Source organism: Streptomyces albofaciens JCM 4342, from assembly GCF_008634025.1.
Lineage (GTDB): Bacteria > Actinomycetota > Actinomycetes > Streptomycetales > Streptomycetaceae > Streptomyces > Streptomyces albofaciens.
In genome coordinates this window covers 3793802-4255174 of sequence record NZ_PDCM01000001.1, presented here as the reverse complement: position 1 = coordinate 4255174, position 461373 = coordinate 3793802, and the positions used below count along the sequence as shown (strand labels likewise).

Below are 461373 nucleotides of genomic sequence, written 5' to 3'. Positions count from 1 at the left end.
AGAGGCGGCCGAGGCGTGCCAGGACCTCGGCGCGGGAGCCGTCCCCGGCGAGGTCCACGACGGGCAGGTCCGGGACGAGGGCGCCGGTCTCGCGTGCGAGGACGCCCCCGCCGGCGAGCGCCACGAGCAGCGCTCCGTCGCGGGCCAGCCCCGCCGCCACCGGCTCCAGCCGCGCCCGGTCGGGTGCCGGGTCCGGCCGCCGCGCGGCGGCCTCGGCGACCGCTTCGGCGAGCGTGAGCCTGCCCCGTGCGACGCGGACGGTCAGGTTGCCGGTCCCGGAGCCGATCAGGGCGGCGTCCGTGAGCCCCAGCGACTCGGCCACGCGGTGGAGGGCGTACTGCCGCACGACGGTGCGGCCCGCCGGGTCGGGGGTCGTGGCGTCGAGTTCCGCGCAGCCGACCGGTACGGGGAAGTCCGCGCACAGCCGCGCCCAGGCCGCGTCGTCCAGGAGCGCGTCCCCGGAGAACAGCAGGACCGGCCGCGGCGCGTCGGGGGCGGGTGCCTCGGGGACGGCGGCCGCGCGCAGCCGTGCGGCCAGTTCGCCGGTCGTCGTGGCGGTCACCGCCAGCCGGTACGGGTGGTCGTCGCGGCCCCGGTTGAGTGCGTGCGCGACGGCCCGCAGGGGCTGGCCGGTGCGCTCGGCGAAGGCGGCCAGCCGGGTGCGGTAGCGGTCCAGGGCGGCGGCCGAGCGGGCCGAGACGGTGACCAGTTCGGTGTCCGGCGCGGTGGTCTCGTGCGGGGCGGGGGCGGGTGCCTGTTCCAGTACGGCGTGCACGTTGGTGCCGGTCATGCCCCAGCTGCTCAGCCCGGCGCGGCGGCCGGACGGCGCGTCCGGCCAGGGGCGCGGCGCGTCGTTCACGTACACCGGGCCGGTGAAGTCGATCAGCGGGTTGGGGGCGGTGAAGTTGACGGCCGGGTAGTGGACGCCGTACCGCAGCGCGGCCATGACCTTGAACAGTCCGGCGATGGCCGCCGCGTTGCCGAGGTGCCCGATGTTGGCCTTGACCGAGCCGATCGCGCACTGCGGGGCGGTCACGCCCGCGGCGGTGAACGCCCGGCGCAGCGCGTCCACCTCGACCACGTCGCCGAGCGGGGTGCCCGAGCCGTGGCATTCGACGTAGCCGATGGTCTCCGCACCGACTTCGCCGTCCCGCCAGGCCTCGGCCAGCACGGCGGCCTGCGCCGCCTGGCTCGGCGCGGCCATGGTGGCGGCGCGGTAGCCGTTGTGGTTGACGGCGACGCCCTTGAGGACGGCCAGCACGTTGTCGCCGTCGGCGAGCGCCCGGGACAGCGGCTTCAGGACGACGATGCCGCCGCCCTCCCCCGCGGTCATGCCGTTGGCGTCGGCGTCGAACGGGCGGCACCGCTCGTCGCTCGACTCCAGCCCCGGCAGCGGCGTCCAGTCGGCCTTCCTGACCGGCGGGGGCAGCAGGTTGATGCCGCCGACGATGGCCAGCGGCGCTTCACCGTCGCGCAGTTGCCGGACCGCGAGGTGCACCGCGGTCAGCGCGCTGCTGCACGCGGTGTCCACCACCAGGGCGGGCCCCTGGAGGTCGAAGAGGTAGCTGAGGCGGGCGGCGAGCGCGGCCGTGGAGGTGCCGAGCAGCTGGACCACGTCCCGGTCGGTCTCCGCCGCCACCCAGTCGGGGCCGGTTTCCACGGCGGCGAGCAGCACCGAGGCGGCCGAGCCGCGCAGCGTGGCCGGGGCGTACCCGGCGGACTCGATGGCCTGGTGGGTCAGTTGGAGCAGTAATCGCTGGTGGGGGTCCATCAGTTCGGCCTCGCGCCGCGGGATGCCGAACAGCTCGTGGTCGAAGAGGTCGATACGGTCCAAATACCCCATGGCGAGATAGCGTTCCCCGGGGTCGTCGCCGGCGTGCAGCCGGGCGCGTCCCGGCCCGCCGACGCTGTCGCGGCCCGCGCGCAGATTGTCGTGGAACGTCTCCAGGTCCGCCGCGTCGGGAAAGATCCCGGCAGCCCCGATGATCGCGACGTCACCCGTCCTCATGTGCTTCTCCGATTCTCGAAGCGGTCCGGTTCCCTGGCGGCCGGTCCGCGCTACAGCTCGTGACTGTGGTCGTCGTCCACGGGGACCGGGCGGCGGCGGTCGACGGTCTCGGCCATCGCCTCGATGGTCGAGTGCTCGAAGAACAGCGCGACCGGCAGGTCCTGGCCGCTGAACCGGGCGAGTTCGCTGCGCACGGCCATCAGCTTCAGCGAGGTGCCGCCCGCGTCGAAGAACTTCTCCCGCACGCCGAACTCCGGGCGGCCCAGCACCTGGGACCAGATCCGGTGGACGGCGTGTTCGGTGGCGGTGCGGGGACCGCGGTCGGCCGGCGGGCGTACGCGGTCCGGGGCGGGCAGCGCGGCGCGGTCGGTCTTGCCGTTCGGGGTCAGCGGGAGCGCTTCGAGGGGCACGATCGCCGCCGGGACGAGGTGTCCCGGCAGGAACCGGGCCACGTGCTCGCGCAGCACCCGCGGGTCCGTGTCCGGCGGCGGTCCGCCGTCGGTGCGCTCCTCCGGGACGACGTAGCCGATCAGCTGCCGGTCGCCGGTGCCGTCCGCGCGGGCGGTCACCACGGCCCGGGCGACCGCCGGGTGCGCGGTGAGCACCGCCTCGATCTCCCCCGGCTCGACCCGGAACCCGCGGATCTTGACCTGGTCGTCGGCGCGGCCCAGGAACTCCAGCCCGCCGTCGGCGCCCCACCGCACCAGATCGCCGGTGCGGTACATGCGGCCGCCGTACGGGCAGGCCACGAAGCGTTCCGCGGTCGCGGCGGGCCGGTTGACGTAGCCGCGGGCCAGGCCGGGCCCGGCGGTGTACAGCTCGCCGGTCACCCCGGCCGGGACCGGGCGCAGGGCGCCGTCGAGCACGTACGCGCGGACGTTGTCGACCGGGCGGCCGATGGGCGGCGGCCGGTCCCGGGGGCCGGTGCCCGGGTCCACCCGGACGGCGGTGCTGATCACGGTGGTCTCGGTGGGGCCGTAGGTGTTCCACACCCGGGTGCGCGCCGCCCACCGGCTCGCCAGGTCCGCGGTCAGCCGCTCGGCGCCCAGGACCAGGTTCCGTATCCCGGGCAGGGCCGCCGGGTCGAGCATGCCGAGCAGGGACGGCACCATGCACGCCGTACTGACGCCGTGGGCGCCGACCAGGCGGGCCAGCGCCTCGGGGTCGGTGCGCTCCGGGCCGGTGGCGATCACCAGGGTGCCGCCGGCGGCCAGCGTGACCGCCACGTCCATCACCGCCGCGTCGAAGCTGAACGACGCGAACTGCAGCCCCGCCACGCCCTCGCCCGCGCCGAGCACCGGCCGCAGCGCCATCGCGAGGTTGACCACGCCGCGGTGCGGGACGGCCACGCCCTTGGGGCGGCCCGTCGAACCGGATGTGTAGATCACGTACGCCAACCGGTCGAGTTCCAGGGGCCGTTGGAGCGGCTCCGAGGTCTCCCCGCCGATGGCGCCCGCCGCCGCGTCCAGCTCCGCCACCGCCGCTCCGGGCGGGATGCCGGCCGCGGTGCCGGCCGTGGCCAGGACGAGGGCCGCGCCACTGTCGGCCACCATGTACGCGAGCCGGTCCGCGGGATAGTCCGGGTCCAGGGGCACGTACGCGCCGCCCGCCTTCCACACGGCCAGCATCGCCGCGACCATGTCCACCCCGCGCGGCAGGCACAGCCCGACCCGGGTCTCCGGGCCGACTCCCCGACCGGTCAGGCGGCGCGCCAACCGGTCGGTCCGCGCGTCCAGTTCGGCGTACGACACGGCGTCGGAGCCGCAGCGCAGCGCCACCGCGTCCGGGGTGCGGGCCGCCTGCGCCCGGAAGAGGTCGACGAGCGTGCCGTCCGGGAGCGGGCGCCCGGTGTCGTTCCAGCCGGCCAGCAGCCGGTGGCGTTCGGCCCCGTCCAGTATGTCGAGGTCACCGATCCGTCCGTACGGATCGTCCGCGGCCTGCTCCAGCACGCGGACCAGCCGGTCCGCCACCGCCCGTACGGTGTCCTCGTCGAACAGGTCCGTGGCGTACTCCAGGTGGCAGACCAGGCCCGCCGGGGCGCCGTCCGCGTCGTGCCCCTCGCGCAGCAGGAGCGAGAGGTCGAACCGCGTCGAGGTGATCGCGCACGGCTCGGGGGCCGCGGTCAGCCCGGCGAAGGAGAGTCCGGCGTCCGGGGTGTTCTGGAAGGCGAAGCCGAGCTGGAACAGCGACTGCCGGGACAGCGACCGGTCGGGGTTCAGCACTTCCACCAGGCGGTCGAACGGCAGGTCCTGGTGGCTGTAGGCGGCCAGGTCGGCTTCGCGCACCCGGCCGGTCAGCTCGGCGAACGTGGGGTTGCCGCGCACGTCCGTACGCAGCACCAGCGTGTTCAGGAAGCAGCCCACCAGGTCGTCCAGGGCCTCGTCGACCCGGCCCGCGACCGGCGCGCCGAACGGGATGTCGTCGCCCGCGCCCAGCCGGGAGAAGAGCACCGCGGCCGCGGCCCGCGTCACCATCGGCAGGGTGGCGCCGCACTCCCGGGTGGCCTCCAGCAGGCGCCGGTGGGTGCGGGCCGTTGTGCGGACGGCCAGGGTGCGGCCGCGGTGGCTCGCGGTGGCCGGGCGCGGCCGGTCGGCGGGCAGGTCCAGCTCGTGCGGCAGGTCCGCGAGGGCCCCGGTCCAGTACGCGAGCTGGCCGCCGAACAGGCTCGCCGGGTCCTCCTCGCCCGCCAGCAGCTCGCGCTGCCACAGCGTGAAGTCCGCGTACTGCACGGGCAGCGGCGGCCAGTCCGGCGCGTGTCCCCCGACGCGCGCCGTGTAGGCGGCCGACAGGTCCCGGGCGAGGATGCCGAGCGACCAGCCGTCGGCGCAGATGTGATGCAGCACCACGAGCAGTACGTGTTCGCCGGGGCCCGTCGCGAACAGGGTGACGCGCCACGGCGGGGCGGCCGTGAGGTCGAAGCCCCGGCCCGCTTCGGCGGCGAGCGCGTCCTGCAACCGCTCCTCGGACACGTCCACGGTCGCTGCGCACACCTCGGGTTCCGCCAGGACCTCCTGGTACGGAGCGCCGTCCGCCTCCCCGTAGACCGTGCGCAGCGTCTCGTGCCGTACGGCCGTGTCCCGCCAGGCGGCTTCCAGCGCCGCCCGGTCCAGCGCGCCGCGCAACCGCAGGCACAGCGTGATGTTGTTGACGCTGTCCGGGCCCTCCAGCCGGTCGAGGAACCACATCCGCTGCTGGGCGGAGGACATGGGCAGCGGTGTGGGCCGCGCGGCGCGGGCCGCCACCGCCGGGCGCGCGGCGCCGAGCCGGTCCAGGCGCCGGGCGAGCCGTGCCGGGGTCGGCTGCTCGAACAGCATGCGGTTGGAGACTTCGACGCCCAGAACGGTGCGGATGCGGCTCGCGAGCCGGGTGGCCAGCAGCGAGTCGCCGCCGAGCGTCACGAAGCTGTCGTCCGGGCGGACCCGGGGCACCTTCAGCACCTGGGCGAACAGGGAGCACAGGAGGTCCTCGCGCGGCGTGCCCGCCCGGCCGTCGGCGGCCTCGGGAGCCGGGTCCGGGGCGGGCAGGGCGGCCCGGTCGACCTTGCCGTTCGGGGTGAGCGGGAGCCGTTCCAGGACGACGGTCGCGGCGGGCCGCAGATACTCCGGCAGGTGCGCGGCCGCGAACCGCCGGACGGCGTCGGCGACCGGGGCGCCGGGGCGCGCGGGGACGACGTACGCGACCAGCCGCTTGTGCCCCGGGGTGTCCTCCCGTACGGCGACCGCCGCCTGGGCGGCCTCCGGGCAGCGTGCCAGGACGGCGGCCGTCTCGCCCGGCTCGACGCGGTAGCCGCGGATCTTGACCTGGTCGTCGGTGCGGCCGAGGAATTCCAGGTGCCCGTCGGCGTTCCAGCGGACGAGGTCGCCGGTGCGGTACATGCGCCCGCCGTAGGGGCAGGCGACGAACCGTTCGGCGGTGCGGGCGGGCCGGTGCAGATAGCCGCGTGTGACGCCGGACCCGGCCACGTACAGCTCGCCCGGGACGCCGGCCGGTGCGGGCCGCAGGCCGCCGTCCAGGACGTACAGGCGGACGCCGGAGCGCGGGCCGCCCAGGGGCAGGGGCTCCGGCACCGGGGCGCCCGGCCGGAGCCGGTGGACGGTCGCGCACAGGGTGGTCTCGGTGGGCCCGTACAAGTGGCGGATCTCCACGTCCGGGCAGGCGCGGACGACGCGCGCCACGGCGTCGGCGGGCACCACGTCGCCGCCGGTCAGGACGTGCCGCAGACCGGCCAGGCACTCCGGCGTCTCCTGGGCCAGCACCCGGAACAGACCGGCCGTCAGGTGGACCGTCGTCAGGCCCGCGTCGGCGACCAGGCCCGTCAGCAGGTCGGAGTCGGCGACGCCCGCGGGGGCCACCACGACGCAGCCGCCGTTCAGCAGCGGCACCCAGATCTCCAGGAGGGAGGCGTCGAAGGTGTGCGGGGCGTGGAAGAGCGTCCGGCCGGTGGCGCTGCCGCCCCAGCAGGGGTCCGCCGCCAGCGCGGCGACGCCGCCGTGCGTCACCGTCACGCCCTTGGGCTCCCCGGTCGAGCCGGAGGTGTGGAGCACGGAGAACGCCGAGCCGGCCGTCACCCGCGCCGGTACGGGCCCCGTGCCGCCCGTGCCCGCGAGGGCGTCCGCCACGACGGCCCCGGTCACGTCGAAGGCCGCCGCCGCGTTGCCGGTCAGCAGGCCGGTGCGCCCCGGCGGGCCGTCCGGGTCGACCGGCACATACGCCGCACCGGCCTTGACGACGCCGAGCAGCACGGCCACCAGGTCCGGGGACCGGGGCAGCCGCACCGTCACCCGGTCCTCCTCCCCCACCCCCCTGGCCCGCAGATACCCGGCGACGGCAGCCGCCCGCCGGTCCAGCTCGCCGTACGTCGACCGCGCGCCCCCGCCGACGACGGCCACCCGGTCCCGGCACCGCTCCACCACCCGCGCGAAGGCCTCGGTCACCGTCTCCCCCGTCACGCCGGGCGGACCGACGTTGACCCCCGTCGTCAGCCGCTCGCGCTCGCCGTCCAGCAGGGCGTCGAGCCGCGCGGGCCGTACCGAGGGGTCGCCCGCGACCTGTTCCAGCACCCGCACCAGGCGGGCCGCCACCGCCTCGGCCGCGTCCCGGCCGAAGAGGTCCGGCCGGTAGGTGAGCCGGAAGTCGCCGGGCAGCGCGTTCAGGACGAGGGGGTAGTGGGCCGCGGACCGTCCGGTGACCTCGTCGAGCCGGACCCCGTGGGCGAGGTCACCGGACGGCATCTCCTGCGGGAGGTTCTGGTAGACGACCAGCGTGTCGAACAGTTCCCGGGTGCCGGTGAGGTGGTGCAGCTCCGGCAGGCCGGTGTGCTCGTGCGGCAGCAGCGCGGCCTGCTCGGCGGAGAGCCGCCGCAGGAAGCCCGCCAGCGGCTCGCGCTCGCCCCAACGCACCCGTACCGGGAGCGTGTTGATGAACATCCCGACCATGTTCTCGATGCCCGGCACCTCCGGCGGCCGGCCGGCCGAGGTCGTGCCGAACACCACGTCGTCCCGGCCGGTCAGCCTGCCCAGCAGGATGCCCCACGCGCCGCGGACCAGGGTGCTCGCCGTCACGCCGAGGCGGCGCGCGCGCCGTTCCAGCCGGGCGGCCAGCGGCGCGGTGAGACCGACCGGGATCTCGGCCGGGTCCTTCGGCGCGCCGGTTCCCTTGCCCGCCGCGACCAGGGTGGGCCGGGCGCCCGCGAGCGCCTGCCGCCAGGCCGCGCGGGCGGCGTCCCGGTCCCGGCCGGCCAGCCAGGACATGTACGTGGCGTAGGGCGTCACCGGCGGCAGGCAGGCGGGGTCCCCCGCGTGCCGGTACAGCGTCATCCATTCGCCGAGGAGGATCGCGAGGGACCAGCCGTCGCAGAGAATGTGGTGCAGGGCCAGCAGAACACGGTGGCGGCCGCCGGCCAGCCGCAGCGCCGTGACCCGCAGCAGCGGGGGTTCGGCGAGGTCGAACCGGCGCCGCCATTCCCGCTCCGCCACCTGCCGCGGTACGGATGCGTCCGCCGTGCCCAGGTCGATTTCCGTCCAGGGGACCTCGGCCTCGCGCAGCACGAACTGTACGGTTTCCCCGGACTCCAGCGTACGGAATCCCGCGCGCAACGGCGCGTGCCGGTGCAGCAGCCGCTGCAATGCGGAACGCAGCAGCCCCAGGTCGAGCGGCCCCTCGAATTCCAGGACCGTCTGGCTGCGATAGATGTCGGTGGCCCGCGGATCATAACCGGCGTGGAAGAACATGCCCGTTTGCATGGCTGTCAGCGGCCAGATGTCAGCCAATTCGCGCTTTCCCATGCGCGGCCCCCGCTCCGCTCAGCACAACATCCCGGCCATGCTATCCAGCCCGGTGCCGCGAAAGGGGACGTCCAACTGGGCAATTTCTCGCGGGTAATTGAGGTGAACGGGTCAGCCGGCCGGCGTCCGGGGGCGCGGGGCGCCGGCGCCGCCGCAGGACGGCGGGACCCGAGCCGGCCCGCAGCGCGCGGCGGGCCGGCTCCGCGGCGTACGGTCCGTCAGTCCCGGCCGGAGCGCAGCTCGCTCCAGTCCAGCAGTTCGTCGGCCTCGCGCTCGGTTTCCTTGGCCACCTGGCGGACCTGGGCCAGGACGTCGCCGTGCTCCTCGATGAGGCTGTCGTAGATCGGCGGTCCTGCGGGCAGGCGGGCAGCGGTCATGTGGGGTCAGTCCTCGAACGGTTCAGCCACACCGGCCCTCGCGCGCGGCGAGGGAGGATGCGGGATCTACAACGACGCCGGAACGAGGCGCGGACGGTCCTTCAGGCCGACAGGAGGGAGTCCTCCCGCACGCCCGTGCCGGGCAGCCGGTGCCTGGCCGCGACCAGTGCCGCATCAACGTCCTTCGTTCCGGTGGAAATGCACAGCGAGTAGGCGAGATCGTCCATCCGCCGCCGCAGCTCAGGACTGCCGTCCTGGGCACGCAGCACCCGCAGTGTCTCGTACTGGTCGACGAGGTTACCCAACACCACCGGGTGCGCCAACAACATCTTCTTCTCCTTCCGTCATATCTGCGGCTTGGCTCACGGCGGCTGTTACCCGTCTCACGTGCCCCCATGCCCACGAGGAAGGAGATTCATCACACGCCCCACAGCTCACACCGTGCCCCGCGCGCCCCGCACACCGGACGGGCCGTACCCGCGATGCTGGGCAGCACACGTACGCCATGACACAGCGCACGTACCGCCAGAGCGAAGGGAGCACGGACATGCACATCGACCTCTCCGGCCGGACGGCCGTGGTGACCGGTTCGTCCCAGGGCATCGGCCACGCCATCGCCACCGGCCTCGCCCGGGCGGGCGCGAGCGTGGTGCTCACGGGGCGCGACCCGGGGCGCCTCGACACCGCCGCCGGGCAGCTGCGGGAGGCGGTGCCCGGGGCGGAGGTCTCCGGCGTCACCGCCGACCTCGCCACCGAGAGCGGCGCGCAGGACCTGCTGTCGGCCGTGCCGCACACCGACATCCTGGTGAACAACCTCGGCATCTTCGGCTCGCGTCCGGCCCTGGAGATCACCGACGCGGAGTGGCGCACCTACTTCGAGACCAATGTGCTCAGCGCCGTCCGGCTGATCCGGTCGTACCTGCCGGGGATGAAGGGGCGCGGCTGGGGACGCGTCCAGAACATCGCCAGTGACTCCGCGGTCGTGGTGCCCGCCGAGATGATCCATTACGGCATGTCCAAGACCTCGCTGCTGGCCGTCTCGCGGGGCTTCGCCAAGGAGGCCGCCGGGACGGGTGTCACCGTCAACTCGGTGATCGCCGGGCCGACGCACACCGGCGGCGTCGAGGACTTCGTATATCAGTTGGTCGACCGCGATCTTCCGTGGGACGCTGCCCAGCGCGAATTCATGCGCCTGCACCGTCCGCAGTCGCTGCTGCAACGCCTCATCGAGCCCGAGGAGATCGCCAACATGGTCGTGTACCTCAGCTCGCCGCAGGCGTCGGCGACCACGGGCGGCGCGCTGCGCGTCGACGGCGGGTACGTGGACGCGATCCTGCCCTGAGCCCGTCGCCGCCGCGCCGCGCTCCGCTTCCCCGTCGCCGCGTCCGTACGTCAGCCGTCCGTCCCCCACCGGTTTTCCCGCCCGCGAGAAAGTGAGCACCCGGCATGCCCGAAAGAAGTCACGACCGAAACCGGGCCGAGGACCGGGAGCGGAATCCCGGCGGCGCGAGCGGTGAGCGCGGCGGGAGTCCGTTCACCGCCCGGCTGGGGGAACGGGCCGCCGTGCTCGACACCCTCGATCCCGACGCCCCGCTCGACGACCTGGAACCGCTGCGGGCGCTGATCGGTGACGCCCGGGTCGTCGCGCTCGGCGAGAATTCCCATTTCATCCGGGAATTCGGGCTGGCCCGCGAACGCGTGCTGCGTTTCCTGGTCCAGCGGTGCGGTTTCACCGCCCTGGCCTTCGAATTCGGTTTCAGCGAGGGCGTCGCGCTGGACGCGTGGGTCCAAGGGGCCGGTACGGAGGAGGACTTCGACCGGCAGACCGGGGCCGCCATCCCGATCGGGCTCTCCGGTCCGCTGCACTGGCTGCGCCGCCACAACCGGACGGCCACGCTTCCCGTACGGTTCGCCGGCGTCGATGTGCCCGAGGCCGGGGGCTCGCTGCTCCCGGCCCTGGCGCCGGTCGCCGAGTACCTCCGCGAGGTCGACCCGGACGGCCTGCCGCTGGTCCAGGACGCCATGAAGATCGCCGAACGGTTCGCGGGTGCCTCCATGGCGCTCGCCGCGCCGGCCTGGTCCCGGCTGGCGCCCGCCGAACAGGACTCCCTCAGCTCGCTGCTGACCCGGCTGCGCACCCGGCTGCGGGCCATGAAGCCGCTGTACGTCGAGCGCGGCGGCCGGTGGGAGTACGACGTCGCGCTGCACCGGGCCGAGGCGGCGTGCCACACCGACCACCAGTTCCGTGCCATGGCGGAGCTGTACGCCGGGCGCGGTGCGGTGGCCGACGCCTCCGCCCGCGAGGTGTTCATGGCCGACTCGGTGCGCTGGCTCCTGGACCACACCCCGCCGGGCACGCGCGTCGTGCTGCCCGCGCACAACGCCCACATCCAGCGGACACCGGTCTTCTTCGACGGCCGTCTCACGTCGCTTCCCATGGGCCACCACCTGCACCACGCGCTGGGCGACGACTACTTCGCGCTCGCCATGACGAGCGTCGGCGGCCGCACCGCCGAGATGCGCCTCGACGAGCACACCACGTTCGGCTTCCGGGTCGAGGACACCCCGCTCGGCCCGCCCGAGCCCGGCAGTCTCGAAGCCGCCGTCGCGGACGCGGGGCTGGGCTCCGGCATCGCCCTCGCCGGGCTGCGCGGGCACCATGGTCCGGGCGACGGGACGGCGGCGAGCGGCCCCGACCGCATCCGTATGCACAGCGGCTATCTGCACACGCCCGTGCTCGACGCCTTCGACGGCGTCCTGAGCGTCCCGGCCTCCACCGTCGCCGACGACCTCGGGTTCTGACGCGGGCCGCCCGGGCCCGGTCCGCCCGATGCGGGGACAGCGGCCGGCCGGAACGGCAGAGTGGAGGCCTGGACTCTCGCACGGGTCGTCGGGGAGTGAGGCCGCCATGGCGTACGGGCTGGTAGTGACACGTGAGGCACGGAGCCGGCTGAACCGCCTGCGCCGTGACGATCCCCCGGCCGCCCGGCTCGTCGGGGAGGCGGTCACCGGGCTGCTGGCCGAGGGCCTGCGGCTGGGACCGCCCCTGGTCGTCCCGGTGGGGGCCGCGCTGCGGGCGGGCGAGCCGCGGGAGGCGCTGGACTACTGGTACCGGCGCCAGCTCGCGCTGCTGATGAAGGTCCGGCGGGCGGTGGCCGATGTGAAGGCGTCGCGGCAGCAACTGGACCGGCAGATCGGCGAACTGGGGCGGCAGGCCAGGCGGCTGGCCGAGCTGGGGGCGCGGGCCGCCGGCTCGGGCCGCGCCGACCTCGCCGAGGAGGCGGAGGAGCGGCGTACGGCCGTACGGCGGGGGCAGGCGCTGCTCGGCGAGTCGTCCGCCGGGGTCCGCGAGCGGGAGGCCGATCTCGTCGGGATCAGCCGGCGGGTGCAGAACCAGGTCGACCTCTTTCTGGCCCGCAGGCGGGGCGTGGAGGCGGTCCAGCAGGCCGGGCGCGTCCAGCAGGACGTCCACGACGCGCTGGCAGAGCTGGACGGGGCGCCCGGCGCGGAATCGGCGGCGGCCCGTGCCGCCGCGGACAGCACGGTCGCCGCGGCCCGTGGTGAAGCCCGCGACATGGCCGACGGGGCGGAGCGGCTGGAGCACGAGGTGCGTGTGCCGCTGGGCGTACGGCCGCCGGCCATGGAACTGTACGAGCTGCGGCTGGCCGCGCTGACCGGCCGGGACCTGCGGGTGCTGTGCACGGTCGAGGCCGCGCCGTCCGGCGGGCGGGCCGAAGCCGTCGTCCTGCTCGCGGTGGGCGCGGACCGCGCGCAGTGGTGGGACTGGTACGAGTACGCCCTTCCGCTCGCCCGGGAGCGCCTCGCCAGGAGGGAGCGCCGCGGCCGGCAGCCGGGCGCGGAGGACGCGGAATTCGTGGGCGGCCGGGACTGCTTCCGTGACTGGTATCCCGGGACCGAGGAGGAGCGGCACAGCGGAGCGGCCCGGCTGACGGCCCGCAACCGGGGACAGCGGCTGGCCTCGGTTCGCCGCCGCCGGGGCCTGACGCAGCGTCAGCTCGCCGGACTGATGGGGGTACCCGTCGCCCGGGTGGCGGCGCTGGAACGGGCCGAGCCGGGCGCCGTCGAGATCCGTGTGCTCGCCGCCTATGTGACGGCCCTCGGCGGCCGGCTGGAGGTCATCGCCGACTTCGACACCGAGCGGCTGGTCCTGGGCTGAGGCACCGGCTCCCGGCCCGCGGGCCGCCGCCGGTCCGGTCCGTCCGTCATGCGTCGGGTTCCGGCCATACGCCGGCCATCGGGCCCGGCGTCCGGCACCGGTGAACGGGCCCGCCGGAAAGGCGAACGGGCGGGGCCGCCGCGCCCCGGCCCGGGATCACGGCCTCGCGAGCGGGCGGAAACGGGCGGGTTTTCTGCCGTTACGGGCATCGGAACGCGCCCGGTCGCTTGCTATAAACCTGGTGCCGGGCAGAAACGGGCAGGACGATGACCGAACGGAACGCCGTGGAACCGAGGGAACCGAGCAGGAGTGCGCCGTGAGAGCCGAGGAACGCCAGCACCGCATCCTCGTGCTGGCCCGCCAGGCCGGACGGGTGGACGTCACGGACGTGGCCGGTGAGTTCGGGGTGGCGCGCGAGACCGTACGGCGGGATTTGAGCGAACTGGAACGGCGCGGCCTGGTCCGGCGCACGCACGGGGCCGCGTACCCGGTGGAGAGCGCCGGGTTCGAGACGACGCTGGCCCGGCGCGAGACCCAGCACGTGGCGGAGAAGCGGCGGATCGCGGCGGCCGCCGTCCAGCTCGTCGGCGAGGCCGAGACGGTCTTCGTCGACGAGGGGTACACCCCCGAGCTGGTGGCGATGCTGCTGCCCGCGGACCGGCAGCTGACCGTGGTGACCTCCTCGCTGCGCACCGCGTCGCTGGTCTCCGCCTCCGACGCGATCACCGTGCTGCTGCTCGGCGGGCGGGTGCGGTCCGGCACCCAGGCCGCGGTGGGGTCCTGGGCCCGGGACATGCTCGCCGGGTTCGTCATCGACCTGGCGTTCCTCGGGGCCAACGGGATCTCGCGCGAGCACGGCCTGACCACGCCCGACCCGACCGTCGCCGAGGTGAAGGCGCAGGCGGTGCGCTCGTCGCGGCGGCGGGTGCTGATCGGGGTGCACAGCAAGTTCGGCGCGAGCAGTTTCTGCCGGTTCGCCGCCGTACGCGACATGGACACGATCGTCACGGACACCGGCCTCTCCGCGTCGGAGGCCCATCGGTACACGCTGCTGGGACCGCAGGTGCTCCGGGCCTGAAGAGGACGCGTCCCCGAGGAGAATCCGCGCCCGGACGGGCGTGCGCACGACACGGCACGACCGCCGCAGGACGGGCCGCACGGGAGCCGGCGTGCGGGCCCGCGGTCCGCCGTGCCCGCGACCGCGCCCGGCGGGTCGCCCCGGCCGGTGAGTTTTCCCAGCAGAGAGGTGTTGAGCCGTGCGAGCACGATCCCCCGGACGGACCGTTCGCGGCGAGCGGTCCGCCGTACGTCCCAGGCGCCGCGGCCCGGTGGGCCTGGTGGCCGCCACCGTCGCCGTCGCGCTTTCCCTCGGCGGCTGCTACCGCGGCGCCGGCGATCTCGGCAACGAGGGCCGGGACACCATCAACGTCCTGATGGTGAACAACCCGCAGATGGTGGACCTGCAACGGCTGACCGCCGAGCACTTCACGCGGCGGACCGGCATCAAGGTCAACTACACCGTGCTGCCCGAGGACGACCTGCGCGACAAGATGAGCCAGGACTTCTCCAGCCAGGCCGGCCAGTACGACGTGGCCAGCCTCAGCAACTACGAGACCCCGATCTACGCCCGCAACGGCTGGCTGAGCCCGCTCGGCGAGCGGGCCGCGCGGGACACCTCCTTCGACCAGGCGGACCTGCTCGCCCCCGTACGCAAGTCGCTGACCGCGGCCGACGGGAAGGTCTACGCCCAGCCGTTCTACGGGGAGTCGTCGTTCCTGATGTACCGCAAGGACGTGCTGCGGGAGGCGGGGCTGACGATGCCGCCCAAGCCCACCTGGAAGCAGGTCGCGGCGCTCGCGGCGAAGCTCGACGGCGCCCGGCCCGGCATGAAGGGCATCTGCCTGCGCGGCCAGCCCGGCTGGGGGCAGCTCGCGGCGCCGCTGACCTCGGTGGTGAACACCTTCGGCGGCACCTGGTTCACCAAGGACTGGCAGGCCCGCGTCAACAGCCCGGAGTTCACCGCCGCCACCCGCTTCTACGTCGGCCTGCTGCGCGAACACGGGGAGGCGGGCGCCCCGCAGGCCGGGTACACCGAGTGCCTTAACGACATGCAGCAGGGCAAGGTCGCCATGTGGTACGACGCGACCGCCGGCGCGGGATCGCTGGAGAGCGGTGACTCCAAGGTCGCCGGGAAGGTCGGCTACGCGCCCGCGCCGGTCGAGCGGACGGCCAGCTCGGGCTGGCTCTACACCTGGGCGTGGGGCGTCCAGAAGGCGAGCACCCACCAGGACGCCGCCTGGAAGTTCATCTCCTGGGCGTCCGGCAAGGGCTACGAGCGGCTGGTGGGCGAACGGCTGGGCTGGTCGAAGGTGCCGGCCGGGAAGCGCGCCTCGACCTACCGCGACCCCGACTACCTGCGCCGGTCCGGGGCGTTCGCCGCGGCGACGAAGAACGCGATCACCTCGGCGCGCCCCGACGACCCCGGGGTGCAGCCGCGGCCCGCGCCCGGCATCCAGTTCGTCGGCATCCCCGAGTTCTCCGATCTGGGCACCAAGGTCTCGCACGAGGTCAGTTCGGCGATCGCCGGGCGGCAGAGCGTGCCGGAGGCCCTCGACAAGAGCCAGCGGCTGGCGGAGGAGGTGGCCCGTGCCTACGCGAAGCGTTGAGGACCGGGAGGAGCGGGACGGTCTGAGCGGGACGCGGAGCCCCGGCGCCGCCGCGGCCCGGCCGCGCGGCGGCGCCCGTACGGCCGGCCGCGCCGCCGCCTGGGCGCGCCGCGCGCCGCTGCTGCCCGCCCTGGTGTTCCTGATCGTGGTGACCCAGCTGCCCTTCGTGGCGACCGTGGTCATCTCCTTCGTGCGGTGGAACGCGCTGGCCCCCGAGAACCGGGGCTTCGCCGCCTTCGACAACTACAAGGCCGTCTTCACCGACCCCGCGCTGCGCTCCGCGATCTGGACGACGGTCCTGCTGACCGTGACCGTCGTGCTGGTCAGCCTCGTGCTGGGGCTGGGACTCGCGCTGCTGCTGGACCGGAAGTTCAAGGGCCGCGGCATCGTCCGTACGATGCTGATCACCCCGTTCCTGGTCGTGCCGGTCGCCGCCGCGCTGCTGTGGAAGCACGCGCTCTACAACGCCTCGTACGGGCTGATCAACGGATCGCTGACCTGGATATGGAAGCTGTTCGGCAGCGCCGACCCGCCGCAGCCGGACTGGATGACCGCCTCGCCGCTGGCGGCGGTCGAGGTGGCGCTGATCTGGCAGTGGACGCCGTTCATGATGCTGATCCTGCTGGCCGGGCTGCAGAGCCGGCCCGCCGACGCGGTCGAGGCGGCGCGCGTGGACGGCGCCTCCACCTGGGACGTCTTCCGCTACCTCACCCTCCCCCACCTGCGCCGCTACCTGGAACTGGCCGCACTGCTCGGCACGGTCTACGTCGTGCAGAACTTCGACGCGGTGTTCACCATCACCTCGGGCGGCCTGGGCACCGGCAACCTCCCGTACACCATCTACCAGACCTTCTACCAGGCGCACGACTACGGACGGGCCTCCGCGCAGGGCGTCGTGGTCGTGGTCTGCTCCCTGCTGGTGGCGACCTTCGCGCTGCGTACCGTCTCGTCCCTGCTCCGTGAGGAGGTCACCCGATGACTGCGACCGCGGTACGGGCCGCCGCCCCCGCCGGACGGCGCCGCCGGCGCACCGGGAGCCTGCTGGGCCTGGCCGCCTGGCTCTGCGGCATCGCCTTCTTCCTGCCGGTGGCGTGGATGGTGCTCACCTCCTTCCACAGCGAGGCGGACGCGGCCGCCAACCCGCCGAGCGTCGGCGCCGGGCTGACGCTGCACGGCTACCGGGAGTTCTTCGGCGCGGGCACCGGCGTCAGCCCCTGGCCGCCGCTGCTCAACTCGCTGACGGCGTCGGTGGCGTCCACGCTGCTGGTGCTGGCGCTCGCCGTCCCGGCGGCGTACGCGCTGTCCGTCAAGCCGGTGCGCAAGTGGAGCGACGTGCTCTTCTTCTTCCTGTCCACCAAGATGCTGCCGCTGGTGGCGGGACTGCTGCCGGTCTACCTGATCGCCCAGAACACCCGGATGCTCGACAACATCTGGCTGCTCGTCATCCTCTACACCTCGATGAACCTGCCGATCGCGGTGTGGATGATGCGCTCCTTCCTGGCCGAGGTGCCGGCGGAGATCCTGGAGGCGGCGTCCATCGACGGCGCCGGGCTGCCGACGACGCTGGTGCGCATCGTCGCGCCGGTCGCGCTGCCCGGCATCGCGGCCACCGCGCTGATCTCCTTCATCTTCAGCTGGAACGAGCTGCTGTTCGCCCGGGTGCTCACCGGCATCGTCGCCGGGACCTCCCCGGTCTTCCTGACCGGGTTCGTGACCAGCCAGGGCCTGTTCCTGGCCAAGGTGTGCGCCGCCGCCACCGTCATCTCCCTCCCGGTGCTCGCCGCCGGGTTCACCGCCCAGGACAAGCTCGTCCAGGGCCTCTCCCTAGGAGCCGTGAAATGAAGGCCGCAGTGATCAGCGCCCCGGGCCGTGTCGAGGTCACCACCGTCGACGATCCGGCGCCCGGGCCCGGTGAGGTCGTCGTGGACGTGGCGGGCTGCGGGCTGTGCGGCACCGATCTGCACATCCTCCAGGGCGAGTTCGCGCCGACGCTGCCCGTCGTGCCCGGTCACGAGTTCGCCGGTACGGTCGTCGCCCTGGGCGCCGGGGTCACCGGTCTGGCCGAGGGCGACCGGGTCGCCGTCGATCCGTCCCTGTACTGCCACGCGTGCCACTACTGCCGCATCGGACGCAACAACCTGTGTGAACGGTGGGCCGCCATCGGCGTGACGACGGCGGGCGGCGCCGCCGAGTTCGCCGTCGCGCCCGCCGCGAACTGCGTGCAGCTGCCCGAGCACGTGCGGACCGAGGACGCGGCCCTCATCGAGCCGCTGTCCTGCGCCGTGCGGGGCTACGACATCCTGCGCTCCCAGCAGCTCGGCACCCATGTGCTGATCTACGGGTCCGGGACGATGGGGCTGATGATGCTGGAGCTGGCCAAGCGCACCGGCGCGGCGAGCGTCGACATGCTCGACGTCAACCCGCAACGCCTGGCCACCGCACGGCAGTTGGGGTGCAGCAACGCGGCCGCCTCCGCCGACGAGCTGGACCGGCCGCGCGGCTGGGAGGTGGTCATCGACGCGACCGGCAACGCGCACGCCATCCAGGACGGGCTGGGCCGCGTCGGCAAGGGCGGCACGTTCCTCCAGTTCGGCGTCTCCGACTACGCGACACGCGCCACGATCGAGCCGTACCGGATCTACAACCAGGAGATCACCATCACCGGCTCGATGGCCGTGCTGCACAGCTACGAGCGGGCCGCGGAGCTGTTCGCCGCGGGCGTCCTGGACCCGGAGGTCTTCATCAGCGACCGGCTGCCCCTGGACCGCTACGCCGAGGCGATGGACCGCTTCAAGGCGGGACAGGGCCGGAAGATCCAGGTGACGCCTTGATACGGGTCATGCCTTGATCCGGGGACGCGTTGCTCCAGGACACGCCTTGCTCCAGGACACGCCTCCATGCAGGTCACGCCTTGATCCAATGCCGTTGTCAGACCCCTGCGGCATGATGCGGTGGCGGGTCCGGAGAGCTGCCGGAGCGGTCCGGGCCGCCGCGTCGGAGGGGGGCGAGGGGCATGGCGGGCAAGAAGAGTTACGTGATCGTCCCGGGGGCCGGGGGCGTCCCCTGGGACTGGCAGCTGGTCGGGGACGAGCTGCGGCGCCACGGCCATGACGCGGTCGCGGTGGACCTGCCGAACGACGACCCGTCGGCGGGCCTGGCCGAGTACGCCGACGCGGTGGTCCGGGCGGCCGCGGGCCGTACGGACATCGTCCTCGTCGCCCACTCACTGGGCGGGTTCACCGCGCCGCTGGTGTGCGAACGGATACCGGTGGCGCGGATGGTGCTGGTGGCGGCCATGCTGCCGGCGCCCGGCGAACCACCGGGCGACTGGTGGGAGAACACCGGCCACAGTGCGGTGATGGCCGAGCGGGAGCGGCTGGACGGCGGCCCGCCGGACGCGAGCGTGCTCTTCTTCCACGATGTGCCACCGGAGCTGGCGGCCGAGTCGGCGGCCCGGGGACGGGCGCAGTCCGGCGGCCCCTTCGGGCGTCCGTGGCCGCTCGACCGCTGGCCGGAGGTGCCGACCTCGTTCCTGCTCTGCCGCGACGACCAGCTCTTCCCCGCCGGGTGGCTCCGCGGCCTGGTGCGGGAGCGGCTGAGCATCGAGCCGGAGGAGATGGACGGCGGCCACTGCGCGTTCCTGAGCCGCCCCCGTGAGCTGGCGGAGCGGGTGATGCGCCTGAGTGGAGCATGAGCGGACCCGATCGGGGGATTGACGGCGGCCGATCGCCGTCGGCGTGCACGTCCTTCGGCCCGTGACGCGGGAGGTGTTGGAGCCTGGGCGGAAGGCGGGGACCATGGCCCTGCCGGCTCGTACGGGTCTGGACGAGAGGACGCCGATGGACAACGCGACGCTGTACCTGGAAGGCGCCCGGCCGGTGCTCCGCTTCGAGCGGGTGCTCCCGCGGCCTCCCGAGGCGGTGTGGCGGTCGCTGACGGACCGCGAGGAACTGGCCGGGTGGTTCCCGAGCGCGATCGCCGCCGGCGGCACGGAGCCGTGGTCCGCCGGTGCCCCGCTGACGTTCACCTTCCCCGGGGCCGAGGGCCCCGCGCTGACGGGTGAGGTCCTGGAAGCCGACCGGCCCCGTCTGCTGGCGTACACCTGGGGAGCCGAGACGCTGCGGTTCGAACTGTCACCGCGGCCGGACGGCGACACCCTCCTCGTGTTCACCTACCGCTGCGCTCCCGGCACGGCGGCCCGCAACGCGGCCGGCTGGCAGGTCTGCCTCGCGAGGCTGACCGACGGCCCCGCCCAGGCCCCGGACTGGCAGCCCCTGTTCGACGGCTATACGGAGGCGTTCGAGCCGGTCCTCGGCCCACAGGAAGGACCGCCCGCGGGCGTCGGGCAGGAGCGGTGACCGGGCCGGTGCCCCCCGGCGTCGCGGGCGGGCGGGACGGTTGGGAGGGAGCGGGTGGACGGGACGGGCGGTCCCGGCTGGATGGTGGATCGCCCACCGGCCAAGTCCGAGTCCGGACCTTCGCCCCCGGCGACGGTGCCCCGCTCGTCTCGGCGTGGGCGCGCAGCGTCCCGTACGACCCCGTCACTCGGGAGCGGTTCCGCCGCCACGTCCTGCTGGACCCGAACTTCGACCCGGCGGGCCTGCGCGTCGCCGTGCGGGACGGCGAGGTGGTCGGCGCCGCGTACGGGGTTCGCCGGAGGGTGCCGGTGGGCGGGAGCGATCTGGAGCCGGAGCAGGGCTGGATCCCGTTCTTCTTCGTCGATCCGGCCGTCCGCCGCGCCGGGCTGGGGCGCCGGCTGCTCACCGGCGTGCTCGGCTGGCTCGCCGGACACGGCCGTACCCGCGTCGACTTCGCCTCGTACACCCCGCACTATTTCCTCCCCGGCCTGGACCGGGACGCCTATCCGGAGGCCGCCCGGCTGCTGACGGACCTGGGCTTCACGCCCCGGCTCGAAGCCGTCGCGATGGACCGCGGCCTGGTCGGCCACCGGATGCCCGAAGCGGTACGGCAGCGGGCCGACGCACTGGCCGCCGGGGGCTACCGCTTCGGCACTCCACGGGACGACGACCTGGTGGGGCTGCTGCGGCTGGCCGAGGACGAGTTCGGCCCGGACTGGCCACGGACGATCCGGCACGCGCTCGACACCGGCGCGCCCCCGGACCGCATCGTGACGGCCCACGACCCGGCCGGCCGGGTCGTGGGGTGGGCGATGCACGGTGCGTACGAAGGGCTGACCGAGCGGTTCGGGCCGTTCGGCGTACGGGCCGACCAGCGCGGCACCGGCCTGGGCAAGGTGCTGCTGCACCTGGCGCTGGAGCGGATGCGGGCGGCGGGCGCGCACACGGCATGGTTCCTGTGGACCGGCGAGCACAGCCCGGCCGGGCAGCTGTACCGGGCGGCGGGGTTCGCCACGACCCGCAGGTTCCAGGTCTTACGGCGGGAGGTACGGCCATGAAGCGGCGCCGGGTCCTGGCGGGGCTGGCGGGAGCGGCGGCGAGCGCGGCGGGCTGCGGCGCCCCCGGCCGGGGCGGCGGCGGCCGCCCGGGCGACCCGGTCGTGCTCACGCTGTTGTCGCACTACGCGACCGACCCGCTGAAGTCGGCGTTGCAGCGCGTGGTGGACGAGTGGAACGCGGCGCACGACCGGGTGCACGTACGGACGACTGCGGTCCGTTTCCAGGATCTGCTGACCACCCTGATGGTGCGTCAGGCCGCCGGCCAGGGCGCGGACATCATCCACCCGTACAGCCTGTGGGCGGGGCAGCTGGCGCAGGCGGGGGTGGTGCGGCCGGCGCCGTCCGGGGACGCCGCCCGTATCGAGCGCGGTTTCGCCCGTCCCGCGGTCCGGGCGGCGTCGGTACGGGGCCGGCCCCTCGGCTATCCCACCGAGGTGCAGTCGTACGCGCTCTACTACAACAAGCGGCTGCTGCGCGCGGCCGGGCTGGCCGGGCCGCCGCGCACCTGGCGGGAGCTGGAGGAGACCGCGTACCGGACCGCGCGGCGCGACCGGCACGGCAATACGCTCGTGCAGGGTTTCGGGCTGTCGCGGACGGACGACTCCACGGTGGTGAACCAGACCCTGGCACTGCTGGCATCCCGTGGCGGATCGTTCCTCCACCCGGACGGTACGCACAGCGCCCTCGACTCCCCCGCCGGACGCGCCGTCTTCGCGCTGGAGCGGCGCCTGATCGACCGGGGCGCGAGCGACCCCGGCATCGACCTGATGAAGGCGTTCCCCGCGGGCCGGGTGGCGATGGCGGTCAGCGGCGCGTGGTGGACCGGCAGCCTGAAGCAGACGATGGGCCGGGACTACCGCGATGTCGGGGTGGCGCCGGTGCCGGGTCCCGCGCCCGGCAACCGGGGCACGGTCACCACCGGTTTCCTGCTGGGCGTCAACGCGAAGAGCGGGCACCAGCGGGAGGCCTGGGAGTTCCTGCGCTGGCTGAACGACGAGGTGGTGCCGGCCGGCCCCGGGGCGGGCCGGGCCGCGGCCGTACGGGCCACGCGGATGAGCGTCCTCCAGATGTCCGTCGGCACGATGACCGGCCGTACCGGTGACATGCGGGCGCTGCTGGCCGCCGGGGGCGACCAGAACCTCGGCCCGTTCGTCGACGCGCTGGACTACGCCACGCCGGAGCCGAACGGGCCGCGCGCGCAGAAGGCCAAGGCGCTGCTGCGCAAGAACATCGAGGAGATGTGGACCGGCCGCCATCCGCCGGACGCGGCCGTGCGCAACGCCGTGCGCCAGATCGACCAGGAACTCTCCCGCTGACCGCGCGGCCTGCCCCGGGCCTGCTCCCGTCGGCCGGTCCGCCCGTCCCCGAAAGGCTGGTGCTGCATGGCGACAACGGTCGGAAGCGCGGACGGCGACGGCGGCGAGGCCCGGCGCCCGAGCGGAGCCGAAGGGCGCGGCCGTACGGACGGCGGGCCGGGTGTGCGTAAGGCCGGGAGGCGCGGGCGGGGTGAGCGCAATGCCGGGAATCGCGGGCCGGGTGTGGGTAGGGCCGGGGGGCGCGGGCGCGGTGTGCGGGCGGCCGGGGAGCGCGCCCGCCCCGCCGCGCGCCGGGCCCGCCACCGCTGCCGCCAGACCGCCGTCGCCTACCTCTTCCTCGCGCCCAGCCTCGCCTTCTTCGCGGTCTTCCTCCTCCTGCCGCTGCTGTTCGCGGTGCTGCTGTCGCTGTCCCGCTGGGCCGGCTTCGACCTGGCCGACATACGGCCGGCGGGGGTGGACAACTTCGCCGCCCTCTTCGCCCGCGGCTCGTCCTTCCTGACGCCGGTCCTGACCAACACGCTGCTGTACGCGCTGGGCACCGTGGCCCTGGCGCTGACCGGCGCCGTACTGGTCGCGCACTGCATCACCCGCCTGCGCTTCCAGGGGTTCTGGCGCACGCTGTACTTCCTGCCGATCGTGACGACCGTGGTCGCGGTCGGCAACGTGTGGAAGTACATGTACGAGCCGGGCGGCCTGGTCAACGGCGTGCTCAACGCGCTCGGCCTGCGCTCCGTGGCCTTCCTCCAGGACCCGGCGACGGCGCTCCCGTCGGTCGTGGTGGTCCAGGCGTGGGCCTCCCTCGGGTCGGCGATCCTCATCCTCACGGCGGGCCTGAAGGCCGTTCCGCACTCCTACTACGAGGCGGCGGAGCTGGACGGCGCCGGGCCGTTCACCGTCTTCACCCGCATCACGCTGCCGCTGCTGCGGCCGTCCCTGCTGTTCGTGTGCGTGACCCAGTTCATCACCGGCCTCCAGTCGTTCGCGCTGATCATCGTCATGACCGGCGAGGGCGGTCCGGGCGACGCGACGAACGTGGCCGCGCTGGAGATGTACCAGCGGGCGTTCAAGTACGGGGACTGGGGCTCGGCGAGCGCGGCGGCCCTCGTGCTGTTCGTCCTCGTCCTGGTGATCACTTTGGCGCAGTTGTGGCTGTTCCGGCGGAAGGGAGCGGACGGATGAGGCGGCGCGGGCGGGTTCCCTGGCTGTCGTACCTGCTGGTGGGGGCGGGCGCGGTGGTGACGGTGGTGCCGTTCCTGGACATGCTGCTGACCTCGTTCAAAGGGCCGGGCGAGTACGGCAGGCTGCCCTACCGCTTCCTCCCGGAGGCCTTCGACCTGTCCAACTACCGGGAGGCGTTCGTCCGGCTGAACCTGCCGCTGCTGTTCCGCAACAGCGTCGTCGCCACCGCGGTGATCACCGGATCGGTGCTGCTGACGTCCTCGCTGGCGGGCTACGCCCTGGCCAAGCTGCGCTTCCCCGGCCGCGACCTGATCTTCCGGCTGGTGCTGGCGACGATGATGTTCCCGCCGTTCGTGTTCTTCATCCCGCACTTCCTGATCCTGGTGCACTGGCCGCTGGCGGGCGGCAACGGCCCGCTCGGCGACGGCGGCGCCGGGCTGACGGTCAGCATCGCCGCCCTGGTCATGCCGTTCCTGGTGTCCGGCTTCGGGATCTTCCTGATGCGGCAGTTCATCGTGTCCGTACCGGACGAGATGCTGGAGGCGGCGCGGATCGACGGCGCCGGGGAGTTCACCGTATGGTGGCGCATCGTCGTACCGCAGACCCGGCCGGTGGCGGTGACGCTCGCGCTGCTCACGTTCGTGGGCGCCTGGAACGAGTACATCTGGGCCCTGCTCGTGTCCACCGCGAACCCCCGCCTGATGACGCTCCCCGTGGGCATCCAGACGTTGCAGAGCTACCTCGACCCCCACCGCATGGTGCCCGTCATGATGGCCGGGCTCATGCTGAGCGTGCTGCCGGTGCTGCTGATGTTCCTGCTGCTCCAGAAGCACTACATCCGGGGCGTCATGCTCAGCGGCCTCAAGTAGGCCGGGCCGGGCGCCGGCCGCTCAGGCGGCCGTGCCGTCGCGCTGTTCCGGGAAGGTGATCCGCGGCCCGACGTCGGGCGCGGCGATGCCCGGCAGCAGGTACCGCCACAGGGTGATCACGCGCTGGTGCAGGTCGGCCCGGCCGGTGGAGATCTGCGACAGGAGCTGCGTGCCGGAGTACGAGCTGACCAGCATCCAGGCCAGGTCGTCCACGTCCACCTCCGGCAGCAGTTCCCCCTGGTCCCGGGCGGCCCGCAGCTGCCCGGCGAACTCCCGCACCCAGTACTGGTACGGGGCGTCGTCCTGCACGCCGAATTCGCCCTGCTCGATCGCCAGCCGTACACCGGCCCGCAGCGCGGGGTTGGTCTGCAGCTCTCCGGCGAGGTACAGCGTGATGTCGACCAGCCGCTGGAGGCCGTCCTCGCCGGGCGGCAGCTCCAGCCCGTTGCCCTGCTCGATCATGACGGCGTGCGCCAGGGCCTCCTTGGACGGGAAGTGGAAGTACATCCCGCCCTGGGTGACCCCGGCCCGCTTCATGATCTTGCTGACGCTCGCGCCACTGAACCCGAACTCGTCGAACACTTCGGAAGCCGCCCGGAGAATTGCCTCCCGCGTCTTGACCGCCCGCTCCTGCACTGACCGCACCATTTCCCTCGGCAAACACGTGAATGGTACGAAGAAAACGCGTCCCCTGCCGATTCGGTACCGGCGCCGACCGTGATGTGGACCACTTCGAAGGATCTTCCGGGGGGCCGCCTGCCTCCGGCGGACGGTCCGGCGCCCGGAGCGGGGCCGCGCGGGTCGGCGGCGGGGAAGGCGTACGAGTGGTCCACAACCGAGGCCGGGTGTTGCCTGCCGTGCGGGCCACCGACGAAGCCCCGGCCGTGCGGCGGGCAGCCGCCGTCAGTCGCCGAGGCGCCCGCACAGGTGTTCCAGTGCGAAGGCGCCTGCCCGGAGCTGTGTCAGGCGTTCCGCCTCCAGCTGCCGCAGCAGGCCGTCGAGGAGGCGCGGTGACTGGAGGAATTCCAGTACGGCGCGCTGGAAGGCGCCGCGCAAGGTGGGCGGCATGGCGTCGGAGGCGTCGAAGCAGACCTTGTCCGCCGCGCTGAAGAGTTTCTGCACCGCCGCGGTGCTCGCCGACAGCTGCCCCTCGCCGGTGCTGCCGTCGGAGAAGAAGGGGCGCTCCCCCGGGCTCGCCAGCCTGGCCCATTCCGCGCGGGCCGGGTGCGAGGTCAGTGCCTTCAGCAGTTCCCAGGCGGCTTCGCCGGGCCGGAAGACGGCCGCCATGTCGCCGGAGACCTCGTAGGCTCGGCGGTCGGCCGGAAGACCGGGAACGAACCGATGGGTGGGTGCGGGCAGCACGTCGTCGGCGTAGTGCCGGCGGATGAAGGAGCCCTGGTGCTCCAGGGTGCACCTGCCGGTGTTCAGCAGGCCGTACCGGCCGCCGCCCAGATCGTCGAACGGGGTGGATATCGCGTTTTCGGCGGCCTTGGGGCCGTCCTCGGCGAGCAGGTCCCGCCACGCCTGCCACGCCCGCCTCACCGGAGCGCTGGTCCACGGCAGGGCGCCGGTGGCCCACTCGTCGTACACGGCGGGGCCGGACTTCTGGAGCAGCAGGTCCTCGATCCAGTCCGTGCCCGGCCAGCCGGACGTCGCTTCGGACGCCATCCCCAGGCACCAGCGGGGGTTCCGGGCCGTCCGGGGATCGTGGGGGCGGCTCCAGACGATGCTCTTGAGGTCCACCCGCACCGGCACCCAGTACGAGCGCTGCCGCAACTCGCCCTCCTGGTTCCTGAGCCTGATCCGCTGCGCCCACGGGCCGACCGCCGATCCCGCCACGTCCTCGTCCAGCGGCTTGGCGGCGCCTTCGCGTGCGTATTCGGACAGTTCCCCCAGGCTGTTGAGGATCGCCACGTCGGGCGGTGACTCCGTGCGCAGCTGGGTCGCCAGGGTCTCCCGTGGCGAGCGGGTGCCCTCGTACACGTACGTACGGCCGGTCCGCTTGCCGATCTCCTTCAGCGTCTCGACGAACGGGCGCTGCTCCTCGCCGGTCCACGGGCCCAGGACCACCACCGTCCGGTCGTCGTCGGACGAGCAGCCCCCCGACAGCAGTGCGGCGGTGACCAGGAGGCAGCAGGCCAGGGCGGGCCGGAGTCTGCGGCGCGGGCTTCTCATGCGGACCTCCAGTCGATCTTCCAGTACTCGCGGCCGTACTGGCGCAGCGCGAAGCCCCAGCCCACGGCACCCGCCGCCCCCACGGCCAGGGCCAGCACCGAGGCCAGCATCCACATGCCCGGGTGGGTGCCGCGCAGCCGCCCGGCGAGGTCGGAGTCCACCTTCTCGATCGCGGCGTCGGGCCCGGCCGGCCCGTCGCTCCGCTCCGGTCCGGCCTCGCGCGGCACGGATATCCGCCCGAGCCGGGCGGCGGAGCGCTCCACGTCCTGCTGGGCCCGGTGCTGGACGGTCGCGCCGGCCCACAGGACCGCGAACACCAGCAGGACGGGCAGTGCGTGCAGGGCCAGCAGGGGACTGCGGACCCGCAGGCGGGCGCGTACGTAGTCGAGCAGGCCGGCGAAGAGGACGGCCAGGACCAGCGCGGCCAGCAGCGCCGCCGAGGCGGTGACGAGGAACACGGTGCGCCGGCCCGACAGCTCGGCCACGGAGGCGCGCAGACGCGTCTCCAGGGTGCCGATGCGGTCCAGCACGGCGGTGGGGCTGCCGCGCAGCAGGGTCGTCGCGTACTCCATGCCGGCCCGGCACAGGGGCCGGCTGTCGTGGTGGCTGTCGGCCCAGTCGATCCAGTAGTCGTAGGCGACCACCAGGCCGGAGATCACCCGGGTCTCCTGTTCCTGCGCCTTGTCCAGCGCTCCGGTCTGGACGGCGTTGTTCAGGCTCTGGGAAGCCGCGGTCACCAGGGACGGATAGCGTTCGCCGAGCCCTACGAGATCGGACTGCACCGGCGGCCTGCCGCCGCGCGTGCCGAGGCGGCGCTCGGCCTCGGCCTGCGCGAGGGTCAACGCCACGCGGGCGTGGGCCAGTTCGACGAGGGCGGGGGCGTAGCGGCCGCGCAGCTCCTCCGTACGGCTGTGGACGTCGAAGTACGCCGTGCCGGCGAGGGCGAGGACGGTGAAGGTGACGGCGGGCAGCATCAGCATCCGGCTGAACAGGAACCTGCCCGTGTGCTTGCGCCCGCGCACCGGATCGCGGCCCGAGGACCAGTACCACAGCACGCGCAGCGGCCGTCTTCGCGCCATGACCTTCCCGGGGGATGCACCGGGTGGGCGTGGTCCGGGGCGGGCGCTGTCGTGGCCGCTCATGGTGCCCCCTCACTCGGGGAGTCCTCGTACGGGGGAAGGGCCTCGCCGGTCCGTCCGTCCCGGTCCCAGTGGCGGAACCAGTGGAGGCGCTGGTCGCCGCGGCGGTGCCGGAAGCCGATGGGGCGGGTGCGGTAGGCGTTGTCGAGCAGGGCTTCGGCCAGCTCCCGGTCCCGGGCACGGGCGGCGGGCGACATCTGTTCGAACAGCCGCAGGTAACAGGCCGCGAGCTCCTCGCGCAGCGCGTGCTCGGTGTGCGGGACGGTGATCTTCTCGGCCTGGTTGTCGGTTTCCGCGCAGAGGGCGCCCAGCGGGCCGGGGCCCGCCGCGGGTGCGGTGGTGACGAGCAGGAGCAGCAGTTCCAGGAGGTCGGTGCGCAGCCGGTCCTGGGCATGCCGGTCGGTCAGGCCCTCTTTCCTCGTGAGCCGGTGCAGCGCCGGCCAGGCCAGCCGGGCGGCGGACACGGTGGGCGGACGGCCGTCGGCGGGCGGGGCGGCGAGGATGCGGACCATGGCCGTCCGGGCGGCGGTGCGGTGCCGGGAGTCGGCGGGGACGGCTTCGAGGCAGTCCAGGGCGAGCTGCGGTTTGGCGTCGGCGAGGTGGATGCGGGCCAGGCCGAAGGCGGCGCTGCCGAGGGCGTGGTTGCGGTGCCAGACCGCCCCGTACAGGGCCACGGCCTCCTTCGGGGCCCGCAGGGCCTCGTGACAGTAGCCGAGGGCCAGTTTCGGCGCGTACTCCCCCGGAATCGCCGCGTAGACCCGGTCGAAGCACTCCAGCGCCGCCGGGACCCGGTCGTCGGCGAGATGGAGCAGCCCCTCGTGCCAGTGCAGCCGCCAGTCGTACGCCGCCAGTTCGCCGACGGCGGCGCGGGCGCGGGCCAGCTCGGCCTCGGCGGCGGCCCGTTCCCCGGCGGCCTCCTCCGGGTGGTCGCGGGCGATCTCCAGGTGGAGCCGGAAGTGCAGCAGCGCCTTCTCCGGTGACTCCTTCCACGCGTCGCTGAGCTGGAGCAGGCCGACCGGATCGTCGTAGGAGGTGCGGTGCAGTTCCGTCCAGTTGCCGTCGGCGACGTCCGGTTTGGGCACCGGCAGGCCGAGGGCGACCTCCGCGGGGGTGGGCGGCCGGGCCGTCAGTCCGCGCTTGACGTTGCTGCCGTCGCGCCACTGCCCGAGCGGCGGCGCCTTGCCCAGCTCGCCGTCGAGGGCGGCGGGCGCCGGGGCGAAGAGCGAGGAGGGCTCGAAGGCAGCCTCCTCGCCGAGGCGCAGCGACCGCAACTCCTTCAGTACCCCGCGCAGTTGGACGGCCATCTCCCGGGCGTCGGCGAAGCGCTCCTCGGGGAGCGGCGCGGTGGCGCGGTCCAGTACGCGTTCCAGCGAGCGCGTGCCGAGCCCCGGGGGCGCCTCGGGGACCCGGGCGACCAGTTCCCCGAGCACGGCGCCCACCGCGTACAGGTCGGCGGCGACGGTCATGGCGGGGTGGCTGTGCAGCTCGGGCGCCGGGTACGTGAGGGGGCCCGAGGTGCCGATCGGGCGGACACCGGCGACATCGATGAGCTTGATGCCGGCACCGCAGTGGATCACGTTCGTGAGGGAGAGGTCGCCGTAGACGAGCCCGCGCTCCTCGTGGAGGTAGGTGAGCGCGTCCAGGATGAGCAGCCCGTAGACCGCGATGAACTCGTGCACCCGGTGGTCGTGGAAGGGCTCGGCGCGCTGCGCGATCCGGTCGGCGATCCAGCGCAGCGGCGCGCCGTCGGCGAACTCCATCACGATGAAGCTGAGGTTGCTGTCCGAGGCGCCCGGCTGCCGGGCGTAGTTGAACACCTTGATGATCGACGGGTGGTTGAGGCCGACCAGCCGCAGGCGCTCCTGCACCGCTTCCTGCACGGCCCGCGCGTCGTCGGGGTCGCGCACCCCCTTCAGGGCCACCGGCCGGCCGGCGAGCATCCGGTCGCGGGCGAGGTACACCTGCCCGTAGCTGCCCTGGCCGAGGCGGCCGACGACCCGGTACTGCTGGTGCAGTTCCTGGCCGCGGACGAGACCGGGCCACCGTACGGCCAGGGGCACCGGTCCGGGGGCCGGTGCCGGGCCCTCGGCGGCGGGCGGGAACGCGGCCGGTGGCGGCTCCGGTTCGGCGAGGGAGTCCGGGTCGCCGACGGTGACGTGCGGCAGGTCCGTCAGGCCGTCACCCGGCGGGAGGACGACGTAACCGCGTGGCGTGCGCGGCGGATCGAGGCGCTGCAGGGCGTCCTCGACGGCGACGCCGATGCGGAACAGGTGGTACGCGGCGCTCGGGCTGTTGCGCAGGATGCCGCCCTGGCGCAGCGCCGCCAGCCGCGCGGCGAGCCGGCGGGAGACCGGTACGCACCCGTCGGCGTCCTCCGGGCCGTCCCGCCCGCCGCGCAGCCGGCGGTGCTGCTCCTCCAGGCCGGCCAGGACGGTCAGCCGTGCGGCGACGGCCGATTCGCGGCGGCTGGCCCAGCGGTCGTCGAGGAGTTCGTCGACGACGCGGGCGAGCAGTGGCGCGGCCGGGTCCTGGAAGACGAGCAGGAGCCGGCTGTGGCCCGGGGCGAGCAGCGCGTGCAGCAGCGACAGGAACGGCCCGTGGGCCGACCGGGCCGGTCCGTCGGCGGGCAGGAGCCGGTCGACGGAGAGGAAGGCGGCGGACAGCGGCGGGGCCTGCTCGGCGATCTGCCGCGTCACCGTGGCGAGGTCACCGGCCGGTGCCCGGTGGGTGGTGAGGCCGGCCCGGACCGCGACGCGCCGGACCAGTTGGTCGGCCGTCCAGCCCGTCGCGTCCAGGGCGAGGTCGATCGAGCCCGCCCGCGGTTCCGTGGCCTCGCCGCGCCGCAGCGGCCGCGGGTTGCGCTCCCGGTCGGCCAGGATGAGCGCGGAGTGCAGCGCGGAACGGGCGTCGTGCTCGTCGTCGGCCACGAAGGCCAGCTCCACGGGCTCGGCGGGGCCGTCCGGGCGGTGCTGGGCCTGGCCGGTGACGCCGCGGCCGCCGTCGGGTCGTCCCGGCGCTCCCCGCCATGCCGCCGCGCCGCTGCCTCCCGCGCCCGCGGCCCGTTCCGCGCTGCGCCCTTTGACCGTGCCCCGGCCGGTGGGCGTGGCCCGGACGGTGGCCGGTCCACTGTCGTCGAGCCAGCGGGCGAGCCAGCGGCGCAGCCCGGGTGCCCGGTCCGAACCGGCCGCGCCCGGGACGAGCCGGATGGAGCCCGCGACGGCACGCGCGCCGGTGACCCGCAGCCGTAACTTCTCGTCGCCCAGGTGCGCCAGGATCGTCTCGGTCGGAATCATGTAGGCGTGGCTGGAGGGGACCGGGAACCGCTCGGTGCCGTGCTGGTGGACGAGGATGCCGATGACGCCGCCCGTACGGTTGTGCACCACGCCGCTGCCGCTGAAGCCGTGCCGGACCACGTAGGGCGCCGACTCCGGGTCGAGCTGGACCCACTCGGGGGCGTGGCCGGGGCCGCCGCGGCCCATGAGGCGCGCGGTGATGTGCTCGCCGCCGGGCAGGTCCTGCGGATAGCCGACGGTGTGCACCCGCTCGTCGCGCGCCGGGATCTGCCGGTGCAGCACGGCGGGCGCCACCGGCGGTACCTCGGCCAGCCGCAGCAGGGCGATGTCGGCGCTGAACCGGGAGGTCGGCGGCCGCAGATGCCGGGTGAGCACCTCGGCCGCCAGGGGGCGGGGCACCGCGTCCGGGGCGCCGGGGAACTCGGCGTACACCTCTCGCAGGGGCAGCGGCGGGTCGGCGGGCCGGCCGTCGGCCACGGCGGGCCGGGGTCTGGCCAGGACGACGTGCGCGCAGGTGAGCACCAGTGCGTCGGGCAGCAGCACACCGGCGCCGAGCGGTGCGGCGCCCCGGCGCTCCGCGTGGAACAGCCGGACCCGCCAGCATCCGTCGCCTGAGTGGTACTGGGAAGTTCCCCCGAGCTCCCTCATACTCCAGCACGATAGCCGCGGGGAGTGACAGCCGTCCCCACCGCGTGACGGGAGGGCCGTGATGGGCGCGAGCAGTGGGCAGGGCGGGCACGACGGCGCGGAGACCGCGGGCCTGGCGGACGTCATCGGCCGGATCCGTGAGGAACTGGAGACGGCGCAGCGCGACGGCGAGCGGAGCCGGCTCCGGTTCCTGGTGGAACGCGTCGACGTGGAGTTCGCCGTCCAGGTGCGCCGGGAGGGCTCGGGCCGCGGCGGCCTGCGGATCGGCGTGGTCACCGCGGAGGCCGGCGGCGCGCTCTCCCGGGAGAGCACCCACCGCATCGCGATCGAACTCAAGCCGCACGACCGGGACGCGCCTCCGGAGGGGCCGGGCATCAGCGTGGGCGGGCCCTCGTAACGGGTTCCGCGGAGGCGGCGGTCACCCGTACGGAGGAGGGCCGGGAAGTGTCCGGGCCGGGCGGCGGAGCGGGCCGTCGGCGCGGGTTCTCCGTGGTCGCGGCCCCTCCCGTCCGCCAGGTCCCGAAGTGCGGGCGAAGCGGTGGCGGGTGAGAGTCGTGTCACCAATCCCGCTCCATTAAGGAGAGATCATGCGTCGCATCGCGATAGCCGCCGTCGGCGTCCTCGCCGCCGGATTCGTCGCCGCCGCTCCCGCGGCCGCCGCCCCCTCGGGCGGCGGGGGCAAGCACCTCCACCACCACACCGCCAGCCACTGGCAGGCCGCCCACAAGGAGGGCGTGAACGCCGGCGGAGTGGACGGCGCTACCGTCGGTGAGGCCAGCGCCGCCTCGCACACGAAGGTCAGCGACCTCCACAAGCACAAGTACCACTTCCGCCACTGGGTGCGCTGACCACTCGCCACCCGGTTCCACCACGCTCGTCCCGGCCGCATCGGCCGGCAGCCCTTCGCCCGTTTCCCGGTGCGAAGGGCTGCGCCGTGCGGCCGGGCGTCGCCCGCGCTCACCAGGCAACGGGCAGTGACTCCACTCCGTACGCGGCGTTCAGCGGTGTGAAGCGCAGATCCCCGACGGGAACGCGCAGGCGGAGTCCCGGCAGGCGCCGCAGGACGCGGGGCACACACACCCGCAGTTCCATCCGGGCCAGTTCGGCGCCCAGGCAGTGGTGCGCGCCGTGGCCGAGGGCGAGGTGGGGCGTCGGTTCGCGGGTGACGTCGAGGCGGTCGAGGCCGTCGGCCAGCGCCGGGTCGCGGTTGGCGGAGGGCAGATGGCACAGGACGTACTCGCCCACCGCGATGTCCTGGCCCGCGATCGTGACGTCCTGCTTCGCCTGGAAGACCTTGCCGAAGGTGACCACCGACAGATGGCGGATCAGCTCCTCGGCCATCCGGTCGGGCCGGGCACGCCCGTCGCGCACCAGCCGCGCCTGTACGGGGTCGAGGATCAGGGCGAGCAGGGACAGGCCCAGGGTGCCCGCGATCGTCGCGTAGCCGGCCAGCAGCAACTGGCAGGCGATTCCGGCGAGTTCGTCGTCGCTCAGCTCGCTGCCGTACGCGGTGACCAGATGGCCGAGGACATGGTCGCCGGGTGCGGCGCGTGCCGACCTCACCAGCTCCCGCAGGTACACGTCGAGCCGGCGGAACGCTCCTGCCTGTGCCTCGTGGATGGGGTGGAAGTCGTGCAGGAGCGCCAGGTCGTGGTGGAGCCGCCCGGCGTCCTGGAGGGGTACGCCCAGCAGTTCCAGGAACAGCAGCCGGGGCACCGGCAGCGCGAAGTCGGTGATCAGGTCGGCGGGCGGTCCGGCCCGCTCGATGGCGTCGAGGTGCCGGTCGGCCAGGGTTTCCGCGCGCGGCTCCAGGACCCGGGCGCGCTGGGCGCTGAATTCCGGGGTGAGCATCCGGCGGATGCGGGCGTGGTCCTCGGGCTCGTACGTGTAGAAGACGCCGGGCCGCGGCGGCGGAAAGCCTCCGGGCGGTTCCGGGGGCGGCACCGGGCCGTTCACGGCGGCCCGGGAGCTGAAGCGCCGCTGGTCGGCGATGACGCGTCGGGCGTCGGCGTACCGGGTGACCATCCAGGCGCGGGCGCCGGTCGGCAGGGTGGTGCGGACCACCGGCCGTTCCGCGCGCAGCCGGGCGAAGTCCTCCGCCGGGTCGAAGGGGCAGGCCCCGGAACGGCGCACGAACAGCGGGACGGCGGAGCCGGTGGCCGCGGTGTCCGGGCCGGCCGCGGTGCCGCCGGCGTCGCCGTTCGCGCCGCCGCGGCACGCGTCCAGGACATCGGCCACCAGCCCGGCCTCCTCGGTGGCCAGGTAGAAGTGGTCGCCGGGCAGGGTCCGCAGCCGGAAGGCGGCGCCGGTCATCGCACGCCAGGACCACATGTCGTCCTCGCTCGCCCGGGGGTCGTCGGCGCCCCGGTAGGCGACGATCGGCGCGGTGATCCGCGGGGTGCGTGCGGGCCGGTAGGCGCGGAGCAGCGCGTGGTCGGCGCGGAGCACCGGCATGACCAGGTCCAGCAGCTGGGGCGAGCGGCGCAGCGCCGGGTCGGCGGCCATCGCCGGTTCGGCGATCTCCCGGTCGTCCGCCGCGGTGTCCGGCGGCGGTCCGGCCGCGCACAGGTACGGGGCGCCGTGCCCGGACACCAGCAGAGCCACCGGCGCGGCGCCGTCGCGTTCGGCGAGCCGCACGGCCACCTCGTACGCGACGACCGCGCCCATGCTGTGCCCGAAGAGCGCCAGCGGCCGGTCGAGCAGTCCGCGCAGTGCCGCGTGCACCTGGTCGGCGAGGTCGTCCATGGAGGTGAGCGGCGGCTCGGCGATCCGGTTCTGCCGTCCCGGGTAGCAGACCGCGCCGACCTCGGTACCGGGCGGTACCCGGCCCTGCCACCCGTGGAAGAAGGTCGCGGCGCCCCCGGCGTGCGGGAAGCAGACCAGACGCAGCGCGGGGTCCGGCAGCACCCGGCGGCGCAGCAGCCACCGGGAGACGTCGGTGCGGCCCGTGGCGGGTCCGCGGGCGGATACGCCGGTCATACGGGGTCCTTCCGCTCGGAGGCGGGGGCTTCGCGCCCGGGTGCGGACTCTTCGGGCCCGGGTGCGGGCTCTTCGGGCCCGGGTACGGCCGCGCCGCGCGCCGCGCTCAGTTCCGCGGCCAGGCGCGCGACGGTCGGCGCGAGGAAGACCGACTTGACGGAGAGGTCCACGCCGAAGCTGTCCTGGCAGCGCTGGACGATCTGGAGGGCGGCCAGGGAGTGCCCGCCGAGGCCGAAGAAGTCGTCGTGCAGGCCGATGCCTTCCGCGTTGCCGAGCACGTCCTGCCAGATGCGCAGGACTTCGCGTTCGAGGGGGCTCCATGTGGTGGTGTCCGTGCCGGAGGGCGAGGTCTCCGGCGCCTCGTCGGGCCGGTCACCGGCATCGCTCTGCGGCTCGGCGCCGTCATCCTTTCCGGGTGGCCCGGCGACCGTGTCCGGCGGCAGCACGGAAACGACCACCTGCCCGAGTGACAGCGCACCAAGGCACCGCTCGAACGCGGCCAGCGCGTCGGCCGGTTCCAGCCCGCCCAGCGGTGCCCCGCCCCCGAGCGCGCGCTGCCGCCGCTCGCCTTCCCGTCCCATGCCGACGCCGTTCCAGCGGTCCCAGTTCACGGCGAGGACCGCGGGGCCCTCGGTACGGGCCGCGGCGTGCGCGTACGTGTCCAGGAAGGCGTTGGCGGCGCCGTAACAGGACAGGCCGGGGGCCTGCGAGAACGCGGCCAGGGAGGAGAAGAGCAGCACGAAGTCCGGCCGGGCGCCGGTCTCCCGGAGGGCGTCGGCGAGGGTGACGGTGCCGGTGGTCTTCGCCGCGAGCGCCTCCGCCACCGAGTCCGGGGTCAGCAGCTGGGCCAGGCCGCCCGCCGGTACCCCGGCCGCGTGGACGACGCCGTCCAGGCCGCCGAAGCGCCGCAGCGTCTCGCGCAGCACCTCCCGGGTCCGCGCGGGGTCGGTGATGTCGCCGCTGACGGCGAGGAGTTCACCGGGGAGCCCCGACAGTTCGCCGGCCGTGGCGCGCACCGCGTCCGGGTCACGTCCGAGGAGGGTGACGCGGGCGTGGTGGTCGCGGAGCAGGTGCCCGGCGAGCAGCCGTCCGATGCCGCCCGTGCCGCCGGTGATCAGATAGCGTCCGCCCTCCCGCAGGGCCGTCCCATCGGCCACCGGTGGCGTACGAAGCGGCTCGAACCGGCGCAGCCAGCGGCGTCCGGCCCGCAGCCCGACCGGCCCGGACGCTCCCGGCCGGGTGAACTCGCGCAGGAGGTCGCGGGCCAGTTCGCGGACCTGCCCGCCGTCGGCCGCCGCGCCCGGCCCGTCGATGTCCACCACCCGTACGGTCGCGGCGTCGCCCAGTTCCGCGCCCAGCGCGCCCGCCGCGCCGACCGTGAGCGCCGCCCAGGGGTCGAGGCTCTCGCTGCCGGTGATCTCCAGCGCCCCTCGGGTGACCAGGCACAGTTCGGTGCCGCCGGCCGGTGTCGCGAGCGCGCGGGCCAGTCCGGCGAGATCGCTCAGCGGCGGACAGGCCGCGTGCGACGGTGCCCCGTTCCAGGTGCTGACGATCCGCAGCGGCAGGTCGGGGTCTCCCCCGGCCGTCTCGATGACCTTGGCGTACTGGTCGGGGGCGCACGGGTCGAGGGTGACCGCCCGTTCGCCGTCCCGGCCGTGACCGCGCCGGGCGGCTCCGGTGTCCGGGAGGACCGTGGTCGATGCCGCACCCCGCTCGGCGAGTTCGTGGCGCAGAGCGTCGGCGACCGGACTCCCGTCGTGGAGCAACAGCCAGCGGTAGCCGGTGACTTCCGTACCCGTGCGGGCCGGCTCCGGTTCGAGGTCGCGCTGCCAGGCGACCCCGTACCACGGACCGGCGGCCTGCTCCGGTGCCGGAGCGCCGGCCGGTGCCGGGCGGTGCCGTGTGGGCGCGAAGGGGTACGGCGCCGCGGGCACCCGCGGACCGGACGCGGGCCACAGCGCGGCCAGGTCGACGTCGATGCCCGCTTCCCAGGTGCGGGCGAGCGCGGTCAGCAGCACCTCGCGGTCGTCGCGTTCCTCCAGCGGGTGCCGCATGGCGGGCACGCCGCGGTCGAGGCCCTGTGTACGGGCGAGTGTGGTCAGGGTGGTGCCGGGGCCCGCTTCGAGCAGCACGCGCGGGTCGTGGCCGCGCAGGCAGGCGAGCCCGAGGTCGAAGCGGACGGTCTCCCTGAGGTGACGGACCCAGTACTCGGGGTCGGCGTAGTCGGCGTCGGCGGTGCCGGTGAGGTTGGAGATCAGGGGCACGGCGGGCCGGCCGAGGGCGATGCCGCGCACCACGTCGCGGAAGGCACCGAGCACGGGATCGACGAGCGCGGAGTGCGCGGCGGTGGCCAGTTGCAGGACGTTGCAGGCGATGCCCTCCGCGGCCAGGCGGCGGCGCGCCGTCCCGATGCGGGGCGCGGGCCCGGACAGGACGCAGGCGTCGGGGCCGTTGACCACCGCGAGGCAGACGCCGTCCCCGAGGAAGGGTCCGAGGCCGCGGGCGTCGGCGCGGACCACCAGCATGGCGCCGTTGTCGACGGCGGACAGCAGGCGGCCCCTGCTGCTGACGAGGGTGAGCGCGTCCGGCAGGGACAGTACGCCCGCGAGGTGGGCGGCCGCGTACTCGCCGAGGCTGTGGCCCGTCAGGACGGAGGGCGTCACGCCGAAGGAGCCGAGCAGCCGGGCGACGGCGATCTCGGTGATGAAGACGGCGGGCATCGCCACGCGTGGATCGGGGTCGGCGTCGGCGTCCGGCGGGGTGTCCGCCGCGGGCTCCGTGCCGGTCCCGGTGGGCCACCACGCGCGCAGGCGCCGGGCCGCCTCCCGGTCGGGCAGCAGCCGCAGGCAGGTGTCCACCGTCTCCCGGAACACCGGTTCGTCGCGGTACAGCCCGCGCCCCATTCCCGGGTACTGCGAGCCGCCGCCCGGGAAGACGAACGCCACCTCGCCCGCGCGCCCTTCGCGTGGCGGCGCCGCATCCGTACGGAACGCGGATTCCGTCAGCGCGTGGGCGCGGTCGCGCAGGACCACGGCGCGGCGCAGCGGCATCCGGCGCCGCCCGACCGCCAGGGTGCGGGCGTAGTCGGCGAACTCCTCGTCGCGCAGGCCGCGCAGCGTGCGGGGGTGGGCCGCGGCCATCGCGTCGAGCGCCCGCTCGTCGCGCGCGGACCAGGCCAGCAGCTGCCAGGGCCGGGCGGGCGCGGGCGGCCGGGCCGGTGGCGGCTCCTGGAGGATGACATGGGCGTTCGTGCCGCCGACGCCGAAGGCGCTGACGGCGGCGCGGCGTGGCGCCGACGTACGCGGCCAGTCCTCCGCCGCCACGGCGGGCACGAACGGGCCGGCGGCGAAGTCGATGTCGGGATGCGGGTGGAACGGGGTGTTCGGGGTGGGCGGGATGCGGCCGTGGCGGACCATGAGGGCGGCCTTGATGAATCCGGCCACCCCGGCGGCGGCGTCGGCGTGGCCGATGTTCGCCTTCACCGAGCCCAGCCGGCAGGTGCCGCGGCCGGTGGCGCCGGCCGCGCGGTAGGCGCGGTTCAGGGCGGTGACCTCGATGGCGTCGCCCAGCGCGGTGGCCGTGCCGTGCGCCTCGACGTAGCCGACGGTGTCCGGGTCGACGGCGGCGTCCCGCAGTGCCGCCTCGATGACGGCCTGCTGGCCCGGGATGCCGGGAGCCGCGTAACTCAGCTTGTCGTTCCCGTCGTTGTTGACGGCGCTGCCCTTGATCACGGCGTAGAGGCGGTCCCCGTCGGCGCGGGCGTCGGCGAGGCGGCGCAGGGCCACGATGCCCAGCCCGTCGCCGGACACGAAGCCGGTGGCGTCCCGGTCGAAGCAGCGGACGCACCCGTCGGCCGACCAGACGCCGCCCGCGCGGCGCAGATAGCCCTGGCGGCGCCACGGCGACCAGGACACGCCCCCGGCCAGCGCCAGGTCGCAGTCGCCCGCGGCCAGCGCCCGGCAGGCGACGTGGACGGCGACCAGCGAGGTGGAGCAGGCCGCCTGCACGGCGAACGCGGGCCCGGTCAGGCCGAGTTTGTAGGCGGCGCGGGTCGGTAGGAAGTCCTTGTCGTCCGCGGCCATCAGCAGGTCCGCCGACGTGCCGAGGAAGACGGAGCTGTCCGGGGTCCGGTGGGTGCCGACGGTCTGGCCCGCGTAGACGCCGACGCGCCCGGGGAACCGTTCGGGGTCGTGTCCGGTGTCGTCGAGGGCGTGCCAGGCGGCTTCCAGGAACATCCGCTGCTGGGGGTCCATGACGGCGGTCTCGCGCGCGGAGTAGCCGAAGAACGCGGAGTCGAACCGGTCGGCGTCCCAGAGGATCCCCGCGGCGGGCACCAGCGCGGGGTCGGCCAGGCGGGCGGGCCCGGCGCCCGCCTCGGCCAGCTGTTCGGGGGTCAGTTCCCCGATGCCACGCCGCCCTTCGGCGATCATGTTCCAGAACTCGTCCGGGCCGGTGGCACCGGGGAAGCGGCAGGCGATGCCGACGACCGCGACATCGGACTCCCGCCAGTCGGGGTCGGGACCGGGCGCGGGGCCGGGTCCGGGCGCGGGGTCCGGTACGGCCTGCGGCTCACGGCCGGACGAGGCTGCGGCCCCGCCGCCGGGTGGGGTTACGGGCCCGCCGCCCCCGTCCGCCACCTCGCTGCGCGCTGCGGTCACTTGAATCCGCCTTTCACGGTGCGTACGGCCGGTAGAGGATGCCCGGGAGCGCGCGCGGCGCCGGGTGGTGCGGTGCCCGCGCCCCGGGCGCCGTTGCGCGTACGGTCGAGAAGCGCGGCCAGTCGCCGCACCGTGCGGGCGTCCATGAGGTCGGCCGCGCCGAGCCGGGTGTTCCAGCGCGCGGTGACGGCCGCCTGGATGCGGATCAGGTCGAGCGAGGTGGCGCCGAGGTCGGCGAAGTCGTCGTCGGGGGCCACCTCGTCCAGGCCCAGCACCGTGGCCACCAGCTCCGCCATGTCCCGTTCCCGCCCGGAGGCGGTGGTGTTCCGCCCGGCCGGCGGGGCGCACCGCCGTACCGCGGGCGGCACCAGGGCCGTACGGTCGATCTTGCCGTGCGCGGTGAGGGGCAGCCGGTCCACGAGGACGAAGGAGGACGGCACCAGGTGGGCGGGCAGCAGCGCGGCCAGATGCCGGCGCAGCGCGGCGCCGGTGAGCGTGGCGCCGGGGGCCGCCTGCACATGAGCGGTGAGCCGGTCGGTGCCGCCGGCGGACGGCGGGCCGTCCCGGTCCGGCGGCGGTACGGAGCCGTCGGGCGCGCCGCGCGTCGCGGTCACGGCGGCCGCGGTGACGTCCGGGTGGCGCAGCAGGGCCGCCTCCACCTCGCCGGGCTCGATGCGGTAGCCGCGGACGTTGAGCTGTGCGTCGATCCGCCCGAGGAACAGGTAGGAGCCGTCCGGGAGGCGGCGGGCCAGGTCGCCGGTGCGGTAGAGCAGGCGGCCGGGGCGGTCTGCCGTGAAGCGGTCGGGGACGAAATGGCGCCGGGTGTCGGCCGGGCGGTCGAGGTAGCCGAGTCCGACGCCGGGGCCGCCGATGTACACCTCGCCGGGTTCCCCGTCCGGTACGGCGGTGCCCCGCTCGTCCAGGAGGTGCACCGAGACGCCGGGCAGCGGGTGCCCGATGCCCGGGGTGCCCTGTCCGGGGCGGCAGCGGCCCATGGTGGCGCAGACGCCCGCCTCGGTCGGCCCGTACGCGTTGAACAGGCGCAACCGGCCGCCCCAGCGCCGTACCAGGTACTCGGGCAGCGGCTCGCCGCCGGAGGTCAGGGTGGTGACGGGGATGGGCTCCTCCTCCGGCAGCGTCGCCACCAGCGAGGCGGCGCCGGAGAGGTGACTGATGTCCGACTCGCGCAGTATCCGGCCGAGTTCGGGGCCGTGCAGCGGCACGTCGGCGCGCGGGACGACGAGGGTGCCGCCGCTCAGCAGGCTCATGGCCAGCTCCCAGATCCACACGTCGAAGGTGAACGGCGCGAACTGCAGCACGCGCGCGCCGGCCAGGTCGCCGTAGACATGCTGGAGCCCGTGCGCGAGGTTGACGACCGCGCGGTGCGGTATCCGTACGCCCTTGGGCGCGCCGGACGAGCCCGAGGTGTGCAGGACGTAGGCGAGGTCTTCGGGACCGGCGGCGTGGTCGGGCCGGGCCGCCGGCACGGGCGGGACGGCCTGCGCGGGCGGGCGTGCGGACGCCCGGAGGATGCGGTCCGTCAGACGTACGCAGGTCACCGGGTCCCCGGTGGGTCCGGACAGCACGGCGGGGTCCGGCTCCCGGTCGGTGAGCACCGTCCGTACCCCGGCCTCGTGGAGCACCGCCCTGTTGCGTGCGGCCGGGTAGGAGGCCGGCAGCGGCACATAGGCGCCGCCCGCCGCCCAGAGGGCCAGCACGGCCACGGGCAGCAGGGGCGAGCGTTCCATCGTGACGCCGACGATGTCGCCCGGCCGCACTGCGGCCAGGGCCGGCTCGGCGGCCAGGGCACGGGCCCGGCCGTCCAGTTCGGCGTAGGTCAGCCGGCCGCCGGGGTGCACCAGCGCGGCGCGCCCGGGCACCGCGCGCGCCCACTGCCGGAAGAGCGCGACCGCGCCGGTGCCCGGCTCCTCCCCCGCCCGGCCGCCGCCCGTCACGCGCCCTCCACGGGGCGTGGGGCGGCGCCCCGGCGGGCACGGAACTGCTCGGTGAGGACGGCGATGTGCTCGCGCCGGTGGCCCTGGTCCAGCGCGGTGCGCACCCGGTCGCGCAGGGCCTTGAGGTACGAGGCGTCGATCCCGGCACCCTCGGCCGCGCCGGTGAGGTTCTCCAGGACGTCGATGTGGGTGGTCAGCGGGGCCTGCTCGAAGTGGTAGTCGCCGCGTTCGATCAGGTCGAGGCCGACCCGTACGGTGTTCTCGAAGCCCGGGTCGTACAGCGGCACCGAGTCGGCGAACGCGCCGAGCGGCACCCCGATGTGCTCGGCGATCGCCGCGCACTCCAGGAAGCCGCTGACGAACGCGTAGTAGAAGGCGCTGGCCACGACGTGGTACGCCTTCGCGTAGCGGGGTTCGGCGTGCAGGTGCACCTGGTGGCCGGACATCGCCTTGGTCACCGGGCCCAGTTCGGCGAAGTCCTCCGGTGCCCCGCCGTAGACGGTGAAGCAGGCGTCGGTGCCGATGGCGTCCGGGTAGTTGAGGATGGCCGCCTCCATGTAGCGGCCCCCGGCGCCGGTGACCCGGTCCCGGAGCGGCCCGACGCTCTCCGGCACGCCGCTGGAGTGCTGGACGACCAGCCGTCCGTTCAGGTCGGCGCCGGACTCCTCCAGCACCTGGTGGGTGACCGGGTAGTTGAGCAGACACAGCAGGGTGGTCCGGGAGGCGCCGACCGCCCCGGCCGCGGTGGGGTGGGCCCGGATGTGCGGGCTCTCCGCCGCCACTTCCCGGGCGCGCCGCTCGGTGCGGTTCCACACCGCCACCTCCAGGCCGGCCGCGGCGCAGGCCCGGACCACGCCCGAGCCGATCACACCGGTGCCGATCACGGTCACGTCCGCCATGTCAGTGCTCCGTCCTGGTGAAGGTCATGAGGATGGCGCCGACCTCGGGCGCCTCGGCCCAGCCGGCGAAGGCCGCGAGGAGGCGGCCGGCCTGTTCGTCCCCCAGCGTGTCCGCCAGGCGGGGGCGGACCTTTTCGAGCCGGGCCAGCAGCCGGCCGAAGGAGCCCCGTACGTTCTCGGTGAGGTCCAGGAGTTCGGTGATGTGCAGCCCGGCCTCGCGGGCCGCCGCCAGGTGGGTGTGCGGCGGGTCCAGCGACACCGCGTTCAGCAGGCTGAGGTACGGGCCGATGCGGTCCAGCAGGTCCCGGGTGATCCGGCCGCGGACGTACGGCGTCTCGACGACGAGCCGGCCGCCCGGCCGCAGGACGCGGGAGAGGGCCCCGTACAGCTCCGCGACGTCGAAGTGCGGGGTGCTCTCGAAGGCCAGCGCCGCGTCGAAGGAGCCGTCCTCGAACGGCGGCCGCAGCGCGTCGGCGTGCTGGAAGCGCACCGCGTGGCCGAGTCCGCGCTGCCGGGCGTACGCGGACGCGGCGGCCAGGGCCCGTTCGTCGATGTCGATGCCGACGACGCTCGCGCCCGAGGTCTCGGCGAGGCGGACCGCGGGGCGGCCGTTGCCGCAGCCCACGTCCAGGACGCGGCTGCCCCGGGCGGCGCGGAGTTCGGACAGCACCAGCGCGGTCAGCCGCCCGGTGGCCTCCTCGACGGTCGCCGGGTCGTCGGCGCCGGTCCACATGCCGAAATGCCGGTCGGGCCCGGCGGCGTCCTCTTCGAGGACGGTGAGCATGGCGTAGGTGCGCTCGATCTCCTGGTGGGAAAAGGCGCCGGTCCAACTCGGTTCGGCGGACATGCGGAAATACCCTCCGTCGTGATCTGTACCGAATGACGGACCGGCCGGGACCGCCTGCCGCTGCCCTCCTCCCTCTTCCCGCCGCCGGTACGTGGAAATGCGAGTACGGGCCACCGCACGGGCATTGCGGTGCCACCCCACGGCGCCGGAAGTACGGCGGTACGAAAACACCGCGATGCCGGGAGCGCTCCTGGAGGTCCGGCATCCGGCTGCAAGAGTTGCCGAGGGCCGGGCGGCCGTCAAGCAACGGTTTTGGCCACCCGCCGGGACCGGCCGGAATGCTCCGGGCACGCGGTCGGGCACGTGCCCGGCGGAACAATTCCTCCGGGCCCCATCGTCCCCTTGGGCACCTCGCGCATTCCCTTCGGCACCTCGTGATCCGGCGGAATCGGCCATCTTCCGCGTACGGCCCGGGAAATGACCAATAGGGGTCGCCCCTCGGCGGCACGGCGGCACTAACGTCTTTCCGGTGAGTTGCCGCGCCGGGTGGCACCCGGACGCGTCGCAGGCACGGAAAGCACCGCACACCCGGGGCGCCGGCACCGGGGAAAGACGATCGCGGGCAGGGCTCCTACTTCCGTACTGGAGATTCCGTGGAAACACACCCCGAACCCATTGATTACCCCTTTTCCGAGCCGTCCGGGCTCACCGTCGATCCGGAATACGAGGACTGCCGCAGCCGCCCCGGGCTGACGTGGATACGGCCGCCGTACGGTGACAACGCCTGGCTGGTCACGCGCTACGCGGACATCCGCTTCGTCCTGCGGGACCGGCGGTTCGTCCGCACGCCCCCGCCGGGCAGCGACGAGGCGCGGCTGACCCCGCTGCCGTTGCAGGACAGCATCCTGAACACCGATCCGCCCCAGCAGCCCCGGCTGCGCAAGGCCCTCGCCCAGGGGCTCGGGCTGAACGCCGAGCACGTCCGGGAGCTGGAGGAGCTGGCCACCGGGGAGGCGCGGCGGCTGCTGGCCCGCTGTACGGCGCAGCCGCCCCCGGCCGACCTGGCCGCCGCGTACACCAAGCCGCTCACCGTGGCCATCCTCTGCCCGCTGATCGGCATCCCCGAGGAGGACCTGGCGGTCTTCCTCGACTGGTTCGAGGGGTTCGCGGGCACCGGTCTGCCCGCCGACGTGGTGGAGTCCCGTATCGAGGAGATCTCCCGCTACACGGCCCGGCTCATCGCCGACCGCCGGCAGCGGCCGCGGGAGGACCTGGTCAGCCGCCTGGCCGCCCGGCTGGGCCAGGACGACGGGCTGTCGATGGCGGAGCTGGGCGAGCTGGTCAACGACATCCTGCTCGCCGTCGACAACGTCACCACCCAGCTCACCAACGCCTGTTACGTGCTGCTCTCCCGCCCCGACCGCTTCCGGGAGCTGGCGGCCGATCCGGGCCTGCTGCCGCGGGCGGCCGACGAGCTGCTGCGGTATGCGCCGTTCCCCTCGCACGTCACCTTCGCCCGGTACGCCACCGAGGACGTGGAGGTCGGCGGCACGCTCGTGCGCGCCGGTGAGCAGGTGCTGCCCGCGCTGCCGGCCGGCAACCACGATCCGCGGATGTTCGCCGAGCCGGAGCGGCTGGACTTCCACCGCGGTGGCAACCCGCACCTGTCCTTCGGCCACGGCACCCACCACTGCATGGGGCCGCCGCTGGTGCGGATGCTGGTGAAGGTGGCCGTGGCCGCCCTGCTCGGCCACCCCGGCCTGCGGCCGGCCGCGGCGGACGAGGAGCTGCCGTGGCGCGCGGACCTGATCATCCGGCGGATCGAGGCGCTGCCGGTCACCTGGTGAGCAGACGAAAGGCGGAGGCCGGGCCCAGCCCGGCCTCCGCCCGGATTCCGCGTGCCGGCCGCGAATTCCGTCGTCCGTGTCCGCCAGGATTTCAGGTGCGGGTGAGCGGCCCGAACACCTGGCTGCTGCGGTCGTCCGCGGCTTCCTTGGAGTAGAGGTCACGACAGGCCACGAAATATTCTTCGCGGCTGATACGGCCGTCGTTGTCGGTGTCGATGCTACGGGCGCCGGTCCGGGCGTCACGGGTCGACAGGCCGAACGCGCGCAGCAGTTCGGCGTACTCGTCCGGGGACAGGTATCCGTCGCCGTCCGTGTCGGCCACGTCGAACTCCGCGTCCGTGATCGGACGGAGCAGGCCGTCGGCCGTGGACGGCTTCGCGTTACGGTCCATGTAGCCCTGGAACTCGGCCCGCGAAATCCGGTTGTCCTTGTCCGTGTCCGTCAATTCGTACATGATCTGCCAGGCTTTGGCATACGCCTCGTGCAGGCGCGCCCACTTGGGGCTCTCCTTGCTGTACCCGAAGTGCGTCAGCGTCCGTTCGGCCAGTCGCTGGAGGTCGACTTCCTCGATATAGCCATTACCGTCGACGTCCGCCAGGTTGAACCACTGATCCGATTTCTGCGCTATGACACCGGCGACCATTCCGCTCTCCGTTCCTGTAGACGGCAAGCTGTGATTCGCGCATGGAGCACTCTACCGACGCGGGTGTAAGGGTCCACCTCGAAAACGCGACATTCGCCCGTCCGCACGGGAGTTTCCGCCGGGAATTCCGTTGCCGGTGAGGGGTGCTGCCCGTCGTGGTGGGCGGGGTGAGCGCTGTCCGCGTCAGGCTCCTGCGCCGGCCGGTGCGCAGCGGTGCAGGGATTCGGCGGTGAGCGGGGAGACGACACCGGGGAGAGCGCCGGTGGCCGGACCGACGGCGACCCGGGGGCACGCCGACCGCACCCAGGAGGCGATCCGCGCGCTCTCCGTCGGTTTCCCGTCCCGCCCGGGGCGCGCCACCGCGGTGTCGTCGAGCAGCGCGAAGCGCAGCTGCCCGGAGGCGACGAGCCGCTTGAACGCGGCCAGCGGGACGGACGCGGACTCGTGGGTGAAGCCGCCGAGCGGCAGGACCGGCAGGCCCGTCTCGGTGATGGCCTTCGAGCGGGCCCAGCCCCGGTCCGCGGACAGCAGGTACCGGGCACCGCCGTTGTGCCGGCGTACGTGGTCCAGGAGGTGCCGCTGGCCAGGGGTCAGGCGGGTCGTGGGGTAGATGTCCACGTCGCCGTTCGGCCCCGCGAGGTAGGTGCCGGGCAGCGTGGCGCTGTACGGGGGTACCGGGCCGGGGCCGCGCGGTCCGGCGGCGGCGTCGAACGCCGAGCCCGCGTAGCGCGGGTCCAGGACGGAGAGCGACCAGGTGACCGGCGCGGCGAACATCGCCACGCCGCCGACGAGCAGCGCGACCGGCGCCCGCCACCTGCCGCTCCCCGCGCCTGCCACCGAGCCCGGGCGCACGAGCAGGAGCGCCACCACCCCCACGGCCGCCGCCCCGCCGACCACCGGCACCAGCCACCGCGCGAACCCGGCGTACCCGTGGGCCACATACACCGCCCACACCGCCTGGCAGACGACGACGGCGGGGAGCAGGAACCGGGACCGCCCCCGGCCCGCCCGGTGGAGGCGCCACAGCGTCACGAGGCCCGCGGCGGACAGCGCCACGAGGGCGGGCACGAGGGTGGCCGTGTAGGCACGGTGCGGGACCGCGATCACACTCAGTACCGCAGCCGTGCCCAGCGCCCAGCAACCCCACAGCACATATCCGCCGCGCTCGATGTGCCCGCCACGCTCCCCGCCGGTACGCGAGCACCGGACCGCACCGCGGACCAGCCCGGACACCGCCGACGGATACAGCCAGCCGCACTGCGCCGCGAGGCCCGGGAGGAACAGCTTCGCGCCGCTCTCCCGGGCCCCGGAGCCGAGCCGGCCGAAGCCGTTGTAGCCGAAGACCATCGACCAGGCGCTGTTGTCGGCCGTGCCGTCCGCGTACGGGCGTACGTCCACCGGCACCCACGTCATCAGCAGTACCCAGGACAAGGACACCGCGACCATGACCGCCCCCGCCGCCAGCAGGTGACCGGCCCGCGTGCGCAGCCCGGCGGGTGCGGCGGCCCCGTACCCCACGGCGAGCGCCGGCACGATCAGCCACGCCTGCATCATCTTCGCCTGGAAGCCCAGGCCGACCCACACACCGGCCCATACGAGCGGGCGCAGCCGGGCGTCGCGGACGGCGGCCTGGTAGCGGTCGGCGGCCAGCAGCAGGCACATGACGAGGGCCGCGTCCGGACCCGGGTGACCGAACATGGAGGCGGTCACGGGGGTGAGGGTGAGCAGCCCGGCAGCCAGGAGGCCGGTCGCGGGGCCCTGCCAGCGGCGTACGACGCGGTACATGACCAGGACGGACACGACGCCCTCGACGCACTGCGGCAGTGTCAGCGCCCAGTCGTGGAAGCCGAAGAGGCGGGCGGAGAGGGCCTGCGGCCAGAGGAAGCCGCCGATCTTGTCGAGGGTGATCGTCGCCGCCGGGTCGTACGCCGTGAACAGGAAGGCCTTCCAGCTCTCGGTCATGCTGCGGGCGGCGACCGAGTAGTACGGGGCCAGCCCGCTGCCGGTGATGTTCCACGCGTACAGCAGCGCTGCCAGCGCGGCCACACCGAGCAACGCGGGCCGCGCCCACGGGGGCTGGCCGGGCGGCGAAGACCAGAAGGGGCGGGGGCGGGCACCCGCACGGCCGCACGGCGACCCGGCACCCGAGGAGGCGGACACGATCACGGACACTCCCGGGCGACGGAACCGTGGCGGAGCCGGCCGGGGGGGGCGGCCGGACTGTCCGAGTTATCCCACGGATTCCGGTTCCGCGATACGGTGTCCGCTCCTCGGGGGCGCCGTCACGCGGCGGCCCGGTGCTCCTCGTCCGCCGCCCGGGTGACCTCGGAGCGCACCCGGGCCAGGGCCCGGCTGATCAGGCGCGAGACGTGCATCTGGGACAGGCCCAGCTCGGCGGCGATGGCGCTCTGCGTCATGTCCTTGAAGAACCGCAGGTACAGGATGTGGCGTTCCCGTTCGGGGAGCCGGGCCAGGGCGGGCTTGACCGCTTCGCGGTCCTCTATGAGCCCGAAGCGGGCGTCGGCCGAGCCGAGGGTGTCCATCAGGGTGTAGTCGTCGTTGTCGCCGCTGCGGTCCAGGGCCACGTCCAGTGACAGCGACCGGTAGGTCTCCAGGGCCTCCAGCCCGAGGACGACGTCCTCCTCGGTCAGCCGGGCGTGCCCGGCGATCTGCGCCACGGTGGGCGAGCGCCCGTCCAGGGTGGTGCTCAGTTCGCGTACGGCCTTGCGGACCTTGTTGCGCAGTTCCTGCGTGCGCCGGGGCACATGCACGTCCCAGGTGTGGTCGCGGAAGTGCCGCTTGAGTTCGCCGGTGATGGTCGGGATGGCGAACTGCTCGAAGGCGTCGGCCCGCTCGGGATCGAACCGGTCGACCGCCTTGACCAGGCCGAGTGCGGCGACCTGCTTGAGGTCGTCGAGCTGTTCCCCGCGCTCCCGCAGCCGGACCGCCTGCCGGTGCGCCAGCGGCAGCCAGGCGGTGATCACCCGCTGCCGGAGCCGCTCCTTCTTGGGCCCGTCCGGCAGCGTGATCAGCAGCCGCATCTCCTCGGTCGTGTCGGGGTCGTCGGCACGGCGCCCGTGGTGGCGCGCGATCGTGGTGGTGGCCATCGCCGGCTCTCCTTAGACGCTGGTGGGTGGTTCGCAGGCTTACGAGTGGCCACTCGCCGGAAGACGGCAGACTGGCCCCTCTGTGACGGGGTGCCTGCGGTTCCGAAGCACTGACGCTCTTGTGTCCAGGCATGCGCGGCTCACACTCCGGGAGTACGGATTTTTCTTCCGGCCGTGCCTCTCGGGTAAAGGCCCTGGTGAGACGGTTGGCACGGACAACCGCCCACCGGGAGGCGGGCCGGGCGGCGGGCCGCCTCCGGGCTTTTGCGCCCCTCACTCCTCCAGCACCACCTTCCCGAACACCGTCGTCGTCAGCCCGAAGAAGTCCGCGTGGACGAGCCGCCGGGACACCGGGCGGGTGACGCCGCCCGCGGTGACGGTGGCGGTGGCCGTGGTGCGGTCGGTGAAGTGGGTTTCGGACTCCTCGACCAGGAGGCGGTGGCGGGTGGGGGACGGGAAGCTGCCGGGCGGCGGGGTCAGGTCGCCGGTCCAGGCGTAACCGGTGCCACGGGGTGTGCAGATGAGTTCGACGGTGCCGCCGGCCGCCGTCCATTCGAGGTCGCCGGCGGTGCGGGACCGCTGCTGCACGGTCGCGACGACGCGGCGGCTCGCGGCGACGCCGTCGCGTCCCGGCCCGGTGAACTCGCCGACCTCGTTGGCCGCCGCCGGGCCGCTCAGCTCGATGTGGATCCGGCCGTCCGCGGTCATCGCGGCGGTGACCGTACGGTCGGGCATCAGCTGGACGAATTCCCCGGTGACGACCTTCGACAGGTGGAGCGGCTCGACGGCGTACGGCTGGTAGCGGGCGAGGGCGGGCCGCAGGAAGGGGAAGTACGCGGGGCTGTCGGCCAGGTCGCCGAGGTCCACGTCGATGTCGCAGGACCACAGGCCCAGCTGCTCGTCGTAGACGGGGGCGAACGTCGCGACCGAGACCGTGGCGGGCGCCCCGCCGACGGTTTCGGCCAGGGTCCGGCCGGTGGCGGTCCCGGCCGCGTTCGGGAAGTTGGCGGGGCGCAGCCGCGGCAGGACGGAGTCGTCGGCCCATACGGGGTCGATGCCGCAGCGGGTGACGAGTTCGGCCGGGAGGCGGCTGCCCGGGTCGAGGACGACGGCGAGGAGTTCGTCGTCGCCGGAGCTGAACCACGGGCGGCGGAGGTAGACGCGGACGCCCGCGGCGCGGCGGGTGCGGGTCACCCGGTGGGCGTCGGTGTCCGCGGTGTGCTCCCAGGTGAAGGTGGGCACGATATGGCTCACTTCGGGCGGCTCCGGGCGCCGGGTGGCCGGGACCGGCCAGCCCCGCCCGCCGGGCCCGGAGGCGGCGGGACCCCGGCTGGTGATCAGTTCGGGCCGGTCGGTGATCGCCGGGTGGAAGTACTCGCGGAAGCGGGTGGTCGCGGTCGGTGTGTAGGTGACGTTGCGGTGGCGGGTGTCGCGGAACTCGTGCCGCAGGCCGCTGAAGCCGAAGGTGTCGCGGCGGGGGCCGGGCGTCAGGTCGCCCACGTGGTCGTGGCCGGTCACCCGCCGGGGCGCGGGCTCCTTGACGTCGTCGAGCCACTCCTCCCAGGTCGCGTCGAGGTCGATCCGGCCGGTGCTCCTGGCGTGCAGGGAGAGCTCGCCCGCGACGAGCGCGGAGGTCTCCCCCGCCGTACGGCTGAACCGCAGGTCCGCCAGGGACGGCGGCGCCAGCGGCTTCTCGACGGCGTGGACGAGGGTGAGTTCCGTCCACGGCGTGATCATCCAGTTCTCGCCGGCCGCCGACGCCACCGTCAGTTCGCGCCGCTGCTCCGGGGTCAGGCGCAGCGGGTCGTTCCACTGGGGCGAGGCGGTGAGCAGCTGCCAGACGCGGAACAGCCGGAGGTCCTGCTCCGCGATCCGGCAGCTCATGCGGACGGTCACCACCTCCGCCTTGGGCACGTACACGGTCAGGACGCCGCCCGTCGGCGGGTCCGGCGGGCGGTCCCCTTCCACGATCCGCAGCCGCAGCGGCCTCGCCTGGGGCCAGGTCCCGGTGAAGTCGTACGTACGGTGGGGTCCCGCGTCCGACCCCGTGCCCGTGCCCGGCAGTCCCCGCAGGGCGATGCCGCGCGCGGGCACGTCGGGCAGGTACGGCAGCAGCAGTTGCGCGGCGTCGTGGACGACGTACTCGCCGGTGTGCAGGCCGCTGCCGCGCGCCACGGGCAGCTCGGTCAGCGGGGACGTGTCGTGCGGGCTGTGCTTGGCGACGTGGATCTCCCCGGCGGCCTTGAGGTCGCGGGTGACGCGCGGGTCCTCCGGGAGGCTGACGACCGTGTCGAGGTAGCTGCCCGCCTCGCGGGACGCCGCGGCGAAGTACTGGCGGCGCAGCGCGTCCGGTTTGCCGGGGCCGAAGACCGCGTCGTACACCCCGTGTTGTTCGGCCGTCTGGAGCGAGCTCTTGGGCGGGCTCAGGTGGCGTTCGTCGAAGGCGCGGTAGCGGCGGTCGAGCCCGTCGGCGGGCGACACCCTCTGGTGGTCGGGGACCTCGCCGTTGCGCAGGTCGGCCCACTCGCCGGGCGACAGCGGCCGTCCGGACGCGTCGACGGTGCTGCGGATGACCAGATGCGGTTCCGACTCGCCTTCCAGGAACGGCCACCTCGGCACGATCACGGGCGGTGGTACGGGTTCCCAGCGGCCGTAGGTGACGGGGTCGGTGGCGGTGCCCTCCACGGCGGGGGCTTCGGGGCCGAGGCTGTTGCCGGCGAGGTCGACCAGGCGGGCGCGCAGCCGGTAGGTGCGGCCGTAGCGCAGGGCGGGCAGGGTGCCGGGGGTGGGCCGGAACGCGGCGGCGAGCGGGAAGCGGCCGGAGATCTGCGGGTTGGGCACCTGCGGCCGGTCGCCGGGGCCCAGGGTCCGGCCGGGCGGTGGCGCGGCGAGACTCCAGCCGTGCCAGCCGAAGAGCGCCTGGTGGACGTAGAGCTGCCGGCCGTCGGCGCGGTCGCGGGTGACGGCGGACGCCTTGACGTGGCCCTCGTCGGGCGCGGCGCCGATCGGCACGGCGGGCGCTCCGGGCCGCCTGATGGCGTACTCCCCCGTACGGGCACACAGCGGGTACCAGGCGGCGACGCGCCCGGTGCGCTCGTCCGCCGGGCCGACGTCGACGCGCAGGCCGCGCACGAGGTGGGCGGCGTCCAGGACCGCGGCGGCCACGGGCCTGCCGTCGGGGCCGACGCCCGCCGTGTGCCGCGCGTCGGCCTCCATCTGGTCGGCCAGGGCCCGGTCGCGGTCGTCGTGGACGACGGTCAGGCCCGCCCCGTGCAGGGCGGGGAGGGCGGTGGGGTCCGCGGCCACGGCCGTGCCCGGCGCGCCGGTGCCGCTCAGGTACTGGTCGAGGACGCGGGCGAACTCCACGAACTTCATGGCCGCGCCGTCCAGGTCCAGGTCCGTGACGTGCACGGCGTCGGCGCCCAGCCGGAGCATCCGGTGGCCGTGGAAGCCGTCGTCGGCGGCGTACGGTTCGAAGCGCCGGCCGGGGACGTGCCGCAGCGCCGTCCAGGGGCGCAGCGACTCGTCGGTGTTCAGCTGTCCTTGGGCGTCGGTGAAGGCCACCCGGGCCCGCCACCGGTCGGCGAGCCCGGCCGGCGGTGTGACCAGGAGGTCCAGGGCGAGGCCGAAGCGGCGCAGCAGTTCCGGGTAGTCGGCGAGCAGGGCGCACGCGGTGTGGAAGTCGAAGTCCGGCTCGGTGGGCGGGGGTTCGGCTTCCGCTGCCGCCCGGCCACGGCCGGTGGCGGAAGCCGGCCGCGGCGCGCGGTCGTAAAACCGGTACATCTCGGCGAGTCCGAGCAGCGCGCCGTCCTCGGTGTACTCGCGCGCGGCGCGGTCCATGTGGCGGGGGCGGTACGGGTTCGGGTCCGCGGCGGCTCCGGGCCGGCCGCCCGCCTGCCGGGTGAGGAGTTCGTCGAGGCGCGGATAGCCGGCGTCGACCCGGCCCGCGAAGGTCCGGATGGCGGAGGTCAGCACGTCACGGAGATCGCGGCTCTCGGGGTGGTCCCAACCGGCGGCCGGGCCCGCGGCCCGCCCGGCCGTCGGTGCCGCGCCGTTCTCCTCTCCCCCGCCCGTCGGGGGCGTCACCCGGCGGATCGCGGTGGCGCCGACCGCCGCCTCGTACAGCGCCGTGATCTGGTCACGGACCGCTGCGGCGGGGTACGAGCGCAGCGTCGGGGGCCGTTCGGCCGCGGCGGCGAAGGCTCCGGCGGGGGCGCGGACGACCGTGTCGCCCTTGAACAGTTCGCCCCACAGCGCACTGTCGGCCGGCGGGAAGCGCCCGGTGCGGGCCGTGGTGGGGACGAGGACGCCGGGCCCGGTGGCGCCGGGTGCCAGGAACTCGATCCGGAGCGCGGGCGCGTACCGGCGCAGGGTGGCGGGCCAGTCCCGGAAGCCGTCGAAGGCGTCCAGCCGGGTGCCGCCGGTGAGGCGGGGGCTGACCAGCACGGTCAGCCGGAGTGTGCCGTCGGCGGGCTGGCCGTCGGGCAGTACGGTCCAGCGGATCGTCTCGGGCATGGTTCAGCTCACTTCCGCGAAGGCGGTGCAGTATTCGGTGACGGGGTCGCGCCGGGCGCCGGTGACCGGATCGGTGTAGGGCGCCATCATCTCGGCGAAGGTCGGCGGCCTCGGCGGCTCCTCGTCCCCCGTGCCGAGCGGGGCGGGAGCGGGTCCGCTGCCCACGAACCGCTTCTCGCATTCGATGGTCACCGACTGCGACCAGAAGCCGATGTGCACGCTGACGGAAATCCTGGCGCGTCCGTAGACGGTGCCGGTGGCGGTGTCGAAGGTGAGGTCGAGGTAGATCTCGATGGAGGCGGAGACGATGCCGAGGACGTCGACCTCACCGCGGGCCCGGAAGTAGCCGGTCAGCCGGGACTCACCGGTGGCCGGTTCGAGGCGGAAGTAGATGCCCGCCATGACGGACAGGCTGCCGCTGGCCACCCCGAAGTCGAGCGAGACGGCCGCACCGAATTCGAGGGCCGCTTCCAGTACGGCCACCCGCTCGGGCGTCAGCACGATGCCGAAGAAGCCCCCGCCGCCGAGCAGCGAGACGGTGAGCCGGAACGGGGCCTGGCGGCTGCAGAAGGCGAACCCGATCTCCAGTGACCGGCCGAGGAAGGGCAGGTCGAGATAGGCGTCCAGCCGAAGGTTCTCCAGGCTGAACACGCCGATGGCCAGGTTCGGCAGCGGCAGTCCGTAACGGGCGACGATGCCGGACGGCGTGACCTGGATGCCGGGCGGGTCGCTGAAGCCGTCCACCGGGATCAGCTTGCGCAGCGTCTGGACGAAGGCGAGCGGGCCGGTGAAGTCGACGCTCTTGAGGACGACGTCGATGTCGGGCTTCCGCCCGGCGCGCGCGACGAAGCGGACGTGTTTGAAGCTCAGCCGCAGCGCGTTGAACTTCGGCACCAGGTTGAGGGTGAAGTTCTCCAGGCTGCAACTGATGTCCGCGCCGACGCTCAGGTCCCCGCGCAGGGAGCCGCGCAGGTCCACGACGAGGGACAGCCGCCCGCCGGTGTCCGGCAGGAAGACCGGCGAGCCGTCCAGGAGGACGGGCTGGATGTCCGGGTTCCACTCCAGCCGCGCGTTGACGGTCTCCGGCAGCTTGAAGCCGTTGGCGGCGGCCTGGACGGCGTCGCGCAGCGCGACGACCTCTCCGGCGGCCCGGGTCCAGGTCGCGAGCTGCTGCTGTACGCGGGTCAGCAGGGTGCGTACGCCCGGGTCCGCACCGGCGGGCAGGGTGGCGATCAGATGGCCCAGCGCGGTGGCGAAGGCGTTGAAGGCGTCGTCCACCTGCCGCATCGTGATCGGGCCGGTGCGCCCGGCGAGCCCCTGGGCGACGAAGTCGGCGACGACGGTGGCGAACTTCTCCGCCGTGTCGGCGACCTGGCGGGCGGCCGGCGGGTAGCGGTCCAGCTCGTGGGTGAGCAGCTGCCGGGCGCGGCCGAGGTCGGAGAGGAGGCCGGTGACCGCGCTGACGGTCTCGGTGAAGAAGTTGGGCACCTTCAGGGCCTTGCCCAGCCCGTCCACGCCCTTGATCACCTCGGCCAGCGGGACCACGCCCAGCAGGCTGGGCCCGATCTCGTCCAGCACGTCCAGCGGCCGGAAGAACTCCTCGGGCCGGAAGGTGCCGTTCGCGATGCGGTCGAGCGCGTCCAGCCCGCCCGCCACCGGAACGCCGGAGACCGGCCCGGTCAGCCGGGACAGCCCGGAGACGATCATGCTGGGCGCGGTGAGGCCGCCGGACCGGTCCCGCTGCCCGCCGAAGTCCATCCGCAGCGGCTGGTCGGCGGGGGTGAGCAGGCTGAGGAAGACCTGTCCCGCGTTGGCCTTGCGGACCGGCCCGCCGACGGTGTCGAAGCCGGACAGGGCGTACCGCTTCGCGTAGGCGACGGGCACGGTGGCGTCCGCGCCGCTGAGCCGGCCGACGGCGGGCACGACGGCCTGCGCCCAGCGCAGCTGCGGCAGGAACGGGGCGTTCCTCGACACGGCCGGATCACCCGGCGCGGGGTCGGCGAGCGCGGGCGGCGCCGCCATGCCCCACACCATCCGGGCCACGTCGAGCCGGGTGTCGTCGGGCCGCAGGACGGGCGCGAGGGCCACCGACTGGCCGAGGAGGTCGGCGCTGGCCTCGGGCGGGTGCGCCACCGCGACGGCACCGGCCGCGGCCGCCGGGTCCGGCGGGGTGCGGTCCAGCGCGTTGTACTCGGCGACGGCCGCGGCCAGCCCCTCCCCCGTGGCCAGGGCCTCGTCGAGGAACAGCAGCGGTGTACGGAATTCCACCGCGGTGCCGCCGTGGTCCACCGCCGTGACCTTGAAGTGGAAGAGCCGCTCGGCGGGCGTGGCGGGGAAGAACTTCCGCCGGTCGGCGGGCGGGACGAGGTTCGGCGTCTGCGGGGTGTCGAGCCGCACGCTGGTGAAGGGGAACAGCACGTTCGCCAGGTCGCTGGCGGGGTCGGGCCCGGCGGGCAGCGGGGTGTTCGGGTCGTACGTCTTCAGCGGCTGCCGGACGACGACGAATTCGCGCTGGACGAGATAGGCGCCGCGGGCGTCGTCGAACTTCCGCTCCGTGACGCGGACGTACACCGCCTTGTGCCCGAACGGGCACAGGAAGCCCTCGCGCATCACCCGTACGTACTGGTCGCGGCCCATGGAGGCGCGGTGGCGCCACTCGGAGAGCGAGACGCCGCGGGGCCGCCGCGGCCAGCTGCCGAGTCCGTCCAGCCAGCCGCCGGCCGCCGAGAGCATCAGCAGCCGTACGGCGACGGGCTCCGGGACGTACGGCGTGCCGTCCGGCTTGAGGAGGCCCGCGCCGGTGGTGAGGTCCACGATGTCCCGGCGGTCCTCGGGCTCCAGCGCCTGGCGGAACGCGTACGGGGCACCGGGGTCGCCGCCGCGTTCCCGGTTCCAGACCGCGCGGACCGTCCCGGCGTCGAGCCGGGTGTGCCACAGCTCGGCGCGGGTGCCGGGACCGGGCGCGGGGGTCCGGTCCCGGTGGATCCAGCGCGCCTTCTGGGAGGGGGACAGATACAGCCGGTAGGGCAGTTCGATGCCGGTGCGGGGGCGGGCCGGGTCGGCCAGCGGGTCCTGCGGGCCGGCCGCGGCGAGCGGTGCGCCGGCGCCGGCCGGGGCGATCGGCACACCCGCGGCACGGGCAAGGGCGAGCGCGGTTTCCGGCCCGTGGCGCGCGGCGAGTTCGCCCGTCGTACGGACCAGCCGTACCAGAGTCATGGCCCGGGCCGCGGCGTCCGTACCGACTGCGGGCGGTGGCGGCCCGAGCGCCGGGGCCGGCGGCGGCGTCTCCGGCACGCGGGCCGCGTCCACGACGCGCAGCGGCAGCCGTCGCATGGCGCCGAGCAGGCCATCCTCGGAGAAGGGCACCGCGTCCTGTGGGCCCACGTCGAAGACGAGGACGCTCCGGCCGCTGATGAGGGAGCCCACCGGCAGCTCTCGGGACTCCCCCGGCACCTCGTCGCTGAAGGCCTGCTCCACCATGTGCTGCGGCCCGAAGGTGACGGCGATCCAGCCGTCCGCCCGCGGGTCCGCGCGCACCAGCCGTCTGGTCCCGCCGCTCTCCTCGACCTTCAGCCCGGCGAAGCCGAACGCCAGGTCCAGCAGATCGGTACCGCGCAGCAACCGCAACGCCGCCGGAGTGGTCATGGTGCCCCCTCCCCGCACACCGGCCGGGCTCTCCCGGCCGCGCGTGCAGTCCCCTTGTCAGCTAGCTCTACCACCTACCTCCGACAACGCATCCGCACCAGACGGTACGGGCGATCGCAACAACCCTAAATTTGTTCGAAGTTGATCCAGGCCCGTCGTTCCGGACCGCGGGGGTCGTCGGCCTGGGACCACTCGGCGTCGATCCGCATCGTGGCTCGGCGCTCGTTGTCGTACGGGTCCCAGCCGGGGTCGCCGGTGGCGGCGAAGCGGACCCACGCCCCGTGCATGCGGGCGGCGAGTTCCGCGGGCGGCTCGTCGGGGCCGAGCAGGGCGTTCGGCCCGTGCAGTCGGGGAAGCTGCGCGAGGTCGAAGACGAAGGGCAGCTCGACGGCGTGCGCGGCGCCGAGCTGTCCGTCCAGCGCGCGCGAGCGCCAGGCGAATTCGTACGCGTAAGTGGCGGACCCGGTGTGGTCGGCATGGGCGGCGGCCAGGGCCCAGCTGCCCGCGCCGAACAGCGCGTCGCCCATGACGGCGGACCGCAGCGCGCCGTAGGACGCCCCCGGGCGGGTCTTCCGGTAGGCGGCGACGAGCCGGGCCGGGTCCGGGTGCGAGCGGGCCGCCGTGTCGTCGACGTCCTCGGCGGTCGAGGTGGCGTACGTGTCCACGGGGACGAGGTAGAGGTTCGCCTCCTCGGCGTTGGTCCCGATGAGCAGGTCGACGCCGGGGCCGGGGCCGGCGGCGAGGGCTTCGGCGGGCTGGGCGTCGAGGACGAGGCCGAAGGGGGAGAGTCCGAGCAGCGGGTCGCGGTGCGTCGTGGTCCGGAGGTCGATGCCCGTGAGCCGGGCGGCGGTCGCGACCAGGCGCTCGTCGGACACCTCCGCGAAGGCGTCGGCGTGCGGACCGATGCCCAGGTCCTCGGCCGCCGCCCTGGTGACGCGGGCGGCCTGCTCGCCGGTGAACGCCCCGCGGCCGTTGCCGCTCTGGACGATCGCCCGGCGGAAGAGCCCCACGGCCCCGGGGTCGGCGAGGAGGCCGCCGACGAGGGTGGCCCCGGCCGACTGGCCGAAGAGGGTGACGTTGCCCGGGTCACCGCCGAAGGCCGCGATGTTCTCTTGCACCCAGCGCAGCGCCGCGGCGGCGTCGAGCAGGCCGCGGTTGGCGGGCGCGCCCGGGATGTCGAGGAACCCGGCGATGCCGAGCCGGTAGTTGAGGGTGACGAGGACGACGCCGTCGCGGGCGAAGGCGGACCCGTCGTACAGCGCGGACCGCGTCGATCCGGCGACGAAGCCGCCGCCGTGGACGAACACCATGACGGGCAGGCCGCCGCCGGACGCGGCGGGGGCCCAGACGTTGACGGTGAGGTAGTCCTCGCCGCGGCTCCAGCCTGTGCCGAAGTACGGGGACATGTCCACATTTCCGAGCCTGCGTTCGGACTGCGGCGCGTTGGGTCCCGGCGCGGTGGCGTCCCGCACGCCGTCCCACGGCTCGTGCGGCCGGGGCGGCGCGAACCGGCCGGCGCCGCGGGGAGGGGCGGCGTAGGGGATGTTCAGGAAGGCCGCGGTGTCGCCTCGCCGCAGGCCGCGGACGGCTCCCTGGGCCGTGGGGACGACGGGGGCCGGTGACCGGCCGGTGGTGACGACGGGTGCGGGGTGGTGGTTCATGGTGCTGTCTCTCCGCGGGCTTCAGTTCTGCTCGGCGTACGGGGTGAAGGGCGCCCAGCCCTTGATGGAGAACTTCTCTCCCGCGCGGGCCACTTCCACGGCGCCGTGGCCGCCCAGGTGCGCGGGGATGACGAGGGCGTTGGTGTCGGCCGCCCGGCTCAGCACCTTGCGGCGGGTGGCGCGGGCGCCGGCCGGGTCCTCGCAGAAGCAGCTGTTGGCGTCCGGTTCGAGGATCTGCACAGGGCTGTGCAGCAGGTCGCCGACGAACACCGCGCGGTCCGTGCCGGAGGTGAGGGTCAGTACGGAGGAGCCGGGGGTGTGTCCGGGGGCCGCTTCCAGGCGCAGGTTCGCGTCGATCCGGTGGCCGCCCTCCCACAGCAGCGCCTGCCCCGCCCGGTGCACCGGGGCCACGCTGTCCTCGAAGACGTTCTGGTTGCCGCGGCCGAGCACCGGCTCGTGACCGTTCGCGGGGTTCCAGAAGTCGAAATCGGCCTTCGGCATCAGGTAGGTGGCACGGGGAAAGGTGGGCACCCAGTCCCGGCCGTCCAGATACGTGTTCCAGCCGACGTGATCGACGTGCAGATGGGTGTTGATCACGATGTCCACGTCCTCGGGCGCGACACCGGCCCGGGCGAGGTTGTCCAGGAAATCCGTTTCCAGACGGCTCCAGACCGGCGCGTACGGGCGCTCCTTGTGGTTGCCCACGCCGGTGTCCACCAGGATGGTCCGGCCCTCGCTGCGCAGCAGCCAGGTCTGGACGGCGGAGTTCACGATACGGGTCCCGGAATCGACGAAATGCGGATCCAGCCAGGAAGCGTGGTCGTCCCACGCCTCCTTCGGGCTTTCCGGGAAAAAGGTCTCGGGCGTCATGTCGACGGGGCCGAAATATTCCCGGACCCGGGTGATGGTGACGTCGCCGAGCGTTATCTGGTCCATGGTGCGTCCCTGCAATTCGGAGGAATTGCCGGAACCGTACGAGCGGCCCCGGCGCTCGCGGTATCCGTCATCCGACTGCACCTGTACGCGGCCCGGGCGGCGGACCCGACCGCTTGTAGCCTGGACGGGCAAGGGCACCACGGCTCCGGTGCGAGGAGCCACACATTCTGGAGACTCCGTGGACGGGCACGAAGGCGACCTCGGTACGGCCGCGGAACCGCGATCCGATACGGAGCGGATCGTCGGCCGGAGCGCGGAGCTGGCCCGCCTCTTCCGTGCGGTGGACCCGGCGTCGGCCGAGCGGGTCCTGCTGCTCGCCGGTGACATGGGCACGGGAAAGAGCGCGCTGCTGGACCGCGTGGCGCGCCGCGCCGGGGCCGACGGCACACGCGTACTGCGCGCCGAAGGGAGCGAGTCGGAGTCGGGCCTCGCGTTCTCCGCGCTGCATCAGCTGCTGCGGCCGGTGGCCGCCGAGGTGGACGCGCTGCCGGAGCGGCAGCGCGCGGCGCTCCAGGACGCCCTCGGCGCGGGCCCGGCTGCGCCTGAGCACACGAACGCGTCCGATCCCATGCTGACCGGCATCGCCGTCCTGACCCTCCTCTCCGCCCTGGGCGACCGGCAGCCCGTACTCGTGGTGCTGGACGACGCGCAGTGGTGCGACCGCGCCTCCCTGGACGCCCTGTCCTTCGCCGCCAGACGGCTGGGCGGCGACGAGCCGGTCACGGTGCTGATCGCCACCCGTGGCGTCGCCGACCTCCCCGGCTTCGGCCGGCACATACCGTCACTCACCCTGGAACCACTGGACAACGCCGCGGCCAACCAACTGCTGGACCTTCAGCCGGACGCCCCCACCGGCCACACGAGGACCCAGATCCTCGACCAGGCCGCCGGCAACCCCTTGGCGCTGGCCGAGCTGACGAGGGCGGCAAGCCTCCACGACACGGCCGCGTCACCGCCGCCCCCAGGTCCGCTCCCCCTCACCGACCGCCTGGAACGCCTCTTCGCCGCCCGCCTGGACGGTCTCCCCGCCCCCACCGCCCGGGCCCTGCTGCTCCTGGCCGCGATGGACAGTGCCGACTCCGTGCTCGCCGTACCGGCCGGGCTGCCGGAGGCCGGGGACGCGGTGTGGCTGCCCGCCGAGGAGGCCGCGCTGATCCGGCGGAACGGCCGGGACGTCCGGTTCCGCCACCCGCTGGCCCGGTCGGCCGTGTACCACTCCGCGCCCGCGGACGCGCGGCGCACGGCGCACCTCGCCCTGGCCGAGCTGCTGCGGAACGAACCGGACCGGCGCGCCTGGCAGTTGGCCGCCGCCTGCCCGGGCCCGGACGCGGCCGTCGCGGCGGAGCTGGAGCGGACGGCCGGCCGGGCCCGCCGGCGCGGCGGTCACGCGGCGGCGGCCCAGGCGCTCCAGCGCGCCGCGGAGCTGGCACCGGAGAGTGCGGACAGCGCCCGGCTGCTGGTCGAAGCCGCGCGGGCGGCCGTGTTCACCGGGGATCTCGCCTGGGTCGAGGAACTGGCCGCCGGGGTACGGGCACGCACGGACGACACCTCGCTGCTGACCGCTGCGACCGTGCAGGCCGGGCGGCTGGCCGCCCTGACCGTACGGCACACGGCCGTGTTCTCCCGACTCGCCGACGCGGCCGACCAGTTGGCTCTCTCCTGCCCCACCCGCCCCGCCCCCGCTCTGGACCTCCTGGCCGACGCTGCCGTCGTCCGCTTCTACTCCGGCGAGGACGCCCAGCGGCAGCGCATCCAGGACATCCTGCGACGCCTCCCCGAAGACGCCGCGCACCCGGGCCCGCGCGCCTGGGTACAGACCGTCTCCGACCCCTTCGGCCACCGTCCCCGCCTCACCTCCCTCCTCCCCCGGCTGGCCGCCGAGGCGGAAACCTGCCCGGAGGGGCTCACCGCCGTCGGGATCATGGCGTGGGTCCTGGACGAGACCCCGCGGGCCGTCCGCGCCTTCGACGCGGCCTTCGGACGCTGGGAGTTGCGGGGGCCGCTGCCGGAGGGGCTGGGCGGCGCGGTCGCCTGGGCCTACGTGGAACGGGGGCGCTGGGGGCGGGCCCGCGAGGCCTGCGCCCGGATCACCGCGATCGGCCGGACCGCCGGCCTCGACCACGCGGTGGCCTGTGCGGCCGCGGTGGACGCCACCGTACTGGCCCACCAGGGGGACGCGGCGGCAGCCCGCGCCCGGGCCGAGGACGCGCTCGCACTGATCGACCCGCTGGAAAGCCGCTCGGTAGCCGTCTACGCCCGCCGCGCGCTCGGTGCCGCGTCGGCCGCGGAAGGCGCGTACGAGAGCGCCTACGGCCATCTCCGCACGGTTTTCACCGCGGACGGCGCGCCGGTGCACTACCACGCGTCCTACCCGGCCCTCGCGGACCTGGCCGCCGCCGCTGTACGGACCGGCCGCCACGAGGAGGCCGCACGGATCGTCGAACGGTCCGCCCGCGACCTCGCGGACAACGCCTCACCCCGGCTGCGCGCGCTGATCAGCCGCGCCCGCGGCCTGCTGGCGGCCCCCGAGGACGCCGAACCGCACTTCCGGGCGGCCCTCGCGGACCCCGGACTGGAGCACTGGCCCTTCGAACGCGCACAGACCCTGCTGGAGTTCGCCGAGTGGCTGCGGCGCCGCCGGCGCATCGCGGAGGCACGGACTCCGCTCACCGAAGCCCTGGAGACCTTCCGGCGCCTGGGCGCCCGCCCGTGGACCGAACGCGCCCGCGCCGAAGCACGCGCCGCCGGCCTCGACGTCACGGACACGGCCCCCGACGCGCTCGCCGGACTCACCCCGCAGCAACAGCAGATCATCAAGCTCGCCGCCCGCGGACTCACCAACCGCGAGATCGGCGAGAGACTCTTCCTCTCCCCCCGCACGGTCGGCTCCCACCTCTACCGCAGCTTCCCCAAACTGGGCATCACGGCCCGCTCTCAGCTGCGCGATCTCGTCGAAAGCCCCGCCACGGCCATTGATTAGCCGCACGGAAACGGGCTGCGAAACAACGCGCGGTGCGGTGGAGTGGGGGTATCCGTGTCCGGTCCACGGCGCCCGCGTCACCGCGGACGGCGCACGGCCGCACGGGAGTGCGGCCGGGCACCCTCACGGGGGTGGGGTGCCCGGCGCCCGCGCCGCCTCATGTCAGCCGCATCCCGTTGGCCGTGACGATCACGTCGTAAGCGCCCTTGAGGCCGCCCTCGCCCACGTAGCACCGGTAACCGGAGGGCTTGTCGAGCGGGACCAGGCGGACCTTGGGGACCTGGTCGCAGCGCAGTGACCTGGCCGCCTTGCCGCCGTAGCTCCCGTACTGCTTCCACGCCCGCGCGCGGACGCCCTCGTCGGTGACCACTCCGCCCTTGGTCGGGGTGGCGGTGTACTGCATCAGGATGAAGCCGCCCTTGGTCTCGACGGCGAAGGGCACGTCGACGCCCAGGTACTTGACGGTGCACGTGAACTTCTGCGGCTTGTCGCCGACTTCGGCGGTGTCGCAGGCGGTGCTGGTCTGCTGGGGCACGCCGCCGCCCATGGCCAGGACGCGGCTTTCGAGGTCGTACTTGATCTGGTCCAGCACCGGCGCCTTCTTGCCGGGCGCGGGGTGCTGGGGCGCGGCCTTCCCGGACGGCGTCGCCGTCGGGCTCGGTACGGGGGTGCCGTTGGTGAGCAGCGGGTCCGGTGACGACCCGCAGGCACTGGCCGTCGCGACCACCAGGGCCACCGTTGCCGCCGTACGTATCCACTTGTCGCGCTGCACTGCTGCCCCGTTTCCCCGTTGGGTGTTGATCGTCGAGCGTCGTCCGGCGGGGTTGCCCGCCGGACGACGCTCGATCATAGGGTTCGGGTACGGAAGCGGAACGGGCGGGTTCGGTTTCCCGGACCGCGACGCGCGCGGCGCGGCCGGTCCCAGGCCGGCCGCGTACCGGTGGAAGCTCAGCCCGACCGGGCCAGCCGGAAGCCGAGGTCGTCGATGCGCAGCGTCGGATGGCTCTTGCGGCGGCACGCGGCGCGGCAGCTCCGGGGCCGGTCCAGCCAGCCGCCGCCGCGGAAGGTGCGGTACGGGCCGTAGACGCCGGGGTCGTAGATGTCCCAGCACCACTCCCACACGTTGCCGATCATGTCGTACAGGCCCCAGGCGTTGGGGGCCTTGGACGCCACCTCGTGCACCTCGTCGCCGGAGTTGCCCCGGTGCCAGGCGATGTCGTCCAGCTCGCCGTAGCGGACGCCGGTGGTCCCGGCCCGGCACGCGTACTCCCATTCCGCCTCGGTCGGGAGGCGGTAGCCGTCGGCCCGCCAGTCGCAGACCACGTCCTGGGCGTCGGGGTCGGTACCCGTCGTGTAGCAGGGCTGCCGGCCCGTCGCGCGGGAGAGCAGGTTGCAGAACCGTACGGCGTCCGGCCAGGAGACCTCGGTCACCGGCGTCCGGGGGCCCGCCGTGCCGGCGGGCGCCGTGCCCAGTACGGCCCGGTACAGCTCACGGGTGACGGGGTACGGCGCCAGCCGGAAGGCCGCGACCTCGGCCCGCCGCTCCGTCTTCGCGGCCTCGTCCCGGAGGACGACTTCGCCCGCCGGTATCGCGGTCAGGGGCTCGGCCGTCACCCGGTGCGGGGTCGTTGTCGTATCGGGGCTTGTCACGTGGCTGTTCTACCGGACCGGGAGCGGGTGGTGAGTCCGCTCCGGGGCAGCGGCCCTACGGGGGTACGGGGCGCGCCGTACGGCCGTCATGTGATCTTCACGCGCGGACACGGTGCGGCCGTACCACCGCCACGGTGCGGCGGCCACACCGCTGACGCGGCGCGCCGTGCCGCACCCGGACGGCGCAATCGGCGTCCCGGTGTGCGATCCGGGGCGTGTAGGCCGACGCCGGAGGGTTACCCATTGCGGTACGCCGGCGCGGTCCGCCGGACGTCCTCCGAGCGAGGGGCCTTCGATGTCGCTGTTGTCCGGCGTACCCGGTCTGTCGGGTCTTCGTGTGCCCGGCCTGCCGAAGCCGTCGCTGCCGCTGCCCGGCCCGGTGGTGCGGGGTGTGCGGGCGGGTGCCCGTGGGGCCCTGGAGGTGGCCTGGCAGCTGGCCGGGGTGCCCGGCCGGGCGGTGTGGTCGCGGCCGGGGCGCTGTTACATCGCGGTGCACGGGGTGCGCACGGCCGCCGGGGAGCGGGTCGCGCGGCGGGTCGAGCGGGTGCTGGAGCGGCAGCCGGGGGTGGAGTGGGCGCGGGTGAACGGCCCGTCCGGGCGGGTGGTCGTCGCGCTGGGACCGGGCGCGCCACGGCAGCGGGAGCTGGTCGCGCTGGTGGCGGAGGCCGAGGCGGGCGGCGCGGACGGGGAAGCGCGGACGGCCGCGGAGTGCGACGAGCACGGGGCGTGGTGCCAGGAGCCGCACCACCCCTGCGAGGGCCCGCGGACCCGCCAGTCGATGACGGGGCTGGCCGCCGACACGGTCGGGCTGGGCATCGCGACGCTGGTCCGCCTGACCCCGTGGGCCCCGCTGCCCGCCGAGGTGGGATCGCTGGCGGGCGTGTTCGAGCACCACCCCCGGCTGCGGGCCTGGGTGGCGCGGGGCCTGGCCGGTCCGGCGCAGGCCGAGTCGCTGCTGCCGGCGGTCAGCGCGCTGGCGCAGGGCGTTGCCACCCGGGGCGGCGGGCTGATGCTGGACGTGGTGCAGCGGGTCGCCCAGTGGCGGGAGGCCGGTGCGTACAAGAACGCCTGGGAGGCGATGGAGCCGCGGCTGGTGCGCGGACCGGAGGACGCCGCCGCGGAGCCGATCGTGGTGGAGCGCCCGGTGCCGGTGCCGAAGGGCTCGCTGGACCGCTACACCGAGCGGTCGCTGGTCGCCGGGATGGCGGCCGGGGCGGCGGCCGTGCCGTTCGCCGGGCCGCGCCGCGGGCTGGCCGTGGCGCTGGCGGGCATGCCGAAGGCGCCGGAGGCCGGGCGGGAGGGGTTCGCCACGTACCTGGGCCGGTTCCTGGCGCTGCGGGGCGTGGTGGCCATGGACCGGGGCGTGCTGCGCCGGCTCGGTCAGGTGGACTGCGTGGTGCTGGACGAGACGGCGCTGCGCGGCGACCGGTACGACCTGGCCGACCTGGAGCTGATCGGGGACGCGGACCCGGACGAGACCACGGCCCGGCTCTTCGGGCTGTTCGACGCCGACGAGCCCCTGGAGACCCGCCGGTCGGCGGACGGCTGGGTGCTCGGCCCGGTGGCGGACCTGCCCGGCCGGACGGACGGCGGCCATGACGGCGCGGCCGGTGACGCCGCGCACCGGTTGCGGAAGAAGGGCCACGACCACCTGCTGGGCCTGGCGCGGAACGGGCACGCGCAGGCCATCGCGGCGCTGGCGGCACAGACCGCGCCGGGCGCGCAGGCCGTGGCGGCCGCCGCGCGCCGCGCCGGGGCGCGGGTCGTGCTGGCCTCCGGCCGCCCGGAAGCGAAGTGCGGGTACGCCGACGCCATCCTGCCGGGCGGCAAGCGGCTGGTGGCGTCCGTACGGGAACTCCAGGGCAACGGCGCGGTCGTGCTGCTCGTCTCGGGCAACCGCCGCGCCCTGGGCGCCGCCGACTGCGGCATCGGCGTGCACCGCAAGGGAAAGGCGCCGCCCTGGGGCGCGCACCTGCTGGTCGGCGGCGATCTGAGTACGGCCGGGCTGATCGTGGACGCGGTGGCGGTGGCGGCGCAGGTGGACCGGGAGAGCGCGATGCTGGCCGCGGGCGGCAGCGGGGTGGGGGCGGTGGCCGCCGTGCAGGCCCGCGCGTTCCGTGCCACCCGCCGCGCTTCGGCCGCCGGGCACGCCGCCGGGTCGGCGGCCTTCTGCCTCGGCGCCTGGCGTGCCCGGCAGTTGCTGGCCCGGCCGCCGCTGCCGGCGGCGCAGAGCACGCCGTGGCACCTGATGCCGGTGTCCCAGGTGCTGCGGCGTCTGAAGGCGACGCCGGACGGCCTGTCGTCGCGCGAGGCCGCGGGACGCGCGTCGCCCGCGCGGCGCACCGGCGGCCCCCGGCGCACCGGCCTGGGCACCGCGTTCGTCGAGGAGCTGGCCAACCCGCTCACCCCGGTGCTCGCGGCGGGCGCCGCGCTGTCCGCCGCCGTCGGCTCGCGCACCGACGCGGTGCTCGTGGCCGCCATCACCGGCACGTCGGCGCTGGTCGGCGGCGTCCAGCGGGTGCGTACGGAACGGGCCCTGGCCGAGCTGTTCGAGGCCTCCGCGATCGGCGCGCGGGTCCGGCGGGACGGCGACGAGCGGCAGGTCACCGCCGGTGAGCTGGTCCCCGGGGACGTCGTCGTACTGGGCACCGAGGACGTGGTCCCGGCCGACTGCCGCCTGCTGACGGCCGAGGGTCTGGAGCTGGACGAATCGTCGCTGACCGGCGAGTCCCTGCCGGTCGCCAAGGACCCCGCGCCGGTCGTGGCGGCGCAGCTCGCGGACCGGCGCTCGATGCTGTACGAGGGGACGACGGTGGCCGCGGGCCGGGCCACGGCCGTGGTCGTCGCCACCGGCGCGGCCACGGAAGTCGGACGCAACCTGGCCACCGCGCGGCAGGCCGCCCCCACGGCCGGGGTGGAGAAACGGCTCGCGTCACTGACCAAGGCGAGCCTGCCGATCGCGCTCGGCTCGGCCGCCGCCGTGGCCGGTGCCGGGCTGCTGCACGGCAGGCGCCTGCACCACACCCTGGCCTCGGCGGTGAACCTGGCGGTCGCCTCCGTCCCCGAAGGGCTGCCGTTCCTGGTCAGCGCGGCCCAACTCGCCGCCGCCCGGCGCCTCGCCGAGCACGGGGCGCTGGTGCGCAATCCCCGTACGATCGAGGCGCTCGGCCGCGCCGACGTGCTGTGCTTCGACAAGACCGGCACCCTCACCGAAGGCACCCTGGAACTCGCGGAGGTCAGCGACGGTGAACGGGCGCTGCCCGCCCGCCGGTTGGACGACACGCGCAGGGACATCCTGGCCGCGGCCCTGCGCGCCACCCCCTCCGAGCACTCCGCGGGACCGCTGGCGCACCAGACCGACCGGGCGGTGGTGTCCGGGGCCCGCCGGCGGCACGTCACCGTCCAGGACGGGGCGCCCGGCTGGCACCGTACCGACGACCTGCCGTTCGAGCCGTCCCGCGCCTACCACGCCACCACCGGACGGTCCTCGCGCGGCGCGCTGCTCAGCGTGAAGGGCGCGCCCGAGAACGTCCTGGAACGCTGCGCCCGGCGCCGTACCGGCAGCGGTGCCGACCGCCCGCTCGACGACGGGGAACGCGCCCGGCTCACCGCGACCGCCGAGGAACTGGCCGGCGCGGGCCGCCGGGTCCTGGCGGTGGCCGAACGCCCGATGGAGCCCGGCGAACCGCTCGCCGAGGAGGCCGTGGGCGGGCTCGTGCTGCTCGGCTTCCTCACCCTGTCCGATCCCGTACGGGCCGGAGCGCCGCCCGCCGCCGAACGGCTGCGCGCGGCCGGGGTGCAGATCGTCATGCTCACCGGGGACCACCCGGCCACCGCCGACGCGATCGCCTCCACCATCAGCAACGGCGCTTCCCAGCGTGTGTGCAGCGCCGCCGACCTGGACGACCTGGACGATGAAGCGCTCGACGCGCTGCTGCCCCGGGTCGATGTGATCGCCCGGTGCAGCCCGCACCACAAGGTCCGCATCGTGCAGGCGTACCAGCGCATCGGCCGGGTGGTGGCGATGACCGGCGACGGCGCCAACGACGCGCCCGCCATCCGGCTCGCGGACATCGGCATCGCGCTGGGCCACCGGGGCACCCCGGCCGCCACCGCCGCCGCCGACCTCGTGGTCGGCGACGACCGGCTGGAGACGATCATCGCCGCGCTGATGGAGGGCCGGGCGATGTGGACCTCGGTCCGCGCCGCGCTGGCCGTCCTGATCGGCGGCAACCTCGGCGAGATCGGCTTCAGCGTGCTCGCCGCGGCGCTCACCGGCCGCGCCCCGCTGACCGCCCGGCAGATCATGCTGGTCAACCTGCTCACCGACCTGGCACCGGCGCTGGCCATCGCGGTCCGCGAACCGTCCGGCGACGGCGGCGAGCGCCTGCTGCGCGAGGGCCCCGACCGCTCCCTGGGCACCGCGCTCACCCGGGAACTGCTGCTGCGCGGCTTCACCACGACCCTCGGCGCGACGCTGGCCTGGGGCGCGGCCCGGCTCACCGGCCGGCGCCGCCGCGCGGGCACCGTCGCGCTGGCCGCGGTGGTCGGCACCCAGCTCGCCCAGACGGTGCTCATCGGCGGACCGGACCGCAGGGTGCTGGTCGCGGGCCTGGGGTCGGCCGCGGTGCTGGCGGCGGTCATCCAGACGCCGGGCGTCAGCCGGTTCTTCGGCTGCACCCCGATGGGCCCGGTGGCCTGGGGCATCACGCTCGGCGCCATCGCCTCGGCCACCCTCGTGGGCGCCGCGCTCGCCCCCGTCGTACGACGGATGCCGGCCGCTCAGCCGAAGTCGTAGTCGAAGGTGTACGGGACGGCCGTCTGCCCGGGCTCGTGCGTGAACGCGCCGGTGCCGCGCAGCCCGGCCAGGTCCCCGGTGCCCGAGCCCGGCACGACCTCGAAGGCGCAGCGCACGCTCCCCCGCTCGTCGAACGAGCCGCGCTCCTCCACGACGAACGTGCCCCGGCGCCCGTCCACGCTGCCGTCCAGCAGTTCCATGCCGGTGAACGTGCCGGTCTTCCCGGTGACATAGACGATGGTGTACTCGCAGGTCGTTCCCGCCGCCTCGATGCCGCCGGAGAAGGCGTTGACGACGGCGGCGTGCGCGAGGCGCGGGCAGGTGCCGTCCGGGCGGTTCCCGAGGGCGCGTTCCTGCCAGTCGGCATAGGTGAAGTGGCCGGTGAGCCGCGTACGGGCGGCGCTGTTCTGCGGGGACATGGTGATCCTTCCGGTCGGTGGCACGGCGCGACGTGGTCGGTCCGCGCGGCGGTCGGTCACAGTCTGACGCCCGTACCTGACACCTTCTGTCAGGTACGGCGCGACAATGACCGCATGCGTGCCGACCGTCTGCTCTCCCTCCTGCTGCTGCTCCAGAACCGCGGCCGGATGACCGCCACCGAACTGGCCGCCGAACTGGAGGTGTCGCCGCGCACGGTCTACCGGGACGTCGAAGCCCTCGGCGCCGCGGGCGTGCCGGTCCGCTCCGAACGCGGCCCGGACGGCGGCTACTCGCTCATGGACGGCTACCGCACCCGCCTGACCGGACTGTCCGACGCCGAGGCGGAGTCCCTGTTCCTCGCGGGCGTGCCGGACGCCGCCCGCGAACTGGGCCTGGGCGCGGTCCTGGCGACCGCCCAGCTCAAACTCCAGGCCGCGCTCCCGCCCGGCCCGGCGGACCGGGCCCGCCGCCTCCAGGACCGCTTCCACCTGGACGCCCCCGCCTGGTTCCGGGACACCGACCCGGTCCCCCACCTGGCGTCCGTGGCACGCGCCGTGGGGGAACAGCGCACCCTGCGCGTCCGCTACCGGGCCTGGGGCGACACCGTGGCGGAACGGGATCTGCACCCGCTCGGCCTCGTCCTCAAAAGCGGCATCTGGTACGCGGTCGCCGCCCCGGCCGTCCCGCCCGACAACGGCCCGCCCGGCCCCCGCACCTACCGCGTCTCCCGCCTCCTGTCCGCCGAGGCGACGGACATCTCCTTCGACCGGCCACCCGCCTTCGACCTGGCCGCCTACTGGACGGACTCCTCCCGCCGCCTGGAATCCAAGCTCCATCAGGGCACGGCCCGCCTGCGCATCTCCCCCCGCGCCCGGCGCCTGCTCCCCATGCAGTTCGGCGCGGCAGGCACCCAGGCCCTCGAAACCGCCGGACCACCGGACCACGAGGGCTGGACGGAGGTCGATCTCCCGGTCGAGACCGCGGCGGTGGCCGTCGGCGACCTCCTCAGACTCGGCACCGAGGCCGAGGTGCTGGGACCGCCGGAGCTTCGCGCGGGGGTGGCGGAGGCGGTGGCCGGGTTGGCGGAACGGTACGGGGTGTCGTTCCCCGGAGCCTGATGACCGGCTCAGCCCGTAGTACAGCTGGTACGGATGTCGTTCGCCCAGGTGCCGCTCGCCACATCAACGCAGGAACGAAAGGCGTTGGCCCCGGCCGGAGTTCCGCCTCACCCTGGTGCGGCAACAGCGACGGGGTCCACCACATCGGCGAGGCACCGGGGCCGGCATGCCCCTGCCCCGGCGCCTTTCGTCGTCGGCGGAATTCCGGGCTTTCCGTACCGCGCACGGACCGGGGAGAAGTATGAGACGTACGAATGGTGTCGCTCGCGTCCTGCTTTCGGCGGCGCTGGTCGCGACGATGGCCGGCACCGTGGCGCCCTCCACCGCCGCCGCTGCGCCACAAGCCTGCGTGTGGACACCGGCCACCCTCCCGCTGCCCGCCGGCGCGCTCACCGGCGAGGTGATCGCGGCCGACGGAAGCGGCGGATACGCGGGCACGGTCTCTTACGGCGCGGATCCCGTACAAGGCGAGCGCGCCGCCCTGTGGAAGAACGGGAAGTTCACCGCATTCGGCAACCTGACCGGCCCCGGATACCGGAACTGGGTCACCGTCGCAGGCGTGGACGGCGCCGGCACGGTCGCCGGCCGGAGCTGGAAGTTCCCCGGCGGCAAGGACATGCCGACCGTCTGGTCCTGCCGCTGAGCGATCCCGCGGGCCGCGCCCGCGTCCTCCCGGGTGCGGCTCCGCCGGGTCACCGACGCGTCCCCACCCCCGCCTCCAAGCGCGCCCCCACCACCCGGCCGACCCGCGCCAACGGCCCCGGCTGGGTCATCGCGTGATGCGTGCAGCCGATGTCGTGGTTCTCGATGTGCCCGGTGACCAGATGCCGCCAGGAGTCGGCGGTGGGGGCGTGGGCGGGCTTGTCCTCGGTGGCGTGGAAGTAGAGGAGGTCACCGTCGAAGACGCCCTCGGAGAAGGTCGGCAGCAGCTTGACCGAGTTGGTGAACACCTCGGTGACGGCGGTGAGGCGGTCCTCGCCGAGTGCGGGGTGCTCCTTGAGCGCGTCGAGCAGTGCGCCGCCGCCGTTCTGCCCCCGTAGCACCGCTGCCACGCCGGGGACCGTCAGCGGGCGCGGGAACCGGTCCGGATCGTGGCCCGCCGCCTCCAGGAGGAGCGCGAGGATGTCGTGTTCCGTCACGGCGGTGCCGGCCGCTCCGTGCGGGTCGATGGGGCGCGAGTCGAGCATGGCCAGCAGCGCCACCCGCTCGTCCCCGGCCTGGAGCCGGACGGCGATGGCGTGGGCCAGCGCACCGCCGAGGGACCAGCCCAGCAGGTGGTAGGGGCCGGTGGGCTGGACGGCGCGGATCTGGGCGACGTAGTCGGCGACCATGTCCTCGAACGTGGCGGGCAGCGCCGTCCGCTGTGCCAGACCGCGCGCCTGGAGTCCGTACACCGGCACGTCCGGGCTCAGGTGGCGCAGCAGCCCCGCGTAGCACCAGCTGAGGCCGCCGGAGGGGTGGACGCAGAACAGCGGGGGCCGGGTGCCCTGGGAGCGCAGCGGCAGCAACACCTCGAAGCCGTCCGTCGCGCCGCCGGTCTCCAGCGCCTCGACGAGCTCGGCGACGGTCGGCGCTTCGAAGAGCGCGCGGATGGAGAGTTCGGCGCCCAGGGCGGAACGGATACGGCTGATGAGCTTGGCCGCCAGCAGGGAATGCCCGCCGAGGGCGAAGAAGTCGTCGTCGATGCCGACCTGCCGTACCCCGAGCACTTCGGCGAACAGCGAGCACAGCACCTTCTCTCGGGCGCCGCGCGGGGCCCGGCCGTTGCGGGCGGCGGGGGCCTCGGGGGCGGGCAGCGCGGCGCGGTCGAGCTTGCCGTTCGAGGTCAGCGGCAGCTGGTCCAGGAGGACGAAGGCGCTGGGGACCATGTATTCGGGCAGGCGGGCGGCGGCCCAGGCGCGCAGGGTCTCGGCGTCGACCGGCGCGGGCACGGGGGGCGTACGGCCGTCGGCGCGCCGTGAGGCGGGGATGCGGGCGGGCGCGGTGCGGCCGGGGGCCCCGCCGGGGACCACGTAGGCGGCCAGGCGGCGGTCGCCGGGGGTGTCCTCCCGTACGGTGACCACCGCGTGGGCGACGCCGGGGTGCCGGGCCAGGGCCGTCTCGATCTCGCCGGGCTCGATGCGGAAGCCGCGCACCTTGACCTGCCCGTCGGCGCGGCCGAGGTATTCGAGGATGCCGTCGGGTGTCCAGCGCGCCCGGTCGCCGGTGCGGTACATGCGTGAGCCCGGCGCGCCGCAGGTGCAGGGCACGCCGGGGTCACCGCAGGTGCCGCCGGCCGATCCGCTGCCCGCGTGGGCGAACGGGTTGGCGACGAACCGCTCCGCGGTGAGCGCCGGCCGGCCGAGGTAGCCGCGCGCGATCTGGTCGCCGGCCAGGTAGAGCTCGCCGGGCACGCCGGGCGGCACCGGGTTGAGGGCGGCGTCGAGGACGTACGCCTGGACGTTGCGCCCGGGGCGCCCGATGACGGGCGGTCCGTCCTGGTCGGCGATGCGGCAGTAGACCGCGTCGACGGTGCACTCGGTCGGCCCGTAGTAGTTGTACGCCGTGGTGCCGGGCAGCGTGCGCAGCTTCTCCCACAGGGCGGTGTCGACGGCCTCGCCGCCCACCATGAGGATGCGCGGCCGGTGCCGCTCGCCGGTGAACAGCCCGGCGGCGAGGAGCTGGTGGAGGTAGGTGGGGGTGAGGTCGAGGAAGTCGATGCGCCGGTCGGCGATGTAGGCGACGAGGGCGGCCGGGTCGAGGCGTACGGCGTCCTCGACCAGGTGGAGTTCGTGGCCGGCGGCCAGGAACAGCGGGCCCTCCCAGGCGGTGTCGAAGGAGAACGCGGCGGTCAGGGCGACCCGCAGGCGGCGCCGGGCCGCGGCCGTCTCCGGGTCGATCAGTTCGGCCTTGTGGTCGAAGAAGAGGTTCGTCAGCTGCCGGTGTTCGACGACGACGCCCTTGGGCTGCCCGGTGGACCCGGAGGTGTAGCTCACATAGGCCGGGTGGCCGGGCGTCAGCGGGCTCCGCCGGTCGGCGTCGGTGGGGTCGGTGACCGGCCGGTTCGCCAGGTCCCGCCCGATGGCGGGGTCGTCGAGGCACAGCGCGGCGGCGGTGTCCGGCAGGCGCCCGCCGGCCGCCGTCGTGGTGAGGACGCACCGGGGGCGGGTGTCGGCGAGCAGGAAGCGGATCCGCTCGGCGGGCAGCTCCGGGTCGACCGGCACATACGCGGCGCCGGTCTTGAGCACCGCCAGCAGGCCCGCGATGTGCTCGGCCGTCCGCGGCAGCGCCAGCGCCACGAACGTCTCGGGCCCGGCGCCGCGTGCGATCAGCGCGTGCGCCAGCCGGTTGGCGCGGGCGTTCAGTTCGGCGTAGGTCCAGGTGGTGGCGCCGCAGACGAGCGCGGTGGCGTCGGGTGTGCGGCGGGCCTGTTCCTGGAACAGGTCGGGCAGGGTGGTGACCGGGACGGTACGGGCGGTGTCGTTCCAGCCGGTGGTCACCCGGCGGCGCTCGGCGGCCGGCAGCAGGTCGATGCCGCCGACGGGCTGCCCGGGGTCGACCGCGGCGAGCGTGTCGAGCAGGGCCAGGAAGCGGCGCTGGTGGGCGGCGGTGATCTCGGCGTCGTAGAGGCCCGGGTCGGCCTGGAAGTCGATGCGCAGGCGGCCGTCGTCGGTGCGCTCGTAGACGTTGACGCCGAGGCCGGTGACCGGCCCGTTGGAGAGGTTGTGCAAGGTGGCCGGGTGCCGCCCGAAGCTCAGCTCCGGGTCGTAGCTCATGATGTTGATGCCCCAGTCGCCGAGGGGGCCGCCGGTGTGCGCGGCGCCCAGCTCCTGGACGAGGTACGGCGACGGGTAGCGCTGGTGGCGCAGCAGTCCGCGGGCCCGCTCGGAGGTGTGGCGCACCAGTTCCCGTACGGTCGTGTACGGGCCCAGCTCGACGTGCAGCGGCAGCACGTTGGCGAGCATGGACGGCGCGTTGCGGGCCACGGCGCCGACCCGGCCGGTGACGGTCAGGTCCAGCGTCACATCGGGGTTGCCGCTCATCCGGTGCACGTACAGCGCGAGGGCCGCCATCGCGACGACGGGCAGCCCGGACCGGGTCTGCCGGGCCAGCGAGCGCAGCCCGTCGGCGGCGGGCGCGGGCAGGTGGGCGGTCTCGCGGACGAAGCGGTGCGGGACGGTGGCCAGGCGGCTCGCGAGATCGGTGTCGGTGGCCCGGCCGGCGAACCGCTCGGCCCAGAACGCGCGGTCGCGGGTGAACCGTTCGGAGGCGTGGTACGCGGCCTCGTCGGCCAGCAGTTCCGCCAGCGTGTTCAGCCGGCAGGGGGGAATGTCCCGGCCCTCCTCCAGCGCGGTGTAGACCTCGGCGATGCGCTGGATGAAGAGGGAGAAGCCGTAGCCGTCCAGGACGATGTGGTGCAGGGCCATGTACAGCACGCAGTGGTCGTCCGGCAGCCGCAGCACCGCGAAGCTGAACAGCGGGGAGCGGCGCAGGTCGACGGGCTCGCGCAGGTCGGCCCACATCCATTCCTCGGCCCGGGCCCACGGGTCGCCCGGGCCCCGCAGGTCCACGACGGGCAGCGCCCAGTCGTCCGCCAGATCGGGCACCTGCCACACACCGCCGTCCGCGTCGGTCTCGAAGCGGACCCGTACGGTGTCGACGCCGGCCACGGTGTGGCGCACCGCGGCGTCGAGCAGGGCCAGGTCGACCGGGCCGTGGATGTCCACGTACTCGGCGGCACGGTAGATCGGGTTCTCCGTGTCCAGCTCCTGGGAGAACCACATCCCCGTCTGCGCGACGGTCAGCGGCATCCGGCGGCCGCGGTTGCCTGGCTTCCTGTTCATGCTTGCCGTCTCCTGACGAAGGTGCTGGTCTTCACGGCGGCCGGGCCGGTGGCGGGGCCACCCGACCGGTCGCACCTCACGCGCCATACAGGGCCAACGAGCGCACATGACGGGTGTATCGGTTCGTCGGCAAATCTCTTTGCACGGGTGTGCGCTGACGGGGACGGAGCACGGTGCGCGGACCGCCCGCACGGCCGCTCACGCGCGGCTCACCGGCGGAATTCCGGGGGGAGCGCGGAGCGGCGCCGGGGGCCGGGCGGCGGGCCGGCCCCCGGTCCGGCGGTCACGCGTGCGTCGAACGCGTGCGCCAAAGCGTGCTGCCGGGGTCACTCTCCGGGGCGTACGAGGTCCGACGGGTCGGTGTTCGCGCCGCACACGACGACACACACCCGCTCCCCCGGCGCGGGCCGGTACGCGCCCGAGCGGAGCGCGGCGTAGGCGGCCGCCGTGCCGTGCTCGACCGCCAGTTTGCGGTCGTCCCACAGCGCGCGGCGCGCGTCGAGGATCGCCTCGTCCGGTACGAGCACCGAGACCACGTCGGCGCGCCGGGCCCAGTCCAGGGCCATTCCGGTGGCGCGGCGGGCGCCCAGCGAGTCTGCGGCGACGGAGCGCACCGGTACGTCGACCACCCGGCCCGCCTCGATCGCCGCGTTCAGCGCCCGGCAGTTCTCCGGTTCGACGGCCACGACCCGTACGCCGTGGTGGTGCGCGGCCGCCGCGACCCCGCTGAACAGACCACCGCCGCCGACCGCGACCACCACCGTGTCCAGGCCGGGCAGCGCGGCGCGGATCTCCTCCAGCAGGGTGCCGGCGCCGGCCGCGATCAGCGGGTGGTCGTACGCGTGCGACTCCAGCGCCCCGGTCCGCGCCACATGCTCGCGGGACGCCTCCAGGGCGGCGGCGTACTCGGTGCCCACCCGGCGCACGTCGGCGCCGAGCAGCCGCAGTCTGGCGACCTTGACCGGCGGCGCGGTCTCCGGCACGAACACGGTCGCCCGGATGCCGTGCCGGGCCGCGGCCCAGGCGCAGGCCAGCCCGGCGTTGCCGCCGGAGGCGATGACCACGCCGGCCTCGGGCACGGCGCCGGCCGCGCGGTGCGCCGCGATGAAGTTCGCCGCGCCGCGGGCCTTGAACGATCCGGTGTGCTGGGTGAACTCGTAGGCGAGCCAGCCCTCGGCGGGCCCGAAGGTGCCCGGGTCGACCGCCGCGACGGTCACCGGGCGCACGTCCCCGGCGATCCGGCCGGCCGCCGCCCGCACGTCCTCGTAGCTGATGCTGCTGCTCATCACGGATCACTCTCCCGGTGGGAACGTCGTCGGCCATGCCGCCGGCCGGGAGGCCCGCCTCCCGCCCGGACCGGTCCAGTTGATCACGCGCCCCCGTGGGCCCCACCGCGACCAGGGGGCGAAAGTCCCGCCCCGTCAGGACTTTCCGCCCTTGGTGCGCGGACCGTACGGCGAAATGATCTTGGTACGCCGGGCCGGCGGCGCGTCCTGGCCGCCGGCCGACCGAAGGGAAATCTCCGCACGTCATGACATTACGCAAGCCCGCCATGCTCGCCCCGGCCGTCGCGACGGCCCTGTTCGTGGGGCTGCTCCAGGCGCCCGCCGCCCAGGCCGCGGGCGGTCCGCCGCCGTCCGGTGCCCGCGCGACGGACAACGTGCTGTGCATCTACAGCACCGAGATCACCGACCGCACCACCGGCGGGTACGTCTGGGACGTCGCCAAGCGGGCCCACGCGCTGTGGAAGAGCGAGGACTTCCAGCGCAAGTACGGGAAGCTGTCCTACGCCGAGCAGATGAACAAGCTGCTGTACGAACTGAACGTGAGCCAGCACGTCTTCGGCCACAGCTGGCTCGTGCACTTCAATTCCGGCGGCGCGCTGCACCGGAAACTCGACGGGGGCGAAGAGGCCCGCTACGACACCTATTCGTTCCAGCCGAACGACCCGGACGGCACCAACGGCGACGGCTCGCCGGTCGACGGCATGTCCGTCAATTACACCGGCTACGACATCAACGTCCCGGGCAAGCCGCTCGTCGAATGGGACCGGCCGAGCCGCAAGCAGGACCAGGGCCAGGCCTATTCCCCGCGCGCCGCACGCTGCAAGAAGCTGACCGGCGCACAGCAGAAGGCTTTCCGCCAGGAAATCGGCCGGCGGGCGGAACTCAACGAGAAATACACGCTCCTGCCGAGCTGGAATTTCGTCCTCACCGGTGGCTGGGCGGGCACGTCCGCCCGCAACTGCACCACCTTCGCCCTCCAGGTCTGGGACGCGACGATGAAGGACGCCCCGGGCGAACGCCTCGACGCGCCCGGCGGCCTGCCCGCCGCCGACATCAACAAGCTGGGCGGCGAGGTCCCGGGCGACCTGACGCAGAGCGAGTTCTCGGCGTGGATCCCCGCCCTGGCCGGCAAGTGGATCCGCGAGAAGAACGGCGGGCAGAACGAGAACGCGGAGGTTCCGCGGTTCGCGGACGACGTACTGGCCCCGGCCGACGCGCGGTAGGCGCAGGGGCGCCGAGGGGCGCGGCAGGCGCGGGGCCGGACGGCCGGTTGCCACGCCCCTCCCCCACCCGCGCCCCTCCCGTGCCATGGTCGTGGCACACCGCCCCACCCCAGGGAGCCACCGTGTCCGACCGCACCGCGCACACCCCCGCCCGCCCCGACGCCGCCGACCTGGTGATCGAGGGCGGCACCGTACTCGTCCACGACGACCACGACGGCATCGGCTTCGCCGAGGACGCCGCGGTCGTCGTACGGGACGGCCGCATCGACGCGGTCACCACGGCCGCGGCGGTGGCGGACCTGCCCGCCGCCGAACGCCTCGACGCCCGCGGCCAGGCCGTCGTGCCCGGCCTGGTCAACTGCCATACCCACGCGCCGATGGTGCTCTTCCGGGGCAGCGCCGAGGACCTGCCCACCGAGGAGTGGTTCAACGAGCGGATCTGGCCGGCCGAGACCAACCTCACCGACCACGACGTGCGGCTCGGCGCGCTGCTCGCCTGCGCCGAGCTGATCCGCTGCGGCGTCACCACGTTCGCCGACCACTACTTCGCGATGGACGAGGTGGCACACGCCGTGGAGGTGAGCGGGCTGCGGGCGAACCTCGGCTGGGCGTACTTCTCCTCGATGGGCCCGGCGGGCCGCGAACGCTCCCTGGACTTCGCGCTGCGCCACCGCGGCGGCGCCGGCGGCCGGATCACCACCTCGCTCGCGCCGCACGCGCCGTACACCGTCTCCGACGCGGACCTGCGCGCGACCGCCGGACTCGCCGACGAGCACGGCCTGCCGGTCCACCTCCACGCGGCCGAGAACCGCGAACAGACCGAACACAGCCTCGCCCGCCGCGGCCGCACGCCCGTCGAGACGCTGCACCGCGCCGGTCTGCTGGACGTGGACGTGCTGATCGCCCACGGCACCGGCATCCTGGAGCGGGACCTCCCGGTCCTCGGCCGCGCCACCGCGCGCGTCGGCGTCGCCACCGCCCCCAGGGGCTATCTGAAGTTCGCGTGGGACACGACGCCCGTACGGCTGCTGCGTTCGATCGGCGTCCCGGTCGGCCTGGCGACGGACGGTGCCGCGTCGAACAACACCCTGGACGTCTGGGAGAGCATGACCCTCACCGCCCTCGTCCAGAAGGCGGCGGAACGGGACCCGCGGTGGCTGACCGCCCGCCAGGCGCTCGACCACGCGACGACGCAGAGCGCCCGCGCACTCGGCCTGGACGGGCGGGTGGGGCGGATCGCGCCGGGGCACCGGGCGGACATCGTGCTGGTGGACCTCACCGGGCCGCACGTCCAGCCGGTGCACGACCTGGCCACCGCGCTGGTGCACAGCGTCCGCTCCGGCGATGTGCGCACCACCGTGGTCGACGGCCGCGTCCTCATGCGCGACCGCCGCCTGCTGACCCTAGACGTCCCCGCGATCACCGCGGAGATCCGCACCCGGCTGCCCGCCCTGCTGGACCGCGGCCACGGCGACCGCGTACAGCATTACGACGCCTGAGCACCCGCACGCCGCACACGTCACGCACTGCGGCGGCCGGGCGCGCCGGCGTTCAGGAGCCGGCCGTCGCGTCCAGATAGGCGCCCAGCGGCTGGAGCGGGGTCCACAGCTGTTCGAAGTAGGCGGCGAAGTAGGACATGTAGGTGCGGTCCTGGACGCTGAAGCCGTTCAGCTTCTGGCGGGCGCCGCCGGAGAAGGCCAGGAAGACGACGCTGTCGTCGATCAGGGCCATGTTCAGGCCGTCCGCGGCGGCCGTCCACCGCAGCACACTGGCCTCGTAGTTGAGGATGTCGTCGGTCTCCGCGCGGTGCCGCCGGGCCCAGGCGAGGACGTCCTTGTCGGGCACGCCGTCCGTCTCCGGGATGCCGATGATGCGGCGGACGCTGCGCTGGTCCTCGGTGTCCTCGCGGGCCCAGGCCAGGATGTCCGCGAAGTAGTCGGCGGACGCCTTGGTCGTGTACTGGTCGGGCGGGTAGCGGCGGGTGTAGGTGACCCGGATCTCCGACCGCGCCGACCGGACGCTGCGCGCCGCGGCGGAGTAGAACTCGGGATTGCTGCGGTACCAGGTCGCGGCGAGCAGCGCGTCGCCCCCGACGTCCGGCAGCGCGGCCGGGCGCACCGCCCCGGCGCGGCCGTCCGGCTCCCTGCGCAGCGCGTCCAGGCGGCGCTTCGCGTTCCGCCACCGGTCCAGCCAGTCCGCCGGCTCCTCCCCGCACGCGGTCACGAAGGCGCAGGTCAGCTCCCAGCTGGGAAAGCGGCGGCCGTTGAGCATCGCGGACACCGAGCTGCGTCCGCACTTCATCTGGAGGGCGAGGCGGGCCTCCGTGGGCTCGAAGCAGCGCAGGCGCAGTTCACGCAGTTGCTCGGCGAACGCCGCCACGGGTTCCGGTACGGGTTGCGGTGCGGGCGAGGACGGGGGCCGGCCGGTCAATGGTTCATCCCCCCGGGAGCGCGGTGACGGCGGTGGCACGGACGCGGTGACACAGATGTTCCGTGGCCGTCCGTCATTGTCCGCCCGTGTCACGGGTGTTCGCCAGTGTCCGTGCACGCCGTCGTGCTGCTCATGAATTCCGCCGCCCGTCGCCCAGGCATGGGCGCAGGTGAGCGCGGGGCCGAGACTGCGGTTACGGGCCGCGCCACCACGCACGGCCCCGACGGGACGGAAGGAGCACGCCATGTGAACTGACCGGTGACCGCGGCCGGACGGGGGCGGGAGCCCGGGAGCAACCCGCACCCCGCAGGAAAACGCGGAGGCCGCTCCCTGGTGCTTCTGGCGGGAAGCAGGGAACGGCCTTCTGCCGACCTCACGAGACCCCATGCACGTCACGCACAAGGAGACCTCATGTTCGTCCATTGCAGGATAGCCCTTCGCTGTACGGGCGCCGCCTTCCTGGCGGTGCTCATCGTGGGCGTCACGCTGGTGACGCCCGCCCCTTCCGGTTTCCCCCTCCCGCCGGAGGCCCTCTGGGTCCTGCTCGCGGCGTCGGCCCTGACGCCGGCCGCCGCGGCGGGCGGAGCGAGGTGGGGACGGTGAGCGGATCGCCGGAGGCGGCGGTGTGCCGCCGGTGCGGTGCGCCGGAGCCGCGCACCTTCACCACCCCGGTCGTCGACTGCTCCGGCCGGCTGCGGATCGCCACGTCCGTGATCTGCGCGTGCGGTGAAGCCACGCTGGTCGGCGTGCGGCCGGTACGCACGGGTGGCGGCCGGGACGCGCGGGCGGACGAAACCCGGCGGCTGTTCCCGTTCACCGTGTACTGACGGAGCGGGCGGGATACGGGTACGGAAGGGCGGGGCCGCCCAGAGCCCCGCCCTTCACACAGCACGGGCGGCACGGGCGTGGCGCAGGGCGCGCAACACGGGGCGGTGCGGAAAGCGGCACACCATCGGCGTGCGACGGTACGCCGTCCGTCTGGGTATCGTCGGCCGTCGGGCCGGTGATCGACCGGCGACCGGATGACGCGATGCGAAAGGTGCAGGCGCTGTGCGACGCCCTCAAGGCCGTGACCACCATGACCGAGGCCACGGATACGGCCGAGGCCGCGAATACGGCCGGGACCGTGGCCACGGCCGTACCTCCGACCGGCGGCCGGCCGGACGCCCGCAGGGGATCCGGGACGGCCTGGCCGGGGAGCTGCGCCGGATGGACGGCGCCTCGTACGGCAGGTACAAGTCCCTCCTCGGCACCTGGGCCATGCCCGGCTTCACCCTGGAGGTGATCCGCGGGCAGTCCGACCCGTACGCGCCGCCCGCGCGGGTCGCCCTGCGCGTACCGGCCGAGGAGGCCGGATTCCCGGCGGATCTGTGGGAGTCGCCGGTACGGCGGCGGGCGCTGGCGAGCTATCTGGCCCGGCGGGCCGCCGAGGCGGCGGACCACCGGTCGCTGCGTGTGGACGCGGGCGGCCAGGAGGTGCTGGAACGCAGCTCCTGCCTGGTGGACGCGCGGGACGGCGCGGTGACGCTGCGGCTGGGCGTGGACCTGCCGGGGCACGGCCGCCGGATCGACGGGCACGCGGCGGAGCACGTCCTGTGCGAACTGCTGCCGGAGGTGGCCGAGCGCGCACTGCGCTACCCGTCCCTGGACGCCGACGACGTACGGGCCTTCGCGGACACCGTCGAGGACTCGGACGCGCTGCGGGCCGCGCTGCCCGGCCTCGGCCTGGTGGCGTTCGTCGCGGACGGCGCGGTGCTGCCCCGGCGCAGCGGCGTGGACGACCGCCCGGCGACCGGCGGCGGGGTCGTCCCCTTCGCCTCGCCCGAGGAGCTACGGGTCTCCGTGGACCTGCCGCACGCCGGGACGGTCACCGGCATGGGGGTGCGCGAGGGCGTCACCCTGATCGTCGGCGGCGGCTTCCACGGCAAGTCGACACTGCTGCGCGCCCTGGAGACCGGCATCTGGGACCATGTGCCCGGCGACGGCCGCGAACTGGTGGTGGCCCGGCCCGACACCGTCAAGATCCGCTCGGAGGACGGCCGGCGGGTCGAGCGGGTGGACGTCCACGCCTTCGTGGACCATCTGCCGAGCGGCGCGGACACCACCGACTTCCGTACGGACAACGCCTCCGGCTCCACCTCGCAGGCCGCCGCCCTCTGCGAGGCCGTCGAGGCGGGCGCCCGGGTACTGCTCATCGACGAGGACACCGCGGCCACCAACCTCATGATCCGCGACGCGCGGATGCAGGCGCTGGTGGCCAAGGAGCGGGAGCCGCTGACGCCGTTCGTGGACCTGGTGCGCTCGCTGCACCGGGACCACGGCGTCTCCACCGTGCTGGTGATGGGCGGCTCCGGCGACTACATGGAGGTCGCGGACCAGGTGCTCATGATGGACGCGTACCTGCCGTCCGATGTCACCGCGCGGGCGCGGCAGCTCGCGGCGGTGCCGACCGGCCGGACCGCGGAGGCGGAGTCCTTCCCCGGCGTCGCGCACCGCCGCCCGGACCCCGGCTCGCTCGACACGTCGGTACGCGGCCGCTCCCGTGTCCGGGCGCGCGGCGACGACGCGCTGACCTTCGGCGAGCACGACGTCGACCTGCGGGCCGTCGAGCAGATCGCGGACGCGCGCCAGGTGGTGGGCATCGGCCTGGCCCTCGAACTGATGGTGCGGCGCGGGTACGTGGACGGCAGGCGCACGCTGGCCGAAGCGCTCGACCTGCTCGACGCCGACCTGGAGGACGGCGCCCACCGCCTCCTGGCCGTCCGCGACGAGGACTTCGCGCTGCCGCGCCGCCACGAGGTGGCCGCGGCCCTGAACCGGCTGCGGGGGCTGCGGGTTCTGGGGCGGCCCGCGGGGGTGGAAGCGGGCGGCTGAGGTACGGCCGGAGGCCGGAGGCCAGGGACCGGAGGCCAGGGGAGCGGGAGCCGGGGGCCGGAGACCAGGAGCCGGGGCAGGGGGCCGGGGACCGGAAGCCGGGACCGAGGGCCGGGGGTCGGGGGCAGGGCAGCGGGCCATACGCCGCCCGTACCCGGCCTTTGGCAAGATCCCCGCATGCCCCGACCCATGACCCCGCCCGTCGCTTCCCCCATCCCTCCCGTCGTGCCCGCCGGCCGGCTGCGCGACAGCGAGCAGCCCACCCTCCCGCTGTCCGCGGACGCCGAGTTGCGCCCGTGGCGGCCCGCCGACGCACAGGTACTGGTCGCCGCCCATGAGGACCCGGACATCCGCCACTGGAACCGGCCCGCGCGGATGTCGCCGGACGGTGCCCGGGACAAGATCGCCCACTGGCATCAGCGGTGGCACGACGAACAGTCCGCCATCTGGGCCGTGGCGGGCGCGGCGGGCGGTGCGGCGGTGGGACTGGCCGGGATCGCGGACATCGACCTCCGCGGCGGCAGCGCCGAGTTCCTCTGACGAGCACTTGCACGCCCGTATCGCGGGCGACGACTGGCCGGACCGCTGAAGGAGCCCCGGGACTTCGGCCCACGCGGGGCGCGGAAGCGGCAGGGCGGGGGCGGCGGGCCCCGCCCGCCCGGATCAGCTCATCGGCACGACGGCGGTCGGCGCGTGGCCCGGCTCGGTGGCCAGGTCCTCGAATTCGTTGACGCTGCCGATGTCGGTGCCGCTCATCGCGATGTTGGTGACCCGTTCCAGAATGGCCTCGACGACCACCGGGACCCGGTGCTCGGCGGCCAGCTTCTTGGCCTCCTCGAAGGCGGGCAGCAGCCGGTCCGGCTCGGTGACGCGGATCGCCTTGCAGCCCAGCCCCTCGGCGACCTTGACGTGGTCCACGCCGTAGACGCCGAGTTCGGGGGTGTTGATGTTCTCGAACTCCAGGGTGACCTGGTAGTCCATGTCGAAGTTGCGCTGCGCCTGACGGATCAGGCCCAGGTAGGAGTTGTTGACCAGTACGTGCACGTACGGGATGCGGTGCTGCGCGCCGACCGCCAGTTCCTCCAGCATGAACTGGAAGTCGTAGTCCCCGGAGAGCGCGACGACGCTGCCGTCGGGGTCGGCGGTGGCCACGCCCAGCGCGGCCGGGATGGTCCAGCCCAGCGGCCCGGCCTGGCCGCAGTTGATCCAGTGGCGCGGCTTGTAGACGTGCAGCATCTGGGCGCCGGCGATCTGCGAGAGGCCGATGGTGGTGACGTACCGGGTCTCGGGGCCGAACGCGCGGTTCATCTCCTCGTACACCCGCTGAGGCTTGAGCGGCACGTTGTCGAAGTGCGTACGGCGCTGGAGCGTGGCCCGGCGGTGCTGTGCCTCGGCGGCCCACTCGCCGCGGTCGGGCAGTTGGCCCGCGGCCCGCTGTTCCTCTGCGACCTCGATGAACAGTTCCAGCGCGGCCTTGGCGTCGGAGGCGATGCCGTAGTCGGGGGCGAAGATCTTGCCGATCTGGGTGGGCTCGATGTCGACGTGCACGAAGGTGCGGCCCTGGGTGTAGACGTCCAGTTTGCCGGTGTGGCGGTTGGCCCAGCGGTTGCCGATGCCGAGGACGAAGTCCGACTCCAGGAAGGTGGCGTTGCCGTAGCGGTGCGAGGTCTGCAGGCCCACCATGCCGGCGTTCAGGCGGTGGTCGTCGGGGATGCTGCCCCAGCCCATCAGGGTCGGGACGACCGGGACGCCGGTCAGCTCGGCGAACTCGACCAGCAGGTCGGAGGCGTCGGCGTTGATGATGCCGCCGCCCGCGACGATCAGGGGCCGCTCGGCCGCCCTGAGCATGGCGAGGGCCTTCTCGGCCTGCTTGCGCGTCGCCTTCGGCCGGTGCACCGGCAGCGGCTCGTACGTCTCCGGGTCGAACTCGATCTCCGTCATCTGGACGTCGATCGGCAGGTCGATCAGGACCGGCCCGGGACGGCCCGAGCGCATCAGGTGGAACGCCTGCTGGAAGACGCCGGGGACCTGAGCGGCCTCCAGGACGGTGGTGGCGGCCTTGGTGACCGGGGCGGCGATCGAGGCGATGTCGACGGCCTGGAAGTCCTCCTTGTGGATCACCGCGGTCGGTGCCTGGCCGGTGATGCACAGGATCGGGATCGAGTCGCCGGTCGCGGAGTAGAGGCCGGTGATCATGTCGGTGCCGGCCGGCCCGGACGTACCGATGCAGACGCCGATGTTGCCGGGCCGGGCCCTGGTGTAGCCCTCGGCCATGTGGGAGGCGCCCTCGACGTGGCGGGCGAGCGTGTGGTGGATGCCGCCGCCGGCCCGGAGCGCCGCGTAGAACGGGTTGATCGCCGCGCCCGGCACACCGAACGCGTTGGTCACGCCCTCGCGCTTGAGGATCTCCACAGCCGCACGAGCGGCGGTCATTCGAGGCATCGAGTACTCCTGCGTCGGCCTGTCGGGGTCGCTTCCGGCCCGGAGGGGGCGGAAGCGCGAGCTATTCAATTTCCGCATTACGGAATCTTTGTTTTGCTTGACGGAAGTAGAAAGAAAGTAGAGCGCACCCCTCCAGCCGTCAAGGGAGCTCTCGGAGAGTGAGCGGGGTGCGCGGAGCCGGAGTCCGGCTTCGGTACGAGCCGTGCCGTGCCGGGGCCGGCAGATCGCGGACGGCGGCGGCCAGGCCGCTCGGGCCGCCCGCCGCACAGGGCCCCGCCCGCACGCGAGAACCCCGCCCGCACACAGGAACACCGCCCTGACCTGCGCGTTAAGATGCGCGTCACGCCATTGCCGCCCCGGTCGGCCCACAGCCCCGCCCCGAGGAGACCGCCCCATGTCCGCCCGTACCGTCCTGATCCTCCAGCACATCGAGGTCGAGAAGCCCGGACTGATCCTCGACGCGCTGGACGGCAGCGGTCTCCACGTCGACATCCGCAACCTGATCGACACGCCGGGCGCCGCGGCGGACGCCCTGCCGCCGGTGTCCGGCCTGGCGGGGCTGGTCGTCATGGGCGGCCCCATGAACGCGGACGACCTGACGGGCCACCCCGCGCTGAAGCTGGAGCGGGACCTTCTGGCCGACGCGCTGCGCGCCGGGATACCGACGCTGGGCGTGTGCCTCGGCGCTCAGCTCCTCGCCCGCGCCCAGGGCCTGGCCGTACGCACGAGCGCCGAGCTGGGCCGCCCCGGCGAGATCGGCTGGGCACCGCTGCGGGGCGTGGACCGCGACGACCCGGTCGTCGGCCCGCTGGCGGACGCCCCCGCCGTGCTCCACTGGCACGGCGACCGCATCGTCCCGGGCGCGGACACCCGCGTCCTGGCGCGTACCGAGACGACCGAATGCCAGGCGTTCCGTGCCGGACCGGCCGCCTGGGGCCTCCAGTTCCACCTGGAGGTCACCCCCGCCCTCCAGGACGACTGGCTCGCCGAACCGTCCTTCACCACCGAGGCCGAGGACGCCCTCGGCCGCGACGCCACGGCCCGGCTGCGCGCCGACGCCCTCGCCGCCGCCCCGGCCCTGCGCCCCCTGGCCGAGAAGAGCCTGGCCCACCTGCGGACCCTCTTCATGGAGCGCGCCGGCCTCTGACGGGTACGGCCCCGCGGATCCGCCCTACCCCCTGTCACTACCCCTCTCCCTCTCCCCCGCCCAGCCACACCCGCACCACCTCGGCCGCGACGGCGGCCACCGTCCGGCCGGTGGTGTCGATCACCGTCGTGCCCGGCGGCTCCGGGCGCCGGAGCGCGGCGTGCTGGCGGAGGGTGCGGGCGAGTTGGCCGGCCGTCTCGGAGCCGATCTCCCGGCGGCGGACCCGGTGTTCCAGGGTGGGTACGTCGGCGGTCAGCCGTACGGAGGTGATGTCGGCGCCCGGTACGGCGTCGGCGATCCACGCCAACTCCCGTTCCAGCGTGACGAACACGCCCGTCAGGAGCAGCCGGGTGTGGCCCACCTCGGCCAGGTTCGCCCAGACCGCGGCCAGGTTGCGGCGGGACAGTTCGCTCGGCGCCAGGCCGGGCGGCGGCCAGGGGTGCACCTGGTCCAGCTGGTCGGTGTCGATGACGGCGTGCGGGACGTCCGCGCGGCCGAGCTGGTGGGAGATCTCGTACGCCGTCGTGGACTTGCCGACCCCGGCGGCGCCGCACAGGACGAGGACCTTCGTCGTGGGCTGCATCACCGCCATGATCGGTGGACCGTGACCCGACCCGCCAGCGAATTCACGGGCCTGGCAAGCTGTCCTGCGCCCGCACGCGCCGCGCCGCGCGCAGCCGGGCCCGCGTCCGCAGCCGTTCCGGGCCACCGCCCGGGTCCGAGGAGCAGGAGAGACGACCGTGCGCAACGCCGTGGTGACGCCCGAGGGCGACCGTATCCGCTGGGTGGAACTGCCGGGCGAGGAGCCGGTCCGCGTCTACCTGCACGGCCTTGGCGCCACTTCACCCGCCTACTTCGCCGAGACGGCCGTGCACCCGCGTCTGGCGGGCCACCGCTCGCTGCTCCTGGACCTGCTCGGGTTCGGCATCAGCGACCGGCCCACCGGCTTCTCCTACACCCTGGAGGCACACGCCGACGCCGTCGCCGAGGCGCTGCGGGCCGCCGGGGTGAGCGCGGCGGACGTGATCGCCCACAGCATGGGCGGCTCGGTGGCGATCGTGCTCGCCGCCCGGCACCCGGACCTGGTGGCGCGGCTCGTCCTGATCGACGCCAACCTCGACCCGGTCACCCCACGGCGGGACCGGCCGGGCAGCGGGGGCATCGCCGCGCTCTCCGAGGAGGAGTTCCTCGCGGGCGGCTGGGAGCGGGTACGGGACGCCGCGGGCGCGCACTGGTGGTCCACGATGCGGCTGGCCGGTCTGGAGGCGCTGCACCGCAGCGCCGTGCACCTCACCCGGGGCAGCGAACCGGTGATGCGCGAGCTGCTGCTGAAGCTGGCGATTCCGCGTACGTACCTGCTGCCCGGGGCCGATGCCCCGCTGCCGGGCGCCGAGGAATTGACGGCGGCCGGTGTACGGGTGGTGCCGGTGCCCGACTGCGGGCACAACATCATGCTGGACAACCCGGAGGGGTACGTCCGCGCGGTCGCGGCGGCGCTGGCGCCGCAAGCCGCCGGCTGAACCGGCCGAAACCGCCCCGGCCTGCACGGATTGACGCCGTCCCGCAGTCGTTGAGCTTCCGTTCATCGCCCTGCCGGATGCTGGCCATGCCGTCGGCACGGTGGTGCCGGCGGACGGGGGAAGTTCCGTGCCGAGATGGGGACATCTGTGATGAACGTCGTTGAAGAACCGCTCCGCGTGCCCACCGTGTCGTTACCGCGCCAGCTGCCCGCGGGCAGTGCCCGGTCGCTGCCGATGCTGGACGCGGTGGTGGAGGTGTTGCGCGCCGCCGGGGAGGATGTGCACGTGGTGTACTCCGCACACGGCGACGTGTTCAAGGTGGTGCCGCGGCAGGACATGGCCGCCTGAACGGGCCGGGGCCGCCCCGGTCAGCTGTCGCCCTGCCGCAACAGGACGTTGCGGCAGGCGGCGGAGAAGGTGCTCAGGCAGGCGGGTACGTCCGCCCTGCGGCCTGCGACCCGCTCCCGTACGTCGTCGAGCCGTACCGGTTCCTCGGCCTGCGGCAGCACGGTCGGTTCACGGTACGCCGCCACGAAGGCATCGGCCGCGCTGATCAGCGCGCGTGCGGCGTCGTGGACCTCCACCGGCCCGAGCATGGCCCTCCGCGCTGTGCTTAGCCGCGCAATAGCCGGCCGGCCCGCCGACCGCGGCCCCGATCACCGCCCCGGCGAGCCCGATCGCTCCGGCCAGGAGGGCGGCGAGTTCCTCGTCCACGGCGCCTCCTCCGGTACAGGGCGCCAAGGTACTGCCGGCGGGCGGCGCCCGGTACGGGCCGTGCCTCCCGGTGCGGGCCGCCTACCGGATCGGCACCCCGGCCACCGTCCTGGCGATGACGAGCCGCTGTATCTCGCTCGTGCCCTCGAAGATGGTGTAGATGGCGGCGTCCCGATCGGTGACCTTTGGAACCTACTCGTTCCCCAGCTCACCCACCTCATTTGACGGGGGTTACGCCGGTTTGCTTACTGGTTCCTCCGGGTTCCGTCCGCATGATCGTCTCCCAAATTTCTCCCACACAGGGAGATCACTTAGCCACGGCGAGATTGGCCGCACGCGGCGCAGTCCCAGCTCCTCCATGAGCCGGTAGGCGTGCTCCCGCAAGTGCCGCGTGTTCAGCGCCAGCCCCAGTTCGTCCACGAGGACGTACCCGGTGTCGGTGTACCCCGCACCCGCGGCCAGCTTCTCCCGCGCCTGCTGGGCACGGAACCTGTTCAGTGCCTCCCACGGCCACTTCGGCAGCGGCAGCGCCCGCTCAACGGACACCGTCTTGGTGTCCTTCTCCAGCACCCTCGTGTTGCCGACCATCGTCCGCGTGTTGGCGACCTCCAGCGTGCCGAGGTTCAAGTCGATGGCCGTCCAGCGCTGGCCGCATACCTCCGCCGGCCGCAGCCACCACCCTGGACCAGATCGGATACAGCTCCTACGTCATGGGCGCCACCGGCGCGGGCCTGATGCGCAGCGCCCGCGCCTACATGGCCACCGGGAACCAGATCAGCGCCGACCTGCTCGGCAAGCAGGAAGACGCGACCAACGGCATGGGAGACCCATCCACGAACTGCACCTCCCGCTTTTTGGGCCTGGGAAGTGAGCTGCCCGAGGTCGTCGGCGACACCGCCTGGTACGACCAGTTCGCGCCCGGAGGTGGTGACCGCTACCGGGGTTCCGCCGAGAAGGCCCAGGACGCTGCCGCCTCCTGGCGGCACGCTGCGAAACTGATGGAACGGTTCCTCGGCGAGGCCCAGGCGTGTGCGACCACGGTACGGGCCAGCCACGCCGGTGAAGCCGCAGACAGCTTCCAGCGCTACTTCAAGCGCTGCATCGGGACAGGCGCCCCGCCTTCCCAGGCTCAGGCGGATGAGCCGCTGATCGCGGACCTGGTCGGCGCGTGCACCCAGTTGGCCAACGCGTGCGAAGCCTACGCCGGGCATATCAAGACCGCGCTTGCGGACATCGCCGCCCACAATGCGGACTTCTTCCGTATCGACCTTCCCTGGGAGCAGCCGATCCTGGGCGGCGGGCGGCTGGGCCGATGCCACACTCCAGCGGGTCATCATCACCCAGGTCACCCGGCCCCTGTTCACCGACACCAAGCCCGTCTGGCCCGACGACGACTACCCCGAACGCATCGGCATCGACGTATTCGACGAAGAACAGCAGGTCCACGGAGCTGCCCTGGGCGACGAGGCCATGGAAGCCCTGCGGCTGTCGGCGAACAAGCAGGGCGCCGCCCTCCTTCTTTCGGGCACTGCCTCGGTAGCCCAGCTCGCCACCGAACTGCCGCCGGTAGCCCCGCCTCCCGGCGAAGGCAGCGTCCAGCACGACGGTGAATCCAACGCGGTCGCACAGGTCCTCGTCCGACGCGAACAGCAGAAGCTCCGGCGCCGACTCCTCGGCAGTCACCCGCACGCGACCTGCGCGCTGTGCGGCCGGACCCTGCCCACCCGCATGATCAGGGCCGCGCACATCAAACGCCGCAGCGAAGCCACCCACGAAGAGCGGCTCCTGATGGCCAACATCATGCCCGCCTGCCTCATGGGCTGCGACGAACTCTTCGAGCACGGCTTCGTCTACGTCGACACCGACGGGGTCATCGCGGCCAGCCCGCGCAGCAACGACACCACGGACCTGGCAGCCGCGGCGGCCCATCTCGCCGGACGGACCGTGGCCGACTACGACGAACACCGGGCCCCGTTCTTCGCCTGGCACCGCGAGCACACCGCCAACTGACCCCGATCGGGGGCGGGGTTTCTTCAGACCGAAGCCCCTCCCAGGCCACTCCCCGTTCACAGCCACCGGCTGCCACCGCACGGTCCGCTCGTCCTCAACCAGCGCCCAAAGGGCGGCGGCACTTCGAGCGGTATGGACCATGAGCCGCGAGGACGCTGCGAGAATACGGAAGGCCCATGTAACGCCGACTTCCACTCGGGGCGTCTTCCGTCCGGGCTGTGCTATCTGCGGCGTGCCCGTGGTCGCACTCCTTCAGCAGGCGATGTGCTTCCTTTTCGCGGCAGGCACCGGGGTGGGAACGGTGCGACAGGCAGGCACTGCCCGTCAAGCGGCAGTGTCCAGCTGGTCACGGTGTTCGTGCACGCCAAAGACAGCATCGAACGGCACAGCGACCGCAGTACTGATCAGGTAGTAGGCCGCGCGCGACCCCCGTGACGCCCATGGTCCGTTCCGGCCGTGTGTCAGCACGTCGTGAGCGCTGAGCACGCCCAGATCGTCGAACACATAGAAGACAGGAAGGTAAGTCCACGCGGTGAGCTGGAGGTGAGCGCGCACCGCCGCGCGTTCCACCGCATGCCGGTGAGTTGTGCCGCTGGTCATGCGGCTCTTGCAGTCGACCAAAGCAAGGTCTTCGCCCCGCACGGCAATCAGGTCAGGCATCCACCGGATCGAGCTGTCTGTTGTCCGTAGGACCCGGCGAACGTTCGCGGTCAGAGTGCCCTGCCCCCAGGGACTGACGTCCCAACCACGCAGGGTGAGTTCGTGCGCGACGTGTTCTTCGTGTGCGCCGCCGATGGCTTTCCGCTGCTGGTAGCTCGCCATGCCTGGAGTGTGCCGCACTCGTCTGAGCAGTGCGCAGGCCGCGGATGCGCCTCGGCCAGGCGCGACGCACCTGCCGCTCGTCCAGGGGCGTCCGTCATTGTTCATTGGCGTCCACTGACGGTCACTGACGGTCGTTGTTGGTTGTCATTGAACGGCTGAATCTCGTACCTGTGATGCGAACTATAAGGTGGCCAGCAGGCAACTAACGTGCTCAGGAGGGCTCTTCGCCCTGAACCGGGGCGGGTAGGCTGTCTCCTGCCATGCCCCCACCACGTGCTACGGCCATGGTGCCCAGGCTGCTACAGGCCGAGCCGACGCACGATGCCATCATCTACGACCTCACGATCAACGTGACCGTCGTCGAAGCCCGGGCACGCTTCGAAGCTGACGAAGAAAGCCCCGCCTGGTGGTCGGGCGGGGGTTCGCTGCGTTGCTCTACTGGGCCGGCTGGCCGGAGCCGGGACACGTCTGCCGCTTCCCGGCCGCGATGCTCCACGGGCCAAACGGCGCCACCGCGAACCCCTGGCATATCGATGTGCGTTAGTCCGTTGGGCGGCATGTTGCTTATCGCGGAAGATCGCTGGGGGCATGCCTTTTGATGTGTTAGCTTCCCGTTAACGCGGCACTGATCCCGGCTGCTGCGACCTGAGGAAGAAGAATGGGGAAGAAGGCTCGGGGTAACCGGTCTATGCTTGCAGGCTATTCACCGGTCACTCCGCTATGCCCTCTTCCCCGGCATCGCACAAGGAGTGCAACAAGTGAAGTCTAATACGATACGGATCGCTGCGACAACGGCGCTGGCGGCGGTGACACTCGGGCTCGCCAGCCCGGCAGCCAACGCCGTCACCCACCGCGCGGCTCCGGCCGCCGTGTCGGCTGCACCGAACGTCAGCGACGCGGCAGCGACCAAGGCCCTGGAACGTTTCGCGCACGCCATCGAAAACGCCCCGGACCACCTGCAGAGGAAGAACCTCAACGACCGTGAGGTCATCGAGTACCTGAACCGGGCCATGAAGGGCAGCGGGTCGGTCGCAGCCACCAACGACGGTACGGTCCTGCGTATCAACTGGCTGGGCTGCAGTGTCGCCGTCGCGAAGTTCGCCGCGGAGAACGGCATACCGGTCGCGAAGGTCGCCCGCATCGTCGGCAAGCTCGGCGGATACGCAAAGTTCGTCAAGTACGCCTGGAGATACCTCAAGGAAGGGTACGCCCCGCCGGAGGCCGGCCAGGAGTTCGCCGACTTCGTCATGGCCGTGAGCGGCCTCGGCGCAGTCGCCAGCGCCTGCTCCTGACGGCAAGAGAGTACCGGCCACACGATAGCCAGGAGCAGCCATGCTAGGGAAAGCATCAGAAGACAGCGAGCAGGTAAGCGTGAAGCAAGCCTTTGGCTACAGCACCGTCGGTGTGACTCTGGGCTTCGCTCTGGCTTATCCGGGGGCGTCCTTCATCCGCGAGCTGATCGGCCAAAAGGGGCTCGCCCTTTCCCCGGTCATTGCCCTGGCCGTCGTGTGGCCGGTTTCAGCCGGACTTCTGTACATCGAACCGTGGGTGCAATCTCGGAGCTGGTGGAACAGTTTTGCAACGGTCTGGTCGTGGGGAGTGGCAATTCTCCTGTGCGGTGTTCCACTGATCACCGCATTGGCCATCCCCGCGCCTGTCGGTGAGGGGTGGCCGGCGGGCCTCCCCACGGTCGTTGCGTCCTGCCCCATCGTCGGCCTGTTCGTGTTCCTGGTCGTCCGCAGGCGCTGGCGCGAGCGTAGACAGAACCCGTAGCGCCCATGCCGCGCGACATCTCGACCCGGAAGGGGGGAGACCGGAGCGCCAGCGCGCCGCCCGACGTCACGCAGCCATCCCCAAGACGGTGAAGCGGCCATTGCTCGGCCGGGCATCCCGGGCCCCCACCTGCCGCTCCCACAGCCGGCACGCGCCCGCCACGAACGCTCCCACGGCGCGCGGGTCGGCCGCAGCCCAGGCGGGGAACTGCGCCGCCCACTCCAGCGCCTCGCCCGGCGGGCAGTCGGCTTCCATGAGCCGCACGGTCGTGTACGCCACGTCCACCCACGCCGGGCCGGCCGCAGGCATCGCCCAGTCCACCAGCCACGCCCGGCCGTCGCCGACGAGCAGATTGTGCGGATTCGTATCGGTGTGCAGCAGGCTGTCGCCGCGCAGCAGCTCCAGCTGGCCGGGAGGCAGCACCTCGGCGAACCGGTCGGCGAACGACGGCACACCCTCCGGCGCCCGCACGGCCTGAGCCGCGCGCAGCACGCCGGCCACCAGAGCCAGGTCCGCCGAGCCAGTCGACAAGTCCGCGTGCCGACCCTCGACGTACTCGAAGCCGAGCAGGTCCCAGCCCCCAGCCACGACCCGCCACAGCAGGCGCGGGCCCACGCCGAGCACCGCCGCGTTCACCGCGGCCTCCATCGCTTGCGCTGCCCGGCCCCTCGCGTCGCCGGCCGGGACACCCTTCATGAACACCGGGCCCGAGGCGGTCGTGAGCACGGCCGCCGTACTGCACGTCAGACCGTCCGCGACATCCCGTGCACCGGCCACCGGGCCCGTGCGCTCTTCGACGGCCGCCCACACCCCGGCCGGCAGCTCCCACCACCCAGTACGCGACACCCCGACCCCCTCACGACGAGACGAGGGGCCGCAGGCGCGACCCCTCACCAGCTCAACGAGCAACCTAGCGCTTCGTCGCACCGCACTTCCGGCACCGCTGCTCGCCGCTCCACGGCACCCACTCGTGATCGCAGTCCGCCATGGGGAACCCCTTCCGTCTGCAGTCCACCGTGAGCGCGTGCAGACCGAATGGCGACGGCGCACACGGCGCGCACAGGAGCGTCAGGCAGCGCCGTCAAGCCCCGGCTGCTCGTACTGCAGCGGCGCGACGCCGCCGAGCTTGCCGTGCAGGTACTGCAGGCCGCGGACCGTGATGCGGATCTGGGGCTTGGCCAGCATCACCTCGCGGGTCTGCGGGTGCAGGTACGTCTGGGGCCGCTCCGTCAGGTGGGCGTTGTGCTTCGCGTAGGGCACGCCCTTGCGGTCCACCATCTCCAGCTCACGGATGAACTTCATCAGCCGGTGCTGGCCGGTCGAGATGCCCGGATCCCTGTTGAGGATGTGGGCGGCGTCGCGCAGCGAGTAGTCGCCCGACGCGTCGGCGAGGACGTTCCACGCCGCTGCCGGGGCCTCCAGCTCCTTGACGCGGGCCTCGGCGGCGAGCCGTCCCTCCTCCGACTCCAGTGCTGCCCGAAGCGCCTCCAGCTTCGTCATCTCGGGGCGAGGAACTGGAGCCGACGGGCGACCAGAGACGAAGTTGTACAGCGCGTCGGCCAGCTCGACCTGAGCGCGCTCTACCTTGTCTCGCTTCGCCTCGTCGGTAATACGGCTGGTCGTGATGTTGGCCAGCCACATCGGCACGATGCGCTCGTGGATGAGGAAGTGCTGACGGGCCCGGTCATCCTCCGGGAGACGGACCTGTGTAATGCAGGTCCGTCCCTGTGACCAGGACTTTCGACTCAGAGCCTGTCGCTGCGCTTCGGGGTCCAGGGTGAGATTGCGGCACAGCTGGCCGAGGACGGCCCAACTGCCGCGGTCGTTGGTGACCACGGTGACGGTGTCGCCGTGGAATTCGAAGGATCCGATCTGCGGGGCGGCGTTCGAGGATGCGACCATGGACATGGTCTCTCCGATCTGTTTGGACACAGCGGATTGATCGACTGGGCCCGCTCAGTACTTGGCGGTTCAGGGCGGGCCCGCCACTCCACTGTAGCCCTCCTGTGCGCTATCTCGCTAGAACTTCGACTAACTTCCGCGAGCATGCTGGTTTAAAGTGCCCCGCAGTTGGCATAATGTCTGCCATGACGGGTGCCTCTTACGACTATGACCACCTTGCTCGCTTCGTGCGCGAGGTTCGGCTGGAGCTTGGCTTGGCGATTACCGCCGTGGCCGAAGCGGCCGGCATGTCCAAGGACACCTATAAACGCGTGGAGATGGGGAAGCCCATTCGCGAGGCGAGCTACGGCAAGATCGACAAGGCGTTGCAGCTAGCCCCTGGATCCTGCCTGGCCGTCCTGGAAGGAGCGGAGGCTGCCGCGACGGCGGCGCCGCCTGACCGTGGACGCACCGCCGCCTTGGCGGTATCGCTGGAGACTGCGGTGCGCGACGCGGTGGCCAGTGCCGTCATCTCATCCTCCGACACACTTACAGCCGCTCAGATCCGCGACCTCTCGCAGCGCATCCTCGAAGAACTGAAGGATCGCGGCATCCTGGAGTAGCAGCGGCGCATCGCGCCCCTCAGGAGCACAAGAACGCCCCCGCTCGAAAGCGGAACCGTCGATGTTCACGACCACGTAGACGCCCTTGCCGTCCGCGGGCCACAGCGCGAGGTGCGCCACCAGCACGGTCTCCGTGCCGCCACCGAACACCGGCACCGTCACGCCCACTGCGGGCCCGTAGTGGTGCACGTCCTCCAGGAACGCCAGATCCTCGGCCGCGTGATCCGTCACGCACCACGACGGGCACTCCACGTGCACCGGGACACCGCGCACCGACGTCGCGGAAAGGCGGGGGAGGGGGACGGCCTCAGAGCCCGCGTGGGCGGAGGGGAGGCTTGACGGTACGCTCGAAGACATAGCGATTCCTTCCTTGGACAGACGGGATTGCTTGCTGCAGGCGAGTTGGCGCTCGCCTGTTCCTGCAGCGGCCGGGGCTTCGCGAACACGCGGGGCACCCGGCCGTTGTGCTGTGGTGCTGATGGCCTTGCTTGGGCAGGACGGTAGTCGATAGGCGGGATCCGGCCGAACGTCAGCAACGAGATCAGCCGAACATCAACTGATGATCACGTGATTCAATCTTGCCCCCTTGTTAACCTGCGTGTTTAATTAGTTTTTCTGCCCTCTGGCCAGCGGTGTTACGGTGCGCAAGTGCGTCGCAATTGCGCGGGAGGGGTGCAGTCGGAGGCGAGTAACCACTTGACGAATTAGAAGAAAAGTGGGCATGTAGGGCGTTCTGCTAGTGCGCGAGATGGCTGATTCTCGTTCCTGCGGAATCGTTCTCGCGCACCTTCCCCTGAAGGGGCGGTTGAAGGGTGGCGCTGACATGCCGCCCCCTGCGCTACCGTCGTGCCGGGACCAGCGCCAGGAGGACCCCATGGCCCGCATCGTGTTCGACCCCGACGAAGCCGACTCCATGCGGCGCGCCGCACGCGACGCCTTCCCCCAGGACCCAGCCCTCGCCTACGCGCTCCTCCAACTCGCCGACGAAGGCGTCGACCTGGAGAACTGCAGCACCTGGGACGACATCCGCGCCGAACGCGGCCTCCCGCCCCGTGACGCGGCCCACCACGTTGCTTAAGCGCCGCGCCCTCGTCACCTTCCACGAGACCGCCGAACGCCAGCTCGCCACCCTCACCGACGACGACCTCGCCCGGCTCGACCCCGTCCTCGACGCCATCGCCGCCGACCCCGAGGTCGGCCGGCCCCTCGCCGACAGCCCCTGCGCGAATACCAGCAGGACAGCGTGCGCGTCATCTACTACGCCACCACACTCGGCACGATCACCGTCGTGGCATACGTCGAGGTATAACACCGGGAACCTCCGGTCGGGGAAATTCGCTGCGGGGAAGCATTGCATTCTTACGAGGGTGCTCGCAACATTCTCCTGGCGGAATGTTGTATTCCGTTTCTGCCTCTGAGCTGCGCTCCTGAACATCAGTTGATGGTCAAGAGGTCATCAATAGATGTTCAGTCACCTCTTTCCGTCTTCGGTAATTCGGCGAAGCGGCACCTCATAAGGCAAGTTTAGGGAAAGCTCGCGGAATAGCTCATCCCGCAGCTTCGGCGGGGAAAGTCTTTTGCGGACCAGAGTCGCCCACCGGCCAGCCCGACCGAGACCGGGCCGGAACGTCCCTGTGTGGCCCCCGGCAGCGCTGCACGTGAAGCAGCACTGCCCAGTTGACCACCTCCCAACGTTGGGAGGTGGTGACCAGCCCTCAACGTTGGGAGGTGGTCTGTGACTCACGTCAGTCACGGGCCTGAGCCCCGGCACCTACCATTAATGGGAGGTGGTTAGGTACTGCCGCTGGCACCCGGACCACCCTGCACCTGCCGCCGGTTCACCGGCATGGAAACCGCCGACCTCCCACGGAGCCCAGCTGCTAGCCGGTACCTTCGAAACATCGCTGACCTCCCGATTGTTGCCGCTCTACTACCTGAAGAAGCCACGACCGGTAACATCCACCCGAGCGGTCACCCCCGAGGTCCAGGAGCAACTCAGGAGCACCGACTGACGTCGGGCAGAGCCGGGCCACCTCCCAACGTTGGGACGTGGTCTGCCGGCCGCCCCAGAGCCACCACCCCCGAAATTTCGGGGGTAGTGATCGACGGCGAAACCACCCTGCACCTGCCGCCAGCCCTCGGGCCCGGGAAGCGCCGAACCCCCGCGCAGGCCGGTGTCCGACCGGTACCTTCGGAACATCACAAACCTCCAGGTAGTCCGATGTGTTAACCCGGGATAAGGCGACAGTTGGGACTAGCGGCCCGTCCGCCGTACTGGACGGATGGTGCAAGCGCCTCGGACCCCCGTGACTCACGTGAGTCGCGGGTCGACCTCTCCGGTCAACCGGCCGAACACAAGATCAGTTGACATAGAAGTGACACAGGGCCCTGCGGGCGGGCCGGTGGTCGCTGGTGAATGAGGACCGTAGCCGATCGACAAGATCGGGCCACGCGTGTGCAGCTAGATCAAGAAATCAATAGGTGCACATAAGAAGCACAACAAGAGCTGTGCTCTTTTCTCTGACCTGCCATTATCCCTGGTGTTGCCGCTTGGGCAGCCGTTCTGCGCACGCTCTCCCCCTTTCTCGGCACGGTCTGGCGCCCTCAGGAAGTGGCTGGAAAACGTGGGTGGGGTGGACGCCGAAACCCTGGCTACTCTGCTTCGCAGTCGGCCACCGGGCTCCATGCCGGGAGATGCTGCGAAGCCGGTCGGCACTAGCCTTCCGCAGCGACGTCGCCGATACCAGGAAGTTGCACCGAGTTGCGAATAAAGCCGGCAGATTGCGCAGATTGCAGCCCTGCGCCGCCATAGGCACAGCTAAGACGATGTCTCAGTTGGCGGTGACTCGTTGTTCTGGGCATGGGGATAGTCGAGCGGTTGGTGCCGGACAGGCTGTGGGAGCTGTTTCAGGACGTGGTGCCGTCGGCGCCGCAGCGCCCGCAGGGAGGGGGACGTCGGCGCTGTGATCCGTGCAGTGCTGGCCGCGATCGTCTTTGTGGCGACCACGGGCTGTACCTGGCGGCAGTTGCCGCCGGTCTTCAGTGCCTCCTGGCAGACGGTGCACCGGCGTTTCACGGAATGGTCCGCGGCCCGGGTGTGGGCCAAGTTGCACCGGGTGCTGCTGGACCAGCTCGGTGCCATCGGCGGCGTGGACTGGTCGCGCTGCGCAATCGACTCGATCAGTGTCCGCGCTGTCAAAGGGGGCCTCTGACGGGACCGAATCCGACCGATCGCGGCAAGAACGGGGCGAAGGTCCACGTCATCTGTGACCGCAACGGCCTGCCGATCTCGGTGGGCATCTCCGCCGCCAACGTGCACGACAGTCAGGCCCTTATCCCGCTGATGCGCGGCATCCCTCCCATCCGCTCGCGCCGTGGTCCCCGGCGTCGCCGCCCGGACCAGCTCCACGCAGACAAGGGTTACGACTTCGACTGCCTGCGCAGCTGGCTGCGACGCAGGCGGATCGTGCCACGCATCGCGCGCCGCGGGGTGGAGTCCTCCAGCAGGCTGGGGCGGCACCGTTGGGTGATCGAGCGTACGCTGTCCTGGCTGAGCGGCTGCCGTCGCCTGCACCGCCGTTATGAGCGCAAGGCCGAGCACTTCCTGGCCTTCGTCGGCCTGGCCAGCGTCCTCATCTGCTACCGCGTACCGACCGCTGAGGACGACGTCCGACAGCGGGTACAGTCCCGGCGAGCCGATCGGATGCGGGGAGGACTCCCTCCAGCCGGTCATCGACCGCCGCGAGTACGGGCCGTTCCCCCCGTTCACGCCTCCCCGCCGCAAGCGATCTCCCAAATACCTCCCAAACTCGGCTTCCGAGTGATCGATAGCGCCAATGGGCCTCGCTCGGCAATCCGAGCGAGACTTTCATTGGCCAGCGCATCTACACGTGTCCTGCTGGACGAACGCCCTACCGGATCGGCACCCCGGCCACCGTCCTGGCGATGACGAGCCGCTGTATCTCGCTCGTGCCCTCGAAGATGGTGTAGATGGCGGCGTCCCTGTGCATGCGCTCGACCGGGTACTCGCGGGTGTAGCCGTTGCCGCCGAGGATCTGCATCGCCTGGGCGGTGACCTTCTTGGCGGTCTCGCCGGCGAAGAGCTTGGACATGGAGCCCTCGGCGGAGGTGAACGGCTTGCCCGTGGTGGCCATCCAGGAGGCGCGCCAGACCAGGAGGCGGGCGGCGTCGATCTGGGTGCGCATGTCGGCCAGTTGGAAGGCGACACCCTGGTTGTCGATGATCGGGCGGCCGAACTGGACGCGGGTCCTGGCGTAGTCGAGCGCCACCTCGTACGCGGCGCGGGCGATGCCGACGGCCTGGGCGCCGACCGCCGGGCGGGACGCCTCGAAGGTGGCCATCGCGGCGTTCTTCACGCGTTCCCCGCCGGGGTTCTTCGCCCGCTCCCGCGCCCGCGCCAGCCGCTCGTCCAGCTTCTCCTTGCCGCCGAGCAGGCAGTGGCCGGGCACGCGCACGTCCTCCAGGACGACCTCGGCGGTGTGCGAGGCGCGGATGCCGTGCTTCTTGAACTTCTGGCCCTGGGAGAGGCCGGGGGTGTCCGGCGGGACGATGAAGGAGGCGTGGCCCTTGGGCCCGAGGTCGGGGTCGACGACCGCGACGACGACGTGGACGCTCGCGATACCGCCGTTGGTCGCCCAGGTCTTGGTGCCGTTGAGCACCCACTCGTCCTTGGCCTCGTCGTAGACGGCGCGGGTGCGCATCGCGGACACGTCGGAGCCCGCGTCCGGTTCGGAGGAGCAGAAGGCGGCCACCTTCACATCGTCGGCGTCGCCGTACATCTGCGGTATCCAGGTGCCGATCTGCTCCTCGGTGCCGTTGGCCAGCACGCCGACGGCGGCCAGGCCGGTGCCGACGATCGACAGGCCGATGCCGGCGTCGCCCCAGAACAGCTCCTCCATGGCCATGGGGATGCCGAGGCCGGTCGGGTCGAAGAACTGCTGGGCGTAGAAGTCCAGCGAGTACAGGCCGATCTTGGCGGCTTCCTGGATCACCGGCCAGGGGGTCTCCTCGCGCTCGTCCCACTCGGCGGCCGCGGGGCGCATCACGTCGGCGGCGAAGCCGTGGATCCAGTCCCGGACCTCCTTCTGCTCGTCGCTCAGCTCCATGGTGAACTCGGCCATGACCCCTCCAGCGCTGCGTTCCCGGGCGCCCGCCCAGGAATGTTACTTGCGGTAACACGAGTCTGTTACCCGTCAGTAAGGGATGTCAACTCCCCCGGCCGCGCATTCACCCCGCGGTGGGGGTGTTACGTTGCGCGAGCGTCACGGATTCACAAGGGCGGGGAGTGGGACATGGAGAACACCCAGTACAACGGGCGGCAGCGGGCCACCGCGGTGGAGCAGTCCGCCGCGGGGCACGGCGCCGCGGCGGCCCCGCCGGACCCGGCCCGGCGGCAGCAGACGGCGACCGAGCGCCGGCGCCGTGAACTGCTGGAGGCCGCCGACCGCGTCGTGCTGCGCGACGGCCCGGACGCCTCGATGAACGCCATCGCGGCGGAGGCCGGGATCACCAAGCCGATCCTCTACCGGCACTTCGGCGACAAGGGCGGGCTCTACCGGGCACTGGCGGTACGGCACACCGACGCGCTGCTCGACGGGCTGCGGGCGGCGCTGGACTCCCCCGTACCGCGCCGGGACCGCGTCGAGGCGACGCTCGACACGTACCTGACGGCGATCGAGACCCGCCCGCAGGTCTACCGGTTCCTGATGCACCCGGCCGACGAGAAGCCGGACGAGAAGCCGGGGGCTGACAAGGACACCGGCTTCGACGTCGGCCGGCACTCCGCGCCGCTGCTGCGCCGGCTCGGCGAGGAGCTGGCGAAGGTCATAGGCGAGCGGCTGGACCTGGGGCCGGGCGGCGAGGAGCTGGCCCGCGTCTGGGGCCACGGCATCGTCGGCATGATGCACGCGGCCGGCGACTGGTGGCTGCGCGAACGCCCGTGCTCACGGGCGCAGTTGGTACAGCACCTGGCCGACCTGCTGTGGGGACGGCTGGCGGCGGCCGGGGACCGGCTGGGCGGGCCGGGGTTCTGAGGGCCGACGAGGTACGCGCGAGCCGGCGGCCGTACGCGTGAGCCCATCGCCGTACGGCCCGATCGCCGCCCCGCTACGCCCCAGCCGCCCGCTCCCCCGCCCACGGCGCCCGCGACGCCGCCCGCAGGGCCCGGCGGCGGCGCAGGCCGGTGAGGCGGTCCAGGTAGAGGCCGCCCGCCAGGTGGTCGCACTCGTGCTGGAGGCAGCGGGCGAAGAAGCCGGTGCCGGAGACCGTGCGCGGCTCGCCCGTCATGTCGAACCCCTCCACCACCGCGTGGTCGTGGCGCGGCGTACCGGCTTCGATGCCGGGCACCGACAGACAGCCCTCGGGACCGCGCACGACGACGCCGTCGGCCTCCACCAGCCGCGGGTTGACGAGGTGTCCGAGGTGCCGCCGGTCCTCGTCGTCCGGGCAGTCGTAGACGAACACCCGCAGCGGGACGCCGATCTGGTTGGCCGCCAGGCCCACGCCCCGGGCCGCGTACATCGTCGCGAACATGTCCTCGACGAGTTCGGCGAGGCCGGCGTCGAAGGCGGTGACCTCCTCGCAGGCGCCGGTCAGGGCCGGGTCGCCGAGGAGGCGCAGGGGGCGCGGGCGGCCGGAGCTGCCGGGGATCGAGCGGGAACGCATGCGGGTAAGCGTACGTTCTGGAACGTGCGACGTCGCAGGTCGTCGCACGGTGCCGGGGTCGCGGCACGGGTAGCGGGATTCGGGGCCGCCGCCGGATCTCGATAGGCTGATCCCCGACCGAAGCCTCCGGCCGGTCATCGGCTCCGGAGGAGGCGTTCCACCGGCAGCCCCAAGGGCGGGAGGGCGCCGGATGCAAGGAGGATCAAGGACGATGGCAGGCAACACGGAGCCGCTGTCGCCGCGGGCCAAGCTGGCCGTGACGGCGGGCAAGGCCGCGGCGGCGGTGTCGCGCGCGGCGGGGCGCGGCAGCGGATCGGTGATCGGCGGTAAGGTGGCGCTCCGGCTCGACCCCGACCTGCTGGCCCGGCTCGCCCGGCACCTGGACGTGGTGCTGGTGTCGGCGACCAACGGAAAGACGACGACGACGCGGCTGATCGCGGAGGCGCTGCGGGCCAGCGGCCCGGTGGTCTCCAACGCGCTCGGCGCCAACATGCCGGCGGGCATCACCTCCGCCCTGGCCGGCGGCTCCGACGCCCGCTTCGGCGTCATCGAGGTGGACGAGAAGTACCTGGCGGGCGTGGCGCGGGACGTGACGCCCAAGGCCATAGCGCTGCTGAACCTCTCGCGCGACCAGCTCGACCGGGCCGCGGAGACCCGCATGCTGGCCGAGCGCTGGCGCGAGGGCCTGGTCGGCTCCAAGGCGCTGATCATCGCCAACTGCGACGACCCGCTGATCGTGTGGGCGGCCTCGTCGTCGACGAACGTGGTGTGGGTCGCGGCGGGCCAGGAGTGGAAGGACGACGCCTGGTCCTGCCCGTCGTGCGGTGGCGTGATGCAGCGCCCCGGCGACGACTGGTTCTGCGCCGAGTGCGGCTTCCGCCGCCCCACGCCGAGCTGGGCCCTGTCCGGCGACCACGTGCTCGACCCGCACGGCAGCGCCTGGCCGATCCGGCTCCAGCTGCCGGGCCGGGCGAACAAGGCCAACGCCGCGACGTCGGCGGCGGTCGCCGCGGCGTTCGGCGTGCCCCCGCAGGTCGCCCTGGAGCGGATGTACTCGGTGCAGGCCGTCGCCGGCCGCTACGACGTCGTCTCGTTCCAGCAGCGCGATCTGCGCCTGCTGCTGGCGAAGAACCCGGCGGGCTGGCTGGAGACGTTCTCGCTGATCGACCCGCCGCCCACCCCGGTGATCCTCTCGGTGAACGCGCGCGGCGCGGACGGCACCGACACCTCCTGGCTGTGGGACGTCGACTACACCCGGCTGGCCGGGCACCCGATCTTCGTGCTCGGTGACCGCAAGCTCGACCTGGCGGTCCGCCTGGAGGTCGCGAACCTGGACTTCCGGGTCTGTGACACGCTGGACGAGGCGGTGCAGATGGCCCCTCCGGGCCGCATCGAGGTCATCGCCAACTACACGGCCTTCCAGGACCTCCGCAGGCGCGTGGGCAACTGACGTGAACCAGCGACCTTCACGACAAGGACGAGCGAGCATGAGTGACAACAGCCTGCGGCTGGTGTGGATCTACCCGGACCTGCTGAGCACGTACGGGGACCAGGGCAACGCCCTGGTGGTGGAGCGCCGGGCCCGCCAGCGCGGCCTGGACGTCCAGCGCCTCGACGTCCGCTCCGACCAGCAGATCCCCACCTCCGGCGACATCTACCTGATCGGCGGCGGCGAGGACCGGCCGCAGCGGCTGGCGGCCGAGCGGCTGCGCCGCGACGGCGGCCTGAACCGCGCGGTCGCCAACGGCGCGATCGTCTTCTCGGTGTGCGCCGGCTACCAGATCCTGGGCCACGAGTTCATCAACGACCTCGGGGAGCGGGAGCAGGGCCTGGGCCTGCTCGACGTGGTCAGCACCCGCGGCGAGGGCGAGCGGTGCGTCGGCGACGTACTGGCCGACATCGACCCGCAGCTGAACCTGCCGCCGCTGACCGGTTTCGAGAACCACCAGGGCGTGACCCACCTGGGGCAGACGGCCCGCCCGTTCGCCCGGGTCCGCTTCGGCAAGGGCAACGGCGTCGGCGACGGCTACGAGGGCGCGTACAACGACACCGTTTTCGGTACGTACATGCACGGCCCGGTCATGGCGCGCAACCCGCACATCGCCGACCTGCTGATCAAGCTGGCACTGGACGTCAACGCGCTGCCGCCGGCCGACGACCGCTGGTACGAGGCACTGCGGCAGGAACGCATCGCCGCCGCCACGCAGCCCGCGTAACCGTTCCGCCGCACTCCGTACGCCCGCAGTGTCCGCACTGCGGGCGTACGTGTGCCGCGGGGGCCCCGCGCTTGTAGGGTGAGCGCAATCCAACCGGACGACGGGGTCCGGGCGTCCGGTTGAGAGCCCCTGCCCGCGCCCGGCCACGGCCCGGCGGGCGGGCTCTGTAGTGCAGAGGGTCTGCGAAACAATGCGTATTGGTGTGCTCACCTCCGGTGGCGACTGCCCCGGGCTGAACGCCGTCATCCGCTCCGTCGTCCACCGCGCCACCGCCGACCACGGCGACGAGGTGATCGGCTTCCGGGACGGCTGGAAGGGCCTGCTGGAGTGTGACTACCGCAAGCTGGACCTGGACGCGGTCAACGGCATCCTGGCGCGCGGCGGCACCATCCTGGGCTCGTCCCGGGTGCAGCCCGCCCATCTGCGGGACGGTGTGGAGCGGGCCCGCGGCCATGTGGCCGACCTGGGCCTGGACGCGATCATCCCGATCGGCGGCGAGGGGACGCTCAAGGCGGCCCGGCTGCTGTCCGACGCCGGCCTGCCGATCGTGGGCGTGCCCAAGACGATCGACAACGACATCGCCGCGACCGACGTCACCTTCGGCTTCGACACGGCGGTGGGCGTGGCCACCGACGCGCTGGACCGTCTGAAGACCACCGCGGAGTCGCACCAGCGGGTACTGATCGTCGAGGTCATGGGCCGCCACACGGGCTGGATCGCGCTGCACTCCGGGATGGCGGCGGGCGCGCACGCCATCGTGGTGCCGGAGCGCCCGTTCGACGTGGCCGAGCTGACCCGCAAGGTCGGTGAGCGCTTCGAGGCGGGCAAGAAGTTCGCGATCGTGGTGGTCGCCGAGGGCGCCAAGCCGCGCGAGGGCTCGATGGCCTTCGACGAGGGCGGCACCGACGTCTACGGGCACGAGCGGTTCGCCGGGGTGGCCCGGCAGCTGTCCCTGGAGCTGGAACGGCGGCTCGGCAAGGAGGCCCGCGCGGTGATCCTGGGCCACGTCCAGCGGGGCGGCACGCCGACCGCTTACGACCGGGTGCTGGCGACCCGCTTCGGGTGGCACGCGGTGGAGGCGGCGCACCGCGGCGCGTTCGGCATGATGACGGCGCTGCGCGGCACGGACATCACGCTGGTGCCGCTGGCCGAGGCGGTGGAATCGCTCAAGACGGTGCCCGGGGAGCGGTACGCCGAGGTGGATTGCGTTCTGTAGCACGCCCGACTTCCGCGTGACCGCTCCATGACCGCCCCTTGACCCCGCCGTGCGGGCCGCCGCGCGGCCCGTTCGACCGCCCCCGGCCGTGGCCTCGGCCGGGGGCGGTTCTAGTCTGGTCCCGGAGTATCGGTACGAATCAGGAGCGAGCGGATGGATCACGGCGGGCACGGCATGAACATGGATCTGCCGCCGTTCACGCTGGGGCGCGGCATGGAGTTCGGCGGGGACCCGTTCTTCCTGATCGGCTGCCTGGTGGGGCTGGGACTGTACGGCTGGGCCGTGCTGCGGCTGCGGCGGCGCGGCGACCACTGGCCGGTGGCCCGTACGGTCGCGTGGGTCATCGGGGTGCTCACCGTGGCGCTGGTGATGTGCACCAAGCTGAACGACTACGGCATGGTCATGTTCAGCGTGCACATGGTGCAGCACATGGTGATCAGCATGCTGTCGCCGATCCTGCTGCTGCTCGGCGGGCCGGTGACGCTGGCGCTGCGCGCGCTGCCGGCCGCCGGACGGGGCCGCAAGGGGCCCCGTGAGCTGCTGGTGGCGCTGCTGCACAGCCGGTACATGCGGGTGATCACGCATGCGGCGTTCACCATCCCGATGTTCATCGCGAGCCTGTACGCGCTGTACTTCACGCCGCTCTTCGACTTCCTGATGCAGTACCGGGTCGGGCACATCGCGATGATGGTGCACTTCCTGGTGGTGGGCCTGGTCTTCTTCTGGCCGATCATGGGCGTGGACCCGGGCCCGCACCGGCCGGGCCACGTGATGCGGATGCTGGAGCTGTTCGCGGGCATGCCGTTCCACGCGTTCTTCGGCATCGCCCTGATGATGGGCACCGAGACGATGATCAAGACGTTCGAGAACCCGCCGGCCTCCCTGGGCGTCGACGCCCTCGGCGACCAGAGCGCGGCCGGCGGCATCGCCTGGGCCTTCAGCGAGATCCCGTCCGTGCTGGTGCTCGTCGCCCTCCTCTACCAGTGGTACAAGTCCGAGGAGCGCCAGAACCAGCGCAAGGACCGCGCGGCGGCCCGCGACGGCGACCAGGAGCTGGCGGCGTACAACGCCTACCTCGCCTCCCTCCAGGCCCGCGGCCAGCAGGGCCGCGCGGGGTGACGGAGGGCTGACCGGAGCCGACACAGGCTCTCTCGCACGACAGCTGGCGGTACGGGCCGCGGCCGGGGACCATGTCCTCAAGGCCGCGGCCCGCGGCGTTGGGCCACCGGGCCGCCGTGAGGAGGTTGCGGGGATGCCCGGATCCGCTAAGGCGATGGCGGCGTGCACGGTGGGCGGACTGGTCGTGGCGACGGCCTACACCGTGGCGCTCGGCAGCAGTGGCTGGCTCTGGTTCGCCTGGGTCGTGCTGGCCCTGGTGACGGTCGGGGTGGTGGCGGCACGGCCGTCGTAAGGCCCAGGTTCCCTTCGTACGGGTCCGGGGCGGCCTTGGCCCGGAGCTCGGGGCTGTACGGGAGCACGGCTGTACGGGAGTACGGCAACGGCCGACGCGGAAGCCCGCATCGGCCGGTCGACGGTGAGCGCGGTCGCTCGCCCACGGCCCTACGGGCCCGGCCTAGTGCGCCGCGATCCGCTCCACCAGGCCGATCCCCCGCGCCAGCAACTCCCGCTCCTCCTCCGTCAGTTCCGCCTCGATCGCCCGCGCGAGCCAGTCCGCCCGGCGGCTCCGTTCCTCCTCCAGCAGCACCCGCCCCGCGGGGGAGAGTTCCACCAGGCTCTTGCGGCCGTCGGTCGGATGCGCCCGGCGGGTGATCAGTCCCTGCTCCATGAGCAGTCCGACGGCCCGGGCCATGGACTGCGGGCGCACCCGCTGGTCGGCCGCCAGTTCGCTGGTGGTCATCGCACCGTTGCGGTCCAGCGAGCCGAGGACGGCCACCTGGCCGAGCGGCATCTGGTCCTCAAGCTTCACGCGCCGCGTGAGCTTTCCCATCGCGGTGCGCAGTTCGGCCGCGACGGCGGCGGATTCCGGAAGGGGCATACCGGATTTTAACGCAGCACGACTGTCCAGGTGAACTGTACAGCAATTCTGCGCAGCCAAACTGAACAGCACAACTGCACAGCATTGCTGTAGAGTATTCCGCGCCGGGTCCAGCGCCACCGTCGCCGCAGCCGGGCCCCGGCTCGCTTGCGACAACGGGAAGGACTCCCATGACCGCCATCACCTCCGTCACCGGCCGCCGCGTCCTCGACAGCAGGGGCAACCCCACCGTCGAGGTGGACGTGGAACTGGCGGACGGGTCCATCGGCCGGGCCGCGGTCCCCTCCGGCGCGTCGACCGGCGCCCGGGAGGCCGTCGAACTCCGCGACGGCGACCCGGCCCGCTGGCACGGCAAGGGCGTCGACCGCGCGGTACACCACGTCAACACCGAGCTCGCGGCCGCCGTCACCGGTCGCGAGGCCGAGGACCAGGCCGGTCTGGACGCCGCCCTCGTCGCCACGGACGGCACCCCCGCCAAGTCCAGGCTCGGCGCCAACGCGATCCTCGGGGTCTCCCTGGCCACCGCCAAGGCCGCGGCCGCCGCCCACCGCCTGCCGCTCTACCGCTACCTCGGCGGCTCCGACGCCCGGCTGCTGCCCGTACCGATGATGAACATCGTCAACGGGGGCGCCCATGCCGACAATCCCCTGGACTTCCAGGAGTTCATGATCGCCCCGATCGGCGCGGAGACCTTCGCCGAGGCCGTGCGGATGGGGTCCGAGATCTTCCACACCCTGCGCCGCGACCTCCTCGCCGCCGGGCACTCCACCGGCGTGGGCGACGAGGGCGGCTTCGCCCCCGCCCTGCGCACCGCCGAGGAGGCCCTCGACTTCGTCATGGCCGCCGTCGAGCGCACGGGCTACCGGCCGGGCACGGACATCGGCCTGGTCATGGACCCGGCGTCGTCCGAGTTCTTCCGCGACGGCGTCTACGACTACACCGGGGAAGGGGTGCGGCGCACGCCCGCCGAGAACGCCGACTACCTGGTCAAGCTGATCGACGCGTACCCCATCGTGTCGATCGAGGACCCGATGGCCGAGGACGACCTGGCGGGGTGGCGGGACCTGACCGCCCGGGTCGGCGCGCGCTGCCAGCTCACCGGCGACGACGTGTTCTGCACGAACGAGGCCATCCTGCGCGAGGGGATCGGCTCCGGCGTGGCCAACTCGATCCTGGTGAAGGTCAACCAGATCGGCACCCTGACGGAGGCCCTGGCCACCGTCGGCGCCGCCCACCGGGCCGGCTACACCGTCGTCATGTCGCACCGCTCGGGAGAGACGGAGGACACGACGATCGCGGACCTGGCGGTGGCCACGGGCTGCGGCCAGATAAAGACCGGATCCCTGTCCCGCTCCGACCGCACCGCCAAGTACAACCAACTGATCCGTATCGAGGAGCAGTTGGGCGACAGCGCCCGGTACGCGGGGGCGGCGGCGCTGCGTCGCTAGATGCCGCCCGGCACGGTGTGCGCCGGGCCGCGAGGTCCGGCGCACCCGCGCCCGTACGCGGCGCGGCCCGCCGTCCCGCCCGGGGCTTTCGGACCCTCCCCGTACCGGGCCAGGCGGCTCAGCGCTTGCGGACGTACTTCCGGACCAGGACGCCGTTGTCGAATGTGCGGACCCAGTCCAGCGTGAAGTCCGCGACCGTGAAGTCCGTGCCGAACATCGGCATGCCGGAACCGTAGACCTGCGGGTAGGTCTTGATGACCAGCTCGTCGACCTCGTCGAGCAGTTCGCCCGCCACCCGCGAGCCGCCGCAGAGCCAGATGCCCAGGCCGCCCTCCTCGGCCTTGAGGGCGCGGACGGCGCCGACCAGGTCCTCGGTGATCAGGTGCACGTTGGGGTCGGGCGACTCCCCGAGGCCGCGGGAGGCCACGTACTCGCGGAGGTGGCCGTACGGGCTGGTGACGCCGGCGTCCAGTCCCACCTGGTAGCTGCCGCGCCCCTGGATCACCGTGTCGAACTTCTGGTTCGCCACGTCGTGGAAGTCCAGTACGCGACGGCCCTCGGCCGATACGGTCTCCGGGTATTCCGTCTTCAGGAACTCCAGGAACTCCTCGTTGACGAACTGCATCATCGACGACGCGTCACCGTTCGGGTCGCCGATGAAGCCGTCGATCGAGCAGGCCACGAAGTAGGTGAGCTTGCGCAAAGGGTCCTCTTTCCGCCGGTGACGCGCGGTCGCGTCGCAGTCAGGATCGGTGCGGTGGCGGACGGGCACACCTCTTCGCCGCAACCACTTCGCCCATAGTGCTTCAGGCGTAGTGGTTGCGCAAGCCTTTTGGCGCGCGTGCCTGCCGGGGGCGGCGGAACGCCCCCGGCAGGCACCCCATCAGCGGCTCACCGTGCGGGTTGTCGCTCAGGAGTGGGCGACATCCACGACGAGCTGGTTCTTCTGCTGGGTGACCCGGAAGGGGAGCCGCTTGGCGACTCCCAGACCTATCTGCGTGTCCCCCTCGAAGCTGGCCGCGAACCGGGTGTCCTTGAAGGTGCGGTAGCCCGAGATGTTCACGCCCGGCAGCGGCTTGCCGGCCTTGCCCGGGTACGTCGGCCTGCCCGTGCCCGGGTCGTAGCTCGGCGCCGCCACCCGGATCTCCAGGATCGCCCCGCCGCCGACCTTGATGAGGTCGCCGGAGCCGTCCTGGTGCAGCTCCTTCACATAACCGATCCGGTAGCCGACCGGCTTGCCGCCGGCGGTCGGCACCTCGAAGACCATCCGGTCGAAGCAGTCGTGCCGACCGGTCCGGATGTTCGTCAGCGGCTTGTGGGCGTCCGCGTCGGCGGACTTCAGGGCGCTCCCCCAGCCGGCGGTGTCACACGCGGCCGCGGCGGCCGGCGCGGCCCCCGCCGCGGGCGCCGCCGTCGCCGAGGCCGCCGTCGCCGTCACCGCCGCGCCCGCCAGCACGACCGCGGTCAGCGCAGTGCCCAATCGTCGCATCACATACCCCGTATCTCGTCGCGTCCCATCGGATCCGATGGTCCGTCCATGGTGTGGCCCGCCGGTCGGATCCGGCCGGCCCGTACTGGCGATCATCGCGTACGGGTCTGACAACGCGGCCGGGGGAGCAACGGGTTTCGGCCGCTGCCCGACGGCCCGCGGCCACAGCGCACTTGGCGGCCGAACCCCCTTGTGCGACGCTCGCTGCCACAGCAGGGGCCGCCCGCACACGCCACCCCCGCCGGCCCCGGTGCGCAAGAATGCCGATACGGCCGCCTGTTACGGACAGCCCGGCGCGGCGTCCCACGGCGCCGGTCACCGGGCCGGAAGGCCGGCCGTGCAGCCAAGGAGAGCCAGAAGATGACCACTTCTGATCACGCCGGTCAGCCCCAGCCCTCTGTCACCAACCACGCCGACCACACCGATCACTCCACCCACGCCGACCGAACCGACCACGCCGGACATTCCGGCCACACCGATCCGACCCTCTACCGGACACCCGCCGACGCCATCGCCGCTCCCCCGGAAAAGCTCGCCTACCTCGTCGGCTTCGACCGCTCCGCACAGCGCCCGGACGCGCTGATCACCGTGGACACCGACCCGGGATCGAGTACGTACGGACGGGTACTGCACCTGGCCGACGTGCCCGGACTGGGCGACGAACTGCACCACTTCGGCTGGAACGCCTGCTCCAGCGCTCTCGCCCACGAGGGCCACCACCGGCCCGAACGGCGCTACTTACTGACGCCGGGACTCCGCTCCTCCCGGCTGCACGTCTTCGACACCCACCCGGACCCGGCCCGCCCCCGTCTGGTGAAGGTGATCGAACCCGCCGAACTGGCCGGCAGGGCGGGCTACTCACGGCCGCACACCCTCCACTGCGGCCCCGGCGGCATCCTGCTGTCCTGCCTCGGCGGCGCGCAGGGCGACGACGGGCCGGGCGGTGTGGCGCTCCTCGACCACGAGACCTTCGACGTACTGCGCGCCTGGGAGACGGACCGGGGGCCGCAGCGCCTGGCCTACGACGTCTGGTGGCACCTCCAGCACAACATCGCCGTGACCAGCGAGTGGGGCACGCCGTCGATGGTCGAGAACGGCGTCGACCCGGAGCTGCTGCTCGGCCGCTCCTACGGGCACGCGCTGCACTTCTGGGAGCTGGACTCCGGCCGCCACCTGCAACGCGTCGACCTGGGTGACGAGCACCAGATGGTCCTCGAACTGCGGCCGGCCCACGACCCGTCCGCGACCTGGGGCTTCGCGGGTGTCGTGGTGAGCGTGGCGGACCTGTCGGCCTCGGTGTGGCGGTGGCGGCGCGAGGACGACGGGCGGTTCACGGCCCACAAGGTGATCACGATTCCGGCGGAGCCCGCCAAGGAGGACGAACTGCCTCCGGCGCTCAAGCCGTTCGGCGCGGTGCCGCCGCTGGTCACCGACATCAATCTGTCGGTGGACGACCGCTGGCTCTACGTGTCGGCGTGGGGCACCGGCGAACTGCACCAGTACGACGTGCGCGATCCCGCCCGCCCCCGCAGGACCGCGTCCGTGCGGCTCGGCGGCATCACCGCCCGGCGCCCGCACCCGGCGGCGCCCGGCCTGCCGCTCACCGGCGGCCCGCAGATGGTCGAACTCAGCCGCGACGGGCGCCGGGTGTACCTCACCAACAGCCTGTACGGCGCGTGGGACGACCAGTTCTACCCCGACGGCATCCACCCCTGGCTCGCCAAACTCGACGCCGACACCGAGAACGGCGGCCTCACTCCCGACCTCCGCTTCTTCCCGCACGGCGCGGACTTCCGCGGGCTGCGCGTCCACCAGACCCGTTTGCAGGGCGGCGACGCGTCGTCCGACTCGTACTGCTACCCCTGACCGCTTCCGCCGCAACCGATTCCCGGCCGGGCGCGTGGCAGGACGAGACGGATATCCGCGAGTCGGCCATATCCAGCCACGGACAAAGGAATTCCACGCCGTGCACAAGGAATCGGAATGCACACCGGAACCCACGCCGGAACGCGCGGTGCACCCATCGGCGGAAGCCGTCGTGCGCGACTTCCTCTCCCATGCGGACCGGCTCTGCCCCGGCCTGGTCGAAGGGCTGTATCTGACGGGGTCGGTCGCGCTGGGGGATTTCCGGCCGGGGCACAGCGACATCGATTACGTGGCGGTCACCGGGCGCCGCCCTTCGGACGCGGACGTCGCGGCCCTGGAACAGGCCCATGCCGCGACGCGCGCCCGGCACCGCCGCCCGTACTTCGACGGAGTCCACGTCACATGGAGCGATCTCGCGGGACATTTCGCCGATTGCCCCGGCGCCGCGCGCACTCATATGGGGCGGTTCCGCACGGGCGGCGGCTTCGAGGTCAATCCGGTGACGTGGGCCGTGCTCGCGAAGCACGCCGTGCCGGTACGCGGCCCCGTCCCGGGGAAGTTCGACGTTGCCGTGGACGGGGCCGCGCTGCGCGACTGGACGCGGGAAAACCTCGACGGCTACTGGCGCGGCTGGCGGATCGCGCACGGCAAACCGCTGTCGGCCAGAGGCGTGTGGGCACTCGGCGGTCGGGCCGTCGCCTGGGGCATGCTGGGCGTCACCCGGCTCCATTACACCCTGGCCACCGGGGAGATCACTTCCAAAGGGGGTGCGGGCCGCTACGCCTTGCGGGCCTTCGGCGCCGATTGGCATCCCGTGATCTAAGAGGCGCTGCGCCTCCATGGTCCGGTCGCGGATTCCGCGGCTCCCCGAGTCACCGCCGCCCGGCTGCGGAGCCCCTTCGCCCGCCGCCGGGCCGCCTTGGACTACATGGCCATGGTGATCGACGACGCCCTGGCGGACCATTGACGCCCGCCGCCGGAGCGGGCCGCCAATTCACTGGTCCGTGGAACTCCCGTGGTGTTCCATGATCTTCGGCACGGTCGCGCGGTACACCTCCTGTTCCGGCCCGGCCGCATCCCTCCAAGCCACCAGGAGTACCCGCATGCCCACCGCAGCCCCGCCCTCCTTCCTCCTCGTCCACGGCGCCTGGCACCGGCCCGCGTGCTGGGGGCCTCTCCAGGACGCCCTCGCCGCCGACGGCCTGCGGTCCCACACGGTCGCGTTGCCCAGTTCCGGCCCGCAGGGCACGCCCGCCGCCGGTGTGTACGACGACGCCGAGGCGATCTCCGCGCGGCTGCGCGAGATCGACGGGCCGGTGGTGGCCGTCGGCCATTCGTACGGCGGCATTCCCGTCACCGAGGCGGCCGCCGCGCATCCGCACGTCGTCCACCTCGTCTATCTCGCGGCCTACATGCCCGCCGAGGGCGAATCGCTCGGCAGTCTGCACGGCCGCGAGTCGTCCGGGCCGGTGGACCCCGACGGTGTGCGGCCGCCCATCTTCGAGGACCCGCGTACGTCGCTGTACTCGGACGTACCCGACGAGGTGGCCGAGTGGGCCACCGGCGAACTCGTCGTGCAGAGCCGGCGGTCGTTCCAGGAGCCGGTGACACGGGCGGCGTGGCGGACCGTGCCCGCCACCTACGTCGTCTGCGAGGGCGACCGGGCGCTGCGGCCCGCGATGCAGACGAAGATGTCCGCGAACGCCGCCCACGTCGAGCGGCTGGGCACCGGCCACTCCCCCTTCCTCGCCGCGCCCGCCGAACTGGCCGCCCTGCTCGGGCGGATCGCCTCCGGGGCCACGGAAAGCTGACGCGGCGGGCGGCTCGATGCCCGTCCGAGGGCGGTACGCAACGGCCCGGCCCCTCCTCCGACGAGAAGGGGCCGGGCCGTACGGTGCGCGCTCGGCGCCGCTCACTCGTGCGCTTCGGCTTCCACCGGCTTCGGGATCAGGAACGAGGTGCCGACGGCCACCGCCATGATGATCACGCCCGCGATCATTCCGGCGGTGTAGCCGGACGCGGACGTGGGGTCGTCGGCCGGTGCGGCGGTCTTGACCGCGTACAGGGCGGCGAAGCTGAGGCCGGAGCCGAGGTTGAAGGCGCCGGCGTTCAGGCCGGGCAGGAAGCCCGGGTTCTCCTTCGGCGACAGGACGATGCCGAGTCCGTTGAGGACGATGTTCGCCACGCCCGCGTAGGTGATGCCCACGAGGATGGAGGCGGCCAGCAGCAGCCCCCGGGAGTGGGCGGAGAGCGTGACGATCATCAGCACGACGGTCGCCGCCGCGCCGACCAGGCCCAGGCGCAGCACCCGGCCGTACCCGAAGGTGGCCGCCAGCCGGCCGGCGAGCGGGCCCATGGCGAGCCCGGCGATGGCGTACGGGGTCAGCGTCCACCACGCGGACTGCTCGGCCGACATGCCGAGCCCGGCCTGGGCATCCTGGGCGAACGCCGGGATGAGCCCGTTCATGACGGCGAAGACGCCGGTCATCGTGAGCATCGTGGTCAGCAGCGTCGCCCAGGTGGAGCGCTGCCGCAGGTGCCGCGTGGCGACCAGGGGGTGCCCGGAGCGGTCCTCGGTGCGCCAGAACAGCCAGAACGCGGCCGCGGCCACGACCACCAGGACCGCGATCAGCGGCCAGTCGGCGGCGGCCAGCTTGCCCGCCTCGTTGAGCGCGACGAGCAGCGAGCCGACGGAGACGACCAGCAGCACGACGCCCGGCCAGTCCATGCGGTGGCTCTCGGGCACCTTGGACTCGGGGGCCATGGTGGCGACGAGGGCGGTGGCGATCGCGGCGACGACGGCCATCGCCCAGAAGACCGCCGCGAAGCCGTGCCGGTCGGCGAGGTAGCCGCCGGCGAGCGAGTCGACGCCGGCGATGCCGCCGTTGACCGCGGTGATCACGCCGAGCAGGGTGCCGTAGCGCTTGGGCTCGGTGACCTCGACCCGCAGCATGATCAGACACAGCGGTACGGTCGGGCCGGAGACGCCCTGGATGGCGCGGCCGACGAACAGCATCGGCACGCTCTGCGCCAGCGCCGCGACCACACAGCCGACGACCATCAGCGCCATCATCCCGGCGAGCACCTTGCGGCGGCCGACGATGTCCCCGAGCCGCGGCAGGAACAGCGAGAACAGCGCCGCCGAGGTGAAGAACGCGGTCTGGGTCAGCCCGATCTCGGCGGAGGTGGCGCCGAGGCTGTCCTCGATGTTCTTCAGCGCGGGGCTGAGCATGCTGGCGTTGAGCTGGAAGGCGATGCAGGCCGTCAGCAGCGCGGTGACCAGCACGCCGACCCGTACGGTGCGCCCCGGACCCGCCGTTTCGGCGGGCCGTGCGATGTGCGGTGCGCTCATGCCTGAACGTCACCGATGCGTTCGAGGGCGTCCACCACCAGGTTCCAGAACCGTTCGTGGTCGAGCTGGACGGCGACCTGGGTGCGGCAGTCCTCGGGGATCGGCCAGCGGAAGTCGGTGACGGTCATGCCCATGGTCAGGCCGCCGGTCAGCTCGATGTCCACCGGGGCCTTGCGGACGGTCATCACGTCCGGGTCGATGACGTACGCGACGGCGCACGGGTCGTGCACGGGCGGGTACTCGAAGCCCTGGTTCTCCCGGTAGGCGTCGCGGAAGAAGTCCAGCAGTTCCAGGACGAACGTGGCGGGCTTGGTGCCGACGTCGGCGATCTTCTTGGTGACCTCGGGGGTGGCCAGCGCCTGGTGGGTGAGGTCCAGGCCGACCATGGTGACGGGCCAGCGCTCGTTGAAGACGATGTGCGCGGCGTGCGGGTCGATGACGATGTTGAACTCGGCGACCGCGCTCCAGTTGCCCTCGTGGTAGCCGCCGCCCATCAGCACGACCTCGCGGACGCGCTCGGCGATCCGGGGCTCCTTGCGCACGGCCATCGCGATGTTCGTCAGGCCCGCGGTGGGGACGATGGTGATCTCGCCCGGCTCGTGCGACATCACCGTGTCGATGATGAGGTCGACGGCGTGCCGGCGGTCGAGTTCGATGTCCGGCTCGGGCAGGTCCGGGCCGTCCAGGCCGGTGTCGCCGTGGATCTCCGGCGCGTTCTCGATGGTCCGTACGAGGGGCCGGGGGCAGCCGGCCGCGAACGGCACGCCGGTGATGCCGGCGATCCGGGCGACGGACAGCGCGTTACGGGTGACCTTCTCCAGGGTCTGGTTCCCGACCACGGTCGTCACGGCGACCAGGTCGATGTCGGGATTGCCGTGCGCCAGGAGCATGGCGATGGCGTCGTCGTGCCCGGGGTCGCAGTCGAGAATGATCTTTCTGGCCAACGGAAGAGCCCCTTTGCTCAGCTGAAGGTGTTGAAGTGGATCTCTTGGTGCACAGCTGAAGGGCTGTTACCGAAAGAGCGCGGACGGACGGCGGCGCACCGGCCCGGCGGACGGAGCGCCCACGGCTGGTGCGACCCGGACACCTCTCCTTCGCCATGGGTCGGGTAATCGATTTCACGCAGGCGGTGCCTCCGTCCAGGGCCCTGACCAGCGATCGGGGCCCTGTCCCGTCATAGTGCCAGAGCAAACGGGCGGGGCGGACATCCGGGGCCGCGGCGGGACGCAAGCGTCCGGCGGTCTCCGGTCAGCCGTCGGGGCCCGGCTCCCCGGCGGCGCCCGGCGGGCCGGTGCCGGCCGGGCCGCCCGGCACCGGCCGGTCGTGCGCGGCGAGGACGGTTTCGATCGTGTCCGCCTCGGCGGCCGTCTTGTCCTCGCGATAGCGCACCACGCGAGCGAATCTCAGCGTCACCCCCGCCGGGTAGCGGGTCGAGGTCTGCAGGCCGTCGTACGCGATCTCGACGACCAGCTCGGGGCGTACGGTCACGACGTAGCCGGTCTCGTCCACGGACAGCTCGCGCAAACGTTCCGTCTGCCAGGCCAGCATGACGTCGGTGAGGCCCTTGAAGGTCTTGCCGAGCATCACGAACGTGCCGTCCGGGCCGCGGGCGCCGAGATGGAGGTTGGAGAGCTTGCCGGTGCGGCGGCCGTGTCCCCACTCGGCGGCCAGCACCACCAGGTCGAGCGTGTGCACCGGCTTCACCTTCAGCCAGGCGGCGCCGCGGCGGCCCGCGCTGTACGGCGCGTCCAGCGCCTTGACCATGACGCCCTCGTGGCCCCGACGCAGCGTCTCGGCCCAGAAGTCCTCGGCGGCCTCGCGCGCGGCGGTGTCGGCCGGGTCCTCGACCACCACGCGCCGTACCCGCCGCTCCTCCGGGACCAGCCGGACCAGCTCCGCGTGCCGCCGGTCGCCGGGCAGGTCCAGGAGGTCCCGGTCGCCCACGGCGAGTACGTCGAAGAAGACCGGGGAGAGCGGCAGCGCGGCCCGGGCGGCGGCCACGTCCACGCGGGAGCCGAACCGGCCCGCGATCTGCTGGAACGGCAGCGGGCGCCCGTCGTCGCCGAGGGCGATGGCCTCGCCGTCCAGGATGAAGCACGGCGCGTCGAGCGCCAGCGCGGCCTCGGTGATCTCGGGGAGCCGGTCGGTGACGTCATCGAGGGTGCGGGTGTAGATCCGTACGTACGAGCCGTCCCGGTGCACCTGCACCCGGATGCCGTCCAGCTTCTCCTCCACGGCGCACCGGCCGGCCTTGTCGACCGCCTCCGCCAGGGACTTCGCGCCGTGCGCCAGCATGGGCCCGACGGGCCGCCCCACCGTCAGCCGGAACTCCGCCAGCGCCGGGGCCCCCTCGGCGAGCAGACCGCGGGCCACCTCCTCCAGGGACCCGGCCAGCATCACGGCCCGCCGTACGTCCGCGACCGGCACCTCGGCCGCCGCGGCGATCGCCTCGGCGGCGACGGCGTCGAGCGCGCCCTGCCGCACCTCGCCGGTCAGCAGGCCGACGAGGAACCGCTGCTCCTCCTCGGTCGCGGCGCCCAGCAGCTCCTGGACGAGGCGGCGCCGCTCGGCCTGGGAGCCCGGCCCGGCGACGGCGGCCAGGGCGGTCAGGGCCGCGTCCGTACCGAGGACGGTCAGCGTGGCGGTGTCCGCGGGCGGTACGGGGTGGCGCAGCACGCTCCAGCCGACGCCGATCCGCCCCTGCGGCAGCCGCCCGGCCAGATACGCGATGGCCACCGGCGCGTCGTCCGGTTCGGCCTGGCGGAACAGCTCGGCCAGCAGCTTGATCTTCTGGGACCGCGCCGAGGTGGCGGCGACCTCCCCGGACACCTGTGCGAGTCGGGCCAGCAGCATGGCAACATCCTGCAACGCTCGCGCCGCCCCCGCACGATCACCGGAGCCGGTGCGCCGCACCGCCGTCACCAGGGCACCGCCGCACCGGGCCGCCCGCGCTCACTTGCCGAACCCCTCGGACAGGCCGCGGACGAAGTGCCGCTGGGCGACCAGGAAGATCACGATCATGGGCAGCGCGGCGATGGTCAGGCCGGCGAAGAGCATCGGCCAGTCGGAGTTCAGGCGCCCGGCCATGTCTGCGAGCCCCACGGGCAGCGTCTTGAGGCGGTCGTCGGTGATGAAGACGAGCGCGAAGGCGTACTCGTTCCAGGAGAACAGCGCCTGGAGGAGCGCGGCGGAGACCAGGATCGGGCGGGCCATCGGGACGACCACGCGCCAGAAGGTCTGCCAGCGGCTCGCCCCGTCGATCAGCGCCGCCTCCTCCACCTCCACCGGCTGCCCCAGCAGGTAGGCGCGGACGAGGAAGGTGGTGAAGGGCACCTTGAAGGCGGTGTAGAGGACGATCAGCGCCCAGTACGTGTCGTAGATGTGCAGCGCCTGGAGGAGCTGCGTCAGCGGGACCAGCGCCACGGTCGGCGAGAGCATCATGGCGCCGAGGACGAGCAGCAGCGCGGGCTGGGAGAAGGGGATGGCCAGCCGGGTCAGTCCGTACGCGGCCCAGGCGCTGATCAGGACGACGGCGAGGACGCTGGCGGCGGTGACGAGCGCGCTGTTGAGCAGGTAGCCGAGCACGCCTTGGTGCCACGCGTCGGCGTACGTTCCCCAGTCGGGGTGCGCGGGCAGCCCCCACGGGTCGGAGAAGATCTCCCCGTTCGTCTTCAGGCCGGACAGGGCCATCCAGCACAGCGGGTAGACGACGGCGACGGCGAGCGCGGCGAGGCCGCAGTAGGTCAGGATGCGCAGGACCACCGAGCCGGAGCGGGCGGGTCCGCGGCGGGCGGCGGGAGCGGCCGGTGGAGTGTCCGCCGGGGCGGGCTTGTGCAGGGTCAGGGTCATGCCGCTACCGCCTTCCGGCGCGAGTGGAGGAGCTGGACGGCACCGGCCACGAAGGTGATGGCGAACATGACGGTGCCGATGGCCGCGGCGTACCCCATGTCGTCCCCGGTGAAGGCGCTCGCGTACAGCCACGTGCCGAGCGTCTGGCTGGAGTTGGAGGGCCCGCCGCCGGTCATCACCATCACCTCGTTGAAGACGAGGAAGGCGCCGGAGACGGTGAGGATGACGAGGAGGGTGGTCATCTCGCGGACCATCGGGACGGTGACGGCGAAGAAGGTGCGGATGCGGCCCGCGCCGTCCACCGTCGCCGCCTCGTACAGCTCGCGCGGGATGCGCTGGACGGCGACCGTCAGCAGCATCGTGGTGTAGCCGAAGGACTGCCACTGGCTCATGTTGATGACGCCCCAGACGGAGGTGTCCGGGTCGCCCAGCCAGTCGTGCGCGAACCGGCCGAGGCCGAGCGTGTCCAGCGCGCTGTTGATGAGCCCGGCGTCGGGCTGGTAGAGGAACTGGAAGAGCAGGCCGGCCACCGTCATGGAGACGGCCGCGGGGATGAAGTAGACCGTACGCAGCAGCCCGCGCAGCCGCTGGCCGATGACCGCCTCCAGGATGGCGGCCAGCACGAGTGCCGCGCCGACCTGGAAGACCACCGACGTGACGGCGTAGCACAGGTTGTTGGCGAGGGCCTTCCAGAAGACGGGGTCCTGGAGGGCTTGCCGGTAGTTCTCCAGGCCGACGTAGCGCATGCCGGGCTGGAAGACGCTGAACTTGAACAGGCTGAGCCGGATGTTCTCCACGATCGGGTAGTAGACGAACAGGGCGATCAGGGCGAGGGCGGGAGCGGCGTACAGGGCGTGGCGGAAACGGCGTCGCTGCATGACGGCGGCACCTCCTTCGGGGCGTCGGGGCGTACGGGGACCGGTCACGGAAACCGGTCATGGGGATCAGCCGCGGGAATCAGTCGCGGACGCGGAAGCGGTGGGCCTGCCGGGCGCCCTCGCGTACCTGGCGCACCGCCTGCGCGGCGGTGGTCCGGCCGCCGAGGACCGCTTCGGCCGCCGAGAGGTACGGATTGACGATCTTGTCGTCGGCGCGGGTGTCGAGCCACAGCGCCATGTCCTTGCTCGCGAGGGTGCGCTGCGCCTCGGGCAGCCCCTTCAGGCGCGCGGCGTCCGCCGCACCCTTGACCGCGCTCAGCCAGCCCAGGTCGCGCACCACCTTGCGGGCCTGTTCGGGGCCGGTCAGGAACTTGAGGAAGTCGACGGCGAGCGCCTTGTTGGGCGAGGAGTTGGCGACCAGCAGTCCGTCCGCTCCCCCGGCGACGGCGCGCGCGGAGCCCGCGGCGCCCGGGATGGCGGGCATGGTGAAGAAGTCCCAGTTCTTCGCGAACTTCTCGGGGGCGCCGCCCTTGGTGCTGAGGTAGGAGAATTCCAGCGTCTCCAGGTACTGCATCGCGGCCTTGCCGTACAGCAGGCGGTTCTGCGCGGACTCGTGGCTCATGCTCGTACCGGACGGGCCCATGCAGTGCTTCTTGAGCTGCGCGAGGTCCTCGAAGGCCCGTTGGTAGCCGGGGTGGGTGAAGGCGCCCTCGCCTCCGTCACCGTCGTAGTCCCTGGCCAGGACGGCGGGCGGCACCTCCATGGCGTTGAACTGGGTGAGCAGGTGCCCGGCGGGCCAGCCGTACTGGTTGCCGAAGGCGAGCGGAGTGTGGCCCGCCGCGGCGATGCGGTCGCAGGCGGCGAGCAGTTCGGGAAAGGTCCGCGGCTTCCGCTCGACCCCTGCCGCGGCGAAGATCTCCTTGTTGTACGCGAAGACCTTGGCGTCCATGTCGAGCGGCACCCCGTACGGGCGCCCGTCGAAGGTGAAGGCGTTCAGCGCGCCCGGCTCGAACGTGCGGCCCCACGCGGTGTCCTTGAGCGGCTCCGACAGGTCGGCGGCCAGCTTGCCGTCGGCGAACTTGCGCGCGTACCGGCCGGGCCAGGCGAAGTAGATGTCCGGCATCTCACGGGAGGCGGCGAGCACCGCGATGCGGTCCTTGTACGGCTGGTCGCCGACGGCCTGGAGGTCGATGGTGACCCCCGGGTTCCGGCGCTCGTACGCACGGACCGCGCTCCGGAAATACGGGGCGTATTCGGGGTCGGCCCACTTCTCCAGGATGGTGAGATGCCCGCGCGGGGGCCCGTCGAGGGCGAAGTCGTTCGGGGTGACGCGGACGGGGGCCTGCCCGCAGCCGCTGACCAGCAGGGTCAGCAGGGCGACGAGCAGGGTCCCGGCGACGGCGGCGGGAGTGCGGCGCATCGGCTCTCCTGGCGGGGAACTCCGGGCGGGGAGGAGGCTGGTCAGGGACGGCGGGACGGGGCGCGGGGGTGCGCGCCGTCCAGGGCGAGGGGGCGCCCGAAGGCGCCGGGCAGGGTGCAGACGGCCGCCGCGTACGTGGCGGCGTACCCGGCCGCGTCGGCGAGCGGGCGGCCCCGGTGCAGGGCGACGTGCAGGGCGGCGATGAAGGAGTCGCCGGCGCCGAGGGTGTCGGTGGCCTGTACGGGCACGACGCCCTGGAGGTGGGTGGTGCCCTCGTACGACAGCAGCGCGCCCCGGGCACCGCGCGTCACGACGGCCAGCTTCGCGCCGCGGCGGTGCGCGCGGGCCAGCAGGTCGGCGGCCTCGTCCGCGTCCGCGTCGGGCCGGGAGAGGACCGCGCTGCGGACGAAGGGCAGCAGCGGTTCGGCGTAACTCCAGGGCCGGTCCGAGAAGTCGAAGCTCACCGGGCAGGCGGCGGCCAGCCGCGGCAGGTGCTCCTCCATGCCGCTGCAGTCGCCGGTGTGCACCAGGTCGAAGCCGCGCAGCCAGCGCAGGTCGGCGTCGTCCGGGGTGAAGAGGGAGATCGTCTCGTCGCAGTCGCCGAAGGTCCGGTTGCCGTCGTCGTCGAGGTGGACGGTGGCGTACGCGTTGGGTCCTGCGGCGATACGGGCCCGTTCCGTCGATACGCCCTCGGCCGCCAGGGCCGCCCGTACGTGCCGGCCCGCCGCGTCGCTGCCGGTGACGCCGAGGTAGGCGGCCTCGGCGCCGCAACGCGCCGCGTGCACGGCGACGTTGAGGGCGTTGCCGCCCGGGTACATCAGTCCGCGCCGGGGATAGCGATCGACGACGTTGTCGCCGAGTCCGCAGATGCGCATACCGCTCTTTCCTCCAGTTGGCTCCGGTGGGGGCCGGCCCGGCGTGCCGGAGCGCGCCGGGCCGGGCGGGTACGGAGCGGACTCAGTACTCGACCTGGAACATGTAGCGGCGCTTGTCCAGGTCGTGGCCGCGCACGGACTCGTAGTGGCGGGCCAGCCGGGTGCCGAAGACGTCCAGCGCGATGGGCGTGATGTCCCCACGCACCTCCTCGGGCACCCCGGGCAGCGAGAAGATCCGGGAGTCGACGTAGTGGGCCTTGCGGGTGTACTTGTCGAGGAACCGCTTGGTGCGCTCGGCCATCGGCCGGGTGGCGTCCTCGCCGAGGAAGAGGATCACGGGCTGGTCCTCGGTGACGACCTCGAAGGCGCCGTGGAAGAACTCGCCGGCGTGGTAGCTGCCGCCGTGCTTCCACTGCATCTCCATCAGGTAGCACATGGTGAAGCCGTAGCCCGCGCCGTAGTTGGGGCCCGCGGACAGGACGTACGTCACCGGCTCGTCGGCCAGTGCGGTGGCGATGGAGTGGGCGAGCGCCTCACCCTCCTCCTGGGCGGTGTGGAGGGCGTCGGGCAGCGCTTCGTAGGCCTTGCGGATGGCCGCGTAGTCGCCTTCCACCCCCGTCTTCTCCAGCAGCGCGTACGCGAGCTGCCCGAAGAGCACGCCCTTGGGGGCGACGACGGTGTCCTCGCTGCGGTAGGTGAACGCGATGTCGGCGGCCTGCGCCAGCGGGCTGTCGTCGTCGCGGGTCAGCGCGGCGACCTTGGCGCCGGTGGACTTGGCGTAGTGGGCGGCGGCGACGGTCTCCTTGGTGGTGCCGGTGTGCGAGGAGACGAGGACGAGGGAGCCCTCGCCGAGCAGCGCGGGCTTGCGCAGGTTGAACTCGTCGCTGTTCATGTGGAAGACCGGGAAGCCGGCGCGGGTCTCCAGCAGGAAGTGCACCGGGTAGGAGGCGGTGAGCGAGCCTCCGCAGCCGACCAGGAAGACATTGCGCAGGCCGCCTTCGACGGCCTCGGCCACGAAGGCGCGGGCCGTCTCGTGCTGGCTCAGGGCGAAGGCCACGGCCTCCTTGAAGTCCTCGGTGATGGGCTTGAGGGGCAGGGTTGCGGTGGTCACGCGGATCCTCTCCGAGCAGGTTGGGAACGTTCCCAATACAGGCCGGGAACGCCCCTCGACGTAGAATTGGGAACGTTCCCACCGGGAATGCTGGGAACCTTCCCACCGCAGTCGGCGGAGCGTCAATACCCCTGCGCAGCCGATAGCCTGGCGACGCCATGACGACGAACCGACGCAGCGGCCCGCACCGGCCCGCCACCATCCCCGACGTCGCCCGTGAGGCGGGCGTCTCCCGCTCCACCGCCTCGCGGGCCCTCGCCGACTACGGCTCCGTCAGCCCCGAGGCCCGCGAACGCGTACGGGCCGCCGCCGAGAAACTGGGCTACCGCCCCAACCAGCTCGCCCGGTCCATGATCACCGGCCGTACGCACACGCTGGGCGCGGTGATCGCCGACATCCAGAACCCGTTCTTCGCGGGGGTCACCCGCGGCATCACCGACGCCGCCCGCGCCGCCGGCTACCAGATCCTGCTGGCCAACACCGACGAGGACCCGGCCGCCGAGCGGGCCGCCGTCAAGACGCTGCGCGACAAGCACGTGGACGGCCTGATCGTCGCCCCCGCCTCCACCACGGACACCGCCCACCTCACCGCCGCGCACGACGGCGGCTGCCCGGTCGTCCTCCTCGACCGCCGCGTGCCCCGCCTCGACCTGGACTCCGTCACCGTCGACAACCACGGCGCGGCCCAGGACGCGGTACGGCGCCTGCTCGCCATGGGGCACCGGCGCATCGCCCTGGTCAGCCTGGTCGGCAACGCCGCCACCGACGACCCGGTGGACCCCGGGTCCACCGGCCTGGCCCGCATCGAGGGCTACCGCGCCGCGCTGCGCGAGGCGGGCGTCGAGGACACGGGTGCGTACCTGCGCACCGGCGCCTTCCACGGCCAGGACCCGGCCGTGCTCGCCCGCGACCTGCTGGACTCCCCCGAGCCGCCGACCGCCGTGTTCGCCACCGACAGCCTGATCGCGCTGGGCGTCCTGTCCGCGGCACGCGAGCTGGGGCTGCGCGTCCCGGAGGACCTGTCCGTGGTCACCTTCGACGACACCGACTGGGCGCGCGCCGTACGCCCCCGGGTCACCGTCGTCGCCCAGCCGGTCCAGGAACTGGGCGCCACGGCCGTACGGTCCCTGATCGCCCGTGTCCAGGGCGGCACCCACCCGCCGGAACACATCACGCTGCCCACGGAGTTCATCGAGCGGGAGTCGGTAGCGCGGGCGACGAGGCGGCGGAAATAGCCGTACAGAGGCAGGGCGGTTGGCGTGCCGGCCCGTGTGGCCGCGGGCGAGACCGCCGGGCGGGCATGCGGCAGCCGCACGCGGACCCGACGCCGTACACCGGCCGGGGCCGCACGCGGAACCGTCAGGCTCCCGCCTCGACCTCCCGCGACGAGGGCGACCGCTTCCCTCTGCCCACGCCCGAGGCCTCGGCCGCCGCGTGCAGCGAGCGCAGGGCCAGCAGAAGCACCCCGATGTCGTCGAGGAGGACCGGGTCGGGCAGCAGATCGACCGGGGAGAGCACATAGAGCAGCGCTCCCCAGTACGCGATCTTGTTCTCCAGTGGTACGCCCGCCTCGCGCAGGACGGCACGGGCGCGGACCACCTTGACCAGGAGCACGATCGCCGCGCCCACCATCACCGCCAGCAGCACCGCGACGATCACCACGATCGCCCACATCTCACCGCTCATTCCTGACGTCTTCCCTCCGTCGCCCGTGGAATACCGGCCGCGTCCGGCATTCTTCTTCCGGTGCGGACGGCACCCACGTCAACGAGCGATCAGGGGCGGCGAAACGGCGCATGGGGCGGACGGGGCCAGAGTTTCCCACGGACCCCGTCGGCCGTCGCGGTCCTCAGTGCAGCAATTCCGGATCCGGTTTCCGCTCCTCCCGGACGATTTCCCGTTGTTTCGCCGGCAGCGTGCCGGACATTTTCCCCCGCGAGTGGAAGCGCATTTCCTCCACGCTCTTCTGCATGGCAACCCGGATTTTCCTGCCCAACGGCCGTTCCACGTATCGGTGCACCACCCAGGAAAGGGCCAGCATGAATACGACGATCCCCGGCAGCAGCACGGCCGCGGGCACCCGGCTGCGCAGCAGGTCGATGAGGGTGAAACCGACGTACATGTGGAGCAGATAGAGCGGATACGTGAGCGATCCGGCGGTGGACAGCCAGCGCCACTGGAGTTTGTCGAACCACCCCAGCGCGATGGCGGCCATCAGCGCGAAGGCCAGCAGCACGGCCAGGCGCACCGGCCATCCCTGGGCCAGGTCCGCCTTCGCGCCGAGATTCATCACCAGCCGCCCGCGCAGATAGTGCTGGGCCAGCAGGAAGGAAATCGCGACGATCGCCCACAGCAGGACGGTGGGCCGGAAGCGGTGCATGAGATAGAAGGCGATGCCCGCGATGAAGTACGGGGAGTACGGCGCTATGGCCCACACCGACAGCAGGTCGCTGTTGGACTTCAGCGCGACCACGCCGGCCACCGTCCACAGGCCGCAGAACAGCACACACCTGCGGTAGGTGACCCCGCGGAACACCACGATCGCGAACAGCAGGTAGAACTTCAGCTCGATGAACAGCGTCCAGTAGGCGTCGTCCACGTCGGGGACGCCGAGCCCCTGCTGGAGCATGGTGAGATTCGTCAGCACCGTTTCCCAGTTGTCCGCGCTGCGGACGTTCGGCCACACGGTCAGGACCGCCGCGGTCAGCAGTACGGCGACCCAATAGGCCGGGTAGAGACGGGAGACGCGGGAGGTCACGAAATCGCCCAGGGAACGCCCCCAGGCGCTCATGCAGATGACGAACCCGCTGATCAGGAAGAAGACTTCGACGCCCAGCCAGCCGTACTCCGACAGGTGGTAGACGACCGGGGAGAATGCCGTCGGGTCCCCGCCCCAGCCGTCGCGCAGGGTGATGTAGTGATAAGCCAGGACCATCAGGGCGGCCAGCAGCCGCAGTCCGTCGAGGACGCGCAGTCTGGGCCGCCGCGTCTCCCCCCGCGAGCCGGGAGGGTGTTCTGGCGCGGCGTAAAGCATCCGGGTCCTTAAGCGACGGTGCGGCGGCAGCCTGTCCGAGTTTCACGGTAAACGACGGGAAATGCGCGAACGGATCGCGGAGTTTAGCGTACGACACCACACCTGCCCCATGTCCACAACAGCGGCGAACTTCCCGAGGTCGCCTTCCGGTGCAGGTCAACGGGGTATCGACGGACAGCGCCGTCGGCATTCGTGAGAAAAGGATGAGAAACCGGGGCGTCGGCGAACCGTACGGACGAAAAAGGTGTCGGGCCGGAAACCGGCACGCTCCGGCGCCGCGCGCCCCTCCGTACCGATCCGCGCCGCCGCGCGCCCCTCCGTACCGATCCGCGCCGCCGCGTGCGCCGCCCGGGCTCCGCTCGCGCCGCACCGGGCGCCCCGCCCCGGCGCGCCATCGCCGCCGGACCCGCCCCCGCATCCGGACCCGCCTCCGGCCCGCCGCCCGAACACGGACCATCCCCCTCCAGTTACGGCGAAGTTGTTGCCAGCAGCCTCAGTTGCCCCAACAATGCGCACGTCAAAGCCGAAGGAACTTCGGCCACAGATCCTGAGAGGACCCCCACATGAAAAGCCCTCTCGTCGGTGCCCTGGCCACGGCCGTCCTGGGCACCGCCGCCCTCGTGGGCACCGCCGGAACCGCCGGCGCCGCCACGGTCACGGACGCCGCCGGGCACACGGCGGCGCCCTCGCTCCACCGGACGACGGACGCCACGGCCACCACGGCCAAGGCGGTGCCCAGAGCCGTGAGCTATGCCGGCACGGTGGCGCTCAGCAACTGCTCCGGATCGATCGTGCGCATGCCCAATTCGACCGACAACGATCCGGCCCTGGTCCTGTCCAACGGCCACTGCCTGGAGAGCGGCATGCCGGACGCCGGCGAGGTCATCGTGGACCAGCCGTCCAGCCGCAGCTTCACCGTGCTCAGCGCCTCGGCCGGCAACCTCGGCACGGTCCGCGCCACCAAGGTCGTCTACGGCACGATGACCGACACCGACGTCTCCCTCTACGAACTCTCCTCCACCTACGCCCAGATCAAGCAGCGCTACGGCATCAAGGCGCTGGACATGGCCACCACCCACCCGGTCAAGGGCGCCGCCATCGCCGTCGTGTCCGGGTACTGGAAGAAGACCTACAACTGCAATGTGGACGGCTTCGCCTACCGGCTGAAGGAGGGCAACTGGACCTGGAAGGACTCGGTCCGCTACACCTCCCCGTGCAACGTCATCGGCGGGACCTCGGGCTCCCCGGTGATCGACGTCGCCTCCGGCAAGGTGGCGGCCGTCAACAACACGATCAATGAGAGCGGCCAGCGCTGCACGCTCAACAACCCGTGCGAGGTCGACGCCAACGGCCGCGTGAGCGTGCGCCGCGGCATCGGTTACGCCCAGGAGACGTACGAGATACCCAAGTGCTTCGGCACCGGCAACAAGCTGGACCTGAGCCGCCCGGGCTGTGTCCTGCCCAAGCCGTAGTCCCCGTACCGGCGGGCACCCCGCGTGCTCGCCGGTACGCTCCCCTCGCGCACGCGGGTCCCCGCCGTACGCCGGACTACCGCCGTACGCCGGACGGCCCCCGTACGCCGATCGGCCCCGCCACCGGACGGCCGCGCTACACCGAACGGCCTCCGTACGCCGGACGGCCGCCGCCTTCACCCGGCGGGGTGAGGCACCCCGGGGTCCGTTCGGCGCGTCCGCCCGCACGGGCGGCGGTGTGGCACGGTCGGACCATGAACGCGGCATCCGACATCCGGTCCCAGGCCACCACCCTCGCCCGCGACCTCGGCGGGCCGTGGCAGCCGGACGACGCCGACCGCAACCTCGCCCTCACCCTGGTCCTCGCCCGCGACGACAACGGCGGCCGGCTCACCGCCCGGATCATCACCCACATCCTGCTGAACGCGTCGTGGGGCCTGAAGCCCATCGGCGCCATGTACCAGCTGATGGCCTGCACCGCCGACTTCCTCGACGACCCGAAACAGCGCGAGACGGACACCGGCCGTGAGGCCCTGGACGAGGTCAACCGCCTCCTCGACACGGTCGCCGCACTGCCCCCGGACGGCATCTGACCGCGGCGCTACGGTTCCGGCCGGACGACCTGTACGGCGGCCCCGGTGGCCCGCAGGGCGGCGACTTCCCCGGCGGGGGTGGCGGTGTCCGTGACGACCGTCCCGTAGCGGGCGGCGGTGCCGTACGCGTACGTGGCGCGTTTGCCGAACTTGGCGTGGTCCACGAGGAGTACGGCCTCCTCGGCGGCGGCCAGCATCGCCTCCTTGACCTCGACGTACTCCCGCAGCGGATGGAACAGGCGCCCGTCGAGGACGGCGGTGGCGGACATCAGCACCAGGTCGGCGTGGAGCCGGGCGAGGGCGCCGCCGACCTCCGGGCCGGTGCAGGAGTTGAACTCGCCGTGGTACCGGCCGCCGAGCAGGGTGATGTCCACGCCGGGCACCGCGCCCAGGCGCTGGGCGAGGCCGACCGAGTTGGTGACGACCGTGATCCGGTCGGCCGGGTCCCCCCGGGCCAGCAGGCCGGCCAGCGGGTAGAGGGTGGTGGAGTCGTCCATCAGCACGGTGCTGCCCGGCGTGATCCGGCCGGCCACCGCGGCACACAGCGCCGTCTTGGCCGCCAGCCCCGCGCTCTCGCGGAAGCGGGTGGCGGTCTCCATCGTCAGGGCGGGGAAGGCGACGGCCCGGCCGCGCTCCTTGCGCAGCAGGTGGCGGGCGGCGAGGTCGTCGAGGTCCCGGTGCATCGTCATCAGGCTGACGTCGAAGCGGTCGGCGAGCGCGTCGATGCGCAGGGCGCCGTGGTCGGCGACGTACCGCAGGACGGCCTGCCGCCGCTGTTCGACCCCGGCCTGCGACAGCCGTGCCCTGGCGGCCATGCGGCGCTCCTTCCCCTCCGTGCCCGTGGCGCCCGGTGGTCAGCCGGCCTGCGGGCACACCACGGGCTTGATCGTCGTACGGTCCCGGGCGGCCGCGGTGAGCGCCTGCTCGGCGTCCGCCAGGCCGTACCGGTGGGAGACCAGCCGGTCGAGCCGTACGTCGCCGGAGGCGGCCAGCGCGATGGCGGCCGGCCAGGTGTTGGCGTACCGGAAGGTCCCGGTGACCTCGATCTCGAAGTTTTGCACATGGGCCAGCGGCAGCGGCACGGTGTCGCCGCCCATGCCGACCAGCACCGCCCGGCCCGCGCGTCCGAGGGAGCGGATCGCCTCGTCGGCGACGGCCGGGACGCCGGAGCACTCCAGGAGGACGTCGGGTGCGTACCCGGTGTCGGCGAGCCGGGCGCTCCGGACGTCCACCGTGGCGGTGGCGCCCAGCTCCCGTGCCAGGTCGAGCCGTTCCGGCGCGATGTCGGTGACGACGACCTCGCCGGCGCCGAAGGCGCGGGCCGTCTGGACGGCGACCAGCCCGATCGGCCCGGCCCCGGTGACCAGCACCCGCGCGCCGGGCCCGATCCGCCCCTTGCGCGCCGCCCATACGCCGACGGACAGCGGCTCCAGCAGGGCGGCGGTCTCGGCGGTCAGGGTGTCGGGGACGGCGTGGGCGAAGTGCTCGTCGATGGCGACGTACTCGCACAGCGCGCCGTCGACCGGCGGGGTGGCGTAGAAGGACACGTCGGGGCACAGGTTGTAGCGCCCGTGGCGGCACTGCTCACAGGTTCCGCACGGTACGCCGGGTTCGAGGGAGACCAGCTGTCCCGGCTGGTGGCGGGTGGCGCCGGAGCCGAGGGCGACGACCGTGCCGCCGGGCTCGTGGCCGAGGACCATCGGGGCGCGGACGACGAAGTCGCCGATCCGCCCGTGCTCGTAGTAGTGCACGTCCGAGCCGCAGATGCCGACGGCCTCGACGCGGACCAGCACCTGTCCCGGCCCGGGGAGCGGCACCGGCCGTTCCTCGATCCGCAGGTCCTCGGGCGCGTGGAGGACGGCGGCGCGCATGGTCGCGGGGACGTGGTCGGGCAGCGGAGCGGGCATGGCGGCGTCCTCGGGAGTCGGCGGGCGGGGTGGTACGGATGACGGTGGACAGCATTGTTAGCAGATCTCACCAGCATTGTTAACACATATTGCGTGATATTGCTGCGGCGCGGTACGGATCTCCCCCGATGCCGTCATGCCCTTCGCCCTCTCCAAACGATCGGCAACGGACAACCGGCGCTCGCTTTCTTGCTCTCGGGCGCAGTGCGGCAAAGGCATCGGGCAGTACCGGCCAGATCCGACGGTGATCGTCTGAGCACTGATAAACAACAGCGGTCATGAGGCAGGGGCAGGCTCCTCCAACCGGCCGGGGGCGGACGCGCCGTCCGGACGCCGTCCGCAGAACCCGCAGGGCGGCCACGGGTGCCGTCGACAAAGCGATGAGGCGCCATGGTCCGGTGTGACAGCGGTGCGACCGGCTCCCGGCCGGAGGAGAAGGGCTCCCGGCCGGAAGAGGGCGGCGTCCCGCCGGCGGGCGGGCACGCGCCGGGAACCGCGTTGAGCGCCGTACGCGTCGAAGAACTCCTGATCAAGCACCTGGGATGCGACGAGTCCCAGGCCCGCGCCTGTGCGAGCGGCCTCCTGGGCGCCCCGGCGACGGCTGTTCCCGGCCCGGCTCCCTCCGCCAGGACGGTGTACGGCGCCGGTCGCCTGTCCGGCGCCGCCGAGGAGCGCGCCGGCCGGGCCACCGTGGTGCGGGCTCGTGCGGGAACGGTCCCGCACGACTTCGGCCCGTACGACGGAACGGCGGCCCTGACCACCGCCCGTGACCCGGTGGAGCTGGCACAGCGGCTGCTTGAGCGGGCCGAGGACACCGGCGCCACGGCGGTGCTGCTGGCCGTCGTGGACGGCGACGGCGCGCTCCGGACGAGCGGGGCCGCCGGAGCGGCGGCACATACGGGCGGCGACTGGTCGCAGATACCGTTGTCCTGCGTCCTCCCGCTGGCCCGGATGTCCGCGGCGGACCAGCGGGTGTGGCTCGCCGACGAGGCCGGTGACCGGAGCCTGACGTGGGTGTCGGCCGTCGGGGACGGGCCGGGCGGGCCCTGCGCCGCCGAGAGCGGCGGCGGGCCGGGTGCCGTGGTGTGCGTGGTCGGCGTCATCTGGTCCGGCCGCGCGCGACCGGCGCCCACGGCCCGCGACCGGCTGGAGGCGCTGGCCGACCGCGCCGGGCAGCGGCTGCGCGGGCTGGCCGCCCTGGCACCGCCGGACGACGGCGTACGGGCGGCCTGGCTGGACGCGGTCATCGACGCGATTCCCCTGCCGACCGCGCTGCTCCGCCCGCTGCGCGACGGGCTCGGCCGGGTCGTGGAGTTCACCGTGGACCGCTGCAACGCGCGCGCCACCGACCTCCTGGGCCGTACGCCGGACCAGATGACCGGGAGCCGGCTGCTCGAATCCTTCCCCGGCATGCTGCTCTCCGGGCTCTTCGACGCGTATGTGGCGGTCCTGGAGACCGGCATCCCGCTCGACCGGGGGCCGTTCACGTACGAGGAGCCCTTCCAGGGCGTCACGCGTCCGGTCGTACTGAGCGTGCGGGCCCAGCGCGTGGCCGGGGGCCTGCTGGTGACGTGGCAGTTCCACGACGAGCAGACGCCCGCGAGCACCCGGATCGACGACGACGAGCGGCTGGTGAACCTCGGCTGGGCGGAGTGGAACCTGGTCACCGGCAGCGTGACGTGGTCCCGGCGGATGTACGACATCCTCGAACGCGACCCGAAGCGCGGCCCGTTGCCGCTGGACGCCCTCTCCGGGTACGTCGTCGAGGAGGACCTGCCGACCGTCGTGGAAGCCGTGCAGTCGCTGGCCCGCGCCCCCGGCCCGGTGCGGTTCGAGGTCCGTACGCGGGCCTCCGACGGTCCGCGCCATGTGAGCGTCAGCGCCGAACTGCTCCGCGACAGTCCCGGCAACCTCGTGGCGCTGCGCGGTGTGGTCCAGGACGTGACCGGCGTACGGCGGACGGAGGCGGCGCTGGAGGCGACCCGGCGGGAGGCCGAGAGCCGGCAGCTGCGGATGGCGGAGGAGCTGCAACTGGCCCTGCTGCCCCGGGCGTACACCACCCTGCCGGGGCTGCGGGTGGCGATCCGGTACCAGCCCGCCGAGAACTGCGCCCGCGTGGGCGGCGACTGGTTCGAGGCCACGCCGCTGCCCGACGGCCGGGTGCTGATCGCCATCGGTGACGTGCTCGGGCACGGCCTCCAGGCCGCCGCGGGCATGGCGCAGCTGCGCAACGCGCTGCTGGGGATCGCGTACACCGGCGCCGACCCGGCCCGCATCCTGGACTGTCTGAACCTCGTCGCCTTCCACGGCCACGACGAGTCCCTCAACGCGACCGCCGTCGTCGGCCACTTCGATCCGCGGCGGCGCACCCTGACCTGGGCCCGCGCCGGCCACCCGCCGCCCGTCCTGGTACGCGGCGGCCGGGCCACCGAGCTGGTCAACGACGACGGGACCTCGCTGGGCGCCGGGCTGGCGCCCGGTTACGCGTGCAGGACGCTGAGGCTGCGGCCCGGCGACCGCGTGATCCTCTACACCGACGGCCTGGTGGAGCGCCGCGCCGACCGGGCCGGCAACCGCGAGGACCTGCTGCTGTCCGCCGCCCGCCAAGGCGCGCACGGCGGGCCCGAGGCGCATTTGGAGACACTGCTGTCCGTTCTGCACACCAATCCGGAGGACGACACCTGCGTCATCGTGCTGCATGTGGGGAGTTGAGCGGGGTGCCCGCACGGGTGCCGCGTACCTGCCGGGGCACGGGGTTCGGCCAACCTTCGCCGACTTCGGCAAGTTCCCGTTTTCGATCGGCTGTTCGCGGCTAGGTTGTGCGGTGGGTCCGATGCCGCATTCCCCCGTGTGCGGCATCGGACCCGCCACGCCTCCGGTGGCCACCGGCCGTGAGCCGCCGTGGCCGCTCGCAGGCCGGGCGTCAACCGCACGCGACCTCTTGCGGGCCGGACATCAACGGCAGGCGACCTCTTGCAGACCGGACATGACCGGATCGGTCGGCGTACCACTGACCAGCAGGACGCCGCCGTCGTCGCCCCAGTGCAGCTCGTACGACCCACGCGCGATGGGGCGCAGGCCGTCGTCCGCGGTCCAGGAACCCGTGCGCCGGCCGATGCCGGCGGCCCCCACCGCATAGACCTCGCCCCGGCCCGCCACGAGGAACGACGTCTCCCTCGTCACAGCCCGGCAGCCGCCCGGTCCCGGCGGCTCCAGCAGACGGTAGTCCGCGCCCCCGGTCAGGTCGCCCACTCCGCCGACCGCACTGCCCAGCCCGGCCGCGGCGCCCAGGAGCGCGAGGACGAGACGGGCTGGCACGCCGCGGTTCCCGGCGGGCGTACGACCGGTGACGCGGCGCCGTACGGCCAGCGTTCCCATGACCACCAGCAGAACCAGGAGCAGCGCGGAGCCCACCAGCCAGCCGGGAATCACCCGACCCGCCACGACCAGCAGGAACCCGCTCCAGCTCGCGACGGCGGCAAGCAGCAGACAGCCGACGGCCATGACGAGATATGGCGACGGCTTGGCCGCTTTCGCCCGTTCATGCTGTTCGCCTTTCATTCCGGCATGCTATTTGTCCCGCTGGAAACGCCCGGACCGGGCGATGGGCCACCCGCACGTGAAGGGACCTCCACGTGAACCGCATACGCACCGCACTCGTCGCCCTCGGCCTCGCCGCCGGCCTGGCGACCGCGCCCGCCGCCGGCGCCGCGCCCCGGCCCGACGAGCGGACCGCCGCGGCGTCGGCCGCGGCCGCGCGGCACGAGCCGTGCACCGGGGAATTCCACGGTGACGCGCGGCTCGGCCCGAAGTGGCTGCCGGACCGGCGGCAGGCGCCGGTGGGCCCGCTGCTGAAGGGCTACCAGAGGACGGGGAAGCTGTCGCCGTCCGCCTTCCTGAAGAAGTACTGGGAGGGCCCGGCGGACTCGGGTGACTGGAAGTACCCGCCCAACGACGGCTTCGGCGAGGTCAACGGCACGGTGGACAAGGAACCCGCCAAGCTGCGCCCCGGGCAGCGGCTGGACCGCTTCGGTTCCGAGTACGGCGGATTCCTGGCGCCCGCCGGGGACGCGTACGCCGAGCGCTCCCTGCCCCCGCAGAACCTCAACACGCGCGAGACGACCGCGCCGTGCGACTACCACGTGTACAAGGTCGCCAAGCCGTTCTGGGTGTGGCAGGGCAGCGTCGCGCCCTGGTTCGAGCAGCCCGGCGGCGGGCAGCAGATCAAGCTGGACGCGGTGTTCCTGGACCCCGGAGAGGGCCGGCGGCTGAACGTGAAGTGGCTGCGGGAGCACGGATACCTCACGCCTGTGGCCACCTGAGCGGACCTCGGCCCCGAGGACATGCCGGGAGGCTGTCGGGGGCAGTACCACCCGGCAGTGCTACCAGCGGACAGTAACGTCCCCTCCATGGACACCCCCGCAAACCGTCGCGCCCTACAGGCCGCGCTGCGCACCGCAGGTGTGGCCGAAGGCCACTACCGCATCGAAGGGGTACATGAACCGGCCCCCACGCCCCCGGACTTCCTGTTCCTGCGGCAGGCGCCGGACGGGGCATGGGAGACCGGCGTGTACGAACGCGGCGTCCACCACGTCATCACCCGGCACCGGAGCGAAGAGGCGGCGTGTGAGCATCTGTTGCGGATGCTGACCTGATGAACAGACGCCCCGGCGGCCCGGCGACCCGGTTGGTGAATCCACCGATTGCCGCCCCCTGGACGGCTTTCCTGCCCAACGGCTCGCCTGCCGGGTCGCTGAACCGCGGGGCACTGGACCGAGCGGGCACAGGGGCATCCGGCACTCTCACGAAAGCTCCACACGACGGTCGGCAACGGGCTGCAAGAACAGCAGCGGCCGACCGTACCCACCTTCCCCGGGCGCGCTTCTTATGCACCGGAATCCACGGAAACTCTGGTCAATCGTCTAGCAATCAATCACCTGTCCGTACATCACCTTGACTGCTTCATACCAACCGGGTTGAGTACCCGCACCTGTCGATTGCGTCCGCCAAGCGGAGCGTGATTCTCGATGCTCGTCGGGCGCCGGACCGTCCGTCGCCGATCTCACGCGGCCCTGCCGCACTGAGGAGTGATCAGGTGTTGCTGAAACAGCGTGTCGCCGCCGTGCTCTCGGCCGCCTCCTGCGCCGCCGCTCTGACCGTCGCCGCCCCGCCCGCCACCGCGGCGCCCGCCCCCGGTGCCGCGGCATCCGCCGCGAGCTGCAACTTCACCGTCTGGACGGCCGGCAAGCCGTATGTCACCGGCGACATCGTCAAGTACACGAACGGCCAGTACTACCGGGCGAAGCACGACAACCCGGGGTACGACCCGGTCATCAGCACCTGGTACTGGGAGCCGTACAACTGCGGCGGCGGAACCAACCCGTCCGGCGACTTCGTGGTGAGCGAGGCGCAGTTCAACCAGATGTTCCCGAACAGGAACCCGTTCTACACGTACAACGGCCTCAAGGCGGCCCTGAGCGCGTACCCGGGCTTCGCCAAGACCGGGAACGACACCATCAAGAAGCGCGAGGCCGCCGCCTTCCTGGCCAATGTCGGCCATGAGACGGGCGGTCTGGTCCATGTCGTGGAACAGAACACGAACAACTACCCGCACTACTGCGACTGGAACCGGCCGTACGGCTGTCCCGCCGGACAGGCGGCCTACTACGGGCGCGGGCCGATCCAGCTGAGCTGGAACTACAACTACAAGGCGGCGGGCGACGCGCTCGGCATCGACCTGCTGCACAACCCGAACCTGGTGCAGAACGACTCGGCCGTGGCCTGGAAGACGGGCATCTGGTACTGGATGACCCAGCGCGGCCCGGGCACGATGACGCCGCACGACGCGATCGTCAACGACCGCGGCTTCGGCGAGACCATCCGCAGCATCAACGGCTCCATGGAGTGCAACGGGAACAACCCCGGCCAGGTGCAGAGCCGGATCAACTCGTACCAGAAGTTCACCCAGATCCTGGGCACGAGCACCGGCGGCAACCTGAGCTGCTGATCCGGTACCGGCGCGGCTGATTTCCCGCCCGCCTAACCGTCCCACCCGCCTCGTCCGTCCCGCCCGTCCCGGCCGGAAGGACGAGGCGGGCGGGCGTGTGCGGTGTGCCGTGACGTCCGGGTCCGGGTCCTGGTCCGGATCCTGGTCCTGGTCCGGGTCCGGGTCCGGGTCCGGGTCCGGGTCCGCAAGAGCCTCAGCGCTCCTCCAGCACCGCCCGGATCACATGCCGGGCGTTCCCCGCCATCGCCGGGTTCGTCTCCCGGTAGTACGGCAGCGCGATCAGCGCCTGTGAGAGCGTACGGCCCCGGCCGCGCGCCCAGGTCGCGTCGTCCACGCCCAGCGCCTCGCGGAAGACCTCGCGCGCCCCGGCCGGCAGCAGGTTCCACGCCGGGAACAGATCGCAGGCCGGGTCGCCCGCCCCCGTACACCCGAAGTCGATCACCGCGGTCAGCCTGCCGTCGGCCACCAGCACATTGCCCGGCATCAGGTCGGCGTGCAGCCACACCGGCGGGCCGTCCCAGGCCGGGGCCCGCAGCGCGTCCTCCCACACGGCGGTCACGGCGTCGCAGTCGACGCCCTCCTCCGGGATGCCGCGCAGTGCCTCGATCGCCGCCCGTGTCGGCGCGTCGAGCGCGGCGACCGGCCCACCGCGGTAGGCCGCCGGGGCTCCGGGCAGAGCGACGCTCCGCATCGCCGCCACGAACCCGGCCAGGTCCCCGGCCAGGGGTTCGGGTTCGCTCAGCGCCCCTTCGACCGGGTTTTCCCCCGCCAGCCAGCGGTACACCGACCACGGCCACGGATACCCCTCGGCGGGCTCTCCGGCGGCGAGCACTTCGGGGACGGCTACCGGCAGCCGGGGCGCGAGGCGGGGCAGCCACTCCTGTTCCAGCGCCACATCCGCGGCGCCGCCCCGTGTCAGGGGCAGCCGTACGGCCATGTCGTCCCCCAGCCGGAACATCGCGTTGACCGTGCCTGCGGACGCGAACCGCCGCACCGGCAGCTCCGCCCACCGCGGGAACTGCCCGGCGACCAGCCGCCGTACGAGGTCGTCGTCGACGGGGTGCGGACCGGGAGGCGTCTGCCCTGTGCTCATGGGGCGCCACCCGACCACCGGGCGTCCTCGCGCGTCAACCGTTTTTCGGCCCGTACGCGCAGATCAGGAGCCGTGAGGCCGGTCGTCGGCCCGGCATGGTGTCTGCCGGCGGGCGTCCCGCGCGGCCTTCACTCACACGGGTAGGAAAGCGCGCTGCCCCCATCCGCGGCTCCGGCACCTCGGGACACTGAGACGGTCGCTCGGTGTGACGGCAGTGGAAAGTGGTGGCGACTGTGACGACGGAACATGATGCGAGCAACCGGGACCGGAGCCCGCTGGCGGCCGACGTGCGCAACGTGGTGTCCGCGCCGGTCGAGGGCCACGTGGTGCAGGCCGGTGTCGTCCACGGTGACGTCCATCTGCACCCCGCGCGGGAGCGCGGTCCCGTACCGCACCAGCTGCCCGCCGCGCCGAGCCGCTTCACCGGCCGGGCCGGTGAACTGGCCGCGCTGACCGCCGCGCTGGACGAGGCGGTGGAGTCCGGCACCACGGTGACGATCTCCGCGATCGGCGGCGCCGGAGGCATCGGCAAGACCTGGCTCGCCCTGTACTGGGCGCATCGGCACGCCGACCGGTTCCCCGACGGCCGGCTGTTCGTGGACATGCGGGGCTTCACCCCGCTCGGTGAACCGATGCCGACCGCCGAGGCGGTACGCGGCTTCCTCAACGCCCTCGGCGTGGACCCGTCCGGCGTGCCGCCCGACCTGGACGCCCAGGTGGGGCTCTACCGCAGCCTGGTCGCCGAGCGGCGCATGCTCATCGTGCTGGACAACGTCCGCGACACCGCCCACGTGGCCCCACTGCTGCCGGGCAGCGCGACCTGCACGGTGCTGGTGACCAGCCGCCGCCACCTGGCCGGGCTGGTCACCACCCACGGCGCCCGCTCCCTGGATCTGGACGTGCTGTCCGAGGCCGAGGCCCGCCAGTTGCTGGTCGACCACCTGGGGGCCGAGCGGGTCGCCGCCGAGCCCGAGGCGGTACGGGAATTCCTGGCGTGCTGTGCCGGGCTGCCGCTGGCACTGAGCATCGTGGCCGCCCGCGCCACCGCCCACCCCGGCTTCCCGCTGAGCGTGCTCGCCGAGGAGCTGCGCGACCACACGACCCGGCTCGACGAGCTGGACGCGGGCGAGATTCCGCTGAATCTGCGCGCCGCGTTCTCGTCCTCGTATCACGCGCTGTCCCCCGAGGCGGCCGTGCTGCTCGGGCTGCTCGGCCTGGCGCCGGGACCGGACATCAGCCTGCCCGCCGCCGCCTCGCTGGCGGGGCTGCCGAAGGCTCGGGTCCGCGCGCTGCTGCGGGAGCTGGAGACCGCCCACCTGGTGTCCCAGCCGGCACCCGGGCGCTACCGGCTCCACGACCTGATCCGTCTCTACGCCTGCGACCAGGCCCACCGTCACCAGGCCGAGGGCCGGCGGGACGGCGCGCTGCGGCGGTTGGTGGAGTTCTACCTGCACACGGCTTACGCCGCTGACCAGTTGCTCGATCCGCACCGCGAGTCGGTCGTGCTGGACCCGCCCGCCGAGGGCTGTCTGTCCCACCCGCTGCCCGACGAGGCCGGGGCCCTGGCCTGGCTGGACGCCGAGCACCCCTGCGTGATGGCCGCCCAGCGCCTGGCCGTCGAGCGGCAGTGGCACACGCTGGTGTGGCAGCTGGCGCCGACCCTGCACACGTACCACTGGCGCCGCGGCAGGCTGCCCGACCAAGTGGCCGTCGCGCGGGCGGGGCTGACCGCTGCGCTGTGCCTGGGCGACCCGGCCATCGAGGCACCGGCACACCGCCTCCTCGCCGAATCGTGCGCCCTGGCGGGCCGGCACACCGAGGCGCTCGAACACCTCAACGAGGCCCTGACCTTGGCCGAGAGCTCCCATGACCTGCCGAGCCAGGCCCATACGCACCGCGTTCTCGGCTGGGCCTGGGGACAGCAGGGCCGCATCGGGCCCGCGCTGGACCACGCCACCCGCTCCCTGGGCCTGTTCCAGACGATCGGCGACGAGGAGTGGGAGGCGCGCGGACTCAACCAGTCCGCCTGGTATTCCGCGCAGTTGGGCCACTACGAGCAGGCCGCGGCCTACGGCGACAAGGCACTGCTGCTGCACCGCCGCCACGGCAACGGCAACGGCGAGGCGCTGTCGCTGAGCGTCCACGCCTACCTGGGCCTGCGCACGGGCCGGTACACCGACGTACTGGAGAACGGCCGGCGCGCCCTGACGCTCTTCCGCGAGATCGGCAACACCTTCCACGAAGCCTTGCTCCTCGAAGGCATCGGCCAGGCGCACGCGGCGCTGGGCCAGGCCGCGGAGGCCGGTGAGGCCTGGCGGCAGGCGTTGGAGCTGTACCGGACCCAGCACCGTACGGAGGAGGCCGAGCGTTTGCAGCGCCGGCTGGCCGAGGCCGCCGAGCGGGTGCCCGAAGGCGCGGACGGGAGCGCTCTCTCGGACGGGGCACCGCCCCGGAGCACGTGAGCCTGCCCCCAAACCGTCAACAATGAGCAAAATCCGGGCGGGACCGGAGGGCGCCCCACCGGGCCCACAAAGCTCCCGTCCCGCCGGGCGCGAGGACGGCGGAAACCCGCGGTTTCCTGGGCAGAACGCTTTCTGCCGCGAAGCTCGCCACCAGGAAGCGGAGCCTCCCCTCCCCCGCCGAACGGCCAATTCCGCCACCGGACTTCACCGGAGTTGACTTTTCAAACACCGCAATCGCTGGAAAGGATCTTGGCGCAACAGGTATCTTTCCGTTAAGGCGTCGCCATCGCGGTTCTACGGGGGACAGCGGGGCGGCCTACGGGGGAACGGAACGGGGGAACTTCCAACTCTTCTGCATGCCTTGATCACCACGCGTGACCACGACATCCGCATGCGTTTTTCACCGGACGGATCCGGCAGCTGCGCATGCCCGCATTCCAGCACCTTGGATTCCTGTGATAGCAGAAGAAGTGTATGACCTGATCCTGGATGATCTCTTCATCCGGGCCGACGAACTGGTACCAGGAAGCTCGGTCTTCCTGAAAATCGAGGGCCTCAATCCGGCCGGCTCGGTGAAACTCAAGACGGCCGTGGCGCTGGTCGCCGAGGCCGAGAGCACCGGCCGTCCCTTTCCCGCCACCCGGCTCATCGAGTCCACCTCCGGAAATCTCGGGGTGGCGCTCGCCATGGTGTGCGCGGCGAAGGGGTACGCCCTGACGTGCGTGACCGATCCCAACGCCAACGCCCAGTCCGTGCGCCTCATGGAGGCACTCGGCGCCGAGGTCGTGGTGATCGACGTACGCGACGGCAACGGCGGCTATCTGCAGTCCCGCATCAACTACATCCGCGAACGCCTGCGCCGGGAACGGAACACGTACTGGCTGAACCAGTACGCCAATCCGGCCGGCCCGCGCGCCCACCGGGAGCGGACCGGGCGCGCGCTCGTCGAGGCGCTCGGCCCGGTCGACCACGTGTTCATCGGCGCCGGGACGACCGGCACGCTCATGGGCTGCGCCGCCTACCTGCGCGAACACAGCCCGGCGACCCGCGTCGTCGCGGTGGACTCCCTGGGGTCGGTCACCTTCGGCGGCCCCGCGGCCCGGCGGCACATCCCGGGGCTGGGCACCAGCCGGCGCCCGGAGATCCTCGACGAGAAACACGTGCACGACGTGGTGCTCGTACCGGAGGCCGAAGCCGTGGAAATGTGCCGCCGCTTCGCCGAGGAGCGGGGGCTGCTGCTCGGCGGTTCCACCGGTACCGTACTGGCCGCGGTACGCAACGCGGCCCCGGACATCCCGGCGGGCAGCGTCGTCGCGGCGCTCTCCCCCGACTTCGGGGAACGGTATCTCGAAACCCTCTACGACGACGCATGGGTGGCCGAACGCTGGCCGCACCTTCTCGACCCGAAAACGGTCATGGACCAGGCGCGCGCCTGAGAACAGGACATGCAGCATGTTCACTTTCGACGTGGTGCCCGGCGACTCCGTACTGAAGATCCTGCGGGACCGGCGCGGCGAGGTCCTGGACATCGTCGCCCGGACCTACCGCGATCACGAGGCCGGTGCGACGGTCAACCCGGACAGCTATTTCCTGCGGTTCCCCGAGAAGCCGGATTCGCGCATCATCGCGCTGCCCGCCTTCCTGGGCGCGGACGTCCAACTGGCCGGCATCAAATGGATATCCAGCTTTCCGCGCAACACCGAGAACGGCGTGCCCCGCGCCTCGGCCGTGCTCATTCTGAACGACTACGGGACGGGCTATCCGATCGCGGTCCTGGAGGCCGCGAACATCAGCGCCGCCCGGACCGCGGCCTCGGCCGCCGTGGCGGCGACGGCACTGCGCCCGGACGGCTACGAGGGCAGCCGTATCGGCGTCGTCGGCGGGGGCGTCATCGCCCGGAACATCTGCGACTACCTGCACGCCGCCGGCTGCGCCCCGGACGCCTATGTGGTGCACGACCTGCACGAGCCGTCCGCCCAGGCGCTCGCCGGGCACATCCGTGACACCCAGGGGCGGTCCGTGACCGTCACCGGTGACCTGGAGGCGGCGCTGGACGCGGAGACCGTGGTGTTCGCGACGACCGCGCTGGAGCCGTATGTGCACCGGCGGTTCGAGGCCGGGCAGCTGGTGCTGAACATCTCGCTGCGCGACCTGGCCCCCGAGGTGATCCTGGGCGCGCAGAACGTCCTCGACGACGTCGAGCACTGCATGAAGGCCAACACCTCGCCCCACCTGGCCGAACAGCGCACCGGCAACCGCGACTTCGTGACCGGGACGCTGGCCGGGGTGCTCGACGGACAGGTGAAGACCACCGCGGACCGGCCCGTGATCTTCTCGCCGTTCGGGCTCGGCGTCCTCGACCTGGCCGTGGGCGCGTTCGTCCTCCAGCAGGCACGCGCCGACGGCACGGCCGTCAGCGTGCCCAACTTCTTCGGGGAGACGCGCCGGTGGTGACTTCCACGCACACGCGACGCCCGCCCGTCCTCGCCGTCATCGGCGTGGGCCCGCGCGGCCTGGGCGTCCTGGAACGCCTCGTCGGCCACTGTACGGAGCGGCCCTTCCCGGTCACCGTCCACCTCGTCGACCCCCGGCCGCCCGGCCCGGGTTTCCACCTCGCCGACCAGCCCGACCACCTGCTGCTGAACACGGTGTGCTCGCAGGTCACCGCGTTCGCCGATCCGCGCATGGTGGACGGCCCGACCGCGACGGCCGGCCCGTGCCTGTACGAGTGGTGCCGGTCGCGCGACCTGCGCCTGGCGGCCGACGGCTACACCGTACGGGAGGGCGTGGGCCGGGAGATCGAGCCCAACGACTACCTGCCCCGACGGCTGCTGCACACCTATCTCACCTGGGCCACCGACCGGATCCGGGCCGCGGCGCCCGCGTGCGTGCGGCTGGTGTGGCACCGGTCCACCGCGCTCGACATCCGGCCGGGCGCGGCGGAGCGCGAGAGCGTCCTGCTCGCGGACGGCACGGCCATCGACGCCGACGCGGTCTTCGTCACCGTGGGGCACCATTCCCTGTACCACCCGGAGCGGACCATCGCGGAGCCGCGCCTGGTGTCCCGGCCCTATCCGCTGCCCGATGTGCTCGACGGCATCGCGCCGGGTGAGCGGGTGGCCGTCCTCGGCACGGGCCTGACCGCGATGGACGTCATCGCGTCGCTGACACTGGGCCGGGGCGGCCGGCACGAGCGGATACCCGCCGGAAGCGGCGGCCTGCGCTACATACCCGGCGGCCGGGAACCGCTGATCGTCCTGACGAACCGTACGGGCCTGCCGTCCCGCAGCCGCCCGCACCTGAACCCCGGCCGCCTGCGCTTCGTGCCGCTCGCGCTGACCGTGGCGGAACTCGACACGCGGCGCGCGGCCCGGCCCGGCGGCCGGCTGGACTTCGCCGAGGACGTTCTGCCGCTGGTCGAGGCCGAGATGGAGCTCGCCTACCACCGCACGGTGCTCGGCGGGCAGCTGGACGACTTCGCCGCGGCGGGCGCCGAGTTCGCCCGCCGCGCCGAGCGCTCCGGCTGGCGGGCGCTGCTGGAGGAGTGCCGCGAGCGGTACGGGCCGTACCCGCTGCGGGGCGTGCTCGGCGTGCGGGCGGCGGAGGGCCCGTGGGCCGACGCGCGGGAGTACGCGCGGTGGTTCACCGGCCAGGTGACGGACGACCTCGGCGAAGCCCGTACGGGGCTGGGCCGCAGCCCCCTCAAGGAATCCCTGGAGGTGCTGCGCGACCACCGGGACGTGCTGCGCGCGGCCGTCGATCCGCCGGGGCTCGACGACGCCTCGCTGGACCTGTTCTTCGGCGCGTTCACCGCCACCGTCAACCGGCTGGTGATCGGACCCCAGCTGGACCGTTCGGCCGAGCTGCTCTCGCTGCTCGACGCGGGCGTCCTGCGGCTCGGCCCCGGCCCGCGCCCCAAGGTCCTCGCGCCGTCCGGCAACGCCGCGTCCTGGCGGCTGGAGTCCACCTGCCTGGAGCGGCCCGAGACCGTGGAGGTCGATCACGTGGTGGCGGCGCACGTCACCGAACCGCCCGCCGACCAGCTGCCCGGCTCACTGCTCGGCACGCTCGTCGCGGCCGGCCGGGTCGCCACCCTCGCCGGCCGCGGGGGCAGCGCCACCGGCCTGCACGTCACCCGGGAGGGCCGTGGCATCGACCCCGCCGGAGGCGTGCAGCCGCGGCTGTACTTCCTCGGCCCGCACACCGAGGGCTCCAGCTACTACAACCACTACGTCCCGTCTCCCGGCGCCCCTTCGCGCGCGCTGCGGGACGCCGAACTCGCCCTGCGTACCGCACTCGACCAGCTGACTGCGAGGCCCTGATGAACGTCCGTGACACCTTCACCCCCTGGCGGCAGGACTACCGCCCGGCGACCCGCGCCGCCCAGGGCGACGGCTGGCGCTCGCCGGCCACCGGCTCCATTCCGCCGCCCATCGAGCTGGGCGCGACGTTCGCGCGCGACGAGCGGTACCGTTCGCCCGCCGGGCTGGCGTACCTCCGCGACCAGGGGACGCCCGGCTACGAGCAGGTCGAGCAGGTCGTGGCGGGCCTCGAAGGCGGCCGGGACGCGCTGGTGTTCTCCTCCGGCATGGCCGCCGCGACCGCAGTGTTCCAGGTGCTGCCCGCCGGCGCGCGGGTCGTGGTGCCGAAGACCATGTACTTCGGGCTCACCAAGTGGCTCGCCGAGTTCGGCGGCCCGCGCGGGCTCGACGTCGTGCACGTGCCGATGGACGACCTGGACGCGGTGGCCGCCGCGGTGGCGGCGGCGCCGACCGCGCTGCTGTGGGCGGAGTCCCCGGCGAACCCGACCTGGCTGGTGACCGACCTCGCGGCCTGCGCCGACATCGCGCACCGCGCCGGGGCGCTGTTTGCCGTGGACAACACCGTGCCGACGCCGGTGCACACCCGGCCCTTCGAGCTGGGCGCCGATCTGATCATGCACTCGGGCACCAAGTACCTCAACGGCCACACGGACGTGGTGGCCGGCTTCCTCGTCGCCGCGCCCCGGCCGGACGGCGCGGCGGACGAGGCTCGGGAGGCGCTGTGGGAACGGCTGCGCCTGCACCGCAGGCTCACCGGTCCGATCCTCGGCCCGCTGGAGACGTACCTGCTGATGCGCGGCATCCGTACGCTCTTCCCGCGCATGCGGCAGATATCGGCCACCGCGCAGGCGCTGGCCGAGCACTTCGCCGACCATCCGCACGTCAGCCGGGTCGCGTACCCGGGGCTGCCCACCGATCCCGGCCACGTGATCGCGTCCGGGCAGATGCGCGGCGGCTTCAGTGGCATGCTGTCCCTGCACGTCAACGGCGACTGGCAGCGTTCCCTGCGTACCGCGGAGAACTGCGAACTCTTCATCCGGGCAACGTCCTTGGGCGGGGTGGAGAGCCTGGTGGAACACCGTTACACCTTCGAGGGGCCGGGCAGCACCTCCCCGAAGGACATGATCCGCCTGTCCATCGGCCTCGAAGACGCGGCCGATCTCGTGGCCGACCTGGAACAGGCACTGGAACGCGCCGCAAAGGAAGAGCGTTGAGTTCGGATACCACAAGCTCGGGCACCACCGGCCCGGACACCACACGTCCGGGCACCGCGCCCCACGTCCAGCCGTCCGGCGACGGGTCCGCCACCGGCGGCCCGCCGCCGGACGGCGCGCCGGCGGCACGGCCGAGGCTGTTCCGCGACGCCTCGCTGTCCGCCGTGCTCGCCGGATTCGTGGCCGTGGTGGTGTCCTACTCGGGGCCGCTGGTCATCGTGCTGGCGGCCGCCAACGCGGGCCACCTGGACCGCGCCCAGACCAGTTCCTGGGTGTGGGCCATCTCCATCGGCAGCGGCGTCACCTGCATCGCGCTCAGCCTGCGCACCCGTATGCCGGTCATCACCGCCTTCTCGACCCCCGGCGCGGCGCTCCTGGTCACCAGCCTGGGCGCGTATTCGTACGCGGAGGCCATCGGCGCCTTCCTCGTCACCGGGGCCGTCATCACGCTGGTCGGGCTGACGGGCGTGTTCGGGCGGCTGATGCGGCAGGTGCCGACGGCGGTGGTGTCGGCGATGCTCGCGGGCATCCTGTTCTCGTTCGGCACCGGGGTGTTCACGTCGCTGAAGACCGCGCCGTGGATCGCCGGCGCCGTCCTGGTGGTGTACCTGCTGGCCAAGCGCTGGATCGCGCGGTACGCGGTGCTGCTGGCACTGGCCGCCGGGGTGGTGTGCAGCGCGGTCACCTCCCGGCTGGACATCCACGTGGACCACGTCGAGCTGGCCAAGCCGGTGTTCACCGCCCCGGCGTTCTCGGCGGGCTCGCTCATCGGCATCGCCGTACCGATGATCCTCGCCACCCTGGCGTCGCAGAACGCGCCCGGCATGGCGGTGCTCAGCGCGTCCGGATACGAGCCCAAGGACCGGCTGCTGATCGGTTCGACGGGCCTGGCGTCTACGGCGCTGGCGCCCTTCGGCTCGCACGCGATCAACCTCGCGGCGATCACCGCGGCGATCTGCACCGGCCCCGAAGCGCACCGCGACCCGCGCCGCCGGTACGTGGCCGGTGTCTCCTGCGGCTTCTTCTACCTCCTGATCGGCGCGTTCGGCTCGACGCTCGTGGTGCTCTTCGCGGGCCTGCCCAAGGAACTGGTCGCCGCGGTGGCCGGTGTCGCGCTCTTCGGCGCGCTGGCCGGGGGCCTGACCGGGGCGGTCAAGGAGGAGAAGGACCGCGAGGCCGCACTGATCACGTTCCTCGCCACCGCCTCCGGCGTCACCATCGCGGGCATCGGCTCGGCGTTCTGGGGGCTGGTCTTCGGCGTGGCGGCGCACCTGGTGCTGACGCGGGTGCGCACGGGGCGGAAGGCGACGGCGTAGCGCACCGGGGTGCGCGGGGCATGCGAGTGCGTGGGCATGCGGGTGCGTACGGGCGTACGTACGGCCCGCGCGCACCCGTCGTGCACCCGCACCCCCGGCCGCAGCCCTGGCCCGCGGGGCCCTCTGGCCGTAAGGGCGCCGCGATCTCATCATGGGTCCCATGGGAGACGACCGCGACAGCACGCTCCTCGAAGACGCCCGGCGGCTCCTGCCGCGGATCACCGCCGTGCGCCGCGAGATCCACCACGCGCCGGAACTGGGCACCACCCTGCCCCGCACCCAGCAGACCGTGCTGCGCGAACTGTCCGGCCTGCCGCTGTCCGTCGTCCCGGGCGACCGGCTCTCCTCGGTCACCGCCACGCTGACCGGCGCGCGGCCCGGTCCGACGATCCTGCTGCGCGCCGACATGGACGCGCTGCCGCAGACCGAGGAGACCGGACTCGACTTCGCCTCCGCCACGCCGGGTGTCATGCACGCCTGCGGGCACGACACGCACACCGCCATGCTGCTCGGCGCGGCCCGGCTGCTCGCCGCGCGCAGGGAGCGGCTGACGGGCCGGGTGGTGTTCATGTTCCAACCCGCCGAAGAGATCTGCGAGGGCGCCCTGCCCATGATCGAGGACGGGGTGCTGGAGACGCCGGAGGGCCGCCGGGTGGACGCGGCGTTCGCCCTGCACATCACCACCCGGCACCCGTCCGGCACCGTCCACCTGCGGCCCGGCCCGCAGTCGGCCGCCGCGGACATGCTGCGGATCACCGTCCGCGGCCGGGGCGCGCACGCCGCCGCGCCGTACCGGGGGCTCGATCCGGTCCCGGTGGCCTGCGAGATCGTCCAGGCGCTGCAGACGATGGTGACGCGTACGGTCAATGTCTTCGAGCCGGCGGTGCTCAGCGTCACCCGTGTCACCGCCGGCACGGCGTCCAACATCATCCCCGACACGGCGGAGATCGCCGGCACCTTCCGCACCCTGTCCGACGCCACCCGCAAGACCGTCCGCGACGGCATCCTGCGGGTGGCCGACGGAGTGGCGGCGGCGCACGGCCTGACCGCCGACGTGGAACTGCCGGACGTCACACCGGTGGTGAACAACGATCCGGACTTCACCGGCCTGGTCACCCGCGCGGCGACCGCCCTGCTCGGCCCGGAACGGGTCCGCCCGCTGCCGCACCCGATCATGGGCGCGGAGGACTTCGCCTTCGTGCTGCAACGCGTTCCGGGAGCCATGGCGTTCCTCGGCGCCTGCCCGCCCGGTCAGACGGCCGGCCAGGTGCCCGACAACCACTCCAGCCGGGTCGTGTACGACGAAGCGGCGCTGGCGGTGGGGGCCGCGGTGCACACGGCGGTGGCCGTGGAGTGCCTGCGGGGGTAGCTGGGCGTACGGCTCCGGTACGGCTTGCGCGCGGCCTGCGTACGGCTGCGTGCGGCTTGTGCGACTCGTGCGACTCGTGCGACTCGTGCGACTGCGTATGGTCTGGCAGTCGCTACCCGCCCAGCACCTTGGCCACGTGCGCCGCCAGGTCCGCCCGCATGCGTTCGCCCGTCATCCCTTCCGTACCGACAAGGTGTTCGACGAGGTCGGCGCGGGTGGCGGCCAGCAGGGCATGTGCGGTGAAGCCGCTGTCGGCGTGGCCGGGGACCCGGTCCAGGGTCTGCCGCAAGGTGGCGTGCCACCATCCGTAATGCTCCGCCTGGTACGGGCTGCCGCTGCCGGCTTCCTCCAACGCCAGGGAGAGGTGCCGGTTGGCCAGCTTGAATTCGAGGATCGCGTCGAGCAGGGCGGGGACGCGTTCGCGCGGCGGTGTGCCGGGCCCGAGCGGCGCCGGGCCTTCCTCGACGGCCTGGCGCAGGGGCTCGATCCGCGCCTCGACCACCGCCCTGATCAGACCGGTGCGGTCGCCGAAGCGGCGGAAGAGCGTGCCCTTCCCCACCCCGGCCGCCACCGCCACGTCGTCCATGGACACACCACGGGGGCTGTCGCTGCGGGCGAAGAGGTCGTCGGCGGCGGCCAGTACGGCCTCCCGGTTGCGTACGGCATCCACGCGTTCCTTGCGTGCGCGCATGGCCTTCTCGCTGGTCACCACGTCACCCCTTGCTAAGCGGACCATCAGTCCGTATCTTTAAACGGACCCACGGTCCGCATTCTAGAGGAAGGGCCTCCCGTATGCCCGATTCCACGCCCGCGCCCGCGCCGGCACCCGTCCCGGTACCTGTACCGGTCTCGTCGGGGCAGCGCCCCGCCACGCAGCGCCCCGCGTCGCACCGCACCGCACCGGACCGCCAATCCGGCCCGCTCTCCCCGGCCGACCTGTTCCACCACGCCACACGTCTGCTGCTGGCCAAGGACATGGACGGCTGGATCGCCCTGTGCGCCGACGACGTGCTGGTCGAGTTCCCGTTCGCGCCACCCGGCTATCCGACGCAGTTGGTGGGCCGGGCGGCGCTGGCCGACTACCTGGGCGACTACACGGAGCACCTCGACCTCCGCGACATCCCCCACCTGAAGATCCACCTGACCGATGCCCCGGACACCGTCATCGCCGAAATGCGGGCCACCGGCCGCGTCGTGGCCACCGGCGACCCGTACGAACTCTCGTACATCGTCGTCATGACGGCCGAGAACGGCCGCATCACCCACTACCGCGACTACTGGAACCCACTCGCCGTACCGGACTCCATGAACGCGGCGAAATCGTCACTCACCGCACCCTAAGGACGCTCATGACCACACTCCAGGCCACGACCCAACGCCCCACCACCCTGGTCATCGGCTCCTCCGGCACCACCGGCAGCCGGGTGGTGGACCGACTGGCCGCGCTCGGCTGCGAGGTCCGGGCCGCGAGCCGCCGGGCGGCTCCGCGGAACGGCGCCCGCCCGGTCCGCTTCGACTGGTACGACCCGGCCACCCACGCCGAGGCCCTGCGCGGCGTGGATGCCCTCTACCTCGTACCGCCCGTCGGGGACCGGGATCCGGCGGCCGTCATGCTGCCCTTCCTCGACCAGGCCCGCACGGCCGGAGTGCGGCGCGCGGTGCTGCTCAGTTCCTCGGCGATCCCTCGGGGAGGCCCGGCGGTGGGCCGGGTGCACGACGCGCTTCCCGGACTGTTCGCCGAGTGGGCCGTGCTGCGGCCGTCGTGGTTCATGCAGAACTTCACCGGTGAACACCTCCACGCCCGCAGCATCCGTTCGGACGGCGTCATCGCCACCGCGACAGGTGACGGCCGCGTCGGCTTCGTGGACGCCGACGACATCGCGGCCGTCGCCGCACGCGCCCTGACCGGCCGGACCGCGCCCGACACCGACCTCGTGCTCACCGGCCCGGAGGCTCTGAGCTACGACACGGTGGCCGCCATCATCACCCAGGCCACCGGCAGGCCCGTCACCCACCGAAAACTCACCCGGCAGCAGTTGTGCGACCACCTGGCCGACGACGTTCCCGCGGACTTCGCCGCGCTGCTGGCCGACTTGGACCGTTCCATCGCCGAGGGGGCGGAGGACCGCGTCACCGACACGGTCGAGCGCATGACCGGCCGACCGCCCAGGAGCTTCGCCAGGTTCGCGGAGGAGGAGTTGGCGGGGGTGGCGGCGGTGGCGGAGCTGGGGATGCGATAGGGAGGCAGGGGCCGGCCGGGCACCGACTCCACGGCCGGCCGCTCAGGTGCTTCATCGGTTTGCCGCCGGCTGTCCCGGTCGGCGGGCCGAGGGCGGGCGGGCCGTGGCGGCCGATCACGCCCGGCTCCAATATCTGCCGCCAGTGCACATTGCCGCCGTTAGGGTTCGGCTGTACATATGACTGGCCCGAGGAGATCAACGAGTGTCCGATCTGGATTTCTACGCACACGTCGCCACGCACTGCGACGTCTTGGGTACCGGCATCGGATCCGGTCCAGGGGCATGGGACACTACATTGGGGCCGGACTACCTCGATGATCCGGGCGAGGGCCTGCTACGCCGGGATTACGGGCTGGTGGAGCTCTCTTTCTCGGATGCCGAAGGGCCTCTGTCCTGTTTCGGCATCAGTGTGCAGGTCCACCGATTGATCCATGGCCTCTCCGTGCCCGCCGCCCTTACAAAGCGGTATGGGGAGTTCGCGCCACGCGTGCTGTTCACCCAATTGCAGGCAGCCCTCCTGTCGTTGGGGTATACAGTCGAGCCCGAGGACCTCTCGGGGGACATCCACCGCTATCGCGTGGCCGGGTCCGGTGCTCGCGTCTTCGTCATCGACGACCCCTGCCCCTATGGGGACGACGACGATGACGATGACGACGGTGATCAGGTTGCTCACCGAGCGGGTGACGTATGGGCACTGAACGTGTCCCCGGCCTGGTGGGGTGGCGGCGCCAGAGGCTGAGGCGCGGGGCCGGCGCGCTCGTACGGCCGGACGTCCTTGCAGCGCGCCTTCCGAAGAACGCAGGGCTAATTGCCGCTGCCGGACGATCCGATCTCGGCGCCTGTCGCCTCCAGGGCCTCGGTGACCGGCTGGAAGAACGTCTCCCCGCCCTGTGTGCAGTCGCCGCTGCCGCCGGAGGTCAGCCCTACGGCGGCGTCCTCGGCGAACATCGCCCCGCCGCTGTCACCGGGCTCCGCGCACACGTCCGTCTGTATCAGCCCGTTGACGATGTCGCCGTTGCCGTAGTTCACCGTGGCGTTCAAGCCGGTCACGGTCCCGTCCGACAACCCGGTCGTACTGCCGGTCCGCTGCACCCGCATCCCCACGGCGGCCTCCGCGGCCCGCGATATTCGCTGTGTGCTGCCGTTCTGCAGATCGACCGCGCTCTCCGGCCGGGCAGCCGGATCGTCGTACTTCACCAGGGCGAAGTCCTTCTCGGGGAACTGGGCGTCGGCCACCGTGCCCAGCCGCCGCGCCCCCGCCTGATCGGCCGACCAGGTCGCGGAACCCTTGCCGCAGTGCCCGGCCGTCAGAAACGCCGGAGCGCCCTGAACGGTGACGTTGAACCCCAGCGAACACCGGGCGTTCCCCCCGAAGATGGCACTGCCCCCTACGGGCAACGCACCACCCTCGCCCCCGCCGGCCCCGCCATCGCCGCCTCCGTCTCCTCCGCCGCCGCTTCCCACACCCCCGGCGGCGCCGCCGTCATACCGCCGGAACTCGCCCGACGACCGCTTCACGCCCGCCACACCACCGCCCAGTTTCTCGACCGCCTTGGTGAGGGCGGCCAGCTCGTCACCGGTGACCGTGCGGTCGGCGGTGACCGAGACGCGGTTCGTACGGGGGTCGATGGACCACGCGGTACCGGGTATGGCCGCGCTGTCGCTCAACGTACGGCTCGCGGCCTGGAGTTCGCTCATGCTGTTCCGTACGACCTTTGCCACCGCCCCCTCCGCCTCGACCCGCCGCGCGTCCTCCGCCGACAGGACGTTCATGACGAGCTGTCCCTTCCCGGCGTCCAGGTACCAGCCCGCCGTCCGGTCGGCGCCGAGGTCCGCCTTCAGTGAGGCTGCGACCCGAGCGGCCGACTCGGAGGAGAAGGTACGCGGCAACCGCGGCCGCTCAGGGCTCGCGTTGGCCTGCGGCAGCACGATCGCCGCCGCCAGGAGGGCGGTCGCCGCGCCACCGACGAGGACGCCGGTCCGCTTGTTGACATGTCGATGGCTCGTGCTCGCGTATCGGTGGCTCACTTCGCTGACCTCCAGCTGGGCCGCAGGGGGAGCACAGGAGGGAGCGCGGAGAGCGCCGAGAGAGCGCGTGGTACCGCGGTCGGCCCCTGTGCACGGTGGGCACCCAGTTCTACGGAGGCCGTGGCGGCCCGGCTCAACCCTCCTCGTAAGGCGATGAAATCCCCACCTCCGGCCCATCGCCCCCTTACACTGCCCCACGCTCCGAAGCACCCCACCACTTCGCCCCGCGCGCTCCGAACCATCCCACCACTCCGCCCCCGCGCGCTCCGAGCCATCCCACCACTCCCCCGCCGCTCCTCCCGCTCTACGCCCGCACCCTTTCCCTCACCGCCTACCGCTCAGCGGCGTCCAGGAGTATTCGTGCCAGCTCGCGCGGCGCGGAGAATATCGGCCAGTGCCCCGTCTCCATTTCGACCAGTCGCCACTTCTCGCTGGTCAGCATCTTCGCGACGGCCGGAATCGGCTCGGGGCCGGCGGCGCCCGGAAGCCCCCGTTCTCGGCCATCGGCGCTTCCACCGCGCCCCGGAAGTCCGGCCAGCCGGAGACGAACGTCTCGCCGTCGGCAGCTACGCCCCGCTTGTCAGCGAGGCCCGACAGCGTCAGCGGATACGCGTCGTGGCCCGCCGCCCGCAGGAGCGGGAACACCTTGTCCCACGCCCACGCCCCGAGCCACGCTCCTGCGACGAGCACGAAGTTCACCATGACCGAACCGTAGCCGAGGGGTCTGACAATCCGTCTCGGCCCGTGCCGACGCCCTGGCTCCCGGACTTACAGGTTGTCGCCCCAGCCACTCTGGATCATGGTCTGGAACGCCCATTCACCGTCCCGACGGATCAGGACGTCGGCATACCGCAGCTGCTGGGTCCGTCCCGCCTGGGTCATGGTCGAATCCGAGAAGACCACAACCATCGAGGCCGAGAGGAACACGGGCGTCCGGGTGGACTCGAAGGTGATGTCGTCGTTTCCCTCACCCATCACCTGCGTCATCGTCGCGACGTACTGTTCGCGGTCCCACTGCGCCGAGCGGCCGTTGCCGGCCGCGTCGTCGCTCACGAGATTCAGCGGAAACACCGCCATCTCCGCCATGCGCTCGACGTTCCGCTTGGCGCTCTGCGCGTCGTACTCCGCGAACCAGGCATCCAGGCTCGCACGGTCCTCATCGGTCGGCACGTACCCGGCGTCAGGCAGAAAGGTCACGCGAACTTCTCCTCAAGTCCTCGGCTGCGCACCCATCAGACATGGCTGCGCGAAGAAGAAAGTACGCGACAGGACAAGCACTAGTCAAGCTTGATTAGCGGTGCCTGGGGACGGATCGTCAGCCTTACGGGGCTCGGCTCCTCCCTCGTACCCCGGCACGAGGGAGGAGCCATGCCAACGATCGGCCGGAGAGCCCGATCACCCGATGACGAACGGAAGCCTCGCGGCCAGCTCTCCCAGTTCGGCCTTCTCCGCTGCGGTCGGTGCGCGCCGCCCGGTGCCGATCAGCAGCGCGTCCTTGTCGGTGAACGACGCGGGGAAGGCGGTGCCGGCGATCTTCTCCAGCATCTCCCGGGTACGGGCGAGGCCCTGGGCGGGTGGTTCCGCCGCGTTCGGGAGGTGCGCGATCAGGTCGAGGTGGTGCAGGGTCCATTCCAGGACGTACGCGGAGAGGTAGTCGCCTGCGGTGAGGACCACGTCGCGGGTGCCGACCCGGACCGCGGGGTCAGCGAGTTCGGCGGCGCGGCCGGCGGCGGAACCGAGGTCGTCCAGGTGGAATTTGAGCAGTCCCGGATCCTCGTACGCGGCGGCCAGGCGGACGATCAGCGCGTCGAGCGGGTCGTCACCGGTCGGCGGTGCCTCGGCGACCTCCCAGTAGGTCACGGCGTCGCGGGTCGGCTCCGTATCGGCGGGGGTGACGAGGGTGATCAGGACGTCCTGGGCGTCGATGATCAGGTGGCACACCAGGTCCCGTACGAGCCAGCCGGCGCAGCCCGAAGGCCGCGCGAAGTCCTCGTCCGAAAGCTCGGCGACCGCGGTGCGCAGCGCTGTCCAAGAGCGTGAGAAGAGATCCACGGCCGCAAGCTAGCAGCGCCCGGCATCCGCCGCGAACGGATTTCACCCGCCCGCGCAGGGGGCTGTGGCCGTGGTGGCGGGCGGGCGTGTGCAGGTGGTCGCTGTTGCGCCCGGCCCGTCGAGAGCCGAGCGCGACAGCGGCGGTTCACCGAGCACAACAGCGACGATCAACCGGGCACCGGCACCCAGCACCGGACTCCGAACACCGGGCAGCGGGCAGCGGGCAGCGAACTCCGGGCACCGGGCATCGGACTCCGGGCGCCGGGCACCACAGCGACTCACCGCCCTTCAGTTGCGCTTCTTGTTCATCCTGCGCTCCTTGGCCGCCGCGCGGCGCGCCTCCTCCTGTTCCCACAATTCCTTGAACTCCATCGCCCGTGCGTCGAGTTCAAGCGGCTCGTCCTCTTCCTTCCACAGGCCCTGGTCCTTCAACTGCCGGGTGTGGACCTCCACGGGAGGCTGCGGGTCGAAATCGCTGGGCCGCGGCCCCTCCGGTCCGCTGGGACCGATCCGGACGAGCCGCTCCACCCGCGTAATACGGAACCGGCGCCCATCGACGCTCAGACCATTGCTCCGTTTCTCGTCCAGCGCGTCCGCCGCTCGCGCGTACTCGGCCCGCTTCTCCTCCGACAGTCTCAGGTTGAACGGCGCCATCACCCGCAGCCATGCGGCCAGTCCGTCCCTGGCCCCTTGCGGGGTGGAATCCGATGCCCCCGGGTTCTGTGCCCGCCATTGACCGTCCACCCGTTCCGAGGTCATGAACACCGCCGGCAGCAACACACCGCCCGGGTATTTCTCGGCGGCGCGCAGAGCGTCGAGGCGTACCTCCGCGGGTGCGTTCGGGGAACCTCCGACGAAGTGGACGAGATCGAGTTTCAGAAGGCCGTCGGACAGGCCGGTGCTGACGTACGGATCGACGACGAATCCCTTGGTACGGGACGGCACCCGCAGCGCCTCGCCGACCTCCGCCGGATCAGGGTCGGAGGGGCGGGGCGGTTCGGGCCCGCTACGGCCCATGCGGATGAATTTCGACGCGCGCACGATGCGGAAACGCTCGCCACGGACGCGGATCTCGTCGACGACCTCCCGGTCCATGCGCAACGCCGCCGCCATCCACTCCTTCTGTGCCGCCGCGTCACCGGTTTCGTCGGCCCGTTTGGCCCGCAGGCGAAAGTGCGATCCCAGGGAGTCCCTGGCCCCCTGCGGTTCGCCGACGCCGTGCTCGGACAGTTCCCAACCGCCGGTTTCGCACTCTTTCGCATGGAAGAACTCCGCCAGCCCCACCCCCAGGAGTTCCGGGTAGCGCTCGCGCGCCTGCCACGCCTCCAGGTCCGCCAGCGCGGCGATGGGCCCGTCCTGCGGCGCCACCCTGAAGGTGAGATAGCCGGGAACCCTGTCCTCGTAACCGTTCATGCACCGAATGTGCCGGAGGCGGCGACGACTTCGCCGGAAAACCGGAGAAACAACCCGGTCACGCGTCGGCAGCGCGCAGGTGTGTGATATGAGCACAAGGAAGTTCGGGTGTGATGTCCCCGAGCGCTCGGCACGGAGCGACGCGGAGTGCGGGGCCGGGGGCGTCGGGATGCGTTACGGTGCGTTCGGGGTGCGTTCGGGGTGCGTTCGGGGCGCGTTCCGGGTGCATCAGGGCGCCTTGGAAGTGGGCTCTCGCGGCGGCGTACCGTACGAGGATGGCCCACGCCATAACGACGACGGCAATTCCGTTGAGCCGTCAACCGTTCAGCGGGACGGGCCGGCCAGTGCCGAATGCCCGTGGGCCGAAATAGTTCACCGCGAAATCATCATTGGTCCGTATCAATGGCCCAACGTGCAGGCCGAATTCGCCCCGGCCCGCGGGTCATGGCATGATCACCCAGCTCCCTTTCCGTACCTCTTCACTCCTTCGCAACCGTCCCATTGCTGTGAGGCGCCGTTTCCGAAGGCGACTTCGTCGCGGCGTACCCCACCCCACATTCTCCAGGGCTCACCTTGCGTACGATTACCAAGCAGGCGCTCATACCTGCCTTGACCGTCATCTCCCTGCTGGCTTCCGGGTGTTCGTCCCCCAGTGGCACCGGCACCGATACCGGCACCGACAAGGCCGCCGAACCCGGCGCCGGAGCGACCGCCGCCCAGGCCGCCGAGGGCCAGGACCCCGCCGACACCGCGGCCGGCAAGGGCGGTGGCGGCGGGCAGCGGCTGGCCGTCGGCGCGGCTCCCACGTCGTCCGGACCCGCCGGTGCGGCCGCCGTGGCCCGCCCGTCCGGCGACGGACGCCCGCGGTACACGTCCTCGCTACGGGTCGCCTCGTACGACCGCCGCAGCGGCCGCGCGGTCGTCGTCAGCCCGGCGAAGCATCTCCCGAATCCCTCGCCCACCCCCTCGGCCTCCACCTCCCCCTCCCCCGGCCCCGCTGCTTCCGCGCCCGCGAAGAACTCGGCCGTAGCCGTCGGTGACGTCATCGCGAGCGCGCCCGCTCCCGGCGCGCCCAGCGGCGTCCTGGCCAAGGTCACCGCCGTACGGGGTACGACGGCGAAGGGCACCGAGGTCAACACCGCCCCGGCCACCCTCGACGCGCTGCTCGGCAAGGGCAAGGCCGACGGGAAGGTGCCCGTCGATCCGGCGGCCGTCTCGGTCGAGCCGCTGGTCAAGGGGGTGAAGGTCTCCTGGGCGAAGCAGGGTGAGCGCCGCTTCGGTCCGCACGGCGCCACGCTGCCCCTCGGCAGTCTGCGTCTGGACGTCGGCGCGTCGGTGGCCACCGCGGAGGACGCCCCGGCGAGCGCCGCGGCCTCGGTCGCCGGCTTCGTACAGCTGTCGCCCAAGGTCGAGTTCGCTTACGACGGCAGCCGCCCGCACGCCACGCCCAGCCCCGCCCCCGCCGGCCGCACCGCGCCCGGCGGCGCGTTCATCGGGCTGTCCGGTGACTGGTCCTCGCAGTGGCGCTTCAAGGGGCAGGCCGCCGCCTCCACCGCGAGCGGCAAGCCGCTGCGGATGCCGTTCGCCAAGCTCCACGCCGATCCGGTCATCCAGGTGGGCCCGGTCCCGGTCGTCGTCAACCTCGACCTCACGTGCTACCTCGCGGTCGAGGCGGACGGCCGGGTCAGCGTCGACATCAAGCAGGACCTCAAGGGCGACTTCCGGGTCGGCGGCAGCTACTCCTGGGCCGGGGGCTGGAAGCCCGTCAGCGAATCCGGCATGCACTCCACCCCCATGCAGGCCGCCGTGACGGCGGCGGGCCGGGCGAAAGCCACGCTAGGTACCGAGGCGAGCGTCGGCCTGTACGGTGCGGTCGGTGTGAGCGCCGATGTCGCTCCGTATCTGCGGGGCGAGGCCAGCGCCGCGGCCGCCGGTTCCTCCGACGGGAAGGGGTCCGTCACGGCCGACTGGAAGGCCTTCGGCGGACTGGATCTGAGCGGCTCGCTCCAGGCCCAGCTGACGATCTTCGGCACTCCGCTCTTCCAGAAGCGCATCCCGCTGGGCACCCTCCACCGGGAATGGAAACTCGCGTCCGGCCGCTACTCCTCCGCCGCGTCGCAGCCGCCTGCCGGCTGAGCCCTCCGGCACGTAGCCACCACCAACCGAGGCTGAAGCCGAAACCGAAGCCGAAGCTGTACGGGTCCCGGTCCCGGCCGTATCCCGTACGGCTTCGGCGTCTGTCACCCGCTCCGTACAGCTCCGGCGCTCCGTACGGGTCCGTGCGGGCCGAACCACTCCCGCCCTCCCCGCCCTCCCCGTCTCATGCGCCATCCCGCCATATGAACAGGGGTGTCCGCCCACGCCCTGACCGATCTACTGTGTCCGGTGCAGCTGGTTCGCCCTGCCCGCCAGGCAGGCGCGTCGTAAGAGGGAACCCGGTGGGAATCCGGGACTGCCCCGCAGCGGTGAGCGGGAACGACCGCCGTCATACGCACTGGATCCGGGCCGCGGATCCGGGAAGCGACGGCCAGTAGGTGTCCGCCGGGAGAGCCCGGCAGGCGTGCCCGCGAGTCCGAAGACCTGCCCGTTGCCCGCGCGCGTCCATGCGTGCGCGGTCATCCCGGAGACCTCGAGGGCGGGTTGGGAGCGTTTCGGACGTAGTCCGGAACCGTACACGTCAGGCGGGCAGGAGCGTCGGCGCACGCTTCGCGGCTCGTCCGGCGCGTCGTTCCTTCGCGTTCTCGTCCCGTCCCCGGGACGTACTCAAGAACACGTCCGTGAAGGAGAGTTCCGTGACAGCGAAGCCCGCAGCCGCGGCAGCACGGGCCACCGTGTACGGCTACCCCCGCCAGGGTCGGAACCGGGAACTGAAGAAGGCCATCGAGGGCTACTGGAAGGGCCGCGTCACCGCGGACGCCCTGGTGGAAACCGCGCGGGACCTGCGTCGTGCGAACTGGCAGCAGCTGGTGGACGCCGGCGTCCACGAAGTGCCGACCGGTGACTTCTCGTACTACGACCACGTCCTGGACACCAGCGTCATGGTCGGTGCCGTCCCGGACCGGCACCGCGCCGCAGTCGAGGCCGGCGCCCTGGACGGCTACTTCGCGATGGCGCGCGGCACCCAGGACGTGGCGCCGCTGGAGATGACGAAGTGGTTCGACACCAACTACCACTACCTCGTGCCCGAGTTGGGGCCCGAAACGGTCTTCGCCGCGGACTCCGCCAAGCAGGTCGGTGAGCTGACGGAGGCGCTGGCCCTCGGGCACACGCCGCGCCCGGTGCTCGTCGGCCCGGTCACCTACCTCCTGCTGGCCAAGCCCGCCCCCGGTGTCGCCGCCGACTTCGACCCGCTGACCCTGCTCGACCGGCTGCTGCCGGTGTACGCCGAGGTCCTGGGCGATCTGCGCGCGGCCGGCGCCGAGTGGGTGCAGCTGGACGAGCCCGCCCTGGTCCAGGACCGCAGCCCGGCCGAGCTGAACGCCGCCGAACGCGCCTACCGCGACCTCGGCGCCCTCACCGACCGCCCGAAGCTGCTGGTCGCCTCGTACTTCGACCAGCTCGGCGAGGCCCTGCCGGTCCTGGCCAAGGCCCCTGTCGACGGTCTGGCGCTGGACTTCACCGAGGCCGCCGCCGGCAACCTGGACGCGCTCGCCGCGGCGGGCGGCCTGCCCGGCAAGCGCCTGGTCGCCGGTGTCGTCAACGGCCGTAACATCTGGATCAACGACTACGAGAAGTCGCTGGCCACGCTCGGGACCCTGTTGGGGCTGGCCGACCGGGTCGACGTGGCCGCCTCCTGCTCCCTCCTGCACGTGCCGCTCGACGCCGCGGTCGAACGCGACATCGACCCGCAGATCCTGCGCTGGCTCGCGTTCGCCGAGCAGAAGACGGCCGAGATCGCCACGCTCGCCCGCGGTCTCGCGCAGGGCACCCACACGATCGCCGCCGAACTGGCCGCCAACCGGGCCGACCTGGCGTCCCGTGCCGGTTCCGCGATCACGCACGACCCCGCCGTACGTGCCCGCGCCGCCGCCGTCACCGACGCGGACGGCCGCCGCCCGGCACCGTACGCGGAGCGCGCCGCCGCCCAGCGGGCCCATCTGGGCCTGCCCCTGCTGCCGACCACCACCATCGGCTCCTTCCCGCAGACCGGCGAACTGCGCACCGCACGCGCCGACCTGCGGGCCGGACGGATCGGCACCGCCGGTTACGAGGAACGCATCGGGAACGAGATCCGCGAGATCCTCGCCTTCCAGGAGAAGGCGGGCATCGACGTCCTGGTGCACGGCGAGCCCGAGCGCAACGACATGGTCCAGTACTTCGCGGAACAGCTGACCGGCTACCTCGCCACGCAGCACGGCTGGGTCCAGTCGTACGGCACCCGGTACGTGCGCCCACCGGTCCTGGCCGGTGACGTCTCGCGGCCCGAGCCGATGACGGTGCGCTGGACGACGTATGCCCAGTCCCACACCGACCGGCCCGTCAAGGGCATGCTGACCGGCCCGGTCACCATGCTGGCCTGGTCCTTCGTCCGCGACGACCAGCCGCTCGCCGACACCGCCCGCCAGGTGGCCCTGGCCCTGCGCGACGAGGTCGCCGACCTCGAAGCGGCGGGCACCTCGGTCATCCAGGTGGACGAGCCCGCCCTGCGCGAGACGCTGCCGCTGCGCGCCGCCGGTCACGCCGCCTACCTCGCCTGGGCCACCGAGGCGTTCCGCCTCACCACGAGCGGCGTGCGCGACCGTACCCAGATCCACACGCACATGTGCTACGCCGAGTTCGGTGACATCGTCCGGGCCATCGACGATCTCGACGCCGACGTCATCAGCCTGGAGGCCGCCCGCTCCCATATGCAGGTCGCCCGCGAACTGGCCGCGCACGGCTACCCGCGCGAGGCCGGGCCGGGGGTGTACGACATCCATTCGCCCCGCGTGCCGAGCGCCGAGGAGATGGCGAGCCTGCTGCGCAAGGGCCTCGACGCCATTCCCGCCGAGCGCCTGTGGGTCAACCCGGACTGCGGCCTGAAGACCCGCGCCTGGCCCGAGACCCGTGCCTCGCTGGAGAATCTGGTCGCCGCCGCGCGGACCGTCCGGGCGGAGATCGCCTCGTCCTGACCGGGGCCGGTGGCCGACGGAAGCGGTGACGGCCGGATACCGGTGACGGCCGGGTGCCGCCGACGGCCGGGAGGGCGCACGCCCGAGCCTCCTCCCGGCCGCTCACCACCGCCTTCCGGCGCAAGCCTCACCGGTACCCCCACGGGTGGTTACGGACGCTCGTCCCGGCATCTACACTACGTCCTCCTGCACCTCGTCTGACCTGCGTAAACAGTGCCGTTGAGCCGGTTCCGGAGAGTGAGGAGAGGCCCTGTGTTCTATCAGGTGCTCAAGTACGTGATTCTGGGGCCGTTGCTACGGCTGGTCTTCCGGCCGCGGGTGGAGGGGCTGGAGCATGTGCCCTTGCACGGGCCCGCGATCATTGCGGGCAACCATCTGTCGTTCTCGGATCATTTTGTGATGCCGGTGATCGTACCGAGGCGGGTCACGTTTCTGGCGAAGTCCGAATACTTCACGGGGCCCGGTGTGCGCGGGCGGCTGACCGCGGCGTTCTTCCGGGGCATCGGGCAGATTCCGGTGGACCGGACCGGCGGCAAGGCGGCGCAGGCCGCGCTGCGGTCCGGGCTGGCGGTGCTGCGCAAGGGGCGGGTGCTGGGGATCTACCCGGAGGGGACGCGGTCGCACGACGGACGGCTCTACAAGGGCCGTACGGGCGTGGCCGCGATGGCGATCAAGGCGCAGGTGCCGGTGGTCCCGTGCGCGATGATCGGCACGTTCGAGGCCCAGCCCACCGGCCGCCGCCTGCCACGCGCCATGCGCATCACCATCCGCTTCGGCAAGCCGCTGGAATTCGGCCGCTTCGCCGGCCTGGACGGCGAGCACGCCGCGCTGCGCGCCGTCACCGACGAGATCATGTACGAGATCCTGCAACTCTCCGGGCAGGAGTACGTGGACGAGTACGCGAACGAGGCCAAGGCGCGGCAGCAGTCGCAGTGGGGGCTGGTACGGCGGTTCCGGTGAGCGCGGGGCGGCGAGCCGGCGAAGCCCTTCACCCGTCCGCGTCGTGCGCCGGTGGTGCCGTTCCGTCCGCGGGCAGCAGCCTCCGTACGGCGGGGGCCTCCGGGGAGCCCAGCTCCTCGTACGTCTCCAGGGCTTCCTGCCAGCAGACGCGGGCGCGGTCCGCGTGCCCGGTCCGCCGGAGGGCGTGGCCGAGGACGGTGAGGGCGTTGGCGCGGGCCCAACGGCCGCTGGGGCCGTGCAGGATGGCGAGGGCCTCTTCGGCTCGCCCGGCGGCCTGCGCCGGGCGGCCCGCGGCGAGGTGGGCTTCGGCCATCCGCCAGTACGTCATGGCCTCCCACAGGCACTGCCTGCTGTCCTGGTAGATGGCCACGGCTCGGCCGAGATGCCGCAAAGCGTCCTCCGGGCGCCCGGCCTGCTTCAGGGCCACGCCGAGTTCGTAGTGGCCGGTGGCCAGCCGTACCGTCGCACCGATCTCCCGGTACAGGGCCAGGCACTGCTCGGCCAGGTCCACTCCTTCGGTGATACGGCCGGTGTCCTGGTAGGTGCGCGCGAGGTTGCCCAGCACACTGGCCGCACTGTTGTGGTTTCCGTAGCTGCGATAGGCGGCGAGCGCCTGTGTCAGGAGTGCCTCCGCGTCGTCGTGGCGGCCTTGCAGGCCCGCGATGATGCCGCTTTCGTTGAGGGCGTGGGAGGACAGGACGGGATCCGCGCAGTGGCGCCGGAGGGCCATGGCCGCCCGTGCCTCCCGGTCCGCCTCCGCGAGACGGCCGGCCATGACGTGCAAGTGGATCATGAGCAGGCGCAGCCGCCCCTCGGCACGGGCGTCCCGCGCTGCCAGCGCGGCCGTCAGCAGGCGGACGACCGTCTGCTCGTACTGCCGGGCGCCGGTCCCCGAATCGGCCAGGTCCTTGGTCACCAGCAGGAGATCCGCCGCGCGGCGCAGCATGGACCCGCCGGCCGAGGCGCGGGCGCACGCCAGCAGGTTCCCGGCCTCCGTGTACAGCCACTCCAGCGCGCTTTCCCGGTCGTCGAAGGCGAGGCCCGGGTACCGGGTGGGCTCAAGGTGGTCCAGCAGGGGTTCTCCGGGCCGGTTCATCGTGTAGACACGGGCGGCCGTGGCCAGGTAGTGGTCCAGCAACCGTGAGCGCGCCGCCGCGCACCGCTCCGGTGGTTCGTCACGTTCGGCGCAGGCACGGGCATAGAGGCGTACGAGATCGTGGTAGCGGTAGCGGTCCGGCGCGGGGGATTCCAGCAGCGAGGTGTCGACCAGGAACTCCAGCGTCCTCCTTGCCTCTTCGGTGCCCAGGCCGAGGACGGCCGCGGCGGCGCCCAGCGAGATGTCCAGACCGCACGGCAGGGCCACCAGCCGGAAGGCGCGGGCCTGCGGAGCAGGGAGCTGTCCGTATCCCAGCTCGAAGGTGGCCTTGATGCCGAGGTCTCCGGCCTGGAGCTCCTGGAGGCGACGGTGTTCGTCGGCCAGTTTGCGGACCAGGTCGGCGGCGGTCCAGGCGCGGCGCGCCACCAGGCGGGCGGCGGCGATCCGGATGGCCAGCGGCAGACAGCCGCACGCCGCCACCACCGCCCGGGCGTCCTCGCCCCCTTCACCGGTGATGCGGGTGAACAGGGCGAGGGCCTCCCGGGTCCGCATCACGTCCAGGGCCATGACGTGGGTCCCCGGCAGGTGGGCCAGCCGGTTGCGGCTGGTGATCAGGGCGGCACAGCCGTCCGTGCCCGGCAGCAGGGGACGGACCTGGGCAGCATCACGGGCATTGTCCAGCAGCACCAGGACGCGACAGCCGTCGAGTACGGAGCGGTAGAGCGCGGCGCGCTCGCCGACGCCCTCGGGGATGGCGCAGTCCGACACCCCCAGGGCCCGCAGGAAGGCCCCCAGTACGGTCTCCGGGTCGGCCGGACGCGGTCCGCAGCCCTGGAGGTCGACGTACAACTGCCCGTCCGGGAAGAACGGGCGGACCGCGTGCGCGACATGCACTGCCAAGGCGGTCTTGCCGACGCCCCCGGTCCCGCCGACCGCGCACAGGGCCACCCCACGCCCCTGGGCCGGACCGAGGTGCACGACCAGTTCCTCGACCAGCGCGGCCCGTCCCGTGAAATCCGGGGTGTCGAGGGGAAGCTGAGCCGGCCGGCCCCGTGCCGCGCCCCCGCCCGCAGGGCCCGGGCGCCCCCCTTCGGGGACGGGCAGGCGGGGGTCGGTCCGCAGGATACGCCGATGCAGTTCGGAGAGTCGGGCTGAGGGGGCGACGCCTTCCCTCTTGCCGAGCAGGCGCCGGATGTCGGCGTAAGCGGCCAGTGCCTCGGCGCGCCGGTTGCCGCGGTAGAGCGCGAGCATCAGAAGTTCCCGCAGCCGCTCGCGCAGCGGATGTTCGGCTGTCAGCGCCGTCAGTTCCGCCACCGCTTCCGCGTGCCGTCCGGCCTCCAGGTCGAGGGCGATGCGGGTCTCCACCAGGCTGAGGCGGCGCTCTTCCAGACGGTTGCGCCAGGTCGCAGCATACGGACCGGGCACCCCGGCCAGCGGCTCACCGGTCCACAGTTCCAAGGCCCGCACCAGCAGTTCGCGGGCGCGGGCCGGGTCGCCTGTACGACGTGCCTGCTCGGCCTCGGACGCGAGCCGTTCGGCACGTCGCAGGTCGAGCCCGCCCTCATCGACGCGCAGCGCATAGCCGTCCGACTCGCTCACCAGCATGTCTGCGTCCGGAGCCAAGACCTCACGCAACCGGCACACGTACTCGCGCAGGGCGTCCATCGCGGCGGGCGGCGGGTTCTCCCCCCACAGGGCACGGATCAACTCCACCGCCGAGATGCCACGCCCGCCCTGTAGCAGCAATACGGCGAGCAGCGCCCGCTGCCGCGGCGAACCGGCATCAAGCTCCTGCTCCCCGCGCCGGACCGCGACCGCTCCCAGCACCGTGAACCACAATTGCCGCTCGTCCCCCGCAGCGTCAGCCATGGACGCCTCACATCCCGCATTCGGTGCTTCGGCTTGCCAGTCTTCCACGTGTGCGCCCGGAAAGGCCTGCGGAGCGGGAGAAGAAAGCGGGTGGGTGCTGTCTGTACGCCATGGGCTGTACTCGCACAACGAGCGGGTGTTTGGCTTGAGGAGTTGGTTTTGGGAAGTTGATTTCTGATCGGACAACGGTACAGAGCCGTTTCAGTGTCCTTCAGGTGTTCGCCGACAGTTTTTGGGCGCCGGTGGCGTGTGCTGTGGTCGTGGACGCAATCCGGTGGGCAGGGTGAAGCACTTCTGCGCATTCCAGGTCATACTGGACCGGTCTTCGCACCATCAGGCACGCTGGGAACATGGAAATCCTGCATCTGGTGTTCGGCGAGTCCGCGGCCGAATTCCTGCGAGTCGCCCTGGGAACCGGCACCGCCGACAATCCCGCCGACCCGGTCCAGGCGTACCCCCGATGACCTCAGCCTGGGGCCGTTGCGGCCGGACGGCCCAGCAGCCCGGGCCCAGTGGCGGCAGACCGTACATGCGCACTGTCGGACGGACGATTTTCCGTCGGGCGGACCGACTCCGGCGCATTTCCTCGCCGACGGCCCCCTCATCACCAGCGGCGATCACATAACGCGCACCAGGATCAGACGGGCCTGAGCCGGGAGCGGACAGAGGGGGCCGACGGGGAAAGGAGCGCCAGATGCACACCGCTCCCGCCCGGCCACAACCCAGCCAAGCGGGAGCGGTTCGTCCTGCGGCGTCGGCATCGGTACCGGCATTGGCGTCGGTACCGGCATTGGCGTCGGCTTCGACCCGACCGCCAACCGCGCCTACGTCTTCGGATTGAGCTTCAGGCCGAAGTGGTTGAAGATGTCCGTCGCCTCGGTCCAGTACATGTAGCTGCCGCCGTTGGTTTCGTACGGGCCGGCCAGCGCCGAGACGATGCCGCGCGCCTGGCGTGCGGAGCCGTTCGCCGTGTAGACCATCGAGCCGCTGTCTCCGTGCGCCACCGTCCAGCGGTTGCCGGGCAGCCGGGTTCCCTCGACGCCCCGGACCTTCCAGCCGGTGTCCAGGGTGTAGGTGATGTCGTCGTTGACGACCTTGATGCCGCAGATGGTTTCCTGCTTCATGAAGAAGGACGCGGCACCGTTCTGGCAGACGAAGTCGCCGTTGTGCGAATAGGCGACGCCGGTGACGGGCTTGTAGCCGGTCGTCTCGCTCACATCGGCGTTGTTGTCGGTGCCGACGAGCTGTTCGGCGTCCCAGTTGGTCGATACGCCGTTGACCGTACCGACGTAATTGCCGAGCCGGCCGTTCAGCCCGTCGTAGAACTTGCCGAAGGCGGGGGTGGCCCCCGCCCCGGTGTATATCTTCGAGCCGTTGGAGAAGCAGTGGGCGGCGGTCACCATGACCGGCTTGTTGTCGCTCTTGCGCACGGCCGGGAGTCCGGCCGAGCAGTACTGCGAACCGTCGGTGAGGACGTCACCGGCTATGAACGGCGTGCCGTCCTTCCACCGCACATCGGCCCAGGTCCGGGCGGCGGGGGAAATGCGCTGCCCCTGCTTGAAGGCCACCGGGACGTCGTTCGCCGGTGCGAGGCCGCGCGCGTCGGGGTTCCGTCGCGCGGCGGCCGACGTCTTGGCCGCCACATCGGGCTTGTCCACCGCCACTTCCAGCGACGACGCGTCGGCCGCGACCGCCACCGTGTGGATTTTGTAGGGCAGTTCGCCGGCCTTTTCCTGGGCGAGCAGCCGGTCACGGACTTCGTGCATCGCCTGCCGGGTGTGGCCGGCTTTCGCGATGGTGATGCGGCCGGTGTCCACCCGGCGGTCGACGGCCGACATGGCCTTGATGAACTTCGCGGCCCGGGACGGGTCGGTCAGATAGACGTGGACGGTGTCCCGGGGAGCGTCGATGCGTACGCCCGCGTAGATGTCCGCCTGGCTGCCCGAGCCGACGCGGTCGGCCGCGTCGGCTATCGCGCGCAGGGGCGCGAGCAGCTTCTCCTGCTTCTCCGGCGCCATCGCGGCTATGTGGGCCTCGGTGTAGCGCGGATGCGATGAAGCGGGGGCGGCGTGGGCCGTGGGCGCCATGGTGGCGAACAGCGCGATTCCCGCCGTGCCCAGCGTCAAAGCGGTCTTCATGGGTCTCTTCACTGGCCCCCCAGCTCGATGACGTGACCGACTCACCTCACGTCCCGGCACCGTGCTGCGTCAGGGCGGGGACAGAAGTGGTCGCGTGGTGACAGCGGGAGCATATAGCAATAAAAGAACTCACGTTCGAGCATTTCCGGGAGGTGAGAGGGGCGGCCGAACCCCCGGCCCCGGAAAAGGCCGGTGTTCATGAAGAGGCGGGCCGAGGTTGTCCTGCCGTTTCGAGAGCCGAGACGGAAGAAGCCGTAATGCCGCGAAGCCGTATGAGCCGTATCGGGTTGTTCTGCTCTGGTGTGACCTGTGTTGCGACCAGTGTTGTCGGTGGACGTGGACGGAGCGCTCAGCCCGTATGCGGCGAAGCCGTTCCGGTGCCCCCGGACGGCACCGGGCCCCGCGCCCTCTCCGGCCGCAGCCGGTAGCAGGGGCGCGGGGCCCGGTATGCCGTGAGTGCCGGTCATGCCGCGGTGCGGCTTCCGGTTACGCCTTGCTCGGCTGCGGAGTGGCGTGCGGGGCGCACGTCACGTCCTTGGCGTCGGTCTTCCCGGTCAGGAAGTAGGTGTCGACCCGGTTGTTGATGCAGGGGTTGACCAGGCTGGTGACACCGTGCGAACCGGCGTCCTTCTCGACGATCAGGCGCGAGCCCTTGAGGCGCTTGTGCAGCTCGACGGCGCCCTCGAACGGGGTGGCCGCGTCGCGGGTGCTCTGCACGATGAGCACGCTGGGCAGGCCCTTGCCGGTCTTGACCTCGACCGGGGTCAGCTGCTTCTCCGGCCAGGTGGCACAGGGCAGGTTCATCCAGGCGTTGGCCCAGGTCATGAACGGGGCCTTCTGGTGGACACGGGTGTTGTCCCGGTCCCACTTGCGCCAGCTGGTGGGCCACTTGGCGTCGTTGCACTCGACGGCCGTGTAGACCGCGTTGCTGTTCTCGGAGGCGATGTTGCCCGCGATGTCGCTCATGTCCGGGCCGGCGCCCTGGATCAGCGGCTTCTCGTCACCCGACAGGTACGCGCTCCACGCCTGGGCGGTCGGGGCCCAGGAGGAGTCGTAGTAGGGCGCCTTCTGGAAGAAGTTGGTCAGCTCGGCCGGGCCGACCACACCACCGATCGGGTTCTTCTTGGCGGTGGCGCGCAGCTGCTCCCACTTCGCCTGGACCTTGGCCTCGGTGTTGCCGATGTGGTAGACGGCGTCGTTCTTGGCGACCCACTTCTTCCAGTCGCCCCAGCGCGTCTCGAAGGCGACGTCCTGGTCCAGGTTGGCCTGGTACCAGATGCTGTCCCGCGAGGGGTTGACGACGGAGTCGACCAGCATCCGGCGGACGTGGTCCGGGAAGAGCGTCGCGTACACGGCGCCGAGGTAGGTGCCGTAGGAGACGCCGAGGTAGTTGAGCTTCTTCTCGCCCAGGGCGGCGCGGATCACGTCCAGGTCGCGGGCGGTGTTCGGCGTCGTCATGTGGCGCAGGAGGGCGCCGCTGCGCTCCTTGCAGCCGAGCGCGTACTCCTTGGCCAGCTTGCGCTGGGCGCGCTTGTCGGCCTCGCTGTCCGGCACCGGGTCGGCCTTGGGCGCCTTGGCGAACTCCTGCGGGTCGGCGCAGGAGATCGGGGCGGAGTGGCCGACGCCGCGCGGGTCGAACCCGACGAAGTCGTAGGCCTTGGCCAACTTGGCGTACAGCGGGTTCTTGCCGGTGACGCGGGTCGGGAACTTCATGCCCGAACCGCCGGGGCCACCGGGGTTGTAGAGGAGGGAGCCCTGGCGCTCCTTCTTGCTGCCGGTGTTGCCGACGCGGTCCACGGCGATCTTGATGGTGGGGCCGTTGGGCTTGGCGTAGTCGATCGGGACGGTGACGTAACCGCACTGGATGGGAGCCTTCAGGCCCCAGTCGGCCGGACAGGCCTGCCAGTCGATGCCCTTCTCGGCCGCGCGGTCGGCGGCGATCTGCACGCCGCGGTCCTCGGCCGACCCGCGGTGGTGCTGCTGGCCCGCGCTGGCGGGCGTGGCGGCGATGGCTCCGGCTATGAGCGTGCCGGTCACCAGGGTGCCGGCAGCGCCGAGCGCTGCTGTTCTTCTCATGTGGGGGTCCCCCTGCATAAAGCGCCGCGCGACGGCGGCGGTGATCACAGAGCTGCACGGGGATCCTGTCTGCTCGCACCCCCCTCTGAACAGGCCTCACAGCCTTTTCTTTACCAAACCGCAGGATTCGTTCGGCGATCTGCGGTAGCGGCGGGCGCACCATGGCGTACGACTCGGCTTTTGCCCTGAGGTGCGGCATGGCGCACGGATCGTCCGGGTCACGCGTCTTGGTCGGTTGATGCGGGTCGGGAAGGTTGCGCGGCTTGTCCCGGGCCCATGGGTGAGGGGAGGAGACGGTGCACGTCTGGTACGTGTCCTACGGCTCCAACATGCATGCCGCCCGGCTGCGGCACTATCTGACGGGCGGGCGTCCGCCGGGCGGTCTGCGGGCCTGCCCGGGGTGCCGCGACCCCCGGCCGCCGGCCCGGTCCGTACCGGTCGTGCTGCCGGGCACCATGTACTTCGCGCTGGAGTCGCCGAACTGGTCGGGCGGCATCGCGTTCTACGACCCGGACGGGCCCGGCGAGGTGTGGGCCCGCGCCCATCTGGTGACGCGCGGCCAGTTCTCCGACATCGCGGCACAGGAGATGTACCGGGCCCCGGCGGGCGACCTGGACCTGTCCGAGGTGCTGGAGCGGGGCCGGGCACGGCTCGGGCCCGGCCGCTACGAGACGCTGGTGCACCCGGGCACCTTGGAGGGGCTGCCGTTGCTCACCTTCACCGCACCGTGGCGCGTGGACGAGGTCCGGCGCACCCGGCCGGCCGACGCCTATCTGGCGCACTTGCGGTCGGGGCTGCGGGAGGCGGGCGGGTGGGACGACGAGGAGATCACGGACTACCTGGACCGGTGCCGGAGGGGAATGGCGGTACGTCCTGGTACGGGCCGTCGGGGACGCGGCCTCCAGGGCACGGCAGCGGGTCCCCGTGCCCTGGAGCCGGACCGCCGGGACCGTGACCCCGCACCCCGGAACTCCGCGCGACCCCGGCTTCACGGCCCGTAACACATTCCGCGTCGCACGTCAGCCGTCCTTACGGATCCCGAACGCACCCGGCCACGCTAATCAGACATTCACTCGACGGCCGAAAATATGGTCGCGCGGTGAACATTCGGTGAGGGCGTAGCAGGTCACCTCATGAGTGGGTGGACCGGAGAGAACGGACGGTTTACGACAAAACTTGCTCACGGCGTCCGGAATGCGGAGGAAGCTGTCCGGAAAACCTACGGTCGTTTTGACCCGCCCCCTCTTCATCACCAAATGTCAGCCATGTGACCACCTCACGAGCCTCCGGCCGCGGCGCCGGCGACGGGCTCCTCCGCCATCGCGACTTCCGGCTGCTGCTCGCCGGGGCCGCGGCCAGCCAGGCAGGTACCCAGGTCGCCCTGGTGGCCCTGCCCCTGGTGGCCGTCGTCGGACTGCGCGCCTCAGCCTTCGAAGTGGGCCTGCTCACCGCGGCCGAGACCGCCGCGTTCCTGCTCATCGGCCTGCCGGCGGGCGCCTGGGTGGACCGGGTCCGGCGGCTGCCGCTGCTGATCCGTACGGATGTGGTGCGCGCGGTGGCGATGGGCAGTGTGCCGCTCGCGGCGCTGTGCCAGGTCCTGACGATGGCGCAGCTGTACGTGGTGGCCTTCGTCACCGGCGTCGCCACCGTGTTCTTCGACGTCGCCCACCAGAGCTATCTGCCGCGGGTGCTGCCCGGCCCGCGGCTGGTGGCGGGCAACGGGGCGCTGGAGACGGCGCGCTCGGCCGCGCAGGTGGCCGGGCCCGGGCTCGGCGGCGGCATCGTCCAGCTGCTCGGTCCGCCGGTCGCCGTGCTGGCCAACGCGGCCGGATATCTCGCCTCCGCCCTGTTCCTGCGCGGCATCCGCGTCCGGGAACCGGAGCCGGAGGCGGCCGCGGGCGGGTCGCTGGGCGCCCAGGTGAAGGAGGGCCTGGCCTTCGTGCTGCGGCACCCCGTGCTGCGCATGATCGCGCTGACGACCGGAGTGGCGAACTTCTTCTCGGCGATGCTCGTCGCGGTACAGACCGTGTTCCTGACGCGGGAGCTGGGGCTGCCGCCCGGCGTGCTCGGCCTGATGCTGTCCGCGTCGGCCGTCGGCGGGCTGGCCGGGGCGCTGTGCGCCGGGCCGGTCGCGCGGCGGCTGGGGCAGGCCCGCATCATCTGGCTCGCCCCCGTGGCCACCGGGCCGTTCGCCCTGCTGTGGCCGCTGTCCGGCCACGGCGCGGCCGCCGGATGGTTCGCGCTGGGCTCCGGCGCCGTGTTCTTCGGCGCCGTCGTCTACAACGTCGCCCAGGTGAGCTTCCGGCAACTGCTGTGCCCCGATGCCCTGTTGGGCCGGATGAACGCCACCCTGCGGTTCATGGTCTGGGGGACCATGCCGCTCGGCGCGCTGGCCGGCGGCGCCGTCGCGGAAGCGGCCGGTTCGCGGGCCGCCGTGTGGGTGTGCGCGGCCGGGTTCCTGCTCGTGCCCCTGCCGCTGCTGCTGTCTCCGCTACGGAAACTGCGGGATCTTCCCGAGGCGGTGCCCGCGGCGGCGGACGAAGCGGCCTCCGGGCCGGCTCCCGAGGCAGCTGATGCGCCCGGAGCCGCCGTCTGATCCCGGTTCAGGGGCCGGGAAGCTGAGCTTCCGCTCGGTCCGGCCCACCCCGCCCCTCCGGAAAATCTCCGATCACCGGTAGCGCCCGTGATCGCGGTCCGTGGCGCGCGCACGCTCCACCAGGACCGCGATGCGTGAGCGCGCGCCCGTAAGTGATCCACCGTACGCAGCACTGCTCGAACGTCTTCATCGCGACGCCCCGTCCCCGGCGGCGCAAGGGAGGTCAACGTGGACCCCAGCACGACACCCGGCATCGGTACCGGCACCAGCATCACGGAGCAGTACCTCGCCCGTTACGAGAAGGCCGCCGCCGGCGTGGGCGACCCGGCCGGGCTGCTGCCCGTCACCGGCGCCCAGCGGCGGTTCCTGCTCGCCCGCCGACTGGCGCCCGGCGGACGGCCCGACGTCGTCCCGCTGTTCTTCGCGTTCCCGCGCGGCACGGTCAACGTGGAGCGGCTGCGCGCCGCCGCCGGTCACCTGGCCGCCGTGCACCCGGCGCTCCGTATGCGGCCCGACGTGCTCCGCGGGGCGCCCGTACAGCGGCTCGGCGCCCCCACGGCCCAGGTGGAGCGTGTCGTTCCGCGCCCCGGCGAGAGCGCGACGGCCGCCCTGCGCCGCACACTTCTGGAGTGGGGCGCCGAGGGCCCGCCCTTCCGGCTGTTCCTGGCCGACGCGCACGGCGCACTCGACCCGCAGGGCGGCGGCGTTCCCCTGCCCAGCGCCGCCGGAGCCGTCGAGATCCTCGCCCTCGCCCTGGACCACGCCGTGTGCGACGAGCAGTCGCTCGGCCGGATCTCCGCGGACCTCGCCGAGGCGTACGAGCGCCGGCTCGGCCCCGGTGACGTACCGCCGCACCGTGCCGCCGAGGAAGCGGCCGGCTATCGCGAGGCCGTCCACCTGCAACTGGACGCCGAGAAGCGCGCGTCGCGGCCGGAATCGCTCGCGTACTGGGCGCGGCGGATCGCCCCCGCCTCGGCGTCGACGGGCGCCACGTCGGCTCCCGGCACCGGCACCGGCACCAGCACCAGCACCAGCACCAGCACCAGCACCAGCACCAGCACCACGCAACAGCCCCGCCCCACCGGTGCCCTCCGGACGCGCCTGCCGATCCGTGCCGACGACGGGCGGGCAACGGCCTTCCCCGTCCTGCTCGGGGCGTGCGGCAGCGCCGCGCGGGCTCTGGCGGGTACGGAAGCGCCGGACCGTACGCCCTTGCTCGGCTACCCCTGGGGCGGCCGGCCCGCGGCGGCGCCCGATGTCCTCGGCTGCTTCCTGAACACCGTGGTCCACCCGGCCGCCCCCGGCGCCCCGGACGACCTGACCACCACCTGGTGGGACGATCTCGACCACGCCGACACCCCGTTCGACGAGGTGGTCCGCGCGGCCCGGTCGGCCGCCGTACCCTGGTCGGGACGGCTGGACGGCCTGCTGACCTTCGAGGACCTGCACCGTCGGCCACCGCTGCGGCTGGGCGGCGTGGCGGGACGGGAGGTCCACATCGACGGGCGGCCGCTCCAGGCGCCGTTCGCGGTCTCCGTCTCGTACGGCACGGACCTGCTCGTACGGATGGCCTGGGACCGCGACGCCGTCCCGGACGGGCGCGCGCACGACGCGTTCGCCCGGCTGACCGCCGAGCTGGCCGGGGAACCGGCCGGTCACGCGCCCGTGGGCTGAACCCCGCCGCTCCTGCCGCCCGGCCGACCCCGGGCCCCCTACCACGATTCCCCCGGTTCCCGCGTCCGACCGACAGCGGGCACCGGACCGAGCTCACCCGCATCCACCACCCGAAGGATGGACCATGTTCGGATTGTCACCGTCACAGGACGTCGTCTGGCTGCACGAGCAGATGCTGCCGGGCAGCCGTGCGTACAACTTCACGGCCTCGATCGACCTCTGGGGCCGGCTCGACGAGGCCGCGCTGCGCTCCGCGCTCGGCGCCGCCCTCGACCAGCACGCCGGTCTGCGCCTGGAACTCGTCGAACAGCCGGGCGAAGTGCCCAAGCAACGGGTGCGCGAACGATGTGCGCCACGCATGCGCACGGTGGACCTCTCGCAGGAGCCCGATCCGGAGGCCGCGTTCCAGGACCTGCTGCGGTCCGAGGCCGAGACCCCGCTCGACACCACCGAGGCACCGCTGCTGCGCTGGTGCCTGGCCCGGCTGGGCGAGGGGCACCACCGCGTCGTGCATGTCGAGCACCACCTGATCCACGACGGGCACTCGTTCGCGATCCTGCTGCGCGACGTGTTCTCCGCGTACCGCGCGCAGGTGCTCGGCGAGCCGGTGGAGCTGTCCCCGGCCCGCTCGTACGAGGAGCATGCGCGGGCCGCGGCGGGCGCGGACCGGCGGGCGAGCCTGGCGCACTGGACGGCGGAGCTGGCCGACGCGACCTTCGACCTGCCGCTGCCGGGCCTGGCCCGGCCCGGTGCCCAACGGCGGCACGCGGGCGGACAGTTCCGGCAGGCCATCGGCGCCGACCTGGCCGAGCGGCTGCGGGAGTGCAGCCGTACGCAGGGGCACACGCCGTTCTCCACGCTGCTGAGCCTGTTCGCGGAGCTGCTGCGCCGCCACAGCGGACGTACCGACATCGTTGTCGGCACCGCGGTGGGCAACCGGCCCGCCGGGTTCGAGGGCACCGTGGGCATGTTCGTCAACACCATTCCGCTGCGCCTGCGGCTGAACCCGGCGGCCGGCGCGGTGGAGGCGGTGGACGAGGTCACCGACACGCTGATCCGGGCGCTGCCGCACCAGGAGGTGCCGGTGCAGGAGCTGACCCGGGCGCTCGGCCGGCACACCACCGGCGCGGACAACCCGCTGTTCAGCGTGATGTTCAGCGCGCACGACGCGGCGCTGCCGGAGATCGAGGTGCCGGAGCTGGAGGTGGCGCTGTACGAGGGGTTCAACACCGGCACCACGCGCTTCGACCTGGACCTGGTGCTGATGCCGGACGACCGGCGCGTGGTCGGCCCGCGGCAGGGCGCCGCCGGGATGACGCTGGTGTGGGACTACGACCGGGACCTGTTCGACGAGGACGTGGTCCGGCTGCTGGCGGAGCGTTTCCTCGATGTGCTGCGCGCGTACCTGGAGACGCCGGACGCGCCGCTCGCCTCGCTGGGCGCCGCCCGGCCGGAGACCGGTGCCGCGGAAGCCGGCGCGTCCCGGCCCACCGACGAGGTGCTCGATCCGACGGCACGTCAGGACCCCGCGCGCCCGGTCCTCGTGGGCGGCACGAAGAGTCTCTCCTACGGTCAGCTCGACACCCTCGTGGACGACCTGGCGCGCCGTCTGCGCGCTGCCGGGGTGACGCGGGGCCGCCCCGTCGCCGCCGTGCTCCCGCGCGGCACCGACTCCCTGGTCGCGCTGCTCGCCTGCCTGCGCACCGGTGCCGTCTACTGCCCGCTCTCCCCCAACGACCCGGCCGCGCGCCTCAAGACGCTGCTGGAGCGGCTGGACCCGGCGCTGGTGCTGGCCACCCGCGAGAGCGCGCTGTCCCTCCCGGCCGAGGGCCTGCCGGTGGGGCTGCTGGACGGACCCGCGTTCCCCGAGGCGGTCCCCGCCGGGCGGGGGACCGGCCCGGAGGCCTTCGAGGACGCCGCGTATGTGATCCACACCTCCGGCTCCACCGGGCTGCCCAAGCCGGTCGCGGTCGGCCGCGCGGCACTGGCGCAGCACGCCCGCGCGACGGCGGAGCGGTACGGCCTGACCGAGGCGGACCGGGTGCTGCTCTTCGCCCAGCCGTCCTTCGACGTGGCGCTGGAGGAGGTGCTGCCGTCGCTGCTGGCCGGTGCCTGCCTGGTGCTGCCGCAGCGCGAGGTGCCCACCCCGGACGAGCTGACCGCGGTCCTCGCGGCCCGCCGCGTCACCGTCGCCAACCTGCCGACCAGCTACTTCCTGGCCGTACGCACGGAGTTGGGCGAGGCGCTGCGGGACGGCCGCTGGGCACCGCGGCTGCTGGTACTGGGCGGCGAGCGGCTGCCGGCCGGCGCGCTGCGTGAGCTGTTCGACGCGGTGGACGCGGCCCCCGGCTCCCCGTCGGTGACGGTGCTCAACGCGTACGGCGTGACCGAGGCGGCGATCACCAGCACCGTCCACGAGGTGACCCGCGCCGACCTGCTGGACGGCGCCGAGGTGCCGCTGGGCACGGAGCTGCCGGGCACCCGGATGCATGTGCTCGACGCCGGGCTGCGGCCGCTGCCCGCGGGCGCGGTCGGTGAACTGGCCGTGGCGGGCGCGGGCCTGGCCGACGGCTATCCCGGCAACCCGCAGATCACCGCCGAGCGCTTCGTGACGCCGGAGGCGCTGGGCGGCGAGCGGGTGTACCGCACGGGTGACCTCGGCTACCGCGACCGGGCCGGGCGGCTGTGCTTCCTGGGCCGCCGCGACAACCAGGTCAAGCTGCGCGGCTACCGCATCGAGCTGGAGGAGGTGGAGGCCGCGGCCTCGGCCGAGCTGGGCGGGCGGTCCTGTGCCGTGGTGCTCGACGCGGACGGTCCGGCCGGCCCGCGCCTGCTGGGCTTCCTGGAGAACCGCGACGACGCGGGCCCCGACGAACAGGCGCTGCACCAGGCGCTGTCCCGGCGGCTGCCCACCGCACTCGTACCGGCCCGCTGGATACGGCTGGACGCCATGCCGACGCTGCCGGGCGGCAAGCCCGACCGCGGCGCCCTGGCCCGCCGGGTGGCCGAGCTGCCGCCCGAGGAGACGGCCGGAGACGGCGCGTCCGAAGGGGCGGCCGAGCCGGCGGACCCGCGGGTGGCGCTGCTCGCCGAGGGCTGGCGCGAGGTGCTGGGCCACGACGACTTCACCCCCGCGTCGCACTTCTTCCAGATCGGCGGGCACTCGCTGCTGGCCGCGCAGCTCGCCGCCTGGCTGGAGCCCCGGCTCGGCGGCCGGCCGCCGCTGCGGCTGTTCTTCCAGAACCCGGTGCTGGCCGACCAGGCCCGTGCAGTGGCGGAGGTCGCGGCGTGAGCACCCGCCCTTCGTCGGTCCTGGAGGCCGACCACCGCGAACTGGTCGTCTCCTTCGAGTCGTTCATCCGCAAGGAGCTGGTGCCGCTGGCGGCGGACCTGCCGGAGGACGCCGACCTGCCCCCGGCCGAGCTGCGCGACTACGTACGCCGTCGCTCCGCGGCCCTCGGCTTCTACGCGGGCGACTATCCCGAGGAGCTGGGCGGCTCCGGCATGCCGTTCACGGCCGTGGTGCTGCTGCACCACGCGGCCGGCCGCAGCGGCTGCCCCCTCGCGCCGTACGCCCTCGCCGGTTCGGACGGCCCGAGCCCGCTGCTGCGGCACGGTACCGAGGAGCAGATCGAGCGCTATCTGAAGCCGCTGGTGCGCGGTGAGGCGGTGCGCTGTCTGGCGCTGACCGAGCCGCACGCCGGATCGGACGCGTTCCAGCTGACCACCACCGCCGTGCGGGACGCGGCGACCGGTGAGTGGGTCCTCAAGGGCCGCAAGACCTTTGTGAGCAACGCCGACCGGGCGGACTTCACCCTGGTCGTCGCGTCGGCCGGGGGCGAGCCGACCGCCTTCGTGGTGGAGGCGGGCAACCCGGGGCTGCGGATCGGGCAGCGCTACGAGGGCATGTCGGGCGAGCCGCTGTACGAACTCCTGCTGGACGACGCGCGGGTGCCGGGCGACGCGGTGATCGGCGGTGCGGACGGTGTCGGTTCGGCGCTCGGCAACGGCATGGACAGCCTGTCCCGGGGACGGCTGGTGGTGGCCGCGATGTGCGACGGCATCGCCGAGTACGCGCTGGAGCAGGGCATCGCGTACGCCCGTGAGCGGCGCGCCTTCGGCGAGCGCATCGGCGCGTACCAGCACGTGCAGGAGCACCTGGTGACCAGCCGCGCGGAGATCGAGGCGGCCAAGCTGCTGACGCTGGCCTGCGCGCGGCTGGTGGACGGCGGCACGGAGGCGCCGGAGAACGCCGCGCTGGCCAAGCTGACCTCGTCGGAGACGGCGGTGCGGGTGGTGGACCGGGCGCTTCAGGTGCACGGCGCCACGGGGTGGGTGCGGGGGCATCCGCTGGAGTTCCTGTACCGCTACGTCCGGTCGATGACGATCATCGAGGGCACCTCGGAGATCCAGAAGGTGATCGTCGCCCGGTCCATGGGCCTCGGCTGAGCCGGCCGCCCTCCGGGGCCCGGGGGCACACCGCCGCCCCGGCCCCGCCCCATACGAATGCGTGAACTTGCGAACCGCAGAGGAATCATGAGTACTTCAGCGCACGAGCGTCCCGGCAGCAGCCCGCAGGACGCGCGGCCCAGCATCGCCTACGGCACGGCGCCGGGCACCGCCGCGCAGGGGCCGGACCGCTCGGACATCCTGGCCCGGTACGAACACTGGGTGCGCCGCACCCCCGAGGCGCCCGCCGTCGAGGACGGCGAACTGTCGTGGAGCTATGCCGAGATCGACGCGCTGGCGAGCGTCGTGGCCGACTCGCTGCGCGGCCGGGTCTCCCCCGGTGACCTGGTCGGCGTGTGCCTGGACCGGTCCGCCGCGCTGGTCGCGGTGGCGGTCGGGCTGGCCCGGCTGGGCGCCGTCTACCTGCCGCTGGGGCCGCGCCCCGGCGAGCGCAGGCTGGCCGCGGTGACCGAACGGCTGGGCGTGCCCTGCCTGGTCGGCGACCCGACGCTGCTGCCCGCGGCGTACCGCACGGGTGACACGCTCGCCCTGCCGCTGCCCGCCGAGGGCGCCAACGCGGCCGGCAGCGTGGTGGCGGCGTTCCGCGCCGCGCCCGCCGACGGTGCCGGGCAGGCCGCGCCGCCCGGCACCTTCTACACCGTGCTGACCTCGGGTTCGACCGGCACCCCCAAGGCCGTCGCGGTGGGCGGCGCGTCGCTCGGCGCGCTGCTCGACTGGTACCACGCGTACACCGGCGCCGTGCCCGGGGACCGGCACAGCCTGCTGATCGGCGTCTCCTTCGACCCGCACCTCAAGGAGCTGTGGGGAGCGCTCACCTCCGGCGGCACGCTGAGCGTGCCGCCCGAGGAGGTGCGCTGGGACCCGGACGCGCTCACCGGCTGGTGGCGGCGCGCGAAGGTGACCGTCGCCGTGCTGCCCACGCCGCTGGCCGAGACCGTCCTCGAACGCCCCTGGCCCGAACTCCCCGACCTGCGCCACTTGGTGGTGGGCGGCGACCGGCTGCGCCGCAGGCCCGCGCCGCAGGTCACGGCCCGGGTGCACAACGCGTACGGCCCCGCCGAGGCCACCGTCGTCACCACCGTGCACCACGTCGAGGCGGACGGCTCCGACACCGCTCCCCCGCCGATCGGCACGCCCGTCGACGGCGCCGTGGTCTGTGTCACCGACGAAGCGGGCCGCGTGGTCCCGCGCGGTGAGACCGGTGAGCTGCGCATCGGCGGCAGCGTGCTGTCGCTGGGCTATCTGGACGCCGAGCTGACGGCGGCCCGCTTCGTGCCCGCGCCGGACGGCGTGGACGGGACCGGGCGCGTCTACCGCACCGGCGACCGGGTACGGATGCGCCCCGACGGGGTGCTGGACTTCCTCGGGCGGCTGGACGACCAGGTCAAGGTGAGCGGCGTCCGGATCGAACCCGCCGAGGTGGAGGCCGCGTTCGAGCACCACCCGGGCGTACGGCGCGCCGCGGTCGCGGTCCGGTCCGCCGCGGGCGGCGCCAACCAGCTCGTCGCCTTCGTCCTGCCCGTGCCCGGTGCGCCGGTGCCGACCGCGGACGCGCTGATACGCGAGGCGCGCGGCTGGCTGCCCGAGCAGGCGGTCCCGGCCGTCGTACGGTTCCTCGACAGCTTCCCGCTGGACGCCAACGGGAAGGTCGACCGGGCCGCCCTCCTGGCCGCCGAAGCTGCGGAGACCGTCGAGACCGCGGCCCCGGAGGGTGCCGCGCCGCGGACACCCACGGAGGAACTGGTGCTGCGCCTGTGCCGTGACCTGCTCGGCGCTCCGGCGCTCGGCGCGGACGACAACTTCGCGGCGGCGGGCGGCAATTCGCTGTCCACCGCCCGGCTGCTCACCGCCATCGAGAAGCACTGCGGCGTACGCCTGCGGGCCCCCGAGGTGCTGCGGCAGCCCGACCTGCGGGCGCTGGCGGCCCTGGTGGACACCCGGCGTGGCGCCGCCGACCTGGCGGGGGTGTGAGATGACCGGTCCGACCACCGACGCCGGTCTGCCCGGCCTCGTCTCCCACTACGCCCGCACCACCCCCGACGCCCTCGCCGTGACCGACGGCGGGACCGCGCTGACCTACGCCGGGCTCGCGGCGGCGGCCCACGGCTTCGCGCGGGTGCTGCGCGAGCGGGGCGTGCGCCCCGGCGACGCCGTCGGCGTCCTGCTGCCGCACTCGGTGCCCACCGTGGTCACCCAGCTCGCCGTCTGGTGGGCGGGCGGGCACTACGTACCGCTCGATCCCGACCATCCCGCGCCGCGCATCGCGACCATGCTGGAAACGGCCGGTGCGGTCCTGACCGTCGGGAACAAGGACCTGACGGAGGCGGCGGGCATCCCCGGGGACCGGGCGCTGCCGCCGCCCGCCGGGCCGGGGCAGGCCGGGGACGCCGCGCCGTTCGGGGCGTACGACCCGGACGCCGTCGCGTACGTCATGTTCACCTCCGGCTCGACCGGACAGCCCAAGGGCGTGGCCGTCACCCACCGGGGCATCGCGCGCCTGGCCCACCGGCCCGAGTACGTGATGATCACGCCGCGCGACCGGGTGCTGTTCCACTCCCCCGTCACCTTCGACGCCTCGGCCTTCGAGGTGTGGGGCGCGCTGGCGAACGGCGCGGCGGTGGCGGTCTCCACCGCCGACCGGCTCTCGCCGGCCGGCCTGGCCCGGGACGCGGAGCGCCTGGGCGCGACCGTGACCGTGCTGACCACCGCGCTCTTCCACCACCTGGCGGCCCGGCGCTCGCCGCTCTTCGGGGTGCTGCGCGGTGTACTGGTGGGCGGCGAGGCGCTGTCCGCGCAGCACGCGCGCTCCGTGCTGCGGGCGCACCCGTGGCTGGAGCTGGTCAACGGCTACGGGCCCACCGAGGCGACCACCTTCGCCACCGCGCACCGCGTCGCGGACGCCGACTGCGACGCCCCGCCGCCCATCGGACGGCCGGTCGCCGGGGCCACCGCGTACGTGCTGGACGAGGCCGGGGAGCCGGTGGCGCCGGGGGTCCGCGGCGAGTTGTGGATCGGCGGGCCGCGGCTGGCGCTCGGTTACGTCGGGCAGCCGGACCGTACGGCGGAACGCTTCGTCGACCACCCGACGGCCGGGCGGCTCTACCGCACCGGCGACGTGGTCTCGGCGCGCCCCGACGGCACGCTGGACTTCCACGGCCGGACCGACGACCAGATCAAGGTCCGCGGCTTCCGGATCGAGCCGGGTGAGATCGAGCACGCGCTGCGCGAGCACGCCGGGGTCGCCGACGCGGCCGTGGTCGTGCAGCGGCCGGCGCCGGACGACGCGCGGCTGGTGGCCTTCGTCGCGCCGGAGGACGGCGCGGCGCCCGGTGCCGCCGCGCTCCGCGCGCACCTGGAGGAGCGGCTGCCCGCCCACCTGATACCCAACGCGTGGGCGTTCGTGGACGCGCTGCCGATGACGGGGGTCGGGAAGGTGGACCGGCGGGCGCTGGCCGAGCGGCCGGTGGACGGGGCCGCTCCCGACGGCCCCGAGGCCGGCGGCTCCCCCGCCCCTTCCGGCCCGCTCTCCCCGCTCCAGCAGGTCGTCGCCGACCTGTGGAGCCAGGCCCTCGGCCTCCCCGTCGACGATCCCGCCGCCGACTTCATCGCGCTCGGCGGGCACTCGCTGCTGGCGCTGTGTGTCGTGGAAGACCTGCGCGAGGACCTGGGGGTGGAGATGTCGCTCGCCGACTTCTTCGCCGCGCCCACGGTCGCCGCGCAGGCGGCCCACGTCGAGCAGGCCCTGCTGCGCCTGCACGAGGACCCCGGCACACCCGACGACGCCCCGTCCGCAACGGCCCCGCCCGAACCGGCCCCGTCCGCTCTGGAGGACCCCCGATGACCACCGCTTCGGACACCGCCCGCGAGGCGGCGCTGCTGCGGATCGCCCGGCAGCGGCAGGCCGCGAAGCGCGACGGCGCGGCGCGCGAGGCCGCCGCCGGTCCGGCAGGACCCGCGCCGCTGTCCGCCGCGCAGCGCCGGATGTGGCTGCTGGACCGGCTCGGCGGCAGCGGCGCCGCGTACCACGTGCCGTTCGCCACCCGGGTGCGCGGGCCGTTCGACCCGCGGGCCCTGGGCCGGGCGCTGACCGCTCTGGTCCGGCGGCACGAGGTGCTGCGCACCCGGTACGGGCAGCGCGACGGCGAGCCGTACCAGGAGGTGACGGACGCGGCGCCGGTGCCGGTCGAGGTGGTCGCGGCGGACGGTGACGTGGCGGGGCTGCTGCGGGAGGCCGCGGCGCGCCCCTTCGACCTGGCGGGCGGCCCGGTGCTGCGCGCCCTCGCCGTACGGCATGCCGCCGAGGACCACACCGTAATGCTGACGCTGCATCACATCGCGATCGACGGCGGGTCGCTGGCGGTCGTGGCGCGCGAGCTGAGCGCGCTGTACGGGGCGGCCGTCGACGGCGACGAGACGCTGTCCCGCACGCTGCCCGGCCCGGCGCCCCAGTACGCGGACTACGCCCGCCGCGAGCACGCCGCCACGGATGTGCTGGAAAGCGGGCTGGAGTACTGGCTGAGGCGCCTCGCGGGCGCCCGGCCGGTGCCGCTGCCCGCCCCGGCGGCCGGCTCGGGGGCCGCGGCCCGGCGCGGGGAGGCGGCGCTGCTCGCCGAGCCGCTGCCGCCCGCCGTCCTCGAAGGGCTGCGGGCGACGGGCCGGGAGCACCGGAGCACCCTGTTCACCGTCGTCCTGGCCGCCGCGTACGCCACCGTGCTGACGGCGACGGGCTCCACCGACCTGGTGCTCGGGTGCGCCGGCAGCCACCGCGACCGCGCGGACGTGCGCGACCTGGTCGGCCTGTGCGTCAACACCCTGCCGGTGCGGGTGGACGCGCGGGGCGCCGACGCCTTCGGCGAGCTGCTGGACCGGGTGCGGGACGCGCTGCTGGAGGCGCAGCAACACCGTGACGTGCCGTTCGACCTGATCGTCGAGCGGCTCGGGGCGGCGGCCCGCGGGGCGGACGGCCATCCGCTGGTGGATGTCACGGCGGACGTGCTGCGGGCACCCGTCACCCTGGACCTGCCCGGATTGGTGAGCGAACCGGTCGAGGTCGATCTGGGGAGGGCCAAGTTCGGCCTCGGATTCTATGTGGAGGAGGACCGCGGCGACGGCGGGCCGCCGCGCTGCCTGGTGCAGTACGACCGGGCGCGGCTCGACGAGCCGACGGCCCGGCAGCTGCTGCGCGGCTTCGCGGACCTGCTGGCGGCGGTGGCCGCGGACCCCGGCCACCCGCTGGCCCCGCCGCTGCCCGGGACCGGTGCCGCGGCGGTCCACCCGGCCGAGCTGTTCCTCAAGGAGCGTCCGGAGGTGGCGGAGGCCGTCCTGCTGGAGGTCGGGGGTGGGCGGCCGCTCGCGTACGTGGTGCCGAGCGGCGTGGGCACCCTCGAACCGATGGGTCTGCGGGCCGCGTTGCGTTCGCGGCTGGCGCCGGAGCTGGTCCCGGCCGCGGTGACGGTTCTGGACGCGGTGCCGCGTACGGCTGACGGCGCGGTGGACCACGGCCGGCTGCCGGGCGCACCGGCGGCCGCACCCGCGGACGCCGGCGGGGCTCGCGAGCAGGCCGTGCTGGAGGCATTCGCCGGGCTGCTGGGCCGACGGCCCGCTCCGGACGCGGACTTCTTCCTGCTCGGCGGGCATTCCCTGCTGGCGGTGCAGCTGGCCGACCGGCTGCGGGAACGGCTGGGCCTGCCGCTGACCGGCCTCGACGTGATGGAGCACCGCAGCCCGCGGGCGATCGCCGCCCTGCTGGACGCGCGGGACCGGGAGCGCGCGCGGGCGATCGCCGCCGTCCGTACCGGGGCCCGGCCGGCGGTTCCGGCACCCGCCGTCCCCCGGACCGCTGCGGCCCGCACCGGAACGGTCCTGGTCACCGGCGCCACCGGCGGCGTGGGTTCCTTCGTGCTGCGGGAGCTGGCGGCGCGCGGCATTCCCGTACGGGCCCTGGCGCGGCCCGAGTCGGCGCACCTGCTGGCGGCGGACGGCGTCGAGGTGGCCGAAGGCGACCTGGGCGACCCCGACAGCCTGCGGGCGGCAGCGGCCGGCGCGGACGCGGTGATCCACGCCGCCTGCACCTTCACCTCTCCCGAGGTGGACCTCGCGGCGATGCGGGCGGTGCTGGACGGCTGGCGGCGGGGCGCCTTCGTCTTCGTCAGCAGCGTGGACGCGTACGGACAGCCGCCGGTCACCGACGTGACCGAGGAGACCCCGCCGGCGGGCCCGTTCACCGCGTACGGGCGGGCCAAGCTCGACTGCGAGCGCATGCTGCTGGAGGCCGCCGGGAGCGGCGGGCGGGGCGGGGCCACCGTCGCGCGGGTGCCGATCGTGTGGGGGCCGCACGCCCGCCTGCGCGATCAGCTGCGCTGGGGCGCGACCGGGCAGTTCTTCCAGGCGGCGCGCGGCGGCGAGCCGATCGAGCTGCCCGCGCGGGACCGCGGCTGGTACGGCGCGCCCTGGGTGCACGGTGCCGCGCTGGCCCGCGCGCTGGTCAGCTGCGTGGAACGGCCGTCCGGCGGCGTCGTGAACACGGTCGGCGGCCATGTCGACTGGCGGGACTTCGCCACCGAGCTGATCGGTCTGCTCGGCAGCTCCAGCGAGATCCACGCCAAGCACGCGGGCCCTGCGGACGATCTGCACCCCTCCTCGGGACCGGACTTCCTTCTGCACCACCGCCGCCGCTATCGCCCCGCCGCCGCGCTCGCCGAAGAACTGGCGGAGCGTCCGGGCGAGGACTGGAGGTCGGTCCTGGCCGCGATGCTGAAGCACTGACGGGCTTCCGGCTTTCCGGAAATCACCCGCCATTCGACGGCACCGATTCCGTCCGATTGCCGTCTTCCAGTACGCGGCGCCGCTCTTTCCCCCAGGAGCGGCGCCGCGTCGCGTTCGGGGACGCGGCCCCGAGGGACTCAGTGGCCCGAGTGATCCCCCGCCCACACCCCGGGCGTCCGGCCCGACCACGGGCTCGCCTGTTCGAGTTGACCGGCGAGGCGGAAGAGGCGGCCTTCGAGGCCGTAACCGGCGGCGAACTGCATACCCACCGGGAGCCCCGTCCCGGCGTCGGCCGTCAGCGGCACGGACATGGCGGGCGTGCCCGCCACGTTGAACGCCGCGGTGAACGGCGAGATGTCGAAGAGGCGGCGGAGCCAGCCCGGACCGTCCAGTGCCTCGGCGCCTTCGGCGTGGGTGCCCAGGGGCACGGGGAGGTCCGGGAGGGTCGGGGTGAGCAGCACGTCGTAGGTGTCGAAGGTGCGTGCCAGGCTGCGGGCGACCCGGTTGCGGACCGCGAGGGCACCGACGAACTGCGCGCCCGTGACCTGCTGCCCGTAGTGGTAGCCGGCGAGGATGGGCGGTTCGAGGGTCGAGGAGTCGATGGGCCGGCCGAAGGCGGCGGCCAGTTCGTCGATGGAGGCCGCGAGGTTCGCCGTCCACTGGCGGGCACTGGCCAAGAGGAACTCCTCCCAGTCGACGCCGAGACCGGCCTCGGCCTCTTCCACTCGGTGGCCGAGGGATTCCAGCAGCCGCACGGTGCGGGAGAGCGCGCCGGCCACCGGCGTGGTGGTGCGGTGTCCGCCCCATGCCTGGGGGAGGACACCGATCCGCAGGACGCCGGGGTGCCGGGTGACTTCCTCCGCATACGGCCGGGACGGCTCCGGGGCGGAGTACGGGTCGCCCGGTTCCGGGCCGCGTATCTGGTCGAGCAGCACCGCACTGTCGCGTACGGAGCGGCTGACGCCGCCCTGTACGGCGAGGCCGTTGAAGACCTCGTCGAAGTCGGGCCCCATGGAGATCCGCCCGCGGGAGGGCTTCAGCCCGAAGAGGCCGTTGCATGCGGCGGGTATGCGGATCGATCCGGCGGCGTCGGTGGCGTGGGCGAGCGGGACCACTCCGGCGGCGACCGCGGCGCCCGCGCCCCCGCTCGATCCGCCCGCGCTCCGCCCCGGGTCCCACGGGTTGCGGGTCGCTCCGTACAGCACCGGTTCCGTCGTGTTGCTGTAGGCCATCTCCGGTGTCGCGGTCCGCCCGAACGTCACCAGACCGGCGCGCCGGAAGCGCCGCATCAGGGCGGAGTCGGCGCGGGCGACGTTGCCTTCCGCGAGGCGGCTGCCCAGCTCCGTGCGCCGCCCGGCCATGGTGACCCCGATGTCCTTGATCAGGAAGGGCACCCCGGCCAGCGGGGCGCTGCCGGGGGCGGGCCGGTCGTCGGCCGGCCAGGTCTCCACGACGGCGTTGATCCGCGGGCCGACCGCCCGTGCGGCCTCGCGTGCGGCAGCTTCCACTTCGGCGGGGGTCACCTCGCCCCCGGCCACCAGCTCCGCCAGCCCGACCGCGTCGAAGCTCACGTACTCGGCAACTTTCACTGTCACTCCCAGCGGGAAAGAAAACGATACCGATGAGTCCCTCACGATACCGATCGGTATCGCATGGGACGGACTGGTACCGTAACAGCGAACGAGCGGTCCTCCTGCGGAGCGCATCGGACCGGACCGGACGTCACGGAGCAGCAGTCATGACATCGACCGCCAGAAGGCCGAGCAGAGTGGCGAAACTGCCGCCGCGCGAGCGCATCCTCGACGCGGCGGAAGAGCTCTTCCAGAGCGAGGGCATCCTGCGGGTGGGCGTCCAGGCGATCGCCGAGCGGGCCGGGACCACCAAAATGGCGATCTACCGGCACTTCGACACCAAGGACGCGCTGGTCGCGGAGTGGCTGCGGATCGTCGCCGCCGACTACCAGGCGGCCTTCGACCGGGCCGAGGCCGCCCACCCCGGCCGGCCCCGGGAGCAGATCCTCGCTCTGGCCCGCTTCATCGCCGAGGGGCTGCCGGAGCTCTCCTACCGGGGCTGCCCGTTCATCAACTCCCTCGCCGAACTGCCCGACCGCTCCCATCCCGCGCGGCAGGTCATCGAGGAGCACAAGGCCCGCCAGACCCGCAGACTGGTCGGCATGTGCGCCGCGGCGGGCCTGCCCGACCCCGAGCAGACCGCGGCCGAGATCACTTTCGTACTCGAAGGCGCGCAGGTCAGCACGCAGAACGGCAGCATCGACCAGGCCGGGGAGCGGCTGCTGCGCATCGTCGAGGGGATCGTGGACCGGGCCCGCCCGGCCCAGGAGGCGGCCGGCGGCTGACCGGCCCTCACTCCGCGACGGCACCCGCCTCCAGGAGGCGCCGCACCCGCAGCGCGTCCGGGGCGACGGCGGTCGTCAGCGTGGCGGGCCCGGCGAGCGGCGTCCGCACGCCCTGCCCCTCGTCCGGCGCCGAACCCAGCACCCGGACGCGGGCGGGTTCCGCCTCCAACTCCGGCCCTGCAAAGAGCAGTTGGCCGACAGCGCGGTGACCGCCGAGCACCGCGCCGGTGTCCCAGCCCGGGGCGCCCGGGCCGTACGCCGTCTCCTGGTCGAGCAGCGTGCGCCCGGCGTGGTGGACCGTGAGACGGCTGCGCAGCCGTCCGGTCCGCTCGCCGCTGCGCCCCAGCACCTGTTCCTCGCGCAGCACCAGGCGCGCGGTGGCCGCGAGGTGGACGGTCGTCGTCATCCGCAGGTCGCTGCCCTCGGCGGAGATCAGCGGTTCGGGCAGCCATGCCAGCCGGGCGCCCTCGCCCACGGTCAGCTCCACGTCGTACGTGGCGTGCCCGGGGACCCGCCCCGGCAGCGCGACGGTGGCCGCGGCCGCCGTGACGCACAGGTCGGCGCCGTCCTCGGCGGTCACCTCGACGCGCAGCCGGTCCCCGCCGAGCGGCGCGCTCATGGCGCCGACGACGCACACCCTGGCCTGCGTGCCGTACGAGCGGACGCGGCGCAGCGCGATCGGGCCCTCGCCGTCCAGGACGGGCAGGCCGGTGACCCCGTCCGCGCCGGCCCGCGCGGTGATACGGGCCGTGGCGCGCAGGCCGTGCGGCACCGGGCCGCCACCGGGCGCCGGCAGCGGTTCGGGGGACGGGGGCCGGACCCGTTCGGGGGGCGCGAGGGTCATGCGGGGCCCGCGGTCCAGTCGGCGAGGCGCTCGCGCACCCACTCCGAGACCGGCCGTACGCCGTTCTCGGCCTTGAGGGAGGTGAAGACGACGGGCAGGTCGCCGCGCTGCGCCTTGGCGTCGCGGGCCATGCCCTCCAGGTCGACGCCGACGTACGGGGCGAGGTCGGTCTTGTTGATCACGAGGAGGTCGGCGGTGGTCACTCCCGGGCCGCCCTTGCGCGGGATGTCGTCGCCGCCCGCCACGTCGATGACGAAGATCTGGGCGTCGACCAGGCCCTTGGAGAAGGTCGCGGTGAGGTTGTCGCCGCCGGACTCCACCAGGATCAGATCGAGCGGGCCGACCGCGTCCTCCAGGTCCTCCACGGCTTCGAGGTTGGCGGAGATGTCGTCACGGATGGCGGTGTGCGGGCAGGCCCCGGTCTCCACGGCCGAGATGCGCTCGGGCGGCAGCACCGCCTCGCGCAGCAGGAACTCGGCGTCCTCACGGGTGTAGATGTCGTTGGTCACGACGGCCAGGGACAGTTCGTCGCGCAGCGCGCGGCACAGGGCGGCGACGGTGGCGGTCTTGCCGGTACCGACCGGCCCGCCCAGCCCGATGCGCAGCGCCCGCCGGGTGCCGTCGGCGCGCTTCGGGTCGGCGGCGCTGTAGGTGTGCCGGTGGGGGAAGCGTTCGTCGAGGTCGTGATCGAGATGCATGACTGCTCCGTGATCGTGTCGGGGGCGGGGGGGGAGGCGGGGCCGTACGGAATGCGGGGCGCGGGTGGCGGGCGCGCCGGGCGGCCGGGCGGGGACCGTAAGGCGGGGCGGGGGCCGGTGCTCACGACGCGAACAGCCGTACCGGCCAGGCCGCGTGCTGCTCGGCGGTGATGTCCAGCAGCGGCGCGGACGCCGCGGGCAGCGCGCCGGTCCCCTCCAGCGGGACGCGCCGCGCCGCTTCCACGGCCTGCTCGGCGACCTGGTCGAGGGGCGCGGCCAAGCGGGCCAGCACGGCGGTCGCGTCGAACGGGTCCAGGCTGAGCAGGCGTACGGCGGCGGTGGCCGGGCCGCTGATGTTCTCGTACGCGGCGGCGTGGGCGGCGTCCAGCGGCGCAAGCCCCGCCGACCTGGCCGCCAGGCCCAGCACGACGGGCTGGTGGGCGCCGCGCGGCCGGGCCGCCGCCAGCGCGTCCAGCTCGGCCGAGGGCCAGGTGGCGCGGGCCGCGCGCATCATCTGCCGTCCGAGCCGGCGCGCCGTGAGCCGCAGCGCGGGCACCGGCGTACGGGCGTCGGCGGCCTCGTCCAGCGCCAGCGGGTCGCACCCGGCCGCCGCGGCCGCGGCCAGGGCGGCCGCGACCAGGCCCGCGGTGTGCAGCCGCCCCCGGCAGAACTCCTCCAGACCCGCCGCGTCCCGGATGCGCCCCGCCTTCACGGCCGCCTCGGCGCCACCGGAGTGGGCGTGCCCGCCCGCCGGGAACCGGCCGTCCGCCAGGACGAGCAGTGCCGCCCGGCTCATCGCCGCACCTCCTTCTTCGGCCTCTCGTACATGTCCGGGCCGTTCAGAAGAGGAAGTAGCGCTGGGCCATGGGCAGTTCGGCGGCCGGGGCGGGCTCGACCACATCGCCGTCGATGGTCACCGTGAAGGTGTCCGGATCTACGTGGACCCGCGGCAGCGCGTCGTTGTTGCGCATGTCCGCCTTGGTCACGCCGCGGGTGCTGCGGATGGACCGGAAGTCCTTGGCCAGTCCGAGGCGTTCCGGCAGCCCGTCCGCGACGGCCTGCTCGGAGACGAAGTTGACCGAGTTGCCGCCGGGCGCCTGCCCGATGGCGCCGAACATCGGGCGGGGCAGCACCGGCTGCGGCGTGGGGATGGAGGCGTTGGCGTCGCCCATCTGCGCGTACGCGATCTGCCCGCCCTTGATGACGAGCTGCGGCTTGACGCCGAAGAACGCCGGGTCCCACAGGACCAGGTCGGCCAGCTTGCCGTCCTCCACCGAGCCGACCTCGTGGTCGATGCCCTGTGCGATGGCGGGGTTGATGGTGTATTTGGCGACGTAGCGGCGGGCTCGGACGTTGTCCGCGAGCAGGTCGCCGGGCAGCGCGCCGCGCCGCTTCTTCATCACGTGCGCGGTCTGCCACGTACGCAGCACGACCTCGCCGATGCGCCCCATGGCCTGCGCGTCGGACGACATGATCGAGATGGCGCCGAGGTCGTGCAGGATGTCCTCGGCCGCGATGGTGGAGGGCCGGATGCGGGACTCGGCGAAGGCGAGGTCCTCCGGCACGGCGGGGTTGAGGTGGTGGCAGACCATCAGCATGTCGAGGTGTTCCTCGACGGTGTTGACGGTGTGCGGGCGGGTCGGGTTGGTGGAGGCGGGCAGCACGTTCGGCTCGGAGACCATGGCGATCATGTCGGGTGCGTGGCCGCCGCCGGCGCCCTCGACGTGGTACGCGTGGATGCCGCGGCCCGCGATGGCGGCCAGCGTGTCCTGGAGGAAGCCCGCCTCGTTCAGCGTGTCCGTATGGATGGCCAGCTGCGCGCCGCTCTCCTCGCAGACGCGCAGACAGGCGTCCAGCACGGCGGGGGTGGCGCCCCAGTCCTCGTGGATCTTGAAGCCGAGGACGCCCGCGCGCAGCTGGTCGCGCATCGAGTCGGCGGACATGGTGTTGCCCTTGCCCAGCAGGCCCACGTTGACGGGCAGCCCGTCCATCGAGGCGAACATCCGGGACACGTGCCAGGCGCCGGGCGTGATGGTGGTGGCCTTGCTGCCCTCGGCCGGGCCCGTGCCGCCGCCGACCAGGGTGGTCACGCCGGAGGCCAGCGCCTCGTCCACCTGCTGGGGGCAGATGAAGTGCACATGGGTGTCGATGGCTCCGGCGGTGAGGATCTTGCCGTTGCCCGCGATGATCTCGGTCTCCGGACCGATCACCAGGTCGGGGTGGACGCCGTCCATGGTGTCGGGGTTGCCGGCCTTGCCGAGCGCGGCGATCCGCCCGTCCCGGATGCCGACGTCCGCCTTCACGACACCCCAGTGGTCCAGGACGATCGCGCCGGTGATGACGGTGTCGGGCGCGCCCTCGGCGCGGGTCGCCCGGGACTGGCCCATCGATTCCCGGATCACCTTGCCGCCGCCGAAGACCGTCTCGTCACCGGCGTGCCCCGGGCCGCCCGCCCGGTCCTCGGTGATCTCGACGAGGAGGTCGGTGTCGGCCAGCCGTACGCGGTCGCCCACGGTCGGGCCGTACAGGTCGCTGTAGGCGGCGCGGGTCAGATCAGCCATCGAGGGAGCCTCCGGTCTCGCCGCGCAGGCCCGCGACGATCCGCTTGCCCGCGACGGGGACGAGTTCGACCTCGGTGGGGATGCCGGGCTCGAAGCGCACGGCGGAGCCGGCGGGGACGTTCAGGCGCTTGCCGTGCGCGGCCGCACGGTCGAAGTCGAGGCCGGGGTTGGCCTCGGCGAAGTGGTAGTGGGAGCCGACCTGGACGGGGCGGTCGGCGACGTTCAGGACGGTCAGGCGGGTGACGGGGAGCCCGGGGTTCAGGCGGACCGGTTCGTCGGCGTGCAGGATCTGGCCGGGGATCATGTCGGGTCTCCCGCGGTCAGTTGATGGGTTCGTGGACGGTGACCAGCTTGGTGCCGTCCGGGAAGGTGGCCTCCACCTGCACGTCGTGGATCATCTCGGGCACGCCCTCCATGACCTCGTCGCGGGTGAGGACCTTGCGCCCGGTCGACATCAGCTCGGCGACCGTACGGCCGTCCCGGGCCCCTTCGAGGATGTGCGAGGTCAGCAGCGCGACGGCCTCCGGGTGGTTGAGCCGTACCCCGCGTGCGCGGCGCTTTTCGGCCACGTCCGCCGCCACATGAATCATCAGGCGTTCCTGTTCATGCGGGGTCAGTTGCATACCTTCACCTCACAGTCTCCGCTCTGGGCACATAAGCCCAGGTCACGGGCGTCAATACACCCGCAAAGCAGATGTATCACACACTAATTAAAGGTGGAGCAAACTACTCGCCAGCTCCGTTTCATCAATCACCCGGTGTGCGCAGGTTAGTTCGGCGCGATTTCGACGGCGTTAACTCGGCGGTGCGGGCGCGGAACTTCACCGGTTGGGCCGCGGCACCGCCCTCCGGGGCCGGGCGGCCGCGGCACCGCTTCCGCCCGAAGTGTCTGCTCCGCGGACACCGGAGTCCGGTATCCGCTCTTGACGCGGTACGGATCGCCCGTAATCCTCATGCGCACGTCAAGCGCGCAGTCGCTTCACGCCCCCCACAGCGCCTCCCCACGGCGCACCCCCCCCCCACATCAGTATCGGAGCTCCACCGTGAACCGCGCACCCCGCACGGCCCGCACCCCCCACACGCCCCACCGGTCCCCCGCCACCCGAATACGCCGCACCGGCCTGACCGTCGGCGCGTGCACCGCCCTGGCCGCCGCCCTGCTGGGGCCGGTCGCCGGAGCACAGGCCACCGCCTCCGCCGCCCCCGACGTCCCCGTCGCCGCCGTCAAGGCCCATCTCGACCGGCTGCAGGCCGTCGCGGACGCCCACGGCGGCAACCGCGCCCACGGCACGGCCGGGTACCAGGCCTCCGTCGACTACATCAAGGAGAAGCTGGACGCGGCCGGGTTCACCACGACCGTCCAGGAGTTCACCCGTAACGGCAGGACGGGCCGGAACCTCATCGCCGACTGGCCCGGCGGCGGCGCGGACCGGACCGTGATGACCGGCGCCCACCTCGACTCGGTCACCGAGGGCCCCGGCATCAACGACAACGGCTCCGCCGCCGCGGGCATCCTGGAGGTCGCGCTCGCCGTCTCCCGCGCGCACCTCGAACCCGCCAAGCACCTGCGGTTCGCCTGGTGGGGCGCCGAGGAGTACGGCATGGTCGGCTCCCGGCACTACGTGGACGAGCTGTCCGCGGACGACCGCGGGAAGATCGACGCGTACCTGAACTTCGACATGATCGGCTCGCCCAACCCGGGCTACTTCGTGTACGACGACGACGCGCGCCTGGAAAAGGTCTTCAAGGACCACTTCGCCGCGAAGAACATCGCGACCGAGGTCGAGACGGAGGGCGACGGCCGCTCCGACCACGCGCCGTTCAAGGACGCCGGGGTACCGGTGGGCGGCCTGTTCTCCGGCGCGGACCACATCAAGACCGCGGAACAGGCGAAGAAGTGGGGCGGCACGGCGGGCAAGGCGTTCGACGCCTGCTACCACGCGTCCTGCGACACCGTGAAGAACATCGACGACACGGCACTGGGCAACCACACCGCCGCGATCGCCGACGCGGTGTGGAAGCTCGCTTCCTGACACCGCCGCACCCGGACGCGCACCGCCGGGCGGGGCGTGTCCGGGCAGGACCGCTCAGTGCTCCCCCGCCCCCGGGCCGCCGTGCTCCGCGAACCCCCCGGGCGTCCCGCGGTCGCCGGCCGTGCCGTGGTGCTCCGCCGCGATGCCGAAGCGGCGCCACTCGCCGGGCGCGGCCGGGAGCGGCCGCACCGCGGAGACCGTGCTGATCACCTGCTCCTCCGCGGCGGCCTCCGCCGCCTCCCGGCACGCGTCCAGACGCTCCAGGTCGGCGGCGGACACCAGGCCCACCAGCGGCTTGCCGTGGCGCGTGACGACCACCCGCTCGCCGCCGTAGACGACGCGGTTGATCAGGTCCGCCAGCTCCGCCCGAGCCTGTGTCACCGGAATCTCGTAAGCCATGCTCCTAGCTTAGGTCGCGTGCACGACATTCCGGCCGGGGCGGCGGCGCGCACGGTCCGGCAGCGCTGCCGGACCGTGCGCGCCGGCCGCGCTCAGGTGGTGGTCCGGTCGGTGGGGTCGGCGGGCTCGTGGCTGCCGCACTTGGCCAGGCCGCGGCTGATCATGTAGCCGATGGTCAGCAGGGTGATGTACAACCATGCCCGGTCGGCGGGGAAACGGTCCGCCCGGACGGCGTCGCCGCCCACCACGGCGGAGGCGATCAGTACCGCCACGACGGCGGCGACATAGACGAAGAGCTCGGTGCTCTTGAACGCGGGCTTGGTCTCCGCGCTCGTACGCCGCTCGGTACGAGCGGCCTGGGACCGGCCGGATTCCGGGTACCCGGCGGATGAAGCGGTAGCCATCGCGTCCTCCTGGACTCGACTCGGCCCGACGGACTTCGGGTCCGCCCGGCGGGTACCCGGACGGCCGGGGCGGCAACGGGCCCATGCGTAGGGCCGGATTCCGCAAGGGCCCCCTCGGCCAGGGGACGCTCGGGGCGGGTGTGGCCTCCGCGGACCGGAGGGGTAGTCCGAGGGGTCGGCGGTGCGACGGAGGCAGTCCGGTACGCCGCACGCTGGGTCACGGCCCGACCGTGTGGGGGACTTCGGCCGAAAAGTACCGGAACGAGGAGCCCTGCCCGGCAACGGCGCCTTCGGCCGCCTGGCAGTCGCCGGATCAAGCGCCCGTCACGCCGCCCGCGCGCCCAGTGGTCGTCGAGGCACCACAGCGCGCGCTGCCGGTCGCCTGCCGCACGCGCAGCCAGCAGGCTGTCCCAGGTGTCCCCGGGCCCGGCAGGAAGCGGAATCCCGAGATGCTGCGCCCGCTGCCATACGGGGGTCCAGCCAAGGTGAGCCCAAAAGCCGCCACGGGATGATCTTGATGCTCTGACTTCCCCCGCTGCCCCTTTATCACCGGGAGACATTTTCTGTCCCGGATTCCGTGGTTTTGATCTTGCCGGGCCTGTCGGCCAGTGATGATCACGCGCGGGCGCGGGGGCGCCTCCCAGCAAGGGCTGGGCGTCGAGTGGGGTGGGGATGACTTCGATCGAGCGGACCGCGTACCCGCGGTTCAAGCGGTTGATCACCGCGCGTGAGCTGCATGTGTTCTTCACGCCGGGTGAGGAGGAACGGGCGTGGGCGGAGGGGGTGACGGACTCCGACGAGCATCAGCTCGCGCTGCTGGTGGCATTGAAGTCGTACCAGCGGATGGGCTGTTTCCCGAAGGCTCACGACGTGCCGGAGCAGGTGGTGGAGTTCGTGCGGCGGGCGGTGGGGCTGCCGGAGAACACGCTGCCGGTGTACGCGTCGGGCCGTACGGCTGAGCGGTACCGGTCGTGGGTGCGTGAGCGGTGCGGGGTGCGTTACGACGGCCCAGCGGCGCGCAAGCTCGCCGAGGAGGCGATGCGCTGTGCGGCGGCGGCGAAGAACAACCCGGCGGACCTGATCAACATCGCGCTGGAGAAGCTGGTGGAGGCGGGGCTGGAGATACCCCGGTTCTCCACCCTGGATGCGATGGCGTCCACCGTGCGGGGCGAGGTCAACGAGGAGATCCTGGCGGGCGTGAGGGGCCGGATGACGGCCGAAGAGCGGCGTCGGCTGCTGACAAGCGCGTCCTCGGCCGCCAGGGCCTGACCACCTCCGCCCTGGGGCTGGGCACGATGGGGATGACGATGTTCTACGGCCCCAGCAACCGCGAGGAGAACATCACCACCATCCGCCGCGCGTTCGACCTGGGGGTGACCCTGCTCGACACCGCCGAGGTCTACGGTGGCGGCACCGGATCGAACGAGCGGCTGCTCGGTGAGGCCGTCAAGGGTTTCCGCGACGAGGTGGTGCTGGCCACCAAGTTCGGCTACGACCTCGCCAACCCCGGCGGTCTCAACAGCCGGCCCGACAACATCCGCAAGGTCGCCGACAACAGCCTGCGCTACCTCGGCACCGATCACATCGACGTCCTCTACCAGCACCGCGTCGACCCGGACGTGCCGATCGAGGAGGTCGCCGGGACGGTGAAGGAGCTGATCGAGGCGGGCAAGGTCCGCTACTTGGGTCTGCCCGAGGCCGGCCCCGAGACCATCCGCCGCGCCCACGCCGTGCAGCCGGTCTCGGTCCTGCAGACCGAGTACTCCGTCTTCGAGCGGCACGTCGAGGACACCGTCCTGCCGGTCGTGCGCGAGCTCGGGATCGGGTTCGTGCCCTAAGCCCCGCTGGGACGCGGGTTCCTCACCGGAGCGATGAAGCCGGCCGACCAGTACACCGCGGAGGACTGGCGCCGCCGCGACCCGCGCTGGCAGGGCGAGAACTTCGATGCCAACGCCCAAGCCGTCGCCGCCCTCACCGAGCTGGCCTCGTCCAAGGGCATCACCACCGCCCAGCTCGCCCTTGCCTGGCCGCTCGCGCAGGGCGACGACATCGTCCCCATCCCCGGCACCCGCAGCCCCGAGCGCCTGGCGGAGAACATCGGCGCCACCGGCGTCACGCTCACCGGCCACGACCTCGCCCGGATCAAGGAGATCCTGCCGAACGGCGCCTTCGGCGACCGCTACGCGGCCCCCTTCCTGCCCAAGGGCTGACCGACCCCGACCCGCCTCAGCCGACGAGGGGCTCTTCCGCTTCGAGTTGGCGGGCGGTGTCGTGAACGAGGGTGCGGAACCAGCGGTGGCCGGTGTCGTGGGTGTGGACGGGGTGCCACCACAGGGCCTCGTTGATCGGCCCGGCGTCGAAGGGACAGGGGAGCACGCGCAGGGACGGCGGGAGGGGGACGGCCCTGGTCAGGCGTCGCTGGATGACGGCGACGCGGTCGGTGCCGGCCACGTACAGGGGCAAGGCCAGGAAGCTGTCGGTGACCGCTTCGGGCTTCAGCTGGAGGCCGCTTTCGGCGAGGCGGTGCAGCATGAAGCGGGAGTCGCGCGGCTCGAACTGCCCCAGCACCCACCGCAGTCCGCCGATGCCGTCCGCACCGGGTGCGGCGCGGGTGAGGGGGTGGTGCCGGTCGGCGATGACAACCCATTCGTCGGCGAAGAGCGCCAGGCTCGGCAGTCCGCTCACGCCGCTGTCCCGGGGCGCGATCAGCCCGTCCGCCGCGGAGGCGCCGGCTTCGTCGTGCATGGCTTCGGGAGTGGCGAACTGGCGGAACCGCAGCCGGGCGTGCGGTGCCCGCTCCTGGAAGGCGGTCAGGAGCCGGGGGCCGAGGACGGCCATGGCGTAGTCGGAGACGTGGAGGGTGAACTCCCGCTCGGTGGTGGCGGGGTCGAAGTGGGATTTCGTGGCGAAGAGCCGGTCGGAGAGCTGCAGGACGCTGCCGGTCTGTTCCTGCAGTTGCTGTCCGAGGGGGGTGAGGCGGTAGCGGTTGCCCTCGCGTACGAGCAGGTCATCGCCGAAGTGCCGACGCAGGCGCGCGAGCATCGCGCTGGCCGCCGGCTGGCTGACCCCGATCCGCTCGGCCGCGCGGCTGACGTGCCGCTCCTCGAGCAGGGCCTGCAGGGCGATGAGCAGGTTGAGATCAGGACGGGCCACACCCCAAGACTATCAACCAGACTGATACATCCATATGGATCATTGATTTCCTTTATGCCTGGTGCGGCGGAAGACTCGGTGGCATGAACCATCCCGAACCGAGCCTCGCGCTCACCAACGCTCTGCTGATCGACGGCACCGGCGGACCCGTGATCGACGGCGCGACCGTCGTCGTCTCCGGCGGCCGGATCGCCGCCGCCGGGACCGGCGCACCGGTCCCTCCCCACGCGACGATGGTCGACCTGGGGGGCAAGGCGGTCCTTCCGGGGCTGATCGACGCCCATGTGCACCTGGGAGGACTGGGTTTTCGGAGCGCGCCGCCGTTCGGTGGCCGGGCCGCCACCGACGACTACGTCGCCGCTCGGGAAGGGGCCTTGCGGTACGGGGTCACCACCCAGCGCAGCCTGGGCGACTTCCTCCACGACAGCATCGCCGTGCGGGACGGCATCGAGAACGGCACCCTGGCCGGGGCCCGGGTGGTGACCAGCGGGCCGAGCTTCCAGGTCGAGGGCGGGCACCCCAACGCCACCGTCTGGGGCAGCGAGCCGGCAGCCGTACGGGAAGGCGCCCGCATGCCGAAGACGGCCGAAGAAGCGGAGCGCATGGTCGACGAGCTCGCCGCCGCGGGCGTCGACCTCGTCAAGATCATCATTTCGAACAACGCGATCTTCGGCCCGGCCCGCCCCGAACTGAAGATGCCCTGGCACCTCACCGAGGCCATCGCCGATGCCGCCCACGCCCGCGGGCTGCGGGTCGCCGCCCACACCGAGACCGTCGAGGACGCCAGGACGGCGGTCGAGCGCAGTGTCGACGACATCGAGCACCTGGTGCTGCGCGCGGAGGAGCCGCAGGACGAGGCCGCCGCCGAGGCACTGTTCGCCCTCATGGCCGACCGCGGCACCTACCTCGTACCCACCATGGTGGCCCACCAGTTCGAGGCGGCCGCCGACGGGGACGCCCGCACCCTGCGCTACGGCAACCACCTGGTCCGCCGCGCCTACGAGGCGGGCGTACGGCTCGGGGTCGGCTCGGACGCGCACTCCCCGGGGCTGCACGGCTGGAAGCTGCGCGACGAGCTGGTGATGATGGTCCACGACCAGGGCATCCCGGCCCCCGCAGCCCTGTCCATGGCGACGAAGGCCAATGCCGAGCTGCTCGGCATCGCCGACCGCCTGGGCACCGTCGAGCCGGGCAAGATCGCCGACCTGCTGATCGTCTCCGGCAACCCGGCCCAGGACATCACCGCCATCGGCCGTGTCCACCAGGTGATCCGAAACGGCCGAGTCGTCTTCGACGGCGAGGGAGCGTGACCACGTGACAAAGATCGACGTCCATCACCACTTCCTGCCCGACTTCTACCGCCAGGCGCTGATCGACAATGGGCACTCCCGCCCCGACGGCATCTGGGGCATCCCCGGCTGGGACGAGACCTCCGCCCTCCGGATGCTCGACGAGGCCGGGATCGCCAAGGCGTATCTGTCGATCTCCTCCCCCGGAGTCCACTTCGGCGACGCGGCCGCGGCCCGTGTTCTGGCCCGGCGGGTCAACGAGGAGGCCGCGCGGCTCGCGCGCGCCCACCCGGGCCGGTTCGGGTTCTTCGCCTCGACACCGCTGCCCGACATCGACGGAACCCTGGCGGAGATCGCGTACGCCTTCGACGAGCTCGGCGCCGACGGCGTGGTCTTCGAGACCAACGTCGACGGCCTCTACCTGGGCAACGAGCGGTTGGAGCCGGTCCATGCCGAACTCGGCCGCCGTAACGCCGTGTTGTTCCTGCACCCCACCAGCCCCGCCGCCCCCTGTACCGGGCATGCCCCTGCCCTGCCGTATCCGCGGCCCATGCTGGAGTTTCTCTTCGACACCACCCGGACGGTGACCGACATGGTGCTCTCCGGTGTACTGGAGCGTCACCCCGGCCTCCGCGTGATCGTCCCGCACGCCGGTGCCGTCCTGCCCGCCGTCGCCTCGCGCGTCGACGTCATCGGCGCGCGCACGGCCGGCAAGGAACATCAGCAGCCGATGCGCAACGCCCTGCGCACGCTCCACTTCGACCTGGCGGGCATGCCCCTGCCCGAGATGCTGCCGGCGCTGCTGAACGTCGCCGACCCGGCCCGTCTCCACTACGGCAGCGACTGGCCCTTCACCCCGCTGCCGGAAGTCCTCGCCTGGGCCGGACGCCTCGAAGCGGCCACCGCCGCCCTCGGTGAGGACGGCATGGCCAAGGCCCTGCGCGCCAACACCGAGGCGCTCTTCAGCTGAACATCCGAACCTCGCTGCCCGCCGGCTGCCCGTACAACTGGCGGGCAGCCCCGCACCGCCCGGTGAGCGCACGGGCGGCCCTTCAGCGCCGGCGGTCGCCGGCCGTCTTCTCGACGTGGTCGCCCATCACCTCGGCGAGACGCTCCAGTGCCTCGAGCACCTCGGCGCGGGCGCCGCCCAGCGCATGGAACATCTCGGCCTCCACCGTCAGGCGCCGGGGGAAGAGCGAGTCCATCAGGCGCTTGCCCTCCTCGGTGATGGTCACCAGCGACGCACGCCGGTCGGCCGGATTGGGCGCACGCTCGATCAGCCCCCGCCGCTCCAGCTTCGCCAGCGCCTTGCTCACCGCCGCCTGGGTCAGCCCCAGGTCCTCAGCGAGCCGACGCGCGATCACCGGCTCCTCCTCGTAACGCAGCGGCACCAGGAAATCCAGCTCCTGCAACGTCAGCGGGGCGCCCTCGACGAGCGGCTCCACCGCGCGGTCCAGCAACGACGCGCACCGCTTGATGAGCGTGACGATCTCCATCGAGGACGTGTCCAGCCCAGGGTTGTTCGCCGCCCACTGGCCGCGGACCCTGCCCGAGTGCGCGTGCACCGGACCTCCAATTGCTTAACTGGTTATGTATTGGTTACGGTTTTTCTCATGGTATCCCCGACCCGAACCGCGAACAGCACCCCCCGCACGGCCGCCCCCGCAGGCCGCAGCGCCGCCCTGATCGCCGTCCTCGGCGCCCTCAGCGCCGTGGCACCGCTGGCCACCGACATGTACGTGCCCGGCTTCCCCGCCATGGGAGCCGCCCTGCACGCGAACAGCTCGGCGATCCAGCTGACCATGACCACCTTCCTCGCCGGCCTGGTCGCCGGCCAGCTGGTCATCGGCCCCCTCAGCGACGCAATGGGCCGGCGCGGACTCCTCATCGGCGGCACCGCCGCCTTCGCCGCCCTGTCCCTGGCCTGCGCCCTCGCACCGAACGTCCAGACGCTCCTGATCCTGCGCCTGCTCCAGGGCGTCGCGGCCGCCACCGGCATGGTCCTCGCCCGCGCCGTCCTCACCGACCGCTTCGACGGCCCCGAGGTCCCCCGCTACTTCGCCCTGCTCGCCCAGGTCCTGGGCATCGCCCCGGTGGCCGCCCCCGTCCTCGGCGGCGCCATCCTCAGCGTGACCGCCTGGCGCGGCATCTTCGTCGCCCTCGCCCTGGCCGGCGCCCTGCTCACCGTGGCGGTGCTGGCCAAGGTCCCCGAGACCCTGCCCCCGCGGAACCGGCAGTCACAGGGGCTGGCGAACACATTCCGCGCCATGGGCGGCCTGTGCCGTCGGCGCGCGTTCATGGGGTACGTCCTCGTCCTCGGCCTCACCTCGGCCGCGCTGTTCGCCTACATCAGCGGGTCCAGCTTCGTCTTCGAGCACCTGCACGGTGTCTCGTCCACGGCCTACTCCCTGATCTTCGCCACCAACGCCGTCGGCATGCTGATCGCGGGCTTCGCCTTCAGCAGGCTCTCCCGGAAGATCAGCCTCAACGCCATGCTGACCACGGGCGTCGCCATATGCGGCCTCGGCGTGACCGGCCAGCTGGCCATCCTCGGAACAGCCGGCGAAACCCTCGCCGGCACCTGGGCCAGCCTCTTCGTCACCCTCCTCGGCGTCGGACTGATCTTCCCCGCCGCCACCACCCTCGGCCAGGCCCTCGGCCGCACCGCCCCCGGAGCCGCCTCCGCCCTCCTCGGCGGACTCCAATTCCTCTTCGGCGCCCTCGCCTCCCCCCTCGTCGGCCTCTTCGGCGAAACCAGCTCCACCCCCATGGCCCTCATCATGCTCATCGCCGTCGCCCTCGCCGCTCTCGCCCTGATCACCCTCGCCCGCCCCTGGCTCCGCCACGGCGAAACGCTCACCGACAACTGACCCCCCACCAGCGCCGGGAGCGCCCACGAACCATGCCCTACCTCCGGTTCCGGGGTCCCGGTATTGCTCCAGGATTGAACGCTAAGGACGTCCGGCCTTGGAGGGGGGATCCAAGCGCGGGAATTGACGCATTTGTACTACGAGCTGATGGGCGAGGAGTGCGAGCGGGGCCGACCGGCAGGGTTCGGCCGAGCGCCAGGCCCGCTGCCGATCTTCAAAGAACCAACGTTTAATGAAGATCACCGGGCGGACCGCCGGAAGGCCCCCAGGGCCTTCAAAAACTCCTTCAACAACCCGGGTGGTTCAAGAACCTCGGAGCACCGTTTTCTGACAGGATTCCGGGCGCGAACACGCCCCTTGCACCGTACGGTCTCGAACTGCTGGCCGCCGAGCCTGCCGTCCGGACCGAGATCCGCATCGGATACGCACGCGTGTCCACCGGCGGACAGAAACTCGACCGGCAGATCGATGCCCTCAAAGCGGCCGGCTGCCGGAAGATCTTCGCGGACAAGAAATCCGGCAAGAACGACCTCCGCCCCGAGCTCAAGGCATGCCACGCCTTCCTCGACGCCGGCGACACCCTGGTCGTCCCCGCCCTCGACCGCTACGGCCGGTCCCTCCAGGACCTGATCAACATGGTCGCCGAGCTCCGCCGCCGCGAGATCGGCTTCACCTCCCTGCACGAAAACCTCGACACCACCACCCCCGGCGGCCGGCTCGTCTTCCACGTCTTCGCCGCCCTGGCCGAGTTCATCCGCGAACTCATCGTCTCCGGCACCCGCGAGGGCCTTGCCGCCGCCCGCGCCCGCGGCAAGGTCGGCGGCCGACCCACCGTGGTCGACGAAAAGATCCTCAACATGGCCCGGGACCTATTGCCCAACCCCGAGCACTCCATCACCGCCATCGCCAAGATGCTCGGCGTCTCCCCGGGCACGCTCTACAACCACATCCCCGACCTGCGCGAACTGCGGGGCAGCCGCATCCCCGCCCAGCTCGGAGCAGGCACGCGATGATCCCCGGCTCGGCGGCTGACGCACGGGCCTGCGGGTGGCCGAGCGCCCTTCAAGATCATCCCGTGGCGGCTTTTGACCTCACCTTGGCCGGACCCCATACGGGGGCGAGCCGGGTGACGGCGTCGTACAGAGACCGGTTGCCGCAAGCGTGAACGAAGACGCTCCACAGGGCGCGCTCGGCAGCGGCGGCTTCCACCGCGTTCCGGTGCGCGACAGCGCGGGCGTGCGCGGCAGCGGAGTTACGGAGGGCATCGAGGCCGTCGTCGGTCAGCGGCCAGGGCGCGGTGAGCAGCGTGGTGCGGTACAGGCCGTGCAGGGCGGCCGCGGTGTCCCGGGCGGTGGTGGCGTCGGTCGTCGTCACCCGTACCGTCTCCGGCCCCACGTACTCGACGAGCCGCTGCGCGGCGAGCAGGAGCAGCGCCTCCCGGAGCGGGTCGCGGGGAGCACCGAGGTGCGCGGCGAGCGTCGCCTCCTCGCTCCTGGCCGGGCGCCAACGTGCCGTTGACGAGCGCTTCGGCCAGCGCGCTGCGGATGCGCTCCCGTAGCGCGTGGCGGTCGTCGTCGGCGGCCCTCGGCGGCAGCGGCGCCAGGTGGGACACGTCGGGCATCGGGCGTCCTCTGCGGTGCGGCGCGGCGTACGGCGGCCATTCCGTGCAACGTCGTGCGGGAGGGCTCCGGCCGGGCGCGTCGGCCGGAGCCCTCCCGCACGTGGCTCAGCGGGCGGACGTACCGCGCTTGCGGAGGTCGTGGACCTTGCCGTCGATGTCGTCCACGGAGTACCTGTCGCAGCCGCCCCGCAGGTTGGAGAAGATCCAACGCTGCTTGAACTCCGGGTGCAGCGGGTTGCCGAGCGAGACGAACTGGAAGGCGTGGCCACGGTGCCCGGCCTTCTTCAGCTGGTGATACGCGCCGGCCGGTGTCAGCCGCGGCCCCTTGATCGGAGCGTTGTCCAGCCAGGCGCCCCGGCCCGGGCGGGGCTTCCCGACGGGGCCGCCGAGTACAGCGTCGACGTAAGCGCCCATGACCGGCTTGGCGTTCCTGTGGCGGGGCGGGACCTCATAGATGAACCGCCAGTGGTCCACCTTCGCCATGTTCGTGGTGGGGCCGCCCGGCGCGTGCCCGAGGGCGGACACCAGCCGCGCGCCGGGGTAGACGGCGCGCACCTTGTGCGTCGCCCGGCTGTAGGTGAGGCGCCACGAGGCATGGGCCCGGTCGTCGTCGGCCTGGTGCCGCGCCTGCTGCCCGTGGGTGGCGGAGGGGCCGTTCGCCGGCGGAACGGGGGCGGCGGAGGCGGTCGCGCCACCGAGGACGGTGGTCGCGGTGAGGGCCGCGGCCCCCAGAAATACGCGTATGCGCATGGTGCGGTTCTCCCTGTCGAGGGGTCGGAATACTCCCAGGGCAGCCGATGCGCGGCCGGGCCGCACGGCCGGTCCGGCATTCGCGTGACGCGGGGAAAGCGGACGGTGACAGTGGGCGTACGGTGCTGACGCGGCCGTATGGGGCGGCCTTACGGGGCGGCCGGAGGCGCCGAGCGGCCGGGCCGCCGCGCCCTCGGCGATCGCCCCGCCACCTCACGGGCAGTCAGTTGGCGTGCTCTTCGCAGCCGCTGACGTGCCATGGGGCGTTTCGCTCTCAGCGAGCACGCGGCACTCCACCCTCGGCGGCCATTGCGCTCTGCACCGGGAACGTGCTCCCATCAAGCTCTACGTACGTTCTGTACGTTCTTTACAGATCAGCAGTGAAGGGGAATCCCCATGAACCGGCCCGAGGCCCGTTACGTCCTCCCGGAGTTCACCGAGCGCACCTCGTACGGGGCCCGGACCATGGACCCGTACTCCAAGCTGCTCAGCGAGCGGATCATCTTCCTCGGCACGCCGATCGACGACACCGCGGCCAACGACGTGATCGCACAGCTGATGCACCTCGACTACGACGCGCCCGACCGGGACATCTCGCTCTACATCAACTCCCCCGGCGGTTCGTTCACCGCGATGACCGCGATCTACGACTCGATGCAGTTCGTGGGCTGCGACATCGAAACCGTCTGCCTGGGGCAGGCGGCCTCCGCCGCCGCGGTCCTGCTGGCGGCCGGCACACCCGGCAAGCGCCTCGCCCTGCCGGGCGCCCGGATCCTCATCCACCAGCCCTCGTTCGGCGAACCGGTGCAGGGGCAGGCCGACGACCTGCGGATCCAGGCCGAGGAACTGCTGCGCACCCGCGCGCTGCTGGAGGAACTACTGGCGAAACACACCGGCCGGCCCGCCGAGCAGATCACCGAAGACCTCGAACGCGACAAGATCCTGGACGCCGCGGCCGCCGTCGAGTACGGGCTGATCGACGGACTCACCCGCAGCCGCAAGCCGCACTCCGCGGCGTCCGCCGCGAGGTGAGGCGGGATGCTGCCCCCCGAACTGCCGCCGCTGCCCGCGCTGACGCGCGCCGAGGGCGAGTTCATCGACAGCTACTTGGCGGTCCTGGACCTGCTGGGCCGGATCAACCCGGCGCGCGGCACGGACACCTACGGCGGACTGCGGGCCGCGCAGGCCCTGGTCGGCAAGTCCATCGCCCTGCGGGACGCGTTGACGCTGATGCACAACCGGGGCGAGAACGAGGTGCACTCCGGCACGCTGGCGCAGGCCCTGCGCGTGCTGGACGGCGAGCGCCGCGCGCGGCTCGTTTCCGTACCCCCTGCGCGAAGCTGAGCCGCACAGCCAGCCCACGGAATTGACGTCGCGCCACGCGCCGGGGAGGGCGCCCGAGCAGGGGACGGGCGCCCTCCATCCGCCTCCCTGACGCCTTTTGCGGCCCGTCCGCCCCAACAGGCACGCGCCGGACGGGAGTGACGAGCCGGACAGGAGGTGCCGGAGCACCCCAAGGAACCGGCACCTGCCGACACGGAGCCCGATCGGGCTCGCCCGAACGGTGTATTCGCGGGGCCGCCCGCCGTGCCACACGGCTTGCGCGACGTGCGTACGTATCACCCGGAACACTCGGTTCTCGGCCTGGTACACGGGTCCTCACCTCTCCCGGCGCCCCCGTGGAACACCCGCTGTCCACCCGAACGGCGCAGAGGTGACCAACCTCACATGTCGCCATTTCTGCTCGGAATCCGGGCGCCGGTTGCGCAACGATCGCTCCGACGACAAGCCCCCGCCACAGCGGCGGGGCGGTCCGGGCGGACGCCCAATCCTGCCGCCGTACCGGATGTCCGGTCGATGCGCCTGGATCGGCAGGAGCGGAGGACCCGAGCACGACGGGACCGGCGGCCACCACGGCCGCACGGGCCCTTGGGGTGAAGTCGCCACCGCGACCGGGCATCTTCGCCTGCCCGAACCCGACAGGTACTCCTTCGTCGGCGGCTGACGAAGGGTTGCGCATGAGCGCGCGTACCACCATGTCCCCCCTGCTGGTGCGAGCCGGGCTGGTCTCGGCCGTCGCACTCGCCACGGTCGGCGGAACACTGGTCGTACCAGGAGCCTCCGCGGACGCCGAGGCCGCGTCCACCTCGATGGCGGCACTGCGGACAGCCGCCTCCAAGAAGGGCTCGCCGTACAAGTACGGGGCCAGTGGGCCCTACCGTTTCGACTGCTCAGGGCTGACGCTGTACTCGTTCAAACGGGCCGGCAAGCGGCTGCCGCGTACCGCGGCGGCCCAGTACAACCGCACCCGGCACCTGTCCGCGTCCGCACGCCGCCCCGGCGACCTGGTCTTCTTCCACTCGCGCCGGGGGATTTACCACGTGGGCATCTACGCGGGCAACGGCAGGATCTGGCACGCGCCCAAGCCGGGCACCGTGGTGCGCCTGGAGCGCATCTGGTCGCGCAGCGTCTCGTACGGCCGCATCCGCTGACACGGCCGTCCGCAGCTGTCCTGTAGCCGACGCGCGACTGTCCTGAAAGAGCGTGCGTACGGGCCGGATGCGCCCCGGGCCCTGTACCGGGGTACGCGCCCCGGCACCCGTACGCACGCGAGGGCGCTCGTATGCACGCGGGGGCGCCCGTTCGCACATGCGCGCCAGGAATGTTCAACGTACCGGTGGATACCCGGCCACAATGGCCGCCTTCACCGACAACGTCCGGAACGCATCGCCCGAACCCCACCAGCCGTCCGGGTCCGAGACCGGGTCCGGGTCCACGTCCGCCCGGTGCGCCGTGTCCACGGACCGCAACGAGACGCCGCTGGAACGCTACGACCGCAACTTCGGCGAACTGCTCCAGGAACTGCGCGTTCTGCAGACCGGCGTGCAGATCCTGTTCGCCTTCCTGCTGACACTGGCCTTCACCCCGCGGTTCGTGTCCCTGGACACCACACAACGCGCCTTTTATGTCGGTACGTTGCTGTTGGCCGTGCTGGCGACGCTGCTGCTGACGGCGCCGGCCGCGGTGCACCGGGTGCTGTTCCGGCGGCGCGCGAAGCCGCTGATCGTGGAGGTCTCGGCGCGTCTGACGGCGGCCGGCATGGCGGTGCTCGCGCTGGCGCTGGCCGGTGCCGTACTGCTCGTCGTCGATGTCGTCCTGGGGCGCGGCGCGGGCGTGGCGGCGGGGTCCGTGACGCTGGTGACGTGCGGTGGTCTGTGGGCGCTGCTGCCCCGCGTCCTGGGGCACCGGAACGGGCACCTCTAGAAACGGGCGCGTCAAGGCGATCGTGCGCGACGCGTCCTCCTGAGCCCCCGGTCCGGAGAACCCCCGTGGACCTCCGGGAGGCCGCCGGACACCGCGCGGTGGAAATCTTTTGTGACCTGGTCGTCCTTGCTTTGGCGACGGCGAACCGATGGAGTCTCCTTAGCACGTGAGGAGACCCATGCACACGCACCTGCCCCAGCCCCCGCACACCGGGACCGACTCGTGAACCTGCGAGGACTGCTGCGCCGCCGCTCCCCCGCCGCCGCCTGCCCGGCCTGCGGCAGTACGGACGTGCTGTGGGAGGACGAGGGGGTCTACGGGGCCGGCGAACTCCTGTGGTGGTGCGCCTCCTGCCTGCATCAATGGCATCCGGGCGACCTCACGGAGACGGAACCGGCGAACGGCGGTCCGGTGCCGGGTGGCCCTGTTCCAAGCGCTCCCGTGCCGGATAGCCCCGTTCCAAGTGCTCCCGCGCCGGGCCGCTCCGTTCCAGGAACTCCCGTGCCGGGCGGTCTCACGCCGCCTCCGGCGCCCGCGTCCCCGCCGGCGTTCGCGCCTCCCCCGGCGCCCGCGGCTCCACCGGTGCCTGCCGCTCCTCCCGTCACCATGGCTTCGGCCGTCCCTCAGGTCACCGCGGCCCCCGCCGCGTCCGGACCGGCCACCGTCGCCGAGCGCGTCATGCACGCCGCCGGGCTCATCCCCCTCGTCCCCTGTCCCGGTGCCTACGAGCCGTGGCCGTGCCGCTGTTCCCGTTGCGGCCGGGAGAGCAGCCCGACATACCGGCAGGTCCGGGACGAGGGCGTGGGCTGCGCGTGCGGCGGGGGCCGGCGCCGCAAGCCGCGCTTCCTCGCCAGGCCGTGACGCGCTGCGGGGCAGTCCGAGCCGCTACGGAAGGAACAGCTTCCACGGCAACGTGATCCACACCGTCTTGCCCCCGGCTTCCGTCGGCTCGACCGTGAGCTGCCCGCCGGACTCCGCCGTGAGGAAGCGGACGATCACCATGCCCCGCCCGTTGTCCTGCTGGACGGCCGCCGGCAGCCGCTTCGGCCAGCGCGGATGGTCGTCGGTGACACCGATCCGCAGCCGCTCGTCGCGATCGAGCCGGACGTCGACGGTGAAGGCCGGTGACCGGCCGAAGGTGTGCTGTACGGCGTTGGTGGCCAGCTCCGAGACGATCAGGCGCACGGTGTCCGCCGTCTCCGTCCCGTCCGGCAGGCCCCATTCGACGAGCACGCCCGTGACGTACCTGCGAGCCTCGGCGACCGAAGCCGGTGTGCTGGGCAGAGTGAGTGAGGATTCCTGGTGGTCTGCCATCGCGACCCGTCCCTTTCCCACCGAGGCTCGACTCCGGCCCGCCGCCGGAGGAAGCCGCCGTCGCTTTCCGGTCTTTTCGGCACCCTCGTTTCCGGCCTCGGACCGCTGCTGTGCGCCAGACTGCCACTCATGCTGCGTCTGTGACGCGTCATCCACCAAGATGTGCATATATCTGTCGCCCGAAGCAGTGAACTCTGCTACGCGAGACCGTATTTGCGCGGCACACTGTCGGATCGGAATCGGCCACCGGGGCCGGGTGCGCACCCACGGGGGTGGCCTCGCGGACAGGGACGGAGGAATCGGCATGGGGCACGGGCCCGTGGTGCGCCGCCGCAAACTGGGCGCCGAATTACGGCGTCAGCGGATGCTCGCCGGTCTCACCAGCGACGAGGCGGCCCGCCGCGTCGGGTGGCACCAGTCCAAGGTCAGCCGCATCGAGACCGGGCGCAGCGGGGCGAAGCCGGGCGATGTCGAGCTGCTGCTGGACGCGTACGGCGTCCGGGACGCGGAGCTGCGCGCCCTGCTGGCGGCGCTGTGCGGGGGCGGCGCACAGGACGGTACGAGCCGGCGGGGCTGGTGGCACACCCACCGGGACCTGCTGCCGCCGGAGTACCGGGACTTCATCAGCCTGGAGTTCGGGGCGACGCGGGCGCGCACGCTGGAGACGACGGTGGTGCCGGGGCTGCTCCAGACGGCGGACTACGCGCGGACGGTGACCCGCGCGACGCTGCCCGGCATACCCGCGTGGCAGGTCGACGAGCTGGTGGAGGTGCGCATGGCCCGCCAGGAGGTGCTGCGCGGCCCGCGGCCGCTGGAGCTGTGGGCGGTGCTGGACGAGGCGGTGCTGCGGCGGGAGATCGCCTCGCCCCGGGTGATGGCGGCACAGCTCCACCGCATTCTGGACATGGGGCAGTTGCCGCATGTGCGACTACAGGTGCTGCCCTTCGCGGCCGGTGTGCACATCGGTATCACCGGTCCTTTCGTTATCTTCTCTTTTCCGCTCACTTCTGACTTGGATGTGGTTGTTCTCGACCATTTGACGAGTAGCCTCTACTTGGAACGTAAAGAGGACCTCAGGGCGTACAGCGATGCGTTCGACACGCTGCGGGGGCGCGCCCTCTCCTGCGAGAAGTCAGCGGAATTCATCGCCCGGGTCGCCGATACCTCATGGACCGGCGCCGGCGTCTGAGGAGGCACCATGTCAGTCCCGTCCGGGCACGCCCGACCCGGTACCGGCCGGACCGGCGTCCAGTGGCGGCGCAGCAGTCGCAGCACCGGGATGAACAACTGCGTCGAGACGGCCCGCATCGGCCCCGGCCTGCTCGCGGTGCGCGACTCCAAGAACACCGCGGGTCCGGCCCTGCTGTTCACCTCCGCCGCCTGGACGGCCTTCGTCGGCGGCCTGGCCGACCGCCGCTTCACCAAGGTGGGGTGAACCGGAAGGCGGGGTGAACCGGTCCGCCGTACGGACCCCGCGCCCCCCTTCCAGGCGCCCGGCGCGGCCCGCGGGCTCAGGCGCCCGGCGCGGTCCGCAGGATCGTACGGACCGCTTCCCGCGTCTGCCGCGCGGTCAGATCCGCGCGGGCGGTCAGCCGGAGCCGGGAGATGCCGTCGGGTACGGACGGCGGGCGGAAGCAGCCGACCAGGAGGCCCGCGTCGCGGCAGTCCGCCGCCCACCGGACGGCCTGTTCCGGCGAGGGCGCCCGTACGGACACCACGGCGGCGTCCGGGCGGGCGACCGTCAGCCCGCCGGCGGTCAGCCGCTCGTACAGTTCGTCCGCCACCTCGCGGGCCCGGCTCGCCCGCTCCGGCTCGCGGCGCAGCAGCCGCAGCGCCGTGCGGGCCCCGCCGGCCGCCGCGGGGGCGAGCCCGGTGTCGAAGATGAACGTCCGCGCGGTGTTGACCAGGTGCTCGATGACCCGGGCGGGACCGAGGACCACGCCGCCCTGGCTGCCGAGGGACTTCGACAGCGTCGCGGTGGCGACCACGTCCGCGTCCCCGGCCAGCCCGGCCGCGTGCGGCGTGCCGCGCCCTCCGTCGCCGAGCACGCCCAGCCCGTGCGCGTCGTCGACGAGCAGGGCCGCGCCGTGCGCCCGGCAGGCGTCGGCGAGGGACCGCAGCGGGGCGGCGTCGCCGTCCACCGAGAACACGGCGTCGGTGACGGCGAGGGCCGGGCCGTCGTGCCCGTCCAGTGACTTGCGTACCGCGTCCGGATCGGCGTGCGGGGCCACGACGGTCCGGGCCTTGGCGAGCCGGCAGCCGTCGATGAGCGAGGCGTGGTTGCCCGCGTCCGAGACGATCAGGCCGCCGTGGCCGCCGAGGGCGGTGACGGCGGCGAGGTTGGCCGCGTAGCCGGAGGACAGGACGAGGGCGGCCTCGAAGCCGCAGAAATCGGCGAGTTCGGCCTCCAGACGGGCGTGCAGCTCGGTGCTGCCGGACACCAGGCGGGAGCCGGTGGCGCCGGCGCCCCAGCGGTGCGCGGCCTGCGCGGCGCCCCGGGTGACCTCCGGGTGCCGCGCCAGGCCGAGGTAGTCGTTGCTCGCCAGGTCCAGCAGGGGCGACTCGACGGGCCGCGGCCGGAGGGTACGGACGAGGCCCGCCCGGCGGCGCTGTTCGCGGGCCGTATCGATCCAGCCGAAGGCGGCGGTCCGCGCGCCGGTGTCCCGGCCCGTGGCGACCGGCCCGGCCGGCGCGTCGTAGGGCGGTGGCGGCCCGCCGCGGGGCGCCGGCGGAACGGGGTCGTCCTGGTGCATCGGTTTCCTTCGCGTTTGTGGGCTGTCGATAGACGTTAGCGGTCGTTACGCGGACCTACGGTGTGGCCATGCACACACCCCGAAACAGCGCCCTTGTTGGGTTCCTCCATGGTCGCGAGCGGTGGCCGTACGCCAGGATCAGCGCCATGGATCTGCTGACAACGCTGGTGGACAAGGGGCTGCGGCGCGAATCGCCGACCCGCGAAGAGGCGCTCGCCGTGCTGGCGACGTCCGACGACGACCTGCTCGACGTGGTGGCCGCGGCCGGAAAGGTGCGCCGCCGGTGGTTCGGGCGGCGGGTGAAGCTGAACTACCTGGTCAACCTGAAGTCCGGGCTGTGCCCGGAGGACTGCTCGTACTGTTCCCAGCGGCTCGGGTCCAAGGCGGAGATCCTCAAGTACACCTGGCTCAAGCCGGAGGAGGCGTCCAGGGCCGCGGCGGCCGGGGTGGCCGGCGGCGCCAAGCGGGTGTGCATCGTGGCCAGCGGCCGGGGGCCGACGGACCGGGACGTGGACCGGGTGTCGCAGACCATCGCCGCCATCAAGGAGCAGAACGAGGGCGTCGAGGTGTGCGCGTGCCTGGGCCTGCTCTCGGAAGGGCAGGCGGACCGGCTGCGGGCGGCGGGCGCGGACGCCTACAACCACAACCTCAACACCTCCGAGGCCACGTACGGGGACATCACCACCACCCACACCTACGCCGACCGGGTCGACACGGTGCAGCGGGCGCAGGCGGCGGGCCTGTCCGCCTGTTCCGGTCTGATCGCGGGCATGGGCGAGAGCGACGCGGACCTGGTGGACGTGGTCTTCGCGCTGCGCGAGCTGGACCCCGACTCGGTCCCGGTCAACTTCCTGATCCCGTTCGAGGGAACCCCGCTGGCCAAGGAGTGGAACCTCACCCCCCAGCGCGCGCTGCGCATCCTGGCGATGGTCCGCTTCGTCTGCCCGGACGTGGAGGTCCGGCTGGCCGGCGGGCGCGAGGTGCACCTGCGCTCGCTCCAGCCGCTCGCCCTGCACCTGGCCAACTCCATCTTCCTCGGCGACTACCTGACCAGCGAGGGCCAGGCCGGCAAGGACGACCTGGCGATGATCGCGGACGCGGGCTTCGAGGTCGAGGGCACGGACACCACCACCTTGCCGGAGCACCGCGCGGACGCGCTCGCGGGCGGCGGCTGCGGTGAGCCGGTGGGCGGCGGCCGTGGCGAGCACGCGGGCGGCGGCTGCGGGCCGTGCGGGGACGGTGACGGCGCGGCGGAACCGTTCGCGGGGAACGGCGGCGGTGCGGCGAACCCGGCCGCGGGGGACGTCGCCGACGCGTCGGCCGCCGGCGAGGCCCGTACGGACCTGGTCGCCGTACGCCGCCGGGGCGCGGGTACGGAGCTGCCGCCGAATGCCTGAGCCCGCCCAGCTGTCCGTTGCCGAACTGCGGGCGCTCGACCGGCAGCACGTCTGGCATCCGTACGGCCCGATGCCCGGCCGGACCGACCCGCTGGTCGTGGCGTCGGCCTCCGGCGTACGACTGCGACTGGCCGAACCCGTCGAGGGCCGGACCGAATTGGTGGACGGAATGTCCTCCTGGTGGTCGGCGGTGCACGGATACAACCACCCCGTGCTCAACGACGCCGCCCGCGGCCAGCTGGACCGGATGAGCCATGTGATGTTCGGCGGGCTCACCCACGAGCCCGCCGTGCGGCTCGCCGCCCGGCTGGTGGAGATCGCCCCGGACGGCCTGGAGCACGTCTTCCTCGCCGACTCCGGATCGGTGTCGGTCGAGGTCGCCGTGAAGATGTGCCTCCAGTACTGGCGCTCGGCCGGCCGGCCCCGCAAGCAGCGGCTGATGACCTGGCGCGGCGGCTACCACGGTGACACCTGGCAGCCGATGTCGGTGTGCGACCCGGAGGGCGGCATGCACGGGCTGTGGCAGGGCGCCCTGCCCCGGCAGCTGTTCGCGGACGCGCCACCGCCGGGCTTCGACGCCGCGCCGGACCCGGCCTACGAGGCACACCTGCGCGACCTGATCGCCCGGCACGCCGACGAACTGGCGGCGGTCATCGTGGAACCGGTGGTCCAGGGCGCGGGCGGGATGTCCTTCCACTCCCCCGCCTATCTGCGGGTGCTGCGCGAGGCGTGCGACGAACACGGCGTGCTGCTCGTTCTTGACGAGATCGCCACCGGTTTCGGCCGTACGGGATCGCTGTTCGCCGCCGGGCACGCCGGTGTCACGCCCGATGTGATGTGCGTCGGCAAGGCGCTGACCGGCGGATACCTCACCATGGCGGCGACGTTGTGCACGGCCGCGGTGGCGGACGGCATCTCCCGGGGCGAGGTGCCGGTGCTGGCGCACGGCCCGACCTTCATGGGGAACCCGCTGGCCGCCGCGGTCGCCAACGCCTCCGTGGACCTGCTGCTGTCCCAGGACTGGTCCCGCGAGGTCAAGCGGATCGAGACCGGTCTGCGGGACGGGCTCGCCGGTGCCGCGGCCCTCGAAGGCGTACGGGACGTACGGGTCCTGGGCGCGATCGGCGTCGTCCAGCTCGGCCATGAGGTGGACATGGCGTCCGCGACCCGGGCCGCGGCGCGGGAGGGCGTGTGGCTGCGCCCGTTCCGCGACCTGGTGTACACCATGCCGCCGTACATCACCGGGGACGAGGACATCGCGCGGATCTGCGCGGCGGTGTGCGCGGTGGCCCGGGAGAGCTGAGCGGCGCCCGCCACGGCGGCGGCCAATCTTTACGACAGGAGAAGAACCACTCATGCCGGTGCTGTTCGTTACCGGAACCTGCACGGAGATCGGGAAGACCGTGACCACGGCGGCGATCGCCGCCACGGCCCTCGGTCAGGGCCGTTCCGTGGCGGTGCTCAAACCCGCCCAGACCGGTGTCGCCGCGCACGAGCCGGGTGACACCGCGGAGGTCGTACGGCTGGCGGGTCCGGGCGTCACCACGGCCGAACTGGGCCGCTATCCGGAGCCGTTGGCCCCGGCGACCGCCGCGCGCCGCGCCGGTCTGCCGCCGGTGCGTCCCGAGGAGGTCGCCGAGGCCGCGGCCAAACTGGCGGCCTCGCACGATCTCGTCCTGGTGGAGGGCGCGGGCGGCCTGCTCGTACGGTTCGACGACAAGGGCTCGACCCTCGCCGACGCGGCGCGCCTGGCCGGAGCCCCCGTACTGGTGGTGGCACAGGCCGGGCTGGGGGCGCTCAACGCGGTGGCGCTGACCGCGCTCGCCCTGCGCTCGTACGGCGTCGACTCGCCTGGAGTCGTCGTCGGCAGCTGGCCCGCGCGGCCCGGCCTCGCCGCCCGCTGCAACCTCGACGACTTCCCCGAGGCGGCCGGCGCACCGCTCCTGGGCCGCGTCCCGGAGGGAGCGGGGAACCTGCCGCCCGAGGAGTTCCGTAGGCGGGCGCCGGGCTGGCTGGCGGCGGAACTCGGCGGCACCGCGTAACCCGCCGCCCGGCGTTCCGTGATCGGCGCCTCGCATCGCGCTCCCACGGTGGTACCGCGGCACGGCATTGACGGACACTCGAACCGGCGAACGTCGTCCGGTGAAGGGACCCAGCCATGCCAGACCGCAGGAGAGTCGATCGGGCCATCGTGCACCACCCGGTCTTCGCCCACTGGTACGCGTGCTTCGCGGACCACCGCGCCGGGCTCGCGGGCCTGCGGCGCGAGATGCTGGCCGGGCTCTCGGGCCGGGTGATCGAGATCGGCGCCGGTACGGGAGCGAACTTCGCCCACTACCCCCGTACCGTGGCGGAAGTGGTGGCGGTCGAGCCGGAGCGCACGTTGCGGCGCCGGGCCCTGACCGAGGCGGCCCGCGCCGGCATACCGGTGGACGTCGTACCGGCCACCGCGGAGGCGCTGCCGGTCAAGAGCGAGGCGTTCGACGCCGCGGTGGTGTCGCTGGTGCTGTGCTCGGTACGCGACGTACAGCGCTCGCTGTCGGAACTGCGGCGGGTGCTGCGGCCGGGCGGCGAACTCCGCTTCCTCGAACACGGACGGTCCCGGCGGCGCGGCCCCGCCGCGGTGCAGCAGGCCCTGGACCGTACGGTGTGGCCGCTGCTCATGGGCAACTGCCACCTGGCACGCGACCCGCTCGGCGAGATGCGGGCGGCGGGCTTCGAGATCGGTCCGTACCGGCGGGGCCGTCTGCTGCGGCACGGCCCCGGTCCCGCTCTGCCGTGGACGGTGGTGGGGGTGGCGCGGCGGGCGGAGGAGTAGCGGTCGGGGCGGGATGCCGGGCCCCTGCGGGTGCGTGGCCCCGGTCCTACGGGTGCGTGGCCCGGGTCCTGCGAATCCAGAGCACGGCGTCGGCGCCACCACGACAAGCCCCGGCTCAACTCCCGTACCGCTGCGGGCTTTGGTGAGCGTTTCGGCCGCCGGAGATCAACCCACGGGCTGACGCGCCGGGCCGGTGCGGGGCCTACCGTCATTCGCATGATCGGACTTTCCCGGACGGCCAGGGTCCTGGCCCTGACCGTCACACTCAGCCTCCCACTGCCGCTCGCCGCCACGGCCGGTACGGCCTGGGCCGCACCGTCGGCCACCGTGTCTCCCACTGGGCCTGCCGCGGGCACCAAGGCCGCCGCGCGGCTGCGGCTGCCCGCGCCCACCGGGCCGTACGCGGTCGGCCGCCGCACACTGCCGCTCACCGACCACAGCCGCCCCGACCCCTGGGTGCCCACGGCGAAGGCCCGTGAGTTGATGGTCGGCATGTACTACCCGGCCCGCCGCGGCACGGGCACCCCCGCGCAGTACGCCACCACCGAGGAAATCCTCTCGCTGCTCAAGCAGGCGGGCCTTGAGGGCAAGGTCGAGCCCGAGAGGCTGAGCGGCACGGCCGTCCACAGCCGCACGGGCGCCCGCCCGGCGGCCGGAAAGTATCCGCTGCTCGTCCTCTCCCCCGGCTTCGGCGCCTCCCGCTACTCCCTCACCAGCCTCGCGGAGGACCTCGCCAGCCGCGGTTACGTCGTCGCCACCGTCGACCACGCCTACGAGAGCATCGGCACGACGTTCCCCGGCGGCCGGACACTGACCTGCGTGGCCTGCGAGAAGGTGCACGGCACGGAGGACGGCACCCGGTACGCGACGCAAGGCCGCGCCAAGGACGTCGCGTTCGTCCTGGACCGGCTCACCGGCCGGCACCCCGCCTGGCGGTACGCGCATCTGATCGACGCCCAGCGCATCGGCATGGCCGGCCACTCGCTCGGCGGCGCGAGCGCCGCTTCCGCGATGGCGGGCGATGACCGCATTCGGGCGGGCCTGAACATGGACGGCGCGTTCGGGGACCCCGTACCGGCCGACGGTCTCGGCTCCCGCCCCTTCCTCATGCTGGGCACCGACGACGCGGTCCACCGCCCCGGCGGCCGGGACAAGACGTGGGACCTGGCGTGGAGCCGCCTGGACGGGTGGAAGCGCTGGCTGACGGTCGCGGGCGCCGACCACTACAGCTTCAGCGACGCGCTCGTCCTCGGCGACCAACTCGGCTTCCCGGTCACCGGAGCGGACCCCTCGGCCCCGCGGCCCGCCCTGTCCGGCGAGCGCTCGGCCGCCCTCACCCGGTCCTATGTGGCCGCCTTCTTCGACCTGCACCTGCGCCACATGCCCCGGCCCCTGCTCGACGGGCCGAGCCGGGCGTACCCGGAGGTGCGATTCAACGACCCGGCACGCGCCCGTACCACTTGAGCCGACCGCACCGCCTCAGCCGGCCACACCTCCCGACCCGGCCCTACGGCTCTCAGCGCCGGACGAACCGGGTGATCGTGACGTCGTTGGGGAAGGAGGTGCGCTCGGCCACCGAGAAGAGGGTGGGACCGAACTCGCCGTCGAACACCGGGATTCCGGCCCCCGCGACCACGGGATAGCTCTTGATGATCAGCTCGTCGATCTCCGGCAGCAGCACACCGGCCAGCCGGCCGCCCCCGCACAGCCAGATGTCCCGCCCCTCCTCCCGCTTGAGGCCGCGGACCAGCGCGACCGGGTCCTCCCGGACCACGGTCACGGCCGGATCGATGTCGTGCGCCAGGGTGCTCGACACGACGTACTGGCGCAGGTGCGCGTACGGGCTGGTGAGGCCCGCGTCCAGCGCGGGCCGGTAGGTGCCGAGCCCCATCACCACCGTGTCGAAGCGGACGTTGGGCGTGTCGGCCAGGCCGTGGGCGGCGCGCATGGCGGTGGGGACGGTTTCGGGATGGTGGATGTTGGCCCACGCGGCGTAGGCGGCGGCCTGTTCCTCGTCACCCGTGGGGTAGAAGTCGAATTCGCCGCCGGGGCCCGCGATGCGGCCGTCGAGGGTGACGGCGACGTAATAGACGAGCTTGCGCATAAAAATAACTCCACCCGTAGTACTCTGCTTGCAGTGGTTTGAACGTAGTACTACGACTGGAGTGGTGTCAATGGCGCGCAGGAACGAGGAGCGGAGGGCCGCCCTGGTCGACGCCGCGATCGAAGTACTGGCCAAGGAGGGTGCGCGGGGGCTGACCTTCCGGGCGGTGGACACCGAGGCCGCCGTCCCCGCCGGTACGGCCTCGAACTACTTCGCCAACCGCGACGACCTGCTCACCCAGGCGGGCGCCCGGGTCTACGAACGGCTGCGGCCCGACGAGGCCACCATCGCCCGGCAACGGGCGAGCACACCGGACCGGGAGACGTACGCGCAGCTGATGCGCGAGCTGATCGGCCGGATCAGCGCCTTCCGCACCGGCTACCTGGCGCTGCTGGAACTGCGCCTCGAAGCCACCCGGCGCCCCGGCCTGCGCGCCCTGCTGACCGAGCGCGTCCGCGCCGACGTGGACGCGAACGTGGCCTACCACGAGGAATCCGGCCTGCCCGGCGACGCGACGGCCGTCCGGCTGCTGTACCTGGCGTTCAACTGGCTCATCGTCGAGCAGCTCACGCTGCCGGGGGTCTTCTCGGAAGCCGAACGCGACCGGCTGGTCGAAGCCGCGGTGGAACGCATCGTGACGCCGTGAGACGAAGGCCGGGGGCCGGGGTGGCAGGTGGTTCGGAGGGCGGGTGGTCCGGGAGGTGGGTGGCCGGGGAGGCGGGTGCTCCCGGAGGACGGGTGGCCCCGGGCCCGGCAGCGTCCCCGTAACCCCGCCCCGTCCACCCCTCCGCCCCATTCCCACCCCCACGTCCCGGCGCACTCGCGACCCCTCCGGGGCGCGCTCCTCCGCCGGGACGAGAACCGGGGCCGGGGAGGTGGCCCGTAGGGGGATTCCGGGGGCGGTGGATGCTGCCCTACTGTCGGGGACCACGCGGGAGTTGCCGCCCCGTGCCGGCACGGGGCCGACGTCGGGAGGCTGACGTGTCCACATCGGTCGCGGATACGGCGAAGGGCGCTGCGGGCGGTCACGGGACGGCCGCGCGGGCGGTGTCGCTGGTCAAGACGTACGGGATGGGCGAGACCCGGGTCGTGGCGCTGGACGGCGTCGACGTGTCGATCGGGCGGGGGCGGTTCACGGCGGTGATGGGGCCCTCCGGCTCGGGGAAGTCCACGCTGATGCACTGCCTCGCGGGCCTGGACACGGTGTCCGCCGGCCGGGTGTGGCTGGGCGAGCGGGAGATCACGGGCCTGAACGACCGGCAGCTGACCCGGCTGCGCCGGGATCACGTCGGCTTCATGTTCCAGTCGTTCAACCTGCTGCCGACCCTGACCGCCGAGGAGAACATCACGCTGCCCATGGACATCGCCGGCCGCAAACCGGACCGGGAGTGGCTGCGCGAGGTCATCAGCACGCTACGGCTGGGCGACCGGTTGCGTCACCGGCCCTCCCAGCTCTCCGGCGGTCAGCAGCAACGGGTGGCGTGCGCACGGGCGTTGGCGGCCCGCCCCGATCTGGTGTTCGCGGACGAGCCGACCGGCAATCTGGACTCGCGCTCGGGGCTGGAGGTGCTCCAGTTCCTGCGGGAGGCGGTGGACGGGCTCGGGCAGACGGTCGTGATGGTCACCCATGACCCGAACGCCGCGGCCCACGCCGACCGGGCGCTCTATCTGGCGGACGGCCGGATCGTGGACGAAATGGCGCAGCCCACGGCGGAATCCGTACTGGAACGGATGCAGATCTTCGCCGGGGGCCCGCCGCAGTCCGCGCAGCCCCTTCCCGACGCCGGTGATGACCTCGACGCCGACTCCAGTTCCGACCTCGGCCATGGCGACAGCTCCGGCTCCCGTTCCACAGCCGAGCCGCCTAACGCTTCCGGCTCCAGTTCCACAACCGAACCACCCACCGCTTCCGGCTCGACAACCGAACGAACCACCGCTTCCGGCTCCCCAACCGAACGAACCACCGCTCCCGACCCGGCAACCGAACGCCCCGCCTCTCGCGGCCCCGCGCCCCATCCGCCCACCCCTCCCGGCCCCACCCCCACGTCCTCCCCCGACACCCCGCGGAACGACTGACCCGCCGTGTTACGGGCCACGCTCCGGAGTTTCCTCGCGCACAAAGGACGGCTGCTGCTCTCCGCCCTGGCCGTGGTGCTCTCGGTGGCGTTCGTGGTGGGCAGCCTGATCTTCTCCGACACGACGGGCGCCACCTTCGACCGGCTCTTCGCCTCGACGGCCTCGGACGTGCGCGTCGCGCCGCGGCAGGACTTCGACGCGCCGGGCGGAATCGGTTCGGCGGAGACCCCGACCGTGCCGGCGGCCCTGCGGGACCGGGTGGCCGGCGTCGAGGGGGTGGCGGGCGCGCACCTCGACGTATCGGTGGAGCGGAGCACCGTCACCGACGCCCGCAACCGGCCGGTGGGGCCGACGCAGAACGCCACGTCCATCGTCACCAACTGGTATCCCGGCGAACACAAACCGGTGCGGGTGACCAGCGGCCGGCCGCCGCGCGGCCCCGGCGAGGCGATGCTCGACCGCGACTCCGCGGACCGGAAGGGCGTCCGGATCGGCGACACCCTGCACATCATCGCGCCGCCGGGCAGGTTCTCCGTACGTGTCGTCGGCATCGCCACCTTCACCACCACCAACCCGGGCGCCTCGCTGGTCTTCCTGGAGACCCGGGCCGCCCAGCGCGGCCTGCTGGGCAGTACGGCCAAGGCGACCTCGGTCTCCGTGGACGCCGCGCCCGGCGTCCCGGACCGGGTGCTCAAGAGCCGGATCGGCGCCGCGCTGGGCCCCGGCGCCGCCGCGTACGACATCCGGACGCGCGACGAGCAGCAGAGGAGCCAGGCCGAGGAGCTGGGCGACTTCCTCAGCATTCTGAAGTACATGATGGTGGGCTTCGCGGGCGTCGCCGTCCTCGTCGGCGTCTTCCTGATCGTCAACACCTTCTCGATGCTGATCGCGCAGCGCACCCGGGAACTGGGCCTGTTGCGGGCGCTCGGCGCGGACCGCCGCCAGGTGCGCCGCTCGGTCCTGCTGGAGGCGCTGCTGCTGGGCGTCTTCGGCGCCACGGTGGGGCTGGCGGCGGGCGTCGGGCTCGCGGTGCTGCTGGTCGTGGCGCTGGGCTGGTTCGGGCTGCGGCTGAACACGGCCGACCTGGTGCTGGACTGGCCGGCCGTGGTCGCCGCGTACGCCGTCGGGGTGGGCGTGACCTTCGTCGCCGCCCTGCTGCCCGCGCTGCGGGCGGGCCGGGTCTCGCCGATGGCCGCCCTCGCCGACGTGGAAGTCCCGGGCGCCGGGCGGCCGTTGCGGGTCCGCGCGATCGCGGGGGCCGTGGTGGGTGCCGGTGGCGCGGCCGCACTCGCGGGCTGCGCGCTGAGCGGCCGGACGCCGGTCGCCGGGACGCTGCTGGCGCTCGGCGTGCTGCTGACGCTGCTGTCCGTGGTGATCGTGGGGCCGCTGCTGGTGCGCCCGGTGATCCGGCTGCTCGGACGCGGGCTGGAGCCCGCGTTCGGCGCGGTCGGCCGGATGAGCCGCCGCAACGCGCTGCGCAATCCGCGCCGTACGGGTGCGACGGCGGCGGCCCTGATGGTCGGGCTGGCGCTGGTGGCCGGTCTGTCGGTGGCCGGGGCGTCGGCCGCCGCGTCGGTGAACCAGCAGATCGACCGGACGCTGGGCGCGGACTTCGTCGTGCAGGACGCGTCGTTCGCGCCGTTCTCCGGGGAGATCACCGATCGCGTGCGCGCGACGCCGGGCGTGGGCACGGTCGTACGCCAGCGGATCGTCCCCCTGCGGCTGAACCTGCCCGACCGCCGGTCGGTCACGACCGTGGCCGGCGCCTTCGACCGGGACTTCGACGCGGTGGGCAAGGTGACGTACGCGGCGGGCGGTACGGCGGCGGCGCTGGCGCCCGGACGGGTCGCCGTACAGGAGAAGTTCGCGCGGGAGCACGGTCTGCGGGTGGGCAGCAGGCTGGACGCGGTGCTGCCGTCGGGGCGGGCCGCCCGGTTCACCGTCGGCGCGCTCACCGCGGACTCCGGTTCCGGGCCCGCGGCCCAGGGCGGCATCTACATGGGGATGGCCACGCTGGAGAAGTACGTGCCGCGCGGCCAGGACTCCGTGGTGTACGTGAACGCCGCGAAGGGCGTCGATCCACAGCGGCTGCGGGCGGACCTGGAACGGACGCTCAAACCGTTCCCGCAGGTTCGGGTCAGCGACCGGGCCGACTACAAGAAGCTGGTCAGCGGCCAGATCCAAGGGCTGCTGAACCTGCTGTACGGGCTGCTGGGGCTGGCCATCGTGATCGCGGTGCTGGGTGTGGTCAACACGCTGGCCCTGTCCGTCGTGGAGCGCACCCGCGAGATCGGGCTGCTGCGCGCCGTCGGCCTGTCCAGGAAACAGCTGCGCCGGATGATCCGGCTGGAGTCGGTGGTGATCGCCCTGTTCGGCGCGCTCCTGGGTCTCGGCCTCGGCCTGGCCTGGGGCGCCGCCACGCAACGGGTGCTGGCGCTGGAGGGGCTGACGGCGTTCGCGGTCCCGTGGTCCACGGTGGCCGCGGTGGTGATCGGTTCCGTACTGGTCGGGCTGCTCGCGGCACTGCTGCCGGCGCTGCGCGCGTCCCGGCTCGACATCCTGGCCGCCATCGCCCATGAGTGACCGTACGTAGACTGACGGACTGTCCGCACCACGCGTCGACCGCGCACCGGCCCAGCACCGCGTGCGCACACTTCGAGGGGGCTCCATGTCACGCCCGTTCCGCTTCGGTGTCAACATGCTCACCATCGAGTCGGGGGCCGAGTGGCGGCGGAAGTGCCGCCGGGCCGAGGATCTGGGGTACGACGTGGTGCTCGTACCGGACCACCTCGGCATGCCCGCGCCGTTCCCCGCGCTGATCGCCGCCGCCGAAGTGACCGAGCGCCCGCGCCTGGGCACCTTCGTCCTCAACGCGGGCTTCTGGAACCCGGCGCTGCTCGCCCGCGAGGTGGCCACCACCGACCTCCTCACCGACGGCCGGCTCGAACTGGGCCTGGGCACCGGTTACGTACGCGCCGAACACGACAGGGCAGGCCTGCCCTGGGGCCCGCCCCGCGAGCGGGTGGACCACCTCGTGCGTACGATCGAGGAGTTGGACCACTTCCTGGCCGACCCGGAACACGCGCCGCAGCCGGCCCAGCGGCCCCGTCCGCCGCTGCTGATCGGCGGCAACGGCCCGCGCATGCTGCGGCTCGCCGCCCGGCACGCGGACATCGTGGCCTTCACCGGCGGCCGGGCGGCCCCCGGCAAGCCGGAGGGCACCCTCGAACTCCTGACGCCGGAGGCGCTCGACGACACCCTCGCCGGCTACCGGAAGGCCGCCGCGGACCGTACCCGGCCGGCCGAGCTGAACATCCTGATCCAGCAGGTCAGGGTCACCGACGACCGGCGCGGGACGGCGCGCGCGATCGCCGGGCACAACATCGGCGTGGACGAGGAGCAGGCCCTGCACGTCCCGACGTTCCTGTTCGGCACGACCGCGCAGATGGCCGAGCAGCTCCGCGAACACCGCGAGCGCTACGGCTTCTCGTACATCACCGTGCTGGACGCCTCCATGGAGGCGTTCGCGCCGGTGATCGAGGAGCTGAAGGGGAGCTAGCGCCCGGCCTCGCGACGGGACCGGCTGCTATCCGTTACGGCCCCTGCCGCGCTCCCCCGGCGCGGCCGGGGCCGGGGCCAGGGTCCGCGGGGTCGCTTCCGGCCGGGCCCTGTCACCGACGTGTCCCGGCCGGTGGGCCGCCGCGCCGCGTCTCGGAGTCCGGAAGCCCGTGGCGGCCCGGGGCCGCTCCGTGTTTGGCTCACGGCATGATCGATATACAGATACGGACGGCCGTACCGGACGACGCCGAGAACGTGCTCGCCTTCTGGCGCGAGGCGGCGGAGGGCACCTCCATCACGGACGACGTGGACGGTGTGACCCGTCTCGTACGGCGCGACCCGCAGGCGCTCCTGCTCGCGGAGTCCGACGGCCTCCTGGTGGGTTCGGTGATCGCCGGTTACGACGGCTGGCGGTGCTCGCTGTACCGGCTCGCGGTGCTCCCCTCGTACCGCCGCCAGGGGGTCGCGACGGCGCTGCTCGAAGCGGCCGAGCGGCGCTTCCTGGCCGTGGACGGCCGGCGTGGGGACGCCATGGTGCTGGAGTCGAACGAACGGGCCCACCGGGCGTGGTCGGCCGCCGGCTACCGGCGCGAGGACCACTGGCGGCGATGGGTGAAACCGCTGACACGGGCCTGAACCGTCCCTTTCTCACTCCCTCCGCCTGCCCGCCACCCGCTTTGCCCATCCTTTACTATGGATGGTTCCACGTCTCCCAGCGAAAGGAGTGAGCGTCCAGCCATGGGCGAGCCTCCCAGTTGTCGTCCCGTCTCCACCCGGAGCGCGAACCTCCCGGTCCTGTTCGAACATGGGACGGAGGTGACCCGATGACCGAGCTGCTCCTCCTGGCCGTGGCCCTGCTCCTGACCCTGGCCTGCGGCGTCTTCGTCGCGGCCGAGTTCTCGCTGACCACCGTCGAACGCAGCGACCTGGAACGCGCCGTGGAGCGCGGCGAGCGCGGCGCGGACAGCGCCCTCGAAGCCGTCCGGAGCCTGACCTTCCAGCTCTCCGGCGCCCAGCTCGGGATCACCGTGACCGGCCTGGTCATCGGCATGCTCGCCAAGCCGTCGATCGCCGCGCTGCTGGCCGGCCCGCTGGACGCCCTCGGCCTGCCGGGCTCCGCGGCGGACTCGGCGGCCCTGGTCCTCGGTACGGCGGTCTCCACCGTCCTCCTGATGGTCATCGGCGAGCTGGTCCCCAAGAACTGGGCCATCTCCAGCCCGCTGCCCATCGCCCGCCGGGTCGCCACCCCGCAGCGCGGCTTCAGCGCCGCCTTCAAGCCGCTCATCGGGCATCTGAACAACACCGCGAACCGGATGATCCGCCGGATGGGCATGGAGCCCGCCGAGGAGCTGGCCTCCGCCCGCGGCCCGCAGGAGCTGGTCGCGCTGGCCCGGCACTCCGCCAGGGAAGGCGCCCTGGAGCCGGACACCGCCGAGCTGTTCGTACGGACCCTCGCGCTCGCCGACCTGACCGCGGAGAACGTGATGACGCCCCGGGTGCAGGTCACCGCCCTGGACGTGCAGGCCACGGCCGAGGACGTGGCCACCGCGACCCGCGCCACCGGCCTGTCCCGCTTCCCCGTCTACCGCGGCAGCCTGGACACCGTGGTGGGCGTCGCGCACATCAAGGACGTACTGACCGTGCCCGCCGGCCGGCGCCCCCGCCACCCGGTCTCCGAGCTGCTGCGCGAGCCGCTGCTCGTACCGGAGACACTGACCGTGGACAAGCTGCTGGACCGGCTGTCCGGCAAGCAGACGATGGCCGTGGTCATCGACGAGTACGGCGGTACGGCCGGGGTCGTCACCCTGGAGGACATCGTCGAGGAGGTCGTCGGCGAGGTACGCGACGAGCACGACCCGATGGAGACGCCGGACCTGGCCTCGGCCGGTGAGGACGCGGACGGCCGGCCCCGGTACGAGGCCGACGGCGCCGTACGCACCGACCAGCTGGAGCAGATCGGCCTGAAGCTGCCGGAAGGCCCGTACGAGACCCTGGCCGGCCTGATCGCCACCGAACTGGGCCGCATCCCGGCCGCCGGGGACGGCGTCGAGGTCGCGGGGTGGCGGATGGACGTCCTGGACGCCTCCGGGCACCGCGCGGCGCGGGTGCTGCTGCACGCGCCGCCGCCGGCCGACGCCGACGAGGCCGGGGAGGACGCCCGATGACCGCGCTCCAGCTGTTCATCGGCCTGCTCACGCTGGTCGTCAACGCGTTCTTCGTGGGCGCCGAGTTCGCGATGATCTCGGTGCGCCGCAGCCAGATCGAACCGTACGCCGAGGACGGCGACCGCCGTGCGGACCGGGTCCTGTGGGGTCTCCAGCACGTCTCCGGCGTGCTGGCGGCGGCGCAGCTGGGCATCACCCTGTGCACCCTGGTGCTCGGCGCGGTCGCCGAGCCCGCCATCGCCCACCTCCTGGAGCCGGTCTTCGACACGGCCGGCGTGCCGGAGGTCCTGGTGCACCCGGTCTCCTTCGTCCTCGCGCTGGCCGTGGCGACGTACCTGCACATGCTCTTCGGCGAGATGGTGCCGAAGAACGTGGCGCTGGCCGAGCCGGTGCGTACGGCCCTGCTGCTGGGGCCGCCGCTGGTCGCGCTGACCCGCGCGCTGCGCCCGGTGATCTTCGCGATCAACGCGTTCGCGAACGCGCTGCTGCGGCTGCTGCGGGTGGAGGCCAAGGACGAGGTGGCCGCGACCTTCTCCGACGACCAGCTCGCCAAGATGGTCGAGGACTCACAGGCGGCCGGGCTGCTGGACGACCGGGCGAAGGAGCGCCTGCGGGACGCCCTGGAGCTGGGGCGCCGCCCGGTCGCCGATGTGGTGGTACCGGTGACGAAGGTGGTCACCGCCCGGCTCGGCATCACCCCCGAAGGCGTCGAGGAACTGGCCGCGACCTCCGGCTTCTCGCGCTTCCCGGTCGTCGACAGCACCCAGCGCATCCTCGGGTACCTGCACGTCAAGGACGCGCTCGACACCTCGCCGAGCGATCTGCCGTTCCCCCTGTCCGCGCTGCGGCCGATCGCCCGCGTACGGGCCGAGACGCCGCTGGACGACGTCCTGACGGCGATGCGGGCCTCCCGTACGCATCTGGCGGCGGTGATCGGCAAGGACGGCCGGCTGGCGGGTCTGGTCACGATGGAGGACGTGCTGCGGGAGCTGGTGCTCCAGCAGCAGCCCCGGAAGGCGGGGCCAGTCGGGGGCGCTTCCAGGCGGTAGGCGGGGGCCGGGGGCGATGGACGGGAGCCGGGGGCGGGGAGCGGGGGCGAGGCGCCGAATCGTCCCCGGAACCAGGGCCCAAGCCCGGGGCCCGAGCCCAAGCCCAGGGCCCGAGCCCAAGCCCGGGATCCGAGCCCGAGGCTCGGCCCCTCGTTCGCGCCCCGGCCCGCGCCGGGCAGCGCCCCGGCGCCCGGTATCCGCCCCTGTAGGATGCCTCCCGCCATGGAGATCAATGCCACCTACACCAGTTTCGTCGCGGTGGGCGACAGCTTCACCGAGGGCATGTCCGACGCCCTGCCGGACGGCTCGTACCGGGGCTGGGCCGATCTGCTGGCCGCGCGGCTCGCGGCCCGCACCCCCGGCTTCCGCTACGCCAACCTCGCGGTGCGCGGCAAGCTGATCGGCCAGATCGTCGACGAGCAGACGGGGCCCGCGGCCGCGATGGGCGCGGACCTGGTCACACTGGTGGGCGGGCTCAACGACGTGCTGCGGCCCAAGTGCGACGTGGACCGGGTCTGTGCTCTCCTGGAGGAGGCCGCGGCGCGGCTGGCCAAGGACTGCGCGCAGCTGGTGCTGATGCGCAGCCCGGGACGGCAGGGCCCGGTCCTGGAACGCTTCCGCCCGCGCATGGAACAGCTCTTCGCGCACATCGACGAACTGGCCGAGCGGCACGGCGCCATCGTGGTGGATCTCTTCTCCTCCCGCGCGCTGGCCGACCCGCGGATGTGGGCGGACGACCGCCTCCACCTGAACGGCGCCGGTCACGAGCGCGTGGCCGAGGCCGTCTGGCAGGCCCTCGGCTTCCCGGCCGAGGCCGACTGGGACGCTCCGCTCCCCGCGTTCGTACCGCCGCGGTGGACAGCACGGCGCACCGCGGACGTACGCTTCGCGCGCCGGCACCTGATGCCGTGGATCGGCAGGCGCCTGACCGGCCGCTCCAGCGGCGACGGCCGCCCACCGAAGCGCCCCGACCTGCTGCCTTACGAGGATTGAGCCGGCCGCGTCGGGCTATCGCTCACAGCAGGCCCAGTTCCCGGGCGCGCAGGGCGGCCTGAGTGCGGTCGCGCAGGGCCAGGCGGCCGAGGATGCGGGAGACGTTGTTCTTCACGGTGCCCTCGCTGAGGTAGAGCTGCGCGGCGATCTCCCGGTTGGTCCTGCCCTGCGCCACGAGCCGCAGAATGTCGATCTCGCGCGGGCTCAGGGGGACGGGCGGCCCTGCTCCGGGGCACGGCGCGGGCAGGCAGGCGGCCAGGTGGCGGGTCACGGAGGCGTCGAGCTGGGTGACGCCCGCGTGCGCGAGCCGGACCGCGTGGGCGAGATCATCGGCCGGCAGGTCCTTGAGCAGATAGCCGAAGGCGCCCGCGCGCAGCGCCTGGACGACGTACTCCTCGTCGTCGAACGTCGTCAGCATCACCACCCGGCACTCCGGCGCCTCCCCGCGCAGCACGGCGACCGCCTCGACACCGTCCATCCCCGGCATCCGGACATCCATCAGCACGACATCGGGGCACAGTTCGAGCACCTTCGCGACGGCTTCGCGACCGTCCTCGGCCGTGCCGACGACCGTGATGCCCGGCCGGATGGACAGCAGCGACGCGATGCCGTCCCGGATGAGCCGCTGGTCGTCCACGACCAGTACGCGGACCGGTGCCGCCCCCTCGCTCATCTCGCGCCTTTCCCGCGGTGGCCGCGCGGCACCGTCACCGTCAGCCGGGTCCCCGCGCCCGGACCGCTGTCGATGTGCACACTCCCGCCCACCAGGTGCACCCGCTCCCGCATCCCGAGCAGCCCGAACCCGGTGGCGGTCCCGCCCGGGGTGAAGCCGCGGCCGTCGTCGGCGACCACCAGGCATGCCACGTGTTCCGTCAGGTCGACCGCCACCGTCACCCGCGAGGCCCGCGCGTGGCGGCGCGCATTGGTCACACCTTCCTGCGCGGCCCGGTAGAGCGCGGTCAGCTGCGCCGGTCCGTAGCCGTCCTCGGAGCCGTCCACCTGCACGGTGACCCGGGGCCCGGCCTCGTCGTCACGGGCCAGGCCCTCGATCGCCGTGAGCGACCCGCGTGTCTCCTCGCCACGCAACGCCCGTACGGACTGTCGTACGTCGCCCAGCGCGCGCTTGACCGACAGCCGTGCCTCATCGACCGCGCGCTGGGCGGAGCCGGGTTCCAGGGCCCGGAACTCGGAGGCGATCTCCAACTGTACGGACACGGCGGTCAGGTGGTGCCCGAGGCTGTCGTGGATGTCCCGCGCGAGGCGGTTGCGTTCGGCCGCGGCGGACAGTTCCGCGACCTGCGCGGCGTACTGCTCCAGGGCGCGCCGTGACCGCTGTTCACCGATGGCGACGGCCGCCATGGAGAGCGCGAGGATCAGGCCCACGCAGAGCATCAGCAGGTCCGACACACGCTCCACATCGCGGTGCCAGCCGGGCGCGGTCACCACATATCCGGCGAGCAGTCCGACCACGCACAGCGCCGCCAGTGCGAGCGCGGCACAGCGTCCGTAAGCGAAGTAGGCGGTGAACGGCAGGAGTACGAACAGGACCTGGGCCAGCCCCGAGGCGTCGAGGGCGGCCACGACCGCGATCAGGCCGCCCCGCGCCAGCAGCGGCAGGCACGCCCGGACGGAGATCCCACGGCGCTCCACGGCCTCCAGCGCCATCAGCGCAACCAGCCCCGCGGCGAACCCCGCCGTGCGCGGCAGCGACGGGCCGGGGCCGGGAGCGAGACCGGCCAACGCGTAGTAGAGGCCGCCGACCAGCACCGCGGCGTACAGCAGAGGCGACACCCACGGCACGGGAATGTACGCCGCCATGCGCCCACCCCCTCTTGCGTGCCGTCCAGGCTAGGCGGGCAGCCGCCGAAGGGCGAGGGCGCGGGGCGGGCGCGGGCAGGTGTGACCGAGCGGCACATGCCGTCCAGCCATCCGGCGGCGGGACGATGACTTCCGGCGGAGGACAGATGCCTTCCGGCGGCGGGGCGGATGACTTCCGGCAGCGGCGAACAGATGCCTTCCGGCAGCGAGTCTCGCCGTTCCGCACCTGCCGCAAGCGGCCGGCGGCTCCTTAACGTTCCCAGCCCCGGCCGCGAAGTCCCAGGCCGGGATCGCCCTTCGACCCATAGGAGCGACCATGCCGACAACCTTGTCCGACCGGGCCGCCCGCATCGGCGCGCTGGCCGGTACGCTGGCCGGCCTGCTCATCGCCCTGCCCGCACTGGTCGAGATCTTCACCGGGGAGACCACGGCCACCAGCTTCTTCCTCGCCCTGTCCCCCGCGTTCTCGCTGCCGCTGCTGACCGCGCTGCACCGGCGCCAGAGCGCGGTCACGGGCCACTTCGGGGAGACGGCCCACGTCGTCAACCTCATCGGCCTCGGTCTGTTCGGCGGCGCCGCGTTCGCCTCGAACCTGGTACTGATCCACTTCGACGACGCGGTCGTCGAGAAGGCCCTGACGGGCCCCACGGTCCCCGCGCTCATCGGCTCCGCGGCCGTCTTCGCCGTCGGCTGCGCCCTGTTCGGGGCGGCAATGCTCCGCGCCCGGGTGTATCCGCGGCTCCCGTCCTGGGCGTACGCGACCGTGCTCCCGCTCTTCGCATTCCTCACCGCCCTGCCCGACTCCGCGCTCACCAGCGCCCTGCACATCGTGGTCGGGGCCACCTTGGCCTGTCTCGCACGCGCCCTATGGCGGTCCGCCGGGACGGTGGTCCCCCGGGCGGGCACCCTCGCAGGTTGCGCAGGCCCCAAGTGATCCCGGCGATATGCCTGCCTGCGGGCCTGGTTGCGTCGGGTGAGGCGGCAACGCCCCCGTACGGTACGGGGCCACCGGGCGGGAACCGGTCATGCGCGGTCGACTTCGACGGTCGCGGTCCCGCCCGGTGGCACCCGTACGTTCACACAGGTGTGGACGTGTCCGTGAAGGGTCTTCCGCTCGCACTCGTACGGCCTGCCGTCGGTCCGGACGGCACGGTGGTCGCCGGGGAACCGGGCCTGCCACACGTAAGCCTTCGAGGTGCCGTTGGTGAGCCGGGACCGGTGGGTGCCGTCGTGCCGCAGGTCGAAGAAGCCGTCGCCGACGGGGATGTGGTCCGCCCGCACCCAGTCGATTCCGCGGGGCAGGTGGGAACGGGTCGTCACCCGGGCACGCGGTGCGTCCGGGCGGAATCCCATCAGCCCTTCGACGGTCTGTGAGACGAGGGTGAACGCCACCTCCGGATAATCGCCGTTGATGCCCTGGGCGGCGACGGGGTGGCGGTCGTCGCGGTGGTCGTGGACATAGCGCATCCACTTCCACGCCTGCTGGTCACGGTCGTTGGCGAAGAAGGTGTCCGGCAGGTACGTGATCGCCTCGATGTTCACCGGTTTCCCCGCTCCCCCGGCCATTTCATCGATGTAGTCGAGGTATGCGTCATTGCGCGGCCCGGGCAGCAGGAGACGTTTCATCGGCATGAACCAGCTGTTCTCCCTGCCCCAGCCGGACAGCGGGGCACCGGAGAGGTCATAGGCGCGGGTCATCGCGGCACCCTGGTTCGCGACCCAGCCGTGATGGAAATATCTGCGCAGTTCCGCGGCCCGGCCGGCGTACCGGGCCGCTTGGCCGTCCTCGCCCCGGGCCGCCGCGAGGGCGGAGGCGGCCAGATAGGCCCGGTACTGGGAGGCGAACGCGTCGCCGGCCTCGACCAGTTGCTCGCCACTGCCCTCGTTGTAGCTGGCCACCCCTTGGAAGATTCCCCGCCCCGTGCCCTCGGCGACGCCATTGGGTTTGAGCCGGTCGTGCTTTTCGACGAATTCCGTGACGGTGTGACGGCAGAAATCCCACATGGTGCCGTCGATGTAGAAGGCGTCGCCGCTCCACCGGTAGGCCTGTTCCGTCTTCTCCACCAGTTCGAAGGGCGCGGGCACCTCGCGCACGAACGAGTCGGCACTGTGGTAATCGATGCTCAGATAGGTTCGGGCGTCGAAGTTGTACGCCCACACGGGGTAGTACGCATGGGCGGCGACCGCCGAAACAGCGAACGAGCCCAGCATGGTCTTGTTCTCTTCGTTGAGCCCCAGAATCTGGGCTCCGACGACCTGATGGGCGGTATCGCGCGCGTAATAGCCGCTCCGGTGGGCGTATCCGGCCCAGTACGAGGGAGCGTAGGCGGCGGTGCCGGAGCCGCTGGGCTGCCTTTCGTCCACGTTCAGAGGCCCGACCGTACCGGCCAGGTGAACCCAGCTGTTGGCCTTGCGCTTGGCCCACGCGAACAGTTCCACCAGCACCGGGTCCGAGGACGAGACCCGCGGATCGGCCGGCGACGCGGGGGACGGCATGACGTCGTCGACATGGACCCAGGCACCGCCGGACGCGAACACGATCTCCATCCGGTCCCCCTTCCTCAGGGCGACTCGCGAGACGGTGTGCCGGGAGTAGAAGGCACGGTCCGCGACGGCGGCCTCGCCGGCCGGCGTGCCGTTGACCCGTACCTGGAACACGCCGCGCGGTCCGCCCGCGGCGATCCACGCGGACACGTCGTACGTGCCCTGCCCGGCCGCGGTCACCACCTGCCGCACCTGCCGCTCCCGCCCGGCATCGAGGTACGCGTTGCACCGCCCGGTGTGCGGATGGCCGGTGTCGACGCCGGTGCCGTCGTCCCACACCCACCCCTGCTCGCCCTGCTCGAACCCGGGATTGGCCACCGCGAGGAACGACGGGCCGGCGTAGCAACCGTTCGGTGACGACACGAGCGAACCGTCCTCTCCTTCGATGAGCACGGCCCAGCGCCGCGCTCCGGACCGTGCCCGGAAAGGCGAGCCACCGCACCAGAGTCGTGGCAGCACCGGGTACGCACAAGGCCCTGGGGCCGCGAACGCCCCGGCGGCCCCGGACTATTGGGCGGAGCCGCTGGGTGGGTCGGTGGATCGGTGGATCGCTGGGTTGATGGATTGGGGGTGGTGGGGTGGCGGACCGGTGGGTTGGTGGGCCGGTGGGCCGGTGGATAGTGGAGGACACGGTCAAGCGAAACCGGTACGCACGGTTCCTGCTCAGCCGCCCGGCCGCGTGAAGCGGCTGCTCGGCTCTCCTCGTAGCCGATCGCCTGGAATTCTGCGGCCGTATGCCAGCAGCAGAAGGTCCTGGGCGGAGCCGTACAGCGGCGAGCCCGAGCCGTACGACCAGTCGAGGTCCTCGGCGCACAGCCGCACCCCGTCGAGGTCGGCACCGAAGAACTTCAGGCTGCTGGGCCGGATCTCGTCGAGCAAGATGCGCAGCCGGTCCTCGGGGACACGCCGGTCGAGACCGAGCGCGACGGTGATGTCCAGCCCGTGCACCACGTCGTGACCGAGCGCCGCCGCGAGCCCGCCGACCGGTGGAGTCCAGGGGTGGTCGGCGTTGTCGCGCAGGAAGGCGGCGAGTGCGGTGGTGGAGTGGGCGGCCGCGTCCTTGCGCGCGACCCGGTCGGTCATCCGGTGGAGGTTCCCGCGCGCCTTGGCCAACTCGCCGAGCACCGAGGGCAAGGAGAGCCGGAACCCCATCGACATGTGTGCCGCCACTTCACGAACCCGCCACCCCGCACAGAGGCTCGGCCCGTCCCACTGGTCGACCCGCAGAGTGTCCAGCAGGTCGGCGAGTTCTCGGCGTTCCGCCGAAATCGCGGCTCTGACCTCGGCCTTCTTCACCTTGTGCGTTGTCGCTTTCGCCATGTGATCAAGCCTGCCGCCGACTGAGTCATATCTCCAATAGATGGTTCTGCTGGCACCTAGAACCATTGGTTATGGAACTGCGTCAGCTGCGCTACTTCGTCTCCGTGGTCGAGGAGGGCGGCTTCACCCGCGCCGCGGCCAGGCTGCACCTGGCGCAGCCCGGCTTGAGCGCCCAGATCCGCCAGTTGGAGAACGAGCTGGGACAGCCGCTGCTCGACCGCTCCGGCCGGTCGGTGACGCCGACCGAGGTGGGCCGGGCGGTCCTGCCGCACGCCCGCGCCGCACTGGCCGCGGCGGAGGCGGTGCGGGAGACGGTGGACGCGTACACGGGCCTGCTGCGTGGCCGGGTCACGCTCGGGCTGGTCTCCGGCGCCACCGGCCACGTCTTCGACATCCCCGCTGTGCTCGCGGACTTCCACGACGCCCACCCCTCGGTCGAGTTGACGCTCACCGAGGACACGACGGAGCGGATGCAGGCCGCAGTCCTGGCCGGTGAGCTGGACATCGCCGTCCTCGGGACGGCGGAGGAAGCGCCACCGCCCGGAATGGCCTTCCAGATGGTGATCGACGTCCCGCTGGTCGCTGTCGCCGCGCCCGGAGTTCCGCTTGCCGACCGTACGCACGGCACGTGCATCCCGCTTGCCGGTCTGCGCGACAGGCCGCTGATCTGCCTGCCGCACGGCACCGGAGTGCGCGCGGCACTCGAACGCGGCTGCTCGCAGGCGGGATTCCGGCCCCGCGTCACCTTCGAGGCGGCCGCCCCGCACGTGCTCGTGCAACTCGCCGCGCGGGGCCTGGGCATTGCCGTACTGCCGGCCGGCGAGGACGAATCGCCCCTCGACGGGCGCCTCCGGACCATGCGCATCGTCCGTCCCGAAATGCGTGGCCGCATCGCGCTCGCCTGGCAGGCCACCGGCCCCTCCAGTCCCGCGGCCCGGGCACTCCTCGACCGCCTGCGCGCAGCCCTTCCGAAGCCGCCCGTGCGTCGGTCCTCGCGGGGCGGGGCAGGGGTCAGCAGGTGATGGTGCCCTTGCGCAGCGCGTGGCCGTCGTCGTTGGCGTCGTCGGACCAGTAGACGGGCTTGCGTCCGGCGACGCACTCGTCGGCGCCTGCCAGGGCGAAGCCCTCGTTGTTGTAGTTGGGCATGCCGGTGGGGCGGTTGTAGACGGCGGTGGTGGTGAAGACGCCGGCCTTGTTGACCTGCAAGGTGCGGTGCCGGCCGTCACAGGTGTCGTCACAAACGGCCCACAGTCGGGCGGCCCGGGACTCCCACTGGAGTTCCATGACGCCACGCATACCGGTGTTGATGGACGCGACGCGGGTGAAGGCGCCGGAGTCCTGCAAGACGTAACCGTAGATCATGCCGGTGCCTTCGACTCCGGCGAAGAACACGCCTCCGCTGTGGGCGCCGTAGCGGGCCGGGTGGTAAGCGGCGCCGGTGGAGGCGTCCTTGAAGGCGGCCTGGGTCAGGTAGGTGTCGGGCACCCAGGTGATACCCTCGAAGCCGAGGTTGGAGCCGACGGACGGCAGGTCGGAGGTGAGGTTCCACTCCTTGACGGCGGTCAGCGCGGAGCCGGTACCGGCGCCGCCGGAGACGTCGTACTTCAGGACGGACAGGCGGCTGGTGCCGGAGGCGTCACCGTTGCGTTCGCTGGCGACGAAGACGCCGCCCGCGGCACCGTCGCCGGTCGCGGTGACGCCCTCGCTGTCGGGGTGGCCGGAGCCGCCGGGGAAGCGCAGGGTCTTGCCGGTTCTCCAGCCGCCGCCGGTGTCGGGGGTCCAGCCGCCGGAGCCGTTACGGACCAGGCGCCACAGCTTGCCGCTGTTCTGGGCGCCCCACATGATGTCGCCGTCCTGGTGGAGGCCGCTGAGGTCCTGCCCGAACACGTGGGAGGCGTCGGCGTTCGTCACGGAGCTGCCGCCGGGCCATGCCACGGGCGTGGTGCCGCCGCCACCGCAGTCGTTCGCGGCGCCCAAGGTCACCTCGGCCGCCTTGAAGGCACCGGTGCCGTCGGGGCAGCGTGACCAGGACGGGCCGGAATGCCGGCCCCAGGAGTAGCTGTCGACCAGGGTCTTGCCGTCCGGCAGGTACAGCCGGGCTCTGTCGTCCGACCCCAGCCCGAACGCGTCATGGACATCGAAGGCCCGGAAAGCACCCGCGGCCAGCACGGTCCCGGAAGGGATCTTGTACTTCGAGCCGTCCTTGTCGCCCTTGCCGTTCTTGCCGTCCTTGAGGATCCAGCCCGAGATGTCGACCGTCGCGGTGCCCTTGTTGTACAGCTCGACCGAGTCCTCGACGTCCCCGGTGGTCACCACCTCGTTGATACGGATGTCGCCGGCCGGGGCCGCGTCGGCAGGTGAGGCGGCCGGCGCACCGGCCAGTGCCGTCCCGGCGGCGAGGAGGAGAGCGAGAGCACGAGGCAGGCGGCGCGTACGTAATGCGGTCACGGTATACGTCCAGAGGTCGCGGCGGATGGGGCGCCACGACGCTCCCGACGCGATCCGAACGAAACGCCTCCCGACACACAGACAGCACGTGAACGACAACCGAACGGTGAACTCCCCCGTGCGCCCTGCCGGATGGTCCGGTCAGTGGCCGCCACACGCGCGCCCTGCGTGGCACCGCGAGGTCACGCTGGAGTATCAGGAGTCGCTGGTGTCGTCGTGAAGGAGGTGGTGGGTGAGCGGACCTTCGAGGTCGGCCAGTGGTGTCGTCCGGGGCCAAGGGGGCTGTTCCTGGCGGCCGCTCCAGGTCAGATGGACCACTGCCCAGCGGAATGATCGGTCGGTGACGCGGAACAGGTCGTCGTCGCAGGTTTCGCAGCGTGCCGCCGCGCGGACCCGGGCACCGTACAGCGCGTGGTCCGGCGGCAGTTCCCGGTGGAGTTCCCGTTCCAGGCCGTGCAGGGCGCCGCCGTCGGGCACCCACCATGGGGCGGGGAGCCGGCCGGGATCGTCTGGTGTGGGCAGTGTGGGCGGCACTGCTTCAGTGTGGCGCACGCTCTTTCCGTTCCGGGCGAGGCCCCACAGGGAGGAAGGGCGATGACATGGCGGAGAGGCGTGCGCGACGGGCCGCCGCGGCCTCTCACGAGACGGCCGCTGGAGTCGCCTGGTCTTGGTGCGACGATGCGCGCGTGGCGACAGGCTCCGAACAGGTCCGACGGGAGCCGGCCGACCATGATCGTGGCGCCCGGTCGCCGCAAGACGGGCCGGTGCCGGGCTCCCGACGCCGCCTCCGGGTGCAGGCTCCATCGGATGGGCCCAGGCCGTAGGGCGAGGATGCCCGCGACCGGCCGGAAGGGACGCTCCGCGCCAGCGATGATCGCTTGTGAGCCCCCGCCCCGTCAGCGAAGAGCGCAGGCACGCCATGCCGCCCGCCCCCTCCGGGACAGGAGCCCGCGACGGCCCCGGACGCCCCTGTTTCCCGCCCCCTGCCCGTTGATCAAGAGAGAAGGAAGTTTCCCCAGGTCAGAGGGCTGGCAGTCGCGGCGGTCACGTGACAAGTACACTCTCGTCCGTGACTGCCAAGCCCCGCATTCCGAATGTCCTGGCCGGCCGCTACGCCTCTGCGGAGCTCGCCGTCCTGTGGTCCCCCGAGTACAAGGTCAAGCTGGAGCGCAAGCTGTGGCTCGCGGTGCTCCGTGCGCAGAAGGACCTCGGGGTGGAGGTGCCGGAGCAGGCGCTCGCCGACTACGAGCGGGTGCTGGAGGACGTCGATCTGGCGTCGATCGCCGAGCGGGAGAAGGTCACCCGGCACGACGTGAAGGCGCGGATCGAGGAGTTCAACGCGCTCGCCGGGCACGAGCAGGTCCACAAGGGGATGACCTCGCGCGACCTGACCGAGAACGTGGAGCAGCTGCAGGTCCGGCTGTCGCTGGAGCTGATGCGGGACCGTACCGTGGCCGTCCTGGCGCGGCTGGGCCGGCTCGCCGGTGAGCACGCCGAGCTGGTCATGGCGGGGCGTTCGCACAACGTCGCCGCGCAGGCGACCACGCTGGGCAAGCGCTTCGCGACCGCCGCCGACGAGCTGCTGGCCGCATACGGGCGGCTGACCGACCTGCTGTCCCGCTATCCGCTGCGCGGCATCAAGGGCCCGGTCGGCACCGCGCAGGACATGCTGGACCTGCTGGGCGGCGACGCCGCGAAGCTGGCCGAGCTGGAGCAGCGGATCGCGGGGCACCTCGGCTTCGGCCGGGCGTTCACCTCGGTCGGCCAGGTCTATCCGCGCTCGCTGGACTACGACGTGGTCACCACGCTGGTGCAGCTGGCCGCCGCGCCGTCCTCGCTGGCCAAGACCATCCGGCTGATGGCCGGGCACGAGCTGGTCACCGAGGGCTTCAAGCCCGGCCAGGTGGGCTCGTCCGCGATGCCGCACAAGATGAACACCCGCTCCTGCGAGCGCGTCAACGGTCTGATGGTCATCCTGCGCGGCTACGCCTCGATGGCCGGCGAGCTGTCCGGCGACCAGTGGAACGAGGGCGACGTGTCCTGCTCCGTGGTGCGCCGGGTCGCGCTGCCGGACGCCTTCTTCGCGCTGGACGGTCTGCTGGAGACGTTCCTGACCGTGCTGGACGAGTTCGGCGCGTTCCCCGCCGTCGTCGCGCGGGAGCTGGACCGCTATCTGCCCTTCCTCGCCACGACCAAGGTGCTCATGGGCGCCGTACGGGCCGGGGTGGGCCGCGAGGTGGCGCACGAGGCGATCAAGGAGAACGCGGTCGCCGCGGCGCTCGCCATGCGCGAGCAGGGCGTGGAGCGCAACGAGCTGCTGGACAAGCTGGCCGCGGACGAGCGCATTCCGCTGGACCGTGCGCAGTTGGACGCGCTGATGGCCGACAAGCTGTCCTTCACCGGCGCGGCCGCCGACCAGGTGGCCACCGCCGTGTCCCGTATCGAGGAGATCACCAAGCAGCACCCCGAAGCCGCGGCCTATGCGCCGGGCTCCATTCTGTGAGGCCTCGCTGAGATGGGATTCACTCCCGAGGAACTGCAGGCCGCGCGCGGCCGCCTCGTCCCCGACGTGGCGGCGCCCGGCCTGCGGGTGCTTTTCTGCGGTATCAATCCCGGGCTGATGTCGGCCGCCGCCGGCCACCACTTCGCCCGGCCCGGCAACCGCTTCTGGCCCACCCTGCACGCGGCCGGGTTCACCCCGCGCGTGCTGCGGCCCGCCGAGCAGGAGGAACTGCTGGCGTACGGCCTGGGCATCACGAACGTCGTGGAGCGGGCCAGTGCCCGGGCCGACGAGCTGACCGCGGAGGAGTTCCGCGAGGGCGGGCGGCGCCTGGTCGAGAAGGTGACGCGGCTGCGGCCGGACTGGCTCGCCGTGGCCGGGGTGACGGCCTATCGGGTGGCTTTCGACGACAAGCGGGCGCAGGTCGGCCCGCAGGAGCGGACGATCGGCGACACCCGGATCTGGGTGCTGCCCAACCCGAGCGGCCTCAACGCGCACTACCCGCCGGCCGCGCTGGCGGAGGCATACGCGCGGCTGCGAGCTGCGGCTTTCGACGAGGACATCGCGGAAGGTGACGTCCGGGACGTGTGAGTCCCGCGTTACGGGTAAGGCGTGCGTTGTGTGTAGGACGCACGAGGTGGTGGGGCCGCGCGGAGCGTTTGAGCCATCCGGTGGTGTTGCGCCGTACGGGTACGGCCAGTGAGCCGATAAGTCGCCAAACGTTGCGTTCGCCCCATTCGTGTCGTTCCTATGCTGGTTGTGCCGATTTCGACCTTTGCGTTGATACTCGGAGTTACCGATGTGCCGCTCAGCCCCTAGCGACAGGACGAGATGACTACCGGTCAGCCTCAGCCGCCGCGTGTCCGGCGGAACAAGCGGTCGGACGGAGGAAGGAACTCCGAAACCGACCGGCTGCTGCGCACCCTGCTGCGCCGCCGCAAACGCCAGCTCAGTGTCGAGGAAGTCACCGTCACCGACAGACCGCAGGTGCGCCGCGCGGTCACGGCGGCCGCGCTCGGCAACATGATGGAGTGGTTCGACTTCGGGGTCTACGCCTATCTGGCGGCCACGATGGGCAAGGTCTTCTTCCCGTCCAGCTCGCCCGGCGCCCAGCTCGTCTCCACCTTCGCCACCTTCGCCGCGGCCTTCCTCGTGCGGCCGCTCGGCGGTCTGGTCTTCGGGCCGCTGGGCGACCGCATCGGACGGCAGCGGGTGCTCGCCGCCACGATGATCATGATGGCGATCAGCACCTTCGCGGTCGGTTTCCTGCCCGGCTACGACTCCATCGGCTTCGCCGCCCCGCTGCTGCTGCTCGTCTGCCGGCTGGTGCAGGGCTTCTCGACCGGTGGCGAGTACGCCGGCGCGACGACCTACATCGCCGAATACGCGCCGGACAAGCGCCGCGGCTTCCTCGGCAGCTGGCTCGACTTCGGCACCTTCGTCGGCTACTCCCTCGGCTCGGGCCTGGTCACCGTGCTCACCGCCGTACTGGGCACGGACGGCCTGGAGGACTGGGGCTGGCGCATCCCGTTCATGGTGGCCGGGCCGCTCGGTCTGATCGGCCTCTACATGCGCATGAAGCTGGAGGAGACCCCGGCCTTCAAGCAGGAGGCGGAGGCGGCGCGGCAGCAGGCCGAGGCCGCCGGACCGGACGACACGCCCGTCGAGGAGGCGCGGCAGTCCGGCAAGGGCCGTCTGAAGGAGATCTTCACGCGGCACTGGGAAGCCGTGCTGATCTGCATGGGGCTGGTGCTGCTGTACAACGTCACCAACTACATGGTGACCTCCTATCTGCCCACCTTCATGACCGAGACGCTGGGCGAGGACCCCACGACCGCGCAGCTGCTGGTGCTGGGCACCATGGTCGTCGTCGCGCTGACGATCACGACCGTGGGCCGTACGTCCGACCGGTGGGGCCGGCGGCCGGTGTTCATCGCGTCCAGCGTCGCGCTGGTGGCGCTCTCCTATCCGGCGTTCCTGTTGATCCGGCAGGGCGGGATCCTCTTCCCGGCCTTCGGGTGCCTCATCCTGGGCCTGCTGCTGGTGTGCTTCGCGGGCACCTCCGCCTCCACGCTGCCGGCGCTCTTCCCGACCCATCTGCGCTACGGGGCGCTGTCGATCGCGTTCAACATCTCCGTGTCGCTCTTCGGCGGCACCACGCCGCTGGCCGCCTCCGCGCTGGTGGAGGCCACCGGCAGCCACATGATTCCGGCGTACTACCTGATGGTGGCGGGCGTCATCGGCTTCATCGCGGCCTTCTTCCTGCACGAGACGGCGGGCAAGCCGCTGCGCGGTTCCGGGCCGATGGTCGAGACCCCGGAGCAGGCCCGCGAGCTGGTGGCCCGCAGCCGTACCGAGGCGGGGCGCCAGGCCCGGGACATCTGGATCCGGCTGCGCCACCCGTGGGCACACCACCGCGACAAGCAGAACGACGGGGACAAGTAGGCGGGGCGGGAACGCCAACGACGGGGCGGCCGGGCCCGTACGGCAGGCGCGCGGCCCCCGCCCCCGACGGCCCCCGCACGGGTGGCGGCGGTGCGGCCGGCCCGCGGCGAGCGGGCGGCACCGCCGCCACCCGTCGCGCGTACCCGGCGCGGCGCGCCCGCCCGCACCCGGCGCGGCACACCCGCCCGCACTCAGCGCACCGCGTCCGCCCGGCCCACCGCCGCCAGCAGTCGGAAGGCCGGCATCTCCGGCTCGCCCTCCCCCAGCCCGACCGCGATCCACCGGCCGTCGGCACGCCAGGCGTACACCCGCGGCACCTGGCCGCACAGCACGTCGAGCGGCGGCCGGACGGGCATGCCCATCGCCACCCGCTCCAGATGGTCCGCCAGGTCCAGCACCTCGGGCTCGCCCCAGCGTAAGGAGAGAGCCGATATGAGTCCCTCCAGCTCGGCGCGGTACTCCTGCGCCGTCTCCTCGACGTCCGCGGGGTCGGCGTCCCAGAGCTGCTCGTCGGCGCGCAGCTGGGCCACGTGGAAGCCGGGGCCGCTCTCGACCATGGCGGAGCCGACCGGCTCGGCGGGGAACGCCCGGCCGCGGAGGAGGTCGATCGCGGTGAGGTGCTGTGCTGTGGTCGCTTTCGTCATGCCGTCAGTAAACCGCCCGGGTCTGACAATTGGCTCCGCGTCAGGCCCCGCCGGGCGCTCCCGGGGTGGACGATCAACGGGCCCGGGGTCCGGCCCACGGCCCCACGCCGTCTCCCCTCCCTCCCCCGCCCGGCGCCCGGGACTCGCCGCACACCGGCTGACCGGCTACGATCCGCCACACACGCAATGCGAGGGAGAGGGACGTTGGGGCGGCTAACCGGCGGGGACCCCTCCCTGCTGCGACGGATCAACTCCGCGGTGGTGCTGCACGCGCTGCGCGCCGCCGACTCCCCGACGCTCACTCACCTCGTGGAGGTGACCGGTCTGTCCCGGCCCACCGTCGAGGGGGTCGTCGAGGGCCTGATCGAGAGCGGACTGGTCGTCGAGGCGCCCGCCGACGAGGGCGCCGCCCGCCGCCAGGGCCGCCCGGCCCGCCGCTTCCGCTTCCGTACGGAGGCCGGGCACCTCCTGGGCATCGAGATCGGGCCGCACCGGGTGGCCGCGCTGCTGTCCGACCTCGGCGGGCGGGTCCTCGGCTCCGCGCAGCGCGCGGTCGAGGAGACCGCGTCCGCGGACGAACGGCTGGAGAAGGTACGCGCCGCGGTGGCCGAGCTGCTGCGGCGGGCGGGCGTGGCCCGCAGTTCGCTGCGCGCGGTCGGGGTGGGCAGCCCCGGCATCGTGGAGGCGGACGGCACCGTACGGCTGGGTACCGCCCTGCCCGGCTGGACCGGGCTGCCGCTCGGCGACCGGCTGCGCCGCTCGTTCCGGTGCCCCGTCCTGGTGGAGAACGACGCGAACACCGCCGCCGTGGCCGAGCACTGGAAGGGCGCGGCCACCGGCTGCGACGACACCGTGTTCGTCCTTGCGGGCCTCAGCCCCGGTGCCGGGGCCCTGATCGGAGGGCGGCTGCACCGCGGCTTCGGCGGGGCCGCCGGCGAGATCGGCGCGCTGCACCTGCTGGGGCGCGAGGCCACCCCGGAAAAGCTGCTGTCCACGACCGGGCAGCCGCTGCATCCCCTGGACGAGGCGCAGGTGGCGCGGGTCTTCGCCCTCGCGCGCGATGGTGACGCGCGGGCCCGGGACGCGATGGACCGCTTCATCCGGCGGCTGGTGCACGATGTCGCGGCGCTGGTGCTCGCCCTCGATCCGGAGCTGGTCGTGGTCGGCGGCTGGGCGGCCGGTCTGGACGACGTACTGGAGCCCCTGCGCGCCGAACTGGCCCGCTACTGCCTGCGCCCGCCTCAGGTGGCGCTGTCCGTACTCGGTGAGGCGGCGGTGGCCACGGGAGCCCTGCGGCTGGCGCTGGATCACGTCGAGGGCGAGCTGTTCGCGGTGGAGGGGACGGTCACGGCCCGGCGTTGAGGCGGGCCCCAGTGATCTCCGCCGGCCTCCCCCACCTGCGCGCGGCGCGACGCGAGGGCGTTGTCACACCCCCCGGCTAATGTGCTGAGCAGTCGCTTCGGGGCCGATCCCGGCAGGGCACACGGGTCGGCGGCCAGGCGCGCCGCGAGCCATGGAGGCAGAGTTGAGCGACGGACAGGAATCCGCGACGTACCCGTCCTCCGCGGGGTACGCACAGGTCAACGGCCTGGATCTGTACTACGAGGTCCACGGCACGGGACAGCCGCTGGTCCTGCTGCACGGCGGCCTGCTCACCATCGACCTGACCTTCGGCGGCATACTGCCCGCGCTCGCCGCCACACGGCGGGTCGTCGCCGTCGAGTTGCAAGGGCATGGGCACACCGGCGACATCGACCGCGAGCCGGCGCTCTCCCACCTGGCCGACGATGTGGTGGGACTGCTGGACCACCTCGGGATCGACCGGGCGGACGTCTTCGGCTTCAGCCTCGGCGGCCTGACCGCCCTTCAGCTGGCGGTCACCCGCCCCGCGCGGGTGAACCGCCTGGTGCTCGCCTCCACGCACTACCGGCGCGACGGCTACCACCCGGAGATCCTCGACCCGTACGCCGGGCCCGGCTCCCCGCGGATGCCCACCGAAAGCGACTTCCAGGAGATGTACGAGGCGTACGTCCAGGTCGCGCCCGACCCGGGCCGCTTCCAGGCGTTCGCCGAGAAGCTGCGACCGACGGTGCACGGCTTCGAGGGCTGGCCCGCCGAGACCCTGGCCGCGATCGAAGCACCGGTCCTCCTGCTGGTCGGGGACACCGACTTCGTCCGGCTGGAACACGCCGTCGAGATGCACGGCCTGATTCCCGGCTCGCAGCTCGGCGTCCTCCCCGGCACCACCCACCGCGACCTGCCACGGCGCGCCGACCTCGTCGTACCGATGGTGAAGGCGTTCCTCACGGCGGCGAGACCGATGACGTCAACGACGCCGCCGACACCGGCCACGCCGGACCCGCCCCCGTCGTCGGCCGGCTGAGCCACGCAGCCGACGGAGGGAACAGGCCCGTCCCCGGTCTCAGCCGCGGGACGTGTCGATGACGCAGAACCGGTTGCCCTCGGTGTCGGCGAGCACGACGAAGTCGGGGTCGTCCGGATAGAGGTCCCAGTCGACGCGCCGGGCACCCAGGGAAACCAGCCGCTCGACCTCGGCGGCCTGGCCGGCCGCGTCTTCGGCGTACAGGTCCAGGTGGACGCGCGGGTGCTCCTGGACGGGCGTCCCGCTCAGTCCGACGGCGAGCTGTACGCCGGGCCCCTCAGCGGGCACCAGCACCACCCAGTCGTCCTCGATGTCCTCGCGCGGGACGTACCCGAGCGCGTCCGCCCAGAACGCGGCCGCCCGCCGCACATCCGAAGCGCCCAGCACCACCGACCCGATCTTCAGCATGCGCCGATTCTCGCGCATCGCCGGGGCGGTGTCCGCCATGCGGCGACAGCATCCGAGCGGCGGCCTCCGCCCGGCACCTAACCGGCCAGCGCCGGCACCCCCGCCTCGGTCTCGTTGTCGCCGAAGGTGAGGCGGCAGGTGTCGGCGCGGTACGTGGACAGGGCCACGGCGGCGGTGCGGCCGTCGGAGAAGTAGCGGGTGGTGACGACGAGGACGGGGGCGCCGGGCAGACGGTCCAGTTCCCTGGCGTCGTCGGCGCGGGCCGAGCCCAGCTCCACGGCCCGGTCCTGGCCCTCCAGTTCGCGCTGCTGGAGGGCGCGGAGCACGGCGCGGGCGCGGGCCGGCGCGTCCGTGTCCGCGACGGTGGCGTCCGGCACGGTACGGACGGGTACGTACAGCTGCTCGGCGGCGACCGGCTGGCCGTGCGTGACGCGGCTGCGGTGCACGATGTGCACCCGCTCGCCGGGCGTCAGCTCCAGCAGGCGGGCGACGGCCGCCGGCACCTCGGCCGTCTCGACGGCGTCGACGGGCTGCCAGTCGTCACCGGGGGCGCCCGGCCAGGTGTGGCGCGCCGGGTCGACGGCCACGCCCACACGCGGGGGCGCGACGGTGGTGCCCACGCCGCGGCGGCGCTGCAGGCGGCCTTCCAGTTCCAGCTGTTCCAGCGCCTGTCGCAGCGTGGCCCGGGCGACGCCGAACCGCGCCGCCAGCTCCCGCTCGTTGGGCAGGATCTCGCCGACCGCGAACTCCGAGTCGAGCGCCTCGCTGAGCACGGTCTTGAGGTGCCAGTACTTCGGCTCCGGAGCCGTTTCGAGCTGCGTGGTCCCCACCCTGTCCTCCGCCGTGGCCGTCGTCCCGACGGGGCTGGTCCCCGTCGGCCGGGGGCCTGTCCCTGGCCCCGCACGCGCTCCTCGGATATGAGCGCTTCTTTATTAAAGGTTGTTGCAGTATCCCTGTGACGATATGGCCGCCCCCACCCTTGGTCAAGACCAATGCGCCGATCCGCCGTCGGCCGGTGGCCGGGGCCGGGGCGGAAGTGCGGGACGCGCGGCGTGCGGTGGCCGCGGGCAGCGGCGCGGCGGGTACGGCAAGAGCCGCGGACGGCGCCGGACGACGCCTGACCGCGGCTCTTGCCGTACCTCCTCAGCCCCTCACCCCGCGGCGCCCAGCGCCCCCAGCTTGTCCGGATTGCGAATGATGTAAACGGTCTGGATCCGGCCGTCCACGACGTCGATCTGGAAGACCGAGTCGGGCTTGCCCGCGGAGAGCACGAGCAGCGCGACGCCGCCGTTGAGCTCCGCGAAGACGAACTCGGCCGCCGGAATCCCGCCCCTGGCCACGCCGAGCAGGAAGCGGCCGACCTTGTCGGCGGTCTCGATGACCCGCAGCGGCGCCTTGGCCTTGCCGCCGCTGTCGCCGACCAGCCGTACGTCCTCGGCCAGCAGCCGCAGCAGCCCGGCCAGGTCGTCGCCCGCCGCCGCCGCGAGGAAGCGCTCGGTCAGATCGCGCTGCTGGGCCGGGTCGACCTCGAAGCGCGGCCGGCGCTCCTCGACGTGGCGCCGGGCGCGGCCCGCGAGCTGGCGCACGGCCGCCTCGCCGCGCTCCAGTACCGTGGCGATCTCCGCGTACGGATAGCCGAACGCCTCGCGCAGTACGAACACCGCGCGCTCCAGGGGCGAGAGCGATTCCAGGACCACCAGGACGGCGAGGGTGACGGACTCGGCGAGGACGGCGCGGTCGGCGGAGTCGGGAGCGGCCGTCACGAAGTCGGTGGCCAGCGGCTCGGGGAGCCAGGGGCCCACGTACGCCTCGCGGCGCGCCTGGACCTGCCGCAGGCGGTCGATGGCCAGCCGGGTCGTCACGCGCACCAGGTAGGCGCGCGGTTCGCGGACCTGCTCCCGGTCGGCGGACGACCAGCGCAGCCACGCCTCCTGGACCACGTCCTCGGCGTCGGCCACCCGGCCGAGCATGCGGTACGCCACGCCCATCAGGACCGGGCGGTGTTCCTGGAAGACGTCGGTTGCGGAGTCGGTCTGCACGCGTTCATCCCAGCGGGCCGTCCGGTCGTTGTCCAGCGGGAACGATCGGAAAGAGACGCTTGCGGACGTGGTGTGCGGCACAGAGCGCGCGGCGTACGATCCGGTACGGCCCCGTACGGTCACCGGATCGCCGCCTCCCGGGAGGTGGCCGCCCCGGACCTGCCCGGCTTCGGCGCGCGGCGGGGCGTGCGGGCCCCGCCCGTCCCGCCCCCCTGAAGTTCACCCCCCGTTCGGCCGCCCGGCACCGGCCCCCGATACGAACGGGAGGTCACCAAGATCGGTCGCATCACGGGAGGTTTCACATGGCGCAGGGACCCGGCAGAGCCGTCGGCCGGCGGTCGTTGCTGCACGGGGCGGCGGCCGGTACCGCGGCGCTCGCCCTCCCCGCCGTCGCCGGCGCCACGGAAGCCGCGGCCACGTCCCGGGCGGCGGGCGCGCCCGCGCTGGCGCGGGCCGGGCGGCCGGGTGCCCCGTGGGGTGTGCAGGCCGGGGACGTGACGTCCTCGTCCGGGCTGGTGTGGGTGCGGTCCGACCGGCCGGCGCGGATGATCGTGCAGACCGCGGCGACCGAGTCGTTCCGTAACGCCCGTACCTGGCACGGCCCGCTGCTCGGTCCCGGTACGGACTTCACCGGCACCACCGCGCTGCACGGGCTGCCGTCCGGTGAGCAGATCCACTACCGGGTGCTGCTCGCCGACCCGCACGACCACCGGCGTACGGGCGAGCCGGTCACCGGCACGTTCCGCACCGCCTCGGACCGGCGCCGGGACGGGGTGCGCTTCACCTGGTCGGGCGATCTCGCCGGGCAGGGCTGGGGCATCAACCCGGAGCTCGGCGGCTACCGGATCTACGAGGAGATGCGCCGCCGGGACCCGGACTTCTTCCTGTGCAGCGGCGACAACATCTACGCGGACAGTCCGATCGAGGCCAGTGTGCGACTGCCCGACGGCCGGATCTGGCGCAATGTGACCACCGAGGAGAAGTCCAAGGTCGCAGAGACGCTGGCGGAGTACCGCGGCGCCTTTCGCTACAACTTGCTGGACGCCAATCTCCGCCGGTTCAACGCGCAGGTGCCCACCGTCATCCAGTGGGACGACCACGATGTGCGCAACAACTGGTACCCCGGCCAGATCCTCGACGACGCCCGGTACACGGAGAAGGACGTGGACGTGCTCGCGGCCCGCTCGCTTCGGGCGTTCCGCGAGTACTTCCCCATCCGTACGCTCCGACCGGACCACGGCGGCCGGGTCTACCGGGTGCTCCACCACGGTCCGCTGCTGGACGTGTTCGTGCTGGACATGCGGACGTACCGGAACGCCAACTCCCCCAACCGGCAGCCCGACGACCGGCAGGGCATCCTCGGCACCGAGCAGCTGGCGTGGCTGAAGCGGTCGCTGGCCCGGTCGCGCGCGGTGTGGAAGGTGATCGCCGCCGACCTGCCGCTGGGGCTGGTGGTCGCGGACGGCAAGACGGACTTCGAGGCGGTGGCGCAGGGCGATCCGGGCGCGCCGCTGGGCCGGGAGCTCCAGATCGCGGAGCTGCTGCGGTTCGTCAAGCACCGGCGCGTCACCGGCACGGTGTGGCTGACCACGGACGTGCACTACACCTCGGCGCAGCACTACGATCCGTCGCGCGCGGCGTTCGGGGACTTCGCGCCGTTCTGGGAGTTCGTGTCGGGGCCGCTCAACGCGGGCGGCTTCCCGGCCGTGCCGCTGGACGGTACGTTCGGGCCCGCGCAGCCCTTCGTCAAAGCGCCGCAGCGGGCGAACGTCTCCCCCGCCGAGAACCCGCAGTTCTTCGGCGAGGTGGACATCGACGGCGACAGCGGCGAGCTGACCGTACGGCTGCGGCAGGACGACGGGCGGGTGCTGTTCCGCAAGGTGCTGCAACCCGGACGGGTGGGGCAGCCCGGCAGCTGACAGCGCTTCGCCGGTTCCACCAGGGCAGCCGGAAGGTGCCGCCCCGGTGGGTGAGATACCACCGTCGCTTTGTGCCTCGATTGTCTCCTTTACCCATCGGTCACAGAGCGTTCGCGATCAGGCAACACCGGTCCGTGACGCTGGCCGTATGACTGACGCGACATCTGCCAAGAGCTCCCGCCGCCACCACTGGCGGCGGGAGCTGGTCGAGCTGGCGGCCCTGTTCACCGCCGTGGCGGTGGCGGACGCCGTCGCCAACACCATCGCGCACGGCCCGTCCGGGCCGGTGCTGCTGTGCTGCTCGGCGGTCGCGCTGATCGCCACGGCCGCGTTCCACACGTGGTGGGCACGGCGCCACGAGAACGCGCCGCCGCCGACCGATACCGGCGCCGCAGCGCCGGAGTCCCCCGCCGCCTCCCCCGAGGAGCGGCAGGAGACGGCGCTGTGGCGGATGCGCACGACCGTACGGGACGAGCCGGGCACCCTGGCCGCGCTGTGCACGGGGCTGGCCGGACACCGGGTGGACATCCTGAGCCTCCAGACCCACCCGCTGTCGGACGGGACGGTGGACGAGTTCCTGCTGCGCGCCCCCGCCGCCCTGCTCCCCGCCGACCTGACCCGGACGGTCGCCGCGGCGGGCGGCGCGCACACCTGGCTGGAGCGGGCGGACGCGCACGACCTGGTGGACGCCCCCACCCGGGTGCTGGGGATGGCCACCCGTACGGCCCTGGACTCCGCCGAACTACCGCTCGCGCTACGCCAGTTGCTGGGCCGCTGCACCATCCGTTCGGTGCCCGCGCGGTCCCGTAACGGGCAGCGGGACTCCGCGCGGGTCCCGGAGGAGGGCATCCTCGAAGAGCACACCATGACGTTCCGCGATCCGTCCGGGGGCTCCGTCACCATCGAACGCCCGCACCTCCCCTTCACGCCCACCGAGTTCGCACGGGTACGGGCGCTCGTCGAGCTGGACGCCCGGCTCGGCCAGCGGGTGCCGCCGCGCCGTGACGTGCTGACGCTGCCGGAGGGCAACCCCATCACGGTGCGCCGCGCGGACGCCTCCGACCTGGCGGCGGCCCGCGACCTGCACGGCCGCTGCTCGGCCCGGACGCTGGCCATGCGCTACCAGGGCCCGGTCGCCGACGCCGAGCGGTACCTGGACCACCTGCTCAGTCCCCGCTTCGGCCGGACGCTCGCGGTCGAGACGGCGTCCGGGCGGCTGGTGGCGCTCGGCCATCTGCTGTGGGACGGCGAGGAGACCGAGGTGGCGCTGCTGGTGGAGGACTCCTGGCAGCGGCGCGGCATCGGCGCGGAACTGCTGCGCCGGCTGGTGGGGATGGCCGCGGACGCGGGCTGCACGAGCGTGTACGCGATCACCCAGGCGTCCAACACCGGGATGGTGGCCACCATGCGCGGGCTGGGCCTGCCGCTGGACTACCAGATCGAGGAGGGCACCCTGGTGATCACCGCCCGGCCGGCCGGGGTGCCCGCGCGGCCGGCGGCGGCCCGGACCGCGCCGGACGCGGGCCCGCGGACGACCTGACCGGGTGACCGTACGCGGACACGGAGAGGGGGCCGGCCGGTACGCGAGCGCTCGTACCAGCCGGCCCCGGGCGGTACGGAGACCGGTGCGGATCGGTGCCGTACCTCAGTGGCCTGCGGTGGCGTCAGCCGCCCGCTGTCGCCGCGGGTCTCAGACCTGCTCCCAGAGGGACGGCGTGTTCGCCGGCTCCCAGCCGGGCTGGGCCTGGTGGCCCTGGAGGCAGCGGTAGGTGATCCCGTCGTACGTCACCTGGGCGCCCGCCTCGTAGACGGTGCCGGCGGCCCAGGTGGTCTCGCCCGGCTCGCTGGGGCCGGGCTCCTCGGAGCCGCTGGTGCTCGTCTTGAGGGTCAGGCCGTACCCCTGGAGCAGCGGGTTGATGGGCTGGTAGAAGGTCGTGCCGCCGGAGCGGCAGTTGCCGGAGCCGCCGGAGGTGACGCCCTGGGCCTGGCTGCCGGAGATGAAGGAACCGCCGGAGTCGCCCGGCTCGGCGCACACCGAGGTCCGGGTCACACCGCTGACGGTGCCCTGCGGGTAGGTGACGCTGGTGTTGTGCTGCTGGATGGTCCCGCAGTGCCAGCCGGTGGTGGAGCCGGAGCGGCAGATCGAGGCGCCGACCGCCGCCTGGGTGGAGCCGGCGACCCGGACGTTCTGGCCGCCCTGGCCCTTCACGTACGGCGTCGAGGTCCAGTTGCTGTTGGTGGCGACCCAGGCGGTGTCGCGGCCCGGGAAGGTGGAGGCCTGGAAGCTGCCCTGGGCCACCTGGTTGTACCCGGTGGTGGAGGTGCCGGCGCGCCCGCAGTGGCCCGCGGTGGCGAAGCCCTGCTGGGAGCCACGGGTGATCGGGAAGCCCACGGAGCAGCGGCCGCCGCCCATGTAGTACGCGTCACCGCCGCGGAGGTCGTACAGCGGACGCGGTCGTTCGGCGGTGGCGCCCACGCTGACCAGGGAGCGGTCGGCGCCGCTGGCGGCGACGAACGCCCGGGCCGCCGCGGGATCGGCGGCCCGCAGCCGCACGGTGTTCGTCCGGACGTCCACGGCCCAGGAGGACGCCTCGGGGGCCTTGCGGTGCTGCGCCGCTCGGTCCAGCTCGGCCTTGGCCGCGTCGAGTCGGGCGAGTGAGTGGGACGCGTGGACGGCGCGGGCACCGGCCGCCCGGACGGCCGCGAGGCGCGCGGTGTCGGTGGTGGCCACGGTCAGGGTGCCGGATTCGGCGCCGCTGACCCAGGCGCCGGCGAAGGACGCGCCCAGCGCGTTCCTCAGGCGCCCGGCGACGGCACCGGCTTCCGCCTCGTTGGCGAGCCGCCGTTCGGCCTGCGCCCGGTTCAGGCCGAGGTCGCGCTGCATCGCCTGGTAGACGGCGTCGGAGGTGGCACCGACGGACAGGGTCTCGGCGGCCGACCGGTGGGGGGCCTGCGGCGTCGTCGAGTCCGCCCGTATCTGGGCCGCCGCGGAACCGGGCAGCGCGGTCATGACGAGGGCACCGACGGCGATGACGGCACACGCGGCCGCTCGGGCGTGTCTGTGGCGCATGGGGGAGGTCTCCTCGGTCTCGGGGGGGGTGGAGGTGCGGAAACCGTAGGAGCGGTGCCGCGGCCCGCAGAAGATGTCAGTTCTCCTTCTGCGGAACGTTATGGATGGCACTCGGAGGACCTGGGTAGTCGGTGTTCTCCGGTGGCCCCGGGTCGGCCTCCTCGTGACCGGACGCTCGCGGAAGGGCGCCGTCCGGCACCGGTCCGGCTCCTGCCGCCGTCCGGTGGTCGGCCAGCCATCGCGTATAGCTGTCGCTGCGCGCGGCGGCGTCGGCGTGGGCGGCGCGGGCCTGGGCGACGACCTCGGCGGCGGAGTTCGCGGCGGGGGTCGCCGGGTGCCAGCCCACCAGGTGGCGCCAGGTCAGCGGCGTACCGGCCAGCGGTCTGGTCACCACCCCCGGGGTGGGCGGCAGGGTCGCCCGGCACAGTCCCACGGCGCGGCCGACCTGCACGAGGTGGATGCAGGACGCGGTGTCCGTCTCGTACACCCGGGCCGGGGTGAAGCCCGCGCGGGCACAGGCCAGGGTGAAGCAGTCCGCGAAACAGCCGTCGCCCGGCACGTCCGCCCAGGCCTCGGTGGCCAGTTCCGCCAGGCCGATCTCGCGCCGCCCGGCCAGCGGATGGCGGTCGGCGAGCATGACGAAGACCGGGTCCACCGCGATCTCCCGCCAGCTGAGCCGTTCCGGCTCGGGCGCCGGCGCCTCCCCGCAGGCGCCGATCAGCGCGAAGTCCAGGCGCCCGGCGGCGACCGACGCGGCGATCTCCCGCTCGGACCAGGTGGTGAAGGTGGTCACCGGCACGCCCGGGTGCGCGGTCGCGAGCCGGTCCACCAGACCGCCGAGCAGCGGGCCGTGGGTGCCGCCGAGCCGGAAGCCGGTCATCCTGCTGCCCGCGCTGCCGAACCGTACGGCCTCCTGCTGGAGCTCGCTGATCGCGGGCAGCACCACCCGCGCCCGCTCCAGCACGAACTCGCCGAGCGCCGTGGGCCGAACCCCGAAGCGCCCGCGCTCGAAGAGCTTGCCGCCGAGGGTGCGCTCGATCCGTTTCAGCTGGGCGCTCAAGGCGGGCTGGGCCAGGCCCAGCTGTGCGGCGGCCTTGGTGAGGCTGCCCGCGTCGGCTATCGTCCGGATCGTCTTCAAATGCCGCAATTCCAGGTCCATTCTGTGAGCTTGGAGTGTCCGCTCCGGCCGGAGCAATAGTCCGGTCCGGACCAATGAAGGCGGCCTTCCGCTCGCGGCGGGACCGGCCCGTACGGCACGTGCGGCGCGTGCGGCCCGTTCCCCGTTCGCCCTGCGCGGACGGGGTGCCCCGGAAGCGCGTGTACGGCGCGCTGCTGATGACGTACCGGGGGCTTCCGTACGAGGATGGGGCGCATGTCCCACACCACTGCTTCCGACAGCGCCCCTCTCCCCCGCCAGGTCGCCGACGCCTATGTCGACGCCCTGGTGGAGCTGGACCCCATCACCGGCACCTTCCTCGGCATCCCGGAGAGTTCGAGCCGGCTGCCCGACTTCTCGCCCACCGGCCAGGAAGCCGTCGCGCAGCTCGCCCGTACGACGCTGAACCGGCTCGCCGAGGCCGAGCGGCGGCCGGGCGCGGACAGCGCGGGCGAGCGCCGCTGCGCCCGCCTGCTGCGCGAGCGGCTGACCGCCGAGCTGGCGGTGCACGAGGCGGGCGAGGGGCTGCGCACGGTCAGCAACATCCACTCGCCGCTGCACTCGGTGCGCGAGGTCCTGACGATCACGCCGGTCGAGACGGACGACGACTGGGCGGCGCTCGCCCAGCGGCTGCGCGCCGTGCCCGCGGCACTGGAGGGCTACCGCGCCTCGCTGGAGGCGGGCCTGAAGCGGGACCTGCCCGCCGGGCCGCGCCAGGTCGCCACGGTCATCGGCCAGTTGGAGACCTGGATCGGTACGGACCGCAGCTGGTTCGCCGAGCTGACCGAGCCCGGCCCCGACGCGCTGCGCGCCGAGCTGAACGCCGCCGCCGCGCTGGCGACCGGCGCGCTCGTCGAGCTGCGCGACTGGTTCCGCGGCCGGTACGCGCCCGCGATCGAGGGCGCGCCCGACGTGGTGGGCCGCGAGCGCTACGCCCGCCTGGCCCGCTACTTCAACGGCACCGACCTGGACCTGGACGAGGCGTACGCCTACGGCTGGTCGGAGTTCCACCGGCTGCACGCCGAGATGGTCCAGGAGGCGGAGAAGGTGCTGCCCGGGGCGAGGACCCCGTGGGAGGCGCTGTCCTGGCTGGACGAGAACGGCGAGGCCGTGGAGGGCGTCGAGGAGACCCGCCAGTGGCTCCAGGCGCTGATGGACCAGGCCATCGAGGCGCTGGACGGCACCCACTTCGACCTGGCGGAGCGGGTCAAGCACGTGGAGTCGCGGATCGCCCCGCCCGGCGGCGCCGCCGCGCCGTACTACACCAGCCCCTCGCTGGACTTCTCCCGCCCCGGCCGCACCTGGCTGCCGACCATGGGCCAGACCCGCTTCCCGGCGTACGACCTGGTCTCGACCTGGTACCACGAGGGCGTGCCGGGCCACCACCTCCAGCTGGCGCAGTGGGCGCACGTGGCCGAGGACCTCTCGCGCTACCAGACGGCGGTGGGCATGGTCAGCGCCAACGCCGAGGGCTGGGCGCTGTACGCCGAGCGGCTGATGGACGAGCTGGGCTTCCTGACCAGCCCCGAGCGCCGGCTCGGCTACCTGGACGCGCAGATGATGCGCGCGGTCCGCGTCATCATCGACATCGGCATGCACCTGGAGCTGGCCATCCCGGCGGACTCGCCGTTCCGCCCCGGCGAGCGGTGGACGCCCGAGCTGGCCCAGGAGTTCTTCGCCCGCCACTCCAGCCGCCCCGCGGACTTCGTCGAGAGCGAGATCATCCGCTACCAGGGCATGCCGGGCCAGGCCATCGGCTACAAGCTCGGCGAGCGCACCTGGCTCCAGGGCCGGGAGGCGGCCCGGCGGCGGCACGGCGCGGACTTCGACCTCAAGGCGTGGCACATGGCCGCCCTGTCGCAGGGCTCGCTGGGTCTGGACGACCTGCTGGCCGAGCTGTCGAGCATCTGAGGCCGGTGGACCGCGTGTTCCTCTTCCCCGGCGATCCGCTGCGCCCCGGCCGCACCGATCCGGAGTTCGTCCGGGAGGCCGCCGCGGTGCGGGCCCTCGGCGTGCGCGGCGCGGTGATCGACCACGAGGCGCTGGCCGCCGGGGACGCCGCGCGGGCGGTGGCGCGGGTGCCGAGCGGGGCCGGGGCGGCGTGGTACCGCGGCTGGATGCTCCCGGCCGAGCGGTACGCCGCGCTCGCCGCGGCCCTCGCCGAGCGCGGCTGCCTGCTGCTGACCACGCCGGAGGGCTACCGCGCCGCCCATGAACTCCCCGGCTGGTACGAGACGTTCGCCGACCTCACGCCGTACACCCGCTGGCTGCCGTGCGCGCCGGACCGGCCGCCCGGCGCGGCGGAGCTGGCCCGGCTGGCCGGGCCGCTGGGCGGCGGGCCCGCCGTGGTCAAGGACTGGGTGAAGTCCCGCAAGCACGAGTGGGACGAGGCGGCGTACGTCCCGGACGCGTCCGACACCGCGCGCCTGTCCTCGGTGGTCGCCCGGTTCGTGGCCTTGCAGGAGGAGTTCCTGACCGGCGGCGTGGTGCTGCGCGCCTTCGAGCCGTACGGGACGGCGGGCGAGGCGCGGGTGTGGTGGGTGGACGGCGAGCCGGTGCTCGTCGGGGCGCATCCGGACACGCCGGAGCGGTGCCCGGTGCCGGATCTGTCGGCGGTCGCCCCGGCCGTACGGGCAGCGCTGCGCAAGCTGGGCTGCCGGTTCGTCACCACGGACCTGGCGCTGCGCACCGATGGCGTGTGGCGGGTGGTCGAGGTGGGTGACGGGCAGGTCAGCGGGCTGCCCGAGGGCGCGGACACCGGCACGCTGGTCGAGGCGCTGACCACGGCCGGGGCGGGCTTCCCGCTGGCGCTGGCGGCGGGCCGGGTGGTGCTGCGGCCCGTCCTGCCGACCGCGGCGGCGCGGCTGGCGGACGGCGGCGGCCTCGACGACCGCCCCGGCGGGCCGGTGTGGGTGGACGGCCGGCCGCCGGAGGCCACCGCCGCCTCCGCCGCCGCTGTCGCGCAGTCCGTCGAGACCGGGCCGTACCTCCCCGGCTGGGGCCTGTTCACCATCACCCGGGCCGACGACGGTACGGCCGTGGGCTCCATCTGCTTCCACGGCCCGCCGGACGACGAGGGCGAGGTCGAGATCGGCTACACGCTCTGCCCCGGGGCGCGCGGCGCGGGCTGGGCCACGGAGGCGACGCGCCTGCTGGCCGACTGGGCGTCCGGCCGGCCCGAGGTCCGTACGGTACGGGCGGCGACCGAACCGGCGAACATTCCGTCGCAACGGGTGCTGGAGCGGGCCGGGTTCGTTCCCTCCGGTGGCCGGGGCGGACTGCGGACTTACGTGTTCGCCGAGGCGTGACATCTTCGCCGAGGCGTGCGTGCCGCCTCGCCGAGGCATGCCGCTTCGCCGGGGCCCGGGGCCTCCTTCGGACCCCGGGTCACCTCTCGGCCCGGTCACTTCCCGGCTCGATCATTTCCCGGTCCGGTCACTTCCCGACTCGATCACTTCTGGGCTCGGTCATTTCTGGGCTCGGTCACTTCTGGGCGCTGTGAATTTCGTACCGCCAGAATTCCCGGTGCCGCCAGAATTCGACGGCGGACATGGAATTCACGGCATGCCGCTCCAGTCCCGCCGCCCGGAACGCGGCATACGGCAGGCGCGCGATGACCGCGAAGCACCGGAGCATCGGCCACATGCTGCGGGAGATGTCCTCGACCCGCAGGACGGAGAATCCGGCCTCCGCCGTGAGGCGTTCCAGCGTGCCGTGGACGAAACGCTGGAACGACGGCATCGCGGCCCAGTCGTTCAGCTGCCGGAAGGTCTCGGCCGCGGGCCCCGGCATCCGGGTCGGCACTTCCCTGGCGTACTCGAACATGACCAGCCGGCCGCCCGGTTTCAGTACGCGGTGGAACTCCCGCAGCACGGCCTCGGCCTCCGCCGCGTGCACCAGGGTCTCCATCGTGTACACAGCGTCGAAGCTCTCGTCGGGGGCGTCCAGTACCGCGTAGTCCCCGTGCGCGAAGGTGGGCAGCGGGTCGAGGGCACGGCGGCGGGCCCGGCGCCGGGCCTCCGCGACATGGGCCGCGACCAGGTCCACGCCGTGGACGCGCAGACCGAAGCGGCCCGCCATGCGGGCGGCCACGTCCCCCACCCCGCACCCGGCGTCCAGCACGCGCGCGCCCGGCGGCTGCGCGAGCCGCTCCCCCATGACGTCCTCCATGCGGCGCAGCGCCTTCGGCCAGTTCCACGGGGAGTCGTGCTCATCGTAGAAACCGAAATGCTTGGTGCCGTGCAGGAAGAGGCGATATCCGAGCCGTGATCCCGGCTGCCGGTAATAGCGGACGACTTCGCGTTCGTTGTTCACATCCGGCACCATGCCAGCGGGGGCGGCGCCCGCACACCGCTTCGGCGCCGGAAACCCTCTTCCGGGTTGCTTCCGCTTTCCGTCCGGCGCGCCCCCGTACGGTGTCAGCAGCCGCAGCCCCCGTCGCCGGCGGGCGCCGTCAACGGGTCCGGGGCGTGCTGTTCGCGTCCCTGCGCCGTCCGCACCGCGTGCCCCTCGCGTATCCAGTACTCGATTCCGCCGAGCATCTCCTTGACCCGATAACCCCGCTCGGCGAGGGCCACCGCGGCGCGGGTGGCGCCGTCGCAGCCGGGGCCCCAGCAGTGGACGACGACGGGGACGGCCGGGTCCAGCACCTTCGCGGCGTGCTGCGGGATGTCCGCCGTGGGCAGGTGCAGGGCGTCGGCGATGTGCCCCTGGTCCCAGGCTTCGGTGCTGCGGACGTCGACGAGGACGAAGCCGGGGTCGCCGCCGCCGGTGAGGGCGGCATGGACGTCGGCGGCGTCGGTGTGGAAGGCGAGCCGGGCCGCGAAGTAGGCGGCGGCCTCGGCGGGAGCGGCGGGCGGTGTCCGCAGGACGGGGGAGACGGGGGCCGGGGCACCGGTGGAAAGGGCGTCGCCGGAAAGAGTGTCGCCGGAAGGGGAGGCGGGGGAAACGATCTGTGCTGTCATGCCGGAAAATCTATGGTGCCGGCACGGTGCCGAGAAGCGACGATCACCGGCAGAAGCCTTGATCCGCCGGGGATTCCACTGCTAAACACCTCTCATGACCGACTATTCCCCAGACGCCACCGACTGGCGCATTCTGGACGTCCTCCAGCGCAACGGCCGCGCGGGCTACGCCGAACTGGCCCGTGCCGTGAACATGTCCGCGAGCGCGGTCACCGAGCGCGTCCGGCGCATGGAGGAGGCCGGGGTGATATCCGGGTACGCGGCGGTGGTCGACCCGGAGGCCATCGGGCTGGGGGTGCTGGCGTTCGTCCGGCTGCGCTACCCGAACGGCAACTACAAGCCGTTCCACGACCTGCTGGACACCACGCCCGAGATCCTGGAGGCGCACCACGTCACGGGCGACGACTGCTTCGTCCTGAAGGTCGCCGCCCGGTCGATGAAGCACCTGGAAGAGGTGTCGGGCCGGGTGGGCGCGCTGGGGTCGGTGACGACCAGCGTGGTGTACTCCTCCCCGCTCCCCCGGCGCCCGATCAGCCACTGAGGGCCGCGGCTCCCCGTACCGGTCCCGCGTGTCAGTCCTGTACGCGGTACCGGCCCCTCGTGTCAGTCCTGCACGCGGTGGCGTACGGACGATCCGGCCCGGTCCTTGACGACCTCCAGCTGGGCGGGGATGCGCTGCCGCAGGTCCGCGACGTGGCTGACGATGCCGACGCTGCGGTCCCGTTCGCGCAGCGAGTCCAGGACGTCCAGCACCTCGTCCAGCGTCTGTTCGTCCAGGCTGCCGAACCCCTCGTCGATGAAGAGGGTGTCCAGGCGGGTGCCGCCCGCCTCGTCGGTGACGACGTCGGCGAGCCCGAGCGCCAGCGCCAGCGAGGCGAAGAACGTCTCGCCGCCGGAGAGGCTGGCGGTGTCCCGCTCATGGCCGGTCCAGGCGTCGATGACGTGCAGCCCCAGACCGGAGCGGCGGGCGCCGCCGGCCCGCTCGTCGGAGTGCACGAGCGTGTAGCGGCCGGAGGACATCCGGTGCAGGCGCGCGCTGGCGGCCGCGGCGACCTGTTCGAGCCGGGCGGCGAGGACGTACGACTCCAGGCGCATCCGCCGTTCGTTCTCCGCCGACGTACCGGCGGCGAGCGCGGCGAGGCGGGCGACGCGCTCGTACTCGACGCGCAGCGGGGCCAGCCGGCGGGCGTCGGCGTGGGCCTGCGCGGCCAGCCGGTCCAGTTCGGCGCAGCGTTCCTCGGCGGCGGCGCAGGCGGCACCGGCGGCGCGCAGCCTGCGCCCGGCCGCGTCCAGTTCGGCGCGGGCGCGGTCCGGTTCGGCGGGCGGGAGGGCCGCCGCCGCGATGGCCTCCGGATCGGCCAACTCGGCTTCCACGGCTGCCGATTCGGCCTGGTAGCGGTCCAGGCGCTGTTGCAGGTCGCGCCAGTCGGCATCGCCCAGCAGCGCGTCGGACGCGGCCTGCGGGGTGTCGAATCCGGCACGGTAGGCGGCGTCGGACAGGTGGGCGTCGGCCTCCTTGAGGCGTTCGGCGCAGGCTTCGGCGGTACGGGCCGCGGCGGCGGCCTCGGCCAGCAGCGCGACCTGCCGCTCCAGGCGCCGGGCCCGTTCCGCGACGCTCGCGCAGTCGCCGCGCGCCTCGGCCAGACCGGCTTCGATCGAGGCGAGTTCGCGGTCCAGCGCTTCGCGGTGCGAGGTGCGCGCGGCGGCGCGGCGCTCGGCCTCCTGCTGTTCGGCGCGGCGGCGCTCGTACTCCCGCTCGGCGCGGGACAGCGCTTCCCGGGCGGCGTGCAGACCGGCGCCCGCGGCCCGTTCGCGTGCGTAGGATTCACGCAACTCGTCGGCCGCGCGCGCGAGTTCGGCGACGGTCGCGTCCCCGGCGGTCGCGGTCGCGGCGGCCAGTTCCTCCTTCATCGCCTGGCGGGCGCGCTCCGCGTCCTGGCGTACGGACTCGGTCCGCCGGTAGGCGTCCAGCGCGGCTTCCTCGGCCGTACGGTCCACATGACCGGCTTCGGTACGCGCCGGGGCGGGGTGTTCGGTGGCCCCGCACACCGCGCACGCGGCGCCGTCCTCCAGCCCGGCGGCGAGTTCGGCGGCGATGCCGCGCAGTCGGCGGTCCTTGAGGTCGAGCCAGTGCTCGTGGGCGGCCGCCGAACGCTCCCGGGCCCGCAGTGCCTCCTCGTCGGCGGCCCGCACCTCGTCCGCGAGCCGGTCGCGCCGCCGCGCGGCGTCCAGGCGCTGCCGGGCCGGGTCGAGCTGCGCGTGGAGCTGTTCGGCGCGGGCGGCGGCCTCCTGTGCGGCCTCGATGCGCCGCTGGTGTTCCTGATGTGCCGGTTCCCAGTCCGCGAGCCAGGCGGCGGCGTCGAGCAGCGTCTGCTCGTCGGCGCGCGCTTCCCGTTCGATTCCGGCGCGCTCCCGGCGGATCTCGGCGGCGCGATCCTCCGCCCGGCGGGCCGCCGTCAGCGAACCGAGGTCCTGCCGCAGCTCGCGTTCCAGCGTGGCGAGCCGCTCGCCGTCCGCGCCGGCGAGGTCCGGCGGCAGCTGGGAGCGGCCGCGCCGCTCGGCGGCCTGCGCCGTCCCGTGCTCGCGCCAGGCGGCGTCCCGCAGGGCCAGCGCCGGGGCGACCTCGGAGGCCGCGCGGGCGCGCGCCAGCCGGTCCCGGGCGCGGTCCCGTTCGCCGGTCTGCGCCGCCAGTTCGTCGGCGCGCCGCCGCGCCTCGGCGTACCGGCGCTGGAGGCGGTCCCGCTCGCGCTCCTCGTCCGCCCGCGCGCGGGCGGCGGCTTCCGCGGCCTCGGCGGAGCGTACGGCGAGCCGGGCGATCGTGTACCGCTCCCGTGCGGTGGAGCGCGCCACGGCCGCCCGCACCAGTACGGCCTCGGCGAAGCCCGGGTCGCCGGGGCCCGGCGGCCCGGCGGCGGCCTGCTCACCGGCTCCGCGTCCGTACTGTCCTGGGATGACGGCGGTCGCGGTGGCCGTCGCCCCGCCTCGCGCCGCGCCCGTACCGGAACGCTGCGCCGTGCGGCCCGTACCGCTCCGGCGGCCGGACCCGGCAGCCGCGCTCTCGGGGGCGCGCCCCGGCGCCGGAACCAGCGGATCATCGAGGTCGGCCGGCTCCCCCGCCGCCTGGTCCATCCGGTGGGCGAGCGCCAGCAGCCGGTCGTCACCGGCGGCGACCCGGTCGGCGGCGGCCTTGCGGCGGGTGGCGAGCCGTTCTTCGAGCGCGGCGAACCGGCGGGTGTCGAAGAGCCGCCCGAGCAGCCGGGCACGGGCCTCGGCGTCGGCCCGCAGGAAACGCGCGAAGTCCCCCTGCGGCAGCAGGACGACCTGGCAGAACTGCTCCTTGCTCATGCCGAGGAGCTGGCCGATCTCCTCGCCGATCTCCTGGTGGGACCGGCTCAGCGCCTTCCAGTGCCCGCGGCCGTCCCCGGAACCGTCGTCGGTGACGTACTCCCGCAGCCGGCTCTGCGCCTTCTCGCGGGTCGTGCCGGTCCCCCGCTTCTTCGGGCGGGGCTGCTCCGGCAGCCGGGTGACCTCCAACCGCCGCCCGCCCACGGTCAGTTCGAGGACCACCTCGGTGGGCGTCAGCGGGTCGGCGAGGTCGCTGCGCAGCGCCTGGCCGCTCTGCCGGGTGCCGGGCACGGATCCGTACAGCGCGAAGCAGACGGCGTCCAGGATGGAGGTCTTGCCCGCGCCGGTCGGCCCGTGGAGCAGGAAGAGACCGGCCCGCGCGAGCCGGTCGAAGTCGATGGTCTGGGTCCGGCCGAACGGCCCGAAGGCCGTGACCGACAGCCGGTGCAGCCTCACCGCGCCACCTCCCGCAGCGCGTCGTCGACGCGCACCTCGTCGAGGGCCGAGCTCAGGACGGCCCGCTCCGCGTCGTCCACGGCGCGGCCGGCCCGTACGTGTTCGACGAAGTCCTCGGCGATCTCCTGGTCGCTGCGCCCGCGCAGCCGCTGGGCGTACGAGGCGAGGGAGCGGGCGGGGCCCTCCTCCGGCTCGAAGGCGAGGCTGAGGATGTGCGGGAACCGCCCGGCGAGCCGGGCCATCGGCTCGTGCGGGCGCGCCGCGTCGGTCAGCGTCGCCTCCACCCACGCGTCCTCGTGCCCGGCCAGCGCCGGGTCCTCCAGCAGGTCGGCGAGCCTGCCGCGGATACGGGCCAGCGGCCGGGGCACCGGGCAGTCCAGGCGCTCGGCCCGTACGGCGCCCGCGGCGTCCAGCTCCACCAGCCACATGGACTTGCGGTGGTGCTCCTCGGAGAAGGAGTAGGCGAGCGGGGAGCCGGAATAGCGGACCCGTTCGGTGATCGTCTGGCAGCCGTGCAGGTGCCCGAGGGCCGCGTAGTCCACCCCGTCGAAGACCGAAGCGGGTACGGATTCCACGCCGCCGACCGTGATGTCGCGCTCACTGTCGCTGGGCGCGCCGCCGGTGACGAAGGCGTGCGCGAGCACCACCGACCGGGTGCCCGCCGGGCGTCCGGCGAGGTCGTCGCGGACCCGGTCCATGGCCGCGCCCAGCACCTGCGCGTGGTCGGCCCGCCGGGCGCCGAACTCCTCCTTGACCAGGGCCGGTTCCAGGTACGGCAGGCCGTACAGGGCGACCTCGCCGTGCGTGTCGCGCAGCACGACCGGGTCGGCACAGGCCGCCGGGTCGGTCCGCAGGTGGATGCCGGCCTGCCGCATCAGCCCGGAGCCGACGCCGAGCCGGCGGGCCGAGTCGTGGTTGCCGGAGATCATGACGGTGGGCACGCCCAGCCCGGCGAGGCGGTGCAGCGCGTCGTCGAACAGCTCCACGGCGGCGAGCGGCGGCACGGCGCGGTCGTAGATGTCGCCCGCGACGAGCACCGCGTCGACGCGCTCCGTGCGGACGGTCTCGACGAGGTGGTCGAGGAAGGCGCGCTGGGCGCCGAGCAGGTTCACGCGGTGGAACGAGCGGCCGAGGTGCCAGTCGGAGGTGTGCAGAAATCTCAAGAGACCGCCTCGACCCGCACTGCCACCGCTCCTCCGCTCCCATGGCCCGCACCCGGCCCGTGCGCCGTCACCGCCCCGCTCCCGCGGTCACCGACCACGCCGGCGCCGCCGGACACCGCGTTTCCCACCCGCCTCAGTCTGCCACCCGCCCCCCGGGCCGGACGACCGCACCCCGCGACAGCACCCGCGGCCGCCTGTGACGCGACTCACTTCCGGGGCGCCGGGCGTACGGCCGGGCGCGCGGTCGGCCACACCCCGGACGTGCAGCCGGCCAAGCAGAAGCCGAGGGCACCGGCTCGTCGCCCGGTGCCCTCGGCGGGTGTCCGCATCAGCCCCTCATCCCTCAGGGCCGCGATGCGCGCCGCTACCCCTGCTGTGTCTGCCGACCTTGTTCTTGTTGAGCGGCTTTGACCGCCTTGTCCGTGATGTCCACGGTGTCCTTCGCGGGCGGCGCGGTGACGTTCACGTCCGTACCGAAGTCGCTGAACTTGAGCGTGGTGGTGACGGCGGTCCGCCCGCCGCTGTTGCCCTGCTGGCCGGCCCTGGGCTTGACCTCGACCTTTTCCTGGCGGAGCCGGCCCTGTCCGTCCAGCCAGACGTCGAGCGGCAGCCGGTCGCCGAGCTGGGCCCGCAGCTGCTTCGCCTGCCGCGCGTTGTCCTTGGCCAGCTCCGCCACGTCGACGGACACCTTGTAGTGGGTGGTGGCCGTGCCGTCGACGGTCTCGGTGCCGACCTTCTCGACGTCCTTGTCGCTGATGCCCTTGATGTAGTTGAAGGAGGACGTCGGGTCCTCGTACTGGGTGCTGCCGCCGGTCTGCCGGAGCAGCTTCTTCACATCCACCTTCAGCCACGACTTGCCCTGCGGCAGCTGCTTGCGCTGCGCGGCGGGCGGCTGCTGGTAGAGGATGCCCTCCACCATCCGCTGGTGAATCTGCGAGTTGCCGGTCAGCAGCACCAGCTCGCTGTTGCCCTTGGCCAGGTCCACCACGCCCGACCCCCGGACCTCGGCGTTCGTCCCGCCGCTCTGCGCCTTGGTGACAAGCGTCATCTTGGCGGTCCGGGCGTCCGTCGTCTTCTGGTGCGCGGCCCGTACCGCCTGCGGGCCGTCCGCCGCCCCGCCCGGCGCGGCGGGGGACGCGCTCTGCCGGTCCGAGGGCTTGCCCGATGCCTTGTCGTCCGTACCACCGCAGCCGGCGACGGCGGCCAGGGACAGCGCCCCCGCTGCCGCCACCGCTAAGAGACGCGGACGTGTGCTCGCTGTTCCCACTGTGACCTCCTGGTCGGAAATCCCGGTACGGGCCGGCGGTGCCGGGTACGCGGCGCCGCGCGTCATGCGGTTGCGAGTGCCCCGCGGTACGCGGATGAATCACGTGCCCCGGCACGACGGGAAGGGCGGACGGTCCTGCATGCCCCGGGGCAGCGCAGCGGCACGCTCGAACACAGAGTTGCCGGTAATGAGTTCGCCGATATCCCGACGGCGTTTCCCGGCCGCTTGCCCCGCGTAATTCAGCCAGTGCCCGGCATGGCCTGAACACCGTCGAACACGCCTTCCGCAATTGACGGCGCCACATACCGCGGGCAGCCTTGCGAGCACCGAAACAGCGACGAGATGGGGACGCGAGTGACCGCCAACGGCAATGGCAAGTCCACCGACGAACCGTACGTCATCACCGGCCGGGGGAAGGACGCCGCCCCCGCGAACGCCTTCTCCTTGTTCGCCGATATCAACTACAACGTGGGAGGGCCGCGCACCAAAATCCTCGTCATCCCGGTCAACGGCACGGCGAACAACTTCAGCGACTACGGCTTCGACCAGAGCGACGACGGGGTGAGCAGCGTCGTCAACAACACCGACCGGGACAACATCCTCTTCACGAGGACCAATCAGGGCGGCTCGCAGCTGCCCGTGTCCGCCAACTCCTCGGTCGCCGACCTGACGCGGACCCCCCTGTCCGGCAGCTCCACCGGCACCTGGAACGACCAGGCCCAGTCCGCGCTCGCCTTCAACAAGCCGGTGCCGCTGCCGGTGTTCACCGCTCCCCTGCCGAGCGCCCAGACCGAGGACCGCCGGCAGGCCGTCCAGGGCAAGGCGGCTCCCGACGTCCAGCAGGTGCTGCTGTACGAGGGGGCGAAGCTGCTGGGCACCTGCCCCGTCAAGGACAGCGCGTGGGAGTACGCCCCGGACACCGACTGGCCCCTCGGCCAGCACGACCTCTCCGCCATCGCCGTACGCGACGACGTGCAGTCCGGCAAGGCGCCCTTGCGTTTCTACGTCACCCTGCCGACGCCCGTGGTGGACATCAGGACCCCGCAGGAGGGCTCCGAGGTGGACAGCGGCGCCACCGTCGACGGGGTCGCCTTCCACGCCGACACGGTGACGCTCACCGAGGGCGGCAGCCAGCTCGGCAGCGTCAAGGTGACCACCAACCTCTGGAGCTTCGCCCGCGAGGGCGGCTGGTCGCCCGGAAAGCACAGTGTGACGGCGACCGCCGTCAGCGGCGGTCAGGAATCGGAGCCGGACACCGTCGATTTCACGGCGGTCAACAAGAATCTGAAGGTCGAGTTCACCTTCAATTCCTCCTGGCAGGACTGGCAGACCCACAAGTACATCCACTCCTACGACGTCACCCTGTACGCCGGCGAGACCGATGTGAAGCACTGGAATGTCGGCTTCGGCCAGCTCCCGGACGGTTCGGTCCTGGCCCCGGAATTCGAGACGAGCTTCTGGGGGCTCATCATCAGTGACGGCTCGGACGGAAACGTCGTGCTCGGTTCGCCTCCGGAGGGCGTTCACATCGTTCCGGCCAAGGGCAAGCTGACCATTCGTGTGCTGGTGCTCATTCCGACGCAGGACGACGCGTACAAGAAACTGTACGGCCTTTTCGCGAAGTCCCTGACGGAATAGCCGGCGGCTGCGCGCCCATGCGGCCGTGGGGTCCCGGACCGGGTGGTCCGGGACCCCACGGCGCGCCGCGCTGTCGCACGACCGTCCGTCCGCTGTCGCGCGGTCATCGGGGCCCTTCGCCGTCCGCGGCGCCCCGCGCCCCGGAGCCGTCCGGTGCGCCGGTCGCGTACTGGGCCGCCTGGATCTCGTAGAGGGAGCGGTAGTGGCCGTCGGTGAGCGCCATGAGCTGGGGGTGGGTGCCCTGCTCGATGAGGCGGCCGGCGTCGAGGACGTAGATGAGGTCGGCGCTCGCGGTGGCGGCGAGGCGGTGGGTGATCAGCAGGACGGTGGTGCCCCGGCCGGTGAGGGCGCGCAGGGCCCGGAACGTCTCGATCTCGGCCCGGGGGTCGAGCGCGGACGTCGGCTCGTCCACGATCAGCAGGGCCGCGTCCCGGTAGCGGGCGCGGGCGCCGCCGAGGCGCTGCCACTGCCCGCCGGAGAGCTCGGTGCCGCGCTCGAAGCCCTTGACGACCAGACTGTCCCAGCCGTGCGGCAGCGCCGTGATCATGTCCATGGCATCCGCGGCGTGCGCGGCCCGCTCGACGCGCCACTGGTCGAGCCGGCGGCCGCTGCGGCCGATGTGGATGTTGGCGCGGGCCGTCATGGGCCAGTGCGGGAAGTCCTGGGCCAGCAGCGCCACTTGGTCGAAGACCGCTTCGCGGTCGGCGTCGCGGGTGTCGGTGCCGTTCCACAGCAGCCGCCCGTCGCTGGGCAGGTACAGACCGGCGACGAGCTTGGCCAGCGTGGACTTGCCCGAGCCGTTGGCGCCGACCAGCGCCACGACCGTGCCGCGCGGGATGGTCAGGTCCACCTTGTCCAGGGCGGATGAGGCGGCGCCGGGGTAGGTGAAGGAGACCTTCTCCAGGCGGACCTCCTCCAGCGGCCCGGACAGCTCGTCCCCGCCGCCGGGGATGGCGTGCCGTTCGGCCAGGGTGCAGGCGTCCTCCCAGTCCTTGAGGTACATGGCCTCCTCGTAGAGCCGGTTGAACTGCATGACCAGCGCCATCAGGCCGGCGCTGGAGGTCCGTACGGCGATCACGGCGGTGCCCGCCACGGCCAGCGGCATGCCCCCGCCGGTCAGCAGCAGCCACAGCACGCCGTAGGCGCCCAGCGCCGCCAGGCCCGAACCCGCCGAGGCGGCGGTCTGGGTGGCGGCCTCCGCGCGGGCCAGCCGCTGCTGTTCGCGCTCCATCGTGCGGGACATGTCCGCGTACGCGTCCACCAGCAGGCGCCCGGCGCCGTGCACCCGGATCTCGGCCGCGCATGCCTGGTCGGTGAGCTTCTGGGTGATGACGGAGATGGCGCGGCGATGCTCGATCCAGGTGTGCCGGGAATCGTACTGGCGGCGGGCCGAGAGCACGGCGCTCCACGCCTTGGGCGCGGCCACCAGGAACAGCATCAGGACGAGCAGCGGGTGCAGCAGAAGCAGCACCCCGGCGGCGGCGAGCAGGCCGATCAGCGCGTTGAGGACGAGGATGGAGGAGCCGAGCATCATACGGATCGAGTCGGTGCCGAACCGGCCCGCGTCCAGGGCCCGGTGGACCTGCTGGTCCTCCAGGGCGGCGAGTTCGACGCGGATCACGCCCTGGTAGAAGCGGGCCGTGCAGACACGCTCGATCTTCGGCTCCAGCTGCCCGGAGGCCGCGGTGGACACCGCCGACAGCAGCGACGAGAACACCGCGACGACGGCCACGGCCGCCAGGGCGGGCAGCGCCTGGCGCAGCCGCGCGGGCGTGGGCCCGGCCGCGAACAGCGCGACGAGCACCTGGTTGGTGGCCACCAGCGTGAAGGCGCGCAGCACGCCCTGGCCCACCTCGGCGCCGAGCAGCGCCAGCAGCGCGGTGCGGTCCTCGCGCCAGGCGGCCCTGCCCACGGCGCCCATCATGGCGGGGAACTGGCGGGCCATCGTCCACAGGCCCATCCGCAGCAGCGCCATCTCGTGCCGCGTGAACGACAGGTCGTAGCGCAGGGCGCCGCCGAACAGCACCCGTTCGCTTTCGGACACCGGCAGCCCGGCGCGGTGCCCCGCGCGGCGGCTCTTCATCGCCCCTCCGGCCGTGCGGCGCGTGCGGTGCGGGTGCGGGCGGCCCGGGCGATGGGCGGGGCCGGGCGGGCCCGCGCGGGGGCCGGCCCGGTCGTCGCCGTCACGGCATCCTTCATGGCTGCTCCTCCGGCTTGGGTCGTCGTGCCTGCTGCTTGCCCCGTCCGGCCCGCCCCGGCACGCCCGCCGCCCGACCCGGCGGCCTCCTTCGCCGACCCCGCCCCACCGGCCACCGCCACCGGCCCGCGCCACGCCGGGTAATACGATTTCCAGCCACGACCGATCGTCATCGAAGTCTTACGGGGGTTTCTTCCACGTGTTCGGAATCGTCCGGCCCTGCACCCACCGCCTGTCCCAAGGACTCAAGGCGGAGTGGATGGCCCACCTGTGCGGGCTGTGTCTCGCCCTGCGCGCTGACCACGGACAGTTCGCCCGGGTGGTCACCAATTACGACGGGCTGATCGTGTCCGTCCTGACGGACGCCCAGACCGGCCGGACGGCCGGCCGGCGCCGGACCGCCGGGCCCTGCCCGCTGCGCGGCATGCGGACCGCCTCGGTGGCCAAGGGCGAGGGTGCCCGGCTGGCCGCGTCGGTCTCGCTCGTGCTCGCCTCGGCGAAGATCCGCGACCATGTCGCCGACCGGAACGGGATGCTGCGCCGCCGTCCCGTGGCCGCCGCCGCCCGCAAGGTGGCCGCCGGCTGGGACCGGGCCGGGGCGCGCACCGGCGCGACGCTCGGCTTCGACACGTCCGTCCTCGTCGACGCGGTCGACCGGCAGGTGGGCATCGAGGAACTGGCGGGCCCGGGCACGCCGTTGACGGTCATCACCGAGCCGACCGAGACGGCGACCGCGGCGGCCTTCGCGCACACCGCCGTGCTCGCCGGCCGGCCCGGCAACGCCGCCCCGCTGGCCGAGGCGGGCCGGCTCTTCGGCCGGCTGGCCCACCTGCTGGACGCGGTGGAGGACCGTACGGCGGACGCCGCCGAAGGCGCCTGGAACCCGATCACCGCCACCGGCGCCTCCCTCGCCCAGGCCCGCCGGCTGTGCGACGACGCGCTGCACGGCATCCGCCTCGCGCTGCGCGACGTGGAGTTCGCGGACTCCAAGCTGGTCCACGTCCTGCTGGTGCACGAGCTGCGGCGGTCGGTGGACCGGGCCTTCGGGACGGCGGCCTGCGCGCATCAGGGGCACGGGACGGGACCGTACGGGGCCGGACCGTACGAGGGCGGGACGGGAAACCCGTACGGCAACGGGTACGGCAACGGGTACGGGCCGGTCCAGCCCGGTCAGGCCGCGCCCGGCTACGGACAGACACCGGCCGGCGCCCCGTACGCCCACGGTCCGCAGCACCTGAACGGCCCGCAGAATCCGTACGCGACGGGCGGGCCGGTGCCGCCCGGGGGCGGCTCGGGTGCGGGATACGGCGGCGGGCCGGGCGGGTCCGGAGGCTCCGGCGGGTCCGGCGGGTCCGGTGACTCGGGCGGCGGCTTCGGTGGCTGGGACGGCGGCGGGCCCGGAGGCGGGTCCGGAGGCGGCGGGATGCCGAACCTCACTCCCCAGCCGCCGAAGAAGCCCCGGGGCCTCCTGGCCGGCTGTGTGGTCGCCGTCGGACTGTGCTGCACGTGCCAGGTGTGCTGCGCGTCGGAGTACGAAGGCGCGTGGTCGCGCAAGAAGCGCGAGGGCTGGTGCCAGCAATGCTGCGACAGCTGCGACTGCTGCCCCGACTCCTGTTGCTGTGACGGCTGCTGTGACGGCTGCTGCTGCGACGGGGGATGCTGTGACTGCTGATCTCGGCTGATCTCGCAAGAGCCACCGTTCGCTCTTCCCGCCCCGCCTCCGTTGCGTCGCTACGCTCCCGTAGCGACGCAACGGAGGCGGACGTACGTGTCGACGCGACCGGACAGGGACCGAACGCCGACAGGCCGCCCCGATCACCTACGGGGGCCGGCAGCCCATGGGAGCCGACATCCCATGGGAGCCGACATCCCATGGGGAGCGGCCCCCCACGGGGACCGGCCGCCCACGGGACACGTCACCCATCAGGACCGGCCACATATCCGGACATCCGGCCGGAAGATCCTCGACACGCGCGCCCCTCCGGTCCTTTCCTTGCGCCGACGGCTCGTCCATCCCGTACTGGAGGCAGCTTCCGTGACGCGCACCAGGCCACTTCGCCGCGACGGCCGGACGCCGTCCGGCTCCCCCGCCCCGGACGACCACGACTTCCTGCGCGAGCTGGGCTACACCCCGGTGCTGAAACGGCGGATGGGCCCCTTCGCGAACTTCGCCGGCTCCTTCTCCGTGATCTCCGTCCTGTCCGGCTGTCTGACGCTGTACGGCTTCGGGCTGGCCACGGGCGGGCCCGCGGTCATGATGTGGGGCTGGATCGGCGTCGGCATCATGGTGATGTTCGTCGGCGCCGGTCTGGCCGAGGTCACCAGCGCCTACCCGACCTCCGGCGCCCTGTATTTCATGGCCGACCGGCTCGGCGGCCGGCGCTGGGGCTGGTACACCGGCTGGCTGAACCTCCTCGGCCTGCTCGGCGCGATCGCCGGCATCGACTACGGATGCGCCCTGTTCGCCGGCGCGTTCGCCCGCCTCCAGTGGGGCTTCGAGCCCACACCCGGCTCCCTCATGGTCATCTACGTCTGCGTCCTCGCCCTGCACGCGGTGCTCAACCTCTTCGGGGTGCGCCTGGTCGGCATCCTCAACTCGGTCTCCGTGTGGTGGCACCTGGCCGGCGTCGCCCTGATCGTGGGAGTGCTGTGGCTGGTCCCGTCCCACCATCAGCCGGTCTCCTTCGTGTTCACCGCGTTCGTCAACGAGACCGGCTGGCACAGCACGCCGTACGTGGCGCTGATCGGCCTGCTGCTGGCCCAGTACACCTTCAGCGGGTACGACGCGTCGGCGCACCTGAGCGAGGAGACCACCGGGGCCCAGGTGAACGCGGCCCGCGGCATCGTCCGCGCCATCCGCTGGTCCTGGGCCGCCGGTTTCGTCCTGCTGGCCGGGCTCACCTTCGCCATCCAGGACTACGCGGGCGTACGGGACACCCCGACCGGGGTGCCGCCCGCGCAGATCTTCCTCGACGCGCTGGGCGTCAGCGGGGCGAAGGCTCTGCTGCTGGTGGTGATCGTCGCCCAGCTGTTCTGCGGCAACGCGGAGGTGGCGGCCACCTCGCGGATGGTGTTCGCGTTCTCCCGCGACGGCGCGCTGCCCGGCTCCGCCCGGTGGCGCCGGGTGTCCCCGCGTACGGGCACCCCGACCCGCGCCGTCCTCCTGTCCGTCGCCGTCGCCCTCGTCCTCGCCCTCCCTCTACTCCTCGGCGGCGTACGCGGCCGTGACCTCCATCAACATCATCGGCATCACCCCGGCCTACGCGATCCCCGTCTACCTGCGGCTGCGCCACCGCCGCAATTTCCGCCCCGGCCCGTGGAACCTGGGCCGCTGGGGCGTCCCGGTCGGCTGGGTGGCCGTCGTCTGGGTGGCCTTCGTGACCGTCCTCTTCTGCCTCCCGCAGTCCGCCCCCATCTCCCCGGCCACCTTCAACTACGCCCCCGTGGCCCTGTTCCTCGTCCTGGCCCTGGCCACCGCCTGGTGGGCCGTATCGGGCCGGCACACGTACGAACTCCCGCCCGCAGCCCCCGCATCCCCGGCCCCGCACCACGTCGGAAACCGGACCAAGTCCTGACCGCGCCGCCCACCGACCATCCCCTGCCCCTGGTAGGGGCCGCCGCACCCGGGTAGTCAGGGGGGCATGGCCAACACACAGGAGACGAACCGGATCCCCCTCCCCATGCCGCCGCTGCGGACCGTGCCGCTGGACGGGAGGGGCCCGGAAGACGTGGTGGTGGACGCGGTCGGGCGGGTGCTGACCGGGGTGGAGGACGGGAGGGTGCTGCGGCTGGACGCCTTCCCGAAGGGACCGCAGGGCGCGGCGGACACGGTGGCCGGCGCGCCGCGGACCGAGGTGATCGCCCGTACGGGCGGCCGGCCGCTCGGGCTGGAACCGCTGCCCGACGGCGGTGTCCTGGTGTGCGACGCGCGCCGGGGCCTGCTGCGCGTCGACCCGTCCGACGGTACGGTACGCACGCTCGCCGACACCGTCGACGGCGCCCCGCTGCGCTTCTGCAGCAACGCCACGGCGGCCGCCGACGGCACGGTCTACTTCAGCGTCTCCAGCCGCCGCTACCCGCTGGACGACTGGCTGGGCGACATCCTGGAACATTCCGGCACCGGGCAACTGGTCCGGCTGCGCCCCGGCGGCAGCCCCGAAGTCGTACTGGACGGGCTCCAGTTCGCGAACGGCGTCGCGCTGGCGCCGGACGAGTCCTTCGTGACCGTGGCGGAGACCGGTTCCCGCCGGCTGACCAGGCTCTGGCTCACCGGACCGCGGGCAGGCCGGCGCGACGTGCTCGCCGACGGCCTCCCCGGCTACCCCGACAACATGTCGCGCGGGTCCGGCGGCCTGTTCTGGGTGGCGCTGGCCGGGCCGCGCTCCACGAGCCTGGAACGCCTGCACCGCGGCAAACCGGCCCTGCGCCAGGCCGTGGGAAGCGTGGCCCGGCACGTCCGCCCACGGCCGGGCCCGCTCGTCGGCGTCCTGGCGCTCGACGCCTCCGGCCGCGTCGTCCACGACCTGCGCCGCCGCAGCCCCGACTACCGCATGGTCACCAGCGTCCACGAGCACGACGGCCACCTGATCCTCGGCAGCCTCCACGAACGCGCGCTGGCCGTGTGCGCATTCCCGCCCGCATCACGCGGTTGAATCCCGCACGCCAGGGAACCCGGGATTCCCAGGCTCCCCACGCGGTCCCGGACAACAGAGTTCCACACCGGCCGGCCGCGAGAGCCCGCCGCCCTCGGCGCCGGGCCGGCCGGTACGCCGCCCCATCGCGCGGACACGGCCCCGGTGCGTGCCGCCACGGAGCCTGCGGAATCCGACAACAATCTCCTGGCGACTCGGCGAGGGAAAGCAGACATGGAGTGGTGGGAACGAGCGGCGTGCCTGGACGAGGACCCGGAACTCTTCTTCCCCGTAGGAGTAACGGGCCCCGCCGCCCAACAACAAGCGGACGCCAAGGCGGTGTGCCGACAATGCCCGGTCACCTACGAGTGCCTGGAATGGGCACTGGAGACGGGCCAGAACTACGGTATATGGGGTGGTACGGACGAAGAGGAACGCCGAAAGCTGTGCGCCCGCCGCCGGCGGAAACGCTGGGCGGCCTGAGGGGATGCGGCACGGTCCCGGCGTAGCGCCGGGACCGCTGGCTGCCCGGCTGTTCCGCCCCACACCCCGTACGTGCCGCCGGCCGTCATTGTCCTGGCTGACCGGAGAGCAGGACAGTGGTGCCCCGCGGCAGGGTGCGGGCGGCAAGAGGAATCGCTCCAGGGCCAAGAGCGCTCCTTCTGGAAGGAACTGCCGCTCCTCGTCGTCATGGCCGTGCCGGCGCTACTGATCAAGCCCTTCCTGATCAAGCGGGTCCTTGCGGTCGGCGGTGACACGGTCGAAGGAGAACAAGAACCGGTGCAGAACATCTTCACCGCGTTCCGCGCTCCGGAGAGCCCTCCCGGAACCAGCGGGTACGCGAAGCCAGGACGCCGAGCCCCAGCGCCACCAGGTGCCCGGCGTCGGCCAGTTCCTGGTTGATGGTCCATGCGACGGCCAGGGCCGCGGTGAGCGCCGGCAGGCCGTAGCGCCGGGCGCGGTCGCCGCCCAGGGCCAGCAGGCACGCGACGGTGGCCACCAGGCCGTAGCTGATGCCGACGTCCTGCATGCGGGGCAGGGCGCCCGGCAGGTGCGCGAGCCGCATCAGCCACACCGCACCCTGGGTGAGCAAGGTCGCCGCCACGTGGCCGAAGAGGAACACGCCCAGGCCGCGCGCACTGCCCCAGCGCCACTCGGCGCGTCCGAGCGCCGCGGCCACCGCGCCTATGCCGAGCAGGACGGGGACCCCGTCGACCACCAGTCCACTGGTCAGCAGGGTCCACCACTTACCGACCTCGAAGTGGTGCACATTGCTGCTGTTGTGACGGATGAACCGCTCCTGCACGCGCAGCGGCTGGGCGGCCAGCCAGGCGGCGGTGACGGCGAGCAGGACGACGTACACCGTCGTCGCCGGCAGCCTCCGGGCCGCGGCCCACGGCCGGTTCCACACCTGCGCACGCGTTTCCACGTTCTTCGACCCCGCATTGACTCACGTCGTCATGGCCTGCCGGCGTCGGCAGGTGACGTTAAAGGATGGTTATGAGAGCGCCTTTTAGTTGCAGGAGCCGGCGGCGTTGCCGGACGCGCCAAGGGATGAGCGAGCAGCAGACAGATTGTAGGGCAGTATTCGCAGGATTCTTTCCTGGACGAGCCGCGCAGACCGGGTGACGAAGGCCACGAAACCGTCTTGCCGCCTCTCGCCATCTATCCGGACAGACATCATTCGCCTCTCATCCGGGCCGGAAACAATATGCGAGCCCCGCCGCGCTGTCCGACCTGTGCCGCCTGCGGCATTCCGGGAACCGGGGCTCCCTCGCGGCCCGGCTCACCGACCGCCCGAAAGAAAGCACCGCATGGAGCTCACCAGCAAAAAAGTGCTGCTCCTGGCCGCCCTGTCCGCGGCAGCACTCCTTGTCCTCACCATCTGGTTGTGGCCGCGCCTGTCCAAGCGCGGCTGGCGCGCGATTCTCGGCCGCGTCGGACTGCTGCTGGCGACCCAGCTGGCGGTTTTCGTCGTGATCGGCCTCTTTGTGAACCAGTCGATCGGCGCCTACGCCACGTGGGCGGATCTGTTCGGCGAAAACCAGAGACCTGGCACGGTGACCCATTACAGGACCGGGCCGAACGGCACCGAACTCAAGGCACTCGGCGGCGAGGGGCAGGACGTACCGGTCGGTCCTGACCGGGCCACTGGGCTGCGCTGACCGATGGCCGTCGGGTGTATTCCGACTGTCGCGATGCCACCGAGAATGTCGTAGCCCCTGATGTCATCGACGTGCCGGGGCCGGTGGCCCGCCACTCCGGGAACGTGGCGGGCCGCCGGGGCCCGGTCAGCCGGCCACCGGAGTGACGTAACCGCTGATCTTCTGGGTGCCGTTGGCCCAGCTGCCGACCTTGTAGGACTGCCAGGTGTGGGTGCTCACGCTGCCCGGGTTGCCCTGGTTGCCGCCCACCACGGTGATCTTCGAGCCGGAGATGCCCACCACGATCGCCACATGGTCGTCCTCGACGTCCCTGGTGTGCTGGTTGTAGAGGATCGCATCGCCGATCTTCGGCTTCGCGTGCATCGGGGCGTACCGGGTGAAGCTGGAGGCGAGGTCGTTGAGTTTGTGCATCCTGCCGCCGACGTGGTTCTTCCACCACACCCAGCCGACGAAGTCGGCGCACCAGGGGTGTGCCTCGGTGCCGTTGCGGCCGCAGCTGCCGGTCTGGTCCGTGCCCCGGCCCCAGAAGCTGCCCTTGCCGTTGAGGCCGCAGGGGCCCGCACCGACCTGCTTCTTGGCGGTGCCGGCTATCTTCGCCCCGAGTGAGGCGGCGTGGGCGTTCCCGGCGCCCGTGACGGCTAGCGCGCTGGTGGCGAGGAGGGTGATCGCGGCGCCCCGGGCCGCGATCGAGGTGACCTTGCGCATGGCTGACTCCATGGGTCGAGAGCCGTGATTCGCACGGCTGTTTCTGCTGGGACGGCAGAACTCTCGACGGGCCGGAGGGACGCGGCCAAGCGATTCACCGTCCGGGACGGTCCGGGACGCTCCGGGACCGTCCCGGACGCCGTCCGGCCAGCTCAGAGCGCTTGTCCACGCGGGGCCGGTGCCGGTGCAGCCCGCACCGGCGCCATGGTCGCCAGGTGTGCCGCGCGGTGCCGGGGCGATCGGCGGTCACCCGGCCGCCCGATTACCTGGTCACCACCGTGGTGGTCACCTCGACGGGAACCGACAGCGAGTTGGCGATGTAGCACTCACGGTGCGCCTGTTCAGCCAGTTCCCGGACCGTGGCCTCGTCGGTGCCGGCGGCCACCTGAACAGTGACCGCCAGGCTGATCGTCCCGAGGCGGGCGGGGTCGGCCGTCAGGTCGAGGTGGCCGGCTGCTTCGTCGTCGTACGACAGCACGTCGATGCCGGCGCGGGCGGCGACGGCGAGGAACGACAGCATCTGGCAGGACGAGGCGGCCATGAGGACGAGCTGCTCGGGGTTGAGCCGTTCGGCATCGCCCCGGAACGCCGGGTCCGCGCTCAAGGCCACTTCCGCGGCCGCGGGTGGTGCGGTGGCGATGTGGGCACGGGAGTAGGAGCGGATGCCTGCGGCGGTGGAACCGTTCCAGTGCAGGTGGGTGGCGTAGGTGTGCGGGCTCATGGCTGGACGGTAGGCGCCGGTTCTTTCGGCGGACGCCGAAACGTCGGCGGATGCCGGTGGTGGCCGCGCGGCGGCCGAAGGCCCTTGCCCGGTGGATGCCGTAGGCGGGCGGCCGGGGATGGTCAGGACGTGGGGGCCTGCGTCCTTCACCGGCCATCGGATAGAACCGCACGAACGCACTGCGCTGCCCACCGCACCCACCGCCCCCATCGCCCTCATCGCTCCGCGCTTGGCCCCGCACCCCCACCTCATGCCGACAGGGATACGGGGCCATCGTTCTTCGCGGTCCGGGGCCAAGGGCCTCAGGGCATCGTCAGCGGATCTGCACCTTCACCAGCGGGCGCGGTGGCGAGTGGGGCACGCGGGTGAAGCACGGGGCCATGGAGGGGGTTTGGGCGGATGTGGCATGGCTCGATCCGAATGGCGGAGTGGTGAGGAATGAGCCGGTGCGTGAGGGTGGCGTGACACCACCGCAGCGGGCTGGCAAGGTGACCTGACGAGATCGGACAGCCGCCGGCCGGCAGGCGTACACCAGACCCATCGACTGCGAGAGGGTGTGGAACGTGGCAGAGCAGACCGCTTCACCGGGATCCTTCTACCGGCGTATCGACGCCGTGGTGAGGGCCAAGGGCAACGACCCGATCACGTGGGTCCTCAAGGACAACTCCTACGTGCGCTACGACATGCGGGAGAACCACGGCTTCGACGGGTACCCGAAGCTCATCGAGGGCAACTGGCCCGGCCTGGTGGACACCTTCGGGCGCCGTATCGACGCCGCGCTCAACCGCCGGGACCAGCCGCAGATCGTGTACCTCTTCAAGGACAGCCAGTACGTCCGCTACGACCTGGACTCCGACAAGGTGGAGCCGGGCTACCCGCTCGGCATCGCGGAGGCGTGGAAGGGCCTGCCGCCGGACTTCCAGCTCGGCATCGACGCCGCCGTCAACCACCAGAGCGACCCGAACGTCAGCTGGATCTTCAAGGACGACCTGTACATCCGCTACGACGTTCCCAACGACAAGCTCCTCGGCGGGCCGACGCCCATCCTGCGCGGCTGGCGCGGGCTGCCGGAGAACTTCCAGCGGGGTATCGACGCGGCCGTCAACTCGGTGCTCGACACGGACAAGGTGTACCTGTTCAAGGACGACCAGTACGTCCGGTACGACCTGGTCAGCGACCGGACCGACAGCGGCTACCCGCTGCCGGTCGAGGGGAACTGGAACTTCTTCGGGTGATCCGCGCGGCATGACGCCCACCGCGGTACGACGCCCCGTCCGACCGGTCTCGGACGGGGCGTTGCCGCACCGGACGGCAGCTCGTACCGGCCGCTTCCTCGGCCGAGGGCCGTTGTCGGTGCCTTCCCCTACGATGCGTTGAGATGGTCCGCTCGGAGTGCCACCCGTGACGGGGAGGGCGTCATGGTGATGCCGCAGCGTGTGCTGTCCGGCCCGGTACCGCCCCCTGGCTCCCCGCCCGGACCGTCACGTCACAGCACCCGTACCGGATGCACCTCCAGTCGCTGGTTCTCGTCGTCCAGGCAGGCGCCCGTGCGCAGGTCGAAGCGTTGCTTGTACATGGGTGAGGTGACGACCGGCGCTCCGTCGACCGCGCCGTAGATGCCGCGGGAGATGACGTCCGCCTCGGAGACGGGGTCGGTGTCGGAGACGGCGAAGAGTTCGCCGTCCGGGGAGCGGAAGAGGGCGATCGGGCCCGGTTCGTCGCCGACGCGGACCGGTATGCCGCGTCCGGGTTCGAGGTCGTCCAGGAGGCAGACCGACCGCCAGTCGCCCTCGTGCGTACGGACCTGGACGTGGCCGGGGCCGGCCGGGCCGGTGGGGGCGGGGAAGGCGCTGGTGAAGCGGCGGAGTTTGGCCGGGTCTTCCAGGACGGCCTGCCATTCGTCCCGGTAGGCGTCGACGTGGCGCTGCATCTGGGATTCCAGTTCTTCGGCCAGGCCGAGGGAGTCGTGCAGGACGACGTCCCGTACGTGGTCGATGCCGCCGTCGATGCGCTCCAGCCACGTCGCGGTGCGTTCCAGGCGTTCCGCGGTGCGGATGTAGAACATGAGGAAGCGGTCGATGGTGCGGATGAGTTCCGCGTCGCCCAGGTCCTGGGCGAGCAGGTCGGCGTGGCGGGGCTTGGTGCCTCCGTTGCCGCCCACGTAGAGGTTCCAGCCCTTCGCCGTGGCGATGACGCCGACGTCCTTGCTCTGGGCCTCGGCGCATTCGCGGATGCAGCCGGAAGCCGCCAGCTTGAGTTTGTGCGGGGACCGCAGTCCGCGGTAGCGCAGTTCCAGCTCCACGGCCATGCCCACGGAATCGCGCTGCCCGAAGCGGCACCAGCGGGATCCGGCGCAGGATTTCGCGGTGCGCAGGGATTTGCCGTACGCGTGGCCCGATTCGAGGCCGGCGTCGACCAGCCTGCGCCAGATGTCCGGCAGCTGGTCCACGGTGGCGCCGAACAGGTCGATGCGCTGGCCGCCGGTGAGTTTGGTGTAGAGGCCGAATTCGCGGGCGATCTCGCCGAGCACGATGAGGTGGTCCGGGCTGATCTCACCGGCGGGCAGGCGGGGCACCACGGAGTAGGTGCCGTCCTTCTGGAGGTTGGCGAGGAAGAGGTCGTTGGTGTCCTGGAGGGCGGCCTGTTCGCCGTCGAGGATGTGGTGGAGGCCGAGTTCGGGGCCGAGGGTGGCCAGGAGCGAGGCGACGGTGGGGCGGCAGACCGCGCAGCCGTGCGGCGGCTTGCCGTCCGGGCCGGGTACGCCGTACTCCTTCGCCAGGCGGGAGAAGCTGTCGATGCCGGTCACCCGGACGATCTCGTACAGCTCGCGGCGGGTCTGCGTGAAGTCCGGGCACAGGCCGCCCGGTCCCGTCTCGATCCCCTCGGCCGCCAGTTGCGCTTCCATGATCGACGTCACGGCGCCGACGCAGCCGCCGCACTGGGTGCCGGCGCCGGTGCACTTCTTCACGGCGGCCAGGTCGTGCGCGCCGCCGCGGACCGCGTCGCGCAGGGCCTTCTTCGTGACGCCGTTGCACGAGCAGATCACCGCGTCGTCGGGCAGCACCGCGGTGGTGTCCACCGGGCCCGCTTCGCCGGCGGGCAGCAGGAAGGAGGCGGCCGGTCCGGGCAGCTGGGCTCCCACCAGGGGCCGCAGGGTGCCGTACGCGTCCGCGTCGCCGACCAGGATGCCGCCCATCAGCTTGCCGTCCGGGCCGAGCACCAGCTTCTTGTAGACGCCGGAGCCGGAGTCGGCCCACAGGACCGAGCCGCCGGCGTCCGGGGCGAAGGGGTCGCCGAAGGAGGCGACGTCCGCGCCCAGCAGTTTGAGCTTGGTGGAGGTGTCGGCGCCGGTGAAGCCGTTCTCCTTGCCGGTCAGGGTGTCCGCCAGGACTTCCGCCATCCGGTAGCCGGGGGCGACGAGGCCGTAGACGTGGCCGTCGGCGGCGCGGGCGCACTCGCCGAGCGCGTAGACCTCCGGCGCGGAGGTGCGGCACTGGGCGTCGATCACGATGCCGCCGCGGTCCGCGACGTCGAGGCCGGCGGTCCTGGCGAGTTCGTCGCGGGGCCGTACGCCCACGGAGAAGACGATGAGGTCGGCCTGGACGCTGCCGCCGTCCGACAGCGACAGACCGCGCACGCGGCCGTCGGCGCCGGTCCACACCTCGGTGATCGCCGCGTCGGTGTGCACGTGGACGCCCATCGCCTCGATGGTCCGGGCCAGTACATCGGAGCCGCCCCGGTCCACCTGTCCGGGCATCAGCCGTGGCGCGGCCTCCACCACGCTCGTCTCCAGGCCCAGCGAGCGCAGGGCGCCGACCGCCTCCAGGCCCAGCAGTCCGCCGCCGACGACGGCCGCGGTGCGGGCGCCGCGCGCCGCTTCCCGGATGGCCCGGACGTCCTCGACCGTGCGGTAGACGAAGCAGCCGGGCGCGTCCCGGCCGGGGACCGGGGGGACGAAGGCGTACGAGCCGGTGGCCAGCACCAGCGCGTCGTAGTGCCAGGCCGCGCCGCGGCGCGTGGTCACCGTGCGGGTGGCGGTGTCGATGGCGGTGGCGGGGTCGCCGAGGCGCAGGGTGATGTCGTGGCGTGCGAGGAAGCCGGGGTCGGCGAGGTTCAGTTCTTCCGGGGTGGTCCCGGTGAACAGCGAGGACAGGTGTACGCGGTCGTAGGCGCGGCGCTCTTCTTCGGCGAGGACCACCACGCGCCAGCGTTGGCCGTCGCCCGGGTCGTCCGCTCCGTCGGGACCGGCGAGCGCGTCGCGTACGGCCAGTTCTTCCAGCAGCCGTTGGCCCACCATGCCGTGACCGACGAGAACGAGAGTGGGCCGGTCGGTGGATGACAGCATGAAGCACTCCTGTAGCTGCTCGGCGACGGGTCGCGTTTTCCGTTGTTCCCCCGACTGCCGCCCGAAGCCCGCGCCTTCCCGGGCCGCAGCGGATTCAGGCTATGCCCGCCCCGAATCCGTACCCCGCGCCGAACGGCCTCTTGATCAGGGCCGGTCGTCCCCCGGAAGCCGGGACCAGCGGTGCCTTATCGGCGGCGGGGACAGTCGTTAGCGTGACGCCATGGCCTCTTCCGCACCTGTATTGATTGCCGCCGCTCACGGCAGTCGCGAGGCCCGGGCGCAAAGGGAAACGGACCGGTTGCTGACGGAAATCCGCGCGCTGCGTCCGGAACTCCGGGTGGAAAGCGCGTTCTTCGATATTCACGGGCCCACCGTCGATGAGGCCGTGGCCGCCCTGCGCGGTGCGCCGGCCATTGTGGTGCCTTTGCTGCTGGGCGCGGGATTTCATTTCACCGTGGACCTGCCCGCTCTGCTCGGGCCCGCCCGTGCCGCGAAACCGCTCGCTCCGCACCTGCTGCTGACCGAAGCGCTGGCGTACCGCCTTCAGGAGGCCGAGGCCCGCGCCGGCTTTCCGGCGGACGCCGTCGTGCTGGCCGCCGCGGGTTCGCGCCGGCCCGGCGGCAATGACGGCTGCTACGCCGTTGCCCGGCAGCTGGGTACGGCCCTGCGCGCCCGGCGGAGGGCCCCCGTCCCGGTACGCCCGGCCTTGCTGTGCGCCGGGCGCGAGGAGGACCGGTCCCTGGCGCGTACGGCGCGGGACCTGCGTGCCGAGGGCCGTACCCGTATCGCGGTGGTCCCCTACCTGATGGCTCCGGGGCGCTTCTCCGACCATCTGGCCGCGGAGGCCGAGCGTGCGGGGTGCGTGTGCACCGCCCGCCCGCTCGGCTCCCAGGTCGCCATGGCGCGCCTCGTCCTGGCCCGCTTCGACGAGGCCCGGAAGGGCCACGGGGCTCCCCTGGCGGCCTGAAGGCCACCGCGGGCCCGCCCCTCACACCGCCGTGAGCCCCGCCCCCGCGAAGATCTCCCGTGCCGTCGCCAGCTGCGACGCGGTGGGCGTCGGGGTGTCCCGCAGGGTGAAGTCCAGGCCGAGGCGCTCCCATTTGGAGGCGCCGAGCTTGTGGAAGGGCAGCACGTCCACGCGGGTCACGTTGCCGAGCGAGGCGGCGAAGGCCGCCACACCCTCGATGTTGGCCGGGTCGTCGGTCAGTCCCGGGACGAGTACGAAGCGCACCCACACCTCTTTGTCCAGCCGGGCCAGCCGCCGCGCGAAGTCCAGGGTGGGGCGCAGCCGCCGGCCGGTGAGCCGCTGGTAGAGCCCGGGGTGCCAGGACTTGACGTCCAGCAGTACGAGGTCGGTGTCCCGCAGCAGCGCGTCGGTGGCGCGGGCGCCGAGGTAGCCGGAGGTGTCCAGGGCGGTGTGCAGGCCCAGTTCGTGCTTGAAGCGGTGGAGGAGTTCGCCGGCGAAGACCGGCTGGAGGAGCGGTTCGCCGCCGCTGAGGGTGGCTCCGCCGCCCGCGGTCCGGATGAACGCCCGGTACTTCGCCGCCTCGGCCACCATGGCGTCGGCCAGGACGCGCTTGCCGTCGCGCATCTTCCAGGTGTCGGGGTTGTGGCAGTACAGGCAGGCCAGGGGGCAGCCGGCCAGGAAGGTCACGAAGCGGGTGCCGGGCCCGTCCACGCCCGTGGACAGGTCCCAGGAGTGCACCGAACCGGCCACCGGGCGGTGCTGGACCGCGGCGGCAGGGGTGAGGGCCTCCTGGGCCGTCACCCCGGAAAGGGGCGGGGTGCGTACGGGGATCTCGGCCCCGAGCGGAACTGCCATGTCAGGCTCTCCTGGGGTGGTGTCGCCCGGGTGCGGGCGAGGTGAAGGACACGGCGCCGGTGCCGGGGTGAGGGCCCGGCACCGGCGCCGTGGACCGGGGGACGGGCGCCGTCACAGGGCCCCGTGGAAGGTGCGGTTGATGACGTCGAGCTGCTGCTCACGCGTCAGCCGTACGAAGTTCACCGCGTAACCGGACACCCGGATCGTCAGCTGCGGGTGGTTCTCGGGGTGCTCCATGGCGTCCTCCAGGGTCGCCCGGTCCAGCACGTTGACGTTCATGTGGAAGCCGCCGCCCGCCATGTAGCCGTCCAGCACGCCCGTCAGGTTCTCGATCCGCTCCCGCTCGGTGCGGCCGAGCGCGTCCGGCGTGATGGTGTTGGTCAGCGAGATGCCGTCCTCGGCGTCGTCGTACGGCAGCTTGGCGACCGACAGCGCGGAGGCGAGGTAGCCGTGCTCGTCGCGGCCGTTCATCGGGTTGGCGCCGGGCGCGAAGGGCTCGCCCGCCGGGCGGCCGTCCGGGGTGGCGCCGGTCTTCTTGCCGTAGACGACGTTGGAGGTGATGGTCAGCACGGACTGGGTGTGCACGGCGCCCCGGTAGGTGGGGTGCTTGCGCACCTTCTGCATGAACGTGTGCACGATGTCCTTCGCGAACCGGTCCGCACGGTCGTCGTTGTTGCCGTACGCCGGGTACGTGCCCTCGGTCTCGTAACCCGTGACCAGCCCGGTCTCGTCGCGGATGGCCCGCACCCGGGCGTACTTGAGCGCCGACAGCGAGTCCGCGGCGACCGACAGTCCGGCGATGCCGCAGGCCATGGTGCGCAGCACGGTGCGGTCGTGCAGGGCCATCTCCAGGCGTTCGTAGGCGTACTTGTCGTGCATGTAGTGGATGACGTTCAGGGCGTGGACGTAGGTCTCGGCCAGCCATTCCAGCATCGCGTCGTAGCGCTCGGCGACGGTGGCGTAGTCCAGGTACTCGCCCTCGACCGGCTCGAAGCCCGCCACGACGGTCTTGCCGGTCATCTCGTCCCGGCCGCCGTTGATGGCGTACAGCAGGGCCTTGGCGACATTGACGCGGGCGCCGAAGAACTGCATCTGCTTGCCGACCGCCATGGCCGACACGCAGCAGGCGATGGCCGTGTCGTCGCCGTACTTGGGCCGCATCAGTTCGTCGGACTCGAACTGGAGGGCCGAGGTGTCGATGGCGACCTTCGACGCGAACTCCTTGAAGCCGCCCGGCAGGCGCGGCGACCAGAAGACGGTCAGGTTGGGCTCGGGGGCCGGGCCCAGGTTGTAGAGCGTCTGGAGGGCGCGGAAGGTCGTACGGGAGACGAGCGGGCGGCCGTCCTCGCCGATCCCGGCCAGCGACCAGGTGACCCAGGTCGGGTCGCCCGAATACAGCTCGTTGTATTCGGGGGTGCGCAGGAACCGCACGATGCGCAGCTTGATGACGAAGTCGTCGATCAGCTCCTGCGCGCGCTCCTCGTCCAGGACGCCGCGCTCGATGTCGCGCCGGAGGTAGATGTCGAGGAAGGCGTCGATGCGGCCGATCGACATGGCCGCGCCGTTCTGCTCCTTGACGGCGGCCAGATAGCCGAAGTAGAGCCACTGCACGGCCTCGCGGCCGGTGGCGGCGGGCCGGGAGATGTCGTAGCCGTACGAGGCGGCCATGGCCTTCAGCTCGCCGAGCGCCTTGATCTGCTCGGCGATCTCCTCGCGCTCCCGGATCACGTCCTCGGTCGGCCACCGCCCGTCGGCGTCGGCCCGGGCGGCCTGCTTGTCCTCGATGAGCCGGTCGACGCCGTAGAGGGCGACCCGGCGGTAGTCGCCGATGATGCGGCCGCGGCCGTAGGCGTCGGGCAGGCCGGTGATGATGCCGGCGGAGCGGCAGGCGCGGATCTCGGGCGTGTACGCGTCGAAGACGCCGTCGTTGTGGGTCTTGCGCAGCCGGGTGTAGATCTCCCTGACCGCCGGGTCCGGCTCGTAGCCGTACGCGGCGAGGGCGCTCTCGACCATCCGCCAGCCGCCGTTGGGCATGATGGCGCGCTTGAGCGGGGCGTCGGTCTGGAGGCCGACGATCAGGTCCCGCTCCTCGTCGATGTAGCCGGGCGCGAACGCGTCGATCCGCGACGGGGTGCTGACGTCCACGTCGTGGATGCCCCGCACCCGCTCGTCGGGGAACATGCCGAGCAGCTTCCGCCACACCGCGGTGGTGCGCTCGGTGGGGCCGGTGAGGAAGGAGGCGTCGCCCTCGTACGGGACGTGGTTCCGCTGGACGAAGTCGCGGACGTCGATGGTGTCGCGCCACGCGCCGCCGTCGAACCCTTCCCAGGCCGTGCCGTCGGTCGTCTTCTCCAGGGGTGTGGCGGTCATGGTGCGCACCTTCCGAATCGCTGTGCCTGCGCTCCCCTCCATTGCACTCCCGCGCGCCGTCTCCCCTGGTCGGCGATGGTCCCGACCCGAAGGCCGAAGGGCCCTCGGCGGACGGCGGGCCGCGTGTCGGAAGGCCGTTGGTCCCCCGGCGCGGGACCTTGGGGCCGTCCCCGCGGTGGCCAGCGAGCCCGGAGAGTGGGGACCGGACGTACTTCCGTTCCCGCCTGAGGAGGCCAGCATGCCCGGCACCGTCACCGTCGGACTGGACGGAACCGACCACAGCCTCGCCGCCGCCGACTGGGCCGCCGCCGAGGCCACCCGCCGCGGAGCGGGCCTGCGGCTGGTCCACGCGTGGGTCTGGCGCCCCCTGGAGGCATTGGCCGCGGCGGACGAGGAAGTGCAGCGCCGCTGGGCCACCGAAATCCTCCAGGACGCCGCGGCCCGGGTGGCGAAGAACTTCCCCGACCTGCCCGCCACCACCGAGATCCTGGCGGACGAGCCGGTCGCGGCCCTGGTCGCCGCGTCCGCCGCGGCGGACCTGCTGGTCCTGGGGTCGCGCGGGCACAGCACGCTGGTCGGCTACCTGCTCGGCTCCGTGGGGTTGCAGGTCCTGCGGCAGGCGCCCGGACCCGTCGTCCTCGTCCGCAGCCCGCGCCCCGACGAGGCGGCGCGGCCGCGTGACGAGGTGGTGGTGGGCGTGCAGGACGTACGGGAGAGCGACCCGGTGCTGGAGTTCGCCTTCTCGGCGGCCGCGGCCCAGGGGGTGGGCCTGCGGGCGGTACGGGCCTGGAGCGTGCCGCCGGTCGTGGTGTGGGGCGGCGAGACCATGCGGGCGGCCGACGACGCGGGCGGTCTGGAGCCGCTGGAGCGCAAGCGGCTGGCCGACGCCGTACGGCCGTGGCGGGAGCGCTTCCCGCAGGTGGAGGTCGTCGAGCACGTCGAGATGGGCGGTGCGGGGCAGGTCCTGCTGGCCGCCGGCGCGCGGGCCCGGCTGCTGGTCGTGGGACGCCGCGGCCCGGGCCGCCACGAGCTGAGGAAGATCGGCGCGGTCGCCCACGCGGCACTGCACCACGCCCCCTGCCCGGTGGCCGTGGTGCCCCACCCGTAACGGGCGGCCCGGTGAAATGCCCCGCACCGGGGTCCGTTCGGCCCTGTTGCCGCGGTCGCGCTTCGAGGAGGCTGGCAGGCAGGCAACGAGTGCCCGGACGAACGCCGCCGGAGCAGAGGGTGTGCAGGATGAACGACGAAGACGCTCAGCAGGTCGAGAAACTCCGTGAACGGGTGGCTCCCCGGGGCATGCAACAGCTGCCCCGGGGCGAATCGCTGCGGCTGCTGGGCAGCGTCCCGCTCGGCCGGCTCGTGTTCACCCAGAACGCCCTGCCGGCCATCCGGCCCGTCAACCACCTGCTGGACGGGGAGGACATCGTCGTCCGGCTCAACGACGGGGCGACCCTCACCTCGATCGCGCCGCCCGCCGGCGAGGCGGGCCTGGTGGTCGCGTACGAGGCCGATGCCATCGATCCGCGGACGCACCTGGGCTGGAGCGTGATCGTCACCGGATACGCGCGGCTGGTGGCCGACCCGGCGCAGGTGGCCCGCTACGAGGACCTGCTGCGGCCGTGGGTGGAGCAGACCATGAACGGCGTGCTGCGCATCCAGCCGGACCTGGTCACCGGCTTCCGGCTGGTGGCGCAGCCCGCGGTCGCGGTGTGCGCGGGGTGCGGCGAGGGGCGCTGAGGCCGCGGCGCCGGCCCGGTGCGGTCCGGCGCGGCCACCGAGAGGTCCGCATCCGGCTTCGGTGGCCCTGACCCGGCCCCGGCCGCCGCGGCTCGACCGCGCCACGGCGTCCCGTACGCGGTACGGCCTGGACCCGGCGGGTAACCGCGGCGGGCGGCCGAGCGCGAGTGTCCCGTACGCGGTACGGCCCGGCCCCGGCGAGTCACCGCGGCGGGCGGCCGAGCGCGAGTCGCGCGCGGGGCCAGATGGCCGGCACCGAGGTCACCGGCACTGCGCTGTGCCGGTGGGAACACGGCTTCACACGGGCCGGGGTGCTGGCCCGTCAGCATGAGCATGTCCTTTTCGCCCGGGGCCCCCGCCGGGACCCGGCCGGCGACCTCACCGCCGCGCACGCGGCGGACGGGATCCTCCGGTGGCGTTGGTGGTCGCCGGAGGGCCTGTCGGCCGGTGCCGGGCCGATCTGGCCGCCGCAGCCGGGCCAACTGCTCGCGGGCGTACGGGAAGCCGGTGCGCCGCCGGCATCCGCCGCTCTCGGGGACGTGCCGAACCGGGCTGCCGGCGGGGGCCGCCCCCGGAGGGCGCGGGGCCTTCCCCGGTCAGCCCGTCATGTCGGCGAGCAGCGGTGCGCGCCACACGATCTGGCTTCCGCCGTCGTCGGGGGTGCGGATCTCCATCGCCCCGTCCACGCTCTGCGCGCGTTCGGCCAGGTTGCCCAGCCCGCTGCGGCGGCCGCCTTCCGGGATGCCCCGGCCGTTGTCCGTGACGGTCAGCACGACCTGGTCGCCGGTGGCCTGGAGCGCCACCTCGACCCGGGTCGCGTGGGCGTGCCGGGCCGCGTTGCTCAGCAGCTCCGTCAGGGCCGCCACGACGTGGTCGGCGACCTGGGCCGGTACGTCGGTGTCCAGCAGGCCCTCCATGCTCAGCCGGGGCGGGAAGCCCAGCGCCGTGCCGGCCTCCCCCACGGCGCGGGCCACGCGGGCCCGCAGGCTCGGGCCGGTGTCCTCCTCCCGGATCCGCAGACCGAAGATCGTCGACCGGATGATCTTGATGGTCTCGTCCAGGTCGCCCACCGCCCGCATGACCCGCTCCGCCGCGCCGGCGTGCTCGACCAGCCGGGCCGCGCTCTGCAGCGTCATCCCCGTCGCGAACAGCCGCTGGATCGCCAGGTCGTGCAGGTCGCGGGCGATGCGGTCGCGGTCCTCCAGCAGGGCCAGCTGCTCGGCGTCACGCCGGCGCTCGGCCAGCTCCAGGGCCAGGGCCGCCTGCCCGGCGAACGCGTGCAGCGGTTCCAGCTCCTCCTCGGTGAAGACCGGCTCGCCCTCGGCGCGCGCCAGCAGCAGGACGCCCCGGGCGCTGTCGCCCTCGCTGCCCAACGGCACGGCCACCGCGGGGCCCAGGCCGTCGAACCGGCGGGGCCCGGCGGCGTACCGGTCATCGCCCGCCAGCCCGGACGTGGTGACCGGCCCGCCCGACTTGAGGGCGGCGCCGGACAGCGTGCCGTCGGCCGGTACGACCAGGCCGCGGCGCTTGTCGGCGTGCCCGCCGATCGCCAGCTCGACGATCAGGTCGCCGGTGTCGTGCATGGGCACGCACACGTCCGCCAGCTGCGCCCGGGTGATCTCCTGGGCCCGGCGGGCGATCAGCTCCAGGACCTCCAGGCGCGGGATGCCGGACAGCAGACTGCTGGTGATCTCCGCGCCCGCCTTCAGCCAGCGCTGCTGGCGCTGCGAGCCCTCGTAGAGGCGGGCGTTGTCGATCGCCACGCCGGCCGCGACCGACAGCGTGGAGATCACCGACTCGTCCTCCGCGTCGAAGTCGTGCCCGCCGCGCTTGTCGGTCAGGTAGAGGTTGCCGAAGACCTCGTCGCGCACCCGGATCGGCACGCCCAGGAACGTGCGCATCGGCGGGTGGTGGGCGGGAAACCCGTACGACGACGGATGGGCGCTGAGGTCGGAGAGCCGCAACGGCTCGGGGTTGCGGATCAGTTCGCCCAGGATGCCGTGTCCGGCGGGCAGCGGCCCGATCGCGGCGACCTGCTCGGGGGTCAGGCCCACGGTCAGGAACTGCGACAGCCGCTTGCCGTCCGGGCCGATCACCCCCAGCGCCGCGTACTGCGCGTCGACCAGCAGCGCGGCGGCCTCCACGATGCGCCGCAGCACCTGGGGCAGGTCCAGTTCCCGCCCCACCGAGACCACCGCCTCCAGGAGGCTGTGCACCCGGTCCCGGGTCCCGCGCGCCGCGTCGATGCGTGCCTGGAGCTCCTCCAGCAGCTCGTCCAGTCGCATCTGGGGCAGCCGCGACAACGACTCCTGCGTGCCCACCGGTCCTCCTTCGTCGGTCCGCCCGCCGTACCCGGTCAGCGTAACCCTGTTCGAACAGCGGGTCCCGACCGCCGCCTGCCTGCGCTCACTCGCTCCCGCCCAGGTCATGCGTGTGGCGCGGCGGGCCTGGTGGCCCACGTACGAAGGCGGATAGGCCCCTGCTCCCCGGCCCCGTCCTCGGCGAGACTCGATCGGCGGGGAACGGGACCGGCACGACGGCCCGGCCCGTGACACACCGACCGAGGGGAGGTATCGCCGTGCAGGACAACACCGTTGCCGAGGTGATGACGTGGGAGGTCGTACAGGCCCGCCCGGACACCCCGGCACAGGAACTGGCCCGGCTGCTCGACGACCACCGGATCAGCGGCCTGCCGGTGGTGGACGGCGACGACAAGGTGATGGGGGTGGTGTCCCGTACGGACCTGCCCGCGCCCCCGGGCGGCCGTGCCGGGGCCCCTGCCGTACCGCGCCGCCAGGCCGGTGCCGCCCGCGGCACGACCGCGGGCGAGGTGATGTCCACTCCGGCGGTCACCGTACACCCGGAACACCGTGTCGTGGACGCGGCCCGCATCATGCAGCGCCGGCACGTCGACCGGCTGCCCGTCGTGGACGAGGAGGACCGCCTCATCGGCATCACCACCCGACGCGACCTGCTGCGGGTCTTCCTGCGGACGGACCGGCAGATCCGCGCGGAGGTGACCGACGAGGTGCTGGGCCGCGCCCTGGACGTCCCGCCGGACGACGTGCTGGTCTCGGTACGGGACGGCGTCGTGACCCTGCGGGGGACACTCCCGCACGAGGACGACATCCCGGCAGCGATCGGCCTGACCTGGCGGGTGGACGGAGTCGTGGGCGTGGTCAGCCGCCTCGTCGCGCGCGCGGGCGACGACGGTCCCCCGCGCGCCGGGGCCTTATGGCGGACGCGGGGCTGACCGTTCATGCCCCGGCCCCGCCCGGCGCGGCGCGGTCCGGACCGGGCAGCCGGTGACGGACCGCGGGAGGTCCCGCCGGGCCGGGCACCGAAGCCCCCGTCAGAGCCGCGGGCCACCGTCGCGCGGCGACCCGGCGGGGCCCGTCCGGGGCTCCTGGGCGGCCGCGAGCGCCTGGGTGGCGATGACCGCGGCCTGGACGCGGCGCTCCACGCCGAGCTTGGCCAGCAGGCGGGAGATGTTGTTCTTGACCGTCTTCTCCGCGAGGAAGAGCCGCTTGCCGATCTCCCGGTTGGTCAGGCCCTCGCCCACCAGCGCCAGGATCTCCCGCTCCCGTTCGCTCAGCCCGGACAGGCCGTCCGGGCGCGGTTCCGCCCGCTCGTTCTCGCCGCGCAGCCGGGCCATGACGCGGGCGGTGGCGCCGGCGTCCAGCAGCGACTGGCCGGACGCCACCGTCCGTACGGCGTTGACCAGGTCGGTGCCGGTGATCTGCTTGAGCACGTAACCGGCGGCGCCCGCCATGATCGCGTCCAGCAGGGCCTCCTCGTCGTCGAACGAGGTCAGCATCAGGCACACCAGGTCCGGCATCCGCGAGCGCAGCTCACGGCAGACGCTGACGCCGTCGCCGTCCGGCAGCCGGACGTCCAGAATCGCCACCTGCGGCCGCAGGGCGGGCACGCGCACCAGCGCCTGCTCGGCGGTGTTCGCCTCCCCCACCACGGTCAGGTCCGGTTCGGCGTCCAGCAGGTCGTGCACGCCGCGGCGCACCACCTCGTGGTCGTCGAGCAGGAAGACGCTGACCGGTGCCTTCGTCCGGGCGTCGGCAGGGTTATCCGTCATCACACAGCTCCGATGTTCCTGATCCCGGCCCGCCTCCACAGGCGGCGCCATGGTCAGCCTGCCGTACGCCCGGACCGAAGGGCCAGGGCCGCATGGCCCTTCTTCCCGGTCGAACGTCTTCTCCTGCTCTCCGGTTCCGTCCGGTGGGCGCTGCGGGGCCTGTCAGGCGGTGGCCGGCCTGCCCTCCGCGCCGTAATAGGCCGAACGCATGATGTCCGCCATGTCGTCGAGCATGGGCATCCGCGGGTTGGCCGGGGCGCACTGGTCCTCGTAGGCGTTCAGGGCCTGCTGCGGGAGGGCGGTGATGAAGGCCCGCTCGTCGACGCCCAGCGCCTGGAAGGACGGTTCGATGCCGACGGCCTCGCGCAGCCGTTCGACCGCGGCGGCGTAGGAGGCGACGCCTTCGGCCGGGGTGGACGCCGGCAGCCCCAGGGCCCGGGCGATGTCCTGGAAGCGTTCGGGCGCCCGGTAGCTCTCGTACTTCGGCCAGCCGGTGAGCTTCGCGGGGACGGTGCCGTTGTAGCGGATGACATGCGGCATCAGGATCGCGTTGGTGCGTCCGTGGGCGATGTGGAAGGTGGCGCCGAGGGTGTGCGACATGGCGTGCACGATGCCCAGGAACGCGTTGCCGAAGGCCATGCCCGCGATCGTGGCGGCGTTGTGCATCTTCTCCCGTGCGCGGGCCTTGCGCCGGGCGTCGCCGCCGGTCACCGACGCCTCCAGGTTCTCGAAGACGAGCTTGATCGCGTGCAGCGCGAGGCCGTCGGTGTAGTCGTTGGCGTACACCGACACATACGCCTCGGTGGCGTGGGTGAGGGCGTCGAAGCCGCTGTCGGCGGCGAGCGCAGCGGGCAGTTCCGCGGTCAGGACCGGGTCGATGATGGCCACGCTGGGGGTGAGGGCGTAGTCGGCCAGCGGGTACTTCTTGCCGGTGGCGGGGTCGGAGATGACCGCGAAGGGGGTGACCTCCGCGCCGGTGCCCGAGGTGGTGGGAACGCAGACCAGCCGGGCGTGCGCGCCCAGGGCGGGGAAGCGGAAGGCGCGCTTGCGGATGTCGGAGAACTTCTGCCGCATGTCGGAGAAGTCGATGTCCGGCTGTTCGTACAGCAGCCACATGACCTTGGCCGCGTCCATGGGGGAGCCGCCGCCCAGCGCGATGATGGTGTCGGGCCGGAAGGCGCGCATCAGGGCGGCGCCGTGCTGTACGGAGTCGATGCTCGGCTCGGGCTCCACATCGTCGATGACCTGGATGGTCACCGGCTCGCGGCGCTGGTTGAGGACCTGGGTGACACGGTTGACGTAACCGAGGCGGGTCATGGTCGCGTCGGTCACCACGGTGACCCGGCGCACGTCCGGCATCGAGGTGAGGTAGCGGATGGCCTGCGGCTCGAAGTAGATCTTCGGGGGAACCTTGAACCACTGCATGTTGTTCTGCCGGGTGGTGACCCGCTTGACGTTCAGGAGCTGGGCGGCGGAGACGTTGTCGGAGACCGAGGTGCTGCCCCAGGAACCGCAGCCGAGGGTCAGCGAGGGCAGCAGGCGGTTGTAGATGCCGCCTATGGCGCCCTGCGAGGAGGGGGCGTTGACCAGGATGCGCACCGTCTTCATCCGGCGCCCGTAGTCCTCGGCGAGCGACGGGTCCCCGGTGTGGATGACGGCGCTGTGGCCCTGCCCGTGGAAGGCGACCATGCCGGCCGCCAGGCCGAAGCCCTCTTCGGTCGAGCCGGCGCGCAGCACCGTCAGCACCGGGCAGAGCTTCTCCCTGGTGAGGGGTTCGTGCGGACCCACCCCGCTCGCCTCGGCGAGGATGAGGGAGGTGTCCGCCGGGACCGTGAAACCGGCCTGTTCGGCGATCCACGCCGGGCTCTGCCCGACGGCCGCCGGGTTGACCCTGGGCTCACCGCCCGCCGGGGCGGCGGGAAAGAGGTAGGTCTCCAGCTTCCGCTTCTCCTCGGCCGTGGCCAGGTGCGCGTGCAGGGTACGGAAGTGGCCCAGTGCCTCGTCGTAGATCCCGTCGTCGAGGATGACCGCCTGTTCCGAGGCGCAGATCATGCCGTTGTCGAAGGACTTGGACAGGACCAGGTCGTTGACCGCCCGCCGCAGGTCGGCGCTGCGGTGCACATAGGCCGGCACGTTGCCGGCGCCGACGCCCACCGCGGGCTTGCCCGCCGAGTAGGCGGCCTTGACCATGCCGTTGCCGCCGGTCGCGAGGATCATCGCGACGCCGGGGTGGTGCATCAGCAGGCCGGTGGCCTCGATGGACGGCGCTTCGATCCACTGCACGCAGTGCTGGGGCGCGCCCGCGGCGACGGCGGCGTCCCGCACGATGCGCGCGGCCTCGGCGCTGCACCGCTGCGCCGAGGGGTGGAACGCGAACACGATGGGGTTGCGGGTCTTCAGGGCGAGCAGCGCCTTGAAGATGGTGGTGGACGTCGGGTTGGTGACCGGCGTGACGGCACACACCACGCCGACCGGCTCGGCGATCTCGATCATCCCGTCGATGTCGTCCCGGGAGACCACGCCGACCGTCCGGACCCGCGCCATGCTGTGCGTCACGTGTTCACAGGCGAACATGTTCTTGGCCGCCTTGTCCTCGAACACACCGCGGCCGGTCTCCTCCACCGCGAGCCGGGCCAGCGCGGTGTGCCGGTCGAGCGCGGCGACCGACGCCTTGGCGACGATGTGGTCGACCTGCTCCTGGGTGTAGTGCTCGTAGTCGGCGAGCGCCTTGACCGCGTTGTCCACCAGCCTGCCCACGGCCACGTCCGGTTCGGAGGGCGCCGTCGTCCTCGCAGACGCCTTCTTGGCCGTCGGTCGCGCTTCGGTCTTCACCCGGTTCATGGGCCACCTCTTCCTCCCGGGCACCCGGGCCGGCCGGTGGGCCGTGACCGGCCCGGTCGCACGGGGGTCTCGTTGTGCGGTTCGCCTCCAGCTTCGTACCGCGCAACCCGCCTCCGGGGGGTCCGAAGGTCCCCGGCAGCGGTCCGTTGGTCCGCGGTTCACTGCGGCGGCCACGACGGGTTTCCCGCCGCCCGCCGGGATCGTGGCGGCCGTTCAGCGGATGCGTTCCCACCCCCGCCGGGGAGCGCGCGTGCCCAGCCGCGCGTCGCGGCCGCGGTAGACGATGTACGGGCGGGTGAGGTAGCCCAGGGGCGCGGTGAGCATGTGCACGAGCCGGGTGAACGGCCACGCGGCGAACAGGGCCGGCGCGCTGAGCGCGTGCAGCTGGTACAGCGGCGGCACACCGGTCATCGGCGCGGGGTCGGGCCGGAGGGAGAGCACCGACCGGAACCAGGGGGAGATGGTGGTGCGGTAGTTCGTAGCCCCGCGCACAGGCCGGCGACGGTGCCCAGCGCTACGCCGGTGCGCGACAGCGCGCGCCCGTCGTCCGACACCCGGGCGCGGGTGAAGAAGCGGCGGCTGCCCAGCAGCGCCTCGGCCAGCGGGCCGTCCATGCCCGCGCGTCGCTGCGGACGGGTGCTCGTACTCACCGCGCCACTCCGCTCCCGGGCCGGCCTGCCCGTTCGGATCGTGATCGGTCCACCGCGAACGGCTTCAGGGTCACTTTCCACGCAAAGCGGGGCTACCGCACCATGAGCGGGGCGCCAGATCTCCTCATCCTTGGGGGCGGCGGGCGCCGAGCGATGCCGTGACCGCCTCGGCCGCCCGCCCGGCGCCGTCCACGCAGCTGGTGATGCCGACACCGTCGTAGGCGGCCCCGCAGACCGCCAGCGTGCCGAGCCGTCCGAGGTGCTCCCGCACACGGGCGATCCGGTCGGTGTGGCCGACGGTGTACTGCGGCAGGCCGGTGGCCCAGCGGGTGACGGCACTGGCGTACGGTACGGCCGCCAGGCCGGTCGCCCCGGCCAGCTCGGCCAGTGAACGGGTGATCAGTTCCGTGTCGTCGAGGCGCAGGGCGGTGTCCTCCCCGTACCGGCCGACGGACGTGCGCACCACCACCTTGCCGGGCGCGCACCGGCCCGGCCACGCCCATTTGCCGCTCAGGAACGTGGCCGCCTTGATGACCCGCCCGTCCACCGGCGGGACCAGGAGGCCGCTGCCCGGCAGTTCGCCGGGCAGGTCGGCGCGGTCGAAGACCAGGGTGACCAGGGCCATGTCCGCGTACTCGACGGCGCGCAGCGCGGCGGCCGCGGCCGGGACCTCGTCGGCCAGCAGCCGGGCGGCGGCGGGCGCGGGTACGGCGAGCACCACCGCGTCGGCGTCGATCCGGTGCTCGCCCGAAGCGTCCCGTACGGTCAGCCGCCATCCGTGCCCGGTGCCGCGCAGCGTGCGGGCGGCGGTGGCGGTGCGGATGTCCACCCCCGCGGCCCGGCACGCCTGGGCGACGGCCAGGGGCAGCCGTCCCAGTCCGCCCCGTACGCTCCGGAACGGGGGCACGGCCGCCCCGGGCTGTGACGCCTCGGGCCGTGCGCCACCGGGGGCCGGTGTCCGCATGCGGCGGATGCCTTCGAGCAGGGACCGCTCCTCGCGGGCGACGGGGAGCAGCTGTGGCAGGGCGGCGCGCAGGGAGATGCGGTCGGCGTGCCCGGCGTACACGCCGCCGAGGAGAGGCTCGACGAGCCGGTCGACGACTTCGCGTCCCAGCCGGGCGGCCACGTACCGGCCGACGGTGATGTCGTCGCCCACATCCGTACGCGGGAGCGTCAGGTCCTCGCGGGCGCGTGCGAGACCGTCGGCGGACAGCACCCCGCAAGCGGCCAGGGAATCGAGGTCGGCGGGGATGCCCATGATGTGGCCGCGGGGCAGGGGGCGGAGCGCGCCGCGGGTCCACAGTGCGGCCTCCACCGTGGCCGGGGACTCCAGTTCCTCCCCCAGTCCGACTGCCCTGGCCAGTTCCACGGCGGACGGCTGCCGTGCGAACACCGACTCGGCCCCCAGGTCCACCGGGACGCCGCCGACCTCTCCGCACAGGAGTTTGCCGCCGAGCCGCCCGGCGGACTCCAGCAGCGTCACCCGCGCGCCGGAACCGCTGCCGCCCGCCGCGCCGCTGAGGCGGGCGGCAGCGGTCAGTCCGGCGATGCCGCCGCCCACGACCACGATGTGCGGCCGCGTCTCCCCCGGCCCCGGGGCGGAGGGTGAGGGGAGGGCGGAGGGGCGGAGGTGCGGGGTGGTGGATGCGTTCATCGGGCCGCGCTGCCTTTCTGAGGGCGCCTCAGGGCGCCGTGATCCGAACCTGCTGAGATTTCACCGGGCCGGTTGCACCATCACGGTGAGGTGCCCTCGGAAGCGGCGGCCCGCCGCACCCGGGTGACGGTGAAGGCCAGGGCGGCGGCCGAGACCAGGGCGAGCAGGAGCAGACCGAGGGCGTAGCTCCCGGAGGCGCTGAAGATCGCGCCCATGACGAGCGGGGGGACGAAGCCGCCCAGCCCGCCCGCGGCACCGACGACACCGGTGACCGAGCCGACCTTGTTCGCCGGGGCCAGCAGGGCCACCAGCGCGAAGGTCGCGCCGCTGCCCGCGCCGAGCGCGGCGGCCATCGCCAGGAAGGCGATGGTGCCCACCGGAGCGAGCGGCGGGGTCGCCGCCTGCACGGCGGCACCCACGACGACGACCGCCAGGGACCCGGCGAGCACGCGGACCGAGCCCACCCGGTCCGACAGCCAGCCGCCGACCGGGCGCATGGCCACCGCCAGCAGGACGAAGCCGGCCATCCGGTTGGCGGCGTCGGCCTGGCCGAGCCCGTAACCGGTCTTCAGATAGGTCGGCAGGTAGACCGAGAAGGCGACATAGCCGCCGAACGCCACGGCGTACAGGGCGGACGCCTGCCAGGTGACGGGCAGACGGGCGGTGTCGGCGAGACGGCGGGCCAGCGGCTCGGCCGGTACGGTACGGCCGGGCGCGTCCCGCAGCAGTACGGCGGCCAGCACGGCGTAGACGGCGAGCACCGCGGCGGTGATCAGGAACGGGTTGGCCATGCCGTGCGCGTCGACCAGCTTGACGGTGGTCAGCGCGCTGATGGCGGTGCCGCCCATGCCCACGCCGAAGACACCGATCGCCATCCCGCGCCGCTCCGGCGGGAACCAGCGGTTGACGAACGGCACGCCGACGGCGAAGGCGGTGCCCCCGATGCCCAGGAAGAACCCGCCGACCAGCAGGGCGATCAGCGAGGAGTGACCGGCCAACCCCAGGTAGAGCACGGGCACGATGGTCGCGACGGACACCAGGGGGAACATCACGCGGCCGCCGAACCGGTCGGTCAGCGCGCCCACCGGGATGCGCCCCAGCGAGCCCACCACCACCGGCACCGCCACCAGCAGGGACTGCTCGAACGAGCTGAGCGCCAGGGTCTCCTTGAAGCGCGGGCCCAGCGGGCTCAGCAGCGCCCACGCCCAGAAGTTGACGGCGAAGCCCACCGTGGCCAGCGTGAGCATCACCCACGGGTGGCCGGCCGGGGAGGTGGGATCCGCCGCTCTCGGCTGCGTGGCGCCGGTGGTGGCCTCAAGCGGGCGCATGGTGTGCCTCTCGGTCGAGTCGTTCCGCGAGCCGTCCGGTGCGGGACCCGGGGTCCCGACGCCATACGGCTCCCGTCTTTCACTTTCATCGAACCCGCCCACCAGGAGACGGGCCATTTCTCGCCGCGCCGCCGCGGCGCGGCGCCCGGGGTGTGCGGCGGGCGGCCTCACCGGGACGCCTTGGCGCCGGCCGGGCGGCGCCGGGCGGGGGCGGACCGGTCGTACGCCGGAGCGGCCGTCTTGCGGCGGTAGACCAGGTACGGACGCCGCAGGTAGCCGATGGGGGCGCTCCACACGTGCACGAGGCGGGTGAAGGGCCAGGCCGCGAAGAGCAGGCACGCGCTCAGGGCGTGCAGCTGGAACAGGAGGGGCGCGCCGGAGATCGCCTCGGGCTTCGGTTGCAGCAGGAACAGCCCGCGGAACCAGACCGAGACGGTGGATCGGTAGTCGTATCCGCCTCCGGCGACGTTGTGGACGACGGTGGCGGCGATGCCCAGCAGCACGGTGGCGGCCAGCAGCGGGAAGAGCAGTTTGTCGCTGGAGCTGGTGCGGGTGCGGATGCGCGGGGCGAGCAGGCGCCGGGCGCAGAGCATGCCCAGTCCCGCCACCATGGCCGCACCGGCCGCGGAGCCGAGGGTCACCGCCACGGTGTGATAGGCGTGCTCGCTGACGCCCGCCTTCGCGGTCAGGGACGCGGGGACGGCCAGGCCCACCGCGTGTCCGGCGATCACGGCGAACGCGCCGAGGTGGAACAGCGGGCTGCCCCAGCGCAGCCACCGGTGTTCCAGCAGCTGGCTGGTGCGGCTGGTCCAGCCGAACTGGTCCTTGCGGTAGCGCCAGAAGTGCCCGACGACGAAGACGGCCAGGCAGGCGTAGGGGACGGCGACCCACAGCAGCAGGTCGGTGCCGTCCATGGAGGTGAGAGGGCTGCTGGCGGCGCTCATCGGCGGGCCTCCGGGTCCATCGGGCCGGTCAGAGGGGGCATGAGGGTCGGCGGGGCGGGCGCCGGCGGCACGAAGGTGCCGGGCGGGGCGAAGCCGGTGCCGCTGTACGGGTCGAGGCCGACGTCCTCGGCGGGCGGCCCTTCGGCCGCCAGCTTCGCCACGGCTTCCAGGTCGGCGTCGGTGGCCTGGGGCAGCAGGGACAGCAGCGCCGCCAGCAGATCGGCGTAGGGGGAGCGCACGTCCGTCAGGGCGTGGTGGATGAGGTCCAGGCCGCGCCGGTGGCGGCGCAGCGGCGCTTCTCCGGCGCGCGGCCCGGCCAGGGCGGCGAATTCCAGGACGACGGGCAGGTGGTCGGGGAGTTCGCCGTTGTCGGCGCTCCATCCGGCGGCCCGGTAGGTCTGGGCGAGGGCGAGCAGGGCCATGCCGCGTCGGCGGGTGTCGCCGTGCAGGTAGTAGGTGAGGTAGAGGCTGCTCTTGCGGCGGAGGTCGAAGACCTCCACGTAGTGGCTCTCCAGTTCATCGGCCGGCTGGGCCGCGAACCAGGTGGTGAAGGCGGCGAGGTGTCCGGCGGCGGCCGAGGGCGGCAGCGCGTCGACCGCCGCGCTCAACGCGGGCCTTTCACCGGCCAGTTCGGCGTCCGGGTACTGCAACAGGAGCGACAGCAGCCGTAGCAGGAGCCCGCGCTGTGCGGGCTCTTCGGGGCCGGGGCGGGCGCGGCGCCCGGATGCCGGGCGGAGGCGGGTACGCAGGGTGCTCATGCAGTCCCTCCCGCGCCCGAGGCCGTGGCCCGTCGCCGCAGCGTGGGGATGCCGAGCATGACCTTGCGGTCGGTGCCGGACGGGTCGCCGCCCGCGCTCTCCACGGGGCAGCGGTCCTCCATCGCGCTGAGCGCGGCGGCGTCCTCCTTGTGGGCGGCGGGGACCACGTACCGGTCGGCGTACTTGGCGACGGCCAGCAGCCGGTGCAGATCCCCGGCCTGCGCGGGCGTGAGCCCCACGGCCTTGAGGGCGCTCTCGTCGCCCTGCTCACCGAGGATGCGCTGGCGCATATGGCTGCGGAGCGCGGTCAGCTTCATCAGTACCCCGGCGACGACGTCGGTGTCCCCGGCGGCGAAGAGGTTGGCCAAGTAGTCCAGCGGGATGCGCAGGCGGGTGACGGCGGCGAAGACGTGGTCGGGGTCCTCGGCGTCGCCGCCCGCCTCGCCGACCGCGTCGAGGACCGGGGACAGCGGCGGTACGTACCAGACCATGGGCAGGGTGCGGTACTCCGGGTGCAGCGGCAGGGCCACCTTGTACTCGCTGATCAGGGCGTGTACGGGCGAGCGGCGGGCCGCGTCGATCCAGTCCTCGGGGATGCCGGACAGCCGTGCCGCCGAGCGGACTCCGGGGTCGGCGGGGTCGAGGAAGACGTTCCGCTGGGCGTCCAGCAGGTCCTTCTCGTCCGTGACGGCGGCGGCCTCGCCGACCCGGTCGGCGTCGTAGAGGAGCAGGCCGAGGTAGCGCAGGCGGCCGACGCAGGTCTCGGAGCAGACGGTGGGCTGTCCGGCCTCGATGCGCGGGAAGCAGAAGGTGCACTTCTCGGCCTTGCCGGTGGCGTGGTTGACGTAGACCTTCTTGTACGGGCACGCGGTGACGCACATCCGCCAGCCGCGGCAGCGGTCCTGGTCGACCAGCACGATGCCGTCCTCGGCCCGCTTGTACATCGCGCCGGACGGGCAGGCGGACACGCAGGCCGGGTTGAGGCAGTGCTCGCACAGCCGCGGCAGGTGGAACATGAAGGTCTGCTCGAAGGCGAACTTCACCTTCTCGGCCAGGCCGCCGCTCAGGTTGGGGTCGCCGGCCGCCGTCTCGCCCGCGCCGCCCAGGCCGTCCTCCCAGTTGGCGCCCCAGGTGATGGCGGTCGGCTTGCCGGTGAGCACCGAGCGGGGGCGGGCGACCGGCACGTCCTGGCCGGCCGGGGCGCTGACGAGGTTGTCGTAGTCGTAGGTGACCGGCTCGTAGTAGTCCTCGATGGCCGGCAGGTCGGGGTTGGAGAACAGGGAGCCCAGGCGCCTGAGGCGGCCGCCGGAGCGGAGCACCAGGCGTCCGCGCCGGTCCAGCATCCAGCCGCCCTTCCACTGCCGCTGGTCCTCGTAGCGGCGGGGGTAGCCGACGCCGGGCTTGGTCTCGACGTTGTTGAACCAGGCGTATTCGACGCCGGTGCGGTTGGTCCACGTCTGCTTGCAGGTGACCGAGCAGGTGTGGCAGCCGATGCACTTGTCGAGGTTCATGACCATCGCCACTTGAGCCATGACGCGCATGTCAGTACTCCACATCCTGGCCGCGGCGGCGGATCACGGTGACCTCGTCGCGCTGGTTGCCGGTGGGTCCGTAGTAGTTGAAGGCGTAGGTGAACTGGGCGTAGCCGCCGGCCAGGTGCGAGGGCTTGATGAGCAGCCGGGTCAGCGAGTTGTGCATACCACCGCGCCTGCCGCTGACCTCGGTCCTGGGCACGTTCACCGTGCGGTCCTTGGCGTGGTACATGTACACGGTGCCCTCGGGCATCCGGTGGGTGACCACCGCGCGGGCCGCGACGACGCCGTTGCGGTTGTACGCCTCGATCCACTCGTTGTCCCGGACGCCGATCTTCTCGGCGTCGGCGGTGCTCATCCAGATCACCGGGCCGCCCCGGGAGAGGGCGAGCATGTAGGCGTTGTCCTGGTATTCGGAGTGGATGGACCACTTGGAGTGCGGGGTGAGGTAGCGGACCGTCACCTCGGCGCGGCCGTCCTCGCCCAGGCGCTCGTCGCCGTAGTGCCGGGCGGTGTTCAACGGGGGCCGGTAGACGGGCAGTTGCTCGCCGAGTTCGGTCATCCAGTCGTGGTCGACGAAGAAGTGCTGGCGGCCGGTGAGGGTGTGCCAGGGCTTGCGGTGCTCGACGTTGATGACGAACGGGGAGTAGCGGCGGCCGCCGGTCTCGCTGCCGGACCACTCGTACGAGGTGATCACGGAGCGGGGCTGGACACGGGTGTCGGCGAAGGTGATGCGCTCCGCCTCCCGCTCGGCGGCCAGGTGCGCCAGGCCGGTGCCGGTCCGCTTCTCCAGCTCCTTGAACCCTTCGGTGGCCAGGCGCCCGTTGGTGGTGCCGGACAGGGCGAGGATCGCCTCGCACATGTCGGAGGCGGTGGCCAGGGACGGGCGTCCGTCCGCCACGCCGCCGCGCCGGACGCCGTTGGTGCGGCGCAGCTGCTCCAGCTCCCGGTCCGGGCGGACGGTGACGCCCTTCGTGGTGGTACCGAGCCGGTCCAGGAGGGGGCCGACGGCGCGCATCTTGTCCGCCACGGCCGCGTAGTCCCGCTCGACGGTCACCAGCTTGGGCATGGTGCGCCCGGGGACCGGCGCGCACTCGCCGGCCTTCCAGTCGGCGACGATGCCGCCGGGCTGGGCCAGTTCGTCGGGCGTGTCGTGCTGGAGGGGCACGGCCAGGACGTCGGTACGGGTGCCCAGGTGGTCCGCGGCCAGTTCGCTGAAGCGGTCGGCGATGGTCAGGAAGGTGTCGTAGTCGGTCCGCGCCTGCCAGGGCGGCGCGATGGCCGGGGTGAAGGCGTGCACGAAGGGGTGCATGTCGGTGCTGGACAGGTCGTCCTTCTCGTACCAGGTGGCGGCCGGCAGCACGACGTCGGAGAACAGGCCGGTGGACGTCATCCGGAAGTCCATCGAGACCAGGAGGTCGAGCTTGCCCTCGGGCGCCTCCTCGTGCCAGACGACGTCCCGGGGCCGCTTCTCCGGGGGTGTCTCCTCGGAGCGGACCGCCGCGTCCGTCCCCAGCAGATGGCGCAGGAAGTACTCGTTGCCCTTGCCGGAGGAGCCGAGCAGATTGGCCCGCCACACGGTCAGTACGCGCGGGAAGTTGGCCGGGTCGTCCGGGTCCTCGGCGGCGAAGCGCAGCGCGCCGGAGGTCAGCTCGTCGACGATGTGGCCGGCGACGGGGCGCCCGGCGGCGGCCGCCTCGTCGCACAGGTCCAGCGGGTTGCGGTCGAAGCCGGGGTGGCCGGGGGTCCAGCCCATGCGGACGGCCTGGGCCAGGCAGTCGGCGGTGGCCCGGCCCGCGAAGCGGCCCTCGCCGAGCGGGGAGGCCAGCTCGTCCGGGCCGAAGGCCTCGTAGCGCCACTGGTCGGTGGCCAGGTACCAGTAGGAGGTGCCGGCCATGTGGCGGGTGGGCCGCTGCCAGTCGAAGGCGAACGCGAGGTGCTGGAGGCCGGTGACCGGGCGGACCTTCTCCTGGCCGACGTAGTGGGCCCAGCCGCCGCCGTTGACGCCCTGGCAGCCGGTCATGGTGGTCAGGGCGAGGAAGGCGCGGTAGATGGTGTCGGAGTGGAACCAGTGGTTGGTGCCCGCGCCCATGGCGATCATCGAGCGGCCCTCGGTGCGCTCGGCGTTGCGGGCGAACTCCCGCGCGATGCGGGCCGCCTGCGCGGCGGGGACCGAGGTGACCGTCTCCTGCCAGGCCGGGGTGTACGGCTGGGAGGCGTCCTCGTAGGAGGCCGGCCAGGTGCCGGGCAGCCCGGCGCGTCGCACGCCGTACTGGGCCAGCATCAGGTCGAAGACGGTGGTCACCCGCCGGCCGCCGATCGTGCGGACCGGCACACCGCGCACCATCACCGCGCCGCCCTCGGTGGGGCCTTCGTCGAAGCGCGGCAGCGCCACGGCGGCCGTCGGCCCATCCTCTTCCAGAAGGCTCAACCGGGGCTCGATGTCCCCCAGTTCAAGGTTCCAGCGCCCCTTTCCCTCCTCTCCCCAGCGGAAGCCCAGCGACCCGTTGGGGACCACCGGCTCGCCGCTGGAACGGTCCACGAGGACGGTCTTGAAGCGCGCGTGCTCGTCGGTGTCACCGAGGTCCGCCGCGGTCAGGAAGCGGTCCGGCACCAGGGCGCCGTCCCGCTCGCGCAGCGTGACCAGGAACGGGGCATCGGTGAACCGGCGCAGGTAGTTCTCGAAGTACGGCGTGGCGCGGTCGACCAGGAACTCCCGCAGGATGACGTGGCCCATCGCCATCGCCAGCGCCCCGTCCGTGCCCGGGTGCGGGGCCAGCCACTCGTCGGCGTGCTTGACGTTGTCGGCGTAGTCGGGGCTGACGGCGACGACCTTGGTGCCGTTGTAGCGGGTCTCGGTCAGGAAGTGGGCGTCCGGGGTGCGGGTGACGGGGATGTTGGACCCCCACATGATCAGGTAGCCCGCGTTCCACCAGTCGGCGGCCTCCGGCACGTCCGTCTGGTCGCCGAAGACCTGCGGCGAGGCGACCGGCAGGTCCGCGTACCAGTCGTAGAAGGACAGCAGGGTGCCGCCGATCAGCGAGTGGTACCGCGCGCCCGCGGCGAAGGACGCCATCGACATGGCGGGGATGGGCGAGAACCCGGCCACCCGGTCCGGGCCGTAGGTCTTGACGGTGTGCACCTGGGCGGCGGCGACCAGCTCGGCCACCTCGTCCCAGTCGGCGCGCACCAGCCCGCCCTTGCCCCGCGCCTTCTTGTAGGCGCGGGCCCTGGCCGGGTCGCCGGTGATCTCGGCCCAGGCCGCCACCGGGTCGCCGAGCCGCCGGCGCGCCTCCCGCCACATCTTCAGCAGCGCGCCGCGGACGTACGGGTAGCGGACCCGGCTGGGCGAGTACGTGTACCAGGAGAACGACGCGCCGCGCGGGCAGCCCCGCGGCTCGTACTCGGGGCAGTCGGCACCGATCGACGGGTAGTCGGTGGCCTGGTGCTCCCAGGTGATGATCCCGTCCTTGACGTAGACCATCCAGGAGCAGGACCCGGTGCAGTTGACCCCGTGGGTGGAGCGCACGACCTTGTCGTGGGCCCAGCGGTCGCGGTAGAAGCCCTCCCACCGCGGGTCCCCCGTGCCGAACACGGCGCGCCCGTCCTCGCTCACCTCACGGCGGTTGAGCAGCCGCCGGCCGGCCAGCGGCCAGCCGCGTCCCTCAGCGGCCGCCGGGCCGCCGATTGTCTCGTTCTCCATAAAACGAACGCTAAGTCGCTCCCCCGCAGGTCATGGTGGGCGAAGCGTCCCGTGGCGCAGTGCCACAGGACCTCGAATGTTTTCGGCCACCCGGGACCAACGACCCTGCGCGGGGGCCGCACGCCCCGGGCGGCGGGCACCTGCCCGGCCACATGCTGGGGGTGATCGAATCGGAGGTACCCGCCCATGCACGACCCCGCCCGTCCCGCTGCGCTCCGCCCCCTCCCCCGGTGAGCGCCGCCCGCGCGGTCCGCCGGCAGCACCAGGCCGTGGCGGACAAGCCGTTCATCGTCATCTGGGAGTCGACCCGCGCCTGCCCGCTGGCCTGCGTGCACTGCCGGGCGACCGCGGTGCCCGACCGGGATCCGCGCGAACTGGACACCCGGGCCGCCAAGGGCCTGATCGACCAGATCGCCGCCTTCGGGCGGCCCGCGCCCCTGTTCGTGATCACCGGCGGCGACCCCTTCCAGCGCCCGGATCTGCTGGAACTGATCGTTTACGGCACGCGCACGGGGGTACGGGTCGCGGTCTCGCCCTCGGGCACCCCCACCCTGACGGCGGCCAGTCTCCGGGCGGTGCACGAGGCCGGGGCGGTGGGCCTGTCCCTGAGCCTGGACGGCTCCACCGCCGCGCTCCACGACGGCTTCCGCGGCGTCCCCGGCGTCTACCGGTGGACCCTGGACGCCTGGGACACCGCCCGCGGCCTGGGCATGAAGGTGCAGATCAACACCACGGTCAGCCGGCACAACCTGCACGACCTGCCGGAGATCGCGGCCCTGGTCCGCGAGCACGGGGTCATGCTGTGGAGCGCGTTCTTCCTCGTGCCCACCGGACGCGGCCGCGAGCTGGCCTCGCTCGGCCCCGCGGAGACCGAGGACGTCCTCCACTTCGTCCACGACGTGGGGCTCTCGGTCCCCGCCAAGACCACCGAGGCCCACCACTTCCGCAGGGTCGCCTTGCAGCGGGCGGTACTGGCCGCGAAGGACGCGGACCACGTCGAGGCGCTGCGGCTCGGGCCGCTGTACCGCCGGCTCCGCGAGCGCGGCGAAGAGCTGGGCCTGTACGCCGGCGGGCGCCGGACCCGCCGCCCGCCCCTGGACGTCAACGCGGGCCGCGGCTTCGTCTTCGTCTCCCACACCGGCACCGTGCACCCCAGCGGCTTCCTCCCCCTCGCGGCGGGAAACGTGCGTACCCGTCCGCTGCCGGAGATCTACCGCGAGTCGGAACTGTTCACCGGCCTGCGCGACGCCGACCGGCTGGGCGGCCGGTGCGGCCGCTGCGAATTCCGCCGCGTCTGCGGCGGATCGCGCTCCCGGGCCCATGCCGTCACCGGCGATCCGTACGCGGAGGAACCGTGGTGCGGCTATCGGCCCGGGACGTTTCCCTATCAGCGGGAATTGGCGGAGTTGCTGGGCGGGGACGCGGCGGGAGGCTGAGAATGCGCCCGTCCGCGTGCAGCGGGTCCGGCCGGGCCCTATGAACCGATATTCGGAGCGGCGGTTCATCTGCCTATCAGCGGCGGCGGGTTGACTCGTCCGGGTCATCGGCTCATCCATACCGGTGAACGGCCCGCACCGGCCCCTTCCCTCCTGGGCCGATGGTGTCGCATGGTCGAATTCCGGGCCGGAAATCCCGCCGCGCGGCGGATGGCGCAAAGGAGGCCAGCGACCGTGAATTCTCCACCGCCTCCCCACGCTTCGGCCCTCGACCGGGCGTTTCTCGCATTCGGTTCCGGCGTCCCGGACGCCCGTCTGGATGTGGGGGCGGTCGTGTATCTGGAGGGCCGGGCGCCGACGCTGGACGAGCTGCGGGAACTGGTCGGCGGGGCCCTGCGCCTGCTGCCCGTGCTGTCCCACGAATTGTGCGTGGCGGGAACCACTGCCGCCTGGCTGCCGGCCCGCGATTTCGAGGTGGGCCGGCATGTCGTGGAGACGGTCGTCCCGGGCGAGGGGCGTTCAGGTGTGCTGGACGCCGCCCGGCGGCTGTGGGCCGAGCACCTGGACCCGGAACGCGCTTGGGAGCTGAGGCTGGTACGGCCTTCCTCGGGGGACGGCTGGGGCCTGTCGTACCGCGTGCACCACAGCCGGCAGGACGGTGTGGCGATCGGGCAGACGCTCCAGACCCTCTTCGCTCCGGCGGGCCCGGGGCCGGTCCCGCGCCCGGCCGCCGACGCGGGCACCGGCTCGCGCACGGGCCGGACGCTGCGGGCGGTCGGCACGGCTGTGGCGCTGTACGCCGGGTACTGGCGCTTCCCGCCGACCGGGCTGGGCGCGCCGTGGGAGCTTTCGGGCCGGCGTCAGGTGTCGACGGCCACCGCGTCGCTGCCCCGGTTGCGTACGGTCGCCCGTACCGTCGGCGGCACGGTCAACGATGTCCACCTCGCCGCTCTCGCCGGTGCCGTGCGCGCCTGGCTCCTGGAGACCGGCCGGGCTCCCGGACCGCTGGCGGTCGCCGTACCACTCAGCGTCCGGCTCCCCGAGGAATCGACGACGTGGGGCAATCGCTGCTTCTTGCGGCGGGTGTGGCTGCCGTGCCAGGAGAGCGATCCCCGGCGGCGGCTCGTACGGACCGTGGCGGCCGGCGCCGGGCTGAAGTCGGCGCGGGTGCGCCGGACCGCGCGGGACCTGCTGCACCATGCCCCGGACCGGCTCGTGCGGTTCACCCTCCACCGGATGCTGGACCCCCGCTATGCCCCGGTCATCGCCTCGTACGTGCCGTGCGGTGAGGACGAGCAGGCCGTTCCGGCCACGCTGACCGATGTGCTGCCGATGACCCTGCTGCCGCCCGGCCACCCGTTCAACGTCTGTCTGACGACCTACGGTTCGACCGCCCAGATCGCCGTGGTCAGCGACGCGTCGGTGCCGGGCGCGGACCGGCTCCCGGAGTTGTGGCGGCGGGAGACGGCCGCCCTGTGCGGAAGCCCCGCCTCATGATCCCCGGGTCACGGGCAGCCGCGGACACCTCGTCCGTCACGCTGGGCGGTGCGGACCAGGCCCTGCTGCGCCGCGCCGTGGCGCAGGTGGGCCGGGACTACGGCACGGCGTACTTTCTGGAGCAGGTCCGGGCCGGGCGGCGGTGCGAGGAACTCTGGGCCGACCTGGGGCGCTGCGGGTTCACCGGGGTCCACCTGCCGGAGGCGTACGGGGGCGGCGGCGCCGGGATGGCGGAACTGTGCGTGGTCGCCGAGGAGATCTCCGCCCACGGCTGTCCGCTGCTCATGCTCATGGTGTCCTCGGCGGTGTGCGGGACGATCCTGGCCCGCTTCGGCACGGAGGAACAGAAGCGGCGCTGGCTGCCGGGCATCGCCGACGGCAGCGCGACGATGGCCTTCGCGATCACCGAGGCCGACGCCGGTTCCAACAGCTACCGCATCGCCACCACCGCCCGGCCCGACGGGCGGGGCTGGGTGCTGTCCGGCCGCAAGGTCTTCACCTCGGGGGTCGACACCGCCGCGGCCGTCATGGTCGTCGCCCGTTCCGAACGTCCCTCGGGAGGAGTCGCCCCGGGGCTGTTCATCGTGGAGCGGGACGCTCCGGGCCTCGCGTGGCACCCCATCCCCATGGACGTCGCGCTGGCCGAGGTGCAGCACAGCGTGTTCCTCGACGAGGTGCGGGTGCCGCGCGACGCCCGGGTCACGGACGGCGAGGACGGGCTCAAGCCGCTGTTCGCCGGGCTCAACCCGGAACGGCTGGTGGCCGCTTCCCTGGCCACCGGGCTCGCCTCCCTGGCCCTGCACCGGGCCGTCGGCTACGCCCGCGACCGCACGGTGTGGCAGGTGCCCCTCGGGGCCCACCAGGGGATCGCGCACCCCCTCGCCGAGGCCGCGATCGGCACGGAGCTGGCCCGGCTGATGACCGGCAAGGCCGCCGCCCTGTGCGATCTGGGAGAGCACAAGGCCGCCGGTGAGGCGGCGAACATGGCCAAGTACGCCGCGGCCGAGGCGGCCTCCCGGGTCGCCGACCGGGTGGTGCAGGTCTTCGGGGGGAACGGCCTGTGCACGGAGTACGGCGTCGCGCCCCTGCTCGCCCTGTCCCGTGCCATCCGCATCGCGCCGGTCAGCCAGGAGATGATCCTCAACCACATCGCCCACCGCACGCTCGGCCTGCCGAAGTCGTACTGAAGCAGCCGAAGCGCCGACGACGGGCACCGGACCGCCACGAAGGGACCGGCGTATGCTCATCGCCCTGACCGGTGCCACCGGTTTCCTCGGCTCCCACCTGATGGCCCGCTTCCTGGCGTCGGGAGCCGATGTCGTCGCCCTGGTCCGGGACGACGGGCCGGGCGGGCGGCACCGGCTGCGGCGCGCCCTCGACGCCACCGACAGCCCGCCGCCCGCGGGGTGGCAGCGCCGGGTGCGCCTGCTCGCGGTGGACCTGACCCGGCCCGGGCTGGGACTGGGCACGGCGGACCGCCGGGAGCTGGCCGCCGCGGTCGACGAATGGTGGCACAGCGCCGGACTGATCGACCTGGTCGCGGACCCCGGGGCGCTCCGCCGGGTCAATGTCGACGGCACCCGCCACTTCCTGGAGTTCCTGCACGCCGGCGGGGCGCGGGGACGGGTGGTGCACATCAGCACCGTCTACGTCGCGGGCGGCCGGCTCGAAGGGCTCGTCAAGGAGAGCGACCTCGACGGCCGGTACGGCTTCCTCACCCCGTACGAACGGTCCAAGTACCAGGCCGAACAGCTCGTCCGCGCCTGGGCACGGCGCCACGGCCGGCCTGTGACCGTGCTGCGCCCCGCCGTGCTGGTCACGTCCCGGTGCCGCCCGCCGACCGCTCCCCGGCACCCGCTGGCCGAGATCGGAGCGCGCCTGTCCCTGCTGACCCGCGGCCGGGCGTCCTGGTCCCCGATCGCGGCGGCGGGGCCCCTGCGCTTTCCCGGCCGGCCGGACGCCACGGTGAACCTGCTGCCGGTCGAGTACGCCGGCGAGGTGATGGGACGCCTGCTCGGCCGCACCCCGCTGACGTACACCGACACCTTCCACCTCACCCATCCCCACGAGACCCCGGTGCAGGCGGTCCTGGACGCCACCGAGCAGCTCTGGCCCGGTCTCTCCGTCCGTCTCGACCCCGCCTGCACCCGCCTGGGCCCGGCCCAGCGGGCGCTGGCCGACATCACGCGGGGCATCACCGCGTACTGCTGGACGCGCCGCCGCTACGACCGCGCCCTGCTGGACCGGGCCCTGGCGCCCGCCGTGCCGCTGCCGCCCGAGGTGGACCCGGCCTACCTGCGCCGGGCCCTCCTACCGCCGGTTCACAGTTCGCGCCGGAAGGTGACCCGGTCCAGCGAGGGGCCGTCGTAGTCCGTGACCGGGTCGGACGGGGTGAAGCCGAGCGCGCGGTGGAAGGCGATGGAGCGGGCGTTCTGGGGCGAGGTGATCGCCTTGACGACGGTCCGGCCGTTCGCGCGCGCCATGGCGAAGAACCGCTCGTACAGGAAGCGGCCCAGGCCGGTGCGCCGCCAGGCGGGGTTGACCCCGGTGAAGTGGATGTACGCCTCGTCCGGGCGGGACGGGGAGAGGAACCCGATGACGAAGCCCGCCAGTTCGCCGTCGCGCTCGGCGATCAGGCTGGTGTCGTGGAAGTGGTTCACGAACACCCGGGTCAGGTCGCGGGAGGCGGGGCGGCCCCACCAGTCGTCGACCACCGAGACGACGGTGTCGAAGTCCTCCGGCACCGCGGCTCGCGTCGTGAAGGGCTCCAGGGTGCGGGCCTCCGGCGCGCCGAGCTTCTTGCGGAAGGCCACCCGGTCCTGGCCCGGCCCGTCGTAGTCGCTCTGCACCGGCACGCCGTCCACCTCCCGGTCGCCCGCGTCCAGCTCGAAGCCCATGGCCCGGTGGAAGGCGATGGACCCGGTGTTCCGCGGCGAGGTGACGGCGCGCACCTCGGTACGCCCGGCCGCCGCGGCGCGCTCGAAGAAGGCGGTGTAGAGGCGGCGGGCCACGCCCTGCTTGCGCAGCTCCGGGTCCACGCCGACGAAGTGGATGTACGCCTCGTGCGGATGATCGGCGGAGTGGAAGCCCACCAGGAACGCCCGTACCCCGGTCTCGTCCTCCAGCACCAGACTGGTGCCCGCGAAGTGCTGGAGGAACAGCCGGGGCAGCAGCAGGGAGAGCTCCCGCGCCTGTTCGGGGGTGCGCGAGTCCCCCCACCAGCGCTGTACGCACTCCACGAGCGTGGTGTGGTCGGTCGTACGGGCCCGGCGTACGTCGTGCATGTCCTGCCTTCCGGTCGGTGTCGGTGTCGGTTCGGTGAGGTGCTGTCGGCCCGCCGGGGCTACTTCTGCGGCGGGGTGTCGCTGCCCTGGTCCCGGCCGCCGTCCGGGATCACCGGGAGCGTCACCTTCGAGGGGTGCGCCGCGTCGTGCAGCACGGTCTGCCGTGCGGTGCGCCGCTCCGTGGACTCGCCCAGCCAGCTGCCGGTGTTGGGGTTCGGGTCGTACTGCGGGTAGTCGCTGGAGGAGATGTCGAGCCGGATGCGGTGGCCCTTCTTGAAGAGGTTGCTGGTCGGCCACACCTTGATCTTGTACTCGTACACCTTGCCGGGGACGATCGGCTTCGGCTCGCTCAGCGACTCGCGGTAACTGGCGCGGACGATGCCGCTGTTCAGGTTCACCGCGGTGCCGTCCGGGTGGACGTCGATCAGCTTGGCGGTCCAGTCGGTGTCCGGCGCCGAGGACCTGGCGTACAGCGTGACCGTGACCGGGCCGGTGACCTCGGTGTCCTCGGCCAGCGGCGCGCCGGTGTAGACGGCGATGTCGGGGCGCTGCTCGATCTGCTGCTGGTCGTAGGGGCCCTGGGTGCTGATGGCCGCCGTGCAGCAGGAGTGGCCGCCGACGCTGGGCACCGGGTTGCGCGGGTCGTAGGTGTAGTGGTCGGCGGGGGTGTCCGCGGCGGGCGGGGCGGTGGACAGGGTGCCGTCCACGGTGTTGCCGGTCGCGTGGCCGGTGCTGGAGAGGTGGTAATCCGTCCAGCGGGTCTGCGGGAGCGGCCAGGAAGGCGCGGTGCGCCACTTGTTCGCGCCCATGACGAAGTAGTCCACGCCGTTCTCGCGGACGCCGTTGTCCTTGCCTTTGAGGTGGTGGTCCCACCAGGCGAGCATCATCTCGTTGACGGGGCTGTTGCCGACCGGGCCGATCTGCCGGAGCAGCGGGGCGGGACTGCTGGTCGGGCGGCCCCAGCCGGTGTGGTCCCAGGGCCCGATGACCAGCCGCTGGCCGGCGCGGGCCGCGGGCGAGCCGCCGCGCCGGACCATGCCCTGGTAGTTGCGGACCGACCCGTCCAGGAAGGCGTCGTACCACCCGGCGTAGTTGAGGACCGGGATGCCGACCTTTCCGTAGTTCTCCTTGGGGGCCCACCGGCGCCAGTAGTCGTCGTACGTACGGTGCTCGATCCAGTCGAAGAAGTACGGGGCGACCTTGGGGTCACCGGGACGGAACGGTTTGAAGCGGTTGTACGGGGCGGTGCCCAGCCACTTCTGCACGTCCTGGTAGTCCCGGTTGACCTGGTGGTACGTGTCCCGGTCGCCCCGGTTGGCGGCGGCGGACGGGACGATCTTGCGCATGGCCCACGGGATGACGAAGTTCAGCCGGAACGCGCCGCCCTCGTAGGTCCAGCCGTCGAAGTAGTCGTCGGAGGTCTTGTCGGGCACGATCGTCTTCAGGTGCGGCGGGCGCTCCTGGGCGGCCAGCCACTGGGTGGCGCCCACGTAGGAGGAGCCGTACATCCCGACCTTGCCGTTGGAGCCGGGCAGCCGGGCCGCCCACTCCACGCTGTCGTAGCCGTCCTTGCCCTCGTTGGCGAACTCGTAGAAGTCGCCGTCCGAGGCGTACTGGCCGCGCACGTCCTGCACCACGACGAGGTAGCAGTGCGAGGCGAACCACTCCGGGGACTGGTAGCTGGAGGGCTGGACCTCGGCCGCTTCCTTGCCGTACTGGGTGCGCATCAGGATCACCGGCACCTTCTCCTCGGTGCGCGGCCGGTACACGTCCGCCCGCAGCACGGTGCCGTCCCGCATGCGTGCCCCTACGTCGGTGGTCCTGCCGACCGCGCAGGGGCCCTTGCCGGTGTCCGGCGGCCAGGCGCCGTCCTCGGGGGCCGGGGCCGGGCCGGGCGCGGCCTGGAACGCCAGCGCGCAGGCTCCGGTGAGGGCCAGCGCGATCCAACCGGTCTTCCGTGCCCGCCGGTTCACCGCCGCACCTCCCCTCCGTCGCCCGCGTGCAGCGTGTCCGGGCCGATGTCCGCGAGCGTCGTGCAGCCGGACAGGCCCATCGTCAGGTCGAAGTCCGCGAGCAGGCCGCGTACGACGTGTTCGACGCCCGCGGCGCCGCCGAGGGCCAGCCCGTAGACGTACGGACGTCCCAGCAGCACCGCCCGGGCGCCCAGGGCCAGCGCCTTGAACACGTCGGCGCCGCCGCGGACACCGGAGTCGAAGAGCACCTCCGTCTCGGTGCCGACCTCCGCCACCACGTCGACCAGCGCGTCCAGCGCGGCCACCGCCCCGTCCACCTGCCGGCCGCCGTGGTTGGACACCACGATGCCGTCCATCCCGGCCCGCACCGCCCGGCGCGCGTCCCCGGGGTGCACGATGCCCTTCAGGACGATCGGCCCGTCCCAGTGCTCGCGCAGGAATCCCAGCTCGTCCCAGGTGTGCGCCTTGCCGCTGAAGATCGGCAGCCAGTGCATGGCCGCGCCCTGCGGGTCCTCCTCGACCGGCCGCTCCAGCCGGGAGCGGAAGACCGGGTCGGACAGCGGGATCGCGACCCCGCCGCCGCGCAGGAACGGCAGGTGGGCCTGATCGAGGTCGTGCGGGCGCCAGGCGAGCTGCCAGGTGTCCAGGGTGACGACCAGGGCCGTGTAGCCGGACGCGCGGGCCCGCTTGAGGATGCTGGCGGTCACCTCGTCGTCGTGCGGCCAGTACAGCTGGAACCAGCGCTGCCCGTCGCCGTTGGCCTCGGCGACCTCCTCGATGGTGTGCGAGGCGGCGGTGCTCAGCACCATCGGCACGCCGGTCGCCGCGGCGGCGCGGGCGGTGGCCAGCTCGCCCTCCGGGTGGACCAGGGACTGCACCCCGATCGGTGCGAGGAGGACGGGGGCGGGCAGTTCGCTGCCCAGTACGGTGGTGCGCTGGTCGCGGGCGGTGGCGTCGCGCAGCATGCGCGGGACGATGCGGTGCCGGTCGAAGGCGGCGCGGTTGGCGCGCGCGGTGGCGCCGGTGCCGGCCGCGCCGGCGATGTACCAGTAGGGCTTGGGGCCGAGGCGGTCGCGGGCCACGTCCTCCAGGGCGCTGAGGTCGGTGGTGAAGGGCGGGACGGTGTCCCGGAGGCCCTGCACGTAGATCTGGTACTGGTAGTCCGCGTAGCCGCGTTCGGGCGCTGTCATGTGCTGGTGTGCTCCTTCTTCCGCTCTTCCGGTTCCTTCTTCCGTTCCTCCGGTTCCACTGCCGGCCCCGGGGAGGTGCTGCGCCCCAGCGCCAGCAGGATCAGGGCCAGTTGCGCGCCGGCCGGGCCCAGCGCCTCCTGGTATCCGCGCAGTACGGCGTTCTCCCAGGCCAGATCCGTACGGGGACGCCCCGCGGCGCGGCGGGCGTCCTGGAGGCGGCGGTCCTCGGCGGTGCGCAGGCGGATGAGCCGGGCGATGTCCCGGTCCAGTTCGTGGATACGGGACCGGTGGCGGGCCGGGCCGTCCATCCCGTCCACGCCGCCGCGCACCGTGCCGGTCCGCCCGCTCACGGCCGGTCCGGCTGCCGCAGGACGCGGTGGTACGCGGTGGCCAACCGGGCCACGAACGCGGCGGACACCTGGTCCGGCCGGTGCCCGAAGACCACCTCGGCGCCGTCCGCGCCGTCCGGCCACACCTCCACCTCCAGTTCGTGCACCGCCCGCGGTTCCGGTTCCCGTACCGGCTCGGCCACGCAGCCCGCCAGGTCCAGGCGCTGCGGCGGCCCCTCCTGGAGCGCGAACATCGTCTGGAAGAGCGGGTGCCGGGTCCGGTCCCGTGCCGGGTCGGCGGCCAGCCGTACCACCTCCTCGAACGGCACGTCCTGAGCGGCCAGACCGGCGTGGATGCCTTCCAGGAGGCGGGGCAGCGCGCCCGCCGTGCCGTCCCCGGCCGGGCGCATCCGGAAGCAGACCACGTCGATCAGGCAGCCGACCGCGTCCGCGGTGTCCGGGTGGTAGCGCTTGGCGACGGGCGCGCCCACCGCCAGATCGCGCTGCCCGCTGACGGTCGCCAGGGCTTCGGCGTAGGCCGCGAGGAGCACCGCGAAGCGGGTGCTGCCGTGGCGCCGGGCACGTTCTTCCAAGGCCGCGTACTCGGTGGCGGAGAGGGTGAAAGAGGGCGCCGCGCTTTCGGAGGGCGTCTCGGGGGACGGCAGGGTCAGCGGCGGCACGCCGGTCAGTTCGCTACGCCAGTACGCGCGCTGCTCCTCGCCGGTGTGCCCGTTCACCTGTGCACGGTGGCCGGCCAGGACGGCCGCCAGCGGGGCGGGGCGCGCGCTCCGGGGCTCCTCGCCGCGCAGCCGGGCCGCGTAGGACGCCGACAGGTCCTCGGCCAGCGGACGTGCGGAGCCGCCGTCGAAGGCGATGTGGTGCACGACGATGCCCAGCCACCAGCAGGCACCGGCCGCCGACGGCACCATGACGCACCGCCAGTTGGTCCCGGAGCCGATGTCCAGCGGCCGGTGCAGTTCGGTGTGTACGGCCGTGAGCGCGGCCGCCTCGTCCCCGGCCGGTTCGAGGACCCGTACGTCCACCGGTGCCGGCGGGCCGTCCAGGAGCGCCACCGGGCGGCGGTCGAAGACGTAGCGGGCGTGCAGCGACTCGTGGCGCCGGTGCACGTCGTCCGCCGCGGCCCGGAACGCCTCCGGGTCGAAGGCACCGGTCACCCGCCACAGCAGGACGCAGTGCGCCGAGGTGTCGGCCGGGTCGAGCTGCTGCTCGTACAGGAAGCCGCTCTGGACGGGGAGCAGCGGCAGCGGGCCTGTGGGCAGGGTCCGGGCGCGCTCCCCCGGCTCCGCCTGCCGCTTCTCGATCCACTGCGCCAGGTCGCGTACGGTCGGGCCCGCGATCAGTACGGAGGCCGGTACGGGGACGCCGGTGCGCCCGCCGATGCGGACGCACAGCCGGGCGCCGTCCAGCGAGGTGCCGCCCAGTTCGAAGAAGGAGGCGTCGGGGGGCACGTCGTCCGGGTCCCGGCGCAGGATCTCCGCGAAGGCCGCGGTCACATGGCCCGCCACCGGGCCGTCTTCGGCATCGCGAAGCCGACGCGCGTCGGCCCGTGGCCGGGCCGCTTCCGCGCGCGCCGTGATGAGGTCCAGCAGCGCGGCGGTGTCCAGCTTGCCGTTGTCGGTCAGCGGGAAGGCGTCCACGGCGGCCAGTCGCCGTGGCACCAGGTACTCCGGCAGCCGCTCGGCCAGCGCGCGGCGCACCGTCTCCGCGCTCACCGGTTCCCGGTCGTCGCGCGCCGTGTACGCGGCGGCCAGCCCCACGCACCTCCCGTCCGTCATCAGCGGGACGACGGCGCACCGGAGCACCCCGGGCACCCGGGCCGCCGCGGCCTCCACCTCGCCCGGCTCGATGCGGTGTCCGTGCACCTTGACCTGGCGGTCGCGGCGGCCCGCGTAGTGCAGGGTGCCGTCGGCGGAGCGGAAGCCCAGGTCGCCGGTGCGGTAGACACGGCGGACGGCGCCGTCCAGCGGGATGTCGACGAAGCTGCGCGCGGTCTGCTCCGGGTCGGCGAGGTAGCCGCGGGCCAGGCCGGCGCCCGCGACGCAGATCTCGCCGGTGGTGTCCGGCGGGACCGGCCGCGATGCCTCGTCGAGGACGAAGACTTCGGTCCGTCCGACGGGGCGGCCCACCGGGATCTGCGGGCCAGGGGCCCGATCGTCGGGAGCCCGGTCGTCGGCGATGTCGGCAGCCGTGATCCGGTGGGTGGTGGCGAAGACCGTGGTCTCCACGGGGCCGTAGCCGTTCACCAGGGTGATGCGGGGGTGCGCCCGTACGAAGCGGCGGACGTGTTCGGGCGAGAGCCGTTCGCCGCCCACCATGAGCTGCCGCACCCCGTGGAAGCAGTCCGGGTCCTCCTCCACGAGCAGGTTGAACAGCGAGGCGGTGAGCCACAGGGTGTTCACGCCCGCCCGGCGTACGAGGCCGCGCAGCCCGTCCGCCGTCAGGTAGGGCTCGTCCACCAGCACGGAGGTGCCCCCGTTCAGCAGCGCTCCCCACAGTTCCAGGGAGGCGGCGTCCCAGGGCAGCGGGGCGGCCTGCGGCCAGACCGTGTCCGGGCCGAGGTCGGCGAAGCGGGCGGCCGGTTCGGCCGTGAACAGCCGTACCGTTCCGGCGTGCGGGGAGAGGACGCCCTTGGGGCGGCCGGTGCTGCCGGAGGTGAAGAAGACGCAGCAGGTGTCCGTCTCCTGTACGGGCACCGGAGGCGGGGCGTCGCCGGTGGCGGCGGCCTCCTCCAGGTCCGTGCCGGGCACCCAGACGGAGGCCGGCGCGGTCCCGGGCCGGTGTCCGGGGGCGGCGGCGATCAGCCGGGCGTCCGCCCGCCGTGTCAGTTCCGCGATCCTGGGCGCGGGCCAGCGGAGGTCCAGGGCCGCGTAGGCGGCGCCGAGTTTGAGGATCGCCAGGACGGTCGCCACGTATCGCGGGGAGCGCGGCATCAGGACGGGCACGATGTCCCCCGCCCGCACTCCTGCCGCGGCGAGTTCGGCCGCGTAGGCGTCCGAGGCGCGGTCCAGCGTCCGGTAGCTCACGGCCCGTTCACGGTGGAGCAGTGCGGTGGCGTCCGGGCGCTCCGCCGCCCGCTGCCGGAAGATCTCGTGCACGACCGTCATCGTCCACCCCCGGAGCCCAGCCGCTGCGGCTCGTTCTCGTTCTCGTACGGATCACCGGTGTGCCGGACGCCCGGCTGCTGCGGCGCGGCCGTCCGCACGCTGTCCGCCGGGCCGTGCAGCCGCCCGAGCCGCAGGGCCGCCCCGGCGCACGCCACGCAGCCCGCGCCCAGCACCACGGCGAGCAGCCACGGCTGTCCGCCGGTGAGCAGCCGGCCGCCGAGCAGCGGGCCCACGACCAGGCCCACCGACATGGCCGCGGAATACGCGCCGTTGTACCGGCCGCGCACCGGGTCGCTCGCCAGGGAGTTGACGAGGGTGGGCAGCGCCACGGCCAGCAGCGCCTCGCCCACGGCGAACACCGCCAGCGCGACGATCACCAGCGCGGCCTGTACCGCCGTACCGCCGCCGACGGTGGCCAGCAGGAGCAGCAGCCAGCTCGCCGCCCAGCTCCCAGCCGTGCCGGCGAGCAGGACGGCGGGCCGGGAGCGGGAGATACGGGTCACCGCCGCGAACTGGATCAGCACGATGCAGCAGGTGTTGGCCACGAACCCCCAGGCCATGATCCGCGCGTCCATGCCGCGCACCGCGACCAGCCCGGGGATGCTGGACTCCAGCTGTCCGTACCCCACCACCATCAGCGCGACGGTGAAGGCGAGCACCTTGAGCAGCGCGCGGTCCCGGAGGACGACGGCGTAGCCGCGGGGCCCGGCGGCGGGTTCCGTCGCGGCGGTGTCCGGCTGCTGCGTCCGCCGCCCCACCGCGAGGACGAGGACGGCGCCGGCCACCAGGAACGACAGGCCGTCACCGACGTACAGCAGCTGGAAGCGGCCCGGATCGGCCGTCGAGGCGAAGATCCCGCCGAGCAGGCCGCCGAGCCCGACCCCCGCGTTGAGCCCGACGAACTGGAGCCCGAACGCGGTGGACCGGGCTTCCCCCGTCACGCTCCGGGCGATGGCGGTGTTCCATATGGAGACCATCGCGCCGTACGCCAGTCCGTAGGCCGACCCGGCGAGCACCGCGCCGCCCACCCCGGTGACCAGGGCGAAGGAGGCCGTGCCGAGGGCGGCGAGGGTCATCGCGGCGGCGGCCGTGGCGCGCAGCGAGCGGCCGTCGGCCAGCCGTCCGGCCAGCGGGCCGCCCAGCAGCGAGGCCACCGCGATCACCGAGATGACGGCGGTGGCGGCGCCGACCGGCAGCCCGCGCACCCGGGTCAGATACAGGACCAGGAACGGCTGGACCAGTCCGGTGCCCACCGAACTGACCAGGTTGGCGCCCATCACCGCCCGGGCGCGGGGCGGGAGTTGCCGCAGGGCGGCCACAGACTGGATCTTCACGGCCGGGCGGTCTCCTCGTGCCCGGCTCCGTCCGCCGTCACCGCGGCGGTGACGGCCCGCAGCGAGGCGTCCGCCAGCAGCGCGCTCAGCGCCACCGGAGCGCCGAACTCCTCGCGCAGCCGCTGCACCAGGGACATGGCCTGGAGGGACGTGCCGCCCAGGGCGAAGAAGTCGTCCTCCGGGCCGATGGGGGTCCCGTGGTCCAGGTCCAGGATCTCCCGCCAGATTCCGGCGGTCCTCTCCTCTGCCGTCGGCATGTGTTCATTCCTCCACGGGACGTAGTAGAACGGCGGCGGCGTGCACCGCGCTGGTGCCGAGCAGTACGACGGGGGACGGCTCGGCGCCCTGGGCCGTACGGTCGGCGAGATTGATCAGCGGATCGCTGCCCAGACAGTGCGCGATACGCGGCACGTTGTCCAGATACATCTGGGCGTCGGCGATTCCGGCCTCGCCCAGGAACGTGCGCAGGGTGTCCCGGGCGAGGTTGCTGGGCAGCACGGCGCCGGTCCCCAGGCTCCGCGCCGTCAGCCCCGTGGCCGTCCACAGGTCCGCGAACACCTCCTGGTACATGGCCAGTTGCGCCAGCATCCGGTGGCCGGGCGTGGCGGCATCGACGGCTTCGCGGGCGAACCTGCGGGCCCCGCCGAGCAGCTCCCAGCCGTACCGCCGCCCGGAGACCACGGCCGCGGCGGCCGCGTCCCCGGCGACCGCCGTACCGCCCAGCACGACCCGGCCGCCCGGCAGCACCGTACGCACCAGGTCCCCGGACGCCACCAGCACCGTGCGGGAAGCGCCGGTCCGCACCAGGGACGCCGCGATGTCGAAGGCGGCGACGGCGGTGGAGCAGTCGGCCAGGCCCAGCGTCAGCGGGTAGGCGCGGCGCAGGCCGAGAGCGTCCAGCAGGCCGGTGAGGGCGGGCCGGTCCGGGCCGTCGGCGGGCAGCGACTCGGTCGCGAGCAGCACCGTGTCCACCGTGGCCGGGTCGGTACCGGAGGCGTCCAGGGCATGGCGCACGGCCGGGCCGAGGAGGTCGAGGATGCCGCCCCCGGCCTCGCGGTACTCGGCGAAGCCGGTGCCCGCGGCCGGCGGCCCGGCCGCGTACTCGGGGAGTTCGGCGACCTTACGGCGGATCGCGCCCAACTCCGCGGCGCAGCCGTTCACATAGGCCGCGCCTGCCGCGCTCACCCGGCTCCCTCCCCGGCCGGCAGCGGGCGCGCCCCCAGCAGCACGGCCGCCAGGTGGGAGATGCCCGCGCCGAGCAGCACGAGCCGGTCCTCCGGCCCGTCCGCCTCCTCCTCCCCGGCGGCCTTGGCCTCCGCGAGCCGGTCCGCGAGGTTGATCAACGGGTCGCTGCCGAGGCAGTGCCCGATCCGGCCGACGTTGCCCAGGGCGAGCCGGTCGCCGCCGTAGCCGACATCGGACAGGTAGATCTCCAGCACGTTGCGCGCGAAGTTGCTGGGCAGGACGGCCCGCACCTCCTCGGGCCGGACCGGGTGCCGCTCCGCGAGCCGGGCGAACAGTTCGCGGTGCGCGGCGATCCGGGCCGCCAGCTGCTGCCGCGCGGGCTCCCCGGAAAGGGTCTCCGGGGCGGCGTGGTGGGCCATGCCCAGCACCGGCAGCCCGGCCGCGGTGGCCGACACGAGGGCGGTGGCGGCGGCGTCGCTGGCGATGGCCGCGCCGCCCGCGACGACCCGTTCGCCGCCGGTGGCGTGGTCGGCCAGGTCGCCGGTGACGACCAGGACGTGGCGGGCGCTGCCGTCGCGGACCAGGGAGGCGGCGGTTCCCACGGCGGCCATGGCGGTGGCGCAGTCCATCAGGCCGAGCGTGCTCGCGGTGGCGCGGGTCAGCCCGATGTCCCGGAGCAGTTCGGCCACGTCCCGGTGGGCCGAGCGGTCGCGCGGCAGCGAGTCGGTGGCCAGCAGGACGAGGTCGACCTCGTCGCCCGGCACCCCGGCCTCGCCCAGGGTGCGCCGGGCGGCGGCGGCCATCAGCTCCACCACCTGCCCGTCCGACCAGTGGTAGGTGTCGAACCCGGCGGCCGGGGCGGTCAGCCGGGCCGCGGTGTCCGGGTCCGCCAGCAGTTCCGGCAGCTCGGTGACGGGGTCGGCGTACTCGCCCAGCTCGTAGGCGGGGGCACACAGCCGTGCGGTGGTCACTGCGGGCCTCCGTCCGCGCCGGCCGCCGCCTCGGCCAGGGCCGTGAACCGCTCGGCCAGGCGGCGCACGGTGGTCTCGTCGTACAGTTCGCTGTCGTACTCGAACCAGCCCTCGGTCCCTTCCGGGCCGGGGTAGACGGCCAGCGTCAGGTCGTAGCGGGCGGTGCCCTTGTCGAGGTCGGCGGTGTCCGCGCGGGCGCCCTGGATCTCCCGGCCGCCCTCGCCGAGGTTGTCGAAGACGAAGACGGCGTCGAGCAGGGGGTGGTCGCCCGGCACCCGGGCGGGCCGTACCTCCGCGGCGACCAGTTCGCCCGGGTACGCGGCGTGCCGGAGCCCGGCGCGGGTGGCCGTACGGACCGCGCGGACGCGGGCGGCGTGCGAGCCGTCGCCCGCGTCCCGCAGCCGTACGGGCAGCACGTTGAGCAGGTAGCCGACCACCTCGGCGGTGCCGGGCCGGTCGCGGCCCGCGGTGAACGTGCCGAGCAGGACGTCCGGCCGGCCGCCGAACTCGGCCAGCGCGGCCCAGGCCACGGCCAGCCATCCGGCGTACGCGGTGGCCGCCTCGCGCTGCGCCGCCGCGGCGATCGCCTCGGTGACGGCACGGGACACCGTGAAGCCGACCCGGCCGCCCTGGCGCGAGGTGCCGTCGGCGGGGCGGGGCCGGTCGGTGGGCAGGGGCGGCGGCGCGTCGGCCACCTCACCGGCCCAGTAGGCGGCCGCTTCCCGGCCCGCCGGGCTGCCGAGCCACTGCCGCAGCTCGCGCGTGTAGTCGCTGAAGGCGGGCGCGGCGGCGGGCTCGGCGTCGGCGGGGCGGGCCAGTTCGTCCAGCAGCAGCTCGAAGGACCACGCGTCGAAGACGAGGTTGTGCACCACGACCAGCAGCCACGCCTCGTCGGGCGCGGGCCCTTCGGCGAGGGTGACCCGCAGCAGGGGCCCGGCCGCCAGGTCGAACGGCTCGGCGGCCAGCTCCCGGGCGAGCCGGTGTGCTTCGTCGGCATCGGCACAGCGGGTACGGTCCACCTGGGGCGGCAGTTCCTCGTGCACCACCGGGCGGAGGCCCGAGCCGCCCTCCTCGAAGGTGGTGCGCAGCGCCTCGTGCCGGGCCGCGAAGCCGCGTACCCGCTCGGCGAGCAGGTCCAGGTCCACCGGGTCGCCGGTGAGGTGCACGGCCTGGCAGACGACGTCCACCGGCCGGCCGGGCAGCCGCTGCCGGGTGAGCCAGAGGCGGCGCTGCCCCGGGGACAACCGCCGCTGCTCCGCCAGCACTTGGGGGATCCGGTCGCGCAGGCGCGCACGCTGGCCGGGGGTCAGGCCGGTGAGCCCGGCGACGAGGTCGGCGCGGGAGGGGGCGGTGGTCATGCGTAGCGCCTCCGGAGTTCGTTGAGGTGGCTCAGGCTCTGCACGACGAGGTCCTCGTCGACGCCGAAGTCGATCAGACAGGCGATCTCGTTGACGCCCATGCCCTGGAAGCGGTCGACCACCGCCGCGCAGGAGTCCGGGGTGCCGAGCAGCGCACCCTTCTCGAAGTACTTGTCGAAGGCGAACTTGATCAGTTCGTCCTGGTCGTCGGCCGAGATGTCGCGGACCCCGGCGCCGGGCGCCAGGTTCTTCTTCTGCGAGTCGATGACGGTGAAGAAGGAGCGCAGGTAGTCGCTGAACGGGGGCCAGACGGTCTCCCGGACCTCGTCCAGGTCGGTGCCGATGAAGGTGTGCAGCATCAGCGTGACCGTGGTGCTCTCGGGATCGTGCCCGTACTCCTCCAGGGTCTTGTGGTAGAGGGCGAGCTTCTCCTCCAGCTCCTCGTTGGTCATGTCGATCAGCGCGGTCAGCACGTTGCAGCCGAGCCGTCCGGCCGTCTCGAACGTCTCCACGCTCTTGGTGCAGGTCAGCCAGATGGGCAGTTCGGGCTGGACGGGCTGCGGGTGCAGCTCCACCTCGACGTGGTTCCCGAGGCCGTCCTGGACGTAGACCGGTGCGCCCTCCCACAGTTCGCGGATGGTGGACACCGCGTCGAAGGTGCGCTGCCTGCGGTCGGGCCAGCCCTCCGGCCGGATGGCGAAGTCCAGCGGGCTGAAGCCGGTGGCCAGGGCGATCCCGGTCCGTCCACGGGAGAGGTTGTCGACGACCGCCCACTCCTCGGCGACCCGGATCGGGCTGTGCAGCGGCAGGATGACGCTGCCGGCCCGGATCTGGAGGCGCTGGGTGTGCATGGCCAGGCCCGCGCCGAGTACGGAGGGGTTGGGGTAGAGGCCGCCGAAACGGTGGAAGTGCCGCTCCGGGGTCCAGATGGCGGTGAAGCCGTTCTCGTCCGCGTAGCGGGCCGCGTCGAGCACGAAGCGGTATTTGTTCTTCTCGTCCCCGGAGAAGAAGATCAGGCTGAAGTCCACGGTCAGCGCTCCTGTTCCTGCCGGTCCCGGTCGGTTGGGCCGTCCTGCCGCACCTCGGCCAGCAGGTGTTCGATGTCGTACGGGTCGAGTGCGGCCAACTGCGCGGCCAGCGCCTCGATGTCGTCGCCGGTGTCCCCGGCGGGCGCGTCGGCCGCGCCCGCGGCGGCCTCCGTCCGCGCGTCCAGCCGCGTCTGTACGAGCGCGGCCAGGGCGGCGGGCGTCGGCTCGCCGAGCACGTCCGCCAGCGGCACCTCCACCGAGAACTGGTCCCGCAGGTCCGACAGCAGCCGCACGATCAGCAGGGAGTCGCCGCCGAACTCGAAGATGTCCCCGTCCAGCGGCATGTCCTCGGCGCCGAGCGCGCCGCGCACCAGCCGCGCCACCTGCCCGACGAGGTCGTCCGCCGCCTCGTGCCCGTCGGTGTCGGCCACGGCCGCGGCGGCGCCCGCCGTCGGCCGGGCGATCCGCTCGTCGCGCACCCACTGGTCCAGCCGGTGCCCGATGTCCCAGGTGGACACGGCGACATGGGAGACATCCCGCAGGGTCAGCAGGCGGCGGATCGCCTCCAGGCCCTCGTCCGGCTGGATCGCCTTGTCGTCCATGCTGCGGCCGATCGCGGAGATCGCCCGCTTCTCGTCCTGGTGGTGCTGCCACACGTCCCAGGCCGCGCTGATCCACACCGTACGGTCCAGGCCGCGGTTGGCCCGCTCGGCGGCGGCGTCCATGAAGTGGTTGGCCGCGCCGTACCCGAGCAGGCGCAGCCCGCCGAGCACACCGGCCAGCGAGGAGAGCAGCAGTACGAAGTCCACGTCGTGGCCGGTCAGGACCTTTTCCAGGGCGATCTGGCCGTGGGCCTTGGGCGCGAAGTGCCACTGGCACTGCTCGGCGCTCGCCGCGGTGATCGCCCGGTCCCACTGCTCGCTGGGCAGTCCCGCCGCGTGCACGACGCCGTGCAAGCCCCCGAAATGGCCGGTCACTTGCTCCACCGCGGCCCGCAGCGCGTCCTCGTCGGCCACGTCGGCGTGGACGAGGAAGGGCTCGCCGCCCCCGTCCTCCAGGGCCCGCAGCCGTGTGATGCGCAGCGAGGTCCCGTCGTCCTCGTCGTGCGTGTCCAGCCACGCGTCCCACTCCGCGCGGTCGGGCAGCGGGTCGCGGGTGAGCAGCGCCAGGCGGGCGCCGGGGCACTCGCGGCGCAGCCACCGCGCGATCGTGGCACCGATCTCGCCGAGACCGCCGGTGATCAGGTAGACGCCGTCCTCGCGCAGACGGGAGACGGCCTTGGCGGTCCAGTCGGCGCGTACCGGCTCCAGGTCGGTGATCCAGCGGGTGGCGCCGCGCAGTGTGGTGGCCACCTCGGGGCGGCGCTGTCCGGCCAGTTCGGCGGCCAGCGTGCGCAGCGAGCGCTCGTCCACGGCGGCCGGCAGGTCGAAGTGGCGGGCGCCGATGTTGCCGTGCTCCTGGCCGATGACCCGGGCGGCGACGGCGAGCGGGGCCAGTTCGGCCGCCGGTTCCGGTTCGGCCGGGCTGACGGCGTAGGCGCCCGCGCTGATCAGGTCGAGCTGGAGCGGCTTGGTGACGCCGTGTTCGCTGAGCGCCTTGACCAGGGCGATCAGGCTGTAGAGGCCGTGCCGCTGGGCGGTCTCGAAGCGTTCCCTGCCGCGTTCGGCGGGCAGCGGGGCGGTGGACCAGGCGTGCAGGATCCGGTCCGGCAGCCGCTCCTCGGCCAGCAGGTCGGCGACGAGGCGGGCGTGGTCCTCCTCGGAGTCCGGCCGCAGCGTCCAGGTGTCACCGTCCCGCCCGTACGCCGCACCGGCCCGTACGGTCAGCACCTCCCCCGCGCAGGCGTGCGCGGCGATCCGGGCGGCCGTGCCCTCCGCGTCGGCGAAGAGCAGCACGGGGTCGGCGCCCGGCTCGGCGGGCGCGTCGAGGGTGCCCACGGCCTGGCGCCAGACCGGGGCGGAGAACCATTCGTCCAGGGGGAGCTTGCGCACCCCGTTCCCGGAGCCGCCGCTCGCGCCGGTCAGCGTGCCGGTGCCGGGCTCGACCCAGTAGCGGGTGCCTTCGAAGGGGTACGTCGGCAGCGGCACCCGGCGGCACCCGCGGTCCGCGTAGTACCCCTGCCAGTCCACCGGCAGGCCGGCCGCCCACAGCCGGCCGAGCGCGGCGGTCACCGCGGTCAGGTCGGCACCGGCGTCCCGTCCGCGGGCCGCGGAGGTGACGACCGGTACGCCGGTCTCCCGGTCCGGGTGCCGCCGGGTGAAGGTGGCCAGCGTCTGGCCCGGCCCCACCTCCAGGAAGACCGGGGGCTCGCCGTCCAGCACGGTGGCCACGTCGTCCGCGAACCGTACGGTCTCGCGCAGGTGCCGCCCCCAGTACGCGGGGTCGGTGGCCTCCTCGTCGGTGATCCAGGTGCCGGTCCGGTTGGACAGGAACGGGATCTCGGGGCGGCGCAGCGGGACGCCGCGCAGCAGTTCGGTGAGCGGGCCGACGGCCGGGTCCATCATGGCCGAGTGGAAGGCGTGCGAGGTGACGACCTTCCGGTGGGCGACGCCGTCGGCGGTGAGCCGGGTGGTGAGCGCGCGGACCGCGTCCTTGGGGCCGGCCACGGTGCACACCGCGGGTTCGTTGACCGCGGCGAGCGCGACCTCGCCGTCCTCTTCGAGGTACGGGGCCAGTTCGGCGGGCGGCAGCATGACCGCCGCCATCACTCCGCCGGGCAGTTCGTCCACCAGCCGGCCGCGCTCGGCGATCACCCGCAGGGCGTCGGGGAGCCGGAAGACCCCGGCGAGGGTGGCGGCCACGTACTCGCCGACGCTGTGCCCGATGAGCGCGGCCGGGCGCACGCCCCAGGCCATCCACTGCCGGGCCAGCGCGTACTCCACCACGAACAGCGCGGGCTGGGTCAGCCGGGTGCGGTTGAGGTCGTGCGGGGTGCCGGTGTACTCCCGCAGCCGCGGGTGGAGGACGTCCCGCAGGTCCAGGCCGAGGTGGGGTTCCAGGAGTTCGGCGCACTCGTCCAGCACCTCGCGGAACACCGGCAGGTGCTGGTACCAGCCCTGGCCCATGCCGGGGTGCTGGGCGCCCTGGCCGGGGAAGAGGAGCACCACGGGCCGGTCGGCGGGCTGCCCGGAGTCCTGGTGGGTGAAGCGCGGATCGCCGCTGCGGAGCGCGCGTACGGCGGTCTCGCGGTCCGGGACGGTCAGCACGGCGCGGTAGTTGAACGTACGGCGGGCGGTGGCGAGGGTGTGGGCGGCGTCTTCCAGGGCGGTGTCTTCCAGGGCGGCGTCGCCGAGCGCCTCCGGTGTTCCGGGCGCCGTGGCCTCCAGGTGGTCCGCCAGTTCCCGGCGTGCGGTCTCCAGCGCGGCCGGGGACTTGGCCGAGACGGGCAGGAGCACCACGGGGGCAGCCGGCCGCACCGCCGCTTCCGGCGCCGGGGCCTCCTCCAGAACGACATGCGCGGTGGTGCCGCCCATGCCGGTGGAGGTGACCGCGCAGCGCAGCGGATCACCCTCCGTCCCCGGCTCCCAGGGCTCGACCTCGGTTCCGACGCGGAAGCGGGTGCCCGCGACCTCGCACCGCGGGTTCCACTCGGTGAAGTGCGGGGTGGGCACCAGCGTGCGGTGCCGCAGCATCAGCACGCACTTGATGAGCGAGGCGACACCGGCCGCGGTGCTCAGATGGCCGAGGTTGGCCTTCACCGACCCGATCGTCAGCGGTGGCGCGCCGTCCACCTGGTAGGACTGCGCGGCGGCGGCCAGTTCGATGGGGTCGCCCATCTTCGTGCCCGTACCGTGGGCCTCCAGATAGCCGACGGTCGCGGGGTCCACGTCCGCCACGGCCAGCGCCTCGGCCAGGACGGCGGCCTGGCCGGTGACGCCCGGCGCGGTGTAACCGACCCGGTCGGCGCCGTCGTTGCCGACGGCAGAGCCGCGCAGCACCGCCCAGACGGTGTCGCCCTCGGCGAGGGCGTCCGCCAGCCGCTTGAGCACCACCACGCCGACGCCGTTGCCGAAGACCGTGCCGTCCGCGCCCGCGTCGAAGGGCCGCACCGTGCCGGTCGCCGAGGCGATCCCGTCGGTCTCGTGCCGGTATCCGGCCTCCTGCGGGAAGCGCAGCGCCACCCCGCCGGCCAGCGCCACGTCGCACTCCTGCGCCAGCAGGCTCTGTGCCGCCTGGTGCACCGCGACGAGCGAGGTGGAGCAGGCGGTCTGTACGGAGATGCTGGGGCCGGTGAGGTTGAGGTGGTAGGAGACCCGGGTGGCCAGGTAGTTGGGGTCGTTGCCCATCAGGGTGGCCGGGTCCTGGCGCATCCTGGGCAGCGAACCGGCGAAGCCCTGCTCCCCGGTCAGCACGTTGTTCAGCAGGTACGTGCTGGTCAGCGCGCCCGCGAAGACGCCGATACGGCCCTCGTACTGCTCGGAGTCGTGGCCGCTGTGCTCCAGCGCCTTCCACGAGGACTGGAGGAACAGCCGCAGCTGCGGGTCCATCCGCTCGGCCTCGCGGGCGCTGAGGTAGAAGAACGAGGCGTCGAAGAGGTCCGCGTCCTCGACCGTCGCGGCCCGGCGTACGTAGCGGGAGTCGGCCAGGGTCCGGTCGTCGGCCCCGGCCGCGACGAGTTCCTCCTCGTCCACGTCGCGGATCTGGTCGGTGCCCGCCAGCAGGTTCCGCCAGTACGCGTGGTGGTCGGGGGCGCCCGGCAGCCGGCAGTCCAGGCCGACGACGGCGATCCGGCCGTCGAGGTCGGCGCCGTCCGCCGCGGCGGGATCGGCGTAAGGACGGTCAGTCACTGGTTCCTCCTGCTGGTTGCTGGGGGTGCGGCGGCGGGCCGGCGGGGCGTGTGCGGGCCGCGGCCCGGCGGGTACCGCCCCGGGCGGCGGCGCGCCGGCGGGCGCCCCGCGCGGTGCCCGCCGCGGAGTCCTCCTGGCCGCTGCCGATCAGCCGCACCAGGCTCCGGACGGTCGGGGCCCGGTACAGGTCGGTCATCCGCAGTCCGGGCGCGACGGTGCGGGTCAGCCGTTCGTGGACGGCGGCCACCCGCAGGGACGTCCCGCCCAGGTCGAAGAAGTTGTCGTCCAGCGAGACCGCGTCGGTGCCGAGGACTTCGCGCCACGCCTCGGCCACGGCGCGCTCCAGCGGCCCGGCGCCGCGCGCGCCGGCGGCCGGTCCGGTTACCCGGGCCGCGAGCGGGTCGGGCAGCGCGGCCCGGTCGATCTTGTGGTTGGGGGTCAGCGGCAGCGCGTCGAGCAGCACGTACGCGGTGGGCACCGCGTGGTCGGGGAGCACCCCGCGCAGCGCCGCCCGCAGGACGGCGGGTGCGGTGCGCGCCCCGTCGTCCGCCACCAGGTAGGCCGCCAGCTGCCGCTCGCCGAGCCGGTCGGTGAACGGCATCACCACCGCCTCGCGCACCCCGGGCAGTTCCTTCAGCGCGCTCTCCACCTCTCCGGTCTCCACCCGGATTCCGGAGATCTTCACCTGGAAGTCGCGGCGGCCGATCAGCAGCAGGGTGCCGTCCGCCAGCCGCCGGGCGAGGTCGCCGGTACGGTACGTCCGCCCGTCGGCGACCGCGCCGGGCGCAAGGTAGTCGCTCTGTACGACGATTTCGCCTTCGCCCGCTCCCTCGACCGGCCGCCCGTCCCCGTCCTGGAGCCACACCCGCGTCTCCGCGGCCGGGAAGCCCAGCGGGAAGACGCCGGTCGGCGGCCGGTAGTCCCGGTCGGCGACCCGCAGCAGTGCGCAGGAGCACTCCGTCGAGCCGTACGCCCCCGCCACCCGGCAGTGCGCCGCGAAGGCCCGCCGGGCGGCGTCGAGATCGGCCAGGTGCAGGGTGTCCCCGCCGAGGGCGAGCATCCGCATGGCGGGCAGCGCCGTGCCCCGCGACTCCATGGCCCGTACGAGCGCACGGAATACCGGCAGCGTGGAGTGGTAGACCGTGATCTCCTCGGCCGCCATCCACTCCAGCAGCCCACTGATGCCCAGCGACTTCAGGTCGACGGGGTACAGGGCCGCGCCGTTGAGCAGGGCGGCGAAGGTGTCCTGCACCGCCGAGTCCCAGCTGTAGGCGGACTGGAGGGTGAGCCGGTCCAGCGGGCCGATGCCCAGGCCGTCGGTCCACACCCGCGCGTGGTGCAGCACGTTGCGGTGCAGCTGCGCGACCGGCTTCGGCTGCCCGGTGGAGCCGGAGGTGTAGAGGACGTACGCCTCTGCGCCGGGGTGCGCCCGTACGGCGTCCGCCGCGTCCCCCGCGACAAGCGCGTCGTACGCCAGCACCGGCTGCCCGCTCGCCAGTCGCCCGGCGAGCGGCAGGTGCTGTTCGGTGGCGACCAGGGCCCGTACGCCCGCGTCCCGGGCCATGAACGCGAGGCGCGGCTCGGGATAGGCCGCGTCCAGCGGTACGTAGGACAGCCCGGCCCGCAGCACGCCCAGCAGCGCCGCGATCATCTCCGCGCCGTGCGAGAAGAGCAGCCCGACCCGGTCGCCGGGCCGCAGTCCGGCCGCGGTCAGCGAGCCGGCGACCCGGGCCGCGCGCCCGGCGGTCTCCCGGTAGGTCCAGCGCGCCTCGGGGGTGACCACGGCCTCGCGCCCGGGGTGGGCGGCGGCCTGTTCCAGGAAGCGGTGCACCAGGGTCCCGGCCTGCTCGGCGGGCGGGAACGGCCGGTGGCCGGTGGGCACTTCGGCGGGCAGCGCCGTCGTGGTCATGGCGCGGCGCTCCCTTCCGGCGCCGCGGCCGGGCCGTGGGCGAAGAGGACGGCGGGGTGCGCGGGCCGCTCGCGCAGCCGCGCGTAGGCCTCGGCGGCCCGTTCCAGCGGGAGGCGCGGCAGCCCCATCAGGGCCGGGCGGATCGCGCCGGAGCCGATCAGGTCCAGCGCCCGTTGCAGGTTCTCGGTGACCGTGCCCTCGCCGTCCGGCGCCGTGACCTCGGTCAGGCCGCGGGCGTACGAGGCGTCCCGGTATCCGGCGCCGCAGCGGGCCGCGTACCGGATGTCGAGGTTGCCCAGCTCCACGCTGAAGTCGATGTGCGCCGCGAACCGGCCCACACCGACCAGCCGGGGGCGCCCCGGTGCCCGGCCCGCCCAGCGGGCGGCCGCCGCGACGGTGGCCCCGGCGTCCCCCGTACCGCACAGGAAGACACACCGGCCGCCGCGCCCGTCCTGCCCGGGGCCCGCGCCCTCCGCCGCGAAGAAGCGCTCCCCGTCGGCGGCGGCCAGCCCGAGCGCGGGCGCCGTGCGCAGCCGCTCCGGGCGCAGGTCCAGCAGGGTGGTGCGGGCGCCCCGGGCCGCCGTGATCTGGGCGACCAGCTGGCCGACCATGCCCGCGCCCACCACGGCCACCTCGTCCGCGGGCTCCAGCACGGCCCGGTCCACCGCGTGCACCGCGGTCGCGGCCAGCCCCGCCACCACCGCGTCCGCCAGGTCCAGGCCGTCCGGGACCCGGCGGCACAGCCGGTACGGCACGGTGACCGCCCCGCTGTGCACGGCCTCGCCCCAGCCCATGGCGATCACCCGGTCACCGGGGGCGAACCCGGGGGCCTGCGGGCCGACCGCGTCCACCACCCCGGCCGAGCAGTATCCGAGGACGTAGCGCTCGCCGGTACGGGCGGAGCGGTCCAGATAGTGCAGTTCGGTGCCCGGGCTCACCAGGCTCCACTCGGCGCGCAGCCGTATCTCGCCGCGCCCCGGGGGCTGCCGCAGCACCTCCTCGACAACCGGCTCCGGACTCCCGTCCGCCACCAACTGCCGTACGGGCAGCGGGGTCACGGAACCCGTGGCTCCCACGGCGGCGGCCTCCGGCACCCCTCGTACAGCCGCCTCTTCAGTCATCTCCCCGCTCCCTCGCCGTTCCCTGCCCGCACCGCTCCCCTTCCGGCTCCGGCGCCGCGATCCACCGCTCGTCCGGCACGATCTCCAGTTCCTCGCGGTGTCCCGGTATCGGCCCCAGCGGCACCGGACGGCCGGAGCGTTCGTAGGTGGCCCGCCGGTTGCGCTTGCGTTCCAGGCCGAGGTTGAGGCCCGCCAGGTCCACGGGTTCGTGGGTGAGCAGCCCGCGCTCCCGCCCGGCCGCCACCGCTTCGGCGCCGGCCCGGGTACGGATGAACACCCGGCCGTGCTTGGCCTGCCCCTCGCCGCTGACGCTCGCGGCGAAGATGTTCGGGTCGCCGTCGCTGACGCTCACATCGGCCAGCCCCGACATCCAGTCCCCGCAGGACAGACAGCGGTGCGTCTTGTTTCCGGCGAAGTCCCGGACCGCCTGCCAGAACTGCACCTGGTGGTCCACGCCGTCCCGCGTGCGGATACCGATGTTCCCGGGGTACTCGCCCTCGCGGTAGCGCAGCCGCACCACCGACTCCAGCGGTACGTGGGCGCGTTCCCGGATCACCGCGGCGGTGCCCTCGGGGCGCGTGCTGGACGAACAGGCGGGCTCGACCAGGAGCACGACCTTCTCGCGTGCCCACCGGCCGATCTCGGTGTCCATGGCCTGGAGCTTGCGCATCGCCTGGATGTGGCAGGCCACTCCGGCCATGGCGACCCGGGCGTCCGGCTCCTTGAGCATCAGGTCGCGCAACGCGCCGAGGTAGGGGGCCAGTTGGTACGTGGACTGCGCGGTCTCCACCAGGTCGCCGGGGTCGCGTACCAGCGCGGGCGCCGCCCGCCACGGCTGCTCGGCGTCCCGCCCCATGGAGAGCACCGCCGAGACGCCCAGCACCCGCATGGCGGTCTGGAGCAGCGCGGTGAGGCTGCCGCCGCTGGCGGACGCCTCGTACACCACGGGGTCCAGCGCGTGCCCGGCGACGACTTCCTCGAAGACGCCGGTCCAGCGCTCGTCGGGGGTACGGGTGCGGCCGAACAGGCGCTCCTCGGCGGCCGGGGTGCCGGGGTCGGCGCCCGGGCAGACGTCCAGGCAGTCGGTGCACTCCCCGCAGTCGGCGGCGGTCCAGGAGGCCACGGTGAGCACCGGGTCCAGCCCGTCGAAGCCGATCACCCCGGCCGGGCAGGCCAGTTCGCAGGCGCCGCACACGGTGCACAGCTCCGGCGCCAGTACGTCCCTTTCGAGCTGCTGGAAGGTCATATGAGGCCACCGTTCCGGGTGGAGGCGCCGGGGCGGCCGTCGTCCGGCGCGGCCGCGTCCACGGCCGCCGCGAGCCCGTCGGCCAGGAACCGGTAGCCCTCGTCGTCCAGCAGCACCGGCGGCACGATCTTGACGCTGGCGCCCTCCGGCCCGCCGCCGAACAGCAGCAGCCGGCCGCGCAGCGCGCCGCCCGTGACCGCCCGCGCCAGTTCCGGATCCGGCCGCCCGTCCCGTACGCAGTCGAAGGCGGCCAGCGCGCCGGTCGTACGGACCGCCCGCATCCAGGGGTGCCGGGCGGCCAGCGCGTCCAGGTCGGCGTGCAGCCGTTTCCCCAGCTGCCGCGCCCGGCCGGCCAGGTCCTCCCGTACGACGACGTCCAGGACGGCTTCGGCGGCGGCGCAGGAGACCGGGTGTCCGGAGAAGGTGGAGGTCTGCACGCCCGGCGGCAGCGCGTCGACCACCGCGCGCTCCCCCACCACGGCGCCGACCGGGAAGCCGTTGCCCAGCGTCTTGCCGAGCAGCGTCAGGTCCGGCTGCTCCGTCATCAGCTCGGCGGTGAACAGCCGCCCGGCCCGGCCCAGTCCGGTGTAGATCTCGTCCAGTACCAGCAGCGCGCCACGGGAGTGCGCCTGCCGGGCGATCTCGTCCAGCAGCTCCGGCGGCACGTCCAGGACGCCCTCGGTCACCTGGACCGGTTCCAGGACCACGGCCGCGGTGCCGCCGCGCCGGTCCGCGGCGTCCAGCGCCGCGGACAGCCCGGCCGCGAACGCGGCCGCGTCGCCGGGCCCCGGCTCGCGCGGATCGGGTAACTCCGCGATGACGGCCGGCGCGCGGCCGTCGCCGTCCTCGAACCCGCTGTAGGCCTTGAACTCCGGCCGCCAGGTGAGCCCCAGCGCCCCGGCCGTCTTGCCGTGGAAGCCGTACCGGAAGCCGACCACGGCCCGGTGCCCGGTGGCCGCGCGGGCGATCTTCAGCGCGGACTCCACCGCCTCCGCGCCGGTCGTGGTGGGCAGCACCGCGGGCGCCGCGTACGGGGACAGCGCGCCGATCCGCTCGATCATCCGCCTGCGGGCGTCCGAGCCCAGCTTGCAGCCGGTGTGGGCCAGCCGCCCGGCCTGGGCCGTCACGGCGGCGATGACGTCCGGGTGCTGGTGGCCCAGGGTCGCCGCGCCGCTGCCCGCGGTCCCGTCGAACCAGGCCGTGCCGTCCTCGGCGTACAGCCAGGGGCCGTTGCCGCTGCCGAAGGCCGGCCCCAGGGTGCTGCCCGTGGACCGCGCCTCGGTACTCGCCTCACTCGTCATCACAGGGGGTCCTTTGCGATCCGGGCGCCGACGGCCCGCTGCACATCGGCGAAGTCGGGAAATGACGTGCGGTGGCAGGCGCCGCCGCGCACCGTGGTGCGCCCCGGCAGGCATCCCGCGAGCGTCGCGGCGGCCATGGCGATCCGGTGGTCCTCGAAGCCCGGCACCACACCGGCGCGCAGCGGCGCCCCGCCGCGCACAGTCAGCCCGTCGGCCGCCACCTCGACCCGGGCGCCGAAGGCCCCGGCCATCCGCGCCGTGGTCGTCAGCCGGTCCGTCTCCTTGAACCGCAGCTCCTGCGCGCATCCGATCCACGAGGTCCCCGGCAGCCGGGCCGCGACCACGGCCAGCAGCGGCACTTCGTCGATCAGCGCGTGCAGCAGCCACGGCTCGTCCACCCGGACGGGCCCGGCCTGCTCCAGCCCCCCTCGGACCACCACGGTCCCCACCGGCTCCCCGCCCCGGGGCCGTCCCCCCTCGGTTCCTCCGTCTCCGTACGCGGTCGCGTACTCGTACGCGATATCGGCCCCGGCCCGCCGCAGCACCTCGAAGAAGCCGGTCCGGGTCGGGTTCAGGCACACGCCCGGCACCCGCAGCGTGCCGCCGTCGCCCCACAGCAGGTGGGCCGCCACGGGGTAGGCGGCCAGCGAGGGATCGGCCGGCACGTCGATGACGTCCGGCACATCGAACGGCTCGCCGCTCCAGCGGAGTTCACCGTCCCCCTCGTCCAGCACACCGCCGAACGAGGCGAGCATCCGCTCGGTGTGGTCCCGCGAGCGCACCGGGTGCCGTACCGTCGCGGGCAGTCCCGCGGCCGCCGCGGCCAGCAGGACCCCGGACCGTGCCTGCGCACTCCCCACGCGCAGCTGCACCGTCCGGCCCGGCCGGCACACCGGCCCCTTCACCCATACGGGCAGGCAGCCGTCCTCGCCGAGGTACTCGATCTCCGCGCCCAGCTCGGCCAGCGGATCGACCAGCCAGTCCATCGGCCGGTGCCGCAGCACCTCGTCGCCGTCCACCACCGCGGCGGTGCCGCTCCCCGCGAGCACGCCGATCAGCAGCCGGGCCGCGGCGCTCGACCCGCCGGTCTCCAGGTACGGCACGCCTTCGGGCCACCGGGTCACGCCCGGGTGGGCCCGTACCCGCTGGGGCACCGGTAACGCGCCACGCCGCGCGGTCAGCGCGCCGCCGTCCACGTCGACCGCCACGCCCAGGGCCCGCATCGCCGGGAGCAGGGCCCGTACGGCGCCGCCGAGGTTGGCGTTGCGCACCGTCAGCACCTCGGGCGCGCCGGGAAGCAGTGCCGCCAGCAGCGCCCGGTGACTGACCGACTTGTCCCCCGGTACCCGGACGCTCAGCGCACCGGCGCCGACGGCCTCCTGGGCCCGTCCGCCGTCCACCACCAGATCCGGTGAATCGGTATCCGGCCGGTCGAATTCCTGCCGGGGCCCGCTTCGGGCGTCAAGCACTCCTTGCTCCTGTTCCTGGGCCTGGGCACCGGGTCAGCGGGCTTTCCGAAAGCTCATTTACCGCCCGTGGGGTGAAGGGCATTCGAGCTTCCCTATTCGGCGAGCCCGACTCAACCATCCGTGCGGAGCAACTGTCAATGAAACATTGACCACTTCCACAAGTCCCGTCCGCCCCTGCCGTCCCCGAAATCGACCATCTTTCCCACTAACCCACAACGGCAATCACCACATCCCCAAAAAGATGCGAAGGCAACTCCGCCCGCGTCACTTCAGCCGCGTTTTTGTCGCAAACTCCAGTGGAATCACCGGAGTTCGCGCGCCTAACGTTGCCGCATGCGCAGGCGAGGGCGGATCGCGGGCTGGCTGGGCGCCGGAGCCCTGGTGCTTACGGCGTGCGGGGGTGGCGGGGAGGGGCCGGCGCGCCACCCGTCGGAGCCGGCGCGGCCGTCGCCGGGAACGTCGGGCTTCCCCTCCGCGAAGCCCGCGGTGACGCGCGGGGACGGGGCCGAGCTGCTCCACCGGGAGTCCGGAAAGGGCAGCGCGCAGAATCCGGCGTTCGCGCCCGACGGGAAGTCCCTGCTGTTCACGGTCTTCCACGGCGGTTACAACGAGGGGGCCGCCGCGCTGCGCGTACTGCCCCTGGGAAACCGGGACGGCCGGGACTCCCGCAAGGCCGCCCGCGACTTGCTGGACGAGCACGACCGGGCGGCGGTGAACCTGCCCGGCTCCAGCTGGCGGCCCTCGGCAGGCGTGACGTTCGCCTCCGACCGGGCGGGCAAGGACGAGATCTGGGTGCTCCGTCCGGGCGGGCGGCCGGAGCGGGTGACCGAGCACCCCGGGAATTCGGGGTATCTGGAGCCGAGTTTCTCGCCGGACGGAAAGTGGATCGTCTTCCAGGAGAGCGTGGAGCGGGCGGCCCCGGACGCGCGGGCGGCACTCGCCGACCGGTCGGCGCTGGGTTCCCTGTGGAAGGTCAGACGGGACGGTACGGAGCAGACCCGACTGGTGAACGGCCCCGCGAGCCGTACGGACAACCGTGAGCCCAACTGGTCGCCGCGCGGCGACCTTCTGGTCTTCCAGCGGCGGGAACTGGGCAGCGACCGCTGGGCGTTGTACGTGATGAACGCCGACGGGAGCGGCGTGCGCAGACTGACCACCGTGGCGGGGGAGCACACGGACGCGAGCTGGTCGCCGGACGGCCGCTCGGTGGTCTTCTCGTCCACCACGGGCGGGCTCGACCTGCCGAAGATCTTCGTCATGCCGGTGGCGGGCGGCGCGCCGGTCCAGGTGACGCGCGAGCCCGGTACGTACGACGGAGCGCCGAGCTGGTCGCCCGACGGCCGCTGGATCGCCTTCGAGTCGCACCCGGGGAGCGAGGACCGGCCCACGTCCTTGTGGCGGGTCCCCGCTCCCGGGGAGCGGTGACGACGGCTGACCGCCGTCAGTTGACGGTGACGTTGAGCAGGGAGTACTGCGCCACCGTCAGCTCCACGCTCGCCGTGTCGCCGTCCGTCTTCCAGGCCACCGGCTTCGGCGCGGGGCCGCCGGAGCCGTCCGGCGTGCTGACCGTGGCCGCCCGCACCTGCCGGCCGACGGGGACGGTGAGGGTGACGGTGCAGGTGGTGGGTTTGGTCGTGAAGGCGGCGGGGGTTTCACCGAATGCCGTGAAGTTGACCAGTTGCACGATGGTGGCGTCACCGAGGTGGCTCAGCTCCAGGTGGATCCGGGGGTCGCCGGTGAGCGTGACGGCGGGCGGGGCGACCGTGCGGACCGGTTCCAGGAGCCGGTCGGCGGTGGGCCGGTCGGTGCGCGTGAGGTAGGCCAGGCCGAGCAGGTCCTTGATGAACCAGCAGGTGCCCTGGCCGAAGGTGTTCCGCTTGGTGGCGGGCACCGGGTCCGCCTTGCGGAAGCCGAGGACATCGGCCAAGGCGTATTCGCCGCGCGTGCCGCCGTGCTCGTCGAGCCCGGTGGGTGCGGGGCCGGTGACGACGACGGTGCCGCCGCCCGCCACGTACGAGCGCAGCACGTCCGCCTCCGCGTCGGAGACGGCCTGGAGGTTGGGCAGGTACAGCACGCGGTATCCGGCCAGGTCGTCGGCGCCGACGCCGGGGCTGGGCACGGTGTTGAACGGGATGTGCGCGAGCACCAGGGACTTGACGGTGCCGCGGAACTCGCCCAGCCACTTCTGCCGGGTGCAGCTCTCCTCCGGCGTGTCGAAGCTCCACCAGTCCTTGACCCCGGCGGGCGGCTTGGTGTTGACGTACATGCCGCTGCCCTCGACGGGGCTGACGAAGTCGCGCGACGCGGACGAGTGGTAGACGCCGACCGTGGCCCCGGAGGCGGCGGCGAACAGCTCTTCCTGGTGGGCCGCGACGAAGCCGTACATCCGGGTCCGCATCGCGGTGTCCGTGCTGTCGGTCTTGAACGGGCTCTTGACCTCGTACGGGTTGCAGCCCGCCGCCAGCGTCTCGGCCATCACCAGCGACGCGTCGTCCGCCTTCCAGCCGTAGGAGAAGGCCCAGGCGGGCTTGGTGCCGCTGGCCGCGCGGGCGTACTTGTACATCGAGATCAGACAGGTCCAGTCGGAGACGGTGGCGTGGCGCATCCCGTCGTAGTTGCCGAGGATGTCCACCTCCCAGACGTGGCTGACGCCCTCCGCCCGGCGCAGGTGCGCGCCGTCGAGGCCCACGGTGGTGGCGTACTTGTAGTCCATGGTCACGGTCTCGACGAAGGTGACCAGGTCGGGGTTGACCGAGCGGCCGGCGGCGGCGATGTCGAGCTGGAACCGGTTGAGGTTGTGGTGCCGCCATTCGACGTAGCGGCGGAAGCCCGCGTTGTTCCAGTCAACCTTGGCGGGCAGCGCCAGGCCGGTGTCGGCCCGGAAGGCGTCCGCCGCCCAGGTGGAGGCGTCGCACCAGCTCAGCGCGCCGTCGAAGTAGATCGGCACGTCCGGCCAGATGGCGTCCACGCCGGTGCGCGCGAGGGCCTTGATCCGGGCGAGGTAGTGGTCGCGCCAGGGCGAGTTGGGGCTGACCCAGCAGCTCTCGTCGCCCGGATCGACCCAGACGACCAGGCTTCCGTAGAAGACGTTGGGCTTGCCGTCGAGGCCGCGCTGTACCCAGTTCTTGCCGTCGCTGTTCTTGTAGAAGGACTTGCCCTTCTCCCCGCCGACGCTGATGACCTCCAGCGAGGGGTAGTAGACGATCACCCGTATCCCGGCGGTGTGCGCCAGGTCGGAGAATCGTTTGATCTGCGCCATGTGCGTGCTGAACTCGGCGTCCGAGAGCCAGTTGGACAGGATCGTGTCGACCTCGATGACGCTCACGTTCTGCGCCTTGAGCTTGTCGATCACCGGCTTCATGTCGCGGGGCTCGGCGTCGTCGTCGAACGTGCCGTCCGCGATCCGGGCGAACCTGGCCCAGTCGGGGAAGGCGGCGGCGGGGGCCGGGGGCCCCGCCGGTACGGCTGTCGCCCCGGCAGCCGGGGAAGCGGCCCACGCCGCGCCCGGCGGGCGTCCCCACAGCCCCGGCAGCATGCTGGTGGCCACGGCCAGTCCGCCCGCCCCCAGTCCGCTGCGCAACAGAGATCTGCGACTCAGTCTGCGTCCCTCGTCCACCCGTCTCACATCCTCACGTCGAGCACCAACCCGGGCGCGCCGCCCCGGAATCGTTCCCGATTCAACGCCCGTCCCGTGCGGTCATGCCCCGGGCAAACGCAGAACGGCCGGAAGTCGCCGTATGTCCGGATCGCACGAGGAGCGCGGCACTCCAAGGGCAGCAATGGTCTGGACCTGGAACCGGACGGTCGCCATGCTGTTGACGAGCGCACGCCAACCCCCCTCCGGCGCGGAAAGGTGCCCGCCCATGCCCGCACAGCCACCACACCCACCGGAACACCCGGAACACCCGCATCACCGCGGCCCCGGCGCCCCCGCCCCCGGCCTCGCCCGCCGCTCGCTCCTCGGGTCGCTGGGCGCCGGCGTGCTCGGCGCCGCGCTCGGCGTCCGCGCCTCCGCCGCGTGGGCCCGGCCGGCGCCCGCTCGCCCCGAATGCGCCGCCGGTCGGCGCCCGGCGTTCCTCGGTACGTACGGCAACGGCATCATCACCTGCGCGTACGACACCACGACCGGCGCGCTGACCCGGCAGAGCAGCTTCCCCTCCGTCACCGACCCCTCCTTCCTCGCCGTCTCCCCCGACGGCAAGGTGCTCTACTCACTGGACAACAGCGGACGGCAGGGCGCCGTGCGCGCCTTCGCCATCGGCGCGCGCGGCGCGCTGACCGCGCTGGGCCCGGCGCGGTCCACGGGCGGCGCCAACGTCACCCATCTGTCGGTGCACCCCACCGGCCGCCACCTGCTCAGCGCGAACTACGGCGCCGGCAGCGTCGCGGCGCACACGATCAACGCCGACGGCAGCGTGGGGGCCCGTACCGCCCTGGTCCAGCACACCGGCTCCGGCCCCGACCCCGGCCGCCAGGAGGGCCCGCACGCGCACCAGATCCTCACCGACCCCACGGGCGCCCACGTCTTCGCCGTCGACCTGGGCACCGACAAGGTCTACACCTACCGGCTCGACACCGTGAGCGGCGCGTTGCGGCCGGTGTCCGAGGTCCGCTCGGTCCCCGGCGCGGGCCCCCGGCACATGGTCTTCCACCCCACGGCCCCGTACGCCTACGTGGCCAACGAGCTGAACAGCACGGTCACCGTCTACGCGTACAACACGGCGACCGGCGTGCTGACCCGCGGCGAGAGCCTGCCCACCGTCCCCGGCGGCGCGGGGGCGGCCGTCCGCAACTACCCGGCCGAGGTGGTGATTTCGGCCGACGGCCGGTTCCTCTACCTGTCCAACCGGGGTCACGAGAGCGTCGCCCGGTTCTCCGTCACCGGCGGCGGCGCCGGACTGCGCCTGCTGGACACCGTGCCCAGCGGCGGTTCCTGGCCCCGGCACATCAGCCTCGCGCCGTCGGGGACCCTGCTCTTCGCGGCCAACCAGTACGGCAGGACGGTCGCCGCCTTCACCGTGCACCAGGACTCCGGCGCCCTCACCCCTTCCGGGTCACCGTTCGCCACGTCGTCGCTGGGCTGCGTACTGCCGATCTGAGCAGCACGATCACCAGGGTGGCCAGCACCGCTCCGGCCAGTCCGGTGAGCCGGGTAGGGGCTCCGGCGCGCCCCGCCACGGCCGTACGGGACCCGCCAGTGCCGACGGGGGATCCGGATCCCGGTGCCCTACGCCTCGCGGTCCTGGCCGCGGTACGCCTGCATGGCAGCGGCCATCTTCCGCTTGACCGGCGGCAGATGATTGACCACACGCATACCGGTGCGCGTCGCGGCGAGGACGGCGCGGCCGAGGACGGGCCGGTGGATCGGCGCGTTGCCGTCCATCTGCTCCAGGGACTTGCGCACCGCGTCGAAGCCATAGTCGATCATCTGGGTCTCGTAGTCGCGGACCGCGGGGACCAGGGGCATCCGGCCGTCGCGTACGGCGGTCAGATTGCGGCACAGCAGAAGGGCGTCGCGCAGCGCGGTGTTGGCGCCGACGCCGCGCCCCGGGGTCATGGTGTGGATGGCGTCGCCGATGAGGGTGATGTTGCTGGAGGGCCACTGCTCGACCGGTACGGAGGTGCGTATCCGGATCGGGAAGCAGGTCGAGGGGTCCACCAGGCCGACGAGTGCGCGCAGGCGCGCGTCCCAGGTGCGGGTCAGCTCCCGGAAGAGCGCGCACAGCCCCTCCCCGTCCCGCTGGAGGATGTCGACGGGCAGGTTCCGCGTGGCACCGTTGATGCCGAGCATGATGTAGTCGCGGGTGTTGTCGAACTGGAGGCCCGGCCAGTTCTTGATGAGGTCGGCGTCGGTGGCGCCGATGCCGCTCCTGGGCGCGCCGTTCTCGTTCCAGGGGAACTGCATGACGTGCAGGATCAGGGAGTAACCGCCGGGCGCGAAGAAGAGGTTGACGCCGTCGACGGTCTTCTCGGTCAGCAGGGCGCGGGTGGCGTCGGTCAGCGGCACCTTGCCGCCGATGGCGGTGATCCCGGCGTCCTTGAGTTCCGCGTGCGGCAGGTACTGGCGGCGGACCCGCGAGTTGGAGCCGTCCGCGCCGACCAGCACGTCACCGGTGGCGGACGTGCCGTCCGCGAAGTGCGCGGTGACCGTGCCGTCGGGGTTGCGCCCGTAGTGGGTGAAGGCCTTGTCGAACCGCACCACGTCTTCCAGCCCGGTGAGCAGCACCTGACGCAGCGTCATGCGCGAGACCGAGCGCTCCGCCCCGGCCCCGTCGTCACTCGCCCGCGCGAAGCCGCTCAGGGACAGCACTTCCTTGTACTTCTCGGTGTACATGGTGAAGCGGTCGGGGGTACGGGCGCAGGTGGCCACGAAGGTGTCGAACAGGTCGGGCGGCAGCAGCCCGGACAGGGCGCGGCTGCCGTCGTGGTCGATGCCGACGCGGTAGCCCTGGAGGCCGCCGCCGCGGGTGCGGTCGCGCTCGAAGACCGCACAGCTGATGCCTGCGCGCCGCAGGCCGTGCGCCAGCGCGAGGCCGCCGGTACCGGCACCAATGATCATCACGTGCATGGGACTGCCTTTTCTCACTCGTGGCGGGACCGGGCACCGGCTCCGCGGGCGGACCGGGACACCGGCCTCTCAGGCGGACGCCGGACCGGCGGCCTTGCCGCCGCCGCGCTTCGGGGCGGCCACGGCACGCAGCCGCTCGGTGTGCCGCTCCTGCACCTCGCGGTTGAAGTCGAGGAAGTCGACGACCAGGGCCAGCTGTTCGTCACTGAACCGGGCGTGGACCTGTGCGGCGGAGTCCTCGACGAAGGGCATCATCAGCGCGCCCGCGCGCTCCCGGAGGTCGGAGGTGGGCTGCACCAGCGTGCTGCGCCGGTCGGTGGGGTGCGGGGTGCGCGCGAGGTAGCCGCGCTTCTCCAGCCGGTCGATCATCGCGGTCACGCTGCCCGTGGTCAGCCCCAGCCGCCCGCCGAGTTCGCCGGGGGTGGCACTCCCGGCCGTCAGCAGCAGCTCCAGGCACCGCAGGTCGGTCTCGTTGACCCCCAGCAGGCGGGCGACCTCACGGTCGAAGTCGTCGACGGCCCCCTGGTACGCCTGCACCGCCCTGCCCAGGGCGGCCCTGATCGACTCGGATTCCTTCGGCACGCGGCACCCGCCTTCGCTCACTCGGCCATCTACCTCGATTTCCAAGATACACGATTTTCGAGGGACTGATGGCGCCCCGGAACGCACCGGTGCCGCGGGCCCTTCGCGGGTCCGCGGCACCGACCGCTTGTGGAAAGGGCGCGTCAGCCCTGGCCCGGGTTCTCCAGGACGAGCTGGAGCTCCACCTCCTGGTCGCCCGACACCGTGCCCTCCGTACGGACGGAGAAGGCGCGCGTCAGCACGTCCCGCAGCCGGTCCACGGCCAGCGGGCTGCCCTGGAGGTTCACGGTGACGGGGGCGGACGGCTGACTGCCCTTCCCGACGTCGCCCCGCACTTCGGAGGTCTCGAAGTTCTCCGTCCAGACCATCGGGTGACCGGCCTGCTTGGGCTCGTCGTGCGGGGCGTTGCCGTCCGCGCGGTCGGAGGCGAAGCAGCTGCGCAGCGTGCCGAGCACGGCTTCGGCGTCGGCCGGGGACTGTGCGCTGAGCACGACCTGCGCGGGCTCGTCGTTGTGGGGTGTGCGGGTCATGTGGGCTGTGTCCTCTCCGCGTGGGGCGCTGGGGTGGTGCGGCGGGCTTCCTTGGCCGCCCGTTGGGGTACGACGGTGTATTTCGGGTCCTCGGCGGAGGCGATGCCGGCCGCGAAGATCCCGAAGCGGGTGCACGCGGAACCGGCGAGCAGGGCGAGGCCGCTCGCGGCCGCCAGTGGGCGCGCTCGGCCCCCGGACAGCGCGCCGCCCGCGGCGCCGAGCGCCGTGAGGGCGCGCGCCGCGCGCAGCAGCTTTCCGGCCCGGCCGGTGCGGTAGGTCTCCGCGACCATGCCGAGCCGTTCCTCGGCGGCCTTGTGCACGGCGCTGTCGGCCACCGCGGCCAGGACCGCGGCGCAGCGGGCGGGCGCGGTCTCCCGTACGGGCCCGAGGACGAGCGCCATCCCGGAGGCCGCGGCGGTCGCCGACGCCGCGAACAGATACGGCAGTTCGCGGTGGGCGCCGTGCCAGGCGGGCACGGCGGTGTCCGCCGCGAGGACCGCGGTGTACGTGGCGACGGCCGGGCCGAGGAGCGCCGCGGCACCGGTCGCCGCGGCGCCCGCCCGGGGCAGCCGCCCGGTGACCGCGCAGGCCGCCGCGGCGCCCGCGGCGGGCCCGTAGGCGGCCAGCAGCCAGGAGCCGACGCTCATCGGCGAGGTCGGCTTGATCACCCGCAGCATGTTCCCGAAGCGGCCCGGTCTGCCGAGGTCGTTGACCAGGGCGGCGGTGGACAGGGAGACCGCCGCGAGGGAGGAGATCTTCATCGCGGTCGCGGTGGTGGTGCGGCCCGTCGCGTGGGCGCCGGCGGCCAGCACCGATCCGGCACCGGCCAGACCGCCGAGGAAGAAGTAACCGGCGATGTCCCGGGCGCGCCAGGCGGGCGCCTTGATCACCGGCCTGCCGTAGTACGAGGCGAACTCGGCCGACGGCGCCATGAGCTGCTCGCCCCGGCCGCCGTGCCTGCCCTCGCCGCCCCGGCGCCGTCCCCGCCGCCCGGCGCCCCGGCCCGGCCCCGCCCCGTCGGGCCCGCCGCGCAGTATCTCCGGCGCGGCCTCCCGGCCGGGGCGCTCGCCCTCCGGGCCCTGCCGGGTGACATCGGAGCCGGTCATCGCCTTCCCTTCCGTCCGGTGGTGCCGGCCAGGTGCTTCAGTGCGGGCACGGCGAACGACAGCGCCGCACCGCCGATCAGCGAGAGCGCCGCGGCACCCGCGTGCCGCCACATCGCGGGCAGGTCGCGGGTGGTGACCACGGGGTCCGGCGGCAGCCCGTAGACCTCGGGTTCGTCGAGGAGCAGGAAGAACGCGCCGTCGCCGCCGACGCCGTCGGTCGGCTCGTGGCCGTACAGCCGCGCGTCGGTGACACCGGCCGCGTGCAGTTGGTCGACGCGCAGCGCGGCCCGTTCGCGGAGTTCGTCCAGCGGGCCGAACTGGATGGAGTCGGTCGGGCACGCCTTGGCGCAGGCGGGTTCCTGTCCGGCGCCGAGCCGGTCGTAGCACATCGTGCACTTGAAGGCGCGGCCGTCGGACGGGCGCTGCTCGATGACGCCGTACGGGCAGGCGGGTACGCAGTAGCCGCAGCCGTTGCAGATGTCCTCCTGGACCACGACGGTGCCGAACTCGGTGCGGAAGAGCGAGCCGGTGGGGCAGACGTCCAGGCAGGCGGCGTGGGTGCAGTGCTTGCACACGTCGGAGGCCATCAGCCAGCGCAGGTCACCGCCCGAGCCGTTCGAGCCACCCGAGCCGTTCGAGCCGTTCGAGCCGCCCGGACCGTCCGGTCCCCCGCCCCTCTGCGCGTCGGCCAGCGGCAGTTCCGTACGCCCCTCGGGGGACGGCGCCGCCTGTTCGACGAAGGCCACGTGCCGCCAGGTGGAGGCCCCGAGCCCCTGCGTGTTGTCGTAACTCATCCCGGTCAGGGACAGCCCGTCCTCGGGGATGGCGTTCCACTCCTTGCAGGCGACCTCGCAGGCCTTGCAGCCGATGCACACCGAGGTGTCGGTGAAGAAGCCCGCGCGGGGCGGCGCGTCGGGGTGGCCCGCGTCCCCGGCCGGGTCCGGTTCGACGCCGCTGAGCAGGTGGTCGGTCATGTGCGGGTCTCCGTCCCGGTGCTCTCGCCGATGCCGGCGCGCTCGCGGTAGGCCGCGACCAGCCGCGGCAGGTCGGGGCCGCGCGGCCGGCGGCCCGGCCGGATGTCCGCGGTCAGCGCCTTGTCCTCCTGGATATGGGCGTTGGGGTCGAGCGCGATGGCGACCAGCTCGTTGGCGGCGTCGCCGGTCACCACGCCGTTGGGCCCCCAGTGGAACGGCAGGCCGATCTGGTGGACCGTACGGCCCTGGACCGTCAGCGTCCTGATCCGTTCGGTCACCATGACGCGGGCCTCGACGGCGTTGCGGGCGGTGACGATGGTGGCCCAGCCCAGGTGCTCCAGGCCGCGTTCGGCGGCGAGCTGCGGGGAGACCTCGCAGAAGAACTCCGGCTGGAGTTCGGCCAGGTAGGGGGACCAGCGGCTCATGCCGCCCGCGGTGAAGTGCTCGGTGAGGCGGTGGGTGGTGACGACGTACGGATAGACGTCGGCGCCCGGTTCGTCGCCGCTGGGGTGGTAGCGGTTGCCCTCGCGAGGGTGCACGCGGCGGACCGGCGAGCGCGGCGTGGACGGATAGAGGGCGTTCCCGAACGGGGAGTCCTGCGGCTCGTAGTGCGTGGGCAGCGGCCCGTCGACCAGGCCGGCGGGCGCGTACAGCCAGCCCTTGCCGTCCGCCTGCATGATGAACGGGTCGTCGCCGCGCAGCGCGTCGGGGCCGCGCGCGTCGTCCGGCGGCACGTGGTCGGGAGCGCGGTCGGGCACGAAATCCGGGATGTCGTGGCCGGTCCACCGGCCCTCGGCCGGGTCCCACCACACGTACGCCTTGCGTTCGCTCCACGGGGTGCCGTCCGGGGCCGCCGACGCGCGGTTGTAGAGGATGCGCCGGTTGGCGGGCCAGGCCCAGGCCCATTCGGCGGCCACCCAGTCCTGTTCGGTGTGCGGCTTCTTGCGGGCCGCCTGGTTGACGCCGTTCGCGTACACGCCGCAGTAGATCCAGCAGCCGCACCGCGTCGAGCCGTCGTCCTTCAGTTCGGTGTACGCGGTCAGCGGGGCGCCGTCCGGCCCGCGCCCGTTGATCTCGGCGAGCACGGCGTCGGCGACCGGTTCCTCCAGCGGCCCCTCGACCGGGTAGTCCCAGGTCAGGTCCTGTACGGGCCGGTCCATGGGGTCGGTGGAGGCGGCCAGCCTCTCCTTGATGCGCCGGCCGAGGTGGTACATGAACCACAGATCGCTGCGGGCGTCGCCCTCGGGCTCGACGGCCGCGTGGTGCCACTGCACCCAGCGGTTGGTGTTGGTGAAGGACCCGGACTTCTCGGTGTGCGCGGCGGCCGGGAAGAAGAACACCTCGGTGCCGATGTCCTCGGTCCGCAGTTCGCCGGTCTCGATCTCCGGGCCGTCCTGCCACCAGGTCGCCGACTCGATCAGCGAGAAGTCCCGGACCACGAGCCACTCCAGGTTGGCCATGCCCAGGCGCTGGAGGCGGGTGTTGGCGGAGCCGACGGCGGGGTTCTCCCCCATCAGGAAGTAGCCCTTGCAGACGCCGTCCAGCTGCGCCATGACGGTCTCGTACGTGGAGTGCGCGCCGGTCAGCCGCGGCAGATGGCCGAAGCAGTAGTCGTTTCCGGCGGTGGCCGCGTCGCCGTAGTACGACTTGAGGAGGCTGACGAAGTAGGCGCGCATGTCGCCCCAGAAGCCCTTCTCCGTGCGGCTCGCGTTCACGAAGGTGTCCAGGTCCTCGTGGGCGTGCGCGTGCGGCATCGGCAGGTAGCCGGGCAGCAGGTTGAAGAGGGTGGGGATGTCGCTGGAGCCCTGGATGGAGGCGTGGCCGCGCAGCGCCTGGATGCCGCCGCCGGGGCGGCCGATGTTGCCGAGGAGCAGTTGCAGCACGCTCGCGGCCCGGATGTACTGCGCGCCGACCGAGTGCTGGGTCCAGCCCACCGCGTAGCAGAAGGCGCTGGTGCGGTCCGGGCCCGAGTTGGCGGTCAGATCCTCGCACACCCGCAGGAACGTCTCCCGCGGCACGCCGCAGATCCGCTCGACCATCTCGGGGGTGTAGCGGGCGTAGTGGCGCTTGAGGATCTGGTAGACGCAGCGCGGGTGCCGCAGCGTCTCGTCGCGGGGCGCCTGGGAGCCGGTGGGGGCGCCGCCGGAACCGTGCGTCTCGGACCCGCCGGCCTCCTTGACGCGCGCCTCGTACTGTTCGTCCACCTCGCCGGCCGGCGCCTGGACGTGCACGCCCTCGTACTGCCAGCTCATCGGGTCGTAGTGGTGCTCCGCCTCCTCCAGTCCGGAGAAGACGCCGTCCAGGTCCTCGGTGTCCTCGAAGTCCTCGCCGACCAGGGTGGCGGCGTTGGTGTAGTGCAGGACGTACTCGCGGAAGTCCTTCTCCTCGGTCAGGACGTGGCGGATGATCCCGCCGAGGAAGGCGATGTCGCTGCCCGCCCGGATCGGAACGTGCAGGTCGGCCAGGGCGCTCGTACGGGTGTAGCGCGGATCGACGTGGATCACGCGGGCGCCGCGGGCCTTCGCCTCCATGACCCACTGGAAGCCGACCGGGTGGGCCTCGGCGAAGTTCGAGCCCTGGATGACGATGCAGTCCGCGTGCTGGAGGTCCTGCATGAAGGTGGTCGCGCCGCCGCGCCCGAAGGACGTGCCGAGCCCGGCGACGGTGGAGCTGTGGCAGACCCGGGCCTGGTTCTCCACCTGGACCACGCCGAGGCCGGTCAGCAGCTTCTTGATGAGGTAGTTCTCCTCGTTGTCGAGGGTGGCGCCGCCCAGGCTGGCGATGCCCAGCGTGCGGGCCGTGCGGAGCCCTTCGGCGGACTCCCACTCCCAGGTGCGGCGGCGCGTCTCGACGACCCGGTCGGCGACCATGTCCATGGCCGTCTCCAGGTCCAGCGGCTCCCAGTCCCTGCCGTACGGGCGCCGGTAGAGCACTTGGTGGCGGCGCGAGGAGCCGGTGGTGAGCTGGAGGGTCGCCGAGCCCTTGGGGCAGAGCCGGCCGCGGCTGACGGGCGAGTCGGGGTCGCCCTCGATCTGGACGACCTTCTCGTCCTTGACGTACACCTGCTGGCCGCAGCCGACCGCGCAGTACGGGCAGACCGAGCGCACCATCCGGTCGGCGGTGCCGGTGCGCGGGCGCAGCCCCTCGGTGTACGGCGACATCGCGGCGCGGCCCCGGCCCAGCCGGTCGCCCCCGGTCAGCTGCCGGTACACGGGCCAGTCGCGAACCCGTTTGCGCACGCCCATCGCTTCTCCTCCAGCGCGTCTGCGGTCCGCCGCGGTGGTGGTCCCGGCGGCGGTGGCCTCGTGAAAAGGCTCGCCCGCCGAAGCTCCGGCTGCGAGCGGGGGCGGCAGGCGGCGCACTGCTGCGGCGGGTCGGTGCCGCCGGTCCGGACCGGCGGCGCGAGGGCGGGTTCCCCGCGCCGGGCCGGGAAAACCCGCCCGGACGGGGAAAGATCCACCGGTACCGGCGGGACCCGCGGGTACCCGGCGCGCGGCGCGGGGCGGCGCCCGGCCGGTGCCGTACGGGTGCCGCACCGATGCCGTACGGGTGAGAGCCCGTGGCCCCTACCCTGCCCGGCACGGCACGGCGCAATCGAACGGTGCGGGTGATTGACCCGTCCGGGCCCGGGGAACCCCTGCCGCATGGCAGTCGATCACACCCAAGCCCCGGTTCTGGAGGCGCTGGCCCGCTACCGGCGGGCCGGCGAGGTCTCCTTCACGCCGCCCGGTCACAAACAGGCCCGCGGCGCCGACCCGATGGTGCGCGAGGTGCTCGGCGACGCGGTGTTCCACGGCGATCTGCTGGCCTCCGGCGGACTGGACGACCGGCTGGGCCGGGCCGAGGTGCTGGAGCGGGCCGAGGCGCTGATGGCGGACGCGGTGCACGCTTCGCACACCTTCTTCTCCACCTGCGGCAGTTCCCTGTCGGTCAAGGCGGCGATGCTGTCGGTTGCGGGGCCGCACGAGAAACTGCTGGTGGGCCGGGACGCGCACAAGTCCGTGGTGTCGGGGCTGATCCTGTCCGGCATGAAGCCGATCTGGGTGGACCCGCAGTGGGACACCGAGCGCCGGGTCGCCCATCCGCCGTCGGCCGAGTCGTTCGAGCGGGCCTTCGCGGAGCACCCGGACGCGCGCGGGGCCCTGGTGACCAGCCCGACCCCGTACGGCGCCTGCGCGGACCTGCGCGCCCTGGCGGAGGTGTGCCACGGGCGCGGGCGCCCGCTGATCGTGGACGAGGCGTGGGGCGCGCACCTGCCCTTCCACCCGGACCTGCCGTCCTGGGCGATGGACGCGGGCGCCGACGTCTGTGTGACCAGCATCCACAAGATGGGCAGCGGGCTGGAGCAGGGCTCGGTGTTCCATCTGCGGGGCGACCTGATCCAGCCGACGGTCCTGAAGTCACGGGCGGACCTGTTCGGCACGACCAGCCCTTCGGTGCTGCTGTACGCCGGGCTGGACGGCTGGCGGCGGCAGATGGCCCTGCGGGGACGTGATCTGATGGGCCGGGCGCTGGACCTCGCGGCCCGGGTACGCGCCGAGATCGAGACCATCGACGGACTCCACGTCAACGACCGGGCCGACTTCTGCGGCCCCGGCCGGGCCCACGACTTCGATCCGCTGCCCGTGGTGATCGACGTCAGCGGGCTGGGCACGAGCGGCTACCGGGCCGCCGACTGGCTGCGCGAGCACCGCGCCGTCGACGCCCACCTCGCCGACCACCGCCGGATCAGCGCCCAGCTCACCCACGCGGACGACGCGTCGACCACCGCGGTGCTGCTCGACGCGCTGCGCGACCTGTCGCGGCACGCGGCGGAGCTGCGCCCGGCGCCCGAGGTCGAGGTGCCCGCGCCGGGCGACCTGCGGCTGGAGCAGGTGTGCCTGCCGCGCGACGCGTACTTCGGCCGGACCGAGGACGTACCGGCCAGCGCTGCGGCCGGCCGGATCGTGGCGGAGATGCTGACGCCCTATCCCCCGGGCATCCCGGCCGCCCTGCCGGGCGAACGGCTCGACGCGCCCGTGGTGCGCTATCTGACGAGCGGGGTGCGGGCCGGGATGAACGTGCCGGACGCGGCCGATCCCGAGCTGAAGACCATCCGGGTGCTCGTCGAGGGGAACGGCTGACATGAGTGCGGCGCTCATCGTGATCGACATGATCAACACGTATGAACACGAGGACGCCGAGCGGCTGCTGCCGTCGGTCCGCGAGGCGCTGCCCGGCATGCTGCGCGCCCTGGAGCGCGCCCGCGCGGACGGCTCGGACGTCGAGGTCATCTACGTCAACGACAACTTCGGCCGGTGGCGCTCACACCACGACGAGCTCCTGCGTACGGCGCTGGACGGCCCGCACGCCGACGTGGTGGAGCCGCTGCGCCCCGACGACTCCTCGCTGTTCGTGGTCAAGGCCCGTCATTCGATCTTCTACGAGACGCCGCTGGAGTATCTGCTGAGCCAGCACGGCATCCGGCGGATAGTCCTGTGCGGCCAGGTCACCGAGCAGTGCGTGCTGTACTCGGCCCTCGACGCGCACATCCGCCACCTGGACGTGACCGTCCCGCGCGACGCGGTGGCCCACATCCACCCCGACCTCGCCGACGCGGCCCTGCGCATGATGGAGCGGAACATGGGCGCGCGGGTGACGGAGTCGGGGGCGGACGACCTCTTCGACTGACGGCGTATCAACTGGCCGGGAGGGGTGCGGCGTTCAGTCGACGACCGCGGTCGCCTCGACCTCCACCAAGTGCTCGGGTATGTGCAGCGCCGCGACACCCAGCAGCGTGGACGGCGGCACCGGCGTGACCCCCAGCTTCGCGGACGCACGGGCGACACCCTCCATGAACAGGGGCAGCTTGTCCGGGGTCCAGTCCACGACGTAGACGGACATCTTCACCACGTCGCCGAAGGTGGCACCGGCCTCGGCCAGGGCCGTACCGACGTTGAGGTAGCACTGCTCGACCTGTGCGGCGAGGTCGCCCTCGCCGACCGTGGCCCCGTCGGCGTCCCAGGCGACCTGTCCGGCGGTGAAGACCAGCTTCGATCCGGAGGCGATCGACACCTGCCGGTAGGCGGGGATTTCCGGCAACCCCTGGGGGTTCACCAGCGTGACGGCCATGCTGCCTCCTCGTCCCCCGGCCCGGTACCGCCGGACCGGAGTGCGTCCGGTTTCCTGTGGTTACTGGGGAACCGTAAGAGAGTGGCCGCCGGCATGGAAGAACGCACTTTTCGGTGACTGGGGAACCTTTTGGTGACCGAGCAGTTCACCCCTTCTTCACCTCTTTACCCCGAATGGTCGATATGCCGATTCAGGAGTACGTTGGAGAAGGCATCGGGGCATTACCGGACAACGGTGATGACATCTCTTCGAGGGAGTGAATGATGCTTGCCCACACCCTTCAGACCACCGGCCTCACGCTCGACCAGAACGCGCTGGGATGGATGGCGACCGAGCCCGAAGCGCCGCTGAGCGATGCACCCCTGCCCGAGCCGGAAGGCGTCGGCGGCGGATGGGGCGTGCTGGCGCTGGGGCTGCTGCTTTCGCCCAAGGAGCCCAAGGAAACGAAGCGCCGGTGATCTCGGAGCGCGCACGAACCGCCTACAGCGAATCGGCGGACCACTTGGCCCGTCGCGCCCTCGACGCCCTGCAGGGTGCCGGGGGCGCCGCCGTGGCCGCGGCCCATGTGGAGGCCGCGGCGTCGGAGCCCGAGGGTGATCCGGCGGTCGCGCTGGGGGCGGTCCGCGTCCTCGGGGCGGACGTCCTCGCGCCGTACGTCCTGACCGGCCTGCCCCCTTCCGAAGGCGAGACGGCCGCCGTCGGCCTGGCCCTCGGCGCCCTGCCGCCCGCCGACCCGCCGCCTCCCGCGCCGCCCGAAGGGCCCGAGCAGGCGTGGACCGTCTCCTGGATCGGCTGGGGGCTGGCCACCGCGCTGTCCCGCCTCGGCTCCGCCGCCTCCCCCGCGAGCCCCGCGCCTCTTCCGCCGGCCCCTCCGTGGTGCGACGACTCCGCGCCCCGCCGCCTGCCGGTCTCGCCCGCGGACGGGGGCTCCGGCGGGCCCGCGCGGGAAGGCTGGGTCCCCTGGTCCATACGGATGGGACAGCTGGCCTCACTGGCCCTGCCCGGACTGGACGGACCGGTGCACGCTGCCGCCCGGTCCGGCGTCCTCGGGCTGGCGCGCGGCGCCACCCGTGCCACACTGCGCCGCGACTTCCCCACCGCCGCGCGCATCACCCGCTGGCTGGCCTGGCTGCACGCCGACGGGGCCCGGCTGCCGCTGGACCCCGCGCTGCTGACCGAGTACACCGGCCTGGTCGGCGGCGGCGGACGCACCGCGCTGGACACGGCGATCGCCCGCCGGCTGCTCGGCCTGGAGCCCGTATGACCTCCGCCCCGGCGCGCACTGCGCACGACGTCAGCTCCCGGGCCCTGGCCTGGCTGCACGCCAACCGGGAGTACGGCGCGCTGTACGACGCGTCGCGTGAAGAGCTCACGGACGACGGGGACCGGTACAAGTCCCTCGGCGAGACGGCACTCGCCGCCTCCCTGGTCCTGCGCAGCGGCGTCGCCGGAACCACGGAACTCGGATTCGCCCGCACACTCCTGGACTTCTGCTGGGACCAGCTGGACCGCGGCGCGCTGCTGTACGAACGGCTGCTGCGCCACCCGCTCACCACCGACCCGTTGGAGACCTACTCCCACTTCGCCCGCGGCGGCTACCGGTACCCGCAGCTGGAACGGCTGCTGGCCCACCACGTCGCACTGCGGGCGACGCACGCCGTGGAACACCTGCCCAACCGGCGGCTCGCGGTGGCCAACGCCGCGCGGGTGGTCGGGCTCGACCACGGTCCCGGCGCCCACGACTGGGCCGGACTGACCCGGGCCACCTGGCTCGGCGCCACGCCCGAGCCCTGGCACATCGACTGGCCGACCGGTTACTCCGTCACCCACGCCGTCTTCCACCTCACCGACTGGGGCCGGCTGCCCGGCGGCCTGCCGACGGACCTCTGCGCCTACCTCGTCCGGTGGCTGCCGGTGTGGACCGACATCTGGGCGGAGGCCGGGCAGTGGGACCTCACGGCCGAGCTGATGATCGTCGGCGCCTGCCTGCCCGACCCCTGGTCCGAGGACGACGACTGGCGGCGGCTGGCGGCCATCCAGCACGAGGACGGCCTGGTGCCCCGCGACGACCAGCCCGTGGACGGCGACCCGGCGCAGCGTTTCGATGCCCATCAGCACCCGACCGTCGTGGCGGTGATCGCCGGAACCCTGGCCCTCGTACGCGCCCTGGACGCCCCGAAGCGGCCCGGCTCATGACCGGGGTCCCGACCGTCGCGGCGGCCCCCTTCGCCTGGGGCCCGCCCCCGCCACGGGACCTGCCCGAGGCACTGCTGTCCGCGGCCCCGGGCGCGAGCGCCGTCGCCGTCGGCCTGTACCGGCGCGGGCAGCGGTCGTTCGCCGTCCGGGGCAGCACCGCGTTCGAGGGCGGCGCGCCGGTCGAGCCGTCCACCCGCTTCGAGGCCGGCTCGCTCACCAAGACGTTCACCGCGCTGCTCTTCGCCGAGCTGGCCGCCCGCGGCGACGTGGGACACCACGACCCCGTCGCCCGCCACCTCCCGCGGGGCACCCGCGTCCCGGTACGCGGTACGGAGATCACCCTCACCCACCTGGCCACCCACACCTCGGGCCTGCCCCGGCTCCCCCCGGGCCTGCTGCGCTCCGCCGCCGGCCGGCTCACGACCAACCCGTACGCCGGCTTCGGCCGCGCCGACGTGCTGCGCGCCCTGGCCCGCACCCGGCTGCGGTCCCGGCCGGGCGACCGGGTGCACTACTCCAACTTCGGCGCCGGCGTCCTGGGACACGCCCTGAGCGGCGCGGACGGCGGTGTCCCGTACGAGGACCTGCTCGCGGCCCGCGTCCTGCGGCCCCTCGGCCTGCACGACACCAGCGCCACGCCGGACCCGCCCGCCGGTTCCACCCAGGTCACCGGCTACTGGCACCGCCGTCCCCGGCCGCCGTTCGCCATCCCCGGCCTGCCCGGCGCGGGCGCCGTCCGCTCCAGCGCCCACGACCTGCTCACCTTCACCGAGGCCCTGATCAGCCCGGGAACCGCGGCCGTCACCGGCGTGCCGTCGGCCCCGCTGCGCACCGCTCTGGAAGACGTCGTACGCCCCCGGCTCGTCCTGCCGCACAGCACCGCACGGCTCGCCCTGGCCTGGAACATCCGCCCCCGCCCCGACGGCTCCGGCCTGTACCACCACTCCGGCGGCACCCGCGGCTGCACGGCCTTCGTCGGCTTCAGCATCCGCCACGACACCGCGCTGGTCGCGCTGGCCAACTGCGCGTCCGGGCCCGGCAACACGCTGGTGCAGCGGGCGTACGAGACCTTGTCGGAGTTGGTGCGGGAGCGGGTCGGGGGGTGAGGGCGAGTGCCTACCCGTAGGCCTCCCCGCCCACCTCCAGCCCGGCCGTGCCCGCCGTCGTATCGGCCAGCCAGGCGCGGAACGCGTCCAGGTCGGATTCCGGCAGCCCGACCTCGATCCGTACGTCGGCCCCGTACGTCACCTCGCGCACCGCCCGCCCCGTGGTCCGCAGATCGTTCTCCACCCGCCCCGCGCGCTGGTGGTCGACGGTGACGGTGACCAGCCGGAAGCGCTGCCGGGTCACCGTGCCCAGCGCGTCCAGGGCCTCGCCGACGACGCCCCCGTACGCGCGGATCAGGCCGCCCGCGCCCAGCTTGATGCCGCCGAAGTAGCGGGTGACGACCGCGACGACGTACCTGACCTCGCGGCGGACCAGCATCTGCAACATGGGCACCCCGGCGGTGCCGCCCGGCTCACCGTCGTCGCTGGCCTTCTGCACCCCACCGTCGGCGCCGAGCACGTACGCGAAGCAGTTGTGCCGCGCGGTGGGGTGCTCCTTGCGGACGCGCGCGATGAAGTCCTGCGCCTCGCTCTCGGTCGCCACCGGGGCGAGCGAGCAGATGAAGCGGGACTTGCTGATCTCGATCTCGTGGACACCCTCGCGCGCGAGAGTCCGGTACTGGTCCTGCATCCGGCCACCCTATGCGGCGCTGGGAGCGGCTGGTGAACGGCGATCCTTTCTTGTCCCCTCCGGACAGATTCCGCGAACCGCCGGTACGGACGGGGCACCATCGTGCCCCTGTGTCCGGCGGCCGTCCGCACCCGTGCGAGCGGCGCGGCCTCCGGGCGGCCCGCCACCGCAATCGAGGGGTGTTCCCCATGCCCGACCTCCTTGGCCCGCGCCCGCGGTCACCACGTAACGCCCTGCCCGACGCCGCGCTGATACGTGCGGTACGCGGAGGCCAGGTGGGCCACTTCCGGGAGCTGTACCACCGGCACTACGCGGCCGTGCACGCCTACGCCGCCGCCTGCATGCCCGCGCCCCTGGACACGCAGGAACTGACCGGCCACGCCTTCGACCAGTTGCTCCAGCAGCTCGTCTCGCCCAACGCGTCCGTCGTGCCGCGCGACGACGACTCCGCTCGGCGGGAGCTGCTGGACCACGTGCGGACCGGGGCGATCGGCCGTTCGTACCGCGCCGCCGAGGCCCTCTCACCCGGCTTCCTGGCCTGGACGGCGGCGGGCGCGGCCTGGCCCCTCGGGGAGGACGGCCGGCTGGCCGACGCGTTCCTGCGGCTGCCCTCCGCGGCGCGGTGCCTGCTGTGGCACCTGGTCGTGGAGCGGGACGGCCCGGAGGCGACGGCGCTGATCAGCGGCGTGCCCCGGCGGCTGCTGCCGGGCAGCTGCGAACAGGCCCGGTCCATGCTGCGCCAGGCCCGTACCGATCTGTACCTGGAACGGCTGGACCGCCAGGAGTGCCGCGAGGCGGTGGCCCGGCTGGGGCTGAGCGCGGCGGCGCCGCCGGGCGAGGGCGTCGCGGCGCACTTCCGCCGCTGCCCGACGTGCCGGGCGGTGTACGAGGACATCGCCGACCTGGACACCCGCCTGCGCGAACGGCTGCCCGCCCGGCTGCTGGGCTGGTGGCCCGGCGAGACCTACCTCAAGGCCAAGGCATCGGTGACCGTACCGCCCCTGGATCCGCCCTTCCTGCAACAGCAGTTGACCCGTTCGACCGCCTGCGCCACATCCCCGCCACCGGCTCCCCCGAAGCCCCGCTCCCTCCGTCTCCCCCACTTCCCCCGCTTCCCCCATCTCCTCACCACCCCCTGGCCCCGCCTCACCCGGACCTCACGTACCGCCCTCGCGGCAGTCCTGTTCGCCGCGGGCCTCATCCTGGGCAGCGTGGCGGCCCCTTCGTGCGGCACCCGGACCGCCGCACACTCTCTGCACAGCGCGTCGGCCCCCACGGGAATCTTCCGTCCCTCGCACACGTTGTCGGATGCGGAGGGCGCCCACGCGCGTCCGCGGCATCCGACGGACCTCGGTCCCACCCATGGGAGGCAGCTGTGTACGGCGATCCGGCCACGATCCGCAGGATTCTCCAGGAATCCGGCGACACCTGGGCCGTCGTGGGCCTGTCCACCAACCGGAACCGCGCGGCCTACGGCGTCGCCGACGTCCTCCAGCGCTACGGCAAGCGCATCGTCCCCGTCCACCCCAAAGCCGAACGCGTCCACGGCGAACAGGGCTATCCGTCCCTGACCGCCGTCCCCTTCCCCGTCGATGTCGTCGATGTCTTCGTCAACAGCGAACTGGCCGGCGGCATAGCCGACGACGCCATCGCCATCGGCGCCAAGGCCCTCTGGTTCCAACTCGGCGTCATCGACGAAACGGCCTACGAGAAGGCCCGGGCAGCCGGCCTGGACATGGTGATGGACCGCTGCCCGGCCATCGAGATACCCCGGCTGGGCTGAGCCGCGCGGCGAGGTTCCCGGCCCGGCGGGCCGATGCCTCTTCCCCGGCGTCAGTGGTGCAGCAGCTGCCAGAGCCCGTTGCGTGCGATGCCCTGGGCGACCGGCCAACCGGTCCAGGACAGTGCCAGGTAGCCGTCGGCGGCGTGTACGGCGTCCTTCAGGCCCAGGAGGGTGTAGAGGCTGCCGTTGTCGCACCAGGTGACGCCGGACAGGTCGAGCCGCAGGCAGCGGGAGCCGGCTTCGATCAGGACGACGATGGTGTCGCAGAGGCTGTTGACCGTGTGGACGTCGAACTCGCCGGTGAGGAGCAGGGCCGTGCTGCCGTCAGGGGTGCGCGTCACATCGATGACCAGGCGCGAGTCGGACGGTTCGACCAGATGAGGGCCCCGCGGCGGCTTCTCCCGCATGGGCATCACCTCTTTTCCCCGGGCGATGGCGAGTGGCGTCGGCACGGGGTGCCCTTGCGGACCGGGGCCGGGCGGAAGAAACCGGGCGTGAGAATGCGCTGCGGTACCGGTGTTGTCGCGGTACCGGTGCTGGGAGCGGGACCGGTGACGCCGGTTCCTGTGCGCCCCGTACAGCGGTACGGGGCTCGGGACGACGCGCGGGGCCCGGGGCTCGACGGCGGCGCACGGCGCGGCTGCGTGAAGAAGGTCCACCGGCGTCCTCCGAGCGCTGATCGGGGCAGAGCCCACCCGACGCCGACCAGACTTCCCGGCACACCGCACGCCTGACACGTGTTACCGGCAGCGTACGAGCCGAGGCGGTGCTTGGCCCGGGCAACGGTCGCGCACACTGCGCCTTTCGCACCGTCACCCCGCGGCGGACACACGCTCTTCACCGATTCACGGGGCACATCCGTACGCCCCGCCCTCCGGAACCCCTGTGGTAACCGGCGGCGTCTTCGTCCGGCGGGCAAGGTACGGCGGGTGTCGGCGGCCGTTCACCGAAGTGCTGGTCTAGGGAAAACGGCCGTGGGGCATACCCCCGGTATGACACTGCAGGACCACCACCCGCCTGCCGCCGGGCCCGGGGACGAGAACGAGCAGCCCCTCGACGAGGTCGCCGCCGAGCACGCCGCGCTGATGACCCAAGCCGCCGTGCGGGCCCGGAGCTGCCTGGCCGTCGACGACCTACGGGGGGCTTTCACGGCCGCCTGCGAAGTCCAGGCCGCGTGCGGCCTCGTATCCGAAGCCCTGGTGGTCCTGCTGTCGCGTCAGCGGCTGGCCGCCAGGGGCCTGCTGGAGAATCAGACAGCGGAACGCAAGGACCCCCGGGGCGGTGACGCGCCGAGTGGGACGGCGGTGACGTGAAGTGGGCCCGCGCGCTAGGCAGCGGGGTCGATCAGGAACTCCTGGGCGGTGCCGCCCGTGCAGCGCTGGAGCATGACTTCGGCCCCCGGGGCCGTACGGGAGTCCCGTATGCCCAGGCACTGCTGTGCGTCGGTGCGGAAGACATACCGGGCGTGCTTCCCGCCCGTACCGGACGGTGTGCTCTCGACGCGGAAGCCGCTCGCCTCGCCGCAGGTGTTCCGCGGTTCCAGCAACCCGTCCGCCGGGCCGCCGGACAGGGCCGTCAGGCACCCCTTGCCCCGGCCGGGGTGCACCCAGGAGATGCGGTAGAGGTGCGACCCGGCCGGTTCCAGCTCGGTGCGCTGCGGCGCGACGTCCCCGCACGGCCGCTGTACGGCCACCAGGTCGTCGTAACGCCCGTCCTGGACCAGGCCTTCGGTCACGCAGAGAGCGGGGGCTGCGGCGGGACGGATCCGTATCCAGCCTGCGGGGACCGCCCGCTGGGCGCCGGCCTGCGCGCCGGTGGCCGTGTCGTCGCCGCGCCCGGACCGCCGCTGGTCCGGTGTGGGGGCTCCGGCTGAAGTCTCGTGTCGCCCGGGCGTACCGGCGGCGGCACCCGTCGGTGTTCCTCCGGAGGTCAGTGCCCAGGCCGTGGCGCCCACCGCGACGAGGGCGGCCGCCGCCGCGAGGAGCAGAGGGGTGCGGCGGTGTGCGCGGGACGAGAGGCGTCGGCGCCATGGGTGTTCCGGGGCCGGGGCCGCCGCGTCCGCCGTCGGCCTCGCGGCCACGTTCTCGCGCGCCTCCAGCCAGGCCGCCAGCCGCTCGCCCTCCCCGCAGGCGCGTACGAAGACCGCGAGAACCTCCGGGCGCGGCAGCCGCCGGCCGCCCAGGACGTCCGCGAGGGTGCTGCGCGCCAGCACCTCGCCCTGCTCGGCGGCGCGTTGTTCGAGCTGCCGGTAGGTGAGGCCGCGGCGCTCCTTGAGGTCCCGCAGCATGGCGAGAAATTCCGTCACGTCACGGGCCGTGGCCGGATCCGTGTTCCCCCTGTTGTCCATGGCGCGAATGATCGGGCACCCGGCCCGGTGCGGCTATACGAGAACTCGCCAACTGTGCTCGGTTCCGGGCACCTGCCGGACAGCGGTCGGACAACGGCCGGACACGCTCCGGGCAAGGTGCTCATCAGGCCGGACATGCTTCCGGCAGTCCCGGACACGGTCCGGGCGAGCCGCTGTTCGGCGTGGCACCGCGACGGTTTTCGGCCACGGGACAGTCATGCGCCCCGGCTACTCCCCCAGCCCCAGCCCCTCGACGACCACCGCCCCCGGCAGCTCCGCCAGCGCCTTGCCCGGGACGATGAGCTTGCCGCGCCGGCTGCCGCTGCCGATCAGCGCGTACGGGATGTCCGCCACGGCGGCGTCCAGGAACAGGGGCCAGCCGGCGGGCAGGCCGATCGGGGTGATGCCGCCGTACTCCATGCCGGTCTCGCCGACGGCGGTGTCCATGGGCGCGAACGACGCCTTGCGGGCCCCGAGCCGGCGGCGCACTTCGCCGTTCACGTCGACCCGGGTGTGCGAGAGGACCACACAGGCGGCGAGGGTGACGGCGCCGCCCCGCTTGCCCGCCACGACCACGCAGTTCGCCGACTGCTCCAGCAGCCACGGACCGTGGTGCGCCACGAGTTCGGCGGTGTCCGCGATCGCCGGGTCGGTGTCCACGTAGTGGAACTGTTCGACCGGTACGCTTCCCCGCCGGCCGCGGATCGCGGCGGCGACCGGTTCGGGCAGCAGGTCCAGGCAGTCGAGGGCGGGGCGGACCTCGTCGAAGGCATCCATGGGCACAGGCATGCCGGTCAAGCTAACAGGCGCGCCGGGCCGTGCGCCGGGCCGTCTCAGCCGGTGGGCGGGATGAGGACCGCCATCGTCATCTCCAGCGGGCGGTCGCCGTCGTTGCGGTAGCCGTGCGCCACCTTGGCCTCGAACGTCGCCGAACCGCCCGTGGGCACCGTGTGCTCCGCGCCGTCCACCACGAGCGTCAGCTCGCCCTCCGTGACGTGGAGCAGTTCGACCGAGCCGGGCGGGTGCGGGTCGGACATGCTCTGCTCGCCGGGCACCAGGTGCCACCGCCACAGCTCGAAGGGGCCCGGGGCCTCCCCGCCCACCAGGAGGGAGGTGTGGCTGCCCGCCTCGGTGGACCACATCCGTACCGCGTCCCCCGGCGCCACGATCCGCACGTCGGGGCCCTGCTCGTAGTCGAGCAGAGTGGTGATGCTGACGCCCAGCGCGTCGGCGATCTTGACGGTGGTGCCGACGCTCGGGTTGGTCCGGGCCTGCTCGATCTGGATGATCATGCCGCGGCTGACCCCGGCACGGGCGGCCAGCGCGTCGAGCGTGTAGCCGCGCTCGGCCCGCCAGTGCTTGAGGTTGCGGGCCAGCGACTGGGTGAGCTGGTCGAGGTCGGTCACGGTCCGGTCCGTCCAAGGTCGGGGCGCGGGGCTGCGGTGTGGCGTGTGGTGCACTTCGGCGTGCAGCTCACTGTACTGCGGCGGGCCGCCGCTCCGGCCCCGTACTGTCGGCCGACGCCCCGCGCGGCAGCCGGCCATCCGCTCGCGGCGCCCTCAGCGATGCTGCTCGATGAGCGTCCGGGCCATCCGCTGCGCCCGCCGGGCGGCCTCCGTGTCGCCCTCGGCCGCCGAGACGATCGACCCCTTCATCAGGATGTGCCACGAGCGCGCGAAGGCGTCGGTGTCCCGGAGCCCGGCCTCTTCCGCCAGTGACCGTACGAAGGCCCGGATGTTCTCCAGATGGGCGATGCTCGCCTGTCCCAGCGGGTGGTCCCGGCCCATTTCCAGCAGGACGTTGATGAAGGCGCACGCGTCGAAGTCCGGCCGGCGGAACCATTCGTCGAACACGTCGAAGACGGCGAGCAGTTGCTCCTCCGGGGTGGTGCCCCGCTGCCGCGCGCCGGCCGCCACGTACCCCAGCGTCCAGCGCTGCTCGCGGCGCCGGAGGAACTCCAGCACCAGCTCGTCCTTGGAGGGGAAGTTGCGGTAGAGGGTGGCCTTGGCCACCTGGGAGCGGGCGATGACCTCGTCGACGCCGACCCCGCGGATCCCCCGCCGGGAGAACAGCTCGTACGCCGTCTCCAGGATGCGTTCGCGTGCCGTGGCGGACGTACGGGCGGCCGGCGCCGCGGCTCTCGCACCGGCCGCGTCCCCTGAAGCCATCGGGTCCCCCTGATGAACGTGATGGTGATCGTGGACATGCTCATCCACCCTGACACGGTACGGGCACGGCCTGCCCGGCAGAACTGCCGGGCCCGGACTTGGGCGTCTCTTTGACGGCCCGCTTCGGCGGCTCGTCCCACCGGCCCGCCGAAGCGGCACGCTCCGGCGGCCAGCGCCGGGCTGGTCACGCCCCGGGGGCGGCGGCTACCGTCCGCGCATGGAAGGAGTCCAGGCAGTCTTCGATCCCTGGTCGCCGGATTTCGTCGCCGACCCGTACCCCGCCTACGCCGAGCTGCGCGCCCGCGGCCGGGTGCACCACTTCGCGCCGTCGGACCAGTGGCTCGTCCCGCACCACGCGGACGTCGCGGCGCTGCTCCGCGACCGCCGGCTGGGCCGTACGTACCGGCACCGCTTCACGCACGAGGAGTTCGGCCGCCCCGCCCCGCCGCCGGAGCACGAGCCGTTCCACGTCCTCAACGACAACGGCATGCTCGACCTGGAGGCGCCCGCCCACACCCGCATCCGCCGCCTGGTCTCGAAGGCGTTCACCGCCCGCACGGTGGAGCGGCTGCGGCCGTACGTCGAAACCCTGGCGGACCGGCTGGCCGCCGGCCTGGTCGCGGACGGCGGCGGGGACCTCGTGGCGCGGGTCGCGGAACCCCTGCCGGTCGCGGTGATCGCCGAGATGCTCGGCATCCCGGAGGGCGACCGGCCGCTGCTGCGCCCCTGGTCGGCCGCGATCTGCGGGATGTACGAGCTGAACCCGCCGGAGGAGACGGCCCGGCGGGCGGTGGCCGCATCGCTGGAGTTCTCCGGCTATCTGCGGGAGCTGATCGCCGCGCGGCGCACCGCGCCGGGGGACGATCTGATCTCCGGGCTGATCGCCGCGTACGACGAGGGCGAGTCGCTGAGCGAACAGGAGATGATCTCCACCTGTGTCCTGCTGCTGAACGCGGGGCACGAGGCCACCGTCAACGCGACGGCCAACGGCTGGTACGCCCTCTTCCGCCACCCCGCGCAGCTGGCGGCCCTGCGCGCGGACCCGGCCGCGCTGCTCCCCACCGCCGTCGAGGAACTGCTGCGCCACGACACCCCGCTCCAGCTCTTCGAACGCTGGGTGCTGGACGACATCGAGATCGGCGGCACGGTCGTGCCGCGCGGCAGTGAGGTGGCGCTGCTCTTCGGCTCGGCCAACCACGACCCGGCGGCCTTCGGCCACCCCGAACGGCTCGACCTCGCCCGCAAGGACAACCCGCACATCTCCTTCAGCGCGGGTGTCCACTACTGCATCGGCGCTCCCCTGGCCCGTATCGAACTGGCCGCCTCGCTGGCGGCGTTGCTCCGCCGGGCCCCGGACCTGCGCCTGGCCGCCGAGCCGGAACGCAAGCCCAACTTCGTCATCCGGGGGCTGCGCGAGCTGCTGGTCACGGTGTGAGGCGCTACCCGGCACCGCCGCCCACCGCGTCCTGCGGTACGTACACCACCCACACCTGTCCGGACGCGAACGCGAGCGGTGCACCCGACGCGGTGGTGAAGTCCGTACCGCCGTCGGCGGACGGCCGCGACCAGTGGGCCTCGTACGCCTTGCCGTCACGCAGTACGCGGGCGGGCCCCGCGCCGGTGGTCTCGGTGTACGGGGAGTAGGCACCCCAGCGGTCGTGGTAGCGGGAGGCGTGGATGCGTACGCCCTGGACGACGACCGTGGGGACGGCGAGGCGCTGTCCGCCCGTGGCGCGGACCGGGTCGCCGTCCATGGACACCAGCCAGCCGTGCCGCTCCGCCGACCAGTCGAAGGTGAAGCGGGCGGACGGGTACCGGGCCGTGTACGAGGAGGTGTCGCGCCCGCCTGACGGCGCGGCGCCAAAGCGGAAGCCGATGTCGCGGGCGGTGCTCGCGTGGGGCGCCGCCTTCAGGGCGCGCGCGGGGCTGACGTAGAGGTTGTGCGGCGCCGCGCGATCCTTGCTGCGGGAGTAGGCGTCGCCGGCCTTGCCGGGCGGCAGCGGGTACAGCGGGGCGGCTTCGACGACCGGGTCCAGCTTGGTCTGCGTACCGGAGTAGGCGAACGCGGGGCGGCCGAACTGGCGCAGCAGCTCCAGGTCGGATTCGCGCGCGCTGCGCACCGGGCCGACGGACTCCGGCAGTTGGGAGGAGTAGACCGCCAGCAGCCGGGAGAGCCCCGACTCGACCCGCTCCACATAGACGAGGTCCGCGCCGTCGAGGCCCGTCTGCGGGCGTGCGGCACGTACGTTGTCGATCTTCACGGCGAGCACCGGGGCGGCCCGCGCGGCCTTCCCCGTGAACGGTGAACGCCCGGTGGTGCCGCCCTGCTGGCAGCCGCTCGCCGCACCGGCCAGCAGGGCGCAGAGCAGCGCCGCCACCGCCGTCCCCGTACGCCTCGTCAACCGCACCGTGGTCCTCCCGTCCGGCACCGCCCCGTGCGACGAGGACACCACAGGAACGGCCGGCTGGCGAGAGGGCGCCGAACCGCTCGGGCGGGTCGCCACGGCGCCGGGGCCCACGTGGGCACGCCCGCGGCGCGATGGCATGCTGGCGGCGTGAACCGACCCGAGATCCACCTCACTGTCGCCCCTGAGCTGCGGCTCTTCGTCCCTTCCGAGCGGCGCGCAGGCCGCACTTCACTGCGTACCGACGGGTCGTCCACCCTCGGACACGTCGTGGAATCGCTCGGCGTCCCGCTGACCGAAGTGGGCCGCCTGCTCGTGGACGGGCGGGAGACGGCGGTGTCGCACGTACCGCGGGACGGTGAGGACGTGGAGGTGTGCGCGGTGCGGCGGCCGCAGCGGGTGCCGGGCGCTCCGCTGCGGTTCCTGCTCGACGTGCATCTGGGGACGCTCGCGCGGCGGCTGCGGCTGCTGGGCGTGGACGCGGCGTACGAGAGCACGGACATCGGCGACCCGGCCCTGGCCGCGCGGTCGGCGGCCGAGCGGCGGGTGCTGCTGTCGCGGGACCGCGGTCTGCTGCGGCGGCGCGAGAACTGGGCGGGCGCGTTCGTCTACAGCGACCGCCCCGACGAACAACTGCGCGATGTACTGGGCCGGTTCGCGCCGGAGCTCGCGCCGTGGACCCGGTGCACGGCGTGCAACGGGCTGCTCAAGGAGGCCGAGAAGGGCACGGTCGAGGAGCGGCTGGAGGGCGGGACGCGGCGTACGTACGACGTGTTCGCCCAGTGCACCGTCTGCGAGCGGGTGTACTGGCACGGCGCGCACCACGCGCGGCTGGAGGCCGTCGTGGACGCCGCGGTCCGCGAGTTCGGCGGGGCGGCGGCCCGGCGCGGGTAGGGAAGTGACGCGCGCTCCTCAGCGTGCGCGCCCCCTGGACGCGCGCCTCCTGGTTGGGCGCCCCCTGGTTGCGCTCCTCCTGGCTCCGTGCACCCTGGGTGCGCGCCTCCGGGGTGCCTGCCCCCGGCCCCCGCCGCTCACGGCGCGTCCGCGGGCCTCGGCACCGGCGCCCCCTGCGCCCCGTGCCCCGGCTCCCCCGGCCCCGCGCCGCCCGCATCCATGCCGCCCGTCTCCGCCTCCAGCGCCGCCAGCGCCATGAGCTCTTGGGACGTGACGCCTTCGGGGATCGGCACCGGGGCGGGGGTGCGCAGCGGCGGCTGCCAGCCGGCCTCCGGGTCCCAGGAGCGGACGACCTTGGCGGGCGCCCCGGCCACCACCGAGTGGTCGGGGACCTCGCCCCGTACGACCGCGCCGGCCGCGACCACGACGTTGCGGCCCAGCCGGGCGCCCGGGAGTATCACCGCCCCGGTGCCGATCCAGCTGCCCGGGCCGATCGTGACCGGCTCGCTGCGCGGCCACTGCTTGCCGACGGGCAGTTCGGGGTCGTCGTAGCTGTGGTTGGTGGTCGTGACGTACACGCCGGGGCCGAAGAAGCAGTCGTCGCCGATGGTCAGCCGGACATCGGCGATCACATGGCTGCCGCGGCCCAGGACGACGCCGTTGCCGAGGGTGAGGATCGGGTCGGGGCCGAGGTCGAGGCCGGGCATCATGCCGGCGGTCAGCGTCACGTCCTGGGCGATGATGCAGTACGCGCCGATCTCGATCCACGGGTCGCCGAAGACGGTGCCCTGCGGATAGGCCAGCCGGGCGCCGGCCCCGAGCCGGCGGAAGCGGTACGGCCCCGGGCGCTCGGCGGTGACGGCGCCCGCCTCCCGCACCCAGCGCGCTCCGCGGTGCACCGCGCGGGACACGGCCCGGCGGCGCCAGGCCACCACCGATGAGAACACGTTCTGCTTTTTCGGCACCCGCTCACCGTACTCAGCACCGCGCGCCGCCCGCCCCGCCACCACCTGTGATCTTCACCCCACCGGCCCCCGCGAGCACCGGGCGGCGCCGACGGGACAGCGCCCGGCCGCCCGCCTATCGTTGGTCCATGGCACCCGCGCGGCAGGCGTCCGAAGGCCGCCACGAGTCGGCCGAGGAACGGGCCGACCGTCGGTGGAACGAACTGCTGCAAGAGGTACGGGTCGCCCAGACCGGCGTGCAGATCCTCTTCGGCTTCCTGCTCACCGTCGTCTTCACCCCCCGCTTCGCCACCCTCGGGCCGACCGAGCGGGCCATCTACGTGGTGACGCTGTGCCTGGGCGCGGCGGCCACCGGCGCGCTCATCGGGCCGGTCGCCTTCCACCGCTTCGTCACCGGGCAGCACATCAAGCCGGAGACGGTCGTCTGGGCCTCCCGGCTGACCATCGCCGGCCTGGTGCTCCTGCTGGCCACCGTCATCTCGGCGTTCCTGCTGATCCTGCGCGTCGCGCTGCACGACAGCACCGTCCCCTGGATCGTCTCGGGACTGGTGGCGTGGTTTCTGCTGTGCTGGTTCGCGCTGCCCGCCTGGGCCCGGCACCGGTACGCGTCCGGGAAGTGAGCACCGCCGGGCGGTGGCGGCCGCCCGCACCGCGTCGAGCGGCGGCGCGCGGGAACCCGGGGTACCGTCCCACCGGGGGCACCACGGCGTGCGCGCGCCTGCCGACCTCTGAGGAGCTGCCATGATCCGGGCCCTGGCCTTCGTCTGCACCCTGAACCCGTCCCCCACCCGCTCCAGCAGCCAGTTGCTGGCGGACCAGGTACTGGCCGAGCTGAGCGGTCTCGGGGTCCAGTGCGAGTCCGTGCGCGTCGCCGACCATGACGTACGTCCCGGCGTCGCCGTGGACATGGGCAACGGGGACGCCTGGCCGGGGCTGCGCGAGAAGATCCTGGCGGCCGACATCGTGCTGCTGGCCACCCCGATCTGGCTCGGTCACCCCTCCAGCCTGTGCCAGCGGGTCCTGGAGCGGCTGGACGCCGACATCTCCGAGACCGACGACCAGGGGCGGCAGCTGATGTACGGCAAGGTCGCCGCGGTGGCCGTCGTCGGCAACGAGGACGGTGCCCACAAAGTCAGCGCCGACCTCTTCCAGGGCCTCAACGACCTGGGCTTCTCGCTGGCGCCCAACGCCGTCACGTACTGGGTGGGCGAGGCGCAGCACGGCACGGACTACCAGGACCTGGAGGAGCGGCCGAAAACGGTGGCGTCCACGACGCGCACGCTCGCCGTGAACGCGGTGCACCTGGTGCGGCTGCTGCGCCAGTACGCCTACCCGCCGTCGTCCTGAACCACCGGCGCCGGGCACCGCCCCCGAGAGGGGACGCGGTGCCGGCCGCCGTCCGCCGCGGGTCAGCGGCGCCGGCCGTTCCGTACGGGCTTCAAGACGGCGGCGGCCGCCGCTCCGGCCGCCGCCGAGGCAACCGCCAGCAGGACGGGATGGCGTGCCATGGCCGCCTGGGGCGCGTGCGGGTGGGAACTGTCGTCGAAGATGCCGTGCGCGCCGTGGTCCTGGCCGTCCGGGCCGTCCGCCGGCTCCCACAGGTTCACCGGGCGGCCGGTGCCCGGGCTCTCGTCCATCTGCTGCGCGTCGTAACCCGTACGGGCGAGGTAGCGGTCCAGCAGGGCGGGCGCGATCCGGTTGCCGAGGATGGTCGCCACGGTGGAGGCGCCGACGTAGTACTGCTTGCGCCGCGGGTGGGCCGCCGCGTGCAGCACGGCCCGCGCGGCCACTTCCGGCTGGTAGACGGGAGACACCGGCCGCGGGTGCTTCGGCAGGCGCGAGAGCACCCAGTCGAACTGCGGCGTGTTGACCGCGGGCATCTGGACGACGGTGACCGCCACCCGGCTCCCCCGGTGCAGCAATTCGGTGCGCACACTGGACGTGAAGCCGTTGATGGCGTGCTTGGCGCCGCAGTACACCGACTGCAGCGGCACGGAGCGGAAGCCGAGGGCGGAGCCGACCTGCACGATCGCGCCCGCGTCCCGCGGCAGCATGCGCCGGAGCGCGGCCCGGGTGCCGTTGACGAACCCGAAGTACGTGACCTCGGTGGCGCGCCGGTACTCCTCCGGCGTGACCTCCGTGAACGGCGCGAACACCGTGCTGAACGCGCAGTTGACCCACACGTCGATCGGCCCGAAGGCGTCCTCCGCCGCCTGGGCCGCCGCCTCGACCTGCTCCGGGTCGGCCACGTCGGTGGGCACCACCAGGGCCCGGCCGCCCCGCTCCTCGACCTCGGCGGCGGCCGCTTCCAGTCCCGTACGGCCGCGGGCGACCAGCACGACATCGGCGCCGCGGGCCCCGAAGAGCCGGGCCGTCGCCCGGCCGATCCCGGCGCTGGCGCCCGTGACGACGACGGTCCGCGCCCCGGCCCGGTCCCGGCGGCTCACCGGGCACCGCGCGAAGCGCCGCCGAAGAGGCGGGCGAGGGCGCGGAAGGGGAGGGTGACGACGGTCGCGATCGCGTTCCCGATGGCGCGGAGCACATCGGCGATGGCGCTGAGCATGGGAGCCTCCTCGGTCTCGGGGTGCGCAGGGGGCGCCGCGGTACGGCGGTGCCGCATCCGCCCACGGTGCGTCGGCTACGGCAGCGGTGTGCCGCCGGTCGCGTTGACGATCTCCGCGGTGATGTAACTGGCCTGCTGGGACGCCAGGAAGACGTAGGCGGGGGCCATCTCGACGGGCTGGGCGGCCCGCTGGAGCGGGCTCTGCTTGCCGAATTCGGTGGTGTCCGGAAGCGTCGAGGGGATCAGCGGCGTCCAGACCGGGCCGGGGGCCACCCCGTTGACGCGGATGCCGCGCTCGGCGAGCTGGCCGGCCAGCCCGTGGGTGAAGGTCACGATGGCGCCCTTGGTGGTCGCGTAGTCGAGCAGGTGCGGACTCGGCTGGTACGCCTGGACGGATGTCGTGTTGATGATGCTGCCGCCTTCGGGAATATGCGGCAGCGACATCTTGCAGAGCCAGAACATGCCGTAGAGATTCGTCCGCAGCACCCGGTCGAACTGCTCCGTGGAAATGCCCTCGATACCGTCCGGCTGCGCCATCTGATAAGCCGCGTTGTTGACCAGGACGTCGATACGGCCGAATTCCCGCACCACCCGGTCCACCAGGGCGCGGCACTGCTCCTCCGCGCGGATGTCGCACGACACCGCGAGCGCCCGCTGCCCCGCGTCCTCGACCAGCCGGACGGTTTCCCCGGCCTCCTTCTCCTCTTCCTCCAGATATGTGAAGGCCACGTCCGCCCCTTCACGGGCGAAGGCCAGCGCGACGGCCCGGCCGATCCCGGAGTCCCCGCCGGTGATCAGCGTCCGGCGGTCGCGCAGCAGGCCGGTGCCCTCGTAGGACGTCTCGCCGTGGTCGGGCCGGGGCGTCATGGCGTCCGTCTCCCCGGGATGCGGCTGGTCCTGCTGGGGGAATTCCGGCTTCGGATGCTCGTCCACGGGATTGCGCTGGTCGTTTCCGGTCATCGTCGATACCTCCACAGACGGATGTGTTGACGCGGTACCCGTCCTGCCCCGGCGAACACCTGGCGTTTTCCCCTTTCCGTACCGCGTGCCGCCGCTGCCGCTCCCGAGGGCCGCCGGGATGCGGACGGCCCGTATCCGGCGTGCGATGGTCCCGGAGGTGGTGCAGACCATGGCACGAGCCATTTGGAGCGGGTCCCTGTCCTTCGGGCTGGTCAGTCTGCCGGTACGGATGTACTCGGCGACGGAGAGCCACACCGTGCATTTCCACCAGATCCAGCGCGGGACGTCCGACCGGGTCCGCAACAGGCGGGTGAACGAGCGCACCGGGAAAGAGGTGCCCGCCGAGGAGATCGTCAAAGGGGTCGACGTGGGGGACGGCTATGTCCTGGTCGAGCCCGAGGAACTGGACGACATCGCGCCCGGCCGGTCCAAGGCGCTGGAGATCGGCGGTTTCGTGGACCTGGACGCGGTCGAGCCGGTCTATTTCGCCACCACGTACTACCTCGGCCCGCGGGGCAAGGATCACGCCAAGGTCTACGCCCTGCTGCACCGGGCTCTCCAGGAGTCCAACAAAGCCGGTATCGCCACCTTCGTCATGCGCAACCGCGCCTATCTGGTCGCGGTGAAGGCGGAGGCCGACATCCTGGCCCTGCACACCCTGCACTGGGCGGACGAGATCCGCGACCCGTACGAGGAAATCGGCGACCTGCCCGGCCGTACGAAGATTCCGGACCGGGAGCTCAGAACGGCGGTCCAGCTCATCGAGGCGCTGAGCACCGCATGGCGCCCGGAGGATTATCACGACACCTATCAGGAGCAGGTGCGCGGGCTCATCGAGGCCAAGCGCAAGGGCGAGACGGTGGAAAAGAGCCAGGAGCCGCCGGAGTCGACGAACGTCGTGGACCTGATGAGCGCTTTGCAGGCCAGCGTCGATTCGGTCCGGGGGACGAAGAAGGGGAAGCGGGGAAAGGAATCGCGAGCGACAGGACGGCGCCGTGACGGAAAAAGGACCGGAACGGGCACCGGAAAGAGCCGCTCCGGGGGAACGGGCCGGAAGGCTCCGCGCCCCGAGGACCTCACGGGGCTGAACAAGGCCGAACTGTACGAACGCGCCACCGAGGCCGGCGTTCCGGGCCGGTCCTCGATGACGCGCGACGAACTTCTCGACGCCCTGTCCGGCAGTGGCGGCCGGAGCCACGCGAAGGCTTCCTGACCGGCGCCCGGCCGCCGGGCGGGGACGGCACGCGGCGCGGAGCCGCCGCCCGGCTCAGCGCGAGAGGTCGGGGTCGTCGGCGATGTGCACGGCGGCCTCCTCCGCCGACGCGGCGCCGCCGTCGACACCGACGTCGCGGCCCACCTCGTCGTCGCGCAGCCGCAGCGCGTCGCCCTCGTCGCTGCCGGTCATCCGCCCGGCGCGCTCGTCACCCACCTGGCGGTCCACCGGCTCGCCCTCGGCGTCCGGCTGGTCGCCGATGCCGTCGTCGTCCGGCGGTTCGACGTCCGGCCGCTCCCTGGCGAGCCGTTCGTCGAGGCTCTCGCCCGCCCGCTGTTCGTTCGCGGTGGTGCCCGGCTGGTTCACGGCCAGCGGCTTTTCGGGCGGCGAATATCCCTGGTCCAGCATCTCGTCGTAGTCCGGTTCGTCGAGAGCGTCTTCCATATCGAGTTCGTCGGACGTTCCCTGCTTGTCGGACGCGGTCGGCTGGTAGACCTCGTCGCCCATCGATTCATCGGACATGGCAGCTCTCTTTCCAGCGCGATGACGGTCGGTCGGGGTTTTCCCGGTACGGGGGTGTGCTTACCTGCCGAGCCCCAGCGATTCCACGATGCGCTGTGCGTTCTCGTACCGCTCGTCGCCCGGAAGGCGTTCGGCCAGCTCGACCAGCCGGTCCGGGGCGTGGTTCTGCCGGAGCGTGCCGACGATGGTGTCGCGGTCGGCCGGGTACACGCTGCGGCCCAGGTGCTGGGCGAGTTCCGTGCGGATCGCCACGGCCTCGGGTGTGAGGCCGTCCGGGGTGCTGCCGGGCGCGGGCGCGCCGGCGGTCCGGTCGACCGCGGGCTGGTCCTCGCCCGCGGGCTCCATTTCGTGGTCCTCTTCCGCGCGCAGCGCGCGGTCGGCCTTCAATTCGCCCTGAAGCTGTTTCTTCATCATGTCGTCCCGGGCCGGGCCGGTCTTGTTCGTACCGTGATCCATTGCTTTCCTGCCTCCAGGACTCACTGCTTTTCTTCGTCCCCGCCCCGCACGTCCGGGCCCTCCCGTGCCATGCGTTACGGAGTGCCCGTTGCCCTTTTCGCGAAACAGGCCCGCAGCCGAGAGCGAACGGCGGGCGCCGTCGGCCGGGTGAGCGGCCCCCGCGGCGGTACACCGGTCAATCGCGGCCGGACCGCGCGAAGGGGCCGGAATCGGCGGGACCGGTGATGACCCGGCGGGCGACCTCCGTCAGCCTGGTCTGGTGCGCGCGGGCGTACCCGCGCATCAACGTGAACGCCTCGTCCGGTGTGAGGCCCAGCCGCTCGGCGAGCACGCCCTTGGCCTGTTCGATCAGAACGCGGCTGACCAGGGCGGTCTGGAGCTGCCCGGTCCGGTCCCGGAGGCCGTGCAGGTCCTGCCGGTACGCCAGCCCGATGCCGACGGCGTCGGCCAGCGCCTGGCTGAGCGTGATCTCCCTGTGGGTCAGCGCGCCGTGCTGGTGGAAGAGGTTGACGGCGCCCAGGCGGCGGTCCCGGTAGCGCACGGGCAGGGCCGTGGTGGCGCTGTAGCCCCGGTCCAGGGCCTGGGCGGTGAAGCGCGGCCAGCGGGCGCGGGCGTCCGGGTGGCGCAGCGGGACGTCGGCCAGGGTCACCCCCGTACGGCAGGTGTCCCGGCAGGGGCCCTCGTCGAGTTCGACCTGGACCCGCTCCAGCGCCTCGGCCGCGTCGTCCCGGTCCGCGGTCATGATCCGGGGTTCCCGCTCGTCGGCGAGCAGCACACCGCCCGCCTGCACCCCCGGCAGCCGCAGGCAGTAGGCGGCCAGCCGTTCCACCGGGTCGGCCGCCTCCTGCCCACCGGCCGGGTCGGCGAGATCGAGCAGGGCGGCGATGAGGTGTTCTTCCCGGTCGGCGGGTGACATGGCGGACTCCCCTCTCGGCGGCCGGACCCGGCCACCGGTATCGGGCCGGTATATGGGGGCCTCGGGTATCCCGGAACCGTCCGGCCAAGCGCCCGGCAGGGGTGCGGGCGCGCGCCGGGGAGCGCATCAGCCGGAGCGCGCCCGCACCACGGCGCCTCGCCGGTCCGCATACGGAACGCCCGCGTCCGCCGCAGGCCACCGGATCCGGCTGCGACGCGAGCACTGAATCGCGCCGGAAGGGGTATCCGCACAAACATGCGCCTAGCCGTCCTGGACGCCGGATCGAACTCCGTACACCTGCTGATCAGCGAAGTGACCGGCGGCGTGCCCCTGCCGGCCCACTCGCTGAAGGACCGGGTCCACCTGGCCGAGCACGTCACCAGGGACGGGACGGTGCCCCTGGAGGGCGCGCGGCGGCTGGCCGCCGCGGTGGCACGGGCCCGTGAGCAGGCGGCGCGCCGGCGGTGCGACCGGCTGTTCGCGTACGCCACGGCCGTGGTCCGGGACGCCGCCAACCGGGACGAGGTGCTGGCGACGGTCCGCGCGGAGAGCGGGATGCGGCTGGCGGTGCTGCCCGGCGAGGTGGAGGCTGAGCTGACGTTCCTCGCTGCGCGGCGCTGGACGGGGCTGCAGGCCGGGCCGATGGCACTGCTGGACATCGGCGGCGGCTCGCTGGAGGTCGCGTTCGGCCGTGGCGCCCGGCCCGACTTCGCCTACTCCCTTCCCCTGGGCGCGGGGCGCCTGACGCGAGAATTCCTGCCCGGCGACGACAGGCCGGACCGCGAGGCACTGCGGGAGCTGCGCCGGTATGTACGCGACTCGCTCAAGGACGTGGCGGCGCGGGTGCGCTGGGAGGAGCCGCACACCTTCGTGGCCACCTCCCGTACGTTCCAGCAGCTGGCCCGGCTGTGCGGGGCCCCGCCCGGCCGGGACGGCCCGTTCGTCGCGCGCCACCTGGCCCGCAAGGACCTCAAGAAGGCGATCCGGCAGCTGGCGGCGCTGCCCGCGGCCGAGCGGGCCGCGCTGCCGGGCATCTCCGCCGCCCGCAGCCGCCAGGCTCCGGCCGGGGCCGTCGTCGCGCACCAGGCGATGAAGGCGATGGGCGTCGACCGGGTCACCATCTGCCCGTGGGCGCTGCGCGAAGGCGTACTGCTGCGCCATCTGGAGCACGGCAGTCACGACTGGTGGCCGGGCGCCGTGCTCCGCCACGGCACCTCGGCGGCCCGCACCAGACCCGGCGGCGCCACGGCGCCCCGCCCGCCGCACCGCCCGTCGCCCGACCGGGCACCGGCCGACTGACGCCGGTCCGCCCGTACGGCGACGACACGGGGCCGCGGCGTACCGGCTTCCAGGCCGCACGCCTCGCACCGGCCCACACCTCCCGACCGGGCCCGGACCCCGCCCTCCGTCGTCACCATCAAGCCACACCGGGCGTCCACGCCCCGTGCCGGAGTCACCATGAACCTGTCGAACTACCGCGTCGCCGACCGCCTCGTGATAGAGGTCCCCGAGATCATCGACATCGCCAACACCCACCAGATGGCCGCCGGCCTCCAGGGCCTGCTGAACGCGCCCCCGGCCAACGGTGTCGTCATCGACCTGCGCGCGCCCATCATCACCGTGGCCGGCCTGCAGACCCTGCTGCGCTGCCAGCGCACCGCGCGGGAGCGCGGTGTGACGCTGAGCGTGGCCGCGGACCGGCCCATGGTCCGCAAGGCGTTCCGCCTCACCGGTGCGCACCGCACCATCCCGCTGCACAGCTCGCTGGCGGACGCCCTCGCCGCGGCGTGACCGCGGCCGGGCGCGGCCGGACCGTCCTGGACAGCCCGGCCGAATCGTCACACGAATGAGGTGTTTACCGACTGGTGTGGCGAGTTACCCGTCCCGCAGCCTTCCGCAAGCGGCCGCCGGGAGGCAGGCGCCGGACCGGTTGAGAACACAGCCGCCGGCGCCGCTCTTCCCCGTTTCCTCGCCCACGATCCTCTGCGCCCAGAACGCGGGTTGTCGCGCTCAGGGAGAGGTCGGGGGAGGCTGGGGAGGAGCTGAGGAAGAGGGCGCCTTTACTCAGGAGGACTTGTCCAGGAGGACTTCTCCAGGAGGACTTCTTCGTTCAGGAGGACGGCCGGTGCCCGTGGCGCCGGGGAAGCCGCTGCGGTGCGCCGCCCTTGAAGACCAGCGGATGGGCGGGCAGCCGATTGGGGGAGGCGGAATGGCGGTAGCGGTCGATGGAGGCGGCCCGCCCGTACGGGCCCGGCCTGCGGTACTGCCGGCCGCGGGCGACCGCGGCCTGCGGCTCGGCCGAGGGCGGCCGCCGGGAGCGGCGGGGGCGGAGGAGGGCTTCTTCGTACCGGCCCAGGGCAATCACGAGTCCGAGCATCGCCAAAGGCCAGAGGGCGGCGAGCAAGGGCATGGCCGCTCCCTTCCTTGCCGGTCGTACACGCTGGCTGGAGCTTTTACGTAGCTCCACGGGTCACCCTGCGGCGAAACGGCAAACCACCGGGTGAGCGCGACCACTCCACCGGGCGTGCGCGCCGGAGTTCTCCCACGCCCCCGCCCCGGCGTCCGTCACGCGAAGAAGTGCCTGGTCGGCGCCGCGCGCTTCCCTGCGAGCCGATCACCGCGGCAACCCGCAAGCCCTCTGCACGAGTTGCGGAGCGGGAGCGGATGTGCGGGCCGGCACCGGCCGGCGTCCCGGAACCGGTCCGGCCCCCTCAGTCCAGTCGGGTGAGGTCCGGCCGCAGCCGGTGCCAGGTCGGCTGCCGGAGGCGGCCGGCGGAGGTCCAGCCGGTGAAGGTGACCTCGGCGACGAGCCGCGGCTCGGCCCAGTGGGCGCCCGGCACGTCGACCGGGTCGGCGAAGGGCGGCGTGTCCCGCCGTACGACTCCCAAGTACCCGGCGAGTTCCCGGCGTTCGCGGCCGGAGAGCCCCGATCCGACGGAGCCGACGTAGCGCAGCCCGTCCGGTTCGTCCAGGCCGACCAGTACGGCGCCGGGCAGCCCGGACAGGCCGCCGCGGCCCTCCGTCCAGCCGCCGATGACCACGTCGAGGGTCACCAGGTGCTTCGTCTTGCGCCACTCGGCCGACCGGACGCCGGGGGCGTAGCGCGACGTCAGCCGCTTGGCGACGACCCCCTCGAAGCCGGCGTCCAGGGTCGCCTCCCACGTCCGGCGTGCGTGGCCGGTCACATACGCCGGGACCGACCAGTGCGGTCCCTCGTCGAGCCCCAGCTCCGACAGGAGGGCGCGGCGCTCCACGTACGGGAGGTCCAGCACCGGCCGCCCGTCGAGGTACAGCACGTCGAACAGGACGAGGTGCACCGGGTGGTCCATGGCCAGGCTCGTCGCGCGGCGCCTGCTGGTGACGCCCATCCGCCGTTGCAGCAGCCCGAAGTCCGGCCGCCCGTCCGCGTCCAGGACCACCACCTCGCCGTCCAGGACCGCGGACCGGCCCCGCAGCCGTTCACCGAGCGGCGCCAGCTCGGGATACGTCGCCGTCGCGTCGTTCCCGGCCCGGGTGACCAGCCGCAGCGTCCCGTCACCCGGCGCCCGGCCGAGGCACCGCGCCCCGTCCCACTTCGCCTCGAACGCCCACTGGTGCTCCTCCCCGGCCGCGGGCAGCGGACCGGGGGTGGCGAGCATGGGTCTGAGCGGGGGCAGCGCGTCGGAGGGGGCCATGCCTTCGATGGTGGTGCCGTTGCCTACGGCGCGCAGGCGCAGCGTACGCCGCTCGCGGCCTTACGCCGGTCACGCCGTACGCCGCTCGCGGCCGTATGCCGGTCACGGCCGTACGCCGGGGTCATGGCCGTACGCCGGTCGAACCCCGCCCCCCGAAGGCCCGCGGCGCTATCGCTCCTCCGCCACCTCCCGGTGGCTCTTCGCCAGCTCGACGTACATCGTGGCGTTCAGGCGGATGCCGTCCCGCTCCTCCTCGGTCAGCTCCCGCCTGACCTTGGCCGGCACCCCGGCGACCAGCGCCCCCGGCGGCACCCGCATCCCCTGCGGCACCAGCGCCTGCGCCGCGACCAGCGACCCGGCACCGATGTGCGCGCCGTTGAGGACGGTGGCCCCCATCCCGATCAGTACGTCGTCCTCGACCGTGCACCCGTGCAGCACCGCGTTGTGCCCCACCGAGACCCGCTCCCCGACCGTCACCGGGAACCCGGGATCGACGTGGACCGTGCAGTTGTCCTGGACATTACTGTCCGCGCCCAGCACGATCGGGCCGCAGTCGGCGCGCAGCACCGCGTGATACCAGACGCTCGCGCCGGCCGCGAGCGCCACCTCTCCGACCACCACCGAGGTCGGCGCCACGAAAGCCCCCGGATCGACGTCCGGCTCCTTGCCACCCACGCCCGCAACCAGTGCTCGCTGCTCCATGGCCGTACTCCTCTTCGCCGGGTCGGTCGTCGCGCCTGGTGGCAGGCTAAGCGGTCCGGTCCGGAAGTCTCCCGCAGGGTGGTGGTGGAGGCAGCGCCGCGCGAGGGGTCCGCCCTCAATTCCCTGTCGGCGCCGGGTCCTTCACCGGCCCGGCCAGGTGCTCGGGTTCGAGGACGAAGACCGGGATCACGCGGGAGGTCTTCTCCTGGTATTCGGCGTACGGCGGATACGCGGCGACCGCGCGCTGCCACCACTGGGCCCGCTCGTCCCCGGTGACCTCTCGGGCCACCATGCCCCGGCGTTCGGGGCCGTCCTGGAGGTCCACCCGCGGGTCGGCCTTGAGGTTGAAGTACCAGACCGGGTGGCGCGGGAAGCCGCCCTTCGAGGCCACCGCCGCGTACCGTCCCTCGTGCTCCACGCGCATCAGCGGAATCTTGCGGATCCTGCCGCTCTTCGCGCCGCGCATCGTGACGATGACGACCGGCAGGCCCGTGTCCCAGAGCGTGGTGCCCTGGGTGCCACCCGAACTCTCGTACAGCTCGACCTGGTCGCGCACCCACTGCGCCGGACTCGGCTCGTACTCGCCCTCAAGAGGCACCGCGCTCACCCCGATCGTCGTGTGCGGATGACACCAGGACAGTCCAGCACAAGCCTCACGCGAAGGGGAGACCCGACTCGATCCGTCAGCCGTCAGGCGGAGCCGAGTTGTCCCTGAGAACGATCCCCTGCGCGTCCCCGACCGGAATCCTCATGACCGAACGGGCCGGCCCCGGCCCACGGAAACCGAGGACCAAGCATGCATCCGCCCCGGCACGCCGAAGGACCCACTGCCCCGCGCCCCGGACGGCTCCGCGCCGCATGGCGGTCCGCCCACGACCCCGTTCCCGGGGTGTCACGACGGATACGGCTCACTGCCTTCGCCGTGCCGTTCACCGTCCTGCCCGCCGGCATCTGGCGGCTGCCGGCCGCGTTCGACGAGGGGATCGGGCCCGCCGAGCGGCTTTACATCATCTCCCTGACGGTCTTCTCCGAAATCCTGGCGTTCACCGCTTTCGGCCTGATCGCCCGCTGGGGTGAGGTGTTCCCCCGCTGGATCCCGTTTCTGCGCGGCCGCCGGGTCCCGATGACGGCGGCGGTCGTCCCGGCCACCATCGGGGCCTCGATCCTCACCCTCGTGTTCACCCTCCTGTTCACCGTCTCCGAGATCAGGGGCACCACGTTCCAAGGCGACGGCCTGCCCGCCGGCTCCCCGTCCCTGACCACCGGCTGGGAGGCCGCCTGGTACTACTTCTGCTACGCACCCCTGGCCCTGTGGGGCCCGTTGCTGGCCGTGCTGACCGTCGCGTACTGCAAACGCCGTCGCGCAGCCGCGTCCGTTCCTGCGGTGGCGTGAGCGACAGCTGCCGACGAGCGGCGGCGGCGAGCTGTCAGGAGCTTCCGGGCCCTCTCAGGACTTGGTCCGGGCCTGGGCCGGTACCGGGCCCAGCATCTGCTCGCTGATCCAGTGCAGCGACTCCGGCATGCGCTGGATGTAGGTGTGGCCGCTGTGCCGGCCGTCGGGGATCTCGAACAGCGTGTGGTGGATCGGGCCGCCGGTGTGTTCCTTGATGAACTTCTTCACGTACGGCACGGCCACCTCCTTCGAGCCCAGCTCGAAGGCGAGGTAGACATCGGGGCCGCCCTTGGCCTTCAGCTGCTCGGCCAGCCAGCGCGGGTCGTTGGCCCGCTTCTCCTTGGGGTGGCCGTTCCACATCGGGGAATCCGGCAGGGTGTCGGGGCCGTTCGCGATGACCGCCTTGAATTTCCGCGGGTTCTTCAGCACGGCCTTCAGGCCCGCGAATCCGCCCGAGGAGGACCCCATGAACGCCCATCCGTCACGGCTGTCGTACGTACGGTAATTGGCGCGGGCGAAGGCCGGGACGTCCTCCGTCAGCCAGGTGCCCATCTTCGGCTGGCCGGGGATGTCACTGCCGTCGTAGTACTTCTTCTTCGGGTTCAGGACCGGCATCACCAGGATGAACGGCAGCGTCTTGCCGGACTGCGACCATTCGGCGATCTTCTCCTCCAGCTTGAAGTCGCCGCCGATCCAGTAGTTGTTCGGGTAGCCGTACGAGCCGGGCAGCGCTATGAGGACCGGAAAACCGCTCTTCGCGTACTGCGGCTGGTTGTACTGCGGCGGCACCCAGGACCATATGTCGCCGGTGAACCCGGATTTCTTCCCGTGCCAGCGGGTCTTGACTATCTTCGTGCCGTCGTCGCCGGTGGTGCGCTCGGTCACGAAGTCCGACCGCGGCCCGGTGGGCTGGATCACCTTGGCGGTACCGCTGCTCGCCTCGCGCGCCTGCGGACGCAGCTGCGGCACATGGGAGGCGTCGACCTCGTCCCGGTCCTTGGTTCCGCAGCCGGCCGCGAGCCCCATCGCCAGCAGGCTCACCGCGGCGACGGCCGCGGTACTGGTACGCAGGCGCTTCATCGGGACGAACTCCTCGCAAACTCATGTCCGGGCGGGGACAGCGGGTGCTGCCCTCCGCCCCGTCAGGCGAAAGACACCAGAATAAGATCAGCCGGTCGGCCGGCCGACGCTCCCCCGGGGCAGCGTCCGGCCGCCCCCGCGCGGGACGACGGCACGGCCGCGCACCCCGTCGTGCGCTTCCAGGCATATGGATGTCGAACAGGCGGGTTCAGGTTCCCTCGATCGGTATGTCGCGATGCGGTTGATTCGCGCCGCGGGCTCCGGGCATCGTGTGTTCCCGACTGGCGACGGCGCGGCACGGTGCGGTGCCGCGGACGGGGATGATCGATGAGCTCAGGGGCCGAGGACCCGCCGCCGCCCGGGATCACGGGCCGCGCGGCGGAGCGCAGCGCCCTGCGGGGGCTGCTCGCCCGTACCCCGCTGGTGACCGTGACCGGCCCCGCGAACGTGGGGAAGAGCACACTCGCCCGAGCCGTCCTGGAGGAGGCCGCGCGGCACGACGGCCGCCCCGGCGGCTTCGTCCGGGTCGGCTGCCGGGAGAACGTGACCGGGGACGGCGTCACCGCGGCCCTCAACCGGGCGGCGGGCCTGCCGTACGACACGGCGCCGCAGGCCCTGGCCGCCTACTGCGCCCGGCACGGCCTGACCGTACTGCTCGACGACTGCGATCCCGTGGCCGGCGCGTGCGCCTGGCTGGTGCGGCAGCTGCTGCGGGCGGGGACGGGACACATGGGGGTGGCGAGGCACGTGGGGGTGGCGAGGGCGGGCGCACCCGCCGCGGATGACCTGCGGATCGTGGCCACCGCTCGGCAGCCGTTGGGGGTGGGGGCGGAGCGGGTCGTCGAGGTGCGGAGGGTGCGGCCGGACGGTGCGGGCGCTTCCGAGCCGGAGGTGATCGCGCCCGAGCTGCCCGGGATCGCGCCCGAGCCGTCCGGGATCGCGCCCAAGCTGCCCGGGATCGCGCCCGCTTCGTACGCGATCGCACCCGAGCTGTACGGGGCGGCCACCCTTGCGCCATACGTCCCAGCAGGCGACCCCGGCCCGCCCTCCTCCCCCGCCCCGCTCACCGCCGCCGATCGCCTGGTGTGGGCGCGGCTCTCCACCCTCCCCGGGGACTTCGACGGCTGGCTGGCGGGGTGTGTCGGCATCAGCAGTGACGTTCCTGCGAAGCAGGTCGAGGCGGCTCTCGAACGCCTGCTGCGAGCGTCCGTCCTCGTTCGCGTACGGGACACCCCGACCGCCGCCACAGCCCGCGCTGCCGACCCCGGTGCCCCTCGTCCCCGCCCCCCTGCCCCACCCCGCTACCGTCTCCCCGCCGCCGCCCGCACCGTGGGCCTGGCGCGCTTGCGGGCGGTGGGCGAGGAGGCCGCAGCGCTGCGCGCGTTCCGGATGGCCTGCGCCGCGCTTGCCGCCGAGGCTCAGATCGCCTGGCAGGGCCCCGACCGCCGGAGCGCCGTGCAGTTGGTCGAAACCGAGCAGCACAACCTGCGGGCTGCGCTGACCCGGCCCCCGCTGGACCCCGCGGACGCCCGTACCGCCCTGGACACCGCGGTCTCGCTCTGGTTCCGGTGGGCCGTCTGCGGCCGGCGGCGGGAGGGCCGCGCCCATCTCGGCCGGCTGCTGCGGCGCTGTGGCGAGGACGCCGCCGTACGGGCCCGCGCCCTGTGGCTGGCGGGCTGGCTCGCCGCGCAGGACCACGCCCACCGCACCGCCGAGTCACTGCTCGACCGGGCCACGCACGCGGCCGCCCGGCACGCCGACGCGGACACACTGGCCCGCGTCGCGCACGCCCGCGGCGTCCTGGCCCTGCGCCGCGCGGACACCGGCACCGCGGTGGCCTGGCTGCGCAGGGCCGTCGAGCACGCGTATCAGGACGTCTGGTACGGCCCCGGACCCGCGTACAGCCAGGTCCTGCTGGCCATCGCGCTGGCGGCCTCCGGACCGGCGGGCGTCCCCGCGCCCGGATCCGTACCCGCCGCCGTACCCCTCGTCCCCACCCGCACCGCGCAAAAGGAAACCCGCAGCGGTCCCCTCCCGGGGCCCCGCTGCGGGCACGGTCTCACCTGACGGACCGCCGTCGCGTCACTCCGCCAGCGCGTCCACCGGCTTGGCGGCCGACGCCTCGCGCTGGGCCGCCGCCTTCGCCGCCCGCCGCTTCATCACGACGAACGAACCGATGCCGATCAGCACCGCGGCCACCAGCCCCAGCCAGGAGAAGCGCTTGAGCCAGGACTCGGCGACGACACCGACGTAGTAGATCAGCGCGGTCGTGCCGCCGGCCCAGACGATGCCGCCGAGCACGTTGGCGATAAGGAACTTCCAGTACGGCATCTTCAGCACGCCCGACAGCGGCCCGGCGAAGATGCGCAGCAGGGCGACGAAGCGGCCGAAGAAGACGGCCCACATGCCCCACTTCTCGAACTTCTCCTCGGCCATCGCCACCTGGTCGGGCCCGAAGTGCTTCGGGAACTTCCGCCCGGCCCAGTTGACCAGCGGCTGTCCGCCCTTGCGGCCGATCAGATAGCCGATGGAATCCCCGATGATCGCGCCGGCGGACGCACAGGCGCCCAGCACCAGCGGATTGATGTGGTCCTGTGTCGCGGCGAGCAGCGCCGAGCTCACCAGGACGATCTCACCCGGCAGCGGAATGCCGAGGCTCTCCAGGCCGATGACCAACCCCACGATGAGGTACACGCTCACGGCCGGAATCGTCTCCAGCCACTCCATCTGCAAGGCCGCTTCCTCCAACTAGGTGTCGGGCCCCCGCGGGCCACTGCCCGGCGCCGGCGACGCCGTCGATGACCGGAATTCCCCCGGGCGTCCGCCTGCCGCGGCGCGCCCGGGCAGCCTACTCGATCTCCTTCGGCCGCCCCGCTGCCCCGGCGTCAGGGATACGGGCCGCCGCGCGGTACGCGACGGGCCGGTGGACACCAGGGCGGCGGGCCGCTGACCGGGCCACATTTCCGTACCGCCGTACGAGACGCGACCCGGCGGCGTGGAGTTGCCTCGAAGCCCGCGGGATTTTGTGCGATGGGTGTGCGGAAGGGGGCGGGGCGGATTCCGGACTCGTGATGCGGCGGCCGGTTCGGGGCCGCCGGCGAGGCGAGCGGCCCGGGCCGCCGCCACGGCGACCGGCTTGGAGTCGCCGACGCCGCCGGCCCTACTTCTCCCCCTTCTCCTTCGCGGGGTCGTTCGGGCGCAGCGTCCACACGATGGTCATCTCGCCGGTGACCGCGCCGTCCTCCCTGGTGATCGCGACGTTCACCGGGAACTCCGGCCGCTCGCCGGCGTCCAGCTCGGCGAGGACGTCGGCGACCGGACGGCCGAGTTCGGCGGTGGCGGTGACCGGGCCCATGGCGAGCTTCTTGTAGCCGATCTCGGCCCGTACGGCGAGCGGCACGGCGCGCTGGAGCTGGTCGCCGAAGGCCGCGAGCACGATCGCGCCGCTGGCCGACTCGGCGAGCGTGAACATCGCGCCGGCGTGCGGCCCGCCGACGTGGTTGTGGTAATCCGCCTGGTCGGGCAGCCGGACCACGGCCCGCTCGGCGGTGGTCTCGACGAAGACGAGGCTGAGCGTGCGGGCCATCGGTACGGTGGCCGCCATCATTGCGCCGATCGACGGCTGGGTGTCGGAGGACATGGCGGCATGTTACCTATGAGTAGCTTGTTGGGGGAAGCCCCGCCCGGCTTTCCCGCCGGAGGACCGCGACGCTTATCGTGGTGGCCCATGTGGCCAGGTCAGCAGCCGCCCGGAGGCGAGCAGAACCCCTATCCCGCGCGGCACGCGCCCCAGTGGTGCTCTCCGGGGCGACCGTGCTGAGCACGGGCCGCGACGGCCCCCGCCGCCCCCGTCGCCGCCCCGCCTGGGCCGGACGCAACTACACCCTGCTCACCACCGCCGCCGTGGTCGCCAACCTCGGCAGCGCCGGTTCGCTCATCGCGGCGGCGTTCGCGGTGCTCGGCACCGGTGGCTCGGCCACCGACGTCGGCCTGGTCGCCACGGCCCGTACGGTGCCGCTCGTCGTCTTCCTCCTGATAGGCGGCGCGGTCGCCGACCGGCTGCCGCGCCACCGCGTGATGGTCGCCGCCAACGCGCTCAACTGCGTCTCGCAGGGCCTCTTCGCCCTCCTGGTGCTGACCGGAGAAGCACGGCTCTGGCAGATGGCGGTACTGGCCGCGCTCGGTGGCACCGGGCAGGCGTTCTTCGCCCCGGCCTCCGAGGGGATGGTCCTCTCCAGCGTCTCCGGTGAGCACTCCGGCCGGGCCTTCGCCTTCTTCCGTATGAGCATGAACGGCGCGAACATCGGCGGTGCCGCGCTCGGCGGCGCGCTGGTCGCCGCCGTCGGCCCCGGCTGGGTCCTGGCCGTCGACGCCGTGGCCTTCGCCGTCGCGGGCGCCCTGCGCGCCTTCCTCGACGTCGGCCACCTCCCCGAGCGCGCCCCCGGCGCCGGCCTTCTGCACGACCTGCGCGACGGCTGGCGCGAGGTGGTCTCCCGGCCCTGGCTGTGGGCCGTGATCGGACAGTTCGCGGTCGTCAACGCCGTCGTGGTGGCGGCCGAGGCGGTGTACGGGCCGATGGTCGCCGAGGACCACCTCGGCGGCCCCGGCCCGTGGGGCCTCGCGCTGGCCGCCTTCGGCGCGGGCACGGTCGGCGGCGCGCTGCTCATGATGCGCGTCAAGCCCCGCCGCATCCTGCTCACCGGCATCCTGTGCGTCTTCCCGCTCGCCCTCCCGTCGGCCGCGCTCGCCGTTCCGGTACCGGTCCCCGTCCTCCTGGTGGTGATGTTCGGCACCGGCATCGCGCTGGAGGTGTTCGGCGTGCTGTGGATGGTGGCGCTGCACCAGGAGATACCGGAGGAGAAGTTCTCCCGGGTCTCGTCGTACGACTGGTTCGGCTCGCTGGCGATCACTCCGCTGGCCACCGCGCTGGCCGGCCCCGTACAGGACCTGATCGGGCGGACCGCCGCGCTGTGGGGCTGCTCCGCGCTCATCGCGCTGCTGACGGCGGCCGCGCTGTGCGTACGGGATGTCCGCCGGCTGACGCGCCGGCCCGACAGCGGGCCGGCACGGCACGGCGCACCGGGCCAGGACCCGGCCGCGGGCCCGATTCCGACCGCGGCCCCGGCGCCGGGCCCGGCCACCGGCGCCGCCGCCTCAGCCGATGCTGAAGGCTCCGTCGGGCGGACGGGGTGACGGTACGGCCTGGTCGTCGTGCACCGGTACCGCGTCACCGATCAGCCGCCGGAGCGCGGCGCCGTGCTCGACCCGCGCGGGGAACACATCGGCCGCGGTGCGCCGGGCCAGCTGTGTGAGCGGCAGTTCGGCACGGGACGCGGCCATCACGATGTTGCCGAAGCGGCGGCCGCGCAGCACGGCGGGTTCGGCGATCACGCAGAGGTGGTCGAAGAGGGTGGCGAAATTGGCGAGCTGGGCCCGCAGGAAGCCGAAGGGCGCGCTGTCGGCGAGGTTCGCCGCGTAGATCCCGTCCGGACGCAGCACCCGGGCGGCGGCACGCGCGTACTCGACCGAGGCCAGGTGCGCGGGCACCCGCGAGCCCCCGAAGACATCCGCCACGATCACGTCCGCGCTCCGCTCCGGCGCCGCTTCCAGGGCCGTACGGGCGTCCTCGGCCCGCACCGCGATGCCGCTGTCCGGGGGCAGCGGCAGATGTTCGGCGACCAGCGCGAGCAGCCCCCGGTCGGCCTCGACGACGTCCTGGCGGGAGCCCGGACGGGTCGCGGCGAGATAACGCGGCAGCGTCAGCGCCCCGCCTCCCAGGTGCAGCACGTCGACCGGCTCGGTGGGAGCGGCGGCCGCGTCCAGGAGGGCCGCGAGCCGGCGCGCGTACTCGAATTCCAGCTCGGTCGGCGCGTCGAGATCGACGTACGACTGCGGGGCACCGTCCACGGTCAGCAGCCAGGCGCGCGCACGGTCCACGTCCGGCATCAGCTTGGCGGTGCCGCAGTCGACGGGGCGGGTTACGGGGATGGGGTCGGGACCTGGGGCGGAGTTGGGGCCGGAGCCGGAGTCCGGGCCGGAGCCGGAGTCCAGGCCGGGGGCGGGGCCGGGGCTGGGGGCGGAGTCGAGGCCGGAGTCAGAGTCCGGGCCAGGGTCGGAGTTGGGGCCGGAGTCAGAGTCCGGGCCAGGGTCGGAGTCGAGGCCGGAGTCAGAGTCCGGGCCAGGGTCGGAGTCGGGGCCGGGGTCGAGCGGGTTGGGTTGCGCTGGTACCACTGGTTCCGCTTCGGGGCCCGCTTCCGGGCCGGGTGCCGCCCCGGCTGTCCCGGCTGTCCCAGCTGTCCCGGCCGCTCCGGCCGTCCCGCCCTCGGCCCGCGTGTCCCGTATCCGCCCGGCTGCTTCGTCCACCGTCCTATTGTGCCGGTACGGGGGCGCGCTCCGACCCCCGTCGGACCGGCCGCGTCGCGCCCGTAACGGCGGCCCCGCCCCGTCCGCCCCCTGCTTCACTCCTCCCACACCGCCCGGACTTCCCTGGCGTGCGCCGCGGCCTGACGGCGGCCGGCGCGGGCCGCGGCGGCGCGTTTGGCCGGATCCAGGACGTTGCGGCCGAAGGCGGCGCGGGCCGTGCGGTCGGGAACGATGACGCTCACCCGCGCACCGCGCCGCGCCAGGGCCGCCCCCTGCGACCGCGCGGTGGCGATCGGCCCGCCGCCGGCCGCCACCGGCGCCAGGACGACGACCCGGCCGTACCCGTCGGCGAGGTCCGCGTTGGCGCTGGAGTGCACGCCCCCGTCGATCCACCGCTTCCCGCCGATGCTCACCGGCGGCCACACGCCGGGAACCGCGCAGCTCGCGCTCACCGCGTCCACCAGGCCGGCGCCGCTCGTGTCGTCGAAGGCCGTCCGCCGCCCGGTCACCGCGTCCACCGCCGTGATCATCAGCCGCCGCGCGGGCCAGTCGTGACAGACCAGGCGCTGCGCGATGGCGTCGCGACGGCTGGGCCCCGACGCCGCACGGGCGGTCATGGCGAGGCGTCCCATCCGTACGCCGAAGTCCACGGCATCGCGCGAACGCAGCGCCAGCCAGGCGAACCGGGCCAGTTCCCGCGTCCCCATACGCGCCGCGGTCTCCCCCGTGACCGGGGCCAGCTGGCGCGCGTACAGCTCGTCCGGTGCCAGCCGGCCGGACGTGAGCTGGGCGCCCACAATGGAACCGGCCGAGGTCCCGATGACGACATCGGCCGTACCCAGATCGACACCGGCCTCGACGAGACCGGCGAGCATGCCGATCTCCCACCCGATGCCCGTGTAGCCCCCGCCGCCCAGCACCAGCGCCGTCCCGGTCATCGCGGTCCCCTTTCCGGGTGGGTCGGGTTCGGGTCAGGTTCGGTTCGGGACACTTCCGTACGGCAGTGTGGCAGCCCGTACCGTCCCTGCACCGGTGCTGGGCGGGCCGGAACGGGCGGCTGGCTGCTGGCTGCCATCGCTCACGCTCCGGCTTTCCGCTCCCGCTCCGGCCACGCGCCATCCGGCTACGCGCCATCGGCTACCCGTCGGCCACCGTACGGACCGTCCCCGCCCCGACCGTCCTGCCGCCCTCGCGGATGGCGAAGCCGAGGCCGGGCTCCAGCGGGACGTCGCGCCCCAGCTCGACGGTCATCGTCACCGTCTCGCCGGGCCGGGCGACCGCGCGCTCGCCGAGGTCGATGTCGCCGACCACGTCCGCCGTACGGATGTAGAACTGCGGGCGGTACCCGGTGGACAGCGGCGTGCGGCGGCCGCCCTCCTCCGTGGACAGCACGTACACCTCGGCGGTGAAGCGGCGCCGCGGCGTCACGCTGTCCGGCGCCGCGACGACGTGTCCCCTGCGCACCTGCTCCCGGTGCAGGCCGCGCAGCAGCAGCGCGACGTTGTCCCCGGCCTGGGCCGACTCCATCGGTTTCCCGAAGGTCTCCACGCCGGTCACGGTCGTCTCCGTGTCGGCGCCGAGCACCGCGACCCGGTCGCCGACCCGCACCGTGCCGCGCTCGACGGCCCCGGTGACGACCGTGCCGCGCCCGGTGATGGTCAGCACGTTCTCCACCGGCAGCAGGAACGGCGCGTCGAGGTAGCGCTCGGGCGTCGGTACATAGGTGTCCACCGCGTCGAGCAGCGCCTCGATGGCCTGGCTCCAGCGCACGTCGCCCTCCAGGGCACGCAGTCCGGAGACCCGTACGACGGGTACGTGGTCTCCGTCGTAACCGTGCGCCGACAGCAGCTCGCGGACCTCCAGCTCCACCAGGTCGGTCAGCTCGGGGTCGCCCGCGTCGGCCTTGTTCAGCGCGACGACGACGTGCCGGACGCCGACCTGCTTGGCGAGCAGGACGTGCTCGGCGGTCTGCGGCATGATCCCGTCGAGCGCCGAGACGACGAGGATCGCGCCGTCGAGCTGCGCCGCGCCGGTGACCATGTTCTTGATGAAGTCGGCGTGGCCCGGCATGTCGACATGGGCGTAGTGCCGGGTGTCGGTCTCGTACTCGACGTGCGAGATGTTGATGGTGATGCCGCGCGCGGCCTCCTCCGGGGCCCGGTCGATCCGGTCGAAGGGCACGAAGGTGCCGCTGCCGCGCTCGCTGAGCACCTTGGTGATCGCGGCGGTCAGGGTCGTCTTGCCGTGGTCGACGTGGCCCATGGTGCCGATGTTCAGGTGGGGCTTGGTGCGCACGTATGCCGTCTTGGGCATGGCTGTCGTTCCTCGCGAAGAAGCGGTGAATACGGCGGTCTCACGGACCGCCGTGGGAACCCCTCGATCCCACCGACCCTCCCCTTGCGGGGTTCGCCGGTCGATCCGGAGAGGGTCAGCTTCGCGCGCCGATGGCCGCGGGGACGGCCGCGCCGGCCGCGGCAGCGGCGGGGGCGGCGTCTGCCGCGACGGTGTCCGTGGCGATGGCGGCGCCGGGGAACTGCACGGCGTCGGCCTCGGCCTCGGCCTTGAGGGCGGCGATGAGCGCCGCGATCGAGTCGACGGCAGCCTTCGGCGCGTCCGCGACTGCGGACGTGAGCGCGAGGTAGGACTGCCGGAACATGCCGTAAGGATCTCGCGTGGGGGCGGGCCGCGTCGAGCGATTTATTTACGGGGGAGGTTGGTCAGGGCTGCCCCCTCGCCGCCCGCCTACATCTCTCTCCCTCTCCCCTCCTCCCTCTCCCCTCCTCCTCCCCCTCGCCTCTCCCCCCTCTCCTCCCCCACCGCCCTCACCCCCCTCCCGGTTCACCCCCGAGCGAACGTGAATACACCTTCACGCCACGCTCGTCGGTTACGCTCCCGGGATGCTCGAACCCGCCGCAACGCCCGACGGCCTCGCCGCGCGCTGCACGCGTGTGCTCTTCTCCCCTTGGGCCCGGCTCGCCGTACTCCTCGTACTGCTCGCCGGTGCCGCCATCGCGATGGTCGTCTGGCAGCCGCAGCGGCTGCTGGCCCACGGGTGGCCGCCGGCGTGGGCCGGCGGCGGTGCCGTGGTGATCTTCGGACTCGCGTACGGAGTGTGCACCACCGCCTTCGTCCCCCGCCCGGTCCTGAACCTCGCCGCCGGCGCGATCTTCGGCAGCCTGCCCGGCTTCCTCTCCGCGCTGGCCGGTACGGTGCTCGGCGCAGGCCTCGCGTTCGGCCTCGGCCGCCTGCTGGGGCAGGACGCCTTGCGGCCGCTGCTGCGGGCCCGCTGGCTGACCGCCGCCGACCGGCAGCTCAGCGAGCACGGCTTCCGCTCGATGATGGCGATCCGCCTCTTCCCCGGCCTGCCGTTCTGCGCGACCAACTACTGCGCCGCGGTCTCCCGCATGGGCTGGGGCGCGTTCCTGCTGGCCACCACGTTGGGCAGCGTGCCCAACACCGCCGCGTACGTCATCGCCGGCGCCCGCGCCTCGTCGCCCACCTCGCCCGCCTTCCTGATCTCCACGGCCTTCATCGTGGTCTCCGGCCTGGCCGCGGTGGCCGTGGCCTGGCGCAAACGGGCGTCAATCCGAGGACGTTGACCGGCGGGTGCCCGGAAAGAGCCCTTTGGCCCCTCGGACACCTTCGGGCGCTACGCTGCCCCCCAACCGGTCGCCGACCCCGTCGGCCCCCCGTATCCGCTCCCGTCCCTTCCGTCCTCGTGCCGCCTGACCCGCGTCTTCACCGGGTAAGCGCTTGATCACCCTCTGGATGGCATAGCTCCGATGCACTGGTTTGAATCCTTCATCCTCGGCCTGGTCCAAGGGTTGACCGAGTTCCTGCCCATCTCCTCCAGCGCGCACCTGCGGCTGACCGCGGCGTTCGCGGGCTGGCACGACCCCGGCGCGGCCTTCACCGCGATCACGCAGATCGGCACCGAGGCCGCCGTACTGATCTACTTCCGCAAGGACATCGCGCGGATCGTCGGGACCTGGGCACGCTCCCTCTTCAACCGCGAGCTGCGGCACGACCACGACGCCCAGATGGGGTGGCTGGTCATCGTCGGCTCGATCCCGATCGGGGTGCTGGGCGTCACCCTCAAGGACGCCATCGAGGGCCCCTTCCGCGACCTGCGGCTGATCGCGACCACTCTCATCGTCATGGGCGTCGTCCTGGGCTTCGCGGACCGCCTGGCCGCCCGCGACGAGTCCGGCGGCCGCCACCGCGCCGTCAAGCAGCGCAAGACCCTCACCGACCTGAACGTCAAGGACGGCCTGATCTATGGCGTCTGCCAGGCCATGGCCCTGATCCCGGGCGTCTCCCGCTCCGGCGCCACGATCAGCGGCGGCCTCCTCATGGGCTACACCCGCGAGGCCGCTGCCCGCTACTCCTTCCTCCTCGCCATCCCCGCCGTCCTGGCCTCCGGCGTCTACGAACTCAAGGACGCCTTCGGCGCTGAAGCCGCCGCGAGCCACGTTTCCTGGGGTCCGACCATTTTCGCCACAGTCATCGCTTTCGTCGTGGGATATGCCGTAATCGCGTGGTTCATGCGCTTCATCACCACCAAGAGCTTCATGCCCTTCGTCATCTACCGCATCCTGCTCGGCATCGCCCTGTTCGCCCTGGTCGGCGCAGGCGTATTGAGCCCGCACGCGGGGGAATCAGCAGGCTGAGGGGACAGCTTCCACAGCGCTTACCGCTACCACGAGACCGCAGACAGCAGTCGAGTGCTCCGGGAGCGCCCGCTCCGGCAGCCGGGCGGTCCGCGGACGGCACCAGGGCGACGAGCAACGCGAGCACGGCGAACATCGCCCGCCCGGGCAGTCGAACTCACCTGGCGAACAGTCAAAGTCTCCTGCGAGTGCTGAGCGTCGCCTTCGCCGTCGCGGTGTTCACCGTGTTCACCACTCCTGAACCTCTCGTCTTCCTGGCGAACCCGAATACCGGCGTCATCAGGTTCGGCGGTGTCGTACTGCAACTGGCCGGGCTGGGGCGCCGCAGTGGCTGCGGCAGCGCCGCGTCCTCCCCTGTACACACCGTCGTACACACCGTCCCTCTTGGGCATCCTGGATCCAGACCGCGCACAGGTGGTTGCCGGGCAGACAGGGCGACAGCGAAGGAGAGAGGCATGGGCGCCCAGTACGCCGTGGAGTTGATGCGCGCTGCCGACGGGCCGTGGGTGCGCCGCGAGGCGCTGGTCCACGGTGGCCGGCGGTGGACATACGGAGACTTGGCGCGGACCGTCCGTGGCTTCGCGTCCGTCCTGCGCTCCTCGCCCCGTGCGCGGGATGGTGTCGCCGTACTGGCGGACAACCGCCCGGAAGTCATCGCCGTACAGCTCGCCGCTCACCTGCTCGGATATCAGCTGGCCCTGGTGGCCCCGAGCACGACGTACGCCGAGCGGGCGGAACTGATGCGGCACAGCCGGCCGGGAGCGCTGGTCTTCGCCCCCGGCCACGCCGCTTCCGCCCGAACTCTGGCCACGGCATGCGGCATCGGGGAATTCCTGTCCCTGGGTCCGGCACCTTCCTGCCGCGACCTGGTGTCGGAAGCCGCCGCGCAGCCGACGGAGCACGGCCTGCCCGCGGCGCCCGCCGGGCAGGTACGGACCGTGCTGTGCACAGGCGGCACGACAGGCCTGCCCAAGGCGGTCGTGCACACGCACGGCCTGTACGACGCGTTGGCGGCGCTCGTGGGCGACCACGGTCTGGCCCTCCCGGGCGAGCGGCGGCTGGTGTGCACACCCCTGAGCCACGTCAGCGGGCACTTCGCGCTGCCCACGCTCCTGTCGGGCGGCACCCTGATCCTGCACGACGGCTTCGACCCGGGCGCGGTCGTGGAGACCCTCGCCGCGGAACGCATCAACGCGCTGGTGCTGACCTCGCCCCTGATGTACCAGATGCTGGACCACCCCGCCCTGGCCGTGACCGACCACTCCGGCCTGCGCTGTCTCGGCTACGGAGCCGCGCCGACGCCGCTGCGGCGGCAGCGCCAGGCCCTTGACCTCCTCGGCCCGGTGCTACAGCACATCTACGGCCTGACCGAAGCCGGCGTGGTGACCCTTCTTCAGCCCGGCGACCACCACGCCGACCGCCCGGAGAGCCTGGCGAGCGCCGGCCGTCCGGTCCCCGGGATGCGTGCCGAGGTACGCGACGACGAGGGCCGCCGGCTTCCGGCGGGCCGGGCGGGGGAAGTGTGGGTCAGCGGCCCCAGCGTGATGGCCGGCTACCTCGGGCACCCGGCGGCCACCCGAGAAGCGGTCCAGGACGGCTGGCTCCGCACCGGGGACATCGGCAGCCTGGACGCGTCCGGCGCCCTCAGCCTGCGGGCCCGGAAGAACGAAGTGATCATGCACGCGTCCGGAACGCGCATCTACCCCCGGGTCGTGGAGGAGGTGCTGCTGGGCCACCCGGCCGTCGCCGCGGCCGCCGTCTTCGGCATCCCGGACGGGGACGACGGCGAACGGGTGCACGCGGCCGTCGTCCCCTGCCCGGACCACACCCTCGACGCCTCCGCCCTGCGCGCCCACGTCCTGGCCGAGCTGGGTCAGCAGACCATGGTCCCGGAGTCCGTCGTCGCCGTAGCGCGGCTGCCCATGACTCCGACCGGCAAGATCGACAGGCAGACGCTCAAGGACATACTCGCCCCGGGCAACCGCTGACAGCCCCTCCGAACAGACTGCCCATGGGAGTCACCTGCACTGATTCGATCACCCGAACGCCGCCGCAGCTGGCTCTGCTTCCTTCACGTCCGTGCGGAACCTTCGACCGGCCACACGGTGTTGTGCGTGGCCCCATTCGGGCCCCGGGAAGCGCAACAGCTTGGGACCGGTCCAGCGGCCCGAGGTGCCCAAGCGCTCTGTGTACGCGCACCCGGGCCGGCGATCTCACCAGGTGACGGTGGCCGTGGCACCGCTGCTGTGGGTGCCGTCGGCGCCGACGGCGGTGACGGTCACCGTGGTGGTCGTGGTGTCCTGGTTCTTGTCGAGCTGGGCGAGGTAGTAGACGGTGTTGGGGGTGGCGCCCAGGTGGATCAGGGCGCCGCTGGGGCCGCGGTGGATTTCGTAGTGATGGATGGCGGTGGTGGTGGCGGGGGGCGTCCACGACAGGCGCAGGGCCTTGCGGGTCGGCGAAATGGTGGTGGCACGGTCGATGGTGAGGCTGGAGGGTGCGCCGGGAGCGGTGACGGCGCCGGTGTGCACGGCCAGCTGGCCGACCCGGATGTCGTAGGCGAGGTCGGTCTTCGCCGATTCCGCCAGGTCCAGGCACAGGCCGAGCTGGACGAGGGTCTTGTCCTTGTACGTGGACAGGTCGGCGGTGTAGGTCTTCCAGCCGCTGGTGTCGGTGGTACTCAGCGCGATGCTGGTGAGGCCGGTGGGGTCGTCGTCAAAGGCGACGACAGCGTTGAAGCTGTATTCGGTGCTGGAGGGGGTCTTGGCCCGTACGGTGACTTTCGTGCCGTCGGTCAGGGCGAGCTTGGTCTGGTACAGGCGTACGGTCGCGCGGTAGCCGGGAGCAAGGGCGCCGGTCAGGCGCAGGCAGGAGCCGCCCTCCCAGGCCTCGTCGAAGCACAGGGAGGCGAACATGCGGGAGTTTCCGGTGCAGCGGGTGATCCACCGGTAGGTGGGCAGGACGTCCTGCAGGGACAGGTTGGCCCAGCCGTCGCCGCCCGCACTGACCTTCGTGCCGCCGTGGTAGTAGGCGCGTCCGTGGCCGGCGTTGAAGTGGGTGACGAAGGGCAGGCTGTGCACGGTGGTGTGCTCGGCGATGTGGCCGGCGATGCCGCGCCAGCCGGTGTCACTGGGATCGTGGCAGGGGCCGGTCCAGAAGTCGGCCTCGGCACGGTAGAAGTAGTCCAGCCAGGCGTCCTTGGGTTCCTTGGGCTGGTTGGAGACGGTGTGCGCGGCATACAGGGCCAGCGAGCCCTGGTGTGTGCTGCCCGCCGGGCAGACCAGGCGTGCCAGCCGGGGGTTGTCCGGAACGTGGCGGACGAGTTCCAGCCCGTAGTACACCTCGTACCGGCTGCGTTTGATTTTCGTGGCTGTCGTGACGGACGTGGCGATGTTTTCGCTGTTCCAGCCATAGTCGAGGAAGACCGAGTCGCAGACCCGCTTGTTCCCGTCCTGCAGATAGAACTCGTTGCGCTGGGTGCCGCTGTCGGTCAGTTCGCGGCGGAAGGCCTCGTACCAGCAGAACTCGACCTTCGTCTTGCGGGCCTGGGCGTAGGCGAGGGTGGCGCGCAGACCGGCCTCGGTCGCCGCGTCGGTGGGGGTCTCGTAGTTGATGAACCAGCCGTCGAATCCGAGGGCCTCGGCGGCTTCGATGAGCTTGTCCGCCACCGGATAGACGTCCTTGCCGGCGACGGTCTTCTTCTGGATGAAGTCCTTGACCCAGTTCGGGTTGCCGCCGTCTCCGCTCGGCGGGAAGAAGACACTGCCGTAGACCTTGACCCCGTTGCGGTGGGCGGCATCGGTGACGTGACCGTTGGGCGGGCAGATCAGCCCTCCGCTGGCGATGCCGGCCCAGAAGACCAGGATGTCCACATACTGCCAGTGGCTGAAGGCGTAGTAGCGGTGGTCCGCCACGCCCTGGGGCGGGTTCTGCTCGGTTCCCCAGAACTCCGCGCACGTCATGACGCGGCCCTCCCCGGCGCGGGCCTGGCCATGGGCGCGCAGCTCCGTCTTCTGGGAGCGTGTGCGCAACGGGACACAGCTGCGGTTGAAGGCGACGTTGGGGTCCGTCTTGGCCGACCAGGCGGTGATGGCCTTTCCCTTCTTGGGCAGGTCCGTGCTGCCCGGGTGCCAGTACGGCACGTAAGGGGGCGTGTCCAGTCCTGCCGGCGGCTCCTGCCCGGCCGCTGGCGGCTGAGCGTCTTCGGCGCCGGAGGCGGAGGCGGAGGTGTCCATCATGTTCTCCTTTGTCGCGGGTGTCTCTCCTCGTGCGGGACCTTCGCGCGCAGTCCCGCGAGGTAAAGGGCGAAATGCTCGTCGGGGATGACGGCCTGGTCGGTGCGGTAGGCGTGATTCTCGGCCCAGTGCATGGCGGTCTTGGCCTCCTCGCGGGTCAGGGTGGAGCCCAGCCGTCCGGCGACGGCCGTCACGACGCGGGCGCCGGCCAGGTGGGTGAGGATGACGTGCGGGGCGGTGCCCGGCAGGGCCTGGGGATCGGAGGACTGGCAGGTGCCGGGGGCGACGAACGGCGTGCCGGTGGAGATGGTGCTATGCCGTCGCCGATGGCGTCGGCTAGGACCACGGTGGCGGCTCCCGCCTCGGTCAGCCGACCGGCGGCGCCCGGCAAGCCCGGGTTGGCGCGTGGGGCGTCGACCAGTCCGGCGTCCACCGCCACCCGGCTGTCGCACTCGCGCGCGTGGCGGACCAGCCCGATGCCCTCTTCGAGTACCTGCTGTGCCGGGCGGTGCACCATCGCCGCCGCCGTTTCGTGCGATGACGGCAGGGCGCTCATCACGCGGGCGTGGGCCGTCCCGCCGACCACCGCGAGCCCGCGCTCGACGTCCTCGCGCGCCGCCCGGCGCACCAGGCACACCCCGACCGCCCCTTCGGCCTCCACGGCAATCCGTCGGCAGGCTTCGTACTCCTGGGCGCCGACCGCGGGAAACCCGGCCACGAACACCACGTGCCGGCAGCCGTCCGCGCCGAAGACCCGCCCGTGTTCCCCGGGCCGGCCGGACGCGGAAGCCGGCACTCATCAGCGTCTCGCCCTGGGCACCGTCCCGCGCGGACTCCTCGTAAGAGACCACTCGGCCGACGCGTACCGGCCCCCGTACCGGATCCGTATCCTCCTGCATCGGTCCACTCCTCAAGCCGGCACATGCGGCAGGTGCAAGTCGGTACGCCGTCGTGGCGGCGCCCGGTGAGCCGGTCGGACACCTCACCGAAGAGCTGATGGGCCGTCCCGGGAGCGTCCGTCGGGGTGAACGCGGCGGCCACTCCACCGGGGGACGCTGATGTCACTGCGGGCGCTGCGCTCACCGTGATCCGTGTCGCCTCCGGGTGTCGAACCGGAGGGCCGACGGCCTGACCGCTGCTGTCCCGCCACCGTGCGCGCCGTACCGGCGGCACACGCGTCTTCGGTGCTCCCATGGTGGCCAGGCCCCGGCACCCATGCGATGCGTGAGGGCCGAACGGCCGTATGAAGGCAGCCCCGGCCGCCCGTATACGCTCTGGCCATGGGAACTTCGCCACCGGCACCGCGCTGGGGCCGGCACGCAAGCTGGGAAAACTGCTCCCGTGATCTCTTCCGGGGCTGGTGCACGGGCCGTTTGCGGATACGGCAGGGCGGGCGACGGTCAAGCGGTGCGCTGGTGCAGACGGGCCGGTTCGGCGCGCAGCACGGTGACCTCCTGGCGGATTACGTCCAGCAAAGGTGCAGGGTCTGAATCGCTGCACCATTGAGGCAACCGTCCTCGTAGCGGCCATCAACGAGTGGCTGTGACCAGAACGTTGTTTCAGCTGTCTCGGCCTTGCCATGTGGTGATGCAGGCTTCGTTCCCCTCCATGTCGGCGAGTACCCAGAAAGCGGGGGCACGGGTCGCGGACACAAGCCGCCCCCCGGCCGCCAGCGCGGTCTCGATCCGTCGGGGTGCCTCGTCATGCGGAACGCTGATGTCGATGTGGATGCGATTGCGCTGCGGGCGCGCGCGGTCCATTTGCTGGAACCAGATGGCCGGGCCCTGCCCGACCGGGTCGACGAGCCGGTCCTCCGGTCCCCCGGCGCCCGTCTCATCGGTATAGCCCAGCACTGCCTTCCAGAACGGCCGAATCCGGGCGATGTTCAGGGCATCGATTGCGATCTCCAGAAGCTGGACGGACCGTGGTGCCCCCGTTCCGATTCCGGGCTCCGGCAGAAACCCGGACTTGTCAGCGGTGGCGGAGATCCGACGCGCGAGTTCGATGTCCCGGGTGGTAACCGTCGCGCGGTCCAACGACTGCAGAGTGAAGACGGCCCGATCGGGGCGGACATCGACCCGGAGATGACGGTCGGCGTCGTCGCCGCACACCGCGACAGCGTCCGCTGCCAAGCTGATCGCTTGAGCCAACGTCCTGACCGTAACCGACATTTGCAAGGCGCCCAGCAAGTAGCGCCATCCGTGATTTTGGACCGCCTCGGACGCTTCCTGCCGGCTCACTGTCTGTTCCATGACCGCATCCTTGCAGCCCCACTGTCAGCCCCACCTGCCGGTATCTCCGATGTACGCCTCAGAGTCGGCCACCACGCACCACCGTGAGCGCGCAACCGAACGCCGCGCCGACCGTCAGAAGGAACGCGGTGGTCCAGAGCATCAGCCGTAGGCGCAGTTCCTCGTACCGGGACGAGTACTCGCCCTTCAGTTCCTCGCACCGGTCCCGGACGCGGCGCAGGTACCGGTGGGTCATGGCCAGCCGGTCCTCGGTGCCGAGGCGGACGACTTCCTCCCGTTGGGCCGTGGTCAGCCACGGCATCCGGTCCGCGAACGCCTCGGCCTCCGCGCGGGCGCGGCCGGCTTCGGCCTGGTAGAGCACGTAGCCTTCGAGCCGTGCGATACCTGCGCTGATCTCCTGGCCGTCGGGGGTGGGGCAGTCCCTGTTCATTCCTTCTCCGCGGCTCCGGCAGCGGTCGCGCTGTCGTTCTCGTCCACCATGTCCCGACGGCCGGTGACCTCCTTCTGGTCCAGTGCGGCGACGTCGGGGTGGTGGAGGTCGAAGGCGGGCGATTCCGAACGGATTCTGGGCAGGCACACGAAGTTGTGACGCGGTGGCGGGCAGGAGGTGGCCCATTCCAGGGAGCGGCCGTAGCCCCAGGGGTCGTCGACGTCGACTTTCCGCCCGTATTTGGCGGTCTTCCACACGTTGTAGAGGAACGGCAGCGTGGACAGCCCGAGCAGGAAGGAACCGATGCTGGAAATGGTGTTGAGGGTGGTGAAACCGTCGGCGTTCAGGTAGTCGGCGTAGCGGCGGGGCATGCCGCTGACGCCCAGCCAGTGCTGGACGAGGAAGGTGGTGTGGAAGCCGACGAACAGGGTCCAGAAGTGGATTTTTCCCAGGCGTTCGTCGAGCATCTTGCCGGTGAATTTGGGCCACCAGAAATGGAATCCGGCGAACATCGCGAAGACGACCGTGCCGAAGACCACGTAGTGGAAGTGGGCGACGACGAAGTATGAGTCGGTGACGTGGAAGTCCATCGGCGGGGAGGCCAGGATGACGCCGGTCAGCCCGCCGAAGAGGAACGTCACCAGGAATCCGGTGGCCCACAGCATCGGGGTCTCGAAGGACAGCGAGCCGCTCCACATGGTGCCGATCCAGTTGAAGAACTTCACCCCGGTGGGGATGGCGATGAGGAAGGACATCAAGGAGAAGAAGGGCAGGAGCACCGCGCCGGTGGGGAACATGTGGTGCGCCCATACGGTCACGGACAGACCGGTGATGGAGACGGTGGCCGCCACCAGACCCACGTATCCGAAGATCGGCTTGCGGGCGAAGACGGGGATGACCTCGGTGATGATGCCGAAGAACGGCAGCGCGATGATGTAGACCTCGGGGTGGCCGAAGAACCAGAACAGGTGCTGCCACAGCAGGGCGCCCCCGTTGGCCGGGTCGTAGACGTGCGCCCCGAACTTGCGATCCGCCTCCAGGGCGAACAGCGCGGCCGCCAGCACGGGAAAGACCAGCAGGACCAGCACGCTGGTCAGCAGCACGTTCCAGGTGAAGATCGGCATCCGGAACATGGTCAGGCCCGGCGCCCGCATGCAGAGGATGGTGGTGATGAAGTTGACCGCCCCGAGGATGGTGCCGAAGCCGGAGAAGGCCAGACCCATGATCCACATGTCGCCGCCGATGTTCGGCGAGTGGGTCGCGTCGGACAGCGGGGTGTAGGCGAACCAGCCGAAGTCCGGCGCGCCGCTGGGCGTGAAGAACGAGCTCACGGCGATCAGGGAGCCGAAGAGGTAGAGCCAGTAGGCCAGCATGTTCAGCCGGGGGAAGGCCACGTCCGGCGAGCCGATCTGCAGGGGCATGATCGCGTTGGCGAAGCCGGCGAACAGCGGTGTGGCGAACATCAGCAGCATGATCGCGCCGTGCATGGTGAACGCCTGGTTGAACTGCTCGTTGGAGATGATCTGCAGTCCCGGCCGGGCCAGCTCCGCCCGCATGGCCAGTGCCAGCAGGCCGCCGACGGCGAAGAAGACGAACGAGGTCACCAGATACAGCGTCCCGATCTTCTTGTGGTCAGTGGTCGTCATCCACGTCACCGCGACCGACCCCGTCTTCTTCCAGTCCGCGCCTCGCTGCCGGACCGGCCCTGGACTGTCCACCTGCGTCACCACGACGCCACTTCCTCTCCACCGACCGGACCGTCTCACACGCACGTGCTGCCGGGCGTCACGTCACACGACGACCTGGGACACTCCGCGTCCACCGGTGAGTCCGCGACTGTGCCGGCCCGGTACTTGCTCTTCCGCGTCTCCCCGTTGGTACCGGGCACCGGGCCGTCGGCTGCCGCATTGGCCCGTATGTGGGCGGTTCCCCGGCCCAGATGGGCGGCCGACGCCGCACCGCCGTCGCGCATGCGCGGGACGGGGCCGCCGTACTCCACCCGGGACATCGCACGCTCCAGCACCCCAGCGCCGGATGGTCCGGTGGGGTTCCCATAGGGGTCGGAGAGGGTGGAGGACACGGCCGGGTCGTAGGCGTACCCCTTCGTACGGAGAAGGGCGAGATCTGCTGCCACTTCCTGTTACTTGACGGCGTGCACCGACCGGCCGTCGCCGCCGTTTGCCTCGCGTACCGAGGGGCACCGGGGAGGGGCACCGAAGGACGACAGCCTGAAGAGGAGGGGTCCGGTGAGGGTCGAACGAAGTCTTCTGACGGTCGCGGTCGTCGGCGCGGGAGTGGCTGCCGCGCTCCGCAGGTTCCGGCCGCGGGCGGCGGGTGACCACGCGTCGGCCGCCACCCGGTGGCTGACCGTCACGATCAACCGCACGCCGACGGACGTCATGCCGCACGGCACGCTGCCCGAACCGCTGGACCGGCTGGCCGACCGCCTTGAGGCGCAAGTGCGGCCCGCTCCGGGAGACCGGGGTACGGAACTGGCCGTACGGCTGAAGGAGGCGCCTTCCGCGGCGGCGGCCTCTTTGCCGGGACGCCTGGCCGGCCAGGACCCGCGACAGGAAGTGCGGACCGCCTTGCGCGAGGCCAAGGCGCTGCTGGAGACGGGGGAGGTCATGCGGCCGGACGCGCCGCCCACCACACGGGACACCCCGGCGGGCAGGCTCGTCGGTTTGGTCACCCGCCGTTCGGGTGGGGAGGGAGTGCTGTGAAGGCCCTGTGCTGGCAAGGGGTGAACAAGCTGTCCGTCGAGCGGGTGCCCGACGCCGGGCTGCGCAACGACCAGGACGTCGTCGTCCGGCTCATCGCCGGCACGACCTGCGGCTCCGACCTTCACCTGATCGGCGGCTACATCCCCGCGATGCGGGCCGGTGACGTCATCGGCCACGAGTTCCTCGGCGAGGTCGTGGAGGCCGGCCGCGAGGTGCGCCGCCACCAGGTCGGCGACCGGGTCGTCGTCTCCTCCTTCGTCGGCTGCGGTCGCTGCTGGTACTGCGCCAACGACCTGTGGTCCCTGTGCGACAACACCAACACCAATCCCGGCATCGGGCAGGCCATGTTCGGTTACGAGTCCGGTGGCATCTTCGGCTACTCGCACGCCATGGGCGGCCTGCGCGGCAGCCACGCCGAGTACGTACGGGTGCCTTTCGCCGATCACGGGGCCTTCCCCGTCCCGGACGGCGTCGACGACATCAGCGCCCTGTTCGCGTCGGACGCCGTACCGACCGGCTGGATGGGCGCCGATCTCGCGGGCGTCGGACCGGGTGACGTCGTCGCGGTCTGGGGCTGTGGCGCGGTCGGCCAGATGGCGGCGCGGGCCGCCTTCCTGAAGGGGGCCGAACGGGTGATCTCGATCGACCGGCTCCCGGAGCGCCTGGAGATGACCGAGCGGCACACCGGTGCCGAGACGGTCGACTACACCGCCACCGACGTCGCCGCCGAACTGCGCGAGCGCACCGGCGGCCGCGGGCCGGACGTGTGCATCGAAGCGGTGGGGATGGAAGCCCACAGCGACGGGCCGATGCACCTTTACGACCAGGCCAAGCAGCAGCTCCGGCTCCAGACGGACCGCCCCACTGCGGTGCGCCAGGCCATCCACGCCTGCCGCAAGGGCGGGACGGTCTTCATCCTGGGTGTCTTCGCGGGCGCGGTGGACAAGTTCCCCCTGGGCGCGGTCATCAACAAGGGGCTCACCGTGCGGGGCGCGCAGCAGCACGGCCAGCGGTACATCCCGATGCTGCTGGACCTGATCGCCAAGGGGGAACTCACCACCTCGCACCTGGCCACCCACACCATGCCGCTCGACAAGGCCGTCGAGGGCTACGACATGTTCAAGAAGAAGACCGACGGATGCCTGCGCGCCGTCTTCACCGGTCCCCAGACGGCCGGCTGACTGCCGGGGACGTGAAGCCGGCCGTGGTAAGGGGGCGGCGGCAAGGGGTACCCGTCGCCGCATGATGAAGCGCGCACTGTGGCAGGGGCTGGCCGCCGGGGCGGCCGGAGCGGTCGTGATGACGCTGGGCGAGAAGGCGGAACAGCGCCTGAGCGGCCGCCCCGACTCCTATGTACCGGGACGTACGCTGGCACGCCTGACGGGTATGCCGGAGCGTCCCGGCCGCCGGCCGGTGAAGGTCAACCTGGCCATGCATGTCGGCCAGGGAGCACTGCTCGGCGTGCTGCGCTCGGTGATGGCGCACGCCGGGCTGCGCGGCCCGTGGTCGTCGGCGATGTTCACCGTGGTGCGGCTGACCAACGATCAGGTCCTGGAGAACGCCACGGGAGTCGGTGCCCCGCCACAGACCTGGCCGCGCGCCGAGCTGGTGGTGGATCTGCTGCACAAGGCGGTCTACGGCTTCGCCACCGGAGCAGTCGCGGATGCGCTGGCCGCCGGCTCCGGCCCCGGCCCCGGTCAGCGCCACGCTGCGCTGCGCCCGGGCCGCCACAGCGATGTCGGCCCGCTGCCCCGCCCGGAGGCGTACGGCCGGTAGACGGCATCGTACGACCGGAACGGGGCAGTGTGCGCAGGCTCGGTCACGTGCCTAGCCCGTGCTCCCACGGCGTTTCGCGCCGCGGCGCGGCGGCCGTGCTCGCCCGGCTCCCGCTCGCACCCACGCGCCGGCTCTGGACGACGACGATCACGGCGGGCAGGAGTGGGCGTCGGGAGCCGACCGGATCAATCCGTTACGGGCAGGCACTCGGCGAGCAGGTCGACGATGTCGCGCCAGGCTCGCTGTGCGTGGCGTGGGTGGTGGCCGACGCCGGGGCGCACGGTGTGGTCGACCGGTGGGTGGTGGAAGGCGTGCAGGGCGCCGCCGTAGACCGTGAGGCGCCAGTCGACGCCGGCGGCCTGCATCTCGGCGGTGAACGCCTCCCGTTGCGCGGGCGGCATGATCGGGTCTTCCGATCCGACCCCGGCCCACACCGGGCAGCGAATGCGTGCCGCCTCGCCCGGCCGGCCCGTGGTCAGTGCGTTGACGGTCCCGATCGCACGCAGGTCGACGCCGGCGCGTCCGAGTTCCAGCGCGATCGCGCCCCCGGTGCCGTAGCCGACGGCCGCGATCCGGCCGGGGTCGGCCCGCGGTTCGGCACGCAGGACGTCGAGCGCCGCGTGGCCGATGTCCCGCATGCGGCCGGGGTCGGTGAGCAACGGCAGGCAACGGGCCAGCATTTCTTCGGGATCGCTCAGATAGCGCCCGCCATGGAGGTCGAAGGCCAGCGCCACGTATCCCAGCTCGGCCAGGGCCTCGGCCCGGCGGCGCTCGACGTCGCTGAGTCCTGTTCCCTCGGGTCCGACCAGAACCGCGGGCCGACGCCCGGCACCGGCCGGGAGCGCGAGGTGCCCGAACATCGTCAGGTTGTCGGCCGGGTATTCGACCGTACGGGTGGTGATCGTCGTCATGCCGCTGGACTGTAATGGCGGTTGGGCCCGCCCCGGACAGGTGTTCACCGATGGCAGACAGCAACCTGCCTGCTCGTTTCACGCGATCCGCACCCATCCGCGCCCATCCGCACCCGCTACCCAGTCGTTCCGCCACGCGACGAGTCAGCCGTCGGTCCCGTCGTCAGTTCGGCTACCAGCCGGCTCATCACCGGTACGGGGACGCCGTGTCGTCCGGCCGCCCGCAGCACCGCCCCGCCGATCGCGTCGAGTTCCAGCGGACGGCCTGCCTCCGCGTCGCGTTGCATGGACGACTTGCTTTCGGCCGGGAACGCGTCGTACAGCGCCAGGGTTTTCGCGGGATCGGTGGGGGCGCCGCAGGCGTCGCTCACCGCGGCGGTTTCCTCGACGAGGGTCACCAGTTCCTCCCGCCGCTCGGTTCGCACTGCGCCTATGGTGAGCCCGTAACGGGTGGTGAGCAGGGCAAAGGGCGCGAGAAACGCCAGTTTCGACCACAGGGCGGCAGTCTCGTCATCGCAGACGCGCGAGCGCACCCCGGCATCGGCCAGCATCGCGGCCAACGGGGAAAGGCGTTCACGCCTTCCGGCCAGGTCGATTTCCGTGAACGGGCTGCCGTGTGTGATGGTGCCGGGCGCAGTACGGGACGACTCCACCCGGATCACACCCGCCGCGACTTCGTGCCCGTCGTAACGACGGCGCAGCGCCGGCAGATGCTCGATGCCGTTCAGCAAAGGGAGGATCAGCGCGTCGCCGAGTGCTCGGGCCGGAATTCGTTCCAACGCCGCGTCAAGTGCGGTGTGTTTGACCGTGATCAGGCACAGGTCGACGCGTTCGCGCAGTTCGGTGTCCGCTTCGACGTACGCGGCGAAGTCGCCGAACTGTCCGCTGCGCACTCGGATGCCGTCCTGGCGCAGTGTCCGTACGGTGTCCTGCCCGGCCACGCAGACGACCCGGTGTCCGGCTCGGGAGAGCACTCCGGCCAGCAGGCCGCCGACTCCGCCCGGGCCGAGTACCGCGATGGTCCACCCTCGGGCGGAGGGGACGCCGGCGTTGCCGAGCGACGAGGACATGGGCACGCGTGTTTCCTCTCGTGTGCGGGGTGGGGTCGGCGTCTGTCCCGCCGGACTCGCTGGCCCTGGTCCGGACCGAAGGGCTTGAGCGCCGGGACCGGTTGTTGCCCCGGGCAGATCATCGATGCGGGGAAAGGCCCTAGTCAATCCTCGGGTTCTGTGGGCTCTCCCAAGGGATAGCTTGGGGCTCATGACTCTCGATGACCTCCGCGTCTTCGTCGCGGTGTGCCGGGCCGGCAGCCTGAGCGCCGTGGCCCGGGACCTTTCCTGTACGCAGTCCGCCGTGAGCCAGCACGTGAAACGGCTGGAACGGGAGACGGGCGTGCAGCTCCTGGAACGCCACCCGCGCGGGGTGGCTCCCACCTCGGCGGGGCAGATACTCCGAGCGGCGGCGGCGGACGGCATCGCCGGCCTTGATTCGGCCCTTCGCAACCTCAAGGAGCTGGTGCGCGGCGACGCGGGCTCCGTACGGGTGACGACCGGTGCCACCACCGTGCGGCACTTCATGGCCGAAGCCGTCGTGGACTTCCGCCGGCGCTTTCCCAAGGTGAGCCTGGAATTCCGGACGGAAACCTCCAGTCGCAACTGCTTCGACGCCCTCGCCTCCAGCGCCCTCGACCTCGCCTGGATCACCCTCGGCAGCCCGGTCCGCGGCATCGAGCAGCGCTCGGTCGTCGCATTGCCGTGGGTGCTGGCCGTGCGGGCCGACGACCCCCTCGCGGAGCGCTCACATGTCGAAGCCGCCGATCTGGCGGACATCCGGCACATCAGGCTCCCGGAGAGCTCCTCTTCCCGGGCCCACCTGGACACCGCGTTCGCCGAGTTGGGCATCCAGGTGAGGTCCGACACCAGCGTCGCCGACTGGGACACCGCCATCCTCCTGGCGGAACTCGGCCTCGGCCACGCCGTGGTGCCCGCCCTGCCCGGCCAACAGGCTCCCGACGGGTCCGGCCCGCTTCGTTTCCTGCCCATCGCCGGTCTGCCGGAACTGTCCGTGGGCTGGGCGGTACGCCGCTGGGACGCCCTCACCCCGCTCGCCCGCGCTTTCGCCGACGCCGTCGGTGCCACCTGCGCGCGACGACGCGGACAGTGAGATCCGGCAGCCAGCTGTGCGACCAACCCGACGGTCCCGCCGAATCAGCCGGACGGGCGTTGGACGAACCGCCTCGCGGCCGGGCCTTCTTCGAGGGTGATGTCCACGCCGGGCGCGCTGTAGTGGTGGGCCGGGGTGAAGCCGGCGTCGGTGAGAGGGCGTTTCCTCCCAATGTTTCGTCCCGATGTGCCGCGTTGGCGAGGTTTCACAGTCCTCGCCAGGTTGGTGTGGTTTCTCTGGTGAGGCGTCGCGTCATGAGGGCGATCATCGCGATGTAGATCATGGCGGTGGAGCGGGCCGGGAGGGCTTCGTAGTCGCGGGCCAGGCGGCGGTTCAGCATCAGCCATCCCAGGGTGCGCTCCACGCACCACCTGCGCGGTTGCACGGTGAAGCCGCGGGCTGCGCCGGGGGTGCGGCGGACGATTTCGAGGTCGATGCCGAGGCGGGCGGCGCGGTCGACAAGGTATTCGCGGTAGCCGCGGTCGGCCCAGCCCTTGCGGATGGTGGGGTGGGCGGCGGCGATCCGGTTGAGCAGGGTCTCGCCGGCGGTGGAGTCCTGGATGCTCGCGGCGGTGACCAGGACGGCCAGCAGCAGGCCGGTCGTGTCGATCACGACGCTCCGCTTGCGGCCCACGATCTTCTTGCCGGCGTCGGCGCCCTGGCCGGCCGCGGGGACGTTGGCGGAGGTCTTGATGCTCTGGGCGTCGATCACCATCGCGGTCGGCTCCGGCGTGCGGCCTTCGTCCTCGCGGACGCGGCGCCGCAGCAGGGCGTTGAGCTGCTCGAAGACGCCGGCCTGCTCCCAGCGGGCAAAGTACTGGTAGACCGTGTTCCAATGTGGATAGTCGTGCGGCAGGTAGCGCCAGGGGATGCCGGTGCGGGCCACGTAGAGCACCGCGTCCAGGAGATCGCGCAGGTCATGGCGGGGCGGGTGGCCGATGTTGAGGCCCCGGCGGACGATTTCCTCCCGCCAGCTGGTCAGCAGCGGTTCGACCAGGGCCCAGCGGGCATCTGACAGGTCACTGGGATAGCGGCGACGCGCGCTCATGCCTCCGGAGTAGCCGAGAACCGGGGCGCCGGTCAGGGTGTGGGCCGGACGGGCAGGGGCATTCGAACCCAACCGGCGCACTTTGCGACGAAACAGGAGCAGGCGGCGCGCAACAACCGGATCTCCGCCTCATTTGCCACGCGAGTGACACACGCCGCACTCACCTCCCCTATCACTCATCAGAATTCATCGTAGAAACCTGCAAAAGGCGGCAAAACGCCCTCTGAGCGCCTGTTTCTGAACTGCGGTGGTACGGGTGGCAGCTTGGCGGGCGGTGGACGAGAGGTGGGTGCAGGTGATGTGCCACACGCGGGGGGTGTGGGTCAGGCGCTGTCGCAGGAGGGCCGGGTCGGCGGGCAAGTGGTCCAGGGCGCCGAGTGTGGCGGCCGTCCGGGCCCGGCCCAGGTCGGAGCGGCCCGTGAAGGCTTCCTTGAAGGCGGTGGCGATCAGGCCGCACCGGGCACCGGAGAAGAGGACGGCGTCGCCGGGGGCGTCGTGGATGCGCAGGGTCCTGATGACGGCGTGGGTGCCCCACTGGCGGCTGTCCTCCTGGCGGATGGCCTGGTGGGAGGCGTAGACGGGGACGGCCGGGAGGAGCGCGAGCAGCAGTTGCAGACGCGGGGGCACGGTGGTGGCGGCCGTCGCGAGCAGCAGGGCCAGACCCGGCAGGCAGAACAGCAGGTAGCGGTAGGCGAAGAGGGGGTGGCCGAAGGAGACGGCCATGAGGAGTAGCGGGGGCACGGCCAGCCAGGGCACGCCGACCGCCAGGGCCAACGGTGGGGTCTTGTGCCGGCGGACCGCCAGGAGCGCCAGTGCGCCCAAGGCCGTGCCGGTGAGCAGGAGTTTCAGCGCGGTGGGGAGGGTGGCCTGGCCGGGAGTGAGGAGCCAGGTGAAGTAGTTGAACGGGGTTCCGGCGGTGACCGGCGCGGCGTCGCCCACGGCGGAGCTCTGGGCGGCGGCCAGGATCAGCAGCGGGACGACGGCGGCGAGGCCGGCGGCCAGGGCCGTCAGCAGGTGTACGAGGGTGCGGCGGTCGGGGCGCCGGAGGGCCACGGTGACCGCGTGGGCGGCCACCAGCAGCAGGCCCAGCAGGTTGAACCAGCCCAGAAGGGCGATCAGCACGGCGTAGCCGGCCGGCCACCGGGCCCGGGCACCGCCGGACAGGATCTTCACCAGGACGCCGGTGGCCGGCACCGCCACCGCCATGACGAAGGCGAACGAGCGGGCCTCCTGCGCATAGCGTGACGCGGTCGGCAGCACGGCGAGCAGCAGCCCCGCGTACAGCCCGAGGCGCGGACCGCCGAGCAGCCGCCCCAGCCACGACAGGCCGGCGGCCGCGACGGCCACCGCCACCGCGGACGGCACCCGCGCGGTGAACTCGTCGAGCCCTCCGTTCATCTGCCCCACCAGCCACATCAGCACGTAGTGCAGGCCGTGGACCGCGTCGACCCGGCCCAGCAGCTCCGTCAGCTGCGGCCAGGACCGCCGTGCCACGTCGATGGTGACGATCTCGTCGGTCCACGCGGAGGGGGCCCAGATCCGCCACATACCGAGGACGAGGGCGACGGCCGGCGGCGCGAGTCCGGCCACGCCTCTCAGCAGGGCACGGCCGACGGAGGCGCCGGATATGACAGACCCGGCGGGCCGGAGCGAGGTGACTGTCACGGTGACGCCTTCATCGCCGGGAGGTGGAGGGTGAAGGTGGTACCGGGGTCGGGGTGGCGGGTGTGGGCGGTGAGGGTGCCGTGGTGGCGGTGGGCGATGTCGCGGGCGATGGCCAGGCCGAGGCCGCTGCCGCCGGTGTCGCGGGCGCGGGCCTCGTCGAGGCGGGTGAAGCGTTCGAAGACCCGTTCCAGGTCTTCGGGAGCGAGCGGAGTGCCGTCGTTGTGTACGGAGATGTCCCACCCGTGCTCGTGCGGGGTGATGGAGAGCGTGACGCGGTCGGCGGCGTGCCGGTGGGCGTTGTCGAGGAGGTTGCGCAGGAGCCGGTGGAGTTGGAGGGCGTCACCGCGCGCGGGCGCTTCCTCGGGGAAAGGACCGAGGTCGACCGGATGGCCTCGGTGTCCGTACTCATGGGCGAGTTCGTGAGCGATCTCGACCAGGTCGACCGTGTCCCGGAGTTCGCATGTGCCGGGGCGGGCCAGGTAGAGGAGGTCGTCGGTGACGCGGCGGAGCCGGTCGGTGGCCTGGAGGGCGTCATGGACGGCGTCGGCGAGGTGTTCGGGGTGGGCGAGGGCGACTTCGAGCTGGGTGTGCAGGGCCGTGATTGGTGAGCGGAGTTCGTGGGAGGCGTCGGCGACGAAACGGCGTTGCCGTTCGGCGGCTTCTTCGAGGTGGTTCAAGGTGGCGTTCGTGGTCTCGGCCAGAGCGCGGATCCGGTCACGGGCAACCGGGACGGGGACCCTCCGGTGCAGGTCGGTGGTGTCGGTGATGTCCGCGACCTGCGCGCGCATGGCTTCGACGGGTCGCAGGGAGCGGCGGGCGGTGATCCAGGCGGTGGCCGCCACGATCAGGGCGGCGGCCGGGACACCGGCCTTCAGGGGCGCGTCGAGGGAGGCGACAGCCGCGTCGGCGTCGTCGGGCGGGACCAGGTGGTAGACGGTGCGCCGGCACCTGCCGGGGGCGTCGTCGGGGTCGGCGCAACGGTGGTCGGGAAGGGTGTAGCGGGCGGCGACGGCGGTCACGTCCCGGTGGAGCAGGCGGTTGATGCGCAGGCGGGCCTGCGTGCGGACGGTCGCGGCGGCGGGATCGTCCCCCTGCGGCAGCGCGGCTTCGAGCTGGGCGCGCCACCGCCGCTCCAGGCCGCGGGTGCGCTCGGCGCTGACGGTGACGGTGCGGGTCCAGTCGGGGCCGGCGTCGGGCGGGGCGGGCGGCAGCAGGTCGGCGAGACCGTCCAGGGTGACGGCGATGCCGGCGGCGGGGTGGACCCGGCCGCCGTCGTCCATCTCGATCTTGGGCCAGAAGCCCCGCTCGAAGACGTGGGTCTGGTCCGCGGTCGCCTCGGTCGCCGCGGTGGTGCGGGCCTGGACCGTGGCGAGCCGAGCGGTCTGTTCGAGGGTTTCGTCGTGGACATGGGCGCGCAGCCACCATGCGCCGCCCGCGAAGACGACGCAGGCGGCGAGGCCCGCGACGACCGCGGCCCGGATCTCGGTCGGTACCCACCGCAGCACTCCGGCCCGGGGCCGGTGCTCCTCCGTCCGGCCCGGAGGTACAGCTTGATCAGCCCGCGGTGCTCCGGGCCGACGCACCGCCCTCCGGTTCGGACGTCCCGGAGGCGCGGCGCGTTCACTCACCGGTGCTCCCGGTGGGGGCGAGCCGGTAGCCGTAACCGCGGACGGTTTCGATCGAACGTGTCCCCCAAGGGGCGTCGATCTTACGGCGGAGAGCGGAGACGTACACCTCGACGATCGAGGCGTCACCGCGGAAGGCCGGGTCCCACACCTCGTCGAGGATCTCGCCCTTGGACAGCACCCGCCCCTCGGCGCGGATCAGCGCGACCAGCACGCCGAACTGTTTGCCGGTGAGGTGGACGGCGGTGGTGCCGCGGCCGGCCCGGCGGGTGGTCAGGTCGGCCCACAGGTCCCCGTGACGCAGCACGGGTGAGGCGCCGGTGCGGCCGCCGCGCCGCAGGAGGGCCCGCAGCCGGGAGAGGAGGACGACGTAGGAGAACGGCTTGGTGAGGTAGTCGTCGGCGCCGGTGTCCAGGCCCTCGGCTTCGTCGTGTTCGCCGTCCTTCGCGGTCAGCATCAGTACGGGCGTGGTGACGCCGGCGGCCCGCAGCCGGCCGCACACCCCGTAGCCGTGGAGGCGGGGCAGCATCACGTCCAGGACGATGACGTCGTGATCCCCGGCCAGCGCGCATTCCAGGCCGGTGACGCCGTCGGTGGCGAGGTCCACGGCGTAGCCCTCGGCGGTCAGGCCCCGCCGAATGGCAGGGCCGACCTGGGGATCGTCCTCGATGAGCAGAATGCGATGCACATCTTCAAGCCTGGCACATTCTTCGCTCCGCTTTCTTAAGAAATCTTCAGGCTTCCCGCCGGGCCGGACACCGGCTTCGGACCTTCAGGTTTTCTTCGGGTCGGTGTGCGCAGAATGCGGCCCCCAGCCCTTCCGGCGCCGTACCGGGAAGCCGCGTCACGCATTCCCGCGCCGCACCGTCGGCCGCGCATTCCGGGAAGGGAGACGGCCCGGACTCACGACGCTTTCGAAGGTTAGGCGCCCCATGCACATGGTCTTCCTCGTTCACAATGCCTATGGCATCGGCGGCACGGTCCGGGCCACGTACAACCTCGCTTCGGTTTTGGCCGAGCAGCATGATGTGGAGATCGTCTCGGTGTTCCGGCACCGCGAGGTTCCGGTCATGGAGGTGCCGGCGAAGGTCCGCCTGACCCACCTCGTGGATCTGCGTGCCGCGTCCGCCGGTTTCGAGGGCGACGACCCCCGCCACGCGGAGCCCGCCAGGATTTTCCCTCGCGCGGACGGACGGCACCGGCAGTACAGCCGTCTCACGGATTCCCGTATCGGCGCCCACCTGTCGCGGTTGGAGGCCGATGTGGTCATCGGGACCCGGCCCGGCCTGAACACGCACATCGCCCGCCAGACACGCGCGGCCGGCATCCGCGTCGGGCAGGAGCACCTGACGTTCTCGGGACACGGCTTCCGGCTGCGGCACGAGATACGCCACCGCTATCAGCTGTTGGACGCCATCACCACGGTGTCCGAATCCGACGCCCGGACGTATCGGCGGCTCAAACTCCCGGGAGTACGGGTGGAGGCGATACCGAACAGCGTCCCCCGGGCGTCCGTCGAGCCTGCCGACGGCAGCGGCAGGGTCATTCTCGCGGCGGGCCGGCTGATTCCGCTCAAGCGGTACGACCTCCTGATCAAGGCGTTCGCCGAAGTGGCCGGCGCACACCCGGACTGGCAGCTCCGGATCTTCGGCGAAGGCGATACCACAGGAAATGAGAGGGCGTCCCTCACCGCTCTGATCGGCGAACTCGGGCTGCCTGGCCGGGTACAACTCATGGGCAAGGTCGACCCGCTCGAACCGGAATGGGTGAAAGGGTCGATCGCCGTCTCGGCTTCCGACCGCGAGTCGTTCGGCATGACCATTGTCGAGGCGATGCGGTGTGGACTGCCCGTGGTTTCCACGGACTGCCCGGTCGGGCCGCGTGAGATCATCGAGGACGGCGTCGACGGCTGGCTGGTGCCCACCGGCCGCGTCGACGGCATGGCCGCGGCGCTGTTCAAGCTCGTCGGGGACGATCGGCTGCGCCGGCGCATGGGCCAGGCGGCCCTGCGGAATTCGGCCCGCTTCGATCCCACGCTCATCGCCGAGCGGCACCAGGACCTCTACCAGGACCTGCTCCGGCGCGGGCCCGGACGCCGTTCGATCGGCTTTCGGCGGCAAGCCGGCTTCCAGGCGCGTACGCGCGCCATCGAGACCGCGCACGCCGCGCGCTCCACAGCGCGTGCCCTGGTGAGCAGGCTCGGCGCCTCGTGAACGGCCGGCCCCGGCACCGGCACGCGTACCCGCGTCCGTACGGCACGACCGTCAGGCCGGGTGCGCCGCCCACTGCACCCACAGCGGAAGCAGCAGCAGGGCCACGACCGAGCTCTTGATGACGAGGGCGGCGGACATGTCGACCCCCACGTCGTAGCGCTGGGCGAAGATGAACAGATTCTGCGGGGCGGGCATCGCGGCGAGCAGGACCAGGTAGTGCAGCCAGTCGCCCCCGACACCGAAGCCGTGGCGGGCCACGACCAGGGTCAGGAGAGGGAAGGCCACGCACTTGAACGCTATGATCCACAGCTCCTCGACGGTGGTGCCCCGCACCGTCAGCCCCATCCCGCCCAGGTGCAGTCCGAGGGCGAACAGCGCCACGGGAGAGGCGCTGTCGCCGACGAACGCGAAGCTGTCGAGGGCGACCTCGGGCAGCGGTACGGACAGGAGGTTGAGCACGATGCCCGCGTTGCAGGCGATGACGACGGGTGTCAGCAGCGAGGCGGCGACGGCCGAGGTGAGCCGCGTGCGCCGGGTTCCCCCGCGGTCCGGACGCCCCAGCTCCATGATCGAGATGATGATCAGGGACAGGACGCAGACCTGGAACAGCAGGACGGGGAAGATCGGTGCGGCGTTCCCGAACAGCATGATGAACACCGGTACGGCGAAGTAGGCCGTGTTCACCTGGACCGCGGCCATGATGCGCAGCGCCAGGCCGCGCGGGTCGCGCACGCCGAAGGCCCGGCTGAGCGCGCCGGCCAGCACGACGGCGATGCCCGCCGCGGCCGCGTAGCCCGCGATGGCCCGCCAGTCGAACAGGGCCCCCAGATCGCTCCGGTAGATGTTGCCGAACAGGAAGCACGGAACCGCGAACAGAAAGGCGTAGTCGGCGAAGACCTTGGAACTTTCGGCCGGCACCACCTTGCGTTTCGCGAGGACGACCCCACACCCGAAGGCCAGTACCACCGGCGCCAGTTTTCCGAGCGCGTCCAGCGCTTCCATGTGTGTGCCCCCGCTGTTGCGGCCCCGTGAAGGAGCCTCGTGCCTTGCCGTATGAGCATGCTGATCATCTGCGGGGCAAGCATCTGTCACGGATCGGTGGTTCGGCACGAAGTTTTCTCGGGGGACCGCGAGTTGGGCGGCAGAAGAAACGACGGCGGAGGTCGAATCCGGGGAGTCGGTCGGAGGCGGCCAGGGGGGCGATTCAGCGGCGGCTGGGCACCAGACAGGCCACGCTCTTCAGCGCCTCGGCCAAGGCGTGCCTTCCGCCGATGCCCAACTTGCGGTAAGCGGCGGTCAGATGGGTTTCGACGGTGCGCAGGGAGACGTGCAGGTGCTCGGCGATCTGCTTGTTGCTCCACCCATCGGCGGCCAGTGCAGCGACACGTTCCTCACCGGCGGTCAGGAAACAGGGACCGACTGTCCGGCCGCCCGCTTCGTGAAGCTGCTGCTGGAGGCTGCGGGCCGGTGCGGAGGCTCCGCATCTGGCGGCGAGTTCCAGACCTCGGCGCAATGCCGTACGGGCACCGGGCTTGTCACCGCGCCGCAGCAGGGCACGGCCGAACGTGTGCAAGGCTCGCGCCAATTCCAGTTCGGCGGGCGTCTGCTCCAGGACGCTTACCGCCTCCGCCACGAGTTCCAGACCGCGCGTCCCCTCGGTGGCCCGGCCGACGGCATGCAGGGCCACGCCGATGGTGCGCGGTATCCGGCAGCGGCGTGCCCGTTCCAGTTCTTCCTCGGCGAGCACCCGTGCGTCGCGCCCGTACCCCAGCCGGAGGCTGACGGCGGCGGCGCGCGAGCGCCACGGGCCGATCGCCGGGCTGGCGACGCCCGCCGCCTCGAAATGCCGGCCGCTCTCGCGCAGCAGTGTCAGCGCGCCACGGTGGTCCCCTTGAGCTGAGCGCAGCGACGCGAGGCTCAGGAGAAACCGCGGCCACTCCCACGACGGCTCGGCCGAGTCCACCGCGGTGTGGAGGGCAGCGAGGCGCTCGGCGCCTTCCAGGTCGCCCTGGGCCAGGAGGATGTCGATGGTGATGGTGTCCAGCGTCATGCGGTACGGCGGTTCGCCGTGCGCGTGGGGCCGCTCGGCGGCGGTTCGCGCCACCGCGGCGGCCCGCGCCACGTGCCCCCGGCGCAGTTCGACGGCGGCCCGGTAGACCATCAGGGAGGAGGCCAGCAGCGCCATCCCCCGGTCCTTCGTCCCGTCCAGCAGCCGGCCGCACAGGTCGTCGGCCGCGTCGAGGTCGTCCAGGTAGAGCAGCGACCGGGCGACGAAGTAGTGCAGCGGGAAGAGGTCGTGGGAGAGCGCCGGTGCGTTCGCCTGGGCCCGGTCGACCAGGTCGGTGACCCGGTCGGCCGGCTCGCCCGCCCGCAAGGCCGCGAAGGCGCGGACGGCGAGCAGCTGCCGCTCCCCGGGCGTGTGCACGTCCGGGCCGACGGCGGCGTGTTCCTCGGTCCGGGCCGTGACCCGGACCGAGGGGCGTTCGAACCGCAGCCATTCGATCAGCGCCCGCATCCGCAGCAAGGTCTCGCGGTCCCCGGCGGCTGCACCGGTACGCGCGCTCAGCTCCGTGGCCAGGCGCGCCAGGTCGGGGCTGCCGGCGGGTCCGCCGCGCGACATCAGCTGGGAACAGGCCAGTACCGCGACGGCCTTGGAGCGGGCGGCGTCGTCCGTGAGGTTCTCCAACGCGGCGGTGCTGTACGACACCGCGAGTCCGGTGTCGTAGTGGCTGGCGGCGACGGCCAGTTCCAGGAGCACCCGGGCGTGCTCGGCCGGGGTGGCGGGCTGGAAGACCGCGTGCCGCAGATACGTCACGGCGGTCTCGGGCGCGCCCCGGCGCAGCGCTTCCCCGGCGGCCCGGCGCAGGACCGCCATCGGCCAGTCGCCGGACACCGTGCCGGCCGCCATCACGTGCGCGGCCACCTCCTCGTCGGGGCGCCCGCTCAGGTGCAGTACCTGGGCCGCGTTCGCGTGGGCCGCGCCCACCTCCTGGGGCGTCCACTCCGCCAGTACGGCCTCCCGTACCACCCGGTGGACGAAGCGCGGCTCGTCCCCGGCCCCCAGCAGCCCCAGGGCGTGCAGTTCCGCCCCCGCCGAACGCACCACCGCCTCACCGGTGCCGCAGTACGCCGCGAGCAGCGGCCACGGCGTCCCGTCGCCCAGGACCGCCAGTCCGCGCGCCAGCTCGGCCACGGCCGGGGACCCCTGGCCCACCCGGTGCCGTACCTCGCGCAGGAGCGTGGGCAGGCCGAAGCTCCTGATCCGGTCCCGGTCCTCCCCCGTGGGCCGGACGCCGCCGCGACGCGCGTCGCACAGCAGAGCGCGCAGGAAGAGCGGGTGCCCGTCCGTGGCGGCGTGACAGGCGGCGCAGAACGACGGGTCCGGCCGGGGCTCGCCGAATTCCAGCGCCACCAGCCGCGCCACGTCCGCCGGCCCCAGCGGCTCCAGGTTGAGGGTGCGGCAGGCGGCGGGGTGCACCAGGGCGTCGTACAGATCGCCGGGCGCCGGGCGCTCTCCGGTACGGGTGGTGACGGCCACCAGGATCGGGTGGGTGTCCGCCCGGTGGACCAGGTGCGCCAGCCACCGCAGCGACGGCGGATCGATCCACTGCAGATCGTCGACCGCCAGCAGCAGCGGCTCCCGGCGGGCCAGCCGGAAGGCGAGGCGGTCCAGTCCGGCCAGCGTCTCGGCGGCGTCGGCGTACGCCTCCGGGTCGCCGCCCCAGGGCCCTTCCGGGTCGAGGATGCGCGGCACCGTGTCCCCCACCCCTTCGAGCAGCGTCCGGCGTTCCTGCTCACCGGCCGCCGCGACCAGGGGGTGCAGCAGCCGCCGCACCGTGCCGAAGGCGAAATCACGCCGGAGCCGGTGGCAGCGCACCCGCACGTCCCGGAACCGCCGGACGCCGTCCAGCCAGTGGTGCAGCAGGGCCGATTTGCCCATGCCCGCGTTGCCCGCGAGCTGTACGACGCGGGTCTGCCCCGCCAGTACCTCTTCCGCCACCTCGTCGAGCGCCGCCAGCTCGGTGGCGCGCCCGGCCAAGGGCAGCGGGCCCTCGTGGCCCGGCTGGACGGGTCCCACCTCCCGCGGATTGTCCCGGACGGCCCGGTCCCCCCTGCAACCGTCGTTCATCTGACCCCTTACTCCCTTGCTCGCCCTGCCAGACGGCGGCGCCGGGGCCGAGGTTGCGTCTCGCCGCGCGTATCAGCATGTGGACAAGGGGCGATGAGCTGCCACTCCCTCATGGTCGTGGTGCGCGACAGGCGGCCCGGGCGGCCCGGCCGCCGTCGGCCCGGACCATGTCCCCCGCCGGGGCCACAGCTGATCCCGTGGGTGGAGAGACGTGATCCCGTGGTCGGGGAGGCGTGATCTCGTGGGCGGGAGGCGTGGTCCCGTGATCGGGGAGGCGTGATCCCGTGGCCGGAGACGCGTGGCTCCGTGGCCGGTCTCCCCGCCGGATCGCATCCCTCACGGCCACCCGGCGCTGCGCGTCCGACGGGTCGGAACCCGCGCCCTCACACCGCGGCCCGGCAGGCGGCGTCACGGTGGTCCTGCGCCGCGGCCATCAGCGCGTCCAGCGCGTCGCGGGTACGCAGCAGGTCCTCGATGTGGGCGGAGAGCCGTTCGCGTTCGACGGCCATGCGTTCGAGGGCGGCGTGGGAGTGCGCGGCGCTGGGTGCGTCCACGCACGGCAGCAGTTCGATGATGGTGCGGCTGGACAGCCCGGCCGCGTACAGGCGCTGGATGAAGGCGACCCGCTCGACCTCGTACTCGGTGTAGTGCCGCTGCCCGCCGGCGCTGCGGGTGCTGGTGAGCAGCCCCTGCTCCTCGTAATAGCGCAGCGACCGGACACTGACCCCGGTCCGCGCCGCGAGTTCGCCGATCCGCATGCGCGCCTCCCCGCTGTGCCCTTGGTCACAGGGCTTGCCTCTCACATTGATGTCAGGTTTTAGCGTACCGGTCGGGCCCGCCGCCACGGGCCGGTGACCGTGTGATCCGTACGAAGGAGTTCCGGCATGACCACGCTGTTCGACCGCCATGACCTCGGCGGCCTGGAGCTGCCCAACCGCGTCGTGATGGCACCGATGACCCGGGTCAGGGCCGCGGCCGGCGGCCTGGCCACCCCGTCGATGGCCGTGCACTACGCCCAGCGGGCCAGCGCCGGACTGATCGTCAGCGAGGGGGTGCAGCCGAGCCTGCTCGGGCAGTCCAACCCGGGGACGCCCGGCCTGTACACCGACGAGCAGGTGGCCGCCTGGCGGCCCGTCACCGACGCCGTGCACATCAACGGCGGGCGCATCTTCGCCCAGATCATGCACGGCGGCCGGGTCTCGCACCCCGACACCACCGGTCTGCAACCGGTCGGGCCGTCCGCCGTCGCCGCCGTCGGCGAGGTGTTCACCCCGTCCGGGCCGCAGCCCGCGCCGGTGCCCCGCGCCCTGGAGACCGCCGAGGTGCCCGAGCAGGCCCGTTCGTACGCCGAGGCCGCCCGGCGCGCCGTCGACGCCGGGTTCGACGGGGTCGAGCTGCACGGCGCGAACGGCTACCTCATCTCGCAGTTCCTCTCCTCCAACGCCAATCTGCGCACCGACGCCTACGGCGGCCCGGTCGCCCACCGCATCCGTTTCGCCGTCGAAGCGGTCGCCGCCACAGTGGACGCCGTGGGCGCGGCCCGCACCGGCATCAGGCTGTCGCCCGGCGGCACCTTCTGGGGCGTGGCGGAGACCGAGGTCCCCGAGCTGTACGCGGCGCTGCTCGCCGAACTCGCCCGCTTCGACCTCGCCTACGTGCACCTGGAGGCCACGGCCGAGGAGGAGATACTGGTCGGGCTGCGCCGCGCGTGGCCGGGCACCCTGATCGTCAACCCGACGGTCCCGATGGGGCCGAAGCAGGCCGACCGGGCCGCCGCCGACCACTGGCTCGGCCTCGGCGCCGACCTGATCAGCTTCGGCCGGGCCTTCATCGCCAACCCCGACCTGGTGGAACGGCTGCGCAACGGCCTGCCCATCGCCCCGGTCGACGAGGCCTCGTACTACCAGGGCGGCGACGCGGGCTACATCACGTACCCGGCGTACCAGTACACCGCCTGACCGGGCCGGCGGGTCTCCCCGGGAACGGGCGGCGGCCGTCGGGCACGCGGGGCGGGCACTCGGGTCGGGCACGCGGGGCGAGCACTCGGGTCGGGCACGCCGGTCGGGCACGCTAGAGGTGACCGCTCCGCTCCCGCTCCGTCTCCGGCCCCGGGGGCGGGGGCAGGGGCGGACGCGTGGCGCGCCACGCCACGAGCGCGCCCGCGGCGCCGTACAGCATGAGCACGACCCCGTTCCCGGCGTTCCGCCGCCGCTCCAGGGCCTGATGGGCCCGCTGCTGGTCGTAGGTGCGTGTCGCCACCGCGGTGGACCCGTCCAGCACCGAGCACAGGGTGTCCCCGGGCCGCATCGGGCCCGGGCGCTCCTCCCCGTCGCGTACGTTCTCCCCGGGGCACACGATGTCCCCCGAGGCCGTCAGGGAACCCACGAGACTCGCCGCTCCCCACACCGTGGGCACGAGGAACAGCGCCACGAGGGTGGCTCGGTACTTCATCGGACCCCCAGGGGGCAGGGCGGACCCGTGCGCCGCGCACGGCCGCGTGTTTCCGCGTACGGCCAGGACATACGGTAATGCCCGCCCGCCGCCGACCCGTTCGGGCCTCCTCGTGGGATTCCGCCCGGCACTCGCTCCCCCAGGGCTGCGCCGATGTCGTGTGCTCGGCCGGGGTACCTACTCGCCGCCAGTACCCCTTCGGCGTCGTACCGAAGAACTCCGGTGGGTCACCGCGACGCCGTCGCATGGCACCACCGGAGATCGGGCGGCAGTCGGCAGGCAGCAGGCGAACGGCCGGTGCGGCAGGCGGGATATACGTTCTCAGCATGCCGATGCTGTCTTTTCCGCTCACTCCCCGCTTCCTCGGCCAGTTGCTGGAACTCGCCGACGTTCCGTGGTGCCGCGACGCCTTCGACGAGGACTTCCGGCGCCGAGGCTGGGTCCGTCCGGACGCCGGGGGCGAAACCGCCGTGGGATGGCTGGACCATTGGCCGCTCGGCGAACCAGGCAATTCCTGGCATGTCGTACTCGGGGAATACCCGGGCTGCTCGCGTACCGACGATCCGGGCATCGCCTGCGAAGAACCGGCGTGCCACGAGGATTCCTTCATCGCTTTTCCCCTGGCCTACGCGGCCATCGACTGCGTCGAGGCCGGGACCGGTCTGCCCGTTGACCCCCGGCACCTGTGGGGCGATCCGCTGCCCGCCTGCGCCACCCACCGGGCCGGCGCCACCCAGGACGATGTCCTCGCCTGCTACGCGGAGGCCGAACGCCTGCTCCGCGCCCGCCTGGGCACACCGCTGCCCACGGCTCCGCCCGTACCGTCGGACGCGCCCGAGCGGCAGACGTCATGGCAGCGCGGCAATCGCCTGGTGAGCCTGTTCCTCGACGAGAACGCGGCGAACCACGGCCAGGACGACTGGATCGGTATCGACATCCGCCCCTTGCACTGAGACTCCGCGGCCCCTTTCCGGCCGTCGGCGGACAGGCAGGTATGCTTTCGCCTTTTGGCCGGAATTATTCGTCGCACAGGGGAGACGCGTGAGCGCGGAGCAGCAGGCCGGTACGCGGGTGGAGATGGCGTACCGGGCCACGATCGAGGATTTCCGCGAGGCGCTGCGGGCCCGCTGTGCGGGCCGCACCGGCCGGGTGCCGGAGACGTCGACCGGTCGCGCGCGCTGTTCGACCGGCAGCTGAACCGCGACCGAGCCGGAGGGGTGAGGGGCGGCCCGGCCCGTTGCGCGAACGTTCCCGCAGCCATGCGCAGACCCAGCCGTCAGCGTCAGCACCGCCCAGGGGACGTTCCGCCCCCGTGATGCGCGCCGTGGCCGTGCGGTTCCGTGACGAGCCTCACGCCGTTTCCCCGTTCCGCGTGTAGACCGGGCACGGCCCGCGGGGCGTATGGCTGGTGAAGCGAGAGATCCAGGAGTGGCTGTTGACCGTCGAGGAGTTCGAGAGGTTCTACGCCCAGACGGTCGCGCGGCTCACGGGGCAGTTGTACGTGATGCTCGGCGATCTGCACGAGGCGCAGGACGTGGTGCAGGAGGCGTTCGTCAAGGGCTGGAACCGGCGCCGGCAGCTCGACCGGCACGGGCAGCCCGAGGCGTGGGTCCGCACGGTCGCCTGGCGGCTGGCGGTCAGCCGGTGGCGGCATCTGCGCCGCAGTGCCGACGCGTGGCGGCGCAGCGGTGCGCCGTCGCTCGTCGAGGGACCGGAACCGGCGCAGGTCGCGCTGGTCGAGGCGCTGCGGGGACTGCCCGCCCAGCAGCGCCGCACGCTGACCCTGCACTACCTCTGCGACTTGACCGTCGAGCAGATCACGGGCGAGACGGGGCTGTCGGCGAGCACCGTCAAAACGCATCTGAGCCGTGGCCGCAAGGCGCTCGCCGACCGTCTGCACGACCCGCGCATCGAGGAGGCGCCCGGTGTCTGAGCCCCAGGACCCGCTGCGGTCCCTGTTCCGTCAAGCGGCCGACGCCGGGCGGGACGCCGCCGCGGCCGCACCGGTCGCCGAGATCGCCGCGCGCGGGCGGAGGGCGCGCAGGCGGCGCGTCGCCGCGCTGGTGACGGCGGCGTGCCTGGTCTGCGCCGGCGGCGCCACCACCGCTGCCGCGCTGCTCTCCCGGCCGCCGGCCCCGGTGGGCCCGGCCGGTCCGCCCCCGCCCGGCCGGCCGGCGCCGGACCGGCTGCCGCTCCCCGTACCCACCGCGTCCGGCTCCTCGCCCCCTCCCACCCCGACGTCCACGGTCAGCGGTTCCCCGACGAACGACGCCTCCGCCACCTCCGACGCCTCTCACGGAACGGCCACCGAACCGCCGCCCTGATCCCGCCCGTCTCCCGTGCCCCGGCGGACCGCCGCCGGGCGCCCCGGCCTGCCTGCCCCCACCCGAGGAACCCGATGCCCCCTATATCCACCGATGTACGCGATCAACCCCAGCCCCCGGAGGCGCCCCGGCGCCTTCCGGGGCCCGCCGCACGGCCCTGCCGTGCGCGCTGGGGCATCCGCGGCCGCGCGATCCCGCGCCTGAACCCCGGGGACCGGGACATCCTGTGGCTGTATCTGTCGACACGTGTGGGGATCTGGCTGACGGCCTACTGCGCCCGGTGGCTGTTCCCCTCCGACCCCGCCGCCCATGACCCCGGCCCGCTCCTCGCGCCGTTCCAGCACTGGGACTGGGACCACTTCCAGCACATCGCCGAGCAGGGCTACTTCCCCGGACAGGCCGGTCCGTGGCGGTCCGACTGGGACAACCGGGAGGCCTTCTTCCCCGGCTTCCCCCTCGTGCTGCGCGCGGTGCACTTCCTGGTGCCGGACTGGGCACTGGCCGGGCTGACGATCTCCTTCGTCTCCGGGGCAGTCGCCGTACTGGCCCTGGCCCGCATCACCCGGCACCACCTGCCCGACGCCGAGGCGGGACGGCGCGCCGTCCTGTTCTTCCTCGTCTCCCCGTGCGCCGTCTTCCTGGCCGTCGGCTACACCGAGTCCCTCTTCCTGGCCCTGGCCCTGCCCGCCTGGCTCGCGGCCCAGCGCCACAACTGGCCCCTGGCCATGACACTGACCGCCGCGGCCACCGCCGTACGCGTCAGCGGCCTCTTCCTCGCCGCCGCCCTCGCCGCCCACTTCCTCCTCGCCCTGCGCAGCACCCGCAACCTGCGCCCGCTGCCGTGGCTGGCCCTGCCCGTGCTGCCCCTCGCCCTCTTCAGCTGGTACCTCCGGACCCGTACCGGCGACTGGATGGCCTGGAAGCACGCCCAGGAACGCGGCTGGTTCCGCACCTTCCACACGCCCTGGGAAGCCTGGAGCAACACCTGGGACAACGCCTTCGGGCACGCCCAGAGCACCGGCTACGCCTTCATGTTCCAGGCCGAGCTCGTGACGATGGCCGTCGGAGTGACCCTGCTCGTCGTCCTCGCGCGCAAGCGCCACTGGCCCGAGACCGTCTACGTCGCCCTCAGCCTGTGCGCCCTGGGAACCTCGTTCTGGTACGTGTCCATCCCCCGCGCCGCCCTCCTGTGGTGGCCCCTGTGGGTCGTCCTGGCCGCCTGGAGCCTGCGCAGCCCCCGGTTCAGGACCGCGTACCTCTGTACGGTCGCGCCGCTGAGCACGGTGTTCGCCCTGACGTTCCTGACCGGGCGCTGGACCGGGTGACCGGCGTCACCGGCGGGCGTTGAGCCGCGCCGCCCGGCGCGTCAGATAGTCGCGCTCGGCGAGGTCGGGTGCGCGGTGGGCCGCCTCCGCGTACAGCCGGGCCGCCGTCGTCAGGTCGCCGTCGCGCTCGTGGAGGTACGCCGCCACCGCGGCGTGGCGCGGCAGGGCGGCGTCCAGCGGGGCGAGCGCCGCGAGCCCGGCGCGCGGTCCGTCGGCCTCGCCCACCGCGACCGCGCGGTTGAGCCGCACGACGGGGCTGTCGGTCAGGCGCACCAGCTCGTCGTACCACTCGACGATCTGCACCCAGTCGGTCTCCTCGGCGCACCGGGCGTCGGCGTGGAGGGCCGCGATGGCGGCCTGGGCCTGGAATTCGCCCAGCCGGTCGCGGGCGAGGGCCGCCTGGAGGATCCCGACGCCCTCGGCGATCGCCCGGGTGTCCCACCGCGTACGGTCCTGTTCGGCGAGCGGCACCAGGCTGCCGTCGGGCGCGGTCCGGGCGGCGCGGCGGGCGTGGTGGAGCAGCATGAGGGCGAGCAGCCCCGCGACCTCGGGGTGGTCGATCACGGCCGCGAGCTGCCGGGTGAGCCGGATGGCCTCGGCGGCGAGGTCGACGTCGCCGGAGTAGCCCTCGTTGAAGACCAGGTAGAGCACGCGCAGCACGGTGGCGACGTCACCGGGCCGGTCGAAGCGGACGCCGGAGACGGTGCGCTTCGCCCGGCTGATCCGTTGCGCCATCGTCGCCTCGGGCACCAGATACGCCTGGGCGATCTGCCGGGTGGTCAGCCCGCCGACGGCGCGCAGGGTGAGCGCGACCGCGGACGACGGCGTCAGCGACGGGTGGGCGCACAGGAAGTAGAGCCGGAGGGTGTCGTCCGCGGCGGGCGCGGGCCCGGGCGCCGGCTCCTGGTCGACGAGGTCCTCGCGCCGGCGGCGGGCGGTGTCCGCCCGCCGCGCGTCGAGGAACTTGCGCCAGGCCACGGTGACCAGCCAGCCCTTCGCGTCCCGCGGCTGCTCGCCGGGCCAGCTCCGGACCGCCTCGACCAGGGCGTCCTGCACCGCGTCCTCGGCCGCCGCGAAGTCGGCTCCGCGGCGGACGAGGACGGCGAGCACGCCCGGGGTCAGGCTCCGGAGCAGCGCCTCGTCCATCGGTGGGGTCACTGAGCGGTCACTCCGTGATGGTGGGCGGCGCGGCCAGGAAGGGGCGCAGCTCCAGCCACTCGTGGATCGGTTTCCCGCCCGCCCCGGGGGCCGCCGACAGCTCCCCGGCCAGCTCGACGGCGCGCTCGTAACTGTCGACGTCGATCACCATCCAGCCGGCGATGAGGTCCTTGGTCTCGGCGAACGGGCCGTCGGTGACCGGCGGGCGCCCCTCCCCGTCGTACCGGACCCAGGTCCCCTCGGGCGCGAGCGCCTGGCCGTCGACGAACTCGCCGGTCTTCTCCAGACGGGCCGCGAAATCGTGCATGTACTTCATGTGCGCCGAGATCTCCTCCGGCGTCCACTGGTCCATGCAGACGTCGTTGACCGGAGCCGGAGCGCCGCGGTAGTGCTTGAGCAGCAGATACTTGGCCATCGTGGTTCTCCTCGGTGCTGGTGCGACCCATTGTGGTCGCGTTCACCCCGGGGACGGAGCCGGTCGCGGGATCTCGACATCGCCGGACAAGATTTTTTCGAACGTTCCGCACGCGACCTCCGCGTCGGCCCCGGCATCGGCCGGCCCCGCCTCGCGCGGCAGCCGCAGCAGCCGCAGCAGCTTGCGCCCGTACGCCAGGTCGCGCCGCGCCGCCGCAGCGGTTCGCGAAAGCCCCGGCGCGGCCTGTGGGCCGGCTCTGTCCGGGACCGGGCGGGCCACGCCGCGTTGCTAACATCGCGTCAGCGCGACAGACGCGTGTTCACGGGGCGAGGAGGTTGATGAATATGGCCGCCGTCGGCCGTCATCGGCATGCCCTCGTCCGGCCCGTGCGTCAGCACAGCGCGGGCCGGTCGTTCCACCACGACGACTGAGAGTGACACGTGTCCACTTCCCTTTCCCCCGCCCATGCGGAGCTGATCACCGACCGCCTCGTCCTCCGGCCCTGGAGCCTCCACGAGATCGCCGCGGTCACCACCAGGACCAGGACGGTCGACTGGGCCGACGACTTCCCCGCCGAAGGCGACCGCGCCATCGCCCACCTCTTCGAGCAGCACCCCGAATGGCTCGACGACCACGGCCAGCGCCTGATCGTCGAGCGCGGGAGCGACCTGCTCGTGGGCTCCATCGGCCTGTTCCTGCCGCCCGCCGACGGACAGGTCGAGATCGGTTACGGCCTGGTGGAATCCCGTCGCGGCCGGGGTTACGCCACCGAGGCCGCCCGCGCCCTGACAGACTTCGCCCTCACCCTGCCCGGCGTCCACACCGTGGTCGCGGACGCCGAGGTGTCGAACCCGGCCTCTCTGCGCGTACTGGAGAAGGCCGGCTTCCGCCGCTGTGCCACCGAGGACGGGGTCGCCCGCTTCATGATCACGCGCCCGGACCGCGGCTGACGGTGACGCCACGGGGCCGGCGGCATGCCGTCGGCCCTTCCCGCCGCCCCCTCGCCGACCGTCAGGCCGCCGGAAGAACCGCGGCGGCCGTCCGCGGCTGCCGGGCGACGGCCAGCGCGTACACCAGCGCGGCGAGCGACAGGCAGGCGGCGAGCCCCGCCGCGGCGGAGGCGGGGAGAGCGGGAAGGGCGGTGTGGTGGAGCAGGTGCGAAAGGGCCGAGGGGGCGAACGGGAATTCCGCCAGTACGTGCTGGGCCATAGCTGCCACAGAGACCAGGAAACCGGCTGCCAAAGGGGCGACCGAGTTTCTGAAGAACAGCAGGACGGCCATCAGGACGCACAGCGCCGGAAGGCCGATGGCCACGATATCCGCCGGGATCGACGCGCCCCGGTGCAGGCCCGTGGGAATATGCGCACCGCCGCACAGCAAAAGGCCCAGCACGGCCAGCCTGGGAAGCCATCTCGCGGCAGAGGAATGACCCGGCTCCGAGTTCTCGTACGCTCTCGCTCCCTCGTCGTTCTCGGACGCCGGCACAGCGTCCTCGAAGCCTTCCGCGCTTTCGAGCGCGCTGTCCTTCGTACGCTCCGCCACGAGCGAGGTGATGAGTTCGGCCAGTTCTTCGACGGAACGCCGGCCCGCCGCCGTGCGTGTCGTCTGCGAGCCGGCCCGGGCGGCGTGCGGCGGCTGGTGCAGCAGCGTCACCAGGCGGCTGACCTCCGCGACGGGCCGCCGCTCGGCGGCCCTGCGGAGAATGGCGTCGGCGCCGTCGGAGGGCCGTGGCGGCTGCGACAGCAGATGCACCAGCTGCGCCACCTCGTGTACGGGCAGTTCCGTCGCGGCCGTGCACAGCGCCTCGTCGGCGGCGCACCTGCCGTGCGGAGACCTTTCCAGCAAATCGACGAGGCGCGCGACGGCGTCCAACGGCTGACAAGCCACGGCCGTACGAACCAATTCGTTCACGGGATCCGCGTAGTCTTCGGGTGCGTTTCTGTTCGCCTTGACTTCTGGCCTCATGGGCTTCCTCTCCCGTACCGAGAAGCTGGTTCCTGTGCACTCGTTCGGCATAGGTGCGCCTGGACAGGATCCAGTCCTACTTCATGATCCGGAAGTCTGCGACTTTTACTGCTGCCGGGAGAGCGGGAATTCGCTCTGCTCCGCAAGGGCGGCGGGCAGCAGTCCCAGCGGTGGAGAGCCGGGAGAAAGGACGGCGCTGCGGAATCGCCGGGCGGAGCAGGCGACGCCCCAGCGCCGCCGGGCTTCGTCTGGCCATGAGGGCCGCCCGTCATCACACAGCCGCCGCACAGCCCCCGCACACCGTTGTACCTACTGGTATGTACAGTAACCGGGACCACCGCACGGACCGACCTGAGGAGGCACCCGCGATGCCACTCGTCCGCATCGACGCCATGCACTGCGACACACCGCGACTGGAGGCCCTGGGGCGGGCCGTCCACGAGGCGCTCGGCGAGACCATGGGCTTTCCCGACGAGGACCACTTCCAGATCCTGACCGGCCACGACGGGCGGCAGGGTGTGCTGCGCCACGGCACCTATCTGGGCGTGCGGCGCGACGACGGCATCGTGTACGTGGCCATCACCTTGCGAGAGGGCCGCCCGGACGCGCAGAAGCAAGCGCTGTACCGGCGCATAGCCGAACTGGCCGAGGAATACGCGGACACCGAGCCGCGCAACATGTTCGTCGTGCTCACAGAGAACCGGAACGGGGACTGGTCGCTCGGCAACGGCGAAGCCCAGTACCTGCGGTGATGGCGGCGTTCGCCTGTCAGCCTGCCCCGAACCGCCCGCGGCAGGACCTCAGCGCCGTCCGGCGGCCGTTCGCCCTTTCTTCGGACGCGGCCTGCCCGGCCACGTCGTCCAGCGCAACGTGTCGGCCTCTTCCGGGGGCAGCAGTCCGGCACCGATCAGGGCGGCCCGACCCGCCTCCCGTCCGGCGATCGCGTAGCCGTACTCCGACGAATCCACTTCGTGAAAAGTCCCGTCGGTCAGCAGCACGGCAGCCGCGACCCCGTTCAGTCCGTCCAGCAATCCCGCACGCACCGACGGCAGGAACTCCGGAGGCAGCCGGTCCTCCGGTACGGCGCTCAGCAACTCCGTTTCCCCGTCCGCTCCCGGCGGTTCGAACCGGGCCACGAAGTGCGCGTACGGCCCGCAGGCACCGATATTCATCAGCACGCGGACGCGCACATCCGGGACGGGGACGGGGAGAGCGGTCACATCGGCCACCGTAGGCGCCCGCTGGAAGACCCGCCAACGGATAATCCGTCGGTCCGGGCGGAGCGGCAATTCCCGGGCGCGGTGGGGACGTCGGCCGGCCCGCCGTCAGAAGTCGGCGAGCCTCTCGAACAGCGCCCCCGGAGTCACATACCCCGACCAGCGGCCGTCGGAGAAGAGATGGACTCCGGCGTCCTGGTAGCTCTGGTCCACGAGTTGGGAGCAGATCATGTGGCCGGTGGCGGCCACATAGCGGCGCAGGCCCGGGAACGGGATGCGGAGGCGGTGGACGGCGATGGCCAGGTAGTCGAGGAAGCTGTACGGGACGCCTTCGTAGCGGCGGCCGGCGGCGCATATCGCGTCGCGCTGCCGGTCGGTGAGCCCTTCCGGGCATACGTACAGGACGTTCGCGCCCTCGTAGACCGACAGGGAGCGGATCGTCGCGCCGCCGGGCTCGGCTTCGACGAGCATGCCGCCGGGGAGCACGAGGAAGGCGTGCTGATAATCGCTGAAGCCATTTCCGTTCAGCCATTGGCCGATGCGGATCAAGCGGCCGACATTGCCGCTGATTTGGGTGAGACCTATGTCTCCGGGCATGGGCAGGGCATGCTGCATCTGCGGCTCCGGGCACACACGAGGGGTTTTCTGTGTGATACCCAACGGAGAGCCGTTGAAAGGGCCCGGGAGGAAATGCCCGGGTGGATTCTGAGGTGAACGGAGGCGGATTCAGAGGGATTCGGGGGCGGACGGATTCCGGGCCGGGTGGATTCGCGTCCGAACGAACCGGGTTCAGCCCAGTTCGTAGTGCCAGCAGCCGTCGGCCGGGTCGTACCGCATGTGCACACGGGCGGCGGCGCGCAGGCGGTCCCGGTCCTGCCGGGTCACGGTCACCGCGCCGCCCGCCCGGTCGACCACGTACTTGAGCGCGGATTCGAGTTCGTCGCGCCTGCGGGCGAGTTGCGCGTACTCGTACCGGAGTTGTTGCAGGCGTGCTTGCAGCACGAGGATCTGCTGCTCGGGGGTGGGAGCGTTGTCGGTCATGGTGCCGGCGTCCTCGGCCGCGGACCGACGGGCGAGGCGGGAGAGGCGCCCCGCCCGGTCCGTTCGCGTGCCGGCAGGCACACCCGGTGGGTGCCGGATGTGCCCACCATCAAGGCGCTGGGGCCATTAGTCCTGCTCCAGGTCCCCGAAACGGGCGGCCGAGTTCCAGTTGCCGCTGCCCCAGTTGTGCGAGGCATGACTCGGCGCATTGGTGTACTTGCTGATGTTCACTTCGTCGTCATCGTGGCCGTGGGCCTGAGCCGCGACGGCACCGGCGGCGGACAGACCGACCACGGCCAGGCCGACGAAGAGCGGACGCAAAACAGAACGCATACCAACATCCTCCTTTGAGGCGTGCTGAGAGTGACTGACAGCGTCGATTCAACCCTCGGCGGCCGATCATATGAAAGGAGAAACGCTACTTTTCTCCCGATATACCCGGTTGGCCTACAGGTGAGGCGAAAGGGCGGGAGGCGAGGTGAGGGGCGGGCGGGCCGGTGCGGGGCGCCGGGGACGGGTGGAGTCGGCGGGGTGGCGCGAAGGCCCGGCGCGTGGGAACGGAGGGTGTGGGTCTGGACACATATGGAGAATCCCGTGCACCGGGCACGTACCGGTCGGAGCAGGTCAGCGGCGTGGGTACGGCGCGCGGAGCCGGGCCGGGCGACCGTGCGGACGCCGAGGAACCTTCGGCGGGGGGCCGTTGTCAGTGCCCGCCCCTAGCATGGACGACATGCCCCCAATCCCTCCCCCTTCCACGGGTGCGCCCCCTGCCGCCGCCGACGCGAACGAAGCGATCCGGCGGTTCGTGCGCGCCCGCCGTGGCCGGTCGTGGACGGCTGAGGACCGTGCGGAGTACGCACGCCTGCTGGAGATATGGACGAGGACGAGCGCGGCGGACCGGACCGTGGCCGGGACCCGCTGAGCGGCGACGAAGGAGAACGGGCGGGAAAGGGGCGTGCGGACCGTGTGTGACGCGCCCCGCGCGTACCGGCCGGAAGTGAGGTCTTGGTGAACGTGCCCCTGCCCGGCCTCGGCGGTCCGGACCCCGTGCGGTCCCGGCCCGCGCCCGGCGCCGTGCACGTGCCCGGCTGGCTGTCCCCGGAGCGCCGGCGGCAGCTGGTGACCGCCTGCCGCGGCTGGGCGCGGGGACCGGTGCCGATCCGGCACACCAGGCTGCCACGCGGGGGCGTCATGTCCGTACAGACGGTGTGCCTGGGCTGGCACTGGCAGCCGTACACGTACAGGCGGACCGCCGACGACGTCAACGGCGCCCGCGTCGCCGCGCTTCCGGACTGGCTGGTCGAGCTGGGGCGGGCGGCGCTGGCCGACGCGTACGAGGACCCGGCGGCGGGCGAGGGCTACACACCGGACACCGCCCTGATCAATTTCTACGACGGCCAGGCCAGCATGGGCATGCACCAGGACAAGGACGAACGCTCCAGCGCCCCGGTCGTGTCGCTCAGCATCGGCGACACCTGCGTCTTCCGGTTCGGCAACACCGAGTCCCGCAACCGGCCCTACACCGACATCGAGCTGGCCTCCGGCGACCTGTTCGTCTTCGGCGGGCCGTCGCGGTTCGCGTACCACGGGGTGACCAAGGTGCTGCCGGGGACCGGCGACCCCGCGACGGGGCTGACGAGCGGGCGTCTGAACATCACGCTGCGGGTCACCGGTCTGGAGTAGCGGGCCCGGCCCCGCGCGGCCGCCCGTCCGCCCGTCCGCCCGTCCGCCCGTCCGCCCCTACTGTGCCGTGCCCGCCAGCAGCCACCGGTCGACCGGGACCTCGAACAGCACCCGGCCCGGAGCCGGCCGGAGCGCAACGGTCACATCCCAGTCGTACTTGGCCAGAAAGGCCGCCACCACGTCGGGGGGAAAGGCGGGCGCGGAGCCGGACGGAGCACCGTCCTCGGCAGGCGCGCGCCATATCCGGGCGCGCCCCTCGGCCACGACCGGCGCCTCCCCGCCCTCCAGGGCCAGCGAGACCCGCGGGTCGTGCGCGGCGTTACGGGCCTTCACGGAGCCGCCGTCCGCGCCGATCCACCAGGTGTCGCGCACGAAGACGAACCAGACGGGCGTGACGTGCGGGGAACCGTCCGGGCGCAGCGTGCACAGCCAGGTGATCCGCTCGGTGTCCAGGCGTTCGCGGACGGCGGGGTCGAGGTCCGCCGGCGGGCGGTGGCTCGGGGACTCCGGTGGGTGAAGATCATCCATGCGGTCATTCCATCAGAGGAGGCGAGCGGCCGGGCGGCCCGATTCCGGAGGGCGCCGCCCGGCCGCGAGGCACACTGGACCTATGTGCCGAAGTATCAAGACGCTCCGACCGCCTGCGACCCCCGAGGTGACCGAGGACGACATCCGGGCGGCGGCTCTCCAGTACGTCCGCAAGGTCTCCGGGTTCCGTGTGCCCGCCGCGCACAACCGGGAGGTGTTCGAGCAGGCCGTGGACGCGGTGGCGAGCGCGACCCACGACCTGCTGGCCGGACTCCGAGTACGCGGCCGGAGCGGCTGACACGGGTGCCGTACGGGGTGCGCCCTTACTTCCTGGCTGCCTCGGGCAGCTCCAGCACCACCCGTACCGGCAGATGATCGCTGGGGAACTGCCCGTCCTCGGAGAACGTGTCGATCACGGCGCGGTGGGTACGGACCGACGGCGAGGTGAGGATCCAGTCGATCCGCTCACCGTCCCGTACCAGCGGCCGGTAGCCGTGGTACGTGGCGTACAAGGTGCTGCGCGACGCGGCGGTGTCCCAGCTGTCGACGAGGGCGCCCCGGGCGAGCATCGTGTCGTAGACGGGGTTGCGGTGGGCGGGGACGTTGAAGTCGCCGGTGACGATGCGCGGCAGCGCCGGGTCGAGCGGGCGCAGCCGGTCGGTGATCAGGGTCGCGGAGCGCTCGCGCGAGTACTGGTTCAGGTGGTCCAGGTGGGTGTTGAGAGCGTAGAACTCGCCGCCGGTGCGCAGGTCCCGGAAACGCACCCAGGTCGCCATCCGGATGACGGTGTTGCCCCACGTCGCCGAACCGATCAGGTACGGGGTGTCGGACAGCCAGAAGTGGTCGTACTCGACCGGGGTCAGTCGGTGGATGTCGTAGAAGATGGCGGCGAACTCGTCGCGGCTGCCGCCGCCGCGCCCGGTGCCGAGCCAGGCGTAGTCCTCGCCGAGGTCCTCCGCGATGTCCTGGAGCTGGTGGTAGAGCCCCTCCTGCGTACCGAGCAGGTGCGGCGCCGCCCGGTGCAGCAGGTCGCGCATGACCGGGCGGCGTTCGGGCCATGAGTTGGGCCGCTCGTTCGACGCGTACCGGAGGTTGAACGTCATGGTGCGCAGCCGCCGGTCGCCCCGGGCCGCGTGCGCGGTGCCGCCGCCGTACGCCAGGGCGGGCGTGCCGACGGCCGTCGCCGCGGCCACGCGCAGCGCGGTACGGCGGCTGAACGGGCTCACGGAGGCGCGGGCGGCGCGCGTGGCCGCCGGTGCGCCCGGAACCCGTCCCCGTACAGGGGCCGGCGGCGCCTCCGCCGGGAGGTCCGGTACCGCGGCGGAGCAGCCCGTCGATCTCGTCATCGCATCTCCAGGGGCCGGTGGCCCGCTACGCCTGCGGGCCGGGTCACCGCAGAGTCTCGGAGACCCGGGTGATGCGGAAGTGGACGGCAGGGAGAGGGGGGCGAAACGCGCTACTTCCCGGCCGCTCCCACCGGCGGGCGACAGCGGGTACGCGAAGGGGTTTCCGGCCCGCCGGTCCCGGGGCGGCCGTGACGCGGGGGCGGGTACGGAGCGGGAGAGGGCCGGACGTCAAGAGGTCCCGCCCCGGCCCCCTCGCACACCACGCGCCGCTCAGGCCCCCGCGGCCGGCCCCTGCCAGTCCGCGTACCGGATACGGGAGATCTCCCGTACCTCGCCGACCGTCCCCCACTCGTCCTTGCCCAGGCGGGACAGCGGCTTCAGCTTGTCGATCTCCGGGTGGCCGTCGGTCATGACCTCCTCCGACACGACCGCGTGCACGACCCGGCCGAAGACGACCGTGGAGTCACCGAACCGCACCGTGCTGTGCAGTTCGCATTCGAACGCCACCGGCGAGTCCGCCACCCGCGGCGGCTTGACCCGCAGGCTCGGCTCGGCGGCCACGCCCACCTGGTCGAACTCGCTGACCCCGGGCGGGAAATCGGTCGCCGTCTCGTTGATCTGCACGGCGAGCTGTTCCGGTGCGAAGTTGACCACGAACTGCCCGGTCTCCTCGATGTTGCGGAGGGAGTCCTTCCGGCCCACGGCCGAGAACTGCAGGACGGGCGGCTTGACGCAGGCGATGTTGAAGAACGAGTGCGGAGCGAGGTTGGCCACGCCCTCGGCGGAGACGGTGGACACCCAGGCGATGGGCCGCGGGACCACGGACGCGGTGAGCAGCCGGTAGAAGCCCTGCCGGTCGAACTGTTCAGGATCGAAGTCGATACGCATGAAGATCAGTATCCATCCGTGCCGGGGCGCCGGGCGCGGGGGGAACGGCGTGCGACGGCACGGCGGCAACCTTCTCGTGAACGGCGGCCACCAGGAGGTGAGCGGCCCCGCGGGCGCGTGCCCGGGTGCCGCTCGGCAACTGTCCCCCACGAAAGGATCGACTGCCGTGCGCAGTACCGGTCGTCACCGCAGGACCCGCACCCTGACCATCGCCGCCGCCGTCGCCGTGGCCGCCGGCGCGGGAGGGGCCTGGCTGGGGCTCGCCCCGGGCACGGCCGGCGCGGCCCCGCGGACCGTCGTCGTGTCGACCGCCGCGGCCCTTGAGGATGCCGTCGCCCACGCCAAGGCCGGCACCACCATCCAGGTGCGCGGCGGTACGTACCACCCGGCCAGGAGCCTCAAGAGCGGCGCCGACGGCACGCCCTCGGCCCGTATCACCCTCACCGCGTACGGCAGCGAGAAGGTGGTCATCGACGGGTCGAAGCTGCCCGCCGGCTCCTGGCTGGCCGGGATATCCGGTGATTACTGGACCGTCCAGAACCTCACTTTCCGCAAGTCCCCCGCCCACGGGTTCGTCGCCACCTCCTCCACCGGCGGCGTCTTCAAGAACCTGGTCACCGCCGACAACGGCAATTCGGGCTTCACGCTGCGCGGCGAGGGCACCAACGACAACCTCGTGCAGAATCTCGACAGCCACGGCAACTTCGACCCGGCCACGCACGGCCAGAACGCCGACGGCATCGCCGTCAAGTTCGGTTCCGGCACCGGCAACCGGATCACCGGGGCGCGGCTGTTCGACAACGCGGACGACGGGCTGGACCTGTGGAAGTTCGCCGGCCCGGTCACCATCGAGCACACCTGGGCGTACGGCAACGGCAGGAACCGCTGGAACGACCCGGCGTTCGAGGGCAACGGCAACGGTTTCAAGCTGGGCGGCGGCGGCACGGTCGCGGCACACGTGGTGAACAACAACGCGGCCTGGGACAACACACTCCACGGCTTCACCGAGAACAGCAATCCCGGCGCGACCGTGCTGACGCGCAACACGGCGTACGCCAACAAGAAGGAGGGCTTCTACTTCGCCACCGGCAAGGCCCGTCTGTCGAAGAACCTGGCCGTCGCCAACGGCGGCCGGCCGGCGAAGGTGGGCTCCGCCGCCGTGTCGACCGGAAACACCTGGGACCGCGGGGTGGCGACGCCCGCGTTCCGGTCGACGGACGCCCGTACCGCGTACGGCCCGCGCCGGGCGGACGGCTCGCTCCCGGTGACCGCCTTCCTGACCACCGGCGCGCCGATCGGGTCGACCATGAACTGACCGGTGGACGGCGGGCGCGCCCTGATCACGGGCGCGCCCGCGCTCCCGACGCGCTACCGGCCCTCCGCGGGCCGCACGCTCGCGGCCAGCGCCGCCGCCAGCTCGCGCGGCCGGGCGGCGAACGGGGTGTGGCTGCCGGGCAGGGTGTGCACGGTGAAGGGATTGACGGGCACGGCGCGGTCGGCCTCGGCGATCATCAGGTCCTGTGTGGCGAGCGGCAGCGCCCGGTCGTCGGCGCAGCGCAGGAACACCCGGGGTATCCGGCCCCACCGCCCGGCGGTCAGCTCCACCGGGGATTCCATGATCGCCAGGGGCAGATCGGTGCTCAGCGCCAGGCGCCAGCGGCTGAACCGGTCCGCGGGGATGTCCTGGTAGTGGGTCTGCCGCAGCTCCTCGATGTACTCGGGGTCGGGGGACAGCGGGTTGATACGGATGGCGCCCAGCGCGTCCGGGTCGCCGACCGGCAGGCCCCGGCCGAGCGCGGCGGCGTTCTCGGGCGCCGCCACGTAGTCGGAGCCGCGCGGACGGCCGGCGGGCACGAAGGCGGAGAGGTAGACGATCCGGTCGACCAGTTCGGGAGCGCGCTCGGCCGCCAGCGACGCGGGTCCGCCGCCCGCGCTGTGCGCGACGAGCACGACGGTACGGAAGCGGCGCACGTTGCGCAGCGTGGTCAGCACGGAGTCGGCGCACTCCTCCATGGTCAAGCCGGCGAGCTGCGACTTCTCGGTGGTCAGGGCGGGTTGGCCGGGGAGGGCGTAGCCCGTGGGTACGGGCGCGTCGAAGCCGTGGCCCGGGAGGTCGACGGCGACGCTCGCGGCGCCGAGTGCGGCGAGCGCGCGCTGGGTGGCTCCCCACTGCCATGAGCTGTGCCAGGCGCCGTGGACGAAGACGAAGACCGTGGTCTCAAGATCGGTGTCGGACATGTCCCCAGCACATCTCGCGCGCCGACCCTTCATCTACGCTGAGATCTGAGAAGCGGGCCGACGATACTTTTGAGGTATCGCCGTGGCATCGCCCGTACGGAAGGAGCCGGTCTTGGAAGCGCGGCACCTGCGGTACGCCCTCGCCCTCGCCGACCACCAGCACTTCGGCCGGGCGGCCGAGGCGCTCGGCATCGCGCAGCCCCCGCTGTCCAAGCAGATCGCCGACCTGGAACGGGAAGTGGGGGTGCGGCTGTTCGACCGTACGCGGCAGGGTGTCTTCCCGACGGCCGCGGGTACGGCGTTCCTCGACCGGGCCCGGCGGGCCCTGGCGGAGATGGCGTCGGCCGTGACCGACGCGCAGCGCGCCGCCCGCGGGGAGACGGGCAGGCTGCGGCTGGGCTTCATCGCCTCGGCCCTGCTCGATCCGCTCCCCGGGGTGCTCGCCCGGTTCGGCCGGGAACGCCCCGAAGTGCGGCTGGAGCTGCACGAGATGGCGACCAGCCGGAGCACCGCCGCGTTGGTCGCCGGTGAGCTGGACATGGCGGTCGGGCTGGGGCGGCCACGCGGCCAGGGGGCGGAGAACCTGACGTCCGTGACCATCGGGCGCGATCATCTGACCGCCGTCGTCAGCACGGCGCACCCCTACGCGGGCCGTCCCTCGGTGAGCGTGGCGCAGCTGCGGCAGCAGCACCTGATCGTGGCGTCCTGCGACGACGAACCGGCCATCGGCTTCGCGTTGAGCGCCTTGCTGGGCGAGGACTCGGCGGCCTGTCACAGCGCCACGGTCGCCCGGGACGTGCACACGATCATCAGCCTCGCCGTGTCCGGCGTGGGGGTCGGGCTGGGGCCCTCGCGGATGACGGCGGTTCCGCGCAAGGGTGCCTGGTTCTGCCGGGTGACCCCGCCGGCCCGGCTGCCCGACCTGGTCCTGTCGTTCGCCACGCAGGACCGCTCTCCCGTGCTGGCCGCGTTCCTCGACACCGTCCGCGCGAACTGCCCGGAGGTCGGTGCCGCGCTCGACGACCGGCTGCGGCCGGAAGCGCGGCTGTGTACGCAGCGCCGGCCCGTAGCCGGACGTTAGCGGCCCGTTAGCCGATCGACAGCGGCACCGCCCAGAGTGGACGGTACGCAAGCAAGGAAGCACGGGGTGCACGTTTTTGCCCACTGCCGCATGGATGCGATCGGATGTGGCCAAAGCCGCGACCGAGTACATATCGAGTCGGGTCCATGGGGCAGGCGGGTCGGTGCATCACCGATCGTTCTCCCCGGAGCCCGGGGAGAGAGGAGTTGATCGACCATGCGTGGTCTGCGTACCGCTGCCGCCGTTGCCGCCGCCGTCGCCCTCGCCGCCGGAGCGGGTACGGGTGTCGCCTCCGCCGCCGCGCCGGCGGGTGCCGGGGAGTGCCAGCCGGGGACGCTGAAGGCGACCACCACCGACGCGGGCGGCAGCCAGCACGGGATGAACCACTCGGGCACGTACCTGCGGGTGCAGAACACCGGCAAGGTCGCCTGCGCGATATCCGGTTACCCGGGCCTGGCGCTGGAGGGTGCCGGGCACACCGCGCTGAAGACCACGGTGCGGCACGGCGACACGTACTTCGCCAAGGACCCGGGCGTGCACCGGGTGACGCTGAAGCCGGGCCGGAGCGCCTACGCCGACCTGGTGTGGACGCACACCGGCGCGGGCACCGCGCACGCCAAGTACCTCCAGATCTCGCCGACGGGCAGCAACGCGCACAGCGTCGTCCCGTTCGATCAGGAGGTGGACAACGGCACGCTGTCCGTGACCGCCTGGTCCGCGAAGCTGCCCACGTCCTGACGCAGTCCGGCCGTACGGGTACGGAGGCCCGGCATCCGCTCGTGGGTGCCGGGCCTCCGGCATGCCGGGCTCCTTCACCGACCGGCCCCGGACCGTCGTCGTCCGCTCCGCGTTCACAGGGCTGTTCACAAAATCGGTCGCTCACCAGCCATAAATCGGTGACAAACAACCGCATTTCGTCAAACCCCATGTGAAATCCTTGTTGAAGACCTGACAAGAACGGTCGGGTGATGGCACTCTCCTCTCGATTCACTCCTGCACCACCGGGCGGCCCGACAGGGCCCGCCCTCCCCCTCATTCGGGCCGCAACCGTACGGCCCGCGCTAGGAGACTGAGTTGAGACGCATGACCTCCACCCCCCGCAAGCACTCCCTCCGCGCCGCCGCTCTGGTCGCCTCCGCCGCCATGGTCGCGGTCGCCTTCCAGACCGGATCGGCCACCGCCCAGCCCGACGCCGCGACCGGCGCCCTCGCGCTGTCCGGCCAGCAGCGCGTGGCCGCGATCCAGAGCGCCCAGGCGGACGCCGCCGTCACCGCGCAGAAGATCGGCCTCGGCGGCCAGGAGAAGCTGATCGCCCGCGACGTCATCAAGGACGCGGACGGCACGGTGCACACGCGCTACGAGCGCACCTACGAGGGCCTGCCGGTCCTCGGCGGGGACCTGGTCGTACACGAGAAGAAGAACGGCACGCGCACCGTCGACAAGGCGACGCAGGCCAAGATAGCCGTGCCCACCACGGACGCCGCGCAGCCGGCCGCCGCCGCCGAGAAGAGCGCGCTGTCCGCCTCCGCCGCCGAGAAGAACACCAAGGCCGAGGCCAAGGACGCGCCGCGCAAGGTGATCTGGGCCGCCTCCGGCAAGCCCGTCCTCGCGTACGAGACCGTGGTCACCGGCGTCCAGAAGGACGGCACGCCCAGCGAGCTGCACGTCGTCACGGACGCGAAGACCGGCAAGAAGCTCTTCCAGGACGAGACGATCGAGACCGGTACGGGCACCAGCTCGTACAGCGGCACCGTCCCGCTCACCACCACCAAGAGCGGCAGCACCTACAACCTCACCGACGGCGCCCGCGGCGGCCACAAGACGTACGACCTGCGCCAGGGCACGTCGGGCACCGGCACGCTGTTCACCGACGCCGACGACAAGTGGGGCGGCGGCCGCCAGACCGCGGCCGTCGACGCCCACTACGGCGCGGCGGTGACCTGGGACTACTACAAGAACGTGCACGGCCGCAGCGGCATCCGCAACGACGGCCGGGCCGCGTACTCCCGCGTCCACTACGGCAACAACTACGTCAACGCGTTCTGGCAGGACTCCTGCTTCTGCATGACGTACGGCGACGGCCAGAACAACAGCAACCCGCTGACCGCGCTGGACGTGGCCGCCCACGAGATGAGCCACGGCGTCACCGCCGCCACCGCCAGGCTCAACTACAGCGGCGAGTCCGGCGGTCTGAACGAGGCGACGTCCGACATCTTCGGCACCGCGGCCGAGTTCTACGCCAACAACGCGGTCGACAAGGGCGACTACCTCATCGGCGAGAAAATCGACATCAACGGTGACGGCACCCCGCTGCGCTACATGGACAAGCCCTCGAAGGACGGCGCGTCCAGGGACTACTGGTCCTCGTCGCTGGGCAACGTCGACGTGCACTACTCCTCGGGCCCGGCCAACCACTGGTTCTACCTGGTGTCCGAGGGCAGCGGCACCAAGACCATCAACGGCGTGACCTACAACAGCCCGACCTACGACAACTCGAAGGTCACCGGCATCGGCCGCGCCAAGGCCGAGAAGATCTGGTACCGCGCGCTGACCACGTACTTCACCTCGACCACGAAGTACGCGGGCGCCCGCACCGGCACGCTGAAGGCCGCCGCCGACCTGTACGGCGCCAACAGCACCGAGTACAAGACGGTCGCGGCCGCCTGGACCGGGATCAACGTCAAGTAAGCGTCGCCCGACGCAGCCCCGGCGCGCCCGCCGTCGTCAACGGCGCGCCGGGCACCCCATGGCGCCGCCCCGCCGGGAGTCCCGGCGGGGCGGCGCGCGTCACGGAACCGGGGCCGCGCCCCGGTCACCACACCGGGACGAGGGTCCCGCTCCCGGCGTCCGGCCGCGGCCCGAAGATGCGCCGTTCCGCCGCGCTGATCCGTACGTCGTTGATGCTCGCCTCCCGGCGCCGCATCAGCCCCTCACCGGTGAACTCCCACAGCTCGTTGCCGTAGCTGCGCCACCACTGGCCGTCCTCGTCGCGGCACTCGTACTGGAACCGCACCGCGATCCGGTCGTCCTGGTGGGCCCACAGTTCCTTGCGCAGGGCGTAGTCCCGTTCCCGCGCCCACTTCGCGCGGAGGAAGGCCGTGATCTCGGCGCGGCCGGTGAGGAAGGTGTCCCGGTTCCGCCAGACCGAGTCCTCGGTGTAGGCGAGCGCGACGTGTTCGGGGTCGCAGGTGTTCCAGGCGTCCTCGGCGGCCCGGACCTTCTTCAGCGCGGTCTCCCGGTCGAACGGCGGGAGCGGGGGACGTGGTGCCATGACGGCCTCCTTGCAGGGGGAACCACGCGGAGAACGGCCGTTCTCCGCGCTGTCCGCTACTCTAGAGAACGATCGTTCTCAGGGGAAGCGGGAGGCCTTGTGCAGCAGGAAGAAGCCCGGGTACGGCTGCTGGACGCCGCCGAGGAGCTGTTCTACGCACGGGGCATCCAGGCCGTGGGCATGGACGAGATCCGCGGCGCGTCGGGCGTGTCGCTGAAGCGGCTGTACCAGTCCTTCCCGTCCAAGCACGAGCTGGTGGAGGCGTATCTGCGGCATCGCGACGAGCGCTGGCGCGCGGCCCTCGCCGACTACGTCGAGGCGCACGCCGCCACGCCACAGGACGCGCCGGCCGCCGTCTTCGACTGGCTGCACACCTGGTTCACCGATCCCGGCTTCCGCGGCTGCGCGTTCATCAACGCGTACGGGGAACTGGGTGCCGTGTCGGAGGGCGTGGCCCGCGCCGCGCGCGACCACAAGGACGCCGTGCACGCGTATCTCACCGGCCTGGTGCAGGAGATTCCCGCCTCCCCGGAAGCACTGGCCGGGCAGTTGGCGCTGCTGCTCGACGGCGCGATCACCACGGCCACGATCAGCGGCGACCCGGACACGGCGCTGCGCGCCCGCGAGGCCGCGGTGGCGCTGGTGGCGGCGGCCGGTCCGGGCGGGACGGGGAGCGGCTGAGGGTTCCGCGGAACACACCGGGCAATGCACCGGTGAAAGCTCACGGAATACCGAGCCGTGCCGCCCGCTCATCCGGTACCGGGCACGGCAATTCCCCGCGCCCGCCTCTTTCCCGATCCACATATCCGCCACTGCGCCACGGCCGGCGGCCACGCATTCCTCCGTCGGGCGCGGCCGGACGGTGCGCCGCATTCGCCGCGTCCGCACGGCTGTGTGAATTCTCCGGCGTATCCCGCGCGAACTCCGTGCTCCTCTGGTCCACGCCGCCAGAAGTCCCCGGCGGCCGGGCCGGGGCAGTGGCTGGTCTAGGTCAAGGTCGCCGACGCGCTGCTGGAAGGCTCTCCCGGCGGAGCCGCACGTCCTGTCAGGGCGAAACTCCTCGACCGAGGAAACCGGGGAAACGTCGGTCCGCCCCGGCACTCCCGCCCGGAGAGCCGGGGTGGACCGCTGTATGCGGACGGCTGCGGCCGAAACGGTAACGGCACCGTTCAAGGCCTTACGGGTGGCCGTTACACAACCGCCGGATTGCCGCAACAGAAAAGAGCCAACATCATGTTCGCGTGGGTCCGACGATCCGCGCTCCTGTAAGCCACCGACTGGAAACACTGTGCTTTTTCCCCGCCCACGGCCGCCGCTCCCCGGACCGGTACGGGTCTGGCTGCCGGCCCTCGCCGGGGCGACGGCGGCCGCTTGGGACGGCGGCTGCGCCGGGCCCGGGGAAGCGCGCAGCGCCGGGCCGGCACCGGCCACCTCGGCACCGTCCCGGCTGCGGCAGGAGCCCACGCGTGCCCCCTCCCCCGGAGACACCGCGTTCCGGTTCATGGAATACGACCGGCGCTCCCCCGCCGCCTCCCCCTCCGCGTCGCCCGAGGCCGGCCGGTGAGCGCCCGCACGGCTCGGGACCGCGCGCGCCGACGGCTGCGCCTGCCGTCCTGGACCGCGACGCTGCGCTGGAAAGCCGCCCTGTTCATCATGGTCATGTGCTGTTTCCTGGCCGCGGTGCTCGGCATCCTGGTCCACGTCCTGGTCAGCCGGCAGACCGAGGACCAGGCCAGGGACGCGGCGCTGGTACGGCTGGACTCGGTCGTCGCCTCGTACGTGGCCGGGGAGCCGCTCGGCCGTGACGCGCGGCTGGACCCGCCGGAGCTGCCGCCCGCCCTGCGGGCCATGGCGCGGCGGGGCGAGCGCGGCACCCAGCTCGGGCAGCGGGACGGCCGCCCGACCATGTGGGCGGTGACACCGGCCGACGGCAAGGCGCTGGCCGTCGGCCAGGACTACAGTCAGCGGGCGGCCGTCATCAGCGGCCTTGACCAGGCCATCATCGGGTCCTCGGCCGTCGCGATCACCCTGACCCTCGTCGTCGGCCTGTACGCCACCCGGAGCGTCACCCGGCGCCTGGACCGCACCGCGCAGGTGGCCCGCCGGATCAGCACCGGTGACCTCGACGCCCGGGTGGACGACCCCCGCGCGCGGCGGCCCGAGTACGCGCGGGACGAGACCGCCGCCGTGGCCGCCGCGCTCGACGCGATGGCCGCGAGCCTGCAGAGCAAGCTGCACAGCGAGCAGCGGTTCACCGCCGATGTCGCCCATGAGCTGCGCACCCCGCTCACCGGGCTGCACGCGGCCGCCGAACTGCTGCCGCCGGGGCGGCCCACCGAGATGGTCCAGGAGCGCGTGCAGGCCATGCGCCGGCTGACCGAGGACCTGCTGGAGATCTCCCGGCTGGACGCGGAGGTGGAGCGCGCCGACCTCGACGTGCACCGGCTCGGGCCGCTGGCCGAACGCGCCGTCCGGGCCTCCGGGCTGGAGGCCGAGGTGCGGGTGGTGCGGGACTGCGAGGTGGAGACCGACCAGCGCAGGCTGGAGCGGGTGCTGGGCAACCTCGTCGTCAACGCGCACAAGCACGGCCGCCCGCCGGTGGTCCTGACCGTGGACGGACCCGTCGTCACGGTGCGCGACCACGGCGACGGCTACCCCGACGAACTGCTCGCCGAGGGCCCGCAGCGCTTCCGGAGCCGCCCGAAGGACGGCCGGAAGGACCGCGGGCACGGGCTCGGGCTGACGATCGCCCTGGGGCAGGCGCGCGTCCTCGGTACGACCCTGCGTTTCTCGAACGCCCCGGACGGCGGTGCCGTCGCCGAACTCACCGTCCGCCCACCGCGCACGGACCGCCGCGCGGCGGACGGCGGCCCCGCTGCGGAGGGCACGGACGGCGCCCGGGCGGCGGAGGACGGTGAGGGCACAGGAAGGTGACGGCGGTTCCGCGCGCCGGAACACCACGGAGCCGTAACGGCCGCCCGGTACCCCGCTCTTCGAGGTCGGGGGCGGTGGACGTCAAGGCCGGTGGACGTCAGGGCTCGTGAACGTCAGGGCCGGTAGACGTACTCCGCGAGCGTCGCGTGCCGCTTCCACCCCAGCGTCTCGTACAGCGCACGCCCGGCGTCGGTCGCGCCGAGGACGCCGAGGACCGCGCCCTTAGCCACGGCGCGGTCGGCGAGCGTACGCATCACGAAGCCGCCGAGCCCGCGCCGCCGGTGGGTCTCCTCCGTCACCACCCGGTCCACGACCACGGCTTCCCCGAGGGCCGCCATCTGCCCTTTGGCCGCCTGCTCACCCGCCGCGTCCAGTACCCGTACGCAGGTGACGGCGCCCACGGTCTCCACGGCCGCTGTGTACCCCTGGGGTACGACCGGGCACGTGGCCGTCAGGTCGACGGCCATCAGGTGCCCGTCCTCCTCCCGCACCCACCCCTGGGGCAGCCAGGAACCGGTCCCGTCCGACCGCGCGGGCATCTTCATCCATGTGCGCGGCGCGGACACCGAGGCAGCGGCGCCGCGGACCAACGCCTCCTCGGTCCGCGGCAGGACGTGGCGTCCCACTTCGCCGGGGCTGCCGGGCACCTCGATGTAGAGCCCCCAGGGCGTCGCGACCGGCGGGGGTGTCCCTCGGGACACGGCCCAGCCCGCCGCCCAGATACCGACCAAGTTCTCAGCCATCGCGCTTCCCCCGTAGCAATGAAAGCGCCAACCGTCGCGTAAGTGGCGCTAGTTATGAGCACACGTTACATCGCCGCGGAGTCAGTGATCGATGTTTTCCCGGCGCAGACACCCCGCAGCAGCCTGCCCCGGACGCCTCGCACAGCCGCTCGTACAGCGTCCGCCGTACGGCCCGCACCCCCGGACGACCGCCCGCCGCCCCGGCATTGTCCGGAGAGCCGGGCCGCCCGCCCCGCTGAGCAGCGCGGTCATCTCCCGGACAATTCCCGGACAATCGCCTCCCTTGTCCGTCCCGCCACAGGGGACGACCATCGGCGCGGACGTCCCGCCCCGACCGCACCCGTGACCGGGAGGCCCCGTTGCCATGCCCGCATCATCAGTCCCTTCGGCCCCGTCCCCGCCGTCCACCGCCGCCACCGCGACCCGCGCGTCGCGGCGAGCGGCGGTCCGCCGACGCCCGCGCCGCCGCTGGGAGTTGTGGCGCTCCCCCGGCGGCCAGCCACCGTGGGCGCGCCCCGCCCTGCTCGCCGTCGCCGCGTCGGCCGCGCTGCTGTACGCGTGGAACCTCGTCGGCAGCGGGCTGGCCCCGTACTACTCGGACGCCGCCCGCAGCATGACCGGGAGCTGGAAGGCGTTCCTCTTCACCGCCCTGGACCCCGCCGCCACGGTCACGCTCGACAAGATCGGCGGCTTCCTCTGGCCGCAGGCCCTCTCCGCCCGCGTCTTCGGCTTCCACGACTGGGCGCTGACGCTGCCGCAGTGCGTCGAGGGCGTCGTGTCCGTCCTGGTCATGTACCGCGTCGTACGCCGCTGGCAGGGCCCCGCGACCGGCCTCCTGGCGGCCGGGCTCTTCACGCTCACGCCTGTGGCGGCCTCGATGTTCGGCCATGCGATCCCCGACGCGTCCCTGATCATGTGCCTGGTGCTGGCGGTGGACCAGTACCAGCGGGCCGTGCAAGGCGGGCGGCTCGGAGCGCTGGTGCTCGCCGGGGTCTGGGTGGGGCTGGGCTTCCAGGCCAAGATGATGCAGGCATGGCTGATCGTGCCCGCGCTCGCCGTGGGGTACCTGCTCGCGGCGCCGGTCACGCTGCGCAGGCGGCTCGGCCATCTGCTGACCGCGGGGGCGGTCATGGGCGCGGTGTCGTTGTCCTGGGTGCTGCTGATGACGTTCACGCCCAAGGACGTCCGTCCGCAGGTGGGCGGCAACTCGGGCGACAGCGCCTTCTCCATGGTCTTCGACTACAACGGCTTCGGCCGGTTCGGGCAGTCCGGCAACGGCGCCGCCTTCGGCGCGGACGGAAACTCGAAGCCCGCCGGCGGCGGCGCCGCACAGAGCGGCAGGCGCGGCGGCATCGTGGCTTCGGACCCGGAGAACAACCGCCCGCACAAGCTGGTCGGCGAACGCCTGGTACGGCAGATCGGCTGGCTCTACCCGCCGGCCCTGCTCGGCCTGGTCTTCGGCCTGGCCCGCAGCCGCGGACGCCCCCGTACGGACCGGACGCGCGCCGGATACGTGATGTGGGGCACCTGGCTGCTGACCACGGCGGCGGTACTGAGCGCCGTACCCGTACCGCACACGGCGTACGTGGCGGGACTGGCCCCGGCGCTCGCGGCCCTGAGCGCGGCCGGGACCGTCGCGCTGTGGCGCGCTCACCGTACGGAGCGCGGCAGCCGCGCCGCCCGCCTCGCCCTGCCCGCGGCCGTCGCGGCGCAAGCGGCCTGGGCCGGGCATCTCGCGGCCGGGCAGGCGGACTTCGCGCCGTGGCTGACGCCGCTCGTCGCGGCGGCCGGACTGCTCGGCGTTGCGGCACTCGCCGTCGCGGTGCTCGTCCCCCGGCTCCGGACGCGCCGCCGTCGGCTCGGCACCCTCGGCCTCGCCGCCGCATGTCTCGCCATGTTCGCCGCCCCGGCCACCTGGTCGCTGTCCGTACTGGACAAGCGGTACGGCGGGTCGTCGTTCGACGCCCACGCGGGGCCCTTCGGTTCCGAGACGCGGGGCAGCTTCGAACTGAAGGTACGGCCGACACCCCCATAGCCGCCCCGGCCTCACCGGCCACCGGGCCGCATCCCGGCACGCCCGGGCACATCCCCTGTCGCGGCATCACCTTGTACGCTGGGCCCCAGTTCACGCCGGGTACGCAGACGCCCGTCGAGGGGCCCAGCCAGGGGGCGATGTGCAGCACCTCGGACCGATCACCGGCCAGGAGCGGCTGCGCGACCGGGCCGCCCACGCGCTGCGTGCCGCCCTGATCGCCGGTGAACTCCGCCCCGGCACCGTGTACTCCGCCCCCGCGCTCGCCGCCGGGTTCGGGATCTCGGCCACGCCCGTGCGGGAGGCCATGCTCGACCTGGCGCGCGAGGGGCTGGTCGAGCCGGTGCGCAACAAGGGCTTCCGGGTCACCGAGGTGAGCGAGCGCGACCTGGACCAGTTCGCGGAGATACGGGCCCTGATCGAGGTGCCGACCGTGGGACGGGTGGCCCGCACGGCCTCCCGCGGGCAACTGACCGCGCTGCGCCCGCTCGCCGAGGAGATCGTCGCCGCCGCGCGGGCCCACGACCTGATCGGCTACCTGGAGGCCGACCGCCGCTTCCACCTGGACCTGCTCGCCCTCTCCGGCAACGCCCGGCTCGTCGAGACCGTCGGCGACCTGCGCAAACGATCCCGCCTGTACGGCCTGACCGGTCTCGACGAGCGCGGCGAACTGCTGCCCTCGGCGCAGGAACACCTGGAGCTGCTCGACCTGGCGCTGGCGGGCGACGCCGAGGGGGCGCAGGCGTGCATGGCGCGGCATCTCGGGCATGTGAGGTCGCTGTGGGCGCGTACGGTGCCGGAGCGGTGAAGGAACGACGGAGGGGACCCGGGCGCGCGTCCGGGGCACAGCCCTGAACAGCCCGGGCACCGAAACCCGTGGCCGACGGGTTGTCAGTGCAATGTCACATTACTAGGTTACGGGGCGCGCCGCGGCCCGGCGGACGGCTCAACTCCCGCTCGGCACGCGGTGGTTGATGTCGCGCGGCTCCGCACGTGCCCCCCCACCCCCTCTACCCAGGAGCAGCCGGTGTTTCCGTTACGCACTGTGCGCAAGGGTCTGCTGAGCGCCGTTCTTTCGGTGGGCCTCCTCCTTCCCGCGGCGCAGGCCGCCCACGGCGCGGCGCCCGGCCGGCCGGCCGACGTCGCGCCGGCGGCCGGCCCCGACGGCGGCCCGGCGGACCGGCGGCACGACACCGACCGGGCCGACCGGTTCGCCGACGCGCCGCGGCCCGCGGCCCGGGACCTGCCGCCCGGCAACGGCCGCGTGCCGCGCGGCCGCACCCCCGGCGACCTGTCGGGAAGCGCTCCCGACGGCCACCGCCCGGGCACCGCTCCCACCTGCACCCTCGACGCCCTCACCCGCCTCGGCCCCGAAGCCCTCGCGGACTTCCTCACCGATCCGGCCGTCACCGCCGAGGGCTGTCTGCGCGGGCTGATCTGGACCTGGGACGCGCGGCTCGCCCCGGTCATGTCGCAGCCGCACGTACAGGCCGTCGCCCACCGGATCAGCGCGCTCGCGCCGCAGCACGACGGCACCGACGCCACCCACCTGTACGAGCTGTTCACCTATCTGCACGCGGTCGTGTACCACGACTTCTCGCGTGCCGAGATCGACGTCACGGACGCCCCGACGGTCGAGGCGATGCGGGCGGCCGTGGCCGCGTACGGAACCGCGCCCCGCACCTTCGAGCCGACCCGGCACAACGCCGGGACGCTGCGCGAAGCCCTCACCACCGCGAGCGCTCCGGGGCTGCGCCAGCACCAACTTCCGCTGGTGAGACGGGTACTGGCAACCATGGGCCCCGGCAAGCCGACCGCCACGGACCCGATGTGGGGCGGTGCCGCCCTCGCCGCGCTCACCGTCAACTACCTCGGCGTGTACCCGGGCAACAACGACACGGCCTTCCGGGCCGCGGTGACCGCCGACGCCGCGTACCGCGCCGACTTCCGCGCCTTCTCCGGCCACACCCATCTGAAGGGCACGGCCAACGCCTGGGCGGTGCGCGACGCGCTGGGCGAGTACGGCCGCTTCGGACAGATCGACGCCCTCAAGACTTCCATCGTGAGCGACCTCGGCGGCCTGCTCACCGTCACCGAGGCCAACTTCGGCCGCCGCAGCGCCCCGTGGGCCGGGGTGGCGGGCTGGCTGAACTTCTTCGGCGACTGTGCGCGGTACGGCGTCTGCCGGGCGCAGCTGGAACGCGAGATCTTCCCGCACACGTACACCTACGACCAGGGCACCCTGGAGGTGCGCACCGCGCTGGACCGGGCCACCGTCGACCAGCTCTACTACGCGAGCAAGCAGGTCAAGGCGCAGTTCTTCCGGGTGCTCGGCACGGACGTGCCGCTGGCCGGCGACACCAACACCACGCTGCACGTCCACCTGTACGCCTCGCGCGCCGAGTACGAGATCATGCACCCGCTGCTGACCGGCATGGGCACGGACAACGGCGGCGTCTACATCGAGAACGGCGCCACCTTCTACACCTACCAGCGGCGCGTCCCGCAGGACTCCTCGCTCACCCTCGAAGAGCTGTTCCGGCACGAGTACACCCACTACCTGAACGGCCGCTGGGCCGTGCCGGGCAGCTTCGGCGAGGGGCCCTGGTACACCGGCGACCTGACCACCGCGATGGACGAGGGCACCGCCGAGTTCTTCGCCGGGAGCACCCGCGACGACGGGGTGAAGGTGCGCAAATCCCTGGTCAAGGGCGTGATCGCGGACACCGCGAACGGCGGTCCCCGAATGAGCGTCGACCGGCTGCTGCACGCCACGTACGCCGGTGACGGCTTCCGCTTCTACGACTACGCCGGGACGTTCTTCGAGTTCCTGTGGCAGCAGCGGCCGTCGCTGCTGCGGGAGATGTACGGCTACCAGCGCGCCGACGACCCGAAGGGGTTCGACGCCTGGCGGACCCGGCTGGGCGCGGACGGCGGGCTGCAGCGCGCGTACGACGCCTTCCTCGACGCCCAGATCCCGAAGGCCGACGATCTGTACGTGCCGCGGACCGCCTTCACGCCCAACGGGTCGCTGCGGTTCGCCGAGGCGTCCGAGGTGCGGGCGGCCTTCACCCGGGCCACGTACATCACCCCCGTCTGTACGGGCACCGGAGAGCCGGCCGGGCGGTCCCGCTTCACCTGCACCGGCCGGATCACCGCCCACCTCTCCGACGCCCGCGACCCGGACCGGGTCTTCGCCGACATGTCGGAGACCGTCGACTACTTCCTGCTGGACCGGGCCGGTGCCGCCGCCAACAACCTCGCCGACATGAACTGCTCCTTCGGGGCCGTGGACGTCTGGTCCGACGGCCGGGCCGGGAGCGCGTCCTTCGCCTGCGAGGGTCCGCTGCGCAGCTGACCGGGCGGTGCGGCGGGGCGCGGTGTGTCGGTGGCCGCGCCCCGCCGCACCCCGCCGCACGGCACCGTACGACGCCCGGCCGACTGGCTGGCCGACCGGCCGGCCGCAGATTTCATACAGCCGTCATCTTCTTCCTTTCCGGCGGGCGAGTCACCCTGTGACCGCCCGCCATCTCCCGCCATCAGGGCAGATATCGGGCACTCCGCCACCGGACATATCGGTCTCCCACTCCCCGTCCGCGCGTGGTGACGTGCGCTTTTTCGGCCATGGAGCGGCAGAATCCGCATGCGGACGGTCATGAGCCGTCGGTAACGGAGCAGGAAGGAAGTTCGGTGTCGGAACGTCAGGTGACGGATGAGGTCGATGGGGCCGGTGCGCCAGTGGTGCTGGCGCAGGAGCGCCGATTGCGCCGTGACCTGGGGTTCTGGGGGCTCACCTCGATCGGGTTCTCCAACATCGTGGGGTCCGGCTGGCTGTTCGCCGCCCTGTACGCGGCGCAGACGGCGGGACCCGCGTCGCTGCTCTCCTGGATCGGCGCCGGCCTGCTGTGCGCGCTGGTCGCCCTGGTCATGGTCGAGCTGGGCGCGTCGCGGCCCGAGGGCGGCGGTACGGTCCGCTGGCCGCTGTTCGCCAGTGGCCGGCTGGTCGGCACGCTGGTGGGCTGGTCGGTGCTGCTCTCAGTGGGCGGCACCGCGGCCGAGATCAGCGCGATCATGCAGTACGCCGCGCACTATGTGCCGGGCCTCTACAGCGGCCACACCCTCACCCTGGCCGGGGTCGGGGTCGCCGCCGCGCTCAGTGTGGTCCTGACGGCGCTGAACTGGTACGCGGTGCGGCTGTTCGCACGGCTGAACAACCTGGTCTCGGTGTTCAAGATCGCGGTGCCGGTGATCACCGTGATCGCGCTCGTCGCCTCCGGCTGGCACGAAGGACGTCTGACCGACCACGGCGGCTTCGCCCCGTACGGGTACGCCGCCTGCCTGACCGCGCTGGCCGGCGGCGGCATCGTCTACTCGGTCAACGGGTTCCAGGCGCCGCTGGACTTCTCGGGCGAGGCCCGCAATCCCCGCAAGACCATTCCCGCGGCCGTCCTGACCGGCATCGCCCTGGCGGTCGCCATGTACCTGGCCCTCCAGGTGGCGTTCCTGTTCACCGTCCCCGAGAACCTGCTCGGCGGCGGCTGGAAGGGTGTCTCCTTCGACTCCCCCTTCGGACAGCTGGCCCTGATCCTCAACCTCCACTGGCTGTCCAGCCTGCTGTACGCGGACGCGGTGATCTCCCCCGGCGGCTCCGCGTTCGTGGGCGTGGCGATCAACGCCCGGCACACCTACGCACTCGCGAAGAACCGCACCCTCCCCCGCTACTTCATGGCAGTCAACGAGCGGTTCGGCGTGCCGCGCCGGGCGCTGGTGATCAATCTCGCGGTGATCGTGGTCTTCCTGCTGCCGTTCGGGGGCTGGCAGGACATCGTCAGCGTCATGGGCAACATGTACCTGCTGATCTACGGGGCGTCCGCGGTCGCCGCGGCGGTCTTCCTCGCCGACCCCGGGAGCACCACGTCCGGCTGGGTGCCGGGCCTGCGCTGGATCGCGCCGGTGAGCTTCGTGGTGGCCGGCGAGTTCGTGTACTGGTCGGGCTGGCACAACCTGCGGCTGGCACTGCCGCTGGTCCTCGGCGGGCTGCTGATCTTCCTGGCCATGCGGCGTTCCGGGGACGGCGCGGCGGACTCCGTGGGCGACCGGGACGGTGCCGGACGACGGCTGCCCCTGTTCACCGAACTGCGTACCGGCGCCTGGCTGGTGGTGTACCTGGGGGCGCTGACCGTGCTGTCCTGGCTGGGCAGCTTCGGGGGATCCGGCCGGCTGCCCGCTCCGTACGACTCGCTGACCGTGGCGGTGTTCGCGCTCGCGGTGTTCTTCTGGGCCGTGCGGTCCGGCGTCCGGCACCTGGCGGAGTCCCGGACCGCCTCCGGGTGAGGGACCGTACCGGCCGCCCGCCGCGGCCGGTACGCCCGGCCGGTTCCGCGTACGAGGTGGCCTCGGGTCCGTACCGGGGGAAGTATTCCGTATGGACGTTCCCTTGTACCTGGAACCGCGGTTGGAGTCCCGGCTGGTTTCCCTGCTCCGCGCAAGGACGTTTCTCCATACGCTCGCCGGCGGACTCGGCTCGCCGCTGAACGTGCTGCTGCCGGACCGGATCGCCGAGAACCTCGCCGCCTTCCGGGCCGTCTACCGGCGCCACCACCTCAGCGGCGGCATCCACTTCGCGCACAAGGCGAACCGGTCCAGCGCCCTGGTGCGGCGGCTCGCGGCCACGGACGCGGGGATGGACGTGGCGTCCCTCGGCGAACTCCAGCACGCGCTGGGGTCCGGGTTCGCACCGGACCGGATCCTGGCGACCGGGCCGAAGAACACCGCGTTCCTGTGGCTGGCGGCCCGTTCCGGCGCCACCGTCCACGTCGACGGCCCCGGGGAACTGGACGAACTCGCCACGCTGGTGCGGGACCACCACCTCCCCCGCGTCCGCGTCCTGCTGCGGCTCTCCGGCTTCCGCGCCCCCGGCGTCAGGCTGCTCACCCGGCAGAGCCGCTTCGGTACGGCCGAAGGCGACCTGGACGGCCTGCTCAAGTCGGTCGAACGGCACGGCGACGCGGTGGAGCTGACCGGGGTGGGCTACCACCTCGACACCACCAGCCCGGCCGAGAAGGCGGTCGCCCTCGAAGGGTGCGTCAAGGCCCTGGACACGTGCCGCGCCCGGGGCCTCACGCCGCGTGCCGTGGACATCGGCGGCGGCTTCGGCACCGACTACCTCGCCGACGGCGCGCAGTGGCAGCGCTACACCACCGAGCTGACCAACGCCGCGCTGGGCACCCGCCCGCCGATGACCTGGCGCCGCCACACCTACGGCCTGCGCAACGAGAACGGCACCCTGCGCGGCGCGCTCGCCCTCTACCCCGCCCACCGCCCGGCCGCCGGCGCCCAGTACCTGGACGAACTCCTGTCGCTCCCCGCCCCCTCGCTGGGCCGCCCGCTGGCCACCCTGCTGCTGGAGAACCTGTACGAGCTGCACACCGAGCCGGGCCGCGCCCTGGTGGACCAGTGCGGGGTCACCCTGGCGCGGGTGCTTGAGGTACGCCGTACGGAAGCCACCGAGGGTGAGCCCGCTGCCCGCGGCCGTACGGCCCCCGACCACCTCCTCGTACGCCTGGACGCGAACGCCGACGACATCGGCCTGGAGGAGCACGGCGTCCTCGTCGACCCCGTCCTCGTGCCGCGTACCGCGCGGCCGGTCCCGGACGGCGGCCCGGTGGCGGTCTACCTCGCGGGCAACCTGTGCCTGGAGGCCGACATGATCACCCGGCGCGCGGTCCATCTGCCGGCCGCGCCGCACCCCGGTGACCTGCTGGCGTTCGCCAACACCGCCGGTTACTGCATGGACTTCAGCGCCGACGAGGCGCAGCGGCAGCCCGTCGCCCGCAAGGTCGCCGTATGGCAGGAGGGGGCGGCGGACGGACCCGGCCAGGAGGACGCGCCCTGGCGCTGGTGCCTGGACGAGCAGTACTGGCCGCACCTATCCCGCCGGACGAAAGGGACTGCATGAGGTTCGAGCGCATCACCGACGCCATCGGCAACACCCCGCTCGTACGCATCGATCCGTCCGTCCACGGCCTGCGCACCATAGATCTCTACGCGAAGCTGGAGATGCTCAACCCGTTCGGTTCGGTCAAGGACCGGGCGGCCTGGAACATGGCACGCCAGGGCCTGGCCACGGCCGCGGACGAGGGCCGTACCGTCGTCGAGCTGTCCAGCGGCAACACGGCCAAGGCGCTGGCCGTGCTCGCCGGGATGCACGGGGTGCCCTTCAAGACCGTCACGAACCGCATGCGCATTCCGGAGGTCAAGGACCTCCTCCTGCTGCTGGGCGCGGAGGTCGAGGAACTGCCGGGGCAGACCGAATGCCTCGACCCGACCAACACCGACGATCCGCTCACCCAGTTCCACCAGGCGCTCAGCGAACCGGACGGTGCCTATCTGTACACCGACCAGTACTACAACGACCGCAATACGCAGGCCCACGTGGAGGGCACCGGGCCGGAGATCGTCAAGGACCTGGACGGCCGGGCCCCGGACTGGTTCATCGCCTGTGTGGGGACGGCCGGCTCGTCCACCGGGGTCGCCCGGGTGCTGCGCGAGCACGATCCGCGGGTGGGCGTCGTCGGGCTGGTGTCGCACAAGGCGGACTTCGTGCCGGGCATCCGCACCATCGACGAGGTGCAGGAGGTCGGCCTGTTCGACCCGGGCACCTACGACACCCTCGCGTCCGTCACCGTCGACGAGGCGCTCGACGGCATGCTGACGCTGGCCCGGCGGTGCGGCATCCTGGCCGGGCCGACCAGCGGGGCCGCGTACTTCGGCGCCGTACGGTACCTGCGCGAACTGGACGCGGCGCCGGCACCCGGCCCGGAACCGGACCGGCCCGCGGAGCGCCGGACCGCGGTGTTCATCGTCTGCGACCGCATCGAGAGCTACCTCGGGTACGTACGCCAGCGCCGCCCCGAGCTGCTGGGCCGGCCGCCGCAGCCGAACTCCCCCGCCACGCTGACCGACGCCGAGGTGCGCGCGGCGCCGGACATCGACGTCGAGGGCGCCGAGCGCTGGATCGAGCGCGAGCGCCCGCTCGTCGTGGACCTGCGCAGCCCGTTCGCCTACGCCGCGCTGCACATCGCCGGGTCCGTCAACATCGTCGACGAGCTCTTCGGCGAACTGGTCCGCGGCGGACTGCCGTTCAGCAAGAGCCGCCCGGTGCTGCTGGCCTGCCCGGTCGGTGAGCAGTCCGCCCGGTACGCCGCGCTGCTCACCCGGATGGGCCATCCTGACGTGCGCAGTCTGCGTGGCGGGATCATCGCCTGGCGCGACGCGGGCGCCCCGCTGGTACGGGAGTGAGGCCGATGACCACGATGGACGTTCCCGCCACCGCGGCGCTGGAGGAGCTGCGCGGCTGGCACACCGCCGTCCGCGCCCAGTTCCCGATCATCACCGGCGCCCCGCACCTGGCCTATCTGGACAGCGCCGCCACGACGCAGAAGCCGCAGGCGGTGCTGGACGCCGTGCAGCACTACCTCACCACCGGCAACGCCAACGCCGGACGCGGCACCTATACCTGGGCCAACCGGACCACGGCGCTGGTCGAGGAGACCCGGCAGCGGGTCAAGGAGTTCCTCGGCGACCCGGCGCCGGAGCGCTCCGGGGTGCACTTCGTCAGCGGGGCGACGGCGGGGCTGCGCGCCGTCGCGCGGGACTGGCTGGCCGGTCATCTGTCGGACGGGGACGAGATCGTGGTCCCGCTCGCCGATCACCAGGCGAACATCGTCCCGTGGCTGGAGGTACGGGACCTGCTCGCGCGGCAGGGGGTGCGGATCCGGGTCCGCCCGATGCCGTACCAGGCCGGTTCCGGCGACTACGATCCGCAGGCCCTGGCCGAGCTGGCCGGGCCGCGGACCCGCTTCGTGGCGGTCACCCACGTCCACCACGTCTACGGCGGTGACATGAACGTGCACCGCATCCGCCGCGCGGTCGGCCCCGAGGTGCCGATCTGCCTGGACGCGGCCCAGAGCGTCGGCCACATCCCCGTGTCGCTGGCGGACCTGGACGTGGACTTCGCCGTCTTCTCCGGGCACAAGGCGCTGGCGCTGCCCGGCTCCGGCGCCGTGTGGGCCCGCAACGCGCGGGGCCCGGTGTTCGAGCCCGGCGGGTGGGACGGCAGCCCGAACACCACCGGCATCCGCAGCCTGCGGGCCGCGTTCGACTGGCTGGACACCGTCGGCACCGATCGCGTCGAGCGGTGGACCACCGCCCTGGCCGCCCGGCTGACCGAGGGGCTGCGCCGGCTGCCCGCGTACGAGGTGCTGGGGTGCCGGCGCAGCCTGGCGGCCGACGCGGACGTCCAGCGGCGCCGGGGCATCGTCACCTTCCGGCACCACGCCATCGCCTCGGGCGACCTGGGCTTCGCCCTGTTCGACCACGGCTTCATGGTCCGCTCGGACAGCCTGTGCCAGGGCAGCGGGGGTGAGCGGCAGCACTCGGTCCGGGTGAGCCTGCACGCCTACAACGCGCCGGAGGAGATCGACCGGCTGCTGGACGTGCTGGCGTCGTGCGCCTGACCCCTTTGGAGTGACAGAACGTGTTTGGAAACCGTTTTCACCTGTAGGTTGAGAACCGCCCGGCGGACAGGTGCGAGACGGTGAAGGTGACGCGACCGGATGGGACTGAGTGTGGCCACGGCCGCGCGATGGGTGCGGCGGTGGGAACGGCAGCAGCAGCGGTACGCGATCGACCGTGAGGAGCGCTTCACGGTCGTCGCGGACGCCGTCGAAAAGGTGACTGCGCATCAGGAACGCGTGTGCGTCCTGGACTTGGGGTGCGGGCCCGGGTCGCTGGCCGCGCATCTCGCCCGGCGGCTGCCCGGCGCGGACATCGTGGCCGTGGACAAGGACCCCGTGCTGCTCGCGCTCGGGCAGGCCCACCACGGCGACGCGGTGCGCTTCGTCGAGGCGCCGGTCGGCGCGCCGGGCTGGACCCACGCGCTGGGCCTGGACCACCCGCTCGACGCGGCCGTTTCCTCGACGGCGCTGCACTGCCTCGCGCCGGACGCGCTGCGCCGCGCGTACCAGGACCTCGCCGGTCTGCTGCGGCCCGGCGGCGTGCTGGTCAACAGCGACCGGTTCCACGGCCCGGCGGGCGACCGGGCGGCGGAGGTCGCCGTACAGGTCGGGCTGCGGCGGGCCGAGCGGCAGCGGACGGCCTGCCGCGAGGACTGGGCGTCCTGGTGGGCCGCTGCCGCCGCCGACCCGGAGCTGGCCGACCCCTTCAGCGCCCGCCGCGCGCGGCACACGCCGCACCGCACGCACAACGGCCTGCCGCTGGCCCACCACATACGGCTGCTGCGCCGGTCCGGGTTCCGGCACGCCGGGCCGGTCTGGCAGTTCGGTGAGGACGCGGTGCTGGTCGCGGTCCGGTAGCGGGCGCGGGCGCGGTCCGGTAGCGGGCGCGGTCCGGTAGCGGGCGCGGTCCGGTACCGGTAGCGGGCGCGGTCCGTACGGGCCGTGGGTCAGCGGACCCGGTCAGCTCTGGAGGCCGATGATGTGGAAGAGGGTCCCTTCGGGGTCGCGCAGCTCGGCCACCGATCCCTGCGAGGTGCGTTCCGCCTTGGACTCCACCCGGCCGCCGAGCTCCTTGGCGGTCTCGACGGCCTCCTCGACGTCCGGCACCTGGAAGTGGATGTTCCAGCGCGGCCGTACCTGCGGGTCGGCCGCCGCCTCGATCGCACCGCCGTAGAGCCCCACCGCGTCCCGGCCCTCGAAGCTGAGCACCACCCGCTCGTCCTCCCAGCGCACGTCGAAGGGGGTGGCGGTGTCCTCCTCGCTGAGCCACTCGAAGAGGTCGCCGTAGAAGCGCGCCGCGTCGAAGGCGTCGCGGGTGCGCAGCTCCACCCAGACCGGCGCGCCGGCACCGGCCGGCATCAGGTCGGTCTGCGGGGTGTTCTCGCGGCACTCCCACAGGCCGAAGCGCGCGCCGGCGGGGTCGGCGGCCAGTGCCAGCCGGCCCGCGTCGAAGTCCAGCGGGCCGATGGCGACCGTGCCGCCGCGTTCGCGGACCCCGTTCGCGGCGTCGTCCGCGTTGCGGGTCCCGAAGTACGTGGTCCACGAGTTGGGCAGCTCGGTGTGGCGGGCGGCCGCGCTCAGCCCCGCCACCGCCGTGTCGCCGGCCATCGCCCGTACGTACGGGCCCCACCGGTCCGGTCCGGCCTCGAACCGCCAGCCCAGCAGTGGTCCGTAGAAACGCGTCGCGACGTCGAGGTCCCCCGTCAGGAGGGTGGCCCACGACGGCACCCCGGGAACGAACGTCATCTGGCAGTCGCCCATGTAAAGCCGGCCCTTCTCCACCTTTGTGTCCAGAACTGCTACTGCGGTCCTACCAGGAAAGGCAGGACCGCATGTCATTTCAGCGGCTCATGCCGCGACCGAACTGGCGGGCGCCTCCGGACCGGTGCCGTCGGCCTCCTCGCGAATGCGGGCGCAGGTCCGCTTGATGAGGCGGCACACGTGCATCTGGGACAGCCCCAGTTCCTCGCCGATCCGGCTCTGTGTCATATCGCAGAAGAAGCGCATGTACAGAATGCGGCGTTCCCGCTCCGGCAGGCCGCGCAGGCCGTCGCGCACCGTTTCCCGGGCCAGCACCAGTTCGTACTGCGGCTCGGTGAAGCCGATGCTGTCACGGAGCGCGAAATCGTCGTCGGCGCCCGGCCGCTCGGCGTCCAGCGAAAGGGTCTTGTAGCTTTCGATGGCCTCCAGGCCGAGGACGACGTCCTCGGTGGAGAGCCGGGTGCGTTCGGCGATCTCGGGCACCGTCGGGAACCGGCTGTCGGAGGCCGCCGCCAGTTCGCGCACGGCGAGGCGTACGGCATTGCGCAGTTCCTGGACGCGCCGCGGTACGTGCACGCCCCAGGTGCAGTCCCGGAAATGCCGCTTGACTTCCCCGACGATGGTGGGGATGGCGTAACTCTCGAATGCGCTGCCACGCTCCGGGCGGTACCCGCCGATGGCCTTCACCAAGCCCAGCGCGGCGACCTGTTTCAGATCGTCCATGCTTTCCCCGCGGTCGCGGAACCGCAGGGCGAGACGTACGGCCATCGGCAGCCAGGCACGTGTCAGTTCGTCCCGCAGCCGCCGCTTCTCCGGGCCCTCGGGCAGTTCTGCCATGCGCGTGAAAACGGCGTTCGTCTCCGCTGCGTCCGGCGTGTCCGGAAAGGCTCGTCGGCGTCGCGACGGAGCCGTGGCGGCTGTGCTCACGGGATCCACTCTCCCAACGGACGCGGGGTCTGGGCGTCGTCACCGAGACGGCGGAAGCACACCGAGCGGAGCGCACAAGCTTCCCCGACGCCCGGCCTGACCAGGCATTCGGCACACGCCCAACGTCTGCATCACGAGCATAGGACGATTCGGGCCGCCCCGCCCCCGGAGACCGCACGCGTCGCTACGACCCGTTCACCGACCGGCGAGAAACACATGTTTGGGTAACCGGCCGACCGGTTACCCAGCCCGGCGGAGTGCCGTCGCGGCAATGCGGGGCGCGGCGTGCGCGAAATCGCCGTGCGGGCGTCAGCACGTTTCCGTACGTACAGGGCAGACAAGGAGCAGGAATCCGATGGCCGACCCGAAGCAAGAACAGCGTGACCGCTTCCGCGCCGAGGACCCGGCGTCCGGGCCGATGACGACCGACCAGGGCGTGACGGTCGACCACACCGACGATTCCCTCCAGGCCGGTGAGCGCGGCCCCACTCTGATGGAGGACTTCCACTTCCGGGAGAAGATCACCCGCTTCGACCACGAGCGGATCCCGGAACGTGTGGTGCATGCCCGCGGAGCGGGTGCGTACGGCTACTTCCAGCCGTACGAGTCATGCGCGGAATTCACCCGCGCGGCGTTTCTCCAGGACCCGTCGGTGAAGACGCCGGTGTTTGTCCGGTTCTCCACCGTGCAGGGGCCGCGCGGCTCCGCGGACACGGTGCGTGACGTGCGTGGATTCGCCACGAAGTTTTACACGTCGGAGGGCAATTACGACCTGGTGGGGAACAATTTCCCGGTCTTCTTCATCCAGGACGGCATCAAGTTCCCCGACTTCGTGCACGCGGTGAAACCGGAGCCGCACAACGACATCCCGACGGGCGCCTCGGCGCACGACACGCTGTGGGATTTCGTCTCGCTCCAGCCCGAGACGCTGCACACGATCATGTGGCTGATGTCCGACCGGGCCATCCCGCGCAGCTACCGGATGATGCAGGGCTTCGGCGTGCACACCTTCCGGTTCGTCAACGCGCAGGGTCAAGGCACCTTCGTGAAATTCCACTGGAAGCCGAAGCTGGGCGTGCACTCCCTGGTGTGGGACGAGGCCCAGGAGACCCAGGGCCGGGACCCGGACTTCAACCGCCGCGACCTGTGGGACACCATCGAGGCCGGCGCGTACCCCGAGTGGGAGCTGGGTGTCCAGCTCGTGCCGGAGTCCGAGGAGCACGACTTCGACTTCGACCTGCTGGACCCCACCAAGATCATTCCGGAGGAGCAGGTCCCGGTGCGGCCGATCGGGCGGATGGTGCTCAACCGCAACCCCGACAACTTCTTCGCCGAGACCGAGCAGATCGCGTTCCACACGGCGAACGTCGTGCCGGGCATCGACTTCACCAACGACCCGCTGCTCCAGGCCCGCAACTTCTCCTACCTGGACACCCAGCTGCTGCGCCTGGGCGGCCCGAACTTCGCGCAGATCCCGGTGAACCGGCCGGTGGCACCGGTCCGCAACAACCAGCGCGACGGCTTCCACCAGGACGAGATCCACCGGGGCACCAACTACTTCCCGAACTCGCTCGGCGGCGGCTGCCCCGCGCTGGCCGACCCGGACGACCCGGCCTTCCGGCACTACACCGAGCGGGTGGACGGCCGCAAGATCCGCCGCCGCAGCCCCAGCTTCGACGACCACTACACCCAGACGGCGATGTTCTGGCACAGCATGGCCGACTGGGAGCAGCAGCACATCGTCGACGCCTTCCGCTTCGAGCTGGGCAAGGTGGGCGCGAAGGAGGTCCGCGCCCGGACGGTCGAGCAGCTGTCGTACGTCGACCACGCGCTGGCCGTCGCGGTCGCCGAGGGCATCGGCGTACCCGCGCCGCAGGAGCGCCCGAACACACCGCGGCCGGCCCCCTCCCCCGCGCTGAGCTTCGAGAACAACCGCGGGGACGGTTCGATCAGCACCCGCCAGATCGCGGTCCTGGTCTCCGACGGCGTGGACGCCGCGCAGACGATCGCGGTCCGCGACGCGCTGACCGAGCAGGGCGCGATCGTGGAACTGATCGCCCCGCAGGACGGCACCGTCACGGACAAGGACGGCAGCACCCTCGCGGTGGACCGGGCGCTGCCCACGGTCGCCTCGGTGCTCTACGACGCGGTGCTGCTGCCGCCGGGCGGCCTGGACTCCGGCAACGCGGCGGCCGACGACGCGGCCGCGCGGTTCGTCCGCAGCGCCTACCGCCACGGCAAGCCGATCGGCGCCCTGGGCGCGAGCGTCGCCAAGCTGGCCGGGATGCTGCCGGGCGAGCTGCGCACGGCGGCCGAGGGCGACTCGACGGTCGCCGAGTCCGGCATCGTCACCGACCGCCTGCCGGCCGGCACGACGGCGCAGGACTTCACCGGCGCCTTCGCCGAGGCGGTGGCCGCCCACCGGCACTGGAACCGCCCGGCGCTGCCCAGCTGACACCGGGAACCGCACAGGCCACCGGTCACGGGCCGGGTCCGCACCAAGCGCGCGGGCCCGGCTCGGCCCCGTTCGGACGCACGAGAGAGGACCGCCCCATGGGAAACGACCGCAAGCACACCGACTCCGCCGCCGATGAACTGGTCAAGGAGTTCGAGGACGCCGAGCTGGACGTCACGGAGGAGCCGGACGAGGACGAGCGGGTCGGCAAGGAGGGGGACACCTTCTCCACGAACCTGGAGGAGCAGCAGAACGCGGCGGGTCACCCCGGGGGCGAGCCCGCCGACGAGGGCCGGTAGCTCCGTTCCCGGTGGGCCCGGGTGATCCGGGCCCGCTCGGCCGGGTCGGTGGCCAGGTCCGCGGCGGTGCGGGCCAGGGCGAGGGCGGCGTCCAGTACGGCGCGGTCGGCCCGCTCGCCGACGCCTGCCTCGGCGAACTCGGCCGTGTGCGGGCGGGCCGGGCAGCCCAGGCCGATGGTGGGGTGGATGGCGGGCAGGACCTGGCTGACGTTGCCCATGTCGGTGGAGGCGCCGATGGAGACGGCGGGCTCGGGCGTACGGCCGAGTGCCCGTACGTGCCGGGCGTAGGTGTCCCCGAGCCAGGCGTCCTGCCGCAGGTCGGCGTAGGCGGCGGCCGGTTCGGTCAGCGTGAGCTCGCACCCGGTGGCCACCGCGCCCGCCTCGAAGCAGGCCCGTACGCGCGGCCACAGCGCCTCCAGTTCGTCCAGGGTGTCGGCGCGCAGCTGCCAGCTCATCTCTGCCCGGGCGGGAATGATGTTGGTGCGGTCCCCGCCGTGCGTGACGATGCCGTGCATCCGTACTCCGTCGGGCAGTTGCTGGCGCAGCAGGGCCAGCGCGGTCTGCGCGACCACACACGCGTCGGCCGCGTTCAGCCCGTCGTAGGGGGCGATGGCCGCGTGCGCGGCGCGCCCGCGGTATTCCGCCCGCACCCCGCGCGAGGCACGGGACGTACCGCCGAAGTCGTCCGCCGGTCCGGGGTGCACCATCATCGCGAACGACACGTCGTCGAAGGCCCCGGCCCGCAGCAGGTAGATCTTGCCGCCGCCGCTCTCCTCCGCGGGTGTGCCCAGTGCCTTCACCCGCAGGCCGAGGTCGTCGGCGACCGCCGCCAGGGCGATGGCGGCGCCCGCGCCCGCGGCGGCGATCAAGTGGTGCCCGCAGGCGTGGCCGAGGTCCGGCAGCGCGTCGTACTCCAGGCACAGCCCCACGGTCAGGTCCGCGCCGGGCGGCCCCGCGGTGGCGGTGAAGGCGGTGGGCAGCCCGGCCGTCCCGCGTTCCACGGTGAGGCCCGCGTCCGCCAGCAGCGCGGTGAGGGCGTCCGCCGCGTGGTGTTCGGCGAACGCCGTCTCCGGGTGGGCGTGCAGGTCACGGGCGAGGTGCAGCAGACGCCCGGCGACGGCGTCGAGCCGGGCGCGGAGCACGTCGTCGGACGCGGGGGCGGATACGGGGGCGGTACGGGCCACGGTGAACCTCCCTGTCGGTAACGCTCGGCCCCAGCTTCGCAGGCACCGCGTGCGTCTCACCCGTACGGCACCGGAACCGCCCCTCCCTGATGCGCCGCGCGCCTTCTGGGGCGGACGCGCCGCGGCGCCCGGTGTGCGCCCGGTTTCCGCGACCGGGCGCGGAATGTGCGCCCTGTGCGGGCCGGCACGCCCGCTCCTAGCCTGCGAGCGTGGGCCACAGGAGGATGAGCGAAAGGAAGGTCGAGTTGTCGCGACGGTCTGCACCCAGGCCGAGTCCCAGCCGGTCGAGGTGACCCCGGCCCCTATGGCTCCACCCGACCAGCTCGGCCCCGTCTGCCGGGGCGGCCCTGGACCCGACGGCCGGCCCCGGCGGAAGGAGCGGTCCACCGCCTGTCACGCGCTCCTGTCGCCGTCTCCGGCACGCGCTCGCGCATGACGAGAACCGGTGCGCCGAGCAGCGAGGGGAAACTGCCCGGCGCACCGGTCTACGGACCGGAGGTCCGCCTACTCGTGCCGGGTGGGCGTGCTCCAGCGGAGGATGGCGCCGAGGCCGCCCGCGGGGGCCTCGGCGGGGTCGCGTACGACGACGGCCTCGGCCCCGGTGGCGGCGGCCGAACGGAGCAGCGCGTCGTCCGCGCGCGCCGCGGCCGGGTTCGTCTCGCCCAGGTACTGGAGTTCGGTGCCCCGGACCGCGAGCTGGTCGGGGCCGGGCCCCACCCAGACCTCGCGGCCGGTGTCGGCGCCGCCCGGGGTGAGGATCAGGGTGTCGATGCGGTGTTCGCGCGCCGCTTCGATGAGGGCCGGTACGCCGGACGCGGCGTACGCGGCGTCGGTGCCGCCGACGTCGGCGCCCGCCCGGAAGCGGTTCAGCACGTCCGTGACGTGGTCGTGCTCGAAGCCCGCGCGGACGTGCGCGATGTCGCGTGCCAGCCGGGTGCTGTCGGCGCCGGCTGCCCGGCCGCCGTGGTCGGTCTCGAAGGCCACCGTGCGCAGCTGCTCCGGAAGCCTGTCGTGGACCGAGCGGCGTTCGCGCGGGTCGCCGGCCAGGAGCATGACCTGGGCGCCGCAGCTCTCGAAGACCCGCTGGGCGGCCTCGGCGATCTCACCGGCGTTCTGCTCCCAGGTGTTCTCGACCGCGGTCTGGAAGTGCCGTTCGGACCAGTCGGCCGTGGCGGTGCGATGGATCGGCCAGTCCAGGCCCTCGACCGTACCGGCGTCCAGGGCGCCCTGGTCGCTGTGCAGCGCGAAGTCGGCTCCCTCCCGGTCCACGTAGACGACCAGGCACTTGACGTCGTCCGCCGCGGCCTCGGCCCACGGAGTGATCCGGGGCAGCGGCGACCAGCTCGCGAACGACCGGGCGGGGCGGCCGGAGAGCGGCGCGTCCAGGACGACCTCGCCGCCGGTGGCGAAGACGGCCCGTCCGGGCAGGTCGGCCGGTTCCCCGTCGGCCCGCCCGTTCGCCAGGGTCGCGCGCACCGCGTCGCAGGTGGCCCGGTCGGCGCCCTGCTCCGCGAGCTGTCGGGCCGCCGCGTCCGCCGAGAGTTCCCGCTGCTTGGCCGCGTCCTCGGTGCTGTGCGGGATTTCGGCGTACACGGAAGCCCAGGGGCCCGGCCGGTCGATGATCGGTTGAAGGAGCGAGAGGTGCATGGCGCTTCCTCCTAGGAATTCGCGGGTCGCCGACTGACGGTCGTCACAGCCTTGCCGGTGCTGTCCTGACGGTGTTCCGGGTGCCCGGTTCTGAGCGGTTTCAACGTGTACGGACGGTTGTCCTGTGGTCCGTGTGTCCCCGGGGCCACCGTCCGGCCCGTCGGCACGCGTGCCCGTCCACCGCGTCGTCATGCCACGCCGTCACGGGACCGGTCGCCCCTTCGCCCTTTCCTCGCTGGTTACAGACGGGCTTCCCCTCCACTGTCGGCCCTCGGGCCGGAGGGCGCACCCCGGAGCGCGCCCTCCCCTCCCGTCACGGGTCTCCACCGTGACGAGCCCCTGCGTTCCGGGCCGGTGCCCGGGCGCGGCTCTCAGCGGCTGCCGGCGGCCTCCTCCCGTACCGCCCGGCCGCCGTCCAGCTCCAGCGTGCGCCCGCGGAACCCGCGCCGGAAGCGACGGTCGTGGGAGACCACGACCACCGCGCCGCGATAGGCCGACAGCGCCTCCTCCAGTTCCTCGACCAGACCGAGGGCGAGGTGATTGGTCGGCTCGTCCAGGACGAGCAGGTCGGCGGGGCGCGTGACCAGGCGCGCCAGCTCCAGCCGGCGCCGCTGGCCCACGGACAGGGCCGCCACCGGCACCGTCAGGTCGTCCTCCCGGAACAGGCCGAGCGAGAGCAGCGCGGGCGCGTGTTCGTCGGGCGGGCCGGGCAGCCCGGCGGCGAAGGCGGCCAGCAGGGACCGGCGGGACGGTACGACGGACGGTTCCTGCGGCA

At 73.0% G+C, this 461373-nt stretch carries 375 protein-coding genes, 7 pseudogenes and 1 riboswitch (2 of these 383 only partly in view); of the genes and pseudogenes, 184 read left to right on the top strand and 198 right to left on the bottom strand.

The window, feature by feature from the left end; genetic code table 11:
- The 4 genes from CP973_RS18930 to CP973_RS18920 form a co-directional block, all read right to left on the bottom strand.
- Positions 1-2008: the 5' portion of a condensation domain-containing protein gene (locus tag CP973_RS18930; protein ID WP_150242242.1), read on the bottom strand. The gene continues 3647 nt to the left of window position 1, outside the view; 2008 of the gene's 5655 nt are visible here — the first part of the coding sequence; its start codon is at positions 2006-2008; the stop codon falls past the left edge of the window.
- Between the two features lie 50 nt (positions 2009-2058).
- Positions 2059-8292, bottom strand: a complete 6234-nt coding sequence (locus CP973_RS18925; protein ID WP_280119007.1) for a non-ribosomal peptide synthetase — start codon at positions 8290-8292, stop codon at positions 2059-2061.
- Positions 8293-8510: 218 nt separating this feature from the next.
- Positions 8511-8669 carry a hypothetical protein gene (locus CP973_RS40040; protein WP_167538368.1) on the bottom strand — a complete coding sequence of 53 codons (159 nt, stop codon included), beginning with the start codon at positions 8667-8669 and terminating at the stop codon, positions 8511-8513.
- A 101-nt stretch (positions 8670-8770) separates the two neighbouring features.
- Positions 8771-8998, bottom strand: coding sequence for a DUF5133 domain-containing protein (locus CP973_RS18920; RefSeq protein ID WP_150242240.1), 228 nt, complete (start codon positions 8996-8998; stop codon positions 8771-8773).
- A gap of 218 nt (positions 8999-9216) precedes the next feature.
- On the opposite strand from CP973_RS18920, the gene CP973_RS18915 reads away from it, so the two are divergent.
- The 14 genes from CP973_RS18915 (at position 9217) to CP973_RS18850 (ending at position 24292) form a co-directional block, all read left to right on the top strand.
- Positions 9217-10011 carry an SDR family NAD(P)-dependent oxidoreductase gene (locus tag CP973_RS18915; RefSeq protein ID WP_150243762.1) on the top strand — a complete coding sequence of 265 codons (795 nt, stop codon included), beginning with the start codon at positions 9217-9219 and terminating at the stop codon, positions 10009-10011.
- Positions 10012-10115: 104 nt separating this feature from the next.
- The gene (locus tag CP973_RS18910; protein WP_150242238.1) at positions 10116-11471 is read left to right on the top strand and encodes an erythromycin esterase family protein; all 1356 of its coding nucleotides are present in this window, start codon (positions 10116-10118) and stop codon (positions 11469-11471) included.
- 124 nt (positions 11472-11595) lie between these two features.
- The gene (locus tag CP973_RS40890) at positions 11596-12846 is read left to right on the top strand and encodes a helix-turn-helix domain-containing protein (protein WP_244409599.1); all 1251 of its coding nucleotides are present in this window, start codon (positions 11596-11598) and stop codon (positions 12844-12846) included.
- Between the two features lie 316 nt (positions 12847-13162).
- Complete coding sequence (locus CP973_RS18900; RefSeq protein ID WP_150242236.1) at positions 13163-13924, top strand: DeoR/GlpR family DNA-binding transcription regulator; 762 nt, start codon at positions 13163-13165, stop codon at positions 13922-13924.
- A gap of 178 nt (positions 13925-14102) precedes the next feature.
- Positions 14103-15512 (top strand): ABC transporter substrate-binding protein, encoded by a 1410-nt coding sequence (locus tag CP973_RS18895; protein ID WP_425281977.1) that lies wholly within the window; start codon positions 14103-14105, stop codon positions 15510-15512.
- Between the two features lie 118 nt (positions 15513-15630).
- The gene (locus CP973_RS18890) at positions 15631-16491 is read left to right on the top strand and encodes a carbohydrate ABC transporter permease (protein WP_150243757.1); all 861 of its coding nucleotides are present in this window, start codon (positions 15631-15633) and stop codon (positions 16489-16491) included.
- Complete coding sequence (locus CP973_RS18885) at positions 16488-17354, top strand: carbohydrate ABC transporter permease (protein ID WP_150242234.1); 867 nt, start codon at positions 16488-16490, stop codon at positions 17352-17354. Before CP973_RS18890 ends, CP973_RS18885 begins: the two co-directional genes overlap by 4 nt.
- On the top strand, positions 17351-18343 hold the full coding sequence (locus CP973_RS18880) for a zinc-dependent alcohol dehydrogenase family protein (protein ID WP_150242232.1): 993 nt from the start codon (positions 17351-17353) through the stop codon (positions 18341-18343). The genes CP973_RS18885 and CP973_RS18880 overlap by 4 nt, the downstream gene beginning before the upstream one ends.
- 182 nt (positions 18344-18525) lie before the next feature.
- The gene (locus CP973_RS18875) at positions 18526-19206 is read left to right on the top strand and encodes an alpha/beta hydrolase (RefSeq protein ID WP_150242230.1); all 681 of its coding nucleotides are present in this window, start codon (positions 18526-18528) and stop codon (positions 19204-19206) included.
- A gap of 103 nt (positions 19207-19309) precedes the next feature.
- A complete protein-coding gene (locus CP973_RS18870; RefSeq protein ID WP_208853211.1) occupies positions 19310-19870 on the top strand; it encodes an SRPBCC domain-containing protein in 561 nt (186 codons plus the stop codon).
- Positions 19867-20928: a GNAT family N-acetyltransferase gene (locus CP973_RS18865; protein WP_244409598.1), complete on the top strand. Its 1062-nt coding sequence runs from the start codon at positions 19867-19869 to the stop codon at positions 20926-20928. The genes CP973_RS18870 and CP973_RS18865 overlap by 4 nt, the downstream gene beginning before the upstream one ends.
- Positions 20925-22244 carry an extracellular solute-binding protein gene (locus CP973_RS18860; protein ID WP_150242228.1) on the top strand — a complete coding sequence of 440 codons (1320 nt, stop codon included), beginning with the start codon at positions 20925-20927 and terminating at the stop codon, positions 22242-22244. Before CP973_RS18865 ends, CP973_RS18860 begins: the two co-directional genes overlap by 4 nt.
- 222 nt (positions 22245-22466) lie before the next feature.
- Positions 22467-23423 (top strand): carbohydrate ABC transporter permease, encoded by a 957-nt coding sequence (locus CP973_RS18855; protein ID WP_244409597.1) that lies wholly within the window; start codon positions 22467-22469, stop codon positions 23421-23423.
- Positions 23420-24292, top strand: a complete 873-nt coding sequence (locus CP973_RS18850; protein ID WP_150242224.1) for a carbohydrate ABC transporter permease — start codon at positions 23420-23422, stop codon at positions 24290-24292. Before CP973_RS18855 ends, CP973_RS18850 begins: the two co-directional genes overlap by 4 nt.
- A 21-nt stretch (positions 24293-24313) precedes the next feature.
- On the opposite strand, the gene CP973_RS18845 is transcribed toward CP973_RS18850, so the two are convergent.
- The 4 genes from CP973_RS18845 to CP973_RS18830 form a co-directional block, all read right to left on the bottom strand.
- The gene (locus tag CP973_RS18845) at positions 24314-24940 is read right to left on the bottom strand and encodes a ScbR family autoregulator-binding transcription factor (RefSeq protein WP_150242222.1); all 627 of its coding nucleotides are present in this window, start codon (positions 24938-24940) and stop codon (positions 24314-24316) included.
- A gap of 255 nt (positions 24941-25195) precedes the next feature.
- Positions 25196-26467: an ABC transporter substrate-binding protein gene (locus CP973_RS18840; protein WP_150242220.1), complete on the bottom strand. Its 1272-nt coding sequence runs from the start codon at positions 26465-26467 to the stop codon at positions 25196-25198.
- Positions 26464-27546, bottom strand: coding sequence for a hypothetical protein (locus tag CP973_RS18835; RefSeq protein WP_150242218.1), 1083 nt, complete (start codon positions 27544-27546; stop codon positions 26464-26466). Before CP973_RS18835 ends, CP973_RS18840 begins: the two co-directional genes overlap by 4 nt.
- A 59-nt stretch (positions 27547-27605) precedes the next feature.
- Positions 27606-31547 carry a tetratricopeptide repeat protein gene (locus tag CP973_RS18830; RefSeq protein WP_150242216.1) on the bottom strand — a complete coding sequence of 1314 codons (3942 nt, stop codon included), beginning with the start codon at positions 31545-31547 and terminating at the stop codon, positions 27606-27608.
- A gap of 61 nt (positions 31548-31608) precedes the next feature.
- Here CP973_RS18830 and CP973_RS18825 point away from each other — a divergent pair, with 61 nt between their 5' ends.
- Positions 31609-31944: a trypco2 family protein gene (locus tag CP973_RS18825; protein WP_150242214.1), complete on the top strand. Its 336-nt coding sequence runs from the start codon at positions 31609-31611 to the stop codon at positions 31942-31944.
- Positions 31945-32134: 190 nt separating this feature from the next.
- Positions 32135-32395, top strand: a complete 261-nt coding sequence (locus tag CP973_RS18820; protein WP_150242212.1) for a hypothetical protein — start codon at positions 32135-32137, stop codon at positions 32393-32395.
- A 109-nt stretch (positions 32396-32504) separates the two neighbouring features.
- Here CP973_RS18820 and CP973_RS18815 read toward each other — a convergent pair whose 3' ends face one another.
- The 5 genes from CP973_RS18815 to CP973_RS18800 are packed head-to-tail and all read right to left on the bottom strand — an operon-like array spanning position 32505 to position 42885.
- Entirely contained in the window at positions 32505-34526 is a 2022-nt protein-coding gene (locus CP973_RS18815; protein ID WP_150242210.1) for a cytochrome P450, read from the bottom strand.
- Positions 34523-39184 (bottom strand): type I polyketide synthase, encoded by a 4662-nt coding sequence (locus CP973_RS18810; protein ID WP_167538366.1) that lies wholly within the window; start codon positions 39182-39184, stop codon positions 34523-34525. The genes CP973_RS18815 and CP973_RS18810 overlap by 4 nt, the downstream gene beginning before the upstream one ends.
- The gene (locus CP973_RS18805) at positions 39181-41139 is read right to left on the bottom strand and encodes a non-ribosomal peptide synthetase (protein ID WP_167538365.1); all 1959 of its coding nucleotides are present in this window, start codon (positions 41137-41139) and stop codon (positions 39181-39183) included. Before CP973_RS18805 ends, CP973_RS18810 begins: the two co-directional genes overlap by 4 nt.
- Positions 41136-42038 (bottom strand): NAD(P)-binding domain-containing protein, encoded by a 903-nt coding sequence (locus CP973_RS40035; protein WP_167538364.1) that lies wholly within the window; start codon positions 42036-42038, stop codon positions 41136-41138. Before CP973_RS40035 ends, CP973_RS18805 begins: the two co-directional genes overlap by 4 nt.
- Before the next feature lies 1 nt (position 42039).
- Positions 42040-42885, bottom strand: a complete 846-nt coding sequence (locus tag CP973_RS18800; protein ID WP_167538363.1) for an SAM-dependent methyltransferase — start codon at positions 42883-42885, stop codon at positions 42040-42042.
- A 593-nt stretch (positions 42886-43478) separates the two neighbouring features.
- On the opposite strand from CP973_RS18800, the gene CP973_RS18795 reads away from it, so the two are divergent.
- Positions 43479-44672: a cytochrome P450 gene (locus CP973_RS18795; RefSeq protein WP_150242202.1), complete on the top strand. Its 1194-nt coding sequence runs from the start codon at positions 43479-43481 to the stop codon at positions 44670-44672.
- Between the two features lie 91 nt (positions 44673-44763).
- Here the strand turns inward: CP973_RS18795 and CP973_RS18790 are convergent, their stop codons facing one another.
- The 7 genes from CP973_RS18790 to CP973_RS18760 form a co-directional block, all read right to left on the bottom strand.
- On the bottom strand, positions 44764-45315 hold the full coding sequence (locus CP973_RS18790; protein ID WP_150242200.1) for an EF-hand domain-containing protein: 552 nt from the start codon (positions 45313-45315) through the stop codon (positions 44764-44766).
- A gap of 183 nt (positions 45316-45498) precedes the next feature.
- The gene (locus CP973_RS18785; protein WP_208853210.1) at positions 45499-47361 is read right to left on the bottom strand and encodes an ArnT family glycosyltransferase; all 1863 of its coding nucleotides are present in this window, start codon (positions 47359-47361) and stop codon (positions 45499-45501) included.
- Positions 47362-47597: 236 nt separating this feature from the next.
- Positions 47598-48422 (bottom strand): SigB/SigF/SigG family RNA polymerase sigma factor, encoded by an 825-nt coding sequence (locus CP973_RS18780; RefSeq protein ID WP_150242198.1) that lies wholly within the window; start codon positions 48420-48422, stop codon positions 47598-47600.
- Between the two features lie 273 nt (positions 48423-48695).
- Positions 48696-52937 carry a hypothetical protein gene (locus CP973_RS18775; protein ID WP_150242197.1) on the bottom strand — a complete coding sequence of 1414 codons (4242 nt, stop codon included), beginning with the start codon at positions 52935-52937 and terminating at the stop codon, positions 48696-48698.
- Between the two features lie 3 nt (positions 52938-52940).
- Positions 52941-56582: a hypothetical protein gene (locus tag CP973_RS18770; protein WP_150242195.1), complete on the bottom strand. Its 3642-nt coding sequence runs from the start codon at positions 56580-56582 to the stop codon at positions 52941-52943.
- 125 nt (positions 56583-56707) lie between these two features.
- Positions 56708-58243, bottom strand: coding sequence for a carboxylesterase/lipase family protein (locus CP973_RS18765; RefSeq protein WP_150242193.1), 1536 nt, complete (start codon positions 58241-58243; stop codon positions 56708-56710).
- Between the two features lie 21 nt (positions 58244-58264).
- Positions 58265-59179, bottom strand: a complete 915-nt coding sequence (locus CP973_RS18760) for an MBL fold metallo-hydrolase (RefSeq protein WP_150242192.1) — start codon at positions 59177-59179, stop codon at positions 58265-58267.
- 178 nt (positions 59180-59357) lie between these two features.
- Between CP973_RS18760 and CP973_RS18755 the strand changes: the two genes are divergently transcribed.
- A complete protein-coding gene (locus CP973_RS18755; protein WP_244409596.1) occupies positions 59358-62159 on the top strand; it encodes a helix-turn-helix transcriptional regulator in 2802 nt (933 codons plus the stop codon).
- A gap of 157 nt (positions 62160-62316) precedes the next feature.
- Here CP973_RS18755 and CP973_RS18750 read toward each other — a convergent pair whose 3' ends face one another.
- Positions 62317-63009 carry a hypothetical protein gene (locus CP973_RS18750; protein ID WP_150242188.1) on the bottom strand — a complete coding sequence of 231 codons (693 nt, stop codon included), beginning with the start codon at positions 63007-63009 and terminating at the stop codon, positions 62317-62319.
- 98 nt (positions 63010-63107) lie between these two features.
- Positions 63108-63809 (bottom strand): formylglycine-generating enzyme family protein, encoded by a 702-nt coding sequence (locus tag CP973_RS18745; RefSeq protein WP_244409595.1) that lies wholly within the window; start codon positions 63807-63809, stop codon positions 63108-63110.
- Positions 63810-64104: 295 nt separating this feature from the next.
- Between CP973_RS18745 and CP973_RS18740 the strand changes: the two genes are divergently transcribed.
- Complete coding sequence (locus tag CP973_RS18740; RefSeq protein ID WP_150242186.1) at positions 64105-68607, top strand: cation-translocating P-type ATPase; 4503 nt, start codon at positions 64105-64107, stop codon at positions 68605-68607.
- Here CP973_RS18740 and CP973_RS18735 read toward each other — a convergent pair.
- Positions 68592-69026 carry a DUF3224 domain-containing protein gene (locus CP973_RS18735; protein ID WP_150242184.1) on the bottom strand — a complete coding sequence of 145 codons (435 nt, stop codon included), beginning with the start codon at positions 69024-69026 and terminating at the stop codon, positions 68592-68594. The genes CP973_RS18740 and CP973_RS18735 overlap by 16 nt on opposite strands.
- A 114-nt stretch (positions 69027-69140) precedes the next feature.
- On the opposite strand from CP973_RS18735, the gene CP973_RS18730 reads away from it, so the two are divergent.
- Both CP973_RS18730 and CP973_RS18725 read left to right on the top strand, forming a co-directional pair.
- Positions 69141-70145 carry a helix-turn-helix transcriptional regulator gene (locus CP973_RS18730; RefSeq protein ID WP_150242183.1) on the top strand — a complete coding sequence of 335 codons (1005 nt, stop codon included), beginning with the start codon at positions 69141-69143 and terminating at the stop codon, positions 70143-70145.
- Positions 70146-70386: 241 nt separating this feature from the next.
- The gene (locus CP973_RS18725; RefSeq protein ID WP_150242181.1) at positions 70387-70788 is read left to right on the top strand and encodes a hypothetical protein; all 402 of its coding nucleotides are present in this window, start codon (positions 70387-70389) and stop codon (positions 70786-70788) included.
- A gap of 49 nt (positions 70789-70837) precedes the next feature.
- Here the strand turns inward: CP973_RS18725 and CP973_RS18720 are convergent, their stop codons facing one another.
- Positions 70838-74968 carry an amino acid adenylation domain-containing protein gene (locus tag CP973_RS18720; RefSeq protein ID WP_244409594.1) on the bottom strand — a complete coding sequence of 1377 codons (4131 nt, stop codon included), beginning with the start codon at positions 74966-74968 and terminating at the stop codon, positions 70838-70840.
- A gap of 326 nt (positions 74969-75294) precedes the next feature.
- Complete coding sequence (locus tag CP973_RS18715) at positions 75295-76254, bottom strand: threonine/serine dehydratase (RefSeq protein WP_150242179.1); 960 nt, start codon at positions 76252-76254, stop codon at positions 75295-75297.
- A gap of 245 nt (positions 76255-76499) precedes the next feature.
- Here CP973_RS18715 and CP973_RS18710 point away from each other — a divergent pair, with 245 nt between their 5' ends.
- Together CP973_RS18710 and CP973_RS18705 are read left to right on the top strand one after the other, a co-directional pair.
- Positions 76500-77477 (top strand): hypothetical protein, encoded by a 978-nt coding sequence (locus tag CP973_RS18710; RefSeq protein WP_150242177.1) that lies wholly within the window; start codon positions 76500-76502, stop codon positions 77475-77477.
- A gap of 122 nt (positions 77478-77599) precedes the next feature.
- Complete coding sequence (locus tag CP973_RS18705) at positions 77600-78976, top strand: amidohydrolase (protein ID WP_150242175.1); 1377 nt, start codon at positions 77600-77602, stop codon at positions 78974-78976.
- A gap of 52 nt (positions 78977-79028) precedes the next feature.
- Here the strand turns inward: CP973_RS18705 and CP973_RS18700 are convergent, their stop codons facing one another.
- Positions 79029-79907 (bottom strand): helix-turn-helix domain-containing protein, encoded by an 879-nt coding sequence (locus CP973_RS18700; RefSeq protein ID WP_150242173.1) that lies wholly within the window; start codon positions 79905-79907, stop codon positions 79029-79031.
- Positions 79908-80318: 411 nt separating this feature from the next.
- Between CP973_RS18700 and CP973_RS18695 the strand changes: the two genes are divergently transcribed.
- From CP973_RS18695 to CP973_RS18680, 4 genes are all read left to right on the top strand, one after another.
- Positions 80319-80510, top strand: coding sequence for a hypothetical protein (locus CP973_RS18695; protein ID WP_150242171.1), 192 nt, complete (start codon positions 80319-80321; stop codon positions 80508-80510).
- On the top strand, positions 80507-80734 hold the full coding sequence (locus tag CP973_RS18690) for a hypothetical protein (protein WP_150242169.1): 228 nt from the start codon (positions 80507-80509) through the stop codon (positions 80732-80734). Before CP973_RS18695 ends, CP973_RS18690 begins: the two co-directional genes overlap by 4 nt.
- Positions 80735-80957: 223 nt before the next feature.
- Positions 80958-82781: an ABC-ATPase domain-containing protein gene (locus CP973_RS18685; RefSeq protein WP_150242168.1), complete on the top strand. Its 1824-nt coding sequence runs from the start codon at positions 80958-80960 to the stop codon at positions 82779-82781.
- Positions 82782-82958: 177 nt separating this feature from the next.
- Entirely contained in the window at positions 82959-83321 is a 363-nt protein-coding gene (locus tag CP973_RS18680; protein ID WP_150242166.1) for a GNAT family N-acetyltransferase, read from the top strand.
- A 123-nt stretch (positions 83322-83444) separates the two neighbouring features.
- On the opposite strand, the gene gcl is transcribed toward CP973_RS18680, so the two are convergent.
- The gene (gene gcl / locus CP973_RS18675) at positions 83445-85223 is read right to left on the bottom strand and encodes a glyoxylate carboligase (protein WP_150242164.1); all 1779 of its coding nucleotides are present in this window, start codon (positions 85221-85223) and stop codon (positions 83445-83447) included.
- A gap of 394 nt (positions 85224-85617) precedes the next feature.
- On the opposite strand from gcl, the gene CP973_RS18670 reads away from it, so the two are divergent.
- A complete protein-coding gene (locus CP973_RS18670; protein ID WP_150242163.1) occupies positions 85618-86370 on the top strand; it encodes a type 1 glutamine amidotransferase in 753 nt (250 codons plus the stop codon).
- 37 nt (positions 86371-86407) lie between these two features.
- Here the strand turns inward: CP973_RS18670 and CP973_RS18665 are convergent, their stop codons facing one another.
- Entirely contained in the window at positions 86408-86953 is a 546-nt protein-coding gene (locus CP973_RS18665) for an ATP-binding protein (RefSeq protein ID WP_150242161.1), read from the bottom strand.
- A 157-nt stretch (positions 86954-87110) separates the two neighbouring features.
- Here CP973_RS18665 and CP973_RS18660 point away from each other — a divergent pair, with 157 nt between their 5' ends.
- Together CP973_RS18660 and CP973_RS18655 are read left to right on the top strand one after the other, a co-directional pair.
- A complete protein-coding gene (locus tag CP973_RS18660; protein WP_150242159.1) occupies positions 87111-87890 on the top strand; it encodes an alpha/beta fold hydrolase in 780 nt (259 codons plus the stop codon).
- Positions 87891-88040: 150 nt separating this feature from the next.
- On the top strand, positions 88041-88238 hold the full coding sequence (locus CP973_RS18655) for a hypothetical protein (protein ID WP_030602009.1): 198 nt from the start codon (positions 88041-88043) through the stop codon (positions 88236-88238).
- 20 nt (positions 88239-88258) lie between these two features.
- On the opposite strand, the gene CP973_RS18650 is transcribed toward CP973_RS18655, so the two are convergent.
- The 3 genes and pseudogenes from CP973_RS18650 to CP973_RS18635 form a co-directional block, all read right to left on the bottom strand.
- Positions 88259-88474 (bottom strand): hypothetical protein, encoded by a 216-nt coding sequence (locus CP973_RS18650; RefSeq protein ID WP_167538362.1) that lies wholly within the window; start codon positions 88472-88474, stop codon positions 88259-88261.
- Between the two features lie 211 nt (positions 88475-88685).
- Positions 88686-88778: pseudogene (locus CP973_RS18640) on the bottom strand (acyl-CoA dehydrogenase family protein); the annotation flags it as partial.
- Positions 88779-88835: 57 nt separating this feature from the next.
- Complete coding sequence (locus CP973_RS18635; RefSeq protein ID WP_208853209.1) at positions 88836-89231, bottom strand: site-specific integrase; 396 nt, start codon at positions 89229-89231, stop codon at positions 88836-88838.
- Between the two features lie 83 nt (positions 89232-89314).
- On the opposite strand from CP973_RS18635, the pseudogene CP973_RS41930 reads away from it, so the two are divergent.
- Positions 89315-89827: pseudogene (locus CP973_RS41930) on the top strand (WXG100-like domain-containing protein); the annotation flags it as partial.
- Positions 89828-89849: 22 nt separating this feature from the next.
- On the top strand, positions 89850-90614 hold the full coding sequence (locus CP973_RS18630) for a hypothetical protein (protein WP_208853208.1): 765 nt from the start codon (positions 89850-89852) through the stop codon (positions 90612-90614).
- Between the two features lie 324 nt (positions 90615-90938).
- Here the strand turns inward: CP973_RS18630 and CP973_RS18625 are convergent, their stop codons facing one another.
- Entirely contained in the window at positions 90939-91436 is a 498-nt protein-coding gene (locus CP973_RS18625) for a hypothetical protein (RefSeq protein WP_150242155.1), read from the bottom strand.
- A 758-nt stretch (positions 91437-92194) separates the two neighbouring features.
- On the opposite strand from CP973_RS18625, the gene CP973_RS18620 reads away from it, so the two are divergent.
- Together CP973_RS18620 and CP973_RS18615 are read left to right on the top strand one after the other, a co-directional pair.
- Complete coding sequence (locus CP973_RS18620) at positions 92195-92728, top strand: hypothetical protein (RefSeq protein WP_150242153.1); 534 nt, start codon at positions 92195-92197, stop codon at positions 92726-92728.
- Between the two features lie 40 nt (positions 92729-92768).
- Positions 92769-93209 carry a hypothetical protein gene (locus CP973_RS18615; RefSeq protein WP_150242151.1) on the top strand — a complete coding sequence of 147 codons (441 nt, stop codon included), beginning with the start codon at positions 92769-92771 and terminating at the stop codon, positions 93207-93209.
- Positions 93210-93275: 66 nt separating this feature from the next.
- On the opposite strand, the gene CP973_RS18610 is transcribed toward CP973_RS18615, so the two are convergent.
- Both CP973_RS18610 and CP973_RS18605 read right to left on the bottom strand, forming a co-directional pair.
- The gene (locus CP973_RS18610; protein WP_150242149.1) at positions 93276-94055 is read right to left on the bottom strand and encodes a phosphotransferase; all 780 of its coding nucleotides are present in this window, start codon (positions 94053-94055) and stop codon (positions 93276-93278) included.
- A 222-nt stretch (positions 94056-94277) separates the two neighbouring features.
- Complete coding sequence (locus CP973_RS18605) at positions 94278-95141, bottom strand: phage antirepressor KilAC domain-containing protein (RefSeq protein ID WP_167538361.1); 864 nt, start codon at positions 95139-95141, stop codon at positions 94278-94280.
- 155 nt (positions 95142-95296) lie between these two features.
- Here CP973_RS18605 and CP973_RS18600 point away from each other — a divergent pair, with 155 nt between their 5' ends.
- Complete coding sequence (locus CP973_RS18600; protein ID WP_167538360.1) at positions 95297-95713, top strand: helix-turn-helix domain-containing protein; 417 nt, start codon at positions 95297-95299, stop codon at positions 95711-95713.
- Here CP973_RS18600 and CP973_RS41770 read toward each other — a convergent pair.
- Positions 95624-96070, bottom strand: a complete 447-nt coding sequence (locus CP973_RS41770; protein WP_425281976.1) for a DUF6907 domain-containing protein — start codon at positions 96068-96070, stop codon at positions 95624-95626. The genes CP973_RS18600 and CP973_RS41770 overlap by 90 nt on opposite strands.
- A gap of 517 nt (positions 96071-96587) precedes the next feature.
- Here CP973_RS41770 and CP973_RS18595 point away from each other — a divergent pair.
- Positions 96588-96791, top strand: coding sequence for a hypothetical protein (locus tag CP973_RS18595; RefSeq protein WP_150242143.1), 204 nt, complete (start codon positions 96588-96590; stop codon positions 96789-96791).
- A 1782-nt stretch (positions 96792-98573) separates the two neighbouring features.
- Positions 98574-99359, top strand: a pseudogene (locus CP973_RS18585) (IS5 family transposase); the annotation flags it as partial.
- A gap of 265 nt (positions 99360-99624) precedes the next feature.
- On the opposite strand, the gene CP973_RS18580 reads toward CP973_RS18585, so the two are convergent.
- On the bottom strand, positions 99625-100854 hold the full coding sequence (locus CP973_RS18580; protein WP_150242142.1) for an acyl-CoA dehydrogenase family protein: 1230 nt from the start codon (positions 100852-100854) through the stop codon (positions 99625-99627).
- 171 nt (positions 100855-101025) lie between these two features.
- On the opposite strand from CP973_RS18580, the gene CP973_RS18575 reads away from it, so the two are divergent.
- Positions 101026-101766 carry a TetR/AcrR family transcriptional regulator gene (locus CP973_RS18575; RefSeq protein WP_244409592.1) on the top strand — a complete coding sequence of 247 codons (741 nt, stop codon included), beginning with the start codon at positions 101026-101028 and terminating at the stop codon, positions 101764-101766.
- A 73-nt stretch (positions 101767-101839) separates the two neighbouring features.
- On the opposite strand, the gene def is transcribed toward CP973_RS18575, so the two are convergent.
- A complete protein-coding gene (gene def, locus CP973_RS18570; RefSeq protein ID WP_150242140.1) occupies positions 101840-102397 on the bottom strand; it encodes a peptide deformylase in 558 nt (185 codons plus the stop codon).
- Positions 102398-102608: 211 nt separating this feature from the next.
- Between def and CP973_RS18565 the strand changes: the two genes are divergently transcribed.
- The 5 genes from CP973_RS18565 to CP973_RS40030 all read left to right on the top strand — a co-directional run bounded on the left by CP973_RS18565 (position 102609) and on the right by CP973_RS40030 (position 107240).
- Positions 102609-103847 (top strand): MurT ligase domain-containing protein, encoded by a 1239-nt coding sequence (locus CP973_RS18565; protein WP_030601995.1) that lies wholly within the window; start codon positions 102609-102611, stop codon positions 103845-103847.
- A gap of 37 nt (positions 103848-103884) precedes the next feature.
- Positions 103885-104613, top strand: coding sequence for a type 1 glutamine amidotransferase (locus CP973_RS18560; RefSeq protein ID WP_030601993.1), 729 nt, complete (start codon positions 103885-103887; stop codon positions 104611-104613).
- Between the two features lie 190 nt (positions 104614-104803).
- Positions 104804-105829, top strand: a complete 1026-nt coding sequence (locus CP973_RS18555) for a 6-phosphofructokinase (RefSeq protein ID WP_150242138.1) — start codon at positions 104804-104806, stop codon at positions 105827-105829.
- 153 nt (positions 105830-105982) lie between these two features.
- Positions 105983-106948: a cytochrome c oxidase assembly protein gene (locus CP973_RS18550; RefSeq protein ID WP_150242137.1), complete on the top strand. Its 966-nt coding sequence runs from the start codon at positions 105983-105985 to the stop codon at positions 106946-106948.
- 133 nt (positions 106949-107081) lie between these two features.
- Positions 107082-107240, top strand: a complete 159-nt coding sequence (locus tag CP973_RS40030) for a hypothetical protein (RefSeq protein WP_167538359.1) — start codon at positions 107082-107084, stop codon at positions 107238-107240.
- Between the two features lie 162 nt (positions 107241-107402).
- On the opposite strand, the gene CP973_RS18545 is transcribed toward CP973_RS40030, so the two are convergent.
- On the bottom strand, positions 107403-107825 hold the full coding sequence (locus CP973_RS18545; RefSeq protein ID WP_150242135.1) for a MarR family winged helix-turn-helix transcriptional regulator: 423 nt from the start codon (positions 107823-107825) through the stop codon (positions 107403-107405).
- A gap of 170 nt (positions 107826-107995) precedes the next feature.
- On the opposite strand from CP973_RS18545, the gene eno reads away from it, so the two are divergent.
- A complete protein-coding gene (gene eno, locus CP973_RS18540; protein ID WP_150242133.1) occupies positions 107996-109273 on the top strand; it encodes a phosphopyruvate hydratase in 1278 nt (425 codons plus the stop codon).
- Between the two features lie 118 nt (positions 109274-109391).
- Here the strand turns inward: eno and CP973_RS18535 are convergent, their stop codons facing one another.
- A complete protein-coding gene (locus CP973_RS18535; RefSeq protein WP_150242131.1) occupies positions 109392-109976 on the bottom strand; it encodes a dihydrofolate reductase family protein in 585 nt (194 codons plus the stop codon).
- A 207-nt stretch (positions 109977-110183) separates the two neighbouring features.
- A complete protein-coding gene (locus tag CP973_RS18530) occupies positions 110184-110762 on the bottom strand; it encodes an AMIN-like domain-containing (lipo)protein (protein ID WP_150242129.1) in 579 nt (192 codons plus the stop codon).
- A gap of 360 nt (positions 110763-111122) precedes the next feature.
- Here CP973_RS18530 and CP973_RS18525 point away from each other — a divergent pair, with 360 nt between their 5' ends.
- The 3 genes from CP973_RS18525 to CP973_RS18515 all read left to right on the top strand — a co-directional run bounded on the left by CP973_RS18525 (position 111123) and on the right by CP973_RS18515 (position 114439).
- Positions 111123-112628, top strand: coding sequence for a selenium-binding protein SBP56-related protein (locus CP973_RS18525; RefSeq protein WP_150242127.1), 1506 nt, complete (start codon positions 111123-111125; stop codon positions 112626-112628).
- 100 nt (positions 112629-112728) lie between these two features.
- A complete protein-coding gene (locus CP973_RS18520) occupies positions 112729-113451 on the top strand; it encodes a nucleotidyltransferase domain-containing protein (RefSeq protein ID WP_208853207.1) in 723 nt (240 codons plus the stop codon).
- A gap of 280 nt (positions 113452-113731) precedes the next feature.
- A complete protein-coding gene (locus CP973_RS18515; protein ID WP_150242125.1) occupies positions 113732-114439 on the top strand; it encodes an alpha/beta hydrolase in 708 nt (235 codons plus the stop codon).
- 101 nt (positions 114440-114540) lie between these two features.
- Here CP973_RS18515 and uriT read toward each other — a convergent pair whose 3' ends face one another.
- The 8 genes from uriT to CP973_RS18475 form a co-directional block, all read right to left on the bottom strand.
- Complete coding sequence (uriT, locus tag CP973_RS18510; protein WP_150242123.1) at positions 114541-115980, bottom strand: uridine transporter UriT; 1440 nt, start codon at positions 115978-115980, stop codon at positions 114541-114543.
- Positions 115977-116924, bottom strand: coding sequence for a uridine-preferring nucleoside hydrolase UriH (gene uriH, locus CP973_RS18505; RefSeq protein WP_150242121.1), 948 nt, complete (start codon positions 116922-116924; stop codon positions 115977-115979). The genes uriT and uriH overlap by 4 nt, the downstream gene beginning before the upstream one ends.
- Positions 116925-117228: 304 nt before the next feature.
- Entirely contained in the window at positions 117229-118833 is a 1605-nt protein-coding gene (locus CP973_RS18500; RefSeq protein ID WP_150242119.1) for an ATP-dependent DNA ligase, read from the bottom strand.
- A 99-nt stretch (positions 118834-118932) separates the two neighbouring features.
- Positions 118933-119829 carry a carbohydrate ABC transporter permease gene (locus CP973_RS18495; protein WP_150242117.1) on the bottom strand — a complete coding sequence of 299 codons (897 nt, stop codon included), beginning with the start codon at positions 119827-119829 and terminating at the stop codon, positions 118933-118935.
- Entirely contained in the window at positions 119826-120707 is an 882-nt protein-coding gene (locus CP973_RS18490; RefSeq protein WP_150242115.1) for a carbohydrate ABC transporter permease, read from the bottom strand. Before CP973_RS18490 ends, CP973_RS18495 begins: the two co-directional genes overlap by 4 nt.
- A 79-nt stretch (positions 120708-120786) precedes the next feature.
- Entirely contained in the window at positions 120787-122127 is a 1341-nt protein-coding gene (locus CP973_RS18485) for an ABC transporter substrate-binding protein (RefSeq protein ID WP_150242113.1), read from the bottom strand.
- Between the two features lie 41 nt (positions 122128-122168).
- Positions 122169-123002, bottom strand: coding sequence for a PfkB family carbohydrate kinase (locus CP973_RS18480; RefSeq protein WP_150242111.1), 834 nt, complete (start codon positions 123000-123002; stop codon positions 122169-122171).
- Between the two features lie 82 nt (positions 123003-123084).
- On the bottom strand, positions 123085-124113 hold the full coding sequence (locus tag CP973_RS18475) for an SIS domain-containing protein (RefSeq protein WP_150242109.1): 1029 nt from the start codon (positions 124111-124113) through the stop codon (positions 123085-123087).
- A 158-nt stretch (positions 124114-124271) separates the two neighbouring features.
- Between CP973_RS18475 and CP973_RS18470 the strand changes: the two genes are divergently transcribed.
- The gene (locus tag CP973_RS18470; RefSeq protein ID WP_150242108.1) at positions 124272-125348 is read left to right on the top strand and encodes a LacI family DNA-binding transcriptional regulator; all 1077 of its coding nucleotides are present in this window, start codon (positions 124272-124274) and stop codon (positions 125346-125348) included.
- Positions 125349-125472: 124 nt separating this feature from the next.
- Here CP973_RS18470 and CP973_RS18465 read toward each other — a convergent pair whose 3' ends face one another.
- Positions 125473-125799, bottom strand: a complete 327-nt coding sequence (locus CP973_RS18465) for a YkvA family protein (protein ID WP_150242106.1) — start codon at positions 125797-125799, stop codon at positions 125473-125475.
- A gap of 163 nt (positions 125800-125962) precedes the next feature.
- Complete coding sequence (locus tag CP973_RS18460; RefSeq protein WP_150242104.1) at positions 125963-127147, bottom strand: acyltransferase family protein; 1185 nt, start codon at positions 127145-127147, stop codon at positions 125963-125965.
- A 563-nt stretch (positions 127148-127710) separates the two neighbouring features.
- Here CP973_RS18460 and CP973_RS18455 point away from each other — a divergent pair.
- The gene (locus tag CP973_RS18455; RefSeq protein WP_150242101.1) at positions 127711-128619 is read left to right on the top strand and encodes a S1 family peptidase; all 909 of its coding nucleotides are present in this window, start codon (positions 127711-127713) and stop codon (positions 128617-128619) included.
- Between the two features lie 254 nt (positions 128620-128873).
- Positions 128874-129212 (top strand): hypothetical protein, encoded by a 339-nt coding sequence (locus tag CP973_RS18450; protein ID WP_150242099.1) that lies wholly within the window; start codon positions 128874-128876, stop codon positions 129210-129212.
- Between the two features lie 8 nt (positions 129213-129220).
- Here CP973_RS18450 and CP973_RS18445 read toward each other — a convergent pair whose 3' ends face one another.
- The gene (locus CP973_RS18445; protein ID WP_150242097.1) at positions 129221-130027 is read right to left on the bottom strand and encodes a DeoR/GlpR family DNA-binding transcription regulator; all 807 of its coding nucleotides are present in this window, start codon (positions 130025-130027) and stop codon (positions 129221-129223) included.
- A 39-nt stretch (positions 130028-130066) separates the two neighbouring features.
- Entirely contained in the window at positions 130067-131119 is a 1053-nt protein-coding gene (locus CP973_RS18440) for an NAD(P)-dependent alcohol dehydrogenase (RefSeq protein ID WP_150242095.1), read from the bottom strand.
- A gap of 390 nt (positions 131120-131509) precedes the next feature.
- Here CP973_RS18440 and CP973_RS18435 point away from each other — a divergent pair, with 390 nt between their 5' ends.
- Positions 131510-133831 carry a PP2C family protein-serine/threonine phosphatase gene (locus tag CP973_RS18435; protein WP_150242093.1) on the top strand — a complete coding sequence of 774 codons (2322 nt, stop codon included), beginning with the start codon at positions 131510-131512 and terminating at the stop codon, positions 133829-133831.
- A 243-nt stretch (positions 133832-134074) separates the two neighbouring features.
- On the opposite strand, the gene CP973_RS18430 is transcribed toward CP973_RS18435, so the two are convergent.
- Positions 134075-134680 (bottom strand): hypothetical protein, encoded by a 606-nt coding sequence (locus tag CP973_RS18430; RefSeq protein WP_150242091.1) that lies wholly within the window; start codon positions 134678-134680, stop codon positions 134075-134077.
- Between the two features lie 74 nt (positions 134681-134754).
- On the opposite strand from CP973_RS18430, the gene CP973_RS18425 reads away from it, so the two are divergent.
- From CP973_RS18425 to CP973_RS18415, 3 genes are all read left to right on the top strand, one after another.
- Entirely contained in the window at positions 134755-135441 is a 687-nt protein-coding gene (locus CP973_RS18425) for a TNT domain-containing protein (RefSeq protein ID WP_150242089.1), read from the top strand.
- A gap of 87 nt (positions 135442-135528) precedes the next feature.
- Entirely contained in the window at positions 135529-135774 is a 246-nt protein-coding gene (locus CP973_RS18420; RefSeq protein ID WP_150242087.1) for a hypothetical protein, read from the top strand.
- A 497-nt stretch (positions 135775-136271) separates the two neighbouring features.
- Positions 136272-137126, top strand: a complete 855-nt coding sequence (locus CP973_RS18415; RefSeq protein WP_280119017.1) for a glycoside hydrolase family 19 protein — start codon at positions 136272-136274, stop codon at positions 137124-137126.
- A 193-nt stretch (positions 137127-137319) separates the two neighbouring features.
- Here the strand turns inward: CP973_RS18415 and CP973_RS18410 are convergent, their stop codons facing one another.
- The gene (locus CP973_RS18410; RefSeq protein WP_150242083.1) at positions 137320-138219 is read right to left on the bottom strand and encodes an aminoglycoside phosphotransferase family protein; all 900 of its coding nucleotides are present in this window, start codon (positions 138217-138219) and stop codon (positions 137320-137322) included.
- Between the two features lie 233 nt (positions 138220-138452).
- On the opposite strand from CP973_RS18410, the gene CP973_RS18405 reads away from it, so the two are divergent.
- The 7 genes from CP973_RS18405 to CP973_RS18375 all read left to right on the top strand — a co-directional run bounded on the left by CP973_RS18405 (position 138453) and on the right by CP973_RS18375 (position 148902).
- Positions 138453-140681, top strand: coding sequence for an ATP-binding protein (locus CP973_RS18405; RefSeq protein WP_150242081.1), 2229 nt, complete (start codon positions 138453-138455; stop codon positions 140679-140681).
- 470 nt (positions 140682-141151) lie between these two features.
- The gene (gene sbnA / locus CP973_RS18400) at positions 141152-142117 is read left to right on the top strand and encodes a 2,3-diaminopropionate biosynthesis protein SbnA (protein ID WP_208853206.1); all 966 of its coding nucleotides are present in this window, start codon (positions 141152-141154) and stop codon (positions 142115-142117) included.
- Positions 142118-142133: 16 nt separating this feature from the next.
- Positions 142134-143135, top strand: coding sequence for a 2,3-diaminopropionate biosynthesis protein SbnB (gene sbnB, locus CP973_RS18395; RefSeq protein WP_150242079.1), 1002 nt, complete (start codon positions 142134-142136; stop codon positions 143133-143135).
- Positions 143132-145003: an FAD/NAD(P)-binding protein gene (locus CP973_RS18390; RefSeq protein ID WP_244409591.1), complete on the top strand. Its 1872-nt coding sequence runs from the start codon at positions 143132-143134 to the stop codon at positions 145001-145003. Before sbnB ends, CP973_RS18390 begins: the two co-directional genes overlap by 4 nt.
- Positions 145003-146217 carry a trans-sulfuration enzyme family protein gene (locus tag CP973_RS18385; RefSeq protein ID WP_150242075.1) on the top strand — a complete coding sequence of 405 codons (1215 nt, stop codon included), beginning with the start codon at positions 145003-145005 and terminating at the stop codon, positions 146215-146217. The genes CP973_RS18390 and CP973_RS18385 overlap by 1 nt, the downstream gene beginning before the upstream one ends.
- Positions 146214-147533, top strand: a complete 1320-nt coding sequence (locus CP973_RS18380) for a benzoate/H(+) symporter BenE family transporter (RefSeq protein ID WP_150242073.1) — start codon at positions 146214-146216, stop codon at positions 147531-147533. The genes CP973_RS18385 and CP973_RS18380 overlap by 4 nt, the downstream gene beginning before the upstream one ends.
- Positions 147534-147693: 160 nt before the next feature.
- Positions 147694-148902 (top strand): M20 metallopeptidase family protein, encoded by a 1209-nt coding sequence (locus tag CP973_RS18375; RefSeq protein ID WP_150242071.1) that lies wholly within the window; start codon positions 147694-147696, stop codon positions 148900-148902.
- 112 nt (positions 148903-149014) lie between these two features.
- On the opposite strand, the gene CP973_RS18370 is transcribed toward CP973_RS18375, so the two are convergent.
- The gene (locus CP973_RS18370; protein ID WP_150243743.1) at positions 149015-149593 is read right to left on the bottom strand and encodes a TetR/AcrR family transcriptional regulator; all 579 of its coding nucleotides are present in this window, start codon (positions 149591-149593) and stop codon (positions 149015-149017) included.
- Between the two features lie 101 nt (positions 149594-149694).
- Between CP973_RS18370 and CP973_RS18365 the strand changes: the two genes are divergently transcribed.
- From CP973_RS18365 to CP973_RS18355, 3 genes are all read left to right on the top strand, one after another.
- On the top strand, positions 149695-150243 hold the full coding sequence (locus CP973_RS18365) for a nuclear transport factor 2 family protein (RefSeq protein ID WP_150242069.1): 549 nt from the start codon (positions 149695-149697) through the stop codon (positions 150241-150243).
- Between the two features lie 8 nt (positions 150244-150251).
- Positions 150252-151142 (top strand): NAD(P)H-binding protein, encoded by an 891-nt coding sequence (locus CP973_RS18360; protein WP_150242068.1) that lies wholly within the window; start codon positions 150252-150254, stop codon positions 151140-151142.
- 202 nt (positions 151143-151344) lie between these two features.
- Positions 151345-151881, top strand: a complete 537-nt coding sequence (locus tag CP973_RS18355; RefSeq protein WP_150242065.1) for a hypothetical protein — start codon at positions 151345-151347, stop codon at positions 151879-151881.
- Between the two features lie 65 nt (positions 151882-151946).
- On the opposite strand, the gene CP973_RS18350 is transcribed toward CP973_RS18355, so the two are convergent.
- The 5 genes and pseudogenes from CP973_RS18350 to CP973_RS18330 form a co-directional block, all read right to left on the bottom strand.
- Positions 151947-153170 carry a S1 family peptidase gene (locus tag CP973_RS18350; RefSeq protein ID WP_150242063.1) on the bottom strand — a complete coding sequence of 408 codons (1224 nt, stop codon included), beginning with the start codon at positions 153168-153170 and terminating at the stop codon, positions 151947-151949.
- 331 nt (positions 153171-153501) lie between these two features.
- A pseudogene (locus tag CP973_RS18345) lies at positions 153502-153872 on the bottom strand (hypothetical protein).
- Between the two features lie 66 nt (positions 153873-153938).
- Entirely contained in the window at positions 153939-154367 is a 429-nt protein-coding gene (locus tag CP973_RS18340) for a nuclear transport factor 2 family protein (RefSeq protein WP_150242061.1), read from the bottom strand.
- Between the two features lie 198 nt (positions 154368-154565).
- Entirely contained in the window at positions 154566-155222 is a 657-nt protein-coding gene (locus tag CP973_RS18335; protein WP_150242059.1) for a maleylpyruvate isomerase N-terminal domain-containing protein, read from the bottom strand.
- A gap of 288 nt (positions 155223-155510) precedes the next feature.
- Positions 155511-156635, bottom strand: coding sequence for a DUF5954 family protein (locus CP973_RS18330; protein ID WP_150242057.1), 1125 nt, complete (start codon positions 156633-156635; stop codon positions 155511-155513).
- Positions 156636-157208: 573 nt separating this feature from the next.
- Here CP973_RS18330 and CP973_RS18325 point away from each other — a divergent pair.
- The 3 genes from CP973_RS18325 to CP973_RS18315 all read left to right on the top strand — a co-directional run bounded on the left by CP973_RS18325 (position 157209) and on the right by CP973_RS18315 (position 162706).
- On the top strand, positions 157209-158771 hold the full coding sequence (locus CP973_RS18325) for a hypothetical protein (RefSeq protein ID WP_150242055.1): 1563 nt from the start codon (positions 157209-157211) through the stop codon (positions 158769-158771).
- Between the two features lie 239 nt (positions 158772-159010).
- Positions 159011-159237: riboswitch (cobalamin riboswitch) on the top strand.
- 190 nt (positions 159238-159427) lie between these two features.
- Positions 159428-161746, top strand: coding sequence for a 5-methyltetrahydropteroyltriglutamate--homocysteine S-methyltransferase (gene metE / locus CP973_RS18320; RefSeq protein ID WP_150242053.1), 2319 nt, complete (start codon positions 159428-159430; stop codon positions 161744-161746).
- Between the two features lie 252 nt (positions 161747-161998).
- Positions 161999-162706, top strand: a complete 708-nt coding sequence (locus CP973_RS18315; RefSeq protein WP_150242051.1) for a lysophospholipid acyltransferase family protein — start codon at positions 161999-162001, stop codon at positions 162704-162706.
- A 28-nt stretch (positions 162707-162734) separates the two neighbouring features.
- Here CP973_RS18315 and CP973_RS18310 read toward each other — a convergent pair whose 3' ends face one another.
- Positions 162735-165671, bottom strand: coding sequence for an AfsR/SARP family transcriptional regulator (locus CP973_RS18310; RefSeq protein ID WP_150242049.1), 2937 nt, complete (start codon positions 165669-165671; stop codon positions 162735-162737).
- A 350-nt stretch (positions 165672-166021) separates the two neighbouring features.
- Between CP973_RS18310 and CP973_RS40885 the strand changes: the two genes are divergently transcribed.
- On the top strand, positions 166022-166135 hold the full coding sequence (locus CP973_RS40885; RefSeq protein WP_244409590.1) for a DUF1835 domain-containing protein: 114 nt from the start codon (positions 166022-166024) through the stop codon (positions 166133-166135).
- 360 nt (positions 166136-166495) lie between these two features.
- On the opposite strand, the gene CP973_RS18305 is transcribed toward CP973_RS40885, so the two are convergent.
- Together CP973_RS18305 and CP973_RS18300 are read right to left on the bottom strand one after the other, a co-directional pair.
- Complete coding sequence (locus CP973_RS18305) at positions 166496-167809, bottom strand: S1 family peptidase (protein ID WP_244409589.1); 1314 nt, start codon at positions 167807-167809, stop codon at positions 166496-166498.
- A 486-nt stretch (positions 167810-168295) separates the two neighbouring features.
- Positions 168296-169885: an alpha/beta hydrolase gene (locus CP973_RS18300; RefSeq protein ID WP_150242047.1), complete on the bottom strand. Its 1590-nt coding sequence runs from the start codon at positions 169883-169885 to the stop codon at positions 168296-168298.
- Between the two features lie 296 nt (positions 169886-170181).
- On the opposite strand from CP973_RS18300, the gene CP973_RS18295 reads away from it, so the two are divergent.
- From CP973_RS18295 to CP973_RS18260, 8 genes are all read left to right on the top strand, one after another.
- The gene (locus CP973_RS18295; RefSeq protein ID WP_150242045.1) at positions 170182-170886 is read left to right on the top strand and encodes a histone deacetylase; all 705 of its coding nucleotides are present in this window, start codon (positions 170182-170184) and stop codon (positions 170884-170886) included.
- Between the two features lie 266 nt (positions 170887-171152).
- A complete protein-coding gene (locus tag CP973_RS18290; protein WP_150242043.1) occupies positions 171153-172481 on the top strand; it encodes an MFS transporter in 1329 nt (442 codons plus the stop codon).
- Positions 172482-172709: 228 nt separating this feature from the next.
- A complete protein-coding gene (locus tag CP973_RS40020; protein WP_167538357.1) occupies positions 172710-174155 on the top strand; it encodes a condensation domain-containing protein in 1446 nt (481 codons plus the stop codon).
- Between the two features lie 124 nt (positions 174156-174279).
- Positions 174280-177447 (top strand): non-ribosomal peptide synthetase, encoded by a 3168-nt coding sequence (locus tag CP973_RS18280; RefSeq protein ID WP_150242041.1) that lies wholly within the window; start codon positions 174280-174282, stop codon positions 177445-177447.
- A complete protein-coding gene (locus tag CP973_RS18275; protein ID WP_150242039.1) occupies positions 177444-178604 on the top strand; it encodes an acyl-CoA dehydrogenase family protein in 1161 nt (386 codons plus the stop codon). The genes CP973_RS18280 and CP973_RS18275 overlap by 4 nt, the downstream gene beginning before the upstream one ends.
- A gap of 87 nt (positions 178605-178691) precedes the next feature.
- Entirely contained in the window at positions 178692-180596 is a 1905-nt protein-coding gene (locus tag CP973_RS18270; RefSeq protein WP_150242037.1) for a non-ribosomal peptide synthetase, read from the top strand.
- A gap of 1 nt (position 180597) precedes the next feature.
- The gene (locus CP973_RS18265; RefSeq protein WP_150242035.1) at positions 180598-182466 is read left to right on the top strand and encodes a non-ribosomal peptide synthetase; all 1869 of its coding nucleotides are present in this window, start codon (positions 180598-180600) and stop codon (positions 182464-182466) included.
- Positions 182463-185390, top strand: coding sequence for a condensation domain-containing protein (locus tag CP973_RS18260; RefSeq protein ID WP_150242033.1), 2928 nt, complete (start codon positions 182463-182465; stop codon positions 185388-185390). The genes CP973_RS18265 and CP973_RS18260 overlap by 4 nt, the downstream gene beginning before the upstream one ends.
- Positions 185391-185527: 137 nt before the next feature.
- Here CP973_RS18260 and CP973_RS18255 read toward each other — a convergent pair whose 3' ends face one another.
- Positions 185528-186979 carry an amidase gene (locus tag CP973_RS18255; RefSeq protein ID WP_150242031.1) on the bottom strand — a complete coding sequence of 484 codons (1452 nt, stop codon included), beginning with the start codon at positions 186977-186979 and terminating at the stop codon, positions 185528-185530.
- 149 nt (positions 186980-187128) lie between these two features.
- Between CP973_RS18255 and CP973_RS18250 the strand changes: the two genes are divergently transcribed.
- Complete coding sequence (locus CP973_RS18250) at positions 187129-187746, top strand: TetR/AcrR family transcriptional regulator (protein WP_150242029.1); 618 nt, start codon at positions 187129-187131, stop codon at positions 187744-187746.
- Between the two features lie 7 nt (positions 187747-187753).
- Here CP973_RS18250 and CP973_RS18245 read toward each other — a convergent pair whose 3' ends face one another.
- The 6 genes from CP973_RS18245 to CP973_RS18220 form a co-directional block, all read right to left on the bottom strand.
- Positions 187754-188590 carry an urease accessory protein UreD gene (locus tag CP973_RS18245; protein ID WP_244409588.1) on the bottom strand — a complete coding sequence of 279 codons (837 nt, stop codon included), beginning with the start codon at positions 188588-188590 and terminating at the stop codon, positions 187754-187756.
- Positions 188587-189288 (bottom strand): urease accessory protein UreG, encoded by a 702-nt coding sequence (ureG, locus tag CP973_RS18240; protein ID WP_150242027.1) that lies wholly within the window; start codon positions 189286-189288, stop codon positions 188587-188589. Before ureG ends, CP973_RS18245 begins: the two co-directional genes overlap by 4 nt.
- Positions 189289-189409: 121 nt before the next feature.
- Positions 189410-190084, bottom strand: coding sequence for an urease accessory protein UreF (locus CP973_RS18235; protein WP_150242026.1), 675 nt, complete (start codon positions 190082-190084; stop codon positions 189410-189412).
- Positions 190085-190127: 43 nt separating this feature from the next.
- Positions 190128-191849 carry an urease subunit alpha gene (locus CP973_RS18230; protein ID WP_150242024.1) on the bottom strand — a complete coding sequence of 574 codons (1722 nt, stop codon included), beginning with the start codon at positions 191847-191849 and terminating at the stop codon, positions 190128-190130.
- On the bottom strand, positions 191842-192153 hold the full coding sequence (locus CP973_RS18225; protein WP_150242022.1) for an urease subunit beta: 312 nt from the start codon (positions 192151-192153) through the stop codon (positions 191842-191844). Before CP973_RS18225 ends, CP973_RS18230 begins: the two co-directional genes overlap by 8 nt.
- Before the next feature lie 16 nt (positions 192154-192169).
- A complete protein-coding gene (locus CP973_RS18220; RefSeq protein WP_150242020.1) occupies positions 192170-192472 on the bottom strand; it encodes an urease subunit gamma in 303 nt (100 codons plus the stop codon).
- Positions 192473-192892: 420 nt separating this feature from the next.
- Here CP973_RS18220 and CP973_RS18215 point away from each other — a divergent pair, with 420 nt between their 5' ends.
- Positions 192893-193882 (top strand): M28 family metallopeptidase, encoded by a 990-nt coding sequence (locus CP973_RS18215; RefSeq protein ID WP_150242018.1) that lies wholly within the window; start codon positions 192893-192895, stop codon positions 193880-193882.
- Positions 193883-193936: 54 nt separating this feature from the next.
- Here the strand turns inward: CP973_RS18215 and CP973_RS18210 are convergent, their stop codons facing one another.
- Both CP973_RS18210 and CP973_RS18205 read right to left on the bottom strand, forming a co-directional pair.
- Positions 193937-194281 (bottom strand): type II toxin-antitoxin system Phd/YefM family antitoxin, encoded by a 345-nt coding sequence (locus CP973_RS18210; RefSeq protein WP_150242010.1) that lies wholly within the window; start codon positions 194279-194281, stop codon positions 193937-193939.
- 92 nt (positions 194282-194373) lie between these two features.
- Complete coding sequence (locus tag CP973_RS18205) at positions 194374-194685, bottom strand: hypothetical protein (protein WP_150242008.1); 312 nt, start codon at positions 194683-194685, stop codon at positions 194374-194376.
- Positions 194686-195357: 672 nt separating this feature from the next.
- Here CP973_RS18205 and CP973_RS18200 point away from each other — a divergent pair.
- The gene (locus tag CP973_RS18200) at positions 195358-195954 is read left to right on the top strand and encodes a DUF4158 domain-containing protein (RefSeq protein ID WP_150242006.1); all 597 of its coding nucleotides are present in this window, start codon (positions 195358-195360) and stop codon (positions 195952-195954) included.
- Positions 195951-196895, top strand: a pseudogene (locus CP973_RS18195) (aldo/keto reductase). Before CP973_RS18200 ends, CP973_RS18195 begins: the two are co-directional and overlap by 4 nt.
- 16 nt (positions 196896-196911) lie before the next feature.
- Here the strand turns inward: CP973_RS18195 and CP973_RS18190 are convergent.
- Complete coding sequence (locus CP973_RS18190) at positions 196912-197838, bottom strand: LysR family transcriptional regulator (protein WP_150242004.1); 927 nt, start codon at positions 197836-197838, stop codon at positions 196912-196914.
- Positions 197839-197921: 83 nt separating this feature from the next.
- Here CP973_RS18190 and CP973_RS18185 point away from each other — a divergent pair, with 83 nt between their 5' ends.
- Complete coding sequence (locus tag CP973_RS18185; RefSeq protein WP_150242002.1) at positions 197922-199148, top strand: amidohydrolase family protein; 1227 nt, start codon at positions 197922-197924, stop codon at positions 199146-199148.
- A gap of 4 nt (positions 199149-199152) precedes the next feature.
- Entirely contained in the window at positions 199153-200097 is a 945-nt protein-coding gene (locus tag CP973_RS18180) for an amidohydrolase family protein (RefSeq protein WP_150242000.1), read from the top strand.
- 82 nt (positions 200098-200179) lie between these two features.
- On the opposite strand, the gene CP973_RS18175 is transcribed toward CP973_RS18180, so the two are convergent.
- Complete coding sequence (locus tag CP973_RS18175; RefSeq protein ID WP_150241998.1) at positions 200180-200623, bottom strand: MarR family winged helix-turn-helix transcriptional regulator; 444 nt, start codon at positions 200621-200623, stop codon at positions 200180-200182.
- Between the two features lie 117 nt (positions 200624-200740).
- On the opposite strand from CP973_RS18175, the gene CP973_RS18170 reads away from it, so the two are divergent.
- Positions 200741-201997 (top strand): multidrug effflux MFS transporter, encoded by a 1257-nt coding sequence (locus CP973_RS18170; RefSeq protein ID WP_150241996.1) that lies wholly within the window; start codon positions 200741-200743, stop codon positions 201995-201997.
- Positions 201998-202413: 416 nt separating this feature from the next.
- On the top strand, positions 202414-203010 hold the full coding sequence (locus CP973_RS18165; protein ID WP_208853259.1) for a recombinase family protein: 597 nt from the start codon (positions 202414-202416) through the stop codon (positions 203008-203010).
- Positions 203011-203065: 55 nt separating this feature from the next.
- Here CP973_RS18165 and CP973_RS40015 read toward each other — a convergent pair whose 3' ends face one another.
- Positions 203066-203371 (bottom strand): FCD domain-containing protein, encoded by a 306-nt coding sequence (locus CP973_RS40015; RefSeq protein ID WP_167538356.1) that lies wholly within the window; start codon positions 203369-203371, stop codon positions 203066-203068.
- A 352-nt stretch (positions 203372-203723) separates the two neighbouring features.
- Positions 203724-204368 carry a hypothetical protein gene (locus CP973_RS40010; protein WP_167538355.1) on the bottom strand — a complete coding sequence of 215 codons (645 nt, stop codon included), beginning with the start codon at positions 204366-204368 and terminating at the stop codon, positions 203724-203726.
- Positions 204369-204764: 396 nt separating this feature from the next.
- Between CP973_RS40010 and CP973_RS18155 the strand changes: the two genes are divergently transcribed.
- From CP973_RS18155 to CP973_RS18140, 4 genes are all read left to right on the top strand, one after another.
- The gene (locus CP973_RS18155; protein WP_150241990.1) at positions 204765-205400 is read left to right on the top strand and encodes an ATP-dependent Clp protease proteolytic subunit; all 636 of its coding nucleotides are present in this window, start codon (positions 204765-204767) and stop codon (positions 205398-205400) included.
- Positions 205401-205406: 6 nt separating this feature from the next.
- Positions 205407-205712, top strand: coding sequence for a hypothetical protein (locus tag CP973_RS18150; RefSeq protein ID WP_030639272.1), 306 nt, complete (start codon positions 205407-205409; stop codon positions 205710-205712).
- A gap of 674 nt (positions 205713-206386) precedes the next feature.
- Positions 206387-206860, top strand: a complete 474-nt coding sequence (locus CP973_RS18145) for a C40 family peptidase (protein ID WP_150241988.1) — start codon at positions 206387-206389, stop codon at positions 206858-206860.
- A 202-nt stretch (positions 206861-207062) separates the two neighbouring features.
- Positions 207063-207632: a DUF6328 family protein gene (locus tag CP973_RS18140; protein ID WP_244409586.1), complete on the top strand. Its 570-nt coding sequence runs from the start codon at positions 207063-207065 to the stop codon at positions 207630-207632.
- Between the two features lie 885 nt (positions 207633-208517).
- Here CP973_RS18140 and CP973_RS18130 read toward each other — a convergent pair.
- The gene (locus tag CP973_RS18130; RefSeq protein WP_150241983.1) at positions 208518-208946 is read right to left on the bottom strand and encodes an ATP-binding protein; all 429 of its coding nucleotides are present in this window, start codon (positions 208944-208946) and stop codon (positions 208518-208520) included.
- 304 nt (positions 208947-209250) lie between these two features.
- Here CP973_RS18130 and CP973_RS18125 point away from each other — a divergent pair, with 304 nt between their 5' ends.
- Together CP973_RS18125 and CP973_RS18120 are read left to right on the top strand one after the other, a co-directional pair.
- Positions 209251-210135, top strand: coding sequence for a helix-turn-helix domain-containing protein (locus tag CP973_RS18125; protein ID WP_150241981.1), 885 nt, complete (start codon positions 209251-209253; stop codon positions 210133-210135).
- Between the two features lie 9 nt (positions 210136-210144).
- On the top strand, positions 210145-210381 hold the full coding sequence (locus CP973_RS18120) for a DUF397 domain-containing protein (protein ID WP_150241979.1): 237 nt from the start codon (positions 210145-210147) through the stop codon (positions 210379-210381).
- Positions 210382-210457: 76 nt separating this feature from the next.
- Here CP973_RS18120 and CP973_RS18115 read toward each other — a convergent pair whose 3' ends face one another.
- On the bottom strand, positions 210458-211699 hold the full coding sequence (locus tag CP973_RS18115; protein WP_244409585.1) for an 8-amino-7-oxononanoate synthase: 1242 nt from the start codon (positions 211697-211699) through the stop codon (positions 210458-210460).
- Between the two features lie 146 nt (positions 211700-211845).
- On the opposite strand from CP973_RS18115, the gene bioB reads away from it, so the two are divergent.
- From bioB to CP973_RS18090, 5 genes are all read left to right on the top strand, one after another.
- Entirely contained in the window at positions 211846-213096 is a 1251-nt protein-coding gene (gene bioB, locus CP973_RS18110) for a biotin synthase BioB (RefSeq protein ID WP_150241977.1), read from the top strand.
- Positions 213089-214399 (top strand): adenosylmethionine--8-amino-7-oxononanoate transaminase, encoded by a 1311-nt coding sequence (locus tag CP973_RS18105; protein WP_150241975.1) that lies wholly within the window; start codon positions 213089-213091, stop codon positions 214397-214399. Before bioB ends, CP973_RS18105 begins: the two co-directional genes overlap by 8 nt.
- A 52-nt stretch (positions 214400-214451) precedes the next feature.
- Positions 214452-215138 (top strand): dethiobiotin synthase, encoded by a 687-nt coding sequence (bioD, locus tag CP973_RS18100; RefSeq protein WP_150241973.1) that lies wholly within the window; start codon positions 214452-214454, stop codon positions 215136-215138.
- Positions 215139-215254: 116 nt separating this feature from the next.
- On the top strand, positions 215255-215914 hold the full coding sequence (locus tag CP973_RS18095) for a class I SAM-dependent methyltransferase (RefSeq protein ID WP_150241971.1): 660 nt from the start codon (positions 215255-215257) through the stop codon (positions 215912-215914).
- A gap of 216 nt (positions 215915-216130) precedes the next feature.
- Complete coding sequence (locus CP973_RS18090) at positions 216131-217378, top strand: alpha/beta hydrolase family protein (protein ID WP_167538354.1); 1248 nt, start codon at positions 216131-216133, stop codon at positions 217376-217378.
- Between the two features lie 52 nt (positions 217379-217430).
- Here CP973_RS18090 and CP973_RS18085 read toward each other — a convergent pair whose 3' ends face one another.
- Positions 217431-218018: a dihydrofolate reductase family protein gene (locus tag CP973_RS18085; RefSeq protein WP_150241969.1), complete on the bottom strand. Its 588-nt coding sequence runs from the start codon at positions 218016-218018 to the stop codon at positions 217431-217433.
- Positions 218019-218088: 70 nt separating this feature from the next.
- Between CP973_RS18085 and CP973_RS18080 the strand changes: the two genes are divergently transcribed.
- The 8 genes and pseudogenes from CP973_RS18080 (at position 218089) to CP973_RS18045 (ending at position 227859) form a co-directional block, all read left to right on the top strand.
- Complete coding sequence (locus tag CP973_RS18080; RefSeq protein WP_150241967.1) at positions 218089-218664, top strand: TetR/AcrR family transcriptional regulator; 576 nt, start codon at positions 218089-218091, stop codon at positions 218662-218664.
- Between the two features lie 335 nt (positions 218665-218999).
- A pseudogene (locus tag CP973_RS18075) lies at positions 219000-219762 on the top strand (ABC transporter ATP-binding protein); the annotation flags it as partial.
- 338 nt (positions 219763-220100) lie between these two features.
- Positions 220101-222677 (top strand): ABC transporter permease, encoded by a 2577-nt coding sequence (locus CP973_RS18070; protein WP_150241965.1) that lies wholly within the window; start codon positions 220101-220103, stop codon positions 222675-222677.
- A gap of 85 nt (positions 222678-222762) precedes the next feature.
- On the top strand, positions 222763-223653 hold the full coding sequence (locus CP973_RS18065; protein ID WP_150241962.1) for an LLM class F420-dependent oxidoreductase: 891 nt from the start codon (positions 222763-222765) through the stop codon (positions 223651-223653).
- A 206-nt stretch (positions 223654-223859) separates the two neighbouring features.
- The gene (locus CP973_RS18060) at positions 223860-224288 is read left to right on the top strand and encodes a GNAT family N-acetyltransferase (protein WP_150241960.1); all 429 of its coding nucleotides are present in this window, start codon (positions 223860-223862) and stop codon (positions 224286-224288) included.
- Positions 224289-224476: 188 nt separating this feature from the next.
- Positions 224477-225817, top strand: coding sequence for a hemolysin family protein (locus CP973_RS18055; RefSeq protein ID WP_150241958.1), 1341 nt, complete (start codon positions 224477-224479; stop codon positions 225815-225817).
- Positions 225814-226866, top strand: coding sequence for a hemolysin family protein (locus tag CP973_RS18050; protein WP_150241956.1), 1053 nt, complete (start codon positions 225814-225816; stop codon positions 226864-226866). Before CP973_RS18055 ends, CP973_RS18050 begins: the two co-directional genes overlap by 4 nt.
- A gap of 222 nt (positions 226867-227088) precedes the next feature.
- Positions 227089-227859 (top strand): SGNH/GDSL hydrolase family protein, encoded by a 771-nt coding sequence (locus tag CP973_RS18045; protein ID WP_150241954.1) that lies wholly within the window; start codon positions 227089-227091, stop codon positions 227857-227859.
- Between the two features lie 22 nt (positions 227860-227881).
- On the opposite strand, the gene CP973_RS18040 is transcribed toward CP973_RS18045, so the two are convergent.
- Positions 227882-228532, bottom strand: coding sequence for a response regulator (locus CP973_RS18040; protein WP_150241952.1), 651 nt, complete (start codon positions 228530-228532; stop codon positions 227882-227884).
- Positions 228529-229677, bottom strand: a complete 1149-nt coding sequence (locus CP973_RS18035; RefSeq protein ID WP_150241950.1) for a sensor histidine kinase — start codon at positions 229675-229677, stop codon at positions 228529-228531. Before CP973_RS18035 ends, CP973_RS18040 begins: the two co-directional genes overlap by 4 nt.
- A 316-nt stretch (positions 229678-229993) precedes the next feature.
- Between CP973_RS18035 and CP973_RS18030 the strand changes: the two genes are divergently transcribed.
- Complete coding sequence (locus CP973_RS18030; protein WP_150241948.1) at positions 229994-230611, top strand: hypothetical protein; 618 nt, start codon at positions 229994-229996, stop codon at positions 230609-230611.
- Positions 230612-230700: 89 nt separating this feature from the next.
- Here the strand turns inward: CP973_RS18030 and CP973_RS18025 are convergent, their stop codons facing one another.
- Both CP973_RS18025 and CP973_RS18020 read right to left on the bottom strand, forming a co-directional pair.
- Positions 230701-232584, bottom strand: coding sequence for a hypothetical protein (locus CP973_RS18025; RefSeq protein WP_150241946.1), 1884 nt, complete (start codon positions 232582-232584; stop codon positions 230701-230703).
- A 300-nt stretch (positions 232585-232884) separates the two neighbouring features.
- The gene (locus CP973_RS18020; protein WP_150241944.1) at positions 232885-233541 is read right to left on the bottom strand and encodes a maleylpyruvate isomerase family mycothiol-dependent enzyme; all 657 of its coding nucleotides are present in this window, start codon (positions 233539-233541) and stop codon (positions 232885-232887) included.
- Positions 233542-233612: 71 nt separating this feature from the next.
- Between CP973_RS18020 and CP973_RS18015 the strand changes: the two genes are divergently transcribed.
- Complete coding sequence (locus CP973_RS18015; RefSeq protein ID WP_150241942.1) at positions 233613-234563, top strand: LysR family transcriptional regulator; 951 nt, start codon at positions 233613-233615, stop codon at positions 234561-234563.
- On the opposite strand, the gene CP973_RS18010 is transcribed toward CP973_RS18015, so the two are convergent.
- Both CP973_RS18010 and CP973_RS18005 read right to left on the bottom strand, forming a co-directional pair.
- Positions 234553-235989, bottom strand: a complete 1437-nt coding sequence (locus CP973_RS18010; RefSeq protein WP_150241940.1) for a lamin tail domain-containing protein — start codon at positions 235987-235989, stop codon at positions 234553-234555. The two genes, CP973_RS18015 and CP973_RS18010, sit on opposite strands and share 11 nt — an antisense overlap.
- Positions 235990-236184: 195 nt before the next feature.
- The gene (locus CP973_RS18005) at positions 236185-236523 is read right to left on the bottom strand and encodes a hypothetical protein (RefSeq protein WP_150241939.1); all 339 of its coding nucleotides are present in this window, start codon (positions 236521-236523) and stop codon (positions 236185-236187) included.
- A gap of 535 nt (positions 236524-237058) precedes the next feature.
- Between CP973_RS18005 and purB the strand changes: the two genes are divergently transcribed.
- From purB to proP, 3 genes are all read left to right on the top strand, one after another.
- Positions 237059-238492 (top strand): adenylosuccinate lyase, encoded by a 1434-nt coding sequence (purB, locus tag CP973_RS18000; protein ID WP_150241937.1) that lies wholly within the window; start codon positions 237059-237061, stop codon positions 238490-238492.
- Positions 238493-238504: 12 nt separating this feature from the next.
- Positions 238505-239080, top strand: a complete 576-nt coding sequence (gene mug / locus CP973_RS17995; protein WP_150241936.1) for a G/U mismatch-specific DNA glycosylase — start codon at positions 238505-238507, stop codon at positions 239078-239080.
- 321 nt (positions 239081-239401) lie between these two features.
- Positions 239402-240934 carry a glycine betaine/L-proline transporter ProP gene (gene proP, locus CP973_RS17990; protein ID WP_208853258.1) on the top strand — a complete coding sequence of 511 codons (1533 nt, stop codon included), beginning with the start codon at positions 239402-239404 and terminating at the stop codon, positions 240932-240934.
- A gap of 191 nt (positions 240935-241125) precedes the next feature.
- Here the strand turns inward: proP and CP973_RS17985 are convergent, their stop codons facing one another.
- A complete protein-coding gene (locus CP973_RS17985; protein ID WP_150241932.1) occupies positions 241126-241578 on the bottom strand; it encodes a hypothetical protein in 453 nt (150 codons plus the stop codon).
- Positions 241579-241782: 204 nt separating this feature from the next.
- On the opposite strand from CP973_RS17985, the gene CP973_RS17980 reads away from it, so the two are divergent.
- Together CP973_RS17980 and CP973_RS17975 are read left to right on the top strand one after the other, a co-directional pair.
- Positions 241783-242940, top strand: coding sequence for an ROK family transcriptional regulator (locus tag CP973_RS17980; RefSeq protein ID WP_150241930.1), 1158 nt, complete (start codon positions 241783-241785; stop codon positions 242938-242940).
- 163 nt (positions 242941-243103) lie between these two features.
- Positions 243104-243961 carry an alpha/beta fold hydrolase gene (locus CP973_RS17975; protein WP_244409584.1) on the top strand — a complete coding sequence of 286 codons (858 nt, stop codon included), beginning with the start codon at positions 243104-243106 and terminating at the stop codon, positions 243959-243961.
- A gap of 39 nt (positions 243962-244000) precedes the next feature.
- Here CP973_RS17975 and CP973_RS17970 read toward each other — a convergent pair whose 3' ends face one another.
- The 3 genes from CP973_RS17970 to CP973_RS17960 form a co-directional block, all read right to left on the bottom strand.
- Positions 244001-244369, bottom strand: a complete 369-nt coding sequence (locus CP973_RS17970) for a VOC family protein (RefSeq protein WP_150243731.1) — start codon at positions 244367-244369, stop codon at positions 244001-244003.
- Positions 244370-244446: 77 nt separating this feature from the next.
- Entirely contained in the window at positions 244447-245199 is a 753-nt protein-coding gene (locus CP973_RS17965) for a GntR family transcriptional regulator (protein ID WP_150241926.1), read from the bottom strand.
- Positions 245200-245520: 321 nt separating this feature from the next.
- Positions 245521-246408: an RNA polymerase sigma-70 factor gene (locus CP973_RS17960; protein ID WP_150241924.1), complete on the bottom strand. Its 888-nt coding sequence runs from the start codon at positions 246406-246408 to the stop codon at positions 245521-245523.
- Positions 246409-246710: 302 nt separating this feature from the next.
- Here CP973_RS17960 and CP973_RS17955 point away from each other — a divergent pair, with 302 nt between their 5' ends.
- Positions 246711-248327: an alkaline phosphatase D family protein gene (locus CP973_RS17955; RefSeq protein ID WP_150241922.1), complete on the top strand. Its 1617-nt coding sequence runs from the start codon at positions 246711-246713 to the stop codon at positions 248325-248327.
- Positions 248328-248475: 148 nt separating this feature from the next.
- Positions 248476-249867 (top strand): GNAT family N-acetyltransferase, encoded by a 1392-nt coding sequence (locus CP973_RS17950; protein ID WP_150241920.1) that lies wholly within the window; start codon positions 248476-248478, stop codon positions 249865-249867.
- Between the two features lie 150 nt (positions 249868-250017).
- On the opposite strand, the gene CP973_RS17945 is transcribed toward CP973_RS17950, so the two are convergent.
- Positions 250018-251397: a carbohydrate-binding protein gene (locus tag CP973_RS17945; protein WP_150241918.1), complete on the bottom strand. Its 1380-nt coding sequence runs from the start codon at positions 251395-251397 to the stop codon at positions 250018-250020.
- A gap of 76 nt (positions 251398-251473) precedes the next feature.
- On the bottom strand, positions 251474-252556 hold the full coding sequence (locus CP973_RS17940; protein WP_150241916.1) for a LysR family transcriptional regulator: 1083 nt from the start codon (positions 252554-252556) through the stop codon (positions 251474-251476).
- Between the two features lie 213 nt (positions 252557-252769).
- On the opposite strand from CP973_RS17940, the gene CP973_RS17935 reads away from it, so the two are divergent.
- Together CP973_RS17935 and CP973_RS41610 are read left to right on the top strand one after the other, a co-directional pair.
- The gene (locus CP973_RS17935; RefSeq protein ID WP_150241914.1) at positions 252770-254464 is read left to right on the top strand and encodes a DUF885 domain-containing protein; all 1695 of its coding nucleotides are present in this window, start codon (positions 252770-252772) and stop codon (positions 254462-254464) included.
- A gap of 5 nt (positions 254465-254469) precedes the next feature.
- Complete coding sequence (locus CP973_RS41610) at positions 254470-255861, top strand: GNAT family N-acetyltransferase (RefSeq protein WP_341874826.1); 1392 nt, start codon at positions 254470-254472, stop codon at positions 255859-255861.
- A 175-nt stretch (positions 255862-256036) separates the two neighbouring features.
- Here CP973_RS41610 and CP973_RS17925 read toward each other — a convergent pair whose 3' ends face one another.
- The gene (locus tag CP973_RS17925) at positions 256037-256867 is read right to left on the bottom strand and encodes a class I SAM-dependent methyltransferase (RefSeq protein WP_208853205.1); all 831 of its coding nucleotides are present in this window, start codon (positions 256865-256867) and stop codon (positions 256037-256039) included.
- Positions 256868-256971: 104 nt separating this feature from the next.
- Positions 256972-257517 carry a rhodanese-like domain-containing protein gene (locus CP973_RS17920; protein WP_244409583.1) on the bottom strand — a complete coding sequence of 182 codons (546 nt, stop codon included), beginning with the start codon at positions 257515-257517 and terminating at the stop codon, positions 256972-256974.
- Between the two features lie 94 nt (positions 257518-257611).
- On the opposite strand from CP973_RS17920, the gene CP973_RS17915 reads away from it, so the two are divergent.
- Positions 257612-258058, top strand: coding sequence for an Lrp/AsnC family transcriptional regulator (locus CP973_RS17915; protein WP_150241896.1), 447 nt, complete (start codon positions 257612-257614; stop codon positions 258056-258058).
- A gap of 62 nt (positions 258059-258120) precedes the next feature.
- Here the strand turns inward: CP973_RS17915 and CP973_RS17910 are convergent, their stop codons facing one another.
- From CP973_RS17910 to CP973_RS17900, 3 genes are all read right to left on the bottom strand, one after another.
- Positions 258121-261318, bottom strand: a complete 3198-nt coding sequence (locus CP973_RS17910) for an AAA family ATPase (RefSeq protein ID WP_150241895.1) — start codon at positions 261316-261318, stop codon at positions 258121-258123.
- A complete protein-coding gene (locus CP973_RS17905) occupies positions 261315-262481 on the bottom strand; it encodes an exonuclease SbcCD subunit D (RefSeq protein WP_150241893.1) in 1167 nt (388 codons plus the stop codon). The genes CP973_RS17910 and CP973_RS17905 overlap by 4 nt, the downstream gene beginning before the upstream one ends.
- 364 nt (positions 262482-262845) lie before the next feature.
- Positions 262846-263712, bottom strand: a complete 867-nt coding sequence (locus CP973_RS17900; RefSeq protein ID WP_167538353.1) for an SCO4651 family lipoprotein — start codon at positions 263710-263712, stop codon at positions 262846-262848.
- Positions 263713-264090: 378 nt separating this feature from the next.
- Here CP973_RS17900 and CP973_RS17895 point away from each other — a divergent pair, with 378 nt between their 5' ends.
- Complete coding sequence (locus CP973_RS17895) at positions 264091-265386, top strand: hypothetical protein (protein WP_150241890.1); 1296 nt, start codon at positions 264091-264093, stop codon at positions 265384-265386.
- Positions 265387-265489: 103 nt separating this feature from the next.
- Here the strand turns inward: CP973_RS17895 and CP973_RS17890 are convergent, their stop codons facing one another.
- Positions 265490-267469 carry an ATP-binding cassette domain-containing protein gene (locus CP973_RS17890; protein ID WP_150241888.1) on the bottom strand — a complete coding sequence of 660 codons (1980 nt, stop codon included), beginning with the start codon at positions 267467-267469 and terminating at the stop codon, positions 265490-265492.
- 313 nt (positions 267470-267782) lie between these two features.
- On the opposite strand from CP973_RS17890, the gene CP973_RS17885 reads away from it, so the two are divergent.
- The 4 genes and pseudogenes from CP973_RS17885 (at position 267783) to CP973_RS17870 (ending at position 272697) form a co-directional block, all read left to right on the top strand.
- Positions 267783-269255, top strand: coding sequence for a DUF5685 family protein (locus CP973_RS17885; protein ID WP_150241886.1), 1473 nt, complete (start codon positions 267783-267785; stop codon positions 269253-269255).
- A gap of 477 nt (positions 269256-269732) precedes the next feature.
- Positions 269733-271158, top strand: a pseudogene (locus CP973_RS17880) (amino acid permease).
- A 66-nt stretch (positions 271159-271224) separates the two neighbouring features.
- Entirely contained in the window at positions 271225-272235 is a 1011-nt protein-coding gene (locus CP973_RS17875; RefSeq protein ID WP_244409582.1) for an SMP-30/gluconolactonase/LRE family protein, read from the top strand.
- Positions 272236-272448: 213 nt separating this feature from the next.
- Positions 272449-272697, top strand: coding sequence for a WhiB family transcriptional regulator (locus CP973_RS17870; RefSeq protein ID WP_150241884.1), 249 nt, complete (start codon positions 272449-272451; stop codon positions 272695-272697).
- Between the two features lie 310 nt (positions 272698-273007).
- Here the strand turns inward: CP973_RS17870 and CP973_RS17865 are convergent, their stop codons facing one another.
- Positions 273008-273643, bottom strand: coding sequence for a rhomboid-like protein (locus CP973_RS17865; RefSeq protein WP_244409580.1), 636 nt, complete (start codon positions 273641-273643; stop codon positions 273008-273010).
- A gap of 385 nt (positions 273644-274028) precedes the next feature.
- On the opposite strand from CP973_RS17865, the gene CP973_RS17860 reads away from it, so the two are divergent.
- On the top strand, positions 274029-274379 hold the full coding sequence (locus tag CP973_RS17860) for a hypothetical protein (RefSeq protein ID WP_208853204.1): 351 nt from the start codon (positions 274029-274031) through the stop codon (positions 274377-274379).
- A gap of 126 nt (positions 274380-274505) precedes the next feature.
- Here the strand turns inward: CP973_RS17860 and CP973_RS17855 are convergent, their stop codons facing one another.
- Together CP973_RS17855 and CP973_RS17850 are read right to left on the bottom strand one after the other, a co-directional pair.
- Positions 274506-275084 carry a C40 family peptidase gene (locus CP973_RS17855; protein WP_167538352.1) on the bottom strand — a complete coding sequence of 193 codons (579 nt, stop codon included), beginning with the start codon at positions 275082-275084 and terminating at the stop codon, positions 274506-274508.
- 262 nt (positions 275085-275346) lie between these two features.
- Positions 275347-275805, bottom strand: a complete 459-nt coding sequence (locus tag CP973_RS17850; protein WP_150241880.1) for an OsmC family protein — start codon at positions 275803-275805, stop codon at positions 275347-275349.
- Positions 275806-276368: 563 nt separating this feature from the next.
- Between CP973_RS17850 and CP973_RS17845 the strand changes: the two genes are divergently transcribed.
- Positions 276369-277040 carry a hemopexin repeat-containing protein gene (locus CP973_RS17845; RefSeq protein WP_150241878.1) on the top strand — a complete coding sequence of 224 codons (672 nt, stop codon included), beginning with the start codon at positions 276369-276371 and terminating at the stop codon, positions 277038-277040.
- Between the two features lie 251 nt (positions 277041-277291).
- On the opposite strand, the gene nirB is transcribed toward CP973_RS17845, so the two are convergent.
- Positions 277292-280150 (bottom strand): nitrite reductase large subunit NirB, encoded by a 2859-nt coding sequence (gene nirB / locus CP973_RS17840; RefSeq protein ID WP_150241875.1) that lies wholly within the window; start codon positions 280148-280150, stop codon positions 277292-277294.
- 220 nt (positions 280151-280370) lie between these two features.
- Here nirB and CP973_RS17835 point away from each other — a divergent pair, with 220 nt between their 5' ends.
- Positions 280371-281117, top strand: a complete 747-nt coding sequence (locus CP973_RS17835) for a sirohydrochlorin chelatase (protein WP_150241873.1) — start codon at positions 280371-280373, stop codon at positions 281115-281117.
- Between the two features lie 21 nt (positions 281118-281138).
- On the opposite strand, the gene pflA is transcribed toward CP973_RS17835, so the two are convergent.
- Both pflA and pflB read right to left on the bottom strand, forming a co-directional pair.
- Positions 281139-281972, bottom strand: coding sequence for a pyruvate formate-lyase-activating protein (gene pflA / locus CP973_RS17830; RefSeq protein WP_244409576.1), 834 nt, complete (start codon positions 281970-281972; stop codon positions 281139-281141).
- 111 nt (positions 281973-282083) lie between these two features.
- A complete protein-coding gene (pflB, locus tag CP973_RS17825; RefSeq protein WP_150241872.1) occupies positions 282084-284342 on the bottom strand; it encodes a formate C-acetyltransferase in 2259 nt (752 codons plus the stop codon).
- Positions 284343-284580: 238 nt separating this feature from the next.
- Between pflB and CP973_RS17820 the strand changes: the two genes are divergently transcribed.
- Together CP973_RS17820 and CP973_RS17815 are read left to right on the top strand one after the other, a co-directional pair.
- The gene (locus CP973_RS17820) at positions 284581-285450 is read left to right on the top strand and encodes a universal stress protein (RefSeq protein WP_150241870.1); all 870 of its coding nucleotides are present in this window, start codon (positions 284581-284583) and stop codon (positions 285448-285450) included.
- Positions 285451-285578: 128 nt separating this feature from the next.
- Positions 285579-286079, top strand: coding sequence for a pyridoxamine 5'-phosphate oxidase family protein (locus CP973_RS17815; protein ID WP_150241868.1), 501 nt, complete (start codon positions 285579-285581; stop codon positions 286077-286079).
- A 596-nt stretch (positions 286080-286675) separates the two neighbouring features.
- Here the strand turns inward: CP973_RS17815 and CP973_RS17810 are convergent.
- Positions 286676-288364 carry a sensor histidine kinase gene (locus CP973_RS17810; RefSeq protein WP_167538454.1) on the bottom strand — a complete coding sequence of 563 codons (1689 nt, stop codon included), beginning with the start codon at positions 288362-288364 and terminating at the stop codon, positions 286676-286678.
- A gap of 293 nt (positions 288365-288657) precedes the next feature.
- On the opposite strand from CP973_RS17810, the gene CP973_RS17805 reads away from it, so the two are divergent.
- Positions 288658-289332: a CBS domain-containing protein gene (locus tag CP973_RS17805; RefSeq protein ID WP_244409574.1), complete on the top strand. Its 675-nt coding sequence runs from the start codon at positions 288658-288660 to the stop codon at positions 289330-289332.
- Positions 289333-289431: 99 nt separating this feature from the next.
- Here the strand turns inward: CP973_RS17805 and CP973_RS17800 are convergent, their stop codons facing one another.
- The 9 genes from CP973_RS17800 to CP973_RS17760 form a co-directional block, all read right to left on the bottom strand.
- The gene (locus CP973_RS17800) at positions 289432-290169 is read right to left on the bottom strand and encodes a response regulator (RefSeq protein WP_150241864.1); all 738 of its coding nucleotides are present in this window, start codon (positions 290167-290169) and stop codon (positions 289432-289434) included.
- Between the two features lie 162 nt (positions 290170-290331).
- Positions 290332-293010 (bottom strand): bifunctional acetaldehyde-CoA/alcohol dehydrogenase, encoded by a 2679-nt coding sequence (gene adhE / locus CP973_RS17795; protein WP_150241862.1) that lies wholly within the window; start codon positions 293008-293010, stop codon positions 290332-290334.
- Between the two features lie 213 nt (positions 293011-293223).
- Positions 293224-293502, bottom strand: coding sequence for a respiratory nitrate reductase subunit gamma (locus tag CP973_RS17790; protein ID WP_425281975.1), 279 nt, complete (start codon positions 293500-293502; stop codon positions 293224-293226).
- Between the two features lie 282 nt (positions 293503-293784).
- Complete coding sequence (gene hemG, locus CP973_RS17785) at positions 293785-295314, bottom strand: protoporphyrinogen oxidase (protein WP_150241860.1); 1530 nt, start codon at positions 295312-295314, stop codon at positions 293785-293787.
- 80 nt (positions 295315-295394) lie between these two features.
- Positions 295395-296642: an MFS transporter gene (locus CP973_RS17780; protein ID WP_425281974.1), complete on the bottom strand. Its 1248-nt coding sequence runs from the start codon at positions 296640-296642 to the stop codon at positions 295395-295397.
- 167 nt (positions 296643-296809) lie between these two features.
- Positions 296810-297586, bottom strand: coding sequence for a respiratory nitrate reductase subunit gamma (gene narI / locus CP973_RS17775; protein WP_150241858.1), 777 nt, complete (start codon positions 297584-297586; stop codon positions 296810-296812).
- Positions 297583-298344 carry a nitrate reductase molybdenum cofactor assembly chaperone gene (gene narJ, locus CP973_RS17770; protein ID WP_150241856.1) on the bottom strand — a complete coding sequence of 254 codons (762 nt, stop codon included), beginning with the start codon at positions 298342-298344 and terminating at the stop codon, positions 297583-297585. Before narJ ends, narI begins: the two co-directional genes overlap by 4 nt.
- Complete coding sequence (narH, locus tag CP973_RS17765; protein WP_167538351.1) at positions 298341-299885, bottom strand: nitrate reductase subunit beta; 1545 nt, start codon at positions 299883-299885, stop codon at positions 298341-298343. Before narH ends, narJ begins: the two co-directional genes overlap by 4 nt.
- A 1-nt stretch (position 299886) precedes the next feature.
- The gene (locus CP973_RS17760) at positions 299887-303579 is read right to left on the bottom strand and encodes a nitrate reductase subunit alpha (protein WP_150241851.1); all 3693 of its coding nucleotides are present in this window, start codon (positions 303577-303579) and stop codon (positions 299887-299889) included.
- 230 nt (positions 303580-303809) lie between these two features.
- On the opposite strand from CP973_RS17760, the gene CP973_RS17755 reads away from it, so the two are divergent.
- The 4 genes from CP973_RS17755 (at position 303810) to CP973_RS17740 (ending at position 308882) form a co-directional block, all read left to right on the top strand.
- On the top strand, positions 303810-305015 hold the full coding sequence (locus CP973_RS17755) for a TIGR04053 family radical SAM/SPASM domain-containing protein (protein WP_244409573.1): 1206 nt from the start codon (positions 303810-303812) through the stop codon (positions 305013-305015).
- Positions 305016-305249: 234 nt separating this feature from the next.
- Positions 305250-306512 (top strand): wax ester/triacylglycerol synthase domain-containing protein, encoded by a 1263-nt coding sequence (locus CP973_RS17750; RefSeq protein WP_167538350.1) that lies wholly within the window; start codon positions 305250-305252, stop codon positions 306510-306512.
- Entirely contained in the window at positions 306509-307699 is a 1191-nt protein-coding gene (locus CP973_RS17745) for an acyl-CoA dehydrogenase family protein (RefSeq protein WP_150241847.1), read from the top strand. The genes CP973_RS17750 and CP973_RS17745 overlap by 4 nt, the downstream gene beginning before the upstream one ends.
- 52 nt (positions 307700-307751) lie before the next feature.
- Positions 307752-308882, top strand: coding sequence for an SDR family oxidoreductase (locus CP973_RS17740; RefSeq protein WP_150241845.1), 1131 nt, complete (start codon positions 307752-307754; stop codon positions 308880-308882).
- Here the strand turns inward: CP973_RS17740 and CP973_RS17735 are convergent.
- Genes CP973_RS17735 through CP973_RS17655 form a run of 17 tightly spaced genes read right to left on the bottom strand, consistent with a single transcriptional unit; the run spans position 308834 to position 334122 of the window.
- Positions 308834-309796 (bottom strand): GNAT family N-acetyltransferase, encoded by a 963-nt coding sequence (locus tag CP973_RS17735; protein ID WP_150241843.1) that lies wholly within the window; start codon positions 309794-309796, stop codon positions 308834-308836. The two genes, CP973_RS17740 and CP973_RS17735, sit on opposite strands and share 49 nt — an antisense overlap.
- Before the next feature lie 59 nt (positions 309797-309855).
- A complete protein-coding gene (locus CP973_RS17730) occupies positions 309856-311769 on the bottom strand; it encodes a CocE/NonD family hydrolase (protein ID WP_208853203.1) in 1914 nt (637 codons plus the stop codon).
- Complete coding sequence (locus CP973_RS17725; RefSeq protein WP_150241841.1) at positions 311766-312959, bottom strand: lactate 2-monooxygenase; 1194 nt, start codon at positions 312957-312959, stop codon at positions 311766-311768. Before CP973_RS17725 ends, CP973_RS17730 begins: the two co-directional genes overlap by 4 nt.
- The gene (locus CP973_RS17720) at positions 312956-313309 is read right to left on the bottom strand and encodes a chorismate mutase family protein (RefSeq protein WP_150241840.1); all 354 of its coding nucleotides are present in this window, start codon (positions 313307-313309) and stop codon (positions 312956-312958) included. Before CP973_RS17720 ends, CP973_RS17725 begins: the two co-directional genes overlap by 4 nt.
- Positions 313306-316404 (bottom strand): non-ribosomal peptide synthetase, encoded by a 3099-nt coding sequence (locus CP973_RS17715; RefSeq protein WP_167538349.1) that lies wholly within the window; start codon positions 316402-316404, stop codon positions 313306-313308. The genes CP973_RS17720 and CP973_RS17715 overlap by 4 nt, the downstream gene beginning before the upstream one ends.
- A 5-nt stretch (positions 316405-316409) precedes the next feature.
- On the bottom strand, positions 316410-317747 hold the full coding sequence (locus CP973_RS17710; protein ID WP_150241835.1) for an MFS transporter: 1338 nt from the start codon (positions 317745-317747) through the stop codon (positions 316410-316412).
- Complete coding sequence (locus CP973_RS17705) at positions 317744-318004, bottom strand: acyl carrier protein (RefSeq protein WP_150241833.1); 261 nt, start codon at positions 318002-318004, stop codon at positions 317744-317746. The genes CP973_RS17710 and CP973_RS17705 overlap by 4 nt, the downstream gene beginning before the upstream one ends.
- A gap of 4 nt (positions 318005-318008) precedes the next feature.
- Entirely contained in the window at positions 318009-318932 is a 924-nt protein-coding gene (locus CP973_RS17700; protein ID WP_150241831.1) for a beta-ketoacyl-[acyl-carrier-protein] synthase family protein, read from the bottom strand.
- A complete protein-coding gene (locus tag CP973_RS17695; protein ID WP_150241829.1) occupies positions 318929-319903 on the bottom strand; it encodes a beta-ketoacyl-[acyl-carrier-protein] synthase family protein in 975 nt (324 codons plus the stop codon). Before CP973_RS17695 ends, CP973_RS17700 begins: the two co-directional genes overlap by 4 nt.
- Positions 319900-321261 carry a condensation domain-containing protein gene (locus tag CP973_RS17690; RefSeq protein WP_150241826.1) on the bottom strand — a complete coding sequence of 454 codons (1362 nt, stop codon included), beginning with the start codon at positions 321259-321261 and terminating at the stop codon, positions 319900-319902. The genes CP973_RS17695 and CP973_RS17690 overlap by 4 nt, the downstream gene beginning before the upstream one ends.
- A complete protein-coding gene (locus CP973_RS17685) occupies positions 321258-322289 on the bottom strand; it encodes a MupA/Atu3671 family FMN-dependent luciferase-like monooxygenase (RefSeq protein WP_150241824.1) in 1032 nt (343 codons plus the stop codon). The genes CP973_RS17690 and CP973_RS17685 overlap by 4 nt, the downstream gene beginning before the upstream one ends.
- Positions 322290-322291: 2 nt before the next feature.
- Positions 322292-327076: a type I polyketide synthase gene (locus CP973_RS17680; RefSeq protein ID WP_150241821.1), complete on the bottom strand. Its 4785-nt coding sequence runs from the start codon at positions 327074-327076 to the stop codon at positions 322292-322294.
- Complete coding sequence (locus tag CP973_RS17675; protein WP_150241819.1) at positions 327069-328985, bottom strand: non-ribosomal peptide synthetase; 1917 nt, start codon at positions 328983-328985, stop codon at positions 327069-327071. Before CP973_RS17675 ends, CP973_RS17680 begins: the two co-directional genes overlap by 8 nt.
- Positions 328982-330106, bottom strand: coding sequence for a 3-hydroxyacyl-CoA dehydrogenase NAD-binding domain-containing protein (locus CP973_RS17670; RefSeq protein ID WP_150241818.1), 1125 nt, complete (start codon positions 330104-330106; stop codon positions 328982-328984). The genes CP973_RS17675 and CP973_RS17670 overlap by 4 nt, the downstream gene beginning before the upstream one ends.
- Positions 330099-331352, bottom strand: coding sequence for a Coenzyme F420 hydrogenase/dehydrogenase, beta subunit C-terminal domain (locus CP973_RS17665; RefSeq protein WP_150241816.1), 1254 nt, complete (start codon positions 331350-331352; stop codon positions 330099-330101). Before CP973_RS17665 ends, CP973_RS17670 begins: the two co-directional genes overlap by 8 nt.
- Positions 331349-332653, bottom strand: coding sequence for an aspartate aminotransferase family protein (locus CP973_RS17660; RefSeq protein ID WP_244409570.1), 1305 nt, complete (start codon positions 332651-332653; stop codon positions 331349-331351). The genes CP973_RS17665 and CP973_RS17660 overlap by 4 nt, the downstream gene beginning before the upstream one ends.
- Complete coding sequence (locus tag CP973_RS17655; RefSeq protein ID WP_150241814.1) at positions 332653-334122, bottom strand: 3-phosphoshikimate 1-carboxyvinyltransferase; 1470 nt, start codon at positions 334120-334122, stop codon at positions 332653-332655. The genes CP973_RS17660 and CP973_RS17655 overlap by 1 nt, the downstream gene beginning before the upstream one ends.
- Positions 334123-334455: 333 nt before the next feature.
- Between CP973_RS17655 and CP973_RS17650 the strand changes: the two genes are divergently transcribed.
- Positions 334456-335547: a TolB family protein gene (locus CP973_RS17650; protein ID WP_150241812.1), complete on the top strand. Its 1092-nt coding sequence runs from the start codon at positions 334456-334458 to the stop codon at positions 335545-335547.
- Positions 335548-335563: 16 nt separating this feature from the next.
- Here the strand turns inward: CP973_RS17650 and CP973_RS17645 are convergent, their stop codons facing one another.
- Positions 335564-337669 carry a type 1 glutamine amidotransferase family protein gene (locus CP973_RS17645; protein WP_150241811.1) on the bottom strand — a complete coding sequence of 702 codons (2106 nt, stop codon included), beginning with the start codon at positions 337667-337669 and terminating at the stop codon, positions 335564-335566.
- Between the two features lie 316 nt (positions 337670-337985).
- Here CP973_RS17645 and CP973_RS17640 point away from each other — a divergent pair, with 316 nt between their 5' ends.
- Complete coding sequence (locus CP973_RS17640) at positions 337986-339221, top strand: lactonase family protein (protein WP_244409568.1); 1236 nt, start codon at positions 337986-337988, stop codon at positions 339219-339221.
- Positions 339222-339349: 128 nt separating this feature from the next.
- Here the strand turns inward: CP973_RS17640 and CP973_RS17630 are convergent, their stop codons facing one another.
- From CP973_RS17630 to fdh, 6 genes are all read right to left on the bottom strand, one after another.
- Positions 339350-340690: an FAD-dependent oxidoreductase gene (locus CP973_RS17630; protein WP_150241807.1), complete on the bottom strand. Its 1341-nt coding sequence runs from the start codon at positions 340688-340690 to the stop codon at positions 339350-339352.
- A gap of 69 nt (positions 340691-340759) precedes the next feature.
- On the bottom strand, positions 340760-341272 hold the full coding sequence (locus CP973_RS17625; protein WP_150241805.1) for a MarR family winged helix-turn-helix transcriptional regulator: 513 nt from the start codon (positions 341270-341272) through the stop codon (positions 340760-340762).
- Positions 341273-341415: 143 nt separating this feature from the next.
- Positions 341416-341802 carry a hypothetical protein gene (locus CP973_RS17620; protein WP_150241803.1) on the bottom strand — a complete coding sequence of 129 codons (387 nt, stop codon included), beginning with the start codon at positions 341800-341802 and terminating at the stop codon, positions 341416-341418.
- Positions 341799-342908: an NrfD/PsrC family molybdoenzyme membrane anchor subunit gene (gene nrfD / locus CP973_RS17615; protein WP_150241801.1), complete on the bottom strand. Its 1110-nt coding sequence runs from the start codon at positions 342906-342908 to the stop codon at positions 341799-341801. The genes CP973_RS17620 and nrfD overlap by 4 nt, the downstream gene beginning before the upstream one ends.
- Positions 342905-343882: a 4Fe-4S dicluster domain-containing protein gene (locus CP973_RS17610; RefSeq protein WP_150241799.1), complete on the bottom strand. Its 978-nt coding sequence runs from the start codon at positions 343880-343882 to the stop codon at positions 342905-342907. Before CP973_RS17610 ends, nrfD begins: the two co-directional genes overlap by 4 nt.
- Positions 343879-347127, bottom strand: coding sequence for a formate dehydrogenase (gene fdh / locus CP973_RS17605; RefSeq protein WP_150241798.1), 3249 nt, complete (start codon positions 347125-347127; stop codon positions 343879-343881). Before fdh ends, CP973_RS17610 begins: the two co-directional genes overlap by 4 nt.
- Positions 347128-347526: 399 nt before the next feature.
- On the opposite strand from fdh, the gene CP973_RS17600 reads away from it, so the two are divergent.
- Together CP973_RS17600 and CP973_RS17595 are read left to right on the top strand one after the other, a co-directional pair.
- Positions 347527-349005 carry an aminotransferase class I/II-fold pyridoxal phosphate-dependent enzyme gene (locus CP973_RS17600; protein ID WP_150241796.1) on the top strand — a complete coding sequence of 493 codons (1479 nt, stop codon included), beginning with the start codon at positions 347527-347529 and terminating at the stop codon, positions 349003-349005.
- Between the two features lies 1 nt (position 349006).
- Positions 349007-349552, top strand: a complete 546-nt coding sequence (locus tag CP973_RS17595; RefSeq protein ID WP_150241794.1) for a cysteine hydrolase family protein — start codon at positions 349007-349009, stop codon at positions 349550-349552.
- Between the two features lie 33 nt (positions 349553-349585).
- On the opposite strand, the gene CP973_RS17590 is transcribed toward CP973_RS17595, so the two are convergent.
- A complete protein-coding gene (locus CP973_RS17590; protein ID WP_150241792.1) occupies positions 349586-349993 on the bottom strand; it encodes a RidA family protein in 408 nt (135 codons plus the stop codon).
- Between the two features lie 263 nt (positions 349994-350256).
- On the opposite strand from CP973_RS17590, the gene CP973_RS17585 reads away from it, so the two are divergent.
- Genes CP973_RS17585 through CP973_RS17570 form a run of 4 tightly spaced genes read left to right on the top strand, consistent with a single transcriptional unit; the run spans position 350257 to position 353295 of the window.
- Positions 350257-350451, top strand: a complete 195-nt coding sequence (locus tag CP973_RS17585; RefSeq protein ID WP_244409566.1) for a hypothetical protein — start codon at positions 350257-350259, stop codon at positions 350449-350451.
- Positions 350448-351257: a hypothetical protein gene (locus CP973_RS17580; RefSeq protein ID WP_150241788.1), complete on the top strand. Its 810-nt coding sequence runs from the start codon at positions 350448-350450 to the stop codon at positions 351255-351257. The genes CP973_RS17585 and CP973_RS17580 overlap by 4 nt, the downstream gene beginning before the upstream one ends.
- Positions 351254-352189, top strand: a complete 936-nt coding sequence (locus tag CP973_RS17575) for a DUF6895 family protein (protein WP_150241786.1) — start codon at positions 351254-351256, stop codon at positions 352187-352189. The genes CP973_RS17580 and CP973_RS17575 overlap by 4 nt, the downstream gene beginning before the upstream one ends.
- Entirely contained in the window at positions 352186-353295 is a 1110-nt protein-coding gene (locus CP973_RS17570) for a serine hydrolase domain-containing protein (protein ID WP_150241784.1), read from the top strand. Before CP973_RS17575 ends, CP973_RS17570 begins: the two co-directional genes overlap by 4 nt.
- A 10-nt stretch (positions 353296-353305) precedes the next feature.
- Here CP973_RS17570 and CP973_RS17565 read toward each other — a convergent pair whose 3' ends face one another.
- Positions 353306-353926: a YigZ family protein gene (locus CP973_RS17565; protein ID WP_150241782.1), complete on the bottom strand. Its 621-nt coding sequence runs from the start codon at positions 353924-353926 to the stop codon at positions 353306-353308.
- 1375 nt (positions 353927-355301) lie between these two features.
- Here CP973_RS17565 and CP973_RS17560 point away from each other — a divergent pair.
- Complete coding sequence (locus tag CP973_RS17560; protein ID WP_150241780.1) at positions 355302-355709, top strand: CoA-binding protein; 408 nt, start codon at positions 355302-355304, stop codon at positions 355707-355709.
- A gap of 50 nt (positions 355710-355759) precedes the next feature.
- Here the strand turns inward: CP973_RS17560 and CP973_RS17555 are convergent, their stop codons facing one another.
- Positions 355760-356161 carry an STAS domain-containing protein gene (locus CP973_RS17555; protein ID WP_150241778.1) on the bottom strand — a complete coding sequence of 134 codons (402 nt, stop codon included), beginning with the start codon at positions 356159-356161 and terminating at the stop codon, positions 355760-355762.
- Between the two features lie 540 nt (positions 356162-356701).
- Here CP973_RS17555 and CP973_RS17550 point away from each other — a divergent pair.
- Positions 356702-357022, top strand: a complete 321-nt coding sequence (locus CP973_RS17550; RefSeq protein WP_150241776.1) for a hypothetical protein — start codon at positions 356702-356704, stop codon at positions 357020-357022.
- A 14-nt stretch (positions 357023-357036) separates the two neighbouring features.
- Here the strand turns inward: CP973_RS17550 and CP973_RS17545 are convergent, their stop codons facing one another.
- From CP973_RS17545 to CP973_RS17530, 4 genes are all read right to left on the bottom strand, one after another.
- The gene (locus tag CP973_RS17545; RefSeq protein ID WP_150241774.1) at positions 357037-358056 is read right to left on the bottom strand and encodes a helix-turn-helix domain-containing protein; all 1020 of its coding nucleotides are present in this window, start codon (positions 358054-358056) and stop codon (positions 357037-357039) included.
- A 228-nt stretch (positions 358057-358284) separates the two neighbouring features.
- The gene (locus CP973_RS17540) at positions 358285-358845 is read right to left on the bottom strand and encodes a YbaK/EbsC family protein (RefSeq protein WP_150241772.1); all 561 of its coding nucleotides are present in this window, start codon (positions 358843-358845) and stop codon (positions 358285-358287) included.
- Between the two features lie 44 nt (positions 358846-358889).
- Positions 358890-359462: a helix-turn-helix domain-containing protein gene (locus CP973_RS17535; RefSeq protein WP_150241770.1), complete on the bottom strand. Its 573-nt coding sequence runs from the start codon at positions 359460-359462 to the stop codon at positions 358890-358892.
- Between the two features lie 153 nt (positions 359463-359615).
- The gene (locus CP973_RS17530; protein ID WP_208853202.1) at positions 359616-360224 is read right to left on the bottom strand and encodes a TetR/AcrR family transcriptional regulator; all 609 of its coding nucleotides are present in this window, start codon (positions 360222-360224) and stop codon (positions 359616-359618) included.
- A 217-nt stretch (positions 360225-360441) separates the two neighbouring features.
- Here CP973_RS17530 and CP973_RS17525 point away from each other — a divergent pair, with 217 nt between their 5' ends.
- Complete coding sequence (locus CP973_RS17525) at positions 360442-361659, top strand: cytochrome P450 (protein WP_150241768.1); 1218 nt, start codon at positions 360442-360444, stop codon at positions 361657-361659.
- Between the two features lie 4 nt (positions 361660-361663).
- Here CP973_RS17525 and CP973_RS17520 read toward each other — a convergent pair whose 3' ends face one another.
- Positions 361664-362626, bottom strand: a complete 963-nt coding sequence (locus CP973_RS17520; protein ID WP_150243709.1) for a DUF3048 domain-containing protein — start codon at positions 362624-362626, stop codon at positions 361664-361666.
- A 153-nt stretch (positions 362627-362779) separates the two neighbouring features.
- On the opposite strand from CP973_RS17520, the gene CP973_RS17515 reads away from it, so the two are divergent.
- Positions 362780-363523: a Mut7-C RNAse domain-containing protein gene (locus CP973_RS17515; protein ID WP_150241766.1), complete on the top strand. Its 744-nt coding sequence runs from the start codon at positions 362780-362782 to the stop codon at positions 363521-363523.
- 137 nt (positions 363524-363660) lie between these two features.
- On the opposite strand, the gene CP973_RS17510 is transcribed toward CP973_RS17515, so the two are convergent.
- Entirely contained in the window at positions 363661-364488 is an 828-nt protein-coding gene (locus CP973_RS17510) for an acyltransferase (RefSeq protein ID WP_244409563.1), read from the bottom strand.
- 128 nt (positions 364489-364616) lie between these two features.
- On the opposite strand from CP973_RS17510, the gene CP973_RS17505 reads away from it, so the two are divergent.
- Both CP973_RS17505 and CP973_RS17500 read left to right on the top strand, forming a co-directional pair.
- A complete protein-coding gene (locus tag CP973_RS17505; protein WP_150241765.1) occupies positions 364617-365108 on the top strand; it encodes a DUF6328 family protein in 492 nt (163 codons plus the stop codon).
- Between the two features lie 121 nt (positions 365109-365229).
- Entirely contained in the window at positions 365230-365835 is a 606-nt protein-coding gene (locus CP973_RS17500; RefSeq protein ID WP_150241763.1) for a flavodoxin family protein, read from the top strand.
- Positions 365836-365897: 62 nt separating this feature from the next.
- On the opposite strand, the gene CP973_RS17495 is transcribed toward CP973_RS17500, so the two are convergent.
- From CP973_RS17495 to CP973_RS17490, 3 genes are all read right to left on the bottom strand, one after another.
- Positions 365898-366935 carry an SDR family oxidoreductase gene (locus tag CP973_RS17495; protein ID WP_150241761.1) on the bottom strand — a complete coding sequence of 346 codons (1038 nt, stop codon included), beginning with the start codon at positions 366933-366935 and terminating at the stop codon, positions 365898-365900.
- A complete protein-coding gene (locus CP973_RS41415) occupies positions 366932-367051 on the bottom strand; it encodes an LPFR motif small protein (protein WP_003985963.1) in 120 nt (39 codons plus the stop codon). Before CP973_RS41415 ends, CP973_RS17495 begins: the two co-directional genes overlap by 4 nt.
- Before the next feature lie 75 nt (positions 367052-367126).
- Positions 367127-368011: an SDR family oxidoreductase gene (locus CP973_RS17490; protein WP_150241759.1), complete on the bottom strand. Its 885-nt coding sequence runs from the start codon at positions 368009-368011 to the stop codon at positions 367127-367129.
- A 169-nt stretch (positions 368012-368180) separates the two neighbouring features.
- Here CP973_RS17490 and ku point away from each other — a divergent pair, with 169 nt between their 5' ends.
- Positions 368181-369224, top strand: coding sequence for a non-homologous end joining protein Ku (ku, locus tag CP973_RS17485; RefSeq protein ID WP_150241757.1), 1044 nt, complete (start codon positions 368181-368183; stop codon positions 369222-369224).
- A gap of 54 nt (positions 369225-369278) precedes the next feature.
- Here ku and CP973_RS17480 read toward each other — a convergent pair whose 3' ends face one another.
- The 3 genes from CP973_RS17480 to CP973_RS17470 all read right to left on the bottom strand — a co-directional run bounded on the left by CP973_RS17480 (position 369279) and on the right by CP973_RS17470 (position 371118).
- A complete protein-coding gene (locus CP973_RS17480; RefSeq protein ID WP_150241755.1) occupies positions 369279-369746 on the bottom strand; it encodes a DUF5709 domain-containing protein in 468 nt (155 codons plus the stop codon).
- 60 nt (positions 369747-369806) lie between these two features.
- Positions 369807-370202 carry a DUF2795 domain-containing protein gene (locus CP973_RS17475; RefSeq protein ID WP_150241753.1) on the bottom strand — a complete coding sequence of 132 codons (396 nt, stop codon included), beginning with the start codon at positions 370200-370202 and terminating at the stop codon, positions 369807-369809.
- Positions 370203-370377: 175 nt separating this feature from the next.
- Positions 370378-371118: a GAF and ANTAR domain-containing protein gene (locus tag CP973_RS17470; RefSeq protein WP_150241751.1), complete on the bottom strand. Its 741-nt coding sequence runs from the start codon at positions 371116-371118 to the stop codon at positions 370378-370380.
- Between the two features lie 255 nt (positions 371119-371373).
- Here CP973_RS17470 and CP973_RS17465 point away from each other — a divergent pair, with 255 nt between their 5' ends.
- A complete protein-coding gene (locus CP973_RS17465; RefSeq protein WP_150241748.1) occupies positions 371374-372417 on the top strand; it encodes a Ppx/GppA family phosphatase in 1044 nt (347 codons plus the stop codon).
- Positions 372418-372576: 159 nt separating this feature from the next.
- Positions 372577-372909: an STAS domain-containing protein gene (locus CP973_RS17460; RefSeq protein ID WP_150241746.1), complete on the top strand. Its 333-nt coding sequence runs from the start codon at positions 372577-372579 to the stop codon at positions 372907-372909.
- Between the two features lie 319 nt (positions 372910-373228).
- Here CP973_RS17460 and CP973_RS17455 read toward each other — a convergent pair whose 3' ends face one another.
- The 4 genes from CP973_RS17455 to CP973_RS17440 all read right to left on the bottom strand — a co-directional run bounded on the left by CP973_RS17455 (position 373229) and on the right by CP973_RS17440 (position 376092).
- A complete protein-coding gene (locus CP973_RS17455) occupies positions 373229-373528 on the bottom strand; it encodes a hypothetical protein (protein WP_150241744.1) in 300 nt (99 codons plus the stop codon).
- Positions 373529-373829: 301 nt separating this feature from the next.
- Positions 373830-374792, bottom strand: coding sequence for a non-homologous end-joining DNA ligase (gene ligD / locus CP973_RS17450; RefSeq protein ID WP_150241742.1), 963 nt, complete (start codon positions 374790-374792; stop codon positions 373830-373832).
- Between the two features lie 168 nt (positions 374793-374960).
- On the bottom strand, positions 374961-375494 hold the full coding sequence (locus tag CP973_RS17445) for a gamma carbonic anhydrase family protein (protein WP_150241741.1): 534 nt from the start codon (positions 375492-375494) through the stop codon (positions 374961-374963).
- Positions 375495-375609: 115 nt separating this feature from the next.
- The gene (locus CP973_RS17440; RefSeq protein WP_150243705.1) at positions 375610-376092 is read right to left on the bottom strand and encodes a nitroreductase family deazaflavin-dependent oxidoreductase; all 483 of its coding nucleotides are present in this window, start codon (positions 376090-376092) and stop codon (positions 375610-375612) included.
- Positions 376093-376290: 198 nt separating this feature from the next.
- On the opposite strand from CP973_RS17440, the gene CP973_RS17435 reads away from it, so the two are divergent.
- Positions 376291-376887, top strand: a complete 597-nt coding sequence (locus CP973_RS17435) for a hypothetical protein (RefSeq protein ID WP_150241739.1) — start codon at positions 376291-376293, stop codon at positions 376885-376887.
- 54 nt (positions 376888-376941) lie between these two features.
- Here the strand turns inward: CP973_RS17435 and CP973_RS17430 are convergent, their stop codons facing one another.
- A complete protein-coding gene (locus CP973_RS17430) occupies positions 376942-377967 on the bottom strand; it encodes an alpha/beta hydrolase (RefSeq protein ID WP_150241737.1) in 1026 nt (341 codons plus the stop codon).
- Between the two features lie 327 nt (positions 377968-378294).
- Between CP973_RS17430 and CP973_RS17425 the strand changes: the two genes are divergently transcribed.
- On the top strand, positions 378295-380034 hold the full coding sequence (locus CP973_RS17425) for an ATP-binding protein (protein WP_150241735.1): 1740 nt from the start codon (positions 378295-378297) through the stop codon (positions 380032-380034).
- Between the two features lie 15 nt (positions 380035-380049).
- Here CP973_RS17425 and CP973_RS17420 read toward each other — a convergent pair whose 3' ends face one another.
- Positions 380050-380694 carry a DedA family protein gene (locus CP973_RS17420; RefSeq protein WP_150243702.1) on the bottom strand — a complete coding sequence of 215 codons (645 nt, stop codon included), beginning with the start codon at positions 380692-380694 and terminating at the stop codon, positions 380050-380052.
- A 433-nt stretch (positions 380695-381127) separates the two neighbouring features.
- The gene (locus CP973_RS17415) at positions 381128-381607 is read right to left on the bottom strand and encodes a DUF4442 domain-containing protein (RefSeq protein ID WP_150241733.1); all 480 of its coding nucleotides are present in this window, start codon (positions 381605-381607) and stop codon (positions 381128-381130) included.
- A gap of 173 nt (positions 381608-381780) precedes the next feature.
- Between CP973_RS17415 and CP973_RS17410 the strand changes: the two genes are divergently transcribed.
- Complete coding sequence (locus CP973_RS17410) at positions 381781-383160, top strand: MFS transporter (protein WP_150241731.1); 1380 nt, start codon at positions 381781-381783, stop codon at positions 383158-383160.
- On the opposite strand, the gene CP973_RS17405 is transcribed toward CP973_RS17410, so the two are convergent.
- The 4 genes from CP973_RS17405 to CP973_RS17390 form a co-directional block, all read right to left on the bottom strand.
- On the bottom strand, positions 383122-383913 hold the full coding sequence (locus CP973_RS17405) for a spermidine synthase (protein WP_167538453.1): 792 nt from the start codon (positions 383911-383913) through the stop codon (positions 383122-383124). The genes CP973_RS17410 and CP973_RS17405 overlap by 39 nt on opposite strands.
- A 512-nt stretch (positions 383914-384425) precedes the next feature.
- Complete coding sequence (locus tag CP973_RS17400) at positions 384426-385268, bottom strand: patatin-like phospholipase family protein (protein ID WP_150241728.1); 843 nt, start codon at positions 385266-385268, stop codon at positions 384426-384428.
- Between the two features lie 199 nt (positions 385269-385467).
- Positions 385468-386643 carry an elongation factor Tu gene (gene tuf, locus CP973_RS17395; protein WP_150241726.1) on the bottom strand — a complete coding sequence of 392 codons (1176 nt, stop codon included), beginning with the start codon at positions 386641-386643 and terminating at the stop codon, positions 385468-385470.
- A gap of 115 nt (positions 386644-386758) precedes the next feature.
- Positions 386759-386986, bottom strand: coding sequence for a hypothetical protein (locus tag CP973_RS17390; protein WP_150241725.1), 228 nt, complete (start codon positions 386984-386986; stop codon positions 386759-386761).
- A 241-nt stretch (positions 386987-387227) separates the two neighbouring features.
- Here CP973_RS17390 and CP973_RS17380 point away from each other — a divergent pair, with 241 nt between their 5' ends.
- From CP973_RS17380 to CP973_RS17370, 3 genes are all read left to right on the top strand, one after another.
- Entirely contained in the window at positions 387228-387929 is a 702-nt protein-coding gene (locus tag CP973_RS17380; RefSeq protein ID WP_150241722.1) for a TVP38/TMEM64 family protein, read from the top strand.
- Positions 387930-388112: 183 nt separating this feature from the next.
- A complete protein-coding gene (locus CP973_RS17375; protein ID WP_150241720.1) occupies positions 388113-389000 on the top strand; it encodes an undecaprenyl-diphosphate phosphatase in 888 nt (295 codons plus the stop codon).
- A gap of 455 nt (positions 389001-389455) precedes the next feature.
- On the top strand, positions 389456-390988 hold the full coding sequence (locus tag CP973_RS17370; protein ID WP_150241719.1) for a class I adenylate-forming enzyme family protein: 1533 nt from the start codon (positions 389456-389458) through the stop codon (positions 390986-390988).
- Positions 390989-391213: 225 nt separating this feature from the next.
- Here the strand turns inward: CP973_RS17370 and CP973_RS17365 are convergent, their stop codons facing one another.
- The 6 genes from CP973_RS17365 to ctaD all read right to left on the bottom strand — a co-directional run bounded on the left by CP973_RS17365 (position 391214) and on the right by ctaD (position 397641).
- Entirely contained in the window at positions 391214-393232 is a 2019-nt protein-coding gene (locus CP973_RS17365; RefSeq protein WP_167538348.1) for an endo-beta-N-acetylglucosaminidase, read from the bottom strand.
- A complete protein-coding gene (locus CP973_RS40870; protein WP_244409561.1) occupies positions 393232-393426 on the bottom strand; it encodes a hypothetical protein in 195 nt (64 codons plus the stop codon). Before CP973_RS40870 ends, CP973_RS17365 begins: the two co-directional genes overlap by 1 nt.
- Positions 393423-394028 carry a beta/alpha barrel domain-containing protein gene (locus CP973_RS17360; RefSeq protein WP_244409560.1) on the bottom strand — a complete coding sequence of 202 codons (606 nt, stop codon included), beginning with the start codon at positions 394026-394028 and terminating at the stop codon, positions 393423-393425. The genes CP973_RS40870 and CP973_RS17360 overlap by 4 nt, the downstream gene beginning before the upstream one ends.
- Positions 394029-394791: 763 nt before the next feature.
- Positions 394792-395484 (bottom strand): VOC family protein, encoded by a 693-nt coding sequence (locus CP973_RS17355; protein WP_150241715.1) that lies wholly within the window; start codon positions 395482-395484, stop codon positions 394792-394794.
- A gap of 58 nt (positions 395485-395542) precedes the next feature.
- Positions 395543-395914: a hypothetical protein gene (locus CP973_RS17350; RefSeq protein WP_150241713.1), complete on the bottom strand. Its 372-nt coding sequence runs from the start codon at positions 395912-395914 to the stop codon at positions 395543-395545.
- Positions 395911-397641, bottom strand: a complete 1731-nt coding sequence (gene ctaD, locus CP973_RS17345) for an aa3-type cytochrome oxidase subunit I (RefSeq protein ID WP_244409890.1) — start codon at positions 397639-397641, stop codon at positions 395911-395913. Before ctaD ends, CP973_RS17350 begins: the two co-directional genes overlap by 4 nt.
- Positions 397642-398160: 519 nt before the next feature.
- Between ctaD and CP973_RS17340 the strand changes: the two genes are divergently transcribed.
- The 3 genes from CP973_RS17340 (at position 398161) to CP973_RS17330 (ending at position 400413) form a co-directional block, all read left to right on the top strand.
- The gene (locus CP973_RS17340) at positions 398161-398637 is read left to right on the top strand and encodes a hypothetical protein (RefSeq protein WP_150241711.1); all 477 of its coding nucleotides are present in this window, start codon (positions 398161-398163) and stop codon (positions 398635-398637) included.
- A 20-nt stretch (positions 398638-398657) separates the two neighbouring features.
- The gene (locus tag CP973_RS17335) at positions 398658-399818 is read left to right on the top strand and encodes a zinc-dependent alcohol dehydrogenase (protein ID WP_244409558.1); all 1161 of its coding nucleotides are present in this window, start codon (positions 398658-398660) and stop codon (positions 399816-399818) included.
- Between the two features lie 61 nt (positions 399819-399879).
- A complete protein-coding gene (locus CP973_RS17330; RefSeq protein WP_150241708.1) occupies positions 399880-400413 on the top strand; it encodes a hypothetical protein in 534 nt (177 codons plus the stop codon).
- A 185-nt stretch (positions 400414-400598) separates the two neighbouring features.
- On the opposite strand, the gene CP973_RS17325 is transcribed toward CP973_RS17330, so the two are convergent.
- Both CP973_RS17325 and CP973_RS17320 read right to left on the bottom strand, forming a co-directional pair.
- Positions 400599-401324 carry a dienelactone hydrolase family protein gene (locus CP973_RS17325; RefSeq protein WP_150241706.1) on the bottom strand — a complete coding sequence of 242 codons (726 nt, stop codon included), beginning with the start codon at positions 401322-401324 and terminating at the stop codon, positions 400599-400601.
- Between the two features lie 116 nt (positions 401325-401440).
- The gene (locus CP973_RS17320; protein ID WP_150243696.1) at positions 401441-402394 is read right to left on the bottom strand and encodes a ketopantoate reductase family protein; all 954 of its coding nucleotides are present in this window, start codon (positions 402392-402394) and stop codon (positions 401441-401443) included.
- A 190-nt stretch (positions 402395-402584) separates the two neighbouring features.
- On the opposite strand from CP973_RS17320, the gene CP973_RS17315 reads away from it, so the two are divergent.
- Positions 402585-403487: a LysR family transcriptional regulator gene (locus CP973_RS17315; protein ID WP_150241704.1), complete on the top strand. Its 903-nt coding sequence runs from the start codon at positions 402585-402587 to the stop codon at positions 403485-403487.
- Positions 403488-403692: 205 nt separating this feature from the next.
- Here the strand turns inward: CP973_RS17315 and CP973_RS17310 are convergent, their stop codons facing one another.
- From CP973_RS17310 to CP973_RS17295, 4 genes are all read right to left on the bottom strand, one after another.
- Positions 403693-404535 (bottom strand): IS5 family transposase, encoded by an 843-nt coding sequence (locus CP973_RS17310; RefSeq protein ID WP_150241702.1) that lies wholly within the window; start codon positions 404533-404535, stop codon positions 403693-403695.
- A 186-nt stretch (positions 404536-404721) separates the two neighbouring features.
- Positions 404722-406200 carry a glycosyltransferase family 39 protein gene (locus tag CP973_RS17305; protein WP_244409556.1) on the bottom strand — a complete coding sequence of 493 codons (1479 nt, stop codon included), beginning with the start codon at positions 406198-406200 and terminating at the stop codon, positions 404722-404724.
- A complete protein-coding gene (locus tag CP973_RS17300) occupies positions 406197-407705 on the bottom strand; it encodes a sensor histidine kinase (RefSeq protein ID WP_150241700.1) in 1509 nt (502 codons plus the stop codon). The genes CP973_RS17305 and CP973_RS17300 overlap by 4 nt, the downstream gene beginning before the upstream one ends.
- 115 nt (positions 407706-407820) lie before the next feature.
- The gene (locus CP973_RS17295; RefSeq protein WP_150241698.1) at positions 407821-408513 is read right to left on the bottom strand and encodes a response regulator transcription factor; all 693 of its coding nucleotides are present in this window, start codon (positions 408511-408513) and stop codon (positions 407821-407823) included.
- A 244-nt stretch (positions 408514-408757) separates the two neighbouring features.
- Here CP973_RS17295 and CP973_RS17290 point away from each other — a divergent pair, with 244 nt between their 5' ends.
- The gene (locus tag CP973_RS17290; protein WP_150243694.1) at positions 408758-410038 is read left to right on the top strand and encodes a glycosyltransferase family 4 protein; all 1281 of its coding nucleotides are present in this window, start codon (positions 408758-408760) and stop codon (positions 410036-410038) included.
- A 51-nt stretch (positions 410039-410089) separates the two neighbouring features.
- Here CP973_RS17290 and CP973_RS17285 read toward each other — a convergent pair whose 3' ends face one another.
- From CP973_RS17285 to CP973_RS17275, 3 genes are all read right to left on the bottom strand, one after another.
- Positions 410090-411040: an AEC family transporter gene (locus CP973_RS17285; RefSeq protein ID WP_150241697.1), complete on the bottom strand. Its 951-nt coding sequence runs from the start codon at positions 411038-411040 to the stop codon at positions 410090-410092.
- Between the two features lie 202 nt (positions 411041-411242).
- Positions 411243-414116 carry an ATP-binding protein gene (locus tag CP973_RS17280; RefSeq protein ID WP_244409554.1) on the bottom strand — a complete coding sequence of 958 codons (2874 nt, stop codon included), beginning with the start codon at positions 414114-414116 and terminating at the stop codon, positions 411243-411245.
- Positions 414117-414550: 434 nt separating this feature from the next.
- Positions 414551-414925, bottom strand: coding sequence for a MerR family transcriptional regulator (locus tag CP973_RS17275; protein WP_150241693.1), 375 nt, complete (start codon positions 414923-414925; stop codon positions 414551-414553).
- A 126-nt stretch (positions 414926-415051) separates the two neighbouring features.
- On the opposite strand from CP973_RS17275, the gene CP973_RS17270 reads away from it, so the two are divergent.
- Positions 415052-416125, top strand: a complete 1074-nt coding sequence (locus CP973_RS17270) for an alkene reductase (protein WP_150241691.1) — start codon at positions 415052-415054, stop codon at positions 416123-416125.
- Positions 416126-416237: 112 nt separating this feature from the next.
- On the opposite strand, the gene CP973_RS17265 is transcribed toward CP973_RS17270, so the two are convergent.
- Positions 416238-416618, bottom strand: coding sequence for a hypothetical protein (locus CP973_RS17265; protein WP_150241690.1), 381 nt, complete (start codon positions 416616-416618; stop codon positions 416238-416240).
- A gap of 326 nt (positions 416619-416944) precedes the next feature.
- On the opposite strand from CP973_RS17265, the gene CP973_RS17260 reads away from it, so the two are divergent.
- From CP973_RS17260 to CP973_RS17245, 5 genes are all read left to right on the top strand, one after another.
- Complete coding sequence (locus tag CP973_RS17260; RefSeq protein ID WP_150241688.1) at positions 416945-417571, top strand: hypothetical protein; 627 nt, start codon at positions 416945-416947, stop codon at positions 417569-417571.
- Positions 417572-417659: 88 nt separating this feature from the next.
- Entirely contained in the window at positions 417660-417815 is a 156-nt protein-coding gene (locus CP973_RS40005) for a hypothetical protein (RefSeq protein ID WP_167538347.1), read from the top strand.
- Positions 417816-418053: 238 nt separating this feature from the next.
- On the top strand, positions 418054-418551 hold the full coding sequence (locus CP973_RS17255) for a SigE family RNA polymerase sigma factor (RefSeq protein ID WP_150243690.1): 498 nt from the start codon (positions 418054-418056) through the stop codon (positions 418549-418551).
- Complete coding sequence (locus CP973_RS17250) at positions 418544-418942, top strand: hypothetical protein (protein ID WP_150241686.1); 399 nt, start codon at positions 418544-418546, stop codon at positions 418940-418942. The genes CP973_RS17255 and CP973_RS17250 overlap by 8 nt, the downstream gene beginning before the upstream one ends.
- 74 nt (positions 418943-419016) lie before the next feature.
- Positions 419017-420267: a mannosyltransferase family protein gene (locus CP973_RS17245; protein ID WP_167538346.1), complete on the top strand. Its 1251-nt coding sequence runs from the start codon at positions 419017-419019 to the stop codon at positions 420265-420267.
- 6 nt (positions 420268-420273) lie between these two features.
- Here CP973_RS17245 and CP973_RS17240 read toward each other — a convergent pair whose 3' ends face one another.
- Genes CP973_RS17240 through CP973_RS17230 form a run of 3 tightly spaced genes read right to left on the bottom strand, consistent with a single transcriptional unit; the run spans position 420274 to position 422119 of the window.
- Positions 420274-421413: an RNA polymerase sigma factor gene (locus CP973_RS17240; RefSeq protein ID WP_150243688.1), complete on the bottom strand. Its 1140-nt coding sequence runs from the start codon at positions 421411-421413 to the stop codon at positions 420274-420276.
- A gap of 19 nt (positions 421414-421432) precedes the next feature.
- On the bottom strand, positions 421433-421840 hold the full coding sequence (locus CP973_RS17235; RefSeq protein WP_150241684.1) for a YciI family protein: 408 nt from the start codon (positions 421838-421840) through the stop codon (positions 421433-421435).
- A 42-nt stretch (positions 421841-421882) separates the two neighbouring features.
- Positions 421883-422119 carry a hypothetical protein gene (locus CP973_RS17230; RefSeq protein WP_150241682.1) on the bottom strand — a complete coding sequence of 79 codons (237 nt, stop codon included), beginning with the start codon at positions 422117-422119 and terminating at the stop codon, positions 421883-421885.
- 161 nt (positions 422120-422280) lie between these two features.
- Here CP973_RS17230 and CP973_RS17225 point away from each other — a divergent pair, with 161 nt between their 5' ends.
- The gene (locus CP973_RS17225; RefSeq protein ID WP_150241680.1) at positions 422281-422790 is read left to right on the top strand and encodes a GNAT family N-acetyltransferase; all 510 of its coding nucleotides are present in this window, start codon (positions 422281-422283) and stop codon (positions 422788-422790) included.
- A gap of 61 nt (positions 422791-422851) precedes the next feature.
- On the opposite strand, the gene CP973_RS17220 is transcribed toward CP973_RS17225, so the two are convergent.
- The gene (locus CP973_RS17220; RefSeq protein WP_150241678.1) at positions 422852-423751 is read right to left on the bottom strand and encodes a hypothetical protein; all 900 of its coding nucleotides are present in this window, start codon (positions 423749-423751) and stop codon (positions 422852-422854) included.
- Between the two features lie 422 nt (positions 423752-424173).
- On the opposite strand from CP973_RS17220, the gene CP973_RS17210 reads away from it, so the two are divergent.
- Positions 424174-424557, top strand: a complete 384-nt coding sequence (locus CP973_RS17210) for a tautomerase family protein (protein ID WP_150241676.1) — start codon at positions 424174-424176, stop codon at positions 424555-424557.
- A gap of 48 nt (positions 424558-424605) precedes the next feature.
- On the opposite strand, the gene CP973_RS17205 is transcribed toward CP973_RS17210, so the two are convergent.
- The 4 genes from CP973_RS17205 to CP973_RS17190 all read right to left on the bottom strand — a co-directional run bounded on the left by CP973_RS17205 (position 424606) and on the right by CP973_RS17190 (position 426396).
- On the bottom strand, positions 424606-425025 hold the full coding sequence (locus CP973_RS17205) for a hypothetical protein (RefSeq protein ID WP_150241675.1): 420 nt from the start codon (positions 425023-425025) through the stop codon (positions 424606-424608).
- Positions 425026-425130: 105 nt separating this feature from the next.
- Positions 425131-425637 carry a hypothetical protein gene (locus tag CP973_RS17200; protein WP_150241673.1) on the bottom strand — a complete coding sequence of 169 codons (507 nt, stop codon included), beginning with the start codon at positions 425635-425637 and terminating at the stop codon, positions 425131-425133.
- A 174-nt stretch (positions 425638-425811) separates the two neighbouring features.
- The gene (locus CP973_RS17195; RefSeq protein ID WP_150241671.1) at positions 425812-426063 is read right to left on the bottom strand and encodes a hypothetical protein; all 252 of its coding nucleotides are present in this window, start codon (positions 426061-426063) and stop codon (positions 425812-425814) included.
- 126 nt (positions 426064-426189) lie between these two features.
- Complete coding sequence (locus CP973_RS17190; protein ID WP_150241669.1) at positions 426190-426396, bottom strand: hypothetical protein; 207 nt, start codon at positions 426394-426396, stop codon at positions 426190-426192.
- A gap of 675 nt (positions 426397-427071) precedes the next feature.
- On the opposite strand from CP973_RS17190, the gene CP973_RS17180 reads away from it, so the two are divergent.
- The gene (locus CP973_RS17180; protein WP_208853201.1) at positions 427072-427746 is read left to right on the top strand and encodes an alpha-ketoglutarate-dependent dioxygenase AlkB family protein; all 675 of its coding nucleotides are present in this window, start codon (positions 427072-427074) and stop codon (positions 427744-427746) included.
- A 57-nt stretch (positions 427747-427803) separates the two neighbouring features.
- Here the strand turns inward: CP973_RS17180 and CP973_RS17175 are convergent, their stop codons facing one another.
- Entirely contained in the window at positions 427804-428274 is a 471-nt protein-coding gene (locus CP973_RS17175; RefSeq protein ID WP_150241666.1) for a pyridoxamine 5'-phosphate oxidase family protein, read from the bottom strand.
- Between the two features lie 82 nt (positions 428275-428356).
- On the opposite strand from CP973_RS17175, the gene CP973_RS17170 reads away from it, so the two are divergent.
- Positions 428357-428572, top strand: coding sequence for a DUF2277 domain-containing protein (locus CP973_RS17170; protein WP_150241664.1), 216 nt, complete (start codon positions 428357-428359; stop codon positions 428570-428572).
- Between the two features lie 25 nt (positions 428573-428597).
- On the opposite strand, the gene CP973_RS17165 is transcribed toward CP973_RS17170, so the two are convergent.
- Both CP973_RS17165 and CP973_RS17160 read right to left on the bottom strand, forming a co-directional pair.
- Positions 428598-429620, bottom strand: coding sequence for an endonuclease/exonuclease/phosphatase family protein (locus CP973_RS17165; RefSeq protein ID WP_150241662.1), 1023 nt, complete (start codon positions 429618-429620; stop codon positions 428598-428600).
- A gap of 270 nt (positions 429621-429890) precedes the next feature.
- Complete coding sequence (locus CP973_RS17160; protein WP_150241660.1) at positions 429891-430508, bottom strand: flavin reductase family protein; 618 nt, start codon at positions 430506-430508, stop codon at positions 429891-429893.
- A gap of 166 nt (positions 430509-430674) precedes the next feature.
- Here CP973_RS17160 and CP973_RS17155 point away from each other — a divergent pair, with 166 nt between their 5' ends.
- Positions 430675-431823, top strand: a complete 1149-nt coding sequence (locus CP973_RS17155) for a right-handed parallel beta-helix repeat-containing protein (RefSeq protein ID WP_150241658.1) — start codon at positions 430675-430677, stop codon at positions 431821-431823.
- A gap of 53 nt (positions 431824-431876) precedes the next feature.
- Here the strand turns inward: CP973_RS17155 and CP973_RS17150 are convergent, their stop codons facing one another.
- Entirely contained in the window at positions 431877-432746 is an 870-nt protein-coding gene (locus CP973_RS17150; RefSeq protein ID WP_150241656.1) for an alpha/beta fold hydrolase, read from the bottom strand.
- Between the two features lie 112 nt (positions 432747-432858).
- On the opposite strand from CP973_RS17150, the gene CP973_RS17145 reads away from it, so the two are divergent.
- From CP973_RS17145 to CP973_RS17135, 3 genes are all read left to right on the top strand, one after another.
- Positions 432859-433827 (top strand): LysR family transcriptional regulator, encoded by a 969-nt coding sequence (locus tag CP973_RS17145; protein WP_150241654.1) that lies wholly within the window; start codon positions 432859-432861, stop codon positions 433825-433827.
- Positions 433828-434043: 216 nt separating this feature from the next.
- Positions 434044-434565: a DUF4232 domain-containing protein gene (locus CP973_RS17140; protein ID WP_150241652.1), complete on the top strand. Its 522-nt coding sequence runs from the start codon at positions 434044-434046 to the stop codon at positions 434563-434565.
- Positions 434566-434910: 345 nt separating this feature from the next.
- The gene (locus CP973_RS17135) at positions 434911-436515 is read left to right on the top strand and encodes a M4 family metallopeptidase (RefSeq protein WP_208853200.1); all 1605 of its coding nucleotides are present in this window, start codon (positions 434911-434913) and stop codon (positions 436513-436515) included.
- A 124-nt stretch (positions 436516-436639) separates the two neighbouring features.
- Here the strand turns inward: CP973_RS17135 and CP973_RS17130 are convergent, their stop codons facing one another.
- On the bottom strand, positions 436640-437098 hold the full coding sequence (locus tag CP973_RS17130; RefSeq protein ID WP_150241648.1) for a nuclear transport factor 2 family protein: 459 nt from the start codon (positions 437096-437098) through the stop codon (positions 436640-436642).
- 99 nt (positions 437099-437197) lie between these two features.
- Between CP973_RS17130 and CP973_RS17125 the strand changes: the two genes are divergently transcribed.
- Together CP973_RS17125 and CP973_RS17120 are read left to right on the top strand one after the other, a co-directional pair.
- Complete coding sequence (locus CP973_RS17125) at positions 437198-437779, top strand: TetR/AcrR family transcriptional regulator (protein WP_150241647.1); 582 nt, start codon at positions 437198-437200, stop codon at positions 437777-437779.
- Between the two features lie 879 nt (positions 437780-438658).
- On the top strand, positions 438659-440032 hold the full coding sequence (locus CP973_RS17120; protein ID WP_150241645.1) for a sensor histidine kinase: 1374 nt from the start codon (positions 438659-438661) through the stop codon (positions 440030-440032).
- 113 nt (positions 440033-440145) lie between these two features.
- On the opposite strand, the gene CP973_RS17115 is transcribed toward CP973_RS17120, so the two are convergent.
- Positions 440146-440775 (bottom strand): GNAT family N-acetyltransferase, encoded by a 630-nt coding sequence (locus CP973_RS17115; protein ID WP_150241643.1) that lies wholly within the window; start codon positions 440773-440775, stop codon positions 440146-440148.
- A 364-nt stretch (positions 440776-441139) separates the two neighbouring features.
- Between CP973_RS17115 and CP973_RS17110 the strand changes: the two genes are divergently transcribed.
- The 8 genes from CP973_RS17110 (at position 441140) to CP973_RS17075 (ending at position 453183) form a co-directional block, all read left to right on the top strand.
- Positions 441140-442810 carry an ArnT family glycosyltransferase gene (locus CP973_RS17110; protein WP_208853199.1) on the top strand — a complete coding sequence of 557 codons (1671 nt, stop codon included), beginning with the start codon at positions 441140-441142 and terminating at the stop codon, positions 442808-442810.
- Between the two features lie 139 nt (positions 442811-442949).
- Entirely contained in the window at positions 442950-443615 is a 666-nt protein-coding gene (locus CP973_RS17105; protein ID WP_150241641.1) for a GntR family transcriptional regulator, read from the top strand.
- A 237-nt stretch (positions 443616-443852) separates the two neighbouring features.
- Positions 443853-446165 (top strand): collagenase, encoded by a 2313-nt coding sequence (locus tag CP973_RS17100; RefSeq protein ID WP_244409551.1) that lies wholly within the window; start codon positions 443853-443855, stop codon positions 446163-446165.
- A 332-nt stretch (positions 446166-446497) separates the two neighbouring features.
- The gene (locus CP973_RS17095) at positions 446498-448141 is read left to right on the top strand and encodes an APC family permease (protein ID WP_425281973.1); all 1644 of its coding nucleotides are present in this window, start codon (positions 446498-446500) and stop codon (positions 448139-448141) included.
- Positions 448142-448232: 91 nt separating this feature from the next.
- Entirely contained in the window at positions 448233-449765 is a 1533-nt protein-coding gene (locus tag CP973_RS17090) for a type III PLP-dependent enzyme domain-containing protein (protein WP_150241637.1), read from the top strand.
- Positions 449762-451108, top strand: coding sequence for a pyridoxal-phosphate dependent enzyme (locus CP973_RS17085; RefSeq protein WP_150241636.1), 1347 nt, complete (start codon positions 449762-449764; stop codon positions 451106-451108). The genes CP973_RS17090 and CP973_RS17085 overlap by 4 nt, the downstream gene beginning before the upstream one ends.
- Before the next feature lie 5 nt (positions 451109-451113).
- The gene (locus tag CP973_RS17080) at positions 451114-452325 is read left to right on the top strand and encodes an aminotransferase class V-fold PLP-dependent enzyme (protein ID WP_150241634.1); all 1212 of its coding nucleotides are present in this window, start codon (positions 451114-451116) and stop codon (positions 452323-452325) included.
- 99 nt (positions 452326-452424) lie between these two features.
- Positions 452425-453183, top strand: a complete 759-nt coding sequence (locus tag CP973_RS17075; RefSeq protein WP_150241633.1) for a class I SAM-dependent methyltransferase — start codon at positions 452425-452427, stop codon at positions 453181-453183.
- A gap of 102 nt (positions 453184-453285) precedes the next feature.
- Here the strand turns inward: CP973_RS17075 and CP973_RS17070 are convergent, their stop codons facing one another.
- Positions 453286-454086: a VOC family protein gene (locus tag CP973_RS17070; protein ID WP_150241631.1), complete on the bottom strand. Its 801-nt coding sequence runs from the start codon at positions 454084-454086 to the stop codon at positions 453286-453288.
- An 87-nt stretch (positions 454087-454173) separates the two neighbouring features.
- Positions 454174-454923, bottom strand: coding sequence for a SigB/SigF/SigG family RNA polymerase sigma factor (locus CP973_RS17065; RefSeq protein WP_150241630.1), 750 nt, complete (start codon positions 454921-454923; stop codon positions 454174-454176).
- A 445-nt stretch (positions 454924-455368) separates the two neighbouring features.
- Between CP973_RS17065 and CP973_RS17060 the strand changes: the two genes are divergently transcribed.
- Together CP973_RS17060 and CP973_RS17055 are read left to right on the top strand one after the other, a co-directional pair.
- The gene (locus CP973_RS17060) at positions 455369-457468 is read left to right on the top strand and encodes a catalase (protein ID WP_150241628.1); all 2100 of its coding nucleotides are present in this window, start codon (positions 455369-455371) and stop codon (positions 457466-457468) included.
- A gap of 98 nt (positions 457469-457566) precedes the next feature.
- Positions 457567-457767 (top strand): hypothetical protein, encoded by a 201-nt coding sequence (locus CP973_RS17055; RefSeq protein WP_150241626.1) that lies wholly within the window; start codon positions 457567-457569, stop codon positions 457765-457767.
- On the opposite strand, the gene CP973_RS17050 is transcribed toward CP973_RS17055, so the two are convergent.
- The 3 genes from CP973_RS17050 to CP973_RS17040 all read right to left on the bottom strand — a co-directional run.
- Positions 457731-458951 carry an amidohydrolase gene (locus CP973_RS17050; protein WP_150241624.1) on the bottom strand — a complete coding sequence of 407 codons (1221 nt, stop codon included), beginning with the start codon at positions 458949-458951 and terminating at the stop codon, positions 457731-457733. The two genes, CP973_RS17055 and CP973_RS17050, sit on opposite strands and share 37 nt — an antisense overlap.
- A gap of 504 nt (positions 458952-459455) precedes the next feature.
- On the bottom strand, positions 459456-460598 hold the full coding sequence (locus CP973_RS17045; protein ID WP_150241622.1) for a baeRF2 domain-containing protein: 1143 nt from the start codon (positions 460596-460598) through the stop codon (positions 459456-459458).
- 371 nt (positions 460599-460969) lie between these two features.
- Positions 460970-461373, bottom strand: partial view of an ABC-F family ATP-binding cassette domain-containing protein gene (locus CP973_RS17040; RefSeq protein WP_150241620.1) — the 3' portion only. Its footprint extends 1303 nt past the window's final position; the window shows 404 of its 1707 coding nt (coding positions 1304-1707); its start codon lies beyond the right edge, outside the window — the gene reads right to left on this strand; it ends in the stop codon at positions 460970-460972.

Coding starts and splice junctions, on each gene's coding strand:
- CP973_RS17745 (WP_150241847.1), top strand. CDS start 306,509: ATGATCCCCGGGTCACGGGCAGCCGCGGACACCTCGTCCGTCACGCTG.
- CP973_RS17460 (WP_150241746.1), top strand. CDS start 372,577: ATGAACCTGTCGAACTACCGCGTCGCCGACCGCCTCGTGATAGAGGTC.
- CP973_RS18875 (WP_150242230.1), top strand. CDS start 18,526: ATGGCGGGCAAGAAGAGTTACGTGATCGTCCCGGGGGCCGGGGGCGTC.
- CP973_RS17110 (WP_208853199.1), top strand. CDS start 441,140: ATGCCCGCATCATCAGTCCCTTCGGCCCCGTCCCCGCCGTCCACCGCC.
- CP973_RS17480 (WP_150241755.1), bottom strand. CDS start 369,746: ATGTCCGATGAATCGATGGGCGACGAGGTCTACCAGCCGACCGCGTCC.
- CP973_RS17835 (WP_150241873.1), top strand. CDS start 280,371: ATGGCCTCTTCCGCACCTGTATTGATTGCCGCCGCTCACGGCAGTCGC.
- CP973_RS18715 (WP_150242179.1), bottom strand. CDS start 76,254: ATGAGCAGCAGCATCAGCTACGAGGACGTGCGGGCGGCGGCCGGCCGG.
- CP973_RS18840 (WP_150242220.1), bottom strand. CDS start 26,467: ATGAGAAGCCCGCGCCGCAGACTCCGGCCCGCCCTGGCCTGCTGCCTC.
- CP973_RS17570 (WP_150241784.1), top strand. CDS start 352,186: ATGACCGGGGTCCCGACCGTCGCGGCGGCCCCCTTCGCCTGGGGCCCG.
- CP973_RS17820 (WP_150241870.1), top strand. CDS start 284,581: ATGCCCGGCACCGTCACCGTCGGACTGGACGGAACCGACCACAGCCTC.
- CP973_RS18105 (WP_150241975.1), top strand. CDS start 213,089: ATGCCTGAGCCCGCCCAGCTGTCCGTTGCCGAACTGCGGGCGCTCGAC.
- CP973_RS18550 (WP_150242137.1), top strand. CDS start 105,983: ATGGATCACGGCGGGCACGGCATGAACATGGATCTGCCGCCGTTCACG.
- CP973_RS18615 (WP_150242151.1), top strand. CDS start 92,769: ATGCTAGGGAAAGCATCAGAAGACAGCGAGCAGGTAAGCGTGAAGCAA.
- CP973_RS17245 (WP_167538346.1), top strand. CDS start 419,017: ATGCCCCCTATATCCACCGATGTACGCGATCAACCCCAGCCCCCGGAG.
- CP973_RS17355 (WP_150241715.1), bottom strand. CDS start 395,484: ATGGAACAGACAGTGAGCCGGCAGGAAGCGTCCGAGGCGGTCCAAAAT.
- CP973_RS17055 (WP_150241626.1), top strand. CDS start 457,567: ATGGGAAACGACCGCAAGCACACCGACTCCGCCGCCGATGAACTGGTC.
- CP973_RS17660 (WP_244409570.1), bottom strand. CDS start 332,653: ATGACGAGTGAGGCGAGTACCGAGGCGCGGTCCACGGGCAGCACCCTG.
- CP973_RS18575 (WP_244409592.1), top strand. CDS start 101,026: ATGGAGAACACCCAGTACAACGGGCGGCAGCGGGCCACCGCGGTGGAG.
- CP973_RS17195 (WP_150241671.1), bottom strand. CDS start 426,063: ATGACCGACAACGCTCCCACCCCCGAGCAGCAGATCCTCGTGCTGCAA.
- CP973_RS18530 (WP_150242129.1), bottom strand. CDS start 110,762: ATGCGACGATTGGGCACTGCGCTGACCGCGGTCGTGCTGGCGGGCGCG.
- CP973_RS17445 (WP_150241741.1), bottom strand. CDS start 375,494: ATGGAGCAGCGAGCACTGGTTGCGGGCGTGGGTGGCAAGGAGCCGGAC.
- CP973_RS17620 (WP_150241803.1), bottom strand. CDS start 341,802: ATGACCCGCACACCCCACAACGACGAGCCCGCGCAGGTCGTGCTCAGC.
- CP973_RS18090 (WP_167538354.1), top strand. CDS start 216,131: ATGATCGGACTTTCCCGGACGGCCAGGGTCCTGGCCCTGACCGTCACA.
- CP973_RS18280 (WP_150242041.1), top strand. CDS start 174,280: ATGTTCGGATTGTCACCGTCACAGGACGTCGTCTGGCTGCACGAGCAG.
- CP973_RS18455 (WP_150242101.1), top strand. CDS start 127,711: ATGAAAAGCCCTCTCGTCGGTGCCCTGGCCACGGCCGTCCTGGGCACC.
- CP973_RS17735 (WP_150241843.1), bottom strand. CDS start 309,796: ATGCACGACGTACGCCGGGCCCGTACGACCGACCACACCACGCTCGTG.
- CP973_RS18790 (WP_150242200.1), bottom strand. CDS start 45,315: ATGGTCGCCGGTGTCATAGCGCAGAAATCGGATCAGTGGTTCAACCTG.
- bioD (WP_150241973.1), top strand. CDS start 214,452: ATGCCGGTGCTGTTCGTTACCGGAACCTGCACGGAGATCGGGAAGACC.
- CP973_RS18175 (WP_150241998.1), bottom strand. CDS start 200,623: ATGGAGATCGTCACGCTCATCAAGCGGTGCGCGTCGTTGCTGGACCGC.
- CP973_RS17855 (WP_167538352.1), bottom strand. CDS start 275,084: ATGCGCAAGGTCACCTCGATCGCGGCCCGGGGCGCCGCGATCACCCTC.
- CP973_RS17890 (WP_150241888.1), bottom strand. CDS start 267,469: ATGAAGAGCCGCCGCGCGGGGCACCGCGCCGGGCTGCCGGTGTCCGAA.
- ku (WP_150241757.1), top strand. CDS start 368,181: ATGGCACGAGCCATTTGGAGCGGGTCCCTGTCCTTCGGGCTGGTCAGT.
- CP973_RS18040 (WP_150241952.1), bottom strand. CDS start 228,532: ATGAGCGAGGGGGCGGCACCGGTCCGCGTACTGGTCGTGGACGACCAG.
- CP973_RS17165 (WP_150241662.1), bottom strand. CDS start 429,620: ATGACGAGATCGACGGGCTGCTCCGCCGCGGTACCGGACCTCCCGGCG.
- CP973_RS17600 (WP_150241796.1), top strand. CDS start 347,527: ATGGCAGTCGATCACACCCAAGCCCCGGTTCTGGAGGCGCTGGCCCGC.
- CP973_RS18115 (WP_244409585.1), bottom strand. CDS start 211,699: ATGCACCAGGACGACCCCGTTCCGCCGGCGCCCCGCGGCGGGCCGCCA.
- CP973_RS17675 (WP_150241819.1), bottom strand. CDS start 328,985: ATGACCACGACGGCGCTGCCCGCCGAAGTGCCCACCGGCCACCGGCCG.
- CP973_RS18775 (WP_150242197.1), bottom strand. CDS start 52,937: ATGCCCGAGACGATCCGCTGGACCGTACTGCCCGACGGCCAGCCCGCC.
- CP973_RS18270 (WP_150242037.1), top strand. CDS start 178,692: ATGAGTACTTCAGCGCACGAGCGTCCCGGCAGCAGCCCGCAGGACGCG.
- CP973_RS17870 (WP_150241884.1), top strand. CDS start 272,449: ATGGAGTGGTGGGAACGAGCGGCGTGCCTGGACGAGGACCCGGAACTC.
- CP973_RS18740 (WP_150242186.1), top strand. CDS start 64,105: ATGTCGCTGTTGTCCGGCGTACCCGGTCTGTCGGGTCTTCGTGTGCCC.
- CP973_RS17670 (WP_150241818.1), bottom strand. CDS start 330,106: ATGACTGAAGAGGCGGCTGTACGAGGGGTGCCGGAGGCCGCCGCCGTG.
- CP973_RS18580 (WP_150242142.1), bottom strand. CDS start 100,854: ATGGCCGAGTTCACCATGGAGCTGAGCGACGAGCAGAAGGAGGTCCGG.
- CP973_RS18910 (WP_150242238.1), top strand. CDS start 10,116: ATGCCCGAAAGAAGTCACGACCGAAACCGGGCCGAGGACCGGGAGCGG.
- CP973_RS18485 (WP_150242113.1), bottom strand. CDS start 122,127: ATGCGCCGCACTCCCGCCGCCGTCGCCGGGACCCTGCTCGTCGCCCTG.
- CP973_RS17610 (WP_150241799.1), bottom strand. CDS start 343,882: ATGACCGACCACCTGCTCAGCGGCGTCGAACCGGACCCGGCCGGGGAC.
- CP973_RS17115 (WP_150241643.1), bottom strand. CDS start 440,775: ATGGCTGAGAACTTGGTCGGTATCTGGGCGGCGGGCTGGGCCGTGTCC.
- pflA (WP_244409576.1), bottom strand. CDS start 281,972: ATGGCAGTTCCGCTCGGGGCCGAGATCCCCGTACGCACCCCGCCCCTT.
- CP973_RS17875 (WP_244409582.1), top strand. CDS start 271,225: ATGGCCAACACACAGGAGACGAACCGGATCCCCCTCCCCATGCCGCCG.
- CP973_RS17810 (WP_167538454.1), bottom strand. CDS start 288,364: ATGCGACTGGACGAGCTGCTGGAGGAGCTCCAGGCACGCATCGACGCG.
- CP973_RS18850 (WP_150242224.1), top strand. CDS start 23,420: ATGAGGCGGCGCGGGCGGGTTCCCTGGCTGTCGTACCTGCTGGTGGGG.
- uriT (WP_150242123.1), bottom strand. CDS start 115,980: ATGAGCGCACCGCACATCGCACGGCCCGCCGAAACGGCGGGTCCGGGG.
- CP973_RS18765 (WP_150242193.1), bottom strand. CDS start 58,243: ATGAACCACCACCCCGCACCCGTCGTCACCACCGGCCGGTCACCGGCC.
- CP973_RS18045 (WP_150241954.1), top strand. CDS start 227,089: ATGGAGATCAATGCCACCTACACCAGTTTCGTCGCGGTGGGCGACAGC.
- ureG (WP_150242027.1), bottom strand. CDS start 189,288: ATGCATCTCGATCACGACCTCGACGAACGCTTCCCCCACCGGCACACC.
- tuf (WP_150241726.1), bottom strand. CDS start 386,643: ATGCCCAAGACGGCATACGTGCGCACCAAGCCCCACCTGAACATCGGC.
- def (WP_150242140.1), bottom strand. CDS start 102,397: ATGCGTTCCCGCTCGATCCCCGGCAGCTCCGGCCGCCCGCGCCCCCTG.
- CP973_RS18250 (WP_150242029.1), top strand. CDS start 187,129: ATGACATCGACCGCCAGAAGGCCGAGCAGAGTGGCGAAACTGCCGCCG.
- CP973_RS17370 (WP_150241719.1), top strand. CDS start 389,456: ATGGGCGCCCAGTACGCCGTGGAGTTGATGCGCGCTGCCGACGGGCCG.
- CP973_RS17140 (WP_150241652.1), top strand. CDS start 434,044: ATGCGTGGTCTGCGTACCGCTGCCGCCGTTGCCGCCGCCGTCGCCCTC.
- CP973_RS18260 (WP_150242033.1), top strand. CDS start 182,463: ATGACCACCGCTTCGGACACCGCCCGCGAGGCGGCGCTGCTGCGGATC.
- CP973_RS18870 (WP_208853211.1), top strand. CDS start 19,310: ATGGCCCTGCCGGCTCGTACGGGTCTGGACGAGAGGACGCCGATGGAC.
- CP973_RS18410 (WP_150242083.1), bottom strand. CDS start 138,219: ATGAGCACAGGGCAGACGCCTCCCGGTCCGCACCCCGTCGACGACGAC.
- CP973_RS17895 (WP_150241890.1), top strand. CDS start 264,091: ATGGGGACGCGAGTGACCGCCAACGGCAATGGCAAGTCCACCGACGAA.
- CP973_RS18155 (WP_150241990.1), top strand. CDS start 204,765: ATGAACCGGCCCGAGGCCCGTTACGTCCTCCCGGAGTTCACCGAGCGC.
- CP973_RS17475 (WP_150241753.1), bottom strand. CDS start 370,202: ATGGATCACGGTACGAACAAGACCGGCCCGGCCCGGGACGACATGATG.
- CP973_RS17470 (WP_150241751.1), bottom strand. CDS start 371,118: ATGTCACCCGCCGACCGGGAAGAACACCTCATCGCCGCCCTGCTCGAT.
- CP973_RS17590 (WP_150241792.1), bottom strand. CDS start 349,993: ATGGCCGTCACGCTGGTGAACCCCCAGGGGTTGCCGGAAATCCCCGCC.
- CP973_RS18835 (WP_150242218.1), bottom strand. CDS start 27,546: ATGGCGCGAAGACGGCCGCTGCGCGTGCTGTGGTACTGGTCCTCGGGC.
- narH (WP_167538351.1), bottom strand. CDS start 299,885: ATGCGCGTCATGGCTCAAGTGGCGATGGTCATGAACCTCGACAAGTGC.
- CP973_RS18300 (WP_150242047.1), bottom strand. CDS start 169,885: ATGAGAAGAACAGCAGCGCTCGGCGCTGCCGGCACCCTGGTGACCGGC.
- CP973_RS17415 (WP_150241733.1), bottom strand. CDS start 381,607: ATGTCCTCCGACACCCAGCCGTCGATCGGCGCAATGATGGCGGCCACC.
- CP973_RS17500 (WP_150241763.1), top strand. CDS start 365,230: ATGATCCGGGCCCTGGCCTTCGTCTGCACCCTGAACCCGTCCCCCACC.
- CP973_RS18730 (WP_150242183.1), top strand. CDS start 69,141: ATGCGTGCCGACCGTCTGCTCTCCCTCCTGCTGCTGCTCCAGAACCGC.
- CP973_RS17350 (WP_150241713.1), bottom strand. CDS start 395,914: ATGAACAGGGACTGCCCCACCCCCGACGGCCAGGAGATCAGCGCAGGT.
- CP973_RS40040 (WP_167538368.1), bottom strand. CDS start 8,669: ATGACCGCTGCCCGCCTGCCCGCAGGACCGCCGATCTACGACAGCCTC.
- eno (WP_150242133.1), top strand. CDS start 107,996: ATGACCGCCATCACCTCCGTCACCGGCCGCCGCGTCCTCGACAGCAGG.
- CP973_RS18365 (WP_150242069.1), top strand. CDS start 149,695: ATGCCCGATTCCACGCCCGCGCCCGCGCCGGCACCCGTCCCGGTACCT.
- CP973_RS17505 (WP_150241765.1), top strand. CDS start 364,617: ATGGCACCCGCGCGGCAGGCGTCCGAAGGCCGCCACGAGTCGGCCGAG.
- CP973_RS18085 (WP_150241969.1), bottom strand. CDS start 218,018: ATGCGCAAGCTCGTCTATTACGTCGCCGTCACCCTCGACGGCCGCATC.
- CP973_RS40010 (WP_167538355.1), bottom strand. CDS start 204,368: ATGCGCATACGCGTATTTCTGGGGGCCGCGGCCCTCACCGCGACCACC.
- CP973_RS40035 (WP_167538364.1), bottom strand. CDS start 42,038: ATGGCGGACGTGACCGTGATCGGCACCGGTGTGATCGGCTCGGGCGTG.
- CP973_RS17315 (WP_150241704.1), top strand. CDS start 402,585: ATGACTCTCGATGACCTCCGCGTCTTCGTCGCGGTGTGCCGGGCCGGC.
- CP973_RS18200 (WP_150242006.1), top strand. CDS start 195,358: ATGACTTCGATCGAGCGGACCGCGTACCCGCGGTTCAAGCGGTTGATC.
- CP973_RS18670 (WP_150242163.1), top strand. CDS start 85,618: ATGTCCGCCCGTACCGTCCTGATCCTCCAGCACATCGAGGTCGAGAAG.
- CP973_RS17955 (WP_150241922.1), top strand. CDS start 246,711: ATGGCGCAGGGACCCGGCAGAGCCGTCGGCCGGCGGTCGTTGCTGCAC.
- CP973_RS17585 (WP_244409566.1), top strand. CDS start 350,257: ATGCTTGCCCACACCCTTCAGACCACCGGCCTCACGCTCGACCAGAAC.
- CP973_RS18235 (WP_150242026.1), bottom strand. CDS start 190,084: ATGAGCCGGGCGGCACTGCTCGTCCTGGCGGACGGCCGGTTCCCGGCG.
- CP973_RS18710 (WP_150242177.1), top strand. CDS start 76,500: ATGACATTACGCAAGCCCGCCATGCTCGCCCCGGCCGTCGCGACGGCC.
- CP973_RS17970 (WP_150243731.1), bottom strand. CDS start 244,369: ATGCTGAAGATCGGGTCGGTGGTGCTGGGCGCTTCGGATGTGCGGCGG.
- CP973_RS17540 (WP_150241772.1), bottom strand. CDS start 358,845: ATGCCTGTGCCCATGGATGCCTTCGACGAGGTCCGCCCCGCCCTCGAC.
- CP973_RS18065 (WP_150241962.1), top strand. CDS start 222,763: ATGTCACGCCCGTTCCGCTTCGGTGTCAACATGCTCACCATCGAGTCG.
- CP973_RS17850 (WP_150241880.1), bottom strand. CDS start 275,805: ATGAGCCCGCACACCTACGCCACCCACCTGCACTGGAACGGTTCCACC.
- gcl (WP_150242164.1), bottom strand. CDS start 85,223: ATGCCTCGAATGACCGCCGCTCGTGCGGCTGTGGAGATCCTCAAGCGC.
- CP973_RS17080 (WP_150241634.1), top strand. CDS start 451,114: ATGACCACGATGGACGTTCCCGCCACCGCGGCGCTGGAGGAGCTGCGC.
- CP973_RS18565 (WP_030601995.1), top strand. CDS start 102,609: ATGGCAGGCAACACGGAGCCGCTGTCGCCGCGGGCCAAGCTGGCCGTG.
- CP973_RS17135 (WP_208853200.1), top strand. CDS start 434,911: ATGACCTCCACCCCCCGCAAGCACTCCCTCCGCGCCGCCGCTCTGGTC.
- CP973_RS17380 (WP_150241722.1), top strand. CDS start 387,228: ATGCTCGAACCCGCCGCAACGCCCGACGGCCTCGCCGCGCGCTGCACG.
- CP973_RS17325 (WP_150241706.1), bottom strand. CDS start 401,324: ATGACGACGATCACCACCCGTACGGTCGAATACCCGGCCGACAACCTG.
- CP973_RS18800 (WP_167538363.1), bottom strand. CDS start 42,885: ATGTCCGCCGAACCGAGTTGGACCGGCGCCTTTTCCCACCAGGAGATC.
- CP973_RS17725 (WP_150241841.1), bottom strand. CDS start 312,959: ATGACAGCGCCCGAACGCGGCTACGCGGACTACCAGTACCAGATCTAC.
- CP973_RS18595 (WP_150242143.1), top strand. CDS start 96,588: ATGGCCCGCATCGTGTTCGACCCCGACGAAGCCGACTCCATGCGGCGC.
- CP973_RS17330 (WP_150241708.1), top strand. CDS start 399,880: ATGATGAAGCGCGCACTGTGGCAGGGGCTGGCCGCCGGGGCGGCCGGA.
- CP973_RS18310 (WP_150242049.1), bottom strand. CDS start 165,671: ATGGCTGACGCTGCGGGGGACGAGCGGCAATTGTGGTTCACGGTGCTG.
- CP973_RS40885 (WP_244409590.1), top strand. CDS start 166,022: ATGGAAATCCTGCATCTGGTGTTCGGCGAGTCCGCGGCCGAATTCCTG.
- CP973_RS18720 (WP_244409594.1), bottom strand. CDS start 74,968: ATGAACAGGAAGCCAGGCAACCGCGGCCGCCGGATGCCGCTGACCGTC.
- adhE (WP_150241862.1), bottom strand. CDS start 293,010: ATGAACCGGGTGAAGACCGAAGCGCGACCGACGGCCAAGAAGGCGTCT.
- CP973_RS17200 (WP_150241673.1), bottom strand. CDS start 425,637: ATGCAGCATGCCCTGCCCATGCCCGGAGACATAGGTCTCACCCAAATC.
- CP973_RS18360 (WP_150242068.1), top strand. CDS start 150,252: ATGACCACACTCCAGGCCACGACCCAACGCCCCACCACCCTGGTCATC.
- CP973_RS18490 (WP_150242115.1), bottom strand. CDS start 120,707: ATGCAGCGACGCCGTTTCCGCCACGCCCTGTACGCCGCTCCCGCCCTC.
- CP973_RS17740 (WP_150241845.1), top strand. CDS start 307,752: ATGCTCATCGCCCTGACCGGTGCCACCGGTTTCCTCGGCTCCCACCTG.
- CP973_RS17070 (WP_150241631.1), bottom strand. CDS start 454,086: ATGGGCGACTGCCAGATGACGTTCGTTCCCGGGGTGCCGTCGTGGGCC.
- CP973_RS18185 (WP_150242002.1), top strand. CDS start 197,922: ATGAACCATCCCGAACCGAGCCTCGCGCTCACCAACGCTCTGCTGATC.
- CP973_RS17525 (WP_150241768.1), top strand. CDS start 360,442: ATGGAAGGAGTCCAGGCAGTCTTCGATCCCTGGTCGCCGGATTTCGTC.
- CP973_RS18560 (WP_030601993.1), top strand. CDS start 103,885: ATGAGTGACAACAGCCTGCGGCTGGTGTGGATCTACCCGGACCTGCTG.
- CP973_RS18885 (WP_150242234.1), top strand. CDS start 16,488: ATGACTGCGACCGCGGTACGGGCCGCCGCCCCCGCCGGACGGCGCCGC.
- CP973_RS18760 (WP_150242192.1), bottom strand. CDS start 59,179: ATGGACCAGATAACGCTCGGCGACGTCACCATCACCCGGGTCCGGGAA.
- CP973_RS17760 (WP_150241851.1), bottom strand. CDS start 303,579: ATGGAGAACGAGACAATCGGCGGCCCGGCGGCCGCTGAGGGACGCGGC.
- CP973_RS40030 (WP_167538359.1), top strand. CDS start 107,082: ATGCCCGGATCCGCTAAGGCGATGGCGGCGTGCACGGTGGGCGGACTG.
- CP973_RS17290 (WP_150243694.1), top strand. CDS start 408,758: ATGCACATGGTCTTCCTCGTTCACAATGCCTATGGCATCGGCGGCACG.
- narI (WP_150241858.1), bottom strand. CDS start 297,586: ATGAGCGCCGCCAGCAGCCCTCTCACCTCCATGGACGGCACCGACCTG.
- CP973_RS17565 (WP_150241782.1), bottom strand. CDS start 353,926: ATGCAGGACCAGTACCGGACTCTCGCGCGCGAGGGTGTCCACGAGATC.
- hemG (WP_150241860.1), bottom strand. CDS start 295,314: ATGAACGCATCCACCACCCCGCACCTCCGCCCCTCCGCCCTCCCCTCA.
- CP973_RS18435 (WP_150242093.1), top strand. CDS start 131,510: ATGGTCCGGTGTGACAGCGGTGCGACCGGCTCCCGGCCGGAGGAGAAG.
- CP973_RS17650 (WP_150241812.1), top strand. CDS start 334,456: ATGCGCAGGCGAGGGCGGATCGCGGGCTGGCTGGGCGCCGGAGCCCTG.
- CP973_RS17175 (WP_150241666.1), bottom strand. CDS start 428,274: ATGGATGATCTTCACCCACCGGAGTCCCCGAGCCACCGCCCGCCGGCG.
- CP973_RS17270 (WP_150241691.1), top strand. CDS start 415,052: ATGACCACGCTGTTCGACCGCCATGACCTCGGCGGCCTGGAGCTGCCC.
- CP973_RS18130 (WP_150241983.1), bottom strand. CDS start 208,946: ATGGCAGACCACCAGGAATCCTCACTCACTCTGCCCAGCACACCGGCT.
- CP973_RS17465 (WP_150241748.1), top strand. CDS start 371,374: ATGCGCCTAGCCGTCCTGGACGCCGGATCGAACTCCGTACACCTGCTG.
- CP973_RS41415 (WP_003985963.1), bottom strand. CDS start 367,051: ATGCTCAGCGCCATCGCCGATGTGCTCCGCGCCATCGGGAACGCGATC.
- CP973_RS17320 (WP_150243696.1), bottom strand. CDS start 402,394: ATGTCCTCGTCGCTCGGCAACGCCGGCGTCCCCTCCGCCCGAGGGTGG.
- CP973_RS18370 (WP_150243743.1), bottom strand. CDS start 149,593: ATGCGCGCACGCAAGGAACGCGTGGATGCCGTACGCAACCGGGAGGCC.
- CP973_RS17430 (WP_150241737.1), bottom strand. CDS start 377,967: ATGAAGCGCCTGCGTACCAGTACCGCGGCCGTCGCCGCGGTGAGCCTG.
- CP973_RS17780 (WP_425281974.1), bottom strand. CDS start 296,642: ATGCGCCCGCTTGAGGCCACCACCGGCGCCACGCAGCCGAGAGCGGCG.
- CP973_RS18245 (WP_244409588.1), bottom strand. CDS start 188,590: ATGACCCTCGCGCCCCCCGAACGGGTCCGGCCCCCGTCCCCCGAACCG.
- pflB (WP_150241872.1), bottom strand. CDS start 284,342: ATGACCGCCACACCCCTGGAGAAGACGACCGACGGCACGGCCTGGGAA.
- CP973_RS17490 (WP_150241759.1), bottom strand. CDS start 368,011: ATGACCGGAAACGACCAGCGCAATCCCGTGGACGAGCATCCGAAGCCG.
- CP973_RS18470 (WP_150242108.1), top strand. CDS start 124,272: ATGACGACGAACCGACGCAGCGGCCCGCACCGGCCCGCCACCATCCCC.
- CP973_RS18515 (WP_150242125.1), top strand. CDS start 113,732: ATGCCCACCGCAGCCCCGCCCTCCTTCCTCCTCGTCCACGGCGCCTGG.
- CP973_RS18330 (WP_150242057.1), bottom strand. CDS start 156,635: ATGAACGGTTACGAGGACAGGGTTCCCGGCTATCTCACCTTCAGGGTG.
- CP973_RS18055 (WP_150241958.1), top strand. CDS start 224,477: ATGACCGAGCTGCTCCTCCTGGCCGTGGCCCTGCTCCTGACCCTGGCC.
- CP973_RS17190 (WP_150241669.1), bottom strand. CDS start 426,396: ATGCGTTCTGTTTTGCGTCCGCTCTTCGTCGGCCTGGCCGTGGTCGGT.
- CP973_RS18820 (WP_150242212.1), top strand. CDS start 32,135: ATGCGTCGCATCGCGATAGCCGCCGTCGGCGTCCTCGCCGCCGGATTC.
- CP973_RS18420 (WP_150242087.1), top strand. CDS start 135,529: ATGGACACCCCCGCAAACCGTCGCGCCCTACAGGCCGCGCTGCGCACC.
- CP973_RS18860 (WP_150242228.1), top strand. CDS start 20,925: ATGAAGCGGCGCCGGGTCCTGGCGGGGCTGGCGGGAGCGGCGGCGAGC.
- mug (WP_150241936.1), top strand. CDS start 238,505: ATGGGATTCACTCCCGAGGAACTGCAGGCCGCGCGCGGCCGCCTCGTC.
- CP973_RS17940 (WP_150241916.1), bottom strand. CDS start 252,556: ATGGACCTGGAATTGCGGCATTTGAAGACGATCCGGACGATAGCCGAC.
- CP973_RS17985 (WP_150241932.1), bottom strand. CDS start 241,578: ATGACGAAAGCGACCACAGCACAGCACCTCACCGCGATCGACCTCCTC.
- CP973_RS18545 (WP_150242135.1), bottom strand. CDS start 107,825: ATGCCCCTTCCGGAATCCGCCGCCGTCGCGGCCGAACTGCGCACCGCG.
- CP973_RS17085 (WP_150241636.1), top strand. CDS start 449,762: ATGAGGTTCGAGCGCATCACCGACGCCATCGGCAACACCCCGCTCGTA.
- CP973_RS17260 (WP_150241688.1), top strand. CDS start 416,945: ATGCCGATGCTGTCTTTTCCGCTCACTCCCCGCTTCCTCGGCCAGTTG.
- CP973_RS18030 (WP_150241948.1), top strand. CDS start 229,994: ATGCCGACAACCTTGTCCGACCGGGCCGCCCGCATCGGCGCGCTGGCC.
- CP973_RS17545 (WP_150241774.1), bottom strand. CDS start 358,056: ATGGACAACAGGGGGAACACGGATCCGGCCACGGCCCGTGACGTGACG.
- CP973_RS17595 (WP_150241794.1), top strand. CDS start 349,007: ATGAGTGCGGCGCTCATCGTGATCGACATGATCAACACGTATGAACAC.
- CP973_RS18750 (WP_150242188.1), bottom strand. CDS start 63,009: ATGATCGAGCGTCGTCCGGCGGGCAACCCCGCCGGACGACGCTCGACG.
- CP973_RS18495 (WP_150242117.1), bottom strand. CDS start 119,829: ATGACCCTGACCCTGCACAAGCCCGCCCCGGCGGACACTCCACCGGCC.
- CP973_RS18440 (WP_150242095.1), bottom strand. CDS start 131,119: ATGCCCGCTCCGCTGCCCGACCACGTCCCCGCGACCATGCGCGCCGCC.
- CP973_RS17800 (WP_150241864.1), bottom strand. CDS start 290,169: ATGACGGATAACCCTGCCGACGCCCGGACGAAGGCACCGGTCAGCGTC.
- CP973_RS17090 (WP_150241637.1), top strand. CDS start 448,233: ATGGACGTTCCCTTGTACCTGGAACCGCGGTTGGAGTCCCGGCTGGTT.
- CP973_RS18210 (WP_150242010.1), bottom strand. CDS start 194,281: ATGGCTTACGAGATTCCGGTGACACAGGCTCGGGCGGAGCTGGCGGAC.
- CP973_RS18725 (WP_150242181.1), top strand. CDS start 70,387: ATGAGACGTACGAATGGTGTCGCTCGCGTCCTGCTTTCGGCGGCGCTG.
- CP973_RS18480 (WP_150242111.1), bottom strand. CDS start 123,002: ATGCGCATCTGCGGACTCGGCGACAACGTCGTCGATCGCTATCCCCGG.
- CP973_RS17400 (WP_150241728.1), bottom strand. CDS start 385,268: ATGACCGGGACGGCGCTGGTGCTGGGCGGCGGGGGCTACACGGGCATC.
- CP973_RS17365 (WP_167538348.1), bottom strand. CDS start 393,232: ATGGACACCTCCGCCTCCGCCTCCGGCGCCGAAGACGCTCAGCCGCCA.
- CP973_RS18140 (WP_244409586.1), top strand. CDS start 207,063: ATGGCCGCCTTCACCGACAACGTCCGGAACGCATCGCCCGAACCCCAC.
- CP973_RS17420 (WP_150243702.1), bottom strand. CDS start 380,694: ATGGAGTGGCTGGAGACGATTCCGGCCGTGAGCGTGTACCTCATCGTG.
- CP973_RS17310 (WP_150241702.1), bottom strand. CDS start 404,535: ATGAGCGCGCGTCGCCGCTATCCCAGTGACCTGTCAGATGCCCGCTGG.
- CP973_RS18920 (WP_150242240.1), bottom strand. CDS start 8,998: ATGTTGTTGGCGCACCCGGTGGTGTTGGGTAACCTCGTCGACCAGTAC.
- CP973_RS17640 (WP_244409568.1), top strand. CDS start 337,986: ATGCCCGCACAGCCACCACACCCACCGGAACACCCGGAACACCCGCAT.
- CP973_RS17530 (WP_208853202.1), bottom strand. CDS start 360,224: ATGGCTTCAGGGGACGCGGCCGGTGCGAGAGCCGCGGCGCCGGCCGCC.
- CP973_RS18630 (WP_208853208.1), top strand. CDS start 89,850: ATGCGGACTTCTTCCGTATCGACCTTCCCTGGGAGCAGCCGATCCTGG.
- CP973_RS18555 (WP_150242138.1), top strand. CDS start 104,804: ATGCGTATTGGTGTGCTCACCTCCGGTGGCGACTGCCCCGGGCTGAAC.
- CP973_RS17945 (WP_150241918.1), bottom strand. CDS start 251,397: ATGCGCCACAGACACGCCCGAGCGGCCGCGTGTGCCGTCATCGCCGTC.
- CP973_RS18845 (WP_150242222.1), bottom strand. CDS start 24,940: ATGGTGCGGTCAGTGCAGGAGCGGGCGGTCAAGACGCGGGAGGCAATT.
- CP973_RS17170 (WP_150241664.1), top strand. CDS start 428,357: ATGTGCCGAAGTATCAAGACGCTCCGACCGCCTGCGACCCCCGAGGTG.
- CP973_RS17705 (WP_150241833.1), bottom strand. CDS start 318,004: ATGCCGACGGCAGAGGAGAGGACCGCCGGAATCTGGCGGGAGATCCTG.
- CP973_RS18015 (WP_150241942.1), top strand. CDS start 233,613: ATGGAACTGCGTCAGCTGCGCTACTTCGTCTCCGTGGTCGAGGAGGGC.
- CP973_RS18925 (WP_280119007.1), bottom strand. CDS start 8,292: ATGGGAAAGCGCGAATTGGCTGACATCTGGCCGCTGACAGCCATGCAA.
- CP973_RS17065 (WP_150241630.1), bottom strand. CDS start 454,923: ATGGCAGAACTGCCCGAGGGCCCGGAGAAGCGGCGGCTGCGGGACGAA.
- bioB (WP_150241977.1), top strand. CDS start 211,846: ATGGATCTGCTGACAACGCTGGTGGACAAGGGGCTGCGGCGCGAATCG.
- CP973_RS18830 (WP_150242216.1), bottom strand. CDS start 31,547: ATGAGGGAGCTCGGGGGAACTTCCCAGTACCACTCAGGCGACGGATGC.
- CP973_RS18430 (WP_150242091.1), bottom strand. CDS start 134,680: ATGAAAGGCGAACAGCATGAACGGGCGAAAGCGGCCAAGCCGTCGCCA.
- CP973_RS17275 (WP_150241693.1), bottom strand. CDS start 414,925: ATGCGGATCGGCGAACTCGCGGCGCGGACCGGGGTCAGTGTCCGGTCG.
- CP973_RS18680 (WP_150242166.1), top strand. CDS start 82,959: ATGCCCCGACCCATGACCCCGCCCGTCGCTTCCCCCATCCCTCCCGTC.
- CP973_RS18265 (WP_150242035.1), top strand. CDS start 180,598: ATGACCGGTCCGACCACCGACGCCGGTCTGCCCGGCCTCGTCTCCCAC.
- CP973_RS18205 (WP_150242008.1), bottom strand. CDS start 194,685: ATGGCTACCGCTTCATCCGCCGGGTACCCGGAATCCGGCCGGTCCCAG.
- CP973_RS18880 (WP_150242232.1), top strand. CDS start 17,351: ATGAAGGCCGCAGTGATCAGCGCCCCGGGCCGTGTCGAGGTCACCACC.
- CP973_RS18825 (WP_150242214.1), top strand. CDS start 31,609: ATGGGCGCGAGCAGTGGGCAGGGCGGGCACGACGGCGCGGAGACCGCG.
- CP973_RS18915 (WP_150243762.1), top strand. CDS start 9,217: ATGCACATCGACCTCTCCGGCCGGACGGCCGTGGTGACCGGTTCGTCC.
- CP973_RS18375 (WP_150242071.1), top strand. CDS start 147,694: ATGGGAGACGACCGCGACAGCACGCTCCTCGAAGACGCCCGGCGGCTC.
- CP973_RS17265 (WP_150241690.1), bottom strand. CDS start 416,618: ATGAAGTACCGAGCCACCCTCGTGGCGCTGTTCCTCGTGCCCACGGTG.
- CP973_RS18035 (WP_150241950.1), bottom strand. CDS start 229,677: ATGGCGGCGTACATTCCCGTGCCGTGGGTGTCGCCTCTGCTGTACGCC.
- CP973_RS18460 (WP_150242104.1), bottom strand. CDS start 127,147: ATGCTTTACGCCGCGCCAGAACACCCTCCCGGCTCGCGGGGGGAGACG.
- CP973_RS18125 (WP_150241981.1), top strand. CDS start 209,251: ATGGGGCACGGGCCCGTGGTGCGCCGCCGCAAACTGGGCGCCGAATTA.
- CP973_RS17075 (WP_150241633.1), top strand. CDS start 452,425: ATGGGACTGAGTGTGGCCACGGCCGCGCGATGGGTGCGGCGGTGGGAA.
- CP973_RS18500 (WP_150242119.1), bottom strand. CDS start 118,833: ATGCTGCTGGCCCGACTCGCACAGGTGTCCGGGGAGGTCGCCGCCACC.
- CP973_RS17435 (WP_150241739.1), top strand. CDS start 376,291: ATGCATCCGCCCCGGCACGCCGAAGGACCCACTGCCCCGCGCCCCGGA.
- CP973_RS17235 (WP_150241684.1), bottom strand. CDS start 421,840: ATGGCCAAGTATCTGCTGCTCAAGCACTACCGCGGCGCTCCGGCTCCG.
- fdh (WP_150241798.1), bottom strand. CDS start 347,127: ATGGGCGTGCGCAAACGGGTTCGCGACTGGCCCGTGTACCGGCAGCTG.
- CP973_RS18020 (WP_150241944.1), bottom strand. CDS start 233,541: ATGGCGAAAGCGACAACGCACAAGGTGAAGAAGGCCGAGGTCAGAGCC.
- CP973_RS18385 (WP_150242075.1), top strand. CDS start 145,003: ATGAACGTCCGTGACACCTTCACCCCCTGGCGGCAGGACTACCGCCCG.
- CP973_RS18815 (WP_150242210.1), bottom strand. CDS start 34,526: ATGACCGGCGTATCCGCCCGCGGACCCGCCACGGGCCGCACCGACGTC.
- CP973_RS18080 (WP_150241967.1), top strand. CDS start 218,089: ATGGCGCGCAGGAACGAGGAGCGGAGGGCCGCCCTGGTCGACGCCGCG.
- CP973_RS18665 (WP_150242161.1), bottom strand. CDS start 86,953: ATGCAGCCCACGACGAAGGTCCTCGTCCTGTGCGGCGCCGCCGGGGTC.
- CP973_RS17575 (WP_150241786.1), top strand. CDS start 351,254: ATGACCTCCGCCCCGGCGCGCACTGCGCACGACGTCAGCTCCCGGGCC.
- CP973_RS17375 (WP_150241720.1), top strand. CDS start 388,113: ATGCACTGGTTTGAATCCTTCATCCTCGGCCTGGTCCAAGGGTTGACC.
- CP973_RS18305 (WP_244409589.1), bottom strand. CDS start 167,809: ATGAAGACCGCTTTGACGCTGGGCACGGCGGGAATCGCGCTGTTCGCC.
- CP973_RS18450 (WP_150242099.1), top strand. CDS start 128,874: ATGAACGCGGCATCCGACATCCGGTCCCAGGCCACCACCCTCGCCCGC.
- CP973_RS17150 (WP_150241656.1), bottom strand. CDS start 432,746: ATGTCCGACACCGATCTTGAGACCACGGTCTTCGTCTTCGTCCACGGC.
- CP973_RS17160 (WP_150241660.1), bottom strand. CDS start 430,508: ATGCGTATCGACTTCGATCCTGAACAGTTCGACCGGCAGGGCTTCTAC.
- CP973_RS18120 (WP_150241979.1), top strand. CDS start 210,145: ATGTCAGTCCCGTCCGGGCACGCCCGACCCGGTACCGGCCGGACCGGC.
- CP973_RS18225 (WP_150242022.1), bottom strand. CDS start 192,153: ATGATCCCCGGCCAGATCCTGCACGCCGACGAACCGGTCCGCCTGAAC.
- CP973_RS18060 (WP_150241960.1), top strand. CDS start 223,860: ATGATCGATATACAGATACGGACGGCCGTACCGGACGACGCCGAGAAC.
- CP973_RS17665 (WP_150241816.1), bottom strand. CDS start 331,352: ATGACCTTCCAGCAGCTCGAAAGGGACGTACTGGCGCCGGAGCTGTGC.
- CP973_RS17060 (WP_150241628.1), top strand. CDS start 455,369: ATGGCCGACCCGAAGCAAGAACAGCGTGACCGCTTCCGCGCCGAGGAC.
- CP973_RS17240 (WP_150243688.1), bottom strand. CDS start 421,413: ATGGACGAGGCGCTGCTCCGGAGCCTGACCCCGGGCGTGCTCGCCGTC.
- CP973_RS17550 (WP_150241776.1), top strand. CDS start 356,702: ATGACACTGCAGGACCACCACCCGCCTGCCGCCGGGCCCGGGGACGAG.
- narJ (WP_150241856.1), bottom strand. CDS start 298,344: ATGAGCACCCTGCGTACCCGCCTCCGCCCGGCATCCGGGCGCCGCGCC.
- CP973_RS18770 (WP_150242195.1), bottom strand. CDS start 56,582: ATGACCACTCCGGCGGCGTTGCGGTTGCTGCGCGGTACCGATCTGCTG.
- CP973_RS17860 (WP_208853204.1), top strand. CDS start 274,029: ATGGAGCTCACCAGCAAAAAAGTGCTGCTCCTGGCCGCCCTGTCCGCG.
- CP973_RS17455 (WP_150241744.1), bottom strand. CDS start 373,528: ATGCCCTTGCTCGCCGCCCTCTGGCCTTTGGCGATGCTCGGACTCGTG.
- CP973_RS18600 (WP_167538360.1), top strand. CDS start 95,297: ATGACGGGTGCCTCTTACGACTATGACCACCTTGCTCGCTTCGTGCGC.
- CP973_RS17210 (WP_150241676.1), top strand. CDS start 424,174: ATGCCACTCGTCCGCATCGACGCCATGCACTGCGACACACCGCGACTG.
- CP973_RS17815 (WP_150241868.1), top strand. CDS start 285,579: ATGAACGACGAAGACGCTCAGCAGGTCGAGAAACTCCGTGAACGGGTG.
- CP973_RS17630 (WP_150241807.1), bottom strand. CDS start 340,690: ATGCACGTGATGATCATTGGTGCCGGTACCGGCGGCCTCGCGCTGGCG.
- CP973_RS18525 (WP_150242127.1), top strand. CDS start 111,123: ATGACCACTTCTGATCACGCCGGTCAGCCCCAGCCCTCTGTCACCAAC.
- CP973_RS17425 (WP_150241735.1), top strand. CDS start 378,295: ATGAGCTCAGGGGCCGAGGACCCGCCGCCGCCCGGGATCACGGGCCGC.
- CP973_RS17915 (WP_150241896.1), top strand. CDS start 257,612: ATGACCGACTATTCCCCAGACGCCACCGACTGGCGCATTCTGGACGTC.
- CP973_RS17390 (WP_150241725.1), bottom strand. CDS start 386,986: ATGTTCCGGCAGTCCTACCTCGCGCTCACGTCCGCAGTCGCGGACGCG.
- CP973_RS18170 (WP_150241996.1), top strand. CDS start 200,741: ATGGTATCCCCGACCCGAACCGCGAACAGCACCCCCCGCACGGCCGCC.
- nrfD (WP_150241801.1), bottom strand. CDS start 342,908: ATGACCGGCTCCGATGTCACCCGGCAGGGCCCGGAGGGCGAGCGCCCC.
- CP973_RS18230 (WP_150242024.1), bottom strand. CDS start 191,849: ATGGCTGATCTGACCCGCGCCGCCTACAGCGACCTGTACGGCCCGACC.
- CP973_RS18780 (WP_150242198.1), bottom strand. CDS start 48,422: ATGGCCACCACCACGATCGCGCGCCACCACGGGCGCCGTGCCGACGAC.
- CP973_RS18625 (WP_150242155.1), bottom strand. CDS start 91,436: ATGGCGAGCTACCAGCAGCGGAAAGCCATCGGCGGCGCACACGAAGAA.
- CP973_RS18695 (WP_150242171.1), top strand. CDS start 80,319: ATGTTCGTCCATTGCAGGATAGCCCTTCGCTGTACGGGCGCCGCCTTC.
- CP973_RS18735 (WP_150242184.1), bottom strand. CDS start 69,026: ATGTCCCCGCAGAACAGCGCCGCCCGTACGCGGCTCACCGGCCACTTC.
- CP973_RS17130 (WP_150241648.1), bottom strand. CDS start 437,098: ATGGCACCACGTCCCCCGCTCCCGCCGTTCGACCGGGAGACCGCGCTG.
- CP973_RS18220 (WP_150242020.1), bottom strand. CDS start 192,472: ATGCAACTGACCCCGCATGAACAGGAACGCCTGATGATTCATGTGGCG.
- CP973_RS17950 (WP_150241920.1), top strand. CDS start 248,476: ATGACTGACGCGACATCTGCCAAGAGCTCCCGCCGCCACCACTGGCGG.
- CP973_RS17045 (WP_150241622.1), bottom strand. CDS start 460,598: ATGCACCTCTCGCTCCTTCAACCGATCATCGACCGGCCGGGCCCCTGG.
- sbnB (WP_150242079.1), top strand. CDS start 142,134: ATGTTCACTTTCGACGTGGTGCCCGGCGACTCCGTACTGAAGATCCTG.
- CP973_RS18655 (WP_030602009.1), top strand. CDS start 88,041: ATGAACGTCGTTGAAGAACCGCTCCGCGTGCCCACCGTGTCGTTACCG.
- nirB (WP_150241875.1), bottom strand. CDS start 280,150: ATGCTGTCATCCACCGACCGGCCCACTCTCGTTCTCGTCGGTCACGGC.
- CP973_RS17920 (WP_244409583.1), bottom strand. CDS start 257,517: ATGACAGCACAGATCGTTTCCCCCGCCTCCCCTTCCGGCGACACTCTT.
- CP973_RS18050 (WP_150241956.1), top strand. CDS start 225,814: ATGACCGCGCTCCAGCTGTTCATCGGCCTGCTCACGCTGGTCGTCAAC.
- CP973_RS17285 (WP_150241697.1), bottom strand. CDS start 411,040: ATGGAAGCGCTGGACGCGCTCGGAAAACTGGCGCCGGTGGTACTGGCC.
- CP973_RS18095 (WP_150241971.1), top strand. CDS start 215,255: ATGCCAGACCGCAGGAGAGTCGATCGGGCCATCGTGCACCACCCGGTC.
- CP973_RS17935 (WP_150241914.1), top strand. CDS start 252,770: ATGTCCCACACCACTGCTTCCGACAGCGCCCCTCTCCCCCGCCAGGTC.
- CP973_RS18150 (WP_030639272.1), top strand. CDS start 205,407: ATGCTGCCCCCCGAACTGCCGCCGCTGCCCGCGCTGACGCGCGCCGAG.
- CP973_RS41770 (WP_425281976.1), bottom strand. CDS start 96,070: ATGTCTTCGAGCGTACCGTCAAGCCTCCCCTCCGCCCACGCGGGCTCT.
- CP973_RS17690 (WP_150241826.1), bottom strand. CDS start 321,261: ATGACCACCGCCCCCTCCCGCGCCGACCTCGTCGCCGGGCTCACCGGC.
- CP973_RS18145 (WP_150241988.1), top strand. CDS start 206,387: ATGAGCGCGCGTACCACCATGTCCCCCCTGCTGGTGCGAGCCGGGCTG.
- ligD (WP_150241742.1), bottom strand. CDS start 374,792: ATGGCCCCCTCCGACGCGCTGCCCCCGCTCAGACCCATGCTCGCCACC.
- CP973_RS17405 (WP_167538453.1), bottom strand. CDS start 383,913: ATGCCGGACGTGGACCGTGCGCGCGCCTGGCTGCTGACCGTGGACGGT.
- CP973_RS18465 (WP_150242106.1), bottom strand. CDS start 125,799: ATGAGCGGTGAGATGTGGGCGATCGTGGTGATCGTCGCGGTGCTGCTG.
- CP973_RS18445 (WP_150242097.1), bottom strand. CDS start 130,027: ATGGCCGCCAGGGCACGGCTGTCGCAGGCCGGGGTCGAACAGCGGCGG.